Source organism: Microbacterium sp. NPDC090225 (assembly GCF_044772365.1).
In the GTDB taxonomy this organism is placed as follows: domain Bacteria; phylum Actinomycetota; class Actinomycetes; order Actinomycetales; family Microbacteriaceae; genus Microbacterium.
In genome coordinates this window covers 228296-677296 of the sequence record NZ_JBIVYS010000001.1, presented here as the reverse complement: position 1 = coordinate 677296, position 449001 = coordinate 228296, and the positions used below count along the sequence as shown (strand labels likewise).

Below are 449001 nucleotides of genomic sequence, written 5' to 3'. Positions count from 1 at the left end.
CCGCAACGAGGCGGCTTCGTGGGCCTCCGCCGCTCTGGCGACCGACGGCGAGATCTTCGTCGGCGGTGCGAAGCAGCAGGAGATGCTGACCTTCCTCAACGTCTTCCGCAAGGCGGGCGGATGGTTCGACATCCAGGAGGACGGTATCCTCTTCCGCCGTGAAGGCGAGCTGCGCCCCGTCGTCGTCGAGACCGACGTCCACCCCGGCTTCATGACCGACTGGCAGCAGCCGCTCGTGGTCGCCCTCACGCAGGCGAACGGCCGTTCGGTCGTGCACGAGACCGTGTACGAGAACCGGATGGGCTTCACCGATGCGCTCGTGAAGATGGGCGCCGACATCGTCGTCCACCCGCGCGGGCTGCAGGCCGGTCCGCGCCGCGTTCCGCGCCGCGACCTGGAGCAGGCTGCCGTCATCACGGGGCCGACCCCTCTGCACGGCGCCGACATCGTCGTGCCCGACCTCCGGGGCGGATACAGTCACGTGATCGCGGCGCTCACCGCTTCCGGCGAGTCCAAGGTCTCGGGCGTCGACATCCTCAGCCGCGGCTACGAGAAGTTCCTCGCGAAGCTCGACGCGCTCGGCGCCGACTTCGACGTCCTCCGGTGACGCCGATGCCCAACAGGTCGCCGGAGACGACGCGGCCGAGCATCTTCTGGCCGGTCGCAGCGATCGTCCTCCCGCTCGTCTCGCTGATCGCGAAGATCCGGGTGCGGAATCCGGAGAAGCTTCCGCGCGATGGGGCGTTCGTGCTCGCGCCGAACCACTACTCGGAGTTCGATCCGCTGATCGTGGCGGTCGCCGTGTGGCGGATCGGCCGCGCGCCGAGGTTCATGGCGAAGGAGAGCCTGTTCCGCGTGCCGGTGCTCGGCTGGATCCTGCGCAAGACGGGGATGATCCCGGTCGCGCGAGCGTCGTCGGCCACCGCGGCCAAGCAGACGATGCTGCAGTCGAAGGAGATCGTCGAGCACGGTCGCGGAGTCATCGTCTACCCCGAGGGCACGCTCACGCGTGACCCGGACCTCTGGCCCATGCGCGGCAAGTCCGGCGCGGTCCGTCTGGCGCTGACCGACGGCATCCCGCTGATCCCGATGGCCCAGTGGGGCACTCAGGAGATCATGGGGCGCTACCAGAAGGGCCTGAGCCTCTGGCCGCTCCGCAAGCCCGTGCACGTGATCGTCGGCGATCCCGTCGACGTCTCCGACCTCCGGGGTCGCGGCGGGGACCAGGCCGCGCTGAACGAGGCCACGACGCGGTTGATGAACGCGATCACCGTCCTGCTGGAGGAACTGCGCGACGAGAAGGCCCCTGCCGAGCGGTGGAACCCGTCGACGCACGGTCAGAAGGAGACGGGTCGCCTTGACTCCTAAGCGAACGACGCACCAGGGTCCGCGCGTCGCGGTGATCGGCGCCGGCAGCTGGGGGACGACCTTCGGCAAGATCCTCGCCGACGGTGGCGCACATGTCACCATGTGGGCACGCCGCGCGGAGCTGGCGCAGGAGATCAACGAGGCCAAACGCAACTCGCGATACCTTCCCGGCATCAACCTTCCGCGGTCGATGGCGGCGACGCATGAGCTCGCGACGGCCCTCGAGGGCGTCGACCAGGTCTACCTCTCGGTGCCGAGCCAGTCGCTGCGCGAGAACCTGAAGGCGCTGCGACCGTTGCTCGCCGGTTCCGACGCCAAGATCGTCAGCCTCATGAAGGGGGTCGAGCGGGGCACCGGGCTGCGGATGAGCCAGGTGATCCAGCAGGAGCTGCGCTGCGATCCCGACCGGGTCGCGGTGGCGTCGGGCCCGAATCTCGCGCTCGAGATCGCTCGGGAACAGCCGACCGCGGCCGTGATCTCGTCGCGCAGCCAGGAGACGGCCGAGACCGTCGCCCGCGCCGCCCGCAACGACTACTTCCGCACCTTCGTGAACACCGATGTGATCGGTACGGAGTTCGGCGGAGTGCTCAAGAACCTCATCGCCGTCGCGATCGGAATCGTCGACGGCGTCGGCTACGGCGAGAACACGAAGGCGTCGATCATCACCCGCGGGCTGGTCGAGATGACCGACTTCGCGGTCGCCAACGGTGCCCACCCGGAGACTCTCCAGGGATTGGCCGGGCTGGGCGATCTGATCGCGACCTGCCAGTCGCCGCTGAGCCGCAACAACACGGCCGGGCGCCTGCTCGGCCAAGGGTACAGCTTCCAGGACGTCGTCAAGCAGATGCAGCAGACCGCCGAGGGACTCGCGTCCGTCGCGCCGATCCTGCAGCTGGCACGCGAGTCCGAGGTGCACATGCCCATCGTCGAACAGGTGAAGATGGTGCTCGACGGCAAGATGAGCCCGCGCGACATCGCACCCCACCTGACGACGGACGACGACACCCCGCAGGGGGAGAGGACCAACCATGGACAAGCAGACGGTGGTGGTGCTGTTCGGAGGGCGCTCCAGCGAGCATTCGATCAGTTCCGCAACGGCGGGAGGGGTGCTGGGCGCGATTGATCGCGATCGCTACGACGTGATCCCGGTCGGGATCACCCGTGAGGGTGCCTTCGTGCTCGAAGAGGACGACCCGGCGAAGTTCCCGCTCGATGCCGCGCATCTGCCCGAGGTCGTCGACAACGGTAGCCGAGTGCTATGGCCCGAGCCCGGGGGAGATCGCACGCTGCGGGTCGTCCAGGTCGATGGGACCGTCGAGGGATTCGGCGAGATCGACGTGGTGCTCCCGATCCTGCACGGCCCCCACGGAGAGGACGGCACGATCCAGGGGTACTTCGACACCCTCGAGGTGCCGTACGCCGGTGGCGGCGTGCTCGACTCCGCGCTGTGCATGGACAAGCACTTCATGAAGATCGCCCTGCAGGCCGCCGGCATCGTCGTGGCGCCCTGGGTGACGGTCCGGCGCCGGGCGTGGGAGCAGGATGCCGCCCAGGTGCGCGCCCAGGCCGCCGAACTGGGCCTTCCGCTGTTCGTCAAGCCCGCACGCGCAGGCTCCAGCGTCGGTGTGTCGAAGGTCGAGGCGCCGGATGAACTCGACGAGGCCCTGGCGATCGCATTCGCCGAAGACGACAAGGTGCTGATCGAGACCGGCGTCAGCGGACGCGAGATCGAGGTGGCCGTGCTCGAGGGGGCCGAGGGCGTGCGCGCATCTCTCCCCGGTGAGATCGTGCTGACCTCGCGCGGGTTCTACGACTTCGAGGGCAAGTACCTCGGGGGAGACGGCGTCGATGTCGTGTGTCCGGCCGTGCTCACGGATGCCGAGGTCGCGGCGATCCAGAGCGCCGGTGTGCGCGCGTTCGAGGCTGTCGATGGCCGCGGACTCGCTCGCGTCGACATGTTCCTCACTCCGGAGGGCGAGCTCGTCGTCAACGAGCTCAACACGATGCCCGGGTTCACCCCGATCTCGATGTTCCCGAAGTGCTGGGTGGCGTCCGGGCTCAGCTACGGCGACCTGATCTCGGAGCTCATCGAAGCCGGTCTGCGCCGCTGATCGGCGACGGCCGGATGCCTCAGCCCGCCGTCGGAGGCTGCGGCTGACCGGGACCGGGGTTCTGCGGCTGGTTCGTGGACTGCGGCGGGTACGGCTGTTTCGGATACGTCTGCTGAGGATACGCCTCCTGGGGCGCGTACGCGGGCGCGGGATGTCCGGCCCCGTATGCGCCGATCGGCGCCACGGGGGTACCAGCGGAGCGGTGGACGATCGTGGCCGCGAGAGCGGCGATCCAGCCCCAGACGAGTGCCCAGGTGACGCCGGCCGTGCTGATCGTGAAGAACTGCACCTGGTAGATCTCCATCTGCGTGGGATCGATCTGCAGGAAGGCGAGGGTCAGTGGTGCGCGCACGACGCCGGCGACTGCGGAGGCGATGATCACGGCACCCCAGGTGCCGAAGAAGACGGCCGCCCCGCGCCCGGGGAGAGCGCCGCGGACGATCAGTCGCACGAACAACCAGGTCAGACCGCTCAGCACGACGAGCGCCAGGAGCATGCCCAGGACCGGCAGCGGAGAGCCTCCGCGGCCGAAGCCCCACCCGAGCGGATCGGGCAGGATCCAGGCCCGCGGGACGTTCGGCACGCCGCCGAGCACGAAGAGGTAGCCGGCGAGGGAGCTGAGGAGAGCGCCGACGCCGACCAGGACGGCGGCGATGACGGGAGTTCGATTCGCGGGCTGAGGGTTCATGCCGCGAGTCTAGGAGACCGCGCTCAGCCGGCGGGGGACTCCACGCGGTCGGTGCATTTCGCGGTCGCCCGCTCGAGCCCGGGCTGGATGCTGGCGGAGAGCTTCTCGACGACCGTGCGGAAGTCGATCTCGGCGCCGCGTCGGATGATGACCTCGACGGCGGGGTCGCGCCCGTAGGTGACCAGGCGTTGACGCTCCTCCTCCTGGTCGAGCACGAGCCAGTCCACGCTGCCGATAGTGGTGCAGACGAGATCCGACGGCGCGGGCGGGGCGACGCCGCAGCGGAGCACGATCGTCGGATCACCCCATGCTCCGGTGGCCTGGGCATCCGTCCACACCCGGTCGAAGCCGGCGACGTTCTCGGGCAGCAGCACCGATACGTTCGCACAGGCCGGGTTGTTCGCGTCATCCGCGGGCTCGAGGTGGATCGTCGTGGAGCATCCGGCGAGGGCGATCGCAACGGCTCCGGCGACCGCGACGGCAGCAGCGAGGCGACGGAAGAGGGGCATGCTTCCAGGCTACCTTTGAGTTCATGCCCTCCCGACCCGAGAACCACGACCCCCTGCTCGGCGAGCTCTCGGAGGGAAGCATCCTGCGCGCGATCCTGTCGCGCACGCCGCCCGGGTCGCATACGATCCTCGGTCCCGGAGATGACGCCGCGGTGATCTCCGCCCCATCGGGTTCGGTGGTCGCGACGACCGACACCCTCGTGCACGGTCCCGACTTCCGTCTCGCCTGGACCTCCGGCTACGACCTCGGGTGGAAGGCCGCCGCGGTCAACCTCGCCGATGTCGCCGCGATGGGGGCTCGTCCGACGGCACTGCTGGTCGCCCTCGCCGTCCCTCGCGATCTGCGGCTGTCGTTCGTCGAGCGGCTGGCCGACGGCTTCCGCGACGCGTGCGAGGCGCTCGCGCCGGGGTGCGCGGTGGTCGGCGGCGATCTGACGGTCTCGGATGTGCTGACCGTCGCGGTCACCGCCCTCGGCGACCTCGAGGGACGCTCGGCCATCACCCGCTCGGGCGCGCGGCCCGGGGAATCCGTCGCGATCGCCGGTGAGCTGGGCCTCGCGGCCCACGGGCTGGCGGTGCTGTTCGGTCGTTTCCGTTCGGGTGAGAAGCCCGTGCCCGTCGATTCGTCGAAGCTCGGTGACGGGGAGGCATCCGCGGTCGCCGCTCAACTGCGACCGTCCCCGCCGATCGGCCTCGGTCCGATGGCCGCCGTGGCGGGCGCGACCGCAATGATGGACGTGTCCGACGGGCTCGCACTCGACGCGGGGCGCCTGGCGGATGCCTCCGGGGTCACCCTCGCACTCGACGGGCGCGCACTCGGCTCGGATGCGCGTCGCGCCCTGGCGGGAGGCGAGGACCACGCACTGCTGGCGACGTTCCCCGAGGGGATGCTCGCTCCGGGCTTCCGTGTGATCGGACGCGTGGTCGAGCGAGCCGGTGACGGGGTGCTGTGCGACGGAGAGCCGGTCGACATCAGCGGCTGGGACCCCTATCGCGACTGGGATTCGGCCGCCGGCTGAGCGTCGACCACGCTCTCGCGCGGCTGCGCCCACCACACGGTGGTGTCGCCGTAGGTCTTCTCTCGCACGAGTTCCAGCCCCGCGGCGTCGAGATCCGGGGGCGTCGAGCGGCGCGCTCGCTCGACGACGACGAGAGCGTCGGGGGAGAGCAAGGGGGAGAGCGCGATGAGATCCGCGGTCATCGCCTCGTCGTCGAGGTCGTAGGGCGGGTCGGTGAAGACCAAGTCGAACGGCCCCTGCGAACGCACGAGGAACGGGTGCACGGCGCTCTCGTGCACGCGGGCCGCGGCGACTCCGCCGGCACGCGCGACGGCAGCGGAGTTCTTGCGAACGATCGCCGCGGCGGCGCGGCCCCGTTCGACCAGATCGGCGCTGCGAGCGCCGCGGCTCAGCGACTCCAGGCCCAGTGCGCCCGAGCCGGCGTAGAGGTCGAGCACCCGGGCGCCGTCGATCGCACCGAAGGATTCGAGCGCACCGAAGAGCGACTCGCGCACGCGGTCACTCGTGGGGCGGGTGCCCGCGTCCGGCACCTCCAGGCGCGTTCCTCCGGCAGTGCCGGCGATGATCCTCGTCACCCGTTCACGATACGACAGGCCGGGCGACGCGGGTGTCGGTGGCGTTCCCTAGACTCGATGCATGTCGCTCACCCTGGATTCGTCGCTCGACGACGCGTTGGGGACGACGACCGCGAAGACGCTCGATCGCGCGTTCTCGATGCGCACGGTGGGCGACCTGCTCTCGCACTATCCGCGCCGCTATGCGGATCCGGGTGAGCTGACTCCGATCCGCGAGTTGCCCCTCGGGGAGACGGTGACGATCGTGGCCGAGGTGCTCTCCTCGAGTTTCCGTCGCATGCGAAACCGGAACGGGGCGATGGTGGACGTCGTCATCGGCGACGGTATCGGGCGGATGTCGCTGATGTTCTTCGCGAAGAACATCGGGCAGGCCGAGTGGCGTTCGAAAGACCTCGCGGTGGGCCGGCGGGGCGTCTTCTCGGGCAAGGTCGGCGAGTTCAACGGAGTGACTCAGTTCGCGCACCCCGAGTACGAACTCTTCGATGACGAGGACTCCGCGCGACGGAGTGCAGACGCCCGGGCCGCGGTGCCGATCCCCATCTACCCGGCCACGTCCACCGTCCAGACCTGGCAGATCGCGCGGTTCGTCGGTCGGGTGATCGATGCGCTCGTCGACGTGCGCGATCCCCTCCCGGAGGCGGTTCGCGTGCGCGAGGAGCTCCTCACCGCTCGCGAAGCCATCGAACTCGTCCATCGACCCCGCACGAAGAACGACATCGATCCGGCGGTACGCACGCTGCGCATGCACGAGGCGTTGACGTTGCAGACGGCCCTGCTCCAGCAACGCGATGCGGTGCGCGCGCTCTCCGCGACCCCGCGGGCCGCGTCACCGGGAGGGCTGCTCGAGCGCTTCGACGCCGCACTGCCCTACACGCTCACCCCCGACCAGCAGACGGTGGGCGCTCAGGTCGCCGACGATCTGGTCGGCGAGTGGCCGATGAACCGGCTGGTGCAGGGCGAGGTCGGTTCGGGCAAGACCCTCGTCGCCTTGAGAGCGATGCTCCAGGTCGCCGAGAGCGGTGGACAGGCCGCGCTCATCGCCCCCACCGAGGTCCTCGCGGGGCAGCATCTGCGCTCGATCACCAAGATGCTGGGTCGCGATCTGGCTCCGCAGGTCATGCCCACCCTCCTGACCGGCCAGATGCCGGCCGCCGAGCGGCGCAAGGCCGCTCTGAGGGTCGCCTCGGGCCAGGCCTTGATCGTGGTCGGCACCCATGCACTCCTGGGAGAGAAGACCACGTTCGCCGACCTCGGTCTCGTGGTCGTCGACGAACAGCATCGTTTCGGTGTCGAGCAGCGCGAAGCGTTGCGGGCGAAGGGATCGAGCCCGCACGCGCTCGTACTCACCGCGACCCCGATCCCGCGCACGGTGGCCATGACGGTGTTCGGCGACCTCGATACCTCAGTGATTCGGACGATGCCGGCGGGCCGTGCGGGCATCGAGTCGTTCGTAGCTCCGCTCGCCGAGCATCCCGGGTGGTTCAACCGGGTGTGGGAGCGTGCGGCGGAGGAGATCGCCCAGGGGCGTCAGGTGTTCACGGTGTGCGCGGCCATCGACACGACCAAGAAGGCGGGCGAGGCCGGGGAGCAACCGGCGCTCGCGCCGGAAGGCACCAACGGCCCGCGCTGGGGTGTCGTGCAGCTCGATGAGGCGCTCGCGACTCATCCCACGCTCGGCGGGTTACGACGCGCTGTCCTGCACGGACGGATGCCGTCCGACGAGAAAGATGCCGTGATGCAGGCGTTCGCGCGCGGCGAGATCGATCTTCTGCTCGCGACGACCGTGATCGAGGTCGGTGTCGACGTCCCGAACGCGTCGACCATGATCGTGCTCGATGCCGATCGCTTCGGCGTTTCCCAACTGCATCAGTTGCGCGGGCGTGTCGGGCGTGGCGGCGTTCCGGGGCTCTGCCTTCTGGTGACCGAGGCCGAGTCGGGTTCCGTCGCCCGGGAGCGCGTCGATGCCGTCGCTGCGACGCTCGACGGCTTCGCGCTGGCCGAGGTCGACCTCGAGCTGCGTGGCGAAGGTGATGTGCTCGGCGCCGCCCAGGCCGGAGTGCGCTCCTCGCTCAAGCTCCTGCGCGTCGTGAAGGACGCAGGCCTCATCGTTCGGGCGCGCGAGTTGGGTGAGGAGATCCTCGCTTCGGATCCCGACCTCGCACGGCACGAGGGCCTGCGCGATGCGATCGCGCGTCGCGTGAGCGACGAAGACAGAGCGGCGCTCGCGAAGAACTGAGGTCGTGGCCGCCTCACGGAGAGCGCACCGAAGAGGTGCCCTAGGCTGGTGGGCATGAGCAGCAGGATCGCCGTCGTCCCCGGTTCCTTCGATCCGCCTACGCTCGGACACCTCGACGTGATCCGGCGGGCCGCGACCCTGTTCGACGAGCTCCACGTGCTCGTCGTTCACAACCCCGGCAAGGAGGCGATGCTCCCGATCGCTCAGCGGATGTCACTGCTGGAGCGGTCGATCGCCGACGACGGGATGCCCGGCAACATCATCATCGGCTCGTGGAGCATGGGTCTTCTCGTCGATTACGCGCGTGACGTGAACGCCGGGGTCCTCGTCAAGGGCATCCGCTCGCAGATCGACGTCGCCTACGAGTCGCCGATGGCGATCGTAAACCGTCACCTCGCCGACATCGAGACCGTGTTCCTCCTGCCCGATCCCGCGAACGCGCTCGTATCGAGTTCGCTCGTGCGTCAGGTGGCCTCCCTCGGGGGTGACATCTCGCCGTTCGTTCCGCCGGCCGTCGCAGAGTTTCTCGACACGGGAGCCCGCGGGATCTGAGACGGAGCGTTCGTCCAGCCCCGGCGCGGCGAGGGCCGGTAGCATTGTCGAGTGCGATCCCGACTGAACGGCCCCTTCGTCCTGCCCGTCCGCGACATCGTCCGGCGGCCGGGGGAGATGCGCGAGCATGCCTTCACGGTGACGCTTCCCGAGCAGTGGGGCGAGGGGATCGTCTCGTTCGAGAAGGGCTCGAACCTCGATCTCGACGTGCGCCTCGAGTCCGTGCACGAGGGGATTCTCGTCTCCGGTGCGGCCGATGCCGAGTACGTCGGCGTGTGCGGTCGATGCCTGATCGACATCGCTCGGCCCGTCGAAGTCGAGTTCCAGGAGCTTTTCGCGTATCCTGGTGAGGAAGAAACTGACTTTGAGGTTCAAGACGACCACGTGGATCTTGAAACTCTCGTCAGGGATGCGACCGTTTTGGCGCTTCCATTTCAGCCGGTGTGTCAGCCGGATTGCCTGGGTCTCGACCCGGAAACGGGCGAAAGGCTGACCGCGAGCACCGGGACGGAGCAGGCCGCTCCCATCGATCCTCGATGGAGTGCGCTCCAGCAGATCACAGACCAAGACGGAACGGCACAGAGCCGCGCCGCCGAGAAAGAAGAGAGCTAGTCATGGCTGGTAACCCCCCGAAGCGCAAGGTTTCCCGTTCGAATACCCGCTCGCGCCGCGCGCAGTGGAAGGCGGCGCCCGTCGCCCTCGTTAAGACGGTCGAGAACGGCAAGGTCGTCTACAGCCGTCCGCACCAGGCGAAGGTCGTCACCGACTCGCAGGGCACCGAGCTGTTCCTCGAGTACAAGGGCCGCAAGGTCGCTGACGTCTGAGTCGCGAGTCATCGTGACGGAGGTCCCTGAGGGGAAGCGACCTCTCCCAGTCAAGCTCCGCGTCGATATCGACGCGGAGCTTCTGGAGTTGGCGCTCACTCATCGGTCCTACGCCTACGAGCACGGCGGCATCCCGCACAACGAGCGTCTCGAGTTCCTCGGGGACTCGGTGCTGGGACAGGCGGTGACCGTGATGCTGTTCACCACGCACCCCGAACTCGATGAGGGTCAGCTGGCGAAGCGCCGGGCGAGCGTCGTATCGACGGTGGCTCTGGCCGAGGTGGCGCGAGGCATCGGCCTCGGCAGCCACCTGCTGCTCGGGCGTGGCGAAGAGCAGACCGGTGGGCGCGACAAGGACTCGATCCTCGCCGACACCATGGAAGCCGTCATCGGCGCGACCTACCTCTCGGCGGGTCCGGATGCGGCGACCGAGCTCGTTCTGCGTCTCACTCGACCGCTGCTCGACGACCCCGAGCGTTACGGCGCGGCGATGGACCCGAAGACGAGCCTGCAAGAGCTGGCTGCGCGTATCGGCGCGACTCCGCCCGTCTACGGCGTGGTCGCCAGCGGGCCGGATCACGACCGCCGCTTCACGGCGACGGTCGTCGTCGGTGACGTGCGCATGAACGGCTTGGGCAGCAGCAAGAAGACGGCCGAGATGGCCGCGGCCCTCAGCGCTTGGCGCTTCCTCAGCGAACGTGCCTGAGCTTCCCGAGGTCGAGGTCGTCCGAGCGGGGCTCGCTCCCGCCATGACCGGCGCGACGATCACGGGTGTCAGCGTGTTCGACGAGCGCGCACTCACCCGGCATCCCGCCGGCGCTGCGGACTTCGTTCGTCGCCTCGAGGGACGCCGTGTCGTCACGGCCTCGCGGCGTGGCAAGTTCCTCTGGCTGCCGCTCGAGTCCGACGATTCCGCCCTGATCGCGCATCTCGGGATGAGCGGCCAGATGCTGCTGCGGGCACCGGATGCCTCGGCCGAGCGCCATGAGCGCATCCGTCTGCACATCGAGCATCCCACGCACGGCGAGCTGGCCGTCGTGTTCGCCGACCAGCGCACCTTCGGATCGCTCGCCGTCGACGCTCTCGTCGCAGACGGCCCGAGCGCCGTACCGTCGCAGGTGCTGCACATCGCCCGCGACCCGATCGATCCGTTCTTCGACGATGTGATCTTCCGCGCGTCCCTGGCCAGACGCGGCAGCGCGATCAAGCGGGTGCTCCTCGACCAGACGGTCGTGAGCGGCATCGGCAACATCTATGCCGACGAGGCGCTGTGGGCCGCTCGCATCCACCCCGAGACCCCGGCCGCCCGGCTGTCGACGCAGGCCGTGCGCCGGCTTCTCGGCGAGGTCCGCTCCGTGCTCGCCAAGGCCCTCGCCGAGGGCGGGACGAGTTTCGATGCGCAGTACGTCAACGTCAACGGTCAGGCGGGCTACTTCGCCCATTCGTTGAACGCCTACGGGCGCGGCGGCAAGCCCTGCCCGCGCTGCGGGAAGCCCATCGTGCGGGAGAGCTTCATGAATCGCTCCTCCCATTATTGCCCGCGCTGCCAGCGCCGCCGCTGACGCGACCGCTCAGAGCTTCTTCTGCCACGCCCCGGCATACGACACGGGCACGAACCCGATCGCCTCATTGATGTCGAGCATCGGCCGGTTCTCCTCGGCGTTGAAGGTCGAGACCCGCGTCGAGTCGGGCGCGAGCTCGCGCCACCGCAGCAGGTTGGCGCATTTGACGATGGTGCCGAGCCGATGCCCGCGGTGCTCGCGAGCGACGAGCGTGCCGAACTGATGCGTGACGCCCGCGCGGTCCTCGCCGATGAGCAGCTCGTTGTAGGCGACGATCGCGCCGGTCGGCACATGTTGCACCGCGGCGACGGAGACCATCTGGCCGGCGCTCGTGAGGCGTGCATCCCGACGCACGACGCGTGCGGCATCCCACTCCTCCGGGTCGAACTCCATGTCGCCACTGGGCGCATCGGTCACCAGTCGAGCCAGCACATCGGCGTAGCCCTCGCGCAGCTCCGGCGGGGTCGGCAGATTCCACTCGATGCGGCGGTAGTCGGCACCGGCCCGGCTCTCCGCCTGCGCCAGCGCGTCGCGCAGCGGCCTCATGTCGGCGGTGAGATCGAGTTCGCTGTTTCGCTCGACCTGCTCGAGTCGGTAGCTACGCGCCTCGAGAAGGTCGGTCAACGCGATCGCGGGCACTCGTCCCCACCCGGTCTCCGGGACCAACATCCGATCGCTCTCGGCCGGTCGGTGCAGGCTCCAGATCTGGAGCACGTCGCGTCCGCGTGCGCGCGCCTCGTCCTCGGCACGATCGAGCAGTGCCGTCTCGACCCCCTCGGCCCAGTACTCCTCCGGGACGAGCAGGTCGAGCTCTGCCGCCCGCGCCCCGGGCTCCTGGGCGTAGTCGACGGTGACGGCGCCGACGATGCGTTCGCCCCGTCGGGCGAGGAACCCGGTGTGCAGCGTGTCGGTCGTGTCCTGCCACGCCGGCAGCATCTGCGCGGCGGTCGGCGCGAGATCGGGCAGGCCGACCATCTCGTCGCACACCCGGTGTCCGAGCTCGCCATAGGCGAGGAACCCCGCGGCGTCGGGATCGTCGAGCGCCGGGGGAACGGCGAGGGGAACGATCGTCGTCGTGGTCATGTCAGTTCTTTCTTCCAAGCGCCCTCGTAGGCGCACGCGGTGAAGCCGATCGCTTCGTTGATGGCGAGCATCGGACGATTCTCTTCGGCGTTGTAGGTGATCACCCGGCGGGATGTCGGCGCGATGGCGCTCCAGCTCTGCAGCGCCGCGCATTTCACGCGCAGCCCGAGCCGATGTCCGCGGTGCTCCCGCAGCACCAGCGTGTCGTGCTGGATCGTCGTGGTCGAGCCGTTCGTGCCGGTGCCGAGTTCGGTGAACGCGGCGAGTTCGCCGGTGAGGATGTGCTGGGCAGCGGTCACCTGGAGTGTGTGGCCCGCCTCGGCCTGGCGTTGCTCCATACGTCGCACACGTGCCGCGTCCCAGGTCTCCTCGTCGGCCTCGAGGTCGGCCGACGGGGCGTCCGTCGACATCCGCGACTTCAACGAGGCGTATCCATCGATGTGTTCGGCCGGTGTCGGCAGCGTCCAGCGCACGATCCGGTAGGCGCTCGAGGCGGCTTCCGCCTCGGCGAGGAGTTCGGCGTTTCGCGCTCGGGCGTCATCCTCGAGCCAGAGCAGGCTGATCCGGTACACCTGCTCGAGCGTGAAGCCGCTGCGCGTGAGAAAGCGGGCGACGTGGTCGTGCGGGACGCTGCCGTACCCGGTGGGTGATTCGAGCCGTGCGCCGTCGGCAGCGGGCTGCTCCGTCCAGTTCTGGATGACGCTGCGACCGTGTGCTCGAGCCACTTCCTCGACGTGCGGAAGGATCGCTCGCCCGATACCGCGTCCCCAGGCGAAGGGCCGGAGTTCGATCGTCGCGATGGCCACGCGGGAACCCGCTTCCTGCGGGAGATCGACGACCACACGGCCGATCATCTCGTCGGCGAGTCGGACCGCCCATACGAGCGTCGTCTGCTCCTCGCGCGATCGCAATCGGGGGAGGAGCTCGGCCGGCGACAGATCCTGTTCGTCGCGTCCGGTGAGCTCTCGGTAGACGAGGTTGCGGACGCGGGCGAGCTCACGGAACTCGCCCGCGTCCGCTGCATCCGCTCGGGCCGGGACCACGAGCGGATGCAGGGTCGCGCCTGCGCTGAGGGGGATACTCATTCGATTCTCCGTCTCAGTGCATCTGGCGCTGGAGGTGGTACGCGAGGATCGTCGCGCTCTCCTGGGGGCTGCGATGCTGTTCGTGGAGGAACAGCGGTGCGGCCGGAGCGAACTCGCGCTTCGGTCGGCGGGGGCGTTGCGTCCGACGGAGCAGCCAGAGGCCGATCCGCAGTGACAGGCGATCGCCGAGCGACAGGGCGCGCAGTTCTTCGGGTTCGGGGATGTGCAGGACCGTGCGGTCCTGAGTATCCGGTGGGTGGGTGATGTTGCGGGACAGCGTGATGTTCACGGTGGTTTCCTTCGAAAGGGGTGTGCAGAAACGCGGAGACGCGGCGTCGACGGCCGGACGGCCGGATGGACGGATGCGCAGAGGGCGCGGAGAGCGGATGCCGAGAGGCGTGAGCCGCGGATCGATGACGATCGGCGGCGGTGGCGCACAGGGCGATCGACGCGGACGGGTCCCCGAGGGGATCAGTCGAGGGCGGGTGCTGTTCTAGGAGACAGCGTTGCCGTCGACGCCGAGGTCGGTTACCGAGTACGCAAGGCGCGGCGCAGTGGAAGCGTGCGCGACCAGACCGTTGGTCTGTGCGGAGAGCTGAATGTTCATCATCGGTAACCTCCCTTCTTGAGGTGTCGGTGGCCCAAGCTAGCGAACGTTCGGGTGCCGAGTCAAGCATTTTCCCAGTTTCACGGCGTGTCGCGCGTGTCGGTCTCCGGTGCTTCCCGCGCGGTCTCCCGGCCGAATCCCGCGTTTCCGGTAACGTATGGGCGTGATTCTCCCCGAACGATCGGTGCCCCGATGCATCTGAAGAGCCTGACCCTCAAGGGCTTCAAGTCGTTCGCGCAACCGACGAGCTTCGTCTTCGAACCCGGTGTGACGTGCATCGTGGGACCGAACGGCTCCGGTAAGTCGAACGTCGTCGACGCTCTCGCCTGGGTGATGGGGGAGCAGGGGGCGAAGACCCTCCGCGGCGGCAAGATGGAGGACGTCATCTTCGCGGGCACGTCGACGCGCGGCCCGCTGGGTCGTGCCGAGGTTCAGCTGACGATCGACAACAGCGACGGTGCGCTTCCGATCGAGTACGCCGAGGTGACGATCAGCCGAACGCTCTTCCGCAACGGATCGAGCGAGTACGCCATCAACGGCGACAGCTGCCGGCTCCTCGATCTGCAGGAGCTGCTCAGCGATTCCGGCCTCGGTCGTGAGATGCACGTGATCGTCGGGCAAGGACGTCTCGATACCGTTCTGCAGGCGTCGCCCGAAGATCGGCGCGGCTTCATCGAAGAAGCCGCCGGCATCCTCAAGCACCGTCGACGCAAGGAGAAGACGGTCCGCAAGCTCGACGCGATGGAGACGAACCTGACGCGTCTGAGCGATCTCGCGGGGGAGATCCGTCGCCAGCTCAAGCCGCTCGGTCGTCAGGCCGAGATCGCCCGAGAGGCGCAGTCGATCGCTGCCGTCGTGCGCGATGCGAAAGCACGAATCTTCGCCGACGACGTCGTGGCCCTTCGCACGGCGCTGGCCGATCACACGCGCACGGAGAACGAACGGCACACCGAGCGCCTCGTGCTCTCGGACCAGGCCGAGACCGTGCGGGCGAGCATCCACCGGCTCGAACAGGATCAGAACTCCGTCGCCGTCGATCAGGCGCGCAGCGTCGCGTTCGGGCTGGAGCAGGTGCAGGAGCGCATGCGCGGTCTCTACACGCTCGCCAACCAGCGGCTCGCCCTCCTCGGCACCGAGGACGACGATGCTGCGGTCACCGCGGTCACCGTGACGCAGGCGACGATCGACGAGGCCAAGGACGACATCACCGAGATCTCGGCGGGTCTCGGTGACGCCCAGGACGCGGCCGTCGCGGCCAGCCGAGAGGTCCTGAACGCCCGCGCCGAGCTCGACACGCTCGACGTCGACATCGCGGAGCAGAGCGCTCTGGTGTCGGAGTACGACATGCGCCTCTCCGAGCTGCGCGGCACCGCGGATGCGGCCGCCTCCGCGCTTGCGGCCGTGCGCGGCGCGGTGCTGCGTCAAGAGAACGCGCTCGAGGCCGCGAACGAGCGGCGTCGGGAGGCATCGGAGGCGCTCGAGGCGGTCGAGGATGCCGAGGCCCCTGAGGGTTCTGCGGCCGAGTACTCCGCGGTGTACGAGAGTGCGCAGCGCGCGGCGACGGCCGCCGAGGCAGAGCGCGAGACCCTGCGTGAGCGGCTGCACGCTGCCGAGCGCGAAGTCGACTCGCTGACGGCCAAGGCGGCGGCCCTCGGGAGCGCGCTAGCGCTGTCGGGAGGTTCCGCCGAGATCGTCAAGGCGGGTGGCCCGGGTATCAGAGGCCTCGTCGGCGATGCGGTGCAGGTTCGATCTGGCTTCGAGGCCGCCGTCGCTGCCGTGCTCGGCCCCCTCGCCGAGGGCGTGCTCGTCGACACGGCCGACGACGCGTTCGCGCTGGCTGCCGAAACTGCCGATCAGCGGAGGGGAGTGGTCGATTTCGTCGCTGCCGAGACCTCGCGTCGGTCGGTCGAACTCCCGCAGTTGTCGGGAGTGACCCCGGCCGTCTCGGCCGTCGATGCGCCGGCGGGAGTGCTCGGCATCCTTGCCCACGTCCTCATCGCCGACGATCTCGATGCTGCTCGCGCGGCGCGCACCGCGCTGGATGCGCTCGACGACGACTCGACGACGATCGTCACCGTCGGCGGAGACGTCGTCACCGCGCACAGCCTGCGCACCGGGTCGGGAGGCGAACGCTCGCGCCTCGAGCTCGCGGCCGAGCGCGACGCCGCCACCGAGCGGCTCGCCGAAGTGCAGGTGATCGTGGACTCGCTCCGCGAGGCGAGGGAAGACGCGAATGAGGCCGTCGAGACGACGCGGCGCCAGTCGAAGGACGCCCTGCGCGCCCTGCGCGAGCTGGACGCGGCCCTCGCCACACACGCCGAACAGGTGAACCGCATCACGGTGCGGCACGAGGCCGCGGTCGCCGAGTGCGAGCGTCTCGAGACCGGTCTCGCCCAGGCGCAGTCGGCGGTGGCGGATGCCGAGGCGAAGGCGGAGGCAGCGAAGGCCGCGCTCGATGGTGCGGTTTCCGCTCCGCGCCCCGTGCTCGACGCCTCGGCGCGAGACGGACTGCTGGAGGCTCTGGAGGCCGCGCGCGAGGGCGAGGTGCGGGCGCGCCTCGAGATCGAGACGCTCCGCGAACGCGTGCGTGCGGCGCAGTCGCGGGTGACCGCCCTGGAGCGCCAGCGCGAGCAGGAGCGGGATGCCGCCGCCGAAGCTGCCCGCCGTGCCGTGATCCGCCGCGCGCAGCGCGAGGCGGCCGCCGGTGTTGCCGAGGAGCTCCCGCGCGTCCTCGACTCGCTCGACCGTTCGGTCACCGAGGCGCGCGTGGCGCTGGCCGAGGCCGAGACGGCACGAGCCGCTCAGAATCAGGAGCTCACCGGGCTACGGGCGCAGGAGTCCTCGCTTCGCGAACGGCTGGCCGGCCTCACCGAGAGCGTGCACGGCCTTGAACTGCAGATCCACGAGAAGAAGCTCCACCTGACCGGGGTGCTCGAACGTGTCGCGTCCGAGCTGGCACTCGACGAAGACATCCTCGTCGCCGAATATGGCCCCGATCAGCCCGTCCCGCGAGACGTCGCCGAGGTCTCGGACGACCACGAGATCGACGTCGATCTGACCATCCCGTTCGACCGCCGCATCCAGCAGCGACGCCTGGCCGACGCCGAGCGCAAGCTCGCACAGCTCGGCCGCGTGAACCCTCTCGCGCTCGAGGAGTTCGCCGCGCTGGAACAGCGTCATGCCTTCCTCACCGAACAGCTCGCGGATCTCACGCAGACGCGTCAGGATCTGATGACGATCATCGCCGACCTCGACGAGCGCATGCAGACCATCTTCGCGAGTGCGTTCGCAGACACCCAGGAGGCGTTCGGCGAGGTCTTCCCCCTGCTGTTCCCCGGCGGCACGGGGAGCATCTCGCTCACCGATCCCGAGAACATGCTGACGACCGGAATCGAGGTCGCCGTCCGCCCCGTCGGCAAGAAGATCGAGCGGCTCTCCCTGTTGTCCGGTGGAGAGCGTTCGCTCGCTGCCGTCGCTCTGCTGGTGGCGATCTTCAAGGCCCGCCCCAGCCCGTTCTACATCCTCGACGAGGTCGAGGCGGCGCTCGACGACGCGAACCTCGGTCGGCTCCTCACGGTGTTCGAGCAACTGCGCGAGACGTCGCAGTTGCTCGTGATCACACACCAGAAGCGCACGATGGAGATCGCGGACGCGCTCTACGGCGTGTCGATGCGTCAGGACGGCGTCTCCGCCGTCGTCGGGCAGCGCGTGGGCGACCGCGCGGCTGCCGCGAGCTGACGCCGTGGGCGAATCGCCGTGCGACGGGGGCGGACTCCGCGATGCCTCCCGCCCCGTAGGCTGGGGGGATGGCGGAGAAGTCCTGGTCCCTCGGTCGCGCACTGCGCGGCATGTTCGTCAAGCCCACGATCGATGAGACGACCTGGGAAGACCTCGAGACGGCGTTGATCACGGCGGACTTCGGTCCGGACATCAGCGAGCGCATCGTCGATGAGCTCCGGGCGAAGGTCGAGCGGTTCCGCACGACCGACCCGAAGGATCTCCAGCGGATGCTGCGCGAGACGCTCGAGGAGCACTTCGCGAAGTTCGACACGACCCTCAAGCTCACCGAGCGCCCCGCCGTGGTGCTCGTGGTGGGCGTGAACGGCGTCGGGAAGACGACCACGATCGGGAAGTTCACGAAGTTCTTGCGCGGATTCCAGCGCAGTGTCGTCGTGGGTGCCGCCGACACGTTCCGCGCGGCTGCCGTCGACCAGCTCGCGACGTGGGCCCAGCGCGGTGGCGCCGCGATCGTGCGGCCGCAGCAGGAGGGCCAGGACCCCGCATCGGTGGCGTTCCAGACCGTCGAGTACGCGCAGCGCGAGGGGATCGAGATCGCGATCATCGACACGGCCGGCCGACTGCACACCAAGGGCGGTCTGATGGACGAGCTCGGCAAGATCCGGCGTGTGGTCGAGAAGCAGGCACCGATCAGCGAGGTGCTGCTGGTGCTCGACGCGACGACCGGTCAGAACGGTGTGATGCAGGCGGAGTCCTTCCTGCAGCACGCGGGCGTCACCGGACTCGTCCTTACGAAGCTCGACGGCTCGGCCAAGGGCGGTTTCGTCCTCGCGGTGCAGGAGCGCACCGGCATCCCCGTCAAGCTCCTCGGCCAGGGCGAGGGCATCGACGATCTCACCGGATTCACCCCGCACGTGTTCGTGCAATCACTTGTCGGATGACGACGGGACTACCGTCACGAGCATGAGGCTGGTTTCATAGCGGTATGGCGATCGAACACGACTACTTCGGGCTCCTCTCCTCAGGGCCGGACGGATCGATCTTCTGGTCGGAGACGGTCGAACTCGGCGACCAGAGCGTCACCGTCGACCTGACCGCGCCCGATCAGGACGACGTGTCCTCCGAGGCGCTCGACATCGCCGCCTCATTGATCGCGGGGCTCGAGAACGTCGACGACACGGCACGTCGAGGAATGCTGTCGGAGGTCGACGACCGCACGAGCGAGGTGACCGAGTACATCCTGCAGCAGCAGGAGGCCTACGGCGATGACCTCCCGGATGTCCTCGTCGACGTCTCGGGCGACGCCGCCGTCGACATCATCCGTTCGCTCCGGCTCATGAGCATGACGATCCTCGCCGACGAGCACGGCGGGTCGGAGCCGTTCGCGGTACTGGAGTACGCGCTCGACGCGGGAACCACCGACGACGTTCTGCTGGTGAACCTGGGGTCCGACGGCAGCGTCCAGTCGGTGATGAGCGCCGACTGACGTCGTCTCTGCTCAGACGGCCTGGGCGAACCCGAGATCCGCGCTGTCGGCGATGTGGGCGAGGTGCGCGGGGATCTCGCGTCCCTTCGACACCATCGACTGCGCCCACAGGCGGCCGGCGCGGTACGACGATCGCACGAGAGGCCCGGCCAGGACGCCGAGGAATCCGATGCGCTCGGCTTCGTCCTTGAACTCGACGAACTCCGCAGGCTTCACCCAGCGCGCCACCGGCAGATGACGCGGCGAGGGGCGCAGGTACTGCGTGATGGTGATGATGTCGCACCCGGCGTCGTGCAGATCCTGCAGCGCCTGGACGACCTCCTCCGGCTCCTCGCCCATGCCCAGGATGAGGTTGGACTTGGTGATGAGACCGGCGTCGCGCGCCTGCGTGATCACGTCGAGCGACCTTTCATAGCGGAACGCCGGACGGATGCGCTTGAAGATGCGTGGGACGGTCTCGACGTTGTGTGCGAATACCTCGGGGCGGGCGTCGAAGATCTGGCCGAGGAATGCCGGGTCGGCGTTGTGCTCGTTGGCCAGCAGCTCGACGCCGGTGTTCGGGTTGAGCTCGTGGATCTTCCGGACGGTCTCGGCATTGAGCCAGGCTCCCGTGTCCGGGAGGTCGTCGCGCGCGACGCTGGTGACCGTCGCGTAGCGGAGGTTCATCCGCACGACGCTCTCGGCGACCCGACGCGGCTCGTCGGTGTCGTAATCGGCGGGCTTACCGGTGTCGATCTGGCAGAAATCACAGCGGCGCGTGCACTGCGAGCCCCCGATGAGGAACGTGGCCTCGCGGTCCTCCCAGCACTCGAAGATGTTGGGGCAGCCCGCCTCCTGGCAGACCGTGTGCAGGTCCTCGCTCTTCACCAGCGATTGCAGGGCGGTGTACTCCGGCCCCATCTTCGCCTTCGTGCGGATCCACTCGGGCTTGCGTTCGATCGGCGTCTCGGCGTTGCGGACTTCGAGGCGGAGGAGCTTGCGGCCCTCGGGGACGGCGGTCATGCGGCGACTCCTGAGTATTCGGTGGCGAAGGTGCGGATCACGGAGGCGACGATATCGGCGGGGGAGACGTCGGTCCCCACGATCTCGCTGATGGTGGTGACACCGGCGTCGGTGATGCCGCACGGGATGATGTCGCGGAAGCCGGCGAGGGAGTTGTCGCAGTTGAGTGCGAATCCGTGCATCGTCACTCCCTGCTGCACCCGGACGCCGATCGCGGCGACCTTGTCCTCCGACAGGGGGCGTCGTACCCAGACGCCGCTCCGGCCCTCGACCTGATAGCCGTCGATGCCGAGCGGCCGAAGGACATCGATGAGCAGGCGCTCCAGGCGCCGTACGTGGGCGACGACGTCGAGCGGTTCCTCGAGCCGGACGATGGGGTATCCGACGAGTTGTCCCGGTCCGTGCCAGGTGATCTTGCCGCCGCGGTCGACGTCGATCACGGGTGTCCCATCGACGGGGCGTTCGTGGGGCTCGGTGCGCTTGCCGGCGGTGTAAACCGCCTCGTGCTCGAGCAGGATGAGCGTGTCGGGGCGGGTTCCGTCGACGACATCGGTATGGATCCGCCGCTGAAGATCCCACCCCTGAGCGTAGGGAACCAGGTCCGGCGCGAGTCCGGCCGTCACGATGTCGAGCATCCGATCTCCCGTCGAGGACATTGTTGGAACCCGTCCAACAATACGCCCTCGTGTGCGTGCGGCGACGAATCCACGCGGCGCGGTACCGTGAAGGCATGAAGTCGACAGGTCGTGCCGGGCGCCCGAAGGCGTCATCCCGGGAGACTCTCGCGGAGGCCGCCTGCGAACTCTTCCTCGAGCAGGGGTACGACTCGACCTCCATCGCAGAGATCACCCAGCGTGCGGGGGTGAGCAGGTCGAGCTTCTTCAACTACTTCGCGTCGAAGAGCGATGTGCTCTGGTCGGGATTCGACGCTCGCATCGACGAGGCATCCGACGCGCTCGATGCGCTCGATCGGGACGCCAGCGATGCGGACGTGCGCGCGATCCTGCTTGCGGCGGTGCGCGAGTTCGCCCCCGACCCACTGGCTCTGGCGCTGCGGAACGTCGCGGCCATGGGCCTCGAAGACGAACTGCCGCGCGATGCGGGTGTGCGGCAGGCGCGGTTGGCCGCGGCGATCGCGCAGGCCGCCCGCACCGCGGGGATCGATGAGATCCGCGCCGACATCCTCGGTGCGGCCCACGCCGCCGCAGTCCTCTCGTCGCTGCGCGTCTGGGCGGAGCACGGAGCGGGCCGTGGCGCACCCGAGAACGTCCTCCGCGATGCGCTCGACCTCATCGGTGACCTCCGCTGGGCGCGCTGATCCGAAAGACCGGATCGATCAGGCGATCCGTCGCGGCCGACTCGCGTAGAATCGGAGCACCATGGCTACGTTTGGCACGCTCTCCGATCGGCTCACCGAGACCTTCCGCAATCTGCGCACGAAGGGAAAACTCACCGCGAGCGATGTCGACGGCACCGTGCGCGAGATCCGCCGCGCACTCCTCGACGCCGACGTCGCTCTCACGGTCGTCAAGGACTTCACGGCGAAGGTGCGCGAGCGCGCGCTCGGCGACGAGGTCAACAAGGCCCTGAACCCCGCCCAGCAGGTCGTTCAGATCGTCAACGAGGAGCTCGTGCAGATCCTCGGTGGAGAGCAGCGTCGTCTGCAGTTCGCCAAGACCGCTCCGACCGTGATCATGCTCGCCGGTCTGCAGGGATCGGGTAAGACCACGTTCGCCGGAAAGCTCGCCAAGCAGCTCGAGGGCGAGGGGCATACGCCTCTGCTCGTGGCCGCCGACCTCCAGCGTCCGAACGCCGTCAACCAGCTGCAGGTCGTGGCCGAGCAGGCCGGCGCCACCATCTACGCGCCCGAGCCGGGCAACGGCGTCGGTGACCCGGTCAAGGTCTCTCGAGACGGCGTCGAGCATGCGCGCCGCCAGCAGCACGATGTCGTGATCATCGACACCGCTGGACGCCTCGGCGTCGACGCCGAGCTCATGAAGCAGGCGGCCGACATCCGAGCAGCGGTCCAGCCCGACGAGGTCCTGTTCGTCATCGACGCGATGATCGGTCAGGATGCCGTCAACACGGCCAAGGCGTTCCAGGAGGGCGTCGATTTCACGGGTGTCGTGCTCTCGAAGCTCGACGGCGACGCGCGCGGTGGAGCCGCGCTCTCGGTCGCATCGATCACCGGTCGTCCGATCATCTTCGCGTCCACGGGGGAGCGTCTGGAGGACCTCGAGCCGTTCTACCCGGATCGCATGGCCAGTCGCATCCTCGACCTCGGTGACATCCTCACCCTGATCGAGCAGGCGCAGCAGGCTTTCGACGAGGACGAGGCGATGAAGGTCGCCGAGAAGCTCGCGACCGAGCAGTTCACCCTCGAAGACTTCCTCGAGCAGCTTCAGCAGATGAAGAAGATGGGCTCGATGAAGAAGATGCTGGGGATGCTCCCCGGCATGGGGCAGATGAAACAGCAGCTCGACGACTTCGACGAACGCGAGATCGACCGTACCGAGGCGATCATCCGATCGATGACGCCGGGGGAGCGCCGCAACCCGAAGGTGCTCAACGGCTCGCGCCGCCTGCGCATCGCCCGGGGTTCGGGCATGACGGTCACCGACGTGAACCAGCTCGTGGCCCGCTTCGAACAGGCCGCGAAGATGATGAAGACCGTCGCCCGCGGCGGCACCCCCAACATCCCCGGCATGGGTCCGGTCCCCGGAATGGGACGCCCCGGCGCATCGTCCAAGCGCGGCAAGAAGGGCAAGTCCTCGGGCGGATCGCGCTCGGGTAACCCGGCCAAGCGCGCGGCCGAGAACGCGGGGGCGGTCGCTACCTCGCAGCCGACCGGCTCGGGCTTCGGCCTGGGCGGCGGCGCGAAGGCGCCGACCGAGGCCGATCTCGCCGAGATCCAGAAGATGTTCGGCAAGAGCTGACAGCCTTCGCGGGCATCGCCGCGAGTTGACCGCCGACCAACGCGTTGAGGACGATGGCGATCCCGATGGCCTGCACAGCCGTGAACCACTCCCCGGCGACGAAGACGCCCAGTGCGGTGGCGACGATCGGGGAGAGCAGCGCGAGAAGCCCGGGTGCGAGCACGGGAAGCCGCTGGATCCCGCGGAACCACACGGTGTAAGCGAGAAGGCCGCCGACCGAAGCGAGCCACGCGTAGCCGAGTGCTGCTGATGCATCGATCGCCGGGGGCATGCCCTCGATGACGAGCGTCAGGGGGAGGAGCACGAGCCCTCCGGCGAACAGCTGCCATCCCGCGTAGGCGATCGGACCGACGCCGTCCGGCCGACCCCAGCGTTTGGTCAGAACCATTCCGGTTCCCGTCGCCGCTACCCCGCCGAGCGCCGCGAGCACGCCCCAGAAGTCGAGTTCGGCCGACGGCCCGAGCACGATGAGCGCGACGCCTGCGGTGCCCGCCGCAGCGGCGGCCGCAGCGATCGGTCGGATGCGCTCGTGCAGGACCAGCGCCCCCAGCGCGAGCACGATCAACGGCTGAGCGCCGGCGACCGCCGCCGCCACGCCACCGGGCAGGCGCTCGGCGGCGAAGAAGAGCAGGGCGAAGAATGCACCGATGTTGAGCGTGCCGAGCACCAGGGCCTTGCCCCACCAGGCGCCGCGGGGGAGTCTGCGCGAGAGCAGAATCGCGATTATTCCCGCGGGAAGCGAACGCAGCAATCCGGCGAAGAGCGGATGCCCCGGCGGGAGCATCTCGGTCGTGACGAGGTAGGTCGTGCCCCAGGCCATCGGTGCGAGGGCCGTGAGGAGCAGGATGTACAGGCGGGTCATGTTCCCAGCCTGAGCACATCGGCAAAATGAGTCCAACGCATTCTTAACATGTGTTTCATGAAGTGAGATCATGTGAAGATGGAGCTTCAGCAGCTGCGTTACGTCGTCGAGGTGGCCGCGACTCTGAGCTTCACACGAGCTGCCGAACGTTGCTTCGTCACACAGTCGGCGTTGAGTCATCAGATCGCCGCGCTGGAAAGAGAACTGGGCCAGCGACTGTTCATCAGGTCGAGCCGCGCTGTCCGGCTGACCGAGGCGGGCGAGGCTTTCCTCCCACCGGCACGCAGCGCGCTCGCCTCTGCGGAGCGGGCGGTCGATGCGGTGGTCGCCGAGCCCGATCATCTGGAGGGCACCGTGCGGATCGGGATCATCCCGACGGTATCCGCCGTGCGTGTTCCCCGGGTTCTGGCCGCGTTCCGGGCGGAGCACCCCGCGGTCCGGGTCGAACTCGAGATGGGGAACAGCGATGACCTCGCCGCGATGATCCGATGCGGCGATCTCGATGTGGCGCTGCTCGGGCTGCGGCCCGGATCCGAGCCTCGAGGAGTCGGGTTCAGGGAGATCGCCTCCGATCATCACGTCGCGGTGCTCCCGCGAGCGCACCGACTCGCCGGGCGCACGCAGCTCCGGCTCGGCAGTCTCGCCGAGGAGACCTTCGTGGACTTCCCGGCTGGGACCTCGGGACGGGCACAGAGCGACGTGGCCTTCAGCGCGGCGGGGGTGCATCGTGACGTGGCGTTCGAGGTCGAGGCGGCGGGCGTCATGCTCGACTTGGTCGCCGAGGGCCTTGCGGTCGCTCTCCTCACGCCGGGGGTGGTTCCCGAGACGCGGACCGAGGTGCGCACGGTCGCGGTGGTCGACGGGCCGCGGCGTGTGGAGTATGTCGCCTGGGACCGCACGTCGCCTCGGCGCGTCGCTCGTGCGTTGCTGACGGTGCTCGACCGGGAGGCATCCGTCTGACAATGCCGGAGGGGCGGGTCCGGAGTGCTCTCCGGACCCGCCCCTCGCGGTGATTCGTCGTTACTTGACGTCCTCGTCGACCCAGTCCATCGACTTGGTGACGGCCTTGCGCCACAGGCGCAGCTGACGGTCGCGTTCGTCGCTCTCCATGGAAGGCTCCCAGCGGCGGTCCTCCTGCCAGTTGGAGGAGAGGTCGTCCAGACCGCTCCAGAACCCGACGGCGAGTCCGGCGGCGTACGCGGCGCCGAGGGCGGTCGTCTCCGCGACGACCGGTCGGACGACCGGCACGCCCAGGACATCGGCCTGGAACTGCATCAGAGCGTCGTTGGCGACCATGCCGCCGTCGACCTTGAGCTCCGTGAGGTCGACGCCCGCGTCCGCGTTGACCGCGTCGAGCACGTCGCGGGTCTGGAAGGCCACGGCCTCCAGTGCGGCGCGCGCGATGTGGTTCTTGTTCGCGTAGCGGGTGAGGCCCACGATCGCTCCACGGGCATCCGGTCGCCAATACGGTGCGAACAGACCCGAGAACGCCGGGACGATGTACACGCCGCCGTTGTCCTCGACCTTGTCGGCCAGCTCTTCGACCTCAGGGGCGGAGGAGATGATGCCGAGCTGGTCGCGCAGCCACTGGATCAGCGATCCGGTGACGGCGATCGAGCCTTCGAGGGCGTAGTGCGTCGGAGCGTCTCCGAGCTTGTACCCGACGGTGGTGAGCAGCCCGTTCTTCGAGTGGACGATCTCCTCGCCCGTGTTGAAGATGAGGAAGCAACCGGTTCCGTAGGTGTTCTTGCTCTCACCGGTCTGGAACGCAGCCTGGCCGAAGGTGGCCGCCTGCTGGTCGCCCAGGATGCCGGCGATCGGCGTCTCGCGCAGCAGCGAGGAGTCCTCGGCGGCACCGTAGACCTCGGACGAGGAGCGGATCTCCGGCATCATCGAGCGCGGCACACCGAACGCCTCGAGGATGTCGTCACGCCACTCGAGCGTCTCGAGGTCCATGAACATCGTGCGGGAGGCGTTCGTGACATCGGTCACGTGCACGCCGCCGTCGACGCCGCCGGTGAGGTTCCAGAGCACCCAGCTGTCGGTGGTGCCGAAGATGAGATCCCCGGCCTCCGCCTTGGCGCGAGCACCCTCGACGTTCTCGAGGATCCAGGCGATCTTCGTGCCCGAGAAGTACGTCGCCAGCGGGAGACCGACGACCGGCTTGAAGCGCTCGACTCCACCGTCGGCCGCGAGGCGGTCGACGATGTCCTGCGTGCGGGTGTCCTGCCACACGATCGCGTTGTAGGCGGGCTTGCCGGTGTTCTTGTCCCAGACGACCGCCGTCTCGCGCTGGTTGGTGATGCCCACCGCCGCGATGTCGTGACGGGTGAGGTCGGCGCGGCTCAGTGCGAGGCCGATGACCTCCTGCACGTTGCGCCAGATCTCCGAGGCGTCGTGCTCCACCCAGCCGGCCTTCGGCAGGATCTGCTCGTGCTCCTTCTGGCCGGTCGCGATGATGCTGCCCTTCTTGTCGAAGATGATCGCGCGGCTCGAGGTGGTTCCCTGATCGATGGCGAGGATGTAGTCAGCCATGGTGTGTTCTCCTTTGAAGTGGGATTCGGGTTGCGTCAGGCGGCGAGGCCGAGCAGTGCGGGAGCGGCGAAGGCCGCGATCGCACCACCGATGAGCGGTCCGACGACCGGCACCCACGAGTAGCTCCAGTCGCTCGAGCCCTTGCCCTTGATCGGGAGGATCGCGTGGGCGATGCGGGGTCCGAGGTCACGGGCCGGGTTGATCGCGTAGCCGGTCGGTCCACCGAGCGAGGCGCCGATGGCGACCACGAGCAGCGCGACGGGCAGAGCGGTGAGCGGTCCGAGGCCTCCGGGCACGCCGACCTCGATGTCGCCGTAGTCGGCGAATCCGAAGATCACGAACACGAGGACGAACGTACCGATGATCTCCGTGACGAGGTTCCAGCCGTAGGAGCGGATCGCGGGACCGGTCGAGAAGACGCCCAGCTTGTTGGCGGCCTCCGGCTCCTCATCGAAGTGCTGCTTGTAGGCGAGCCAGACGACGATGGCGCCGACGATCGCACCGAGCAGTTCTGCGGCGGTGGCGACGAGGAACATCGTGAAGGTGATCTTGCCGGCGATCGCCAGGCCGATACCCACGGCCGGGTTCAGAATCGCACCCGAGTACGCCGAGACGATGACACCCGCGAAGACCGCGAGGCCCCATCCCCAGTTGACCATCAGGAAGCCGCCGCCGAAGCCCTTGTTCTTCGCGAGGGCGACGTTGGCGACGACACCGCATCCGAGAAGGACCAGCATCGCCGTGCCGACGAACTCCGACAGGAAATAGAGACCGAGATTGACATCAGGCATGTCTTCTTTGACCTTTCTTACGTGTCACGTCATCCCTGCCGTGACACTTCTTGGGTTACGTCGCGGGGAGGCGACGGTTCCGTCTCGTCAGCCGCGGGTGCGGGACGAGATGTCGAGGCCGTGCCGCTCGTTCAGCAGCTGGCGGGTCTGTTCGAGTTCAGCATCGTGCCTCGAACGGTCCCAGTCCAGTAGGGGAGCGAGCGCGTCGGCGATCTCATCGAGGACCTCGGCGTCGGCATGACCGGTGAATGCGATGCTCGTGCGTCGCAGGATCACGTCCTGCAGGCGGGCGACGAGCTCGTTCTGCACCATCCACTCGAGCTCTCGGGTCGAGAGGTCGCCGCCGGCGAGCGGAGCATCCGCTCCCTGCTCGACGTACTCCCAGACCTGCGCGGCGCGGGTGCCGTAGCGGGCGAGGAGCTTCTCGGCGCGGTCTCCGGCTCCGGCGAGATTCTCCTGGATCCAGATGCGCTTCGCCTTCTCGGTGCGCGGGAAGTCGCGGCCGCCGCCGATGGCGCGGCCCGCGGTCGAGACCGTGCGGGTGCGGTTCAGCAGGCCGAGCACGACGTCGGACAGCGACTCGCCGAGTGCGCGGAAGGTCGTCCACTTGCCGCCGACCAGGCTCACGAGCGGGACGGCACCCTTCTCGTCGACCTCGATGCGGTAGTCGCGCGAGACGAAGCCGGGTGCGGTGTCCTCGTGGCGGGGGAGCGGGCGGATGCCGGAGAACCGGTACACGATCTGCTCGCGGTCGACCGCGATCTGAGGGAAGACGTGGTGGATGAGGTCGAAGAAGTAGTCGACTTCCTCCTCGGTGCAGACGGCCACCTCACGGGGGTCCGCGTCGATGTCCGTCGTTCCGACGAGGACCTTGCCCTTGAGCGGGTAGATCAGCACGATGCGGCCGTCGGAGTGCTCGAAGAAGATCTCGCGTCCGCGCGTGGCGTCGAGCAGTTCCGGGTGGTCGAGCACGATGTGCGACCCCTTGGTTCCGCCCATGAAGCGCGTGTCGGTGCCGAGAGCGTCGTTCGTGAGATCGGTCCAGGGTCCGGACGTGTTGACGACGACGTCGGCCTTCACCGAGAACTCCGTGCCGCTCTCACGGTCGCGCAGCACGATGTTCTCGCCGTCGCGGGCGATCGCCTCGACATAGTTGAGGGCGTGTGCGGCGGGGTGCGCGGCGCGGCCGTCCTGCAGGACGTCGAGCGCGAGGCGTTCCGGGTCGTGCATGGACGCGTCGTAGTACGTGGCCGTGTACTTGATGTTCGGGTCGAGCGCGGGCAGTTCGGCCAGCGAACGCTTGCGGCCGAGGAAGCGGTGGCGCGGGACGCTGCCGCCGTCGCGGGAGAACGTGTCGTAGATCGTCAGACCGATCTTGATGAGGAACGCGCCGCGCTCCTGCGGCTTACCGCTCTTGTGCGTGAGGAAGCGCAGGGGAGCGGAGAGGATGCCCGAGAACGTCGAGTAGATCGGGATCGTCGTCTGCAGCGGCTTCACGTAGTGCGGCGCGATGCGCAGCAGGCCGTTGCGCTCTTCGACGGACTCGCGCACGAGACGGAATTCGCCGTTCTCGAGGTAGCGGATGCCGCCGTGGATCATGTGGCTCGACGCCGACGACGCCCCGGAGGCGAAGTCGCCGCGTTCGACGAGGACGACATCGACGCCCTGGAGGGCGAGGTCACGGAATGTCGATATTCCGTTGATGCCGCCGCCGATGAGCAGCACCGTCGTACGTCCGGATTCGCGGAGCGCGCGTACGTCGTCGCGCTCGGCCGATGAGTGTGTCGATTCGATCATTCTCGAGCTCGCTTCCTTGCTTGCCCCCAGCATCGACCTCTCGTCCGCTGTGCGCAAGCCCAGTGCACATATGTGCAAGGATCGAGGGCAAGGAGGCGGTCTTGGCTGATCACAGTGCACATCCGCGTGACGGGAAGCTGGTCGCCGCGCTCACCGCGGCGCAGCTCTATTACATGCAGGACAAGACGATGGAGGTCATCGCGCGCGAGCTCGGCACCTCCCGCTCATCGGTATCTCGTCTTCTGAGCTACGCCCGGGAGAGCGGTTTGGTCGACATCCGCATCAACTCGCCTCTCGAGCGGCTCGGGATGCTCGAGCAGCGGATCCGCGATCGTCATCGCATCGTGGCGCACGTCGTTCCCATGCCCGAGATCGTCAGCGAGGTCGAGCGCCTGGAGCGGGTGGCGTTGACCGCGGGGCGACTGCTGTCGCAGTTCGTCGACTCGAACATGATCATCGGCGTGGCGTGGGGGTCGACCATCAGTGCGGTCAGTCGCGGCCTCACTCAGAAAGAGACGCACAACACGACATTCGTGCAGCTGAACGGTGCGGGCAACACCCAGACCAGCGGTGTCGAGTACTCGAGCGACATCCTGCAGCGCTTCGGCAGCGCGTTCGGCGCGCAGGTGCAGCAGTTCCCGGTGCCGGCGTTCTTCGACGACCCGGCGACGCGTGAGGCGATGTGGCGCGAGCGGAGCACTCGGCGCGTGCTCGACCTGCAGTCGAAAATGGACATCGCGGTCTTCAGCCTCGGATCGCCCGCGGCCGAGGTGCCGAGCCGCGTGTACGTCGGCGGATACCTCGGGCGCGACGACTATCGGAGCCTGCGCGAGGACCATGCGATAGGAGACGTGGCGACCGTGTTCTTCCGGGCGGACGGCTCCTGGAAGGACATTCGCCTCAACGCCCGGGCGACCGGGCCGACGCTCGACCGGCTGCGGCGGGTTCCCCGGCGTGTGTGCGTCGTGTCCGGCATCCCCAAGCTCGCCAGCGTCCGGGCCGCGATCGCCGCGGATCTGATCACCGATGTCGTCCTCGACGAGGGGCTCGCCCGCCGCCTGGCGGAGGACTGAGGGTCAGGCCTCGTGCGTCGAGGCCTCCGGGCCGGAGCGGAACTCGCGGATGAGGTGCTGCACCACCTCGCCGAGGTTGCCGTCGGCGGCGTCCGCCACGGCCACCTGACGTGCGTAACTCGCTCCGTCGCGCAGGATCGTCCCGACGCTGGTGAACTCTCTCTCGCACCCGAGTCCTCGTGCCACGGGGGCGAGTTCCTCGAGGGTCTCGGCCAGGTGATCCCGCACGTCGCGCTGCGCTCCGGAGCCATCGACGATCACGCGAGCGTCGAGTCCGTAGCGCGCCGCACGCCATTTGTTCTCGCGGTGGAACCACGAGGGCAGGGTGGGAAGCGGGCGTCCCTCGTCGATCACCCGCGAGAAGTGCTCGACGAGGACCTGCACGAGAGAGGCGACCGCGGCGAGTTCGGGGAGCGTCGACATGCCGTCGCACGCGCGCACCTCGATCGTGCCCCAGCGAGGTGCGGGTCGGATGTCCCATCGGACCTCGGAGGCATCCTTCATCACGCCGGTCCGCACCATGTCGTCCATGTACGACTCGAACTGCGCCCAGTCCTGCAGGGGCCAGGGGAGCCCGGCCGTCGGCAGCTGTTGGAAAACCAGCGCACGATTGGAAGCGTATCCGGTGCGCTCTCCGGCCCAGAACGGACTCGACGCGGCCAGCGCCTGGAGGTGGGGGAGGTATGCGGTGAGCGCGTTGATGATCGGGAACACCTTGCGATGGTCGTCGACGCCGACGTGCACGTGGATGCCCCAGATCATCATGTTGCGGCCCCACCACTGGGTGCGTTCGATCAGTGTGTGGTACCGCGTCTTGTCGGTGACCTGCTGGTCGTACCACTGCGCGAAAGGGTGACTTCCGGCCGACAGCAGTTCGATCCCGATCGGGTCGGTGGCCTCCCGCACCGAAGAGATCGCTCGTGCGATGTCGTCGACGGCGTGAGCGACGGACTCTCCGACACCGCTCGTCACCTCGATCGTGTTGGTGAGGAGCTCGCCGGTGACGGTGTGGCGCTCGCTCGCGCTCTGTTCCTCGAGCACGGCGAGGAGTTCGGGCGCCCGTCCCGCCAGATCGCCGGACGCCGGATCGGCGAGCATGATCTCCCACTCCAGGCCGACGGTGGAGCGGGCTGAAGGGGCGAACTCGAGCGTCACGTGCACATTCTGGCACGCGGCGCATGCGACACGGCAAAGCCTGAGTCCTCACGTTTCGCGCCTGGGCCCGGCATCTGGCAGAATAGAAGGTCGGACGGCATGCTCGACCCTCTATCCAGCTTCCGTCCTCCTCTTTGAGCTTCCGCCGGATGTGCACCCCACTCTCCAGGCGACCAGTTCGTTTCCTTCCACACAATTCAGGAGAATCGTGGCTGTCAAGATTCGTCTCAAGCGCCTGGGCAAGATCCGTGCGCCGTACTACCGCATCGTCGTCGCCGACTCGCGCACCAAGCGCGATGGTCGCGTGATCGAGGAGATCGGCAAGTACCACCCCACCGAGGAGCCCTCGTTCATCGAGGTCGACTCCGAGCGTGCGCAGTACTGGCTCTCCGTCGGCGCGCAGCCGACCGAGCAGGTCGCCGCGATCCTCAAGATCACGGGCGACTGGGGCAAGTTCAAGGGCGACGCCGACGCGAAGTCGACCCTCAAGGTCGCCGAGCCGAAGGCCGCCTTCGAGGTCGACTCCTCGAAGAAGTCCGTCGTCAAGCCCAAGGCGGAGAAGAAGGTGGAGGCTCCCGCTGAGGAGGCTCCCGCCGCCGCCGACGCGGAGGCCGCTGAGGCTCCCGCCGCCGACGCAGAGTAATCCGTCGTGCTCGCCGCCGCGCTCGAACACATCGTCAAGGGGATCGTCGATCACCCGGACGATGTGCACATCACCGCTTCCACCTCGCCTCGAGGCGATCTCCTCGAGGTGCGTGTGCACCCCGATGACCGTGGACGCGTGATCGGGCGCGGCGGCCGCACCGCGAAGGCACTCCGTACGCTCGTCGCCGCTCTGGCCGACGGCCGTCGTGTACGCGTCGATGTCGCGGACGACTGACGTGGTGCCGCAGGACACGCAACAGGGCAAGAACCAGCTCCGGGTGGGGCGCCTCGTGAAGGCCCACGGCCTGAAGGGCGGCCTCAAGCTCGAGCTGTACACCGACAATCCGGAGCGTCGCTTCGTGACCGGAGCCGAGTTCACGTTGCAGGTGCCCGAGGCATCTCCGTGGCACGGCAAGACCATCACGGTGCGCGAGTACCGGGTGATGAACGGCAACCCCGTCGCCTTCTTCGACGACGTCGACGACCGTACCGGGGCCGAAGGCCTCGTGCGAGCCATCCTCTGGATCGATCAGGACGTCGACGAGACCGAGGACAACGCCTGGTTCGACCATCAGCTCGTCGGCCTCGACGTCGTCCGTGACGACACCGTGGTCGGACGCGTTCAGCGCATCGAGCATTTCCCGGCGCAGGACCTCCTCATCGTCAAGTCCGGCGACAAGGAGATCATGGTGCCGTTCGTCGAGGCGATCGTGCCGACCGTCGATGTCGCGGCGGGTCGAGTGATCGTCACGCCGCCGCCCGGACTCTTCGAGGAGCTTCCGGACGCCGACGACGAATCGGATGCCGACGACGACTCGGTCTCCGCCGAGGACTCGCCCGCGGCCGAGTAGTCGCTGAGAGGTCACTCCCGTGCGCATCGACGTCCTCTCCATCTTCCCGTCGTACTTCGACGGTCTCACGCTCTCCCTGCTCGGCAAAGCGCGCGATGCCGGCATCCTCGACCTGAACGTCCACGACCTCCGCGACTGGACCTCGGATCGCCATCGCACCGTTGACGACACCCCGTACGGCGGTGGCGCCGGCATGGTGATGAAGCCGGAGCCCTGGGGCCTCGCGCTCGATGAGGTCGCCGCGGGCACCGAGCGTCCGACGATCATCTTCCCTTCGCCGGCCGGTGAGGTCTTCACGCAGGCCACCGCGCGCGATCTCGCGACGCGTGAGCACATCATCTTCGGCTGCGGCCGGTACGAGGGAATCGACGAGCGGGTCTTCGAGTACGCCGCGGCGCTCGGTGAAGTGCGTCTGATCAGCCTCGGCGACTACGTGCTCAACGGCGGTGAGGTGGCGACGATGGCGATGATCGAGGCCATCGGGCGCCTGGTGCCGGGGGTCGTCGGCAACCCCGAGAGCCTGGTCGAGGAATCGCACGAGGACGGCCTGCTGGAGTACCCCTCGTACACGAAGCCGGCCGTCTGGCGCGAGCGCGCCGTTCCGGAGGTGCTCCTCAGCGGGAACCACGCGCGTATCGCGCAGTGGCGTCGCGAGCAGCAGTTCGAGCGTACGCGTTCGCGGCGACCGGACCTGCTCCCCGGCGACGCCGACTGAGCTGGCCCAAGCTTCCCCCGGCCGGGGGAACGGTTCAGTCGACCCCGAGGAACGAGCGGTCGGTCAACACGATCGGTCCGTCCGCGGTGATCGCGACGGTGTGCTCGGAGTGCGCACCGCGCGAACCATCGGCGCTGCGCAGCGTCCAGCCGTCGGGATCCGTGACCAGTTCGTCGGTCGTCGCGAGGAACCAGGGCTCGAGAGCGAGGACGAGGCCGTCGCGGAGGGGGAATCCCCGTCCCGCGCGGCCATCGTTCGCCACGTGGGGGTCGCCGTGCATCGTGCGACCCACGCCGTGCCCGCCGAAGTCCGTGTTGATCGAGTAACCCTCGCCGTGGGCGACGGCCGCCACGGACGCCGAGATGTCGCCGATCCGGTTGCCGACCACCGCTGCGGCGATCGCGGCATCCAGGGCGCGCTCGGTCGTCTCGATCAGTCGGAGATCCTCGTCACGCGGAGTGCCGACCACGAACGAGACGGCGGAGTCGGCCACCCAACCGTCGACGGATACGGCGAAGTCGAGCGAGACGAGGTCGCCGTCGCGCAGCGTGTAGTCGTGGGGGAGTCCGTGCAGCACGGCGTCGTTCACCGATGTGCAGATGACCTTCCCGAAGGGGCTCGCACCGAAGGACGGGTGGTAGTCGATGTAGCAGGACTCGGCACCGCGCTGACGGATCAGATCATGGGCGCGACGATCGATCGAGAGGAGGTTGGTCCCGACCTTCGTGTCGGCGCGCAGCGTGGCCAGCGTCTCTGCGACGAAGCGGCCGGCGGCGCGCATCTCGTCGATCTCGGCGGGGGTGCGCAGTTCGATCATTCGGGGGAGTCCTCTCGTCATCGTCCATTCTCCCCGATCCGGGCGGACGCGGCGTCGCCGCGCTCAGAGCGAACAGTCGTGCGGGCCAGCGCGCATCGGCATACCATCGAGGCATGTGGTTGCGACGGGCGTTCTTCCGCTGGCTCGTGCCGGCGGCTTTCCTCCTGCCCCTGTGGCTCCTCGTCGGATGGGGCGTTTTCCAGGGTGGATGGGCCATCCTCTGGGTGCTGTTCATCGCGATCCCCTCGGTGTTCCTGGGGCAGCTCCTGCTCACCCTCCTCACCCGCTCGCGCCCATCCGTGCGCGACGACCGAGCGGTGTCATGGGGGGACGTGGCGGGGTTCACGCTCTGGCACGGACTCACGATCTCGGTCGGATGCTTCATCCCCGGTGCCTTCCCGTGGTTGCTGACGGCCGCGGTGCTCGTCGGCCTCGCGCTGGTCTGGCTGCAGGGCTGGCGGCTCTGGACCGAGGCGAAGGCGAGCGGAACGCGGTTCCGCGAGACGATCGCCTGGTCGACGTCCCCGGCATCCGACGACTCGCCCGCCGCTCCTCGCCCGCGCGAAGTGTTCATCGTGCAGGAGAAGGACCCGCTCGCCTGAGCCACGTGTTTTGGAGGCTGCGGTCATTCATGGCAGAATGAGTGTTTGTGCCGTGACCGGTTCTGCCTCAGGGGAACCCGCGGATGCTTCGGCGCCGTACGGTGCACACCCATTCTTGTTCCTTCCACCATGCATGCGACCTGAGGCGAGTGCAGAGAGAGACGATCATGCAGATCCTCGACGCCGTAGACGCGGCTTCCCTCCGTTCGGACATCCCGGACTTCTTCCCCGGTGACACCGTCAAGGTGCACGTCAACATCACCGAGGGCAACCGCTCGCGTATCCAGGTCTTCCAGGGCGTCGTCATCGGCCGCTCGGGCGACGGTGTGCGCGAGACCTTCACGGTCCGCAAGATCAGCTTCCAGGTGGGCGTCGAGCGTACCTTCCCGGTGCACTCGCCGGTGATCGACCACATCGAGGTCGTCACCCGCGGTGACGTGCGTCGCGCGAAGCTCTACTACCTGCGTCAGCTGCGTGGCAAGAAGGCGAAGATCAAGGAGAAGCGCGACCGCTGAGTCGCCGCATCTCCACAGCACCCCAGGACACGATGTCCTGGGGTGCTGTGTTTCGTCCGCGGTATGCGAACCTTGTTACTGCCGCTCGATGGCACGCACGACAGACGAAGGATGCCGATGACCTCTGAACCCTCCGCCGCGCCCGCCACGGGCACGAGGCGGCGCCGCGGACTTCTGGTCTTCCTGCGTGACGTGCTGATCATCATCCTGATCGCCGCGCTCGTCTCGTTCGTGGTGAAGACCTTCATCGTCCGTTCGTTCTACATCCCGTCGGCATCCATGGAGCGCACGCTCATGGTCAACGACCGCATTCTCGTCGACGAGCTCACCCCGCGGTGGACGGGATACGAGCGCGGCGACGTGGTGGTGTTCCAGGACCCGGGCGGATGGCTCGGAGACCAGCCGCAGCCTCCGGCATCCCCTCCTCTCGTGCAGGCGATCGACGGCTTGCTGACCTTCATCGGCATCTCGGCCTCCGACTCGCAGGACCATCTCGTCAAACGCATCATCGGCCTCCCCGGCGACCACGTCGTGTGCTGCAACGCGCTCGGCCAGATCACGATCAACGGCGCGCCGATCGACGAGCTCGATTACCTCAACCTCCCCGAAGGCAACACCGCGGCGTCGAACGAGCCCTTCGACGTCGTCGTGCCCGAGGACTCGCTGTGGCTTCTCGGCGACAACCGCACTCGATCGCGGGATTCGAGAGCGCATCAGGAGCTCCCCAGTGGCGGCTTCGTCCCGGAGTCGAACGTGGTGGGCAAGGCCTTCCTGACGACGTGGCCGTTCGACCGGATCGGTGGGATCGACGGTCATCACCAGGCCTTCGACAGCGTTCCGGACTCCGAATGACGGTCGTTTCCCCGACTCTCACGCTCGAGCGGAGAATCCTCAGCGACAGCGCCCTGATCATCTCGCTCGACGAGGTCGGTCGCGGCGCACTCGCAGGACCGGTCGCGGTGGGAGCGGCGGTGATGGACGCTTCGGGTGCGCGGCGTCGAGTGCCCGAGGGGCTCCGCGACTCCAAACTCGTCACGGAGCGCCGCCGGCCCGATGTTGCGGAGCGGGCGACGGCGTGGGTGCGCGCCTCTTCCGTCGGATGGGCCAGCGCGGCGGAGGTCGACGAGGTCGGGATCATCCGGGCGCTGGGTCTGGCCGCCTCGCGCGCCGTCGATGCCGTCGTCGCGCAGGGAACGTCGACCTCGGGGGCGGTCGTGCTGCTCGACGGAAACCACGACTACCTCTCGGCGTCGCATCATTCGGTGCTCGACGTCCGTCCGGTGATCAAGGGCGACCGGGACTGCGCGTCCGTCTCGGCCGCATCCGTGATCGCGAAGGTCGCACGCGACGCCCACATGGCCGAACTGCACGCCGACTATCCGCAGTACCAGTGGGATCGCAACAAGGGATACGCCAGCACCGAGCATCGTGAGGCGATCCGAACGCTCGGGCTCTCGCCCCTGCATCGTGCGTCGTGGGCGATCGCCGATGCGCCTGCCCTGTTCTGAGAGCCGGGTGCGGTGCCGCATGCGGGCGGTTGCGACCCTAGGATGGAAACACCATGGATGAGGAAGCCTTCGACGACTACGACCGCGAGCTCGAGCTCGCGCTTTTCCGCGAGTACCGAGACGTGGTCTCGCAGTTCCAGTACGTCGTCGAGACCGAGCGCCGGTTCTATCTGGCGAATGACGTCAACGTGGTGCGACGCGATACCGAGCACGACTTCTACTTCGAGATCTCGATGAGCGATGTGTGGGTGTGGGACATCTACCGAGCCGATCGTTTCGTGAAGGCAGTGCGGGTGCTCACCTTCAAGGACGTCAACGTCGAGGAGTTGCAGCGCCGGGAGTTCGAGATTCCCCAGGAGCTCTCGCTCGACGGCGAGTGAACCGGGGCGACGAACTCCTTCTGCACAAGCGATGTCGGTGAGCCGGGTTTTCGTCACACCGAGGACGACCGGCGGGCTGCCCGCCGCACGGCTGCGCCGCTCGGCATGCTGTCGGAATGGCAGCGAAGGATGACCTCGGCAGGGCCGGGGAAGAACGGGCGGCGCGACATCTCGTCGGCGCCGGGTACACACTCCTGGAGCGCAACTGGCGTTGCGCGCAGGGGGAGATCGATATCGTCGCTCTTCACGACGAGGAGCTCGTCTTCGTCGAGGTGAAGACACGACGGACGACCGGATATGGTCATCCGTTCGAGGCGATCGACTCACGCAAGAAGCGTCGGATGTGGGGTCTCGCCCATGCCTGGGCCGTCGCGCACCCGCTACATGCACGTGGACGTCGGATCCGGCTCGATGTGGTGGGGATCGTCGGTCCCGATCCGTCATCGGGGTCGCTCGAGCACGTGGCGGATCTCGTATGAGTACGACGCGTACCTGGGCCGTGGCGATCACGGGGGTGGATGGACACATGGTCGAGGTCGAAGCGGACCTCTCGAACCAGACTCCGGAGTTCAAGATCATCGGTCTCCCCGACAAATCGCTCGGCGAAGCGGTGCAACGCGTGCACAACGCGTGCAAAAATTCCGGACTCGACCTCCCTCGGCGAAGGATGACGGTGAACCTGTCGCCCGCCAGTCTTCCGAAGCACGGGTCGGGCTTCGATCTCGCGATCGCCGTCGCGACGCTCGCCGCGGGCGATGCGATCTCACCGCGATCTATCCGAGGAACCGTGCACATCGGCGAGCTCGGCCTCGATGGGCGTGTTCGGCCGGTGGCGGGTGTTCTCCCCGCGGTGTTCGCAGCAGCGAGGGCGGGATTCGAACGGGTGATCGTGCCACACGCCAACGCCGCCGAAGCGCGCTTGGTGACCGGGATCGAGGTGCGCGGGGCCAGCTCGCTCGCGGAGGTGGCCGTGTGGCACGGGGCCGACGTCGAGATTCCGGAGGTGGCCGTCGAGGAGACTGCCGTGGTGGACGAGGAGCCGAGCGAGACGCTGGATCTTGCGGACATCGTGGGTCAGGAGATGGCAGTCGAGGCGCTCGTCGTCGCCGCGGCGGGCGGACATCACATGCTCCTCAGCGGTCCACCAGGCGCGGGCAAGACGATGCTCGCGCGACGTCTGCCCGGTATCCTCCCCTCGCTCACCGAAGCCGAAGCGCTCGAGGTCGCCTCGATCCGCTCGTTGATGGGCGATCGGGTGATGTCGCTCGACCGGACTCCTCCGATCGAGGCACCGCATCACAGCGCGTCCGTGGCGGCGTTGGTGGGAGGCGGATCGCGGGTGGCGCGTCCAGGCGCGATCGTTCGCGCCCACCGCGGCGTGCTGTTCCTCGATGAGGCAGCCGAGTTCACCCGGGTCGCCTTGGATGCGCTCCGCCAACCGCTCGAGTCCGGGGCGATCGAGGTCATCCGCGCGGGGTTCACCGCACGGTTCCCTGCGCGGTTCCAACTCTTGCTCGCGATGAATCCCTGTCCGTGCGGCAATTACGGCGTACGTGGAGCGGAGTGCACCTGTCCGGCGCAGGCGATCAGGCGGTACGCGACCCGACTCTCCGGTCCGCTCCGGGACCGTGTCGACATCGAGTTGCGGGTCGCGCGCGTCGCCGCCTCACGTGCGACCGCGGGCGGACGCGCGGAGACGGACACCGCGACGGCGCGACGTCGTGTCGCTGACGCCCGAGGGCGAGCCGCGGCGAGGTGGAGAGGAACGCCGTGGTCGAGGAACGCGGACATCCCGGGAACGTGGTTGAGACAGGGGGAGTTCCGGCTCGATGCCGCGGATCGGGAGCCGCTGGATCGAGCGCTCGAGCGGGGAGCCCTCACCCTGCGCGGTTACGACCAGGTCTTGCGTCTGGCATGGACGATGGCAGACCTCGCCGGGCACGAGCGTCCTCGACAGGACGAGATCGGTCGCGCGCTGCACCTCAAGAGAGGGATGACGCCGTGAACCGCGCGCTGACCGACGACCGGGAGATTCTGCGAGCGGCGGCCGCTCTGCGCGTGAGCGAGACAGTGCCATCGACGGAGGCGATCGCGCGCGCGGCCTGGTCGGTGCTCGCGGAACCGGGCGACGGGGTCGCAGGTGCGCTCATCCGCGAGCTCGGAGCCGTCGACGCGCTCGATCTGGCACTCGGCGAGTCGAGCCCGACGGCCATCCGGGCAGGCGGCTCTGCGCGAGCGCATCGCGCCGTGGCGGAGGGGAGAGCGCGCTGGCGTCCGCGAGCGCAGACCCGCGCGCTGATCGACGCTTTGCGCGGCGCCGCGCAGGTCGGCGCGCGCCTGGTGATACCCGGAGACGAGGTCTGGCCGGATTCGCTCGACGACCTGGGAGAGCACGCACCACCGGCTCTGTGGATCCGAGGTGACACCCGCCTCCTGACGGCGACTCCCCGCGTGGCCGTCGTCGGTGCTCGGGCGGCGACCGGGTACGGCGAGCACGTCGCCGCGGAGCTCGCCGGCGACCTGGCCGCGGGCGGCGCGACGGTCGTCTCCGGCGGGGCGTACGGCATCGACGGCGTCGCACATCGTGCGGCGCTCGGGGTCGGCGGACCGACGGTCGCCTTCCTCGCCGGCGGCGTGGATCGCGCCTATCCCTCCGGGCACCAGGAACTCTTCACGCGTATCGCCGCGCACGGCGCCGTCGTCAGCGAGTTGCCGTGCGGTGCCGCGCCGACGAAATGGCGCTTCCTCGCCCGTAACCGCCTGATCGCGGCGCTCGGTCACGCCACCGTAGTCGTCGAAGCGGGGTGGCGGAGTGGATCCCTCAATACGGCGGGGCATGCGGCGGCGCTGGGGAGACCGCTCGGAGCCGTGCCGGGCCCGGTCACCTCGGCGGCCTCCGCGGGGTGCCATCGTCTGCTTCGGGAGTACGACGCGCGCTGCGTCACTAGCGCGGCAGAGGTCCGTGAACTCTGGGGTGACGACGCGCCGGACACGCCCGCCTCCCGTCCTGCTGATTCGGATCGCATCCGGTTGCTCGATGCTCTCGGAGCACGGAAAGCGATCGATGTCGCCGAGATCTGTCGGCGCAGCGGCCTCGACCCCGATCGGGTCCGAGCACTACTCGGGCTGCTCGAACTCGAGGGGATGCTCACACGCTCCGATGCGGGGTGGGTGCGCGCGACGAATCGATGATCGTGGGGCGGCGGCGAGGTGCGATCTCTCGTATCGTTCTCCGGTGCATGCTGGAGCCATGCAGCTCGCCGCCGCCGCACAGGCCTTCACCGAGTACCTCGAACGGGTGCGCAGGTTGTCGGCGGCGACGGTGCGCGCCTATCGCTCCGATCTGCGGGATCTGACGGCGTCGGCAGGAGACATCACGATCGGTGATGTCGACCTCGACGTGCTCCGCGACTGGCTCTGGACAGCGACCCAGCGTGGCGATGCGCGCTCGACGCTCGCGCGCCGCGCCGCGGCCGCGCGGTCCTTCTTCGGTTGGGCGACCGAGCACGAGATCATCGCCCACGATCCGAGCCTCCGCCTGATCGCCCCCAAGCGTGGCCGCAGTCTGCCGGTCGTGGCTTCGAAAGATGCGATGAGCTCGCTTCTCGAGCGCCACCGCGCCCGCGCTATCGCCGGAGGAGACCCGCTCGAATTCCGCGACCACGCCATCCTCGAGACGCTCTATGGCGCGGGCATCCGCGTGTCCGAGCTCTGCGGGCTGGACATCGACGACCTCGACCTCGATCGCCGCACCGCGCGCGTGCTCGGCAAGGGAGCCAAGGAACGCGTCGTGCCCTTCGGCCTGCCGGCGGGTGAGGCGTTGAACGCGTACCTGCGGCGTGCCCGACCGGCGCTCGTCGCCCGGGGCGATCGCGCCGGTGCTGCCGTCTTCCTCGGGAGTCGTGGTGGGCGGATCGGACCTCGCGCGGTATACACGCTGGTGGCGGAGGTGCTCGGCCCGCTCGTGGGTTCGGAGACCGTCGGCCCCCATGCGCTCCGGCATACGGCGGCGACGCACCTCCTCGATGGCGGCGCCGACCTGCGCGCCGTGCAGGAGATCCTCGGCCACGCGAGCCTCGGCACCACGCAGATCTATACGCACGTCTCCGCCGAGAGACTGACGACCACATACCGCCTCGCCCACCCGCGCGCCTGACCGCGCTTCATGTCCCCGCGCAGCACGGCAGCAGGATCGCCCTGGGTGGTGTGCCGAACAGCAGGAGCGGGTTGATGTAGACGCCGTCGAGTCGCACGCCCACGTGCAGAGTGCCGTGGGCGCTGTGCCCACCGAGCGCAACGGTCCCGAGGACGTCGCCCGCCGCGACGGCATCGCCGGGGCTCAGCGAAGAATCCAGTGGCTCGTAGGTCGAGACGTATCCGGAGCCGTGGTCGATCGTGAGCAGCGGGCGGTCGACGACGGTTCCCCGGAACGCCACCACGCCGTCTGCGGGGGCGCGGACCTCCTGGCCGACGACAGTGGCGATATCGATTCCGCGGTGGCCGGCGCCGTAGGCGTGAGCGGGCGCTCGGTAGGGTGCGGTCACGGATCGTCGACCGTCGAGAGGCCAGCGCCAGTCGGCGGCGATCGCGGAGGACGCCGGGATGGTGGACGAGTCGGTCGGGACGGCGGCGGCAGGAACCGGCGCTCCGAGTGCCAGGACGAGGAGGGCGCCGATCATGCAGACGCGTCGGAGCGGAGTCATCCCGAGAGTCTGCTTCCCCGCGCCGTGGCAGTGGTGCGAGCCGAAGTGCGAAGCGCGGGCACGGGGGAGAACTGCTCGATTGCGCCGCCCGTGAAGAGCATGACGCGCGGTCGTTGTCCTGTATGCTGGACGGGCACCCCGAAATCGGGGTGACTACGCGTGCCCAGAGCGACTCCGGTCGTGGCATCCACTCCCACAGGTCCTTCCTCGGAAGGCGGGTGTGCGCCGGGCACCAGGAAGTCCGATCGAACGATCGGCAATAACCTCAACGGCGCACTGCGCCAGAACAAGGAGACGACCATGGCTGTGGTCACCATCCGTCAGCTGCTCGACAGCGGCGTGCACTTCGGACACCAGACCCGTCGGTGGAACCCGAAGGTGAAGCGCTTCATCCTCACCGAGCGCAGCGGCATCCACATCATCGACCTGCAGCAGTCGCTCGGCTACATCGACAAGGCCTACGACTTCGTCAAGGAGACCGTCGCCCACGGTGGCACGATCCTCTTCGTCGGCACCAAGAAGCAGGCTCAGGAGATCCTCGCCGAGCAGGCCACCCGCGTCGGCCAGCCTTTCGTCAACCAGCGCTGGCTCGGTGGACTCCTCACCAACTTCCAGACGATCTCCAAGCGTCTCGCGCGCATGAAGGAGCTCGAGGAGCTCGACTACGAGACCCCGGCGAACAGCGGCTTCACGAAGAAGGAGCTCCTGCTCAAGAAGCGCGAGCTCGACAAGCTGCACAAGTCGCTCGGTGGTATCCGGAACCTCACCAAGACGCCGTCGGCCATCTGGGTCGTCGACGCCAAGCGTGAGCACCTCGCCATCGACGAGGCCAAGAAGCTCGGCATCCCCGTGATCGGCATCCTCGACACGAACGCCGACCCGGACGACTTCCAGTACCCGATCCCCGGCAACGACGACGCGATCCGTTCGGTCTCGCTGCTGACGCGCATCATCGCCGACGCCGCTGCCGAGGGCCTGCAGCAGAAGCACAACCCGGAGACGGGCGACGCCGAGCCGCTCGCCGACTGGGAGAAGGAGCTCCTCGAGGCTCCCGCCCAGGAGGTTCAGGAGTCCGCTGACGCCGCTGCCGTCGAGACCGCGGCCGACGAGGCCTCCGTCGTCGAGACGCCCGCCGCCGACGAGACCGCTGCTGACGCGGCCGGTGCCGAGGCTCACGACGAGGCGATCGCCGCCGCTTCCGGTGAGGAGACCGCTGAGGTCGCCGCTGCCGAGGCCGCGGACGCCAAGTAATTCCGCGACCACCACACACATCACGAAGCAAGGAGCCACCACACATGGCCAACTTCACCATCGCTGACCTCAAGGCGCTGCGTGAGCAGCTCGGTACGGGAATGGTCGACACCAAGAAGGCGCTCGAGGAGGCCGACGGAGACGTCGAGAAGGCCACCGAGATCCTGCGTCTCAAGGGTGCGAAGGGCAACGCGAAGCGCGCTGACCGTTCGACCAGCGAGGGACTCGTCGTCGCTCGCGAGCAGGCCGGTGCCGTCACGCTGATCGAACTCGCCTGCGAGACCGACTTCGTCGCGAAGAACGACCGCTTCATCGCGCTGGCCGACAAGGTCGCCGATGCCGCTGCGGCCGTCAAGGCCGACTCGGTCGAGGCAGCCCTGGCCGCCGACGCGGCAGGTCAGTCCGTCGAGCAGCTGATCTCGGAAGAGGCAGCGATCATCGGCGAGAAGGTCGAGCTGCGTCGTGTGCGCACGATCGTCGGCGACAACGTCGAGGTCTACCTGCACCGCACCAGCAAGGACCTGCCGCCGCAGATCGGTGTCGTCGTCGCCTACTCGGGTGACGACGCGGAGACCGCTCGCAGCATCGCGCAGCACATCTCGTTCGCCAACCCGTCGTACCTCGCCCGCGAGGACGTTCCGGCTGACGCCGTCGAGAAGGAGCGAGAGATCGTCACCGAGATCTCGCGCAACGAGGGAAAGCCGGAAGCGGCTCTCCCCAAGATCGTCGAAGGCCGCGTCTCCGCGTTCATCAAGCAGGTCGCCCTGCTGGAGCAGGACTACGCCAAGGACAACAAGCTCTCTGTCGCCCAGGTGGCGAAGGACGCCGGTATCACCGTGACGGACTTCGCGCGCTTCAAGGTCGGCGCGTAGCAGAGTCGAAGGGGTTCGGATCGGTGAGATCCGAACCCCTTCTTCATGCCCACGAGGCACTATCTTGAATCGGGACGAGAGGACAACACCCATGACCGAACGCACCGGACGCCGCCGCGTCCTTCTCAAGCTCTCCGGAGAGGCATTCGGCGCCGGTCAGCTGGGTGTCAACCCGGATGTCGTCGGCCAGATCGCGCGCGACATCGCTGCGGCCGTCGACCGCGTCGAGGTCGCCATCGTCGTGGGTGGGGGCAACTTCTTCCGCGGGGCCGAACTGAGCCAGCGAGGCATGGACCGCGGACGTGCCGACTACATGGGCATGCTCGGAACCGTGATGAACGCGCTCGCTCTGCAGGACTTCCTCGAGCAGGCCGGAGCGGCGACGCGGGTGCAGTCGGCGATCTCGATGACCCAGGTCGCCGAGCCGTACATCCCGCGCCGGGCGGAGCGTCACCTCGAGAAGGGACGCGTCGTGATCTTCGGTGCCGGTGCCGGACTCCCGTACTTCTCCACCGACACGGTCGCCGCTCAGCGTGCACTCGAGATCGGCGCCGAGGAGGTCCTCGTCGCCAAGAACGGCGTCGACGCCATCTACACGGCCGACCCCAACAAGCATGCGGATGCCGAGCGCATCGAGCGAGTCACCTACAGCGACGCGCTGCAGCGCGGACTGAAGGTCGTCGATTCGACCGCGTTCAGCCTCTGCATGGACAACAACATGAACATGCGCGTCTTCGGCATGGAGCCCGCGGGCAACGTGACGCGCGCTCTTCTCGGCGAGCCGATCGGCACCCTGGTCACCACCTGAGTGTGCGACGCGGCGGAGAAGGCTTCGCCCGATAGAATTTGCAGAACACCCCGACGATAGGAGTCACCGTGATCGCGGACGTCCTCGCTGAAACCACCACCCGCATGGACCGGGCGGTCGAAGCTGCCAAGGAGGACTTCTCCACGGTGCGCACCGGTCGCGCGAACCCCCAGCTGTTCCAGAAGGTCCTCGTCGACTACTACGGAACGCCGACCCCGATCGGCCAGCTGGCCTCGATGGCCAATCAGGAGGCGCGCACCCTCGTCATCACGCCCTACGACAAGTCGGCGCTCAAGGCGATCGAGCAGGCCATCCGAGACATGCCGAACCTCGGGGCGAACCCGACGAACGACGGCAACCTGGTGCGTGTGACGATGCCCGAGCTCACGGCCGACCGTCGCAAGGAGTACGTCAAGCTCGTCAAGTCGAAGGGCGAGGACGCGAAGGTCCACGTCCGTGGCATCCGCCGCAAGGCGAAGGACGACCTCGACGCGCTCAAGAGCGAGGTCGGTGAGGACGAGATCGCGCGTGGCGAGAAGGAGCTGGATGCCCTGACTCGCCAGCACGTCGACCTCATCGATGACGCGCTCAAGCGCAAAGAGGCAGAACTCCTCGAGGTGTGAGGGCGGATGTCTGACACGCGAGATTCCGAGGACGGTGCGCCGCTGACCCGCCGTGAGGCGAGAGACGCGACGACACCGGACTCGGGCATCCCGTTGGCGGACGAGGCGTTCCCGGCCTTCGACGCCGCGCTCATCCCGCCCCGCCCTCCGCTCCCGGACGAGCCGGGCGTCGTGATCCCCGATTTGATCGACACCGCAGACCACAACGCGATCCGCGAGCAGTGGCGAGCGAAGCGCGACGAGTTCGGCAGCCACGTCTCGCATGCGCGGGATCAGATCGACCAGGCGAACGAACGGATCAAGCAGCGCACGGGGCGCGACCTCGTGCTCGCCATCCTCATCGGCCTGGCGTTCGGGGCGGCGCTCCTCGGATCCCTTCTGTTCATCAAGGTCCTCTTCGTCCCGTTCGCTCTGGCAGCTGCGTTGCTGGGGGTCTACGAGCTCGCGCGGGCGCTCCGCGCTTCGGGACGCCGTATCGATGTCGTCCCGCAGCTCGTCGCCGCGGCTTCGCTCGTTCTCTCCGGTTACTTCGCGGATATCTGGCTGTGCTGGATCGTGTTGTTCCTCGCAGTGGCGTTCGTGATCGTCTGGAGGCTCATCGCGCAGATGTTCGCCCAGGACGGGCGCACCTACGGCGACGTCCTCGCTGATGCCGTCATCGGCGGTTTCGTGCAGGTGTACGTCCCGTTCCTCGCAGCGATCGCGCTGATCCTGCTCGGGCAGGAGGGCGGCCAGTGGTGGGTGCTCGGTTTCATCGCCATCGCGGTGGCCGCCGACACCGGCGCCTATGCCGCCGGCCTCGCCTTCGGGCGGCATCCGATGGCCCCGCGGATCAGTCCCAAGAAGACCTGGGAAGGCTTCGCCGGAGCGGTCGTCGCCTCGCTGACCGCCGGTGTGCTGCTCGCGATCTACCTGCTGGAGCTGCCGTGGTGGGGCGGGCTCGTGTTCGGCGCCGCCATCCTGCTGTCGGCGACGCTGGGCGATCTCGGCGAATCGATGCTGAAGCGCGATCTCGGGATCAAGGACATGAGCTCCTGGCTCCCGGGCCACGGCGGTCTGCTCGATCGGCTCGACAGCATCCTGCCGTCGACGGTTCCCGCCCTCTGCCTCTACTTCCTCCTCTCTCCCTGGGTGGTGCTGTCATGAACGACCAGAAGACCGAAGAGCGACAGCCCTCACGCGCGGCCTTCGCCGTCGCCACTGGGCGCACCAAGGGCTACCACCCCGCGGCCGTCGACACGTTCCTCGCCTCGGCGCGCGCGGCATTCGAGCACGGGGGAGAGCTCGGTGCGGCCGATGTCCGCACGGCCTCGTTCCCGCTCGTGAAGGGCGGCTACGTGGTCGGCGACGTCGATGCCGCGCTGAGCCGTGTCGAAGACGCCTTCGCGGCGCGCGAGCGCGATCAGGCAGTGCGCTCCGAGGGCGCGGGCGTCTGGGTCGAGCAGGCCCGTGACGAGGCTCAGGTGATCCTCGACCACCTCGCGCGTCCGCGCCGTCACCGTTTCGCGCGCACGGGGGCGCTGACCTTCGGCTACCGCGTCGACGAGGTCGACCACGTGGCGACGCGCATCGTGCGCTACCTCCGCGACGGCGATGCGTTGAGCGCCGAACAGCTGCGTTCGGCAGCCTTCCGCATGCAGCGCGGCGGGTATCGCGAGGAGCAGGTCGATGCGCTGCTCGACGCAGCGATCGACGTGATCCTCGCCGTTCGCTGACCTTCTCATGGCCGTCCCAGGCAGTCTTGCGTAGACTGTCGACCATCGTGAACTCCCGAAACGACATGACACTTGCACGACGTGACGCCTCGCCGGTCCCTCTGGCGACGGCGAATTCCGCGCATCGTGGCACTCGTCGCTGGTCCCGACGTCGCGGTGTGGTCGCTGCCTTCGCGTCGCTCGCCGTCGTCGGTTTCGCGGCTGCGATGGTCGCACCGACGGCCGTCGCCCTCGCGGATCCGCCCGAGCAGGAGACGCCGGACAGCGCCTACTCGGTCGCGCTCGAGGACACCCAGAATCTGACGGTCACGGTGGAGGGCGCCGAGATCGCGCCGGTCGAGCGCGGGTCCTTCGAGGTCTACGTGACGCCGAAGCCGACCCCCACACCGACGCCGACGACGGCCTCCAACTCGAACTCGGGAGGGACGGCCCCTGCGGCCCCGCTCTTCTACACCGGTGGCGGAGCCCCTGCGGACTGGATGGCTGCCGCAGGAATCGCCGAGGGCGACTGGGGTTACGTCGACTACGTGGTGTCGCGTGAGAGCGGCTGGAACCCGAACGCCACGAACAGCAGCTCGGGTGCCTGCGGGCTCGTGCAGGCTCTGCCGTGCAGCAAGGTGCCGGGTAACGGGTACGACCCGGTCGACAACCTGCGCTGGGCGAGCGGCTACGCGACGGGGCGATACGGCAGCTGGGCCGGCGCCTACAACTTCTGGATCAACAACCACTGGTGGTGAGCAGGCACGATGCCCCGCTCCCGCAGGCGGCCTCCTTCGCGATCCGAGGCCGACGAGTCCTTCGAACGCCTCCTCGCGGGGTGGAAGCGCAGTGAGACTCGTCGCGGTGCGGAATGGACCGTGCAACCCCTCTCGGCGCTCCAGGCTCAGAAGTCCTACGTGTGCCCCGGGTGCTCCCGCATGATCGAACCGGGCACCGCACACCTCGTCGCCTGGCGTGCGGATGGAGTCCTCGGCGACGCCGCCGACCTCGCCGCACGCAGGCACTGGCACACACACTGTTGGAGGCAATCGTGACCATCGAGATCCGTGGACCGCTCGAGCTCCCCGCGCAGCGTGAGGACATCGAGTTGCGCACCGCCGATGACCTCACTCTCGTGGGAGAGCTCGCGCTCCCCGAAACCGCGGAACCCGTCGCGACGCTCGTGACCCTGCACCCGCTTCCCACCGCGGGAGGGTTCATGGACTCGCACATCCTGCGCAAGGCGGCTGCGCGTCTTCCTGCCCTGGCAGACCTCGCGGTCCTGCGGTTCAATACGCGTGGCACGACGTCGCCGCGCGGCACGAGCGAGGGGGCGTTCGACGGCGGAAGTGCGGAGCAGTTCGATGTCGCCGCCGCGATGGCGTTCGTCCAGGAGCGCGGACTGCCGCGTCCCTGGCTCCTCGGATGGTCGTTCGGGACGGAACTCGCTCTCAAGTACGGGCGGGATCACGATGTCGAAGGCGTGATCCTGCTCTCGCCGCCGCTGCACCGCGCGACGGAGGCCGAGGTGGCCGCGTGGGCGCAGTTCGATCGTCCGGTCGTGATCCTCGTGCCGGAGTTCGACGACTATCTGCGACCCGACGAGGCGCGGGAGCGTTTCGCCTCGATCCCGCACGCCACGCTGATCGCCGTCGATGGTGGCAAGCATCTCTGGGTGGGGGAGTCGCAGACGCGTCGGGTACTCACCGAGGTCGTCGCGGCTGTCAACCCGGCGACGCTTCCGTTGCCGACCGAGTGGCCCGCCCAACGGTGATCAGTCGCCTCGCGCTGATCGATGTCAGAGTTCGTTCATCCGCGGGATGAGCACCTGCCGGTAGATGATCAGGATGCTCGCGGCGACCGGGATCGCGATGAGCGCTCCGAGGAGTCCGAGCAGACTGCCGCCGGCGAGTGCGGCGACCACGACGACCGCGCCGGGTACCGACACCGCGCGGCTCATGATGCGCGGCGAGATGATGTACGCCTCGATCTGCATGTAGATCAGGTAGTAGATGCCCGCCGCGATCGCCGTCGCCGGCGAGCCGAGCCCCGGAATGAGGCAGATGAGCACGATGAGTGTCGATCCCGTCAGGGTGCCCACGAGCGGGATGAGCGAGAAGAAGAACGCGATGACCGCGAGGACGGCGGGGAACGGCGCCTGGATGATCGAGAGGAAGACCGCGCTCAGCACGCCGTTGATCACGCCGAGCGACACCTGACCCATGACGTAGTACCCCACGGAGTCGGTGATCTGGTCGGCCAGATCGATGAAGCGCTCCCGCTTCGACGCCGGAGCTAGCTGATAGACCGCCCGCTTGAGCGAGGGGGTGGATGCCGTGAGGTACACCGTCAGGATCAGCACGATGAACGCGCCGAAGAGACCGGTGACGATGGTGGTGCCGACGACGATCACGCTTTCGGTGATGGAGCCCCAGTTCTCGAGGAGCCAGTCGGTCGCTCGCGTGAACGTGTCATCGATGAACGACGGCTGCAGGCCGGGGAAGACGTCGCTGATCCAGTCCTTCACGTCGCCGATGTACGTGCTCTGCAGGAAGAGCGTGATGCGTCGTACGAGCTGACTGATCTGATCGATCAGGATCGGGAGCACCATCAGCACGATGCCGGCGAACACACCGAGCACGCCCAGGATCGTGACGAGCACGGCCAGCCAGCGGGGGAGCTTGCGTCGCTCGAGGAAGGCGACCACGGGATCGAGGCCGAGGCTGAGGAACAGCGCGGTGCCGACGTAGAGCAGCACGGTCGAGAGGTTCTGCAGACTGCCGATCAGGAGGATGCCGAGGCCCACACCGAGCGTCGCCACCAGGGCGGTGCGGAAGGGGTTGTGGATCTTCATCTCGACTCCTCGTGTCGGGCTGGTGCCAGGCTACCGATCGTGCCATGAGCAGCACGCGCGACGTGCCGTCCCACACCGCGGGGATTCACCTTGTGGGCAACACACAGGTGATTTCGCTAGTCTGAAATGTCGAGTGTTGCGTCCCGGGTGATCGTGCGGGATGCGTGAGGAGACTATTCGTGCGTTTCGTATGGGCCGTCGTGGCCTTCGTCCTGGCCGCGGCCCTGATCGGTGCCGGCATCGCTCAGCGCACCATCTTCATGGGGCCGGAATCGGTGCAGGAGAAGGTGCAGATCGAGGAGCCGGCGCCTTTCATCCTGATCGACGGCGACGTGCTGCGCGCCCACCCCGGCGAGCAGACGCTGCTGATCCGAGGCGACGGCAACATCTTCTCCGCCTACGGACGCACCGCCGACATGGAGGCGTGGCTCGCCGACTCCGACTACAACCAGGTGACCGTCGATGACGACGGATCGTTCCAGGTCGAGCACGTCGCCGCACCCGAGGCCGAGGACGACGCGGTCGATTCGGGAGACGCGGCGTCGGAGGAGCCGACCGCCGAGGACGAGCCCGATACCACGACGGGACGCAACCCCGCGGGTTCCGACCTGTGGCTGAACTCGTTCAGCGACACCGATTCGCTGTCCCTCGACAACCTCCGTCTGACCGAGGGAGTCAGCGTGCTCGTCGCCTACGACGGCACCGAGGACGCACCCGACGACATCGTCGCCTCCTGGCCGCTCGACACGTCCACGCCGGCCGCTGGACCGCTCATGGTCGGTGGTGGTCTGCTCCTGCTCGTAGGGCTGATCCTCTACGTGCTCGGCATCCGTCACCAGCGACGTGGCCGTGGCCCCCGTCGCAAGGGTCCGGGTCCGCTCCCCGTGACCGAACCCATCGACGTCGCCTCTCTGCCTCCGGGGGAGCGTGCAGCGATCGAGAGCGGAGCGCCCCAGGCGAAGCCGCAGGCCGCTGACGACGACGTCCAGGACGCGGAGATCGTCGATGAGCCCGCTGCGCCCGCAGGCGAGAAGACCGACGAGAAGACCGACGAGAAGACCGAGGGGACGTCGACGATGAAGGCCGCAGATCCCGCTCGCCGGCGTCGCCGCCTCCTCGTTGTACCGATCCTCGGGCTCACCGCGGTGCTCGCGGCCGGATGCTCGTCCGATTCGTGGCCCCAGCTGGGTGCTCCGGAAGCGACTCCGTCGCCCACTCCGACGGTGATCGCTCCCGAGAACCAGAAGCCGCCGGCCGTGACCGAGGGTCAGGCCGAACGGATCCTCGGCGAGATCTCGACCACCCTGGTCGAAGCCGACACGAACCGCGACCTCGATCTCGCCAAGACACGGCTCGACGGGCCGGCGCTCACCGCCCGGACGACGGACTACGCGTTGCGCACCGCGATCGCAGATTCGCCGGTGCCCGCTGCAATCCCCACCGACGACGTGGAGGTCGTGCTCCCCGAGGCGACCGATCGCTGGCCGCGCACGACGCTGCTGCTCTCCAAGAGCGCGGACGACGAGACCGTCCCGCCCGTGCTGCTCACGATGACGCAGCAGGATCCGTGGTCGAACTACAAGGTGACGAACATCGCGGAGATGTCGGCGGATGCCGTGTTCCCCGATGTCGCCGCCGCCTGGCTCGGCACTGCGCTGGTCCCCGATGACTCGGCGTTCCTCAGCATCGCGCCCGGCGAACTCGCCGCCGCGTTCGCGGACGTCGTCGACACGGGGGAGACGAGTGCCTCCAACGCCCTCTTCGACGACCTCTCGCAGAAGCTCGCGACCTCGATCCGCGACAGCCGCCAGACCGTGGTGCAGAACCTCATCGACAACGGCGCTGCGGAGACGTCAGAGGTCAGCTTCGACATGGCCCCGACCGACACCCCCGCCGTCTCGATGACGACCCTCGACAGCGGAGCGATCGTCGGCATCACGCTGACCGACGCCGAAACGGTCAAGCCGACGTCTGCCGACGCGGTCATCCGCTTCGGCGACAACGCGAAGGCCAACGCCCTCACCGGAGTCTCGGAGTCAGCGAAGGGCGTCGTGACGACCTATGAGTTCCAGCTCTTCTTCTCGGTTCCCGCGCAGGGATCGACCGAGCAGATCAAACTCCTGGCATCCCGTCAGGATCTCGTCTCCGTAGAGGTGATCAAGTGACCGAGTTGTCTCCTGCGGCGCTGCGTGGTGCCGTCGATCTGTCGAGCCTGCGCAATCGGCCGGCTGCTCCCGCCCCTGGCGCCCCGGCGACGCCCACCGCGGGCGCACCCTTCGCTGACCTCGTGATCGATGCGACCGATGAGACCTTCGGCCAGGTGCTCGAACTCTCGCGTACCGTGCCCGTCGTCGTCGACCTCTGGGCCGAGTGGTGCGGGCCGTGCAAGCAGCTCAGCCCGATCATCGAGAAGGTCACCCGTGAACTGGGCGGGCGCGTGCTGCTCGCGAAGATCGATGTCGATGCGAACCCGCAGCTGGCGCAGAGCTTCCGTGCGGAGTCGATCCCCATGGTCGTCGCACTCATCGCCGGGCAGCCCGTGCCGATGTTCAACGGCGCCGTTCCCGAGGAGCAGGTGCGGGCGGTGTTCGCACAGCTGCTCCAGCTCGCCGCGCAGAACGGCGTGACCGGTTCGCTGGCGATCGACGGCGCTCAAGCTCCTGAGGATGCGACTCCCGAGGAGCCCGCGCTGCCGCCGCTCCACGCCGAAGCCTTCGCTGCGATCGAGGAGGGCGACTACGCCGCCGCGATCGTCGCGTACGAGAAGGCGCTCGCGGAAAACCCCCGCGACGAGGATGCGATCGCGGGACTCGGGCAGGTCCGTTTGCTCGATCGCGTGCAGTCGCTCGATCTGCAGGCCGCTCGTGCCGCCGCCGCGGCTGCACCGCTCGACATCGCCGCCCAGTTCGACGTCGCCGACCTGGACCTCGCGGGCGGACATGTCGACGATGCCTTCGGACGCCTCCTCGATCTGTTCTCACAGCTCCCGTCGGACGAGCGCACACCGGTGCGCGAGCGTCTCGTCGAGCTGTTCGGACTCATCGGAGCCGGCGACCCTCGCGTCGTCTCGGCGCGGAACCGCCTGACGTCGCTCCTCTTCTGAGTCTCACGGTGTTCTCGGCGCCACGCGCGCCGAGAACACCACTCGTGTATCGACCTAGCCGCGGGTGACGCTCGGCACGTGCGGGTCGGTCTGGTAGCGGAGCCACAACGTCGAGAGCGCCGGGAGGGTGATCGTCGCTGTCGCCGGACCGCCGTCCTCCGCGAGGGCGACGACGACGCCGAGATTGCCGGATCCGCGACCGCCGAACGCCGAGGCATCCGTGTTGAGGATCTCCTCCCACACGCCTTCGCGGGGGAGCTCGAGGCGGTAGCCGACGTGCTCGATACCGGAGAAGTTGCTGATCACGACGACGCGTCCGCCGTGTCCGTCACGACGCTCGAACGCGATCACGGTCGGATCCCAACTCGGTGCGCCCAGACGCGAGAAAGACGAGGCATCGCTGTCGCGGGCCCACAGCGGTGCCTGCACGCGATACGCCGCGTTGAGAGAAGCGACGAAGTCCTGCAACTGGGCGTGGGAAGGCTGGTCGAGCAGCCACCAGTCCAACTCGCGTGATTCCGACCATTCGGCGAGCTGCCCGAACTCCTGGCCCATGAAGAGCAGTTTCTTGCCGGGGTGGCCCCACATGTAGCCGAGATAGGCACGCACGTTGGCGAGCTTGTGCCAGTGGTCACCGGGCATCTTCGCCACGAGGCTCCCCTTGCCGTGCACCACCTCGTCATGGCTGATGGGGAGCAGATAGTTCTCACCGAAGGCGTAGACGAATGAGAACGTCATCTCGCCTTCGTGGTGCGCGCGGTACATCGGGTCGCGGGCGATGTACTGGAGCGAGTCGTTCATCCAGCCCATGTTCCACTTGAAGCCGAATCCGAGGCCGGCGTGGTCGGTCGGTGCGGTCACTCCGGGGAAGCTCGTCGACTCCTCGGCGATCATCATGATCCCGGGGTGCAGCCGATACGACGTGGCGTTGACCTCCTGCAGGAACCGGATGGCCTCGAGGTTCTCGCGACCTCCGTGGATGTTCGGCTCCCATTCGCCCTCGTTGCGCGAGTAGTCGAGGTAGAGCATCGAGGCGACGGCGTCGACCCGGAGGCCGTCGACGTGGAACTCGTCGAGCCAATAGAGGGCGTTGGCCACGAGGAACCCGCGCACCTCCGGGCGGCCGTAGTCGAAGATCAGCGTGCCCCAGTCCTGGTGCTCACCACGACGGGGGTCCGGGTGTTCGTAGAGGGGTTGACCATCGAAACGGGCGAGTGCGAAGGCGTCCTTCGGGAAGTGCCCCGGAACCCAGTCCATGATCACGCCGATGCCCGCCTGGTGCAGACGATCGATGAGATACCTCAGATCGTCGGGCGTCCCGAACCGGCTCGTCGGCGCGTAGTAGCCGCTCACCTGATAGCCCCAGGAGCCGCCGAACGGATGCTCGGCCACCGGCATGAACTCGACGTGGGTGAACCCCGTCGTCGTCACGTGCTCGATCAACGGTTCGGCGAGGTCCCGGTACCCGAGACCGCCCCGCCAGGAGCCGATGTGAACCTCGTAGACGGAGAGAGGTTGCGCGACGGCATGCGTGGCGGCGCGTCGGGTCATCCACGCACCATCGCTCCAGCCATAGGAAGATGCCGTGACGACCGACGCCGTGTCCGGCGGAACCTCGGCCCACTGCGCCATCGGGTCGGCTTTGAGGATCCATTCCCCGGAGCGCGTGCGGATCTGGTACTTGTAGCGGGTGCCGATCGCGAGGTCCGGCACGAACAGCTCCCATACGCCGCTGGCGCCCATGGAGCGCATGGCGTGGGACTCGCCGCTCCATCCGTTGTGGTCGCCGACCACGCGCACGGCCGTGGCGTTGGGGGCCCACACGGCGAAGGCGACGCCCGTTTCTCCGTCGAGGTCGCGGGGATGCGCCCCGAGCGCCTGCCAGAGACGCTCGTGCCGGCCTTCGGCGATGAGATGGATGTCGACGTCGCCGAGGGTAGGCGTGTGACGATAGGGGTCGCCGGTGACGGTTTCCTCGTCGTCTCCGTAAGCCGTCGCGAGACGGTAGGGAACGGGCGGGCCATCGTGCTGCGCCTCCCAAATCCCGTGAGCGATGTGGGTGAGGTCGAGCCGCTGGCCGTTGCCGAAGACGGCGGCGACCGACGAGGCGAGCGGTCGGCGCGCACGGATCACCGTGACGGTGCGGTCGGCGCCATCCTTGTGCGGGTGGGCGCCGAGGACGGCGTGCGGGTCGTGGTGGGTGCCCGAGGACACCGCCTGCCACTCGGCGGATGCCGTCAGGTCGTCGATGGAAGTCATGGGCGGTGCCTCACCTTCAGGATGTGCACGGGCTCGGCGAAGGCGTCGAGGCGCACGTAGTTGTGATCCGACCAGGTCCACACCGCTCCCGTGAGCAGATCCTCGACCTCGAACTGCTCACCGAGGGGGACCCCCCAGCGCGAGGTGTCGAGGTGCACGGTGGTCTCGCGGACGGAATGCGGGTCGACGTTGGCGACGACGATCAGCGTGTCGGGGGAGCCGGTTCCGGTGAAAGCAGCATCCAGGTGCTTGCTGTAGACCAGCACGTGGTCGTCGTCGCTCCAGTGCACGTCGAAGTTGCGGAGCTGACGCAGCGCGGGATGCTGTCGGCGGATCTCGTTCAGTCGGCGCAACAGCGGAGCCAGGGACTCGCCGCGGGCCTCGGCGCCCTCCCAATCGCGGAACTTGAACTCGTACTTCTCGTTGTCGATGTTCTCCTCGGACCCGGGACGGGCAACGTTCTCGAGGAGCTCGTAACCGGCGTACACGCCCCACAGCGGTGCGGCGGTCGCGGCGATGCAGGCTCGTACCCGGTATGCCGCGCGCCCGCCGAACTGCAGGTACTCGGTGAGGATGTCGTGCGTGTTCACGAAGAGGTTGGGGCGCATGTAGTCGCTGGTCTCGTGCGACACCGAGGTCAGGAACTCCTCGAGCTCGGCCTTGGTGTTGCGCCACGTGAAGTAGCTGTAGCTCTGCTGGAAGCCCACGGCGGCGAGCGCGCGCATGACGGCGGGGCGGGTGAACGCCTCGGCCAGGAAGATCACGTCGGGGTCCTGGGCGTTCACGGTCGCAATGAGCCACTCCCAGAACTGCAGGGGCTTGGTGTGCGGATTGTCGACCCGGAAGATCTTCACGCCCTGCGCGACCCAGTGCTGCACGATCCGGAGCATCTCGGCGTAGATGCCCGCCGGGTCGTTGTCGAAGTTCAGCGGGTAGATGTCCTGGTACTTCTTCGGCGGGTTCTCGGCGTACGCGATCGTGCCGTCGGGCAGCGTGGTGAACCATTCGGGGTGCGCGGAGACCCACGGGTGATCGGGAGACGCCTGGAGGGCGAGATCGAGCGCGACCTCGAGCCCCTCCTTCTTCGCCGCGCGGACGAATGCACGGAAGTCGGCGGCGGTGCCGAGCTCGGGATGGATGGCGTCGTGCCCTCCCTCGGCCGCGCCGATCGCGTAGGGCGACCCCGGGTCGCCGGGCTCGGTGGTCAGCGTGTTGTTGCGTCCCTTGCGATTCGTCGTACCGATGGGATGGATCGGCACGAGGTAGAGCACATCGAAGCCCATGGCCGCGACACCGGGCAGCCGCTTCGTCGCGCTGCGGAACGTGCCGCTCTTCACCGTTCCGTCCTTGAGGCGCTTGGCGCCTTCGGAGCGGGGGAAGAACTCGTACCAGGACGCGACGCCGGCGGCGGTGCGGTCGACCACGAGCCGATGGTCCGGCGTCGCGGAACGGAGGGTGGTGACGGGTCGATCGGCGAACGCGCGCGCGAGGTCGGCATCCGTCGACAGCGCCGAGGTCGTTGCGGCATCCCCGGTGGCGAGGGAGGCCGCCGCTGCGGTCAGCCGCTTGCGCTCCGCCGCCGGACGATCGCGCTCCGCCGCCGCGCGCTGGAGGATCTCGGCACCGAGCGCTGCCATCACCGGGACGTCGACCCCGGCGGCGACCTTGAGCTCCGCGGCGTGCGCCCACGTCGCGAAATCATCGGAGAACGCCTCGAAACGGTACGTCCACGATCCCTGGGCATCGAGCGCGATCTCCGCCGCCCAGGTGTCGGTGCCGTCCTGACGGGGAGCGAGTCGGTGCAGGCTCTCGGCGCCGTCCGGTGCGGTGAGCCGGAGATGGACCCCGATGATGTCGTGACCCTCACGGAACGAGACCACGCTGAACGGGACGACCTCGCCGACGAACGCCTTGGGCGGGAATCCACCGGGAACGGAGGGCTGCACGTTCGTGAGCGGGAGTCTTCCGGTGGTCACCCCTTCGGTGATCGGTTCGTCCGCGCGGGGACGCAGGGGGATCTGGGCGGGGCTCCGAAGAGCCGAGGGAGAACTTCCGACGCGTGCAGCCACATCCCGAATGTACCGCTCCGGTCAGACCTCCGATACCGGGTGGACAAGCGCGTCGCGACCCGACATCATTCGACCAGGAAAAGTCGCATCGACGTGCCGGCGACGGGGAGGACGTCACCGGGCGCGAACACCTCGCGGTCGTCCGACGGACGCTCGTCGGCGCTGGACCAGAGCGACACGAAGCGGGTGGCGCCCTCGATCTCCTCGGGCAGCCGTACGTCGATCGGGGACTCGGTGCCGTGCACGATCAGGAGGATGCGATTCGCGTCCTCGGCATCCGGAGTGGATGCCGCGACGTACTGGAGCGTGCGGTTGCCCGGATCCGTCCATTGATCGCTCTCCATCGTCTCGCCGTTCTGGTCGAACCAGTCCATCACCGAGGCGTTCGGGATGTGCTCGCCGAGGCGCGCGTACCGGCTCGGGCGCAGTGCGGGGTTCTGCGAGCGCAGCTCGATCAGGCGTGCGACGTGCGCCTGCAGGTCGAGCTGCCACGGTTCGTAGTCCCAGGCCAGCCACGTGAGTGCGGAGTCCTGTGCGTAGGCATTGTTGTTGCCCCGCTGCGTGCGACCGACCTCATCGCCCGCGGTGAGCATGGGGATACCGGCCGAGAGCAGCAGCGTGCCGAGGAGATTGCGCATCGCCTTGCGGCGGGCGGAGAGGATCGCGGCATCGTCGGTCGGTCCCTCGACACCGTGGTTGAAGGCGCGGTTCGTGTCCGCGCCGTCGCGATTGTGCTCGCCGTTGGCCTCGTTGTGCTTGACGTCGTACGAGACGAGGTCGTGCAGGGTGAAGCCGTCGTGGGCGGTCACGAAGTTGACGCTCGCGAGCGGCCCGCGCTTCTCGTCGAACGTGTTCGACGATCCGGCGAGGCGCGTCGCGAATCCGCCGATGCCGACCGGCGCCGACGCCCGACGCGCGTAGTCGATGTCGCTCAGCCAGAAGTTGCGGACGCGGTCGCGGTAGCGGTCGTTCCACTCGTGCCACCCGGCCGGGAAGTTGCCGGTCTGCCATCCGCCGAGCCCCACGTCCCACGGCTCGGCGATCAGTTTGGTGTCGCGCAGCACCGGATCGTTCGCGATCGCCGTCAGGAGCGGATGCTCGGGGGAGTAGGTGTGGTCCGCGTCGCGGGCGATCGACGTCGCGAGGTCGAAGCGGAAGCCGTCGATCTGCATCTCCTGCGCCCAATAGCGCAGGGAATCGAGTACGAGGCGCGCACCGGCATCCGTCGACGTGTTGAGGGTGTTGCCGCAGCCGGTCGTGTCGATGTACACGCCACTCGCGTCCTGCCGGTAGTAGCTGGCGTTGTCGAGACCGCGGAGGCTGGAGCGCGGCCCGCCGATGCCCTCCTCGGACGTGTGGTTGTACACGACGTCGAGGATGACTTCGAGTCCGGCCTCGTGGAGGAGGCGGACCATGCCCTTGAACTCGGCGAGGACCGCTTCGGGCCCCTCCTTGCGCGCATCCTCCGAGGCGTAAGCGGTGTGCGGGGTGAAGAAGTTCAGCGTGTTGTAGCCCCAGTAGTTGGTGAGTCCGCGCTCCAGCAGGCGCGGCTCCGGAACGAACGCGTGGACGGGGAGGAGTTCGATCGAGGTGATCCCGAGCGTGTGGAAGTACTCGATCATCGCGGGGTGGGCGAGACCTGCGTACGTGCCGTGCAGGGCGGGCGGCACATCGGGCTGGCGCTTGGTGAGGCCCTTGAGGTGACCCTCGTAGATGATCGTGCGGTCGAGCGGGACACACGGCTTACGGGAATCTCCCCAGTCGAAACCGTCGACGATCACGACCGAGCGCCATTCCTCGTACCCGTCGCCCTGGGCCAGGCCGCGGGCGTAAGGGTCGAGGAGCAGGGTCTCGGGGTTGAAGGTGTTGCCCGGGCCGTGCGGGCCTCCGACGCGGATCGCATAGCGGGTTCCGGGCTGGAGGAGCGGTGTCGTGACCTCCCACACCCCGCCGGGGAGGCGCTCGAGGGAGACCTGATCGGTCGCCCAGTCGAGATCGGTCGCATCGAACACCACCAACTCGACGGAGGACGCATTCTGGGACCAGACGCGCAGCGTGCCGACCCCGTCGTGCAAGCGCACGCCGAGATCGTCGAGGGTGGTGCCGCCGGGCGCGGCGAAGTCTCGGGTCTCGGGCATGAATACACCCTAGAGCGCTGCGTCGGGGTGTCAGACCAACGAGTGGCGGGTTCCGTGTGCCGACGGGCATCGGAATGAGGGAGAGTGGAGGGATGCACTATCTCGACCACGCCGCCACTACTCCGCTGCGCCCGGAGGCGCGCGACGCCTGGCTCGCCGCGAGCGAGACGATCGGCAATGCATCGTCGACGCACGGCGCCGGACAGGATGCCCGTCGGCTCCTCGAGGAGTCGCGTGAGCGGGTCGCCGCAGTGCTCGACGCCGACCCGATCGAGATCGTCTTCACCTCGGGAGGGACCGAGTCGATCAATCTCGCGCTCCAGGGGAGTTGGCGCGCGCGTGCTCAGGGACGTGACGCGATCGTGCTCCCCGACGGCGAGCATCACGCGACCATGGACACCGTCGAGTCACTCCAGAACGAAGGCGCGGTCGTGCGCCCCGTCGCGCTGACCCCGACGGCGCTCATCGATCCGGAGCGCTTCGCCGCGGCGCTCCCCGGAGCCGCCCTCGCCACCGCGCTGGTCGCCAACAACGAGGCGGGCACAGTGAACGATGCTGCGGCGCTCGCCTCCGCGGCCGCGGATGCCGGGGTGCCCCTGCATCTGGATGCTGTCGCCGCGCTCGGACACCTGCCGTTGTCGTTCCGACGGCTTCGCGGTGGCGCCGGAACGGGGACCGGGCTCGTGGCGCTCAGCTTCGCCGGGCACAAGATCGGAGCCCCGGTGGGCGTCGGCGCGCTGATCGTCGCCCGGACGGCGCGCATGGCTCCACTGCTCCGGGGAGGGGCGCAGCAGCGCGGTCTCCGCGCCGGCACCCAGGACGTCCCGGGCGCCGCCGCCTTCGCCACGGCGCTTGAACTCGCCGAGCGCGAGCGACCGGTCGAGGCGACCCGACTCGCCGCGATGCGGGACCGGCTGATCGACGGAATCCGAGCGCGTGTGCCCGAGGCCGTTCTGCTCGGCGACCCGATCGACCGTCTCCCGGGCAACGCGCACGTCCTCTTCCCGGGGGCGGTGGGGGAGAGTCTGCTCTTCCTGCTCGATACCGCGGGCGTCGCCGCTTCGACGGGATCGGCCTGCCAGGCGGGCGTCGCGGAGCCCTCGCACGTGGTGAAGGCGATGGGGCGGAGCGAGCAGGACGCGCGCAGCGTCCTGCGATTCAGCCTGGGCCGCACGTCGACGGACGACGACGTCACCGCCGTCGTGGACGTGATCGGCGACGCCTATCTCCGTGCATCCGGCTCCGGCACAGCCGGGCGCTCGTAGACTGGTTCCATGCGAATCCTGGCGGCGATGAGTGGTGGAGTGGACTCCGCCGTTGCCGCGGCGCGCGCGGTCGAGGCCGGCCACGAGGTCGTGGGCGTGCATCTCGCGCTCTCGCGTGCCGGTGGCACTCTGCGCACCGGCAGTCGCGGCTGTTGCACGATCGAGGACGCCATGGACGCGCGTCGCGCTGCGGACCGGCTCGGGATCCCCTTCTACGTGTGGGACTTCTCGGAGCGCTTCCGCGACGACGTGATCGACGACTTCATCTCGGAGTACCAGGCGGGGCGCACGCCCAACCCGTGCATGCGCTGCAACGAGAAGATCAAGTTCGCGGCCCTGCTGGAGCGGGCGATCGAACTGGGCTTCGACGCGGTCTGCACGGGGCACTACGCCACGCTCGTCGACGGCGAGGGCGGGCTGGAGCTGCACCGCGCATCCGACAACGCGAAGGATCAGTCCTATGTACTGGGAGTGCTCACGGCCGAGCAACTCGCGCACACATACTTCCCGTTGGGCACGACGCCGTCGAAGGCACTCGTGCGCGCGGAGGCGGCGGAGCGCGGCCTGAGTGTCGCGCAGAAGCCCGACAGCCACGACATCTGCTTCATCCCCGACGGCGACACGCGCGGCTGGCTGGCCGAGAAGGTCGGCACCGCCACCGGTGAGATCGTCGACCGCAGCGGCGCCGTCGTCGGTTCGCACGAGGGGGCGCACGGCTATACGGTCGGGCAGCGCCGAGGTCTGAAGCTCGGCATCCCCGCGGCGGACGGCAAGCCTCGGTTCGTGCTCGAGGTCCGCCCCGTGTCGAACACGGTCGTCGTCGGTCCGAAGGAGGCACTCGCCATCCGCGAGATCTCGGGTGAGAGGTTCAGTTGGGCGGGAGCGGCGCCGACGGCTTCCGAGTTCGACTGCCACGTGCAGATCCGTGCCCACGCCGAGCCCGTCGAAGCCACGGCCACCGTGGATGCCGACGGTGTGCGGGTGGTGCCGATCGTACCGCTCGACGGTGTGGCCCCCGGACAGACGGCGGTGCTCTACGTCGGCACACGCGTGCTCGGCCAGTTCACCATCGACCGCACGGTCTCCGCGGTTCCGGTCGACGCCTGAGCGGCGCCTCTCCGAATGTCGGTGCCCGCTCGTAGACTTGCCGGGTGCCCGACATCATCTCGCTCGAAGACGCCCGCACCGAGGCCGAGGAGCTGACCACCCGCATCCTCGAGGCGAAGGATGCCTACTACGGTCGCGATACCTCGCTGGTGGACGACGCGACGTATGACGGTTGGATGCATCGACTCGAAGAACTCGAACGTCTTCACCCCGAGTTGCAGGGTCAGGATTCGCCCACGCAGATGGTGGGCGCAGCCGAGACGACCGGTCTCGCCACGATCGAGCACGCCGAGCGGATGCTCAGTCTCGACAACGTGTTCTCCCTCGACGAGCTCAGGGAGTGGGCGGCCAAGACCCGCGCCTCCGCGGGCCGTGACGTCGCGTGGCTCACCGAGCTGAAGATCGATGGCCTCGCGATCAATCTCCGCTACGAGAACGGCGTCCTCACCTCCGCGGCCACGCGCGGCGACGGCCGAGTCGGCGAGATCGTGACCGAGAATGCGCTGCGGCTGCCGGAGATCCCGGAGCGCCTCGACGGCGAGGGGCACCCCGCGATCGTCGAGGTGCGCGGCGAGGTCTTCATCCCGGTGGCCGCTTTCGAGCGGCTCAACGCCGCGCAGGCGTCTTTCCGGGAGCGCGCTTACGCCGATGCGCTCGCGCGCTGGGAGGCCCGCACCGGTGCGAAGCGGGCCTTCGACGAGGAGAAGGCACGCACCGCGGCCGCTCGTCGCTTCCCGTCGTTCGCCAACCCCCGCAACGCCGCCAGCGGAGGGCTGCGCCAGCAGATCGATAAGAAGGACGGCCTCGAGCTCGAGGCAGGAATGCTGCGCATCGAATCCCTCGCTCTCTACGTGCACGGCATCGGCGCCTGGCAGAACCCGCCGGTCTCGGCGCAGAGCGAGGTGTACGAGCTCCTCTCGACCTGGGGTCTCCCGACGAGCCCGCACACGAAGGTCTGCGTGAGCATCGACGAGGTCACCGACTTCGTGGAGTACTTCGGCGAGCATCGTCATGACATCGAACACGAGCTCGACGGGATCGTGGTCAAGGTCGACGAGCTCGAACTCCACGACGAGCTCGGCGCGACGAGCCGGGCACCCCGGTGGGCGATCGCCTACAAGTACCCGCCCGAAGAGGTGCAGACGAAGCTGCTCGACATCGTCGTCTCGGTCGGGCGCACCGGGCGCGCCACACCCTTCGCGGTGATGGCCCCGGCGCAGGTGGCGGGCTCCGTCGTACGCCAGGCCACGCTGCACAACAAGGACGTGGTCAAGGCGAAGGGCGTGCTGATCGGAGACACGGTCGTGCTCCGCAAAGCCGGCGATGTGATTCCCGAGGTACTGGGTCCGGTCGTCGAGCGCCGAGACGGCTCGGAGCGCGAGTTCGTGATGCCGGAGGTCTGCCCCGAGTGCGGCACGGAACTGCGGGCGATGAAGGAGGGCGACATCGATCTGCGCTGCCCGAACGCACGCTCGTGCCCCGCCCAGGTGCGCGGCCGGGTCGAGCACATCGGTTCGCGCGGTGCGCTCGACGTCGAGGCGCTCGGTGAGGTGACGGCGGCCGCGCTCACTCAGCCGACATCGCCGGCGGAGCCCCCGCTCGTGACCGAGGCCGGTCTGTTCGACCTGTCGTTGGAGCAGCTGGTCCCGATCGAGCTTTTCGTGCGCGACGCCGAGACCGGCCTGCCGAAGCAGGACGACGACGGCATCGTGAAGACCCGCGCACCGTTCCGTCGTAACCCGACGGCAGCGGAGAAGAAGTCGGGCGTCGACGGGCCTCAGCCGTCTTCGCAGGCGGTGACCCTCTTGGCGGAGCTCGAGAAGGCGAAGACGAAGGAGCTCTGGCGTCTACTCGTATCGCTCAACATCCGTCACGTCGGACCGGTCGCGGCACGCGCACTGGCCCAGTGGTTCGGGTCACTCGATGCGATCCGTGGCGCATCCCGCGAGGAGCTGGCGGCGGTCGAAGGGGTGGGCGGGATCATCGCCGATTCCCTCCTGGCATGGTTCGACGTCGATTGGCACGTCGCGATCGTCGAGCAGTGGGCGGCGGCGGGAGTGCAGTGGGCGACACCGGGGCACCCCGGCCCCGGAGCCGCTGTCTCTGCCGGTGGCGTGCTCGAGGGGCTCACGATCGTGGCCACGGGCTCGCTCGACGGTTACACGCGCGAAGGCGCCCAGGAGGCGATCATCCAGGCCGGCGGCAAAGCGGCGTCGAGCGTCTCGAAGAAGACCGACTTCGTCGCTGCGGGGCCGGGAGCCGGCTCGAAGCTCGGTAAGGCCGAGGAACTCGGCATCCGCATCCTCGACGCCGCGCAGTTCCATCTGCTCGTGACGGAAGGGCCGGACGCGCTCGGTGAGGCACCCTCCCCGGAATGAGGCGTTACGGTCCGCTCATCGTCGCCGACGGCGTGCTCGTCGTGGGCGATCCGGGGCGCGGTCACCTGCGCCTGACGGAAGACGTCGTCGTTCACAGGCACGGGGCCGGAGCAGGCCGGGTGTTCGCGTGGGAGCACCTCTCGTCGGTGCTGCTCGACGTTCCGACGACGAGTTTCCGCTACCCGGGACTGGCGAGCACGATCGGGCTGGGCATTCTCGCCGCGGCCGCTCAGGAAGACGTCGGTATCGGTCCGGATGACGGTTCGGTGGAGCTCATCGTGAGTGGTGAGGCGCAGCGCCTCGATCTCGGGCGTCATCACGTCGGAGGGTACTGGCGGCCAACGGTCGTCGGTGCCCAGAGACTGCTCGATCAGTTGATCGACCACCCCGAGCAGCGCCTTCTCCTGACGCGGCCCGAGGTGCTCGTCGACCTCGCGGCGAAGCTCGCTCGGCACAGGGTCGGCTGACTTCGCCGCGAGCGCTCAGTTCTTGTGCCGCGGCTTGCGGAACGGCTTCTCTTCACGGTCACCACGCGGCGGACGGCTGTCGTCGTTCCGCTGCGGACGGTCATCCCGGTCACGGCGATCGAAGCGAGCGCCGCCGTCGCGCGGGCCGCCGCGTCGGGCTCCCGGGCCGCGATCCGGCTTGATCTGGATGAGCTGACCCGAGATGCGCGTGCCGCTCAGCTTGTCGAGGACGGCCGGGTCGAGGTTCGCGGGGAGCTCGACGATCGAGAAGTCGGGGCGGATGTTGATCGCGCCGAAGTCGTCGCGTCCCAGCCCGCCCTCGTTCGCGAGCGCGCCGACGATCTGTCGCGGCTCGACGCGGTGGCGACGGCCGACTTCGATGCGGTAGGCGGCGTAGTCGCCGCGCCCGCGGCGCTCGGTGCGAGGCTCGCGCGTTTCGCGCGCGTTGCGCTCGCGTGGCGGACGGTTGTCGGCGGCGACGGCCTTCGCGAGAGGGTCATCCGCCGGGTCGAGCAGCAGGGGCGTATCTCCCTGCGCGACGATCGCGAGGGCCGCGGCGACGTCGCCCTCGGGAACGTCGTGGTTGCGGACGTAGTGGGCGACCACATCGCGGAACGACTCGATCCGAGCGGCGTCTCCGAGCGCCGCGGTGATCGCGTCGTCGAAACGGGTGAGGCGCGTGGTGTTGACGTCTTCCGTGGTCGGGAGCTGCATCTGCGTCGGCTCCTGACGCGTCGCCTTCTCGATGTGCTTGAGGAGGTAGCGCTCACGCGGAGTGATGAAGCTGATCGCGTCGCCGGTACGGCCGGCGCGGCCGGTGCGACCGATGCGGTGCACGTACGATTCCGTGTCGGTCGGGATGTCGAAGTTGATGACATGGCTGATGCGCTCGACGTCGAGGCCGCGTGCGGCGACATCGGTGGCGACGAGGATGTCGAGCTTGCCGTCCTTGAGCTGGTTGACGCTGCGCTCGCGCTGCACCTGCGGCACGTCGCCGTTGATCGCCGCGGCCGAGTACCCGCGCGCACGCAGCTTCTCGGCGAGGGTCTCGGTCTCGTTCTTGGTGCGGACGAACACGATCATGCCGTCGAAGTTCTCGACCTCGAGGATGCGCGTCAGAGCATCGACCTTCTGCGCATAGGAGACCACCAGATATCGCTGGGTGATGTTCGTGCCGGTCGCGGTCTTCGACTTGATGCTGATCTCTTCGGGCTCGCGCAGGTACTTCTGCGCGAGACGGCGGATCTGCGGCGGCATCGTCGCGGAGAAGAGGGCGACCTGCTTCTCTTCGGGGGTCTGCGCGAGGATCTGCTCGACGTCTTCCGCGAAGCCCATCTTGAGCATCTCGTCGGCCTCGTCGAGCACGAGGTACTGCAGCTCGGAGAGGTCGAGCGTGCCCTTGGCGAGGTGGTCCATGATGCGTCCCGGGGTACCGACCACGACGTGCACGCCGCGGCGGAGCGCCGACAACTGGACGCCGTAGCCCTGGCCGCCGTAGACGGGCAGCACGTGGACGCCCTTCATCTTCGAGGCGTAGGACTCGAACGCCTCGCAGACCTGGAGCGCGAGCTCTCGGGTCGGGGCGAGCACGAGGGCCTGCGGCGTCTTCTGCGAGACATCGAGACGCTCGAGGACGGGGAGCGCGAAGGCCGCGGTCTTTCCCGTTCCGGTCTGCGCCATGCCGACGACGTCGCGCCCCGCGAGGAGCGTCGGGATGGTGGCCGCCTGGATGGGCGACGGGGTCTCGTAGCCGAGGTCACGGATGGCTTTGAGGACGGGCCCGGTGATGCCGAGATCCTCGAATCCGGGGGTCGCGGGGGAGTCCTCGGGGGCGTCGGTCAGCACTGCATCTTCAGGGGTCACTTCCCAAGGGTAGCGCCCCGAAGGTGTTCCGCGCCTGTGAGGGCGTCCTCAGGAGCCGCTCGTGAGAGCCAGGAGGCGCTCCTTGACCTGCCGCCGGAGTACCTTGCCGATGAGGGACTTCGGCAGTTCGTCGACCACGAAGAGTCGGCGCGGAACCTTGTAGGGGGTCAGGATTCCGCGGACGAACTCGCGGATCGCCTCGATATCGATGTCGGCGCCGCCGTCGACGACGATCGCCGCGGCGACCTCTTCGCCGGAGTGCGCGCTCGGAAGGCCGACGACCGCGGCATCGACGATCTGCGGATGCTGCCGCAGCGCGTTCTCGACCTCGGTGGGGGCGACGTTGAACCCGCCCGTGATGATGAGCTCTTTGATGCGGTCCACGATCCGCACGAAGCCCGCCTCATCGATCGTGACGATGTCACCGGTGCGATACCAGCCGTCGGCGAACGCGGCATCCGTCTCCTCCGGCTTGCCGTAGTAGCCCGTGAAGACCTGTGGACCACGGACCACCAGCTCGCCGGCCGTCCCGGCTGGGACGTCGACGGTCGGGTTCTCCGGATCGACCACGCGGCACTCGGTGCCGGGCAGCGGGAGACCGACGGTACCGGGCACGCGGTTGTCGGCGACGGGGTTGGCCATGAGCACGGGGGAGCACTCGCTGAGTCCGTATCCCTCGACGAGGAAACCGTGCGTCGCTGCCTCGAAGGGCACGACGAGTTCGTGGGGCAGCGCCATGGCGCCGGAGATCGCGACCTCGATGCCATCGAGCGAGACGCCCTTCTGGTTCGCCGCCGCGAGCAGGCGATCGGCGATCGGCGGCACGAGGGGTAGGAACGTGGCGGGGTGCTTCTTCATCGCGTCGAGCACGAGATCGGGATCGAACTTGGGGAAGAGGACGAGGCGTGCCCCCATCGACATCGCGAAGGTGAGGCACAGTGTCAAACCGTACGCGTGGAACATCGGGAGGACCGCGTAGACGACGCATCCCTTGCCGCGCTGGATCGAAGGGACCCACGCCTTCGCCTGTGCGGCGTTGGCCAGAAGGTTGCGATGTGTCAGGGAGGCGCCCTTGGGGGTGCCGGTCGTGCCCGACGTGTACTGGATGATGGCGAGGTCATCGGTCGAGGGGCGCGGGTGCGACTCCGGGATCGGGTCGTGGGAGAGCAGCGACTCCCAGGCGACCGTGCCGCGGACGCGAGTGGTGAGAGCCGCACGCGACTCCCGAGCCTTCGCCACGGGAAGGCGCAGCGCGACACGGGTGAGGAACGGCATCGCGGTGGTCACATCGACCGAGACGAGGGTCGACACGGCGAGATCCGCCGGGAACTCCTGCACGGTCGAGACGACCTTGTTCCAGACGATCGCATGCTTCGCGCCGTGGTCCTCGAACTGCTTGCGCAGCTCGCGCGGCGTGTAGAGCGGGTTGTGCTCGACGACGACCGCTCCGAGACGGAGGACGGCGTAGAACGCGACGATGTGCTGCGGGCAGTTCGGCAGTACGATCGCGACCGGGTCGCCCGCCCGTACGCCGAGATCGCGGAGACCGCCGGCGACGCGGTCGATCGCGTCCTGCAGTTCGGCGTACGTCGTCTCGCGCCCGAAGAACTGCAGCGCAGGCGCATCGGGATAGTCGCGCACCGACGCGGCGACGATGTCGATCAGGGATCCCGTCACGGGAACGAGGTCTTCCGGGACGCCGTCTGCGTAGCTGGCGACCCACGGGCGAGGAGGCTGGAACGTACTCACGCGCCCCAGCATAGGGGGACGGATCGAACGCGCGGAGGCGGCTGTGGAGGAACCCGCTGACTAGACTTGCAGGCGTGTCTGAAATCACCCCCGAACTCGTGCGCCATCTCGGCGTGCTCGCACGCATCCAGCTGAACGACGACGAGGTGTCGCGGCTCACGGGCCAGCTCGACGCGATCGTCGACAACATCGCGAAGGTGTCGGAGGTCGCGACTTCCGACGTCGTCGCGACGAGCCACCCGATCCCGCTGAGCAACGTCTTCCGTCCCGACGTCGTCGGGGAGACGCTGACGCACGAGCAGGTGCTGCAGAATGCTCCGGATGCCGCCGACGGCCGCTTCCGCGTCACCGCGATCCTGGGAGAAGAGCAGTGAGCGACATCATCCGCCTGGACGCCTCCGACCTCGCGGCGAAGCTCGCCGCAGGGGAGGTGTCGAGCGTCGAGGCGACGCAGGCGCACCTCGACCGCATCGCCGCCGTGGACGGCGACGTCCACGCCTTCCTGCACGTGAACGCGGGGGCGCTCGAGGCTGCTGCGGCCATCGACGCACGCCGCGCCGCGGGCGAGGAGCTGGGTCCGCTCGCGGGTGTGCCGCTCGCGATCAAGGACGTGCTGGTCACGACCGATCAGCCGACCACCAGCGGCTCGCGCATCCTCGAGGGATACCGTTCGCCGTACGATGCGACGGTCGTCGCACGCTCGCGCGCCGCGGGGCTCGTGCCGCTCGGCAAGACCAACATGGACGAGTTCGCGATGGGTTCGTCGACCGAGCACTCGGCCTACGGACCCACGCACAACCCGTGGGACCTGGAGCGCATCCCGGGCGGTTCCGGCGGTGGATCGGCTGCGGCCGTCGCCGCTTTCGAGGCGCCGATCGCCCTCGGCTCGGACACCGGTGGATCGATCCGTCAGCCCGCGCACGTGACGGGCACCGTCGGCGTGAAGCCGACCTACGGCGGGGTGAGCCGCTACGGCGCGATCGCCCTGGCATCCAGCCTCGACCAGGTCGGTCCCGTCTCGCGCACCGTCCTCGACTCCGGACTCCTGCACGACGTCATCGCCGGTCACGACCCGAAGGACTCGACGTCGTTGAAGGACACCTGGCCGTCGTTCGCCGAGGCAGCCCGCGAGGGCGCGCGCGGTGACGTGCTCAAGGGCCTCAAGGTGGGTGTCATCCGCGAACTGCCCGACAGCGGCTTCCAGCCGGGTGTCGCGGCATCCTTCCGCGCCTCGCTCGCTCTCATGGAAGCGCAGGGAGCGGAGATCGTCGAGATCGGTGCCCCGCACTTCGAGTACGGCGTGGCGGCCTACTACCTGATCCTTCCCGCGGAGGCGTCGAGCAACCTCGCGAAGTTCGACTCTGTGCGCTTCGGCCTGCGCGTCACGCCGGACGGAAATCCGACCGTCGAGGACGTCATGTCCGCGACGCGCGACGCCGGTTTCGGCGACGAGGTCAAGCGCCGCATCATCCTCGGCACCTACGCACTGTCGGCGGGCTACTACGACGCGTACTACGGCAGCGCCCAGAAGGTGCGCACGCTCATCCAGCAGGACTTCGCCGCAGCCTTTGCAGAGGTCGACGTGATCGCGACGCCCTCGGCGCCCACGACCGCGTTCAAGCTCGGCGAGAAGATCGACGATCCGCTGCAGATGTACCTCAACGACATCACGACGATTCCCGTGAACCTCGCGGGTGTGCCCGGGATCTCGATCCCGAGCGGCCTGGCGGACGACGACGGCCTCCCCGTCGGCATCCAGTTCATCGCTCCGGCCCGTGAGGATGCCCGTCTCTACCGCGTGGGAGCCGCGCTCGAGACGCTCCTCGTCGATTCGTGGGGCGGCCCGCTGCTCACCCGCGCACCCCAGCTCGCAGGAGGGAACCGCTGATGGCCGCCGCCAAGCTCATGGACTTCGACAAGGCCCTCGAACTGTTCGAGCCCGTGCTCGGCTTCGAGGTGCACATCGAGCTCAACACGAACACGAAGATGTTCTCGGACGCGCCGAACCCGGCGAACGAGGCGTATCACGCCGCGGAGCCGAACACGCTGATCGCGCCGGTCGACCTCGGTCTCCCCGGCTCACTGCCGGTCGTGAACGAGACGGCGATCCGGTCGTCGATCAGCCTCGGGCTCGCCCTGGGCTGCTCGATCGCGGAGTCGAGCCGCTTCGCGCGCAAGAACTACTTCTACCCCGACCTCGGCAAGAACTATCAGATCTCGCAGTACGACGAGCCGATCGCGTACGAGGGATCGGTCGAGGTCGAGCTCGAGGACGGCACGCTCATCACGATCCCCATCGAGCGCGCGCACATGGAGGAGGACGCGGGCAAACTGACCCACATGGGCGGTGCGACCGGTCGCATCCAGGGTGCGGAGTACTCGCTGGTCGACTACAACCGCGCGGGCGTGCCGCTGGTCGAGATCGTGACGAAGGTCATCACCGGTACGGAGCACCGGGCACCCGAGGTGGCCAAGGCCTACGTCGCCGCGATCCGTGACATCGTTCGTGGCCTGGGTATCTCCGAGGCGCGCCTCGAGCGCGGCAACCTGCGCTGCGATGCGAACGTGTCGCTGCGACGCCGTGGCGAGGAGAAGCTCGGCACCCGCACGGAGACGAAGAACGTCAACTCCATGCGCTCCGTCGAGCGCGCGGTGCGATACGAGATCCAGCGCCAGGCGCAGATCCTCGCCGACGGCGGGTCGATCACGCAGGAGACGCGCCATTGGCACGAGGACACCGGGACCACGTCTCCGGGCCGTCCGAAGTCGGATGCCGATGACTACCGCTACTTCCCGGAGCCGGATCTCCTGCCGGTCGAGCCGGCGGCTGCGCTGATCGAGGAGCTGCGGGCGGCACTGCCCGAGCAGCCGGTCGCGCGGCGTCGTCGTCTCATGACCGAGTGGGGCTTCACCGATCTCGAGTTCCAGGACGTGCGCAACGGCGGCATCCTCGACGAGGTCGAGGCGACGATCGCGGCCGGTGCCGCGCCCGCGGCCGCTCGTAAGTGGTGGACCGGCGAGATCGCCCGTCTCGCCAACGCCCAGGAGAAGGATGCCGCTGCGCTGGTCAGCCCGCAGAACGTCGCCGCCCTGCAGAAGCTGGTCGACGCCGGAACGCTCACCGACAAGCTCGCCCGTCAGGTGCTCGAGGGCGTCATCGCAGGCGAGGGAACGCCGCAGGAGGTCGTCGACGCCCGTGGCCTCGCGGTCGTCTCGGACGACGGTGCGCTGATCGCGGCGATCGACGAGGCGTTCGCCGCACAGCCGGACGTCCTGGCGAAGATCAAGGACGGCAAGGTGCAGGCCGCCGGCGCCGTGATCGGCGCGGTCATGAAGGCGATGAAGGGTCAGGCGGATGCCGCGCGCGTGCGCGAGCTGATCCTCGAGCGCGCCGCGCAGTAGGACCTCGTTCTCCCTCGGGCCGGTGTCGGTGGTCCGAGGGAGAATGTTCTCATGGGGCACGGAGACGGCAGAGGGCGGATGGTGTCGTCGGCGGGAGCCGACGACACGGGAACACGCATCCTGCACGTCGATATGGACGCGTTCTACGCGGCGGTCGAGGTTCTCGACGATCCGAGCCTTCGCGGCCTGCCGATCATCATCGGCGCGCCCGATGGCCGATCGGTCGTCTCCAGTGCGTCGTACGAGGCGCGTCGGTACGGGGTGCGCTCGGCGATGCCGGTCTCTCAGGCGATCAGGCTCTGCCCCTCGGCGCGGGTCGTGATGCCGCACTTCCACCGATATCAGGAGGTATCGAGGCAGGTGATGGCGATCTTCGAGTCGTTCACGCCGCTGGTCGAGCCGCTGTCCGTCGATGAGGCGTTCCTCGATGTGCAGGGGGTGCGCCGGCTGTGGGGGAGTCCTGCGGTGATCGCCCGGCTCGTGCGCGAGCGCGTGGCGGACGAGGTCGGCATCACGTGCAGTGTCGGCGTCGCGGCGACCAAGCACGTCGCGAAGATGGCATCGACGATCGCGAAACCCGACGGGATGCTCGTCGTCCCGGCGGCTCGCACGCTCGAGTTCCTCTCGCCACGGCCCGTCCGCGCGATGTGGGGTGTCGGGCCGAAGGCGGCCGAAGCGCTCGAAGCGCGTGGCATCCGGACCATCGGCGACATCCGTGAGTCCTCTCCGGAGATGCTCGACCGCGCCGTCGGGTCGGCGTTGAGCGCGCGCCTCGCCCTACTCGCACGCGGGGAGGACGCGCGAGCGGTCGACACCGAGCGCGTGGAGAAGAGCATCGGGCACGAGGAGACGTTCGAACACGACATCCTCGATCGTCCGTTCCTGCGTGCGGAGCTGTTGCGGCTCGCGGACCGCGTCGCCGCTCGCCTCCGTCGCGCGCAGTGGGAGGCCGCGACGGTCTCGATCAAGATCCGCTTCGACGATTTCCGCACCGTGAACCGCTCGCAGACGCTGTCGGAACCCACCGCGGTCGGACAGCGCATCGGCGAGGCGGCGCAAGCGCTGTTCGAGCAGATCGATCGCCGCGACCCGGTCCGGCTCGTCGGAGTGCGTGCCGAGAAGCTCCAGCCCGCAGGTGGCGGTGGAATGGGGTTGTGGGACGACGACGAGGACTGGAGGCGGGTCGAGGGAGCGGTCGACGATGCCGTCGCTCGCTTCGGGAATGCGACCATCACGCGCGCACGACACATCGGTCGCGGTGAGGGCCGCGGTGCCGCGCAGCATCCCCGAGCGCACGGCGTGGATTGACGCTCCGCGATCCGTCGCGGTCGACTAGCGTGGTCGCATGCCGAACATTGCACTGGAACTCGGAAAACAGGCCGCGTCCTTCGGGGTCAAGAGCGCATACGGAGAGCCGCAGGACATCGACGGCGTCAGCATCACTCCCGTCGCCTTCACCTACTCGGGCTTCGGCGGGGGTAGCGGCGACGGTGCGGAGGGCGGTGGCGGTGGTGGAGTCTCCGTTCCCGTCGGTGTCTACGTGCGTCGCGAGGAGGGCCTGCGTTTCGAGCCGAACATCGTCACGCTGCTCGTCGTGGCTGTGCCGTTCGTCTGGGTCGCCGGTCGAGCTCTCTCTCGCATCATCCGTGCCCTCAAGAAGTGACGATCCGGTCGCTGCGGCTCTCGGGCGTGCGGCGGAACTGATCTGCGGCGACGTCCGTGCGTTGGCGGCGTCGAACCCCGTCGTCCTGATCGACGGCTGCAGCGGGGCGGGCAAGTCATCTCTCGCGGCGCGGGTCGCGGAACGCTGGCCACTCGCCGGTCGCGTGCAGCTCATCGCTCTCGATTCGCTCTACCCCGGCTGGGATGGCCTCGACGGGGGAGTCGAGCGGGCGCTGGAGGGAATCCTTCGCCCGCACGGACGCGGGAAGCTCGGCGCATGGCAGCGCTGGGACTGGGAACGCGACACCGAGGCGGAGACGCACGCCGTCGACCCTGCGCTCGGAATGATCATCGAGGGCAGCGGGCTGTTGACACCCGCCACGGCCGCACTCGGGGATGTGCGCGTGTGGCTCGAAGCGCCGGAAGCGGCGCGGAAGCACCGAGCGCTGATGCGAGACGGCGAGACCTACCGTCCGCACTGGGAGCGTTGGGCGGCGCAGGAGCGCGTGCACATCGCTCGCGACGCCCCCCGAGCGTTGGCATCCCGGATCGTCGAGATCCCGTGACCCGTGGTGCGAGTCAGTCGCCCAGTTCTGCGTCGATCAGGAGCTCGAGGCGGTACCCGATCCAGTCGTAGATCCCGAAACGCGGATCCTCGGGGTCGTGGTCGTCGTCATCCATGATGCCGAGGCGGGTGGCGAGGACAAGGCGGATGGCGTTCAACGTGCGTAGCCATGCATCGACCTCGCCGCGCGGGATCGTCACGGTGTGCGCGCGGAGCGTGTCGTCGTCGCTCATCCCCGTGCGAAAGGTCTGGAAAGGGGCGAGCGCACGACGGACCACGTCGGCGTCGGAGTGACGGCGCTCGAGCAGGTCGTCACCCGTGGCCTCGAGGAACTCCCGCGATGCCTGCTCGTCGTCGGGGTAGGGGCTCGGTGTGAGACGGTCGAGGGCGGCGTCGTTCGCATCACCCGATGAGAGCAGCGCGGTGTACTCGTCGATGACCTCACCGAGTCGCACACCTTCGAGCGTGACGAGGGTGATCTCGACGGTGTCGGCAGTCACTTCGGGGCCTTCCGCACGGTGGCCCAGAGCCCGTACTCGTGCATCGCCTGGGCATGGACCTCCATGGTCTCGCGGGGCCCGCTCGCGACGATCGCCTGCCCGTCGTGGTGGACGGCGAGCATCAGCGACGTCGCGCGATCGACCGAGTAACCGAAGTACGTGCGGAACACCCGCACGACGTAGCTCATGAGGTTGACGGGATCGTTCCAGACGACGACCTGCCAGGGTTCGAGGGGAGCCGCGCGGAGATCGATGTCCTCCACGAGGTCCGGGACCACGGCCGGGGTACTCATGCCCACCCCAGATCGTGGAGCTGGGCGTCGTCGAGGCCGTAAAAGTGCGCGATCTCGTGCACGAGCGTGGTGTGGACCTCGTCCCGGAGCTCGTCCTCGTTCTCGCACACGGCCAGGTGGGGTTCGCGGTAGACGACGATCCGGTCGGGCAGCTCGCCCATCCCGTACTGCGTGCGCTCGGTCAGGGCGAGGCCGTCGTACAAGCCGAGGAGGTCGAGGCTGCCGTCCTCCGGGCGGTCCTCGACGACGAACACGACGTTGTCGAGCCCGTCGACCATGTCGTCGGGCAGCCGATCGAGCTCGTCGACGACGAGGCTCTCGAAGGTCGTGGCATCCATTTCCATCGTCTTCAGCCTAGGGGCCGGGCGCGATCAATGCAGGAAGACGAGGAGCCCGGCGACCGCGATGAAGAGGATGCCGAAGACGGCGTTGAGGGTGCGCTGGCCCTTCGCCGTGCGCGTGAAGCGTCGGAACGGGCGGGCAGCGGCGGCGAAGAAGCCCCACATCACGAGGACGTCGACGACGATGACGGTGGCCAGGAGGATCAGGTACTGCGGCAGTTGAGGTTCGTCGAGGCGGATGAACTGCGGGATGAACGCGAGGAAGAACACGATCGCCTTGGGGTTGAGCAGATTGACCCAGAATCCTCGGCGGATCATGGACCAGTGACCCTCGTGCGCGTCGACCAGGTCGAGGGCGTCATCGGTGGCTGGTGCGGTGGGCTTCGCCACGATCAGGCGCAGGCCGAGGTAGACGAGATACGCGGCGCCTGCGTAACGGATGCCGTTGAACAGCAACTCGGATCGAGAGACCAGCAGTCCGACACCGGCGGCGACCACGACGACGTGGACTACGAGGGCGAGCTGCTGGCCGATGATGCCCCAGATCGATCGCCGCCAACCCTGGGAGAGGGCGTTGGACATCGTGTTGATGGCGCCGGCGCCCGGGGTGAAGCTGATCACCACGGATGCCGTCAACAGCGAGAACCAGACCGCGAGTGACACCTCGTCAGTCTAGGGGCGCGTTTCGGTGTGAAAGACCGCAAAGCGAAAGGCCCGAGTCCGGGGACTCGGGCCTTTCGTATGGGGTGAGTAACGGGACTCGAACCCGCGACATCCGGCACCACAAGCCAGCGCTCTACCAGCTGAGCTATACCCACCATGTGCCTACCGGAGCAGGCAACCAGACGAGTCTATTACATGTTTGGGGTGAACTCCGACACGGTGCGCTGTGCGATGGTCTTCGCGTCGTCGCTGGACGGTCCGGGCTCGTCGACGAACACTGCCTCGCGGTAGTAACGGAGCTCGCGGATCGATTCGAGGATGTCGGCGAGCGCGCGGTGCCCGCCGTCCTTGGACGGGGCCTGGAAGAACACTCGTGGGTACCATCGTCGCGAGAGCTCCTTGATGCTGGAGACGTCGACGTTGCGGTAGTGCAGCCACTGGTCGACCTGTGGCATGTACTTCGCGAGGAACATGCGATCGGTGCCGATCGTGTTGCCGGCGAGGGGAGCCTTGCGCTCGACGGGGACGAAGCGACGGATGTACGCGAGGGTCTGCGCCTCGGCCTCTTCGAGCGTCACTCCGAGGGGGATCTCCTCGATCAGGCCCGACTTCTCGTGCATCTTGGTGACGAAGTCGTTCATGTTCTCGAGCGAGGCGGCGCTCGGGCGGATCACGACCTGGAATCCGGGATCGACGGGTTGGAGTTCGAAGTCCGTGATGACGACGGCGATCTCGACGAGTTCGTCGATCGACAGATCGAGCCCCGTCATCTCACAGTCGATCCATACGAGACGATCGTTCTCCGACGCAGATACCATGCCGTCATACTATCGACGGCTCCGACATCGGGGCGCGGGCACGGTACGGTAGTGCTATTCGCCTCCGTAGCTCAGCGGAAGAGCAGCGGCCTTCTAATCCGCCGGTCGCAGGTTCGAATCCTGCCGGGGGCACGACTGCGTCATCGGTTCACGAGTAACGCAGCGCGGATACCGCATCATCGACCCGCCAGAACTCGCCGATCACTCGGAACGCGCCGGTCTCGAGGTGGAGACGCTCGGCGCGATAGCGCAGACCGAGCGGATCGGCGGCGACGCGAAGGTGGCCGAGGACTCGACCCGACGCGTTGTCCTGCACGCGCCACAACTGATCGGCGGCACGGATCAGGTGTTCACGCGTCGAGGCGATGCGGGGCATGGCCCAGGGCTGTGCAGCGGTGGGTGCGATCAGTGTGTCGTTCATGAGTTCTCCTCTCGCCTCGAACATACGGCCGACCACCGACATTCGGATCGACGCTCGTACGGCACTCTTCCTGCACGCTGACCGGGGGTTCCCGTCTGTCCACCAACCGTGTGATCCGCGTCACGCCGCGTCGTCCGCCTGGCGCAGTCTGGAGCGATCCGAGCAGAAGACTCGGCAGCGAAGGAGAACGAGATGATGGATACCGTGACGATCGTCGGCAATGTGGCGACCGACCCCAACCTGGCGCAGACGGGCGGAGGCGTCGCCGTGACGAACTTCCGCCTCGCGAGCACCCATCGCCGATTCGACCAGTCGGCGCAGGCCTGGGTCGATTCCGGTACGAACTGGTACTCCGTCGCCGCATACCGGCAACTCGGCGAGCACGCCAAGGCGTCGCTGCGTTCCGGCGACAGCGTGATCGTCACCGGTCGTCTGCGCATTCGCAACTGGGAGAGCAACGGCAAGAGCGGGACGAGCGTCGACATCGATGCCGACGCGATCGGGCACGACCTTCGCTGGGGGACGTCGGCCTACCTCCGTTCAAGCCGCACGACACCGGCCAGCGAGGCGCCGGCCGCGGCTCGCGACACCGACGCGGACGATCGCGACGACGAGGAGTCCGCGCCGCTCGCGCTCGATGCGGCATGGGCGGAGACGGACGCCTCCCTGCCGGAGGAGGATGCGACGGCGCCGGCGCTCTCCTGAGCTCGCGAGAGACGTCGACTCCTTCCGTGTCGTGTGACGGCGAGCGTCGGAGCGTCCCCGTAGACTCGGGGCGTGCTTCGACGATCGGTCCTCCCCGTCATACGCGCGGTCGTCGGTGCATCCGTCGCTGCGGCCGCTGTTCTCGTGCTCGCGGGCTGCGTGGGCGATCCCGCGCCCGACCGCACGTCGCCGTCGCCTTCGGCGACTGACACACCCGCGGAGGTGGCCTTCGTTCCCGACGGCTCCGCCGACGACAACCTCCCCATCTTCACTCAGACCGCGCAGGGCGTGTGGGACTCGGAGCAGCGCGGCGAGGGGCGAGCGTACATCGACGCGCTGGTCGGGGTCGGCTTCGACAAAGCGGCGATGCAGGTCACCAACGACCAGTCGACCGTCGGGAACGCGGCCGAGAGCCTGCAGTTCTCGGTCCGCTGGGGCGACAGCGACTGCCTCATCGGCCAGGTCGGTCCATCGACCGGCCAGCTGGTGACGCAGGTGATGCCGCAACTCGCCGAGGGGCGGTGCCTCATCGGCACCACGCGCGCGATCGACTGGTGACCCGCACTCCAGCCGCTAGGCTGGAGTGTCGATCAGACGCCGACAGAAGGAGCGATTTCCGGTGGCAGAGTACATCTACTCGATGGTCCGTGCGCGCAAGGCGGTGGGCGAGAAGCTCATCCTCGATGACGTCACGATGGCCTTCCTTCCCGGAGCGAAGATCGGCATGGTCGGCCCGAACGGTGCCGGTAAGTCGACGATCCTCAAGATCATGGCCGGCCTCGACACGCCGTCGAACGGCGAGGCCAAGCTTTCCCCGGGGTTCAGCGTCGGCATCCTGATGCAGGAGCCGGAGCTCGACGAATCGAAGACGGTGATCGAGAACATCCAGGACGGCATCGCGATCAAGGCGAAGGTCGACCGCTTCAACGAGATCTCCGCGCTGATGGCCGATCCCGACGCCGACTTCGACGCTCTTCTCGCCGAGATGGGCACGCTGCAGGAGGAGATCGACGCGGCCGACGGGTGGGATCTCGACTCCCAGCTCGACCAGGCGATGGACGCGCTCCGCACCCCGCCGGCCGATGCGGCGATCGCTCCGCTCTCCGGTGGTGAGAAGCGCCGCGTGGCACTCGCCAAGCTGCTGCTGCAGAAGCCGGATCTGCTGCTGCTCGACGAGCCCACCAACCACCTCGATGCCGAGAGCGTGCTCTGGCTCGAGCAGCACCTCCAGGCGTATAAGGGCGCCGTGATCGCGATCACCCACGACCGGTACTTCCTCGACCACGTCGCCGAGTGGATCGCAGAGGTCGACCGCGGCCGTCTGATCGGGTACGAGGGCAACTACTCGACCTATCTCGAGAAGAAGGGCGAGCGCCTCGAGATCCAGGGCAAGAAGGACGCCAAGCTCGCGAAGCGTCTCAAGGAGGAGCTCGAGTGGGTCCGCTCCAGCGCGAAGGGGCGTCAGACCAAGTCGAAGGCACGTCTCGCCCGCTACGAGGAGATGGCCTCCGAGGCGGAGCGCACCCGGAAGCTGGACTTCGAGGAGATCACGATCCCCGCCGGTCCTCGTCTCGGCAGCATCGTCATCGACGCCAAGAACCTGCAGAAGGGCTTCGACGGTCGCTCGCTGATCGACGGACTCAGCTTCAACCTGCCGCCCAACGGCATCGTCGGCGTCATCGGACCTAACGGCGTCGGAAAGACCACGCTCTTCAAAACGATCGTGGGGCTGGAGCCGCTCGACGGCGGCACCCTGAAGATCGGTGAGACGGTCAAGATCAGCTACGTCGACCAGTCCCGATCGAACATCGACCCCGACAAGACGCTGTGGGAGGTCGTCTCCGACGGACTCGACTTCATCACCGTCGGTAAGACCGAGATCCCGTCGCGCGCCTACGTGTCGAAGTTCGGATTCAAGGGGCCTGACCAGCAGAAGAAGGCCGGCGTCCTCTCCGGTGGTGAGCGCAACCGTCTCAACCTCGCCCTCACGCTCAAGGAGGGTGGCAACCTGCTGCTCCTCGACGAGCCCACCAACGACCTCGACGTCGAGACGCTGAGCTCGCTCGAGAACGCACTGCTCGAATTCCCCGGCTGCGCCGTGGTCATCACGCACGACCGGTGGTTCCTCGACCGCATCGCCACGCACATCCTGGCGTACGAGGGGACCGACGAGAAGCCCGACCAGTGGTACTGGTTCGAGGGCAACTTCGAGGCCTACGAGGAGAACAAGATCGAGCGCCTCGGGCCGGACGCGGCGAAGCCGCACCGGTCGACGCACCGCAAGCTCACGCGCGACTGAGCGCCGATGTCCGACTCGAGCACAGCGGCAGGCCCCCGTCTTCACATCCCCATCCACCTGCGGTGGGGAGATCTGGACGCGTTCAACCACGTCAACAACACCTCCATGCTCAAGCTTCTCGAAGAGGCACGCGTGCGGGCGTTCTGGCGTGCGGGACCGGGGGAGGAAGCGCCCTCGACCGCTGTGCTCGATTCGGGGATCGAGGAGGGCGTGCTCACCCTCATCGCCCGTCAGGAGATCGAATACCTCGCCCCGGTGCCGTACCAGCGCCGACCGCTCGAGGTGCAGATGTGGTTCGGCAAGCTCGGCGGATCGAGCGTCGAGGTCTGCTACGAGGTGCACAACGACCCCGCGTCCGAGCCGCGCACCATCTACGCCCGGTCGACCGCGATCATCGTGCTCGTCGACGCCCGCACCGGGCGGCCGACGCGCCTCACCGGCGAGATGCGCGAGGCGTGGGAGCCGTACGTCGGTCCGTCGATCGAGTACGCGCACCGCTGAGCGGCTCGGGTCCTCGAACCGGACTCAGGCGCCTTCCGGCACCCGGATCATGATCTCCTGCGCGACGCTCGCGACCAGGGCGCCGTCGCGCGTGTAGATGCGCCCCGTCGCCAGGCCGCGACCCCCGCGGGCGTTCGGTGACTCCTGCACGTAGAGCAACCACTCGTCGACCCGCGCCGGACGATGCCACCACATCGCATGGTCGAGACTCGCCACCTTCAGTCCGGGGAGCGCCCAGTAGACGCCGTGCGCCCGCAGGATAGACTCCTGGATCGTCATGTCGCTGAGGTACGCGAGAGCCGCGCGGTGCAGGCGCGGATCGTCGGGCAGCGGTGCACGCATCCGCATCCACACGGCTTGACGGGGGGTTCGCTCGCCGTCGCTCGGCAGATAGAGCGGATGCCCGACATGGCGGATGTCGGCGGCTCGATCGGTCAGCATGCGCATCGCTCCGCCGGGGAGACCATCGAGGGTGTCCTCGTCGGGCTTGATCATCTCCGGGGCCGGAACACCCTCGGGAAGCGGCTCGGAATGCTCCACGCCGGGGTCCTCGTCCTGGAACGAGGCGATCATCGAGAAGATCGGCACCCCGTTCTGGTACGCCTGCGAACGACGGGTGGAGAACGACCGCCCATCGTGGATGCGATCGACGGCGATCGTGATGCCCTGCGCCGAGTGGCCCGGGCGCAGGAAGTAGCCGTGCATCGAGTGCACCGGTCGGTCTTCGGGGAGCGTGCGCTCGGCGGCGATGAGGCTCTGCGCGAGCACCTGGCCGCCATAGACGCGGCCGGTGGGCATCGGATGCGACGCGCCGGTGAAGATGTCTTCGGTCGTGCGCGCCTGCGTCGAATCGAGATCGAGCACCTCGAGCAACTGCTCGACGGTGCGGATGGCGTGGCTCTCCGCGCTCATATCTCCCTCTCCGCGGCCGGACCACCGCTCCGTTGATAGTTTAGAACCCGTGCCCCACGACCTCCTGCTCGCCGACCGCGAGACCGCGAAAGACGTCCTCACCTTCCTCGGGCGGGCGGCGCGGATCACCGACGAAGGGGTGCGTCTGCAGGCGGCGAACGGAGTCCTCGCGTTGACCACCGCGGCACTCGCCCCCCAGGGACTGTTCGACCAGACCCCCACCGTGCTGGCGATGCGCATCGTCCACGCCGATCCCGAACTGCAGTGCGACATCGTGGTCGATCGGCTGACGGCGGGCGACGACGACGCGCGGCTCGCGCTCCCGGAGACGGGTCTCTCCCCGGCGTGGGCGGGTGTCGCGCCGCCGCGAAGCGGATGGGAGCAGGCCGCCGAGCTTCCGGCATCCGTCATCGCGAATCGCGCCCAGTGGGGGATCTCCGCCGTCGCGCGCGGTGCGACTCCCGGTGCCGGCGAGGAAGCCGTACGCGCGCTGCGTGCCGCCATCTGGGGCGAACCCGACGAGGATCTGGCCGGTCTGCCGCGGGGCATCGCTTTCGCTGCCGACGCGCTCGGCTTCATCTCCGGTGAGGAGCAGGTGCCGGTGACGCGCTCGGGGAGATGGTCGCGCCTCGCATTCCGCCGCGGGCATGTACTCGCGCGCGGTCCTGTCGCGAGCGGACTCACGGCCGTGCGGGGTACGGGACTCCAGGGTTCCCTCTAGCCTCGCTCATCGCGCGGCGGCGCGTCCCGCCTGCCGACCGGAGAAGAGGCATCCGCCCAGGAACGTCCCTTCGAGAGCGCGATAGCCGTGCACGCCGCCGCCGCCGAAGCCGCTCGCCTCGCCGGCAGCGAAGAGACCGGGGATCGGAGAGCCCTGGTTGTCGAGCGCACGGCCGTCGAGATCGGTCTGGATGCCTCCGAGCGACTTGCGGGTGAGCACATGGAGCTTCACGGCGACCATGGGTCCGGCGGACGGGTCCTGCAGACGATGTGGTGCGGCTGTGCGGATCAGCTTGTCGCCGCGATAGCTGCGCATCGAGCGGAGCATGCCGATCTGGGCATCCTTGGTGAAGTCGTTCTCGATCTCCCGATCACGCGCCTGCACCTCGCGCCGCACGTTGTCGATGTCGAGGTGCTCGCCGCCCGGATGCGTCCGCATCTGCTCGAGCAACGACTCGAGATCGTTCTCGACGATGAAGTCGGCGCCCTCGTCGAGGAAGGACTGGACGGGACCCGTCGGTCCCTTGGCGAGTCGCGATTTCAGCAGCAGCCCCACGTCCTTGCCGGTGAGATCCGGATTCTGCTCGCTCCCGGAGAGCGCGAACTCCTTCTCGACGATCTGACGGGAGGTCACGAACCAGGAATGATCGTGGCCCGTGGTGCGCAGGTGGGCCAGCGTTCCGAGTGTGTCGAACCCCGGGTACAGCGGCACGGGAAGTCGTGAACCGGTCGCGTCGAGCCAGAGCGAGGAGGGGCCGGGGAGGATGCGGATGCCGTGCGACGGCCACACCGGATCCCAGTTCGTGATGCCCTCGACGTAGTGCCACATGCGGTCGCCGTTGATCAGCCGGGCGCCGGCCTCGGCGGAGACGGCCTGCATCGAGCCGTCGACGTAGGCGGGAACGCCGGTGAGCATGTGTGCCGGGGGAGCGCCGAGGCGCGCGGGCCAGGCCGCCCGGACCAGATCGTGGTTGCCGCCGATGCCGCCCGAGGCGACGACCGTCGCGCCCGCGCGGATCTCGAAGTCGCCCACGATCTCCCGTGAGGACGCGACGCCGCGCTCTTCACCGCTCGAGGCGAGGATGTCGCCGCGTGCGCCGGAGACGACCGCATCTTCCGTGAGGAGTGCGGTGACGCGGTGGCGGGGGAGGACGGTGAGTCGACCCTCGCGCTCGCCCTGCTCGACGCGCGCGGCGAAGGGAGCGACCACTCCGGGGCCGGTACCCCACGTGATGTGGAATCGCGGCACGGAATTCCCGGGACCGATCGCCCCGTACCCGCCGCGCTCCGCCCATCCCACGACGGGGAAGAAGCCGACGCCGCGTTCGCGCAGCCAGGCGCGTTTCTCTCCGGCGGCGAACTGCAGGTAGGCCTCCGCCCACCGGCGCGGCCACTCGTCCTCCGGGCGATCGAAACCGGCGGAGCCGAACCAGTCCTGCGTCGCGAGTTCGATCGAATCGCGGATGCCGAGGCGACGCTGCTCGGGCGAATCGATGAAGAAAAGTCCACCGAACGACCACCAGGCCTGTCCACCCAGGTTCGTGCGCGGCTCCTGATCGATGAGCACGACGCGGCGACCGGCATCCAGCGCCTCGGAGGCGGCGACCAGCCCCGCCAACCCCCATCCGATCACCAGGACATCTGTGGACAGGGGCGTGTTCGTCATGGTGTCTCCGTTGATTCCTGACGTGAGCGTGTTTCGAGTGTGGGGCGTCCGTCGGCGCCGGCACCGATTCCCGACGGCTCGAACGTGTTCACCATGGCATATGCGGCGCGCTCGAGGTAGTCCCAGAGCGTGGATTCGTGCAGAGGCGACAACTCGGCCTCGTCGACGGCGGTGCGCATGCAGCGGAGCCAACGATCGCGGGCGTCGGGGTCGACGTGGAACGGCATATGGCGCATGCGCAGCCGTGGGTGCCCACGGGTCTCTCCGTAGGTGGTGGGCCCGCCCCAGTACTGCTCGAGGAACAGCAGCAGGCGTTCTTCCGCGGGTCCGAGGTCTTCCTCGGGGTACATCGGCTTCAGCACCGGGTCGATCGCGACCTCGCGGTAGAAGACCGACACGATCTTCGCGAACGTCTCGCGGCCTCCGACCTCGTCGTAGAACGTCACTTCTCCGTGCTCCCGTCACCCGTCGTGGGCTTCTTGCGCCGCCAGATCCCGCGGTCGGGCACCACGGGGACCCCGGTCACCGCGTTCGGGCGGGTCTTGGGGGGATTCGCCCCGCGGACGCGGCGCGCTCCGTCGAGGCCCGTGGGGATCACTGCCTGCATGCGGGGGACCGCGATTTCCTTCTCGGCCAGTGCCGAGCGGAGACGCTTGCGCAGCTCCTGCGCGACGTCGTCCTTCGCGTTCGCGCGGGCCTTGATCACGATACGGATGACGAGAGCGTCGCCCTCGATCGACTCCAGACCCCACAGCTCGGGCTTCTCGACGATCCGGGTGCGCCACTTCGGGTCCTTCGCGAGGGCGAGGGCCGTGTCGAGCATCGTCTGCTCGACCACCGCGAGATCCGAGTCGACCGGCACCCCGATGTCGATGATCGCCCGCGCCCATCCCTGCGACATGTTGCCGATGCGCAGCACCTCGCCGTTGCGCACGTACCAGAGGGTGCCGTTGACATCGCGGACCTGGGTGATGCGCACGCTCACGTACTCGACCACGCCGGTCGCGAGACCGAGGTCGACGACGTCGCCGATGCCGATCTGATCCTCGGCGACGAGGAAGATGCCGTTCAGGACGTCCTTGACGATGTTCTGCGCGCCGAAACCGAGTCCGGCGCCGACGGCGGCGGTCAGCAGTGTCAGGGAACCGAGCAGGCTGTTGTCGATCGCGTTCACGATGAGCACGAGCGCGATGATCACCAGCATCACGTTCACGATGTTCTGGAGGATCGAACCGAGCGTGCGCGTGCGTTGCACGAGGCGCATGTCGGCGAGCGGCGAACGCTCCAGGGCCTGGGTGTCGTCGACCGAGGCCTTGTTCTTCGCGCTGTCGACGATGCGGTGCACGACGCGGCGGATCACCACGCGCAGCACGAGCGCGATCAGTACGCAGCTCACGACGATGATCGCGACGGCGAGGGCTTTCATGCCCACGTCACCGAGAACGCGGACGACGTCGGCCCAAATGGCGGGGACGTCGGTCGGCTCGACGGGATCGGTGTTCTGGGACGGAATGATCATCGTGACCGATTCTAGCGATCAGGTCTCGGTGCGGGCTGGGTACGAGAAGGGTCCCGGGGCGACGTCCTCAGACACGCGCCGGGCCCCTTCGGGCAGATGTTCAGTCGTCGCTGTCGCGGGACTGCGCGGTGAGTGCGCGCTCCACATCGGCGAGGTTCTCGAGCACGAGGCGGCGCAGCGCCGGCGCGGCATCCTGATGCTCGGAGAGCCACGCACGCGTCGCGTCGCGAAGCGCGACGTCGGCCAGTGCCGTCGGGAACAGACCCGTCACGAGGTACTGCGCGATCTGGTAGGTGCGCGACTCCCACACGGGGAGGAGCATCTCGAAGTACGGCCCGACGAACTCGCGGAGAGCTTCGGCACCCGCGGGGTGCACGAAGCCGAGGGCGGCGGAGCGCACGATCGTGTTCGGGGCATCGTCGCGGTCGACGAGGGAGGCCCACGCCGCCTTCTTGGATGCGACGTCGGGGAGAGCCGCACGCGCCTGCGCCGCGAACTCGCCGCCCTTGGAGGTGTTGTCCGCGGCGAGGGCCGCATCGATCGTCGCGGCATCCGTGGCCCCGATGGTCGCGAGGCCCACCAGCAGCTGCCAGCTCAGGTCGGCGTCGATCTCGAGACCGGGCAGCGTCTCCTCGCCCGAGCGCAGGCGACCGACGATGCCGGCGTGCTCCGGGGTCACGAGAGAGGTGGCGAAGGCGGTGACGAACTGCAGCTGGCTGTCGCTGCCCGACTCGGCCGATTCGGCCAACGACCACAGGCCGTCGGCCACCTTGAGGCGCGCCGCGGCGCGCTCCTCGGGCGCGACGTACAGCGTCGCCGCCGTGCGCAGCTGCGCGAGCGTCGTGCGCACGGTGGTCGACTCGCTCTCGCGGCCGATGTTGCCGAGCACGAGGTCGATGTAGTCGGATGCCGCGCTCTCGGCGTCGCGGGTCTGGTCCCAGGCCGCACCCCAGACGAGCGAGCGCGCGAGCGGGTCGTGGATGTCGGCGAGATGCGCGATCGCCGTCGCGAGCGAGCGCTCGTCGAGGCGGATCTTCGCGTAGGCGAGATCCTGGTCGTTCAGCAGCACGAGGTCGGGCTGGGCGATGCCCTGCAGCTCGGGGACCTCGGTGCGGTCGCCGTCGACGTCGACCTCGACGTAGTGCGTGCGGGTGAGCGCGCCGTCGGCCAGATTGTAGAATCCGATGCCCAGGCGGTGCGGGCGGATCGTCGGGTAGTCGGCCGGAGCGGTCTGCGTCACGGCGAAGCGTGAGATCGTGCCGTTGCCGTCTTCCGCGATGACGGGCTCGAGGGTGTTGACGCCCGCGGTCTCGAGCCACTTCTTCGACCACGTGCTCAGGTCGCGCCCGCTGGTCGCCTCGAGCTCGACGAGCAGATCGCTCAGCTCGGTGTTGCCCCAGGAGTGCTTCTGGAAGTACTGCGAGACCCCGGCGAAGAAGGCCTCGATGCCCACCCACGCGGCGAGCTGCTTGAGAACCGATCCACCCTTGGCGTACGTGATGCCGTCGAAGTTGACCTGCACGTCTTCGAGGTCGTTGATCTCGGCGACGATCGGGTGCGTCGAGGGGAGCTGGTCCTGGCGGTAGGCCCAGGTCTTCTCCATCGCGTTGAAGGTCGTCCACGCTTCGGTCCACTCGGTGGCTTCGGCGGTGGCGATGGTCGACGCCCACTCGGCGAACGACTCGTTCAGCCAGAGGTCGTTCCACCACTTCATGGTCACCAGGTCGCCGAACCACATGTGCGCGAGCTCGTGGAGGATCGTGACGACACGACGCTCCTTCACGGCATCCGTGACCTTGCTGCGGAAGACGTAGGTCTCGGTGAAGGTCACGGCGCCGGCGTTCTCCATGGCTCCGGCGTTGAACTCCGGCACGAAGAGCTGGTCGTACTTGGCGAACGGATAGGGAACGCCGAACTTGGACTCGTAATAGGCGAAGCCCTCACGGGTCTTGTCGAAGATGTAGTCGGCGTCGAGGTGCTGCCACAGGCTCTTGCGGCCGTAGACACCGAGCGGGATGACGCGTCCCGATGCGCTCGTGAGCTCGGAGAAGGTCGACTCGTAGGGGCCGGCGATGAGGGCCGTGATGTACGAGGAGATTCGGGGGGTCGGCTCGAAGCCCCAGGTCGCGGTGACGTCGTCGTCGTGAACGATGGGCTCGGGCGTGGGGGAGTTCGAGATCACCTTCCAGGCGGAGGGCGCCGTGATCGTGAACTGGAACGTGGCCTTGAGATCGGGCTGCTCGAAGACCGCGAAGACGCGGCGCGAGTCGGGGACCTCGAACTGCGAGTAGAGGTAGACCTCGCCATCGACGGGGTCGACGAAGCGGTGCAGACCCTCGCCCGTGTTCGTGTAGAGGCAATCGGCGTCGACGACCAGCACGTTCTCGGCCTGGAGGCCCGTGAGGGTGATGCGCGAGTCGGCGAAGACCTCGTTCGGGTCGAGCTGCTCGCCGTTGAGCGAGATCTCGCGCACGTCGCGCGCGATCAGGTCGATGAACGTGAAGCTGTCGGGCGTCGCGGTGAAGCGGACGACGCTCCGGGATCCGAAGATCTCGGGGCCCTTCGTCAGGTCGAGTGCGATGTCGTACGACTCGGTGCCGACGACGTCGTGACGCTCCTGCGCTTCGATACGGGTGAGGTTCTCTCCAGGCACAGCTTTACTCCCAGGGGTGAGGGGTCGTCGCCGGGGAATGGCGCAGTTGGCGCCGACGGCAACCATGACAGACTACGCCAGCGCGCGACCCCCGCCACTCCGTCGAGGTGAAAGGATGGGAGGGTGAGTGCGAACGAACCCGTAGTCGTCCCCTTTGCTTCTGCTGCCGCCGCAGGAGGTGAAGCCATCGTCACGACCCCGGTCGCATACGACGGCATCCTTCTCGCCGGCTTCGGTGGACCGGAGGGGCAGGAAGACGTGATCCCGTTCCTGCGCAACGTCACGCGCGGACGCGGCATCCCCGACGAGCGGCTCGAAGAGGTCGCACATCACTACCGGCACTTCGGCGGTGTGAGCCCGATCAACGGTCAGAACCGCGCGCTCAAGGCGGCGCTCGAGGCCGAACTCGCGGCACGGGGCATCGACCTGCCCGTCTACTGGGGCAACCGCAACTGGACCCCCTACCTCGCGGACGCCGTGACGACGGCATCCGACAACGGGCACTCGACGCTGCTCGCCTTCGCGACCAGCGCGTACAGCTCGTTCTCGAGCTGCCGGCAGTACCGCGAGGACTTCGCAGGTGTGCTGCAGGAGACCGGCCTCGGCGACAGCGTGACGATCGACAAGATCCGTCCGTTCTACGATCACCCCGGATTCGTCGACGCTTTCGAGACCGGCGTCCGCGAGGCGATCGAGGGTTTCCTCGCCGACGGGATCGCGGCTTCCGACATCCAGGTCCTCTTCTCGACGCACAGCATCCCCACCGAGGACGCCCTGCGCTCCGGCGCCCGCGACATCGACTGGGGCGAGGGCGGCGCGTACGCGGCACAGCACGAGGCCGTCGCTGCCTGGGTGATGGACCGCGTGCTGCAGACGCTCCCGGCCGGGACCGGTGTGTCGTGGGAACTCGTCTACCAGTCCCGTTCGGGCCCCCCGTCGCAGCCGTGGCTCGACCCCGACGTGTGCGACGTCATCGCCGAGCTGCCCGAGCGCGGACGCCGGGCCGTCGCCGTCGTGCCGCTGGGCTTCATGAGCGACCACATGGAGGTGCTCTGGGACCTCGATACCGAGGCCAAGGAAGCGGCGGAGGAAGCGGGACTCGCCTTCACCCGCACTCCCACCCCGGGCGTGTCGCCCACGTTCGTCGCCGGGATCGTCGACCTGATCCAGGAGCGCCTCGAGGGTCGCCCGCGGAGTCGGCGTCAGCACGTGACGGATCTTCCGGGTGGCTTCGACGTCTGCCGTCCGGGCTGCTGCGAGAACGTGCGCGCCGGGTTCAAGCCGGCGGCCGCGGGTATCGCCCCGTAGGCCGACACGATGTCGGTGGCGTCAATAGAATGAAGGCCATGCGCATCCACATCGCCACCGATCACGCCGGTCTCGAGTTCTCGACCCAGTTGCAGGAGCATCTGCGCGCGGCGGGGCACGATGTCACCGATCACGGACCGATCGCGTACGACGCGCTCGACGACTACCCCGCGTTCTGCATCCGTGCGGCACAGGCCGTCGTCGCGGATCAGGCCGCGGGGATCGAAGCCGCCGGCATCGTCTTCGGCGGGTCGGGCAACGGAGAGCAGATCGCGGCCAACAAGGTGCAGGGCATCCGTGCTGCGCTCGTCTGGAACCTGTCGACCGCCGAGCTCGCCCGCGAGCACAACGACGCGAACGTGATCTCGATCGGCGCCCGTCAGCACACGTACGACGAGGTCACGTCGTTCATCGACCTGTTCCTGGCCACGCCCTTCTCGGGCGAGGAGCGCCACGTTCGCCGGATCGGGCAGATCGCCGAGTTCGAACGCGACGGCTCCCTGCTGCCGGGCCCGCGGGCCTGAGATGCCCGAGGGTCATTCCGTCCACCGGATCGCGCGCCAGTTCGACCGCAACTTCATCGGTAAGACGCTCTCCGCTTCGAGCCCGCAGGGCCGATTCGCCGAGGGAGCGGAGGTGCTCGACGGGCGATGCGCGGTGAGTGTGCAGGCCGTCGGAAAGCAGATGTTCCTCGAGACCGAGGGCGATGTGTGGTTGCGCGTGCACCTCGGCCTCTACGGTGCGTGGGACTTCGCGGGGGAGATCCTCGTCGACCCGACGATCGCGTCTGCGAACGGTCGGATGGGGCAGACCAATCAGCGCGGTACGGTCATCGACGAGGAGATCCTCGACGATGCCGGGGAGAACTCGCTCGCATCGATCGGCGCCCCGCGGCGCACGCGCGTGCACGTGCGCATGTCGGAGCAGACCAAGGGCCTCGCCGACGAGGGCGTCGAGTGGCCGCCGCCCGTGGTCGGCCAGGTGCGGCTGCGACTGATGACCGACCTCACCGCCGCGGACCTCCGTGGCCCCACCGCGTGCGTGCTGCAGAGCCCCGACGAGATGCTCGCGACCATCGCGAAGCTCGGGCCCGACCCGCTCGTCGGAGACCCGGTCGAGAACGAGGAGCGCTTCGTCCGCGCGGTGCGCAAGAAGCAGACCGTCATCGCTCTCCTGCTGATGGACCAGTCCGTCGTGAGCGGCATCGGCAACGTGTATCGCGCCGAGATGCTCTACCGGCAGCGGCTCAATCCGCACACTCCGGGACGCGACGTCCCCGAAGACGTCGTCCGCGCGCTCTGGCGGGATTGGGTGCAACTGCTGGCGGTCGGCGTCGAGACAGGTCAGATGATGACGATGGACGACCTGTCGCCCGAGCGCTATCGCGCCGCCATGGCGAGCCGTGACGACAGGCATTGGGTGTACCACCGCGCGGGTCTGCCGTGCCGCGTCTGCGGCACCGAGATCGCCCTCGAGGAGATCGGTGCGCGCAAGCTCTACTGGTGCCCGCGCTGCCAGGCGTGAGAGCCCGCGCTCGCGTCGAGTCCTAGGCTGGGAGGATGCGTCAGAACCCCAGTTTCACCCTCGCCGATCAGGCGGAGATCCGTCGCGTGATCGCGGCGAATCCCTGGGCCACGATCACGAGCAGCACCGCCGACGGACTCGTCGCCTCGCACTACGCGGTTCTGCTCGACGACGCGAACGACGATCTCACGGTGGTGGGCCACGTCGGCCGGCCCGACGACCTCATCCACGGACTGGGCGATGGAGAGATCCTCGTCGTCTTCCAGGGGCCGCACGGCTACATCTCGCCCGGCTGGTACGGCGATGTCGCCGCTGTGCCGACCTGGAACTACACGGCGGTGCACCTTTCGGGCGTCCCCGAGATACTGAGCGCCGATGAGAATCTCGCGGTGCTGGATCTCCTCGTCGACCGTTTCGAGAGTGAGCTTCCCGACCCGCGGCGGATGTGGGAACGCCCGAACGATGCCGCGTTCATCGAACGCCTGGCTGCCGGCACCGTCGGGTTCCGACTCACCCCGACCCGCGTCGTCGCCAAGCGCAAACTCAGCCAGAACAAGCCGGCCGAGACGATCGAGAGCGTCATCGGCGAACTGAACGGCGATGGGCCGTTCGCCAACCCTGCGTTGGCGTCGGAGATGCGCCGAGCGCAGGACGCACGGAAGGGGCAGTGGGCATGAGCGCCTTTGGCGACGACGTGGGGATGATCCGCGGGGTTCGCATCGCGGGACCCGGTCGCGAGTACCTGATCGATGAGGAGCCGGTGGACATCGTGATCGCCGGCGGTCGGATCGCCGACATCGCCCCGACCGGCGCTCTGCGCCCCACGGGTGCGGTGCTCGACGCCGAGGGGGCGTGGGCGGTCCCCGGCCTCTGGGACAACCATGTGCACACGGTGCAGTGGGCGCTGGCCGCGGAGCGCGCGTCGCTGGGCGGCACTCGCTCCGCCGCCGAGGCGGCCTCTCAGATGGGGGCGGTCGCGCCCCTGTCGGACGGCCGACGGGTGGGAACGGGCTACCGCGACGCGCTGTGGGACGACCGACCGATGCTCGCTCTGCTGGACGCAGCGACCGGCGAGGTGCCGACGTACCTGATCAACGCCGACGTGCACAGCGTGTGGCTCAACTCGGCGGCGCTACGACGCGAGGGCATGTCGACCACCGACGGAGTGCTGCGTGAAGAGAGCGCCTTCGAGATCTCGCGCCGCCTGAACGCCGTCGATCCCGAGCACGCCGACCGCGCGGTGCAGCGAGCGGGGGAGCAGGCCGCGAGGCGCGGGGTCACGGGCATCGTCGACTTCGACATGGCGTGGAATGCGGATGCCTGGCCGCGCCGTGTCGCGAGCGGCTTCGCCGCGCACCGGGTCGAGTTCGCGGTGTATCCGTTCGACCTGGCTCGGGCGGTGACGGAGGGTCTCCGGTCCGGCGAGTTCCTCGGCGACGCGGACCTTCCGCACGCGGGACGTGGGCTGATCCGGGTGGGCCCGCTGAAGATCATCAGCGACGGCTCGCTCGGCACGCGGACCGCGGCATGCACGCACGCGTACCCGGGCGATCCCTATAACTTCGGCGTGATGACGGTTCCGCACGAGGAGTTGATCGGCCTGCTCACCACGGCGACGGGCGCGGGGCTCGCGGTCGCCGTGCATGCGATCGGCGACCGGGCGGCCTCCACGGCCCTGGACGCCTTCGCCGTGACCGGAGCCGTGGGGTCGATCGAGCACGCACAGCTCGTACGGCACGCCGATCTCGCACGATTCGCCCGGCTCGGTGTCATCGCGAGCGTGCAGCCGCAGCACGCGGTCGATGACCGCGATCTTGCGGAGCGGCTGTGGGCGACGCAGGACTCGCTGGGATACCCGCTCGCATCGCTGTTCGCCGCGGGGGCCGATGTGAGGTTCGGTTCCGATGCTCCGGTCGCCGCACTCGACCCCTGGCGGGCGATGGCCGCCGCCGTCACCCGTACCGAGGACGCGCGCGAGGCGTGGCATCCGGAGGAAGCAGTGACTTTCGATCAGGCGCTCGGGGCGAGCGTGCGAACGGCGACCGTACCCGGCGCGCCCGCGGATCTGGCGTTGTGCGCGACGGATCCGCGCCGGGCGAAAGGGTTGCACCTGGGAGACATGTCGGTCGTCGCGACGCTTCTCGCCGGTCGCATCACCCACCGCGCCTGAGTACGACGAAGGGCCCCGGGATCGAATCCCGGGGCCCTTCTCTCGTTCTCGTGCGACGAGATTACGCGGCGATATGCGAGACGAGGAACCAGCGGTCCTTCTCGAGGCCCCGCATGATCTCGATCGCGACGTCCTGGCTCGTGAGGTCGACCTCGTCGAGGCCGTCGATGGCGGCCTTGGTGTCGACCAGGATCGCATCGATGTCGGCGATCACGGCGCGGACGAGTTCGTCCGACTGCGTGAACCCGGCGGGGACGCCGGTCTCGCCGGCCTTTGCGGCGACCGCGCTCACGCGGGCGTCGATCGGAAGACCGAGGGCGACGATGCGCTCCGCCGCGGTGTCGGCGAAGTCGCCGGCGTGGGCGACGATCGTGTCGAGGAGTTCATGGACGCCGACGAAGTTGGCGCCGCGCACGTGCCAGTGCGCCTGCTTGCCGTTGATCGTGAGCGCCTGCAGTCCCAGGACGACGGGCGAGAGGAACTGTGCGGCGGCAGCAGCCACGGTGGGGTCGCTGGCGGTGGTGGAAACGGTCTGTACCTTGCTCATCTTGTGCTCCTCCGAGGTGCCTTTTCGTACCTGATGAAGACAACGCTACTCAGGTTGAAACATTCCGCAAGCAAGCTGAGGCTCCGCTAACCGCCCTGAAAATCCGCGGAATCACGCGGAAGTGAGGATAGTCTCGCCTCATGAGCATCGCATCCGGAGCATCCGTCCTCGCCCTCCCCGATCGGGAGCCGTCGATCGATCCCGAATCGTTCGTCGCCGAGGGCGCCCGCATCGTGGGTGACGTCACTCTCGAAGGGTCCTCGAGCGTCTGGTACAACGCGGTGCTCCGCGCCGATTCGGCCTCGATCGTTATCGGAGCGGGCAGTAACGTGCAGGACAACGTCTCGGTGCACGTGGATGCCGGGCACCCTGTGCTCATCGGACGCAATGTGTCGATCGGGCACAACGCCGTCGTTCACGGATGCTCGATCGGCGACGGTTCGTTGATCGGCATGGGGGCGGTGATCCTCAGCGGCGCGGTGATCGGGAGGGGATGCCTGATCGCGGGCGGTGCCGTCGTGCTGGGAGGCACCGAGGTGCCGGACGGATCTCTCGTCGCGGGTGTTCCCGCGAAGGTGCGCCGCACCCTCAGCGAGGAGGAGCGCGCCGGGCTGCTCGCGAACGCCGACATCTACCTCGCCCACCAGCGGGTGCACGCGGGCGCGACGGTGGCGTGAGCCCCGGGCACCGCTAGGCTGGGTGCACACGGGGCGGTGGCCAAGCTGGTCAAGGCAGCGGGCTCATAACCCGACGATCGTGGGTTCAAGTCCCACCCGCCCTACCGTGCCGTGACAGTGGATTAGGCTTGCCTTAGTAAAGATGAGAATCACGGCTTCCGAAGACAGCAGAACACCGGGCGAATCCTCCGCCGCTCCCCGGAGGGGCGCGCACGACAGCGACCCGGTGATCGGCGTAGGCACCGCGTCGGGAAAGGCGATCCTCTTCGGGGAGCACGCCGTCGTCTACGGGCACCCGGCTATCGCTCTCCCGCTGCGCGATCTCCGCGTCCGGGCAGAGGCGGCGCCGCTGCCCGCGCGTCGTCTTCTGCACAGCGCGCTGTACACCGGCGCCCTCGACCGGGTTCCCGACCGCCTCGCCTCCACCGCTCGCGCGGTCGAGGCGACGATGAGCGCGGTCGGGGCCGACGGTTCCGGGGTGAAGGTGCGCGTCGAGAGCGATCTGCCCGCGGAACGCGGCGTGGGGTCGAGCGCCGCGGTATCAGCGGCGATCGTTCAGGCCGTCGCCGCCGCCTTCGGTCACGAACTCGACCCCACCGAACGCCATCATCTGATCCAGATCGCCGAGCGCGCCGCACACACGTCGCCCAGCGGCCTCGATGCGCGCACCGTCGTCGCCGACCGGCCGGTGTGGTTCCAGGACGGAAGCGCGCACGATCTCGAGGTCGCAGGACCCCTGTCGTTCGTGATCGCCGACTCCGGTGTGCGGGGACGCACGCGCGAGGCGGTGGCCGCCGTTCGCTCGTTGCGCGACGCCGATCCGATCGCCGTGGAGCGGCGGCTCGATCGGCTCGGAGCGCTCGCCCGCGAGGGCCGGGCGGCGCTGGCATCCCCGAGGCCGGAGGAGATCGGCGTCCGAATGGACGAGGCGCATGCGCTGCTCGGGGAGCTGGGAGTCGGAGATCCTGCGCTCGACCGGCTCGCCGGCATCGCCCGCACGGGCGGCGCGCTCGGAGCCAAGCTCACCGGAGGCGGTCGGGGAGGATGCGTGCTCGTGCTGGCGCGTGATCCCGATCATGCGACGGAGCTCGCGCACGACCTTCGCGGACGAGGCGCCGCCGCCACCTGGACCACCGAACTGAGAGGAACGCGATGACCGCCGCCACGGCCCGCGCCCACCCGAACATCGCCCTCGTCAAGTACTGGGGAAAAGCGGACACGGCGTTGAACCTGCCCGCGACGGGCAGCCTCTCGATGACGCTGGACGTCTTCCCGACGACCACGACCGTGACGCTCGCACCGGATGCCCCGCACGACGAGGTCGTGCTCAACGGAGCCGTCCGTCACGGAGTGGTCCGTGATCGTGTCGCGCGCTTCCTCGACATCGTGCGGGAGATGGCCGGGTCCCGGACTGCAGCCGTGGTCGATTCCGTCAACACGGTGCCCTCTGCCGCCGGGCTCGCATCTTCGGCATCGGGGTTCGCCGCTCTCGCTGCGGCGGCGTCGCGTGCGTACGGCCTCGATCTCGACCGTACGGCGCTCAGCCGACTCGCCCGTCGCGGGTCCGGATCCGCGGCGCGATCGGTGATCCCGGGGTTCGCGGTGTGGCACGCAGGCAGTGACGAGGAGTCTTTCGCCGAGCCGCTCGACGCACCCGAACTCGCGATGGTGATCGCGATCGTGAACTCCGAGGAGAAAGCCGTCTCGAGCCGGGATGCCATGAAGCGGACGGCGGTCACGTCGCCGTTCTACTCCGCCTGGGTCTCGTCGACCACGGAGACGTTGACGGCCGCGGTGCAGGCCAGCCGTGATGGCGACGTCGAGCGCCTCGGGCGGATCACCGAGACGAACGCGCTCCGCATGCACGCGGTCATCCAGTCGTGCGATCCGCCCGTGCGGTACCTGTCACCGGTGAGCGTGGCTCTCTTCGACCTCGCGGAATCGCTCCGTGCCGACGGTCTGCCGGTCTACGCGACCGCCGACGCGGGGCCCAACGTCGTATTCCTGTGCCTGCCGCAGGACGCGGATGCCGTAGCCGCCGCCGCCCGTCCGCTCGCGGAGACCATGATCGCGCGTCCGGGTCCCGGAGTGGAGGTGCTCGCATGAGCCCGGTCATCACGGTCCGCGCACCGGGCAAGCTGTTCATCGCGGGGGAGTACGCGGTCGTCTCGCCGGGCGAGCCCTCCGTGCTCGTCGCCGTCGACCGGTACGTGACGGTCTCGGTGTCGGAGAGCGTCGGTGCCGGGAGCATCCACTCGCCCGAGTACGGGCGTTCGCCGCTGCTGTGGACCCGTAGCGCCGACGGACTGCGCATCGACCCGGAGCACCACCCCTACGACTACGTGCTGGCGGCGATCACGATCGTCGAGCGGCTGCGGGCCGACCTGCGGATCGCTCCGCGCTTCTTCGACCTGCGAATCGAGAGCGGGCTCGACGACGTCAGCGGGCGGAAGTTCGGTCTGGGCTCCTCTGCGGCGGTGACGGTGGCGACCGTGCGCGCACTCGACGAGTTCTACGGGCTGGGCCTGGATCGCCTGGCGGCGTTCAAGCTGTCGATGCTCGCGACGATCCGGGTCAACCCCAGCGCATCGGGAGGCGACCTGGCAGCGAGCGCCTTCGGCGGATGGATCGGCTATCGCGCGCCCGACCGGGATCTCCTCGGAGAGCGGTCGGAGAACGGACCGATCGCCCCGCTGCTCGCGGACGAGAACCTCTGGGCGGGCCTCCAGATCGTGCGTCTGCATCCGCCGGAGCAGCTGCGGTTCGTCGTGGGCTGGACCGGTGAACCCGCGTCGACGGCGCGACTCGTCGACGAACTCGGCCGCCGAACGCTGGCGGGAGCGGTCGATCACCCCGCGTTCCTGCTCGACTCGCGCGCGTGCGTGTCTGGCCTGTGGGAGTCGCTCTCGCGCGGCGACGACGCGGCGACCCTCGACGGCATCCGTGAGGCCCGACGACTGTTGCAGCGCCTCGGCGCCCAGGCCGGTCTGCCGATCGAGACCGCGCAGCTCGCAGTGCTGTGCGATATCGCCGAGGCGGCGGGGGCGGCCGCGAAGCCCTCCGGCGCGGGCGGCGGCGACTGCGGCATCGTGCTCGCTCCCGTGCACACCGATCTCGCCGACATCTTCCGTGAGTGGGAGCACCACGACGTGCGTCACCTCACGATCGGCGTGCACCCGCCCGAGGGGGTGCTCGATGTCCTCTGAGCGGAAGGACGACCACGTGCGACTCGCCGCCGCGCAGCAGGAAAAACCGCGCATCGCGGCGAACGGCTTCGATGACGTCGCGTTCGTGCATCACGCCCTCGCGGGAATCGACGCCGAGCGCGTGAGTCTCGCGGGCGATCTGCTGGGAGCGCGCTGGAGCGTGCCCCTCTACGTCAACGCGATGACCGGCGGAAGCGAGAGCACCGGACGTATCAACCGCGACCTGGCGATCGCCGCGCGGGAGGCGGGGGTGTCGCTGGCCTCCGGATCGATGAGCGTCGCGCTCGAGAATCCCGAACTCGCCCCCACGTTCCGTGTCCTTCGCGAAGAGCATCCCCACGGGTTCCTCTTCGCCAATCTGGGTGTCGAACGCACGCCGGACGACGCGCGCCGAGCGATCGATCTGATCGAGGCGAACGCGTTGCAAGTGCACGTCAACAGCGTGCAGGAGACCGTGATGCCCGAGGGGCGCCGCGCGTTCTCGTCGTGGCAGCGGTCGCTCGAGTCCCTGGTGGCGGCCGTCGACGTGCCGGTGGTCGTGAAGGAGGTCGGTTTCGGTCTGAGCGCCCGCACGCTCGCCCTCCTCGCCGATCTCGGCGTCGATGCCGCTGATGTGTCCGGTCGTGGCGGAACGGACTTCGTGCGTGTCGAGAACGCCCGCCGCGGGGGAGAGGGTTACGCCTACCTGGCGGGATGGGGGCAGTCGGCCGTCGAGTGCCTGATCGATGCCCCGGCATCCGCTCCGGTTCTCCTCGCCTCCGGCGGCGTGCGCACCCCGCTCGATGCCGTGCGCGCCCTGGCGCTCGGTGCGCGGGCGGTCGGCGTCTCGGGCCCGTTCCTCAAGACGGTGCTCGACGGCGGTCCCGAGGCGCTCGCCTCTCGCCTCGTGGAGTGGACCACGCACCTCGCGGCGCTCGCTGCGCTCCTCGGGGCCGCGGCGCCCTCCGACCTGGTGCGCACCGATCTCGTCGTCACGGGCGAGACCGCAGACTTCTGCCGCGCGCGGGGCATCGACCTCGTAGCCCTCTCGCGGCGCTCCGACGCACGATGACCGAAAGGCTCCCCATGTCCGATGCTCTGTTCACCCCCATCCCCACGCGCTGGGTCGGCCCGCTGCTGCTCAGCGGTGAGGTCGAGGGCGAGCAGTCGGTGCCGCTCGCGACCTACGAATCTCCGTTGTGGCCGTCGGTGGGGCGGGGCGCCCGGGTATCGCGGCTCGTTGCCGACGGAATCCGCACCACCGTAGTGGACGAGCGGATGACGCGCTCCTCGCTGTTCGTCGCGCCGTCGGCAGCCGATGCGGTCGCCGCCGCCCGCAGCATCGATGCCCGCCGCGACGAGCTCGGCGCGGTCGTCTCGGAACGCAGCCGTCACGCGCGTCTGATCGACCTCGACACGGAGATCGTCGGGCACCTGCTGTTTGTGCGCTTCGCGCTGACGACCGGCGACGCATCCGGCCACAACATGGTGACCCTGGCGGCCGAAGGGCTCATGGAACGGGTGCTCGCCTGGCACCCCGAATTGGAGTACGGCTCGATCTCGGGCAACTACTGCTCCGACAAGAAAGCCACCGCGGTGAACGGCATCCTCGGTCGGGGGCGCAGCGTGATCGCCGAGATCCTCATCCCCGCCGACATCGTCGAGCAGCAACTTCGATCGACGGCTCGTCGCATCGTCGAGCTGAACGTGCGCAAGAACCTCGTCGGTTCCACGATCGCCGGGGCGCTGCGTTCCGCGAACGCGCACTATGCGAACATGCTCCTCGCCTTCTACCTCGCCACCGGGCAGGATGCGGCGAACATCGTCGAGGGCTCGCAGGGCATCACCTACGCGGAGGAGCGCGGAGACGGCGACCTGCTCTTCTCCTGCACGCTCCCGAATCTCATCGTCGGCACCGTCGGCAACGGCAAGGACCTCCCGGCCGTGGAGGACGCGCTCGAGCGTCTCGGCTGTCGTGAGGAGCGAGCGCCCGGCGGCAATGCCCGCCGCCTCGCCTCGCTCATCGCCGCCACGGTGCTGTGCGGCGAGCTGTCGCTGCTCGCGGCCCAGACCAACCAGGGAGAACTCATGGCCTCGCATCTTTTGCTCGAGCGCCGCCAGGGAGGCACGAAGTGACCGTCGTCGGCATCCACGACCTGTCCATCGCGACGGCGAGCCGTGTGCTCGATCTCGCCCTCCTCGCGGAGCGCGCCGGCATCGATCCCGACAAGTATCGGATCGGGCTCGGCCAGGATCAGATGAGCGTCCCCGCCCCCGATGAGGACATCGTCACGATGGCGGCCGCGGCGGCGCTGCCCATCGTCCAGAGGCACGGAGCCACCGGCATCCGCACCGTGCTCTTCGCGACCGAGTCGGGCGTCGATCAGTCGAAGTCGGCGGCGGTGTTCGTGCACGAACTGCTGGGGTTGGATCCGGCGACCCGCGTCGTCGAGCTCAAGCAGGCCTGCTACTCCGCCACGGCCGCTCTGCAGTTCGCCCTCGGGGTCGTCGCACGCCAGCCCGAGGAGTCGGTGCTCGTGATCGCGGCGGACGTCGCCCGATACGCGGTCGACACGGCCGCGGAGCCCACGCAGGGCGCCGGTGCCGTTGCGATGCTCGTCACTCAGGATCCCGCGATCGCCGAGGTCGAGCAGGCCACCGGCATCCACACCGCCGATGTCGACGACTTCTGGCGACCGAACGACAGTGACACGGCCGTCGTGAACGGCAAGCTCTCGATCGATGCCTATCTCGACGCCTTCGTCGGGGCCTGGGACGACTATCGGGCGCGCGGGGGCGCGGCGATCGAGTCGATCGACTACTTCTGCCACCACCAACCGTTCACGCGGATGGCGGTGAAGGCGCACCAGCGCCTGGCGGTGCACACCGGCGCCGCGCTGACCTCTGCGCAGATGGAGCCGACCACCCGGTACAACCGTCGCCTGGGTAATTCGTACACTGCGTCGCTCTACTTCGCTCTCGCCGCCCTCCTCGACGGCGAGGACGACCTGACCGATCGCCGCGTCGGGATGTACAGCTACGGCTCGGGCAGCATCGGCGAGTTCTTCTCGCTGCGAGTTCGCCCCGGCTATCGCGCGGCACTCCGTACCGAGGCGGCGAAGCGCATCCTCGACTCGCGGGAGCCGCTCGATGTCGAGGCGTATCGGGCACTGCATGCCGCGCACTCGGCGTCGAGCGAGATCGACCGTGAGATCTCGCCGATATCGCCAGCGCCGTTCCACTTCGTCGGGGTTCAGGGGCGTGCGCGCCGGTACGCCCGTGGAGACGCATGAGGTAGCGTTCGGAGCATGACGGCCGGCGACGAGCTGACGAGGATCGCGACCGAGCTGTACGTGCGTCCGCTCGGCGAGTTCGTGAGCGCGCGCCGGGAGCGTGCGAAACAGGCCGCCGACCGAGGGTTGGCATCGGCGATCACCGCGCTACGCAAACCGTCGATCGCCGCCTGGGTCGTGAACGTCTTCGCGCAGGAACGCACGGCGGAGCTGGGTGAGGCCCTGCAACTCGCCCGCGAGTTGCGGGAGGCGCAGGACGACCTCGACGCGCCTGCCCTCGCCCGCCTCGGGCGAGAGCGCCGGACGCTGACGCGACGACTGGCCGAGAAGGCACGCGACCTCGCGGTCGCTCGGGGCGAGAAGGTCACGTCGGGCACGCTGGATGCCGTGCAGCAGACGATCGGTGCGGCGTTCTTCGACGAGGCCGCCTCGATCGCCGTCGCATCCGGACGCCTCATCCGGGAGATCGAACCCTCCGAGAGCGTGATCCTCGACCAGATCCTCGGTGGCGGGGCGACCGAGGCGCGCGACGCCGTTCCCGCGCAACAGGTGGACGAGTTGGCGCAACGTCGGCGACGACGCCAAGCGGAGCAGGCCGTGCGCGAAGCCGAGAGTGCCGTCACCTCCGCGGAGCGCGCGCGGACCACGGCCGAGAGCGCCGGTCGAGAGGCCGGCCGCCGCATCGAGGATGCGACGACCCGGGCAGCTGACCTCGAGCGCCGGCTGGCGCGCACGCGCATGGAGGTGGATGCCGCTCGTGCGGATGCCGAGAGTGCCGAGGCGCGTGCGACGACGGCAGCCGCTGCGCTCGAGGTGGCGACGGAGGAGCTGGCGGCGGCGCGGAGGGCTCTGCAGCATCTGACCTGAGCGTAGATGACTTCATGCGAAAGAATTGAGTCTGACACCGGTATTCCGGTGGCGCTGAAGCGTTCCATTCCCCTAGATTGAGGTGGCTGCCTCTCGGCAGACGCCGCCCGAACGGCAACCTCCCCAACGAAGGAATTCTCTGTGATTCGCTCGCGCCTCGCCGTGGCCTCGCTCAGCGCCTCCGCGCTCGGCCTCGCCGCCGTCCTCGTCCCCACCGCCTCCATCGCGGAGCCCATCACCGAGACGCCCGCCGCTTCCGCGCGCGTGATCTGGGCCGATGCTCCGGACGATTTCACTCCGTTCGCTCCGACGGAGCTCGACGAGGAGTTTGCGATCGCCGACGAGTGGCAGTGGATTGCGTTCGCCGGAACGGAGGGATCGACGCTCTCGGACTTCGGCACCTTCGACGCGAACGGATTCACCAGCAACGCTACGTCGCCCATCGGTCTCGTTCACGGCGTTCCCGCCCCGGTCTCCGGCGATGAGTTCATCGCATTCATGGAGAATTCCTCGACGAACTCCGGCGCGGAGGTGGAAACCGGCGTCTTCATCGCCGGCGACGGTGTAGAGGCCCCGCAGGTGACGACCATCGCCACCGTCGACGGCTTCCACGGTATTTCCACGCAGTGGGGTGCGGGCGAGGTGGGGATGTCCACCGAGCAGTTCGCGAGCGAGCTCGCCGAGAGCGGGTACGCGGTGATTGCCTATTACGCGATCCTCCCGGGCGATGCTCCGGTCATCACCTCTCCGCCAGCCGACCCCGAAAACCCCCCGGTGCTTCGCCAGGCCGCCCCGAGCGTGCTCGACGACGCTCCGACTTTCGAGGAGCGGCTCGCCGCGCAGGGCGGGGGAGTCGCCCTGCGGGCCGCCGCCGTCCCGGAGGCTGCGGGCATCGCCAGCTTCCGCATCGGCGACCTGACCACGTACTTCACGCCGCAGCCCACCGCAGCCCTCGCGCTGGGCAGCGCCTCCATCACGGTCTCCCAGGCCACGACCACCGGCTTCACGGTGAGCGGTAGCGGCTTCGCCCCGGGCGAGATCGTGAGCTCGGGCATCGGCACGGGCGCCATGGGCGACAGCCTGCCCGACACCTTCGTCGCGGATGCCGACGGCAACGTGAGCGGCACGATCGTGCTCCCCGCGGCCTGGGCCACCGCCGGCGACTACTTCATCGTCCTCGTCGGTGAGTCCTCCGGCCAGGTGGCGTCGAGCGCTCTCGCGATCACCGGCGCAGCCCCGGTCGCCGTCCCGGTGCCGGGCGAGGCCACGTACACCGGCTGACACTCGGTGCCCGACACCATCAACGTCCCGCGGCGGCGCACGATTCTCATCGTGGCCGCCGCGGTCGTCGTGTGCGCCGTGATCATCGTCACCTGCGTGGTGCTCTTCGGTCGCGGCCCCGCGGTCGCCGAGCCCGCGCCGACGAGTTCGTCGAGCCCCGCTGCGACGCCCGAACCGACACCGACATCGACGCCGCCGGTCGAGGAGCCGCTCGCCGATGTGCACGCGCCGGCGGAGTCGACGGTCGCCGCCGTCCTCGGCACCGAGATCGGGGTCAGCGCCGAGCCCGGCGGGGCAGCGACGCAGTCGTTGCCGAATCCGCAGTCGTCCGGAGCGCCTCTCGTCTTCCTGGTCACCGCTCAGGAGGGGGACTGGCTGCAGGTCCAACTCGCCCAGCGTCCCAACGGAAGCCTCGGGTGGGTCCGCTCGGATGCCGTCCTGCTCTCGACGACCTCGTACGCGCTGGTCGTGACGACGTCGACCAACACCCTCGACCTCTACGAGGGCGGAGAGCTGCGGCAGAGCTATCCGGTCGCGACGGGCACGGGCGGTACGCCGACCCCGAAGGGCCAGTTCGCGATCACCGAGCTGCTCGCTCCGACGAACAGCGGTTACGGCCCGTACGCCTACGGCACGACGGCGTTCTCCGACGCCCTCAACTCGTACGGCGGCGGCCCGGGTCAGATCGGCCTGCACGGCACCGATGACGAGGCGAGCATAGGCTCCGACGCCTCGCACGGCTGCGTTCGCCTGGCGAATGCCGACATCACGGCTCTCGCACAGATCCTGCCCCTCGGCACGCCGTTGCAGGTGCGCTGAGCCCGTCCTTTCCCTCCCCGCCCGCCTGCAGTCTCCGGGCGGAGCTTCATAACGCTCACCCTAGAGAAGAAAAGATCATGACAGACCTCACCCCCGCGCCCGCGGCATCGACGCCGGTGCCGTCCGGCGAGTCCGCGCGCCTTCCCCACCTCGCCTTCGGCTTCGACGGTGGAGCCGCGACCTGGCTCGGCGTCGGCATCGGCGGATTCCTCATCACCGTCCTGACCCTCGGGATCTGCTACCCCTGGGCGGTCGTGATGACCTACCGCTGGAAGACGAAGCACACGTACATCAACGGCCAGAAGCTGCGCTTCACGGGGAGCGCCATCGGCCTCTTCGGTCAGTGGGTCAAGTGGCTGCTGCTGTGCATCATCACCATCGGCATCTACTCCTTCTGGGTGTACCCGCGTCTGCAGAAGTGGATCGTCGAGCACCAGGAACTCGACCCGGCTCGCTGAGTCCGGTCTCCCCGCAGTCGGAAGGCCCCGAGCGCGCATGCGCCCGGGGCCTTTCTCGGTTCATCGCGAGGAAGGCCTCGTCCCGGCATCCGATTCGGGCAGGGCGTCCGGGGTGCTGGCGTGCGTGCCTGCCGTCGGCCGCGCACGGAGCTCGGCCTCCAGCTTCTCGGCCTCCTCGCCCGTGATTGCCTCGCCACGCGCGACGAGTCCGGCTTGATCCGACAGGGGGATCTGCTTGAGGAACAGCGAGAGCACGAGGGCGAGCACGATGAACGGCACGAGGTACCAGAACACCGGCGCGAGGGCGTCGGCGTATGCGGAGACGATTCCGTCGCGCACCTCGTCGGGCAGGGAGTTCAGCGTGGCCGGATCGATCGTCGCCGCGGACTGCGCGGCGTCCGTGGCCGATGCCCCGGCATCCGTGAAGACGCCGAGGAGGTTCTCGGTGAGGCGGGTGGTGAAGATCGTGCCGAACACCGCGGTCCCGAGCGAAGCCCCCACCTCGCGGAAGTAGTTGTTCGTGCTCGTCGCGGTACCGATCTCGCCCGCTGGAACGGCGTTCTGCACGACCAGCACGACGACCTGCATGATGAGACCGAGTCCGGCGCCGAAGACGAACAGGAACACGCAGATGAGCCAGATCGGGGTCGAGGCCGACAGCGTGGTCATCGCCACCATGGCGATGCCGGTGAGGATCGTTCCCACGATGGGATAGGCCTTGTACCGCCCGGTCTTCGAGATCGCGATGCCCGAGAAGATCGACGTTCCGATCAGACCCACCATCATCGGGATCATGAGCAGCCCGGATGCCGCGGCAGAGGTGCCCGAGGACATCTGCAGGAAGGTCGGCACGAAGCCGATCGCGGCGAACATCCCGATGCCGAGCACCAGTCCGATCGCGGTGGCGTTCACGAAGATCGGATTGCGGAACAGGCTCAGGGGGATGATCGGGTCCTGCACGCGGGATTCAGTGATGACGAACGCGGTCGCCGCGACGATCAGTCCCGCACCCCAGGCCCACGTGGCCATCGAGGACCAGCCGAAGTCCTTGTCGCCGCCGAAGTCGGTGAAGAAGATGAGGCAGGTCGTGGCGATCGAGAGGAAGATGACCCCGAACACGTCGATCGGCTTCTCGGCCTTCTTGCTGGGGAGCTTGAGCGCGACGAGGGCGATGATGAACGCGGCGATGCCGACGGGGATGTTGATGTAGAACGCCCACTGCCAGGTCATGCGGTCGACGAAGAACCCACCGAGAAGGGGGCCGGCCACGGCCGAGAGTCCGAAGACCGCCCCGAGGGGCCCCATGTACTTGCCGCGCTCGTTCGCCGGCACGATGTCGGCGATGATCGCCTGCGACAGGATCATGAGTCCGCCGCCTCCCAGGCCCTGCAGGGCGCGGAAGACGACGAACATCCAGAAGTCCGTCGCGAACGCGCAGCCGACCGAAGCGAGCGTGAAGAGGGCGATCGCCACGAGAAACAGGCTCCGTCTGCCGAGTACATCGCCGAACTTGCCGTAGATCGGCATGACGATCGTGGTCGCGAGGAGGTAAGCGGTGGTGATCCACACCTGATGGTCGACGCCGCCGAGTTCTCCGACGATGGTCGGCATCGCGGTCGAGACGATGGTCTGGTCGAGGCTGGAGAGCAGCATCCCGGCGATCAGGGCGCTGAAGATGATCCAGATGCGGCGCTTGGTGAGCAGGAACGGCGCATCTGTCGTGGCGGTGGCGGACATTCAGTGGTCTTTCTGTGCGGAGGAGAAGAGGTCGCGGGCGATGTCGAGGCGCTCGGCGACCAGCTCGCCGAACGGGACGGGGGATTGGTGCTCGAGGATCTGGCCGACGGCCATGCGGATGCAGGCGCCGACGGTGTGGACGACGACCTCGGCGCGCAACTCCTGATGCGCCCCCTCGCGTCGAACGATGAGGGCGACGTCGCGGCGCTCGTTCTCGGCCAACCGCTCGAACGCGCCTTTCAGCAGTCGAGGCTCGTGCTCGATGACCTCGAGGAGGGCCGGCGCGTCGGAGAGCGGATCGAGCATCTCCCAGCGGCGGAGGATCACTTCTACGAAGTCGTCGAGGAGGTCGCCGCTCCGCGCCACGAACTCGTCGTCGAGTTCGACGAGCCGCGGATCGATCTCGGTGAAACCGAAGACCGCGTTCTCCTTGCTCTCGAAGTAATTGAAGAACGTGCGGCGCGAGACCCCCGCGTCGGCGCACACCTCTTCGACGGTGAACCCGGCGAAGCCGCGGTCGATCGTCAGGCGTCGGGCCGTGTCGGTGAGTGCGCGGATCGTCTCTCGCTTGCGAATGTCGCGCAGCGAAGGTGCATTGTGCTCCATAGAGTGCAAGTTTGCACTTCAAACCTTGGAGTGCACTGAATGGAGCGTCTTCCGGTCAGCTGCGCGCGGTCTCCAGAGACGCGGGCCCGCTGATCCTCTCGTCGACCAGGGCGATCCCGCCGGTCGAGTTCGCCGAACGGGCGAGGGCTTCGATCCACTCGCGGCTCAGCTCCGGAGGCTCCGCCTCGTCGAAGACGAAGCGCAGCGGAATCGACGGGTGCAACCAGATCGTCGACCGACCGACGACATCCGTCTCCGGGTGCGCCCACGACAGCGTGAAGCTTTCGTTACGACGGAGCTTGGTCGAGATCACGACCTTCAGGTGTGCGAGCGCGCGATCCTCGATGCCGATCGGTTCGGCGCTATCGCCGTAATAGAGACTTCCCACGATCGGACTCTACGGTGCCGGTCAGCGCTCGACGGCCCGCGAGGGACGACGCGCCGCCGACGCGAAACGTCCGTGCGCCTGGTGTCATCTCCGCGCCTGCGCGGCGGTGGTCGACGGAGCCACCCCGTACTCCGAGCGGTACGCCGCCGCAAAGCGCGACGGATGGCTGAAACCCCAGCGTCGCGCCACCACGGCGATCGAACCGTGGCCGCCGTCGGAGAGGTCACGATGGGCGCCCGCCAGGCGTGCGCGGCGCAGGTACTCGGCCGGTGTCGAATCCAGCGCGCGTCGGAACGCGTACTGCAGCCCGCGCGTCGAGATGAACGCGGCGGCGGCCACGTCATCGATCGTGATCGCACGATGCGCGTTCTCGTCGATGAAGACGAGGGCGCGACGCACGGCGATCGGCGCGGCACCCCGCTGAGCGGTGTGCGACATCGAATCGTGGATGCTGGTGGGGAAGACCGACAGCGTGACCGCCAGCGCATGGCGCTCGAGCTCGGCGCGCAGGATGCCGTCGGCGGCGGTCTCGGCGACCGCATCCTCGAGATACGCGACCGTGCGCTCCCAGTGGCGTCCGGATTCCTCGTCGCGCGGGGCCAGGCCGGACGACCGGAGTGTGAGTCTGTCGTCTCCGGTGATCTGGCGTACGCGTGCCTGCGCCGCCGCCCGGTCGATCACCAGGGCGCGCACGCGAGCGGTGTGCTCCCAGCGCGCATGCACCTGAGCGCCGTCGGTCAACCACGGCTGGCCGGCGTCGATGGACTCCCTCCCGGAGCCGACCTCGGCGTTGGGCGCGGCGACCCGGCAGACCAGGAGCTCGTTCTCCGGTTGCGCGACGGACTGCACCTCCGCCGCGAGGTCGTACCGCACGAGCGTCAGACTTCCGAGTTCGGCCGACGTCCAGTCGAACATGAAGCGATCCGGATCCACGCGCTGCAAGGAAGCAGAGGGAACGTATTGCCGCCAGGTCTCCTCGACCCGCTCGACCTCGTATGATCTGAACCTCACCGCGTCCCCCTCGTGGCGCCACCGATATATTCCAGTGTGTTCGGATGGTACCGGACGGTGATGCTGCTCATATTCACGGATAGCGGCGGGAGTCACACAGCGTCAACCCCCTTGTTCCCGGGCGCCGTCGTGTGCCAAGTTCGGCACCGACTCTCAGGAGGATGATGGCGACTCAACAGTCGGACGGCCCGCCGGCACCGCACGATCTCGGCGCCAGGTCCTGGCGTTTCGTGGCGCGCGGAACCGCGCGCAAGTTCGCCGACGACGGCGCTGCCGACATCGCGGCGGCGCTGACCTTCCACTCCGTGCTGGCCCTCGTGCCGGCCATGCTCGTCGGCGTCTCCGTCGTCAGCCTCCTCGGAAGCGATTCCACGGCGGTGGCGTTCGTTCTCGAGGTCGTGCGCGCCGTCGCGCCCGAGGAGACGGCGATGACGATCGCAGACGCCGTCGACGGCCTCGCGGACTCCGCTCTCGCGGGCCCCGCGCTGATCATCGGTATCGGACTCACGATCTGGGCCGTCGCCCGGTACATCGCCGTCCTCGGCCGCGGGATGAATCGCGTCTACGACGTCGACGAGGGGCGTTCGCCCTGGGCTCTCAAGTCCATGCAGGTGGCGGTGGCGCTCGTCGTGCTCCTCGCCACGGCGGCTGCGGTGGCCGTCGGGGCCGCGAGTTCGTCCGTCGCCGCGGCCATCGGCGAGCAGCTCGGCGGCGGAGAGGCCGCACTCCTGGTCTGGCGGATCGCGCGCTGGCCGATACTGGTCGTGATCGTGGTCGCCACCGTCGCGTTCCTGTACGACCGTGCGCCGAACATCCGTCATCCGCGATTCCGTTGGCTCAGTTGGGGTGCGGCGCTGGCGATCGTCGTTCTCGCCATCGCCTCTCTCGCGTTCGGGCTGTACGTCTCGAGCATCGTCGACTACGAGCGCGTGTACGGGCAGCTCGCCGGCATCATCGTGCTCCTGCTCTGGCTGTGGATCGCGAACCTCGCTCTCGTTCTCGGAGTGGAGTTCGATGCGTCCCTGGAGCGTGCGCGGGAGCTGAGCGCGGGGATCCCGGCAGAGGCGAGTCCGCGCCTCCCGCTGCGGGATCGATCACGGGTCGTCCGCAAGCAGGCGCGACGGAGTGCCGAGATCGCCGAGGCCCGACGGCTCCGCGATCGGCGGTGACCGCTGCTCGTCAGAAGAGCTGGCTGGGCTCGTCGACGGAGTGCGGGCGCACCGGCCACGTGCCGTCGACCGCGTCGTCCGGATCGAGGCGGCCGATGCTGATGAAGTACTCGGTCAGGCTCTCGGCCTGATCCCGCGCCCATCCGATCTGACGCGTGTGCAGGTCGTCGAGGGTGTCGGGCAGAGAGAACTGCCGCGCGATCGCCTGGGCGACCCGTCCCGCGGCGATCGCGTCGGCCGAGGCCTCGTGCGCGCCGTCGAGCGTCACCGCGTAGTGGGCGGCGACGAGGCTGAGCGTGCGCTTGCCCCGCCGGTAACGATCGACGGCCTTGTCGATCACGAAGGGATCGATGATCGGTGCGGGGTCGGACAGCGGGGCCAGCCCATGCCGAACGGCCTCGTGTGCGAGCAGGGAGAAGTCATAGGAAGCGTTGTACGCGACGACGGGGATGCCCTGGTCGAGGAGTGAGCGCAGAGCGATCAGAACCTGGGCGACGACCTCGCGCGCCGGGCGTCCTTCGGTCTGCGCGCGCCCGGTTGTGACGCCGTGTACCGCGGTCGCGCCCTCCGGGATCTCGACTCCGGGGTCGGCGAGCCAGGTGCGGGAGACGATCTGCTGGCCCTCGGCGTCGAGTACGCCGACATGCGCGGTCACGATGCGATCTGCGGTGACGTCGATCCCCGTCGTCTCCAGGTCGAACACGCCGACACGGCGCAGCCAGGGAGGGAGCGGGAGATCGTCGGCCATGGGCTCACGCTAGATCCGGCGTCCGACATTCGGAGGGAGGCGCTCGGGAATCCGTAGACTCGTGACATGACCGTGCCCTCTCCGTACGCCGACCGACTGGCTCGACTCCCCGTCGAGCGACGGGAGGCAGAGGTGCGCGGCGCCACGACGGCGTACTGGGTGTACGGGCCCGAGGACGCCGAGACCACGATCGTCGCGGTGCACGGGTTCCGCGGCGAGCATCACGGACTGGAACCCGTTCTCGCCTTTCTCCCCGAGGCACGCGTGATCGCTCCCGACCTTCCCGGCTTCGGCGAGACGGCGCCGCTTCCCGGACGCACCCACGACCTCGACGAGTACGCAGCGTGGCTCGGCGATTTCGTCGCCGAGGTCGCCCCCGGCGCTGTCATCCTCGGTCACTCCTTCGGGTCGATCGTCGCGTCCGCTGCCGTCGCGCGCGGGCTCGCGACGCCCCGCCTGATCCTCATCAATCCCATCGGTGCTCCGGCGCTCGAAGGGCCCAAGGGCGTGATGACCCGCCTCGCCGTGCTGTACTACGCCCTGGGCGCGCGTCTGCCCGAGCGACTCGGAACCGCGCTTCTGCGCAACCGCCTCATCGTGCGGGTGATGAGCATCACGATGGCCAAGACGACCGATCCTTCTCTGCGCCGGTTCATCCACGATCAGCACGACACGTACTTCTCGCGCTTCTCGGACCGCGACGTGCTGCGCGACGCCTTCGTCGCGAGCGTCTCGCACGACGTGCGCGGGTTCGCCCCCGACATCGACGTTCCGACGCTGCTTGTCGCGGCGCAGCGCGACGACATCACACCGATCGAGGCCGAGCGCACGCTCGCGACCCTCTTCGCCGATGCATCGCTCGTCGAGATCGCCGAGGTCGGTCACCTGATCCACTACGAGACGCCGGCCGAGGCCGCCGGTGCGATCAGACGCTTCCTCCGGATTCCCGTCGCGCGAGGCCGATGAGCCCGGCGACCCGGAACGGGATGACCTCGCCCATCGCGAGAGACGTCTCGGTGCGCTCCACACCCTCGATCGATAGGATCCGTGCGTCGGTGTCGAAGAGGTGACGCGCGTCACGGCACGCGACCCGCGCGAGCAGGTCGATCGAGCCGCTGAGCCCGTGCGCCTGCACGACCTCCGGGATGCGGGCGAGCTCGTTGATGATGCGCGGGAGCTCGGTCTGCCGCACCCCGATGCTGACGAACGCCTGCAGTGGGAAACCCAGCACGTCGGGGGAGAAGGCGCGCTCGTAGGAGAGGAAGATCCCGGTCTGCTCGAGCCGGGTCATGCGCGCTTGGATGGTGTTGCGCGACAGCCGCAGAGTCTCGGCCAGCGCGACGATCGTGACGCGCGGGTCGTCGGCGAGAGCGGCGAGGATCTCGAGATCGGTACGGTCCAGTCCAGGCATAGTGCCAAACGATAGCAGGGTCGATTGCCCGGATGTTTGGCAACATGCTCAAGCGCCTCTCGAATGCTTGAGCGACGTGTTCAGCGGACGTACGCTCGGGGCATGCCGGCATCGCCGCCGGCTCCAGCGCGAGAGCCTCACGAGGGCTGCTGAGAACGAGGAGGACGATGATGTCACCGCAGATCACTCCCATCGCCGACACCGAGCAGGATCTGGAGCTCACCGAGCGCCTCCTCGCTCCGGATGGCACCCGTGTGCGGCATCCGCAACTCGACCCCTTCGTCGCCGACGTCGACCACGAGACGCTGCGCGGGCTGCTGCGCGACATGGTGGTGCTGCGGCGTATCGATGCCGAGGGCGTCGCGCTTCAGCGGCAGGGACAGCTCGGCCTCTGGGCGCCGTGCCAGGGGCAGGAGGCGACTCAGATCGGAACCGCTCGCGCGCTGGAGGATCGCGACTTCGTCTTCCCGAGCTATCGCGAGACCGGCGTCATCTACGCGCGGGGTGCTCAGCCCGGCGACTACGTGCGCATGTGGCGCGGCGAAGAGGGATCGGCGTACGACCCGGCCGCGCTGAGGGTCGCGCCTCTCCAGATCATCATCGGCGCCCAGACGCTGCACGCCGTCGGCTACGCGCTCGGCATCCGGCACGACCGCGCCGACGAGGTCGCGGTGACCTACTTCGGCGACGGTGCGACCAGCCAGGGCGATGTGAACGAGGCGATGATCTTCGCGGCGTCGTACCGCGCCCCCGTGGTCTTCGTCTGCCAGAACAACCACTGGGCGATCTCCGAGCCGGTGGCGGTGCAGTCGCAGTACCCGATCGCGGGTCGCGCCCCGGGCTTCGGCATCCCGAGTATGCGGGTCGATGGCAACGACGTCCTCGCCTGCCTCGCCGCCATGCGGTGGGCGCTCGATCACGCACGCTCGGGCAAGGGTCCCGCCTACATCGAGGCGGTCACCTACCGGATGGGACCCCACACGACCGCCGACGACCCCACGCGCTATCGGCCGGAAGGCGAGCTCGAGGCCTGGCGCCGCCGCGACCCGATCAGCCGTCTCGAAGCCCATCTGCGTGCCGCGGGCGAGCTCCCGGATGAGTACGTCGCGCAGACGCAGGAGACCGCGGACGCGGTGGCGAAGGAGATGCGGGCGCAGTGCCTCGGAATGGTGACCCGTCCACCGCTCGCGGTCTTCGACGGTGTCTACGCCGAACCGCACACCGGTCTCGACCGCCAACGCGCGGAGTACGCGGATTATCTCGCGGGCTTCGAGGAGGCGACGTCATGACGGAAATGACTCTGGGTAAGGCCCTCGGCGCGGGATTGCGGAGGGCCATGCGCGATGACGACCGGGTAGTGCTCCTCGGCGAGGACATCGGCAAGCTCGGTGGCGTCTTCCGGATCACCGACGGTCTCCTCGACGAGTTCGGCGCCGGTCGCGTGATCGACACGCCGCTGGCGGAATCCGGCATCGTCGGCACGGCGGTCGGACTCGCCTTCCGCGGCTACCGCCCGGTGGTCGAGATCCAGTTCGACGGATTCGTGTACCCGGCTTTCGACCAGATCGTGGCGCAGGTCGCCAAGCTGCACTTTCGCACGCAGGGGCGGGTGAAAATGCCGATCACGATCCGCATCCCGTGGGCCGGGGGCATCGGCGCCGCCGAGCACCATTCGGAATCGCCCGAGGCGTACTTCGTCCATACCGCGGGGCTGCGCGTCGTGGCCGTCTCGAACCCCGAGGACGCCTATCGCAGCCTGCGACAGGCGATCGCCTCCGACGATCCGGTGATCTTCTTCGAACCGAAGCGCCTCTACCATCACAGGGGCGAGGTCGACCTGGATGCGCCACTCGCGGATGCCGTCCCGATGGGGCTCGCCCAGGTGGTCCGCACGGGGGTGGACGTGACCCTCGTCGCCTACGGGGCGATGGTCTCCACGGCGCTCCAGGCCGCGCAGGCCGCGGAAGACGAAGGCGTGTCGATCGAGGTCGTCGATCTGCGCTCCCTCTCGCCCGTCGACTACGACACGCTGGCCGCCTCCGTGCGCAAGACGGGTCGCGTCGTCGTCGCGCACGAGGCCTCGCGCGAGGCCGGTGTCGCCGCCGAGGTGATCGCGAGCATCACGGAGTTCTGCTTCGAGTACCTCGAGTCGGCGCCCCTGAGGGTGACGGGGCACGACGTGCCGTACCCGCCGGCGAAGCTCGAGAAGTACCACCTTCCCGATCTCGACCGGCTGCTGGATGCGGTGGATCGCGTGCTCGATCGCGGCGCGCGAACGGGGGTGGACGCATGATCGCCGAGTTCCGACTCCCCGATCTCGGGGAAGGCCTCACCGAGGCCGAGGTCGTGCAGTGGCTGGTCGCCCCCGGGGAGCAGGTGGCGCTCAATCAGACGCTGGCAGAGGTCGAGACGGCGAAGGCGGTCGTCGAGCTCCCCTCGCCCTACGAGGGAACCGTGTCCGAGTTGCACGCCGATGCCGGGGAGACCGTCGCTGTCGGCTCGCCCCTGATCGCCTTCGAGGTCATGGGCGAGGAAGCGGATGCCTCCGCGCCAACGGCCGGAGCGGAGCCGGCTCAGCCCAATCTCGTCGGATACGGGGCGGCTCCGACGACGTCCGGGCGGCCTGCGCGGCGCGCACGGCGCACGGGAACGAGCGCGCCGGTGGTCGATGCGGCCGTGATCGAGGCCGCACCGCACGATGCGTCGCCCTCGGTCATGGCCGAGCTGCCGGTCGTCGAGCGCCCGCGGTCGACCCCACCCGTGCGCGCATATGCGAAGCGCGCGGGCGTGGATCTCGCGCTGGTCGCGGCGGTCGTCGGCGACCGCGTGATCACCCGCGCAGACATCGATTCCTTCGCCTCGACCGGGGCGGATGCCGGAGGTCGGACAGCCGCGGCGCCACGGCGCGAGACCTCTCCCGCGTTCGGCGCATCGGAGGAGGGGGCGCGCGAGGTGCGCATCCCGATCCGGGGCGTGCGCAAGCACACGGCGGCCGCGATGGTCGAGAGCGCCTTCACCGCGCCGCACGTCACGGTCTTCCACACGGTCGACGTCACGGCCACGGTCGAACTGCTCGACTCGCTCCGCGCCGATCGTGTCTGGAGCGAGCACCGCATCGGCCAGCTCGCGGTCGTCGCCAAGGCCGTGTGTCTGGCGCTCGGTCGAACGCCGGGATTGAACGCGCACTGGGACCAGGCGGCCGGGGAGATCGTCCAGTACCGCTACGTGGACCTCGGTATCGCTGCGGCGACGGACCGCGGACTCATCGTGCCGAACATCCGGGATGCCGAGGGTCTCGGCCTCGGCGGCATGTCGGATGCGATCCGCGATCTCGCGGCCACGGCTCGCGCGGGGAAGACCACACCGGCGGAACTCCAGGGCGGCACGTTCTCGATCTCGAACATCGGGGTCTTCGGCATCGATGCCGGCACGCCGATCCTGCCGCCGGGGCAGTCGGGAATCCTCGCGGTGGGTGCGATCCGACGCCAGCCCTGGGAGCACCGCGGCGAGATCGCGCTGCGCGACATGATGACGCTGAGCCTCTCGTTCGACCACCGTCTGGTGGACGGGGCCGAGGGTGCGCGATTCCTGCGCGATGTCGCCGACGTGCTGCAGGAGCCGGGTCGGGCGATGCTCTTCGGTTAGCTGCGCAGCGCCGCGGAAGCCATGCGCGCCAGCACGTCGCCGGTGGCCGCGTGGCGGCGCGCCGCAGCACGGGTGCTGTGCGGCGTGGAGTTGATGAGGCCGAAACAGGCCTGCACGCGCAGGCGCAGCTCGTCGCGGTCGGCGGTAAGCAGGGGGGCGAGCGTGTCGATCCACAGTTCGATGTAGTCGCGCTGCACGTGCCGGACATCGGCGCGGTCGTCGTCGGCCAGGTGCACGACATCCCGATCCTGCACCTGGATCACCGCGGCGTTCCGCAGAGCGAAGTCGACGTGGAAGCGGATCAGCGCCTCCATCCTCTCCTCGGCGTCCGCGTCGGCGGTCGCCACCCGTGTGCCACCCGTCAGGAGATCGTGGCTGACCTTCACGAGCACGGAACCGAGCAGCGCCTGCTTTCCCGCGAAATGACGGTAGACGGCGGGGCCGGAGACGCCCACGGCGGCCCCGATGTCCTCGAGGCTGACGCCGTTGTACCCGCGGGCGGCGAAGAGCAGCGCGGCTTCGTGGCGGATCGCGTCCGAGCGCTCCGCCTTGGCGCGATCTCGAGCGGTGACGGGGGTTGTCATCTCAGTTAATCCTCGCTAACCTGAATCATCGGGTTAGTGAACACTAACCGAAGGTTCGTGTGCAGCGCCAGCACCGTGGCTGCGCAGAGGCGTGTCGAGGAGGACACCGCGATGCCCGTGACCCAGGAGGCACTCGCCGAGCGGCTGCGCGAGCGACTCGCCGCCGCTGCGCTCGGTGGTCCCGAGACCTCACGTCAGCGCCACGTCGCCCGAGGGAAGCTGCTGCCGCGCGAGCGCGTCGACCGACTTCTCGACGAGGGGAGTCCCTTCCTCGAGGTGGCACCGCTCGCGGCAGACGGGCTCTACGGTGGCGAAGCCCCGGGCGCCGGAGTGATCGCCGGGATCGGACTGGTGCACGGCCGACACGTGATGGTCGTCTGCAACGACGCTACCGTCAAAGGCGGCACGTACCTCCCGATGACGGTCAAGAAGCATCTGCGTGCGCAGGAGATCGCCCGCGAGAACCGTCTGCCCTGTCTCTACCTGGTGGATTCGGGCGGCGCATTCCTGCCCAAGCAGGACGAGGTCTTCCCCGACCGCGATCACTTCGGACGGATCTTCTTCCACCAGGCGCGGATGTCGGCCGAGGGCATCCCGCAGCTCGCTGCCGTGCTCGGATCGTGCACCGCGGGTGGCGCCTACGTTCCGGCGATGAGCGACGAGACGGTGATCGTGCGCGGACAGGGCACGATCTTCCTCGGCGGTCCGCCCCTGGTGAAGGCCGCGATCGGCGAAGTCGTCACGGCGGAGGAGCTCGGCGGGGGAGAGATGCATGCACGCCGCAGCGGCGTCGTCGATCACCTCGCCGAGGACGACGAGCATGCCCTCGAGATCCTCCGGGACATCGTGCGCACGCTCCAGACACCGCGTGAGCCGGCCTGGGAGGTCCTCCCGACGCGCGAACCCGACGAAACGGGCTCGCTGTACGACGTGGTGCCCGTCGACGTCAACGCCGCCTACGACGTGCACGCGGTGATCGATCGCCTGGCCGACGGCGGCAGCGTCCGCGAGTTCAAATCCGAGTACGGCATCACGCTGGTGACCGCCTTCGCCCGGATTCACGGGCACCCCGTGGGCATCGTCGCGAACAACGGCGTGCTCTTCAGCGAGTCCGCGCTCAAGGGAGCGCACTTCATCGAGCTGTGCGACCAGCGCGGCATCCCGCTCCTCTTCCTGCAGAACATCACCGGGTTCATGGTCGGCTCCGACGCCGAAGCCGGCGGGATCGCGAAGGACGGCGCGAAGATGGTCACCGCCGTCGCGAGCTGCCGGGTGCCGAAACTGACGGTGATCATCGGCGGCTCCTTCGGGGCGGGCAACTACTCGATGTGCGGTCGCGCGTACTCGCCGCGCTTCCTGTGGACCTGGCCGGCGAGCCGGATCTCGGTGATGGGCGGCAACCAGGCGGCATCCGTTCTGGCGACCGTCAAGGAGGATCAGCTCACCGGCCGAGGGGAGTCCTGGACACTGGAGGAGCGCGCCTCCTTCGAAGAACCGATCCGTGCCCAGTACGAGGAGCAGGGAGAGCCGTACTACGCGACCGCCCGCCTCTGGGACGACGGGATCATCGACCCGCAGCAGACGCGGCAGGTGCTCGGGCTCGCGCTCGACGTCGTGTCACGCGCGCCGCTGCCCGAACCGCGCTTCGGCGTCTTCCGGATGTGAACGGGATGAGCGAGCACCTCTTCGACACGGTCCTCGTCGCGAACCGCGGCGAGATCGCACGGCGCGTGATCCGCACCCTCGCCGCGCTCGACATCCGCAGCGTCGCGGTCCACAGCGACGCTGACGCGGATGCCCCCCATGTGCACGAGGCGGACGTGGCGGTGCGGATCGGCCCCGCCCCGGCGAGCGCGTCGTACCTCGACATCGACGCGATCATCGCGGCGGCCCTCGGCACGGGGGCACAGGCGATCCACCCCGGCTACGGGTTCCTCTCCGAGAGCGTGAGCCTCGCCGAAGCCTGCCGCGCGAACGGCATCGTCTTCATCGGCCCCGGCATCGAGGCGCTGCAGATCATGGGTGACAAGGCGCGCGCCCGCGAGCATGTGGTGCGTCACGGCGTGCCCGTGGTCCCGGGCTTCGACGCCGCGGGGCTCGATGACGAGCGGATCGCGCACGAGGCGGATGCCGTCGGTTATCCGCTGCTCGTGAAGCCGAGTTCCGGCGGCGGCGGTAAGGGGATGGAGGTCGTTGCGGCGGCATCCGATCTGTCCGGTGCGCTGGCGTCGGCACGCCGCGTCGCGGCAGCGGCCTTCGGCGACGATTCCCTGGTTCTCGAACGCCTGCTCCGGCGCCCCCGCCACATCGAGGTGCAGGTGTTCGGTGACGTCCACGGCACGGTCATCGCCCTCGGCGAGCGCGAGTGCACGCTCCAGCGGCGGCACCAGAAGGTCTTCGAGGAGGCACCGTCCGTCGGCATCTCCGCCGCCACCCGGGAGGACCTCTTCCGGGCGGCGGTGCGCGCTGCCGAGAGCGTGTCGTACATCGGGGCGGGCACGGTCGAGTTCCTGATCGACGCCGACGACCCGACAAGGGTGTTCTTCATCGAGATGAACACCCGCCTGCAGGTCGAGCATCCGGTCACCGAGGAGGTGACGGGTATCGATCTCGTCGCTCTGCAGCTCCGGGTCGCGGCAGGTCTCTCCCTCGATGTCGCGCCCATCGTGCACGGGCATGCGGTCGAGGCGCGCGTCTACGCCGAGGCACCCGAGCGGGGTTTCGTGCCCTCGACGGGGACCATCCTGCTCTTCACGCCCCCGCCCGGTGTGCGCGTCGACTCCGCCGTCGAGACCGGATCCGCGGTGACCGGTTTCTACGACCCGATGATCGCCAAGATCATCGCCGTCGCAGATGATCGCGAGACCGCGCTCCAGCGTCTCGACACCGCTCTCTCCCGCACCGTCGTGCTGGGTGTCGAGACGAACATCGCGTTCCTGCGCACCCTCTGCCGGGACGAGCGCGTGCGAGCGGGCGACCTCGACACCGGGCTCATCGAGACCCTGCTCCCGATCGCACCGGAGCCGCCGTCACCCGGCATGATCGACGCGGCTTCGCGGGTCGTGCTCTCCGACCGGGCGGATGCCGATGCACTGTCGCCGTGGAACGACGGCTCGGGGTGGCGTCTCGGCGGCGTTCCGTCGGCCACAGCGGCGCGAGTGTTCCTCACCGACGATGACACCGTCGTGGAGGCGTCACCTCTCGACGGCGTGCGGTGCCACGCGGTCGCACGTGCCGATGCGGACGGCGCCCTCTGGGTCGCCGAGGACGGGCGCGGTGTGCGCCTGCGCCCGCTCGACCGTCGCGGGGCGCTCGATCGTCGCCTCGCCGCCCGATCCGACGCGGCATCCGCCACCGAACCGGAAGGGCGTGCGCCGATGCCGGGGAGCGTGGTCGCGGTGCATGTGCAGGACGGCGACCGCGTCAGCGCAGGAGCAGCGCTCGTGTCGATCGAGGCGATGAAGATGGAGCACCCGGTGCTCGCTCCGCACGACGGTGTCGTGCGGGTGCTCGTGGCCGTGGGCGATCAGGTGCGGCGCGGCGAACCCGTCGTGCGCGTGATGACGGATACGACGACGGAGGAGACAGACACATGGACGACCTGAGTCCCGAGGAGCGTGAACTCGCCGGCATGGTGCGCGAGTTCGCCGAGACCGTCGTCGCTCCGCGCTCGTACGAGGCGGACCGCACGCACACCCTGCCGATGGACGTGGTCGCGCAGATGGGAGATCTCGGACTGTTCGGCCTGCCCTTCCCGGAGGAGTACGGCGGACAGGGCGGTGACTATCTCGCGCTGGGCATCGCGATCGAGGCACTCGCCCGGGTCGATCAGTCGATCGCGATCACGCTCGAGGCCGGTGTGAGCCTCGGCGCCATGCCGATCTTCCGCTTCGGCACGGAGACGCAGAAGAACGAGTTGCTCCCCGACCTGCTCGCCGGCCGCGCCCTGGCCGGCTTCGGGCTCACCGAACCGGAGGCGGGGAGCGACGCCGGTGCCACGCGCACGACCGCACGACTCGACGGCGAGGACTGGGTCGTCGACGGCACCAAGCAGTTCATCACGAACTCCGGCACTCCGATCACGCGTTTCGTGACCGTCACGGCGGTGACGGGGAGTGTGGACGGTCGCAAGGAGATCTCGACGATCATCGTGCCGAACGGCACTCCCGGTTTCACGGTCGAAGCGCCGTACGACAAGGTGGGGTGGAACGCCTCCGACACGCATCCGCTCACCCTCGACGGGGTGCGGGTTCCCGCCGCGAACCTGCTCGGTGAGCGGGGAGAGGGCTTCCGCAATTTCCTCAGCATCCTCGACGAGGGGCGCATCGCCATCGCCGCACTCGCCACCGGCGCGGCCGAGGGCTGCCTGGAGGAGGCCGTCGCCTATGCGAAGAGCCGCACGGTCTTCGGAAGCGCGCTGAGCACGCGGCAGAACGCCCAGTTCACGCTGGCACGCATGCGGGTGCGTGTGCACACGGCCCGTCTCGCCTGGCACCATGCGGCACGGTTGCGCGACGAGGGCCGCCCGTTCGCGGAGCAGGCGGCGATCGCGAAGCTCGTCGCGGGCGAGGCGGCGATGGACAACGCCCGTGATGCCACGCAGATCTTCGGCGGCAACGGGTTCATGAATGAGTTCCCCGTGGCGCGCCACTATCGCGACTCGAAGATCCTCGAGATCGGCGAGGGAACCACCGAGGTGCAGCTGCTCGTGATCGCGCGGGGCCTCGGACTCGCCGGGTAGCGTGGGGGCATGAGCGCGCAGGAGATCGTCCAGAGGGGCCTCTACTTCGAGGAGTTCGAACTCGAGACCCGCTATCTGCACCGCCCGGGTCGCACGGCCACCGAGGCCGACAACGTGCTGTTCACGACCCTCACGATGAACACGCAGGCCCTGCATCTCGATGCGGCGTTCGCCGATGCCCAGGAGCCCTTCCACGCTCGCCTCATGAACTCGATGTGGACGCTGTCGACGATGGTCGGGGCATCCGTGGCCCAGCTGACGCAGGGCACGCTCGTCGCACAGCTCGGACTCGGCGACATCCGCTTCCCGCATCCGCTCTTCGCCGGCGACACGCTGTACACCGAGAGCGTCGTGACCGGGATGCGACCGTCGTCGTCTCGCCCGACGCAGGGGATCGTGGAGATCGCGCATACCGGACGCAACCAGGACGGCACGATCGTCGCGACCGCCACCCGCTCGGTGCTCGTGCACCGCCGTCCCGAGGAGACCTCATGACCTTCGACCTGGGCCCCGCACTCCTGTTCTGCCCGGCGGACCGTCCGGAGAGATTCGCGAAAGCGGCGGAACGAGCGGATGCCGTCATCCTCGATCTCGAAGACGCCGTGCTTCCCGCGGCGAAGGCATCGGCGCGCGAGAACGTGCGGACGGCCGACCTCGATCCGGCGCGCGTCATCGTGCGCGTCAACGCGCCGAGCACTGCGGAGTTCGCCGCCGATCTGGCCGCCGTGGCGGCCTCGCCGTTCCGAACGATCATGGTCGCCAAGACCGAGGATCCGTCGGCGCTCGACGCCTTCGATGCAGAGTATGCCGTCATCGTGCTGTGCGAGACCGCCCGAGGAGTACAGGCAGCCGAGCGCATCGCGGAGCACGGACGGGTCATCGCCCTCATGTGGGGTGCGGAAGACCTGGTCGCCTCGATCGGTGGCACGTCGAGCCGCCGACCGGACGGCGCGTACCGCGACATCGCCCGGTACGCGCGCACGAGGGTCCTGCTCGCCGCCGCAGCACACGGCAAGGGTGCCATCGATGCCGTGCACGTCGACATCGACGACGTCGACGGGCTGGAGGAGGAGGCGTCGGATGCCGTCGCTTCCGGCTTTCGCGCGACGGCGTGCATCCACCCCTCGCAGGTGCCGGTCATCCGCGCGGCCTATCGTCCCGATCCGGCGAGCGTCGAGTGGGCGCGCGGAGTGCTCGTGGCGGCCGAGGAGGAGCGGGGGGTCTTCCGATTCGAGGGGCGGATGGTCGACGAACCGGTGCTGCGGCACGCGCGTTCGATCGTCGCGCGGGCGCACTGAGCGGGCATTCGCCCGCCCGCGCCTCTCAGAGCAGCACGGTCTCCTCGAGCAGGCGCAGCGAACCGGGGGACGCCTCGAACCGCGTCACGGAACCGTTGCGGATGATGTCGCCGACGCGGGGGAGCGTGCCTCCCGACACGTGGTCGATCAGCGAGCGGATCACTCCGCCGTGGGCGACGACGATGACGGATTCGGCGAGAGGAGCCGAACGGCGACGCGCATCGAGGGCGATCCGATCGAGCGCCCTGAGTGCTCGGTCAGCCACGCCCTCGAGCGTCTCGGCACCGGGGACCTCGGCGAGCCAGTCCCCATAGGTCTCGAGGTAGTCGGCGACGAGCATGCCCTCTCCCTCGCCGAACTCCCGCTCCCGCAGATCGGCGTCGAGCGTGGGGGCGGCGAGCCCGAGCTCGCTCGCGATGATCTCGGCGGTCTCGCGCGCCCGCACCAGTGGGCTCGCGTAGATGGTGTGGTGCACGCCGTCCGCGAGCTGTTCTGCCGCCCATCGGGCATCGGCGCGGCCGGTCTCGTTCAGCGGGATGTCGGTCGATCCCTGGATACGGCGGGCCAGGTTCCAGTCGGTCTGGCCGTGGCGGACGAGGGTGAGCAGAGTCACGAGAGAAGCTCCTGCAGGGCGGGGAGCACGTCGCTGGTGCCGGCGGCGATGGTGACATCGGCCCAGGCATCCGCGCGGGTCGGCTCGCGGTTGACGATGATCAGGGGGATGCTGCGGCGGCGGGCGCGCTCGACGAGCCGGACTCCGGAGTTCACGACGAGTGAGGAGCCGGCGACGATCATCGCCGTGCTCGACCGCAGCAGGGACTCCGCGGCGCGGAAGCGGTCCTGCGGAACGTACTCGCCGAAGAAGACGACGTCGGGCTTGAGCATGCCGTCGCAGACGGTGCAGCGGGGGATCACGAAACCCTCGATGCTCTCGGGCAGCACATCTCCGTCCGGAGCGAGCGGCACGTTCTCCGGCACCGTGATCCAGGGGTTGAGCTCTTCGATCTGCCCGGCGACATCGCGGCGATCGAAGACCTGCCCGCAGTGCAGGCACAGCACGCGGCGCATCGTGCCGTGCACCTCGATCACGTGGGAGCTGCCGGCCCGCAGGTGCAGACCGTCGACGTTCTGCGTGATCACACCGCTGACGACCCCGGAGGATTCCATCTCCGCGAGCGCGCGGTGCCCGGGGTTCGGATCGGCGCGGGCGAACGCGCGCCAGCCGAGATGCCCGCCGACCCAGTAGCGACGGCGTGCTGCCTCGTCGCCGAGGTACGTCTGGATCGTCATCGGGTTGCTCCGCGGCGTCGCGCCCTCGCCGCGATAGGCCGGGATGCCCGAGTCCGTCGAGACGCCCGCCCCGGTGAGGAGCGCGATGTGCCGTCCTCTCAGGAGGTCGGCCGCCTTCTCGATGCGGAGCCGGAGCTCGTCGTCTGCGATCGTGGTCACTGATCCTCCCCGAGCGATTCTACGGGGCCGGTCGGCACCCGGCTTCCTCGGAGGAGGGTCACCGCGTGGGAAGGTGGACGTCTATGGATATCGTGCACATCGACTCGCCGACCGACTCGCGTCTCGACGAGTACCGGTCGCTCACCGACACGGCCCTGCGGAGCATCCGTGAACCGGCCGGCGGACTGTACATCGCAGAGTCGTCGAAGGTGATCGAGCGCGCGATCGGTGCGGGGCATTCGCCCAGGTCGGTGCTCGTGCAGGAGCGGCGGCTCGAGGGCATCCGCACCATCATCGCCGGGTTCGACGTTCCGGTGTACGTGGTACCGGATGACGTCGCCGAGGCGGTCACCGGGTTCGCGGTCCACCGCGGAGCGATCGCATCGATGCACCGCCCGCCCCTGCCGTCCGTCGCGGAGACCCTGGGCGCACGGAAGAACGCCCGATCGCGCATCGCGATCCTCGAGGGGCTCGCCGACCACACGAACATCGGGGCGCTGTTCCGGTCGGCCGCGGCGCTCGGCGTCGACGCGATCCTCATCTCGCCGGACTGCTCGGACCCGCTGTACCGCCGGGCGGTGCGTGTCTCGATGGGCACGGTGTTCCAGGTGCCCTGGACGCGGATCCCGGAGTGGCCCGCGGGCATCCACGAACTGCAGGACGCCGGTTACGTCGTCGCGGGCATGACGCTGGGGGAGGGAGCGATCGCTCTCGACGACCTCGTCGTCGAGGACCACGAGAAGCTCGCCCTGGTGTTCGGCACAGAAGGCCACGGCATCACACCAGCCACCGATGCGATCCTCGACCGCCGGGTGACGATCCCGATGATGGGCGGTGTCGACTCCCTGAACGTGGCTGCCGCGTCGGCGGTCGCTTTCTACGCGACCCGCTAGCCGAGGCCCGAGGCGGCGACGATGCGCACGGGCGTCAGTGGGTGTCGGGGAAGATGATCGGCGACGGTTCGGGACGCTTCGCCGCGATGTGGTCGCCCGAGGACTGGTGCCGCAGGCGGCGCAGCACCCAGGGCACCAGATGCTCGCGCGCCCAGCCGAGGTCTTCGCCCCGGGCCTCGCGCCACGTGCGGATCGGCAGCGGTTCCGGCTGCAGCGACTCGAGATCGTTCGGCACGTTCAGCGCGCGCAGCACCATGCGCGCGACCTCGTGGTGACCGAGGGAGTTGTAGTGCAGGCGGTCGTCGTCGAAGAACCGCATGTCTTGCACGACCTTCAGAGCCCACTGATCGGCCACGATGCAGTCGTGCCGCTCGGCGATCGCGCGGACGTTCTCGTTGTAGATCGCGACCTTGCCCCGGAACGCGCGGAACACGGGCGTGAAAGCGGTGTCGATGCCGGTGAACAGCACGATGGCCGCGCCGGTGGAAGCGAGCCGGGTGACGGCATCCTCCAACTGGGCCGCGATCGCATCGGGGTCGGTGCCGGGCCGGATGACGTCGTTGCCGCCGGCGCAGATCGACACCAGGTCGGGGTGCAGCGCGACGGCCGGCTCGATCTGGTCGTGCACGATCTGGGAGATGAGCTTGCCCCGCACCGCGAGATTCGCGTACGCGAAGTCGTCGACCTGTGCGGCGAGTACCTCGGCGACGCGGTCGGCCCACCCGCGATGGCCGCCGGGGTTCGTGGGATCGGGGTCGCCGATGCCCTCGGTGAACGAATCCCCGATGGCCACGAAACGACGCCACGGGTGCGCCGACTCGTTGGGGACGTAGGGGGTCCGGGTCGAATCCTGGTCTGTCATCCAGCTCTCCTTCGCGAACGCGCGCGGCTCGACGATCACGGCTGCGCAGTGACAGAGCCTACTCCGCCGGGCGCGTCGGGGAGGGGCGCGCGCCGATGTCCGACGGAGCGATTATCGTTGAGCCGATGCTCTCTCCGTCCTTCCCACAGCGCGCCCCCTGGGGAACCGCCAACAAGCTGCGCGCCTGGCAGCAGGAGGCGCTCGAACAGTACTTCGCCGCCGACCAGAGGGACTTCCTCGTGGCCGCGACGCCGGGTGCCGGAAAGACCACCTTCGCCCTCACGCTCGCGGTCGAACTCATGCGCATGGGCGAGGTGAACCGCATCATCGTGGTCGCACCCACCGAGCATCTCAAGACCCAGTGGGCGGATGCCGCGGCGCGGGTGCACATCCGCCTCGACCCGCGCTTCCGCAACAGCGACTGGGCGCCGGCACGGCACTATCACGGAGCGGTCGTGACCTACGCGCAGGTCGCGGCGAAGTCCTCCGTGCACCGCCACCTGACCGAAGACGCCAAGACGCTCGTGATCCTCGACGAGGTGCACCACGGCGGTGACGCGCTCAGCTGGGGCGATGCGATCCGCGACGCCTACGGCCCGGCGAAGCGACGGCTCCTGCTCTCCGGCACGCCGTTCCGCAGCGACACCGCACCGATCCCGTTCGTCGAGTACCACCCCGACGAATCCGGCGCGCGGATCTCGCGCACCGACTACAACTACGGATACGGCCGCGCCCTCGCCGACGGCGTCGTGCGTCCCGTGCTGTTCCACATGTACGCGGGCAAGATGCGGTGGCGCACCACATCGGGCGACGAACTCGAGACGCACCTCGGGCAGGACAACACCAAGGACGTCACCTCGCAGGCCTGGCGCACGGCGCTCGACCCGGAGGGGGAGTGGATGCCGGCCGTCCTCTCCGCCGCCGATCGCCGCCTCACCGAGATCCGCCACCACGTGCCGGATGCCGGTGGTCTGGTGCTCGCGACCGATCAGACGGTCGCTCGCGCCTACGCCAAGATCCTGCACAGCATCACGGGCCAGCAGGCGACGATCGTGCTCTCCGACGACGCGACGGCCTCGGAGCGCATCGAGAAGTTCAGCGCGGGCGAGCAGCGCTGGATGGTGGCCGTGCGCATGGTGTCGGAAGGCGTCGACGTGCCCCGCCTCGCCGTGGGCGTCTATGCGACCTCGTCGTCGACGCCGCTGTTCTTCGCGCAGGCGATCGGTCGATTCGTGCGCGCGCGGCGTCGCGGTGAGGCGGCCAGTGTCTTCCTGCCGCAGGTGCCCGTGCTCATGGGCCTCGCGAACGAGATGGACAAGCAGCGCGACCACGCGCTCGATCGGCAGTCGAAAGACGACGACGGCCTCGAGGATTCGCTCCTCGAGAGCGCGAATCGTGAGGAGGAGACCTCCGACGCGCTGACCCAGGAGTTCAGCTACCAGGCGCTGTCCTCGGTCGCGCACTTCGACCGGGTCGTCTTCGAGGGCCAGGAGTTCGGGCAGCTGGCCGAACCCGGCACACCCGAAGAGGAGGAATTCATCGGTTTCCCCGGCCTCCTCGAGCCCGAGCACGTGCACGAACTGCTCATGCAGCGGCAGTCCCGGCAATCGCGCCTGCGGGAGGCGCGTGAAGCCTCGGCCGGGCCGACCGAGACGACGACGCTCCCGCCGCCGCTGCACCGCACGCTCAAGGAACAGCGCCAGCTCCTCAACAGTCTGGTCGGCCTCTACGCGCGGCAGAAGGGCGAACCGCACGGTGCGGTGCACGCCGAGCTGCGTCGTATCTGCGGCGGGCCGGCGGTCGCGCAGGCCACCGTCACCCAGCTCCAGTCCCGGATCGAGATCCTCCGCAAGCGCGTGCGCACCTGAGCGCTTCGGATTCCCGAAATGCTGGCAATCCCGGCTTCCGCTGGGTCCCGTCTACCCGTCGCGGATAGCGTGGAACGGTTGTCCACGCACCCGAGGAGTCAGATATGACCGCTCCGCTCGCCGCCGAACCCACGGCCGCCGACCGTCGCCGCTGGGCCCGCTACCTCGTCGAGGAGCGCGCCGAGGGGACGGTGTACCAGCGTCTCGCCGCGCGTCGGACGGGGGAGGAGCGCGACATCCTGCTCCGCCTCGCCGACGCCGAGCGCCGGCACGAGCAGCACTGGCTCGACCTCCTCGGCGGTGAGCCGGCCCGCCTGCCTCGCGCCGGAGTCCGTTCGCGGATGCTGGGCTGGATGGCCGGGCGCTTCGGGTCGATCTTCGTGCTCGCGCTCGCGCAGAGCGCCGAGGCGCGATCGCCGTACGATGCCGAGCAGTATGCGACTCCGGCCATGCGCGCCGACGAGAAGGTGCACTCCGAGGTGGTGCGTGGTCTCGCCGCCCGCGGGCGCCGCCGTCTGTCGGGATCCTTCCGCGCGGCGGTCTTCGGCGCCAACGACGGGCTCGTCAGCAACCTCGCGCTGGTTCTCGGCATCGGAGCCACGGGGGTCAGCTCCGGGTTCGTGCTCTTCAGCGGAATCGCCGGGCTCCTCGCGGGCGCGCTGTCGATGGGGGCGGGGGAGTTCGTCTCCGTGCGGTCCCAACGCGAGCTCCTCGCGGCGACCGAGGCGAACGAGGATGCCGCGGCATCCGCTCACGACCTCGACATCGACGAGAACGAGCTCGCCCTCGTCTATCGCGCCCGGGGCGCGGATCCCGAGGAGGCTCTCGCGAAGGCGCGCCGCATCGTGACGGCGGCGCAGGCGGGAGTGCGGCGCACGGCGACCGGTCCGATCCGCACGCATGGCGATGAGAACGAGATCGTCGGCAGCGACTGGACCGCTGCGATCTCCAGTTTCCTGCTGTTCTCGTCGGGCGCCATCATCCCCGTCCTCCCCTGGATCTTCGGCCTGCAGGGTGCGACCGCCGTCATCGTCGCGCTCGTACTCGTCGGCATCGCGCTGCTGAGCACCGGTGCCATGGTCGGCATCCTCTCCGGAGGACCGCCACTGCGCCGAGCCCTGCGCCAACTGGCGATCGGGTTCGGCGCCGCGGCGATCACGTACCTGCTCGGCCTGTTGTTCGGCGTGGGCGCGGTCTAGGACTCGTCGCCGTCACCCTGGGCGCCACGACTCGGAGCGCTGCCACCGGGCATCCCGCCTCCCTGACCGCCTCCGGGCTGGCCGCCCATCCCGCTCGTTCCGCCCTCACCGGCCGTCACGGTGGTCGTGGTGCCGTCGACGACCACGTCATAGCTGCCGCCGCTCACGATCCCGGCGCCCGAGTACACCACCGTGGCGAACGCCTTCACGGCGGTGTACTCCGCCACGACGGTGCCGTCAGACACGATCTGCACAGTGGATCCCGCCGAGCCCGAGGCAGACGCGAACACCCATCCCTGAGCGGAGTCGGTCGTCGGTGCCATCGCCATGCCCGCACTCCCGGCCGCGAGAAGCGTTCCGCCGGACACGTCGAAGGTGCCGTTCACGTCGATCGCGCCGTTCCCGTCACCGGTCGGACCCCACACCGTGAGACTGCCGCCGGTCATGGTCGCCGAGCCGTTCGAGTCGAAGCCGTCGCCCTCGGCATCGACCGTGACGTCGCCGCCGTTGATCGTGATCATCTCGCCGCTGTCCTGCATGCTCTCGCCGCTTCCCGAGGAGGCGTTGAGACCGTCGTCGGATGCCGTGACGAACACGGTGCCCGCGTCGATCGTGATCTGGGCGCTCTCCAGTCCCTCGTACGAGCGGGTGATGTCGGTCTCGCCGCCGTCGATGAACAGGGCGGTGTCGGCATGGATGCCATCGTCGCCCGTGGCGAGCGTGAGGGCTCCCGCGTTGATGTGCACCGCGCCGTTCGAGTGCACGGCGTCGTCCGCGGCATCCGCGTCGATCGTCCCTCCTTCGACGACGACGTAGACGCCGCCCTTGAGCGCCTTCGAGGAGACGTCCTCGCTCGGGGACTGGGCCGACCCGCCGCCGCTCGAGACGGAGATCCCCCCGCCGGTGACCACGAGATCCGTGGCCACCGAGAGCCCGTCGCCCGTGCTCGTGACCGCGATCTCGCCGCCAGACACCCAGAGGTAGCCGCGTGTCGCGTCGGCGTCCTGATCGCTCGTGAGTCCGTCACCGCCGGCGGTCACGGCGATTCTCCCGCCCTCGATCGTCAGCGAGTCCTTCCCGCGCAGCCCGTCGTCGGCGGCGGTGACCGTGAGGGTGCCGCTGAGGATCTTGAGGTCGTCCTTGCTGGTGATGCCGTCGTTGCCGTTCCCGTGGACCGTGAGCGATCCGTCGCCGCTGATCGTCAGATCGGCATCGCTGTAGAGAGCGGCGTTCGCTTCGGCATCGTCGGCGTACGACGAGGCGTCCGACAGGCTGTTGGCGCTGCCGTCCGCCAGCACGATCGCGACGTCGTCGGCGCTGAGGATCGAGAGAGCGGATCCGGCGGCGTTCGTGATCGACGCGTCGTCGAGCGTGATCGCCACGACCGCGTCCTCGGGTGCATCGACGACGACCGCCCCGTCGAGTGATCCGATGATCGCGTACGTGCCACCGGCGGTGATCGTGACGGTCGACCCCTCGACGGTCACGCCGTCGCCGTCGACCGTCGCGGTGTCGCCGTCCAGCGTGATCGTCGACCCGGATGCCCCGGCCTCCTCGGCGTCGACCGTCGTCGCGTCCTCGTTGTCTGCGAGCACCTGCTCGGCGGTCAGCGTCGCATCGACGTCCTGGACGGTCGCCGCCGTCTCGGTGGTCGCCGATGCGGCGGAGGTCGCGGTCGTCGCGGTGCAGCCCGCGAGTACGATGCCGGCGAGGGCGAAGGGAGCGGCGGCGAGCAGGATTCGGTTCTTCGTGTTCATGATGGTCACTCTCTTTCGCGGGTCAGGCGGCGGTCGCCGTGGGCAGGACGCTGCGCCGGAGTACGCGCGTCCACTTGTTCGAGGGCAGGTCAGGGCGCATCGCGGCGAGGCCGGTGCCGTATTTGCTGATGCTCGACGGGCGGATGCCGTGGCGCCACAGCAGCCGATCGAGGTCGCCGGTGCGCAGCCCGGACTTCGTCTCGATGATGACGAGGCCCGGGGTGCGCATACGGGTTCCGTCGGCGAGCTCCCACGCGAGTGCGGCATCGACCGTGGCGCGGCCGCCGCCGTCGGGCGCCAGGAGCGTCGTCCGCCGATAGCGCGTCGCGAGGGTCGCCTGCAGTTCGAGCTCGGAGGCGTCGGTGAGCCCGAGAGGGCGGAGACCCTCGGAGGCGTACTCGAGCCCGTCAGGGCTGAGCGCATCGCGCGCGTCGAAGTCGTACTCGATGCGTTCCTTGACCGTCGTGCTGCGGGCCCCGCGGGTCTTCAGCTCGAGGAAGGCGTCGGCGGTGTCGACGTAACTGCGCGTGCGCAGTTTGAAGCGACGGCGGCGGCCCAGCGCGGCCAGGCGGTAGCTGAGCAGGTCGGGCGTGTCGAAGTAGTGCGACTCGTAGGCGAATGCCGTTCGGCCGTCGATCGTCAGCACCCTGGTGTCGCGCGGCAGCGCGGCCAGCACCGTCTCGGCCTCCACCGACGAGAGCACGTATTTGCGATCCACACGGGTGAGGAGGGCGGCCTCGGCCACGAGTTCGTCCAGTCCGATGGGGGCGAGCGTCGGGGGAGTCATCGGCGGGCTCCGCTCAGCGCGGCGCCGACCTCGACGGACGCGGATGCGCGGTAGCGCACATCGACGAGCGTCGTGTCGTTGACCAGATCGATCTGCAGCACCGTGAGCTGCGTCACGGGACCGTCGAGCACGCTCTCCAGGTGCGACGCGAGCGCGCGCTCGTCGGTGTACGCGCGGTCGACGGAGATCGTGAGGTGCCGCGAGCGCGCGAGGGCCCGCGGGTGGTCGGCGACGTACAGCGCGACGATGATGAGCGCCATCAGGCCGAGAGCCGTCGGAGACACATCCGTGGAGAGTCCCGCGATCAGTCCGAGGGCGAGCGAGGCGAAGTAGTAGGCGACCTCGCGCTGCGAGATCTCCGAGGAGCGCAGGCGGATGATCGACAGCACGCCGAACAGCCCCAGTCCGAGGCCCAGCGCTACCGTCGCTCCCGAGAGCACGACGGCGACGGCGAGCACACCGACGTTGACGCCGACGAACGCGACGAGGAGGTCGCGGCGACGGTGTCGGGTGAAGTAGATGCCGAGGGCGAGGATCGCGATGGCGACGAGGTCGGCGGCGATCATGACGATGCTGGCCATGGGGACTCCTGAGTCTGTGGGGAAAGTGTCCGACCATTCAGGCGTTCACGTCTATGCGCTCTCTATGTCTCGTCTATGCGCGGATGACGAATGTGCGTGCTCATCGAGGACCCATAGCGGAACGACCGGCTTCGCCGAGATTCGGGAAAGGATGCCGATAGGCGTGAGCCGTACTCCTGGAGCATGGACACCGCACACGACACCCCTTCCCGCCCACGTCGACGCCGGGGCCGACGCCCGGTCATCGCCTCCGCCGTCGCCGCCGCACTCGCCCTCGGCGGCGGGGGAATCTGGGCCGCGGATCGCTACCTCATCGAACACGTCGCGATCAGTGACGTCTCGTCCTACGAGGCGGCGCAGAGCACGACGGATGACGCGGTCACGACGACGACCAACGGTGAGACGACCGACACCTCGTACACCTCCGATCAGGCCGACATCACGCTGTCGACCGTCACCACCGGATCCGGCACCGACACGGTCACGTACTACGTGGCCGATGTCACGCTGACGGATGCGACGGCGCTGCGCTCCGCTTTCGCCGGCGATGCGTACGGGACGAACATCACCGAGACGACGAGCTCCATCGCAGCGGACCACGACGCGATCTTCGCGATCAACGGCGACTACTACGGGTTCCGTGACACCGGCATCGTCATCCGCAACGGGGTCGTCTACCGCGACGACGGAGCGCGCGACGGGCTGGCCTTCTACCAGGACGGGCACGTCGAGGTGTACGACGAGACCGCGACCACCGCAGATGAGCTCATCGCCGACGGCGTCTGGAACACCCTGTCCTTCGGGCCGGCGATCGTCGAGGACGGATCGGTACTCGCCGGCATCGAGGACGTCGAGGTCGACACGAACTTCGGCAATCACTCGATCCAGGGCGAGCAGCCGCGCACCGCCGTCGGCGTGATCGACGACAACCACCTCGTCTTCGTCGTCGTCGATGGGCGCGATGAGGGCTACAGTCGCGGGGTCACCATGACGGAGCTCGCCGACATCATGGTGTCGCTCGGCGCAACGACGGCTTACAACCTCGATGGCGGAGGATCGTCCACCCTGTACTTCGACGGCGAAGTCGTCAACCAGCCGTCCAACGGCGGCGAGCGCGGCACGAGCGACATCCTCTACATCGCCGGGAGCGGCTCGTGATCGTCCTAATCCCGGCGTACGAGCCGGATGAGCGGATGGTCGAGCTGGTCGAGGCGCTGGATGGCGCAGGGCATCGGATGCTCGTCGTCGACGACGGCAGCGGGGAGGCATACGCCGAGCTGTTCCGTCGCGTCGAGGATCACGGCGTCGAGGTGCTGCACGAACCCGAGAACGTCGGGAAAGCGAGCGCTCTGCGGCACGGACTCACGCATATCGCGCATCGCTGGCCGGGGGAGGACGTCGTCACCGCCGACAGCGACGGGCAGCATCGTCCGGACGACATCGCTGCGGTCGGCGAAGCGACCGCGCAGGGGGACGTCGTCGTCCTGGGCGGTCGCCGATTCACCGGCGTCGTGCCCCTGCGCAGCCGCGTCGGCAACGCCGTCTCCCGCACGCTCTTCCGCACGGTCGGGGGAGTGGGTGTGCACGACACGCAGACGGGTCTGCGCGGCATCCCCGCCGTTCGCATCCCCGAGGTGCTGGCGGTGACGGGAGAGCGCTTCGCCTGGGAGATGAACGTGCTCCTCGACTTCGCGCGGCGTCGCGTGCCGATCCGCGAGATCGAGATCGCGACCGTCTACCTCGACGGCAATGCCTCATCGCACTTCCGTCCGGTCCGGGATTCGCTGGCGGTCCTGCGTCCGCTCCTGCGGTACGTCCTCGTCTCGTTCGGGTCGTTCGTCCTCGACGTGGCCGCGCTGCACCTGCTGTACGCCGCCTCCGGGATGCTGCTGCCGTCGATGGTCGGCGCGCGGGTGCTGAGCGCCACGGTGAACTTCGCACTCAACCGCGCCGTGGTGTTCCGCGCGGCCGAGGGAGGGTCTCTCCGACGACAGCTCGTGCGCTACGCGGGACTCGCCGCGGTGCTGCTCGCGGTCGGGTACGTCGGTGTCGCGCTCCTCGTCGACGCCGGAGTGCCCGTGATCGCCGCGAAGGTCGCGGTCGACGCCGTCGTGTACATCGCCGGATATGCGGCGCAGCGCGTTTTCGTGTTCGCCCACGGGCGGCGCGAGGGGGCGGGCAAGAAAAAAGCCCCGGTGGATCCAGGGGATCCACCGGGGCCATCTGTGCGCGGAGGGGGACTTGAACCCCCACGCCCTTACGGGCACTACGACCTCAACGTAGCGCGTCTACCATTCCGCCACCCGCGCAGGTTTTGGATGATCGTTGCCGACCGAAGAATGACATTACCACCTTCTGGGGTCGGCCTCGAATCGGGCGTGACGCCCGGGCGTGGCACGCGCTTTCGATAGCCTGGTTCGCATGACCGAACCCTCCCTTCCCGAGGTCGCGCGCATCGCGAGCGAGCTGATCCGCTTCGACACCTCGAACTTCGGCGGCGGCAACGCGAAGGGGGAGCGTGAGGCTGCGGAGTACGTGGGTGCATACCTGACAGAACTCGGGCTCGAGGTCGAGTACTACGAGCCCGTCCCGCGCCGCACGAACGTGATGGCACGGGTGCCGGGTCGCGACCGCTCGCTGCCGGCGCTCGTCGTGCACGGGCACCTCGACGTGGTTCCGGCCATGGCGGACGACTGGACGGTCGATCCCTTCGCCGGGATCGTGCAGGACGGGATGCTGTGGGGCCGCGGCGCCGTCGACATGAAGAACATGAACGCGATGATCCTCACGGCCGTCGCCGACATCCTGCGGGCGGGCGAGATGCCGGCGCGCGACCTCGTCCTCGCGTTCTTCGCCGACGAGGAAAACGGTGGCGTGGAAGGATCGGCGCTCGTCGTGCGCGATCGCCCCGAGTGGTTCGCCGGCGCGGCGACGGCGATCAGCGAGGTCGGCGGGTACTCGATCACGGTCGACGACCGGCGCGCCTACCTGTTGCAGGTGGGGGAGAAGGCGCTGATCTGGATCCGGTTGGTCGCGAAAGGACGGGCGGGTCACGGCAGCCGTCTGCACGACGACAACGCGATCACGACGCTGGCCGAAGCGGTCGCCGCGATCGGTCGCACGCGCTGGCCGATCCGCCTCACACCGACCACCACCGCGCTCCTCGAGGGACTGAGCTCGCTCACCGGGCGCAGCGCTGACGATCCGGATGCCCTGGCATCCGCGGCGGGTCCCGCCGAGGCGTTCCTGCGCTCGTCGTTCCGGACGACGACGAACCCCACCGGCCTCACCGCGGGATACAAGCACAACGTGATCCCCGAGCGTGCCGAAGCGCTGATCGATGTGCGCGTGATCCCCGGCACCGAGGACGAGGTGCTGGCCGAGCTGCAGCAGATCGTCGGCGACGAGATCGTGATCGAGACCGTGGTCCGCGACATCGGCATGGAGACCCCGTTCGAGGGTGAACTCGTCGAGGCCATGGTCGCGAGCATCGGTCGGCACGACCCCGGCGTTCCCGTCATCCCGTATCTGCTGGGGGCCGGCACCGACAACAAGGCACTGTCGACGCTCGGGATCACCGGCTACGGTTTCGCGCCGCTCCGGCTGCCCGCTGATCTCGACTTCACAGGCATGTTCCACGGAGTCGACGAGCGTGTGCCCGTAGACTCGCTTGTCTTCGGTCAGCGGGTGCTGGCCGATCTGCTGCGCACGTACTGAGCGCTCCCGCCGGCTCCGTGCCGCCGTCGACCCTGAAGGCCCCCATGCATCTCTTCGAAGCGCTCATCCTCGGCATCGTCCAGGGGCTGACCGAGTTCCTGCCGATCTCCTCCAGCGCCCACCTGCGCATCGTCGGCTCGTTCCTGCCCTCGGGCGAGGACCCGGGCGCGGCGTTCACCGCGATCACGCAGATCGGCACCGAGGCGGCCGTGGTGGTGTTCTTCTGGCGCGACATCGTCCGCATCGTCACGCAGTGGTTCCGATCGCTCGTCGGCAAAGCTCCGCGCACCGATCCCGACGCTCGTATGGGCTGGATGATCATCATCGGCAGCATCCCGATCGTCGTCCTGGGGCTGTTCTTCCAGGATCAGATCGAGAGCGTGTTCCGCTCGCTCTGGGTCGTCGCGATCATGCTCATCGTCTTCGGCATCCTGCTCGGCATCGCCGACCACGTCGGGGCGAAGAAGCGCACGCTGAACCAGCTCACCTACCCGCACGGCGTCGCCTACGGTTTCGCGCAGGCGCTCGCCCTCGTCCCGGGAGTCTCGCGCTCGGGCGGCACGATCACCATGGGACTCTTCCTCGGCTACGAGCGCGCCGCGGCGGCCCGTTACGCGTTCCTCCTGGCGATCCCGGCCGTCTTCGGCAGCGGTTTCTACCAGCTGGCGAAGAGCTGGAACGAGCCGGCGTTCTTCTCGCTCGGTGACACGCTGGCGGCCACCGGCATCGCGTTCGTCGTCGCTCTCGGGGTCATCGCGTTCTTCATGAGCTGGATCTCGAAGCGCAGCTTCCTGCCGTTCGTGATCTACCGCATCCTGCTGGGTACGGTGATCCTGGTCCTGCTCGCGACCGGAGCGATCGCCGCCTGAGGGCCGAGGCGCTCAGCGCTTGTGGTCGCCCGGGCCGTCGCCCCGCCGGCGCAGGTACTTCTCGAACTCCTGGGCGATCGCGTCGCCCGAGGCCTCCGGTGAGTCCCACGTGTCGCGGGTGCGCTCGAGCTGACGGATGTACTCGGTCATCTCTTCGTCGTCCGCCGCGGCGGCATCGATGGATGCCTCCCACGCGGCGGCCTCGGTGCGCAGCGCGTCGCGCGGCACCGACACCCCGGTGAGCTCCTCCAGACGGTCGAGCAGGGCGAGGGTCACCTTCGGCGACGGCGTCGCGTTGGCGACGTAGTGCGGCACGCTGGCCCACAGGGTCGCCGTAGGGATGCCCGCCGACTCGGCGTAGTGCTCGATGACGCTGAGGATGCCGACAGGGCCCTCGTAGAGGGACTTCTCGAGGCCGAGTTCCTCGCGTGCCTGCTCGTTCTGGCTGGCGGCGAAGATCGAGATCGGTCGGGAGTGCGGCACGTCGGCGAGCATCGCGCCGAGCATGATGAATCCGCTCACGTCGTCACGCAGCGCGACGTCGATGAACTCGGCCGCGAACGATTGCCACGTGCGCGCCGGCTCGACTCCGGTCAGCAGCCAGAACTCGGGCCCCTCGCCCACGTCGCGCGGACGCCACAGCGTCGCTTCCGGCCATTTCAGAGCTCGACGGCCGTCGGTGTCGAGCTGGGTCGACGGACGCGTGTACTGGTAGTCGAAGTAGAGCTCGGGGTCGACGGTGTGCACGAGGTCGTACTCGCTCGTGGCGCGCAGGGCGGCGAGGGCGCCGCTCGCCGCTTCACCCGCGTCGTTCCAACCGTCGAAGGCGACGATCACGATGCGTGAACCGAGAACATCCATCGTGATCCCCTTTCGATCGAGTGACGGTGTCGTCTCCCCAGGCTAGTCGCGCTCGGCGGAAGACGGGCTCACCGCCGGATAACATGGCTCGGTGAGCACACAGCCCCGCGCAGTCCTCTGGGACATGGATGGAACAGTCGTCGACACCGAGCCGTACTGGATGGCGGCCGAGACCCGGCTCGTCGAGTCGTTCGGCGGGACGTGGACCCACGAGGAGGCCCTGCAGCTGGTGGGCAGCGGACTGATCGACAGTGCGATCATCCTGCAGAACGCGGGTGTGCGCATGGAGGCGGAGGCGATCGTCGCCCATCTGACCGATGAGGTGCAGAACCTGCTGCGCACCGAGGGAGTGCCCTTCCGTCCCGGTGCGCGCGAGCTCCTCCTCGACCTGAAGCAGGCGGGCGTCACGACCGCACTCGTGACGATGTCGCTGCGCCGGATGGCGCTGAGCGTCGTCGATCTCATCGACTTCCCGGCCTTCGATCTCGTCGTCGCCGGCGACGACGTCGACAACCCGAAGCCGCACCCCGAGCCGTATCTGCAGGCCGCCGCACTGCTCGGCATCGACATCACCGAAGCAATCGTGATCGAGGACTCGCCGACCGGCGTCCGTGCCGGGATCGCCTCCGGCGCCGTTACACTCGGCGTCCCGCACATCGTGCCGCTCGACGACCTCGGCGCGCACGAACTCTGGCCGACGCTCGACGGCCGCACCGCTGCCGACCTGGTCGATCTTCTCGACCGCCACTCCGCCACGACGGGAGCCACCCGATGACCGCCTCCGGCACGCACCGTCCGAGCGGCCCGTTCCGCGAGGGCGATCGCGTCCAGCTGACGGGCCCCAAGGGCCGGCTGCACACCGTCACCCTCCGCGAGGACGGCGAGCTGCACACCCACCACGGTGTGCTGCGTCACCGCGACCTCATCGGTCTGCCCGACGGATCGGTCGCAGCGAACAGTTCGGGGCACGAGTACCTCGCCCTGCGCCCGCTGCTGAAGGACTTCGCGATGTCGATGCCCCGTGGCGCGGCGATCGTGTATCCGAAGGATGCCGCGCAGATCGTCATGCAGGCCGATGTCTTCCCCGGCGCGACGGTGGTCGAGGCGGGCGTGGGCTCGGGTGCGCTGTCGCTCTCGCTGCTGCGTGCGGTCGGGGCTACGGGCAAGCTCGTGTCGTTCGAACGGCGCGAGGACTTCGCCGAGGTCGCCCGTGGCAACGTCGCGACGTTCTTCGGCGAACAGCCCGACACCTGGAGCGTCGTCGTCGGTGATCTCGTCGAGCAGCTGCCCTCCGAGCTGCCCGCCGGATCCGTCGACCGCGTCGTGCTCGACATGCTGGCCCCGTGGGAGTGCATCGACGTCGTCGCCGACGCGCTCACACCCGGGGGAGTCGTGCTCTGCTACATCGCGACCGCCACGCAGCTCTCGCGTGTGGCCGAATACATCCGCAACACCGGCCTGTTCACCGATCCGGACGCCTCCGAGACCATGGTGCGCGGCTGGCACGTCGAGGGCCTCGCGGTACGTCCCGACCACCGGATGGTCGCGCACACCGGATTCCTGTTGACCGCGCGTCGTCTGGCTCCGGGCACGGTGGCCCCCTCCGTCAAGCGTCGCGCCTCGAAGTCCAGCTACGGCGACGACGACGTGGAGCAGTGGACCCCCGGCGCCGTCGGCGATCGCGAGATCACCGACAAGAACCTCCGCAAGCGGGCTCGCGAGGCCGCACGTGCCGCCGAGGGCGCGCGCATCGCGACGGCATCGCGCGAATCGGAGCAGCCGACCGAATAGACTGGCGGGCGTGCGTAAAACGTCCGCCGTTCTGGCCACCCTCAGCCTCGCCGTCCTCGCTCTGACGGGGTGCACGGCTGCTCCGACCTTCGATGGCGCCGCGTGCGACCGCTCCGGCGGTTCGACCGGTCTCGCCGATGCGGTGACCGTCGAGGGCGATCTCGGTGCGAAGCCGGATGTGAGCATCTACACGCCGCTGCACGTCGAGAAGTCAGCGACGACGGATGTCGTCGTCGGTGACGGTCGTGCTGTTCAGAACGGCCAGCAGCCCTTCGTCTACGAGCTCACCCTCTTCAGCGGCGAGACGGGCGAAGAGGTCGCCGGCACACCGTACGACCCCGCTCAGGGGCCGCTGACGAGCCTCGACATCCAGGGTGCGCGTTTCCCGGCTCTCGCAGACGCACTGAAGTGCGTCACCCAGGGGTCTCGCACGGTGGTCGCTCTGACCGCAGATGATGCCGGAGCGGAGGCACTGCAGAGCTTCGGTCTCGATGTCGACGACACGATGGTGTTCGTCGTCGACACCATCGACGTGCTCCTGCCGAAGGCCGAAGGCTCCCTGCAGTTCAATGATGCTCGCGGCATGCCGACCGTCGTTCGTGCTCCGGATGGCACCCCGGGCGTGATCATCCCCAACTCCGACGCACCGTCCTCCCTGGTCACGCAGACGCTCATCCTCGGTGAGGGCGACGACGTCGAAGCCGATCAGGTGCCGATCGTCCAGTACACAGCGCTCGGCTGGGACGACAAGACCGTGATGACGCAGACGTGGGGCAAGGCGGTCTCCACCGACCTGCAGCAGGTCGCACCCGCCGTGGCCCAGGAGCTGGTCGGCAAGCCCGTCGGCTCTCAGGTGCTCGTCGTCACTCCGGCTTCCGACTCGGCCCCCGCCGTCGTCTACGTCGTCGACATCCTGGGCGCGATCACGGTACCCACTCAGTGATGGCCGCCCGTATTCCCGCCGAGGAGCGCCTGACGAATCTCGTCGTGGCTCTCATGGCGACGGAGATCGGGCTCACGAAGCAGCAGATCCTCGACAACGTCTCCGGCTACCGCCAGCGTGCGGATGCCGGGACACGGTCGGATGCCCTCGAGAAGATGTTCGAGCGCGATAAGGACGAACTTCGCTCGCTCGGCGTGCCCGTAGAGACGATCGGTGACGCCGCCGACCCGAACGATCTGCGCGAGGCGCGCTACCGGATTCCGCAGGCGGAGTACGACCTGCCGAGCGACATCGACTTCACGCCCGCCGAACTCGCCGTGCTTCGTCTTGCGGGAAGCGTGTGGAGCGCGGAATCCGCGTCGGGAGACGCTCAGTCCGGCGTTCGCAAGATCCGTGCTCTCGGTATCGACGGCGACGAGCCGATCATCGGCTTCGCGCCGCGCATCACGGCGCGCGATTCCGCGTTCGGTCCGATCCAGGAGGCGATCGAGAAGAGTCGGGTCGTGGCCTTCGACTACCTCAAGCCGGGGGAGGATGCCCCCCGCCGTCGCCGGGTGCAGCCGCTCGCGCTCGTGGACTACGAGGCGCGTTGGCACGTGTTCGGCATCGATATCGACGCCGCGGGCGATCGCACGTTCCTGCTCAGCCGAATCGTCGGTGAGGTGACCGTGACCGCGACGACCTTCGATCCCACGCTGCGGGACGGCGCGGGCGACCGCGCGCTCGCGGGGCTCGAGGCGGTGGCGGCGCAGAACTCCGCCCTGCTCGAGATCACTCCCGGCACGGAGGCGTCGCTTCGACTGGGACGGCGCGCGGTGCCCGCGGTTCAAGGGATCCGCGTCCCCTTCGTCGATGTCCACATCCTCGCCGACGAGCTCGCGTCGTACGGTCCCGAAGTGCGTGTGGTCGAGCCCGACGCACTCCGTGACGCGGTGGTGTCGCGTCTCCGCGCGGTCGCCGAGACGCACACCGACCGGGATGTGCGACGATGAGCACGAAGAAGCCGTTGCTCGCCGGCGATCGGGTGCGTCTATACCTGACGCTCGTTCCGTATCTCCTCGAGCACGGGCAGGTCTCTTTGGCCGAGGCATCCGCGGAGTTCGGCGTGACCCCGCGCGAGATGCGGGCGATGGTCGAGAAGCTGACCGTGATCGGCCTGCCCGGCGAAGCCGGGTTCTGGCAGCAGCCGCAGGAGATGTTCGACATCAACTGGGACCTGCTCGACCAGGAAGACGTCATCGAGATCACGAACGACGTCGCGTTGCGCCGTGTGCCGCGGTTCACGGCGCGCGAAGCCGCAGCACTGCTCGCCGGGCTGCAGATGGTCGCTGCGGTGCCCGCGGTCTCGGACTCGGGGCTCGTCGCCGGTCTCATCTCGAAGCTCTCCCGAGGAGCGGCCGACGCTCCCGCCGAGGTGGTCATCGCGCCCACGGCGGTCGACGAGGTGCGCGAGGCGGTGTCCCGTGGGGTGCAGGAGCGGCGCGCGATCTCGTTCACCTATCAGGCGCCCGACGCGCAGCCGACCACGCGCACGGTCGATCCGGTGCAGATCCTGATCACCAACGGTCAGTGGTATCTGCAGGGATGGTGTCATCTGCGTCAGGCGATGCGCACCTTCCACCTCGACCGGGTGAGCCGCCCGCAGCTGACCGACATCCCGATCACGCACGCGGGGGAGCACGTTCCCGAGGCCTTCGCCGAGGTGGCCGACGACCGCGAGGTCACCGTGCGCGTTCCCGAACGACTGGCTCCGCTCCTGGGCGGTCTCCTCTCCGCCGACGAGGTCGAGACCCTCGACGGCGTGGTCACGGCTCACCTGCACCTCGCCGATCCGCGCGGCATCAAGCGCATCGCCGCGCGATTCGGGGGAGCGCTCGAGGTACTCGAACCGGGTATCGCGCGCGCAGCGACCCGGGAATGGGCGTCTGCGGGACTCGCGCTCTACCACCGCCCATCCACAGCACAGGCGGGTAGACTGGCCGAATCGCCCACCGACGACGGGAACTAGAGATGTTTGCTGGACTGCAGGGGTGGCACCTCCTGATCGTGCTCGCCGTGATCCTCCTCCTTTTCGGCGCGGCAAAGCTGCCCGCCCTCGCGAAGAGCGTCGGCCAGTCGGCCCGCGTCTTCAAGGGAGAGATGAAGGCGATGAAGGAAGAAGACGGTCCCGCAGCCGCCGAGAACGCGGCAGTGGACCCGACCACGGTGAAGAACTCGGGCTCAGAACCTGAGACTCCGCCGCGCGCCTGACCGCTCGTGGCAGTGATGGACCTGGCCGCGAAGGCGAAGCCGGACCGCGACCGGCGGATGTCTCTCGGAGCGCACCTCGTCGAGTTGCGCCGCCGTCTGATGATCGCCGCGATCGCGCTGGTCGTCGGCATGGTGCTGGCGTTCATCGTCGCGGATCCGATCATCCACTTCATCACAGAGCCGATCCGTCTCATCACCGAGAAACGCGGTGATGATTTCAGCGCCCTCAACTTCTCGACCGTGACCTCCGCGTTCGACATGCGCATGCGAATCGCCCTGTCGATCGGTCTCTTCGCCTCTGCACCGGTCTGGCTGTGGCAGATCTGGGCGTTCATCATGCCCGGCCTCACCCGCAAAGAGGTGCGCTACACGATCGGCTTCGTCGCTGCCGCCGTTCCGCTGTTCCTCGGCGGGTGCTACCTCGGCGTCATGATCATGCCGCACATCATCGAGCTGATGTGGAGCTTCACGCCGGAGGGCGGCACGAACTTCTACGCGGCCCAGGACTACTACGACTTCATCTTCAAACTGATGCTCGTGATCGGTGTCTCCTTCGTGCTGCCGGTCTTCCTCGTCGCATTGAATTTCGCCGGGATCATGTCGGGGCGGGCGATCCTCAAGGGATGGCGCGTCGCGATCATCATCGCCACGGTCTTCGCCGCTCTCGCGACGCCGGCCGCCGACGTTGTGAGCATGCTGATGCTCGCGGGCATCCTGATCGTCCTGTACTTCGCGGCCGCCGGTCTGTCGCTGCTGTTCGACCGGCGCAAGCGCAAGCAGGATGCGGCCGCCGGCCTCCTGCCGGACGCCGCATGAGTTCGCCGGCGGAGCGATACGCCGCCGCGCGACAGGCATCGGAGCACCCCGAGACCTCCGCGTTCGCCGCGCGTCAGCGATTCGATCTCGACCCGTTCCAGATCGAGGGCTGTCACGCGCTCGAGCGTGGGAACAGCGTCCTGGTCGCCGCACCGACCGGGGCCGGCAAGACGATCGTGGGCGAGTTCGCGATCCATCTCGCGATGCAGACGCCCCGCGACAAGGCGTTCTACACGACGCCGATGAAGGCTCTCTCGAACCAGAAGTTCCGCGAGCTCGTCGACGTCTACGGAGCCGACGAGGTCGGGCTCCTCACCGGCGACACCAACATCAACGGCAACGCGCGCATCGTGGTGATGACCACCGAAGTGCTGCGCAACATGATCTACGCCGACTCGGCGGCCCTGCGGGATCTTCGCTACGTCGTGATGGACGAGGTCCACTACCTCGCCGACCGATTCCGCGGCGCGGTGTGGGAAGAGGTCATCATCCACCTGCCGTCGCAGGTGCGCCTCGTCTCGTTGAGCGCCACGGTGTCGAATGCCGAGGAGTTCGGCGACTGGCTCGACACGGTGCGCGGCGACACCGAGGTGATCGTCTCGGAGATCCGCCCTGTCCCGCTGGAGCAGCACGTGCTCGTGCGCGACGACCTCCTGCCCCTGTTCGACGATAGGGCGGGTGTCGCCACGGCGCAGGTGAACCAGGAGCTGATGCGCATCCGCTCGTTCACCGGCTCCAACTACGACAACAACCGTCGCGCACAGTCCTACGTCAGCAACCGTCACGCCGGTCGACAGGCGAAGCGCCCACCGCGCGGGGGCCAGCGGCCGGTGCGTCCGTCGAACGCGCGCCGCATCGAGCGGATCGACCGCCCGGAGGTCATCCACCTCCTCGAGCGCGCGAATCTGCTGCCGGCGATCTTCTTCATCTTCAGCCGCGTCGGCTGCGATGCGGCCGTCGCGCAGGTGCGTCGTTCGGGCATGCGCCTCACCTCGCACGAGGAGCGCGCCGAGATCCGCGAAATCGTCGAGGAACGCACCCGCACGCTGCTGGAGGAGGACCTCGGAGTCCTCGGCTACTGGGAGTGGCTCGACAACCTCGAGCGCGGCGTGGCCTCGCATCACGCGGGCCTACTGCCGGCGTTCAAGGAGGTCGTCGAGGAGCTCTACCAGCGCAAGCTCGTGAAGGTCGTCTTCGCCACCGAGACGCTCGCGCTCGGCATCAACATGCCGGCGCGAACGGTCGTGCTCGAGAAGATGGAGAAGTTCAACGGCGAGGCGCGCGTCGCGATCACCTCGGGGGAGTACACGCAGCTCACCGGTCGCGCCGGACGTCGGGGCATCGACGTCGAGGGCCACGCGGTGGTGCAGTGGACCGAGGGCATGGACCCTCAGGCCGTTGCCGCTCTCGCCTCGCGGCGCACCTACCCGCTGAACTCGAGCTTCCGGCCGACGTACAACATGGCCGTGAACCTCATCGACCTGTTCGGAAAGCCCCGCGCGCGGCAGATCCTCGAGTCGTCGTTCGCCCAGTTCCAGGCCGATCGCGCCGTGGTCGGCCTCGCCCGCCAGGTGCGCGAGGCCGAGGTCTCTCTCGCCGGCTACGAGAAGTCGATGTCGTGCGAGCACGGCGACTTCGTGGAGTACTCCACGATCCGTCGCGAGCTGAGCGACCTCGAGAATAAGAACCGGCAGGACTCCGGGGCACCGCGCTCGGCGCGCGACAAGCGACTGAAGCGCATCCAGCAGCTGCGCACGAAGATGCAGCGGCACCCGTGCCATGGCTGCCCCGATCGCGAGGCGCACGCCCGGTGGGCGGAGCGGTACTGGAAGCTGAAGCGTCAGACCGACCGCACCCGCCGTCAGATCGAGACCCGTACCGGCACGGTGGCCAGAGTGTTCGACCGCGTGGTCGAAGTTCTCGAGACGCTCGACTATCTGCGCTCCGACGGTGACGAGATGACGCTCACGGAGGCGGGCCGTACGATGCGGCGCATTTACGGCGAGCGGGATCTGCTGGTGGCCGAGTCGCTGCGCCAGGGGCTGTGGTCGGGCCTCGATGCGCCTTCGCTCGCGGCGATGGCGTGCTGCCTCGTCTACGAGCCGCGGCGCGATGAGGCGAACTCGGGTGAGCGCGGCCTCCCGCGCGGTGCGTTCCGCGCCGCGTACGAGAAGACGACCGCGCTGTGGGCCGTTCTCGACGATCTCGAACAGGATCACCACCTCCCCGGCTCCGAGCCGCTCGCCGCCGGTCTCGCCGGGGCGATGCACTCGTGGGCACGGGGCGGGATGCTCGATCGGGTTCTCGTCGATGCCGATATGGCGGCCGGCGACTTCGTCCGCTGGGCGAAGCAGACGATCGACCTCCTCGATCAGCTGTCGATCGTCGCCGAAGACGGAGCACTCGCTCGCACGGCCCGCACGGCGCTCGACGGCGTCCGCCGTGGCATCGTCGCCTACTCCTCGATGTGACCGGGGGCACCCATGTCTGAACGCACGACTCGACCGCGCCCGATTCTGCCGCTGTGGGCGGCGGCGATCGCGTCCGCTGCCGCGGCGCTGCTCATGAACGTCGCCTACCCGGCAGCGTCGGTCTGGGCACTCGCGTTCCCGGCGACCGCGCTCCTGCTGCTGTCGATGATCGGCCGCCGCGCGGGCGGGGCGCTGCTGGTCGGTCTGGTCTACGGCATCCTGTTCTTCGCCCTCCTCGTGTCGTGGACCTCGAGGTATCTGGGCCCGGTTCCCTGGGCTGCTCTGAGCGTCCTCGAGGGCGGCCTCACGGCTGTCGCGCTCATCCCGATCGCCCTCGCCTACCGCTGGCTCCCTCGGGCGCTTCCCGGCACGTGGGGGCGCGTGCTGGTGCTCCCGATCGTCGTCGCGGCCCTGTGGATCGGTCGGGAGGTGTTCGTCGGTTCCTGGCCCTACGGCGGCTTCCCGTGGGCACGGATCGGGATGAGTCAGGCCGAGAGCCCGCTCGCTCCGGTGTCGTCGTGGCTCGGCGTCGGGGGTCTCGGGTTCCTGATGGTTCTCGTCGTGGCGATGCTGATCGAGGCGGTGCGGCTGAGGCTGTGGCGGCGCCCGATGCCGCTGGTCGTCCCCGCGGCCATCGCGATCGTCCTGCTGGCGACACCGCAGTTCCCGACCGCTCCCGCGGGTGAGATGCGGATCGCCGCCGTGCAGGGCAACGGTCCGACCGGATACTTCGACGAGCGCACGCCGTTCGCCGTGGTCCGCGCACAGACGGAGGCCACCGAGGCTCTCTACGGCGAAGACGTCGACCTCCTCGTCTGGCCGGAGGGCAGTCTCGACACCGACCCCTTCCAGAATGAGACGCTCGCGCGTCAGCTGACGCTCGTCTCGACCCGGATCGACGCGCCGCTGCTCGCGAATGCTGCGACCGCCCGCAACGAGCTCTACTGGAACACGTCGATGCTCTGGACGGATGCCGGGGGAGCGGAACAGATCCACGACAAACGGCATCCGGTGCCGTTCGGTGAGTACGTACCCGACCGCGCCTTCTACAACGCCCTGGCCCCCGATCTGATCGGCCTCATCGGGCGTGAGTACACGCCGGGGATCAATCCGCCGATCATGGACATCGACGGCACACTCGTCGGCCTCGCGATCTGTTTCGACGTCATCTACGACGATGTGATCCATGAGAGCGTGGCCGGCGGTGCAGAGGTCCTCGTGTTCCAGACCAACAATGCGGACTTCCGCGGCACCGATGAGAATCTGCAGCAGCTCGCCTTCGCGCGGATGCGGGCGATCGAGACCGGCCGCAGCGTCGTGAACGTGTCGACGGTGGGCACGAGCCAGATCATCCGCCCGAACGGGTCGACGGTCACGAGCCTGGACGCAGATGAGGCCGGCGCGATGCTCGAGGATGTCGAACTCCGCTCCGGCCTCACGGCTGGTGTCGCGCTGGGCCCCTGGCTGCAGCAGATCCTGCTCTGGGGCGGGTTGGTCGCGCTCGTTCTCGGGTGGTGGCGCGCTCGTCGGGCTTAGGCCCCGATCTTCTCCCGCGTCGGGTCTTCGCCGGCACCGCGACGTGCGCGGATGAAGGCGAGGCGCTCTTCGAGGAGCTCCTCGAGCTCGGCGCGTGTGCGGCGCTCCAGAAGCATGTCCCAGTGGGTACGAGCGGCCTTCTCATCGGTCGCCTCGAGCGTCACGGCCTGGCCGTCGACGTTGAGTCGGGCGTCGGCTCCGCACGAGCGGCACTCCCAGGTCTGGGGCGGCTCGGCATCGGCCGCGAACATCAGGTTCGTGACATGGCCGCATGCGTCACAGGTGTAGGTGGTCTCACGGCGCTCCATGAAAACGACGCCCTCTTCGCTCTGTAGGCTCTGGGCGCCGAGTCGGATGCCGCGCAGGCTGCGATCTGCCATTGTGTGGTCCTCTCGTCGCTGTCAGGTATAACGTCCCAGCCTGTGCGCTTCATCCACGCGCCCGGAATCTCGGCGTTATTCACAGGGGAATCCCAGCGCAGAGGGTTATGAGGGCGACAAGGTGTCGAGGGCGAGATCAGCGCGGTCGGAGACGATCCCGTCGACGCCGAGGGCGACCAGCCGGCGCATCTCCTCGGGGTCGTTCACGGTCCAGACGTGCACCTCAACGCCCTGCGCGCGGGCGGCGCGAAGAAGTCCGGGACTGAGCACGGCCAGCGGGCCCTGCCGCTCGGGGATCTGCAGGGCGTCGATGTCGCGGAGCGCCCGTGCGGGGGAGAGATGCAGGGCCGACAGCGCTCGCACCGCCGCGATCGTTCGGCTTCCGCACGAGGTCGCAGGGCGCAGCGCGGCCCCCGCACGGAGGACGGCGGCGACCGTCGCACGCCGATGCGCATCGGAGAAGCTCGTCACGAGCGTCCGATGCGTGTGCTCGGCGAGGATCGGACCGAGCGGCTCCGCCGCGGCGGCGGTCTTCACGTCGATGTTGAAGCGCACGGTCGGGAAGAGGTCGAGGGCCTCGGCGACCGTGAGGAGCCCGCCGTGATCGGCGAAGAGACGTACGAGCTCGCGGGTGCGTACCTCTCTGACCGCTCGGCGGTCGCCGGTCAACCGCTGAAGGGTCGCGTCGTGGAAGAGCACCACGTCGCCGTCGGCGGTTACCTGGCAGTCGGTCTCGACGTACTCCACCCCGGCGGCGTGCGCAGCGGCGAAGGCTGCGGCGGTGTTCTCCCAGACGCCCGAGTCCTCGCCCGCCGCGGTCACGAGACCACGGTGGGCGAGGACTCGGGGATGCCGTGCCTTCGCGAAGTACGGGTGCGTCACACGCCCGGCGGGGGAGTTGGCGCCTGACCCGGCTTCGGCGTGAACGCGCTGCCGATGCCCTTGAGAGCTTCGGTGAGTTCGCTCGGGATGATCCACAGCTTGTTGGACTGGCCCTCGCTGATCTTCGGCAGCATCTGCAGGTACTGGTAGGCGAGCAGCTTGTCGTCCGGGGCGCCCTGGTGGATCGCCGTGAAGACGTTCTGAATGGCCTCGGCCTCACCCTGCGCGCGCAGGACGGCGGCCTGCTTGTCACCCTCGGCGCGGAGGATCTCGGCCTGACGCGCGCCCTCGGCCTCGAGGATCGCGGACTGCTTCGTTCCCTCGGCCGTCAGGATCGCGGCGCGACGGTCACGCTCGGCGCGCATCTGCTTCTCCATCGAGTCCTGGATCGAGATGGGCGGATCGATCGCCTTGAGCTCCACGCGGCCGACGCGGATGCCCCACTTGCCGGTGGCCTCGTCGAGCACGACGCGGAGCTGACCGTTGATGTTGTCTCGGCTCGTGAGCGCCTCTTCGAGGTTGAGGCCACCGACGACGTTACGGAGCGTCGTGGTCGTGAGCTGCTCGACGGCGCCGAGGTAGTTCGCGATCTCGTAGGTCGCGGCCCGGGCATCCGTCACCTGGAAGTAGACGACCGTGTCGATGGAGACGACGAGGTTGTCTTCGGTGATCACGGGCTGGGGAGGGAAGGAGACGACCTGCTCGCGCATGTCGATCAACGGACGCAGTCGGTCGATGAACGGCACCAGGATGTTCAGACCGGGGGTGAGGGTCTTGTGGTAGCGGCCGAGCCGCTCCACGACACCGGCCGTGGCCTGCGGGATGATGCGGATGGATCGCGCAACGGTCACCACCACGAAGATGATGACCGCGATCGCGAGGATCCAGAGGATCGCGGTGGGGATGAACGAGGCGTCGTTCACGGAGTCTCCTAGTCGTTGACGGGGCGGACGATGGCGGTGGCACCGTTGATCGCCGTCACGGCGATCGGCGACCCCTGGGGGATCGGTACGGGCGTGGCGGAGCGAGCGGTCCAGGTGTCGCCGTTGCTGAGCTTGACCTGTCCGGAGATCTGCGTGATGTCGTGGAGTGCGGTTCCACGGAGGTCGAGGAGCGCATCGACGTTCGACTTCGTGGGATCCTCGCCGCGTCGCAACCGCCGGAGAAGCGGCGGTCGCAGGAAGAGGATGAACAGCGCGGCGGCCGCCGCGGCGACGATCACCTGCGCCCAGACCGGGATGCCGACGAGATCGGTGAGCAGTCCGATGGCGCTGCCGAAGCTGAGCATCAGGAACGTGAAATCGAGCGTGAGCATCTCGATCACGAGGAATACGGCGATCAGGACCAGCCAGCCGATCCAGGCCCATTGGTCGATGAACTGTACGAAAGTCGAGACGGTGTCCATGCGGCCTCCTTCGCGGTCAACCTATCACGGGGCCCAGCGCCGCATCGGGCGGCGCGGGGCGGTCTTGATAGTCTGAGTTGCCGCGTCACCGCGGCGTTTCACGCACCATGAGGAGTCACCGTGACCGCTGTTCTTCCCGCAGGATCTCTCGACGGCAAGGTCGCCCTTGTCACCGGCTCGTCACGGGGGATCGGCGCCGACACCGTGCGCTACCTGGCAGAGGCCGGGGCGGATGTCGTCATCAACTTCCGCAACAAGGCCCCGCGCGCCGAGAAGCTCGCCGCTGAGCTGCGCGAGCTCGGACGCCGCGCACTCGTCGTCGGTGCCGACCTGACCGACCCGGAGTCGATCTCGGCGATGTTCGACGCCGTCACCAACGAGTACGGCCGCCTCGACGTGCTCGTGCTGAACGCGTCCGGCGGCATGGAGTCCGGCATGGCCGAGGACTACGCCCTCACCCTCAACCGCGACGCGCAGCTCAACGTGCTCCGCGCGGCCGAACCGCTTCTGGGCGAGGGTGCCCGCGTGGTGTTCGTGACCAGCCACCAGGCGCACTTCATCCGCACCACCCCGACCATGCCCGAGTACGAACCGGTCGCTCTGTCGAAGCGTGCCGGCGAGGATGCGCTGCGCGAGCTCATCCCGGGCCTCGCCGAGAAAGGCGTCGGCTTCACCGTCGTCTCCGGCGACATGATCGAGGGAACGATCACCGCGACTCTGCTCGAGCGCGCGAACCCGGGAGCGATCGCCGAGCGCCGCGAGTCCGCGGGCAAGCTCTACAACGTCTCGGAGTTCGCCGCCGAGGTCGCCCAGGCTGCGGTCGACCCCGTGCCCGCCGACAACACCCGTCTCGTCGGAGACGTCAGCGCGTTCGTCGCCGAGTAGCACCCGTACGCAGATCGGCCCCGTGCTCCACTTCGGAGCACGGGGCCGATCGCGTCGTTGCGGACGTCAGTGCGCGGCGCCCTCCTGGACGTCGGCCGTGAACTCCTTGGCGTCCTTTCCGAGCGTGATCGCCCGGACGATCTGCACGATGCCGAGCACGACGAGCGTGATGCCGAGGATCAGCCAGAACGCGAACCCGGCCACGAGCGGCGAGAACAGCACGATGATTCCGGCCACGATGCTGAGGAGCGCGTAGAGGAGGGTCCACACGCGCGATCCGTCCTGACCGAGCAGGCTCAGAGCCACCACACCGTCGACGATCCAGCTGATGCCGATGAAGATGACGACGACGAAGGCGAGAGCGGCCGCGGCCGCACCGAGGTTCGCGAAGGCGATGACGCCGGCGACGATGTAGAGGAGGCCGAGGAGGATGTGCCCGACGCGCGACCATCCGCCGCGTGCACCCGAGAAGATGCCGAGGCCGATGTACACGAGGCCCGCGACGACGAGATAAGCGGCGAAGATCGCGGTGACGACGACGGCGGACTTCACGGGCCAGACCAGCAGCACGATGCCGGCGATGAGGGCGATGACGCCGGAGACGGCGAGCGTGATGCGGATCGACTTGAACAGCGATTTCGCTTCGGAGAGTGGTGCGGACATGGGGGACCCTTTCTGAGAGAATCCTGTGTGGATGACCTCAGAGTAGCCCCGTGCGTCGTCGCCGTGGGGATCATCTCGCTCGGGGCGTCGCGCAGGGTCATGCGCCGATGCGGGGCGTCATGGCAGGATCATGAGGTGACTCCCGACGAGGATGCGCGCCTGCGCGAGCTGGTGTCGATGCGCAAGGTGCGCGACCGCATCGACCGCGACTACGCCAAGCCTCTCGACGTCGAGGCTCTCGCGGCCGGGGTGCACCTGTCCGCCGGGCATCTCAGCCGCCGTTTCCGGGAGACCTACGGGGAGTCTCCGTACTCGTATCTGATGACGCGTCGTATCGAGCGGGCGATGGCTCTGCTCCGGCGCGGGGACCGCTCGGTCACCGAGGTGTGCTTCGAAGTCGGCTGCTCGTCGCTGGGCACGTTCAGCAGTCGCTTCACAGAGCTGGTGGGTGTCCCACCCAGCGTGTACCGTGAACGCGCCGCCCACGTGGACGGGATCCCCGTGTTCCAGGCCAAGCAGGTCACCCGACCGATCAGGAATCGAGAAGCGCCGCGCACCGACGCCCACCTAGCGTGAACCCATGAAGATCAGCATCCACTACGCCTTCCTCCCGCACACCGACGCCGACGCGGCGCTCGGTTTCTATCGCGACGCCCTCGGTTTCGAGGTGCGCAACGACGTCGGATACGACGGCATGCGCTGGCTCACCGTCGGTCCCGAGAACCAGCCGGACACCTCGATCGTGCTCCACCCGCCGGCAACCGACCCCGGCCTCACCGATGAGGAGCGCCGCACGGTGCTCGAACTCATCGCGAAGGGGAGCTACGGCGCGCTCACGCTCGCCAGCGACGACCTCGACGCGCTCTTCGAACGGCTGGTCGAGAGTGGAGCCGACGTCGTGCAGGAACCCATGGACCAGCCGTACGGCGTGCGCGACTGCGCATTCCGCGATCCCGCGGGCAACCTCCTCCGTATCAACCAAGCCGGCTGAGAGATCAGCCTCGTCTCCGAAGGATGCCGATGACCACCGTCGACCACCCCGCCGACAACCACGACCTCATCCGCGTCCAGGGCGCACGGGAGAACAACCTCAAGGACGTCAGCGTCGACATCCCGAAAAGACGACTGAGCGTCTTCACCGGCGTGTCGGGTTCCGGCAAGAGCTCGCTCGTCTTCGACACCATCGCGGCCGAGTCGCGCCGAATGATCGACGAGACGTACAGCGCCTTCGTGCAGGGGTTCATGCCCTCGGTGCCGAGGCCGGATGTCGATGTGCTCGAGGGTCTGACGACGGCGATCATCGTCGACCAGGAACGCCTCGGGGCGAACCCGCGGTCGACTGTCGGCACCGTGACCGATGCGAACGCGATGCTCCGCATCCTCTTCAGCAAGCTCGGGACCCCGTACATCGGTGGGCCGACCGCCTTCTCCTTCAACATCCCCACACAGCGGGCGAGCGGAGTGATGACCGGCCCCGGCGGCGAGAAGAAGATCGTGAAGGACGCGATCTACCTCGGCGGAATGTGCCCGCGCTGCGAGGGCCGGGGAGCGGTGTCCGACCTCGACCTCGCGCAGATCGTCGACGAGTCCAAGTCCCTCAACGAGGGTGCCATCATGGTGCCGGGGTACACGGCGGACGGTTGGATGGTGAAGGGCTTCTCGGAGTCGGGGTTCTATCCGGGCGACAAGCCCATCGCCGAGTTCTCCGAGAAGCAGCGCCAGCTGTTCCTCTACGGTGAGGTGACGAAGGTCAAGATCGCCGGGATCAACATGACGTACGAGGGACTGATCCCGAAGATCACCAAGTCCATGCTGTCGAAGGATATAGACGCACTGCAGCCTCACATCCGCGCGTTCGTCGAGCGCGTGGCCACCTTCGCGGTGTGTCCGGAGTGCGATGGCACCCGACTGACGGAGGGGGCGCGGTCGTCGAAGATCGACGGCATCAGCATCGCGGATGCCTGCCGCATGCAGGTCACGGACCTCGCTGCGTGGGTGCGCGGCCTCGACCTCCCGGGTGCGGGTCCGCTGCTCGAAGCGCTGAGCGCGAATCTCGACGCCTTCGTCACCCTGGGACTCGGGTATCTGAGCCTCGAGCGACCGTCGGGCACGCTGTCCGGGGGAGAGGCGCAGCGCATCAAGATGCTCCGCCACCTCGGTTCGTCGCTGACCGACGTGACCTACGTGTTCGACGAGCCGACCATCGGCCTCCACCCGCACGATATCCAGCGGATGAACGGCCTGCTCCTCAAGCTGCGCGACAAGGGCAACACGGTTCTCGTAGTCGAACACAAGCCCGAGACGATCCTGATCGCCGACCATGTCGTCGATCTCGGCCCGGGCGCGGGCAGCGCAGGTGGTGAGATCTGCTTCGAGGGCACCGTCGACGGGCTCAAGGGCAGCGGCACGCGCACGGGCGAGCACCTCGAAGACCGTGCGGTGCTCAAAGAAGCGGTGCGCGCGGCGGACGGGGCGATCGAGGTCCGCGGTGCGACCGCGAACAACCTTCGGAACGTCGACGTCGACATCCCCACCGGCATCCTGACGGTCGTCACGGGTGTCGCAGGCTCCGGAAAGAGTTCGCTGATCCACGGCTCGGTCTCGAAGCTCGACGGGGTCGTCGCGATCGACCAGGGAGCGATCAAGGGCTCGCGTCGGAGCAACCCCGCCACCTACACCGGGCTGCTCGAACCGATCCGAAAAGCGTTCGCGAAGGCGAACGGCGTGAAGCCCGCGCTTTTCAGCGCGAACTCCGAGGGCGCGTGCCCGACCTGTAAGGGAGCCGGCGTCATCATCACCGAGCTCGGTTTCATGGACACGATCGAGACGCCGTGTGAGGACTGCGGAGGAAAGCGCTTCCAGGCCGCTGTGCTCGAGTACAAGCTGGCGGGCAAGGACATCACCGAGGTGCTCGACCTGCCCGTGTCCGAGGCGCGGGTGTTCTTCTCGGAGGGCGACGCCAAGATCCCTGCCGTGACGGCGATCCTCGGTCGGCTGGACGACGTCGGCCTCGGGTATCTCTCGCTCGGACAGCCACTGTCGACCCTTTCCGGCGGGGAGCGTCAGCGCATCAAGCTGGCGATCCAGATGGGGGAGAAGGGTGACGTCTACGTGCTCGACGAGCCGACGACCGGTCTTCACCTCGCGGACGTGCAGAAGATCCTCGGACTCCTCGATCGCCTGGTCGAGTCGGGGAAGACCGTGATCGTGATCGAGCATCATCAGGCGGTCATGGCTCATGCGGACTGGATCCTCGACATCGGCCCCGGGGCCGGGCACGACGGCGGCCGCGTGGTGTTCGAGGGTACCCCCGCGGAGCTCGTCGCCGATCGCTCGACGCTCACCGGTGAGCATCTCGCGGCCTATGTCGGCGGCTGATCGATCGGCGGCTGATCGCAGATCGTCGAAACCGATATATCAGTCTCGTCGAGCGATGATCGTGTAGGTGCAGGGGAGGAGATCGCGTTGGTCCTCGGGCCACGCGTATCCTCCCGGCACCTCCACCATTCGCGGGCTGAAGCGCCAGGGGAGTGTGCGACCTTCGTCTACGTGCACGATGCGCAGGCCGGCACCGAGAAGGACGCCGAGGATCTCGGCGAGTGAGTGCGGCCACTCGTAGGTGCGTGTGTGCGAGACACTGCCGCCGCCCGAATAGGTGCTCGCGTCGTCCCAGACCTGCGCCGTCCCGTCGCCGAAGTATCGATAGCGCGCGGTGAGCGTCGGCGCATCCTCGTCCATTGCGTACAGCGCGGGATGCCCGTCACGGATGAAGAACGTGCCCCCTGGCCGCAACAGTTCGTGGATCTGCCGGGCCCACCGGTCCAGATCCGAGAGCCAGCAGATCGTCCCGATACTGGTGTAGACGACGTCGAAATCCCCGGACACGGCGGCTCTGGCATCCAGCACATCGGTTTCGACCCATTCCGCCTGGATGCCGTGCTGCTCGGCGAACGCACGTGCCGTCTCCAGAGCCGGTGCCGAGAAGTCGACCCCGGTGACCCGCCCGCCGGCACGCGCCAGCGAGACCGTGTCGGTGCCGATGTGGCACTGCAGGTGGCACACGTCGAGCCCGACAAGGGATCGTGAGGGCAGGAAGCGTTCGAGCACCGGCACGTCATGACGGACGACATCGCTGAGGTGCTCGGGGTCGTCGAACGACTCGCGTCCGTACGACACCGCGTGCAGTGGCACGCGGTCATCCCAGTTCTCGCGATTCGCGTCGCGCGCCGCCGTCCAGTCAATCTCCACGTGCTCGCCGTTCATGAGATCAGCCTAGTGAGCCGGATTCCGTCTTAACCGATAATGCACATTATGTCAGATAGCGTGAGAATCGTGCCGGCCGACAGATTCTGCCCCCGCCCCCGTCAGAGATATGGGGGTTGAATCTCGGCCTCCAGGATTTCCCCGAGCACCCGGAGGCATTGATGACGACCCGACGATATCCCGCACCTCTCGCAATCGTGTTGATCGGTGTAGCGACTCTCTCGGGATGTTCGGCCTATACCGCCCCTCTCGACGCGAAGCCTCTCGAGGTCGTGCTCCCGGACACGCTCACTGCTCCCGGAGCGAATGTCACTGTCGGTGAGACGCTGCGGGTGCCCGGCCTCGCGTTCACAGATGACGGTAGCGTGTCAGGCCGGCAGCCCGCGGAGCTCGGCTTGACAGTCACCGACGTCTCCTGGCCCGGCGAAGCATTGTTCGAGAAGTTCGACAATGCCGACGAGTTCGCGGACTACGAGCCCGTGGTCGTCGCCTACCAGGTCGACTCCCCCGAGGGTGAAGACCGTCACGGCTTCACCCTCGGCGAGGTCTACGGGGTCCTCTCCGACGGCGAGTACGCCGAGCAGATACAGGGCGACTTCGGCATCGAAACGGGCGGCATGCAGATCGGGCGTGACCTCGACGAGGCCTGCTACCGGGGGGAACTGCCGGACCCCTGGACGACGGAACTCGGTTGCATCGTCATGCTCGTCCCCGACGGGCAGACACTCGACTCTCTCGGATGGGATGCTCTCGGCTTCAACGAGAGCAACCACTTCGCCGCAGATGATCCGAGGTCGCCTTACGTGTCGGCACCGCTGATCATCGAGATCCCGCAGCCGTGACCGAAGAGAACGAGCCGGGGAGGGATGCGACGATGGGGACTTCTCCCCTGGGCGCATCAGGACGCGAGTCATCCGTGTGTGGTTGACTGACTCGCGATTCACATTCGTACGCCGATGCGTCGGCTCACTCCACGGGGGAAGAAAATGAAACGTCAGATCGCAGCCTGGACCATCGCCGTCGTCGCGGTCCTCGGTATCGCCGGATGCTCCAGCACGCCGGGCGCGGATGCCGATAAGGACACGACGTCGTCGAGTGAGAGCTCCGCTCCCGCCGAACAGAGCACCGATCAGTCCGTCGCAGACGCATGCGCGTCTGTCGGCACCCAGATCTCGGGTGTCGCCACCGAGCTCTCCTCGCTCGACATGAGCGCCGCGATGTCGGATCCCGAGGGCACCGTCGCCACGTTCACCGAGACGGTGGACGCGATCGGGGCGGCCGCCGAATCCGTGTCCAATCAGGAGGTCAAGGACGCCGTGACCGCGGTGCACGAGGACTTCACCTCGCTGCGCGATCTGCTCAAGCGCGTGCTCGTCGACCAGGACACCTCGGCCGCCGCCGAGGCATCCACTCTCACCACCGACATCCAGGAATCGACCCAGGCGTTCTCGACGCTCTGCGCCGGCTGAGTCCCTCCGCTGATCAGGGCCCGGGAAGCGATCGCTCCCCGGGCCCCTCTGTGTCTACCGAGGTGCTCCGACGTCAGATTCCGTCAGCGAACCCGTCATATATACGGGTGCCGACTGCGTGCACTCACCTCCTGAGGAAAGGCACTCGCACATGGACCCCAGCGCACTCGGACAGCTCGTCGCCATCGTCGCCGTCGTCGGATTCTTCGCGTGGGTGATCCTGCGCGCGATCGTCAGAACCGTGCGATTCAACGTGATCAAGAAGCGGGACGGCGCCGAGGCCGCTCAGCAGTACTGGAACGCGAAGAACAGGAAGAAGAAGAGGCCTCCCTCCCTCGGATGACGCGGGCCGAGTTCGTCAGCGGCGGGGGCTAGTACCGTGGAGGGGTGACGCACGCTCCCCTCTCCCCCGTCTCGAACCCCGGGTGGCGAGCCTGGCTGATCTGGTCGGTGGGCGTTGCGGCTTACGTCCTGGCCATCACGAACCGCACGTCGTTGGGCGCCGTCGGCGTCGACGCGGCCGATCGTTTCCAGGCGGATGCCTCGACCCTCGCGCTCTTCGCGGTCGTGCAGCTGGCCGTGTACGGCGGAATGCAGATCCCGATCGGTGTGCTCCTCGACCGCTACGGCTCGCGTCCCATCATCACGATCGGCATGTTCCTGATGGCGGCGGGGCAGTTGGTGATGGCCTTCTCCCCCAGCATCGGCATCGCGATCTTCGCCCGTGTGCTCCTGGGCGCCGGTGATGCGGCGGTCTTCCCCGCTGTACTGCGTTTGGTCGCCGTATGGTTCCCCGCGCAACGCGGTCCCGTCATGGTGCAGTTCACGGGCATCATCGGGCAGGCCGGTCAGTTGGTTGCCCTCGTTCCGCTGGCCGCTCTCCTCCACGCCACGAGTTGGACGATCACGTTCGGCAGCATCGCCGGGTTGGGCGTGCTCTTCACGGTCCTCGTTGCAGTAGTTATCCGTAACCGCCCCGCAGAGCGAGACGCCGACGTCACGGTGAACACCGACACCGGTGTGGTGCGCGTGGTGACCTCGGCGATCGACACCGGTGTCGGCATCCGCGCCGCGTGGGCGCACCCGGGCACGAGACTCGCGTTCTGGTCGCACTTCACGACGCCGTTCGCGGGCACGGCGTTCATCCTGCTCTGGGGGATGCCGTTCCTCACGGCTGCTCAAGGACTCACGGCGGCACATGCCGCTGGGCTCATATCCGTATATGTCGTTGCAGGCATGATCTTCGGTCCGATCATCGGCGACCTCTCGCGCCGGCTCCCGAACCATCGGTCCCTCGCCCTCGTGCTCCCCGCGGTGGGACTGCAGCTGCTCGCATGGTGCGCGGTGATCGCACTGCCCGAGGCAGCGCCGATCTGGCTGCTCTACGTCCTCGCGATCGCTCTCGCCACCGGTGGCCCGGCGTCGATGATCGCGTTCGACCACGCCCGCACTCACAACCCCTCGCACCGGCTGAGCACCGCCACAGGAGTCACGAACGCGGGAGGATTCATCGCCGCACTCATCGCGATCTTCCTGATCGGTCTGCTGCTCGACCTGCAGGGCGCGGGTACGCCGGAGACCTATTCGCTGGATGCCTTCCGCATCGCGTTCCTCGCACCGATCCCACTCTGGATCATCGGGTGCGTGTTCATCGTGATCGAGCGCAAGCGCACACGGGTCAGGATGGGACTCGACCCGGAGCGACGACGGCGATGAACGCGCCGCCGTGCGGCGTGCGGAGCCTCTAGACGGCGCGAAGCAGCGGGAGGAAGGTCTCGAGGATGAGCTCGACGCTCACATGCTCGGGCACCTCGGCGTCCCCGGCTTCGAACTCCGCGAGTTCGATCCCGCGGACGGAGCCCCCGGGGAGAGCCGCGAAGATCGCTGCGATCTGGTGCGGGAGCATGCCCTCCCCCACGCGGTAGGCAGCGGGGATGTACCCCGGCTCGAGAACGTCCCAATCGACGTGAATCCAGACGGGACGCCCGTCGATCAGCTCGAGGACGCGCTCCGGCGTGCTGTGGGCGGGGGCGAGCACGCGCACTCCGGCGCCGGAGAGAAGGTCGGCTTCGGCCGGATCGATGTCACGTCCGCCGACGACGATCACCTGAGTCGGGTCGATCCCCGCTCCGTGTCCGCTGTCCCACAGTCCGCAGGCCGCGGCGAGCACCATGCCGCCGAGATAACCGGAGTCGGTGGTGTCGGGCGTGTTGAAGTCTCCGTGCGCATCGATCCACAGGACGACGGCATCCGGGTGTCGGTCCGCGACGGTCGGGAGCGTGCCGAGACTCGCGGCGCACGTGTTGGTCGCAAGCAGTGGAACGGTCCCGACGTCGATGGCATCGGCGACCGCGTCGCGCAGACCGTGCAGCGTCTCGTTGGCCTCCGGAAGCGCCGTGCTCCAGTCGTCGGTGCGAGACGGGCTCGGTGCCCCGATCGTCGTGGCCGGAATCCGAAGCAGCGCAGACAATGCATCTCCGACGCGTCGAGCACCCACGAGGGCGCCGTCCGTGCGATCGGCCACGCGGCCCTGGGAGACGATGAGAGAGAAGGCTGCAGGCATCCTCCCACTCTCCCACGCGGCGCGGATGCGGGCCAAAACCGGTCCCGTCATCGTTTTCGTGGCGTCCACCCCGATGGCGAGGTGCCGTCCTGCAGGGCGCGCTCGCGGTCGACGGCGTCGGACCAGCCCTGTGCGGCACCGTCGGCGTCGAAGCCGCCACGCGCAACGCGCATCCCTACATCTGGGTGATGCATCCGAGGCGCTCCCCCGCGGCGGACCGAAGCGCGCACGCTCCACGCATCATCGGCGAAGCCACCGCCGCGGAACGTGCGGTACTCGTCGTATCGTGCGGGGTCGAGCAGATCCCAGCACCACTCCCACACGTTGCCGAGCGTGTCGAACAGACCGTGCAGGTTCGGGATCTTGCCACCGACCGGTTGCGGGGTCGTCACGCCGTCGGCGCTCGTCCACGCGGCGTCCGCGAGCGGCGCGTAATGCGGGCCGGCGGAGCCCGCGCGGCACGCGAACTCCCACTCCGCCTCGGTGGGCAGTCGGAACCCTTCGGACGAGACATCCCAGCTGACGTCCTCGCCGTCGAACAGATAAGCGTGCTCGCGCCCCTCCCACTCCGAGAGCGCGTTGCAGAAGTGCACGGCCCGTAGCCAGCTGATGTCGGCCGCCGGCCGGCGGGGGTGCGGAGCGGCGGCATCGAGAACCTCTGCCATCTGCTCCTGGGTCACCGGGTAGACGCCGATCTCGAACGGCTCCAGCTCGACGGAGCGTTGCGTCTTCGTGCGGGCATCCTGCAGAACGATCGAACCACCGGTGATGCGTCGCAGTTCGATATCGCTCGTCACGCCGGAGTCCGCTCGCTCCACACCGGATACTTCGCGGTGCGACCATCGCCCGAGGAGGTACGCGTGACCCGTCGCCGCACCCAGGGGCCGACGTGCTGACGGTAGTAGGCGAAGCCGCTCGGTCCCGCTCCCCCGCGCTCGCTCGGTGCCCACCACGTCTCGGGCGGCTCGTACCCCAGCGCATGCAGCACGCGCGCCGCGACCCGATGATGGCCGGCGGCGTTCATGTGCAGGCGATCCTCGGACCAGTACGCGCTCTGCGCGAGTTCTCGATCGGGCCAGTTCAGGGCGCGGACCACGTCGGGGCGATCGGCGACACGTCGCAGCACCGCTTCGGAGAGCTGATCTCCGCGGCGTTGGATCAGTGATCCCATCGGAAGCTGTCCGCTGGGGTTGGCGCCGGAGAGCAAGATCATCGTGACACCCTCCTCATCGCATCGGCGGAGAACGCGGCTGAACGCGTCGGCGATGTGCTCGAGGTCGGCGCGCGGTCGCAGCATGTCGTTGCCGCCGCCGTTGAACGAGAGGTGCGTGGGACGCAGTGCCAGAGCGGGTTCCAGCTGCTGCTCGACGATCGGCCACGCGAGTTTGCCGCGGATCGCGAGATTGGCGTACTGGATCGGATGCCCGGCCGCATCGGCCCACCCCTGCGCGGCGATGTCGGCCCACCCGCGCTCCCTGCCGTCGGGAAGAACGTCGCCGACCCCCTCGGTGAAGGAGTCCCCGATCGCCACGAAACGCACGTCTGCCATCGGACAAGCCTATTCCCGCGGGACCGGACCCTGTACCGATCCCGCAGGCCCGATCACGCGCGCTTGTCGAGCAGAGCGCGCACGCGCGGGATGACCTCGCTGCCGTAGAGCTCGATGCTCCGCATCATCGCCTCGTGCGAGAGTGTTCCGGTCGCGTACTTCAGATCGAATCGGCCCAGGCCGAGCGTCGTGATCGTGTCCGCGATCTTCGCGGCCACCCGGTCGGGGGAACCGGCGTAGATCGCGCCCTCCGGTCCGATGTCGTTCTGGAAGCGGGCACGGCTGTACGCGGGCCAGCCGCGTTCCTTGCCGATCGTGTTGTTCATCGCCTCGAAGCCGGAGTACGCGGCGTCCCACGCCTCTGCATCGGTGTCGGCGATGTGGCCGGGCGAGTGAACGGCGATCGGATGCTTCGTCGTTCCGAAGGAGTCGACCGAACGGTGATACAGATCGACGAACGGCCGGAATCGCGCGGCCGGGCCGCCGATGATGGCGAGCATGAGACCGAGCCCGTGGCGAGCGACGCGCACCACGGATTCCGGGCTGCCGCCCACACCCACCCAGGTCTGCAGTCCCTTCTCCGTCTTCGGGAACACATCCGCGTTCTCGAGCGACGCGCGCATGGACCCGGACCACGTCACCGGCTGCTCCTTCAGGAGTTCGACGAAGAGCTCGAGCTTCTGTTCGAACAGTGCGTCGTAGTCACGGAGGTCGAAGCCGAACAGCGGGAAGGACTCGATGAACGAGCCGCGACCGAGCACGACCTCCGCGCGACCGTTCGACACGGCATCGAGGGTCGAGAATCGCTCGAACACGCGCACGGGGTCATCGGATGACAGAACCGTGACCGCCGTGCCGAGCCGGATGTTCTCGGTGCGCGCGGCGATAGCCGAGAGCACCATCTCGGGCGCCGACACCGCGAACTCCTTGCGGTGGTGCTCCCCTACTCCGAAGAAGTCGACGCCGACGGCATCCGCCATCTCCGCCTGCGCGATGACGTTGCGGATTGTCTGCGCTCCGCTGAGGAGGGTGCCCTCGGCGTCGCGGGTGATGTCGCCGAACGTGTCCAGCCCGAATTCGATGCTCATGTCATGCCTTCCTATTCAGGTGAATGAACATCGAACGGGCGCCTGACATTCCCATCACCGTGGAAGCAGCACGCCTCGCAGGGTGTCGAGACCGACGCCGCCGATGTCGAGGGCGCGCTTGTGGAAGGCCTTGAACGAGAAGTCCTCTCCCTCCTGCTGCTGGACGGCGTCACGCACCTGCTCCCAGATGCGCTGTCCGACCTTGTACGACGGTGCCTGTCCCGGCCATCCCAGATACCTGTTGACCTCGAACTGAACGAACTGGTCGGACATGTTGACGTTCTCGCGCATGAATGCAAGAGCGTAATCGGCATCCCACACGCCCGTTCCGTCGAGACGCGGCTTGCCGAGGTGCACGCCGATGTCGAGCACGACGCGAGCAGCGCGCATGCGCTGACCATCGAGCATTCCGAGCCGGTCGGCCGGGTCGTCGAGGTAGCCGAGCTGCTCCATCAGGCGCTCGGCGTAGAGCGCCCAGCCCTCGGCATGACCCGAGGTCCCGGCGAGCAGACGACGCCAGGAGTTGAGCTCGGAGCGGTTGTAGACGGCCTGTGCGATCTGCAGGTGATGGCCCGGAACGCCCTCGTGGTACACGGTGGTGAGTTCGCGCCAGGTGTCGAACTCCGTCACGCCCTCGGGAACGGACCACCACATGCGTCCGGGGCGCGAGAAGTCGTCGGTGGGGCCCGTGTAGTAGATCCCGCCCTCCTGCGTCGGAGCGATCATGCACTCGATCGTGCGGATCGCCTCAGGGATGTCGAAGTGCGAGGCGGCCAGCTCGGCGACGGCTCGGTCGCTCGTCTCCTGCATCCAGCGCTGCAGCGCATCGGTGCCGACCAGCTTGCGCGCGGGATCGGCCTCGAGATGCGCCACGGCTTCTTCGACCGTGGAGCCCGGGAGGATCTCGTTCGCGATCGCCGTCTGTTCGGCGACCATCCGCGCGAGTTCCTCGCGCCCCCACTCATAGGTCTCGTCGAGGTCGATCGTGGCTCCGAGGAATCGGCGCGAGTTGAGCGCGTAGAGCTCGCGACCGACCGCGTCGGCCTCGGTGGTTTCGGGCACGAGCTCCTCAGCGAGGAACCGTCGCAGTTCGCCGTATGCGACGCGCGCGGCGGCCGAGTTGTCGGCCAGCGTGCGCGCGAGAGACGCCGGAAGCTGGCCGCTCTCGGGCGTCGCATCCGCCACGAAGGCCGCGAAGAAGCCGTCGTCGGCCGTGTATCGGTCGATCTGCGTCGCCACCTCGACGACCTGTCGTCGAGCCGGCGTCACTCCACGCGCGATGCCCTCGCGCAGCGTCTCGGTGTAGCCGCGCAGCGCGTCGGGCACCGCGGCGAGGCGCGTGGCGATGACCGACCAGTCGTCGGCGGATGCCGTGGGCATGAGGTCGAAGGCCGACCGCACGTCCTGTGCGGCGGAGGCGATGACGTTGAGGTCGCGCAGGTGCCAGTTCGCCTCGTGGAGTTCGAGTTCGAGACGCAGCTCAGCGCTGAGATCGGCCTTCGTGACCTCGTCGATCGTGTCGACCGGCTCCAGAGCCGAGAGCGCGTCGAGCGTTTGCCGAGTGGCCGCAGCGATCGCCTCGTGGCCGGCCGGGCTCAGATCACCGAAGCGATCGTTGACCTCATCGCGCCCGATGTAGGTGCCGAGCGTCGGGGCCAGGTCGACCAGCGTGTCGACCCAGTCCTCGGCGACCTTGTCGATGGCGGTGGGAGTGCGCGGGGTGGAAGTCATGCGATCCACACTAATCCTCGGATGCCGTCGACCGTGGTCAGTGTGCGGCCTCGTTCCAGTCGTGCCCGCGCCCCACCTGCACGTCGAGCGGCACCGACAGATCCGCGGCGTCGCCCATTCTCGTGCGCACGATGCGCTCGGCCGCATCCCACTCCCCCGGGGCGACTTCGAGCACGAGCTCGTCGTGGATCTGCAGCAGAACCCGTGACCGGAGTCCCTCGCGGCGGATGTCGTCGTGGATGTGGAAGAGCGCGATCTTCATGATGTCGGCGGCACTGCCCTGGATCGGAGCGTTCAGCGCTGCGCGCTCGGCGTTCTCCCGCAGCACGCGGTTCGGGCTGGCGAGATCGGGGAACGGGCGCCGGCGCCCGAAGATCGTCTCGGTGTACCCGACCTCCTTCGCCGCGAGGACGGAGGCGCGCAGGTAATCGCGCACCGCGCCGAAGCGCGCGAAGTACTCGATCATGAGCTGCTTCGCTTCGGACTGCTCGATACGCAGCTGCTTCGAGAGACCGAAGGCAGAGAGACCGTAGACCAGGCCGTACGACATGGCCTTGACCTTGGTGCGCATCGCAGCGGTGACATCGCTCGGCTCGACCCCGAAGACACGGGCGCCGACGAACCGGTGAAGATCCTCGCCGCTGTTGAAGGCTTCGATCAGGCCCTCATCTCCCGACAGATGCGCCATGATGCGCATCTCGATCTGCGAGTAGTCCGCCGTGAGCAGGGCCTCGTAGCCCTCGCCGACCTGGAACGCGCTGCGGATGCGCCGCGACTCCTCGGTGCGCACCGGGATGTTCTGCAGGTTCGGGTCGGTGCTCGAGAGTCGCCCCGTCTGGCTTCCGGTCTGCACGTACGTGGTGTGAATCCGCGCATCGTCACCGATCGCCGTGTCGAGAGACTCGATGATCTGCCGCAGCTTGGTGGCCTCGCGGTGCTGCAGCAGCAGGTTGAGGAACGGGTGCGGGTTGGACTCCTGCAGGTCGGCGAGCACGGCGGCATCCGTCGAGTAGCCGGTCTTGGTCTTGCGTGTCTTCGGCAGCTGGAGGTCTTCGAAGAGAACTTCCTGCAGCTGCTTGGGAGAGCCGAGGTTGAACTCGCGGCCGACGATGCCGAAGGCGTCCTGGGCGATGCCCTCGGCACGGGTCGCGAGCTCGCCGGAGAACGTCGACAGCACCTCGTGCGAGACCGCGACGCCGGCGAGTTCCATGTCGGCCAGCGCGAGCAGCGTGGGCAGCTCGATGTCTGTCAGGACGGTTGCCACCGACTCGGGGATGTCGTCGCGCAGCGCAGTGGCGACGCGCAGGGCGAACCATGCCTCCTGCGCGGGAGTCGCGCCCTCGGTCTCGGGTACGAGCTGAGACGGGTCGGCCTCGGGGAGTTTCTCGCCGAGGTAACGCTCGACCAGATCGCCGAGCGTCTTGTCGGGGAAGCTCGGGCGCAGGAGCCACCCGGCGAGGCTCGTGTCGTAGGCGAGACCGCCGAGACGGATGCCTGCTCTACTCAGCGCCTTCAATTGACCCTTGGCGTCGTGGAGGACCTTGGGGCGATCGGACTCGAGCCAGGATCGCAGCTCGTCGGCCGCGGCATCCGTCCAATCGGTCTCGCGCAGCTCGGAATCGGTCGCGACCCCCAGTCGCACCGGGTGGCCGCTCTGCGTGATCACGCGGAGAGCGAGCTCGCCCGGAGACGCGTGCGCCCATGTGGAGAGTTCGGCGGCGGTCACCTGTTGAGGAACAGGCAGCTCGACCACCGTGCTCGGGTCGTCGGCGACCTCACCGGCGCCGACGGCCTCGAACACTCGCGGCAGCAGGGTGCGGAACTCGAGGCGCGCGAAGATGTCGCGCACGGCCTGCGCGTCGATCGGGGCGACCGCAAGGTCGTCGGGTGCGACCGGGAGCTCGACGTCGGTCAGCAAGCGGTTGAGCTTTCGGTTGCGACGCACGTCTTCGATGTGATCTCGCAGATTTCCGCCCACGACGCCCTTGATCTCTTCGGCGCGCGCGAGCAGATCGTCGAGCGACCCGAACTGGGTCAACCACTTTACGGCGGTCTTCTCGCCCACCTTGGGCACGCCGGGCAGGTTGTCGCTGGTCTCCCCCACGAGTGCGGCGATGTCGGGGTACTGCTCGGGGCGCACGCCGTAGCGTTCCTGCACGGTCACCGGGTCGTAACGCTTGAGCTGCGACACACCCTGCACGGACGGGTACAGCAGCGTGACGTCGTCGTTGACGAGCTGGATGGTGTCGCGATCGCCGGAGACGACGAGCACCTGATAGCCCTGCTCCGCTCCCTGCGACGACAGCGTGGCGAGGATGTCGTCAGCCTCGATGCCCTCTTTCGTGAGCACCGGGATCGACATCGCTGCGAGGCAGTCCTGCAGCAGCGGGATCTGACCGCGGAACTCCTGCGGTGTCTCGGAGCGCGTCGCCTTGTACTCGGGGTACTCATCGGTGCGGAACGAGTGCCGCGAGGTGTCGAACGCGATCGCCATGTGCGTCGGCTGCTCGGCTTTGATGAGGTTCACCAGCATCGACAGGAACCCGTAGATCGCGTTCGTGTGCTGGTTGTCCTTGGTCGTGAAGTTCTCGACCGGCAGCGCGAAGAAAGCGCGGTAGGCGAGCGAGTGGCCGTCGACGACCATGAGGGTAGGCTTTGCGGAGTCCGTCACCCTGCCAGCCTAACGAGGCCCACGGACACCCGCTGAGGAGGATGCATGAGCGACGTCGCAATGAGCGAAGGACTCGAGTGGGCGACGGCCCGCGGGATGGGCGCCCTGGCCGAGAAGATGGGCATCGAGTTCACCGAGTTCAGCGTCGAGCGCTCGGTCGGCACGATGCCGGTCGAAGGAAACACCCAGCCGGTCGGCCTGCTGCACGGCGGCGCCTACGTGGTGCTCGGTGAATCGCTCGGATCGATGGCGGCCAACCTGCACGCGGGCCCCGGGCGCCTGGCGGTCGGCGTCGACATCAACGCCACCCACACGCGCTCGGCGACCACCGGGATCGTGACCGGTGTGTGCACGCCGATCCATCTCGGACGCAGCATCGCGGTGCACGAGATCGTGGTGACCGACGATCAGGGACGGCGCTGCTCGACCATCCGCATCACGAACATGATCAAGGACGCTCCGAAGGCGCAGTGATCCGCTCTTCCAGCAACCGCTGGAAGAGGACGTGGTCCTGCCACTCCCCTGCGATCTCCAGATAGCGGGGTGCGATGCCGATACGGGTGAACCCGTTCGCGGCGAGTACCCGCTGGGAGGCGGCGTTGTGCAACAGTGTGGCCGCCTGCACACGGTGCAGTCCCATCGAGTCGCGCGCGTGCTCAAGAACGGCTGTGACCGCGCGAGTCGCGAGACCGCGTCGCATCGCATCGGCGGCGATCCAATAGCCGAGATCCCCGCTCAGGAACGGCCCCCGCACGATGCCGTTGAGGTTCGTCCTGCCGACGATCCGTCCGTCGCGTTCAGTCACGACGAAGCGGATGCTGCGACCCGTCTGCGCCTCGTCGACGGTGCGGCGCACATCGCGCTCCTGCCACGCCTCCGTGAAGAACTCCTCGGAGCGCGCAGGCTCCCACGGGGCGAGATGGGCGCGATTGACCGCGTAAGCGCGTACGAGAGCGGCGCCGTCGCCCGCGCGGACGGGACGGAGAGTGTGCTCGGGATCGAGCCGGAACACTACTTCTTGGGAGCGAGCTGCTCGATGATCGCCTTCGCGACATCCTGCATCGTGAGACGGCGGTCCATCGACGCCTTCTGGATCCAGCGGAACGCCTCGGGCTCGCTGAGCCCCATCTTCTCGTTCAGCAGGCCCTTCGCACGGTCGACGAGCTTGCGGGTCTCGAAGCGCTCGACCATGTCGGCGACCTCGGCCTCGAGGGTGATGATCTGCTCGTGACGCGCCAGCGCGATCTCGATCGCCGGGAGCAGGTCGTTGGGCGTGAACGGCTTGACCACGTAGGCCAGGGCGCCGGCCTCGCTCGCCCGCTCGACGAGCTCCTTCTGACTGAAGGCGGTGAGCAGCACGACCGGGGCGATGTTGCCCTTGTGCAGCTTCTCGGCGGCGCTGATGCCGTCGAGCTGAGGCATCTTGACGTCCATGATGACGAGGTCGGGACGCAGTTCGGTCGCGAGCGCGACAGCGGTCTCGCCGTCGCCGGCCTCGCCCACCACGTCGAAGCCGTTGTCGCGGAGGATCTCGACGATGTCTAGACGGATCAGCGATTCGTCCTCGGCGACGACGACGCGTCGGGGTGCGGATGACGTGGGCTGTTCGGCCAGTTCTTGCTCGGTCACGTACCCATCCTACTGGAGTGCGTCTTCGGGTCGGCCGTGCACGTCGGCACGGCGTCGGCGAACCTGCTTCTGCGCTACAGTCGTAGTCGCGATACACGGGCCGGCGTGGCGGAATGGCAGACGCGGAGCACTCAAAATGCTTTGTCCGAAAGGGCGTGTGGGTTCGAGTCCCACCGCCGGCACCAGCGAAAAAGGGTCCTGCACATATGTGCAGGATCCTTTTTCGTGGACGCTCGTCCTGCTCCCGGGAGGCACGACGAAGGGGCGGAGCCGAAGCCCCGCCCCTCCCCGACCCTCGGGTCAGACGCCTTCCTTGTAGATCGGAGCCGCGCCGTTGACGGCGTCTCCGACCTTGTGGACGCGGATGTCGTTGGTCGAACCGGCGATTCCGGGAGGGGACCCGGAGATGACGACGACCTTGTCCCCCTCGACGGCGAGGCCGTTGGAGAGCAGGTAGTCGTCGACCTGCAGGTACATGAGGTCGGTGTGCTGGACCATCTCGACGAGCGTCGAGCGGATGCCCCAGGTCAGCGCCATACGCCGACGGATGTCGGGCTCCGGCGTGAAGGCGATCATCGGGATGCGCGAGCGCAGGCGCGACAGACGGCGGGCGCTGTCACCCGACTGCGTGAACACGCAGAGGAACTTCGCCTCGACGAACTCGGCGACCTCGAGGGCTGCGAGCGTGATCGCCCCGCCCTGCGTGCGCGGCTTGGTGGTGAGCGGTGCGATGCGCTCCAGGCCGTGCTCTTCCGTCGACTCGATGATCCGGGCCATGGTCTCGACCGTGACCACCGGATAGTCGCCCACGCTGGTCTCGCCCGAGAGCATGACGGCATCCGCTCCGTCGAGCACGGCGTTCGCGACGTCCGAGGTCTCCGCGCGCGTGGGCACCGGGCTGTTGATCATCGACTCGAGCATCTGCGTCGCGACGATGACGGGCTTCGCGTTGCGGCGAGCGAGTTCGACGGCGCGCTTCTGCACGATCGGCACGGCTTCGAGCGGCAGCTCGACACCCAGGTCGCCACGGGCGACCATGATGGCGTCGAACGCGTCGACGATACCCTCGAGAGCGTCGACCGCCTGCGGCTTCTCGACCTTGGCGATCACGGGGACGCGCACGCCCTCCTCCGCCATGATCTCGTGCACGCGCGTGACGTCCTCCGCGTTGCGGACGAACGAGAGGGCGATCAGGTCGGCGCCGATGCGCAGACCCCAGCGGAGGTCCTCTTCGTCCTTGTCGCTCAGAGCCGGGACGTTGACCGCGACGCCGGGCAGGTTGATGCCCTTGTTGTTCGAGACGGCTCCGGCGACGATGACCTTGGTGGTCACCGTCACACCGTCGGTCTCGACGACCTCGACGCGTACCTTGCCGTCGTCGATCAGGAGGAAGTCTCCCGGCTTGACGTCCTGCGGAAGGCCCTTGAAGGTCGTCCCGGAGATCTCCTTGTTGCCGATGATGTCTTCGGTCGTGATCTTGAAGATGTCGCCCTGGGCGAGCTCGTACGGGCCGCCCTCGAACTTGCCGAGACGGATCTTCGGCCCCTGCAGGTCGACGAGGATCGCGACGGGGCGTCCCGAGTCCTCTGCGGCGCGCCGCACGTTCGCGTAGTTGTTCTCGTGCACGGAGTAGTCACCGTGGCTGAGGTTCAGGCGCGCGACATCCACACCGGCGTCGATCAGCGCACGCACGGTCTCATAGGTGGAAGTTGCGGGGCCCAGGGTGGCGACGATTTTCGCGCGTCTCAACAGATTCTCCAGGGGATAAAGGGATAGAACTCGGGCGACACTGCCGGCCTCAGCCTACGCGGGCTGAAGGCCGATAGCGACATCGTGCGGCTGAACGGGAGACGGCAGAACGGTGCTGCCCATCAGGTACAGGTCGACGCTCGCGGCCGCGGCGCGACCCTCGGCGATGGCCCAGACGATCAGGGACTGTCCGCGACCGGCGTCACCCGCGACGAACACGCCCGGGATCGTCGACTCGTAGGTCGCGTCGCGCCGGAAGGCACCGCGATCGGTGAGCTGCGGACGGGTGTCCTCGGTGAAGCCGTCGACCTCGGGGCCGGTGAAGCCCATCGCGATCAGTACGAGGTCCGCGGGGATCTCGCGCTCCGTGCCGCTCTTGGGCACACGGCGTCCATCGATGTACTCGGTCTCGGCGACGCGCAGCGCGCGCACCTCTCCGACCTCGTTCGAGAGGAACTCGACGGTCGAGGCGAGGAACACGCGCTCCCCGCCCTCCTCGTGGGCGGACGAGACCTCGAACACGGTCGGCATCATCGGCCAGGGCTGGTGATCAGGGCGGGTGTCGCTCGGCTGCGTGCCGATCGCGAGGTTGGTCACGCTCAGCGCACCCTGGCGGTGTGCGGTGCCGATGCAGTCGGCTCCGGTGTCACCACCACCGATGACGATGACGTGCTTGCCCTCGGCGGAGATCTGGTCGGTGACCGTGTCGCCGGCGACGGCGTGGTTCGACTCGACGAGGTACTCCATGGCGAAGTGCACGCCGTCGAGGTCGCGTCCCGGGATCGACAGGTCACGGGGAACCGTCGAACCGGTAGCGATGACGACTGCGTCGTAGCGGGCCCGCAGATCGGCCCACGTGATGTCCTTGCCGATCTCGACGCCGGCGCGGAAGCGGGTACCCTCCTCCTGCATCTGGCGCAGACGCGACTCGAGCTGGCCCTTCTCCATCTTGAAGTCCGGGATGCCGTAGCGGAGCAGTCCGCCGATGCGGTCGTCGCGTTCGAAGACGGCGACGGTGTGCCCGGCGCGCGTGAGCTGCTGCGCGGCGGCGAGGCCCGCGGGGCCGGAGCCGACGACCGCGACGGTCTTACCGGTCAGGCGCTCCGGAGGCTGCGCCTCGACCCAGCCCTTGGAGAAGGCCTCGTCGATGATCGAGACCTCGATCTGCTTGATCGTCACGGCGGGCTGATTGATCCCCAGCACGCACGAGCTCTCGCAGGGCGCGGGGCAGAGACGGCCCGTGAACTCCGGGAAGTTGTTCGTCGCGTGCAGGCGGTCGATCGCCGCACGGCCTTCGCCACGCCACGTCAGGTCGTTCCACTCCGGGATCAGGTTGCCGAGCGGGCAGCCGGAGTGACAGAACGGCACGCCGCAGTCCATGCACCGGCTCGCCTGGCGGCGCAGCACCGCCTTGTCGCCCGGCTCGTAGACCTCTTTCCAGTCCATGATGCGGACGGGCACCGGACGGCGAGCGGGGAGCTCGCGCTCGGTTACCTTCAGAAAGCCTTTGGGATCAGCCACCGGTCACCTCCAGGATGCGGTTCCAGACGATGTCGCCGTCGGGGTCGATCCCCTCGGCCAGTGCTTCCTCGCGCATGCTCCGTACGGCGGCGAAGTCACGCGGGAGGACCTTGACGAACTCCGCCGAGACCTCGGCGAAGCGGTCGAGGAGTTCGGTGCCGAGCGGCGACGCGGTGCGTTCGACGTGCTCGACGAGCAGACTGCGCAGCACCTCGAGATCGGCGCGGTCGAGCGGCTCGAGGAGCAGCTCGCCGCTCCCGAGGGACTGCGCGTTGATCTTGGCGGTGTCTAGCGCGTGGACGTACGCTACTCCCCCGGACATGCCGGCGCCGAAGTTGCGGCCCGTCGATCCGAGGATGACGGCCAGCCCACCGGTCATGTACTCGAGCGCGTGGTCGCCCACGCCCTCGACGACGGCGGTCGCGCCGGAGTTGCGCACGAGGAAACGCTCACCGACGACACCCGAGAGGAACATCGTTCCCGCCGTCGCTCCGTAACCGATGACATTGCCGGCGATCACGTTCTCGTGGGGCGCGATCTGCGAGCCACGGGGCGGACGGATCGTGATGTCGCCGCCGGAGAGGCCCTTGCCGACGTAGTCGTTGGCATCGCCTTCGAGCCGGAGCACGATGCCCTGGGGCATGAAGGCGCCGAGCGACTGCCCGGCGGTGCCGTGCAGCGTGACGTCGATCGTCTCGCGGGGCAGCCCGGCCGCGCCGTGACGGGCGGTGACCTGGTGGCCCAGCATCGTGCCGACCGCACGCTCGGTGTTGGCGATGGGCAGCTCGACGACGACCGGCTCTCCGTTGAGGAGGGCGTTCTTCGCGATGTCGATGAGCTGCACGTCGAAGTGCTTCTCGAGCTCGTGGTCCTGCGTCCGTCCGCTGCGGCGCGGCTCGCCGGCCGGGAAGACCGGTCCTTCGAGCACCGGGGTCAGATCGAGGCCGTCGGTCTTCCAGTGTTCGATGGCCGCGTTCGTCTCGAGCAGCTCGGCGCGTCCGACGATCTCGTCGATCGAGCGGAATCCGAGCTCGGCGAGCAGCTCGCGCACCTCTTCGGCGATGAACTCCATGAAGTTCACGACGAACTCGGGCTTGCCGGTGAACCGCTCGCGCAGCGCCGGGTTCTGCGTGGCGACGCCGACCGGGCAGGTGTCGAGGTGGCAGACGCGCATCATGATGCATCCGCTGACGACGAGAGGCGCGGTCGCGAAACCGAACTCCTCGGCGCCGAGCAGCGCACCGATGATCACGTCACGACCGGTCTTGAGCTGTCCGTCGACCTGCACGACCACGCGGTCGCGCATGCCGTTGAGCATGAGGGTCTGCTGCGTCTCGGCGAGGCCGAGCTCCCACGGCGTTCCGGCGTGCTTGAGGGAGTTGAGCGGGCTTGCGCCCGTTCCCCCGTCGTGGCCGGAGACGAGGATCACATCGCTGAGCGCCTTCGCGACGCCGGCCGAGACCGCGCCGATGCCCGACTGGCTGACCAGCTTCGTGTGGATGCGCGCCTCGGGGTTGGCCCGCTTCAGGTCGAAGATGAGTTGCTTGAGGTCCTCGATCGAGTAGATGTCGTGGTGCGGCGGCGGCGAGATGAGACCGACACCCGGAGTACCACCACGCGTGCGAGCGACCCAGGGGTACACCTTCTGCGGAGGGAGCTGACCGCCCTCGCCGGGCTTGGCACCCTGAGCGAGCTTGATCTGGATGTCGTCGGACTCGGTGAGGTACTGGCTCGTCACGCCGAAGCGTCCCGAGGCCACCTGCTTGATCGCGCTGCGGCGCTCCGGGTCGAGGAGACGCTCGGAGTCCTCTCCGCCCTCGCCGGTGTTCGACTTGCCGCCGATGCGGTTCATCGCGATCGCCAGCGTCTCGTGCGCCTCTCGGGAGATGGAGCCGTAGCTCATCGCTCCGGTCGAGAAGCGCTTGACGATGGCCGAGACGGGCTCGACCTCGTCGATCGGCACGGGCTTGCGGGTCCCGGTGCGCAGCGAGAAGAGACCGCGCAGGGTCTTGAGCTCGGCCGCCTGATCGTCGACGAGCTTCGTGTACTCGCGGAAGATGTCGTACCGGCGGGTGCGCGTGGAGTGCTGCAGCTTGAACACCGTCTCCGGGCTGAAGAGGTGCGGCGAGCCGTCGCGACGCCACTGGTATTCGCCGCCGGTCCACAGGCGCTCGTGCGCACGGGCCGCGGCGTCCTCGGGATAGGCGTAGTCGTGACGCGCCTGGTTCTCGGCGAACACCTCGTCGATGCCGATGCCACCGAGCTTCGACTCGGTGCGCGTGAAGTACGCGTCGATGAAGTCCTGGCTGAGGCCGACGGCCTCGAACACCTGCGCGCCGGCATACGAGGACACGGTGGAGATGCCCATCTTCGACATGATCTTCAGCACACCCTTGCCGAGCGCGTAGATCAGGTTGCGGACGGCCTTCTCCGGAGAGATGCCGGTGATGTACCCGGTGCGCACGAGGTGCTCGACCGTCTCCATCGCGAGGTACGGGTTGATGGCGGACGCACCGTATCCGATGAGCGTGGCCACGTGGTGGACCTCGCGCACGTCACCGGCTTCGACGATGAGACCGACCTTCATGCGGTTCTCGCGGCGAATCAGGTGGTGGTGCACCGCGGCGACCATGAGGAGCGACGGGATCGGGACGAGATCCTTGTTCGAGTCACGGTCGGACAGGATGAGGAACTCGGCGCCCGCTTCGATGGCCGCGTCGGCCTCGGCGCACATCTCGTCGAGCCGCTCCGCGAGCGAATCGGAGCCCGCATCGAAGTGGTACAGGCCACGGATCGTCGCGCTCGAACGGTCGGGAAGGGCCTTGTCGATGTGCCGGATCTTCGCGAGTTCATCGTTGTCGATCACGGGGAAGTCCAGCGAAACCGTGCGGGTGTGCTCGGGGCCCCACGACAGCAGATTGCTCTCGGGGCCGAGACCCAGCTTGAGGCTCGTGACGACCTCTTCGCGGATCGAGTCCAGCGGCGGGTTCGTGACCTGGGCGAACTGCTGCGTGAAGTAGTCGAACAGCAGACGCGGACGCTTGCTGAGCACCGCGATGGGCGTGTCGGATCCCATGGCGCCGAGCGGCTCGGCGCCGTTCTGACCCATGGGGGTCAGCAGGATGCGGACCTCCTCCTCGGTGTACCCGAAGGTGCGCTGCCGGCGCGTGATGGATGCCGGCGGGTGCACGATGTGCTCGCGCTCGGGCAGTTCGGCCAGGCGCACGGAACCCGCGTCGAGCCATTCCTGCCAGGGCTGCTGAGTGGAGAGCTCGCGCTTGATCTCCTCGTCCTCCACGATCCGCTGCTGCGCGGTGTCGACGAGGAACATCTTGCCCGGGCGCAGGCGGCCGCGGCGCTTGATGCGCTCCGGCTCGAACGTGAGCACACCGGTCTCGGAGCCGATGACGATGAGGCCGTCGGTGGTCTCGGTCCAGCGCCCGGGGCGCAGACCGTTGCGGTCGAGCGTGGCGCCGACGAGCGTGCCGTCCGTGAAGATGAGCGCCGCCGGGCCGTCCCAGGGCTCCATCTGGTTCGAGTGGTACTCGTAGAACGCGCGCAGTTCCGGCGTGATGTCGGTCTGCTTCTCGTAGGCCTCGGGAACCATCATCATGATGGCGTGCGGCAGGCTGCGGCCGGTGAGCGTCAGAAGCTCGAGAACCTCGTCGAACGAGGCGGAGTCGCTTGCGCCGTCGGTGCAGATCGGCAGCAACGGGCGCACGTCGCCGAGCAGCTCGGACTCGAGCTGCGACTGACGGGCGCGCATCCAGTTGCGATTGCCGCCGACGGTGTTGATCTCACCGTTGTGCGCGAGCATCCGGAGCGGCTGCGCGAGCGGCCACGACGGGAAGGTGTTGGTCGAGTAGCGGGAGTGCACGACCGCGAGCTCGGAGGCGAAGCGCTCGTCCTGCAGATCCGGGTAGAACGGCTCGAGCTGGAGCGTCGTGACCATGCCCTTGTAGCCGAGCGTTCGGCTCGAGAGCGAGACGAAGTAGGCGCCGAGCTCGTGCCCCGCACGCTTGCGCAGACGATAGGCCACGCGGTCGAGAGCGATGTCGGTCAGGGGTGCGTGCGAGTGGGTCGTTCCGCCGGCGCTCACGAAGAGCTGCTCGAAGGCGGGGCGGGCCTCGTCGGCCAGCTTGCCGAGGTGCTCGTTGACCGTGGGGACCTCGCGCCATCCGAGGACGCGCAGGCCTTCGGCACGGGCGATCTTCTCGATGCCCGCCTTCTGCTGGCGGCGATCGCTGGAATCACGGGGCAGGAACGCGAGCCCCGCGGCGTACTCCCCCACCGGCGGCAGGTCGAAGTCGGTGACCGCGCGGAGGAAGGCGTCCGGCATCTGCGTGAGGATGCCCGCTCCGTCTCCGGTGCCGGCATCCGAGCCGATGGCACCGCGGTGCTCGAGGTTGCGCAGAGCCTCGAGGGCGAGCGCGATGATGTCGTGCCCGGCGTAGCCGCGCAGCGTCGCGACCATGGCCAGGCCGCAGGCATCCTTCTCGAATGCCGGGTTGTACATGCCCTGCTTCGGGGGGTAAGCGCCGGAAGCGCCGTAAGGGGGCTGGAAATACACCAGTTACCGTCCTCAGATATTCAAGTGACACCGGGGACGACGTTGGCCCGCTCGTTCAGTGCAATGGTTCTCTCGCGCCACGAGGTGGCGGCTATCGGGAGCCGTTCTCGCTCGTGGGAGCGGTGCTTGTGGCGGTAGCTCCTGCGGTGACGTCGTCTGCCGGAGGCTCGCTCACGTCGACGAAGTCAGAGGGATTGTCCTGCGATTGTACATCAGCGTCGTCCAGGTCCTTCCGCGACCGGCCGGGCACGTACGGCGACGGCTCGAGTCCGGGGTGACGGCGGGTCTGCACGATGAGGATGACGATGCCCACGAGGATGCCGAGAAGAGCGGCCGCGACGTTGCTACGCAGGCCGAGGATGATCTCGCTCGGGTCGATGCGGATCGACTCCCAGACGACGCGTCCCGCGCTGTACCAGATGAGGTAGATCGCGAAGAGGCGACCCCACTGGAAGAACAGCTTGCGACCGAGCCACAGCAGCACGATGACGCCCAGGCCGTTCCACAGGACCTCGTAGAGGAAGGTCGGGTGGAAGAGCGTACCCTCCGGGAGTCCGGGCGGGAAGGCGCTGTTCGTCGACTCGATCTCGAGTCCCCAGGGCAGATCGGTCGGGAGGCCGAAGAGTTCATGGTTGAACCAGTTGCCGAAGCGGCCCATCGCCTGCGCGAGGAGGAGACCCGGCGCGAGGGCGTCGGCGAAGGTCCAGAAGCGGATGCCGGTCCACTTGCAGCCGAGGTACGCACCGACCGCTCCGCCGATGAGGGCACCGAAGATCGCGATGCCGCCCTCCCAGATCGCCCACACGGAGCCGGGCTCGAACGGGTTCCAGGTGTTGATGCCCTCGCCGAAGTAGTCGTTCGGGTGCGTGGCCACGTGGAAGATGCGCGCGCCGATGATGGCCAGCGGCACCGCGAGGATCGAGATGTCGATCACGACCCACGGCTCCGCCCCGCGCTTGGTGAGGCGGTGGTTCGTCAGCAGCGTGGCGACGATGATCCCCGCGATGATGCACAGCGCGTAGTAGTGGATCGACAGACCGAGGAACACGAAGTTCCGCTCGGGCGGGCTCGGGATGCTGGTGAGCACGCCGCTGAGGGTGCTGTGGAGCGCGAGGGACATGAGTGCGATCCTACTTCTCGGTGAGGTGGCTCGACGACGACGTGCCGCCGGCCAGGTTTCGGGTGACCTCGGCGAGGGCATCGAGGCCCCCGTCGCGGAGGGCGCGGACGAGCGCCGTGCCGACGATCGCGCCGTCGGCGTACTCCGACACCGCGGCGATCTGATCGGCCGTGGAGATGCCGATGCCGACGCAGGCGCGCTCGGCGCCCTGTGCGCGCAGACGGCCGACCAAGGTGCGGGCGGCGCGGTCGAGTTCTGCCCGCTCCCCCGTGATTCCCATTGTCGAGACGGTGTACACGAAGCCGGTCGAGGAACGCGCGACCAGGGCGAGGCGTTCGTCGGACGACGTCGGTGCGGCCAGGAAGACCCGGTCGAGACCGGTGCGCTCGCTCGCGGCGATCCACTCGTCGGCGACCTCGGGCGTGATGTCGGGGGTGATGAGCCCCGCACCGCCGGCGGCGAGCAGATCGTCGGCGTACCGGTCGACGCCGTACTGCACGACCGGGTTCCAGTAGGTCATGACGAGGACGGGGACATCGGTGGCCGCGGTGATGGCACGGATCGCCGTGAAGAGGTCGGCCGTTCGGAAGCCGGCGGCCAGCGCGGCCGTCGTCGCCTCCTGGATCACGGCTCCATCCATGACCGGGTCGCTGTAGGGCGGTCCGAGCTCGATGATGTCGACGCCGTTGCGGGCGAGGGTGATCGCCGCCTGGATGCTCGTCTCGAGATCGGGGTAACCGACCGGGAGGTAGCCGACGAAGACCTTGCGCCCCTCGGACTCCGCCTTCTCGAAGGCGCGTTCGATGCGGCTCACTGATCTCCTCCGTCGGTCGTCGACGCGTCGTACAGGTCGAAGTAGGTCGCGGCCGTGGCCATGTCCTTGTCGCCGCGTCCCGACAGGCACACCGCGATGACGGCATCCGGCCCGAGTTCGCGTCCGATGCGCAGCGCACCGGCGAGGGCGTGGGCCGACTCGATGGCCGGGATGATGCCCTCGGTGCGGCTGAGGAGGCGCAGCGCCTGCATCGCCTCGTCATCCGTGGCGGGGATGTACGCAGCGCGTCCGATGTCGGCCAGCCACGAGTGCTCGGGGCCGACACCCGGGTAGTCGAGGCCGGCGGAGATCGAATGGGACTCGACGGTCTGGCCGTCCTCGTTCTGCAGCACGTAGGTGCGCGAGCCGTGGAGCACGCCGGGGCGGCCGCGTTCGATCGACGCGGCGTGCCTCGGCGTGTCGACGCCGTCGCCCGCGGCCTCGACGCCGTACAGGCGCACGCCCTCGTCGTCGAGGAACGCGTCGAACATGCCGATCGCGTTGGATCCGCCACCGACGCACGCGACGACGGCGTCCGGAAGGCGTCCGACCTCGTCCAGCAGCTGCTCGCGCGCCTCCTCACCGATGATCTTCTGGAAGTCTCGGACCATCGCCGGGAACGGGTGCGGACCCGCGGCGGTGCCGAAGATGTAGTTGGTGGTCTCGACCGAGGCGACCCAGTCGCGGTACGCATCGTTGATCGCGTCCTTGAGGGTGCGCGAACCCGAGGTCACGGCGACGACCTCAGCGCCGAGCAGCCGCATGCGCGCGACGTTGAGTGCCTGACGCTCGGTGTCGACCTCGCCCATGTAGATCGTGCACTCGAGTCCGAAGAGTGCGGCAGCGGTGGCGGTGGCGACACCGTGCTGCCCGGCGCCGGTCTCGGCGATGACGCGGGTCTTGCCCAGGCGCTTCGTCAGCAGTGCCTGCCCCAGCACGTTGTTGATCTTGTGGGAACCCGTGTGGTTGAGGTCCTCGCGCTTGAGGAAGACGCGCGCTCCCCCGGCGTGCTCCGCGAACCGCGGGACCTCGGTGAGGATCGACGGGCGCCCGGCGTAGGAGGTGAGGAGCCCGGCGAGCTCCGCGCGGAACTCCGGGTCGGCGACCGCGGCCTCGTATGCCGCGGTCAGTTCGTCGATCGCCGCGATGAGTGACTCCGGCATGTACCGGCCGCCGAAGCTTCCGAAATACGGACCGTGCTGTTCGCGCAGGCTCATTCGCCGGCCTCCAGGAAAGTGGTGAGTGTCGCGACCGGGTCTCCGGTCACGAGCGCTTCGCCGATGAGGACGACGTCGGCGCCCGCACCGCGGTAGTGGGCGACGTCTGCGGGAGTGAGCACCGCGGACTCGGCGATCTTGATCGCGGAGTCCGGGATGCGGTCGGCCAGGCGGCCGAAGAGGTCGCGGTCGAGCTCGAGGGTCTTCAGGTCGCGCGCGTTCACTCCGATGAGCGGTGCGCCGAGATCGATCGCCGCCTCCAGCTCGTCGGCGGAGTGGGTCTCGACGAGCGGGGTCATACCGAGCTCGCCGATGAATCCGAAGAGCTCCCGCAGCACGGCGGGCTCCAGGCCGGCGACGATCAGCAGCACCAGGTCGGCACCGGCCGCACGTGCCTCGAGCACCTGATAGCGGGTGGCGATGAAGTCCTTGCGCAGCACCGGGAGCGACACGCGGGCGGTCACGGCCTCGAGATCGGCCAGGCTGCCGCCGAACCGGCGCTCCTCCGTCAGCACGCTGATCGCCGAAGCACCGCCGGTCTCGTACAGCGAAGCCTGGAGGGCGGGATCCGGGATCTCGGCGAGTGCCCCCCGCGAGGGGCTTGCACGCTTGACCTCGGCGATGATCTTCACGCGCTCCGCCGGGGCGAGGAACGACAGCGCATCCTTCGCGGCGGGCCGCGCGAGTGCTTCTCGCTCGACCTGCGCCAATGGACGCGACAGTTCCCGACGCTCGGCGTCTGCGACAGCGCCGGCCGTCAGGTCGGCGAGGACCACTAGTGCGCCTTCGGCGAGTACTTGGGGCCCTTCACGCCGTAACCGGCCTTGGCGAGGATCCAGCCGACCAGAGCGCCGATCGGGATCAGCGCGGCGGTGATCCAGACGAGGGTCGGCTGCTCGAAGCAGAACGCGACCGTGGCGGCGGTGAAGCCGACGAGCATGATCACGACAGCGGTCCAAGCCGCAGGCGAGTGTCCGTGGCCGGGGTCGGCGATCGGGTTGGTCATGGTCTCCTCCGGGGAACGACAGCGGGATCGGATTCAGTCTATCGGGGTCATCGGGTCGGATCGGTTCCGCGGGACAGGTCGTCCCAGGAATCGATCGCGTCGACGGGGCCGTCGGTGTGGACCGGGACATCGTCTCCCGTGCGGTACCGACGCCCGCCGCTCTTCCAGCGTCGCCAGGTGGACAGCGCGAACACCGCCGCGGCGAGGAGCAGCACCCACCCGACCAGCGCGATGACCGGCCAGGCCGAGGGGGTGATCGACGCGACGACCGTCTCGACGGCGGTGTCGCCCGCGAGGCCGGTGGCCTCCGTCACCGTCGGAGCGACGGACGACAGCGGCACCGCGAGGAGCAGCTGGAGCGTCGACCACCCGAGGAAAAGGGCGGCGACGGCGGCGAGGACCGCGAAGATCAGGCGCAGCACCGGGCCGGCGATCGAGAGCGCGGCACCGAGCGCGAGCACGGCGAGACTCAGCGGGGCGAGCAGCACGAGGGCGGATGCTCCGGGGACGAGGATCTCGGCCCCGGCATCCGCGCGTTGCACGGTCAACCAGGTCTGCGTCGAGGAGATGATCCCGATCGCCCCGGCGAGGAGGAATCCGAGCAGGGTGATCGAACGCCCGCGTCGCGCCACGTTCATTCGGATGCGCTCCCGACGGCGGCTTCGAGATCGGTCGTGTCGAAGCACGTGCGTGTTCCCGTGTGGCACGCGGGGCCGGTCTGGTCGACCGAGAGCAGGATCGCATCGCCGTCGCAGTCGAGTCGGGCGCCATGCACGACCTGGATGTTGCCCGAGGTGTCGCCCTTGCGCCAGTACTCCCGTCGGGAGCGCGACCAGTACGTCGCACGACCGGAGGTGAGGGTGCGCCGCAACGCCTCCTCGTCGACCCAGGCCATCATGAGCACCTCGTGCGAGTCGTACTGCTGCACGATCACCGGGGCGAGTCCGTCGGAGTTCCAGGCCACCTGGGCGATCCTGGCATCGAGATCGGTCATCGGACCAGCACTCCTTCTGCGCGCAGCGCATCCTTCACATCGCCGACGGTCAGCGCGCCCGTGTGGAACACGCTGGCGGCGAGCACGGCATCAGCACCCGCGTGGATCGCCGGGGCGAAGTGCTCCACGGCGCCGGCACCACCCGAAGCGATCACGGGTACGGTCGCGACCTCACGCATGAGGCCGACGAGCTCGAGGTCGAAACCGTCACGCGTGCCGTCGGCGTCGATCGAGTTCACGAGGAGTTCGCCCGCACCGCGCTCCGCGGCCTCCCGGGCCCACTCCAGAGCATCGAGCGTCGTCTGCGTGCGACCGCCGTGCGTCGTCACGACGAACCCGGACGCGGTGTCACCCCCGCGCTTGACGTCGAGCGAGAGCACGAGCACCTGCGCGCCGAAGCGGTCGGCGATCTCGCCGATGAGGTCGGGCCGCGCGATTGCCGCGGAGTTGACGCCGACCTTGTCCGCGCCCACGGCCAGAAGCCGAGCCACATCGTCGACGGTGCGCACTCCCCCGCCCACGGTCAGCGGCACGAAGACCTGCTCCGCCGTGCGCTGCACGACGTCGTAGGTCGTCGCACGAGCGTCGACCGTGGCCGTGACATCGAGGAAGGTGATCTCGTCCGCGCCCTGAGCGGCATAGTGTCGAGCGAGTTCGACGGGGTCCCCCATGTCGCGGAGGTTCTCGAAGTTCACGCCCTTCACGACGCGGCCGTCCGCCACGTCGAGGCACGGGATCACACGCCGCGCGAGCGCCATCAGAGCCTCGCGGCGTGGATGGCGGTGACGAGGATCGCCCGCGCTCCGAGCGCGTAGAGGTCGTCCATCACCTGGTTCACGCGCTTGCGCGGGATCATCACGCGGACGGCGACCCAGGCGGGATCGCGCAGCGGAGAGATCGTCGGAGACTCGCGTCCCGGAGCGATCGCGACGGCCTGATCGACGAGTTCGGCGGGCAGATCGTAGTCGACGAGCACGTAGCGACGGGCGACCATCACTCCTCGCAGGCGGCGCAGCAGCGTGTCGGTGCCATCGGCATCCCCGTCACGGCTGATCAGCACGGCCTCGGACTCGAGGATCACGGGGCCGAAGATCTCCAGACCCGCCTGGCGGAGGGTCGTGCCGGTCGAGACGACATCGGCCACGGCATCCGCCACGCCCAGACGCACGGCCGACTCGACGGCGCCATCGAGCTGCACGAGTTCGGCGGTAACGCCGTGCTCGCGCAGGAAGGCTCCGACAAGGCCCGGGTAGGCGGATGCGACGCGGACACCGTCGAGGTCGTTGAGCGAGGAGAACCGTCCGGGAGGGCCCGCGAAACGGAACGTCGACCCGCCGAATCCGAGCTGCTCGATCTCGCGCGCGGGCTGCTGCACGTCGAGGAGGAGGTCACGACCGGTGATCCCCACGTCGAGCGCACCGGAGGCCACGTAGGTGGCGATGTCACGCGGGCGGAGGAAGAAGAACTCGACGTCGTTCTCGGCGTCGATCACGTGCAGGGTCTTGGGATCGCGCCGACCGGCGTAACCGGCCTCCGCGAGCATCTCAGCGGCAGTCTCGGAGAGAGAGCCCTTGTTGGGAACGGCAATGCGCAGCATGTCTGACTTTCAGATCGAATCGGGATGGGCGGAGCGCATCACAGATGTCGATAGACGTCTTGCAGCGAGAGTCCCTTCGCCAGCATCATCACCTGCACGTGGTAGAGCAGCTGGGAGATCTCTTCAGCGGCGGCCTCATCGGTTTCGTACTCGGAGGCCATCCACACCTCGGCGGCCTCCTCGACGATCTTCTTGCCGATGGTGTGCACGCCGCCGTCGAGCTCGGCGACCGTGCCCGATCCTTCGGGTCGGGTCTCGGCCTTGACGCTGAGCTCGGCGAACAGCTCGTCGAAAGTCTTCACGCTTCCAGGCTACCGGCTCCCGCGAGGCCCCTGAGCCGCGTGACGGCGGCTTCGACGTCGTCGGCGCCGTACACGGCCGAGCCCGCGACGAACGTGTCGGCGCCTGCGGTTGCGGCGATCTCGATCGTACGATCGGAGATCCCCCCGTCCACCTGCAACCAGACATCCGACCCTCGACGTCGCGCCTCGTCGGCGAGCCCGCGCAGCTTGGGCATCGTCTCGGGCATGAAGCCCTGACCGCCGAAGCCGGGCTCGACGGTCATCACGAGGATCTGATCGAACTCGTCGAGGATGTCGTAGAGGCTCTCCCCCGCCGTCCCCGGCTTGATCGCGACCCCGGCCCTCGCGCCGATGTCGCGCAGACGACGGGCCAGCCCGACCGGATCGGCGGCGGCCTCGAGATGGAAGGTCACACTCGCAGCCCCCAGTTCGGCGTACTCGGGCGCCCAGCGATCGGGATCCGTGATCATCAGATGCACGTCCAACGGGATCGGACTCGTCGCCTGGATGCGTTCCACCATCTGGGGTCCGAACGTCAAGTTCGGCACGAAGTGGTTGTCCATGACGTCGACGTGCGCGAAGTCGGCCGAGGCGATCTTCGCGAGATCCCGCTGCATGTTGACGAAATCGGCGGCGAGGATGCTCGGGTTGATGCGCGGCGCGCGGGGAAGCTCCACGGTCACTCTCCCTTCGGTACGCGCTGCAGGAGCGCGAGGAACATGGCATCGGTACCGTGCCGGTGCGGCCACAGCTGGACGGAACCGGACTCGGATCGTCCGTCGGATGCGAGATCGATCGGCGAGCGGGCGATATCGGAGACCACGGCGCGGGCGTCGAGTTCGACGATGTCGTCCCGACCGCGGAGAACCTCCTGCACCACTCCGGTCGTCTCGGCGAGGTGAGGCGAGCACGTGACATAGGCCACGATGCCACCGGGCGCGAGGGCGTCGATCGCCGCCGACAGCAGCTCCTCCTGGAGCGGGACCAGCTCGGCGACATCGGCGGGCGACTTGCGCCAGCGCGCCTCGGGGCGTCGCCTCAGCGCACCGAGACCGGTGCAGGGAGCGTCGACGAGCACGCGGTCGAACTCCCCGCGCCGGGCGGAGGCGAGCGCACGGCCATCCTCCTCGTGCACCGGGAGGTCTCCGGGAACGGGACGAAGAGCACTGCGCACCAGACCCGCACGCGTCGGGACCACCTCGTTCGCCTCGAGCGCGGCGCCGGTCTCATGGGCGATCGCGCCGAGCAGGGCGGTCTTACCGCCGGGACCCGCACAGAGGTCGAGCCACTTCTCACCCGCGGCGATTGGCTTCGCCGCCGCGAGGGCCAGGGCCACGAGCTGTGAGCCCTCGTCCTGGACGCGGACGGTTCCGCGCGCTTCGGTGATGATGCGGTGCGGATCGCCGCCGGGCGACCCGAAGGCGGTCGCGGCGTAGGGGCGACGGGGCTCCCCCGGCTCGGCGAGCCCGGGGAGGGCCACCAGCGTCACCTCGGGCGACACGTTGTCGGCCTCGAGAAGCGCCTCGAGCTCTGAGGCCCTACCCTCGGCGTCGAGCGCGCGACGCAGCGCACGGATGACCCACACCGGATGCGCGCTGCGCAGCGCCAGGCGCTCGTCGTCGGAGCGCGCGGAGGACTCGATCTTCTCCTGCCACTCGCCCGGCGTCTCACGCGAGACCCGGCGGAGCACGGCGTTGGCGAAGCTCGACGCTCCGCGGCTCACCTCGGTGGCGACGATGTTCACCGACTCGTTCACCGCTGCGTGCGAGGCCACCCGCGTGGCGAGCAGCTGATGCACGGCCAAGCGCAGCGCATCGAGGACCGCGGGATCGATCGAGTCGACGGGACGATCGGCGGCAGCAGAGATGATCGCGTCGTAGGTGCCGCGTCGGCGGAGAGTGCCGTAGGTCAGCTCGGTCGCCAGCGCCGCGTCCTGCGGGGTGAGACCGGCCTCGCCGATCGCGTGCGGCAGAGCGAGATTCGCATACGCGTCGTCCTCCGACACGGCACGCAGGACTCCGTACGCCACCCATCGTGCAGGCTGCACGGTGCGCGCCTGCACTCGCTGACCGCTGCCCCGTGCCGATCGCTGAGTGGCATCGGTGCGCGGGCGCGAGGGTCCCGGCTTGCCCTGCCGTCGTCGCTTCTCGTCGCTCATGCTCCTGCACGCATCCCTTCGGCATCCCGCTGTCCGCGCCACCAGTCGGCGGCGTTCATTGCTCCCTTGCCCGCGGGCTGCACGCGTGTGACGGCGAGCGGGGCCGACGCGGTGCCGATCAGCACCGCCGTCTTCGTCGTGCTGATCTCGCCCGGTGCGAGCGGAGCGGCGTCGGCTGCCGGCTCGGCTTCGAGGATCTTCACACGCTGCCCGGCCACGGTCGTGTGTGCGCCCGGTTCGGTGGTGACACCGCGGAACCGCGCGAAGATGGACTCGACCGGGGCCGTCCAGTCGAGCGCTCCGTCGTCGAGCGTCAGTTTGGGAGCAAAGGTCGCCTCACCGGTCTGGGGAACGGCGCGGGCACTGCCATCAGCGATCGCTGCGACCACGTCGGCCGTGAGATCCGCACCGTCCTCGGCGAGTGCCGCGAGTGCGACATCCGCCGTCGCCGAGTCGGGAAGCGCGATCTCTCGCGTCGCGAAGACATCGCCGGCGTCGAGCTCCGCGACGAGCTGGAACACGCTCGCGCCGAGGACGGGATCGCCGGCGATCAGCGCGCGCTGCACGGGCGCGGCGCCACGCCACGCGGGCAGGATCGAGAAGTGCAGGTTGATCCAACCCTCCCGGGGACCCGAGAGGAGCGGCTCGCGGACGAGCCCTCCGTAGGCGACGATGACGCCGAGCTCCGGCTCGAGGGCGAGGATGCGTTCGGTCGCCTCGGCGTCGAGACGCGCAGCGGCGATGACGGGGATGCCGAGCTCGACGGCGGCCCGGGCCACCGGGGAGGGCGTGAGCACCCGCTTGCGCCCGAGCGGTGCATCGGGGCGGGTGACGACACCGACGACATCGTGCTCGGTCGCCAGGCGACGAAGTGTGGGGACAGCGGCAGACGGTGTGCCGGCGAAGACGAGGCGCATGAAAGGTTCTCCGGAAGGATCAGAGTTCAGGATCGAGGATATCGAGACGGACGGTGAGAGTGCTCCGAGGATTCTTTCCCCGACCGCGCCGACTGGCGACGGCTTCGGCGACGACGGCGGCGCGCAGCGCGGTCACGACACGTGTTCCGGCACCGTAATCGAACCGCACGAGCGCGCGCACACGGGCGGGGACGTCGTCGGACTCGACAGGCACGGGGCCGAGCACGGCATCCGATGGCAGCGCGAGCTCGCCGAGCGCGATGAGCGCGCGCGAGACGGCAGCCGCCGACCCTTCGACGAGAGCGACCCGGGTCGTGGGAGGCATGTGCAACGGTGCTCGGCTCTCGAGCTCGGATCGGGCGTAGCCGCTCTGGTTCCAGGTCGCCAGCGCGCGCGCCGTCTCGCCGTTCACGCCGACGAGGTGGATGGGCGCGCCGGGAGCCGCGAGGGCCGCGGCGTTCGACCACCAGCGCAGACACGACTCGCCGATGCGGAGGTCCGGCGACTGCAGCATGCGCGGGCCGTCGAGCAGGACGACGGCGCGATATCCCCCGTCGGCCGGAGGCTCGGCGCCGCGCGTCGCGACCACCAACGCCGGTTTCGCATCGACCTTCTCGACGGGATGCGCGCCGTCGGCGACGATCACCCGGACCCCTGGGAACGCGCGGCCGAGCTCATCGGCCGTGCGTTCACTCCCCGACGACGCGAGTCGCAGCTTCGGCGAGGAGCACGTCGGGCAGGTCCAGGCCCGCGCGCTCCGGCCGCACCAGCCGCACACCGGGACCGCGCCGCGGTGGCGTGCGCCCAGAGGCCCTCCGCAGTGCGCGCAGCGCGCCGGCGCTCGGCATTCGGCGCACACCAGCGACGGTGCGAAACCCGGCCGTGACACCTGAACGAGAACGGGTCCGTCCCCCGTCGCATCGCGCGCGGCGAGGAAGGCCGACGAGGGCATCCGCTGCGCGGTGGGCTGCTCCATCTCCTGCGGTGTGCTCAGGATGACCCGGGGCAGGACACGGCGCGTCGCGCGGATGTCACGGAGCCACCCGATCGCGACGAGGCGTTCGACGTCGGTCGTGCGAGTGTGCCCCGCGAGAAGAAGTGCGGATCCCTCCTCGCCCTGGCGGAGGAGGGCCGCATCGCGCGCGTTGACGTACGGGGCCAACGGCTCGCCGAGCAGCGGGTCGCCATCGTCCCAGATCACGACCAGCCCAGCCCGCACCGGCGCATAAACCGCCGAGCGATTGCCGACCACGATGCAGGGTGCGTCCTCGAGCGACCGCAGGAAGGAGCGGTAGCGATCCGGATTCGCCTGGCGCGAGTCGTACCGCACCACCTGCTCCGCCGGCACCAGATCGGCGAGGGCGGTGAGCACACGATCGAGATCACGGTGATCGGGAACGACCAGGATCGACGACTGCCCGGCGGCGAGCGTCCGCACCGCGGCGCCGGCGAGGAGCACGGCCCATGCGGGCCGGCCGTCGTCGAGACCGGGAATCGCCTCGACCGCTGCCCGACCTCCGTCGTTCAGGACATCTCCCAGCCCGTCGTACAGCGAGACGACGGACTCCGCCGCGTCGACGATCTCGTCGGACGGGACGAAGGGGGTGGAATTCGCCGTCCAGGCCTTCTCGACGCGCACCTGACGCTTCGGGATGACCAGACGGAGGATGTCGGATGCCGAACCCGCCGCGCGATCGGCGACCGCTCGTGCGAGCCGATGCAACCGCTCCGGCAGTACCTGCACCGGAGAGACGATGCTGTCGACCTCGGAGAGCGGACGATCCGCGTCGTCCTCCGTGCCGACCTCGACGACGTAGCCGTCGATCACCCGGCCCGCCGTGCGCAGCGGTACCTTCACGCGTACGCCGGCGGCGACCTCGCCGAGTTCGGCGGGAACCGCGTAGTCGAAGAGTCGGTCGAGCTGCGGCAACGGCGAGTCGAGCAGCACGCGCGCGATGCGCCGGCTCTCGGCGCTCATGGGAGGGGGCGTTCCGTCACAGGCCGGCGGCGCGGCGGAGTTCGTCGACCCGATCCGTGCGCTCCCACGTGAATTCGGGCAGCTCACGGCCGAAGTGACCGTAGGCGGCGGTCTGCGCGTAGATCGGGCGCAGCAGGTCGAGCTGCTCGATGATCGCCTGCGGACGGAGGTCGAAGACCTCGTTGATGGCCCGGGTGATCACTTCGTCGGAGACCTTGCCGGTGCCGAAGGTCTCGACGTAGAGGCCGACCGGGCGCGCGACACCGATCGCGTAGGCGACCTGCACCTCGAGCCGATCCGCCAGACCCGCCGCGACCGCGTTCTTCGCGACCCAACGCGTCGCGTACGCCCCGGAGCGATCGACCTTGGACGGATCCTTGCCGCTGAACGCTCCGCCACCGTGACGGGCGGCGCCGCCGTAGGTGTCGATGATGATCTTGCGTCCGGTGAGGCCGGCATCGCCCTTGGGGCCTCCCGTGACGAACGGGCCGGCCGGGTTGATGTAGTAGGTGACGTCGTCGAGGTCGAGTCCCGTGGTCTCGAGCACCGGGGCGATCACATGCTCGCGCACCAGCGACTTGAGCTCGTCCTGCGAGATGTCGGGGTGGTGCTGGGTCGACACGACGACCGCATCGACGGTCTTCGGCGTGAAGCCGTCGTAGCCGAGGGTGACCTGGGTCTTGCCGTCGGGACGCAGGAACGGCAGCTCGCCGCTCCGGCGCACCTCGGTGAGACGCTCCGCGATGCGGTGAGCGGTCCACGCCGCCATGGGCATGAGCTGCGGGGTCTCGTTCGTCGCGAAGCCGAACATGATGCCCTGGTCGCCGGCGCCGAGGCCGTCGAGCGGGTCGACGGAGGAACCGTCTCGGTGCTCCTGCGCGTTGTCGACGCCGTGTGCGATATCGGTGGACTGCTCGCCCACCGAGACGCTCACACCGCAGGAGTCGCCGTCGAAACCGGTCTCGCTGGAGGTGTAGCCGATGCCGTTGACCACTTGCCGGACGATGGTGGGGATGTCGACGTACGCCTCGGTCCGGATCTCGCCGGCCACATGCACGAGGCCCGTCGTGACGAGGGTCTCGACCGCGACGCGGGAGTCCTGATCCTTCGAGAGGAGTCCGTCGAGGATGCTGTCCGAGATCTGGTCGCAGATCTTGTCCGGATGCCCTTCGGTGACGGACTCGGACGTGAACAGACGCAGGGCGCTCATCGGGGACTCCAGAACGGGATCGGAAGGGGAAGGGCTGATGAACCCATTCTGGCCCGCGCCACCGACAGAGCGGGTGCGCGGGCCGCGAATATCACTCTGCGTGACGCAGGCGGAGCTTGTCCTCGTTGATCTCGTGCAGCGCGATCGTGAGCGGCTTGTCCTCGACCGAGGAATCGACGAGCGGGCCGACGTTGTCGAAGAGGTTGCCCTCGTGCAGGTCGGAGTAGTAGTCGTTGATCTGACGTGCGCGCTTCGACGCGTAGATCACGAGCTCGTACTTCGAGTCGACGCGGTCGAGCAGGTTGTCGATGGGGGGATCGATGATGCCCTTGGTGTGGTGTCCGGCCATGATGAGACCTCCTGATCAGGCGACGGGATCGTCGCGAAAACGCTGCGATGGGCGCGCGAGAGCACTCAGCGCGCAGAGCTTGAAGACAATTCTACGACCTCGTCGGCCGCGGCGGCGACCGTCTCGTTCACGATGAGGTGGTCGAACTCGTTCTGCGCGGCCAGTTCGACCTTCGCGGTGCGCAGCCGACGTGCGCGTTCCTCGGGGCCTTCCGTGCCCCGACCGACGAGTCGCTGCACCAGTTCGTCCCAGCTCGGCGGCAGCAGGAAGATGAGCGTCGCCGACGGTTCGGCCGCCCGTACCTGGCGCGCACCCTGCAGATCGATCTCGAGCAGCACCGTCCTGCCCTCGGCCAGCGCGGCGTCGATCGGCGCCCGGGGAGTTCCGTAGCGGGAGCGGTTGTGCACGACGGCGTACTCCAGGAGCTGCCCCTCGGCGATGAGCCGATCGAACTCGGCGTCGTCGACGAAGTAGTAGTGCACCCCGTCGACCTCGCCGGGGCGCGGAGCCCGCGTCGTCGCCGAGACCGACAGGTGGATCTCCGGGTGGTTCTCCCGGATGTGCGCGGCCACCGTACCCTTGCCGACGGCCGTGGGCCCCGCGAGGACGAGCAGGCGACTACGAGCCCCGCGCGGTTCCGGAACCGGGAAGCGGCCGTCGAGCCACTCCGAGAGAGCGGCGCGCTGACGCACGCCCAGCCCGCCGAGGCGCTTCACCGGGGAGATCCGCAACTCGTCGAGCACGCGATCGCGCTTGCCCGCCCCGATCGCCGGGAGCGCCAAGAGGAAATCGGTGATGCGCAAGGAGCCCTCGACCGAGTCCGCATCGTCCGTTGCACGGCGCAGCACCGCCTGGGGCGTCACCACACGCGTCGTCAGATCGCGCTTGAGGGAGGCGCGCGCACGTCGGCGCTCGACCGCCTTGCGTGCTGCAGCGGCGCGATCGACCTCGGGAACCACCCGGACCTCAGACATTCAGGGACTCCTCGTACTCTGCGACGCGCGCGGTGACGGCATCGGCCAATCCGTTCGGGCCGGCGGCGAGCACGCTCCGGCTCTCGCTCGCTATCACGCACGGCGCCATCGTCCCGAAACGTGGGCGCAGATCCCGGGGCGTCGCCCCCTGCGCTCCGAACCCGGGGGCGAGGATCGGAGCGGGAGGGGCGAAGGCCGCGATCGCGGCATCCGTCCAGTCCACGGTCGCGCCGACAACGAAGCCCGCGCTCCCCCACTCGCCGTCGGTAACGGCGGCGGCGTTGCGCGCGGAGACCTCGTCGATCACCTGGGCGGAGACGGTCGACCCATCCGAACCCGTGGATGCCTGCAACGACCGCGCCTCGGGGTTGCTGGTCGCCGCGAGGACGAACAGCCCCTTGCCGTGCGCGTTCGCCAAAGCGAGAGCACCATCCAGCGCCCCCACACCGAGGTACGGATTCACCGTCAGGGCGTCGGCCTCGAGCGGCGATCCCGGGGTGAGCCAGGCGGCCGCGTATGCATCCATCGTGCTGCCGATGTCGCCGCGCTTCGCATCGGCGATCACGAGGAGCCCGGCTCGGCGGGCAGCGCCCAGCACGTCTTCGAGGGCGGCGAAGCCCGCCGATCCGAACCGCTCGAAGAACGAGACCTGCGGCTTGACGAAGGCGACACGGTCGGCGACGGCATCCACCGTGCGCAGACCGAAGTCCCGTACGCCTCGGGCGTCATCGGTCAGCCCCCACGACGCCAGCAGCGCCGCGTGCGGGTCGATTCCGACGCAGAGCGGGCCGCGCGCGAGGATCCCCGCGCGCGCCCGCTCACCGAAACCTGCGCTCACACCCCGGCCTGACGGTCCAGCGCGTATTCCTGCAGGCTCTTCACTTCGAAGCCCTCATCGGCCGCGTCCATACCGCTCACGGCTGCGCCGAGCACGGCCATCGTCGTGAACAGCGCCTTGTCGGCGGCGACGGCCGCCGCGCGGATCTCGTAGCCGTCGGCACGTGCCGTGCCACCCGAGGGGGTGTTCACGACGATGTCGATCGCTCCGTCGTTGATCAGGTCGACGATGTTCTGCGCGCCGGACTCCTGCGTCTCGCTGAACTTCTCGACGACCTGAACCGCGATGCCGTTGCGCGAGAGGATCTCCGCCGTGCCCTCGGTCGCGACGATCGTGAACCCGAGCTGCTGCAGCCGGTGCGCGGGCAGGATGACCGCCCGCTTGTCGGAGTCGGCGACCGAGATGAACACGGTGCCCGAGGTGGGCATGCCGCCGTATGCCGCCGCCTGGCTCTTCGCGAACGCGGTCGGGAAGTCCTTGTCGATGCCCATGACCTCACCGGTCGAGCGCATCTCCGGCCCGAGCACGGAGTCGACGATCTTGCCGTCCTTGGTACGGAAGCGCTTGAACGGGAGTACCGCCTCCTTCACCGCGACGGGCGAGCCGAGGGGCACCCGCGAACCGTCGTTCTCGGGCAGCATGCCCTCGGACTTCAACTCGGCGATCGTGGAGCCGGCCATGACACGGCTGGCCGCCTTCGCGAGCGGGATGCCCAGGGCCTTCGAGACGAACGGCACCGTGCGGCTGGCGCGCGGGTTGGCCTCGATCACGTAGAGCACGCCGGCGCTGATCGCGAACTGCACGTTCAACAGGCCGCGGACCCCGACGCCCTGGGCGATCGCGAGCGTCGCGGTGCGTACCCGATCGATGTCGCTGCGTCCGAGCGAGATGGGCGGGAGGGTGCAGCTCGAGTCGCCGGAGTGGATGCCGGCCTCTTCGAGGTGCTCCATCACGCCGCCGATGTAGAGCTCGGTGCCGTCGAACAGCGCATCCACGTCGATCTCGATCGCGTCGTCGAGGAAGCGGTCGACCAGAAGGGGCTTGCCCTCCTCGATGACGACCTCACCGGCGGTGCGCACGAAGTAGTCGCGCAGGCTCTCCGTGTCGTAGACGATCTCCATACCGCGGCCGCCGAGCACGAAGCTCGGGCGCACGAGCACGGGGTAACCGATGTCCTCAGCGACCGCCACGGCGCCGTCCACGTCGATCGCCGTGCCGTGCCGCGGAGCGACGAGGCCGGCGTCGTCGAGGATGCCGCTGAACAGCGCCCGCTCCTCGGCAAGATCGATCGCCGCAGGACTCGTGCCGAGGATCGTGTAGCCCGCGGCCTCGATCCCCTTCGCGAGACCCAGCGGCGTCTGGCCGCCGAGCTGGCAGACCACACCGAGGATGGTGCCACTGGCTGCCTCGGCGTCGAGGACCTCGAGCACGTCCTCGAGGGTGAGTGGCTCGAAGTACAGGCGGTCCGAGGTGTCGTAGTCGGTCGACACGGTCTCCGGGTTGCAGTTGACCATGACGGTCTCGTAGCCGGCATCCGACAGCGCGAACGACGCGTGCACGCACGAGTAGTCGAACTCGACGCCCTGGCCGATGCGGTTCGGGCCCGAGCCGATGATGACGACCTTGGTGCGCTCGGAGGGCGCGACCTCGGTCTCGAAGTCGTAGCTCGAGTAGTGGTACGGCGTGAGGGCGGGGAACTCGCCGGCGCAGGTGTCGACCGTCTTGTAGACCGGCCGGATGCCGAGGCCGCGGCGCACGCCACGGATCTCGTCTTCGCTCTCACCGCGGATCTCGGCGAGCTGCGCGTCGGAGAAGCCGTGCTCCTTGGCGTAGCGGAGCGTTGCGGCGTCGAGCTCGGGAGCGGTGCGCACGATCTCGGCGACCTCGTTGATGAGCACGATCTGGTCGAGGAACCAGGGGTCGATCGCGGTGGCGTCGAAGGCCTGCTCGATCGTCGCGCCCTTGCGCAGCGCCTGCTGCAGCACCACGATGCGGCCGTCGGTCGGCGTCTTCGAGATCTCGAGGAGCTCATCGACGGTGCGCTCCTCCGGTCCCCAGTGGAAGCTCGAGCCGCGCTTCTCGAGGGAGCGCAGCGCCTTCTGCAGGGCCGTGGCGTAGTTGCGGCCGATGGCCATCGCCTCGCCGACCGACTTCATGGTGGTCGTGAGGGTGACATCGGCGGCCGGGAACTTCTCGAACGCGAACCGGGGAACCTTCACCACGACGTAGTCGAGCGTGGGCTCGAAGCTCGCGGGCGTCACGCCGGTGATGTCGTTCGGGATCTCGTCGAGGCGGTAGCCGAGGGCGAGCTTCGCGGCGAGCTTCGCGATCGGGAAACCGGTCGCCTTCGAGGCCAGCGCGCTGGAGCGCGAGACGCGGGGGTTCATCTCGATGACGATGATGCGCCCGTTCTCGGGGTTGACCGCGAACTGGATGTTGCAGCCACCGGTGTCGACGCCGACGGCGCGGATGATGTCGATGCCGATGTCGCGCAGCTTCTGGTACTCGCGGTCCGTGAGGGTGAGCGCCGGGGCGACGGTGATCGAGTCACCGGTGTGCACGCCGACCGGGTCGACGTTCTCGATCGAGCACACGACGACGGTGTTGTCGGAGGTGTCGCGCATGAGCTCGAGCTCGTACTCCTTCCAGCCGAGGATCGACTCCTCGAGGAGCACCTCGTTGGTGGGCGAGTCGTGCAGGCCCGCGCCGGCGATGCGCCGCAGGTCCTCCTCGTCGTAGGCGAAGCCGGAGCCGAGTCCGCCCATGGTGAAGCTCGGGCGCACGACCAGCGGGTAGCCGAGCTCGTCGGCGGCCGCCAGCACCTCGTCCATCGTGTGGGCGATGCGCGAGTCGGCGACGTCGGCGCCGGCGTCGAGCACCAGCTGCTTGAAGATCTGGCGGTCCTCGCCCTTGTTGATCGCCTCGAAGTTCGCACCGATCAGTTCGACGTCGTACTTCTCGAGGACGCCGTGGTTGTGCAGCTGGATCGCCGCGTTGAGAGCGGTCTGGCCGCCGAGCGTCGGAAGGATCGCGTCGGGGCGCTCCTTCGCGATGATCGTCTCGATGACCTCCCAGGTGATCGGCTCGACGTACGTGGCGTCGGCGAAGTCCGGGTCGGTCATGATCGTCGCGGGGTTCGAGTTGACGAGGATGACGCGCACGCCCTCCTCGCGGAGCACGCGGCACGCCTGGGTGCCGGAGTAGTCGAACTCGCAGGCCTGGCCGATGACGATCGGGCCGGAGCCGATGACGAGGACGGAGTTGATGTCGTCGCGCTTGGGCATTACTTGGCGTCCTTCTGGCTGGCGATGACCAGGTCGCGGAACCGGTCGAAGAGGTAATTGGCGTCGTGCGGTCCTGCCGCGGCCTCCGGGTGGTACTGCACCGAGAAGGCAGGGATGTCGAGGGCGCGGAGTCCCTCGACCACGTTGTCGTTCAGGCCGATGTGGCTGACCTCGACCTTTCCGTAGCCGTTCGGACTGTCGAAGGCACCGTCGAGCGGAGCGTCGACCGCGAACCCGTGGTTGTGCGCGGTGATCTCGACGCGGCCGGTGGACTTGTCGAGCACGGGCTGGTTGATGCCGCGGTGTCCGAACGGCAGCTTGTAGGTGCCGAGGCCGAGCGCGCGTCCCAGCAGCTGGTTGCCGAAGCAGATGCCGAAGAACGGCAGGCCGTCGTCGAGCACGGCGCGCAACAGCTCGACGTGGTCGCCGGAGGCCGCGGGGTCACCGGGTCCGTTCGAGTAGAAGACGGCGACGGGGTCGATCGAGCGAATGTCGTCGATGGTCGACGTCTGCGGCATCACGTGCACCTCGAAGCCGCGGGAGGCGAGGTTGTCGATCGTGGCCTGCTTGACCCCGAGGTCGAGGACGGCGAGGTTGCCGACCCGCTCCCCTAGCGCCGTGGTGATCGTGACGGTGTCCACGGAGACCTCGGCCGACAGGTTCTGGCCCGCCATCTGCGGCGCCTCGCGCACGATGCGTACCTGCTCCTCGGCGTCGAGTGCGGCATCCGCTCCCGAGAAGATGCCGCCGCGCATGGAGCCGGCGGAGCGGATGTGGCGGGTGATGGCGCGGGTGTCGATGCCGCTGATCCCCACGATCCCGTCCTGCACGAGGACGTCGTCGAGGGAGGCGTTCGCGCGCCAGTTCGAGACCACGCGCGAGGGATCGCGCACGATGTAGCCGGCGACCCAGATGCGGCGGGACTCGGGGTCCTCGTCATTCATCCCGGTGTTGCCGATGTGGGGTGCGGTCTGCAGCACGATCTGGCCCGCGTACGACGGGTCGGTGATCGTCTCCTGGTAGCCGGACATGCCGGTCGAGAAGACGACCTCACCGAGGGTGGTGCCGCGCGCGCCGTAGGCGCGGCCGGTGTGGCGGGTGCCGTCCTCGAGGACGAGTACGGCGGATTCGGGAAGAGCGGTCATTCTGTGGCTCCTGTGTCGTGAGCGACGGGGATGAGCCGTCGCAGGTCGGAGATGAGATTCTGGGGATCGCCGGTGGCGAGTCGCAGGTAGGAGTCGACGACGGTCCCGTCGTCGGCCCGCCAGTCGATCCGCACGAGTCCGCCGGGCTCGACCACGCGGTCGATGGTGACGGTCGCGCGGTCGATCTCGACCAGGCGGGAGGAGGCGAGGAACACGGTCGGTGCTCCGTCGAGGCAGAGCGCCACGCCGCGGTCGGTGATCGCGAGCTCACCGCGTGCGCGGTAGGCCAGCGGCGAGATCGCGAGGCGCTCGAGGGGCTGGGCGTGCTTCGTCGTCGAGACGTAGAGCACTTCGTGACGCGACACGACCTCGGCGTGCTCGGGCACTCCCAAGGGAGCGACGATGCCGGAATCGCGTCGCTGCCGTCGTCGCCACGAGAGCAGCATCGTCAGCAGGATGAGGAGGGCGACGGCGATGGTGATGGCGATCGCGATATCCCGCGGGCTCATGCGTTCAGGCCTTCGACGAGGGAACCGGCGTCGACCGTCAGACGCCCGCCGTGCAGCGTGTACTCCACCCGACCGGGCAGTGCGCGACCGAGGTAGGGAGAGTTGGTGCTGCGCCCGTGCAGATCGGTCTCGGTGAAGACGCCTTCGACCGCGGCGTCATAGAGCGCGAGCTGCGCGGGCTGCCCGGCGACGAGCGGGGTGCCGTGGCCCGTGAGACGACCGATCCTGGCGGGGGCCGCGCTCATCACGCGCGCGACGTCCTCCCAGGCGAGCAGGCCGGTCTGCACCATGGACTGGTGCACGACGCGCAGGGCGCTCTCGAGTCCCACCATGCCGTTCGCGGCGGCCTGCCATTCGCAGGCCTTCGCCTCGCTCGGGTGCGGCGCGTGGTCGGTGGCGACGATGTCGATCGTGCCGTCGGCGAGGCCCTCGCGCACGGCGAGCACGTCTTCCTCGCGGCGCAGCGGCGGGTTGACCTTGTAACGGGCGTCGTATCCGCGCACGAGCTCGTCGGTGAGGAGCAGGTGGTGCGGAGTGACCTCGGCGGTGACGGCGATCCCGCGCTTCTTGGCCCAGCGGATGATGTCGACCGATCCGGCCGTCGACAGGTGGCAGACGTGCAGGCGGGAGCCGACGTGCTCGGCGAGCAGCACGTCGCGCGCGATGATCGATTCCTCGGCGACCGCCGGCCAGCCCGTGAGTCCCAGCTCCGCGGAGACGGTGCCCTCGTTCATCTGGGCGCCCTCGGTGAGACGCGGATCCTGCGCGTGCTGGGCGATCACGCCGTCGAACGACTTCACGTACTCGAGGGCGCGACGCATGATGAGCGGGTCGAAGACGCAGAAACCGTCGTCACTGAAGACGCGAACCCGGGCGCGTGAGGTCGCCATCGCGCCGAGCTCGGCCAGACGCTCGCCCTTCTGGCCGACGGTGACCGCGCCGATGGGCTGCACCGTGGCGTAGCCCGCGGCCTCCCCCAGTGCGAGTTCCTGCTCGACGACGCCGGCCGTGTCGGCGACCGGTGAGGTGTTCGGCATCGCGAATACGGCCGTGAAGCCTCCCGATGCTGCGGCCCGCGTGCCGGTGAGGATGGTCTCGGATGCCTCGTAGCCGGGCTCCCGCAGGTGGGTGTGGAGGTCGACCAGGCCGGGCAGCGCGACCAGGCCGTCCGCGTCGATGACTCGAGCGCCGGCGCGGCTGAGACCGCTGCCGACCTCGGCGATCAGGCCGTCCTCGATGATGATGTCGGCACTGTCCGTACCGAGTAGCTTCGCGCCGGTGATGACGAGGGTCTCGCTCACAGGTCTCCCCCTCGTTCGTCGTCTCGTTCTCCTGCCAGCAGCAGGTACAGCACCGCCATGCGCACGGACACCCCGTTGGTGACCTGCTCCAGCACCGTGGAGCGGGGCGAATCGGCCGCTTCGGAAGAGATCTCCAGTCCGCGGTTCATCGGTCCGGGGTGCATCACAATGCTACCGTCCGGAAGACCGGCCACACGCCGTGCGTCGAGTCCCCATCGGCGGGAATACTCCCGCTCAGTCGGGAAATACGCGGCATTCATCCGTTCGAGCTGGATCCGCAGCATCATGACCGCGTCCGGTTCGCCGGCCAGGGCCTCGTCGAGGTCGTAGACCACGCGGATCGGCCATAGCGAAACGTTCTGCGGCACGAGGGTCGGCGGCGCGACGACGGTGACGTCGGCACCGAGTGTCGTGAGGAGCCAGACGTTCGAGCGTGCGACCCGGGAGTGCAGCACGTCGCCGACGATCACGACGCGCACACCGGAGAGGTCGCGGCCGCGGCTGTCGGCACCGAACCGCCGCTTGCGGATCGTGAAGGCGTCGAGCAGCGCCTGCGTGGGGTGTTCGTGCGTGCCATCGCCGGCGTTGACGACACCGGCGGAGATCCATCCGCTCGTCGCGAGCGTCTGCGGCGCACCCGAGCCGGGGTGGCGGATGACGACCGCGTCGGCGCCGATCGCCTCGAGGGTCTGCGCCGTGTCCTTGAGGCTCTCCCCCTTCGAGACGCTGGAGCCCTTGGCGGCGAAGTTGATGACATCGGCCGAGAGACGCTTGGCGGCGGCTTCGAAGGAGATGCGTGTGCGCGTCGAATCCTCGAAGAAGAGGTTCACGACGGTCTTGCCGCGCAGCGTCGGGAGTTTCTTCACCTCGCGGGACTGCGTGTCGGACATGTCCTCGGCAACGTCGAGGATGCGCAGCGCGGTGGTGCGATCGAGGGTGCGGGTGTCCAGGAGATGCCTCATTCGCCGATCGTCACCTCCTCGGCCCCGTCGTTCTCGACGAGACGCACGTTGACGCGTTCGGTGCGCGCGGAGGGGATGTTCTTGCCGACGAAATCGGGGCGGATCGGAAGCTCGCGGTGCCCGCGGTCGACGAGGATCGCCAGTCGCACGACGGCCGGACGCCCGATCGACTGGATCGCGTCGAGCGCGGCGCGGATGCTTCGACCGGAGAAGAGCACGTCGTCGACCAGCACGACCGTTCGCCCCTCGATGCCGCCGGCGGGGATCTCGGTGGGACGCGGGGAGCGCGTCGGATGCTTCGCCAGATCGTCCCGGAAGAGCGTGACGTCGAGGGCGCCCACCGGAACGGGACGCTGAGCGATGTCACTGATCAGAGCGCCGAGTCGATGGGCGAGCGTGACGCCGCGGGTCGGAATACCCAGCAGGACGAGGTCGTCGGCCCCTCGATTGGACTCGAGGATCTCGTGCGCGATGCGGGTCAGAGCCCGCGAGATATCGGCTTCGTGCAGGACGGTGCGTGCACTCATCAGCCGCTCCCTTCTCCGCCTCACAGGACGGTGTTAAAGGTTGCTTTCCTCAACAGTCTAGCGGGGTGTCAGCGCCAGCCGAGCACCTCGCTGGCCCTCGCGTCCGAGGCCGGGCATCCGTCCTCGGGCACAGAGCGGAGGCGTTCGTGCGAGAGCATCGCCGACTCGGCACCGGCGGCAGAGGTGATCGCCGTGAGGGCGAGGGCGATGGAGGCCGCTGCCGTCTCGACGAGCGCGGGAGCACTCGCCGGGGAGGCATGCGGATAGACGACGAGCTCGGCGACACCGTTCGACACGCGCCGTGCTGCCGCGACGATGACGACCTGCGGCGTGGCGGACTGACGTGATTCCTCCCGGCGTCCGGACAGGAGGCTCGCCAGGCGACTCCGCCGGTGCGCCCCGTCTCCTCGTCCACTCGTTTCGAGGGCGACCGCGATCCATCCCGCCTCGTCGGCGGTCTCGGGGAACGCGGACCCCCGCAGCGTGAAACCCTGCTCGGCGAAGAAGTCCGTCGCGATGCGCAGAAGTCGATCGGTCGTCGAACGCACCACCCACCGCGCGCCCTCGAGCGTCGGGAGCGTCACGCCGTCAGCTCGCCTCGGCGAGCACGTCGTCGGCCGGCTCCTCGAGCTTCGAGGAACGGATCGGGTGACCGCTCGTCGAGAGGCAGCGACCGGTCTTCAGGTCCCACTTCCAGTCGTGCATGCTGCACGTGAGGATGCCATCGCCGTCGACCGTTCCGGTACGGGTGAGGTCGGCGCGCAGGTGCGGGCACCGACGCTGCACGAGCCAGTCGCCGATCTCGGCGTCCTCGGTCTGGTCGGTCTGCTCCTGGTACCAGTTCTCGACGTACTCGATGCGGTCGACCGACAGGCACTTGAGGAACGTCGTCAGGAACTCGTTGAACTTGCCGCTGCGGCCCACCTGGAACTGCATCGACAGGAAGATCGAGTTCGACCAGTCGATCTCGTGATCACGGATGTTCGTCGAGACGAGGTCGGCGGGGATCGTGTACCAGTAGACGCATTCCTCCCCCGCGTACTCGCGCACCTTGGCGCGCGGGAAATCGACCACCATGTCGAGGTCGCCGATCCGGAACCGCACGTTGCCGCCGACGCCGAGCCGGATCGTGCGGGACTTCTTCAGCAGCGGCTCCCACCACTCCTTGATCGCCGCGAGGATCTCCTCCGCGGGCAGCGCCTCGGCGCGCGAGGCCTCCTCGTCGCGGATCTCCTGCTGACGACTGGCGCGCTGCTCCTCGAGGTAGTCCCACTTCTCGTCGAAGATGTGCGAGATCTCAGCATCCGTGTACAGCGTCTGCTCGGTCGTGACGTCACCCGAGGCGACCGTGACGACCGTGCCGGGGATGAAGAGCTGACCGTCGTACTGCGGCGCGAGCTCCTTCATGTGCGCGAGGAACTGCTTCTGGTCCGTGAAGATCGATTCGCCGTTGCGTCCCGTGCCGTTGAAGTCGAAGAGATCGTCGCGCAGGAACATGGGCGGGCCCGCCATCGGGAAGACGTGCGGGGCATCGACCTTCTCGATGTAGTACATCGCGCGCTTGTTCTGCGCCTCGCGCTTGAGCTGTGCGAAGTTCTGCTTGGCGTCCATCGGGAGGTCGTAGACCATCGGCCACCAGATCGCTCCGGAGACCTGGGTGAAGTACGCGTCAGGCTTGCCGAAGTGCAGCAGGCTGTCGAGGTCGAGCGGGTGCGAGTCGTTCTGGTTCAGCACCGATCCGGTACCGTCGTCGACGCTCAGCGACGAGTCGCCGATCGGACCGTCGCTGGGTGCACGCAGCGGGGTGATCATGATCTTGAGGTCGCCACGCTCGATGATCTCGCCCGCGGGCGCGTAAGTGATGTTCGTGTAACCGAGCGCCCGGATGTCCTGCTCGAGGTCATCGATCGGGTACTCGGGCAGCAGCACCTCGATGTCCTTGCGGATGTACCGCTCGAGCAGCGTCGGATCGAAGTGGTCGCGGTGCCGATGCGAGATGTAGAGGAAGTCCGTCTCCCGTCCGAATCGCTCCCAGTCGAGCGCGCGGTTGTCGGGGAAGGGGAACCAGGAGCCGAAGAAGGACGGTCCGAGCACGGGGTCGCAGATGATGTTTCCGCCGACCGTCTCGATGAACATCCCGGCGTGGCCGAGTCCCGTGATCCGCATTGCGCTCCTCCTGGTGCATCCCGGACGCCCCTGTGCGAGCGCCCTCCTGGACGGCACCGATTCTACCCGCGCCCCGCTGTGCGTCCGCGGCGACCGGGCCGTGGATAACTGCGCATCGGGGGGCTAGTCGTCGAAGAGTCCGCGGATGTCGTCGGCGGTGAGCGCCTGCGCGAAGAGGGCCTCGTCATCCATCACGGCCGAGAAGAGCCTCGCCTTGCGCCGTTGGAGGTCGAGCACCTTCTCCTCGATCGTGCCCACCGAGATCATGCGGTAGACGAAGACCTGCGAGGACTGTCCGATGCGGTGCGTGCGGTCGACGGCCTGCGCTTCGGCCGCCGGGTTCCACCAGGGGTCGAGCAGGAAGACGTAGTCGGCCTCGGTCAGCGTGAGCCCGAACCCACCCGCTTTGAGGCTGATGAGGAACACCGGCTGCACGCCGTCGCGGAAGCCGTCGACGATCTCCTGTCGGCGCAGCGACGCCCCGTCGAGATGCGCGAACGGGATGCCCGCGGCGGTGAGTCGCTCAGCGGCGAGGTCGAGGAACGAGGTGAACTGGCTGAACACGAGGGCGCGGTGGCCCTCCTCCTGCAGCTCGGCCACCCGCTCGAGGAGGACGTCGAGCTTGCGGGAGCCGATCCGGCGATCGTTCGCATCGATGAGAGCGGGCGACAGGCTCAGCATCCGCAGCAGTGTCAACGAGCGGAACACGATGAATCGGTGGCGATCGAGATCGGGCAGCAGACCGAGCACCTTCTGACGCTCGCGCTGCAGTACGGCTTCGTACAGCGCACGGTGCGAGGCGCTGAGCTCGACCTCGAGGATCTGCTCCTGCTTCGGCGGGAGTTCGGAGGCCACCAGCTCCTTGGTCCGCCGGAGCACCAGCGGACGGATCCGTCGCCGCAGCTGCGCGAGACGGCGCTGGCGATAGGGTCCGCCCTCCTCGTTCTCGGGAACCTTGCCCTGCTCGATCGGCTGGATGTAACGCTCGCGGAACCTGCGGGCGGAGGGGAAGAGACCGGGAGCGGTGAGCTGGAGCAGTGCCCAGAGCTCGCTGAGACTGTTCTCGAGTGGGGTTCCCGTCACGGCGATCGTGACGTCCGAGGGGAAGCCGGCGATCGCGCGGTGCAGTTTGGTCGCCGGGTTCTTGACGAACTGCGCCTCGTCGAGCACGATCCCCGCCCAGTCGACCGCGGCGAAGGCCTCCGCGTCGAGGCGGGCGATCGCGTAGGTCGTGACGACCACATCGGCCCCGAACGGCTCCGCCAGGCCCGACGAGCGAGTCGCGCCGCGCACCTGCACGGACACTCCGGGGGCGAACCGTGCGGCCTCGGACTGCCAGGTTCCGGCGACCGAGGTCGGCGCGATGACGAGGAACGGCCGATGCTCCCCCGTCTCGCGCGCGTGCGCGATCAGAGTCAGGATCTGGAGCGTCTTGCCCAGGCCCATGTCGTCGGCGAGGATCCCACCCAACCGATGCTCCCAGAGGAAGGCGAGCCAGTCGAAGCCCTCCTTCTGATAGGGACGCAGCTCGGCGGTGATTCCCTGCGGCATCCGTGCGGACGGCACACCCGTGGCAGCGCGCAGCCCTTCGGCCGTGGCCCGCCAGCTGACGGCGGGGAGAGCCTGATCGGCGAGATCCTCGAACTCCTCCCAGAGATCGGTCTGATGGCGACCGATGCGGGGCCCGGTCTCCCACTCGTCGAGTTCGGCGGCCTCCTCGAGCAGTTCGCGCAAGCGATCCAGCGCAGGATGTTGCAGTGAGAAGTAGCTCCCGTCGACGAGCAGGAGCTTCTTGCGCCCCTTCGTCAGAGCGGTGAAGAGCGGTTCGAACGGGATCAGTCGGCCGTCGATGCGCACGAGCACACCGAGGTCGAACCAGTCGGGGTCGGCGGATTCGACCGTCGACACCGTCACCTCCGGTTCGCCGGTGAGCTCGCGATAGGTCTTACGTCGCCCCGACACCTCGACGACCACGCCCTCGATCTCGAGACGGGGCACGACGTGGGTGACGAACTCGGCGGCCTCGACATCGTGGAACGCCCCCGTCGATGCGAACCCCTCCCCCGTCGCCTGCTGCCAGACGGCGCCGATCGGCTCGAGGAGTGCCGCCTCGGCGGCCCGATCACGCACGCCGTGCGCGGAGTCATCGAAGGGCACGCGACCGAAACCCCGGTACTCCCATTCGAACGCAAAGGTGATCGTGTCTCCGCGACGGAACGTGAGTTGGAGCACCGGCGTCGGCAGGGGCAACGGCGGAAGATCGACACGCGCGCTGCCGCGCACCTCGATGCGCCGCGCCAGCAGCGGGTACGCCTCGCGCAGGAACGCCCCTTCGTCCGCGCGGGGGACCACGACAGAGCGAGGAGCGGCGATCAGCGCGTGCACGGAGTCGGCGAGCGGCATCTCGGCCAGGACCACCCGCACCCGGCGCCCGTGCGAGGTCACGGCGTAGACGCCGCTGCGACCGATCGGGCGGATGTCGGCGTCGCTGATCGTCTCGCCGTCGAGCTCGACCACGGCCGACACCTCGAGGTCGCCGTCGTCGTTCCTAGCGATGTCCGCGCGTACACCGGCACGGCCGGCCAGCACGACCTCGACATCCTTCTGCGTCGGGACGAGCGGGATGCCGAGTGCCGCGCCCGCGCGGAGGTGGGACCACAGCAGACGGGATTCGAGGTGGTCCACCAGCAACCAGTCGCCCGCGGTCCCCGACAGCAGGGAATCCCGCGCGATGCTCAGGAGATCCGCAAACCAGCGTGATCGCTCGCGCCCGTACCGTGCCGACGACCGCCGAACGGCATCCCACGTGGCCCCACCTTGCACCCAGGCGCCACTCGCCGCGCTGCGCTCCAGAGGACGGATGCCGAGGAGGATCTCCCCCGTACGCCGGGCGACATCGCGAGGGGTTGCCGCTCGGAGCGGCCGGGCCGCCCACGGGTTGCTCCCGCGCGCCTCCCGGTAACGGAGTTCCACACCGAGGGCGAGCGGCGCGAGGTCGTCGTCAGCGTCGTCACGCGAACCGAGCAGCGCGCGCCATCCGTCGTCCGGACGCGACGGGTCGCGTCGCGCCGGATCGATCGGGAGCGCCATGGACCTCATCCTCCCCCGCACCTCCGACACTCGGCGGAGGTGCGGTCAGAGCGTTCAGGCCGCGCGGGACACCCGACCGAGCACGCCGTGCACGAACGCGCCCGAGTCATCGGTCGAGAACTCCTTGGCGAGTTCCACGGCCTCGTCGATCGCGACGGCCGTCGGGACCTCGTCGTTGTGCAGGATCTCCCAGACGGCGATGCGCAGGAGTGCGCGGTCTACCGCCGGCATCCGCTCGATCTTCCACTCACGGCTGTGCGTGGTGATCTGCTCGTCGATCTCGTCGCGGTGGTCGATGATGCCGTCGACGATCTCGCGGGCGTACAGCCAGGAGGCTTCGCGAGCAGGTTCGCTCGCCGCCCGCTTGGCCTCGGCCGCGAGGGCGATGGCGACGTCGTCTCCGCGCACGTCGGCGGAGAAGAGGATGTCGAGTGCGCGCTTGCGCGCCTTCGTCCGAGCGCTCACGCCTTACTTCTCGCGACCCAGGTACTCACCCGTGCGGGTGTCGACCTTGATCTTCGTGCCGGTCTCGAGGAACAGCGGAACCTGCATCTCGTAACCGGTCTCGAGCGTGGCGGGCTTGGTGCCGGCCGACGAGCGGTCACCCTGCAGCCCGGGCTCGGTGTACGTCACCTCGAGGATGACCGACGCCGGAAGGTCGATGTACAGCGGGTTGCCGTTGTTCAGGGCGATCGTGACCTGCTGGTTCTCGAGCAGGAAGTTCTTCGCATCGCCGACCGTGGCCGCACCGACGGTGAGCTGGTCGAAGTCGGTGGCGTCCATGAACACGAAGCCGTCACCGTCGTTGTACAGGTAGGTGAAGTCGCGGCGGTCGACGTTCTCGATGTCGATCTTCGCGCCCGCGTTGTAGGTGCGGTCGACGACCTTGCCGGAGACGACGTTCTTGAGCTTGGTGCGCACGAACGCACCGCCCTTGCCGGGCTTCACGTGCTGGAACTCGATGACGCTCCAGAGCTGCCCGTCGATGCTGAGGACGACGCCGTTCTTGATGTCTGCGGTAGATGCCATGCGCTGAGAGTTCCGTTCCTGTGTGGTTTTCGCGGCCGCCCTCGCAAGGCGCGGACCCGGCCGACAGTAGATTCTACGGGATGAGGGCGGTCAGCCGTCGCACGGCCTCTGCGTACCCCTCCACGCCGCGCCCGATGACCCGCACGGCGGCGACGTCTTCGAGGTAGGAGTGGTGGCGGAACTCCTCGCGCGCGTGCACGTCGGAGATGTGCACCTCGGCGAACGGGAGGGCGATACCGGTCAGCGCGTCGCGCAGGGCGACGGACGTGTGCGTCAGTCCGCCCGGATTGATCACGATCGCGGCGCAGTCCTCGCGGGCGGCCTGGATCGCGTCGATCAGGACGCCCTCGTGATTGCTCTGGATCGCCCGAACCTCGTAGCCGGCGGCCGCTGCCGCCTCGGACGTGAGCCGCTCGACGTCGTCGAGGGTCGCCGTGCCATAGACATCCGGCTCACGGGTACCGAGCAGATTGAGATTGGGGCCGTTGACGAGCAGGATCCGAGTGCTCACGCCCCGACCTCCTGGTAGGCCGCGAAGAGCAGCGACTCGTCGGGCGCCTGGAGCACGGTCGGCTTGGCGATGTCATCGAGCAGGATGAATCGGAGCATCCCGCCTCGGCTCTTCTTATCACGCTGCATCGTGGCCAGGAGCTGCGGCCACGCACCCGCGCGGTACGACGTGGGGAGCCCGAGCGACTCGAGAACCGTGCGGTGGCGCAACGCGGCCTCGTCGGAGAGACGCCCGGCGAGACGCGAGAGTTCGGCGGCGAAGAGCATCCCGACCGAGATCGCCGCGCCGTGGCGCCAGCGGTAGCGCTCGGCATGTTCGATAGCGTGTCCGAGCGTGTGGCCGTAGTTGAGGATCTCGCGCTGTCCGGCCTCGCGGAAGTCCTCCGAGACGACGGCGGCCTTCATGCCGATCGCGAGCTCGACCGCGCGGCGGAACTCGGCTGAGGCCGGATCCACGGCCCGAGCGGGGTCCGCCTCGACGATGTCGAGGATCTCCGGCGCCCAGATGAAGCCGGCTTTGACCACCTCGGCGAACCCGGCCGTCGCCTCGTTGGCGCTGAGGCTGCGCAGTTCATCGAGATCGCCGATCACCGCACGCGGAGCCCAGAACGCCCCGACGAGGTTCTTGCCCTCGGCGGTGTTGATCCCGGTCTTGCCCCCGACGGAGGCATCGACGAGCCCGAGGACGGTGGTGGGCACCTGCACGAGCTGGATGCCGCGCAACCACGTCGCAGCCACGAATCCCGCCAGATCCGTCACCGCGCCGCCGCCGTAGCCGATGACGGCATCCGTGCGCGTGAAGTCCGCCTGGCCCATGACCTGCCAGCAGAAAGCCGCAACCTCCACGCGCTTGCCCTGTTCGGCATCCGGGATCTCGGCGAGCAGGACCTCGCGCGGACCGTTCTCGGTGTCGGCGAGGAGCCGGTCCCGCAACTCTGCGGCGCGCGCCGCGAGCGTCGGCGGGTGCACCACCAGGATCTTGCGGGCCGTGGGCGTGAGAGCCGCCGACACCCGATCGAGGATGTCCCGACCGATCACGATGTCGTAGGCCTCGTCTCCGGTGACGCTGATGGTCGTGGTGGTCATCGGTTCTCTCTCCTCCAGGTGACGATCTCGTCGGCGATCTTCTGCATCGGCCGGCGCGACGTGTCGAACGTCGCTGTGGCCACTTCTTCGTACCAACCCCGGCGCGCCTCGAAGATCGAGGTCCAGCGATCCACAGGGTCTTCGGATTCGAGCAACGGACGCCCCGCGCCGCGGATCCGATCGGCGACGGCGCCGGCGTCGACGGTCAGGAAGACGACGGCGTGCGCACGCAGCAGCGCACGGGTCCCGGCATCCGTCACGGCTCCGCCCCCGAGGGAGACGACACCGCCCTCCTCGAGCGCCTCGGCGACCGCGATCCGTTCCAGCTCGCGGAAACGTTCCTCGCCGTGCTCCGCGAAGATCGCAGGGATCTGGCCGTGGGCGGCGACGATGCGCTTATCGGTGTCGATGAACGGCACACCCAGGCGGCGTGCGACACGCCGCCCCACACTGGTCTTGCCCGCAGCCATGGGACCGACGAGCACCAGTGTGAGCGGATCAGTGCTGTTCGTCATGCGCGAGCAGCGCGGCCTCGGAGGCCGGCGCCGTGCGCAGCTCTTCCGGGATCGCCGCGAGGTATCCCTCGAGGTTGCGACGGGTCTCGCCGACGCTGTCACCGCCGAACTTCTCGAGAACGGCACGGGCGAGTTCGATCGCGACCATCGCCTCCGCCACGACACCCGCCGCGGGGACGGCGCACACGTCGGAGCGCTGGTGGTGGGCCGTCGCGTCGTCACCGGTCGCGATGTCGATCGTGCGCAGCGCATGCGGCACCGTGGCGATCGGCTTCATTCCGGCACGCACGCGCAGCACGGTACCCGTCGACATCCCGCCCTCGGTCCCGCCCGCGCGGTCGGAGCCGCGGGTGATGCCGCCGTCGGTCGCGAAGAGCTCGTCGTGCGCGGCCGAGCCGCGACGACGCGTCGTCTCGAATCCGTCGCCGACCTCGACACCCTTGATGGCCTGAATGCTCATCAGCGCCTGGGCGAGGCGGGCATCGAGCCGGCGGTCCCAGTGCACGTGCGAGCCGAGCCCCGGCGGGAGGCCGTAAGCGAGCACCTCGACGATGCCGCCGAGCGTGTCACCGTCCTTCTTCGCGTCATCGACCTCGGCCACCATCAGCGCGGACGTCGCCGCGTCGAAGCAGCGGAGCGGATCGGCGTCGAGCGCGTCGACGTCGTCCGGGGTCGGCAGCGGCGAACCGGCGGGAACCGCGACCGGGCCGATCGAGAGGGTGTGGCTCACCAGGCGGATGCCGAGCTCGCTGAGGAAGGAGCGAGCGACGGCGCCCAGCGCGACGCGCGCGGCGGTCTCTCGTGCGCTCGCGCGCTCGAGGATCGGGCGCGCCTCGTCGAAGTCGTACTTCTGCATGCCCACGAGGTCGGCGTGCCCCGGGCGGGGGCGCGTGAGCGGGGCGCCGCGCCCGCGCGACTTGTCGGTCAGCTCGGCGGGCTCGGGGTTCATGACCTCGGTCCACTTCGGCCACTCGGTGTTGCCGATGCGAAGCGCGATCGGGCTGCCGAGGGTCTTGCCGTGCCGGACGCCGCCGGAGATGCTCAACTCGTCCTGTTCGAACTTCATGCGCGAGCCGCGCCCGTAGCCGAGCTTCCGACGCTGGAGGTCGGCCTGGATCGCCTCGGAGGAGATCGGGACACCGGAGGGAAGACCCTCCATGATGGCGATGAGTTCGGGGCCGTGCGATTCGCCGGCCGTCAGCACGCGGAGCATTCCTCTAGTCTCCCATGCGCGACCGCGCCCGCCGTCCGCGTTTCAGCGTCGTGTCATGAAGCTGCCCGCATCGCAGCCAGGACGGAAGCTTCGTCGTCGAGCACGTGCGCGGGGTCGCCGTGCACGAACACGCGGATCTGGCGGATCGCCTGATGGAGCAGCATCCCGAGACCCGAGACGACGGGTGCGTCGTTCCAGACCGCTGCCAGTGCCGACGGCCACGGTGCGTAGGCGGCATCGAACAGCACTCCCCCGTCACCCGCCAGGGGCAGGGCGACGTCGGCGGGAAGCGACGTCCCCGACGGGAGCGTCGCGACTGTCAGATCCACCGGAGCGACGGGCGAGTCGAACGATCCGACGGAGACGGTCACGCCGAGGCGTTCGCCGAGCTCGGCCAGCGCCGCAGCACGATCCGGACGTCGCGCGCGGATCTCCGCCCGCTCGACACCGATCTCTGCCGCAGCCACCAGAGCCGACGCCGCCGTCGCGCCGGCGCCGAGGATGCGCACGGTGGTCGCCGCTCGCATCCCGTCATCCGCCAGCGCGTCGACGATGCCGCCGACGTCGGTGTTGAACCCGGCGGGCCTGCCGTCGAGCAGAAGCGTGTTCACCGCTCCCGTCAGCGTGGCATGGCGATCTCGCACCGACGCCGCCCGGAACGCCTGCTCTTTGAGAGGCATCGTGAGCGAGAGTCCACGCCACGACGCGTCGAGGCCGGCCAGTTCCGCCGGCAGCTTCTCAGCAGTCACCCGGCGGCGGTCGTACTCCCAGCCGAGGCCGAGCACACGATACGCCGCGGCATGGAGCGCCGGTGACTTCGAATGCGCGATCGGATCCCCCCACACCGCGAGGCGGTGGGGAGAGGGAAGGTCAGCAGCCGGCATCCGGGTTCGCCCGGCACCACTCGCGCCACTTCTCGATCCCGGCCTGGTGCTCCTCGTAGGTCTCCGAGAACTGGGTCTCGCCCGTCGAGAGGTCGATCGTGACGAAGTACAGCCACGGCCCGTCCTCCGGGTGCATCGCGGCGTCGATCGCGGCGTCGTTCGGACTGGCGATCGGCGTCACGGGAAGCCCCGTGCGCACGTAGGTGTTCCAGTCGTTGTCGTCTTCCAGCGCCTCGGCCGAGCTCGACACGACGCCCTCGTGGAGCGAGCCGTACCCGTACTGGGCGGTCGAGTCCATCTGCAGCTTCATGTCGATGTCGAGACGGTTCTGGATCACTCGGCTGACCTTCGCGAAGTCCGCCGTGCGGCCCTCGCGCTGGATGATCGAGGCGATCGTGAGGATGCGTTCGGCGTCGGCGTCGGGAACACCGGCGTTGGCCAGCGATTCCCGCGTGCGGTCGACCATCCGCTGGATCACCTGCGTCGCGGTGACCTCGGGATCGAAGGTGTACACGGCCGGGAACAGCCACCCCTCGAGGCTCGGCGCGTCGACGCCGTAGGCGGAGGGATCGGCGACGGCGGCCTCGAAGTCCTCCAGCGGCAGACCGAGCGACTCGGCCATCGACGGCAGGGAGGACTCGATCGTGCCGCCCTCCGACACCGACGCCGTGTTCTCGAGCTTGTTGTCCTCATTGCGCAGCGCCTCGAGCGCGGCAGCGGCGGTCATCTTCGTCTGCAGACGGTACACACCCGGGTAGAACGTGACGGCGATGTTCTCGTCGATCAGGTAGTCGTAGAAGACGTCCTCGGTCTTCGTGACGCCGGCTTCGTAGAGTGACGTCGACACCGGGCGTCCGGTGTCGCCGTCCTTGATGGTGACGAAGGCCTCGCCGGTCGCCATGCCGTCTTCGTAGTCCTTCGGCTCACCCCAGCCCATGATGTCGTTGATCTGCTCGCCGTAGGTGTTCATCGCCCAGGCGCCGGCACCGGCGATACCGCCGATGATCACCAGGATGATGAGCAGCGCGATCAGACATCCGCGACGTCGCTTCTTCTTCGGCGCCTTCGCCCGAGGGCGGTCGTCATCGGGGGCCACGAACAGAGCGTCGAGGCCTCCACCGATCGGGGCTTCGCCCGGAACGGACGCCGCGGTGGGCGCCGCCACGGCGACGTCTGCCGGCTCGAGACGCGCGGGAGCGATCCGAACCTCCTCGGCAGACGGACGCACCGGCTCCGCCGGCGAGGTCACCGGCTCCGCCGGCGAGGTCACGGGCTCCACCGCCGGAACGGGCGCACTTACCGGGTCCACGGCGTCGGGCAGAGCGACGGGGGTCGCCTCGGGGGCGGTGTCGCCTCGGCGCGCGGCCTCGCGCGCGGCACGGCGGGAGCCGGGCACCGGGGCGCTGTAGTCGGCCGTCGGATGCTGCTGCGTCGGCTCCGGCAGATTCGCGAAGAGGTCGCCGAGCGGCTCGTTCGCATCGGGCGCGGAGGATGCGCCATCGCGTTCGGACATGTTCAGGGATGCTCCTCGTCGGACGGGACAGCGGCACCGGCCGGGTTTCCGGTGCTCTTCTCCGTGTCGATCGCCTGCTGCAGCAGCACCACCGCGGCGACCTGATCCACAATGCTACGAGAGTTCTTCTGATTTCGACCTGAAGAACGCAGGGCCGCGTGCGCGGACACGGTGCTGAGACGCTCGTCGACGAGCCGCACCGGAACACCGGTGCGGGTGCGGAGGGCTGCGGCGAACTCCCGCGCATCCACCGTCGACGCCGTGTCGGAACCCTGCATGTTCACCGGAAGACCGACGACGAACTCCATCGGCTCGTACTCGGTCGCGAGCTCCACGAGCCGGTCGATCGACGCGTCCGACCGCGGCACGGTCTCGACGGGCACGGCGAGCATCCCGTCGGGATCGCACCGCGCGACGCCGACACGGGCGCGCCCGACATCGATGCCGAGGCGCACCCCGCGTCGGAAACCGCTCACGCTGTGTGCAGCTCCTGCACGATGGCGTCGAGTGCGGAGGGCAGTGCCGCAGCATCCGTTCCGCCGCCCTGCGCGACGTCGTCACGCCCGCCGCCGCCTCCGCCGAGCACTCCGGCGGCGCGCTTCGCGAGCGCACCCGCCTTCGCCCCCGCGGTCCGGGCCGCGTCGTTGGTGGCGATGACGACGACCGGGCGTCCGTTCACGACGGCGCCCAGTGCGACGACCGCAGCGTCTGAGCCGAGGCGGTCGCGGACGCCGAGCACCAGCTCGCGCAGGTCATCGGCCGAGGCCAGATCGCCGAGGGATTCCGTGGCGACGTGGAAGGAACCGATCCGACGCGCCGCGTCGGCGATCGCAGGGACCTGTCCGGCGCGCTCCTTGGCCTCGAACTGGGCGATGCGCTTCTCGGCCGCCTTGAGGTTCGCGGCGAGGTCGGCGATGCGCTCGGGGAGCAGATCGCGCGGCGTCTTCAACGAGCTCGTCAACTGCGAGACGATCGCGCGCTCGGCAGCGAGTTCGCGGAAAGCATCGACGCCGACGAGGGCCTCGATACGACGGTTGGATGCTCCGACCGACGACTCTCCGACGAGGCTCACGAGACCGATCTCTGCGCTCGACGCAACGTGCGTTCCCGCGCAGAGCTCGCGCGACCACGGGCCACCGATGTCGACCATGCGCACGACGTCGCCGTACTTCTCACCGAACAGCGCCATGGCGCCTGCTTCCTTCGCCTCGTCGAGCGAGACGATGCGCGTGGTCACCTCGAGAGCGTCGTGGACCGCGCGGTTCGTGATCTCCTCGATCTCGGTGCGCGTGTCGGCCGACAATGCCTGCGACCACGAGAAGTCGAAGCGCATGTAGCCGGCGCGGTTCAGCGAGCCCGCCTGCGTGGCGGTCGGACCGAGCGTGTCGCGGAGGGCAGCGTGCACGAGGTGGGTCGCGGAATGCGCCTGGCGTGCGGCACGTCGGTTGGCCGCGTCGACCACAGTGGTGGCGGCGTCATCGACGGCGACGGTTCCGGTGTTCACCTGCACGGTGTGGCTGATGAGTCCGGGCACGGGGCGCTGCACGTCGAGCACCTCGAGCTCGAAGCCGGGGCCCACGATCGTTCCCTTGTCGGCGACCTGGCCTCCGGATTCGGCGTACAGGGTCGTCTCGGCGAGGACGACCTCGGCGATCTGGCCCTCCGAGGCGCTGCGCACGGGCTGTCCGTCGACGAGGATGCCGAGGATGCGGGACTGCACCTCGAGCTCGGTGTAGCCGTCGAAACCGGTCTCGCCGAGCGCGCGCAGATCGCGGTACACCGATACATCCGCGAGCTGACGCTTGCGGTTGCGTGCGTCGGCCTTCGCGCGGTCGCGCTGCTCGCGCATGAGGGTGTCGAACGCACTGCGGTCGACCTCGAGCCCGGCCTCCTCGGCGACCTCGAGCGTGAGGTCGATGGGGAACCCGTAGGTGTCGTGCAGCAGGAAGGCCTCGGGACCGCTCAGCGCGGTCTTGCCCTCCTTCTTGGTCTCGTCGAGCGCCAGGTCGAGGATCGTCGACCCCTGGGCGAGCGTGCGACGGAAGGTCTCCTCTTCGGCGAACGCCGATGCGGAGAGCGTCGACCAATCCTTCTCGAGCACCGGGTAGGCGGCCTTCATCGCGTCACGCGACGAAGCGAAGAGCTCGGGGAAGACGGGCTCGTCGACACCCAGAAGGCGCATCGCACGGACCGTGCGGCGCATGAGGCGGCGGAGGATGTAGCCGCGGCCCTCGTTCGACGGACGCACGCCGTCGGAGAGGAGCATGAGCGACGAGCGCACGTGGTCGGCGATGACGCGGAAGCGCACGTCGTCCTCGTGGATCTTGCCATAGGTGCGGCCCGAGAGTTCGACGGCACGATCGAGGACGGGGCGCACCTGGTCGATCTCGTACATGTTCTCGACGCCCTGCTTGAGGAAGGCGACGCGCTCGAGACCCATCCCGGTGTCGATGTTCTTCTGCGGGAGCTCGCCCACGATGTCGAACTCGGTCTTTCCGCGGATGTTCTCGATGAAGTCCTGCATGAACACGAGGTTCCAGATCTCGAGGAACCGCGAGTCGTCGGCCGCGGGACCGCCGTCCTTGCCGTAGGCCGGTCCCCGGTCGAAGAAGATCTCGGAGTCGGGGCCGCCCGGCCCGGGCTGACCCGTGTTCCAGTAGTTGTCGGCACGGCCGAGGCGCTGGATCCGCTCCGGCTTCAGTCCGATGATGTCGCGCCAGATCGACTCGGCCTCGTCATCGGTCTCGTAGACCGTGACCCAGAGGTCCTTCTCGTCGAACGCGAAGCCGCCATCGGCCTCGCTGCTGGTGAGGAGTTCCCAGGCGTAGCGGATCGCGCCCTCTTTGAAGTAGTCGCCGAACGACCAGTTGCCGAGCATCTGGAAGAACGTGCCGTGACGGGCGGTCTTGCCGACCTCTTCGATGTCGTTCGTGCGGATGCACTTCTGCAGGTCGGCGATCCGCGGATGCGGGGAGGGCACGACTCCCGTGAGATACGGGACGAAGGGCACCATGCCCGCGACCGTGAACATCAGCGAGGGGTCGTCGCTGACGAGCGAGGCGGAGGGGACGATGACGTGGTCGTTCTTCTCGAAGAAGTCGAGATAGCGCTGCGCGATTTCCGCAGAATTCATAAGGGTGCCCGGGTGTCCTTGTTCGGAGGTGAGAAGTTACGCGCGGTCGCGCGAGAGGTCAGTGGTCTTCCGGCTCGGTGAGCCGGGCCTCCTGCGCGCGATACGCATCGCCGATGAGCGCGGTGAAGCCGTTGATCCTGGCATCGACCTCGGCGAGGATGTCGTGCCCGCGGGGGTCCTTGTTCATGAAATGCGCAGCGACGAAGCCGCCGATCACGCCGATCAGGAACCACACCATGTTCTTCATGTCGTCATCCTTGCTTTGACCCGCGAAGGCGCGGTGTCTCCATCGTATGCAAAAACGACGAGAGGCGTCGGGTCACCCCGACGCCTCTCGTTTCGAGCGCTGAGATCAGCGCCCTATGGGCTCAGCGAGCCGCGTAGTACTCGACGACGAGCTGCACTTCGCAGGTCACGGGGACCTCGGCGCGCTTCGGACGACGGACCAGGCGGGCCTGGAGCTTGTCGAGCTCGACCTCGAGGTAGCCCGGAACGGGGGGCAGGACCTCAGCGTGACCGCCGGCTGCTGCCACCTGGAAGGGCTCGGTGCCCTCGCTCTTGGCCTTGACGTGGATGAGCTGTCCGGCCTTCACGCGGAAGGACGGGCGGTCGACGAGCTGGCCGTCGACGAGGATGTGGCGGTGCACGACGAGCTGGCGAGCCTGCGCCGTCGTACGGGCGAAGCCGGCGCGCAGCACGAGAGCGTCGAGACGCATCTCGAGGAGCTCGACCAGGTTCTCACCGGTCAGACCCTCCTGACGGCGAGCCTCGTTGAAGGTGTTGCGCATCTGCTTCTCGCGGATGCCGTACTGCTCGCGCAGACGCTGCTTCTCACGCAGACGGACCGCGTAGTCGCTGTCTGCCTTGCGCTTGGTGCGGCCGTGCTCACCCGGAGCGTAGGGACGCTTCTCGAGGTAGCGGGCGGCCTTCGGGGTGAGAGCGATGCCGAGGGCACGGCTCAGACGCACCTTGCGGCGGTCCTGGGACTTCGTGGTCACGAAGCTGTCCTTCCGATGACGTGGTCGCGTCTCTCGCGACTCACGGACGTATCACCCGCGTTCTTCCTCGGGGCGCACGCCGGGGCGCCGTCGAGGTGTGGTGTGAACGAGGAGATGCCCGAAAACTCGGTTTCGAGCCGCTCAAGTCTATCAGAGGCGCCGCGCGTCGCTGGAATTACGGGATTCCGTGACTTCTTCCAGAGGCTCCGACGCTCGATTCGGGCCGGGTCCGCCGACGGTGAGCCACGCGATCGCGAGCGCGATCGTCCCCAGAGCAGCGGCGGTACCGGGCGTGAGGTAGCCCTGGGTGAGGACCCACCCGACGCCTGCGACGAGCAGCACCGTCGCCGTGATCGCCGCCGGCAGCGGCATGGTGCGCGGCCGCTCGCGCGGCCAGATCCGTTCGATCCGAGGGACGATCGCGCAGAGCAGGGCGAGCACCGCGATGATCGCGAGGACCCACGGGATGCGCGTGATCCACCAGGTGGGCGTGAGCACCGGAGGGAACGGCAACCCGAGGGCCTGCTGTGCACCGACGACGATCGCCATCGCGACCGTGTGCCACAGGTAGATGACCATGCCGTACATCCCGAGTGCGCCGATGACGAGGAGCGCAGGGCGCAGCCGCATGAGCGCCCGGATCGCAGGCTGGAGCAGGGTGAACAGGTAGACCTGGGCCAGGCCGAGGAGCAGCAGGAGCACGGTCGGCGGATTGAGATTGGCGATCATGTCGGGGTCGTAGCCCAACCCGAAGACGGCGACGCACATCAGACCGTAAGCGCTGACGGCCAGCAGCAGGAGCAGCCACCGCGGGCGGCGGGAGTACCACTGGTCGCGCACTCCGAAGCCGAGTTGCTGCACGAAGAGCCAGACGAAAAGCCAGTTGAGCGCGCCGATGGGTGGGCCGCCGAAACGAGGGACCAGATCGACGATCACGACCAGCGCGGCCAGCGTGAAGTACGTGGCCCCGGCCGCACGGCGATGCAGCGCGGCCATCAGCGGCACGAACGAGGTGCAGATCGCGTAGACCGCGATGAACCACAGCGGCTCGGCGAGCCGGAACGCGAAGGTGCGGAGGAACTCGGCATCGGCTCCGCAGAGCGCCATGACCGCGAGGGTGAGGAGCACGCCGAGCATCGCCAGGAACACCGGACGCGCGAGCCGGAGGGCACGGACTCGGATGTACTCCCCCGCGGTCTCACCTCTCTTCTCGAGGCGGCGCCAGGTCGTGATGCCCGCGAAGCCGCCCGCGATGAAGAACGTGGGCATGATCATCCCGATCCAGGTGATCCACGCCAACGGCGTCCACTCCGCGAGCGCGTTGAATGCACGGGGCGGGTCGCCCTCGATCCCCATCTGGATCGCGTGCAGCACGACGACGACCGGAAGGCAGATCGCACGGACGAAGTCGATCGAGAGATCACGATCGGGCGGAATACGAAGAGGGGAACGCGTCACCCGCACACTGTAGAGGCTCGGCGCCGGAACCTTCGCAGATGACCGCTGGTCAGCGGCCGTCGAGGATGCGCCGGATCTTCTCGAGCCGTGCCGAGACATCGCGCTCGGCGCCCAGAGTCTTCGGCACGTAGTAGCGGCGTCCCTGGAGCTCGTCGGGGAGATACTGCTGGGCGACGATGCCGAACTCGTTGTCGTGCGGGTACGCGTAGCCGCGGCCGTGACCGAGCCGCTTCGCCCCGGGATAGTGCGCATCGCGCAGGTGGAGCGGGACCCGCCCGAAGCCGCCCTTCCTGATGTCGGCGATCGCGGCATCGATGCCGGCGTACGCGGCATTCGACTTCGCGGTCGTCGCCAGGTACACCGTCGCCTCGGCGAGCGGGATGCGCCCTTCCGGCATCCCGATGAATGCCACCGCGTCCGCCGCCGCGACGGCGATCACCAACGCCTGCGGATCGGCGAGGCCGACGTCTTCCGAGGCGGAGATCACGAGCCGCCGCGCGATGAACCGGGGGTCCTCGCCCGCCTCGATCATCCGGGCCAGGTAATGCAGGGCCGCATCGGCATCCGACCCTCGAATCGACTTGATGAACGCGCTGATGACGTCGTAGTGCTCGTCGCCCTGACGGTCGTAACGCAGCAGAGCCCGGTCCACGGCCTGGGCGATGTCGTCGGCGGACACCTCGGGAGCCACGGATGCCTCGGCGACGGGCTCGTCACCGACGCCGTCGTCCTCGTCCTCGTCCTCGGCATCCTCGTCTTCGTCCCCATGCTCGTCCGCGTCGACTGCGCTTCCGTGCGAGAGTGCGACGGCCGCACCGGCCTCGAGCCCGGTGAGGGCGCGGCGTGCGTCGCCGGAGGCGAGGCGGACGAGGGCGGCACGCGCCTCGTCGCTGAGCGTCACCGCTCCGTTCAGCCCTCGCGCGTCGGCGACGGCGCGATCGACGAGCAGGCCGATGTCGTCGTCGGTGAGCGGCTGCAGCGTGAGGAGCAGCGAACGCGAGAGCAACGGCGAGATCACCGAGAACGACGGGTTCTCAGTCGTCGCCGCGATCAGGATCACCCACCCGTTCTCGACGCCGGGCAGGAGAGCGTCCTGCTGCGCCTTCGTGAAACGGTGGATCTCGTCGAGGAACAGGATCGTCGTCTGGCCGTAGAGGTCGCGCTGCGTGATCGCCTCCTGCATGACCTCGCGCACGTCCTTCACCCCGGCTGTGATCGCGGAGAGCTCGACGAATCGGCGACCGGACGAGCGGGCGATGGCCTGCGCGAGCGTCGTCTTACCGGTGCCCGGCGGACCCCACAGGATGATCGACACCGCGCCGGGGGACGAGGCTTCCGGATCGGCGAGGGCGACGATCGGCGAGCCGGCACGGAGGAGATGCCGCTGGCCGGCCACCTCGTCGAGCGATACGGGTCGCATGCGCACGGCGAGCGGCGTCTGCCCGGAGAGCAGGGCGGCGGCGGGGGTCATCCCTCCAGGCTAATGCGGACGACCGACACCGGCGACGATATGCTCTGAGGCGACGTCGCTCGGCGGCGTCCACGAGAGGAGCACGCAATGGCGGCACGCGGTTCGAAGAGCGCGCAGGAGCGCACCCAGGCGGAACGCGCGCGGGTCTACGCGGCGCGCAGCGCTCAGCACCAGGAGAAGATCCGTCGCCGGGTGCGCGACAACGTGATCGCCGGTGTGGGTGGCGCGGTCCTGGTGCTCGCCGCGGTCGCGAGCCAGGTGGCCCACGCGCAGGTCACGGCCCCGGAACCCACTCCCACGCCCGCCTCGTCCGTCGAGCCGACCGCTCCGGTCGAGTCTCCGGTGCCCACCGAGGAGCCCGCTCCCGAGGAGACCCCCGCGGAGTGATCCGCACCCGCTCCGACGCGGAGCGGAACGTCACCGCATCGCATCGTCGCGGCGTACTAGGCTGAACATCGTCCTTTCCGCCTCCCGCGGCCAACCGCGCAAGGAGAACACTGTGTCTGCCAACGAGTCCTCGAAGCCGACTCCCCCCGTCCCCGCTCCCCCGGCGAAGCCCCTGCCCCGCAAGGTTCCCGCTCCGGCCGCTGCCGCACCGGCCGCTCCGACTGCCCCCGTCTCCAGCGATGCCGCCAAGTGGGGTCGCGTCAGTGAGGACGGCACGGTCGAGGTCCGCGAGGGCGAGGACTGGCGCGTCGTCGGCCAGTACCCCGACGGCACGCCCGACGAGGCACTCGCCTACTTCGTTCGCAAGTACGAGGACATCGCCTTCAAGGTGCAGACCCTCGAACAGCGTCACCAGGCGGGCGGTGCGACAGCGAGCGATCTGGTCAAGCAGGCCGGGCACCTGGTCGACGAGGCCACGGATGCCGCGGCCGTCGGCGACCTCGCCGGTCTCCTCGAGCGCCTCCACACGCTGACCGCCTCGCTCTCCGAGGCCACGGCAGAGGAGCAGCAGCGCGCCAAGGAGCTGCTCGACCAGGCCGTCGCCGAGCGCACCGCGCTGGTGGAGCGCGCCGAAGCGATCGCCGCCCGCGACCTCTCGAAGGTGCAGTGGAAGCAGGTCACCGCGGAGCTCGGAGAGCTCTTCGACGCCTGGCAGGCTCAGCAGCAGAACGGCCCGCGCCTGTCGAAGGGCGTCTCGCAGCAGCTGTGGAAGCGATTCCGTGACGCCCGTTCGGTGGTCGACAAGCACCGCCGTGCGTTCTACTCGGAGCTCGACGACACCCACAAGGTCGCGCGCGACGCGAAGACCCGCCTGATCGAGCGCGCCGAGGCCCTCGCGCCGCGCGGCACCGACGGGATCCCCGCATACCGCACGCTGCTCGACGACTGGAAGGCCGCCGGCCGCGCCGGACGCAAGGCCGACGATGCACTCTGGGCACGATTCAAGGCAGCCGGAGACGCGCTCTACGCCGCTCGTGCCGAGCAGTCTGCAGCCGAGGAAGCCGAATCCGCTCCCAAGATCGAGGCGCGTCAGGCTCTGCTCGAAGAGGCGAAGGCCGTTGCCGACGAGTCCAACATCAAGCGCGCCCGCGCGCTGCTCACGCGCATCCAGCGGCAGTGGGACGAGATCGGTCGCATTTTCCCCCGCGACAAGGAGCGCGCGCTCGACGACAAGCTCCGCGTCATCGAGCAGGCTCTCAAGGCCCGCGAAGAGGTCGACTGGAAGAAGAACAACCCCGAGACCAAGGCGCGTGCCAACGACATGAGCTCGCAGCTCCTCGAGGCGATCGAGAAGCTCGAATCCGAGCTCGCGACAGCCGAGAAGTCCGGCGACAAGAAGGCGATCAAGGAAGCTTCCGACGCCCTCGAAGCACGCCGCACCTGGCTGAGCGCCCTCGGCGGCTGACGAGTTCTCCACAGCTCTCCTCCGAGCACGCGAAAGCGGGATGCCCTGGGCCACACTGGCCTGGTGCATCCCGCTTTCCTTTATGTGCCCGGCGAACGCCTCACGCTGCCCGAACTCACCGCCGCCCGCCTCGATGGTGACGTCATCGACATCGGCGAGGCCTACATTCCCGCCGATCTCGTGGAGGGTGCCGACGTGCGGGCAGCATCGATCGCCACGATCGTGCACCCGGGTACCGCGGTCTGCGGGCCGAGCGCCGTCTGGGTGCACGGTGCGTGCGACGCGCCGCCGAACCCGCATCATCTTCGTCGAGCCGTGACGAGGCGGATCCGTGCCGTGCAGAGCCCACGCGTGCGTTATCACGACACGCCACTCCCGGCGGAGGACCTCGTGATCATCGGCGGCGTCCCGGTCACGAACCCGGAACGCACACTGCTCGACCTGGCGCTCGGGAGCCACCGCGAGCCTCAACTGGATCGGTGGGCGCACATGCTCACCGAGCACGACCCGGGGCTGATCGGGATCGCGCGGGAACGCCTGCGCATGCTTCAGCGCGTTCCGGGCTCTCGACGCGCCCGGGAGATTCTCGACGTGCTTGAGATCAGGAGGATGTGACGCGGTACACGTCGTACACCGCGTCGATCCTGCGCACGGCGTTGAGTACACGGTCGAGATGCACGGCATCGCCCATCTCGAACACGAACCGGCTGATCGCCAGTCGCTCGTCGTTGGTGTTGACCGTGGCCGAGAGGATGTTGACGTGGTGTTCGCTGAGCACGCGCGTGACATCCGACAGCAGGCCGGAGCGGTCGAGCGCCTCGACCTGGATCTGCACGCGGAACACGCTCTTGGTCGTGGGGGCCCATGACACCTCGACGAAACGGTCCTGCTCGTTGCTCAGCGCCTTCACGTTCACGCAATCGGTGCGGTGCACGGAGACGCCGCTGCCGCGCGTGACGAAGCCGACGATCGGGTCGCCGGGCACCGGCGTGCAGCACTTCGCGAGCTTCACGAGGATGTCGGCGGCACCGCGGACGAGAACGCCGGAGTCCCCTGCACGCGGTTCCCGGGTAGGAACGCTGCCCGGGAGGTCGATGGCACCCGTCGTGGTGTCGTTGGCGGCGACGTTGGCGGTGACCTTCTCGAGCACCGACTGGGTGGAGATGTGGCCCTCACCGACCGCCGCGTACAGCGCCGAGACGTCTTCATAGCGCAGCTGCTGGGCGACTTCGGCGAACGAGTCCTGGCTCATCAGGCGCTGTAGAGGCAGGTTCTGCCTGCGCATCGCGCGGGCGATCGCCTCCTTGCCCTGCTCGATCGCCTCTTCGCGACGCTCCTTCGTGAACCAGCCACGGATCTTGTTGCGCGCGCGAGTGCTCTTGACGAAGCCGAGCCAGTCCTGACTCGGGCCGGCGTCCGGGTTCTTCGAGGTGAAGACCTCGACGACATCCCCGCTCTTGAGCTCGGACTCGAGCGGCACCAGGCGACCGTTCACCTTGGCGCCCATCGTGCGATGGCCGATCTCGGTGTGCACCGCGTAGGCGAAGTCGACGGGGGTCGCGCCAGCGGGGAGGCCGACCACGCGCCCCTTGGGCGTGAAGACGTAGACCTCCTTCGCACCGATCTCGAACCGCAACGAATCGAGGAACTCCCCCGGGTCGGCCGTCTCGGCCTGCCAGTCGGAGATGTGCGCAAGCCACGCCATGTCGTTGTCGGAGGCGCGGACCTCGGCCTTGCCGCCGTTCATCCGCTCCTTGTACATCCAGTGCGCCGCGACACCGTACTCGGCCTGCTGGTGCATCTCGTGCGTGCGGATCTGGATCTCGACGGTACGACCCGCTGGACCGATCACGGTCGTGTGGAGCGACTGGTACAGGTTGAACTTCGGGGTCGCGATGTAGTCCTTGAAACGACCGGGCAGTGGCGTCCACCGTGCGTGGATCGCGCCCAGCACGGCGTAGCAATCGCGTACAGAGGCGACGAGCACGCGGATGCCGATCAGGTCGTAGATGTCGTCGAACTCGCGACCTCGTACCACCATCTTCTGATAGACGGAGTAGAGCTGCTTCGGCCGGCCGGATACCTTGCCGCGGATGCGCAGATCGCGCAGATCCTCGTCGATCTCCTCGACGACCTGACTCAGATATTTCTCGCGCTGCGGAGTACGCTGCGCGATGAGGCTGTGGATCTCGTTGTAGATCTTGGGGTGCAGTACCGCGAACGAGAGATCCTCGAGCTCGGACTTGATCGCCTGGATACCGAGCCGATTGGCCAGGGGCGCGTAGATCTCGAGCGTCTCCTTGGCTTTCTTCGCCGCCTTCTCCGGCGGGACGAAGCCCCAGGTGCGCGCATTGTGCAGACGGTCGGCGAGCTTGATCAGGAGCACGCGGATGTCCTTCGACATCGCGACGATCATCTTTCGGACGGTCTCGGCCTGGGCGCTCTCGCCGTACTTGACCTTGTCGAGCTTGGTGACACCATCGACGAGCATCGCCACCTCGTCGCCGAACTCGGCGGTGAGGTCGGTCAGCGCGTATCCGGTGTCTTCCACCGTGTCATGCAGGAGCGCCGCCGCGATGGCACGGGGCCCGAGGCCGAGTTCCGCGAGAATCTGCGCGACCGCGAGCGGATGCGTGATGTACGGCTCACCGCTCTGACGCTGCTGCCCGGTGTGCTTGTCCTTCGCGACCGCGTACGCACGCTCGATGACCGAGAAATCACCGCGGGGGTGATTGGCCCGAACCGTGCGGATCAGGTTGTCGAGGTCGTTGACCCTGGACGCGCGCGAGAAGATGCGGGGAACCAGACGCCGCAGGCTCGATCCCTGCGCCGGCGACTGTGCTTCCGCCATCCGCTCACCTCCGAATCAGAACATCAGACAATCCTACGTCCGTCCGGCGGGAGCGGATCCCGCCGGACGGATACGTCAGGCTTCGACCGCCGCGCGCTGGCGCGCTTCGCGGATCCGGGCGTCGCGCTCGCGGATCTGCGGCTCGTTCTCGCGGAAGAGCGAGTAGAGCGGGGCGGCGACGAACAGGGTCGAGTACGTCGCGACGAGGATGCCGACGAAGATCGAGAGCGAGATGTCGGTCAGCGTCTCGGCGCCGAGCCACAGCGAGCCGATGAAGAGGATCGCTCCGACCGGGAGTGCCGCGACCACCGACGTGTTGATCGATCGCACGAGGGTCTGGTTCACCGCGAGGTTGACGGACTCCCCGAACAGACGCGACGATTTCTCGCCGTCTTCATGCGTGTTCTCTCGGATCTTGTCGAAGACGACGGTCGTGTCGTACAAGGAGTACGCCAGGATCGTGAGGAATCCGATCACCGCCGCCGGCGAGATCTCGAAGCCGGCCAGCGCGTAGACGCCGACGGTGATCACGAGCACGTCGAGCAGACCGATGATCGCAGCGGCCGACATCTTCCAGGTACGGAAGTAGATCGCCAGGATCAGGAAGGTGAGCGCGAGGAAGATCGCCAGACCCCACAGCGATTGGCGGGTGACGCTCTCACCCCAGGCGGGACCGATGAACGAGGACGTCACCTCCGCAGTGTCGACGCCGTACGCGTCGGCGAGTGCCGCGGTGACCTGCTGCGTCTCTTCGGCCGTCATCTGATCGGTCTGCACGCGGATGTCGTCGCCGTTCACCACGACGACCTTGGTGGCCGATTCGGGAACGACCGACTTGACCGCGTCGGTGGCGATCTGCTGATCGGTGCTGTCGGGCGCTGCGACGGTGAACTGCGACCCGCCGGTGAACTCGATCGAGAACTGGATCGGACGGATCAGCGGCACCAGGGCCGAGCCCACGACCAGGATGATCGCGATGATGAACCACAGGCGGCGACGACCGACGAACGGGAAAGAGGTCTTCCCCGTGTACAGGTTGTTGCCGAACTCATTCATGGAAGGCATCAGGCGTCTCCCTCACTTCCGGCGTTGGTGGGTCTGTCGCCCGCGAGAGCCTCCGCGCGCTTGCGCTCGGCGATGGTCTGTCGTCTCTCCGCCTCGCCGCGCGAACGCGAGTTGCGCGCGCCACGGCCGGCGGACGCCGTCGAGACCTCGCGGAACTGCGAACGGCTGCGGTAAACGGCGCCCAGCGCCTCGGGGTCGAGGCCCGAGAGCTTGTGCCCACCGCCGAAGAAGCGGGTACGGGCGAGGAGTTGCATGACCGGATGCGTGAAGATCACGAAGATGAACACGTCGATGATCGTCGTGAGGCCGAGCGTGAACGCGAAGCCCTTCACCGTCGAGTCGGCCAGGATGTAGAGCACGAGGGCTGCGAGGATGTTGATCGACTTCGAGATGTAGATCGTGCGCTTGGCTCGACCCCACCCGTCCTCGACGGCCGAGGTGATCGACTTGCCGTCTCGCAGTTCGTCTCGGATTCTCTCGAAGTAGACGATGAACGAGTCCGCCGTGAATCCGATCGACACGATCAGACCGGCGACACCGGCGAGCGAGAGACGGAATCCGAGGCGCCACGCCAGGATGCAGATCACGATGTACGTCAGCACACCCATCACCGCGATCGACGCGATGATCACCGTCCCGAGGGCCCGGTACACGATGAGCGAATAGATCGCCACGAGGATGAGACCGATGAGACCGGCGATCAGACCGATCTGCAACTGCTGCGTACCGAGCGTCGCCGACACGGTGTCCGAGCTCTGCACGGTGAAACTCAGCGGCAGGGCGCCGTACTTGAGCTGGTCGGCGAGCGTCGTCGCCGATTCCTGCGTGAAGCTGCCCGAGATGCTCGGGCGGCCGTCCAGGATCACACCGTTCATGCGCGGAGCCGAGATGACGGCTCCGTCGAGCACGAAGGCGAACTGATCGCGCGGCGAGAGGCCATCGATGCGGTTCTGGTTGAGGCGCGTGCTGACCTTGCCGAACTTGTCGGCCCCGTCCGGGTTCATGGTCAGCTGCACGAGCCAGGCGCCCGACTGCGGGTCGCGACCGCTGGCGGCGTCGTCGATCGCCGTACCGTCGAGCTCGGCCGGACCGAGCAGGAACTTGGCCTGACCGGCCTCGTCGCAGGCGATCATCGGCTCGTCGCTCGGCACGTTGGTCGGGTTGTCCGGGTTCGCGCAGTCGTAGGCGAGGAACTCGGCCTGCAGCTTGGGCGTGGCCCAGTTCAGATCGCTTCCGTCCGTCGGGTCGGCCGTGGGCGTCGCCTCGAGCGAGGGGTCGGGGCTGGGGTACGGCGTCTCGTTGCCGTCATCTCCGACGAAGGACGTCGTGGCGGCGGTCGTCGCGAGCACGGCCCGGAACTCGAGCTGCGCGCTGCTGGTGATCCGCTCGCGGGTCTGATCGTCGGCGACACCGGGAATCTGGACGACGATGTTCCGTCCGCCCTCGGTCGTGATGTCCGCCTCTGCGACACCCGAGGCGTCGACGCGCTGGCGGATGATCGACGCGGCCTGATTCAGCTGTTCCGCCGACGGTGCTGCACCATCCTCGGTCTCGGCCTGCAGGACGATCTGCGTGCCGCCCTGGAGGTCGAGCGCGAGCTCCGGAGCCCACGAGCTCTTCCCGAAGACGTACACCCCTGCCGCGTTGATGCCGAAGAGGACACCCGTCACGAGGAGCAGGCCGAGAAGGACCCGCCAGGCGTGACGGACAGGAGAGGATGAAGCCACGTGAGTTCAGCTTTCTGAGAGGCCGGATTCCGGGGTGCGGTCGAACGCCGCGGACTTACTTGTCGTCTGCGTCGCGGTCGAGGCGCGCGCGCGTCTCTTCCGGGGTCTCGGCGACCGGAGCATCCGCGTCGACGACGATGTCGTCGTCCGCGAGCTCGGCGTCATCGGCGACGATGTCCTTCGGCTCGACGATGCGGAGGATCGCCTGGCTGTGCACCTCGATCACGACGCCGGGAGCGACCTCGACGGAAGCCGGGTGGTCGAGGTCATCGGGGTCGTAGGAGACGATCGTGCCGTAGATGCCACCCTGCAGGAGCACGCGCACGCCGGGAACCGTCTTCGTCGCCTTCTCCTCCTGCTCGGCCTTCATCTGCTTCTGACGCTTGCGCGTGTTGAAGATCATGAAGACGAGGAGGACGGCCAGAAGACCGAAGAGGATGATTTCCATGGGGCGGAGCGCCTTTCTGAGGTGCACGCACCATCAACGGGCGCACAGAAGTTTCGGGGGAAGTCTTCTGTGATTATAGGTCATCGAAGCGCAGCGCTCCGTCGGGATGCGCGACACCCAGATGTGCGTATGCCTCGGGCATGGCGACGCGCCCCCGCGGGGTGCGGCCGAGGAAACCGATCCGTACGAGGTAGGGCTCGACGACGCTCTCGACGGTCTCAGCCTCTTCACCGACGGCGACCGCGAGTGTACTGAGGCCGACCGGTCCCCCGCGGAACCGTCGCACGAGCGCTTCGAGAACGGCGCGGTCGAGACGGTCGAGACCGATGGGGTCGACGTCGTACAGCTCGAGGGCTGCGCGGACATCCGCGATGGTCGCTTCTCCCGCGCCGTGCACGAGCGCGTAGTCGCGCACGCGCCGGAGCAGACGGTTGGCGATTCGGGGTGTTCCGCGCGACCGGCGTGCGATCTCGGAGAGCGAATCGGACGGAAGATCGACGCCCAGGACCGCCGCGGATCGTGCGATCACCCGCTCGAGTTCGCCCTCGTCGTAGAACTCCAGATGACCCGTGAACCCAAATCGGTCCCGCAGAGGGTTGGGAAGCAGACCCGATCGAGTGGTCGCGCCCACCAGGGTGAACGGCGCGAGTTCGAGCGGGATGCTGGTGGCTCCCGCTCCCTTGCCGACCATGATGTCGATGCGGAAGTCCTCCATCGCGAGATAGAGCATCTCCTCGGCGGAGCGCGCCATCCGGTGGATCTCGTCGATGAAGAGCACCTCGCCCGGCACCAGACTCGAGAGCAAAGCCGCGAGGTCGCCCGCGTGCTGGATTGCCGGCCCGCTCGACAGCCGCAGCGGGCGCTGGCTCTCATGCGCGACGATCATGGCCAGTGTCGTCTTGCCGAGTCCCGGGGGGCCTGCGAGCAGGATGTGGTCGGCGGGCCGGCTCTGGATGCGCGCCGCCTCGAGGAGGAGTTGCAGCTGTCCGCGCACCTTCTGCTGCCCGACGAACTCGCCGAGGCTCGTCGGGCGCAGAGCGCCCTCGATCGCGAGCTCGGTGTCGTCGACCGGCTCGGAGGCGTCGAGCGCGTCAGCCACGCGCCGGCCCCAGCAGGGCGAGCGTGCGCCGGAGGAGCGGCGCCACGGCTGCACGCTCGGCATCGGATGCCTCGGCGGCGGTCTGCGCGGCGGCCTCGGCGGCGACCTTCTCCGACCATCCGAGTCCGACGAGAGCCGCAGTGACCTGTCCTACGACGTCCAGCGCTCCCGCGGGACTCGGCGCGACGGCGACCGTCGGCTGCACCTTTCCGGCGAGTTGGACGACGATGAGCTTCGCCGTCTTGGGACCGATACCCGACACCCGACGGAAGGGCGCGTCGTCTTCGGCGTTCACCGCCTCAGCGATCTGATCGACGGTCAGGTGCGACAGCACGCCCAGGGCGGACTTCGGTCCAACGCCCGTCACGCTGATGAGGAGCCCGAAGACCTCGAGCTCGTCGCGCTCGGCGAAACCGAAGAGCGAGAGCGCGTCCTCGCGCACGATCAGGCTCGTGTGCAACCGGAGCTGCTCCCCGACCGTCGCGGTGTGCGCGACGTCGGCCGGCACGGCGACGGTGAAACCGACGCCGCCCACCTCGACGACGACCTGGTCGGAGGTCGAGTGCAGCACGGTGCCGTGCAGGGAGGAGATCATCTCCCCAGCCTAGGCCCCGCGTCGTACGTATGTTCGAGCGACACGCTCCGCATCCGCCCAGGCGCGCTGCGCCGGGGTGAGTCCTCCTGCAGCGGTCGCCGCCCCCGCGCCGCCGCGGCGCCAGGCGTGGCAGAGCGCGATGGCGAGGGCATCCGCTGCGTCCGCCGGCTGCGGGGGCGCGTCGAGACGCAGGATGCGGGCGATCATCGCCTGCACCTGCCGCTTGTCGGCCGATCCGTAGCCGGTGACCGCGGCCTTGACCTCGCTCGGCGTGTGGGTGGCGGCGGGAAGACCCGCTTCGGCCGCGAGCAGCAGGGCGACGCCGCTGGCCTGGGCCGTGCCCATCACCGTGTGCGTGTTCTGCTGTGCGAACACGCGCTCCACCGCCACGGCTTGCGGCGCATGCGCGGCGATGACCTCGCGGATGCCGGCGGCGACCGTCGCGAGACGCTCACCGATCGGCGCATCCGGAGACGACCGGATCACTCCGACGTGCACGAGCGTGCCGCGACGCGATCCGTCGACGTCGACGATGCCCACACCGCATCGGGTGAGGCCGGGGTCGATCCCGAGCACGCGCAACGAGGAGGAGGTCACTCCCCCAGGCTAGGCGGCACCGTCGACGTCGGGCGGGTGGCGCGCCTAGCTGTCGTCGTTCTCGAGCTCGGCCTGCACCTCGGACGAGAGGTCGAAGTTGCTGAAGACGTTCTGCACGTCCTCGCTGTCCTCGAGCGCATCGATGAGGCGGAAGATCTTGCGCGCGGTGTCGGCGTCGATCTCGACCTTGAGGTTCGGGACGAACTCGACGTCGGCCGACTCGTAGTCGATGCCCGCCTCCTGCAGCGCGCTGCGGACGGTCACGAGGTCGGTCGCCTCGGTGATGACCTCGAAGCCCTCGGCGTGCGGCTCGATCTCTTCGGCACCGGCCTCGAGAGCCGCCATCATGACGTCGTCCTCGGTGGTGCCCTCGGAACCGACGACGATGACGCCCTTGCGCGAGAAGTTGTAGGCGACGCTGCCCGGGTCGGCGAGGGTTCCGCCGTTGCGGCTGAGGGCCGTGCGCACCTCTGCGGCGGCACGGTTCTTGTTGTCGGTCAGACACTCGATCATGAGCGCCACGCCGTTCGGGCCGTACCCCTCGTACATGATGGAGGTGTACTCGACCGCTTCGCCGCCGATGCCGGCTCCGCGCTTGACCGCGCGATCGATGTTGTCCTTCGGGACGGAGGTCTTCTTCGCCTTCTGCACCGCGTCGAACAGCGTCGGATTGCCCGCGAGGTCGGCGCCGCCGAGCTTGGCCGCAACCTCGATGTTCTTGATGAGCTTGGCCCAGGACTTGGCGCGCCTGGAGTCGATGATGGCCTTCTTGTGCTTCGTGGTGGCCCACTTGGAATGCCCGGACATAAGTCTCCACTCGTCGTATCCGCCCGTGGGCACGGCCCAGGGCATCGACCAGTCTAACGAATCGTGACGTCGCCTACCGGGCTGCGCTCGGGTAGCGTCGTGCCTCGTCGAGGAAGAGCTCGTGGAATCTGCGCTCGCCGTCCATCTCGGGATGGAAGCTCGTGCCCAGTAACGGTCCCTGGCGGACCGCCACCACCGTGCCGTCGGGCAGGGCGGCCAACACCTCGACCGCAGCCCCCGAGCGCTCGACGATCGGCGCCCGGATGAACGTCGCCGACACGGGAGCATCGCCGAGCACCGGCACGTCCAGGTCGATCTCGAACGATTCGGTCTGACGTCCGAACGCGTTACGTCGCACGTCCACGTCGAGGCCGCCGAAGGACTCCTGCCCCTCGATCGCGTCGAGCACCGTGTCCGCCAGGAGAATGAGCCCGGCGCAGGTGCCGTACATCGGCATCCCTGCCCGGATCGCCGCGCGAATCGGCTGCTGGAGTCCGAACAGCCGCGCCAGCTTGTCGATGACGCTGGACTCTCCGCCCGGCAGGACGAGCCCGTCGATCCCGGCCAGTTCCTCGGGGCGGCGCACGAGCACCACTCCCGCTCCGAGTTCCGCGAGCAGGGCGGCGTGCTCGCGCACGTCGCCCTGCAGCGCGAGGACTCCGACGGTCGGGCTACCAGCCACGCTCGGAGAGCCGGTGCGGTGCGGGCAGGTCCGACACGTTGATCCCGACCATCGCCTCGCCGAGGCCGCGCGAGACCTGGGCGATCACGCTCGGATCGTCGTGGAATGTCGTGGCCTTCACGATCGCCGCGGCGCGCTGGGCGGGGTTACCCGACTTGAAGATGCCCGAACCGACGAAGACTCCGTCAGCGCCCATCTGCATCATCATCGCGGCATCCGCGGGCGTCGCCACTCCTCCGGCGACGAACAGCACGACCGGCAGTTTGCCGGTCGCCGCCACCTCGACGACGAGGTCGTAGGGCGCCTGCAGCTCCTTCGCCGCCACGTAGAGCTCGTCCTTGGTCATCGAGCGCAGGACATTGATCTCGCTCGTGATCTTGCGGATGTGCTTGGTCGCCTCCGAGACGTCGCCGGTGCCGGCCTCGCCCTTCGAGCGGATCATCGCGGCGCCCTCGTTGATGCGGCGCAGAGCCTCGCCGAGGTTCGTCGCCCCGCACACGAACGGCACGGTGAAGCCGAACTTGTCGATGTGGTTGACGTAGTCCGCAGGCGACAGCACCTCGGACTCGTCGATGTAGTCGACGCCGAGCTCCTGGAGGATCTGCGCCTCCACGAAGTGGCCGATGCGCGCTTTCGCCATCACGGGGATCGAGACGGCATCGATGATGCTGTCGATCATGTCGGGGTCGCTCATGCGCGAGACCCCGCCCTGAGCGCGGATGTCGGCGGGAACGCGCTCCAGCGCCATCACGGCGACGGCGCCGGCGTCCTCGGCGATCTTGGCCTGCTCGGCGGTGACGACGTCCATGATGACGCCGCCCTTGAGCATCTCGGCGAGACCGCGCTTGACCCGCGCGGATCCGGTGGTTGCCTGGTCGTTCATCGCATTCCTTTCGGCTGAGCCAATGACTCTTTTGATCTATGTCAAACCGTAGCATCGTCCCGGACGTTCTAGAATCGGTGTCGAGGACCCATGAGCGCCGAGATCACCGGAACGACCGCAGCAGACATCGCCGACAGCGTGCGCGCTCTGCGCGACCGCGGAACGCTCCGCCCCGGCGATGCGCTCCCCCCGGTGCGAGAGCTCGCCGCCACGCTCGGCGTGAACCGCAACACCGCGGTCGCCGCGTACCGACAGCTCGCCCAGGCCGGGCTCGTCGTCTCCCGCGGGCGCGCCGGCACCACGATCACCGGCGTCGAAGCGGTGGCCCAGGAGGGCTACGCCGCCGACACGGTGCTCCGCGACGTCGGCACGGGCAACCCCGAGCCCCGGCTCATCCCCGATCCCTCCCCCGCACTCGCCCGCGTCACCGGGCGACCGGTGCTCTACGGCGAGCCGGTGATCGACCGCGGCCTCGATGCCTGGGCGCGCGAGTGGATCGCCGCCGACCTCGACCACACCGACTTCCGCGTCACCGTCACCAGCGGCGCGGTCGACGCCGTCGAGCGGCTCCTCGCTCAGGCGCTCACGCGCGATGACGCGGTCGCGCTCGAGGACCCCTGCTTCCTCGCCAGCATCCACACGGTGCGACTCGGTGGCTACCGCGCCGTGCCGGTGCCCGTCGATGAGGAGGGGATGACGGTCAGCGGACTCCGCGCGGCTCTCGATGCCGGCATCCGAGCCATCATCTGCACTCCCCGCGCGCAGAACCCCACCGGCACCAGCCTGACGGCTTCGCGCGCGGCCGAGCTCCGCGCCGTTCTCGCCGACCACCCCTACGTGCTGATCATCGAGGACGACCATTTCTCGATGCTCTCGCAGCGTCGCTACGAGACGTTGATCGGACCGGAGCATCGACGGTTCGCCCTCGTGCGCTCGGTGTCGAAGTTCCTCGGACCCGACATGTGCCTGGCACTCGCGGCCACCGACCCGGAGACGGCCGAGCGCCTGTCGATGCGGCTCAGCCCGGGGACGACCTGGGTGAGTCACCTGCTCCAGCGACTCACGCACGCCCAGCTGACCGACCCTTCGGCGCTCGAGACGATCGGCACTGCCGCGGCGCACTACGCCGAGCGCAACGCGGCCTTCGCAGAGCTGCTGCGCACCCACGGATTCGACACCCCCGACTCCGACGGCCTCAGCCTCTGGGTGGAGCTCCCGCGCCCCGCACGCGCGGTCGCCGAGCAACTCATGCGCCGCGGGTGGCTGGCCCGGACCGGCGACGAGTTCGCCCTCGACGACAAGGCCGAGCCGTCACGGCACCTCCGCCTCACCGTCCATGATCTGTCCGATACGGATGCCGCCGTCTTCGTCACCGACCTCGTCGCGGCTTCCCGATGACCACCCGAAGCGGGAACGCCCCCGCCCTGAATGAAAGGATCGGGAGATGAAGATCCTCTCCATCCAGTCCGCCGTCGCCTACGGTCACGTGGGAAACTCCGCCGCGGTGTTCCCCCTGCAGCGCATCGGCGTCGAGGTCCTCCCGGTCTACACCGTGAACTTCTCGAACCACACCGGCTACGGCGCATGGCGCGGTCCGATGATCGATCCCGCCGAGGTGCGCGAGGTCATCACCGGCATCCAGGACCGTGGCGTCTTCGGCGGCATCGACGCGGTGCTCAGCGGATACCAGGGCGGTGAGGGCATCGGCGACGTGATCATCGACGCCGTCGCGCGGGTCAAGGCGGAGAACCCGAACGCGATCTACGCGTGCGACCCCGTGATGGGCAACGCCAAGTCCGGATGCTTCGTGGCGCCTGCGATCCCCGTGCTCCTGCGGGAGAGGGTCGTGCCGGTCGCGGACATCATCACGCCGAACCAGTTCGAGCTCGGCTTCCTCACCGAGACCGAACCCGACTCGCTCGAGTCCACGCTGGCGTCCGTCGACCTGGCGCGGGCGATGGGACCGCGCACGGTGCTCGTCACGAGCGTCGAGCGGCCGGATCGCGAAGAGGGAACGATCGAGATGCTCGCGGTCGACGACGAGGGCGCCTGGATCGTGCAGACCCCGCACCTTCCGATGAAGGCCAACGGATCGGGCGATGTGACCGCTGCACTCTTCACCGCGCACTACGTCGAGACCGGCAGCGCGCAGACCGCCCTCGAGCGCACCGCTTCGAGCGTTTACGACCTGCTGAAGGCCACGCTCGATTCCGGGGAGCGCGAACTGCAGCTCGTCGAGGCGCAGGAGTTCTACGCGCACCCGCGCATGCAGTTCACCGCCCGTCAGGTGCGCTGAGCTCAGGCCACAGGCCACGCGTTCGCGACGGCCTCCCGCACCTCGCCGAGGAGCTGCGGGAGCGCCTTCGTCTTGGCGATGATCGGGAAGAAGTTCGCGTCCGAGCGCCACCGCGGTACGACGTGCTGGTGCAGGTGCCCGTCGACACCCGCGCCGGCGACGGCGCCCTGGTTCATCCCGATGTTGAAACCGTCGCAGCGCGACACCTCCGCCAGCACCCGCATCGCGGTCTGCGTGAGCGCGCCGATCTCGGCGACCTCCTCGGGCGTGGCCTGGTCGTAGGTCGCGATGTGGCGGTACGGGCACACGAGCAGGTGCCCCGAGTTGTACGGGAACAGGTTCAGCAGCACGTAGGCCGTCTCACCGCGCGCGACGATCAGCCGCTCGGCATCCGGATGCTTCGGGGCCTCGCAGAAGGGGCATTCCTCGCGCAGCGGCTCGGGCCCCGCCTGGATATAGGCCATCCGGTGCGGGGTCCAGAGCCGCTGGAACTCGTCGGGGACTCCGGCGAAGTCCGACGCCGGCTCCAGCGGCTCCTCCGGGGTCACGCCAGGTCCCCCGCCGTCTGCACGAGCGTGTGCTCGGCGATCGCGGTGCGGATGCGGGCGACGGCATCCGCGATCGGGACGCCGTTCTCCTGGGTTCCGTCGCGGTAGCGGAACGAGACCGTGCCGGCGGCGCGGTCCTGCTCGCCGGCGATGAGGAGCAGCGGAACCTTGCCGGTCGTGTGCGTGCGGATCTTCTTCTGCATCCGGTCATCCGACGTGTCGAGCTCGGCGCGCACACCGGAGTCGCGCAGCGTGGTGATGACCTCGCCGAGATAGTCGGCGTAGTCCTCGGCCACGGGGATGCCGACGACCTGCACGGGGGAGAGCCACACCGGGAAGTCGCCCGCGTAGTGCTCGAGCAGGATCGCGAAGAAACGCTCGATCGAACCGAAGAGCGCACGGTGGATCATGATCGGGCGCTTCTTCTGCCCGTCCTTGTCCATGAACTCGAGATCGAAGCGCTCCGGCAGGTTCGGGTCGACCTGGACGGTCGACAACTGCCAGGTGCGACCGATCGCGTCGCGGGTCTTGAGATCGATCTTCGGGCCGTAGAACGCGGCCTCACCCGGGACCTCGGTGAGCTTGAGCCCCGAGGCGACGGCGACGCGGCGCAGCGCGTCGGTCGACGACTCCCAGAACTCGTCGGAACCGATCCACTTGGACTTCTCGTCGTCCTTCATCGACAGTTCGAGCTCGAAATCGGTGAGACCGAAGTCGCGGAGCATCGAGAGGATGAAGTCGAGGACCTTCGCGACCTCGTCCTCGAGCTGGTCGGGCGTGACGAAGAGGTGCGAGTCGTCCTGGGTGAACCCGCGCACACGGGTGAGACCGTGCAGCGCACCCGAGAGCTCGTTGCGGTAGACCGTGCCGTTCTCGGCGAACCGCAGCGGCAGATCGCGGTAGCTGCGCGCGCGCTCCTTGTAGATCAGGATGTGCATCGGGCAGTTCATGGGCTTCAGGTAGTAATCCTGGCCCTGCTTGGTGATGTTGCCCTCGTCGTCGCGCTCCTCGTCCATGACGATCGGCGGGAACATGCCGTCCTTGTAGGTGACGAGATGGTTCGAGGTGAGGAAGAGGTCTTCCTTCGAGATGTGCGGGGTGTACACGTAGGTGTAGCCGCCCTCGATGTGGCGCTTGCGCGCGTGCTGCTCCATCTCGCCGCGGATCATGCCGCCGCGCGGGTGCCAGACCGAGAGTCCGGAACCGATCTCCTCCGGGAAGGAGAACAGGTCGAGCTCCTTGCCGAGGCGACGGTGGTCGCGCTTGGCGGCCTCCTCGAGGCGGTGCTGGTAGGCGCGCAGCTCGTCCTTCGACGGCCAGGCGGTGCCGTAGATGCGCTGGAGCTGCGGGTTCTTCTCGCTGCCGCGCCAGTAGGCCGCGGCGATGCGGGTGAGATCCCACCCGTTGCCGATCATGCGCGTGTTCGGCAGATGCGGACCGCGGCAGAGGTCCTTCCAGACCACCTCGCCGTCGCGGGTGGTGTTGTCGTAGATCGTGAGTTCGCCCTCGCCGACCTCGACCGAGGCGCCCTCTGCCGCCTCCTTGCCGCCCTTGAGCCCGATGAGCTCGAGCTTGAACGGTTCGTCGGCGAGCTCGGCGCGGGCCTCGTCATCGGTGACCACGCGGCGCACGAAGCGCTGACCCTCGCGGACGATGCGCTGCATCTCCTTGGTGATCGCCTTGAGGTCCTCGGGCGTGAACGGCGAATCGACGCCGAAGTCGTAGTAGAAGCCGTCGGTGATGGGCGGGCCGATGCCGAGGTTCGCCTGCGGGTTGATGCGCTGCACGGCCTGCGCGAGCACGTGCGCGGTCGAGTGGCGCAGGATGCTGAGGCCGTCGGGACTGTCGATCGTGACCGCCTCGACCTCGTCGGCGTCGGTCACTGTGGTCGCGAGGTCCTTGAGGATGCCGTTGACGCGCATGGCGACGACGGATCGGTCAGAGAACAGGGCGAAGCCGTCTTTCGGCTGGGCGTTTTCAGGCACTGATCACTCCATCTGGGTCTGGATCTAGGCTACTCGCATGGCCGGGTCGCGCTGACCGTCACGCCCCCGACTCGGAGGTCGTCTGGGTCACGGCCGGCGCGAGGATGATGATCGCCGCTCCGACGAGGGCGATCGACGACCCCACCCAATCCCAGACGGTCGGCCGGAAGCCGTCGACGATGATGCCCCAGGCGAGCGACCCCGCGATGAAGATGCCGCCGTAGGCTGCGAGCACGCGACCGAAGTTCGCGTCCGGCTGGAGCGCTGCGACGAAGCCGTAGGCGCCGAGTGCCATCACGCCGAGTACGGCGAAGATCCACCCGCGCTCCTCTTTGACCGCCTGCCAGATCAACCACGCTCCCCCGATCTCCGCGACGGCGGCCAGGACGAAGAGCACGATGATGCGGAACACGGTCATGCGGTCAGTCTGGCACTCGCGTACCGCCGTGCACGAGCATCCGCTACCGCCGATGCGGTACGTCGCCGACCGCGGCGGGTCGATGTGCGCGCACGTGCGTCGCGCGACGCTGGAGTGGCGGCGCAGAGCGCGCCCGGAGAGGCAGGCAATGAAGAAGTTCGCGAAGAGGGCACTCGTCACGGCCGTCGCGGTCACCGCGACGATCGCGGTCGGACTGGCGACCACGACCGTCGTGAACGTCGTCGCGTCGGAAGCGGAGAAGGACGCGATCGAGCCCTACGGCAGGTTCGTCGCGGTCGACGGCCATCGGATGAACGTCGTGATCACCGGCTCCGGTTCCACGGATGTCGTCCTGCTCCCCGGATTCGGCACGGCGTCACCGGCGATCGACTTCTCACCGCTCGTCGACGATCTGTCCACCGACCATCGCGTCATCGTGATCGAGCCCCTCGGGTACGGATTGAGCGACGGCACCGAAAGCGCACGGACGACGGAGAACATCGTGAGCGAGGTGCACGCCGCCCTCGCGCAGCTCGGCGTCGACGACTACGTGCTGATGGGGCACTCCATCGCGGGCATCTACGCACTCGAGCTGGCGGCGAGACACCCCGAGGAACTCCGCGGCTTCGTCGGCATCGACACCAGCGTGCCCGGCCAGCCGCATATGGACACCGAGTTCCCGATCGGCCTCATGGGCGCCGCGCGCACTCTGGGGCTCGCGCGCCTGCTGCTCGCGGTCGGCGGGGTCGGGCATGAGGGTGCCGCCTACTCGGATCATGACCGGGAGCAGCTCGCGATGATCGCGAATCGCACGTCGATGGGACCCACCTACCTCGACGAGATGGCGCACATCGCCCCGAACTTCGCGCAGGCCGAGGGGCGCGCCTTCCCCCACGAGCTTCCGGTGCTGCTGTTCGCCGAAGCCGACAACGAGAAGAACCCGGAGTGGCTCGCCCTGCACGAGGCCCAGGCCGCGAGCGTCGCTGACGGCACCGTGATCCCCCTCGCGGGCGAACACTATCTCCATCACACGCACGCCGCGGAGATCGCGGACGAATTCCGGAGCTGGGCCGTAGGACGGGTGCCCTCGCCGAGATGAGCCGGGTAGCGTAAGCGGATGACCCGAACGATCGCCCGCTGGATCCTTGCCGCAGGGCTCGGCGCCATCGGCGTACTGCATTTCGTCCAGACGCGCGGATTCCGGGTGGTCGTGCCGGACTGGGCGACGCGCGTCTCCGGTCTCGACAAGGAGACCATCGTGGTCGCCTCCGGCGTCGTCGAGATCGGGCTCGCAGCGGGGATGGTCGCACTCCCTCGGGAACGCCGCCGGATCGGATGGGCGACCGCGCTCTTCTTCGCCGCCGTGCTGCCCGGCAACGTGCACCAGTGGCGGACGGGCCGTTCCACGCCCGGGCTCGACACCGACCGCCGGCGATTCGGGAGGCTCTTCCTGCAGCCGCTCCTCATGGCGTGGGCGGTGTGGGCGACCAGCGCCGAGGGCCGAAGTCAAGGCCGCCGCTGACATTTCTCCGATCGACGCACGAGAGCCAGAATGGGGCGATGTCCTCCCCCTCGCTCGTGTGGTTCCGTGATGATCTGCGTCTCGCCGACAATCCGGCTCTGCGCGCTGCGATCGATCGAGGCGAACCGATTCTCGCCGTCTACGTGCGCGACGAGGAGTCGCCCGGCATCCGTCCTCTCGGCGGTGCGGCCCGCTGGTGGCTGCACCATTCCCTCGCCTCGCTGCAGGAACGGCTGCGGGAACGCGGTGGAGACCTGGTCCTGCGTCGAGGGCCTGCTGCTCGCGTGATCCCCGAGATCGTGGCGGATGCCGAGGCCGGGGCCGTGTTCTGGAATCGCCGCTACGGTGGCCCGGAGCGCGACATCGACACCGACCTGAAGACCGCGCTCCGGGCGGATGGCGTCGAGGTCGCCTCCTTCGCCGGTTCCCTGCTCCACGAGCCGTGGACGGTCACGACGGGGGCCGGCACGCACTTCTCCGTGTTCACTCCGTTCTGGCGGGCGTGCCTCGCGCTGCCCGCCCCGCGACTCCCTGTTCCCGAGCCGCACGAGATCGACGGCATCCGTTCCGTCCCCGCGTCGGACGCCCTCGACGACTGGGCACTGCTCCCCACGCGCCCCGACTGGGCGGAGGGATTGCGCGAGACCTGGGAGCCCGGCGAACCCGCCGCTCGCCGTCGACTGCGCTCCTTCCTCGACGAGGACCTCGGCTCCTACGACCGCGCGCGCGACGAGCCTTCGGCAGGAGCCACCTCGCTCCTGTCCCCGCGCCTGCGCTGGGGAGAGATCAGCCCATTCACGGTGTGGCACGAGGCGGTCTCGACCGACGGCGCGGGCGGGTTCCTGTCGGAACTCGGTTGGCGCGAGTTCGCGTGGCACACTCTCTTCCATTTCCCCGACCTCGCGTCGAAGAACCTCCGCCCCGAGTTCGATGCTTTCCCGTGGCCGCGCCTGAAGCCGTCGCACCTGCAGGCCTGGCAACGGGGCGAGACGGGAGTTCCGCTCGTCGACGCCGGAATGCGAGAGCTCTGGCGCACCGGCTACATGCACAACCGGGTGCGGATGGTGACGGCATCCTTCCTCGTGAAGAACCTCCTCATCGACTGGCACCGTGGCGAGGAGTGGTTCTGGGACACCCTCGTCGATGCCGATGGGGCGAACAATCCGTTCAACTGGCAATGGGTCGCCGGTTCCGGTGCGGATGCCGCGCCCTACTTCCGCATCTTCAACCCCGAGCTCCAGGCCAAGAAGTTCGATCCGAAGCGCCTCTACATCTCGCAGTGGGCATCGGATGCCCCCGCCGAGCCGATCGTCGACCTCGGGGAGACGCGGAAGGCGGCGCTCGCCGCGTACGACGTCGTCAAGCGCGCGCCCCGCGATCGGTGAGCAGCTGAGCGCCGGGCCACCTCGGCCCCGGTAGCGCGCGCTCACCGTACGATCGAGGGAGCCCCGCTCCCCGGCCCTGAAGGATCCCGTATGTCCGTCGACCGCTTCGACACCCTCACCGAGAACGATCTGCGAGCGGCGGGGAGCGTCAAATGGACGACCTTCCCCGACACGATCGGCGCGTTCGTCGCCGAGATGGATTTCGGGGTCGCACCCGCGGTGAAGGACGCGGTGACCGGTGCCCTCGAGCAGGGGCTCACGGGATACCTCCCGCAGCATCTCGCCGACGACCTCGCCGCCGCGACGGCCGCCTGGTACGCCGCTCGCTACGGCTGGGAGATCTCGTCGGCGCAGGTCAAGCAGGTACCCGATGTGATCACCGCGTTCGAGTACGCGATCGAGCAGTACACGGCTCCCGGAGCCGCCGTGATCGTCCCGACCCCGGCGTACATGCCATTCCTCATGGTTCCCCCGATGCACGGGCGACGGGTGATCGAGGTGCCGAGCATCGTCGAGAACGGGCGCTGGGTGCTCGACCACGACGCGGTGGCCGCGGCCTTCGCCGAGGGCGGCGAGCTGCTCGTGCTGTGCAATCCGCACAACCCACTCGGAACGGTCGCGACGCGCGAGGAGCTCGAACGGGTGGCGGAGACCGTGCACGACGCCGGCGGACGCGTGTTCTCGGACGAGATCCACGCGCCGATCGTCTACGCCCCCGCCGAGCACATCCCCTACGCCTCGATCTCCGATGTCGCCGCAGGTCACACCCTCACCGCCACCTCCGCGTCCAAGGCGTGGAACCTCGCCGGTCTCAAGTGCGCGCAGATCATCGTCTCGAACGAGCGGGATGCGGACCTCTGGGAGCGTGAGGGATCGTGGGCCGGTCACGGGACATCGACCATCGGCGCCGTGTCGAACGTCGCCGCCTATGCCGACGGAGGCGAATGGCTCGACGGGACCGTCGCCTATCTCGACGGCAACCGTCGGACGCTGGCGGCGCTAGTCGCGGAACTCCTCCCCCAGGTGCGGATGACGGTTCCCGAGGGCACCTACATCGCACTCCTCGATTTCCGCGAGACCGGCCTGACGGGCGACCTCGGCGAGTGGTTCCGCGAACACGCGGGCGTCGCGATGACCGACGGCGCCGCCTGCGGCGTGGCCGCGGTCGGGTTCACCCGGTTCGTCTTCGCCCTGCCTCGCCCGCTCCTCGAAGAAGCGGTGCGTCGGATCGCAGACGCGCTGCACACGCTGAACGGCTGAGCGCGGGCTCGCCCCGCTCGGACGATTACTCTTCCGCCGGCTGGAGCAACGTGCTTTGCTGTCCTCGGAGGGGTACCACTGGGGAAAGGGTACCGACGATGGGCGAAGCGGAGACGCGCGCCGGCGCGCCGTTCGGAGGGGTCTGGACGGCGGTCATGGGCGCGATCGGGGGTTTCGCCATCGCGATGTTCCTCGCACCGGCGATCCAGGACTACTGCCGGAGTGGATGGCTCGTCGGCACCTGGCAACCGGATGCACCTGTGGGGTGCGCGCTGATCCCTGGCTGGATGTACGGGGGCGGAGGCTTCGCCGCCGCGCTCGGAGTCGCCCTCGCGGTAATCGTCGGCGGGGGTATCTGGATGGTCGCGCACTTCGGCGACAGCGACTAACGCGCGTGAAAATACGCCTCACGCACTGCCCGGTCAACCCCTGACCGGTATTTCGCGGATCATCGAATAAATCCAATCCGCGCCTCCGGGGGCCTCCGAACCCGCTGTATGACGCTCTCCCCCTCCGCGCCATTCGCCTCGCTGTCCCGCATCGCCTCGGCGGTGCGGAGAGCCGTGCCCCAACTCGCTTCCTTCGGCGGTGTGGGCCTGATCGCCTTCGTCGTCGACGTGGGCGGCTACAACCTGCTCCGCGCCACCGCGATGCCCGACCAGGTGATCTGGGCGAAGGTGATCTCCGTCACCATCGCCACCGGTGTCGCCTGGCTCGGACATCGGTACGTCACCTTCCGACGCACACGCCGCCCCGCGGTAGTCAAGGAATTGCTCCTCTTCCTCCTCGCGAACGGCGGTGGCCTGCTGATCGCCTCCGGATGCCTGTTCCTCTCGCACTACGTGTTCGGTTTCACCTCCGCGCTTGCCGACAATATCGCCGGCAACGTCGTCGGGCTCCTGCTCGGCACACTCTTCCGCTACTTCACGTACCGATTCCTCGTCTTCCGGACCCCGCAGGAGGCAACATCGTGATCATCTTCCCGACACTTCGCTCCCCATCCATCGAGAGCGACCCCGGTCCCGGACCGCTCCTCACCCCCGCGCCGGAGCAAGCCCCGGCGCCCGACGGCATCCCGAACCGCGAGGTGCTCGATCCGAACCTCGTCGATGCGTCCTCGACCGCTTCCGGCGTCGACTGGGCAGCGATCGCCGGGTACTCAGGGCTCGTCGTCGTCGCCCTCGCGCTCACGGTCATCGCCGTCACAACGCTCTGGTGGATGCTGTACGCCTGGCGGTCGAAGACCACGTACGACAGCACCGCCTTCTCGAAGGAACCGCAGGCCCCACAGCACACCTTCACGCTGCTCGTACCGGGCCGACACGAGGAAGAGGTCATGGGCCAGACCCTCGATGCGCTCGCCGCCCAGACGCATCCCGACGTGCAGATCATCGCGATCGTGGGCGACGACGACCCCGGCACGACCGCGGTCGTCCGTGCAGCGGCCGCCCGGCATCCGGAACGCATCGAGGTCGTCGTCGACGACAGCGTTCCCAAGAACAAGCCCAAAGCCCTCAACCGGGCGCTTCCCCACGCCAAGGGCTCGATCATCGGCGTCTTCGATGCCGAAGATGAGGTCCATCCCGAATTGCTGCGTCACATCGATTCGCGCTTCTCGGAGACCGGTGCCACCGTCGTTCAGGGTGGCGTGCAGCTGATGAACTTCCGGACGACGTGGTGGTCGCTCCGGAACGTACTCGAGTACTACTTCTGGTTCCGGTCGCGCCTGCATTTCCACGCCGGCGCGAAGTTCATCCCGCTCGGAGGCAACACCGTCTTCGTGAAGCGCGACGCACTGCGACGCAATGACGGATGGGACGCCGAGTGCCTCGCCGAGGACTGCGAACTGGGCGTGCGACTCTCGAGCCAGGGCGAGAAGGTCGTCGTCGCCTACAGTCCCGAGTACGTGACTCGCGAGGAGACGCCGGGAACGTTGAAGTCGTTCTACAAGCAGCGCACGCGCTGGAATCAGGGTTTCCTGCAGGTGCTCCGGAAGGGTGAGTGGCGGTCGCTCCCCACGCGCGGGCAGCGTCTGTTCGCCCGGTACATGCTGGCGATGCCGTTCCTGCAGGCGGCTACGGGCCTGCTGATCCCGCTGTCGATCTTCCTGATCCTCATGGTCAAAGTCCCCACGGCCGTGGCTCTCTTGACGTTCATCCCGCTGGCACCGACGCTCGTGACGGTCGCCGTGGAGATCGTCGGCCTGGGAGAGTTCGGTCGACTGTACGGACAGAAGGTGCGCGTACTCGACTACGTGCGTCTGGTGCTCGGCACGATCCCCTTCCAGGTGCTGCTGGCCCTCGCGGCGATCCGCGCCGTCTTCCGAGAACTGCGCGGCGAGCGGGGCTGGGAGAAGACGGAGCACACCGGCGCCCACCGCGATGCGGAGGAAACCGCCGCTCCCGTGGCCCCCACCGGGGCGCGCATCTCTGAGGGAGTTCCCGCATGAGCACCACACTCGAGAAGACCGAGCACACAGAACCGGCAACTTCAGCCGAGGAGATCCCGACGTCGGTACCGGTCCCTCGTCACGGTGCTCCGATCTCGAACTGGCTGCGGGCGCATGCACGCGACCTCCTCTGGCTTCTTCCTGTCCTGCTGATCAGCGCTATCGTCAACTTCCTCAACCTCGGCGGCTCGCCGCAGCGCATCGACGACGAGGGCACGTACACCGCGCAGGCCTGGGCCGTGACGCATCTCGGCGAACTCGCCCACTACACGTACTGGTACGACCATCCCCCGCTGGGATGGCTCCAGATCGCGGGTTACACCCAACTCACCGGTGCCTTCGAGCGCTGGGACATCGCGGTGCTCGCCGGTCGCGAAGCCGTGTTGGTCGCGGCGCTCATCTCCGTCGTCCTGCTGTGGGCTCTGGCGCGGCGCCTGGGCACGTCGCGCGGCGCCGCCGCAGCCACCGGCCTGCTCTTCGCGCTCTCGCCGCTCGCCGTGCAGTTCCACCGCACCGTCTACCTCGACAACATCGCGGTGCCGTGGCTGCTGCTCGCGTTCTTCCTCGCCATGAATCGCCGCGGCCAGCTCGCTGCCTTCGCCGGATCAGCCGTCGCCTTCGGGATCGCGGTCCTGACGAAGGAGACGTTCCTGCTCGCGTTGCCGGTTCTGATCTGGGTCATGGTGCACGCGGCTCGCCGGGAGACCCGGCGCTACACCCTGTCCGTCGCCGCGAGCATCCTCATGCTGATCGGCGGGAGCTATCTGCTTCTGGCCGCGGTGAAAGGCGAGCTGTTCAGCGGGGCGGGACGGGTGAGCCTGATCGAGGGTGTCACCTTCCAGCTCGGCTCACGAGAGGGCAGCGGCTCCATCTCGGATCCGGACTCGCTGCTCAACCGCACCCTGGGGATGTGGTGGCAGCTCGACCCGGTCTTCATCGTCTTGAGTCTCTTCGCGGCGACCGCCGCGCTCTTCCTCCCGCGCTTCCGCCCCTACGCCGTGCTTCTGTGGGGAATGACCGTCTTCATGCTGCGCCCCGGCGGCTATCTCCCCGTGCCGTACGTCATCATGCTGATTCCCTTCGGAGCTCTGTTGATCGCGGGGGTCACCGACGGCGCGATCGCTCGTCTCCGACGCAAGAACGTTGCGCGGCGGGGCCCCGCCATCGCGGCCGTGTCCGTGGCGGCGATCGGTGCCGTGGTGGCGGTGCCGCTGTGGACCACCCAGCTGCGCGGGTTCGTGCTCGCCGATCTCGACGAGCCCCTTCGCAGCGCGCAGGAGTGGCTGGCCGAGAACGCGTCCGCCGATCAGCGCCTGATCGTGGATGATGCAATGTGGGTCGACCTGGTGAAAGCCGGCTGGGACCGTGACAACGTCATCTGGTATTACAAGCTCGACACCGATCCCGCGGTGCAGACGCAATCGCCGAACGGATGGCGCGACGCCGACTACGTCGTGACGACCGATTCGATGCGCACCTTCCCCGGCGCTTTCCCTCAGGTGCAGGAGGCGATCGACAACTCCGTCGTCGTCGCGAGCTTCGGCTCGGGGACCCAAGCGGTCGAGGTGCGCCGGGTGACCATCGACGGCGCCGAGCAAGCGGCGATCACGGCTGCGGATGCCGCGGCCACCCGCTCGGCTCTCGGCACTGAGCTTGCGACGAATCCTGAGGTGGCGCTGAGCGATCAGGACCGCGACCGACTGACGGCGGGGCAGGTGGACGCCCGCATCGTCGCCGTGCTCGCGACCCTCGCCGGTTCCGGATCGGTGTCGGTCTCCGGTTTCCCGATCGTCCCCGGCGAGGAGGGGCTGACCTTCCGCCAGGTGGCGCTTTCGGCGATCGATGGATCTCCCGCCGTCGTCGATGGCGCCATCGGCCCCGACGCGAAGGCTCTGGTCGAGTCCCTGAACGGAACCTACGAGCCGGCCGACGTCGCGATAGACGGCGACACCGTCGTCCTCCGCTACTCGGTCTCACTCCAACCAGCCCTGCCGTAACCCCCCTCGAAAGATCCACGACCCATTCAGAAGGAGAACATCATGAACACCTCACGATTCCCACACCTGAAGGCGACCCTGGCCACGAGCGCGACCGCGCTTCTCGTGCTCACCGCGGCACCCCTGCCAGCGACCGCGGCCGACGGCATCTCCCCGACCTCGACGGTCCCGGCCGCGACCACGGAGCAGGCGGGGTGGTTGCGTCTGGGCCACCTGTCCCCCGACACGAAATCCGTCGATGTGCGCGTCTCCGCGGTAAGTGGAGGATCGATACTGTTCGAGCTGGACGGCGTCGGCTACGGTGACGTCTCGGCATACGAGGAGTTGCCGTCCGGAACGTACACGGTCAGCATGGTTCCCTCCGGCGCCGCGGGCTCGGACGTGCCCGTGATCTCCGAGACCGTGACGATTGACGCAGGCACCGCCACCACCGTCGCAGCCTACGGCCCGACGGATGATCTGCAGGTGCGTTCCTTCGACGACGATTTGAGCGAGCCGGCCGCTGGTTCCGCGCGCATCCGCCTCATCCAGGCATCGACGATCACCACCGAGGTCGATGTCACGACCGCCCAGGGTGATGCGATCGCGCGGGATGCGAAGGCGGGATCGGCCACGGGGTACGCCGAGATCCCTGCGGGCGACTGGTCGCTCGAACTCTCCGGCGAAGGAGTGGACGACACCGCAGACGTCTCGGTGGAGCCGGGTAGTGTCACGACCCTCTTCGTCCTCGACACGGCGAACGGCGGCCTGACGATCCTGCCGATCCTCGACAGCGCTTCTGTGGGCGACGTGCCCGACGGCGGCGTCGATACCGGCGGCGGATTCCTCTCCTCGATGGCGGGGCTCGCGCACGCAGCATCGCAGGTGCTGGGGGCGGTGCGCTGATGCGTCGTTCCACACTCGTCGGCATCGCGGCGGGAGCCGTCGTGATCACCGCCGGCACGGCAGCGCTCGCCGTCGGCCTGAGCTCCTCCGACCATGGGCCTCCGGGGTCCGACGTCGGGGTGGCATCCACACCGCTCCCGGCGGACGGAGCCGATGCCCCCCAGCTCGACGCCGCGGAGCTCGCGACCTCGTTCCTCGACGAGTGGGTCGACGACGGCCGCGTCGTCCGACACGACGAGGGCGGTGACACGGTGAGCGAAGGACAGGCATACGGCTTGTTCGCCGCCGTGATCGCCGACGACGAAAAGCAGTTCGACGAGATCTGGTCGTGGACCCAGGACGAGCTCGTCCGCGGCGACGGACTGATGGCCTGGAGATGGGACGACGGGGCGGTCGTCGACGACGAGCCGGCCTCGGACGCCGACCTCGACGCCGCGCGGGCGCTCATCCTCGCCGGTGACCGGTTCGGACGCGATGACCTGCGCCAGGACGGCATCGACCTGGCGACCGTGATCGCGGATCGGATGACAGTAGTCACCGAACGCGGCCGCATCCTGTTGCCCGGCCTCTGGGCCGCGGAGCGCGAGCCGTACGCATACAACCCGAGTTATGCCTCGCCCGTGGCCTACGAGGTGCTCGCCACGGCAACGGGAGACCCGCGCTGGGACGAGTTGGACGCAGGCAGCGCCGCGGTCACGGCGGAGATCCTCGAGGCGACCGATCTTCCACCGGACTGGGCGCAGGTGCACGCCGATGGTCTCATCGAACCGATGCCCGGCCCGCTGGGCGAGGGCGACCCCGTGCAGTATGCCTTCGATGCACCACGACTCATGCTGCGTTACGCCGAGTCGTGCACCGCGAGTGATGTGGCCCTGGCCGCGCTGCCGCTGGCGACGCTCGACCGCGAGCAGCGTCTCTCTTCTCGCCTGGACCTCGGGGGCGGAGCGCTCACCGACGAGGAATCGGCGTTCGGATACACCGCGCGCGCGGCGACCGCGTACGCGTCGGGTGACAGCGTCGCGGCGACCATCGATCTCGAACGCGCCGCGCAGCTGGCGGCGGAGTATCCGACCTATTACGGCGACGCGTGGGTCATGCTGTCGACCGCGATGCTCACGGACGACACCCTCGGCGGTTGCGGAACGCGAGCCGCCTGATGCGCCGGATCGGAACACCGCGCGCGCTCGGAGCGACGAGCGCGATACTGCTCGCGCTCCTGCTGAGCGCGTGCGGTGTCGTCGACGGAGCGCCGGAACCCGTGTCCTCGGCAACCGCAGAAGACACGGGATTCTCCGCGGGTGAATTGCAGGACCCGTCGGTCCCGGATGCCGCCGTGAAGGATATCGTGCCCACCCGCGTGCAGATCCCGGCCATCGGCGTCGACTCGACGCTGGAGGATCTCGCGCTCGATCCGACCGGGCGCCTGGCTGCCCCGATCGACTTCGATCTCGCGGGCTGGTACGCCGACGGTGTCATCCCCGGCACCATCGGGCCGGCCATCATCGCCGGGCACGTGGACTCGCCCACGGCCCCCGCCGTATTCGCCGGCATCGGGAGCCTGGTGACCGGCGACGAGATCGTGGTGACCCTGTCCGATTCATCCACGCTGACCTTCACAGTCAGTGGGTCGATTCAATCCGCGAAGGCGGAGTTCCCGACGGCATCCGTGTACAGCAACGTCCCGACCCCTGAACTGCGTTTGATCACCTGCGGCGGGGTGTTCGACTCGTCAACGGGCCACTACCTCGACAACCTCATCGTCTTCGCCGAACTCCGCCGCTGACGCTTCGAAAGGACACACTGTGAACGAGACCCTGGTCATCATCCCGACCTTCAACGAGATCGAGAACATCGAGTCCATCGTCGGTCGCGTGCTGGCGGCGGCCGACGCCGACATCCTGATCGTCGACGACGCCTCCCCCGATGGCACCGGCGAACTGGCGGATGCCCTCGCCGCTCGCCACCCGGAGGTCAACGTCCTGCATCGCACCGAGAAGAACGGCCTGGGCGGCGCGTATCTCGCGGGCTTCGCTTGGGGACTCGAACGGGACTACTGGGCCCTGGTCGAGATGGACGCCGACGGTTCGCACCGTCCCGAAGAACTGCCCAAGCTCGTCGATCAGCTCATTGACCACGATCTCGTCCTCGGCTCGCGCTGGGTTCCGGGAGGTGAAGTCGTCAACTGGTCTCGTCACCGCGAGATCCTCAGTCGCGGCGGCAATCTCTACGCGCGACTGGCTCTCGGCATCGACGTGCGGGACTCGACGGGCGGCTACCGTGTCTTCAGCGCCGCCGCGCTGCGACGGATCGATCTGCTTCACGTCGCTTCGCAGGGGTACTGCTTCCAGGTCGACCTGCTGTGGCGCGCGTTGGAGCGCGGCCTGCGCGTCGTCGAGGTTCCGATCACCTTCGTCGAGCGCGTGCACGGCGAGTCGAAGATGAGCGGAGCGATCGTGACGGAATCGCTGTCTCTCGTGACCTGGTGGGGCATGCGGCGCCGCCTCACCGCTCTCGCGCTCTTCCTGAGGCACGGCCGCAAGCTGCGCTCGGTGCGCGCTCTGTCGCATCGGATGCTGCCGCCCGTGCGCCCCTGAGGCCTCGCGCGGCTTGCGCGCGCCGAAAGCGACGAAAGCCCCTCGTCGGCACCTGGCAACCGGATGCACCTGTGGGGTGCGCGCTGATCCCTGGCTGGATGTACGGGGGCGGAGGCTTCGCCGCCGCGCTCGGAGTCGCCCTCGCGGTAATCGTCGGCGGGGGTATCTGGATGGTCGCCTACGTCAGCCAGGGGATCGACTGATCAGGCCCGCATCGGGTGCGACGACGATCTTTCCTGCGGCATGCCCGCCGATCGAGCGCGCATAGGCGTCCCGTACCCGGTCGAGGGCGAACACCGAATCGATCGGGAGCTCGAGATCACCACGGGCGAGAAGCCGGGCGATCTCTCCCAGTTCGGCGGCACCCGCGTCCGCTCCGCCCACGCTCGCGACGCCGTGTGCTGCGATCGCCGCGTAGTCGGCGATCGTGTTGATCTGCCCGCGGGGAACACCCAGTGCGAGCGCGGCTTCGACGGTGCCGTACCCGACCGTGTCGAACGCGCGTGCGACGCCTTCGGGAGCGACACTTCGCACGCGGTCGGCCAGGCGGGAGCCGTAGGCGACGGGGACCACTCCTAGTGCATGGAGAAGCGCGTGGTTCCGCGGGCCGGCAGTTCCGAGGACCCGAGCGCCGGCGCGTACTGCGAGCTGGGCGGTGAGGACGCCCACGCCACCCGCTGCGCCGCTGACCAGTACCGTCTCGCCCGGCTCGATCGGTTGGGATCGCACGCTCGCCATCGACGTGCGTCCGACGACGTTGAGCGCACCGGCGACTGTCGACGAGAGGCCCTCGGGCACGCGGACCAACGCCTCGGGTGAGATCACGAGATGGTCGGCCATCGCCTGGAACCGCAGTCCGCCGAGCACCCGGATGCCGAGCCAGGCCGGGTCCACATCAGCGCCGTGCCCGATGACCGTACCGGAGAAGTCGTACCCGGTGCCGGACGGGAGGGTGCGCTCGTAGCTGTCGTTCAGTGGCTCACCGCTGAAGATCTTCCAGTCGACCGGATTCACGCCGGCGGCGGCCACGCGCACGAGCACCTGGTTCGATGACGGACGCGGAATCGACCGTGAGACGATCTCGAGCACCTCCGGTCCGCCGAACCGCCGGTGGATGACTCGACGGGAGGCGCTCGGAAGTTCCTCCCCTGTCGGGATCACCTCGGTGCTCGCCATGCTCCGACTATAGGAGCGCTGCGTTCGGGTGGCACCGGCAACGCAAAAACCCCCGGGATGAACCGGGGGTTTCGTCTGTGCGCGATACTGGGATCGAACCAGTGACCTCTTCCGTGTCAGGGAAGCGCGCTACCGCTGCGCCAATCGCGCCTATGAAGGCTATTCAGTTCTCAGTGAGGTGGCGACGGGATTCGAACCCGTGTAAACGGCTTTGCAGGCCGGTGCCTAGCCGCTCGGCCACGCCACCGTGTGGATTGACCCCACGTGCGGAAGGCCTTCCGAAGAAGACCCTCTGCACTCGAGCGGATGACGAGACTCGAACTCGCGACCCCAACCTTGGCAAGGTTGTGCGCTACCAACTGCGCTACATCCGCATTTCGTTCCCGGTTGTCCCGGGCACTTATGAAACATTAGCCGATGATCGGCGACTGTCCAAACCGGAAGCGAATCTCGCGCGTGTCTCCCCGGATGGTCGTCACGGCCCGCACGCGTCCGGTAGTATCGTTTCTCGACCCCCTGGGTCATGGGCGATTGGCGCAGTTGGTAGCGCGCTTCCTTCACACGGAAGAGGTCATCGGTTCGAGTCCGGTATCGCCCACAGATCAAGCCCCGCCCGTCGTCTCGACGGAGCGGGGCTTCTTCGTTTCCCTCGCTCTCCGCGGGAGGGCACGTCACCGTGGTAACTTAGGGTGTCCTAATCTACCCGCGGGAAGGCAAGCGGAGGCTCCATGTCGCTCACCGATACCGGCTCCGAAGAGAGCGTCGTCTGGCGTATCGGAACGAACGATTTCGATGTCGTCGACGGCGCCGCCTGGGACACCCACTGTCACCCCGATCGGCACGAGCTGCTCTGGGGGGCGCGCGGCGTACTCACCGTCGAGACCGAGCACGGACATTTCGCCATCCCCGCCACTCAGGGACTGTGGATCCCCGCCGGCATCTCCCATCGAGTGATCGCCACGGCCGGCACCTCGTTCCGCTGCACCTTCATCGACGGCGACATCACCTCCCCATCTCCTCGCACGACCGTGGTCGCCATGCCCGAGGTGATGCGCGCCGTGCTCGACCGCCTCGAAGCCACGCCGTACCTTCGCGCGGGCCCGCGTCTGCACGCGGAGGAACTCGCGGTCAGTCTTCTGGAGCCGGTCGAAGCATCCGCCGTCGACCTGCCCCTCCCCCTCGACATGCGCACCCGACTCATCGCCGAGGCGCTGCTCTCCGACCCCTCCGACGACCGTTCGATCGAGGAGTGGGGGCATCACGTGGGCGCCAGCGCCCGGAACCTCTCGCGCCTGTTCGTCGCCGAGACCGGCCTGAGCTTCTCGACCTGGCGCACCCGCGCGCGCATGCGACGCGCGATCGAATGGCTCTCCGCCGACTACACGGTCGCGCATGTCAGCCGGCGTTCCGGCTACGCGACCCCGAGCGCTTTCGTCCAGGCGTTCCGGCGCGAGGTCGGGCGCACGCCCGGCGAATACGCCTCTCGACGCGGTGAGGAGCCGGCGAAGTCGGCGTGATCTCGACACGGTGTGGCATCTGCGCGACATCGGGCAGATCCATACTGGGTAAGCCGAGCCTTACCTAAGCCTCGTCTCCCCGATCCCCTCCCGGAAGACCACTCCATGCGCTCCACGCCCGTGTCCTTCGTCGCGCTCGCAGCGACCTGCCTCCTCCTCACCTCGTGCGCCGCCTCCTCGGCCGGCGGATCGTCCACCGCGGACGACACCGTGGAACTCACGACTCCGGCCGGCGTCGACATCACGATCCCCGCCGCGCCGACGTCAGCGCTCGGTTTCTACACGACCGACCTCGACATCCTGATCACCCTGGGTTTCGATCTCGCAGACACCCAGCCGATCCGCGACGACTTCACGGCCTTCCCGGACTTCTTCCCGCAGGAGGAACTGGCGGGCCTGAAGACGTTCGGCAACTTCCCCGAGTTCAACCTGGAGGCCGTGCTCGAGGCGGAGCCGGACTTCATCCTCAACGGACTCGGCTACGAGGAGGATCTCGACGGTCAGCTCCAGAAGATCGCCCCGACCTACACGTACAACGCGTTCGACGGAGGCGACTGGCGCGACGTCGTCGCGAAGGCCGCGACCGACCTCGGCCGCGAAGAGCAGTGGCAGGCCTGGGTCGACCAGTACGAGGCCCGCATCACCGACATCCGCTCCCGCCTCGACGCCGCCGACATCCACCCCGTCGTCGCCGACGTGGGCTACTGGGAGGGTCAGGTCACCGCATCGTGCTACGGCGTTCCCTGCCTCGTCTTCGCCGACCTCGGCCTGGAGATGGCGCCGCTGATGAACGCGACGGAGGACGGCCTGCCCGCGAGCGATGAGTACGCGGAGCTGAGCCCCGAACAGGTCGGACAACTCGACGGCATCGACGTCGTCTTCACCGGAGCCGAAGAGGATGGCACCGTCTGGGTCGAGGAGGACGAGGCCCTGAAGCAGAACGCGATCTGGCAGAACCTCTCGTTCGTTCAGAGCGGCGAGTACTACCCCTACAACTACGAGATGATCTACGGCTCTCCCAGCGGCATGGACGCGTTCCTCACCGTCGTCGAGAAGGCGCTCCTCGGATGACCGTCAACCTCGTGCACCGCATCGTGGTGCAGCGCGTCGAACGACTGAGCCCGGGCATGATGCGGATCGTCTTCGGCGGCGACGGCCTCGACGGCTTCGTCACCACCGGGGTGGGCGACGAGTACTTCCGCGTCTTCTTCCCGGCCGAAGGGCAGATCGAGCCCAACCTGCCGTTCCCGACCGACGACGGCTACTGGGACTTCCCGGAGGGCGTGGACCCGGCCCCGATGCGCACGTACACGGTGCGGGACTGGGATGCCTCGGCGCGCGAGCTCACCGTCGACTTCGTCGTGCACGACGGGGGAATCGCCGCGGCGTGGGCGCTGCGCGCCCAGCCGGGTGACGTCCTCGGCGTCAACACGCCGAAGGCGCTCTACGCGGCTCCCGCCGACATCGAGTGGCAGCTCCTGATCGCCGACGCCACCGGGCTTCCCGCAGCGGCCCGTCTCGCGGAGAACGCGCCCGCCGGCGTCCGCACCCGCGTGGTCGTCGAGGTCGCCTCGGCAGACGACGAATTGTCCATCGCCACCCCGGACGGGGTCGAGCTGCACTGGGTGCACGGCGGCAACGGGCACGGTCCCACGCGCATCGAAGAGATCCTGCGCGCGTCCGAGCTCCCGACGGGGCGTGGATACGTGTGGGTCGCCGGAGAGACGAAGGCCACGCGCGGTGTGCGCAAACACCTCCGTCACGAGCTGAAGCTCGCGGCGACCGACTACAAGATCCTCGGCTACTGGACCGAAAACGCCGAAGCCTGGCGCGAACGATACGAATCCCTCGACGAAGACACGCACGCACGCCTGATGGCCATGTGGAGTGACGACGGTCGCTCCGAGGAAGAGATCGAGGACGCCTACGACGCCGAGCTGGAGAAGCTCGGGCTGTGAGGTGCGCGGCATGACCTCGACGCTCGTCGCGGAGAAAGCACCGCAGGTCTCGGTGGCACGCCGCGGCCTGGTGGTACTCATCCTCGCCGGCGCCCTCGCGCTCGTCTGCGTGGCGAGCGTGCTGTTCGGCTCGCAGCGGATCTCGCCCGCCGACGTCTGGCACGGCCTCACGGTCGGTACGGGCGATGCCGGCGCGATCGTGCAGGGGATGCGCATCCCCCGCACGATCGTCGGGCTCGCGGTCGGCGCGGCGCTGGGCATCGCCGGGGCCCTGATCCAGGGTTTCACCCGCAACCCGCTGGCCGATCCCGGCATCCTGGGCGTGAACGCGGGCGCGAGCCTGGGCGTCGTGATCGGCGTCGCCTTCTTCGGCGTCAGTGCGGCGAGCGGGTACATCTGGTTCTCGTTCGCGGGCGCGATCGCGGCGACTGTCCTCGTGTATCTCATCGGTTCGGCCGGGCGCACGGCTCCGGATCCCCTGCGGATGACGTTGTCCGGTGTTGCGCTCGGCGCCGTGATGGGAGGCGTGGTCGCCGCGATCGGACTCCTCAACCCGAGCGTCTTCGATCGGATGCGCAGCTGGAATGCGGGCTCGCTGACCTCCCTCACCCCGGACGTCTACACCGTGCTGCCCTTCGTGCTCATCGGCCTCGTGCTCGCATTCTGCCTCGCGCCGTCTCTCAACGCCCTCGCGCTCGGCGACGACCTCGCGACGGCCCTCGGATCGCGCGTCGCCCTCACGCGCGTGCTCTCGATCGTCGCCGTGACGCTGCTCTGCGGTGCGGCCACCGCTGCGGCCGGTCCGATCGCGTTCGTCGGCCTGATGGTGCCGCACGCCGTGCGCTGGTTCGTCGGTCCCCATCAGGGCTGGATCCTCCTCGGCACCGTCTTCGCCGCGCCTCTCCTGCTCCTCACCGCGGACGTGACGGGTCGACTCGTGCTCCGCACGGGCGAACTGCCCGTCTCGGTGGTGACGGCGATCATCGGGGCCCCCGTCCTCATCGCCCTCGTGCGCCGTCGAAAGGTGAGCGGACTGTGAGCGCCGATCTCCTGACTCCTCCGGTGGATGCCGGCCGCCGGGTCTTCACACCGCAGACGCCGTTCTTCTCCCGACGCATCGGTGTGCGCGCGACGATCGTCACCCTCGCCGCCACCGCGCTCGCGATCGCGATCGGCGTGTTCGCGCTCACCCTCGGCGACGCCGTCTTCAGCCCGGGCGAGGTCGTCGCGACGCTCCTCGGCTTCGGGGAGCCCCGGGCCGAGCTCGTGATCATCGAATGGCGTCTGCCCCGCGTGCTGGGCGCACTCGTGTTCGGCGTCGCGCTCGGCATCGGCGGCGCGATCTTCCAATCGCTCACGCGCAACCCTCTCGGCAGCCCCGATGTGATCGGCTTCGACGCGGGGGCCTACACCGGCGCATTGATCGTGATCACGACGTTCGGGGTCAGCGTCGCGTCGACGGCTGCGGCCGCCCTCATCGGCGGCACAGCGACGGCGCTCGTCGTCTATCTGTTGGCGTTCCGTCGCGGCTTCACGGGGTTCCGGCTCATCATCGTCGGTATCGGCATCGCGTCGATGCTCGCCTCGGTGAACACCTGGATCATCCTGAACGCGAGCCTCAACGTCGCGCTGCTGGCCAGCGCCTGGGGTGCCGGTTCCCTCAACCTCATCACGGCCGAGCAGGTCGGCATCGCCGCGTGCGTCATCATTCCCATCGCGATCGCCGTCGCGTTGCTCGCCGACCGCCTCCACATGCTCGAGCTCGGCGACGACGCGGCTTCCGCCCTGGGCGTGCGCACGGGAGGAGTGCGTCTGACGCTCGTGATCCTCGGGGTCGGGCTCACCGCCGTCGTCACCGCGATGGCAGGACCGATCGCCTTCATCTCCCTTGCGGCACCGCAGATCGCCCGCCGCCTCACCGGCTCGGCGAGCGTCACCCTCACGGCATCCGCCGCTCTCGGCGCACTGCTGCTCGTCGCGAGCGATGTTCTCGCGCAGCGGCTCTTCGCCCCGACCCAGATCCCCGTCGGCCTCGTCACCGTCTGCCTCGGCGGGGTCTACCTGGTCTGGCTGCTCATCCAGGAAGCGAGAAGACGATGACCGAGAAGACGATGACACAGAAGACGATTGCGACGGCCGGAACTCTCACTCGTGCACGTCTGCAGGGCGACGACCTCACGATCGGGTACGACGGCCGCCTGGTGTCGGAGCACCTCGACGTCGAGATCCCCTCGGGCTCGTTCACAGTCATCGTGGGGCCGAACGCCTGCGGCAAGTCCACATTGCTGCGTGCGCTCGCGCGTCTGCTGCGGCCGACGACCGGACAGGTGCTGCTCGACGGTCGGGCGATCTCCGAACTGCCGACGAAGGAGATCGCGCGGCGCCTCGGATTGCTCCCCCAGACATCGCTCGCCCCCGACGGCATCCGCGTCTCCGATCTCGTCGCCCGTGGCCGTCACCCCCACCAGACGATCCTCCGGCAGTGGTCGCACACCGACCAGGCCGCCGTGGCCGCCGCCCTCGCCGCGACGGGCACGACGGAGCTCGCGGGGCGCCTGGTCGACGAGCTCTCCGGTGGACAGCGCCAGCGCGTCTGGGTGGCGATGCTGCTCGCACAGCAGTCGCCGACGATGCTGCTGGACGAGCCGACGACGTTCCTCGACATCGCGCACCAGTACGACCTGCTCCGCCTGTTCCACAGGCTCCACGGCGAGGGGCGCACGGTCGTGGCCGTGCTGCACGACCTCAATCAGGCCGCGCGTTTCGCCGATCACATGATCATGATGCGCGACGGCGAGATCGTGGCATCCGGGGATCCGTCCACGATCGTCACGGCCGCACGAGTCGAGGAGGTCTTCGGACTGGCTTGCTCCGTGATCCCCGACCCGCACGCCGGGACGCCCCTGGTCGTTCCGCTGTGAGCCCTCGACTCAGCCCATGAAGGGGCGCAGATCCGGATAGCCGGTCGTCGCCCAAGCACCGTCGACGACGATGTTCTCGCCGTTGACGTACGACGCGTCGGCCGAGGCGAGGAACAGGGCGACGCCGGCGATCTCGTCGGGCTCGGCGGCACGCTTCGCCGGGATGCGGTCGAGGTACGTCTCGATGACTCCCGGCACGGCCAGCAGTCCCCCGGTGAGCGGCGTCGCCACCAGACCGGGCGATACCGCGTTCACGCGAATGCCGTGCTCGGCGAGCTCGAGCGCGGCGTTCTTCGTGAGCATCACGACACCGGCCTTCGCCGTCGAGTATCCGGCACCGAAGTGCATCGGCACCTGGGAGTTCAGCGACGCGATGTTGACGATCGAACCCGCACTGCCCTGGGCGAGGAACTGCTTCGCGCCGAGCTTCGTGCCCAAGAACGCGCCGTAAAGGTTCAACTTGATGTTGAAGTCCCAGGTCGCAAGATCCATATCGATGACGCGAGCGGGCTTGGAGCCGCCGGCGACGTTGTACACCGCATCGATACGACCGAAGCGCTCGACAGCGGCGGCGAACAGCGCCTCCATCGACTGCTCGTCGGTGACATCGATGCGCAGGCCCGCCACGTTCTCGCCGAACGTCTCGGTGGCGGCGGCCACGGCATCCGCGTTGATGTCGGCGACGAACACCTTCGCACCCCTGTCGACGAGGCGGCGCGTGATCGCCGCTCCGATCCCCGACACTCCGCCGGTGACGACCGCGACGCTGTTCTCGAACCCTGACATGACTTCCTCTCTCCGGCACCGTCATGGTGCCGTCTTCGTCCGCCACGATACGCCCTATCTGACACTTGTCGGATAAACTCGGAGACATGGATGCACGGGCGCGACGCTCACGGGAACACCTCCGGGATGCCGTCCTCGACCTGGCCGGACGGATGCCGATCGCCGACGTGACCGCCTCCGCCATCTGCGCCGCCGCAGGCGTGACGCGCGACACGTTCTACCGGCACGCCGAGAGCCCCGTCGATCTCCTCGCCGACGCCCTCTCGTCCGAGATCGCCGAAGCGATGGAGATCCTCCCCCGCACCGATGCGATCGGCGACGGCGAGCGGGCACTGCTCGAGCACGTCGTCCGCCGCGCCGACGTCTACCGTGGCGCGATGCACCCCCTGCTCGCCGCTCCCGTGCGCAGCAATCTCGAGCGGTCCATCCGGTCGGGACTCGAGCTCTGGGTGAGTCTGCACCCCGAGATCGTGCCCGCGGTCTTCCACGACGACCCCGCAGCGATGCGGATCGCATTCGCGTACGCCGCCGCCGGCACCGTCGGCTCCATCGAGGAGTGGCTGCGCAACGGCGACGACGACATCGACCGCGCCGTGAGGCTCATCCTCGCGGCGTCCCCGGAGTGGTGGCTGCGCTGACGGCCACCGGAAATGGAGAGAAGGATGAAGGCCGCAGTTTTCCACGCACGGGAGGACCTCCGCATCGAGGAGGTCGCCGATCCTTCCCCCGGCGCCGGGCAGGTGAAGCTGCGCAACGCCTTCGCGGGCATCTGCGGCTCCGACCTGCACGTCTACTACACGCCGGAGGCGGCCGGGCTCGACTTCGAGCACCCCCATCCGCTGACGGGGTCGACGCTCCCCCAGATCCTCGGACACGAGTTCTCGGGCACCGTCGTCGAGCTCGGCGCGGGCGTCGACGGCGTCTCGGTCGGTGACCGGGTGGCCGTCTGGCCCATCTACTACTGCGGTGAGTGTGCCGCCTGCCGGCGCGGAATGTACAACGCGTGCCAGAAGATCGGCTTCCACGGCCTGAGCTCGGACGGCGGCGGAATGGCCGAATTCACGACCGTCGACGCGTCGAAGCTGCACGTGCTCCCCGAGAACGTCGACCTGCGTCTCGGCGCCCTGGTAGAGCCGATGGCGGTCGCGTGGCACGCCGTCTCGCGCAGCGGTGCGGAGGCGGGCGGAACCGCCCTCATCGCCGGAGCCGGCCCCATCGGCATCGGCGTGTGGTTCGCCCTCAAGGCCCGCGGAATCGAGAAGGTGCTGGTCTCCGAGCCGAGCGCCGATCGACGCGCGATCATCGCGGCTCTCGGCGCCACGGTCGTCGACCCGGTGACCGAAGACCTCGCCGCCGCCGTCGCCACTCTGACCGACGGCGACGGCGTCGATGTGGCATTCGACGCCGCCGGTGCCGGCCCGGCCGTCGCCTCCTCACTCGCGAGCCTCGTGCCGGGTGGCCGGGTCGTCGTCGTCGCGATCCATGAGCGCACGATGGACTTCCTGCCGACCCAGCTGGTGATGGCCGAGACCGAAATCGCCGGCGCGCTGGCATACCTGCCCGAAGACTTCGATGCCGTCATCGCCGCGATGGCGGAGGGCGTGTACGACACGACCGGGTGGGTGAAGCAGGTACCGCTGGACGGCGTCGTGGACGCGATCCACGCCCTCCGCGGCGGCGCCGGGACGAAGATCCTCGTCCAGTCGAACTGACGCGCATCGCGGGGCGATGGCCGGGACCCGACGCGATCTGTCCCGGCCGTCGCCCGAGCCCCTTCCCTCCGCGGGGCCCGACTGACTAACGTCGGGATCAGACCCTGCGATGCCCTCCGGCGAAGGAGCCCTCATGCACACCTCTGACGCGATCGTGATCGGCGCCGGAATCGCCGGCCTCTCGGCCGCCCGGCTTCTCCGCGCGGAGGGGCTGGGCGTCGTCGTGCTCGAAGCGCGGGACCGCGTCGGGGGCCGCGTGACGACGGATCGCACGGACGGCAGGATCACCGATCTCGGCGCCTCGTGGATCCACGGTGTCGACGGCAGCCCGGTCGCGGCCGCCGCCACCGCGTTCGGTATGCGCACGCGGGAGTTCACGGTCGGGGGCTACCAGCCCGACAGCCGCCCGATCGCTCACTACGGCCCTGACGGCATCCGCCTGTCCGATGCGGATGCCCGCGCCTACGTCTCCGACATCCATGCCGTGGATGCCGCACTGCGCGAGATCATCGCCGCGTCGGCAGCCGATGCGTCGTATCGAGATGTGACCGAGTCGGCCCTCGCGGTCCAGGGATGGACGGCCGACCGCGCGCAGCGGGTGCGCGAGTACCTCGAGCACCGCGCCGAGGAGCAGTACGGCGCCTGGATCGAGGACCTCGCGGCTCACGGCCTCGACGACGACACCATCGACGGCGACGAGGTCGTCTTCCCCGACGGGTACGACCGCCTGGCGACGCACCTCGCGGAGGGCCTCGACGTCCGGCTCGACCATGTCGTCACCCGCGTGGACTGGTCGGAGGAGGGCGTCGTCGCCACCACTGCGCACGGCATCTTCCGCGCGGCGGCAGCGGTGCTCACGGTTCCGGTCGGGGTCCTGCAGTCCCCCGCACTGGTGATCGACCCCGCGCTGCCCGAGCCGAACGCGGGAGCACTGTCGCGTCTTCGCATGAACGCGTTCGAGAAGGTCTTCCTCCGCTTCCCCACGCGGTTCTGGGACGATGACGTCTATGCGATCCGCCAACAGGGGCCCGAGGGGCGCTGGTGGCACTCCTGGTACGACCTCACCGCGCTGCACGACGAGCCGACACTGCTCACCTTCGCCGCGGGCCCGGCAGCCGAGGAGACGCGGGACTGGGACGACGATCAGGTCGTGGAGTCGGTGCTCGCCCAGTTGCGACGGCTGTTCGGTGCCGACGTGCCGACCCCCGTCGCGGTGAATCGCACGCGATGGCAGGACGACCCGTTCGCCCACGGCGCCTACGCCTACATGACGCTCGGCTCGTCGACCGCCGACCACGACGACCTGGCGACCCCGATCGGCGGCAGGCTGCACATCGCCGGAGAAGCGACCTGGACCGATGACCCGGCGACCGTACCCGCCGCCCTCCTCTCGGGGCACCGCGCGGCGACCCGGGTCCTCGGGCGCGAGGTCGCGGTCGAGCGGCTGTGGTCCCGGCCGTGAGCCCCGGACCACAGCCGCCGACCGCGCCTCACTCGTAGCGCAGGGACTCGACGGGATCGGCCCGCGCCGCCCGAGCGGCGGGCAGGGTGCCGGCGAGGAAGGCGATCACCATCACGAGCGCGATGATCGACACGATCGAGACCGGATCGAAGGCGATCAACGTCAATCCGGGCAGGTCGGCGAGGAGCCCCTCGGCGAGGACCGCGCTGATCCCCGCGCCGGCGAGCATCGCGATCCCGACCCCGATCGCGCTCCCGAGGAATCCGAGGAAGGCGGCTTCGAGGCTGAACAGCCCGAATACTCGCCCGGAGCTCATGCCCATCGCCTTCATCAGACCGATCTCACGCGTGCGTTCCTGCACCGACATGTACAGCGTGTTGACGATCCCGAACGCGGCAGCCAGCAGGGCGATGATCGCGAAGGCGTTGAGAACGAGCACGATTCCATCGATGACGCTGGTGATCGTGCCGAGCTGGTCGGCCACGGTCGTCCCGATGAATCCGGCATCGGCCAGGCGATCCTTCAGGGCCTGGACCTCGTCGTCCGTCGCGTCCGGCGCGAACCACACGGTCGCCGACGCGAAGCGGTCCGCCTGCTCCGCGGGCAGCCCGGTCGTCTGGGCCGCGAAGAGCGCGTCGCTCATCGCCTGGTTCACGAGGATGCTCGAGCCGGTCGGGCTCGCGAGAGCCTCCTCCGTGATCCCGACCACGACCGCCTCGATCGTGTGCGACGTGCGCGTGGCGTCCGTGATCCCCAGCGTGATGGTGGAGCCGAGCGCATCGTCGTCATCGGCGAACCCGAGGGCATCGACGTACGCAGCGGGGAGCGCGACCTCCGTCTCCGATGCGTCGTCGTCCGGATCGGTTCCGGCGGCGAGCACGGTCGTCTGTCCCGGAATGAGACTCCCGACCGAGGCGACGAACGGCGTACCGTCGCCCACCCGGATGAAGTCGGGGGTGATCGTGCGAGTGGGGTCCACGCGCACGACGCCATGGATCCCCTCGATCTCGGCGATGTCGTCGGGAGCCAGCGCGATCACCGTCTGCCCGGGGATGCCGCTCGACACGGCATCCGGGTCGTACTCCCGGGGCGCCCCGCCGGATGCGCCCGGCAGGGTTCCCGAGTCGTCCGCGGCCCGCGTGACGCTCATCGCATCGGATGCTCCGACTCCCGAGACCGTGTCGTCGATGTACCGGTTGATGCCGGTGCCCAGGCCGCCGGTCAGTGCGAGCGTGAACGCTCCGACGAAGATGGCGAGGATGGTGAGGATCGTGCGGGTCTTCGCCCGGAACGTGTTCGAGACCGCCGAGCCGACGAGGTCCGCGGCCCTCATGCGGCGACCTCCCCTTCGGTCTCGTCGACGATGCGTCCGTCGCGGATGACGATCCGCCGATCGCAGCGCGCCGCGAGATCCTCGTCGTGGGTGACGACGATCAACGTGATGCCGTGCTCGCGATTGAGTCCGAACAGGATGTCCTCGACCACCGCGCCCGTCGCGCTGTCGAGGTTGCCCGTCGGCTCGTCGGCGAAGATGATGCGCGGATCGTTCACCAGTGCGCGCGCGATCACGACGCGCTGCTTCTGCCCTCCGGAGAGGTCCACGGCCTTGTTCCGCGCCTTGTCGGCGAGGTCGAGCTGCTCGAGCGCGGCCATGCCGCGTCGGCGACGCTCGCCCGCTCGGACACCCGCGATCTTCAGCGGCAGGATGACGTTCTCGAGCACGCTGTTCCCGCCGGTGAGGAAGAACTGCTGGAACACGAAACCGAACGTCTTGTTGCGTGTGCGGTTGAGCTGCGCGCCCCGCAGTCGTGCCGTGTCCGTGCCCTCCAGGGCGATCGATCCCGTGTCGGGAGCGTCGAGAAGCGCGAGCAGGTGCATGAGCGTCGACTTGCCGGAGCCGCTCTTGCCGACGATCGCGATCGATTCGCCTTCCGCGACGTCGAAGCTCACCCCCTTCAACGCATCGAAGCGGGTCGGGCCACGCCCGTAGGACTTGTGGACATCCCTGATCTGCAGGAGGGGTGCGGGCATCGGAAGACTCCAATCGGATCGACGGGTATCAGCGTCCCTCGCACCTCGGGGTCCGCGCATCCCTCCGCCGCGTCCCGCGTCTACCGCGTCCGTAGTACGCCCGATGACCCGGGGAACGGACGCAGCGGCCTGCGTTCCACGGCAGACTGTGGGGATGGCAGAGCTCACGGACGTCCCCGAGGCGCCTGCCGACCCGCGCCCGCGCATGCCGGTGTGGCTCCCCGATGTCCTCGTGTCGATCGTCGTGCTCGTGTTCGCCCTGGCGCCGACACCGATCCCCGATTTCCGGCCGACGAGCGTGCCCTCCCTCGTGCTCGTGCTCCTACCCCTCCTGCTCGTCCCCTGGCGACGGCGATGGCCTCTGCTCACCCTCGCCGCGCTCCTGGTGAACTTCGGTGCGGCAGCGGCCACCGGCATCCTCTCCCCCGGCATCGGGATCGCGATCGGACTCGCGATGTACCAGGTGACACTGCGCACGACCCGTCGGCGGGCCCTGCTGATCGCCGCGTGCGCCGTCGTCGCGGTGATGCTGCTGTCGCTGCTGTCGGCGATCGGCTCGGTGTACGACCCGCGTGCGTTCCAGTTCGGGCTGATCGTGGCGCTCTCGACCGCGCTCGGCGACGCGGCGCGCTCACGGCGCGACTACATCTCCGCCATCACCGAGCGCGCGGAACGCGCGGTGCGCAGCCGAGAGTCCGAAGCACAGCGGCGCGTGAGCGAGGAGCGGCTGCGCATCGCGCGGGATCTGCACGACGCGGTCGCGCACCAGATCGCGGTCATCAGTCTGCAAGCGGGCGTTGCGACATCGGTGATCGACGATCGACCCGAGAAGGCCAAGCAGGCGTTGGCCACGATCCGCGGCGCTGCACGAATCGTGCTCGGCGAGATCGGAGACCTCATGTCGATGCTGCGAACGACCGACGACGGCGAGCAGGCGTCGGTCCCGCAGGCGGGCATGGACCGGATCGATGATCTGGTCGCGCAGTTCGCCGCGTCGGGCCTCGAGGTCACGGTGCGCCGAGAGGGCGACCTGGAGGGCGTCACCGGTGCGACCGGTCTCGTCGCCTACAGAGTCGTGCAGGAGGCGCTCACGAACGCGCACAAGCACGGCGCCGAGCATCGGGCGCACCTCCTGCTCCACACCGACGACGAGGAGCTGAGGATCTCGGTCACCAATCCGATGGTGATGCCGCCGGCGCGCGCAGTCGAGGATTCCTCCGGACTCGGTCTGGTCGGTCTCCGGGAGCGCGTGGCATCGGTGCGGGGCACGGTCGACGCCGGACCCGACGGCAGCGGCTGGAAGATCCAGGCCCGAATGCCCCGATCGAAGGAGCAGTCATGATCCGCGTTCTCGTGGTCGACGACCAGGCCCTGATCCGTCAGGCGGTCGCCGACATCCTCGGCGCTCAGGACGACTTCGACATCGTCGGCCTGGCCGCCAACGGGCGGGAAGCGGTCGACCTCGTCGCGGCACGCCGCCCCGACGTGGTGATCATGGACATCCGGATGCCCGTCCTCGACGGCATCGAGGCGACCACCCGGATCTGCGGCACGCCGGGTCTCGAGGGCGTGCGCGTGCTCATCCTCACCACGTTCGAGGAGGACGAGTATCTCGTCCAGGCGCTTCGCGCCGGCGCCAGCGGCTTCATCGGCAAGGGCGCCGAGCCCGATGAGATCCCCCGGGCCGTGCGCTCCGTGCACGCCGGCGACGCACTGCTCTCACCCCTGGCGACGCGCGCACTCATCGATCGCTTCGTCGCGATGCCCGTGCGCGGAGCGCCGGTGCCGGGAGTCGCCGAGCTCGAATCGCTCACCGACCGCGAGCGCGAAGTGTTGCTGATGGTCGCGCGGGGACGGTCCAACCAGGAGATCGCCGCGGACCTCTTCATCTCGCCGCACACCGCCAAGACGCATGTGAACCGCATCATGACGAAGGTCGGTGCTCACGACCGTGCCCAGCTCGTGATCCTCGCCTATGAGAGCGGCCTGCTCGTCCGCGGCGGCTGAGCGACGTCATACGCACGTGAAAGCGCCCCTCCTGCTCAGAACAGGAGGGGCGCCGTCTTGTACGCGTATCAGGCTCGAGCGGCCCGGGGCGTGGTCTGGGGCTGCGGCTGCGAGAACAGCACGACGATGATGACGGTCACACCCACGACGACGTGGGGCAGCCAGACGTTGAGGGCCTCTCCGGAGAAGCCGAAGATCCACGGCGACAGGGCCAGGAACAGGCTCGCGACGATGTCGAAGACGAGGTGCACGGGCATCGGGATGAACCCGAAGGGACCCCATTCGTACTTCGTGAAGAGGCTGTAGACGATGAGGCCGACACCGAGCACGATCGGGATGATGACCGCCGCGCCGCCGACGGCGGAGAAACCGAACAGCCACGGTGCCGCGATCAGCGCGATGCCGACGAGGTAGTCGAGGACTCCGTGGACCTTCGTGGGGATGAAACGCATGATGCCTCCTTGTGCGGGGAACCGCGAGAGCGGCTCATGCAAGGAGTTCGGCACCCCGGAGGAATCGGATTGGAGGAATCTCCTACCGGCTCGCTCGCCATCCATAGCGCCGCTGCAGTGCGGCGGCGACCCGATCGAAGCGCGACCGCGCGAGCACCGCGGCCTCGCGGCGCATTCCGGCGTCGTGCACGCTGTAGAGCTGCTCGACGTCGACCCAGGACTCGCGCCCCTGGGAGTCCCAGTCCCCCGACCCGATCGAGAGGTAGTCGCGATCGCCGTCGTGCGATCGGCTGGTCATCCTCACCGCGTACACCCGGTCCGCGGACTCCCGGCCGATCACGAGCACCGGGCGGTCCTTGCCCCGGCCGTCGCCCTCCTCGTACGGCACCCAGGTCCAGATGATCTCCCCGGCGTCGGGAGCACCGTCGCGATCGGGCGCGTAGGAGATGAGGACGCCGTCGAGGTGCGCGGGATCGAGGCGCACGGTCTCGGTCCCGCGGGAGCGCTCGGCATCCGTTCTCGACGCCTTCAGAACGGCCGAACGTCCCGGCTCCTTTCGGGGCCGGGACGTTCGGGGTGTCAGTGCGTCGAGCAGCGCCTGCGCGATCGTGACGAGGATGCTCCTGGATGAACTCACACGTTCACACTACGTCGCTCGCGCTGTCCGATCATGCGTTGGTGAGCGCGTAGCCCTCCTCGCCGTGGACGACGGAGTCGACACCGGCGATCTCGTCTTCGCTCGTGATGCGGAAGCCGATCGTCTTCTCGATCGCGAAGCCGATGATGAAGGCGACGACGAAGGAGTAGATCAGCACGCCGCCGGCGGCGATCGCCTGCACGGCCAACAGGCGCCAGTCACCACCGGTGAACATGCCCTGACCGGTGGCGAAGAAGCCGAGGTAGAGGGTACCGATGAGACCACCGACGAGGTGGATGCCGACGACGTCGAGCGAGTCGTCGAAGCCGAGACGGAACTTCAGCTCGACGGCCAGGGCGCAGACGACACCGGCGACGAGGCCGAGGACCAGTGCCCAGCCGGGCGTCAGGTTGGCGCAGGCGGGGGTGATGGCGACGAGACCGGCGACGGCACCCGAGGCGGCGCCGACCGAGGTGGGCTTGCCGTCCTTGATCTTCTCGATGACGATCCAACCGAGGATGGCCGCAGCCGTGGCGCCGAGGGTGTTGATGCCGATGAGTCCGACACCGCCCATGTCCTCCGACAGCCACTCCGCACCGGCGTTGAAGCCGAACCAGCCGAACCACAGCAGAGCGGCACCGAGGAGCGTCAGCGGCACGTTGTGCGGCTTGAGGATGCCCTTCTGGAAGCCGATGCGCTTGCCGAGGACGAGGGCGAGGGCGAGGGCCGCAGCACCCGCGTTGATGTGCACCGCGGTACCACCGGCGTAGTCGATGACGGCGATGCCGCTGTCCTCACCGAAGAGCGTGGTGCCGAGGTTCATGATCCAACCGCCGCCCCAGACCCACGCGGCGATCGGGAAGTACCCGACCGTGGCGAAGATGCCGGCGAAGATCAGCCACGAGCCGAACTTGGCGCGGTCGGCGATGGCGCCGGAGATCAGGGCGACCGTGATGATCGCGAAGGTGGCGCCGTAGGCGACGCCGAGGAGGGCGACGTTCGCGTCGGGACCCTCGGAGAGCGCCCCGAGACCGAAGTCGGCGAACGGGTTGCCCGCGAACTGGGTCGGGCTGTCGACCGCGCTCATCGAGTAGCCGAACAGGATCCAGAGCACGGCCACCAGTCCGATGGAGCCGAAGCTCATCATCATCATGCTGACCACGCTCTTCGCCTTGACCAGGCCGCCGTAGAAGAAGGCGACACCGGGGGTCATGAGAAGAACGAGGGCGGTCGCGGTGATCGCCCAGGAGATGTTGCCGGGAGCATCCATGGAATACCTCACATCCGAGTAACTGAGAGCACCAGTGTGGCGATGCCCGGTTTCGGGAAGACGCGAGGAGTGTTTCGCTCCGGTTACACCCGGCGTCGGTGTGTAACCATCGCGTTACGCGCGGCTGGAATGCGTCAGTGCATTGAGCCGGGAGATGGCGCGCAGGTACTTCTTGCGGTAGCCGCCGCCGAGCATCTCCTCGGCGAAGACCTGGTCCAGCGATACTCCGGTCGCGACGATCGGGATCTGCGCGTCGTACACACGGTCGACGAAGGCGACGAAGCGGAGCGCCTCGGACTGATCGGTGAGAACGCGCACATCGCGCAGGCCCACCAGACGGACGCCGTCGATCAGTCGGATGTACCGGGAGGGGTGAACCCGGGCCAGATGCGAGACGACATCGTCGAAGGCGTCATCGGAGACGAGTCCGGAGTCGGATGCCTCGGCGATCGCCGAGGCGTAATCCTCATCGGAGAGCACGACGGAGTGCCCGTCGATCGCCCGCTGACGGAAGTCGACACCGTCGATCCGCATCGTCTGGAAGCTGTCCGACATCTGATGGATCTCGCGCAGGAAGTCCTGCGCGGCGAACCGCCCCTCTCCCAGAGCATTCGGCGGGGTGTTCGACGTGGCGGCGAGCTTCGTGCCGGACGTGACGAGTTCACCCAGCAGGCGCGTCATGACCATGGTGTCGCCCGGATCGTCGAGCTCGAACTCGTCGATGCAGAGGAGATCGGCGCCCCGCAGCAGGTCCACCGTGTTCTTGTATCCGAGCGCCCCGACCAGGGCGGTGTACTCGATGAACGATCCGAAGTACTTCCGCCGGGCGGGCATCGCGTGATAGATCGACGCGAGCAGGTGCGTCTTCCCGACGCCGAAACCGCCGTCGAGATAGACGCCGGGCTTGACCGCCGGCTCCTTCTTGGGTCGGCTGAAGAACGACGCCTTCTTGACCGGCGCTCCGCGTCCGGCGAACCGCAGGAGCGTCTCCTTCGCCTCCTCCTGGGAGGGGTACGCCTCGTCCGCGCGGTAGCTGTCGAACGTCGCACCGTCGAACTGCGGCGGCGGTACGAGGCTCGCGAGCATCTCGGGACCGGTGACGGTCGGCTGTCGGTCGCTGAGGCGCACGACGCCCGTGGTGCTCTGCGTGTCGGTCATTCGTTTCCTGTGTCGAAGTCTTACGAATCCGGCGCCTGCGGCACCGCGGGGAACTATCGTCGAAGCGACGGATCAACACTACGCCGTCGCCGCCCGCCCCTTTCACTCGCACACCCCCGAGGAGCATCCCGTGACCATCGAGTTCGACACGTCGTCCGCAAAGTTCGCAGAGTACTCCGAGCCGGGTCGGCTCGTCAGCACGGAGTGGCTCGCCGCTCACCTGGGAGATCCGGGGCTCGTCGTCGTCGAGTCCGACGAGGACGTGCTCCTGTACGAGACCGGGCACATCCCGGGAGCGGTGAAGGTGGACTGGCACACCGAGCTCAACGACCCGGTCGTGCGCGACTACGTCGACGGCGAGGGTTTCGCCGAGTTGCTGAGCCGCAAGGGCATCGCCCGCGACGACACGGTGGTCATCTACGGCGACAAGAACAACTGGTGGGCCGCCTACGCCCTGTGGGTGTTCTCGCTGTTCGGTCACGAGGACGTTCGTCTGCTCGACGGCGGCCGCGACCGCTGGATCTCCGAGGGCCGTGAGATCACGCGCGAGGCGACGAACCGCCCCGCGGTCGAGTACCCGATCGTCGAGCGCGACGACACGCTGCTGCGCGCCTACAAGGAGGACGTGCTCTCCCACATCGGCAAGCCGCTGATCGACGTGCGCTCGCCCGAGGAATACAGCGGGGAGCGCACGACGGCCCCCGCATACCCGGAAGAGGGCACCCTGCGCGCCGGCCACATCCCCACCGCGCAGAGCGTGCCGTGGGCGAAGGCGGTCGCGGAGGACGGCGGGTTCAAGTCCCGCGCCGAACTCGATGCCATCTACCGCGACGGCGCCGGTCTCGCCGACGGCGACGAGGTCGTCGCCTACTGCCGCATCGGCGAGCGGTCGAGCCACACGTGGTTCGTCCTCAAGCACCTCCTCGGGTTCGAGAACGTGCGCAACTACGACGGCTCCTGGACCGAGTGGGGCAGCGCGGTGCGCGTTCCGATCGTCACCGGCTCGGAGCCCGGATCGCTCTGAGCGTGTGACAATGACAGGGATGAGCGATACGCACGTTCCTGAGACCCTCGCCGAGATCCGAGACGCCTTCCTCGAGACGCCCGAGAGCGACCGGCTGCTGCTCCTTCTGGAGTTCGCCGACGAGCTCCCGGAGGTGTCCGAGGAGGTCGCGAACCATCCCGAGATGTGCGAGCGCGTGGCGGAGTGCCAGTCCCCCGTCTACATCTACGTCGAGATCGTCGACGGTCGCGTCGTCATGCACGCCACCGCTCCGCCGGAGGCTCCGACGACCCGGGGGTTCGCGAGCATCCTGGTGCAGGGCATCACGGGTCTCACGCCCGACCAGGTGCTGGCCATCCCGGAGGACTACCCGCAGGCGATCGGTCTGACCAAGGCCGTCTCCCCCCTGCGCATCGGCGGCATGACGGGCATGCTCATGCGGGCGAAGAAGCAGGTCAGGCAGAAGCGCTGAAGCCCTGTTCCGCGAGCCAATCGCGGATCGCCGTCGTCCACCCGGCCTCGTCGTAGTTCCAGATCTTGGTGTGACGTGCGCCCGAGAAGGCCGGCATCGTGACGAGGTCGGGGCGCGCATCGCGCAGGGCATGGGACACGTCCGCCGGCACGAAGCCGTCGTCGTCGCTGTGCAGGATGAGGATGGGAGCGGCGAGTTCCTCCGCGCGCGCGACCATGTCGAGGCGGTCGAACGGGATCGCGTCCTCCGCGCCGCTCAGTCGCGCGGTCACCGGAAGGGACAGCGCCCCCATCGCCAGCAACGGGAGCGGTGCACGGAGCCCGGCCTCCTTCGCCTGGTAGCGCAGCACCGTGCGCCAGTCGACCACCGGCGACTCGAGGATGAGGCCGGCGATGCGATCGCGGTTGCCGGAGTTCACGGCGGTCTGCAGCGAGACTGCCCCGCCCATCGACCAGCCCATCAGGATCACCCGCTCGGCTCCGTGCCGCAGGGCGTAGGCGATCGCGGCATCCACATCACGCCACTCCGCGGCTCCGAGGGCATACGCCCCGCCGCGGCTGCGCGGAGCCTCGCCGTCGTTGCGATACGAGACGACGAGGTTCGGCAGTCCCGCAGCGTGCAGGACGGGCACCGCGCGCAGGCACTCCGCCCTGGTCGTTCCGCGCCCGTGCACCTGGATGACCCAGGTTGTCGACTCGGCGGGGAAGAACCACGCCGGGCAGGGACCGGCGGGCGAACCGATGAGGACGTTGCTCCACGGCAGGTGCAGCTCGGACGGAGCAGCGTAGTACCAGCCGCTGAAGCCCGCGTCACGATCCACCCGCGCACCCGGCTCGATCTGGGTCAGGAGCTTGCGCCGCACGGTCGTGCTGTCGGCGCTGAGAACGGCGCCCAGCTTGACGTATCCGTACGTTCCCGTCGTGTAGAGCCCGTAGCGCCCCGGAAGCTCGGTATCGAGCGTGCGACCGAGCTCGATGGTCTGCGCTCCGGTGTCGACCGCCACGATCTTCGTGTTCGGTCCGCTCCGGGTCGGCATGACGACCCGACGGGCGATGCTCAGCACGAGCAGCGCGGACGCCGCTCCGAGCGCGAGCAGAACGGGGAGAAGGAGTGCAACGGCGTGCCTGAGACTCTTCATCGCTTCCTGACTCTAGCCTGTTGCCGTGACCGCACCCCCCGATGCCGGGACCCTCTTCGAGAACGCCGCCGCAGAATTGCGTGAGACGGCGTTCCGTGCCGACATCACCGTGCGCGAGATTCCGACCCCCACCGGCCTCGCCCCCTTCGCTCTGGCGCTCGCTGCAGACGTCCGGCCCGACGACGACGGCGACTCCGTCTACGGAACGGGTCGCTTCGTACTGCTCCACGATCCGGAGGAGCCCACAGGATGGGGAGGAGCCTGGCGGATCGTGATCTTCGCGCAGGCACCCCTCGAGACCGAGATCGGCACCGATCCGCTTCTCGCCGACGTGACCTGGTCGTGGCTCGTCGATGCCCTCGACTCCCGAGAGGCCCGGTACAGCTCGCCGTCGGGCACCTCGACCAAGACGCTGTCGAAGGGCTTCGGGGGCCTCGCCCTCGAAGGCGACGGCGCACAGATAGAATTGCGGGCGTCCTGGACTCCGCAGGGCCCGTTCCGACCGCACGTCGAGGCATGGGCCGAACTGGTCGGAATGCTGGCGGGTCTTCCGCCCGGTTCCGAGGGCATCGCCGTTCTCGGCGCGCGAAAGGCTGTACGTGACTGAATACTCCGTGATCTCGGATGCCGAGGAGTTCCGCGCCGCCTGCGCCGTGCTCGCGAACGGCACCGGACCGGTCGCCGTCGATGTCGAGCGCGCCTCCGGCTTCCGTTATTCCCAGCGCGCCTACCTCGTGCAGGTCTTCCGCCGCGACGCCGGCGTCTTCCTCTTCGACCCGCCCGCCATCGGCGATCTCACCCCGCTGAACGCGGCGATCGGCGACGTCGAATGGGTCTTCCACGCCGCGAGTCAGGATCTGCCTTCGTTGCGCGAACTCGATCTCGATCCGCACACGATCTTCGACACCGAACTCGCGTCGCGCCTGCTCGGGCACGAGCGCGTGGGTCTCGCCGCCGTCGTCGAGCACACGCTCGGCATCACGTTGAAGAAGGAGCACTCGGCCGCGGACTGGTCGACGCGCCCTCTGCCGGATTCCTGGCTCGAGTACGCGGCTCTCGACGTTCTGCACCTGATCGACGTGCGCGACGCTCTCGCCCTCGAGCTCGACGAGCAGGAGAAGACGGCATTCGCGGCCGAGGAGTTCGCGGCGACACTGAGCCGTGCACCCAAGCCGCCCCGCGAGGACCCCTGGCGACGTCTGAGCGGACTGCACCAGGTGCGCGGCGCCCGCAACCTCGCCGTGGCGCGCTCCCTCTGGCAGGCCCGCGAAGCATATGCGCAGGCGCAGGACGTCTCTCCCGGGCGGCTCATCCCCGACCGCTCGCTGGTGGCGGCGGTCATGGCGAATCCGCAGAGCAAGCAGGCACTCGCCGGCATCAAGGAGTTCCAGGGACGGGCGAGTCGCACGCAGCTCGACCGCTGGTGGCAGGCCATCGTCGACGGGCGGGCGACCGAGGAACTGCCGCGCGAACGGGTTCCGAGCGATGCTCTGCCTCCCCCGCGCGCATGGGCGGATCGCAATCCCGAGGCGGATGCACGGCTCAAGGCCGCGCGGCCCGTGGTCGAGGCGATCGCCGAGGAACTGCACATGCCGACCGAGAATCTGTTGACCCCCGATTACCTGCGCCGCGTCGCGTGGGCGCCCGCGGGCGACACCCCCGAAGCGATCGGTGATGCGCTGACCGCGCTGGGGGCGCGCGCCTGGCAGGTTGAACAAACCGCACAGAAGATCGCCGCCGCTTTTGTAGAAGCAGCGCAACAGCCCGACGAGGCTCCCGCCGCCGGTTCGTAGGTTCGATCCAACCGATTCCTCCCCGTTTCGGGGCCTCCCTAGACTGAGGCCACCGCACAAACTTGGAGGCAGAGTGGCCGAGATCTCGGACGTCTTCTTCGTCGATGGAGTGCGCACCCCCTTCGGGCGCGCCGGCGAAAAGGGCATGTACTGGAACACCCGCGCAGACGACCTCGCCGTGAAGGCGACCATCGGTCTCATGGAGCGGAATCAGGCCGTCCCGGCCGACCGCATCGACGACGTCGCGATCGCCGCGACCTCGCAGACCGGGGATCAGGGGCTCACGCTCGGCCGCTCCGTGGCGATCCTCGCCGGACTCCCCCAGACCGTTCCCGGCCTCGCGGTCGAGCGGATGTGCGCGGGAGCGATGACCAGCGTGACGACCATGGGCGCCTCGATCGGGGTGGGCATGTACGACCTGGCTCTCGCCGGCGGCGTCGAGCACATGGGACACCACCCGATCGGTGGCAACGCCGACCCGAACCCGCGCTTCGTCGCCGAGAAGATGGTCGATCCGGGTGCGCTCAACATGGGCGTCACGGCCGAGCGCATCTTCGATCGCTTCCCGCACCTCACCAAGGAGCGCTCCGACCGGTTCGGCATGCTCAGCCAGCACAAGGTGCAGGCCGCCTACGACGCCGGCAAGATCCAGCCCGACCTCGTCTCGGTCGCGATCAAGGATGCCGAGGGCGCCTGGGGTCTCGCCACCGAGGACGAGGGGCGTCGCCCCCAGACCACGATGGAGGACCTGGCCGCTCTGAAGACGCCGTTCCGTCCGCACGGCCGCGTCACCGCCGGCACGTCCTCGCCCCTCACCGACGGCGCGACGATGTCGCTGCTCGCCGGTGGCGGCGCGGTCAAGGAGCTGGGTCTCGCACCGAAGATGCGCATGGTGTCGTTCGCGTTCGCCGGAGTCCAGCCCGAGATCATGGGCATCGGCCCGATCCCGTCGACCGAGAAGGCGCTGAAGAAGGCCGGCCTGTCGATCTCAGACATCGGACTCTTCGAACTCAACGAGGCATTCGCCATCCAGGTCATCTCGTTGCTCGACCACTTCGGCATCGCGGATGACGACCCCCGGGTCAACCAGTGGGGCGGGGCGATCGCCCTCGGCCACCCGCTCGCGGCATCCGGTGTGCGTCTGATGATCCAGCTCGCGGCCCAGTTCGCCGAGCGCCCCGACGTCCGTTACGGCCTGACCGCGATGTGCGTCGGCCTCGGGCAGGGCGGTTCGGTCATCTGGGAGAACCCGCACTACGACGGCAAGAAGCGGAAGTGATGGCAGGCATGGCGAACACGGTTTCCGAACAGTACGCGAACGTCGACTTCGCACCGATCCAGGCGCTCACCGACGGCGAGGTGATCACGAAGTCCCCCGCCCGCGACATCCGTCTGGCGTCGGGCAAGGTGCTCGCGCTCATCACGCTCGACAACGGCCGCGACCACACCCGTCCGAACACCCTCGGCCCCGCGACGCTCACGCAGCTCGGCGAGACTCTCGACGCTCTCGCCGCGCGAGCGGCCGCCGGAGAGATCCAGGCGGTCGGCATCACCGGTAAGCAGTACATCCTCGCCGCGGGCGCGGATCTCTCCGACATCAGCAAGGTCGGATCGCGCGACAACGCCCGGCTCATCGCGCAGCTCGGCCACAAGGTGCTGGGCAAGTTCGGCGAGCTCGGCGTGCCCTCGTTCGCCTTCGTGAACGGTCTCGCGCTGGGGGGCGGACTCGAGATCGCGCTGAACTCGACCTACCGCACGGTCGACTCCTCCGCCGCGGCGATCGCCCTGCCCGAGGTCTTCCTCGGCATCATCCCCGGCTGGGGCGGAGCGTACCTGCTGCCGAACCTGATCGGTATCGAGAACGCGCTCGAGGTCGTCATCTCGAACCCGCTCAAACAGAACCGGATGCTCAAGCCGCAGCAGGCGTTCGATCTCGGCATCTTCGACGCGATCTTCCCCGCCGCGAACTATCTCGAGAACTCCCTGGCCTGGGCGGACGCGGTGCTCGGCGGCAAGAAGGTCGAGCGCAAGAACGAGCCCGGCAAGCTCGAGCGGCTCACCAAGTGGCCGATCGCGATCAAGATGGCGCGCGGCATGCTCGAGTCGAAGATCGGCACTGTGCCGACGTCGCCCTATGCGGCGCTCGAGCTGCTCGACAAGGCCAAGAGCGGAACCAAGGCGGAGGGGTTCGCCCGTGAGGACGAAGCCCTCGCGGATCTCGTCACGGGCGACCAGTTCGCGGCGTCCATGTACGCGTTCGATCTCGTGCAGAAGCGCGCGAAGCGGCCCGTCGGCGCCCCCGACAAGCAGCTCGCGAAGAAGGTCACCAAGGTCGGCATCATCGGCGCCGGTCTCATGGCCAGCCAGTTCGCGCTGTTGTTCGTGCGCAAGCTGCAGGTGCCGGTGCTCATCACTGACCTGGATCAGGCACGCGTCGACAAGGGCGTGGCGTACATCCACGAGGAGATCGGGAAGCTGGAGACGAAGGGTCGCCTCGACGCGGACTCCGCCAACAAGCTGCGCGCGCTCGTCACCGGCACCACCGACAAGAGCCTGTACGCGGACTGCGACTTCGTGATCGAGGCCGTGTTCGAAGAGGTCGGCGTCAAGCAGCAGGTGTTCGGAGAGATCGAGAAGATCATCGCGGAGGACGCGATCCTGGCGACGAACACCTCGTCGCTGTCGGTCGCGGAGATCGGCGAGAAGCTGGCACACCCCGAGCGTCTCGTCGGCTTCCACTTCTTCAACCCGGTCGCGGTCATGCCGCTGATCGAGATCGTGAAGACGCCGAACACCTCGGATGCCGCACTGTCGACGGCCTTCGTCGTCGCGCGCAATCTCGGCAAGAACGCGGTGCTCACCGCCGACGCTCCCGGGTTCGTCGTGAACCGCCTGCTGGCGAAGGTCATGGGCGAAGCCGCACGCGCCGTGTACGAGGGCACCCCCATCGTCGACGTCGAGAAGGCCTTCGGCCCGCTCGGCCTGCCGATGGGGCCGTTCCAGTTGATCGACCTCGTCGGCTGGAAGGTCGCCGCGCACGTCCAGGACACGATGGCGACGGCGTTCCCCGAGCGGTTCTACGCGAACGAGAACTTCCACGCCCTGGCCGAACTGGACGCGATCGTCGAGAAGGACAAGGGCGGCCGGGTCACCGGGTGGACGAAGCAGGCCGAGAAGCTGCTGAAGCCCGCCGTCGGTTCCGCTCCCGCATCTGCGGCGACCATCCTCCAGCGCGTGCAGGACGGGCTGGCCGACGAGATCAAGCGGATGCTGGACGAGGGCGTCGTCCCGGAGGTGGAGGACATCGATCTCTGCCTGATCCTGGGCGCGGGGTGGCCGTTCATCGACGGCGGCGCCTCGCCGTACCTCGACCGGCAGGGCGCGTCGGATCGTGCTTTCGGAGGATCGTTCCACACCCCGCAGATCCGGGGCGTCGAGAACCGCTGACCACGCGCAGCGGAGGGGGTCGTGCGACATGCACGGCCCCCTCCGTCGTTCCCGGGCCCCTTCCCTCAGGGCGCGAGCAACCGGTCCTGATCGGGACGATCGTCCTCGGCACCCGCCTCGGGCCAGTACGAGAACGCGCGCTCGGCGAGAGCGGTGATCGTGAGCGAGGGATTCACGCCGGGATTCGCGGGCACCGCCGCGCCGTCGACGACGTGCAGGCCGGGATGCCCCCACACGCGATGGTACGGATCGATCACGCCCGTGCGCGGCGAGGCGGAGATCACCGCTCCCCCGAGGAAGTGAGCGGTCAGCGGCACTCCGAACACCTCGGGCCACGATCCCCGCGCGGCCGAGGGCACTCCTCCGTCCTGCTGCATCCGCGCCGCGATCGCCTCCGCCGCGCGATGCGCCTGCGGGAGGTGGGAGGGATTCGGTGCGCCGTGTCCCTGCGCACTCGTCATCACCAGGCGTCCCCACCGGCGCCGGAGCGACAGCGTGAGCGAGTTGTCGGCGGTCTGCATGACGAGCGCGATGATCCCGCGTTCGCTCCAACGCCGCAGAGAGGACAGGCGCGCCATCCTCAGCGGGGCGCGCAGCGACTGTCCGATGAGGTAACCGAGGCGACGGATCGCACCGCGATCGCCCGGGACGAGAGCCGTCGCGAGGGCGCCCATGAGGTTCGAGCCCGGGCCGTACCGCACGTTCTCGACGTGCGTGCGGTCGTCGATGTGGAACGAGGTCGTGATCGCGATCCCGCGGGCGAGCTCGAGCGATGCCGGCACGGAGACGGCGACCGAGCCGTCCAGCGCCTCGGAGTTCGTGCGGGTCAGCCTTCCGATCGTTTCGGGCACCTGCGGCAGGGCTCCCGAGCGCCGCATGCGGTGCAGCAGCTGCTGCGTCCCCCATGTGCCGGCCGCGAGCACGACCTCGCGCGCGGTGATCGTCCGCGTCCGTCGCGACCATCCGCTCCGCCGGGTGGTGACGGCGAACCCTCCGGCATCGAGCGCGCGCACCTCGACCACCGTGCGCATCGCTTCGATGACGGCACCGCGTCGCTCGGCCAGCGGCAGGTAGTTCTTCATGAGGGTGTTCTTCGCGCCGACCCGGCATCCGACCATGCAGTTGCCGCAGAGGGTGCATCCCGTGCGGTCGGGTCCTTCGCCGCCGAAGAAGGGATCGGGCACGCGCTCCCCCGGCTTCCCGAACCAGACGCCGACCGGCGCGTGCCGGAAGGTCGCGCCGACACCGAGGTCGTCCGCCGCCCCGGCCATGATCCGTTCGACGGGTCCGGTGTGCGGATAGCGCTCGACGGCTCCGAGCATCCGTTTCGCGGTCGCGTAGTGCGGCTCGAGCTCCTGCTCCCATGCCGCGATCCCTCGCCACTGCTCGTCGTCGAAGAACGCCGGCCCGGGCTGGTAGAGGGTGTTGGCGTAGTTCAACGAGCCGCCGCCGACGCCGGCACCCGCGAGGATCATCACGTGCGGAAGCCGATGGATCCGCTGGATGCCGAAGCATCCCACCTGCGGCGCCCAGAGATAGCGCCGCACGTTCCAGTTGGTCTTGGCGAAGTCGTCGTCCTCGAAGCGCCTCCCGGCCTCGTAGACACGCACGCGGTATCCCTTCTCCGCTGCGCGAAGCGCTGCCACCGCACCGCCGAACCCCGAACCGACGACCACGACATCCTCGTCGAACTCAGTCACCGGGGTGCGCCTTCGTCGCCGGCACCAGGATCGAGAGCGCTCGCGACCGCACACCGATCGTGCACTCGTCCGTTGCGACCCGTTCCCCATCGGCGTACACGACCATGCCCGGAGCTGACACCGTCACCGTGTGTGCCCGCCGATGAGCGACCTCCGGACGGGTGAGATGGCGGCCGCGGAGCAGCAGGGGGAAGAGACGCAGCAGGCGGAGCCGACCGATGGGCACGACCTGCACGATGTCGAGCTGCCCGTCGTCGGGCAGCGCCGTCGGGCAGATCGGCATTCCCCCGCCGTAGCTCGACGTGTTGCCGACCGCGACCAGCGTCCCCGGGGCGACGGTGGGCGTCCCGTCATCGATGCCGACGGTGAAGCGCATCGGGCGCAGACGCGCGACCTCGATCAGCACCGCCAGGTAGTAACGGAGTGCGCCGCGCGGCCACCGCAGCCGATTCGTGCGATCGCTCACCTTGGCGTCGAAGCCGAGCGCCGCGACCGTGAGGAAGGGGGTCGTGCGCCCGGCGCTCCGCACCTCGCCCACGTCGACGTGCCGCACGACGCCGTCGAGGGCGAGATCGGCCGCGTCCGCGGCATCCCTCCGGGCCAACCCGAGTGCGCGGGCGAGATCGTTCCCGGTCCCGGCCGGGACCAGTACGATCGGCACGGCCGATCCCTGCACGGCGGGGAGGATCCCGGCGAGCGTTCCGTCGCCGCCGACGACGACCAGTGCCCGCGGCGCCGCGCTCACCGCCTGCGCCGCGAGGGTCGCGGTCTCCGCCGCGGATCCGCCCGAGTACTCGCGCACCTCGCACCCTCGGTCGCGCAGACGGGCGACCGCGACGGCCGCGTCCGAACGCCCCCGTCCCTTGCCGGAGAGCGGATTGGACAGTACAGCGATGTGAGCACCCACCTCAGACCTCCGAGGAATGCACGAGCAGCGCGCCGGGGTTGAGGATGCCGCGCGGGTCGAGCTCGTGCTTGACCGCCCGCAGGATGCGTAGCCCGGTGTCACCGATCTCGTCGGCGAGCCAGGGGGCGTGGTCGCGTCCGACGCCGTGATGGTGACTGATCGTGCCGCCCGTCGCGATGATCGCGTCGTTCACCATCGCTTTCACGCGTCCCCACACCGCGAGCTGATCGCCGCGAATGCCGGCGAGCACCGTGAAGTACAACGAGGCTCCCGTGGGGTACACGTGCGACACGTGGCACATCACGTACGATCGCGCATCGGCGTCACCGAAGCCCTTCTTCAACGCCCCCTCGATCGCCCGCTTCAGCACCGGGAGGTTCGACCACGTCGTCGCCGTCTCGAGCGTCTCGCAGAAGACCCCGGCGTCGAGGAGCGCATCGCGCAGGTACGGGCCGTCGAATCGGCCCCGCAGCCACTCCGCGGCGTCTCCCTCTCCCGACGACTCTCCGCCGACTGCCCGCAGCAGCTCTGCCGTGCGCTCACGACGGTGAGCGGCGTCGTCGCCCTCGAAGACCGTCACCGCACTCGCGCCGCGCGAAAGAAGGCGTCCGATCCGGCCGACCTGTGCCAGGCTCACGGCGGTCTCCGACTCGTCTGACAGACGGATCACGGTCGGCCCCGTACCGTGCTGAGCCACCCGCCGCAGCGCGTCGGCACCGGTGGCGAAATCCGGGAAGGTCCACGCCTCGAAGATCCGCTCACGCGGGATGGGATGCACCCGCACCCGCACCTCGGTGATCACCCCGAGGGTCCCCTCGGAGCCGAGGAAGAGGCGCGTCAGATCCGGTCCCGCGGCCGATCCCGGAGCGCGCCCGAGGTCGAGATCGCCCGTCGGCGTCGCCACGCGGATGCCGGTGACCATCCCGTCGAATCGCCCGTTCCCCGCCGAGTTCTGCCCCGACGACCGCGCCGCGGCGAATCCGCCGATCGTGGCATAACGGAAGCTCTGCGGGTAATGCCCGAGTTCGTGACCGTGCGCCGCCAGCAGGGATTCGGCATCCGGACCGGTGGTGCCGGCACCGAATACCGCCTCGCCGGAGAGCTCGTCGAACCGGAGCAGTCCGGAGAGACGTCGCGTGTCGAGGCTGATCACCGCGCGGCGCCCACCCCGCTCGGGGCGGAGCGCGCCGACGACACTCGTTCCGCCGCCGAACGGGATGACCGCGATGCGCCGCTCCGAGGCCACATCGAGCAGGGCGCGCACATCGTCATGCGTGGACGGGTGCGCCACGGCGTCCGGCGCCTCCTGGATCCGCTGGCGGGCACGCAACAGGTCCGGGGTGGATCGTCCCCCGGAGTGGCGGATCCTTCCCTCGTCCGTGTCGTCGATGCCGTCTGCTCCGATCGCCGCGACCAACGCGGCGAGATCGTCCTCCGTCAGCGAGGAGGAGGGCAGGCGCACATCCTCGAGGTCCACCGCCGGTTCCGGTCGGCGGAGGCGTCCGAGGAGCAACGGGAGAAGAGCGCGGACGGCGCGGGGCAACGGCGTGGCTCGGCGCGGGTCGCCCCAGCCGTTCCATCTCGTCGGCAGATCGTCATCGACCTCGCCGGGATTCCAGTCCATGCGTTACAGTGTGACAGATCATGGAAGAACGTCAACCTACGACACCGACCTGGGACGCGACCCAGGTGCGCATCCTCGATGCCGCGGACGAACTCCTCATCCGCCGAGGCGTCCACGGCGTCACCATCGCCGAACTCTCCCGGCGGTCGGGCCTCAGCCGCCCGACGCTCTACCGTCACTGGAACGACGCCGACGATGTCGTCCGCTCAGCGCTCCTGCGCCGCGTGACCGTGATCCTCGAATCCTTCCCCGAGCCGGCAGGTCGGCGCGGCGACCTCGTCGACGATGTCCTCCGCTTCTCCGCGCTCTTCCACGCCGATCCCGTATACGCGCATCTACTGGCCGATGAGCCCGAGGCGTTCACCCGGTACACCCTGCAGCGTGTCGGCTCCAGCCAGACGATGATCCTGGCCTGGCTCGCCGCGTCCATCACGGCCGCCCAGCGCGGCGGATCCGTACGACGCGGCGACGCACGGGCGATCGCCGTCATGACCCTGCTGATCGCGCAGTCCGCGGTTCTCTCCCAGGGCACCGTCGCCGCGCTCATCGACGACGCGACCTGGGAGAGCGAACTCCGCGCCGCCCTCGACGGGCACCTCCGGCCATGAACAGCGCATCCGCCGCCCTCAACGTCGCGAGGCGGCGCGCCGAACTGGTCCGGGCAGCGGACGACGTGGTCGACCTGCTCGTCGTCGGAGGCGGGATCACCGGTGCCGGAGTCGCACTCGATGCTGCGGCGCGCGGCCTGACCGTCACCCTCATCGAGGCGGAGGACCTCGCATTCGGCACCAGCCGCTTCAGCTCGAAACTGATCCACGGCGGCCTGCGCTATCTTGCCACGGGGGATGTCGCGACCGCCCGGGAGAGCGCCGAGGAACGCCATCTCCTGATGACGGCCATCGCCCCGCACCTGATCCGCCCTCTCCCCCAGCTGCTGCCGTTCGTTCCCGGGGTGACACTGCGCCAGCGTGCCGCGGGAGCCGTCGGAATGACGATGGGAGACCTCCTGCGACTGCGCACACGAACGCCGCGTGCAGTCCTGCCGCATCCACGTCTCATCGGACGCCACCGAGCCCTCACACTCGCGCCCGGCCTCGATCCGAGCGGCCTGCGCGGCGGCATGCTCTCTTTCGATGGGCAGCTCGAGGACGACGCCCGCCTCGTCGTCGCGGTCGCCCGCAGCGCCGCTGCGCGGGGAGCGCGCATCCTCACGCGGGTGCGCGCGGTCTCGCTGCACGCGACGGGAGCGAGAGCGGTCGACACCCTCACCGGCGACACGCTCGACATCCGGGCGCGGTCGGTCGTGAACGCGACCGGGGTGTGGGCGGGAACGCTCGACACGGACCTCACTCTGCGGCCGAGTCGGGGCACCCACATCGTCCTCGACGCGGCTGATCTCGGGCACCCCTCGGCCGCGATCACGATCCCCCACGCCGGATCGATCAGCCGCTACGTCTTCGCACTCCCTCAGCAGCACGGGAGGGTGATCGTCGGGCTCACCGATGAGGATGCCCCCGGTGCGGTGCCGCGCGTCGCGACACCGACCGAGCAGGAGATCGGCTTCCTCCTCACGAGCCTCAACAGCGTGCTCCGCACTCCCGTCGCCCGGCGGAGCGTGCGCGGCGCGTTCGCGGGTCTGCGACCGCTCGTCGACACCGGCGCGGATTCCACCGCCGACATCTCCCGCCGTCACCTCGTGACGGTTTCGGAAGCCGGATTCGTCACCGTGCTCGGCGGCAAGCTGACCACCTATCGGCGGATGGCGGAGGATGCCGTCGACCTCGCCGTGCGCACACGGCGCATCGACGCTCCGCCGAGCCCCACTGCGACGCTCCGTCTCGTCGCACGCGACGTGCCCCGCAGCGAGCCGCTGGTCGGCGGGGTGAGGATAACTCGCGCCGACGTCGAGTACTCGGTGCGCGAGGAAGGCGCACTGTCGACCGATGACGTGCTCGACCGCCGCACGCGGATCGGCCTCGTCGACGACGATCGATCCCGCGCCTACGCGCTCGTCGACGAGATCGTCCGAGAGACCCTCCACATCCTCGGGTGATGATCGGCGATTCCAGCCCGTCCCGTATCCGTCCGGCGGCGGTGGAGGGAACGCCGACCGAACAGCGCATGAACAGCGCGTCCGCACGACCGTTCCCGGCGCGTCGACCTCGAACGAGGGGGCACAGTGGTGGGCATGGACATGCTCCTCTCGATGCTGGGCGGCAAGGGACTCTCGGGTCTGCTCAAGACGGGGACCGCGATCCTCACGATCCTGCTGGTCGTACCCGCCCTCCTGAAGATCTTCATCGTGACCGTGGATGAGGGCTGGGCCGCGATCCGCACCCGCAACGGCAAACCGATCATCCGCAACCGTCCGCAGCGGCGACCCAGCAGTCGCGGCGGCGCCGTCGGCGAAGTGGTCGTGCTGCATCCCGGATCGCACGGTGCGTTCCCGCTCTTCTACTGGTACAAGCTCGTCGACGTGCGTTGCCGGGCGACCGACCTCCCTGCGCGCGAGATGACGGGTGCGAAGGGGCATCAGCATCGCGTGCATGCATCTTTCGAGTGGAGACCGATCCCCACCGGTCAGGATCTCCGGGTGTTCGAGCTCGACGTCGTGAACGTGAAGGAGCGCGCGTCGAACATCGTCGGCGCCGCCCTCCGCGACGTCATCCGCGGCTTCGACGGTGTGGAACTGCCGCACAACGACGAGATCAACACCCGTGTCATCGCCGCGAGTGCCGACGAGGTGCGGCGGGCCTGCGGCGTCGAACTCGTGCGCGTCATGGTCACGGGCGATGCGCTCACCGACGGCTACTTGCTCTCGACCGCGCTCCGCGACACCGATCGCGACGCCCAGGCGGTCGCCGCACTGCACGCGCTCAACTGAGCGGGCGGGCGGTCACCGCTGCTCGTGCAGCGGCAGGTCGATCGTGCCGGTCTCCCCCGCGCTGCGGGCGACGGGAATCCGCGTCCCCAGCACCTGCGCGACGACGTCCTGCGCGATCTTCGACGCCGTCAGCCCGGCATCAGCCAGGATCTGCTCGCGCGACGCGTGGTCGAGGAACTCGTCGGGCAGACCGAGCTCGTCGACTGCCGTGTCGATGCCCGCCTCGCGGAGCACCTGACGGACACGGGTGCCGATCCCACCGACTCGGATGCCGTCCTCCAGCGTGATCACGAGACGGTGACGTGCGGCGAGGGCGACGATCGACGGCTGCACCGGGATCGCCCAGCGCGGGTCGATCACAGTCGCTCCGATGCCCTGCGCGCGTAACCGCTCCGCGACGTCCATGGCCATCGCGGCGAACGGACCGATCGCCACGATCAGCACGTCTTCGCTCTCCCCTCGGGCGAGCACGTCCACGCCGTCGTGGAGGCGATCCAGGGCGGGCAGCTCGGCTGCGACCTCGCCCTTCGGGAAGCGGATGACCGTGGGCGCGTCGTCGACCTGGACGGCCTCCTCCAGCGCTTCCGTGAGACGGATGCCGTCGCGCGGAGCCGCGATACGGATGTGGGGCACGATCTGCAGCATCGCCAGATCCCACATGCCGTGATGGCTGGGTCCGTCGGGACCGGTCACCCCGGCACGGTCGAGCACGAACGTCACGCCTGCGCGGTGCAGCGCGACATCCATGAGCACCTGGTCGAACGCACGCCCCATGAAGGTCGCGTACACCGCGACCACGGGGCGGAGTCCCCCGTATGCGAGACCCGCCGCCGACGCGACCGCGTGCTGCTCGGCGATGCCGACGTCGTAGACGCGATCGGGGAACCGCTCGGCGAAGGGCGCGAGACCGGTGGGACGGAGCATCGCGGCGGTGATCCCGATGACGTCGTCACGGCGCGAGCCGATGTCGACGAGCGCGTCGGAGAAGACGTCCGTCCATCCACGACCGCCCGAGGAGAGCGTCTCCCCCGTCGCGGGATCGATCTTGCCGACGGCGTGGAACTGATCGGCGTCGTCGTCGCGCGCCGGTTGGTAGCCGCGGCCCTTCTCGGTGATCGCATGCACGATGACCGGGGCGCCGTAGGACTTCGCGAGCTCGAAGGTCTCGAGGAGCGCGGGGAGGTCGTGTCCGTCGACCGGGCCCAGGTACTTGATGTCGAGGTTCGAGTACAGGGCCTCGTTGTTCGTGAAGCGCGAGAGGAAACCGTGCGTGCCACCGCGGACGCCACGGAACACCGCGCGCCCCACGGGGCCGAAAGCCCGGAAGAGTCGATCGGACTTGTGGTGGAGGTCCTTGTACGCGGCGGCGGTCCGCACGCGGTTGAGGAAGCGCGACATCCCGCCGATGGTCGGGGCGTACGAGCGACCGTTGTCGTTGACGACGATCACGAGGTTGCGGTCGTTGTCGTCGGAGATGTTGTTGAGCGCCTCCCACGTCATGCCGCCCGTGAGCGATCCGTCGCCGACGACCGCGACCACATGGCGGTCCGCGCGTCCAGTCGCCGTGAGGGCCCGGGAGACGCCGTCGGCCCAGCTCAGAGAACTCGATGCATGTGACGACTCCACCACGTCGTGCGGGCTCTCACCGCGCTGCGGATACCCCGCAAGACCTCCGCGCACGCGCAGGCCGGAGAAGTCCTGGCGCCCGGTGAGCAGCTTGTGCACGTACGACTGGTGACCGGTGTCGAAGATGAACGGATCGTCCGGTGACGAGAACGTGCGGTGCAGCGCGATCGTCAGCTCGACGACGCCGAGGTTCGGGCCGAGGTGCCCACCCGTGCGGGAGACGTTCTCGACGAGGAAGTCGCGGATCTCCTGCGCCAGATCGGTCAGCTGCTCGGCGCTCAGACCGTCGAGGTCCCTGGGTCCTGAGATGCTCGGAAGAATGGGCATCGGCACCTCCTCACCTGCTGTGTCGTCGGTCCCGGACTCGGTACCCGGGGCCTCATCGATGGTACCGCCTACCCCGGAGAATCCCCCGGGAGGCGCACCCCCTGGTATGACGAAGGGGACCCGGCTACGATGCGCCGGGTCCCCTCCTCGGAATGCTCAGACGAGCGAACGCAGAACGTACTGCAGGATGCCGCCGTTGCGGTAGTAGTCCGCCTCACCGGGGGTGTCGATGCGCACGACCGCGTCGAACTCGACGGCCTGCTTGCCCTCGGCCGAGTGCTCGCTCGGGGTGGCCGTGACGCGCACCGTCTTCGGGGTGACGCCGTTGTTGAGCTCTTCCAGGCCGGCGATCGAGACGATCTCGGTGCCGTCGAGGCCCAGCGACTCCCAGCTCTCCCCCGCGGGGAACTGGAGCGGGACGACGCCCATACCGATCAGGTTCGAGCGGTGGATGCGCTCGAAGCTCTCGGTGATGACCGCCTTGACGCCCAGCAGGCTGGTGCCCTTGGCCGCCCAGTCGCGCGACGAGCCGGAACCGTACTCCTTGCCTCCGAAGATGACGAGGGGCGTGCCCTGCTCCTGGTAGTTCATGCTCGCGTCGTAGATGTACGACTGCGGGCCACCCGCCTGGGTGAAGTCGCGAGTGAAGCCACCCTCGACCACGGCACCGTCGTTGACCGCCGACACCATGAGGTTCTTCAGACGGATGTTCGCGAACGTGCCGCGGATCATCACCTCGTGGTTGCCGCGGCGCGAGCCGAAGGAGTTGAAGTCCTTGCGGTCGACGCCGTGCTCGGTCAGGTACTGCGCGGCCGGGGTGCCCGGCTTGATGTTTCCGGCGGGCGAGATGTGGTCGGTGGTGACCGAGTCGCCGAGGGTCGCCATGACACGCGCACCCTGGATGTCCTTCACGGGGGTGAGCTCCATCGTCATACCGTCGAAGTACGGCGCCTTGCGCACGTAGGTCGAGTGCTCGTCCCACTGGAAGATCGCGTCTTCCGGGGTGGGCAGGCTGCGCCAGCGCTCGTCACCGTCGAACACGGTGGCGTACTGCTTGATGAACTGTTCGCGCGAGATCGACGAGTCGACGATCTCCTGCACCTCGTCGGGCGAAGGCCAGATGTCCTTGAGGAACACATCATTGCCGTCGCTGCCCTTGCCGAGCGAGTCGTTCTCGAAGTCGAAGTGCATGGAACCTGCGAGCGCGTAGGCGATGACGAGCGGCGGGCTCGCGAGGTAGTTCATCTTCACGTCGGGGCTGATGCGACCCTCGAAGTTGCGGTTGCCCGAGAGCACGGCGGTGACGGCCAGGTCGTGCGAGTTGATAGCCTCGGAGACCTCTTCGATCAGCGGACCGGAGTTTCCGATGCAGATCGTGCAGCCGTAGCCGACGGTGTAGAAGCCGAGACCCTCGAGATCCTTGTCGAGACCGGACTTCTCGTAGTAGTCGGTGACGACCTTCGAGCCCGGGCCGAGCGTGGTCTTGACCCACGGCTTCTGCTTGAGGCCCTTCTCGAGCGCCTTGCGTGCGACGAGACCGGCGGCGATCATGACCGACGGGTTCGACGTGTTGGTGCACGAGGTGATGGCCGCGAGCGTGACGGCGCCGTTGTCGAGGATGTACTTCTCGCCGCCGGGGGTCGTCACCGGGACGGGCTTGGAGGCGTTCGCCGGAGCACCGCTGTTGATGTGCACGGGGCGCGTGGTGCGGGGCTCCTCTTCGCCGGGGACGTTGCCCGGGTCGGATGCCGGGAACGAGTGCTTGGACTCGAGGTCGACGACGTCGTCGGAGGTGGACGCCGTCGCGTACGCGAGGATGTCCTGCTCGAACTGCGACTTGGCCTCGGACAGGAGGATGCGGTCCTGCGGGCGCTTCGGACCGGCGATCGACGGGACGACGGTCGCGAGGTCGAGCTCGAGGTACTCGCTGAAGACGGGCTCCTGCGAGGGGTCGTGCCACAGCTTCTGCGTCTTGGCGTACGCCTCGACGAGCGCGACGGCCTCTTCGCTGCGACCCGTGAGGCGCAGGTAGTCGAGGGTGACGTCGTCGATCGGGAAGATCGCGGCGGTGGAGCCGAACTCGGGGCTCATGTTGCCGATCGTGGCGCGGTTGGCGAGCGGCACGGATGCCACACCTTCGCCGTAGAACTCGACGAACTTGCCGACGACGCCGTGCTTGCGCAGCTGGTCGGTGATCGTGAGCACGACGTCGGTCGCCGTGACGCCCGCGGGGATCTCACCGCTGAGCTTGAAGCCGACGACGCGCGGGATGAGCATCGACACGGGCTGACCGAGCATCGCGGCCTCTGCCTCGATGCCGCCGACGCCCCAGCCGAGCACGCCGAGGCCGTTGACCATCGTGGTGTGCGAGTCGGTGCCGACGCAGGTGTCGGGGTAGGCGCGCAGGACGCCGCCCACCTCGCGGTCGTAGATGACCTTCGCGAGGTGCTCGATGTTCACCTGGTGCACGATGCCCGTTCCGGGCGGCACGACCTTGAAGTCACTGAAGGCCGTCTGGCCCCAGCGGAGGAACTGGTAGCGCTCACCGTTGCGCTCGTACTCGATCTCGACGTTGCGCTCGAGGGCGTTCTCGGAGCCGAACAGGTCGGCGATGACCGAGTGGTCGATGACCATCTCGGCCGGCGAGAGCGGGTTGATCTTGTTCGCGTCGCCGCCCAGGGCCGTGACGGCCTCGCGCATCGTGGCGAGGTCGACGATGCAGGGCACACCGGTGAAGTCCTGCATCACCACGCGCGCCGGCGTGAACTGGATCTCGGTGTTCGGTTCGGCCGCGGCATCCCACGATCCGAGCGCCTCGATCTGCGCCTTCGTGACGTTCGCGCCGTCCTCGGTGCGAAGGAGGTTCTCCAGCAGCACCTTGAGGCTGAAGGGGAGCTTGTCGAAACCGGGCACCGTGTCGATGCGGAAGATCTCGTAGTCGGTGCTGCCGACCGTCAGGGTGCTCTGGGCACCGAAGCTGTTCACCGTGGACACGATTCCGTCTCCTTCTGATCTGATGGAAGCGACAGGCGATTCCATCTTGCTCGCCTGGGAGGGGCCGGGGCTAGCAAGGCGGACCTAACCAGTCTGCGCCTTCGACCCTCCAGGCAGAAGCCCTGCAATTTATCTTGATGTCAAGATAAATCTATCACGGCTCAGAGGACGTCTCCGCCGCTTGCGCGCCCCGCTTGTCCTGCGGATCTTGCGCGCCCCGCTTGTCCTGCGGATACAGTGCACGGACGACGAGCCAGGTCACGGCGACCATCGGAGCGAACAGCGGGAGCCCCATGATCAGCTTGAGCGTACCGAGGGCGGTCACCTCGCCTGCGAGGTACAGCGGGAGCTGCACGGCGAGCCGCGCGAAGAAGAGGGCCGACCAGGCCACACCGAGCCAGAGGAACGCGCGCCGCTTGCGCCGATCCTGACGCCATGCCATTCCCTCGCCCATGAGGAAGCCCGCAGCGATGCCGATGAGAGACCAGCCGATGAGTGCCGTGACGAGGAGCACCGTGCCGTAGGCGGCGTTCGTGATGAGCCCGGGCACGAAGTTGTCCTGCCCGCGCCCGGTGATCAGCGCCAGCGCGGCGGCCGCCCCTGCGGCCACGAGGCCGCCGATCGCCGCGGACGGCGGCGACTTCTGCAACAGACGGACGATCGTGAACACGGCTGCGAGGCCGACCGACACCCCGAGGGCGAGGATCAGCGGTTCGGGCCGGATCGTGAACAGGACGACGAAAGCGAGGCTCGGTAGGACCGATTCGAGAATCCCCCGCCATCCGCCGATCGCCGACCAGACCACGGTGTGCGTGTTCGCACCCTCGGCGGGGTCGACACCGGCGCGTCGCGCCGCACCGCTGAGGGCCGCCCCGAGGATCTCCGAGGCCGACTGCTCGCGGTCGCCCTGCGGAGTCTCCCCGCTCACGCCGATCCCGGCGTGGCCGGCATCTTCAGCGGGATGAGGTCGCGAGGCGGCATGGGCGAGCCGCCGCGCACGACGACGATCGAACGGAAGAGATCCTCGACCTTCGCGGCGGCATCGGGATCGGATGCCGCGGCACCGCCGATCACGCCGCGCAGGAACCACCGCGGACCGTCGATGCCGATGAAGCGCGCGAGGCGGAGACCGCTGCCCTCGTTCGCGGCGGCGGGCACCTCGGCCAGCAGCTCCTTGCCGAGGGAACCCTCACGCTCTTCGACGCGGCCGCCCTGTGCCTTTACCTGGTCGCGGAGCTGGACCCGGGTCTCGTCCCAGAGCCCGCCGGAGCGAGGCGCCGCGAAGGGCTGCACCTGCAGCGAGGAATCCGCGTAGTCGAGACCCACGGCGACGATGCGCTTGGACTGCTCCTCGACCTCGAGGCGGAGATTGAGACCCTCGCGCGGCAGGATCTTGATGCCGCCGAGGTCGATGTAGGGGCGGACGGGATTCGCCTCGGAATCGTCGAACGGGCCGTCCACGGCACGGTTCAGCGGTGCGGACTCCTGGGGAGTGGGGGTGTTGTCAGTCATTGCTCTTCCCTGCCTGATATCCGGTGGATCCGAACCCGCCTTCACCGCGAACGCTCTCGGGCAGCTCGTCGACGGGGTGGAACACGGCACGCGTCACCGGCATGATGATCAGCTGCGCGATACGATCGCCGACCGCCACATCGTACGCGCTCCGGGTGTCGGTGTTGATCAGACTCACCTTGATCTCACCCCGGTAGCCCGCGTCGACCGTTCCCGGCGAGTTCACGATCGAGATGCCGTGCTTCGCCGCGAGTCCGCTGCGCGGCACGACGAAGGCGGCGTAGCCGTCCGGCAGCGCGATGCGCACACCCGTGGCCACCAGCGCGCGCTCGCCCGGCTCGAGGTGCACGGCCTCCGCGGCCGTCAGGTCCGCGCCGGCATCGCCGGGATGCGCATAGACCGGCGGCTGAGCGGCGATAATGGGGACATCAACGGAATCGGTCACCCCATGAGGCTAATGCAGAACCCCACCACCGACGCACGATCGCGCTACCGCGAGCGGCTCTCGCCGAGCCTGTGGCTCCTGGTCACGGTCGCGCTCGCCGGCCCCATGGTGGCGCTCATCTTCGTCCCGGTCGGCGCGACGATCGCGCTCGTCGCCGGAGCGGTCGTCTCGGCGCTCCTCGTGGCGCTCTTCATCCTCATCACCCCGGTCGTCTCGGTCGAGGACGGGGTGCTCCGCGCCGGCCGTGCACACATCGACGTCGCCCATCTGGGTGCTCCACTCGCACTCACGGGCAACGATGCGAAGGACGCCCGAGGAACGGGACTGCCCGCTCGCGGATGGCACCTGATCCGCGGCGGCATCGACGGCATCGTGGTCGTCCCGAACGACGATCCCGCCGACCCGGTGACCGCCTGGACGATCTCCACCCGCACCCCCGACCGCCTCGCCGCGGCTATCCGCACCGCGCAGCGCTGACCGCGTCGTCTGCCCTCGAGCACACGCACAGACGACAACGCGCCCCTGACCGCGAGGGTCGGGGCGCGTGATTCGTCGCGCTGGGCCGTCAGGCCGCGCATTCCTTGCAGATCGGGCCTGCGGCCTCTTCGTGGTCGAGCTGCGAGCGGTGCTTCACGAGGAAACAGCTCATGCACGTGAACTCGTCCTGCTGCGCGGGCAGCACGACGACGTCCAGCTCGAGGTCGGAGAGGTCGGCTCCGGGGAGGTCGAAGCTGGACGGGTTGTCGGCGTCCTCGTCTCCGGTCGATCCGGAGAGCTTGTCGGGAACGCGCTCCTTCAGGGCTTCGATCGACTCGGAGTCGTCTTCGCTCTTACGGGGGGCGTCGTAGTCGGTTGCCATGCGGTTAGATCTCCACATTCATGGTGCGAGTGGTGGTGCGCCGTCGGGTATTCGGCGGCCATAGTTTGCATGACCGCGAGGCATTTCGCAAATGCCGGTGCGATCGACAGAGCAAACTCGCGGCGCGCCCAGGGTATTCCCGCCCGGACGGGGCCATGCGTGACACCATGAATGCACACCCATCAGAGGGGCATTCGCATGGAAAACGTCACCATCGTCGGCACCGAGGCAGGAGTCCTCGTGCTCGCGACCGAGTCTGGCGAGCGGTTCGCGCTGGCCATCGACGACGTGCTGCAGCGCGAGCTGCGCAGGGCGACCCGGCAGGCCGAACCGGCCGCCCAGAAGCTCGCCGCCAGCCCGCGCGACATCCAGGCGCAAATCCGCGCCGGCCTCACGGCCTCCGAGGTGTCCGCCCTGCTCGGCATCAGCGTCGATGACGTCGTGCGCTTCGAGGCGCCGGTGCTCGCCGAGCGCGAGCACGTCATCGGACAGGCGCTCGCCGTGCCCGTCCTGATCGGCAGCGAGGTCGAACCCGACGCGCAGCCCACCTTCGGAACGGCCATCCGCGCCAAGCTCTCCGACGTCGCCGCGACCGCAGAGCGCTGGGCGAGCTGGAAGGACGAGTCCGGCTGGATCATCAAGCTGGAGTTCACGGCGAACGAGGTCGATCACGACGCACGGTGGAGCTTCGACCCCCGCCGTAGCGCGCTGTCACCTCTCAACGCCGACGCCACCCAGCTCTCCCGCCAGGGATCCCTCCCCGACGGACTCATCCCCCGCCTCCGCGCCGTGGAGTCCGATCGCACCTCTTCGCCCTACAAGGACGACAGCCGTTTCGACTCCGGAGCCTTCGGACCGCGCCTCGTACCGACCCCCGAGGTCTCGGTCGAGGAACCCTCCGCTCCCGAACGATCGAACGCGGCGGCGCAGGCCGCGGCGATCAACCGCGCCCCCGAGACGCAGAGCACCAATCCCGAGACGGCCGATCTGCTGGAGGCGCTCCGTCGCCGCCGCGGTCAGCGCGAGTCTTCGCCGGTCATCGACGATGCTCCGGCTTCGGAGCCGAGCCCCTCCTCCGCGACCAGCGACGACGAGCCGGACCGCAATCTGATCACGCTCTTCGAGGACGCCTTCGAGCCGGAACAGTCCGACGACCCCCGGACGGATGCCCCCGCCGCTCCGCGTGACTCCTCGGAGCCCGGCGAGTCCTCGTCGCGCAAGCGACGCCGGAACGCCATGCCCTCGTGGGACGAGATCGTGTTCGGAGCACGCACCGACGAGTGAACCTGCTCGGGAAGTGAGCTTGCTCGGAGTCAGTTCGCGAACGCGCCGAGCCCGACCAGCGGCACCTGACGCTCCTCGGGCGTGAGCCCGCCGTGCTGCCCCACCATGCCGCGACCGCGTTGATCGGCAGCTGTGCCGTCGTAGATCGCCCCGTTGCCCCGCGGCACCGCGAGGAGGTCCCCGACGCGTGCCGCCGCGGCATCCGCGACCGTCGGCCCGAAGAGACCAGCGGCGATCGCCTCGTCCCGTGAGACGACGTCGGCGAGGCCCGCGAGATCGGAACGCCACCGGGTGATGACCGCACCTGCGTCGGCCGTGGGTTCGAGATAGGCATGGATCATGCGCGGTTCTCCCCCGACGTGGCGGATCCCCGCCAGGTGCGCCTCGTCGAGAACGATCTGCCGCCGTTCGGGAACATCGATCATGCCGTGATCCGAGGTGACCAGCACGCCCACGCCGGACGGCACGCGCGCGGACAGCGCCGCGTCGACGTCTTCGAGCGCCGCCAACCACTCCGCCGAGGCCATCCCGTGCTTGTGCCCGGCCTTATCGACCTCGGGCAGATAGCAGTAGACCACGGAACCGGGGTTCTGCTCGGCGAGGGCATACGCCAGGCGTACACGCTCGGCCGCGCGATCCTCCGCGGCGAAGACGGCGCCGCGCAGCGTCGCGCGGGTGAATCCGCTCTGCGCGTAGGCGGCGAGTCCGACCGCGAACGCCCCGTGGCCGGACGCGTCCGCACGCTCGAAGATCGTCGGGACCATCTGCCACGTGGCCGGGTCCAACCCCTCGCTCTCCCACCCCGTGAGCTGATTGACGAGCAGATCACGGTCCGGGTCGACGACGCGGTAGCCCATCAGGCCGTGTTCGCCCGGCCACACGCCGGTCAGGATGCTGGTCAGCGCGGAAGCCGTTGTCGACGGGAAGACCGACGTCGCGACGTCGCGCTTCGTCATGTGCGCGGTCAGGCTGCGCGCATGACCCGCGTGCGCTCGCAGACCGATGGCGCCGAGCCCGTCGATCACGACGAGGACGACGGACGTCGCCCGAGGGAGGCGCCCGGGATCACCGCGCAATGCGGCGAACACGTCGTCCGCCACCCCGACGATGCTCCGGGCTGACGCGGACTCGGACGGTAGCATGAGGGACACCCGAGCCAGTCTGACACAGGCTCCCGCACGCCCTCAGGAACCCCATGCCGAAAACGCCGCCGCCCGAGCCCGTCGAGGAGCGCATCCAGGACATCGATCTCTCCGCCGAGATGCAGGGGTCCTTCCTCGAGTACGCGTACTCCGTGATCTACTCGCGCGCCCTCCCCGACGCCCGCGACGGTCTCAAGCCGGTGCAGCGCCGCATCCTGTACCAGATGGCGGAAATGGGGCTGCGCCCCGATCGCGGACACGTCAAGAGCGCCCGCGTCGTCGGCGAGGTGATGGGAAAGCTGCACCCGCACGGCGACTCGGCGATCTACGACGCTCTGGTCCGCCTCGCCCAGGACTTCGCCCTCCGCGTGCCCCTCGTGGACGGGCACGGCAACTTCGGCTCCCTGGACGACGGCCCCGCTGCCGCCCGCTACACGGAGGCGCGACTCGCTGCTTCCGCCCTCGCCCTCACCGAGAACCTCGACGAGGACGTCGTCGACTTCGTCCCCAACTACGACGGTCAGTTCCAACAGCCGGCCGTGCTGCCCGCCGCCTTCCCCAACCTCCTGGTGAATGGAGCGAGCGGCATCGCCGTGGGTATGGCGACCAACATGGCGCCGCACAACCTGATCGAGGTCGTGGCCGCCGCGACGCACCTGCTCGAGAACCCGGACGCCACGACCGAGGAGCTCATGGAGTACGTGCCGGGACCGGACTTCCCGTCCGGTGGAGTCCTCATGGGCCTCGACGGCGTCAAGGACGCGTACACGACCGGGCGCGGTGCGCTCAAGGTGCGCGGGAAGGTCTCGATCGAGCCCCTCGGTCCGCGGCGCACCGGCATCATCGTGTCGGAGCTGCCGTACATGGTCGGACCCGAGCGGCTGATCGAGAAGATCCGCGATGCCGTCCAGGCCAAGAAGCTCCAGGGGATCAGCGACGTCACCGACCTCACCGACCGCAACCACGGCCTGCGTGTCGCGATCGGCATCAAGACCGGGTTCGATCCGAATGCCGTGCTCGAGCAGCTCTATCGCCTGACCCCGCTCGAGGACTCGTTCAACATCAACAACGTCGCCCTCGTCGACGGCCAGCCCCGCACGCTCGGCCTCAAGGAGATGCTCAGCGTCTACGTGGCCCACCGGCTCGAGGTCATCACCCGCCGCAGCCGCTACCGTCTGGCGCGGCGCGAAGAGCGCCTGCACCTCGTTGAGGGCCTCCTGATCGCGATCCTCGACATCGACGAGGTCATCCAGGTCATCCGATCGTCCGACGACTCCGAGCAGGCCCGCACGAAGCTGCGCGACGTGTTCGATCTGAGCGAGCTCCAGGCCGAGTACATCCTCGAACTTCGACTGCGTCGACTCACCAAGTTCTCGCGCATCGAGCTCGAAGCCGAGCGCGACGCGCTCCTCGCCGAGATCGCGGCGCTCCGCGAGCTCCTCGGCAGCGACGCGCTGCTGCGTCAGGCGGTCGCCACCGAACTCGACGCCGCCGCGGACGCCTACGGCACCCCCCGCCGCACGCTGCTCATGAACGCCGCGCCGCCGAAGCCCCGCGCGACGAAGGGCGCCGTCGACCTGCAGATCGCGGATGCGCCGACCGTCCTCGTGCTGTCGACGACCGGGCGCGCGGTGCGGGTCGACCTCGTCGACGGACAGGAGCTCACGGTTCCCGCGCGCCGCAGCAAGCACGATGCGATCCTCGCGACGGTCGAGACGACGGTGCGGGCGGAGATCGGCGCGCTGACGAGTGCCGGGCGCGTGGTGCGCTTCTCCCCCGTCGACCTGCCCTCCGTGCCCTCCAGCTCGGTGCAGCTCGCCGCAGGAACGCCGCTGCGCGACTACCTCGGGATCACCACCCGCGGGGAACGCATCCTCGGATTCGTTCGCTTCGAGAGTGAGACCCCGATCGCGCTGGGGACGGCGCAGGGAACGGTGAAGCGCATCGTCCCGACCTCGATTCCGGTGCGTCCGGACGTCGAGGTCATCGGGATGAAGGCCGGGGACTCCGTCGTGGGTGCCGCGGACGCACCCGACGACTCCGAGGTGGTGTTCATCACCACCGACGCCCAACTGCTGCGGTTCTCGGCCTCGGCCGTGCGCCCGCAGGGCGCCCCCGCAGGCGGCATGGCTGGCGTGAAGCTCGGGGCGGGAGCATCCGTGCTCTTCTTCGGCGTCGTCGGCGCGGGATCGGATGCCGTCGTGGCGACGGTCTCGGGCTCCGACAGCATCCTTCCCGGCACCGATGCGGGGCGCGCGAAGGTGTCGTCGTTCGAGGAGTACCCGTCGAAGGGTCGCGCCACGGGCGGCGTGCGCGCGCACGCCTTCCTGAAGGGTGAGGACCGGCTGACGGTGGCCTGGGTCGGGGCCAGCCCCGCGCAGGCCGTCGACCCCACCGGCGCCGTGCGGAAGCTGCCCGAGTCCGGAGCTCGACGCGACGCCTCGGGTCAGCCGACGGATGGTGTCATCGGCAGCATCGGACGCACGCTCGTCTGATCGTCGCCGCGCTCATCGCATCGCGGCGACGAAGCGGTCCTCGGCGAGGATACCCAGGAGTGCGGCGGAGGTCTCGTCCGGCGCATCCCAGGTGACGACGTGTCCGGCGTCGGGAATGACGTACTCGGCGATCCCCTCGGCGTCCGCCCATCGCGGCATGGCTGCGGCGATGTTGCCCGTCCGGTCCTCAGCCCCGCGAATCAATCCGAGGGGCACCGGCGAGCGATAGGCCGGCTCGGGCGCGACCAGGGATACCGTCGCGCGCCAGACGTCGAGGAAGACCGGCTTCGGCATTCGGGCGAACGTCTCCTCGGTGCGCGCGATCGCGGATGCCGACACGGCCGAGGCACGCGCCATCATCCCCGGCAATCGACGAGACGGCACCAGAGCGAGCATCGGAGCGGCGAGACGAAGAGCGAGGCGTTCGACACTCGACAGCGGTCCCGCGTTCCAACTCGCATCCATCACGACCACTCCGCTGACCCGGTCGGGCTGGGCGGCCGCGTACGTCTGGGCGAGGTTGCCGCCGAGCGAATGGCCGACGATGACGGCTCGGTCGATCCGGCGCTCCGCCAACAGGGCCGCGATGTCGCCGAGAGCCGCGTCCGCCGAGAACCGCGCCCCCTCGTCGAGAGAGGACTCCCCATGCCCGCGGAGGTCCGCACGCAGCACACGCAGGCCGGCAGCCGTGAGAGCCTCCGCCTGCGCGTCGAACATGGTGTGGTCCATCCCGGCACCGTGCACGAGCAGCACCGGGTGCCCGTCTCCCCCGCCATCGGCGAAAGCGATCACGGCTCCGGGCCGGTCGAGACGTCGGTCGAGAGCGCTCATGCTCCGACCCTATGACGATCTAGGCGTCGATCGCCTCGCGCGACAGACGGTCGGAGGAGTCAATGATGAATTCGCGACGCGGAGCGACCTCGTTGCCCATCAACAGTTCGAAGACACGACCGGCGGCTTCGGCATCCTCCATGCGCACGCGTCGGAGCAGACGCCCCGAGCGGTCCATCGTGGTGTTCGCCAACTGCTCGGCATCCATCTCACCCAGACCCTTGTACCGCTGGATCGGCTCCTGCCAGCGCTTGCCGGCCTTGCGGAGCTTGGCCAGCAACGCGTGCATCTCCTGCTCGCTGTACGTGTAGATCGTCTCGTTCGGCTTGGAGCCCGGGTTCATGACCACGACACGGTGCAGCGGCGGCACTGCGGCGAACACGCGCCCGTGCTCGATGAGCGGCCGCATGTAGCGGAAGAAGAGGGTGAGCAGCAGGGTGCGGATGTGGGCGCCGTCGACGTCGGCATCGCTCATCAGAATCACCTTGCCGTACCTCGCGGCGTCGATGTCGAAGCTGCGCCCCGAGCCGGCACCGATCACCTGGATGATCGATGCGCACTCCGCGTTCGACAGCATGTCGCCGATCGACGCCTTCTGCACGTTGAGGATCTTGCCGCGGATGGGGAGCAGCGCCTGGAACTCGCTGTTGCGCGCGTTCTTCGCGGTCCCCAGGGCCGAGTCGCCCTCGACGATGAAGAGTTCGCTGCGCTCGACCTCGTTCGTACGGCAATCGACGAGCTTGGTCGGCAGCGTCGACGACTCGAGAGCGTTCTTCCGACGCTGCGTCTCCTTGTGGGCGCGCGCCGAGACGCGGGCCTTCATCTCGGCGACGATCTTGTCGAGCAGCTGCGTCGCCTGACTCTTGTCGTCGCGCTTCGTCGAGCTGAAACGAGCCGCGAGATCCTTGCGGATCACCTGGGCCACGATCTGGCGCACGGCGGGCGTGCCGAGCACCTCCTTGGTCTGCCCCTCGAACTGCGGTTCGGGCACGTTGACCGTGAGCACGGCCGTGAGACCGGCGAGCACGTCATCCTTCTCGAGCTTGTCGTTGCCGACCTTGAGGCGACGGGCGTTCTGCTCCACCTGTGCGCGCAGCACCTTGAGCAGCTCCTGATCGAAGCCCTGCTGGTGCGTACCGCCCTTGGGCGTCGCGATGATGTTGACGAACGACCGGGTCGTGGTCTCGTAACCCGTCCCCCACCGCATCGCGATGTCGACCTTGCACACGCGCTCGACCTCGGTCGCCACCATGTGGCCGTCGGCCTGCAGCACGGGAACCGTCTCCTTGAAGGTCCCCTCGCCCTGCACGCGCCAGGTGTCGGTGACGGGCGGGTCGCTGGCGAGGTAGTCGACGAACTCCGAGATGCCGCCCTCGTAGTGGTAGCTCGTCTCGACGTTCTCCTCCGCGCGCTCGTCGCGCACGACGATCTCGAGCCCCGGCACGAGGAACGCGGTCTGCCGAGCGCGCGTCTCGAGGTCGCCGAGCTGGAAGGCGGCGTCCTTGGTGAAGATCTGACGGTCGGCCCAATAGCGGATACGCGTGCCCGTGACGCCTCGCGGAGCCTTGCCGACGACCCGCAGCTCGCTCTTCTGCTCGAACGGGGTGAAGGCCGCATCCGGCCGCTTGCCGTCGCGGTCGTCGAAGAGGCCCGGCTCGCCGCGGTGGAACGACATCGCGTAGGTCTTGCCGCCGCGATCGACTTCGACGTCGAGACGCTCGGAGAGCGCGTTCACGACGGAGGCTCCCACACCGTGCAGACCGCCGGAGGCCGCGTACGACCCTCCGCCGAACTTGCCACCGGCGTGCAGCTTGGTGAAGACGACCTCGACACCGGTCAGACCGGTGCGCGGCTCGACATCGACCGGGATACCGCGGCCGTTGTCGTGCACCTCGACGCTGCCGTCCGGGTGCAGGATGACATCGATCTTCGCGCCGTTGCCGGCGACGGCTTCGTCGACGGCGTTGTCGATGATCTCCCAGAGGCAGTGCATGAGCCCCGGCGATCCGTTCGAGCCGATGTACATACCGGGACGCTTGCGGACAGCCTCGAGGCCTTCGAGCACCTGGAGATGATGGGCGGAATACTCGGCGGTCACAATCTCCGATTCTATGTTCGAATACCCCGCACGGCCCGCCGACACTCCCCGGACCGGCCCACCGCGTGCCCCGGGCGTACGCGGTGAGCGAAACACGCCGTGATCCGGGCATGCTCCCACCCACTCCGTGGTTGTATTGAGCACGCTCCCCAGCGAACCCGAATCGAGGAGGCACCGAGATGAACGCAACGACCGAACGTGAGACCTCCGTGGTCGAGTTCCGCCTGACCGCAGCAGACCGCTGCGACTCGTGCGGCGCGCAGGCCTACATCGCAGCCGAGGTCAACGGCTCCGAGCTCCTGTTCTGCGCCCACCACGGACGCAAGTACGAAGAGAAGCTCCGCGCCATCGCAACGAGCTGGCACGATGAGACCGCGCGTCTCGTCGAGGCCGTCTGACCCCGACTCCACGAAGGCCCTCCCGCGGTGACGCGTCGAGGGCCTTCTGCATACCCTCCCGCGGTTCTTCGGCGCAGGTGTCGGTGTCCGTGCCTCAGTCGACGACGACGCGGCGCACGCGAGACGTGAGCCGGGTGAGGATCTCCTCGCCCACGGTGTCGAGCCGTTCGGCGAGCGTCGTCGCGGACGACTCCCCCCACTCGCCCGCGCCGAAGACGCGCACGACATCGCCCACGGCAGCGCCGCTCCAGCCGGCGACGACGCTCTGCGTGTGACCGATGCTCCGCAACTCCCGCGCACCCTGGGCGGTACCGACGGTGACACCCGCGAGGGTCGAGGGGATGCCGTCGAAGCTCCCGATCGCGACGACCGCGTCGCCGTCGACGACCTCGACCACCGAGGCGGTCAGCGTCGCGACGGGCCGGATGCCGTCGAGTTCTGGCCCGTCGGCCGAGCGGACGCCGTAGCAGAACGCACCGATGCGCGAGAGCGAGCCGCGCAGCTCCGGCCGCCACCAGGAGGCCGCGGACGCGGTCAGGTGCAGGAAGGCCGGAGCGGCACCGGTGTCGCCGACCTGCTGCACGGCATCGAGGAAGACCGCCTGAGCCTCGTCGTCCTCGGCATCGCTCGCCTCGGCGATGTGGCTCCAGACGCCGACGAGCTCCAGCGCGCCCGCAGCCTCGGCCGCCCGCGCAGTGGCGACGGCATCCGCCCAGTCCTCCGGCAGAATGCCGTTGCGGTGCAGCCCTGTGTCGATCTTGAGGTGCACGCGTGCGCGCACCTCGATCGCCGTCGCGCGGGCGATCACCCGATCGAGGTAGTCGGTCGTGCCGACGCCCAGGTCGACATCGTGCAGCAGCGCCTCGTCGATCTCCGCGTCGGTGGAGGTGACCCAGGCGAAGATGCGCACGCCGCCGCCGGCGACCCGCCGTACGTCGACCGCGCTGCGCACGTCGAAACTGCCGATCCAGGTCACACCGGACTCGATCGCCGTCTCGACCGCCCAGGGCAGTCCGTGACCGTAGGCGTCGTCCTTGACGACGAGCATGAGCGCGGACGGCGCGATGCGCTGCTGCACCGCGCCGATGTTGGCACGCAGGACACTTCCGTCGAGTCGGAGTTCGGGACGAGTCACGCCTCCCACCCCCGATCGGCGTGGATGCCGGCGACCGTGATCAGCTCGGGCATCGTGAGCCCGGTGACCTCGGCCCAACGAGCCAATCCGGGGGCGGCAGGACCTGCGCCGCCGAAGTAGGTGGCCTCGGTTCCGACCGCGGCATCCGCTCCGCCCAGATCGACCACGCAGACGTCCATCGCGACACGCCCGACGATCGGTCGTTCGCGTCCGTCCATCTCGACGGACGCGCGATTGCCGAGCGCCCGCATGATCCCCTGGGCGTACCCGCCCGTGACCAGCGCCACCGTGGTGTCGGTCGCAGCCCGGAACGTGTACCCGTAGGAGACTGCATCGCCCGCCCGCAGGCGCTTGGTCGAGAGCACGAGCCCGTGCAGGCGCATGACGGCGCGCCCCGGCATCACTCCATCGCGATCGGGAAGCCCGTAGAGCAGTGCGGAGTCGATATCGGCCTCGCCGTCGAGCGTCCCCGCGATTCCTTCGAGGGCGAGTGCTTCGAGCACGCCCGGCGAATCGACGAGCACGCGCTCGGCGCCGACCGCCGTCACCGCGTGCGCGACCGCGAGCACGCCGTGCCCCCAGGCATCGCGTCGAAGGTCGGCGACGCGCCCGCCCGCATGGAGCGCGGCGGCAGCGCCGGAGGCCAGAGCGGAGCGGGAGATCATCGCCCGCGGCCGGGCACTCGAAGTCGTCTCACGCACGATTTCCAGCCTATCGGTGTCTCCCAGGCGACGATCGGTGCCCACCGTAGACTGGGGAGAACCCCTCTCACCTTCGGAGTCACATGTCACGTCTTTCCCTCGCGCCCCGCATCCGCTACCTGATCGGACGCGCACGACGCATCGATGTCGGATCGGTCGTCGAACGCGCGAAAGAGGCGTCGGAGCAGCACCACAAGGCCGTGCCGGCGATCGTCGTCGACATGCTCTGGTCGGCGGCACGGCACAACGTCGGGTTCCAGGACTACATCGACTACGACTTCGCGATGCTGACCCGCGCGGAGCGCGAGACGTTCATGACCCACCCGGTCTCGAACCAGCTCTCGCAGCGGTACGACCACCCCGACTTCCGGTGGATCTTCCAGGACAAGGTCGAGTTCGACAAGCACTTCTCCGCCCACCTGCACCGCGAGTGGCTGGTGGTCGAGGAGGGCAACGCCGACGCCGTGCGCGAGCTCACGCAGCGTCTGGGCACGATCGTCACCAAGGAGCCGGTCGGCCAGGCCGGCACCGGGGTCCACCGCTACCACGCGGCCGAGATCGAGGACTGGGACGAGTTCCACCGCGGACTCCTCAACCGCGGCGAGCTCCTCATCGAAGAGGTCATCCGCCAGCACGACGCACTCGCCGCCGTCTGCCCCGGCACCGTCAACACGACCCGGATCACCGCGTTCTTCGACGGAGAGAAGGCGCACATCCTCGCGATGGCGCAGAAGTTCGGCCGCGGCGCGGTCAGCGACCAGATGACCTTCGGCGGCTTCTACACGATGCTCGACGAGAACGGCCACGCCGTGGGTGCCGGATACGACTCGCACGGCCACGTGCACGAGACGCACCCCGACTCGGGCTTCCGGATCGCCGACTTCCAGCTCCCGTACATGTACGAGGTGCGCGCCTTCATCGATGAGGTCGCCCGCGTCGTCCCGCAGGTGCAGTACGTGGGCTGGGACGTCGTCGTCTCCCCCGACGGCCCCGTGCTCGTCGAGGGCAACTGGGGTGCGGGCGTGTACGAGAACAAGCCGAGCGTCACCGGCATCCGCACCGGGCACAAGCCGCGCTACCGCGAGGTCATCGGCTTCTGAGACGGAGACGAAGGACCCCGGCTGCCGAAGCATCCGGGGTCCTTTCTCGTGTCGTTCTCGACGGGGTCAGATCTCGCGGACGATGCCCAACGGCGTGGACTCCAGGCCCTGGCCGAGCGGGTTGTCGCCGAGGATCTTGACGAGCCGACGCTCGCCGTCCTTGTCGAGGGTCGATCCGAGGATGTTCCCGCCGATGTCGTTGATGTCGACGACGGCGACCTCCGCCGTGCCGCCCAGCAGCGCCTTGAGGCGCGCGGCGACCTCTCGCGGGTTCTTCGGGCCGAGCACGACCGCCTGGTTGTACGGCGGGATGGTGTGCTTGGTGGGTCCGTCGATCGCCCGCGCCTTGTCGCCGGCGATGCGGTAGAAGTCACCGCGTCGACCGAAGGCCTTCGTCACCGCGGACACCGCGGCGGCGAAGAGGATGCGCGGCGTACCGCACTCGCGGAGCGCCATCTCCATCGTCTCCGGCATGCCGAGTCCGATGCCGTAGGGGGTACGGGTCACGTACTTCGACAGGAAGAGCGCGAGCTTGCGCGGCTGGATCTCGTCGAGACGGTAGGAGCGCCCCTGCGTGATCGCCACGATCTTCTCGGTGACGAACAGCAGATCGCCCGGCTGCACGGCGGATGCCGCGTACTCCGAGATGACCTGGTCGATGTCATCGTCCGGCATCACGACGCGCGTGCGCAGCGGGATGCGCGCGAAAGTCTTCCCGTCGACGCTGGTCTCGAGCGCCTTGCCCTCGTTCGCCTGCATCACTCGAGGTAGTCCCGCAGCGACTGCGAGCGGCTCGGGTGGCGCAGCTTCGCCATCGTCTTGGACTCGATCTGCCGAATGCGCTCACGCGTCACCCCGAAGGTGTCGCCGATCTGGTCGAGCGTCTTGGGCTGACCGTCGCCGAGGCCGAAGCGCATGCGGATCACACCTGCCTCACGCTCGGACAGCGAGTCGAGCAGCTGCTCGAGCTGACGCTGCAGCATCGTGAAGCCCACGGCGTCGGCGGGGACGACGGCCTCGGTGTCCTCGATGAGGTCACCGAACTCGCTGTCGCCGTCTTCACCCAGCGGCGTGTGCAGCGAGATGGGCTCGCGCCCGTACTTCTGCACCTCGACGACCTTCTCGGGCGTCATGTCGAGTTCGCGGCTGAGCTCTTCGGGGGTGGGTTCGCGACCGAGGTCCTGCAGCATCTGCCGCTGGACGCGGGCGAGCTTGTTGATGACCTCGACCATGTGCACCGGGATACGGATGGTGCGCGCCTGGTCGGCCATGGCGCGGGTGATCGCCTGACGGATCCACCACGTGGCGTACGTCGAGAACTTGAAGCCCTTGGTGTAGTCGAACTTCTCGACCGCGCGGATGAGACCCAGGTTGCCCTCCTGGATGAGATCCAGGAACTGCATACCGCGGCCGGTGTAGCGCTTGGCGAGCGAGACGACGAGTCGGAGGTTGGCGCCGAGCAGGTGGCTCTTCGCGCGCTGACCGTCGCGGGCGACCCACTGCAGGTCGAGTCCGAGCTGGCTCGTCTTCTCGGCAGCGGTCATCGCCGAGAGCTTCTCCTCGGCGAAGAGACCGGCCTCGATGCGCATCGCGAGCTCGACCTCTTCGGCCGCGTTCAGCAGCGCGACCTTACCGATCTGCTTCAGGTAGTCCTTGACCGGGTCGGCGGTCGCGCCGGTGATCTGGGTCGAGTAGACCGGGACGTCCTCGTCGTCGTTCGACGAGATGACGATGGCTCCGGTCGGCAGCGGCTCGGTGAACTTCGGCTTGCTGTCGTCGTCGTCCTCGTCGTCGCCGGAGGCGTCGTCGTTCGCGGCGGCGGGGGCCTCGTCTTCTTCGACGACGTCATCCGCCTTCTTCTTCTTGACCGGAGCACGCTTCGCGGCCGCACGCTTGGCGGCGGTCTTCGGAGCAGCCTTCTCTTCGACCTCGGCCTTCACGTCGAGGTCGGCGTCGGCAGTCTTCTTCGTCCGGGATTTGTTGGTCGTGGCAGGAGTCACGTTTCGCCTTTCACGGAGCGGCAGAGCCCCTCCGGGACATTTCGGACACTAGTAAGACCCTTGTCAAGTCCGCTCCCCGGAAGGAACGATTGACAACGGGTCAGACACCCAGTATCGCACACGCAGAAGGATGCGGGTGCATTCGCGCCGAGATCGTGGCGTCGGATGTCACCCGCGCCCCGACTTGTCGTCGTCTCCCGACGGCCGCGAGGCGAGGTAGCGCTCGAGTTCTGCGGCGAGTTCGTCGGCGCTGGGGAGGTCGCGCTCGTTGAAACCGCCCTCGTCGTAGCTTCCGTCCTCGGGGTTGCGGCCGGCCATGTAGGCGTCGTAGCGGCGCTCGAGGTTGTGCACCATCTGCTGCAGTTCCTCGTTGCCGACCACCTGCTCGTCGATCTTGGCGAGGTAGTCCTCTCGGCGCTCCTGGATCTCGTCGAGCATGAGCACGAGCCCGGTCGATGCCATGAGCTTCTCGGCCGCCGCGATCACGGCGTTCGGGTTCTCGGTCTCAGCGAGGTAGTGCGGCACGAGCAGCACGAATCCGACGGCGCGGTCGCCGCGCTCCGCGAATCGGAACTCCAAGAGGTGCCCGGCGGTCGCCGGCACCTGGGTGCGCGGGCGCCACACGGAGTGCACGATGCTGAGGTCGCGACGGTTGCCGCTGACCGTGGTGCCGATCGGGCGCGTGTGCGGCACCGGCATCGCGATCGAGTGCACCCAGTTGAGTCCCGTCACCTCGAACTCGGTGGCGAGGTCGAGCACCGTGCGGGCGAAGGCGTTCCAGGCGAAGTCGGGCTCGTATCCGGCGAGCAGCAGGAAGGGCTGCCCCAGGGCATCGGTCGCGAGGGAGAGCTCGAGCTTGGCGGGGCGGAACTGCGTCAGATGGTCCTGATCGAACGAGATCACCGGGCGACGGGCGCGGTAGTCGAGCAGCACGTCGTTGTCGAACACCACGATGGGCTGCGGGTCGGCGGTCTCGCGCAGGTGCTCGATGAGACCGGAGACGGCATTGCCCGCATCGGTGAAACCGGTCAGCAGCATCACCAGCGGCAGTCCGGGCGGCACCGCCGGAGCGTTCGCGACTCGTTCGTGGATCTCACCGGAGAAGGGCATTCCTCCATGCTACGAGCACGGCGGGGCGCCGGGGTGGGCGAGGTCTTGCTGAGAGCGAACACACCCCCGGCGCCCCGCGCCCACGCCGTGCGCAGCTTGCCTAGGATGGGAAGCATGACGCTTCCCGTGCTCTCGCACACCCCCGATCAGTTCCCCGGAAGCGCTGCCGATGCCGCAGTGCTCGTCGTGCCCGATCTCGCCGATGCGGCGACATCGCTCGAGTCGTATCCCGGACTCGCCGAGGCCCTTGCGGCAGTGGGCTTCACCGGCTCGACCTCCGCTTTCGTGAGGGTCCATGCCCCCGAAGTGACGAGCCTGCCGTTCGCCGTCGTCGGCATCGGATCCACTCCTTCGGCCGAGAGCGTGCGGAACGCCGCGGGCGCCGCACTGCGTTCGCTGACCGGGTTCGAGACGGTATCGCTGGCCCTGGCACCCGGCCTGGAGGAATACGTCGAAGCCGCCGCGGAAGGCGCCGTCCTGGGCGGTCACCGCTTCGACGGATACCGCTCCAAGAAGCCCACCTCCCGCGCCACCGCCGTCATCCTGCACGGTGCTCTCGACGACGAGACGGTCGCGCGGATCCAGGCCACCGGCGATGCCGTCGCCCTGGTCAAGGATCTCGTGAACGTGCCCGCCGAATGGCAGAGCCCGGCCGACCTCGCCCAGAGCGCTCTCGACAGCGTCGCCGACCTCGACGTCACCGTCGAGATCCTCGACGAGTCGGCCCTCGCCGAGCAGGGCTTCGGCGGGATCCTGGGGGTCGGGCAGGGATCCGACCGTCCGCCGCGCCTCGTGCGCCTCGACTACGCCCCCGCCGGCGCGACGCAGCACATCGCACTGGTCGGCAAGGGGATCACTTTCGACACGGGCGGCCTCTCGCTGAAGCCGGCGGCATCCATGGTCGGGATGAAGTTCGACATGGCGGGCGCCGCCACCAGCCTCGCGGCGCTCCGTGCGATCGCGACGCTGGCGCTCCCCGTGCGGGTCACGGCGTGGCTCTGCATCGCCGACAACATGCCCTCCGGGCGGGCGACGCGCCCCGGTGACGTGCTGCGGATGCTCGACGGCACCACGGTCGAGGTGCTCAACACGGATGCCGAGGGACGCCTGGTCATGGCCGACGGGCTCGTGGCCGCGAGTCGCGAGAACCCCGATGTGATCATCGACGTCGCCACCCTCACCGGCGCGATCGTCATGGCGCTCGGTCACCGCCACACCGGCGTCATGGGCGACGACGACACCGTCACCCGGTTCCTCGCGGCGGCCGAGTCCGTCGACGAGCCGGCCTGGCGGATGCCGCTGCCGGACTACATGGAGGACTCGCTCGACTCCCCCATCGCCGATCTCATCAACGCGAACATGAGCGACCGTGCGGCCGGGGCATCCTTCGCCGGGCTGTTCCTCCGTCGATTCGTCGGACGCGTGTCCGACGAATCGGACGCTCCGCGCATCCCCTGGGTGCACCTCGACATCGCCGGCTCCGGCGAGAACGGCAGCGCACCGTTCGGATTCACCGAGAAGGGACCGACCGGGGCAATGGTCCGGTCGATCGTCGCCTTCGCGGCCGCATCGGCTCAGGAGGTCTGACATGACGACGCACACCTTCGACATCGTGGTTCTGGGCGGCGGCAGCGGCGGATACGCAGCGGCGCTGCGTGCCAGCGAACTCGGCAAGTCGGTCGCGCTGATCGAGAAGGACAAGGTCGGAGGCACCTGCCTGCACCGCGGGTGCATCCCGACGAAGGCTCTGCTGCACGCCGCCGAGGTGGCGGAGCACGTGCGCGACGCGGCTGCGGTCGGCGTGACGGCATCGTTCGACGGAATCGATCCGGCGGGCGTACGCGCATACCGCGAGGGCATCGTGGCGAAGAAGTTCAAGGGTCTCGAGGGCCTCGTCAAGGCTCGGGGCATCACGACCGTGGCCGGCACGGGACGACTGAACGCCGATCGCAGCGTGAGCGTCGGGGACGACGTCTACGTCGGCGCCGACGTCGTGCTCGCGACGGGCTCGTACAGCCGCACGCTTCCGGGGCTCGAGATCGGCGGGCGCATCCTCACGAGCGAGCAGGCGCTCGCCCTCGACGAGGTGCCGAAGAGCGTTCTCATCCTCGGCGGCGGTGTCATCGGCGTCGAGTTCGCGAGTGTGTGGCGCTCGTTCGGGGCCGACGTGACCATCATCGAGGCTCTGCCCCATCTCGTCCCGAACGAGGACATCGCGATGAGCAAGGGTCTCGAGCGCGCCTTCCGCCGCCGCGGCATCCAGTACTCGCTCGGCATCCGTTTCCAGACCGCCGCGCAGGACGACACGTCCGTGACCGTGACCCTCGAGGACGGCAAGGAGTTCACAGCGGACTACCTGCTCGTCGCGGTCGGACGCGGCCCGGTCACCGCCGATCTCGGCTTCGAGGAGGCCGGCGTGGTGCTCGACCGCGGCTTCGTGACCGTCGACCAGGACCTGCGCACGGGCGTCCCCGGCGTTTGGGCGGTCGGCGACATCGTGCCCGGCCTGCAGCTCGCGCACCGCGGCTTCCAGCAGGGCATCGCGGTCGCGGAGCGGATCGCGGGCCTGTCCCCCGTGAACGTTCCCGACATCCAGATCCCCAAGGTCACTTACTCCAGCCCCGAGGTCGCCTCGGTGGGCGTGACGGAGGAGGCGGCGATCGCCGAGCACGGTGCGGAGGGGGTCGTCTCTTACGAGTACAACCTCGCCGGCAACGGCAAGAGCGAGATCATCGGAACCGGCGGCCTGGTCAAGGTCGTGCGCCGAAAGGACGGACCCGTCCTCGGAGTGCACCTGCTGGGAGATCGCGTCGGCGAACTCATCACCGAAGGCCAGCTCGCGGTTGCGTGGGAGGCACACCCGGAGGACATCGCGCCCCTCATCCACGCGCATCCGACGCAGAGCGAAGCCCTCGGAGAAGCCTTCCTCGCCCTCGCGGGCAAACCCCTGCACGCCCTCTGAACACCAACCGGTGCCCAGGGTCACTAAGCTAGACAAGCGTTTGAACAACTTTTTGAAGGAGACTCCGTCATGAGCACATCCGTTATCCTCCCCCCGCTCGGAGAGAGCGTTACAGAGGGTACGGTCACCCGCTGGCTCAAGCAGGTGGGTGACACTGTTCAGGCGGACGAGGGCCTGCTCGAGATCTCGACCGACAAGGTCGACACCGAGATCCCCTCGCCGGTCACCGGCGTGATCGAGGAGATCCTGGTCGCCGAGGACGAGACCGTCGAGGTCGGCGCCCTGCTCGCCCGCATCGGCGACGGCAGCGCGCCCGCACCGGCGGCCGACGCCCCCGAAGCCGCCGCTCCGGCCGCCGAGGCCGCTCCGGCCGCCGCTGCACCGGCCGAGGCCGCTCCGGCCGCCGCTGCACCGGCCGAGGCCGCTGCCGCACCGGCCGCGGAGGCCGCCCCGACCGCCGCTCCGTCCGGCGACGCCAAGGACATCGTCCTTCCCGAACTCGGCGAGAGCGTGACCGAAGGCACCGTCACCCGCTGGCTCAAGCAGGTCGGTGACGAGGTCGCTGTCGACGAGGCGCTCCTCGAGATCTCGACCGACAAGGTCGACACGGAGATCCCCTCTCCCGTCGCCGGCGTTCTGCAGGAGATCCTCGCCGCCGAGGACGAGACGATCTCGGTCGGCGCCGTGCTCGCACGTATCGGATCCGGCGCCGCTCCCACCGCTGCACCGGCCGCACCCGCCGCCGCCGCCGCTCCGGCACCCGCCGCGGCACCGGCACCCGCCGCACCGGCACCGGCACCCGCCGCGGCACCGGCACCCGCCGCCGCTCCGGCACCGGCTCCTGCTGCCCCCGCGCCTGCTGCTGCTCCGGCCGCGGCTCCCGCCGCTGAGAACGACAACCTGTACGTCACCCCGCTCGTGCGCCGTCTGGCGTCGCAGCAGGGTGTCGACCTCGCCTCGGTCACCGGCACCGGCGTCGGTGGACGCATCCGCAAGGAAGACGTGCTGAAGGCAGCCGAGTCGGTCGGCGCCGCTCCGGCCGCCGCCGCTCCCGCTGCACCGGCTCCGCTGGAAGTGTCGCCGCTGCGCGGTACGACCCAGCCGATGTCGCGCCTGCGCAAGGTGCTGGCCGAACGTGCCGTCGCCTCGATGCAGCAGACGGCGCAGCTCACCACCGTCGTGGAGGTCGATGTCACCGCTCTCGCGGATTACCGCGACAGCGTGAAGGCGTCGTTCCTGCAGAAGACCGGCGACAAGCTGTCGTTCCTGCCGTTCTTCGCCCTCGCCGCCGCTGAGGCGCTGCGCGCCTTCCCGATCGTGAACTCCACGGTCGACGGCGACCAGATCGTGTACCCGGCAACCGAGAACCTCTCGATCGCCGTCGACACCGAGCGTGGCCTGCTGACCCCGGTCCTGCGCGACGCCGCATCGAAGAACATCGCGGAGATCGCGCACGAGATCGCAGATCTCGCCGCCCGTACGCGCGACAACAAGCTGAAGCCCGACGAGCTCGCCGGCGGCACGTTCACGCTGACGAACACCGGTTCGCGCGGCGCACTGTTCGACACCCCCGTCGTCTTCCTGCCGCAGTCGGCGATCCTCGGCACGGGCACGGTCGTCAAGCGCCCCGGCCTCGTCAAGGTCGGCGGTTCCGACGCGATCGCGATCCGTTCTTACGTGTACCTCGCGCTCTCGTACGACCACCGCATCATCGATGGTGCGGACGCCGCTCGCTTCCTCGGCGCGGTGAAGGCCCGCCTCGAGTCGGCGCAGTTCGCCGCTCAGCTCGGAGCCTGACGACCGACGCCTCATGATGGCTGGTCCGCGACGTCGTACACGTCGCGGACCAGCCATTTCTCGTTCATCCGCACGAGAACGAGAATGTGCGGTGCCGCCGGCGACTCCACACGGATCACCGCGACGTCGCCGTACTCGTCGACCGGAGTGATCGCGGGTTCGGCGCCGGCGATCTCGCCCAGCTCCACGACATCGACCGTCGACCCCTCGGCGATCACCTCCGGACACGATCGGGCCCCGGCTTCGACGCAGGCGGCTGCTCCGATGAGCAGCGGTGCCGCCGCCGTGACCGCCGTCTCGTCGGACGCGGGGGTACTCGTTCCGAGATCTTCGGCAGTATGCGTCTGGCTCGGAGCCCCCGCCGTCTCGTCGGCGGTCGCCGGTTCCGTGGCCGTCGCGCTCTCGGGCGCCGTCCGAGACGGAGCGCCGTGCCCTTCGGCGGCCTCCCCCGACTCGCCCGCGGGCCACAGCAGGCCGCCCGCCAGCACCGCAACCGCCGCCGCAGCGGCGATCAGAAGGCTCCGACGTCGTGAACGGGGCGCGACGCGCTCATCGGTTCGATTCCGTGCACCAATCGCTGACGGAGAGGCCGAGCGTCCGACTGAAGACCGTGGGTCTCGAGTCGTTAACGCACGAGCGACGCGCCGCACCGCCTCCGCGACACTCCCCCGGAGCGCTCCGAGCGCCTCACCGACGAGGCTGGGCCGCTCCGCCCCTCTCGCCCGACGCGACTCCACCGACCCGGTTCCCGCGATTCCTCGGCGCCCCAGTGCCTGCCGCTCACTCGGGCGGGCGTTCGCCGCTCGGGCGACGTCTCGCGCGAGCTCGGGCGTGAGCACGTCGCACCGCAACGGGCGTGGTGCCGCGATCTGCAGGAGAGCCTCCTCCCACTCCTCGATCCGACGTTGCGGCACGCGCGGCTGGTCCTCGCTCAGATGCAGCCCCATCTGCACCTGGGCGAGGACGCGGCCCATCCCGCGGTCGCGGCACCCCTCCGCGACGAGCTCGACCACGCGCGCCGCTGCCGCGCATGCCGTCTCCCCCTCCCCGATGACGAACACGGGGCGTCCCTCCCCGGTGACCCACCAGGTGCCGCTCTCGCGTGCACCCGGCTCCCCGAGTTCGTCGATCCCGCGCAGCACGCTCGCCACGAGCGTGCTGCATTCCCCGAGCGACAGATGCTCGTCGACGACGTGTCGACGAGCGAGCAGGCTCGCCACCCGCTCGGTGCACCACGGCAGCAGCACGTCGTGACCGTCACGACGCCGAACCACGTCGAGCGGTGCGGCGATGTGCTCCGCGCCGGCGAAACCCCACCCCGTCCAGCCCGCCAGAGTCCCGGCATCGATCTGCACCGCCACACCCTCCCCACGGGTGACGAGCAGACCGCCGTACGGCGTCTCCGCCGCATCGAGCGCGCGGACGACGCGGTGCGCCTCCGGCACGAGCGGTGGCGTCGAGGTGCCGAGTGCGTCATCTGTCATGCCCCCTATGACAGCGCAACGGTGGGGCCGAGGAGCGTGAAAGGGGCCGATGGGGATGGATCCGCTCGATCGGCGGTCCGTGCAGGAGTGGTCGATGCCGCCCCCGGGCGCTCCGCTCGGCGCGAACGAGGGCATCAGCGGCACCGCGGACTCGGTAGGCTTGTCCCTATGGCAAAGACTCCCGAACCCGAGAAGCGTCCTGGGTTCTTCTCCCAGATCAAGTCCCTCTTCAGGTTCACCAAGGAGGCCTACCCCTGGCTGCCCTGGGCGCAGCTCGCGATCCTCATCGGCGGCATCCTCATCGGACTCGTCGTCGGCTACCTGATCCCGCCGCTGCAGTGGTGGACGCTCCTGCTCTGGGGCATCACCGGACTCATGCTCGGCGTCCTCGCCGCGATGTTCCTCATGACGCGCCTGTCGACCTCGGCGATGTACACGAAGATCGACGGCATGCCCGGCGCCACCGGCCACGTCATCAGCACCAGCCTGGGACGCCGCTGGCAGGCATCCGACACCCCGGTCGGCATCAACCCCAAGACCCAGGAGGCCGTCTACCGCGCGGTCGGCCGCGGCGGCATCGTCGTCGTCGGCGAGGGCGCGCGCGGACGCCTCACCCGCCTGATCAACGAAGAGCGCAGCAAGGCGCAGCGCGTGGCCAACGGCGTTCCCGTGACGGTGCTCTACGTCGGACACGGTGACGACGAGGTCACGATCTCGGACCTCGCCAAGACGATCAAGAAGCTCCCGAAGGCGATCGACAAGGCCACGATGGCCGCCGTCATCCGCCGCATCGAATCGGTCTCGCAGTCGCTGTCGTCGCTGCCGATCCCGAAGGGGATCGACCCGACCAAGGTCCGCGCCCAGCGTCCGCGCTGAGCACCGACAACCGGAGAAGGACGAAGCGCGGCCGTTCCCCTCGGGGACGGCCGCGCTTCTCTCATTCCGACAGGGGCTGACGGGGCAGGCGCCGCACCTTGGCGCGCCGGCGACGACGCTCGGGAACCATCGATCGCATCTCGTCGAGCTTCCCGAAGCAGAACAGACGATCGTCGGCCTCCAGCACCACGTGCTTGCGCGGATTGGGGATCACCGTGACCCCGCGGTGCAGCGTGAGCACCGTGATGTCGCGCTCCCACAGGCCGGCCTCGCCCAGCGTTTTGCCCACGAGGTCGACGGCACCGTGCACCATGAGCTCGGCGACACCGTACCCGGTCGACACCGTGAGGCGCTGGCGCACATCGATCTCGGGGAAGGCCACCTGCCCCGCGATGTAGTCGATGATCGCGCCGGCGACGTCGAGCTTGGTGGCCGTCTCGATCCCCTGGAGGCCCGGGGACGAGTTCACCTCCATCACCAGGGGCCCGTCGTCGCCCTCGAGCATGTCGACACCGGCCACGCGCAGGCCCATGATCTGCGCGGAGCGGACGGCCGCGCGCTCGTACACGGGGTCGAGCTCGACCGCCTCGACCGATCCGCCACGGTGGACGTTCGATCGGAACTCGTCACCCGCGGCCGAACGACGCATCGCCGCGACGACGCGGTCGCCGACGACGAGGGCGCGGATGTCGCGTCCCCGGCTCTCGGCGATGAACTTCTGGATCAGCACGTTCTGCTTCGTCGAGTGCAGGGTCTCGATGATGGCCTCCGCCACCTTCACCTGCGGGGCGAGGATCACGCCGATCCCCTGCGTGCCCTCGAGGAGCTTGATGACGACGGGCGCCCCGCCGACGCGTTCGATGGCCGGACGCACGTCGGCGCGGTTTCGCACGAAGGCCGTCGGCGGCATCGCGATGTTGTGACGGGAGAGGATCTGGTTCGCGCGCAGCTTGTCGCGCGCGCTGGAGATGCCATTGGCCGTGTTGGGCGTGTAGACGTCCATCTGCTCGAACTGCCGCACGACGGCGGTGCCGAAGTACGTGATCGAGTTGCCGATGCGCGGCAGGATCGCGTCGTAATCGCTGAGCTGGCGCCCCCGGTAGTGGAGATCGGGTTCATCGGCGGTGAGATCGATCGCGAAGCGCAACGTGTTCAGTACCTTGACGTTGTGCCCGCGCTGAAGCGCGGCGGCACGGAGGCGCTGGGTGGAGTACGCCTGTGGCGCACGGGAGAGCACTGCGAGCTTCACGAAGATTTCCTGCCAGGATGGTCGGGTGACGAAGACATCCCATTCAAACACTTTTACGGGGTGGCGAGAATGGGTGAGCCTGCCCGATCTCGGCGTGGACTGGCTCAAGGCCAAGATCGACACGGGTGCACGCACCTCGTCGCTTCACGCGTTCGACATCCACGAGTTCGAGCAGGACGGCGCGCCGTGGGTCAGATTCAAGGTGAAGCCGTGGCAGGACAGCCAAGCGGATGCCGTCGTCGTCGAGTCCCCCGTGCACGATCGCCGCGCGGTGCGCAGCTCGTCCGGCCACGCACAGGAGCGCCTGGTGGTGGAGCTCCTCATCCGTCTGGTCGACCGCGAGGTGCTGGCCGAGGTCACGCTGAGCAACCGCGACGAGATGGGCTTCCGCATGCTCATCGGCCGGGAGGCGCTCCGGCAGGGGTTCTCGGTCGACCCCGCCCGATCATTCCTCGGGGGCCGGGCGCCGCGTGAAGCGCGTCGCCGGAACCGCGGCCGCATCTGACCGCTCAGGTCCGGATCAGCACCGTGCCCACGACCTTGTCGTGGAGTCCGCGCTGGTCGGAATCGAAGATCACCGCGGGGATCACGACGACGAGCAGCGCCGTGCGCACGATCGGACGCCACAGGCCCACCCAACCGCCGTCGAGGCGCACCACACGCATCCCGAGGATGCGGTGCCCGGGGCTTCCCCCGGCCGTCGGGATGAAGAGTATCTGCAGCAGGGCGAACACGGCCATCGGACCGAACTGGCTGAGGCCTGCCTCCGCCGGGAGCGCGAACTGGTCGAACCCCAGGAACGCGGTGGCGATGATCGTCGCCGCGACATAGTCGATCAGGAGCGCCCCGATGCGTCGTCCGAGGCGGCCGATGCTCCCCGCGCCCGACGCGGGCAGTCCGAGGCGTTCACCGGGGTAAGCGTTCACAGCATCCGTCACCATCCCAGCCTACCGAGGGCCGATATGCGCTCCGACCGGCGAGGCGCTGTAACACGCTCGAAACAAAGTCGATACCGTGGAGAAATCCCCCGACCGTACTCTGCGAGTGGCCCCGAAGCCATCGATCCGTCTTACAGGAGTCGTACATGTTCAAAGATTCGTCCGAGGTTCTGAGCTACATCAAGGAGAACGACGTCAAGTTCCTTGACATCCGTTTCACCGATCTCCCGGGTGTGCAGCAGCACTTCAACATTCCTGCATCGACGGTAGACGAGGCGTTCTTCACCGAGGGCCAGCTGTTCGACGGCTCCTCGATCCGCGGCTTCGCCAGCATCCACGAGTCCGACATGCAGCTCATCCCCGATGTCACCACCGCGTACATCGACCCCTTCCGCGAGGCGAGCACCCTCGTGATGATCTTCGACATCTACAACCCGCGCACGGGTGAGATCTATTCGAAGGACCCGCGCCAGGTCGCGAAGAAGGCCGAGAAGTACCTCGCCTCCACCGGCATCGCCGACACCGCGTTCTTCGCCCCCGAGGCCGAGTTCTACATCTTCGACGACGTGCGTTACTCCGTCACCGCCGGCGAGAGCTTCTACAAGGTCGACTCCGAAGAGGCCGCGTGGAACACCGGTCGCGAGGAAGAAGGCGGAAACCTCGCCAACAAGACCCCGTACAAGGGCGGCTACTTCCCCGTCAGCCCGGTCGACAAGACGGCCGACCTGCGCGACGACATCACGCTCAAGCTGATCGATGCCGGCTTCATCCTCGAGCGCTCGCACCACGAGGTGGGCACCGCGGGCCAGCAGGAGATCAACTACCGCTTCGACACGATGGTGCACGCGGCCGACGACATCCTGAAGTTCAAGTACATCGTGAAGAACACCGCCAACGAGTGGGGCAAGGTCGCGACCTTCATGCCCAAGCCGCTCTACGGCGACAACGGCTCCGGCATGCACACGCACCAGTCGCTCTGGAACGACGGCAAGCCGCTGTTCTACGACGAGGCGGGCTACGGCCAGCTCAGCGACATCGCGCGTTGGTACATCGGTGGCATCCTGGCGCACGCGCCGGCCCTGCTCGCCTTCACCAACCCGACCCTGAACAGCTACCACCGTCTGGTCAAGGGCTTCGAGGCTCCGGTCAACCTGGTCTACTCGGCCGGCAACCGCTCCGCCGCGATCCGCATCCCGATCACCGGTTCCAACCCCAAGGCCAAGCGCATCGAGTTCCGTGCACCGGATGCCTCGGGCAACCCGTACCTGGCCTTCGCCGCGCAGCTCATGGCCGGCCTCGACGGCATCAAGAACCGCACCGAGCCGCACGAGCCCGTCGACAAGGACCTCTACGAGCTTCCGCCCGAGGAGGCCAAGGGCATCCCGCAGGTGCCGAACTCGCTGCTCGACTCGCTCGACGCTCTCGCGGCCGACCACCAGTTCCTCCTCGAGGGCGGCGTGTTCACCAAGGAGCTCATCGAGACCTGGATCTCGTACAAGTACGAGAACGAGATCCTCCCGATGGCGCAGCGCCCGCACCCGTTCGAATACGAGCTGTACTTCGGAGTGTAGCCAGATCCCGCGGGATTCCAGGGGTTAGTCCGCAGGGAGTCCGCAGAATCTCAGAGAGAGCCCGTCTCAGCATCCGGCTGGGGCGGGCTTTCCGCATGTCTCCACGGGTACTGTCGGGAGCATGTCGAATCTCTCAGAAGTCCGCGGCATCGCTGCCCACTTGACACTCACCGAGGTCGCCGTCGGAACCGACGCTCCTATCGCTGATCTTCGAGCGCTGAAGTCCGCGATCGAACGCGAGGTGACCGACCCCAGCGCCCGCAAGTGGCTCGACGCCGAGCACTACGCGGGTAGTGTGTTGCTGACCGCTGCGAGCCTGAACAAGCGCGCCGCGGCCGACCGGAGTCGCAACGCCTTCGACCGTCAGCCGCTGAGCACTCTCGTCTCGCGTTTCAACGGATGGGCAGACCAGCTGAGGTCGCGCATCGACGAAGTGGTCGCTGGCACGGGACGCGTTCAGGACTACAGCGCGCAGCTGGCGGCTTTCCGCGCTGACCCGGTCAACGTACAGCCTTAGGCGCGGCTGGCGTGCTCCTGAGGGCGGCGACAACCGCTGCCCTTGAGGACTCGTCGCGGTCGGGCCACATGTGCCCGTACGTGTCGAGCGTCGTCTTCGCGGACGCGTGGCGTAGGCGCGCCTGGACGGTCTTGATGTCGAGCCCCGCGGCGATCAGGAGGCTCGCGAAGTAGTGGCGGAGGTCGTGGATACGGAAGCCCTCGGGCAAGCCCGCCACGACCCCTCTCGCGTCCTTGAACGCCGTTTCGATGGTGTACGGCGCGACGGGCCTCCCGAACGCTCCTACGACGATCGTGCTGCTCCCCCAGTGCACAGGATTCGCGTTGAGCATGACGGCGAGATCCGGAGGGATCGGGATCGGCGTCTTCGAGATCTCGGTCTTCAGCGGCTCGGCCGGGTACTGGATCACGGGCGTGATGACCCCGCGCATGAAATCGACGTCCTCGACGCGCAGCGCGGCGATCTCCGCGACCCGGAGGCCGGCGAACGCACCGAGGAGCACGACGGGCCGGAAGTGCTCGGGCAGGGCGTCGTGGAGCGCCCACACCTGATCCGTCGTCGCGACATACGGGCGCTGCTTCGGCGCCGCCGGTGACGTGCGCCTCGAGCATGGGTTCTTCGCCACGAGGCCGTCGTGCTGCGCATCCGCGAACAGCTGCGAGAGGCGCCGGTGGAGGGCGTAGACGTAAGACGGCGCGTAGTCGCGGGCGGCGAGCTGAACGACCCACTGCCGCACTTCCGAGGGGCGCACGTCGCGCAGCGGTCGCGAGCCGAGGTCTTCGACGATCACGCGGACGTGCACGCGCGCCTGGCGCACCGTGGATGCACGGTGGCGCTCGTACCCGCGGAGCCACGTCTCAGCCCACTCCCCGACCGTGACGCGCGCTTTCGCCGGCGCGAGGTGCGTCCCACCGACGAGCTCGGCTGTGCGCTCATCTAGCCACGCCTGAGCCTCCCGCTTCGTCTTCCGGTGCGCGGAGTACTCCCGGCCGGTTTCGTCGCGGTAGCGGGCGCGCCAGACGCCGTCCGGGCGCTGCTTGACCGAGGCCATCAGGGGCGCGTCCGCTCCCAGTCGACGTCCGCGTTCGTCTTCGCTGCGAAATCATGGGTCTCGATAGGCTCGGGATCCGCCCCACCGACACCCATCGACAGGGTGATGCGACCGAACCATGTAAGGCCGGGGCCGGGAGCATCCATCCAGTGAGGCAGAGAGCGCGCCAGGAAGGAACGCTGGTCGCGACCGAAAGGGGTTCGCTCGGCCGAAGCCCACTCCCAGAAGAGCCCGAGGCTCCCCTTTGCCCCCGACACCTCGACTGTGGTGTCGGGGTCGGCGAGAGGTAGCAAGAGCGCGTTGGGAGTGACGTCGAGAGCAATCGCGATGCTCATCAGATCGTCGACGTCCACGCGCTTCTGCCCGCGTTCGATCTTGCTCAGCCCAGAGAAGCTGATCCGACGGCCGAGCGCGGTGAGCTTGTCTTCAACGTCCTGCAGGCTCAGCTGCTGGCTCTTGCGGATTCGCGCGATGTTCTCCGCGACCGTCATACCGGTCGCTCCGATGTCGTTCCCTCGAACTCGATCATTAGCCATACAAGCGAATCTAGAGGCTCTACTTGACAAACACAACTGGACTACACACCATTGTCCTATACCGCTCGCAATGGGCGATATAGGAGAAATGGAGACATCATGGCAGACAAGATCCTGTTCATCCGGGAGGTGGCTGACCGCCTCGGGCGCAGCGAAGGGCAACTTCGCTGGATGATCCAGCAGGGCACTGCCCCGAAGCACGCGAAAATCGCCGGCCGCATCTGCTTCCGAGAGTCCGAGGTCGAGGCATTCATCGAGCAGGCCTTCGAAGCGACGGAGGCCACAGCATGACCGCTCATGAGAATGCCCCCGGGGCCGCTGGAACGGCCACCGAGGGCGAGATCCCGTCCGTCCCATCCAAAGGAGAACCGATCGTGACCGAGACTACCCCTACCTATCCCTCCGCTGCAGTAGCCGCGGCGCTGCACCTCATCGACTCCGGCAGTGTTCCGTGCATCGACCTCGAGGAAGGCGACGTGCTTTGGCAGGCTATCCCGGCCGCTGTCATCAAACCCGCGGCCTGGCTGGGCGAGCGCTACGAGCTCAACGGGCTCATCCACACGGCGCTCCCGCTCGATGCCGAGGGGCGGAAGGTGCCTCTCCCCGATGGCCCCGCTTGGTGCACGGAGGTCGCCGCCTTGCCGACGAACGTCATGCAGTACTGGAAGAGCACTCCGAACAGCGCGATCCGGATCGGCGACCTGCTCGTCATCAGCCTCGGCTACATGATCCCCAGCGCGCCAGTCGAGGTCGACGGTGAGAGGTTCGTCGAGATGGTGACCCCGGAGGAGGCGCGGCGCCGGGATCGCGTCGCGAAGGAAGAGTGGCTCGCTGCGCACCCCGAGGTGCGCGCGTCGAAGCCCGAGTGGGCTGAGTCGATGGCGATCGAGTGGGAGGGCTACCCGTCCGAGATCAGCGTCCTCTACGAGCGGGTGATCGGCGCTGTGACGATCTCCCTCGCGGGCGTCGTCGAGGACGGTCGCCTGAGCTTCGACCGCGACACGCCTGACGTGCTCGTGAAGGCCGGGAACATGTGCGAGGAGATCGGCGGGCTCGTGGAAATGCGCTCGCTTGCCGCATCGTTGATGGCCGCGATCCCCGTGCTCGAAGAAGCGGTCGTGCAGTCATGAGTGTTCCCAAGACCGGCCGACCGAATGTCTACCTCTCGCCCGAGCAGGTGTGCGAGCTGGTGCCCGGGCTCACCCCCGCGAATCTGCAGGAGCTGCGGAAGCGTGGGAAGGGGCCGGCGTACTTCAAGCCGACCGGAGCGAAAGGCAGGGTCGTCATCTACGCCGAGGCTGATGTCCGGGCGTGGGTAGAGGCATCCCGGACGAACACGACGGAGCAGTCGTGACTAGCCCGTCAGTGATCGTCGAGGCGGGCGGCATCACCGTCCAACAGGACGAGCCGATGACCGCGGCGGAGGCTCGGCGCATCGCCATGCGGCTACTCGAGGCATCCACAGGCTCCGAGCGACTGATCCGGCGCCCGTCGACCGTGGACGAAGAGTTCCGCGAACGCGAAGGGGGTGTGTGACGTGTGGCTCGCACATCGATTCGGCAGATCATCCGGAGCGGCGCCCTCACAGAGCACCGACTCCGTTCAGGGTCCAGCATCGTGCTGCTCGTGCTCGCCGATCACGCGAACGTCGACAACGAAGCCTGGCCGTCGCAAGAGACCCTTGCTCGTGAGGCTGGCATGTCGGAGCCGGGGGTCCGTAAGGCGATCCGACCTCTCATCGAGAAAGGCCTCGTCGAGATCCTCGATGCGGGAGGGCCGCGTCGAAGTGCACGGTATCGCCTTACGATCCAGCCCTACTTACGGGCAACTGGGTGACCCGTATCTCCGGGGAGTTATGGGCAACTCACGGGTGCGTAACTGCGCGAGCGTCACGGGTAACCCAGTTACGTCGAAGGTAGTAACTACTCACGTCAGCCGCTCTACCGTGCTCCAGATCCTGGTTCACAGATGCTCATCGCGGATCGGGCCGCTTGCGGCTCGATGCCCCTGCGGCGAGCAGGCTCAGGGTGAGGTCGCCTCAGGTAGCTGCGCACGGTCTTGCCGCCTCCCGGCGGCGCTGGCTGATGAGGGCGAGCCGTCGAGGTGGGCACTCGATCGTGCCGGCGCCCGGATCCGGGATGGTCTGACGGGGTCGCGTCCTGAGGTGACTCACGAGGACGCCGCCCGGTCGAGTGGGCGGATCCGCCCAATGAGGAGCAACCGGCATCCGTTGCCGGTAGGACAGAAAGCCGCCATCGCGGCAGAAAGAAGGAATCATGGCTCGTAACGTGAAAGGCGATGGCGGCTACGACTGGATGAGAAGGATTGTCCGGCGCATCGAGCGCCTCGAATCGGGTGCCAACCTCGAGAGCAGCTCCATCACCAAGGGCCGCATGACCTTCATCGGCGGACTTCTGCTGATCGACTCCGGCGGCACGCTGCAGGTCATCGGTCAACTCGTCGGCGAGGGCGAGTTTCGGTGGGTGGGGCCGTGGAAACTGGAAGGCCCCGGCACCATCACTGGGAATGTCACGCAGACCGGCAACACGACGCAGCAGGGCAACGTCAGTCTGACAGGCGGCGGGAAGGTCACCGCCGGAAACGTGACGGTCGCGCCGAACAGGGTGACCGTGGGCTCCGCCTGGCTCGAGAACGGTGAGCTGGTGTTGTCGAACGGCGCGAAGCTGGCGGTCGGGCTCACCGGCGGGACGTCGGCAATCGGGCTTCTCCCGGGCGGCTCCGCCGACATCTCGGTGAACACGCTGACGGCGTGGCTGCGCGCGACCGGTGCAGCGATCTCGGTGACGACGGCTCAGGCGAGGATCTCAGCACCGACGATCGTTCTCGACACGCTGCCGACCGGCGCACCCACGGGCGCGAAGGCGGTCCTGGTCGATCCGTCCAGCGGAAAGCTCTACCGTGCTGCCTGAGGCCAGCGATGACCGGCAGATCGCGCGGCTGCGGTCGGAGTTGAAGAACGCGCTTGCGGCGGCCGAGCGGCAACGCATCAAGGCGAAGAGCGCCAGGCAGTTGCTTACGCGGATCCAGGCTCGGCATCGCGCAGGCGATCACTTCGGGGCCGAATGGCTCATCGAGAACTGGCAGGACCAGCTGCAGAAGTGGGCCGACGAGGCGAAGGCGAGGTCGAGGACATGAGTGCGGAAGAACCGATCCGGCATCTGATCGCCGCGGCCGCGAAACAGCGGAAGGGGCGGCAGCTACAGCGGCTCGCCGAGGATACCCTGCGGGCGATCGACGAGGGCGAGGCGGTCGCGTCGCAGCGTGTCACTGACGCTGAACTCGTCGATATCGCCGTGCTGCTGCTTGGCGCGATCGAGGACGGTGACCGCACGCAGATCGACGCTGTCGGCGTCGGCGTCACCGCGGCGCCCGGTGTTCCTGGTCGACTGCTCGAAGCGATCGGGGCATGCGCCCTGGTGTTCGCGGATGCAGCGGGCGTCGACTGGCGGGAGGCTCTCGCGTTGCAGCGGGCCCGCGTCATCGTGGACGAAGCGCTCGGCTGACCGCCAAGCCGCTGCGGCCGGTCTGAGGGTGTGTCTATCCCACGGGCCGGCCGTTTCGTCGTATCCTCGTCTCAGGCCGACCGGTGTCTGTCCCGATCTGAAGGGGCAGCGGTACTGAAAGCCAGCCACTCGCTATCTGCGTGGTGGCTCGCATTCAGTCGCGGCCGACGTGCCGCGACTCCACCAGATGGAGAACGCACGTGAATCTCAAGGCACAGCTCGCGGCCCTGCTCGCAGAGGCCAACGCGCTCAGCAAGAAGTCAGCGAACGACCTCACCGAGGCCGACGTCGCACGCATCCCCGACCTGAAGTCGGAGATCGACGCCGTCCAGTCGAAGATCAAGGCGCAGGAAGAGGCCACCGCCGCGCTCAAGGACGCGTTCAGCGCGGCCGACCGCGTCTCGAAGGGCATGACCGACGTTTCCCCGCAGGGCGGCAGCCGGGCTGAGCGTGCCGCCGGGTTTGCGGCCGCGTTCAGGTCGCAGGTCGCCGAGCAGCTGTCGACCAAGGCGCTTGTGCCGGGTCAGACGGTCACGATCGACTACAGCGCGCCCCTCGTCGCGGAGCCCAAGCCGGCGCTCTCGCTCCTGTCGCTGATCAGCTACGACACCTCGGATGCCGACCCATCGGGCGCGTACTTGCGGCAGACGACGCGCGACAACAACGCGACTACGGTCGCGGGCGGTGAGAAGAAGCCGACGAGCTCCTACGAGCTCGAGTCCGTGCCGTGGGAGCTGTCGACCGTCGCGCACCTGACGGAGCCGATCCGCAAGCAGTGGCTGCAGGACTTCGCCCAGCTCGAGCCGTGGCTGTCAGTGGAACTCGCCTACGGGCTCACCGTCGCGCTGCAGGAACTCATGATTAACGGCGGTGTGACCGAGAGCGGCGCGACCGCCCGCGGCCTGGACACCCTCGTCGGCACGAACACGCAGGCGTTCAGCGGGAACATGTTCCGGTCCATCCGCCTCGCGCTCGGCAGCCTCGAGACGGCTGGCGTCATCGCCAACGGCATCGCACTGCACCCTGACGACTGGACCGAGGTCGAGCTCGCGGAGGACGCGAACGACCGCCCTCTCACGACCCCGCTGCTCGGCGATCGCCGGGGCCGGTTCCTCTGGGACGTCCCCGTGGTCGTGTCGCCCGAGGTCGATAAGGGTAGCGCCTGGGTCGGCGACTGGAAGTCCATCGTCTTCCGCCGCCGCGGCCCGGTCGAGATGACCATGACTGACAAGGGTGTCTACGAGACCCAGGTCGAGGTCGTCGTGCCCCCGGAAGAGCCCGACGGTGAGCCGACGACCGAGATGGCCACGACGCTGCTGGACTTGTACGAGCGCAACCTGCTGCGAGCACGTGGAGAGACGCGCGGCGTGTTCCAGTTCCTGCAGCCGGCCGCTCTCACCAAGGTCGACCTCGCAGCCTGATGGACATCGAGACTCCGAGCGTCACGTCCATCACGGTGACATACGCCGACGGCACGAGCACCACACTCACGCCGTCCGAGGTCACCTTCCACATGACCGACATGCAGGTCCGAGGACTCTCGGTCACCCTCACCTGATACCTCCGCCAGTGGTTCCTTCAGGCCACCAGCGGAACCGCGGACGTCTGTGGTGAGCGTCCGCACCCGAGGCCCCGTGCACACCAAGTCGCACGGGGCCTCACCCATGCCACCCGGTAGGGGCGTTCACATCTCCAGGACCCTCAACTCGGCCCACCTCCCGCGCGGCGGGCTTCCTCTCTCCCCGCGTTTGGCGTCCTTTTTCTACCAGGGGTGTAGCACCTGCAGGTTGGGGCCGCCGCAGCCGATGTGGGCCGGAATCACGGGGGACTATCGGCCGCCGGGGTGCCGCGGTGGCCGAGCAGTGTTACCCCTTGTCAGTGCCGCTGGCAGGGCGCAGCGCGCGCAGATCCTTGAGGATGTCGTACACCGCTCTCTCCGCTTCAACGGCGTCGCGGAGAAACTGCGGCTCGCTCTCGTCGTTGATGTACGCGCGCAGCTCCTCGTCGGACTTCGGCACCCGGCGCTTCCACATCGCGGGCACACGCTCCGGGCCGAGGAGAGCGGTCAAGGCGAGCGTCTCCGCGCCCATGTCCTTTCGAACGACCGGGTCCGTGTGCCCACCGCGCGCCTCCAGGATTGCGAGTCGCTTCGCGGCCTCGAGTTCCGACAGCAGCAATGCCTGATCGATCGCCGTTCGCCGATCATCCTCTGCGATTCGGACCGCGTTCTTGCGGTCCTTCGCGGCAATGACGAGCGCGACTATCGATGCGCCGATCGCGGTGATGACGACGAGAACCTGGATCCAGTCAGCGATGGTGAGGGCCTGGCTGGCATCTGAGAGGGTGAGCTTCATGCCGTCAGTGTGGCAGCCAGAGAGCTGCGCAAGGTAACGGCACCTCCTGCCGCAACCTCACCCGTCAGAATGACGACTAGGCGACGGCGGGGGTAGTGCGGCGCTCAGCGTCCGTTTCCCCCGCCCAGAACCCGCCCGTCGGACGCTCCGCCGCCGCGAACACGCTGCAGCGCTCGAGCACGTCGCACGAGGCGCACACGGCGCGCATGCGCTCGATCACCTCGGGCGTCGGCCTGTCGGCGGTGAAGTCGTCGTCGTCCCGGCATGCGGGCTCAACGTGGCGCAGAGAGGCCGTCAGCGCGTCGTACTCGTCGCTGGCGCGCACACGGGGCATCTCGATCTTCGGGCGCTCCACGGGCGCCTCCTCTGGTGCCAACCGGTCATATTGACCGGTGAGAATTCGAGGCTTCGGAGCCGGCCGCTGCGGGGGCGTCATGCCCGCTTCTATCGCCCGCTTCCGCAGCCGGTAGAAGTGCGCGGGGTTAGACGCCATCTTCGACCGCCACCATTCGAGGAGCACCTGCAGCTCGACGACGCGCGAGCGCTGCCCGCCGTCATCGGTGCGCCACTCCATCGGCATGCCTTCGCGACGCCACCTGTTGATCGTCGCGGTGCTGCTCTTCGTCCGTCTCGCTGCCTCGGCGTAGCTCAGCCACTCTTGCGTCATCGTGAGTCCGCAGAAAGTCCGCAGAACGTCCGATTTGCCCCTGTCATCCCCATCACTCCCCATCACCCAGAAGCCCGGAATTACGCGGTTCTCTGTCGCGTGCTGGCCTGGACAACTACCCGTCAGGAGTCCGAGCTGTACTTCGGCGTCTGATCCCGGATCGAGAAGAGCGCCCCACCGGCTTCGGCCGGTGGGGCGCTCTTTCGTTCTCCGGCACCCTCAGCGACGCGGCATCGCGAACGCGTGGAGGCCGAGCTCCCGGCTCAGGACCTCGCTCACGTGATGTCCGCGCACGCTGGTCCCCTGCTCGTCGAGCGGCGGACTCACCACGGCCGCTCCCAGCGCCGCCGGCGCCGCGAGGACGATCGCGCCGGACACACTCGACTTCGCCGGCACACCGACCTGCCGCATCCACCTCCCCGACCCGTCGTACACGCCGCAGGTCGCCATGACCGAGACGACGTCGCGTGCGACGTCCGCCCCCACGACCTCGACGTCGGTGCGGGGGTTCCGCCCTCCGGCGGCGAGCGTGGCGCCCATGGCTGCCAGGTCGCGCGCGTCGACGAGAACGGCGCACGCGCGGGCGTAGACGGCGACCGCCTCGTCGGCGCCGACCTGCAGCGTGCCCTCCGAGCGCATGAGATGTGCGAGCGCGTGGTTGCGATCGCCGAGCAGGTGCTCGCTCTCGGCGACGCTTTCGGAGACGCTCAGGTCACGACCCGCGAAAGCCGACAGTCCCGCGAGGATCCGCCGACTTCTGGCGCCGGCGTCCGCGCCGTCCACCAGCGCCGAGGTGAGCAGCGCACCGGCGTTGACCATCGGGTTAGGCGGGCGACCGGTGCCGCTCTCCAGCTTTATCGCGTCGAAGGCCTCCCCCGTCGGCTCGATGCCCAGACGATCGAGAGCCTCGGGTCCGTGGTCCTGGAGCGCCAGGGCGAAGAGGAACGGCTTGACGGCGGATTGGATGCTGATCCGCACGTCGGCCTGAGCGGTCGCCCTCGTCTCGCCGTCGAGCGTGACGAGCGCGATGCCCAGCAGGTCGGGGTCGGCATCGGCGAGTTCCGGGATGCTGTCGTCGACGGCGCCCCCTCGCTCGCGCAGCGCCCGGTCGCGCACGCCGTCGAGATCGTAGGAGAGGGGATCGACCGCAGAGTTCATGGTTCCAGCCTGTCACGCCTGGGCCGAGGCTCGTCAGCTCGCCGGGTCGTACCCGAACTCCCGGAGCTCCTGAGGGCACCGGCACGCGCGCGCGACCCGCGCAGCCCAGTCGACGGCATCCGCCCTCGTGGGGAGCTCGAGAACGAGGAACCCACCGGTGATCCGCACCCCGGGGTAGGTGTCGTCGCTCACGGCACCGCGACCGGTCACCAGCACGGGAGCGACGTCCTCGTCGATCCCGCCGCCGAAGACGTAGACACCCGCCGTCTTCGCCTCCTCGATCACGGCGTGCGAGGTCTCGACGACATCCGGGAACTCCTCCTCCGTCAGATCCATCGCTTCGGCGGGGAACGAGATCAGGTACTTGGTCATGCTCCGATGGTGCGTCGCGGGAGGGGCGTGCGCAAGAGCGACTCAGAGCGTGGCCGCAGCCGGGTGATCGATACGTCCGTCGACGAGCTGGACCACGGAGTGCATCCGTGGAAGATGGACGAGATCGTGGGTGACGAGCAACGTCGACGTGCGCCGCTCGTCGGTCAGACGGAGCAGGAGGTCGATGATGCTCGCCCCGCGCTCCTGGTCGAGTGCACTGGTGGGTTCGTCGACGAGGAACACGCTCGGTTCGTTCATCAGCGCACGGGCGATGTTCACGCGCTGACGCTGTCCTCCCGAGAGCTGGTGCGGACGCTTGTCGAGGTGCTCTGCGAGGCCGACATCCCTGAGAAGCGATTCGGCACGTCGGGTCGCGGCCGCACGGTGTCGCCGCGGACGACCGCCACCGAGCTCGTTCATGACCACGAGTTGTTCGCGGGCGGTCAGCGACGGCAGGAGATTCGACTGCTGGAAGACGATGCCGATCGAAGAGCGTCGCAGTTCGGTCGCCCGGTCCGCGCTCAGCCTCGTGGCATCGACGCCGTCGATCACGACGCGACCCGAGTCCGGCCGGATGAGTGTGGCCGCGACCGCCAGCAGGCTCGACTTGCCCGAGCCGCTCGGCCCGGTGATCGCCGTCACCTCGCCCGGGGACGACGAGAGCGTGACGTGGTCGACGGCGGTGACGCGATCGTCTCCGTCGGGGAAGGTGAGGGTGATGTCTTCGAGGCGGATCATCGGTTGCTCCCGAGTGCGGTGAGGGGGTCGGCGGAGGTGACGGAACGGAGGGCGAACGCAGCGCCGGCGAGACCGAGAACGATCATCAGCGCGGCCGGAAGCACGGTGGTGAGCGGACTCAGCAGGAACGGCAGCGCGGAGCCCGCAAGCGTCCCGAGGATCGATACGACGCCGATCCCGAGTCCGATGCCCGCCACGAGCACCAGCGCCGCCTGCCCGAGCGCATCGCGTACGAGCACCGAAGTGCGGGCACCGAGGGCCTTCAGAATCGCGATGTCGGGGGTGCGCTGCATCGTCCACACGGTGAAGAATGCGCCGATGACCAGCGCCGAGATGCCGAAGAGCATCGCGACCATGAGGAGCAGGGACCCGATCTCCGAACGGAACGCGCTCAGCGCCGTGAGCGAGCCCACGACCGTCGTCGATCGGGTCTCGATCCGGCTGTCCGCCGCCACCCACTCGGGTGAGCCCGTGACCGCGAGCACCGTCGCATAGGCATCCGGACTGCCGGTCACCGCCGCATACACCTGCCAGTCCTCGAGGGTCATCTGCACGACGGGGGTGTGACTGTACCAGTCGTCTCCCCCGATCCCTGTGACCGAGTACTCGGTGCCGGCGATCGTGACCGAGTCACCGACCGTCGCACCGAGCTCCTCCGCCGCCGGGCGCGAGAGCACGAGCTCACCGGAGGCTGCCGGCGCCTGCGGCGCGAAGTCGGGCTGGACGCCGAAGACGGCGACCGAGGCGACGGTGTCATCCGTCTCCGCTCGCGTCTGGCTGATGCCGATCGGTTGCACGGATCCGACGCCTGCGGTGGATTCCCAGGCGGATGCCTGCTCCGCGGTGACCCGTGACTCCGCGTAGCTCGGTCCACCGTCCGCACGGGGCTCGGCGAAGACGATGCGGTCTCCGGGTATGCCGAGCACGGCGGAGATGTTCTGCACAGCGAGGCCGCCGGTCAGTCCGCTGAGGAATCCGACCAGGACGGTGATGAGAGCGACGACGGCGCCGATCAGGACGAAGCGTCCGCGGGCGAAGCGCAGGTCGCGCAGGGCGATGTACATGCGGGGTTCCTCTCCTGCCGCCGGATGACGACGCTCCCACTCTCCCGGCTCGAACCGTCGGGATCATCGGCCGTGCGCACGGTGCTCCCCGACCGCTCGGACGGCGCCGGAATCGTCCTTTCGGACGATGCGGCGAACACCCCGAAGCGTAGGATTCGAGGCATGGCCCATACCCCGCTCACGCCCGTCTTCACGGGGCTGCGCACGGGGCTGCATCTCCTCTTCGCCGCCCTCTGCGGCCTCGTGATCGCGCGGGCTTTCCTCGCCCCGACTCCGACGAGCCTGCCGGCGATCGTCCTCACCCTCATCCTTCTGGCGACGTACGGGTTCGGGGCGGCACTGGCCCGTTCGACCTCTCGCTCGAGTTGGCTCACCGGTACGTGGCTCGCCGCGGTCAGCGTCGAATGGGTGGTCCTGGTCTTCCTCACCGCCGAGGCCGCGTACCTGGTGTTCCCCCTGTTCTTCCTCTACCTGCACGTGCTCGGGCGCCGATGGGGCACGCTCGCCCTGCTCCTGGCGACCGGGGTGGCGATCTGCACGCTCGGTCTGCACAGCGAGTGGACCGTCGGCGGGGTCGTCGGTCCACTCGTCGGTGCCGGCGTCGCCCTCCTGATCGGCCTCGGCTACGAAGCCCTCGCTCAGGAGGCACGACAGCGGGAGGATCTCATGCGCGAGCTGCTCGCGACCCGCGACCGATTGGCGACCACCGAGCACGAGTCGGGCGTGCTGGCGGAGCGAGCACGTCTCGCGCGGGAGATCCACGACACGCTCGCGCAGGGGCTGTCGAGCATCCAGATGCTGCTCCATGCGGCGGAGCGGGCGGATCCGGAGCGACCGGGGATCGAGCACATCCGCCTCGCCCGCGAGACCGCCGCAGACAATCTCGGCGAGGCGCGCCGCTTCATCCGCGAACTCGCTCCCCCGGACCTCGATGACCACGGTCTCGCGGGCGCCCTGCGCCGACTGGCCGACGACCACTGGTCGACGCAGGGACTCGACGTCGACGTGCGCGTCTCGGAGACGGTCGATCTTCCCATGCACGTGCAGACCGCGCTGCTGCGGATCGCCCAGGGAGCGATGTCGAACGTCCTGCAGCACGCCGATGCGCGCACCGCGACGATCGCCCTCACCCTGAGTCCCGGGGACCTGGAGTTCGTCATCTCCGACGACGGCCGAGGGTTCGACGCCGCCCTCGCCACCGACCGCCCCGCCCGTTCGGATTCGTTCGGACTGCGGGCGACGCGCGAGCGTGTGGATCAACTCGGCGGCACGCTCGATGTCCGTTCTCTTCCGGGCACGGGGACCACTCTGCGCGTCTCCTTGGCTCTCGAGGGCCGCGCGTGATCCGTCTCCTGGTCGTCGATGACCATCCCATCGTCCGCGCCGGGCTGGTCGCTCTGTTCGCTCTCGACGACGACATCGATGTGGTGGCGGAGGCCTCGACCCCCGATGAGGCCATCACCGCCGCGGAGCGCGCGAACCCCGATGTCGTGCTCATGGATCTGCAGTTCGGCGCCCGAGCGGCCGGATCCGGTGCCGAGGCCACGCGGAGGATCCGTTCACTCGACGCGCCGCCGTACGTGCTCGTGCTCACGAACTACGATTCCGACGCCGACATCCTCGGGGCGGTGGAAGCGGGCGCGAGCGGCTACCTGCTGAAGGACGCGCCGCCGCACGAGCTCTCCGCGGCGGTCCGTGCGGCCGCGGCCGGGGAGAGCGCACTCGCGCCCGTCATCGCCACCCGGCTGCTGCAGAGAATGCGCGCCCCGAAGGCCAGCCTGAGCGCGCGGGAGATCCAGGTGCTCGAACTCGTCGAAGCCGGCCACACGAACACCGAGATCGCGAGCGAACTCTTCGTGAGCGAGACGACCGTCAAGTCGCACCTCGCGCACATCTACACGAAGCTCGACGCGACGTCGCGCACTGCTGCAGTATCGGAAGCCCGGCACCGTGGCATCCTGCGCTGACCGCGCCCTCCACAGGCACAGAACGATGGCCTGCGCAAGCCCGCGTGTCCCTGCTTGACCCGGGTCGTGCGCGGTGGTCAACTGAGAGGTCTGCACTACCGAGGGGAACGCCATGCGCCGTAAGAAGACCGTCCCGACCTCCGAGACCATCGAATCGGGACCCGAATTCGGGCGCACCACCCGGAAGGTGAGCTCGGTGACCGCCGCTGCCCGCACCAACCCCTTCATGTTCGGCCTGCTCGGGGCGCTCGGCGTGCTGGTGGCCCTCGCGATCGGCGGGATGGTCGGCCAGTTGGCCACGGTCTTCGTCTACATCGGAGTCGCGATCTTCCTCGCCCTCGGGCTCGACCCCATCGTCGCGTTCATCGAGCGAAAGCTCCCGCGCCCCGCCGCCGTCGCGATCGTCGTCGCCGTCGTCGTGCTCGCCTTCGCCGGAATCATCCTCGCGATCGTCCCGATCCTCGTCGAGCAGATCACCAACCTCGTCAACGACGGCCCGCAGATGGTCGAGGACTTCATGGCCAGCGCCTGGTTCCAGGATGTGACGGCCCAGTTCGGGTCGACATTCGAGGATGCTGCGCAAGGAGTTCTGAGTTTCGTGCAGGACCCCGGCAACATCCTCAACATCAGCGGGGGCGTATTCGCCGTCGGAGCGGGCATCGCGGGCGGTTTCACCGGTGTGACGATCGTGCTCATCCTCACGCTCTACTTCATGGCATCGCTGCGCAGCATGAAGAAGGTCGCGACGCGCTTCGTGCCCGCCTACCAGCGCGAGACGTTCAGCGGTCTGCTGGAAGACGTCTCCGGTGCCGTCGGCCGCTATGTGATGGGTCAGGCCAGCCTCGCCCTCGTCAACGGCATCCTGAGCCTGATCTTCCTCAGCATCATCGGCGCACCGGTGCCGGCACTCCTCGCCCTGATCGCCTTCATCGGATCGATGATCCCGCTGGTCGGCACCCTGGCCGCTTCGATCATCAACTCACTGATCTGCCTGTTCATCAGCCCTGTGACCGCGCTCATCGCCATCATCTACTACCTGGTCTACATGCAGATCGAGGCCTACGTGCTCTCCCCGCGCATCATGAACAAGGCCGTGGCCGTGCCGGGGGCCCTCGTCGTGATCGCCGCCGTCGCCGGCGGCGCGCTCGGAGGCATCCTCGGGGCACTCGTCGCCATCCCGGTGGCCGCGAGCATCATCATCATCGTGCAGAAGGTCGTGTTCCCCGCTCAGGACCGCAAGCAGGTGCCGCCGGCGCTCACCGCACCGTGAGCGCTCCCGGCTGCACCCGCACCGCGAACTGAGTGATCTCGCCCATCTCCTCACCGTCGATCTCGAAGACGAGCGGCTGAGCGAGCGACACCGCGATCCTCTCCACGGCGAGGTGCTGCGCAGAATCGGTGCTGACTGCCTCGTCGCCCCGCGTGAGCAGGCGGCGGATGCCGTTGTCCCACACGAACGAACGCACTGTGTCGAGCCACTGCAGCGGACCCTCGGAGCTCACGAGCAGGATGTCGAGCAGCCCGTCGTCGAGCTGCGCATCGGGCAGGAGACGGATGCCGCCCTGAAGCATCCCGCAGTTGCCGATGAGCATCGTGTGTCCGCGGACCTCCTGCGGGTCGCGGTCGTCGATCGTGACGGTGATGTCGGTCATCTCGGTGCCGGACAGGGCACGCCCCATGGCTTCGACGTATGCGAGCCAGCCGGCCTTCGACTTGAGGTCGTCGTCGGTCTCGACCAGCATCTGCGCGTCGATGCCGAAGCCGACCATGACCGCGAACGCCCGCGTCTGGCCGTCGAAGTCGACCCAGCCGAGGTCGATGTGCTGGGGTGTCGCATCGCGAACCCGCTCCAGGGCGGGGATCATGCCGTTCAGCGGCACGCCCAGATTGCGAGCGAGCAGGTTGCCCGTGCCCTGCGGGACGATGCCGAGGGCGACCTCCGTGCCGGCCAGGGCCTCGGCGACGGCCCGCACCGTGCCGTCGCCCCCGACCGCGATCACGGTGTCGCACTCCGCGGCGATCGCTTCCTCGGCCATGCCCCGGCCGGGGTCGTCGACGCTCGTCTCCCACCAGCGGACCGTGTCGCCGCCGGCGAAGACCTCGTCGACGGCGGCGCGGAGTCCGTCCTCATCGATCTTCGAAGGGTTCCAGACGATGCCGATGCGAGATGCGCTCATTCGCCCAGCCTGGAGTGCGCGACCCCCGATAGCAAGTCGACACGGGTCTAGCCGTAGAACTCCTGCTCGAACGCCTTGCGGGCGCGGCGGGTGACGCCCAGGTACTCCTCTTCGAGGTCGGTGGCCGAGCGATCGGGATAGCCGAGGATCCGCGCGATGCCGTCGAGCTCGCGGCGATCCGCCGGAAGCACGTCGCTGGTCGTACCGGTGAGGATCGTGATCGCCGAACGCAGACGGCTCGACAGCAGCCAGGCATCGCGGAGGCGATCAGCGGCCTCGGCGGGGAGGAGGCCGGCATCGACCGCCGCGCCGAGCGCACCGAGCGTCGATGTCGTGCGAAGCCCGGGCACGGCATGCGCGTGCTGCAGCTGGAGCAGTTGCACGAGCCACTCCACATCGCTGAGTGTGCCGGGACCGAGCTTGAGATGGCGACGCGGATCGGCACCTTGGGGGAGCCTCTCCCCCTCGACGCGCGCTTTGATTCGCTTGATCTCGCGGGTGCCCTGCAGATCGATCGCCGCGGGGTAGCGGATCGTGTCGGCGAGCTCGGTGAAGCGCGCGATCAGCTTGGCGCTGCCCGCGACGCCACGCGCCCGAAGGAGGGCCTGCGCTTCCCAGGAAAGCGACCAGCGGCGGTAGTACTCGGCGTACGCCTCGATCGAGCGCACGACAGGGCCGTTGCGCCCCTCCGGGCGGAGCCCCGCGTCGAGATCGAGCGGGAGGCGGTGATCGGTGACGTGCTCGCGAAGCCCGGCGACGATCTTCGTCGCGAGGGTCTGCGCACGATCGGGATCGACGCCGTTCGCCGCGTACACGTAGAGGATGTCGGCATCCGACCCGAAGCCCAGCTCCGCGCCCCCGAACCGGCCCATCGCGATCACCGCGAAGTCGAGGGCGTCGTCCTCGGGCGGCACGACCTCGCGCAGCACCGCGCGCAGTGCGGCCTGGATGGTCGCCTCGGTGATGTCGGTGAGCGCCGTCGCGACGTCCTCGATCGTGAGCACGTCGAGCACTCCGCCCATCGCGGTGCGCAGCAGCTCGCGACGCCGCAGCGCGCGCACGGCGCGGAGTGCGTCGCCGATCGTCTCGTGCCGCGTCTGGATCGCCCGGGCCTCCTCCGACAGCGCAGCACCGCCGCGCGGGCGCAGGGACTCGGTGCTGTCGAGCCAGGCCACCGACTCGGGGATCCATTCCATCAGCTCGCCGATGTACCGCGACGTCGAGAGGATCCGCGTGAGACTCTCGGCCGCGCCCGAGGAATCTCGCAGCATGCGCAGGAACCAGTGCGTATTGCCGAGGCGCTCACTGATGCGGCGGAACGCGATCAGGCCGTAGTCGGGGTCGGTGCCGTCGGCGAACCACCGCACCATCACCGGCATGAGGTGGCGCTGGATCGTGGCCTTGCGGCTGAGGCCACTCGTCAGCGCGCCGATATGGCGCAGTGCGCCCGCAGGGTCGCGGAAGCCGATCGCCGCCAGACGGTCGTGAGCCTGCGCGGTCGACAGGGACCGCTCGCCCTCGGGCAGAGCGGCGACCGCGCTGAGGAGGGGCCGGTAGAACAACCGGGTATGGATCTCGCGCACCTCGCGCCGGACGCTCTCCCAGCGCGCCCAGATGCCGTCACCGCTGTCGGCCAGGGCCGTGCTGCGCGCCAGGATGCGGAGCCCCGCCGGGGTCCGCGGCAGGAGATGGGTGCGGCTGAGCTCCTTGAGCTGCAGCCGGTGCTCCATCAGACGGAGCACGCGATAGTCGTCGGCGAAGGTCGTCGCCTCGGCTCGACCGATGTACCCGCCTTCGACGAGGGCCTCCAGGCTCTCGAGGGTGCCGCGCGTGCGCAGAGTCGCATCGGTGAGCCCGTGCACCAGTTGCAGCAGCTGCACGGTGAACTCGATGTCACGCAGTCCGCCCTCGCCGAGCTTGAGCTGGTACGGGGCATCCTCCGGGTCGATGTGCTCCTTGACCCGCTCGCGCATGCGCTGCACGCTGTCGACGAAGTTCTCGCGCGCCGCGCTCGACCAGATCTTCGGCTGCACGGCGCCGATGTACTCCGCCCCCAGCTCGGCATCGCCGGCGAGAGGACGAGCCTTCAGCAGGGCCTGGAACTCCCAGCTCTTCGCCCAGCGGTCGTAGTAGGCCAGGTGCGAGCCGAGCGAGCGGACCAGAGCACCCTGCTTGCCCTCCGGCCGCAGGTTCGCGTCGACCTCCCAGAGGGGCGGCTCCTTCTCGATGCCGCTCAAGCCGCGCATGGTCTCGCGGGCGAGCTTCGTCGCCAGGTCGATCGCACGCGACTCGGAGACGATCTCCTCATCGGCCGTGCCGCCGACGAAGATCACATCGACGTCGCTGACGTAGTTGAGCTCCCGCGCACCGGCCTTGCCCATCCCGATGATCGAGAGACGCACGGCGGCCACCTCGCGGGCGTCGACGGTCTCGCGCAACCGGCTGCGCGCGACGGCCAGCGAGGCTTCGAGCGCCGCGCCCGACGCATCCGCCAGCGCCGCCGCCACGTCGGCCAGAGCCTCGACCGGCGCCGTCCGGGTGAGATCGTAGGCCGCGATGGCTGCGAGGCGGCGGCGGTAAGCGACCCGGAGCGCAACGATCTCGTCGTCGCCGCCGGACCGTGCGAATCCGTCGACCGCTCCGACACCGGCGAGCAGTGCCCGGGTGAGGTCGTCCGCGGTCGGCAATGCATCGATGTCGTCGGCGAGCACCGCCAGCTCCGCAGGATTGCGGAGGAAGAAGTCCGCCAGCCCCTCGGATGCCCCGAACACGCGCCAGGCGCGACGCTGGGTCTCTCCACCGTCGAGCAGGGCGGCGAGCGGCGCGGGGTCGCGTCGGGCGACCCGTAGCATCCCCCGCACGGCCGCATCGGGGTCGGCGGCATCCGCCCCCGTCAGCAGTTCGGCGCGCGAGCGACCGAGCAACTCGGCGAGCTCGGCGAGGGCCTCCGCGGCCTCGCCGAGCTCATCGAATCCGAGTCGAGCCAGCGCGGACAGCGAGAAGGAATCGTCCGGACGGGCCATGCGCACGGCTCAGAGCAGCTCGAGGTTGTTCTTCAGCTCGAGCGGCGTGACCTGGCCGCGGTACGCCTCCCACTCCTTGCGCTTGTTGAGCAGCACGTAGTTGAAGACCTGCTCCCCCAGCGTCTCGGCGACCAGCTCTGAGTCCTCCATGTACTCGAGGGCGTGGTCGAGGCTCGCCGGCAGCGACGAGTAGCCCAGCGCACGGCGCTCGGCGTCACTGAGCGACCACACGTTGTCCTCGGCCTCGGGCGGGAGCTCGTACTCCTCCTCGATGCCCTTGAGGCCCGCGGCCAGCATGAGCGCGTAGGCGAGGTACGGGTTCGCGGCGGAGTCCAGCGCGCGATACTCGACGCGCGAGGACTGCCCCTTGTTGGGCTTGTACATCGGCACGCGCACGAGCGCGGAACGATTGGCATGCCCCCACGTGACGAAGCTCGGCGCCTCGTCACCGCCCCACAGGCGCTTGTACGAGTTGACGAACTGGTTCGTCACGGCCGAGATCTCGTTCGCGTGGCGCAGGAGGCCGGCGATGAAGTGACGCCCGGTCTTGGAGAGCTGGTACTTCGCGCCCTCCTCGTAGAACGCGTTCTGGTCGCCTTCGAACAGCGACATGTGCGTGTGCATCCCGCTGCCGGGGTGACCGCTGAGGGGCTTCGGCATGAACGTCGCGTAGACGCCCTGCTCGATCGCCACCTCCTTGATCACCGTGCGGAACGTCATCACGTTGTCGGCGGTGGTGAGGGCGTCGGCGTAGCGCAGGTCGATCTCGTTCTGACCGGGACCGCCCTCGTGGTGGCTGAACTCGACCGAGATGCCGAGGTCTTCGAGCATCCGCACCGAGCGACGGCGGAAGTCGTGCGCCGTGCCGCCGGGCACGTTGTCGAAGTATCCGGCGGAGTCGACCGGAACCGGCCCCTCCGGGCCGTACTGCGACGACTTGAGCAGGTAGAACTCGATCTCGGGGTGCGTGTAGAACGTGAACCCGGCGTCGGCGGCCTTGGCGAGCGTGCGCTTGAGCACGTGACGCGGGTCGGCGACCGCTGGCTGGCCGTCGGGCGTCGTGAGGTCGCAGAACATGCGGGCGGTCGGATCGATCTCGCCGCGCCACGGCAGAGTCTGGAACGTCGTCGGATCGGGCTGCGCGAGCAGATCGGACTCATGGCTGCGCGTCAGTCCCTCGATGGCCGAGCCGTCGAAGCCGATGCCCTCGGCGAACGCGCCCTCGACCTCGGCCGGCGCGATGGCGACCGACTTGAGGGTTCCGATGACATCCGTGAACCACAGGCGGACGAACTTGACGCCGCGCTCCTCGATCGTCCGGAGGACGAAGTCTCTCTGCTTGTCCATATCGTGCGGAGCCTCAGCCCTTTCCTTCGTCCCAGCCGGATTCGGCCGCTTCTTCATCGGCCCAGGCGCGGGAGCGCGCCTTCAGCGTCTCGGGTGCGTTCGCGGCCTCGGCCTCGGTGTCGAACGGGCCCACGCGGTCGATCGACTGCGAGATCATCCCGTATTCGACCTGCTTGGTCTCGAGGTTGTACCAGTACTTGTGTTCGCCGTCCGACATGGCCCGTCCCTTCGTCGTCTGATGTCATCGATCCTACTGGCGCGGACGCCTGTCGCTATGCTGTGGGTCATGGCAAAAGCGATCGGCGTCGACATCGGCGGTACCGGAATCAAGGCAGGAATCGTCGACCTCGAGCACGGAACGATGGCGTCCGATCGGGTGCGGGTCCCTACGCCCGAGGGCGCGTCTCCGGCCGACGTGCTGCAGGCCGTGCAGACGGTGCTCAAGACCCTCGACGTGCACGAGTCGACCCTGCCCCTCGGCGTGGCCTTCCCGGCCATCGTGAAGCGCGGCAAGACGCTCTCGGCGGCCAACGTCTCGAAGGAGTGGGTCGACTTCGACGCGGAGCGCTTCTTCCGCGACGGCCTCGGCCGCAACATCGTGTTCGTGAACGACGCGGATGCCGCGGGTGTCGCCGAGGCGCGCCACGGTGCGGCGCGCGACGTGCGCGGATTCACGCTGCTCACGACCCTCGGCACCGGCATCGGCTCGGCCTTCATCAACGACGGCGTGCTGCTGCCCAACACCGAGCTCGGGCACCTCAACTTCCGCGAGTACGAGTCCGTCGAGCAGTGGGCCGCGACCTCCGCGCGCGAGCGCGAGGGTCTCACCTGGACCGAATGGGCCGAGCGCCTGCAGGCGTTCTACTCGCACATCGAGTTCCTCTTCAGTCCCGACCTGTTCGTGGTCGGCGGCGGCGTGTCGAAGAACGCGGGCGACTTCCTCCCGCTCCTCGACCTGAAGACCCCGATCGTCCCGGCGATCCACCGCAACAACTCCGGCATCATCGGCGCAGCCTCGCTCGCCGGCGACTGACGCCCTCGAGATCACGAAAAGGCCCGGTGACCTGATGGTCACCGGGCCTTTCACGTCGAGGCGAATGGGCCGACCTGTACGCCGGGTTCTGTTCCGGGGTTCTTCGCCCCTTCGACGGCCATCTCTCTCGGCGACACGTTGCCGTGCCGCTCCAGCGGTCTACCCGAGGACTCGGCGAGCCGCGTCAACATCCTCTGTCTGACCTTGCTCCGGGCGAGGTTTACCTGGCGGGACATGTCACCATGTCCCCCGGTGGTCTCTTACACCACCCTTTCACCCTTACCCCCGGCGGACCGGGGGCGGTCTACTCTCTGTGGCACTGTCTCGCGGATCACTCCGGGTGGGTGTTACCCACCGCCCTGCCCTGCGGAGCCCGGACGTTCCTCGGTGCGGTTGCCCGCCACGCGACCGTCCAGTCGACCCATTCGCATCTGCCAGTCTACGACGCCCGGCCGCGCGTCATTTCTCGGCGGACTCGGTGATGCGCAGATCGAGTGGCACGTCGATCGGGAACGTCCCGAACAGGCGTGTGGTCGCGACGGCCGCCGCCTCGCGCACGGCGTCGGCCGCGGCATCCGCGAGTTCGGCCGGGACGTGCAGGATCACCTCGTCGTGCAGGAAGAACGCGAGGTGCGCGGCCGCCGAGAAGGGACCGGATGCCGTGGCCGGCGTCGCCGCAGCCGGCAGGCCGCGCAACCGATGCCGGATCTCGGCGAGCCAGATCAGCGACCACTCCGCCGCGGTGCCCTGCACCACGAAGTTGCGGGTGAAACGGCCCCAGTCGCGCGCGCGGCGGCGCGCCTGCGCCACCAGCACCGGATCGACATCCGCGCCGGTGGCTGCGGATTGGAGGGCCGCCCACTCGGCGGACGGCTTCGGCGACGAGCGCCCGAGCCAGGTCGAGACGATCCCGCCGTCCTCCCCCGTGCGCGCCGCGGCGTCGACGAGCGCCATCGCGCGCGGATAGACCTTGCGCAACCGCGGAACGAGGCGGCCGCTGTCACCGGTGGTCGCGCCGTACATGGCGCCGAGCACGGCGTACTTGGCCTCTTCACGCGTCGCCACCGCTCCGGAGTCGACCACCCCGGCGTACAGATCGGTGCCCTGCGCCGCGCGCGCCATCGCTGCATCGGACGCCATCGCCGCGAGCATGCGGGGTTCGAGCTGGGCGACATCGGCGACCACCAGCGTCCACCCGGGGTCCGCCCGCACGGCGGGGCGCAGACTGCGCGGCAGCTGCAGGGCTCCCCCGCCGGCCGACGCCCACCGCCCCGTCACGACGCCGCCGGGGATGTAGACCGGGCGGAAGCGCCCGTGATGCACCCAGTCGGAGAGCCAGACCCACCCGTTGGCGCTGAGCAGACGCGACATCTTCTTGTACGCCAGCAGCGGTTCGACGACCGGATGCTCGTACTGCGCGAGCTCCCACTTGCTCGTCGACTCGACGGGCACCCCGGAGCGATGCAGCGCGCGCAGCAGTTTGGGCTGACTGTCGAGGTGCAGCGTGGCGTCGCCGAGAATGGTGCGCACCTCTTCGCCGAGCGCGACCATCTTCGCCGGGAGTCCGCCCGCGAGTGATCGAGCGCCGAGCGTGTCGGTGAGGATCTCGTCGTGCACGCCCTCGTTCCAGGGCACCCCGGCCGCGCGCATCTCCTCGGCCACGAGGCCACCGGCGGACTCGGCAGCGCAGAGCAGGGCCAACCGGCCGTCCGAGGCGGCGGCGATCACGCGACGCTGCGCACGGTACTGCTCCAGGGCCTCGGCGACAGGATCCACGCGCGCGGAGTCCGCCTCGAAGAGGTCGAACAACCCGGGCGCCGCATCGGGAGCCTCCCGGCGGATCCAGTCCTCCGACGGCTCCAGCGGGTGTGGGACGGATGCCGTGTCACGGAGGATCGCATGACACAGGAGCAGATCGTGGGTGCGCCCGACGCGGACGCCCTCGGCGAGGAGCGGCGCATAGGTCTCGCGCGCACTGCGGATCACCCAGCGCGGCGCGTCGCGCTGCTCGGATTCGGCGACCCAGCCGGGCAGATCGCGCGCGCTCACACTGACTCGACGGATCTCGACGTCGGCGGTATCGAGGTCGACCGCGACGTGGGCGCCGCTGCCGTCGGCGACCAGCAGGATGCGTCGCTCGGACGATGTGGGCGACGCGCTCACGACGAGGGCGCCGCGTGCATCACAGTCCCGATTCCTCCGTGCGCACCAGGATGCAGCCGCACTCGGGGCACGAGACGACCGCGTCCTCGGCGGAGCGACGGATCTCGGCGAGGTCGGTGCCCGGCAGCATCATGCGGCACCCCTCGCACGTGCCACGGGTCAGCAGAGCGGCACCCGCACTGTTCGCCGCGCGCCGCGTGTACTCGGCAAGCAGGGGCGCCGGGATGCTCTCGGCCACGGCCGCGCGATCGCGGGCGAGCTGCACACCGAGCTCGGCAGCGGCGGCGACGTCGGCCTTGCCCTGCGCACTGAGGGTCGAGCCCTCGGCGGTCGTGATGTCGATGAGCGCCTGCTGAGCGGCGACAGCGGCCTCGGACTCCTCGACCCGCCCCATCACGTCGAGCTCGGCGTCTTCGAGGTCGCTCTGGCGGCGGGTGAGACTCGCGATCTCGTGCTCGAGGGCCTGCGCCTGCTTGGGATCGGTCGCGACCGCGAGGCGCTCGGCATCGCGCGCCCGCCGCTGCTCGACGAGCTTCACGTCGGACTCGAGACGGGTCAGTTCGGTGCGGGCGTCGTCGCGGGTGCCGGTGAGGGCGGTGAGCTCACGCAGCTGCTCCTGACGGATCGCCACCAGCTCGTTGATCCGCGCGGCCTGCGAGGGATGGGTGCGGGCACGATCGGCCTGCGCGATGCGCCGGTCGAGGTCGGCGATGTCGAGCAGGATGCGCTGATGTTCGGAGCTGGCGTTCACACTGTCCAATCTATCGTCTGACGGGCGCCGCCATCACAGCAGGTCGCCGTCGACGTACAGCCACCGGCGCTCCTCGCGCACGAACCTGCTGCGTTCGTGCAGCGCGCCGCGAGCGCCGTCCTGCACCCAGTGCGCCGCGAACTCCACGACCCCGTCACGGTCGAACGGACCGCCCGCCTCCCGGTCGAGCACCACCAGTCGCCGCCAGCGCAGATCCGGTTCGATCTCGATGGATGCCGGTCGCGTGGAGTCGTGCCAGGTCGCACGCAGGTGGGCGACGTCGCCGACCACGAACGCCGTGTAGCGCGATCGCATCAGCCGCTCCGCCGTCGGGGCGGTCGTCTCGGCCCGGAGGATCGGACCGCAGCATCCGCCGAAGAGCTCGCCCGATCCGCAGGGGCACCGGGTCGAATCCGCGATCGGGGCGTCATGCGGCGCCATCTCCGCCTCGGGTGTCATCCCTCCAGCGTACGCTCGAGACACCGACCGAGAAGGAGCACCGTGAGCACCCAGCCCGCCATCCCCACGTTCACCGCCCACAACGGATTCGCCCTGCCGGCGATCGGTATGGGCACGTACGCTCTCAACGGCGATGCCGGGGCGGATGCCGTGACCGGCGCCATCGGTGCCGGGTACCGCCTCATCGACTCCGCCTTCAACTACGAGAACGAGGGGTCGGTCGGACGCGGGGTCGCGGCATCCGACGTCGATCGCGACGAGATCATCGTGACCACGAAGCTCCCCGGTCGCCATCACCCCTCGGCGAAGGCACGCACGAGCATCGAGGAGAGCCGGTCGCGCCTCGGTCTCGACATCACCGACCTGCACCTCATCCACTGGCCCAACCCGAGCCAGGACGAGTACGTGCAGGCGTGGGCGGCGCTCGTCGACGCGCAGCAGCGCGGGGTCGTGCGTCAGATCGGCGTCTCGAACTTCCTGCCCGAGCACCTCGAGCGCATCGAGCGCGAGACCGGCGTGCGCCCGGTCGTGAACCAGATCGAGGTGCACCCCTACTTCCCGCAGAGCGAGCAGCTGGCGTACCACCGCGAGCACGGCATCCTCACCGAGGCGTGGAGCCCGCTCGGCCGCGCGAAGGAACTGCTCGACGAAGAGGTGATCCGCGAGGTCGCCGCCTCGCACGGCATCTCTCCCGCGCAGACGGTGCTCGCCTGGCACGTCGCCCGCGGCACCGTCTCGATCCCGAAGGCGTCGTCGCTCGAGCACCAGGTCGCGAACCTCGCCGCCGCCGAGGTCGCGCTCGACGAGGCGGAGGTCCTGGCGATCACGGGCCTCGGGCGTGCGGACGGGCGTCTCTTCGACGCCGACCCCGCGCACCACGAGGAATCGTGACCGACGATCAGACCTTCTGCGTCCCGAGCACGCGCAGGAACTCGAGCTTGCTCGCCGCTTCGCTGCCCGGTGCCGCGGTGAGCACGATGAGCGCCTGGGACTCGTCCTCGGTGAACAGCGCCTGACAGTCGACCTCGATCTCGCCGAGCTCGGGGTGGATCATCGTCTTGTGCTGCTCGAAGCGCCGGCTCACCTCGTGGTTCTCCCAGAGGCCGGTGAACTCGTCGCTGCGGGCCGAGAGCTCCTGGGCGATCTCGCCGGCGCGCGACCGCGCCCCCATCACGCCGTGAGCCGCGCGCAACGACGCCACCAGAGCACGACTCTGACGGGCGTGGTCGGCCTCGGGATAGCGCCGCCGCTCGGTCTCCGGCATCGCGAACCACCGGTAGATGCCGCTGCGCTCGAGCCCCGACAACGCACTGGCATCTCCGAGGAGCGCCCGGGCGGCGTCGTTCTGCACGAGCACCTCGTCGAGAACCGAGACGACGAACGCCGGGGTGTCGTGCAGACGGTCGAGCACGCGCAGGATGCCGGGACGCACGTAGTCCGTGACGTGCGCCCGGTCGGGGGCGCTGTAGCCGCACAACCGGTAGAGGTAGTCGCGTTCGTCCTCGCTGAGTCGGAGCGCCCGCGCCAGCGACGCGAGGATCTGCGCGCTGGGTTGCGGGCCACGGCGCTGCTCGAGGCGCGTGTAGTAGTCCGTCGACATCGTCGCGAGCTGAGCGACCTCCTCGCGGCGCAATCCCGCGGTCCGTCGGCGCGGTCCCGCCGGTAGCCCGACATCGTCGGGGGTCAGCGCCTCCCGTCGTCGCAGGAGGAAGTCGGCCAGCGCATCACGATCCACCCCACGAGTATCCCCCGGTCCGTCCGCGCGATCCAGGGACGGCCGGTCCCTGGATCATCCGTCTCTGGAGCGGTCCGTACGATCGCCCGAGGCTGGACACATGAACATCAGCGGAAACACCATCTTCATCCCCGGCGCCACGAGCGGCATCGGTCTCGCGCTCGCCCTGAGCCTGCGCGATCGCGGCAACACCGTGATCGTCGGCGGCCGGCGCACCGACCGTCTGGAGGCGATCGCCACCGAGCATCCGGATCTCGGCACCGTGCAGATCGACACCGCGGATGCACGGAGCATCGAGGACGCTGCACGCACCGTGCTCGCCGAGCATCCCTCGCTCAATGTGCTCGTCACGATGGCGGGCATCATGCGCGCGGAGGACTGGCGCACGCCCGAGGGCTTCCTCGCCACGGCCGAGGAGATCGTCACCACGAACGTCCTGGGACCGATCCGCCTCATCGCCGCGTTCGTCGAGCACCTGCATCGCATGCCCGACGCCACGATCATGACCGTCTCCTCCGGTCTCGCCTTCGCCCCGCTGCGGGTCACGCCGACGTACAACGCGAGCAAGGCCGCGATCCATATGCTCAGCGAATCGCTGCGCCTCCAGTTCGACGGATCGAGCATCTCGGTCATCGAGCTCGAGCCGCCGGCCGTGCGCACCGACCTCATGCCCGGTCACGCCGAGAACGACGCGGCGATGCCGCTCGACGAGTTCGTCTCCGAGGTCATGACGCTGATCGAGACCCGACCCGACGCCACCGAGGTGCAGGTCGAGCGCGTGAAGTTCCTCCGCTACGGCGAAGCGCGCGGGGACTACGCGCAGGTGGTCGCCGCGCTGAACCGTACGGACCCGCACGGGAAGTGAGAGCGGGCGGGGCGTCGCCTCTGTACTCGGCGCCCCGCCACCCGATCCCGGAGCCCGCTCTCGACGTCGGACGCCGTCAGGAGCGGAGCGTCGCCGCGGCCGACCGAAGCGCGTCGGCGGATCCCCGCAGCAGCGCCAGCTCGCCGTCGGAGAACGACGTGTTGCGGATCGGCACGGCACCCGAGGCGCTCACGATCGACGGCACCGAGAGCGCGACGCCATCGATCCCGTGGAAGTCGTCGAGCACCGTGCTCACCGGCATCACGGCGTGCTCGTCGTGCAGGATCGCCTCGACGATCCGGGCGCTCGAGAGGCCGATCGCATAGTTCGTCGCTCCCTTGCCCCGGATGACCTTGTACGCCGCATCGCGGACGTCGACGGCGATCTCGTCGAGCTCGGCGAGCGTGAAACGCGGATGCTCGGGCGTCTCCCACTCGAGGATCGGCACCGTCCCGATCGTGGCGCGCGACCACAGCGGGAACTCGGTGTCGCCGTGCTCGCCCACGATGTGCGCGTGCACGCTCGCCGTCGAGACACCGGCCCGCTGCGCCAGCTTCCAGCGCAGCCGCGAGGTGTCGAGCACGGTGCCGGAGGCGAAGATCCGCTCGGGCGGCAGCCCCGTCTCCTGCTGGGCGATGACGGTGAGTACGTCGCAGGGGTTGGTGACGATCACGTACACGGCGTTCGGCGCCACCTCGAGCAGCTGCGGCATCATGCGTCGGATGATCCCCGCGTTCACGTCGGCGAGTTCGATGCGCGTCTGGCCGGGCTTCTGCTTCGCCCCGGCGGTGATCACGACCACGTGCGAGCCCGCGGCGACGGAGACGTCGCTGCCGCCGATGATGTCGCTCGTACCCGTGAACTGCGTGCCGTGCGCGAGGTCGAGCACCTCGGCCTCGACCTTCTCGGTCGCGATGTCGTAGAGAGCGATGTGCCGCGCCGACCCGCGGATCAGCGCGGCATAGGCCACGCTCGAGCCGACGCTTCCCGCGCCGACGACCGTGAGCTTCGAGTTCTCGATGATCTCCATGCGCCCAGTGTGCCAGGTGGTCGGGTCGATAGCATGGGGCGGTGTTCGCCGGCATCCGCATCGCTCCCCCGGCGGCGCGCGCGTACTTCGCGCTGCAGGCGGTGGCAGGCGGATGCTGGTGGCTCGGTGTGTTCTTCCTCCCTGCGATCCGCGCGGCGACGCTCGACGGACTCCCCGTCCTGCCGATCGCGATCGCCGACATCCCTCTCTTCGTCGGCGGGTCGGCGCTCGCCGCCTTCGGCGTACGAGCCGCGGTCCGGGTCGTCGTCTCCTGGACCGTGCTCGTGGCGGTCGGGATGGCGGTGTACGCGACCGTCACGGGGATGGCCGGGTGGGGTGCGCTGCTGATGGTCGCCGCGGCGGCCGGGAGCCTCGCGGCCGGCATCGTGATCATCGTCGGCCGGGCACCCTTCGAATGGATCGCCCGCGGGCCGTTCGCCTTCCGCGCCGCCCGCGTGAGCGGACGCGGCCGGGTGATGGCGCGCACCGGACTCCAGACGTTGTTCTTCTGGGGCATGTTCCTCGGCCTGCTGCCGGCGCTCATCGCCGTGATCGAGCTCCGATGGGGTCTGCACCTCGAGCTGCCGCTGGCGGTCCGCCTGACCGGTGTCGCACTGTTCCTCGCGGCGACGGTCCTGGGTATCTGGTCGGCGGTCACCATGTCGATGCTCGGCGAGGGAACGCCCCTCCCCTCCGAGATGGCTCGCCATCTCGTGATCGCCGGCCCCTACCGCTTCGTACGCAACCCGATGGCCGTCGCCGGCATCGCACAGGGCGTCGCGGTCGGACTGGTACTCGGTTCCTGGCTGGTCGTGGTCTACGCGCTCTTCGGGTCCCTGGTGTGGAACACGGTCGTGCGACCGATCGAAGAGGCCGACCTCGCGGAGCGATTCGGCGACGAGTACTCCGACTACCGCGACCGGGTGTCCTGCTGGGTGCCGCGCCGAACGCACCGAACGATCGCGGGCTGACCGGACCCTGGCCCGCCCGAGGGGCCGTGTGCACGTAAACGAAGAGATATCGGCCCCGACACGCCGTTTGTCGCTTGTCGTCCGGGCCTCCGACGTGAAATGGTATCCCGGGCGGATCCCCCACCGCCCGTCCTCCGGTTCCTGCGTGACTCCCCTACTCGTGGGAACCTCGTGCTCCACCCGTGTCGCTCCGCCCACCGAGGGCGGTGCGGGCCGTCGAGCGAGCCACGAACCCCACCGATCGACCATCGGGGAGCGAAAGGAGGAGGGTGTTGTCCAGCACCTACATCGAGACCGGCGGTCACGTGCGCGTCTACGACGACGCCGTGCGCACCCACGAGGCCTTCCCTCTGGGCACCTATCGGGTCAGCTTCACCTCGAAAGAGGGCTTCAGTCTCGTGCGCATCGATGACCTGACCGTCGGGACGGAGCGCGTGTACGGGGGCCGCGATCGCAAGGTCGCCAAGATCTTCCGCTCCTACGCGCTCTCCGACCGCAGCCTCGGCGTGATGCTCTCCGGCGACAAGGGGATCGGCAAGTCCCTGTTCCTGAGGATGGTCGCGGAGGCCGCCAGAGAGCAGGGGCTCCCCGTCGTCGTCGTCTCCGAGGACCACGACGGCATCGTGGAGTTCCTCGACAGCCTCGACGAGTGCCTCATCGTCTTCGACGAGTTCGAGAAGATCTTCCCGGCGGGGCGGCGCGGCATCACCGACGGGTTGAACCGGCAGAACCAGTTCCTCTCGCTGTTCGATGGGCTCTCCTCGGTGAAGCGGGTCTACTGCCTCTCGGTGAATGCGCTCGCCGACGTGAGCACGTACCTCGTCAATCGCCCCGGCCGCTTCCACTACCACCTGCGCTTCGACTACCCGGGCCCCGACGAGGTGCGGCAGTACCTTCTCGATCAGGCGCCGAACGCGCACCCCGACGAGATCGAGAACGTCGCGCTGTTCTCACGACGGGCGCGCCTGAACTACGACCATCTGCGTGCGATCGCCTTCGAGCTGCAGCAGCCCGACACACTCTTCGCCGAGATCGTCGACGATCTCAACATCAAGGCCGTGGAGCCGGGCACGTATCGGATCGAGGCGCGCTTCCCCGACGGCAAGATCTGGTTCGACGAGGTCGAGATGAACCTGTTCGAACGTGGAGACGTCGGGCGCACGTTCGAGCTGCGCAACGGTACACGTTCGCTCTTCGCGTCGTTCGTTCCCCGCGACCTGATCTTCGAACCCGACGGCAGCATCTTCGTGCCGATCGATCGACTCGACCTGCTCGGCGACGACGACGAGGAGCCGGAGATCTATCCGACCACCGTCAGCCTCGCGCTCGTCGCTCAAGCGACCTACGGCTTCGGGCTCTGACGTCCGAGCCCGGAGTCGCTCACTCGGTGACGTCGCTCAGTCGGTGACCTTGACGCGCCGGTTGACCTCGCGCGTCGCGGAGAACTTGAGCACCGTGTAGTCGGTGACCTCACCGGTGCCTTCGTCCTTGCCGAACTGCACGCGGTGCCCCTTGTGGGTCTGCGGGTAGAACTTGCCGAAGTTGGTGAGGGTGACGGTGTTGCCCTGACTGACGAGATCGAGGAGTTCGTCGATCATCGCGTTGTACGCCGTCTGCGCCGCGAAGACGGAGATTCCCCCGCGTCGCGCGAATCGCTGTACGAACTCGCGCTTGCTCACGCGATTGGCCTCGAGCGTCTTGGATGTGCTCATGCTCTGTACCGTCCCCTGGTGTGTTCGCCCGTCACCGAGCGTCTTGCGCTGCGCCCTTGACAGCTGCACCGGTGATTCGTCGAAGGCCCCCCTGCGACGAACCGGGATCAGCGAGGCCCCAGCCCTTACCCCTCAGAGGATAGTGCCTCTTCCTTGGTATATGCGGTGAACTCCGGTTTCACCTGATTCTTCCGTGTTTTCGCGATCTCTCGGGCCGTGCGTGCGGCGGCGGTCGAGGCGTCGATCTGCGCACGGATGGCGAGACCGCGCTCATCGGCATCCACCGAGAGCTCGGTCGCCTCGAGGGTCTTCGTGTTCACGACCACATCGCCGCCATTGATCAGCAGGTCAGCCTTCACGCCGTAGGCGTGGCCGACGACGGTCCCCTGCGCGTCGAGCAGCGGGGCCGTGTTCTCGCCCGCCGCGTCGACGACCGCGGAGAACTGGGCCGCGGTGTACCGCGCGGAATTCTCGAACTCGCCCTCGGACGGCTCGTCCTTCGACGGGACGAGCGCGAGCTCGGTCTGCCCCGGCGCCCGACGGTCACCGGGGTGCACCCGTGCGTCCAGATGGTGCACCGGTTCCTCGGTACCGGCATCGGATTCGACGCGGTCGTCATAGGCGAGGACCACGAGGTTGACGCCCTTCGTCGCGCCCGGACCGTGCGTGCGGGATCGCAGATCGACCATCCGTCACCGTCCGCCGAGGAGCGAACGGATCGGGTGGGTCTGATCCTCGAGGATCACCTGCACCGCGCGTCCGCTCGCGGGGTGGACGACGATCGGCGCGCGCAGATTCACGTGCACCCCCTCATCCCCGGGGTTCGCCACGACCAGCACCTGGAGCGCATCGCCCGCGGATGCCCCGATCTCGGCGCGGACGGATGCCGGGACCTTCGGAGCGTAGGCACGATCGACGAACGGAGCCTCCACCACGAACAGACGCACCTCGGCATCCGTCGCCCGGAGCGCGTACAGGCCGTCGGCACCCTCGATGCTCTCGAGGGTGAACGTCGTGTACGGGGCCAGGCCGTGCATCGGCGAGGTGAACTCGATCACGCGGTCTGCCGACTCGATATTCGCTCGGGCGGTCGTCGCGGTCATCGCAGGAACTCCAGGAGGTTGGTCTGCAGCGACTTGGCCGTCACCTGCAGGGCGGATTGGAAGACGAGCTCGGCGGACTGCAACCGCACGAGGACCTCGAGGCTGTCGACGTTCTCGACCTCGGCACGACGCGCCTCGAGGTCGGTGGAGGTGGCGAGGTTCTGCGACGCCGCACGCTCGATCTGCACCTGCCGGGCACCCGTCGTGCCGCGCGCGGCGACGACGTCCTTCAGGCGCGCGTCGATGTCGTCGAGGCGCGGGCCGATGTTCGCGCCGGTGCGCAGCTCGGCCGCGATGTCGTTGAGGAGGGCGAAAGCGCTGTTCGCCCCCTGCCCGAAGGCCTGCGAGCCGTCGAAGTCGACGCGGACCGTCTCGTTGTCGCTGATGCGTCGTTGCACGCCGTCTCCCGGGCTGCCGTGGAACGCGAAGGTGTCGGGGTCGAACGCGGCACCGGTATCGCCGGTCCCGGCGAAGACGCTGCGCCCCAGCACGCTCGTGTTCGCCTGAGCGAGCAGCTCGGCGCTGATCGTCTCGAGCTCCTGTGCGATGGATTCCCTCGCGGTCGGGCTGAGCGCCCCGGAGTTCGCTCCCTGCGCCGTCAGATCGCGAGCGCGATTGAGCAGGTCGGTGCTCGCACCGAGCGCGGTGTCGACCGTGGTGACCCAGGCCATGCCGTCGCTCAGGTTCCGTGCGAACTGCGCGACCCGCGCCTGCTCGCCGTGCACGCCGAGGGTCGTCGCCGCGGCGGCGGGGTCTTCGCTCGGCGAGCGGAATGCGCGCTGCGAGGCGGCCTGGTTCTGCAGGCGCTCGCGGTCGGCGAGGTTGGTCTGCAGCGTACGCAGCGACTGCTGCGTCATGGTGCTGCTCGTGATGCGTCCGATCATGGTCGACTCCCGGGTCAGCGGCCGACCAGGCCGGTGCGGTTGATGAGCAGGTCGAGCGCCTCGTCCATCGCCGTCAGCACACGGGCGGCGGCCTGGTACGCGGTCTGGTAGGTCAGCAGGTTGATGGTCTCTTCGTCGCCGTCGACCGAGGCGTTCGACTGTTGCGCGGTGACGGCGGCCACGGCGCCCATGTCGGCGATGTCGGCCCGCTGCAGATCACCGGCGACCGCGACCGCGAACCCGGTGACGAACGTCGCCCAGGTCTTGCTGGGCCCAGTGGCCGAGGCACCGAGCGCACTGATGCGGTCGGCGATCGTGGTGTCCTTCGCGCCCGCTCCCGGCGCCGCCAGCGCGAGCTGATCGAGCCCGGTGGGCACGACGCTCAGTCCGAGCGCCGCCGGCGCCGTGGTGTCGAGGGCGAAGAAGTCGCCACCGGCCGCGCCGCCGGCGGTCACCCCGGTGCGATGCACGTCGTTGACCGCTGCGGCGAGGGCAGAGGCGGTCTCGTTGTAGGCGGCCGCGACGCCGGCGAGCGTGCCACCGTCGGATGCCGGCGCGAGTGCGCTGATGGTGCCGCCGATCACGCCACCGCCGACGGCGACCGGAACGTCCGGCCGATCGGCCCACGTCACGGTGGTGCGACCGGCATCCGAGATCTCGCGCGGACCGCTCACCTGGAGCGACCGGCTACTGTCACCTGAGACGAGCGCGTTACCGTCGACGCGGAGGGTGAGAGTGCCGTCCGACTCGACGACGCCCGTCGCCCCGATCGCCGAGGACAACTGCTGGGCGAGCACGTTCCGCTGATCGATCAGTTCGTTGGCATTGCGTCCGGCATGCAGCGCGTCGCGGATCTGACCGTTCAGCGTCGCGACCTGACCCGCCACCGCGTTGACGTCGGCGATATCGCGATCGACCTGTCCGCGCAGGTCGCTCCACTGGCCGGCGACGGCCTGGTAGCCCGCGGCGATCTGACCGACGAGAACTTGTGCGTTGGTGAGCACGACCTGCGCCGCAGCCGGCTCAGGGGTGTTCGCGAGGTCCGACCATCCGGCCCAGAAGCGGTCGAGGTTCGCGGCGAGTCCGTCGGCGGTCGGCTCAGCCATCGTGCTCTCGACCCGGGCCGCCGCGGTCGCCCGCGCACTCCAGAAACCGGAGGTCGAGAGAGCGTCACGCACGCGGGCGTCGAGGACGGCATCGCCGAGGCGCGCGACGCCCGTGACGGAGACGCCCCCGCCGATGCCGAGTCCGCTCTTCCACAGCCCGGTCTGACCGACGCCGGAGAGCGGAGCCTGTTCGACCCGCTGCCGGGTGTACCCGGTGGTGGTCTGGTTGGCGATGTTCTGACCCGTCACGGTCATCCCCGCGCGGGCGGCGGAGAGGGCGGATTCCGCCAGACGAAGACCTGCGAACGAAGACATGGTCACCTCACATCCGGGTGTCGAGAAGTCGGGCGTCGCCGCCGCGGACGACGTCGCCGCTGGGCGTGTACTCGCCGGTCGGCTCGCCGAGGCCGGCGATGGTCTCCTGGGTCACGCGGATCGCGGTGCGCAGACGCTGCTCGTTGACCTGCTTCATCTGCTCGATCTCGTCGGCCAGCGCCGTCATCGCGGCGAGGTGCCCCTCGAGCACCTCACGCCATCCGTCGGAGGGCGCCGCGGCGATCAGCTGACGCAGGGTCGTCGCCTCGGGCGCGCTCCACTCGTCGGCCACGGCCACGACGAGCGCATCGCGGGAGAGGGCGACGGTCGGCATGGCGGCGAGCACTCGCTCGATCTCGGTCGACGCATGCCGGATCCACCGGTTGCGGCCGGTCGCGAGCAGCATCTGCTGCTCATCCAGCTTGAACAGCAGCGTCTCGAGCAGCTCGCGCTCGCGCAGCAGGTGCATGCTCAGGTCGTGAGCGGCCACAGGGCGTCACCTCGTCGGGTCGGGGTCGTCGGAGACGGAAACTTCCGTCACACCTACGACTATCGCGACAACGGGGAGGCGAGTAACTCGACACGGATGGGGAGAACTCCCCATTGACATCGGTCAGGAGGCTCCGCTCAGACGTCGCAGGGCACCGAGGAGTGCGCTCTCCGCCGACTCGTCCCCCGCGGTCTGCACCGCTTCCTTGTTGGCATCGCCGACCGCGAGGACGATCTCCGCACGGTTGATGCGGGTGTCGCGAGGGGCGTCGATCCCGACTCGCACACCGCTCGGGGTGACCGCCAGGATCGTCACCGTGATGTCATCGCCGATCACGATGCTCTCGTTCGCGCGCCTCGTCAGAACCAGCATGTCCGTCCGCCTTCCCTGGCTGCGGCGCACTCGCGCCATCCTGTTCACCAAGGTAGTGCATGCCCTCGTAAACGAGCGGAATCTGCGGGTCAACCCGCCGCGCTGGGGAGGGCGGACGGGGCGATGCGCACGACCCCGACGACGTCGGTCGCATGGCCCGCCGCCCCGGCTTCGTCGTACGACAGCACGGGGAGCGACTCGACCTGCGGCGCGAGCATCCGCCGGACCGCCTGGCGCAGCGACGGCGCGCAGACGAGCACCGGTTCGGGACCCGCCTGCGTCAGGTCCGCCACGGTGCGACGCACGCTCTCGAGCACCTGCAGGGTCGCCTCGGGCGTGAGCACGATCTGGGGATTGCCGTCGACGATGCGCATGCCCTCGAGCATCTGCTGCTCCAGCATCGGATCGAACATGATGACCCGGATGCGCCCGTCCTCGGCGAAGCGTGCCGCGATCGCGGGTCCGAGCGCCGCGCGTGCGGCATCGATGAGTGCGGGGATCTCGGTCGAGGTCTTGCCGCGCAGCACGAGCGCCTCGTAGATGCGCGCGAGGTCGTTGATCGGCACGCGCTCCGCCAGCAGTCCGGCGAGCACCCGCTGGATCGCCGCCAGCGAGAGCACGGCGGGAGTCAGCTCCTCGACCGTCGTGGGGCTCGACTGCTTCAGATGCTCGGTCAGCTGGCGCACGTCCTCGAGCGAGAGGAGGCGGTGCGCCTGACTCTGCACGATGTCGGACAGGTGGGTGATGATGACGCTCGCACGATCGATCACCGTCGCGCCCGCCATGTCGGCCGCGTGCGACATCTCGGCCGGCACCCACTTGCCCTCGAGCCCGAAGACCGGGTCGACGACGGCTTCGCCGGGAAGCTGCTCGAGACCGGTGCCGATCGCCAGCACATGACCGCGCGGCACGACGCCACGACCGACCTCCACACCGGCGATGAGGATCGCGTAGGTCTGCGCCGGCAGGTCGATGTTGTCGCGGGTGCGCACGGGCGGCATGAGGATGCCGATGTCGAGCGCGAGCTTGCGACGGAGCGACTTGACGCGGGTGAGCAGATCCCCCGACCCCCCGGCTGCGAGGTCGACGATGTCGGTCGAGAGCGAGATCTCGAGCGCGTGCACCCTCATGCGATCCATGAGATCCTCCGGCCCCTCGGCGCCCGCCTCGACCGCCTCCTGCTGCAGGGCATCGGCCTCGCGCGCGGCATCCCGATCCTCGCTCGCCTTCACCCGCGACGCGGCGAACAGCAGCACGGCACCGATGCTCGCGAACACGAGCAGCGGCATCCCGGGGATGAATCCCATCGCGACCGCCGCCAGCCCGGTGATGACGAGGGCGTTGCGCGACTGCAGCAGCTGTCGCGCCGCAGCCTGCCCCATCTCGGCCTCGACGTTCTCGCGCGTCACGATCATGCCTGTCGACACCGCCATCAGCAGCGCGGGGATCTGCGTCACGAGCCCGTCACCGATGGTCAGGATGCTGTAGGTCTCGAGCGCCTCCCCCATCTCCATGCCGTGCTGCGCCATGCCGATGATGATGCCGCCGACGAAGTTGATGACGACGATCACGATGCCCGCGATCGCATCGCCCTTGACGAACTTCGACGCGCCGTCCATGGCCCCGTAGAAGTCGGCTTCCGCGGCGACCTCGGCGCGACGCCGGCGCGCCTCGTCATCGGTGATGAGGCCCGCGTTGAGGTCGGCGTCGATCGCCATCTGCTTGCCGGGCATCGCATCGAGGGTGAAGCGCGCGCCGACCTCCGCGACGCGCTCCGCGCCCTTGGTGACCACCACGAACTGGATGACGGTGAGGATCAGGAAGATCACGGCACCGATCACGAGCGACCCGCTGATCGTGATCTGCCCGAACGCCTGGATCACCTGGCCCGCGTGCGCCTCGCTGAGCACCAGCCGCGTGGAGGCGACGTTGAGACCGAGACGGAACAGCGTCGCGACGAGCAGCAGGCTCGGGAACACCGAGAAGTCCAGCGGCTTCTTCACGAACATGGCCGTGAGCAGGATCAGCAACGCGAACGAGATGTTCACGACGATGAGCACGTCGAGCAGCGGCGTCGGGATCGGCACGATGAGCAGGAGGATGATCCCGACCACCCCGACGGGGACGGCTCCCTTCGACAGCAGCTGACCGATCATGCGTCCTACCTTCTCGTTTTCCGTGTCCGGGAGTGCGGGTCAGAGCCCGCGGTCGCGGGTGCTCGCGAACGGCATCGTGTGGGTACCGCGCGCCGAGCCGCGCCGCTTGAGGTGCTCGATGAACGCCAGCACCTGGGCCACCGCGGTGTAGAGCTCCTCGGGGATCTCCCGGCCGATCTCGCAGGCCGCATGCAGGGCGCGGGCGAGCGGGATGTCGCGCACCAGTGGAACGCCCGACTCCTCGGCGCGCTCACGGATCTTCTGTGCGACGATGCCGGCCCCCTTCGCGACGACGCGCGGGGCGGACTTCCCGGGTTCGTATCGCAGCGCGACGGCGACGTGGGTGGGATTGACGAGCACGACGTCGCTGTCGGCGACCGCCGCGATCATTCGGTTGCGGCTGAGGGCGATCTGGCGGGAGCGCCGCTGCGAACGCACGAGCGGGTCGCCCTCGCTCTTCTTGTGCTCGTCCTTCGCCTCTTTCTTCGTCATGTGCGTGTGCTTGCGGTTGCGGCGCAGCACCACGGCGACGTCGATGGCGGCGAGCAGGATGCCGACGACGACGGCGACCTGCAGGAGGGCCATCACTCCCCCGGCCGCCTGTTCGAGGAGCCAGGTGATGTTGTGGCTGCCGCTGGCCATGAGCACCGGCACGAGACCCGAGATGACGATCCAGAGCGCGACGCCGATCGCCGTCGTCTTCAGCAAAGCCTTGGCGCCCTCCCAGAGCGCCTGCCGCCCGACGACGCGCTTGAGTCCCGTCACCAGGTTGAACTGCTCGGTGCGCATCGTCACGCCGCGCAGATGGATGCCGCCCTGGGCCACGGCCGTGGCGGTGGTCGCCAGCAGCACGACGAACAGCATCGGCAGCAGGATGCCGCCCATCGAGGTGAAAGCCGCGCCCAGCACCTCGACCGCTGTGTCGGCGGTCGGATGCGCCGCCACCGGAGCGACCCTCAGGAAGAGCTCGGTGAGCACCTGGGTCGCCGAGGCGATCGCCGGCAGCGACATGATCGCCGCGGCGGCGATGCACACCCAGGCCGTGAAGTCCTGGCTGCGGCCGATCTGCCCCTTCTTGCGGGCTTCCTTCAGGCGGCGATCGGTCGCTTTCTCGGTCCGTTCTCCGGTGTCGGTCTCGCTCAACGCGTCACCTCCATGAGCAGGCGCGCGGCGTTGTCGGCGATCGCCGCGACCACGCCGGGGAGCGCCGCGTACACGAAGCCCACGAGCAGGAGGGTGAGCCCGATCTTGATCGGGAAGCCCATCGCGAAGGCGTTGAGGGCCGGGGCGACGCGGGTCACGAGGCCGAGTCCGACGTCGGCGAGGAAGAGCACGATGAGGAGGGGGCCGGCGATCTGCACCGCGCTGAGCATCATCTGCCCCGCCGCACCCACGAGCGCTTCGGCCGGACGGGCGAGATCGATCATCCCCGTGATCGGCACCGCGTCGAAGGAGCGGAAGAGACCGCCGAGCACGAGCTGGTAGCCGTCGGAGGCGAACAGCAGCACGATCGCGGTCATCTGGAACAGGCGGGTGAACTGGGCGCCGTTCACCGCCATGCCCGGGTCGAAGGCCTGCGCGAGCTGAAATCCTCCGAAGGTGTCGACGAGATACCCCGAGCTCTGGATCGCGCTGAAGAGCACCATCACGAGGAACCCCAGCAGGGCGCCGGTGAGGGCCTGCCCGACCAGGGCGAGCAGGAATCCCCCTGTGTCGAGGCGCTCGTAGCCCGCGGTCACGACCGGCGACACCGCCAGGGCGAGCCCGACGCCGAGCATCGCGCGGATCCGCATCGGCACCGTGCCGTGGCTGAAGGGCGGCGCGATCACGAGGAACGCCGTGATCCGCACGCAGGCCAGAGCCGTCGCCTCGAGCCAGGTGAAGTCGATCGGGATGTGCATCAGCCGCCGTTCAACAGCGACGGTATGCGTGCGAAGAGCTCGTTCGAGAACGCGATCATCTCGGAGATCATCCAGTGCCCGCTCACCAGCAGCGCGATGCCGACCGCGACGAGCTTGGGCACGAACGAGATCGTCATCTCCTGCACCTGGGTGATGGACTGCAGCAGCGAGATCGCGAAGCCGACCACGAGCGCCGTGATCAGGAGCGGGGCGCACAGCTTCGCCGCGAGGATGAGCGCCGCCTGGCCGATGTCGATGACCGCTTCGGGGTTCATCCGCCGCCTCCCGCGTAGGACTGCACGAGGGCGGTGATGACCATCCCCCACCCGTCGATGAGCAGGAACAGCAGGATCTTGAACGGCAGCGAGATCATGACGGGCGGGAGCATCATCATGCCCATCGACATCAGGGCGCTCGCGACGACGAGGTCGATGACGAGGAACGGCACGAAGATGATGAAGCCGATGAGGAACGCGGCGCGCAGCTCGCTGAGCATGAACGCGGGCACGAGCGTCTGCAGCGGGATGCTGGAGGGATCGGTGGGGTTGTCCATCTGCGCGGCGCGGTGCATCAGCGCGATGTCCTCTTCACGCGTGTAGGCGAGCATCCACTGCCGCAGCGGCTCCTGGGCGAGCTCGAACGCCCGACCGAAGTCGATCTGACCGTCGGTGAACGGGGCGACCGCGACCGTGTTGATGTCGGTGAGCACGGGCCACATGATGAACAGGGTCAGGAACAGGCTGAGACCGGCGAGCACCTGGTTCGGCGGAATCGACGGCAGCGACAGGGCGTTGCGGGTGAGGGCGAGCACCACGAAGATCTTCGTGAAGCTCGACATCATGAGCAGCAGAGCCGGGGCCACACTGAGCACCGTGATGCCGAGCAGCGTCACGATGCTGTCGGACGGCGTGCCGTTGATGCCGTTGATCGTCACGCCCTCGCCGTCACCCGACTGGGCGGGCACGACGGATGCCGCGGCGTGAGCACCCCCGGCTCCCCACAGTACGCACACCGCCACGAGCACGAGCACGGCGGCGGAGAGGACCCCGATCCGACCGCGGCCCCGCCACGCGCGCGCCGTCGGCGTAGCGGCGAGGACTGATGCGGGCACGGCGGCACTCCGAAGATGGGTGTCGTGGCCGATCCGTAGCCGAGGGGGCGAGCGATCCGTGCTCACCGGTGACTATCGCGACAGCGGCTCTCGCGCGTAACCGCGGCGCGGGGCCGATCAGGCGACGGAGGTGAGCGGCGGGCGCTCCGCGTCGTCGATCGCCTCGTCGTCGATCGTCTCGTCGACGGTTGCGTCGTCGATCTCGGCCGGAGCCTCCTGCGTGTCGACGACGCTGACGCCGCCCTCGGTGACGCCGAGCACGTAGCGGATGCCACCGAACTCCGCCACCACGAGTTGCGCCTTGGCGCCGATCCCGGTGCGGGCGACGACCGTGATCTTCTCGGGGCGCTGACGAGCGGACCTCGTCGCCGAAGAGCGCGGCGGACGGAGGACGGACAGCCGCCCGAGTTTCTTCGGCAGGAGCGCGTCCAGCGGGCTCCCGCCCTTCGCCCCGGCCTTCTGCAGACGGCGGCTGAGGAACAGCAGCAATCCCAGCACCGCGGCAAGGGCCACGATCATCCGCAGCGCGACGAGGATGTCGTCCACGATCAGACGCTCTCGGCGCCGTCGAGGATGCGCTCGACGCGGATCGCGAAGTCCCCGTCGGCGACGACCACGGTGCCGTGCCCGATCAGACGCCCGTTGAGTTTGATATCGGCGGGAGACCCCGCCGCGCGGTCGAGTTCGACCACGTTCCCCGGCTCGAGCGCGAGCACGTCGCGCACCGGCATCCGCGTGCGCCCGATCTCGACGACGAGCTCCATCTCGACGCCGGCGATGCGGTTGATCCGCTGGGGGCCCGTGGAACCCGAGCTCGCACGATCGCCCTCGATGCGCACCGAGGCGCGGGCGGCGATGGCGCCGGTGGAATCGACCAGATCGAACACCTGCGTGCCGGGAGCCGCGAAGACCTCGGCCGCGGCGACGGCCTCGCCGGTGCCGAGCGCCCCGGGACCGAGGACGATGGCCGCCGCTTCGAAGATCGGGTGCAGCCGGTCGGCGAGAGCCGCTTTCTTGGATCCGTCCTCGAGCTGCGCGGGATCGATCACCTGGATCGCGAGACGGGCTCCGGGGGTGCCGGTGAAGGTCACCGCGATCGCGTCGCCCACCGCTCCGGGATCGGTCGACGGCGTCGGGATGACGGGGAAGCCGAACGGCAGCTTGCCGGCGATCGCCGCGGCGATGGCGGTCTCGTGGAAGGTGCTCATCAGTGGTTCTCCTCGTGGGTGGTCGTGATCGTGCAGGCTAGGCGCGATCCGCGGCTGCCGGGCGTCGCGCGCGCGATGGTCGTGTCGCCGGCCATCAGTTCGTAGGGCATCGTCTCGGGGTGGGGCAGGCGCAGCAGATCACCGGGCGCGAGATCGAGCACCTCTCCCGCACCGATCGTGATCGGCGCGAGACGCAGGGTGATCTCCAACGGAGTGCTGTGCACCTGGTCGCGGGTGTGCCCCGCACCGCGCGTCGCCGCGGCATCCGCCCCCGCCTCGGCGAGGTGGTCGACGACCGCGGAGGCCGGGAGCATGATCGAGGCGACAGTGCGCGTGTCGCCCAGCCGCATCGTGTACCGGGCGACGATCACGGCGGCCGAGGCCGAGATGACCTGCAGGTACTGCGGGTTGTAGTGCACACCGCCGAAGACGGGCTCACCGGGGAGCAGCGGACCGAGGCTCGCCGACAGGTGCTCGAAGGTACCCTCCATGAGGTTGCGCACCAGGGCGAGTTCGATCGGCGTGAACGTGCGGGCGTCGGGCAGGGAGGTGCTCCGCCCTCCCATCATCTGCACGACCCAGAGCAGCGCGCTGTCGAGCCCGAACTGCACCACGCACGGTTCGTCGCGATCGGCGAAGGAGCCGGCGACCATCGCCGTGGTGCTCGGGAGCGTCTGCGCGTACTCCTCGTACGACACGAGCTCGACGTCGTCGAGAGTGAGGTGCGTGCGCACCCGGATCTTCGCGGTCAGCTGCGACGACCACAGGCGCGCGAAGGACTCGAACGACGCTTCCAGCCGGCGGATGCTGTCGCGCCCGAGCTGCGCGGGACGACCGAAGTCGTACGCCGGATAGCGCCCGGCGGGATCGTCCGGCACGGCATGCGGGATCATGGCGGTCTCCTCGGAGATGGTGGACACGTGTCAGCCCTTCCCGGCCGCGTCGGCGAGTGCGGGGAGCAGCGCCCGCACCTGGTCTTCCTCGGTGGACTCGACGACGATGTCGACCCGCCTGTTGCTGGCGAGCGCCTGCGGGCTGTCGCCCTCGACGAGCGGGCGCGTATCCGAGAACGCCGTCGCCTTCACCCGCGCGCCGCCGACGAGTTCGTGCTCGACCAGGAAGCGCGCCACCTGCGTCGCGCGACCTCCCGACAGCTCCCAGTTCGTCGGATAGGGCGCGGCCGAGAGGCGCCGATCGGCATGGCCCTCGACGCTCACCTGATTGTCGACCGTCGTCAGCACGTCACCGATCGCATCGAGCACGGCATCGGCCTTGGCCGAGAGATCCGTGCTGTTGTCTCCGAAGAACGTCTCCGCGCCGACCAGACCGACCTTGAGGCCGCGGTCGTCGATCACGAACTCGACCGTGTCCTGCAGGCCCTGAGCCGCGAGAGCGGTGCGCATGCGCTCCCGCAGTTCCTCGAGCGACTCGTACTCCGCCGCAGCGCGCTGGGTGAGGTCGGGCTCGCCCTCCTCATCGAGCATCTCCGGCGGGATCACCAGCCCCTCGGAGATGTCGGCGCCGCCGGTGGTCGTCTCCTCCTGCCCGAAGCCGGTCGCGAGGCTGTTCGCCAGTAGCTCGAACTTGGTCTTGTCGACGTTCGAGACGGCGAACAGCACGATGAACAGGCACATCAGCACGGTGACCATGTCGGCGTACGACACCGCCCAGCGCTCGTCCGGCTCGTCGTGCGACTCGTCCTCGTGACCGCGCCCGCCCGCGCGGCGGGCCGTGCTCACAGGACCTCCTCCGAGCCCTGCGCCTCCGCGCCCTTCGTCTCCTTGGGTGCCCGGCGCTTCGGCTTGACGGTCGACAGCGCCTCGAGACGCTCCTGCAGCAGATGCGGAGCACTGCCGGCCTGGATGGCGAGCATCCCCTCGCTGACGATCATCATGCGCTCGAGCTCGACGGCCCCGATGCGGTTCAGGCGGCCGGCGATCGGATTCCAGATGAAGTTCGCGGAGAGGAGCCCCCACAGCGTGGCGACGAACGCCGCCGCGATCATGGGTCCGAGGTGATCGGGCTCGTCGAGCTTCTCGAGCACGTGGGTCAGCGAGACCACCGTGCCGACGATACCGATCGTGGGTGCGTAGCCGCCGAGGGAGGAGAAGAACTTCGCGGCGATCCGCGTCCGCGACGAGGTGGCCGTGATCTCGTCGTCCATCATGAGGCGCAGGTCGTCGGCATCCGTCCCGTCGGCGAGGGCCTGGAGCGCCTGCCGCGTGAACGAATCGGGTGCCGAGTCGAGTTCCTGCTCGAGGGCGAGGAGTCCGTCACCGCGGGCCGTCTCGGCATAGCCGACGAGGAACGGGATCACGGCCTCGGGCGTGGAGCGGGGTCCGCGCACCATCCGACCCAGGCTCTTCACGGCCAGGCGCGTGTCGCGCAGCGTGTGACTGGCGATGCCGACGCCGATCGTCGAGCCCAGCACGAGGATCATCGGCGCAGGGATGAGCAACGCCTCGAAGCTCGCGCCCTCCATCGTGATCATGGCGACGAGAGCGCCGAACGCGAGGACGACGCCGATGAGGAATGCGGGATCCACCGTCAGTCCCCCGACTTCCGGCCGAGCGCCTGGGCGGCGTCGAGCACACGCGCCCGATAGGCGACGATCAGCTCGACGACGGTGTCGAGGCTCTCCTCGACGACGTAGACCCCGCCGTCGATCATGTGCAGCGTCGTGTCGGGCGAGGAGTACACGCGCTCGATGAGATCGGGGTTCACCGCGAACCGTGTGCGGTCGAGGCGGGTGACGATGATCATCGAGGAGTCTCCGGGCGAGGGGCGTCGGGCGAGAGGCGGTTCAGCCCCGACTATCGCGACGCGGCCCGCCCCAGGTAACCAGGGCGGGCCGCGTGCGATGCGGGATCAGCGCTTGAGCTGGGTGAGCTCCTGCAGCACCTCGTCGCTCGTGGTGATGATGCGGGCGTTCGCCTGGAAGCCGCGCTGCGCGACGATCAGGTTCGTGAACTCCTGCGACAGGTCGACGTTGCTCATCTCGAGCGCACCCGAGACGAGGCTGCCGAAGCCGGCCTGGCCCGCCTCGCCGATCTGCGCGGGGCCGGAGTTGACCGAGAGGCGGTACGACGAACCGCCGGCTTTCTCGAGTCCTTCCGGGTTGGCGAAGGTCGCCATCGCGATCTTGCCGAGGGTCTGGGTCGCGCCGTTGCTGAACGTGCCGACGATCGAGCCGTCGCCCGTGATGCTGTACGACTTGAGCGTGCCGGCTGCGGCGCCGTTCTGATCGGTGACGGCGACGGTCGACAGGCTCGCGTATCCGGTGACCGCGGTGAGGTCGACGGTCACGGCACCCGCGGTGAGGGTGAGTCCCGTACCGGTCTGCTTGCCGTCCGTGAAGGCGAGGGCACCCGTCGCGCCGCTCACGGGCTCGGAGACGTCCCAGCCCGTGGCCGTGCGCGTGAACGTGAGGCTCAGCGTGGTCGGCGTGCCCTGCGCGTCGAACACCGTGACGTCGCGCACGACCTCGTCACCGGCAGCGGCGGTCGAGGGCAGGTTACCGGTGACCGTCGCTCCGGTCGTCGCCCGCGCGGGCGAGACCGCATCCAGGGGCAGCACGATGTTGCCGACGGCCTGACCGGTGTTGACGACGCCGTTCTGCGCCGACCAGCCCTGCACGATCGCCCCGTCGGCGGTGACCATCTTGCCCGTCGGGTCGAACGAGAATCCACCCGCGCGGGTGTAGAGCGTCTCGCCGCCCGCGCGCACGGCGAAGAACCCGTCACCCGAGATCATGAGATCGCCGCCCCGTCCGGTCGCCTGCGCGGAGCCCTGCGCGAAGTTGGTGCGTACGCCGGCGACCTGCACGCCGAGACCGACCTGGGCGGGGTTGCGTCCGCCGACCTGGTCGTCAGGGATGCCGGCGTTGCCGATGAGCTGCGAGAGGGAGTCCTGGAAGACCACGGACGATCCCTTGAAGCCCGCGGTGTTGACGTTGGCGATGTTGTTTCCGGTCACGTCGAGCATGGTCTGGTGCGAGCGGAGTCCGGAGATGCCGGAGTAGAGCGAGCGGAGCATGGTGTTCTCTCTTCCTGTGTGTCAGGTGGTCGGTGCGGTCGGGGTGACGACGCCCGTGATGGCGTCGAGCGCGATGGTCTTGTCGCCGATGGTCACCTGCGGCACGGGGCCGTCGAACGAGACCTTCGTGACGATGCCGGTGACGGCCTTGCCATCGGCGTCCTCGTAGCTCGCCTCCTGCCCGATGAGGGCGGCGGCGGCCTGGCGCATGTCGAGCGCGAAGGCCTCGGCGCCGTTGTCGGCGAGGGCCGTGAGCTGCTCCATCATGGCGAGCTGCGTGGTCTGCGAGATCATCTCGTTGGTGTCCATCGGGCTCGAGGGGTCCTGATGGGTGAGTTGCGTGACGAGCAGTTTGAGGAAGACCTCGCCGTCGAGCACCTGCTTTCGGGCGGCGGGATCGGTAGTGCTTCCGGTGTGGATCGCGGTGGGTGCGCTCACGGCGTCGACGGTCATGGGTGTCCTCTCAGGCGAAGGTGTCGAGACCCGCGCCGGCGACGGCGAGGGCGGGAGTCGGGAGGGAGCGCCGGTCGGACGCATCGACGCGGAGACCGGGGGCGACCGCGGGGCCGGAGCCGCGCCGCTCGCCCGGCTGTCCCCCGGCGCCCGGATCGGCTCCGGGCTGTGCGAATCGATCGGAGCCTCCGGCATCCGCCGACGATGCGGACGACGAGGTGAGCGAGAGGTTCGCGTGGGGCATGACGGCGGCGAGATCGCGACGCAGGTCGGAGACGATCGCGCGCAGCGCCTCGCGCCCCGCGTCGGTCGCTCCGACGAGCTCGACGCGCACATCCCCGTTCCGACCGATGTGCGCCCGCACGGTCACGGGTCCGAGGGCGTCGGGGCTCACGGTCATGGTCACCTGGTGGCTGCCGGCCGGGCGCTGCGCGATGCTCACGACCACCGGCGCGACCTGGGTGGCGACGGATCGAGCGGATGCCGGAGGCTCCGGCTGCGCGACGACGGGGGCGCCCGGGGTCGGTGCGCTCGCCGCGGGTGCGACGACCGGGGTCGACGGAGCACCCGCCGTGGGTCCCGCAGGCTGATCCGGTCGGTCTGCCACGGCGCCGGACGGCGACACCGATGGGGTGGTGGCCGTGGACGGCACCGCGGACGACGGGGCAGCCGGCGCGGCGACGGGAAGAGCGGAGGCCTCCACTCGCGTCGTTGCGGGCGCGGGCGCAGGGCCGGTCGGTGCCGCCGTGGCCGACGGGGCGCCGTTCACCGGCACAGCGTCCGACGACGGCCCGGTCGTGGACACGGAACCTGTGGGGCCAGGGGCTGCGGATCCAAGAGCGGGAGCTGCGGCGCGGTCGAGAGGGGCACCGGCATCCGTTCCCCCGGTCGCCGACGAGGGCGGCGCGACGAGCGCGGCACCGGTCCCCTCATCGGCCGTCGCGTCGGCGCGGGACGCTAAAACGGTCTCCGTCCCTCCGGGCGTCGATTCATCGACGGCCGCGGATGTCGCGACGATCGACGCATCGGCGGGAATCGGCGTCGGTGCCGGCACCGGAGAGGGAGCGGGCACGACGGCCAGCGCACTGATCATCGTGGCGGCGTCGGCGGGAACCGCACTCGCCGGCGTCTCGCCCTGCGCTGGCTCCGTCGAATCCGTGGTGCTCTCTCCGGAGCTCGGAGCGGCCGCGACTTCCGTCGTCACGGCCGGCGCGAGACGCGCCGACCCGTCCGCGCCGCTCGGGGCGTCGAGCATCCGCTCCGCGAGTGCCAGCGCGGCTCCGAACGACGTCACCTCTGCGGCCGTTCCGCGTCCGGTCGTCGTTGCACCACCGGCGACGAATGCGGCGAACGGATCGGATGACGCCGTCCCCGCGGCGATCCCCGCCCTCATGCGCTGCGCTCCTCGCGCAGGCTGCGAACGACGGCGATCTCGTCGAGAGCGGTCTGCTCCGTGTGCTGCTCGATCCGCGCGCTCTCGACGCGGTGAGCATCCTCGAGGCGTTCGAGGCCGCGCAGTTCGCGGCGAGCCTCGACGTGGGCGGCCTTCGCCTCCGCCTCCTCGGCGCGGCGCATCTCGGTGAGCGCCTGCACGTCGCTCAGGGCGCTGCGTCCGGCGGCGCGAGCCGCGGCCATCGCGAGCAGGGTCGGCGCGTCGTCGACCTGCGCGCTGATCTCGGCGAGGCTCACGACCGCTCCCTGTTCGGCGGTCTCGGCCTGGAGTCGGGCGGATGAAGCGCGGGACAACTGCTCCGCGGCCACGCGCTCCTGGGCGTCGCGCACGCGCAGCAGGCCGGCGAGGGGGAAAGTCATGGCGTCAGTCCTCCGAACTCGGTGGTGAGGGCGGCGAGTCGCCGCCAGGAATCCTCGGCGGTGGTGAGGTCGTCCATGCGCTGGGTCAGGAACCCGGCGATCGCCTCCTCGTGCGCCAGGGCGGCGTCGACGAGCGGATTCGCACCCGGCCGGTACGCACCGATGTCGATGAGGTCGTTCGCACTGCGACGGGCGGCGAGCACGCTGCGCAGCGCCACCGCGTGCGCCCGCTGCTCGGAAGTGGTGATCTTCGACACCACGCGCGAGATCGATCCGAGCGCATCGACGGCTGGGAAGTGCCCACGCACCGCGAGGGCGCGGTCGAGCACGACGTGCCCGTCGAGGATGCCGCGGGCGGCGTCGGCGATCGGTTCGTTGTGATCGTCTCCGTCGACGAGCACGGTGTAGAGACCGGTCACCGATCCGACCGGTCCGGTGCCGGCCCGCTCGAGGAGTCGGGCGAGAACGGAGAAGGTCGACGGCGGATAGCCGCGGGTCGCCGGCGGCTCGCCCGCGCTCAGCCCGATCTCGCGCTGAGCCATCGCGACACGGGTGAGGGAGTCCATCATGAGCACGACGTCGCTCCCCTCCGCCCGGAAGCCCTCGGCGATGCGGGTGGCGACGAACGCCGAACGCATGCGCACCATCGCCGGCTGGTCGGAGGTCGCGACGACGACCACCGAGCGCGCCAGGCCCTCGGGTCCGAGGTCGTCCTCGAGGAACTCCCGTACCTCGCGGCCGCGCTCACCCACCAGCGCGATGACGGTGACGTCGGCCGTCGAGCCGCGGGCGATCATCGACATCAGCGACGACTTGCCCACGCCCGAACCGGCGAACAGACCGAGGCGCTGTCCCGTGCCGACCGGGGTCAGCGTGTCGAGCACGCGGACGCCCAGTCCGAGTTGGCGGTCGATCCGCTGACGGCTCAGGATGCTCGGGGCCTCGTGATCGAGCGGGACGAATGCGGTGTCTCGGCCGAGCGGCCCCTTCCCGTCGATCGGGCGGCCGAGACCGTCGAGCACGCGCCCGAGCAGGGAGCGCCCGGTCGGCACGCGCAGTCGTTCGCCGGTGTGCAGCACGCGGGCGCGTGCGGTGATCCCGTCCAGCGGTCCGAGCGGCATGCATCGCGCCGACCCACCATCGACGGCGACGACCTCGGCATCCACGCGGCGCCCATCCGCCACGTCGATCCGCACGCGGTCGCCGACCGCGGCATCGATGCCCACCACCTCCGCGCCGAGGCCGAGGACCGACTTCACCGTGCCGGACCGTTCGGGCCGCGCAGCGTGGAGCACGCGCTCCCACGACGCCGTGCGGACGCTCATGCGAGACCCTCACCATCGGCGTCATCGTCGCGGTCTCCGCCGCTCAGGGCAGCGCTCGCCCGGCGCAGCGCGTCCGCGACGCGCACGTCGACGGCCCCGTCGGCGATCTGCACGATCGCGCCGCCGGGCGAGACGGAGGCGTCGTCGACCATCTCGACGCCGTGCAATGCGGCCACGGTGTCGGCATCCGCGCGCAGGATCTCGCCGTCGCGCGGATGAACGGCGACGCGCGTCCACCGGTCGACGGGCATCTCGGCGAGGGCTCGGCGCAGCGCGTGCGCCGCCGAGCGGGCGGGGTCCGACAGCTCGGTGCCGAGGATCGCGATCGCGAGCTCCACCGCGAGTTCCTCGATGCGGTCTGCCGAGAGATTAGTCGTCGCTCCGACGCGATCCGCCAACGCCGATCGGGCGTCGTCGAGCGCGGCCAGGGCGCTCGCGTACCGCACCGCCCGCGCATCGCGATCCTGCTGGAACTGCTCGGCCTCGACGGACTGCTGCGACCGCGCCTCGTCGAGCGCGATCCGGCGCCCCTCCGCGTAGCCCTCGGCGTAGCCGCGCGTGCGCGCCCGAGCGGCCTCGTCGCGCACATCGGTCGGGGTCTCCCCCACACGCGGCACGACGAGCGGCGTGAAAGCGGTGTCGGAGAGCGTCATTCGATCAGCTCGTCCTCGTCCTCGCGGGAGATCGTGATCTCCTCCGCCGCCTCGAGCTCGCGGATGATGCGCACGACCTCGGCCCGGGCCTCATCGACCTGACGCACGCGCACGGATCCGAGGACCCGCGCCTCCTCCGCGAGGTTCTCCTTGTTCCGCTCGGTCATGTTGCTCGTGACCTTGAGAGCGATCTGCTCGTCCGCTCCCTTGAGAGCGAGCGCCAGGACCCGCAGATCGATGCCGCGCAGCACGCGCTGCGCATCGCGGTCCTCGAGACGCGTGAAGTCGGCGAACGTCACCATGCGGCTGCGGATGTCCTCCGCCAGGGCGAGGTCGCGTCCTTCGAGGCTCGCCAGCAGCGACTTCTCGAGCGCGGTGTCGGAGCGACTGATGATCTCGACGAGGGGCTGCACGCCGCCGATGGACTCGTGGTTGTCCCTCATCGCGAAGACGCCGGTGCGCGAGCGCAGGGAGTCGGCGACGATCGAGATGGCCTCCTGCGTGGCGGTCCCCATCGTCGCAATCGCCTGGGCGACGTCGGTGCGCAGCGGGTCCTGCAGCGCGGCGAGCACGGCCGCGGCACGATCCGCCCGCAGGTTCGCGAGCACGACCGCGACCGTGGTCGGCAACTCGCCCTCGAGGATCGTGGCGAGTTGCGCGGGATCGGCGGCGTTCAGGAAGTCGAACGACACCGCGCCCTGCGACATCACCCTGCCGACCATGCCGACGGCCTTCTCCCGGCCGAAGGCGGTCTCCAGCAGCCCGGTCGCGAGCTCCTGTCCTCCGCGCGAGGGCACCGACCCACCCGTCGCGATGCGTGTGAACGCGGCGAGAGCACGGGCAGTGGCGGCGACGTCGACCCCGCCCAGCTGGGTGAGCTCGGCCGCGAGCATCTCGGAGCGATCCTCACCGAGCAGACGGAGCACCTCGGCGCTCGCCTCCCGGTCCATGTTCAGGAGCACGATCGCTGCCTGGCGCAGACCGCTCATCGGGGCGATCGCCTGTCCGGACGCCGTGGCGACGGCCTCCGAGATTTGCTCGGTCGGGGCATCCGCGGATTCGATCTGCATGCTCATACGGTCGACTCGTCCATCAGGCTCGCCAGCGCGGTGGCGGTGGCTTGGGGTTCGCGGCGGGCGATGTCGTCGATCTCACGGCGACGGCGCTCGACGAGGATCTGCTCCCGCTCGGGCTCCTCCTCGACGTCGAGCAGCGTCGGTGACACCTGCGGCAGCAGCGGTGCGGTGAGCGCCTCTCGGTCCTGCAGACCCTTGAGAGACTTGAGCTTCTGCTCCTCGCTCTCGGTCAGGGTCGCGAGGTACTCGATCGGTCCCTCATCGGTGTACGCGATGCGCCGCTTCATCCGCAGACGGATCGACAGGAAGACGACGAGGATGATCACGGCGAGCAGGATCGACCCGCCGATGATCGCGGACCGCACGAGCTCCTGCTGGAACTGCGCCGCCTGCTCCGCCTCGGCCGCTGCCAGCGCGGTCTGGGCGGCGTTCGCACCGGCACCGGCGAACTCGACGAACTCGACGGCGATCGTGTCGCCGCGCTCGACGTCGATACCGGCCGCCGAGGCGACGAGGGTCTCGATCTGCGCCGCGGTCACGCCGGTCACGGTGCCGCGGTTGAGCGCGATGCTCACGGTCTGCCGGGTCACCTCGCCGGCGGGGGTGATCGTCTTCTCGGTCGACTTGTTGACGGCGTTGTTGCGCGAGGTCTCCTCGAACTCGTACGCGCCGTCGCCGTCCGCGCCGTTCGGCACCGCGATGTTGTCGGGGCCGAGCACGCCCGTTCCCCCGCCCTGACCGCCGGTGTAGGTCTCGGTCTTCGTCTGCTCCGAGGCGCTCAGATCGCCCTCGGGGGCCGAGTAGGTCTCGTCCATGCGCTCGGAGGTCGAGTTCGCGACATCCGCCGAGACCGTCACGGTGGCGTTGCCCGGGCCGACGATCGTCTCCAGCATCCGGTTCACCGACGCGGCCACCCGGGCCTCGTGCTCGGTGGCCTGCTTCGACGAGTTGCCGGCCACGCCCGAGCCGACGGCCGAGAGCACCGTGCCGTTCTGGTCGGTGACCGCGACGTCCTCCGGCGTCATGCCCGGAACCGACGCGCTCGTGAGATGGATGATCGCCTCGATCTTCTCGTCGCTGAGCGTCGACCCGTTGCGGGTCTTGACGAACACCGAGGCGGTCGGGGTCTGCTGCTCCGACACGAAGACGCTCTCCTCGGGGATCGCCAGCTGCACCGACGCCGTGCTGATGCCGTCCATCGCGCCGATCGTGCTCGCGAGTTCACCCTCGATCGCACGCTTGTAGGTCACCGACTGTTGGAACTCGCTCGCGGTCACGCCCATCTTGTCGAGCAGGGTGTACCCCTCGCTCGTGTCGCCCGGGAGTCCGGCGGATGCCGCCGCCAGCCGCTGTGCATAGACCTGATCGTCGGGCACGAGGATGGTGGCTCCGCCCTCGGCGAGCTCGTAGCCGACCCCCGCCGACTTGAGCTGGTCGACGACCGCGGAGGCGTCGCCGGCGCTGAGTCCGGTGAAGAGCGGGCTCATCTGAGGCTTGGTGAGCCAGGCCCCGAGCGCGACGGCCCCCATCACCAGCAGTGCGACGCCGATGATCGCGATCGTGCGCTGTGCGACGCTGAAGCCCGAGACGATCAGCTTCACGCGTTCGAAGGAGTTCGTGAGCACCTTCGGCATGATCAGGCCTGCATCCGCATGATCTCGTTGAACGCCGAGACGCTGCGGTCACGGACAGCGACCACGAGGTCGAGCGTCACACCTGCACGGGCCGAGGCGATCATGGCCTGGTGGATGTCCTGCAGGTCGCCGGTGACGGCCTGCACGGCGAGCTCGTTGGAGGTCGACTGCAACTGCTGCAGATTCTCGATCGCGCCGGACATCGACGTCGCGAATGCTCCTGCCGAGGCGGAGGAACCCGTGCCGTCGGCACCGGATTCGAAGCTGAGGGCCGACATCGGACTGACGCCGGCGGCGGAGATCGCGTCGATGGGAGTGGACATCAGTTGCGTCCGATCTGCAGGGCGGCCTCGTAGGTGGTCTTGGCACGGTCGACGACGGCGGCGTTCGCCTCGTACCCGCGCTGGGCGAGGATGAGCATGCTCATCTGGTCGCCGAGTTCGACGTTCGGGTACTGGACGTACCCGTCCTCGTTCGCGTAGGGATGCTCCGGGTCGTACACGAGCTTCGCCTCGGCCTCCGATTCCACGACGCCCGCGACGAACACACCCGGACTCTCGGTGCCGGCCTGCACCGTCACGAACTTCTCCCGGAACGCCTCTTCGCCGGCAGGGGTGGCGGTGTTGACGTTCGCGATGTTGTCGCTGAGCGCGTCGAGCCACTTGCGGTGCACGTTCAGTCCAGTGCCGGCGATGCCGATCGCGTCGAAGGTCATGCGGATGCCTGACCGATCGCCTTGGTGATCGATGCGGCCTGGCCGCCGATCGCCTGGCTGGCGAACTGGAACCGGAGCACGGTGTCGATGTTCGACAGCGTCTCAGTGTCGAGGTTGACATTGTTGCCGTTCAGGCGGGTGGGCTCGAGCGAGCGCTCGACGGTCGCGGCGACCGACCCCGATCCGCCGTCGACGGCGCGACGCAGCTCGTCCTCGAACTGCACGCGCTTCGCCTGGTACCCGGGCGTGTTGACGTTCGCGATGTTCTCGGCGATGGATCGCTGGCGCAGCGCCAGACCGTCGAGCGCGCTGATCAGCGCGGAGGAGGTTACGGATTCGAGCACGGCGGCACCCCGGATGTGTGGTGGAGAAGCCGATCCGTGGCCTGCGTCGAGCGATCCGTGCTCGTGGCCGACTATCGCGACAGTGCCGTGTCGGCGTAACCGCCGCCGCTCATCCTTCGACGTCGAGGTAGGCGGGGGCGTCGGCAGAGCCCGTCGGCACCCGACGGAGCGCGGCGAGTTCGCGCGCCACGTTCGCTCGCGAGGCGGTGAGTCCGCGGATCATCATCTGCTGACGCGCGAGCACCGCCTCCGCGCGTTCGCGCAGCTCTTCGGGCACGGGGCCGGGAGGTGCCTCGAACGTCGGGTCGAGCTGGTCGTCGGCGGCATCGAGCGCACGCTCGAAGGTATCGAGCACGGCCAGCCACGACGCGAGGTTGTCGGTCATGCGAATCAGCCCAGCGCGGATGCCGGCGCGGGAGCCGATGCCGAGGTCACCGCGGCGGCCTGGTGCCACGCCTCGCGGAGCGGTGCGACGAGCTCGCGGCACTCGGCGGTGGCCGCTCGATCATGGCCGATGTTCGCGGCGATCAGGCGACCGGTGACGTAGGTGTACACCGCGCGCAGGTCGGCCGAGCCGTCCCAGGCATCCGTGAGCGAGCCGCTCAGCTCGGCGACGATCTGCTGCGCGTGGGTGAGGTGGGTGCCCGCGGCCACCCAGTCCTCGGCAGCCTGCGCGGCCCCGGCTCGGTCGACGTCGACGAGCAGGCGGTCGTACAGGAGCGTGAGCAGACGCTCGGGCGAGGCCGAGGCGACCTGCTGCTCGAGGTACTGCTGCTTGGCGCGTTCCAGGGAGGTCAGAGGCATCGTTCGTCTCTTTTCGGCGATCAGGACTTGGTGGCGGTGAGGGCGGCGAGCTGCCCGGTGAGCCACGATGACTGGGATTCGAGCTTCGACAACTGCACCTCGAGCTGCGAGTACGTGCGCTCCAGGGTCGCCCGGCGTTGTTCGAGACGGATGTCCCACCGCTCGACCTGCGTCTTGAGGGTCTTGACCTCGGACTCCTGCCCGGTGATGCGCTGCGTGAGCAGACCGTCGTACTTGTCGGAGTAGGTGTCGGCCACGCCCTGGAGACGACCGGCGACGCCGGAGAACAGCTCCTGGGTCTTCTCGGGATCGTCGGCCAGTGCCTGCGCGAACTTCTCGGCGTCGAACGAGAGCACGCCCTTGTCGTTGATCGAGATGCCGATGCTCGAGGGCGAGACCCCGTCGACGGGGTGCTGCACGGCGTTGGCCAGCGCGGTGCGGAGGTTGCGCACGGTGCTGTCGCCGGTGAACACGCCGAGGGTCGTCTTCTCCCCCACCGCGCCGACCGTGGCCTTCGAGCCGTTGTCGATACGGGTGAGGAGCCCGGCGATCTCCTTGATGAACGCCTCGGCCGTGGCCGTCTGAGCCTTCGCATCGAGGGCGACGGTGACGGTGATCGGGTCGATGCTGGGCTTCGAGACCGTGACGGTGACGTCGTCGCCGACGGTGATGGTGTTGCTCGCACTCGTGAGCACCTGCTCGGCCGAGGTTCCGGCGAACAGGCGGATGCGGGCGTCGGCACCGGTCGCCAGAACGGCGGCTCCCGGCTCCGCGCCGAGGTCGACCGCGGTGCCCGCGTCGAGGTCGTCGCCGTTGCCGCGGTGCAGGGTGAAGGTGTTCTCGGCGCCGGTTTCCGCGGCGTTGAGCTGGATGCGCGAGAGCGGGGCGCCGTCGGCATCCGTCCCGGCGGGTACGACGGTCGCCGTCACGCCCGCCTTCGCGGCGTTGATGGCCTTGGCGAGATCGTGGGGCGATGCACCGGCGGGTGCGATCTCGGTGCGGGTGCCGTCGGCGGCCACCAGCGTGAAGGCGCCACCCCAGGAACCTGCGCCTCCGGCCGCGGTGACGACCGAGTGGGCGGTGGCGACGGCGTCGACGACGACGCTCGTCGAGAATGCGCTCGCCTTCGCACCGGCGGTCACGGTCACGCTCTCGGACGACGACGTCGCGGTGAAGGCGGCCAGCGACGTGGCGGAGGCCGCGGTCTTCGCCTTCTCGACCAGCGCCTGCAGCGAGGTGTTCAACGACTGCAGGTTCGTGATGATCGAGGTGCGGTCGGTGATCTTGGTGGTGATCAGCTTCTTCGGGATCGCCGACACGTCCATGAGCGCGTCGATGAGCTCGCCGGTCTTCAGTCCGGAGATCAGTCCGTCCAGTTTCATCCTCGGATGCCTTCCCTCGGGGCGTGTCGCAGGTCTTATGGGAAGGCGCTCGGGCGGAGTGTCCCCCGCCCGAGCGCCCGGTGCGCCTCAGGCGCGGCGGCTCAACGGAGCAGCTGGAGAACGCCCTGGCCGGACTGGTTCGCCTGCGCGAGCATCGCGGTGCCCGCCTGCTGCAGGATGTTCGCAGCCGTGTACTTGACCATCTCGGCCGCCATGTCGGTGTCGGCGATGCGGCTCTTGGCCGCCGAGAGGTTCTCGGCCGAGACCTGCAGCGAGTTGATCGTCGACTCGAAGCGGTTCTGCACCGCACCGAGGTCGGCGCGGGCCGACGAGACGCTCTTGATGGCCGTGTCGACAGTGGTGATGGTCGCGGCGGCCACCGTCGGGTCGGCGAAGCCGTCCGTGTCGATGATGGCCGTCTTGAGGCCCTCGGCGAGCGTCTTGATGTCGGCGGACGCGAGGTTCACCGTGATCTGGCTCGACGCGGCGCCGTCGGCACCGACCTGGAAGCTGAGCACACCGTCGCCTGCGGCACCGGCCGACGCGTCCAGCAGCTTGATGCCGTTGAAGTTCGTCGTGTCGGAGATGCGGGTGAGCTCGTCGACCAGCTGCGTCACCTCGGTGGTGATCGCCGCGCGCGAGTCCTCGTTGTTCGAGTCGTTTCCGGCCTGCACCGCGAGGTCGCGCACGCGCTGCAGGATGGAGTGGACCTCGGTGAGGGCGCCTTCTGCGGTCTGGATGACCGAGATGCCGTCCTGAGCGTTGCGGGCTGCGACGTTCAGGCCGTTGACCTGCGAACGCAGGCCCTCGGAGATGGCGAGGCCGGCGGCGTCGTCTGCCGCGCGGTTGATGCGCAGGCCGCTCGAGAGCTTCTCGAGCGACTTCGAGACGTCGTTCTGGTTGCTCGACAGGTTGCGGTACGAGTTGAGCGCGCTGACGTTGGTTGCGATCTGAAGACCCATGAGTATCCTCCGTGGTTATGGGACTGGAAGCGGGTCCATCCGTGGACCTGCACACCCCACATTCGCGACAGCCCGCGCGTGCCGTAACCGGTGATCGACGGGAAAGTCAGATCGCGGGGAGGAGGTCCTCGCTGCGGTGCGCGCTCGCGGGCTTCTCCGGTCCGAAGAGCGCGCCGAAGAACTCGGCCTTCGCCGGGCTGGTGCGATCTCCGGCAGTCCCCTGCTCCCAGGCCTCCATCGCTTCGCGCATGAGAGCGAGGCCGCGCGAGCGCAGCTTCGACACGTACGCGTGGCTCACCTCCATCTCATCGGCGAGGTCCTTGACCATGCGGTCGTCGAGATAGATCCCGCGGATCACGCGGCGCATCGCGACCGGGAGCGCGTCGAGCACGCGCACGACCATGTCCCGCGTCTCGTTCTGCTCTGCGGCGAACTCGGGCAGCACGATGCTGTCGGTGAGATCGACCGCCTGTCGACCCGATTCGGGATCGAAATGCTCCTCGAAGCTCGTGGCCGTGCGCACCATCGCATCGAGGTGGAGCATCTCGGCGACCGCCGCGATGTCGAGACCCGCTTCCTTCGCGACCTCGGCCGGCGTGCCGGCACGGCCGGTTCGGGCGAGCACGGCGTCGCCGGCGACGCGGATGAGCTCGATCTTGTCGCGCCCGCGCTCCCCGGCGGGGTCGGCGCGACGCATCTCCGAGAGCATCGCCCAGGTGATCTGGGTGCGGGCGAAGGCACCGAAGGGGATGCCGCGCTCAGGTTCGTAGGTCATCGCCGCGCGAGCGAGTCCGAGGCGAGCGGCCGACATGAGGTCGTCGAGGTCGACGTGCTCCGCCGTGCGGGCCTTTTCCAGCGCGAGGAACGTGGCCAACGCCATGTTGTCGCGCGCGAGCTGCTCGGCGGTGGCCGGGGCGGTCGCGCGCGATCCGGAGACAGCAGAGGAAGCAGAATCCTGCAGCAACGTGGCTCCTTGAGTTATCAACTGATTTACGTGTGAAGCTAGCAGGTTTTACACGTAGACAAGTAAATAATTGATTTCGTCGGGATGTCGGATCGACCGCCGCGCTCACGGTGGTGCGCGCACGTTCGACAGATGTCGTAGCGCCGCCCTCGCCGATCCGCTTGAATGACCCTCACGAGCGAAGGCAGGCGAACATGAGTGTGATCTCCCGCGGATTCGGAGCGCGCCGACGAGAGTCCGACGAGCGGCTCCCTCCCGGCCAGTACCTCGCCGAGGACTTCCCCGTGCTGTCGGCCGGCCCGACACCCCGCGTCGCGACCGAGTCCTGGGAGTTCGTCATCGTCGGCCGCGACGGCATCCGGCACACCTGGACATGGGACGAGCTGCACGCGCTCCCGATAGAGACGATCACGACCGACATCCACTGCGTGACCCGCTGGTCGAAGCTCGGCACGCAGTGGCGTGGGGTCTCGGTCGAACGTCTGCTCGATCAGGTCGGTGACGATGCCGCGTTCGTCGAGGTCTTCTCCTACGGCGGATACACGACCAACGTCTCCCGTGCCGACCTCGTCGGGGGACGCGCATGGATCGCGCTGGAGTTCGACGGCGAACCCCTCGCCCCCGAACACGGCGGACCCGCCCGCCTGCTGGTGCCGCACCTCTACTTCTGGAAGTCGGCGAAGTGGGTGCACGGGCTGAACCTGCGCGAGCACGACGCCCCGGGATTCTGGGAGCAGAACGGCTACAACATGCACGGCGACCCCTGGAAAGAGGAAAGGTACTGGTGACGACCGCACCGCTGTGGCGGCCGGCCAGCGTCCTCACGACACGCGGCGCCGGAAGTCACGGGCGCGTGCTCGGGCTGCAGGTAGACGGCTGGCCCGGCAACCTCGCCGGGCAGCACGTGGACGTGCGTCTCACGGCTGAGGACGGCTACCAGGCCGTGCGGTCCTACTCGCTCGCCTCCTCCGGTCCCGGCGAGGTGCTCGAGCTCGCGGTCGACGAGGTGCCCGACGGTGAGGTCTCCCCCTACCTGGTCGAGGACGTGCGCCCCGGCGACGAGTTGGAGATCCGCGGCCCGATCGGGGGCTACTTCGTCTGGACCCCTGATCGCCCCGAGCCCGTGCAACTCATCGCCGGAGGATCGGGCATCGTCCCGCTCATCGCGATGGCCAGAGAGCACTCGCACTCGGGGAGCACCGCCCCCATGCGGCTGCTGTATGCGGTGCGATCCGCATCGGACGCCTTCTACATCGACGACATCGACCGCCTCGCAGGCACCGGCCTCAGCGTCGACTGGGCGTACTCACGCGTCGCTCCGCCCGGCTTCGCACGTGCGGCCGGGCGGGTGGATGCCGCAACCATCCTGTCGTCGACCTATCCGCCCGCGCTGCAGCCTTCGGTCTACGTGTGCGGGCCGACCGGTTTCGTCGAGGCCGTCGCCGATCTCCTCGTCGCGGCGGGGCATCCACCCGACCGCATCCGCACCGAGCGCTTCGGAGGCACGTGATGGACGGCAAGGGCATCGCACACGTCAGGCGAGTCGACGGCAACGCCGCCGGCGGGTATCTGCTCGAGATCTTCGGCAGGGACATGACCGGCGCACGAGCACGATGCGCGCACTGCCTGCGCGCCGCGGTGGTGGCGGATGCTGTCGCCGAACTCGACGGCACCGGCATGATCCTGCTCTGCCGCGGGTGCGGTCGCACTCTGCTGACGTATCTGCGCACGGGTGGGAGCGCGACGCTCACGATCGGTGCCCTCACCCACCTCGAGTGGGACGAGGATCGCGCGATGGATTCTGAGGTGGGCCCTGCCGGGATCGAACCGACGACATCCACGGTGTAAACGTGGCGCTCTACCAGCTGAGCTAAAGGCCCTGGTGCGTCCAGTGTATCCGCATGCGGATGCGCACCCGCGTCGTGGAAGAGGGCTAGGCTGAGGACGGCGCGCGTTGTGCACAGCCGACAAGGCTGCCCGCGTCGCTTCCCGTTTCCTTGGCATGACCTGCCAGCTTGACGAAAGGCTCCCCGTGACCGTCCACGACCAGGATCCGTACTCTCAGGACTCTCTCGACAGCGACCCGGAAGAGACGGGTGAGTGGCAGCAGTCGCTCGATGAGCTCGTCGATGCCAAGGGCCACGGCCGTGGGCGCGAGATCATGCTCAGCCTGCTGAAGCGCTCGAAGGAGCTGCACCTCGGCGTGCCGATGGTTCCGACCACCGACTACATCAACACGATCGCCCCCGAGAACGAGCCCGAGTTCCCGGGCGACGAAGAGGTCGAGCGCCGCTACCGCGCGTGGATCCGCTGGAACGCCGCCATCACGGTGCACCGCGCCCAGCGCCCCGGCATCAGCGTCGGCGGACACATCTCGACCTACGCATCGTCGGCCGCGCTCTACGAGGTGGGCTTCAACCACTTCTTCAAGGGTGCCGACAACGCCGGCGGCGCCGACCAGATCTTCATCCAGGGCCACGCCTCCCCCGGCACCTACGCCCGCTCCTTCCTCGAAGGCCGCCTGAGCGAGGACCAGCTCGACGGCTTCCGCCAGGAGAAGTCGCACGCCCCGCACGGCCTGCCCTCCTACCCGCACCCGCGTCTGATGCCGGAGTACTGGCAGTTCCCGACCGTGTCGATGGGCCTCGGTCCGATCAACGCGATCTATCAGGCGATGTCGAACAAGTACCTCGAGAACCGCGGCATCAAGGACACCTCGCAGTCGCACGTCTGGGCCTTCCTCGGCGACGGCGAGATGGACGAGGTCGAGAGCCGCGGACAGCTCCAGGTCGCGGCGAACGAGGGTCTCGACAACCTGACCTTCATCGTCAACTGCAACCTGCAGCGTCTCGACGGCCCGGTGCGCGGCAACGGCAAGATCGTCCAGGAGCTCGAGTCGTTCTTCCGCGGCGCCGGCTGGAACGTCATCAAGGTCGTCTGGGGCCGTGAGTGGGACGATCTGCTCGCCCGCGACACCGAGGGTGCGCTGCTCAACCTCATGAACGTCACGCCCGACGGCGACTTCCAGACGTTCAAGGCCGAGTCCGGCGGATACATCCGCGAGCACTTCTTCGGACGCGACGAGCGCGCCGCCGCTCTCGTCGAGGGTTACTCCGACGACGACATCTGGAACCTCAAGCGCGGTGGCCACGACTACCGCAAGGTCTACGCCGCATTCAAGGCAGCGACCGAGCACAAGGGCAAGCCCACCGTCATCCTCGCGAAAACCGTCAAGGGCTACGGCCTCGGTCCGCACTTCGAGGGCCGCAACGCGACCCACCAGATGAAGAAGATGACGCTGGACAACCTCAAGACGTTCCGCGACGCCATGCACATCCCGATCACGGATGCGCAGCTCGAGGAGAACCCGTACCTGCCCCCGTACTACAACCCGGGACCCCAGGACGAGACCATCCAGTACATGCTGGAGCGCCGCAACAACCTCGGCGGATTCCTGCCCGAGCGTCGTTCGACGCACGTGGGTCTCTCGCTGCCCGACGACTCCGCCTACGCGCTTCCCAAGAAGGGCTCCGGCACGCAGGAGATCGCCACGACCATGGCGTTCGTCCGACTGCTGAAGGACCTGCTGCGCTCGAAGGACTTCGGCCACCGCATCGTGCCGATCATCCCCGACGAGGCGCGCACCTTCGGTATGGACGCGTACTTCCCGACGGCGAAGATCTACAACCCGAACGGCCAGCACTACACCTCGGTCGACCGTGAGCTCCTCCTCGCCTACAAGGAGAGCCCGCAGGGCCAGATCGTGCATGTCGGCATCAACGAGGCGGGCGCCCTCGCGGCGTTCACCGCTGCCGGCACGTCGTACGCCACGCACGGCGAACCGCTGATCCCGATCTACCTCTTCTACTCGATGTTCGGCTTCCAGCGCACGGGCGACGCCCAGTGGGCGGCGGGCGACCAGATGGCGCGCGGTTTCATCATGGGCGCCACCGCCGGTCGCACCACCCTGACGGGTGAGGGCCTGCAGCACGCCGACGGCCACTCGCACCTGCTCGCCGCGACGAACCCCGCGACGATCTCGTACGACCCCGCGTACGGCTACGAGATCGCGCACATCGTGCGGTCGGGCATCGAGCGCATGTACGGCGGCGAGCACGAGGACCCGAACGTGATGTACTACATCACGCTCTACAACGAGCCCATCGTGATGCCCGCGGAGCCCGAGAACGTGGACGTCGACGGCATCGTGCGCGGCATCCATCGCATCTCGATCGGCGAGGGCGAGGGCCACCGCGCCCAGCTCTTCGCCTCGGGCGTCGGACTCCCCTGGGCACTCGAGGCGCAGGAGCTGCTGAAGAACGACTGGGGCGTGATCGCCGATGTCTGGTCGGTCACCTCCTGGACCGAGCTGCGCCGCGACGGCCTCGCCGCCGATGAGCACAACTTCCTGCACCCGGAGGAGGAGCCCCGCACGGCCTACCTCACCCAGAAGCTGCAGGGCGCCGAGGGTCCGGTCGTCGCGGTGAGCGACTTCATGCACGCCGTCCAGGATCAGATCCGCCCGTGGGTCCCGCAGCGTTTCGCGACGCTCGGTGCCGATGGCTTCGGCTTCTCCGACACCCGCGCCGCGGCCCGTCGCTTCTTCAAGATCGACGGACCGTCGATCGTGGTGCGCACGCTGCAGTCGCTCGCCGAGGACGGCGTCGTCGACCGCTCGCTGGCCGCGCAGGCCATCGCGAAGTACAACCTTCACGATGTCAACGCCGGCACCAGCGGCAACGCGGGTGGCGAAAGCTGAGTCATCGGTGACAGGTTCGTCTCCCGCCGGCATGGACAAGGCCGCGACCCTCGCCTGGCTGCGCCGGATCTCCGGTGACATCGCCTCTGTGACGATCAAGCGCCTGGAAGACACGCTGCCCTGGTACGCCGACATGCCACCAGCCCGCCGCTCTGCGGTCGGGCTGGTGGCCCAGGCAGGCATCACGTCGTTCATCCAGTGGTACGACGACCCCACCTCGACGCCGTGGATCGCGGCCGACATCTTCGCCGCTGCCCCGCGCGAACTGCTCCGCAGTGTGAGCCTGCAGCAGACTCTGCAGCTCATCCGGGTGACCGTCGAGGTAACCGAGGAGCGCGTCGCCGGCAAGGGCGAGAACATCCGCGAGGCGATCCTGCTCTACTCGCGCGACGTCGCCTTCGCGGCCGCCGATGTCTACGCCCGCGCGGCCGAGGCCCGGGGACTCTGGGATGCCCGTCTCGAGGCGCTCGTGGTCGACTCGATCCTCACGGGCGAGGCCGACGAGGAGCTCCCCAGCCGCATCGCCGCCCTCGGGTGGCACGGTCACGGCGAGGTCGCGGTACTCGTGGGTACGACTCCCCCGCAGTTCGACGTCGATCAGGTGCGGCGCACCGCCCGCAAACTGGCGGTCGACGTGCTGATCGGCGTGCAGGGTTCGCGGCTCGTGCTCGTGCTCGGCCGCGCCCGTGACGACGAGCAGGAGACCGAGGAAGACGAACTCACGTTCCTCGAGATCGCGTCTCGACTCGAACCCTCGTTCGGCCCGGGCTACGTCGTGCTCGGCCCCGCCGTGGTCGCCCTCGTCGATGCCAGCCAGAGCGCCCGCGCGGCGCTCGCGGGGTTCGCGGTCGCCCGCGCCTGGCGCAGCGCCCCGCGTCCGGTCGAGGCCGACGATCTGCTGCCCGAACGGGCTCTCGCCGGTGATCCGCTGGCCAAGCAGACGCTCATCGAGCGGATCTACCGCCCCCTGCAGGCGCATTCGACCGACCTGGTCACGACGCTGTGGAGCTACCTCGACAACGGCCGCTCGCTCGAGGCGACGGCCCGCGAACTCTTCGTGCACCCGAACACCGTGCGCTACCGCCTCAAGCGCGTCAGCGAGGTCATCGGCTGGGATGCCACGGGGCCGCGTGAGGCGTTGATCCTGCAGACGGCGCTTATCCTCGGTTCGATCGGTGCTGCCGACCAGTCCCGACGCCGCCCGTCACAGCGTCGCGTGCCGCGCTGACCCGCGATTCCCGCGGCGCTGTGCGCCACACACAAGCGTTCTTCGGAATCTTGTGATGAATCATCCACCGCTTGCCTCCGATCATTGGCAGACTGGGGATGTGATTGTCGTCGTATGCCCTGGTCAGGGCTCGCAGACCCCCGGTTTCCTCGCCCCTTGGCTCGAGCTCGACGGGGTGGCCGAGCGCCTCGCGTCGTACTCCGACGCCGCTGCGGTCGATCTCCGCCTCCACGGCACCGAATCGGATGCCGACACCATCCGCGACACGCGCATCGCGCAGCCGCTGATCGTCGCCGCATCGCTCATCGCGGCCGACGCGCTGAACGCCCGTGCCGGACGCCGGGCCGACGGCATCGCCGGCCACTCGGTCGGCGAGATCGCCGCCCTCGTCGGCAGCGACGTGATCGATGCCGAGACGGGCATGCGTCTGGTCGGCATCCGCGGCCGGGCGATGGCGGATGCCGCGGCGCAGACCCCCACGGGCATGAGTGCGGTTCTCGGCGGCGACGAGGCAGCGGTGCTCGCCCGTCTCGACGACCTCGGACTGTCCCCCGCGAACTACAACGGCGGCGGCCAGATCGTCGTCGCCGGCGAGCTCCCCGCGCTCGAGGCCCTCGCCGCGGAGCCGGTCAAGGGCACCCGGGTGATCCCGCTGCAGGTCGCCGGCGCCTTCCACACCGACTTCATGGCCCCGGCCGTCGCGGTGCTGCGCGACGCCGTCGCCGCGGTCGCCCCGGCCGACCCTGCACTGACGCTGTGGACCAACCGCGACGGCTCGATCGTCACCCGCGGCGCGCAGGCGCTCGACTACCTCGTCGACCAGGTCTCGTCGCCCGTGCGCTGGGACCTCTGCATGGCGTCGTTCGCCGAGCAGGGCATCACCGGCCTGATCGAGCTCGCTCCCGCCGGCGCCCTCACCGGACTCGCCAAGCGCGGCCTGCGCGGCGTGCCGAGCGTCGCCGTCAAGACCCCCGAAGACCTCGACGCGGCCGTCGCGCTGCTGAACGGAGAAGCCGCATGAGCGCCACCCTGACGCAGGCCACGGGCCCCGCCTTCACCCGCATCTACTCGTACGGTGCCGCGCGCGGCGAGAACGCCGTACCCAACGACGACCTGATCGGTCCGATCGACTCGAGCGACGAGTGGATCCGCCAGCGCACCGGCATCATCACCCGCGCCCGTGCCGACAAGGGCACCGACGCGATCGATCTGGCGTCCGAGGCGGCTGCCGAGGCGATCGAGAAGGCCGGGATCCCCGCCGACCAGATCGACCTCGTCATCGTCGCGACCATCAGCAACCCGAAGCAGTCCCCGTCGGTCTCCGCGATCGTCGCCGACCGCGTCGGCGCGAACCCCGCAGCGGCGTACGACATCAACGCCGCCTGCGCGGGATACGCCTACGCCGTGGCCCAGGCCGATGCCCTCATCAAGGCGGGTGCCGCCCGCTACGCGCTGGTGATCGGCGCCGAGAAGCTGTCCGACATCGTCGATCCCGCCGATCGGAGCATCTCGTTCCTGCTCGGCGACGGCGCCGGGGCCGCAGTGATCGGCCCGAGCGACACCCCCGGCATCGCTCCCGCAGTGTGGGGTTCCGACGGCTCGAAGGCGGATGCCGTGGGCATGAACGGCACCCTGACGCAGTTCCGCGACGGCGAGGTGCCGTGGCCGACCCTCCGCCAGGAGGGCCAGACGGTGTTCCGCTGGGCGGTGTGGGAGATGGCGAAGGTCGCCCGCGAGGCGCTGGACCGCGCCGGCGTCGAGGCATCCGACATCGCCGCGTTCATCCCGCACCAGGCGAACATGCGCATCATCGACGAGTTCGCCAAGCAGCTGAAGCTCCCGGAGACCACGGTGATCGCGCGCGACATCGAGACGACGGGCAACACCTCGGCCGCATCGATCCCGCTGGCCAGCCACCGTCTGATGGCCGAGCACCCCGAGCTCTCGGGCGGACTCGCCCTGCAGATCGGCTTCGGCGCGGGCCTCGTGTTCGCGGCGCAGGTCGTCGTGCTCCCCTGACCGGGGCCCGACTTTCCCTAGACTGTTCCACGGTTCCGAAAACAACCCGTAAGAAAGAGGAAGACCACATGGCTTTCACCAACGATGAGGTCCTCGCCGGCCTCGCAGAGCTCATCACCGACGAGACCGGCATCAACGCCTCCGAGGTCGCTCTCGAGAAGTCGTTCACCGACGACCTCGACATCGACTCGATCTCGATGATGACGATCGTCGTCAACGCCGAGGAGAAGTTCGGCGTCACCATCCCCGACGACGAGGTCAAGAACCTGAAGACCGTCGGCGACGCCGTCAGCTTCATCGTCGCGGGCCAGGAGTAATCCACGAGGGATGCCACCCCCGCACCGTCGGGGCGTGGCATCCTCCGTCCTGCCCATCTCTGCTCTGAATCCCGTCCGACAAGGAACCACACCATGACCAAGCGCATCGTCGTCACCGGCATCGGCGCCACGTCCGCCATCGGCGGGACCGCCCCGGAGAACTGGACCAACCTCCTCGCAGGAGCCTCCGGCACCCGCGCCCTCGAGCACGACTGGGTCGCCCAGTACGAGCTCCCCGTCACCTTCGCCGCCGAGGCGATCGTGCGGCCCGAGGAAGTCCTCCCCCGCCACGAGGCCAAGCGTCTCGATCCTTCTTCCCAGTTCGCCCTGATCGCCGCACGCGAGGCCTGGGCCGACGCCGGCTCCCCCGAGGTCGCCCCCGAGCGCCTCGGCATCGACTTCGCCACCGGCATCGGCGGGCTCTGGACCCTGCTCGACGCATGGGACACCCTGCGCGAGAAGGGCCCCCGCCGCGTCATGCCGCTCACGGTCCCGATGCTCATGCCCAACGCCGCGGCCGGAAACCTCTCGCTCCAGTTCGGCGCCCGCGCGTACGCGCAGACCGTCGTAAGCGCCTGCGCCTCGAGCACCGAGTCGATCATCCACGCCTTCCACCACCTGCAGGAGGGGCTCGCCGACGTCGTCATCGCCGGTGGCACCGAATCGGCGATCCACCCGATCACGATGGCCTCCTTCGCCTCGGCGCAGGCCCTGTCGCGTCGCAACGACGACCCCGCGACCGCTTCCCGCCCCGGCGCGATCGACCGTGACGGCTTCGTCATGGGCGAGGGCGCTGCCGTGCTCATCCTCGAGACCGAGGAGCACGCGAAGGCCCGTGGCGCGAAGATCTACGGCTACGTGCTCGGCGGCGGTGTGACGGCCGACGCCTACCACATCACCGGCAACGACCCCGAGGGCACGGGAGCCGCGCGCGCCGTCACCCAGGCTCTCGAGGAGGCGGGCATCACCGCCGACCAGGTCACGCACATCAACGCGCACGCGACATCGACGCCGGTCGGAGACCCGAACGAGTACGTCGCGCTCAAGAAGGTCTTCGGCGACCGCATCGACGAGATCCCCGTCTCGGCGACCAAGGCCTCGACCGGGCACCTGCTCGGCGGCACCGGTGCACTCGAGGCGATCTTCTCGCTGCTCGCCCTGCGCGACCGCGTCGCCCCGCCCACGATCAACATGACCGAGCCCGACCCCGCCGTGCCGTTCCGCCTCTCCGGCGAGCCGACGCCGCTGGGTGACGGCCCGCAGTACGCGATCAGCAACTCCTTCGGTTTCGGCGGCCACAACGCCGTCGCGGTGTTCGCGCCGGCGGACAACGACTGAGTCCTGCGCACGAGAACGGCCCCCGGAGATCCTCCGGGGGCCGTTCTCGTGCGTCGGGGCGCGTTCAGCTCGTGACGGATGCCGCGGGCGAGGCGAGCCGCTGAGAGCGCGCCACGCGCAGCCGGGTGATCCGCGGCAGGAACCAGCCGACCAGCGGACCGACGCCGAAGGCGAACAGCACCGTTCCGACGCCGACGGGGCCGCCCAGCAGGAACCCGACCAGCAGGACGCTCCCCTCGATCAGCGTCCGCACGATCCAGACCTTCCAGCCGGTGCGGCGCACGAGTCCGGTCATGAGTCCGTCGCGCGGTCCGGGGCCGAAGTCGGCGGCGATGTAGAGTCCGGTCGCGAAGGCGAGCAGCAGCAGCCCGAAGACGAACATCGGGGCTCCGATCCAGGCGGTCGACGGAGTGGGGAGAACGAGCAGCGTGAGGTCGGCGGCGGGGCCGACCATCAGGGCGTTCAGCAGCGTGCCGAGACCGACCCGCTGCCGCAGGGGGATCCACAGCAGCAGCACGACGATCGAGACGAGCACCGTGACTGTGCCGTAGCCGATGCCCGAGCTTCCCGAGACGCCGAGTGCGAGCACGTCCCACGGGGCGACGCCGATCCCGCCGCGCACCATGAATCCGAGCGCCACACCGTAGAGGAAAAGACCCAGCACGAGCTGTCCGAGGCGCTCCACGAGGTCGCGCCGACTCGTGGCGGTGACGGGCAGGAAGATGGTGCGCAGGTGCATCTCTCCATGGTGGATGCCGGTGACGCTCGGAACCCGAGTCCACTCCCCCAGAAGTGGCCTGCAGAAATCAGGCCACTTCTGCGCCATGCTGGAGGCATGGGATCACGACTCGTCGAACAGCTCGGAGCGCAGAACGCCGCCGGAGCCACGGCGTCCGCCCTCGCCGACCAGATCCGTGCGCTCGTACTCGACGGTCGCCTGACCGTCGGCGAACGGCTTCCGAGCGAACGCGCGCTCGCCCTGGAACTGCGCCGTTCACGGTCGACGATCACCCGCGCGTACGGGCTCCTCGAGGGCGAGGGTTATGTCGCCCGGCTGCACGGAGGAAGCACCCGCATCACCCTTCCGCACGCCGATATCGTGACCATTCCGACCGACGACGACTCGGCCATAGACCTGTCGATCGCCTCGATGGACTCCACCCCCGGCCTGTACGACGCCACCGTGCGCTCGCTCCCGCGCCTCGCCGCGATGCGGGGCACGAGCGGTTATTCGTTGCGCGGCCTCCCCGAACTCCGCGAGGCCGTCGCAGCCCGGTTCACGGAGCGCGGAGTGGAGACCTCAGCCGACGAGATCATGATCACGTCCGGCGCCCTGAACGCCCTCAACCTCATCCTCGCGACGATCGGACGACGCGGAGAGCGTGCTCTCGTGGAGCAGCCGACGTTCCCGCACGCGCTCGAAGCCCTCCATCGTCATGGCTACCGTCTGGCGCCGACGCCCGTCGACGTCCAGGGCTGGGACGCCCGCCACCTCGCCGAGACCCTCCTCAGTGTGCGCCCGCATCTCGCCTACCTGATCCCCGACTTCCACAACCCGACGGGTGCCACGCTGCCCGACGCCGAGCGATCGCGCCTCGTCGCCACCGCGCGCAGCGCCGGCACCACGCTGATCGTCGATGAGACCACCACGGAGCTCGACATCGACCGCGGGTGGGCCCCCACCCCGATGGCGGCGTACGACCCCCGCGTCGTGACCGTCGGCTCGATGTCGAAGATCGCCTGGGGCGGCATGCGCATCGGCTGGATCCGCGCCGACCGCTCACTCATCTCGCGACTCCTCGCGGTGCGCCCGTCGTTCGAACTCGGCACGGCTCTGCTCGAGCAGTGCATCGCGGTCGAGCTGCTCGCCGACGTGCCGGCTCTCACCGCCCATGTGCGCACGCGCCTGCGCGCGGGACGCGCGGCGGTCGAGGAGGGTCTCGCTGCGCTTCCCGGCATCCGGATGCCGTCGACGCCCGGCGGCCTGTCGGCCTGGGTCGACCTCGAAGCTCCGGTCTCGACGGCGCTCTCGCTCGCGGCGCGCGAGCGGCAGCTCATCCTGCCGCCCGGCCCCCGATTCACCACCGGAGGCGTGCTGGAGCGACGACTGCGCATCCCCATCACGCTGCCCCCGGAGCGGATGGCCGAGGCGATGTCGCGTGTCGCCGAGTCCTGGGCGCATGTGCAAGGCGGAGCGGCTTCCCGGAACGACGACCTCCGCCACGCCGCGGTGATCTGACCGGGCCGCTGGCTCTCCGACGACGGCACCTTCGACGACGAAGACCCCGCCGCTGCGAACAGGGGCGGGGTCTTCGTCTATGGAGCGGGGGACGTCTTCTCAGCGTCCGGGACGGATCACCGGCATCCGATACTCACGCCTCCCGCGCTCCAGGTCTCTCGATCGGCGGGCACGTCAGCCGACCTTGTGCAGCCACACGACGCGTGCGTCGTCGCTCGCATGCCGGAACGGCTCGAGCTCGTCGTCCCACGCGGAGCCGAGGGCGACGTCGAGCTCACGCCGCAGCTCGAAGGCGCTCCCCGCAGCGATCTCCATGGCGTACCGGATGCGGTCCTCGCCGATGACGATGTTGCCGGCGGCATCCGTCTGCGCGTAGTGGATGCCGAGGTCCGGGGTGTGCAGCCAGCGTCCACCGTCGCTACGGGGAGTCGGATCCTCGGTCACCTCGAAACGCAGGTGCTCCCACCCGCGGATCGCGGTCGCGAGAGCAGCGCCGGTGCCCACCGGGCCGTCCCAGTAGAACTCTGCGCGGCGCGCGCCGTCGAGCACGGGCTGATCGGCCCAGTCGAAGTTCACCGCACGCCCGATAGCGCGACCCACCGCCCACTCGAGGTGCGGGCAGAGCGCGCGAGGCGCCGAGTGGATGTACACCACTCCGCGTGCGTAAGCCGTCGCCATGATCTCTCCGTTTCATCAGGTGCGTCTTCCCCAACGACCTGAACTGAAATCAGCGACGATATGCGGTTGTGCGCCCATTCTCGCTCACGTTCCTGGAAATCACAAGCATGTGATTCCACGCGAAAGGCCCCGGTCGCGCCGACCGGGGCCTTTCGTGGAGACGGGTCTCCTGGGTGCAGAGGATCAGGCCTCGCTCATCGCCTGCTTGACCTGCTGGCCCTTGGCGGCGTAGTACGCGGCGCGCGCGGCATCCTTACGGGCCTGCTCGGCGTAGCCGTGCTCGAGGACCTCCTGCGGAACCTCGACGTTGGGAACGTCGTCGGTGCCGTGGTACTTCTCGATGTACGCGTCGAGCTCGGGACCCGACGTCCACGAGGTGATGAGGCAGTAACGCGGCTCGGTGCCGTTGTGCGTCGCGGCGTGCCACAGGCGCTGCGTGTCGACGATGAGCTGCGCGCCGGCCGGAAGCGCGATGCGGTACTCGATGCTCGGGTCGGTGCGGTTCTCACGCAGGACGAAGTAGCTGTCCTTGTCGTCGGTGAGGTTGAAGAAGCCGCGGACCACCCAGCCCGTGCCGTCCGGGTTCAGACGGTTGTTGTCATCCTGGTGCAGGTTGTAGAGGCAATCGCCGTACGGGGTCGGCTGCAGCTCGATGACGCGGCAGCGACCGACGTTCGCGCCAGGCTCCTGCGCGCGGCGCGTGAGGATCGGCGCCTTGGACGTCTGCTCGTCGATCCAGACGCCGTCCTTGTCGGTGCGCGGCGGCTTGTGGTTCCAGAAGCCGTTGCACTCGATGTCACCGAAGGCGCTGGCGAGCGGCGCGAAACGCGTGTCGCCCGAGGACTTCCAGTCGTTGTACTCGATGTCCAGCCACTCTTGGGGGTCGAGTTCCTGGTTGTAGCTGTCGAGGACGACGAAGCCCTTCTCCTCCAGCGCTTTGGACTTGATGTATCCCATGATCGAGTCATGTTCCTTTCATCGGGGGCCAGCACGTTTTAACAGGCCCTGATAAGGCAAGCCTAACAGCGAGGCGCGCGCGTGCTTCGGAGGCGGCCGTGAATAACCGAATAGACTGAAAAAGGTGCCGGGTTCGCCCTCGACATCGCGCGCTACGGGAGGACGAGACACCAGTATGAGCACCGCCACCAACGTCGAGGCGACAGCAGTCAACACGATCGAGTGGCTCGCGGCGGGTTCGACCACCATCGTCGTCCCCGTGTACCAGCGGCAGTACCGGTGGGACATCGGCGGCTGCGAGCGGCTGCTCTCCGACATCCGCTCCGTCGCCGACGCCGACGAGTCGCATCGCCACTTCATCGGCTCGATCCTCTCGGCGCAGGACGGCGAGACCGACGACGACCTGATCCTCATCGACGGCCAGCAGCGCATCACGACGCTCACCCTCCTCATCGCCGCGCTGCACCACAGTGTGCGGGGCACCGACCCTCAGCTCGCCGCCGAGCTCGAGAGGGTTCTCGTGCGCGCCGACGATCCGTCCCGCACGAAGCTGCGCCCGCACGACGCCTGGGCCGGGCTCTACGAATCCGTCGTGCTGGATCGGCGCGACGACGCCGAGCGGGAATCGCGCTTCGACGACAACTACGCGTTCTTCCGCAGTCAAGTGCACGCCGACGAGGTCGCGCGCATCTGGCGCGGGCTGCAGCGACTCGAGCACGTGTCGATCACGCTCGGCGCACAGGCGAACGCGCAGCAGATCTTCGAGAGCCTGAACTCGACGGGCGAACCCCTGCGTGACCACGAGCTCATCCACAACTACATCCTCATGGGACTCACCCACGCCGAGCAGCTCGACGTCGAGGCCCGGTTCTGGTTGCCGATCGAACGCCACACGGGTGAGACGATCGGCGCCTTCTGGCGGCACTACCTCGTGATGACGACCGGGCGCGAACTGGCGGCGAACGGCGAGCACGGCGTCTACAGCGCCTTCCGCCACTCGTTCCCCCGGGTCGATGCGGAGCGGCTGCAAGCGGATGCCGAGGTCTGGCGCCACTACGCCGAGATCTACGGCATCCTCCTCGACCCTTCGCTCGAGAGCGACCCGGAGATCGCGCGCCAGCTGCGATTCGTGAACACATTCGGTCGCGCGGCCTACCCGCTCGTACTCAGCGTCTACAGCGACCATGCCCGCGGTCTCATCGCACGCGACGAGTTGATCGAGACGCTCGAGTGGATCCAGGCGATGTACCTGCGCCGCACCCTCGTCAACCTCCCGAACGAGCGCCTCGTCGCCCGCCTCTGTCGCGCACGCGCGCATGGACGCGACGCCCTCGCCCGCGCGTTCGCGCGCATCACCCCGTCGGACGAGCGTGTCCGCGCCGTGCTCAAGTACAGCGAAGTCCCCCACGCCGCGTACGTGCTCGGCCGCCTCGAGGGCGTCGCGGATCCGCACGCGTTCGACGTCGAGCACATCGTCCCCACCGTTCCGGGTGACGCGTGGTCGGGGGACGGTGCACGGATCTGGAGCGACTACAGCGAGGACGAGCAGAACAGCCATCGCGCGCTCGCCCCCACCCTCGGCAACCTGACGCTGCTCGAACCACACCTCACCGAGAGCGTCTTCGGGGCGTCCTTCCCGGCCAAGCGCGCGGAGGCGTACGCACGGAGCCGCGTCGCGGCCACCCGCGAACTCGAGACGATCGAGACCTGGAACACCGCGGCGATCACGACACGGACGGTGCGCCTCACCGCCGAACTGCTGCGGGTCTGGGCGCGTCCGGATCTGCCCGAGATCGACGACGACGGACTCACGCCCGTGCTCGATGCCGTCCGCCGCCGTGGCTGGCCCGCCGGGTGGGAGCGCGAGTTCGACTACGTCGAGTACCGGGGCGAGCGCTGGGAGGTGTACGACGTCAAGCACCTGTTCAACCGGGTGATGCGGCGCGCGTGGACCGACACCCGTGCGGCCGCCCTCTCGTACTCGGCCACGCACGGCGGCCCCATCTACGACGCGATGGCATGGAAGGGCCAGTGGGACGAGCTCACCGACGGCCACCACCTCTACATGGGCTGGGACTCCAACTACATGATGAGTGCCGTGCAGGGTGTGCTGGAGGAGGCCGGCATCGCCGCCGAGGTCTTCGTCAAGTACTCCTACATCGGCAACGTGATGTAGCACCCCGTCCCGATCGACGGGGGCGCCGGTCGATAGGATCGAAGATGTGACTACCGTCGTGCGCCGCCTGCTGGATCTGACCGTCGAAGAGCACACGCTCACCGTCCCCCTCGTCTGGGGTGATCCCGCCGACAGCCGCACCATCGACGTCTTCGCCGCCGTCGTCTCTCGCCCGGGCGGTGAGACGCTCCCCTATCTCGTGTTCCTCCAGGGTGGCCCCGGCAGCGAGGCACCGCGCCCGTTCCATGGGCCCACCGCGCCGGCCTGGCTCGACGAGGCACTCGCGCACTACCAGGTGGTACTCCTCGACCAGCGCGGCACGGGGCGATCGACGCCCGTCTCCGATGCCGACCTCGCGCTCGGGTCGTCGGTCGTCGCCGAGCACCTCACGCATCTGCGGGCGGATGCGATCGTGCGCGACTGCGAGGCGATGCGGCAGCACCTCGGCGCCGACGAATGGAGCGTGCTCGGCCAGTCGTTCGGCGGGTTCACGACCCTCGCTTATCTCTCCACCGATGCCGACTCCCTCACCGACGTGTTCATCACCGGAGGGCTCAGTGCGATCGGACGGCACCCCGACGACGTGTACGCGCTGTGCTACGACAAGATGCGCGACGCGTCCGAGCGCTACTACCGGCGGTTCCCCGAGCACCGCGACGCGATGCGGCGCCTGGTCGATCGCGCGGCCGCCGGCGACATCGTGCTCCCCGACGGCGAGGTCGTCTCGGTCTCGCGCCTGCGGTCCTTCGGCTCCGCCCTCGGTACGGATGCCGGGTGGCAGACCGTGTGGTCGCTGCTCGAGCTCGACCCGACGAAGAACGCGTTCCGCTACGACCTCATGAACGCGATGCCCTACGGCGGGCGCAACCCGCTCTACTTCGCGTTCCACGAGTCCAGCTACGCCGACGGCCATGCCACCCGATGGTCGGCCGAGCGCACCGAGCCCGCGGACTTCCGAGACGACCCGACGCTGTTCACCGGCGAGCACATCCGCCGCGAATGGACCGAGACGGTGCCGGCCTTCCAGCCGTGGCGCGAGGTCGCTCTCGAGCTCGCCGAGTTCGAGTGGCCGTCGGTGTACGACCCCGCGGCGATCGCCGCGTCCGAGGCGACCGGCGCCGCCGCCGTCTACGTGAACGACGTCTACGTGCCCTACGAGTTCTCGCTCGAGACCGCGAAGCTGCTGCCCGGCGTGCACCTGTGGCAGACGAGCGAGCACGAGCACAACGGGCTGCGTTCCGGTGGCGTGCTGAGCCGTCTCATCGACCTCGCGCACGGTCGACGCATCCGCTGAGCATATCCATCGCTCGGCGGATGCCGACGAGCGGCGCCACGCCTACGCTGGATGCATGGATGAGGCTCTCGGGGTGATCGTGCTGGTCGGCGCGCTCGTGCTCGCCGGCACTGCCGCGATCGTCCTCATCGCTTTCGGGTTCTCGCGGATGCCGATCGACACGAAGTACGAGAGCTCCGGCGCGGGACTCGGCGGGGCGTTCGACGCCGTCTGGTCGCCGACGGCTCACGAGGCCGGAATGGAGCGCGACCGTCAGACGCAGCGCACCGCCCCGGCCCCCTCGCCCGGTGATCCTCCCGACGCGCTCGGCGACGGACGCATCCGCATCGACATCTGAGCGCACGTCGCGAGAACGACGAAGGCCCCGCTCTCCGAGGAGAGCGGGGCCTTCGAGACGGGGGTCCTTACTTGGACGATCCGCCGAAGCCCTTGAAGCGCTGGTTGAACTTCTCGACGCGGCCGGCCGAGTCCATGATGCGCTGCTTGCCCGTGTAGAACGGGTGCGAGGCCGAGGAGATCTCGACGTCGATGACGGGGTACTCCACGCCGTCCAGCTCGATGGTCTTGTCGCTCGAGACGGTGGAGCGGGTGAGGAAGGTCTCGCCCGAACCGAGGTCGCGGAACACGACTGCCTTGTACTCGGGGTGGATGTCAGTCTTCATGGGATTCCTTAGTTGCTGCCCTGGATTGTGCCAGGGACGAGGGAAGTCTGCGGTGCAGAGTGCACCAAGGGTCGATCTTATCAGATGACGGATCAGGATGCCGCGCGAGCCGCGTAGCGTCCGTCCTCGCTGCTCAGCGTGATCGGCATGCCGAATGCCTCGGTGAGCGCTTCGGCGGTGAGCGTCTCGCTGATCGGACCGGCCGCGACCACCCGTCCTTCGCGTAGCAGCATGACGTGCGTGAAGCCCACCGGGATCTCCTCGACGTGATGCGTGACCATGAGCATGGCCGGCGTCGTCGGCGACGAGGCGTAGCCGCTGAGGAGGGCGAGGAGTTCCTCTCGCGAGCCGAGATCGAGCGAGGCGGTCGGCTCGTCGAGCAGGAGCAGCTCGGGGTCGGTCATCACGGCGCGGGCGATCTGCACGCGTTTCTGCTCGCCGTCGCTGAGAGTGCCGAAGGTGCGATCGGCGAGATGGTCGAGCTTCCACTCCCCCAGCACGCGCAGCGCGCGGCGCTCGTCGATGTCCTCGTAGTCCTCGTTCCAGCGTCCGAGCACGGAGTACGCGGCGGTGAGCACGGTGTTGAGCACCGTCTCGTCGCGCGGAACGCGCTTGGCCATCGCCGACGAGGCGAAGCCGATGCGCGGGCGCACCTCGAACACGTCGGTGCGACCGAGAGTCTCGCCCAGCACCGTCACGATTCCCGACGTCGGGTGCATCAACGTATCGGCGAGCTGCAGCAGCGTGGTCTTACCCGCGCCGTTGGGTCCGAGGACCACCCAGCGCTGGTCGTCCGCGACCTGCCAGGTCACGTGGTCGATGATGTTTCGCCCGTCGCGGCGCACGACGACATCGGTGAAATCCAGAGCGATCGGCATGCGTCCAGCCTATCGGCTCAGGCAGTGAGCTCCGCGTAGAGCGCGCGGGTCGCGTCGGCGATCGACGACCAACTGAACTCGCGCGTCGCCCGCTCTCGCCCGGCGTCTCCGTAGACCCGCGCCTGCGCCGGATCCATGGCGACCTCCGTGAGCACGGCGGCGAGGTCGGCGACGTACCGATCGGGGTCGACCGGGGTGCCGGTTCCGTCCTGCACCTGCTCGATCGGCACGAGGCGACCCGTCACGCGATCGGCGACTACTTCGGGGATACCGCCGGTCGCCGTGCCGACCACGGCGGCGCCGCAGGCCATCGCCTCGAGGTTCACGATGCCCAGCGGTTCGTACACCGAGGGGCAGACGAAAGTCGTGGCGGCGGTGAGGATCGCCGAGAGCTCGTCGCGCGGCAGCATCCGCTCGATCCAGATCACGCCGTCGCGGGTCTGCTGGAGCAACCGCACACCCTCCTGCACCTCCGCCATGATCTCGGGGGTGTCCGGCGCTCCGGCGCAGAGGATCAATTGCACCTCGGGCGGCAGCAGTCGCGCGGCTTGGAGCAGGTACGGAAGCCCCTTCTGCCGCGTGATGCGTCCGACGAAGACCACGGACGGGCGGTCGGGGTCCATGCCCACGGACGCGAGGAACTCCGGGTTCTGCACCGGGCGCCAGCGTTCGACGTCGATCCCGTTGTGGATGACCCGCACCTTCGCGGGGTCGACCTGCGGGTAGCTGCGCAGGATGTCCGCGCGCATGCCCGCACTCACGGCGATCACGGCCGCGGCATTCTCGTAGGCCAGCTTCTCGATACCGCTCGACACGGCGTAGCCGCCGCCGAGCTGCTCGGCCTTCCACGGACGCAGCGGCTCGAGGCTGTGCGCGGTGAGCACGTGCGGGATGCCGTGCAGCTGCGCGGCGAGGTGCCCGGCGAAGTTCGCGTACCACGTGTGACTGTGCACGACATCGGCGCGCTCGATTGCGGCGACGATCTCGAGATCCGTTCCGAGCGTCTGCAGTGCGGGGTTCGCGGAGGCGAGTTCGAGCGGCGTGGAGTACGCGGAGGTGCTCTGCTCGTCGCGCGGCGCACCGAAGGCGCGGACGCTCACGTCGATGCTCTCGCGAAGAGCCGCCACGAGCTCGGCCACGTGCACCCCGGCACCGCCGTAGATCTCCGGCGGATACTCCTTCGTGATCATTTCGACTCGCATGTCTGAACGCTAGTACAGCGGGCCGGATCGCACCTAAGGTGGAGCCATGTCCGCTCCAAAGAAGATCTTCGGCATCATCCTCGCCGGCGGCGAGGGCAAGCGACTCATGCCGCTCACGGCGGATCGTGCGAAACCCGCGGTGCCCTTCGGCGGACAGTACCGATTGATCGACTTCGCGATCTCGAACCTCATCAACTCGGGGCTGCGGCAGGTCGTCGTGCTCACGCAGTACAAGTCGCACAGCCTCGACCGCCACATCTCGCAGACGTGGCGCATGTCGGCGCTCCTCGACTCGTACGTCACGTCGGTCCCGGCGCAGCAGCGACTCGGAAAGCGGTGGTTCTCGGGCTCGGCCGACGCGATCCTGCAGAGCATGAACCTGCTCAACGACGAGAAGCCCGACATCGTCGTCGTGATCGGTGCGGACCACGTCTACCGCATGGACTTCCGGCAGATGATCGACGCCCACATCGCATCGGGCGCGAAGGCCACGGTCGCCGGCATCCGCCAGCCCCTCGCTCTCGCCTCGCAGTTCGGCGTCATCGACACCGACCCCGAGGATCAGGGCCGCATCCGCGCGTTCCTCGAGAAGCCCACCGATGCCACCGGTCTCCCGGACGCGCCGCACGAGGTGCTCGCTTCGATGGGGAACTACGTCTTCGACGCCGACGCACTGATCGCCGCCGTCGAGACCGACGGGGAATCGCCCACCTCCGGGCACGACATGGGCGGCGACATCATCCCCTACTTCGTCGGACGCGGCGAGGCCGGCGTCTACGACATGAAGCGCAACGAGGTGCCGGGCTCCTCGCCGCGCGACCGCTCGTACTGGCGCGACGTGGGGACGATCGAGTCGTTCTTCGACGCCCATATGGACCTGATCTCGACCCTGCCCGTGTTCAACCTGTACAACACGGACTGGCCGATCCACTCGCAGACCGTGAACTCGCCGCCCGCGAAGTTCGTGCGCGACTCGGTCGGCCGGATCGGCAATGCGATCGACTCGATCGTGTCGCTGGGATCCGTGCTTTCGGGCACGCACCTCGAACGCAGCGTCGTGGGTCCGTGGACGCTCGCCGGGGGCGGATCGACGATCACCGACTCCGTCGTCTTCGACCACGTGCACGTCGGGGCAGGATCGCGCGTGCATCGAGCGATCCTCGACAAGAACGTGGTGCTCGCAGACGGCGCGACCGTCGGCGTCGATCGGGAGCGCGACCTCGCCCGAGGTTTCACGGTCACCGAGACCGGCATCACCGTGGTCGGCAAGGGCCTGTACATCGAGCGCTGAGCGTCATCCGTACGGTGGTCTCCGCCACGCTCGGTAGGCTCGACGTCGTGACCTCTGCGCGCTTCCTCGTCGTCCTCGATGCCGATTCCACCCTCATCCGCAACGAGGTTATCGAGCTGCTCGCCGACGAGGCGGGGCGCCGCGACGAGGTGCAGGCCGCGACCGAGGCCGCGATGCGCGGCGAGGTCGATTTCTCCGAGAGCCTGCGCACGCGTGTCGCCGCGCTCCGCGGCGTCTCCGTCGACGCCTTTCCGCGCGTGCGCGCACGTATCGAACCGACACCGGGCGTGCGCGAGCTGACCGCCGCCGTGCACGCACGCGGCGGAGTCGTGGGCGTCGTGTCCGGAGGATTCCACGAGATCCTCGACGATGTGGCCCCGACGCTCGGCGTGGATCGCTGGCGGGCCAACCGGCTCCGCGTGGCCGACGGCGCGTTGACCGGCGAGGTCGACGGCGCGATCGTGGATGCCGTTGCCAAGGCCGAGTCGCTCCTCGAGTGGGCCGCCGAGCTGGGTGTCGCCCCGCACGCGACCATCGCGATCGGCGACGGCGCGAACGACCTGAAGATGATGGCGGCGGCCGGCCTCGGCCTCGCGTTCAACGCCAAGCCCGCGGTCCGGAACGCGGCGAGCCTGGTTGTCGGACCGCAGGATCTCGCCGAGGTCATCGCTCTCCTCCCCTGATCGATCCCGAGAGGTTCGGCGACCCCCTCGCGGATGTCGGAGGCCGGCGCTAACGTCGCCCCATGGACATCATCCTCATCCCGGGCCTGTGGCTCGACGCCGAGAGTTGGAACGACGTGACGCCCGCGCTGACGCGCGCGGGTCACCGCGTGCACCCGCTGACCCTTCCGGGCGTCGGCGCATCCGCGACGGAATCCGCCGACATCGGCATCGCCGACTGGGTCGACGCCGTCACGCAGAAGATCGACGAGCTCCCCGGAGAGCGGGTGGTCGTCGTCGGACACAGCGGCGGGGGAAACGTGGCCTGGGGCGCAGCGAACGCCCGCGCCGACCGCCTCTCCCGCGTGATCCTCGTCGACACCGTGCCGCCCCCGCCCGGCCGCGGGATCAGCGAGTTCGAGGTCGTCGACGGTGTCATCCCATTCCCAGGGTGGGATTTCTTCCCCGATGAAGACGTCTCCGACCTCGACGCCGACACGCGTGCACGCACCGCGCCGACGGCGAAGAGCGTGCCCGCGCGCGTCCCGACCGACGCGATCGCCCTTGAAGGGGATGCGCGCTTCGGCGTACCGGTGACGATGTTGATGGGCGGCCTCGACCAGGAGACGCTGGAATCGGAGATCTCCGATTGGGGCTCCTACGGCGACGAGTACCGAGCGATCGACGACGTCGAGGTCGTGCGGATCGGCTCGGGCCACTGGCCGCAGTTCTCGGTGCCGGAACGCCTCGGCGAACTGATCCTCGCGGCCGTCGACCACTGACCGAGCGTCGACGCGCGGTTAGCGGCGAAACCGCTCAGAATCGAGCGAAGATCCGTGCGAGGGGCGTCAGTGCCCCATCCCGAGACCGCCGTCGACCGGGATGACGGCGCCCGAGATGTACGCGGCGTCGTCGCCCGCGAGCCACGTCACGACGCCCGCGACCTCATCGGGGCTCGCGAATCGTCCCGCGGGGATGTTGGCCTTGTACTGCTTCTGGGTGTCTTCGGGCAGTTCGGCGGTCATGTCGGTCTCGATGAAGCCGGGCGCGACGACGTTGGCCGTGATGCCGCGGCCGCCGAGTTCGCGCGTGAGCGAGCGAGCGAAGCCGACGAGAGCGCTCTTCGACGCCGAGTAGTTGATCTGGCCGGCCGACCCGTACAGCCCGACGACGCTCGAGATCAGGATGACCCGGCCGAAGCGGGCGCGCAGCATGCCCTTCGATGCGCGCTTGACAACCCGGAAGGTGCCGCCGAGGTTGGTGGCGATGACGCTGTCGAAGTCGTCCTCGCTCATGCGCAGCAGCAGGGTGTCCTTGGTGATCCCGGCGTTCGCCACGACGATCTCGATCGGGCCGAGCTTCTCCTCGACCTCCGTGAACGCGGCGTCGATCGCGGCGGCATCCGTCACATCGGCGCGGACGGTGAGCGTTCCCTCGGGGCCCTCGCCGCTGCGCGCGGTGACGGCGACTCGGTAGCCCTCACGCACGAATCGCTCCGCGATCGATCGGCCGATCCCCCGGTTGCCTCCCGTGACGAGGACGACGCGCTGCTCACTCATGTTCATTCACTCCCGCTGTTCACGACGATCCGGGCATCCGAACCGACACCGATCCTACCGAGGATGCTCGCCCGCGTCGGGCGCGGGACGTTTGACACCCGCGCACCGGACTGCGAGCCTGATCTCGACGAAAGGGTCTCCGCGTGAGCGACAACACCACTCCCCCTCCGTACGGCGGAACGCCGTACACCCCGCCGCCCGCCTCACCCGTGCAGCCCACCCAGGCGTACCCGGGCGCGGCTCCCGTCTACGGTGCACCCGCCGCCCCGGGCTACGGACAGCCGCACCCGCCGGTGCAACCGGTCCAACCCGGCTACGGTGCGCCGCACCAGCCGTACGGATACGCGCAGACCCCCTATCCCGTCTACCCGGCACCACGACCGACCAGCGGACTCGCGATCACCTCGCTCGTCTGCGGCATCGTGAGCCTCCTCTTCAGCTGGCTCTTCGTGCCCGCGCTCGCGTCCATCGCCGCCGTCATCACCGGCCACATGGCGCTGAAGAAGACGAAGATCGACCCGAACGTCGGAGGGCGCGGGATGGCCTTCGCCGGGCTCATCCTGGGGTACGTCGTGCTCGGCATCGGCGTGCTCACGATCGCGATCTCGGTCATCAGCCTCCTCGCGTTCGGAGCATTCACGCTCCCCTTCCTCTACAACAACTGATCGTCTCGCGAACGCACTCCGGCCAGCGCCCACCGGCGTAGGCTGGAGGCATCGTGAACCGCAAGCGCACCGTCCCCGCCGTGACCTCGCTGCCGCAGTCGCCGGCAGCCGAGTCCGATCACCGCGTGCGCCGCTATGCGATCACGATGACGATCCGCATCGTGTGCTTCGGCCTCATGGTGTTCGTGCAGCCCTACGGCTGGTACACCTGGGTCTTCGCAGCCGCTGCCGCGGTGCTCCCCTACATCGCGGTGGTGTTCGCGAACGCCGGCAGCGACAGCACCGAATCGGCAGCGGAGTCCCCTCGGCAGGAGATCGAGGCGACACCGCCGGTGGTCCCGGAGCCGATCGAGGAAGCCCCCGGCATCATCACGATCCACGAGAAGCCGCAGGATCGCTCGTGACCGACCTCATCTGCTCGCGCGCCGGCTGCCGGAGCGCGGCGACGAAGCAGGTCGTCTGGCGCAATCCCCGCATCCACGCTGCGGACCGCGAGAAGATCTGGCTGGCGTGCGACGAGCACGCGGACTACCTGCACGACTACCTGGCGGCCCGCGACTTCCCGGTGGCCGTCCGAAACGGAGTACCCGCGTGAGCAAGCGCCTGACCCGTTGGATGGTCTACGTCCTCATCGCGATCGGTTTCGCGATCGCCTGCGCGTTCCTCTCGAACTGGCAGTTCGAGAGGAACGAGTCCCGCGCCGAACAGATCGAACTGGTCGAGCAGAACTACGATGCCGACCCGGTTCCGCTCGCAGAACTGATCGGCGATGACGACGTCCTCCAGCCCGGCGATGAATGGCACCCGGTGCTGCTCCGCGGCGAGTACCTCTCCGACCAGCAACTTCTCGTGCGCAACCGTCCGCACGGCGGCACCAGCGCCTTCGAGGTCCTGGTGCCGTTCCGCGACGTCGATGGCCGCGTGTTCATCGTCGACCGCGGCTGGGTTCCCCCGGGTGACGGTGACACCCCGGATGCAGTCCCGGAGGCTCCGAGCGGCACCGTCGAGGTCGTCGCGCGGCTGCGCCCGACCGAGCAGGTTCCCGCCTCCGGACGCGGTGCCCCCGAGGGCCAGGTCCCGACCATCAACCTGCCGACGATCGCGGGTCTCGTCGAGGGCGACGTCATCACTGCGGCCTACGGACAGCTCATCAGCGAAGACCCCGCGGGCACGCCGCTCGGCGGCTTCACCTCGCCCACCGACGATCCAGGACCCCACCTGTCCTACGCGATCCAGTGGATCCTCTTCGCGATCATGGGTTTCATCTTCATCGGCTACATCATCCGCACCGAGATCGTGAAGCACCGCGAAGACATCGAGGGCCGACCGGCCCCGGCCAAGGAGAAGCGTCGGCGCGACAAGGACGCCGATGTCGAGGACGAGCTGCTCGACGCCCGCTGAGGCTCAGCTGCCCGCCGCCGCGGCATCCGCTCGCACCCACGCGCCGCCGTCGCGTTCGTAGACGACGCGGATGTGCCGACGATCCTGCGAGCCCTGCCAGAACTCGATGCGCTCGGGTACGAGGCGCCACAGCACCCAGTCACCGGGCTCGATCCCCGCGCGCGCCGCGGCCGAGCGCGCGGCGAGATCGGCCGCGCTCTCGTCGGCCGCGGCTTCGACGACCCGACCGCGTACGCGCACCGCACGCACGAGCGGCTGCCACCAGAAGCTCAGGGCGGCAGCGGGGTGCGCCGACAGCTGGTCGCCCTTGCGCGATGCACGGGGGCCGGCGAACGCCCATCCGCGCTCGTCGACGTCCTTGAGGATCAGTGCCCGCGCATCCGGGATGCCATCGGCATCGACCGTCGCCAGCGTGGCCACGTGCGGCTCGGGCACCCCGGCATCCACGGCCGTGCCGATCCAATCGCGGAACAGCTCGAGCGGAGAATCCGGCAGCACGGACGCATCCCACGCCGGCGCCGCGCCGATCAAGGAGGGCTGCGCTCTTAACCAGGAGGACAACGTGCTCGGCAGGGTCGACATGCTCTCGACTATGCCACCGATGCCCCGTCCGCGCGTCAGGCGAGCTCGATCAGATCCTGGTACTCCTGGTTCCAGATGTCCTCCACGCCGTCCGGGAGGATGAGCACCCGCTCGGGGTTGAGCGACTGCACGGCGCCCGGATCGTGCGAGACCAGCACGACGGCGCCCTCGTAGTGCGCGAGGGCGTCGAGGATCTCCTCGCGCGACGCGGGATCGAGGTTGTTCGTGGGCTCATCGAGCAGCAGCAGGTTCGCCGACGACACGACGAGGGTCGCGAGCGAGAGACGGGTCTTCTCCCCGCCGGAGAGCACGCCCGCCGGCTTCAGCACGTCGTCACCGGTGAACAGGAACGACCCGAGCACACGGCGCGCCTCCGTCTCGGTGATGTGCGGCGCCGCCGAAACCATGTTCTCGAGCACCGAGCGGTTCACATCAAGGTTCTCGTGCTCCTGTGCGTAGTAGCCGACCTTGAGTCCGTGGCCGGGCTCGAGCTGGCCTGTGTCGGGCTGATCGACGCCCGCGAGCATGCGCAGGAGCGTCGTCTTACCTGCACCGTTCAGACCCAGCACGACGACCTTCGAACCGCGGTCGATCGCGAGGTCGACGTCGGTGAAGATCTCGAGTGAACCGTAGGACTTCGACAGTCCCGACGCCATGAGGGGCGTCTTGCCGCAGGGTGCGGGCTTCGGGAAGCGCAGCTTTGCGACCCTGTCCTGCTGCCGAACGTCGTCGAGTCCGGCGAGCAGCTTCTCGGCACGCGCGACCATCTGGTGCGCGGCCGCGGCCTTCGACGCCTTGGCTCCGAAGCGAGCCGCTTGCAGCTGCAGCGTCGTCGCCTTCTTCTCGGCGTTGGCGCGCTCCTTCTTGCGACGCTCCTCGTCGGCCACGCGCTGACGAAGGTAGTTCTTCCAGTTCATGTTGTACGTGTCGATGACCTGGCGGTTGGCATCGAGGTAGAACACGCGGTTGACGGTCTCACCGACCAGCTCGACGTCGTGGCTGATCACGATCAGCCCGCCCTTGTACGTCTTGAGGAATTCACGCAGCCACACGACACTGTCGGCGTCGAGGTGGTTGGTCGGCTCGTCGAGGATCATCGTCTCGGCATCCGAGAAGAGGATCCGGGCGAGCTCGATGCGACGACGCTGACCACCCGACAGGGTTGACAGCGGCTGGTCGAGGATGCGGTCGGGAAGCGAGAGGTTGTGGGCGATGGATGCCGCCTGCGCCTCGGCGGCATAGCCGCCCTGCGCCTCGAACTGCTCGGTCAGCGCCGCGTAGCGCTTCATGGCCTTCGCTGCGACGGCGGGGTCGTCCGATCCCATCGCGAGCGACGCCTCGGTCATGCCGAGGTTGAGCTGACCGAGGCCGCGAGCGTCGAGGATGCGCGTGCGCGCGAGGTCCTCGGGGTTGCCGGAGCGCGGGTCCTGCGGCAGATAGCCGAGCTCGCCCGAACGGGTCACGTTGCCACTCGACGGCAGTACGTCGCCGGCGAGGACCTTGGTGAGGGTGGTCTTGCCCGCACCGTTGCGACCGACGAGGCCGATCTTGTCACCGTCGCCCACGCGGAACGACACGTTCTCCATCAGGAGGCGAGCGCCCACGCGAATTTCGAGTTCGTGCACGGCAAGCACAGCGGGATGTCCGTTCGTTCGGGAGGAAGGTGGCCGAGCGGCCAGCCTCCCAGTATAAGCGCCCCGGCGGTACGGCCAGCCCAGGAAGATCACTCCCTGGTCTGACACGGTCGATACCGCGGAGGGATGCCCGCGGACCCGCCCCGTTCGTAACGTTCGAGAGTGGACGTGATCAATGACCTCATTCTCCAGGCCGTGGCCTCGCCGTGGCTCATGCTCGTTCTCTTCGCCGTCACGGTGATCGACGGGTTCTTCCCGCCCGTGCCGAGCGAGACCGTCCTGGTCGCCGCCGCGGCGGCCTCGGTCTCGGGTGGAGGCACGAATCTGCTCCTCCTCGGCGTCGTGGCCGCGATCGGTGCCGCTCTGGGTGACAACATCGCGTTCCTCATCGGTCGACGCCTCGGCACCAGCCGCGCGGGCTGGATGCAACGCCCGCGCGTGCGCACCGCCTTCGCCCATGCCGAGCGCGCGCTCGAGACGCGCAGCGCCGCGCTGATCCTCGGCGCCCGCTACATCCCCGTCGGCCGCGTGGCCGTCAACATGACGGCGGGCGCCCTGCGCTTCCCCTGGCGACGGTTCCTCCCCCTCAGCCTCGTCGCGGGCGCGAGCTGGAGTGCCCTCAGCCTCGCGATCGGCCTGTTGACCGGGAGCTGGATCAAGGACCAGCCGCTCCTGAGCGCCGGTGCCGGCATCGTCATCGCCCTGCTGATCGGCATCGTGATCGACCGTGTGTCCGCCGTCCGACGCCGCCGGAGCGCGCCCGCCAACCTGGCAGGATGAAGGTCATGACCCGTCCTCGGCGTGCTGCCCGTCCTTCGCGGCGGACGATCGCGCTCATCGGACTCTGGACGGTCACCGTCAGCCTGTACTCGGTGTTCGTTCCGGTCCATGCCGCCCTGTACGGCACCCCGCCCGCGCTGGCCTTCCTTCTCGGCGCCGCCGTCTGCGGCGCTCTCCCCCTCTCCCTCTCCCGCCCGCGCACGGCGATCGCGCTGTTCTGCGCGGCGATATTCGTGGTGCCGCTGGTGACCGATGCCGCGCTCGCCTCCACGGCGCCGTGGCCGTGGTCCGTTCCCTCCACGCTCGCCCTGGTGGGAATCACCGGGCTCGTGACGAGCGTCCACGGCGCACGCTGGGGCGCGCTCCCACTGGGGGTCGGCCTCGCCGCCTCCCTCACCGCTGCCGTGCTGCGCCCCGACATCATCGACATTCCCGGCGTCGGCGCCACCGCGACCGCCGACCTCATCGTCACGGCATCCGTGGGTGTCGTCACTCTCCTCCTCGCGCTGCTGATCGCCAGCCGCCTCCGCATCGGCGCCGAGCTCACGCGCGAGCGCGAGCACTCCGCCCTCGAGGAGTCGCGCCGCGCCCTGGTCGAAGAACGCACTCGGATCGCCCGCGAACTGCACGACGTGATCGCGCACAGCATGTCGGTCATCCAGGTGCAGGCGTCGACGGCGCGGTACCGCCTGCCGTCGATCGACGCCGCCGCCGCGGCCGAGTTCGACGACATCGCCGCGACCGCCCGTACGTCGTTGAGCGAGATGCGACGGATGCTCGGGGTTCTGCGCACCGAGGATCAGGCCGTCGAACTCGCGCCGCAGAACGGCATCGACGACATCCCCGCGCTGGTCGACACCATCCGCCGCGCCGGGGTCGACGTGGGTCTCTCACTCGTGGGTATGGATGCGGCGGCATCCGCTCCCACGGCCGTCCAGATCGCGACCTACCGGATCGTGCAGGAGAGCCTCAGCAATGCGGTGCGGCACGCCTCCGGAAACGCGGTGACGGTGGAGCTGCAGGCGAATGCCACGGCCCTCCGCCTCCGTGTACGAAACTCCGCCCCTGCGGAGGCGCAGGATCGAGGCACCGGGCACGGCCTGCGCGGAATGCGCGAGCGCGCCGAGGTGCTCGGCGGCAGTCTCTCGGCGGGACCCGCTCCCGACGGCGCCTGGCTCGTCGAGGCCGCACTCCCCCTGGCCGGAGGACGCGATGATCCTCCGTCCCCCGCATCCGCCCCTCCGAAGGAGAACCCGTGACCATCAGCGTCCTCATCGCCGACGATCAGGCCATGGTGCGCGCCGGCTTCGCGGCGCTGCTCGACGCGCACGACGGCATCCGCGTCACCGGTCAGGCCTCCACCGGAGCGGAAGCCGTGTCGCTCGCCGCGCGTCTCGACCCCGACGTCATCCTCATGGACGTGCGGATGCCCGACCTCGACGGGATCGAGGCGACCCGCCGGATCCTCGGCTCGTCCTACCCGGCGGCGCACGTCCCCCGTATCCTCATGCTCACGACCTTCGACATCGACGACTACGTCTACGACGCGCTCGAGGCGGGAGCGAGCGGCTTCCTGCTCAAGGATGCGCTCCCGGAGGAGCTGGTGCACGCCGTGCGCGTCGTCGCCGGCGGCGACGCGCTGCTCGCCCCGAGCGTGACCCGCCGGGTGATCGCACAGTTCGCCGGGCGCCGTCCGCGCACGCCCCGCGCGGCATCCGCCCTCGCCGAGCTCACCGACCGTGAGCGCGAGGTGCTCGTGCTGATCGGCCGCGGGCGGTCCAACGGCGAGATCGCGGCGGAACTCTTCATCGCCGAGCAGACGGTGAAGACCCACGTCGGCAAGGTGCTCGCGAAGCTCGGACTCCGCGACCGCGTGCACGCGGTGATCCTGGCGTACGACACCGGTCTCGTCGAACCGTCCTGACCGCGCCCTCCCGAGCGGCAGCCTCTCACCCCTCGGTACGAGGGCGAACAGCACCGCGGGGTGATGCCCTCCGCCGCACCGCGTCCATAACCTCCGGGAAGACCGTTCCCCAGGAGGATTCATGGCCATCGTGCAGGCACCCGCCGTCCGCGACATCACGAGCGTCGAGGCTCGTGGCACCCGTGACACCGGCATCGACCTCGTCCGCTCGCTCTGCGTGATCGGCGTGGTGCTGCTGCACGCGATCATGGTCGGCGTCTCCGTCGTCGACGGACGCCCCGTCTTCGACAACGCCAGCACCGGCACGTGGTGGATCGTGCCCGTCAGCTGGGCGCTGCAGGTCATGCCCCTGTTCTTCGTCATCGGCGGGTTCTCCGGACTGCTCGCCTACCGTTCGGTGCTCGCCCGCGGACGCGATGCGCGGAGCTTCATCGCGGGGCGGGTGAACCGACTGCTGCGGCCCGCCGTGGTCACGATCGCCGTGATCGGCATCGCACTGTGGGCGTTGACGGCCTTCGGTGTGCCGGTGGACCTCGTCACCGTCGCGGGCTACCGCTACGGTCAGCCGCTGTGGTTCCTCGCGGTCTTCCTCCTCTGCCAGGCGCTGCTCCCCGCACTCGTGCACCTGCACCGGACTCGGCCGCTCCTGAGCCTCGCCGCGCTGGTCTGCGCTGCGGCCGGCGTCGATATGGCGCGGGCCGTCAGCGGCATCGACGCCCTCGGATTCCTCAACCTGGCGTTCGTCTGGCTCGCGCTCCAGCAGATCGGATTCTTCCTCGCCGACGGCAGCATCGACTCCCTGCCCCGTCGCACCCGGGTGCGCGTCGGCGCGGGCGCGGCGCTCGCGCTCCTCCTCGCCTTCGCCACGGGCCTCTGCTCCCCCGACCTGATCGCGCACATCAACCCGCCGACCACCGGGCTGATCCTCGTCGGTATCGCGCACACCTGCGCCGTCTCGCTGAATCGCACTCGCCTGTCCGTGCTCAGCGCCGTCCCCGTCGCCGCGGCCGTGAGCGGGGTCATCGGCCGACGGACGATGACGATCTACCTCTGGCACATGCCGGTACTGCTCGCCATGGCGGGCGTGACGGCGCTCGTCGCGATCGGCGACGGCAGCGCGCTCCCGGTAGCGGGGAGCGCCGCGTGGTGGGCGGATCGCCCGCTCTGGTTGGCGACGGCTCTGACGCTCACCGCCCTCGTGGCGATTCCGTTCACGCGCATCGAGACGCGTCGCCCTCCGGCGCCGTCCGATTCGACCCGGCGCATCGTGCTCTCGGTGCTGAGCGGTCTGATCGGAGTGGTGCTGTTGCTCGTGGTCGGCACGACACCCGTCACGGCGATGATCACGGTCGGCCTGCTCGTCGTCGCCCTTCACCTCGCGGCTGCCCGGACGCGAAGCGTGTGGCTTCCCCGCCCGGTGCTCAGGAACGCTCGGCGGCGTGCCCGAGTCTGAGTCCCGGGATCGCGGCCGCGGTCACCAGGACCAGGCAGAACACGAACACGACCCAGAACGTGCTCGCTCCGCCGCCGAGCGTGGCGACGGCGAGTCCGGCGAAAGCGATCGTGACGGCCGAACCCGTGGAGTCCGAGATCGACAGCGCCGAGGAGTTGAACCCCTGGTTGCGCTCGTCGGAGTACGCGAGCGTCAGCACCGTCAGTCGCGGGTACAACAGGCCCATTCCACCACCGGCGAGGCCCCACCCGATCACGACCACGAGAGGCGAGATACCGAAGAGCGCGGCCAGCAGCACGCACAGCAGCGCGACCAGCAGCAGCGAGAGGCTGATCGTGGTGATGCGGAGGTTTCCGAGCCGCTCGCCGTACTTGCCCTGCAGAGCGGATGCCCCGGCCCACGCGAGCGCGGCGAACATGAGGGCGATACCTGCCCAGGTCGCCGTGAATTCGAAGCGCTCCATGAGCAGATACGGGATGTACGCCTCGGCGGCGAAGAAGGCCCCGGCGACGATGCCGCGCATGAGCACGACGCTCGGTAGCCCCCGGCCCGCGCGCAGAGCCCGTCGCGGCAGCAGCGGCAGGATGGCGATGCCGATGACCACCAGCGCACCGATCGCGACCGGCCAGCGCACCTGCGGCACCATGTCGGCGGCGAAGCCGATCACGACGGCGAGAACGGCCACGACGACCGCGAGCAGCAGACGGGTCGCGATCACCCGGCGGTCCTGGGGCTCGCCGTGCCCGAGCTCGACCCCGCGCAGACGCACCGCGATCACGGTGAAAGCGAGAGCGGTGAGTACGGCGACCCCGAGGAACGTCCAGCGCCAGTCGATGTGCTCGGCCACGGCCCCGGCCAGGAACGGACCGATCATCGACGGCACGACCCAGGCCGCGGCGAACGCCGCGAAGATCCGCCCGTGCAGGTGCGGCGGATACAGCCGCGCCACGACGACGTACAGGGCGACGGTCTGGCCGCCGGCGCCGAGACCCTGCACGAGGCGTCCCACGAGGAACTGGTGCATGGTGACGGCGAAGCCCGAGATGAGGAGCCCCACCAGGAACAGCGTGACCGCGACGTACAGCGCGCCCCGCGGTCCCCGAGCGTCCGACCAGGCACCCGCGGCGACCATGCCGATGACGCTCGTGGCCAGGGTGCCCGAGAAGGCGACCGCGTACAGCGCTCCGCCGTCGAGCGCCTCGCTGACGATCGGCATCACCGTCGTGACCGCGAGCGCCTCGATCGCTGCGAGGAAGATCAGCGCGATCGCGCCGGTCGTGACCCAGATGCGGCTCCGGTCCCAGATCGACGCGACGGGCAGCGGGGCCGTCATCGCCCGACGAGCGCCGCGATGCGCTCGATGGACTCGGTGAGGATCTCGGGACTCGTGCCGAAGTTCAGACGCGCGAACCCCGTCCCCTCGTCGCCGAAGGCCGCGCCGTTGTGGAGGGCGACCTTCGCCTCCAGCAGGATGCGCCGCGAGGGGTTGTCGCCCCAGCCGAGGGGCCGGAGGTCGATCCAGGCGAGATACCCGGCGTCGGGCAGGCGATAGCGCGCCCCCGGAAGGTGCCGCACGAGGAGATCCTCGAGGAGGACGCGGTTCTCGTCGAGGGTGCGGAGCAGGCCGTCGAGCCACGGGTCGCTCTCCTCCGAGAACGCCGCCACGGCCGCGATCAGACCGAACTGCCCCGTGCGCCAGACGACCTCGATGGGCAGGTCGCGCAGCACGGCGTGCGTCGCGTCGTCGGCCGCCACCATGAGCGCGCACTTGAGCCCTGCGAGATTGAACGCCTTGCTCGCGCTGACCACCGCATAGCCGACCCGTCGGGCGGAGTCGTTCACGGCGAGGAACGGCGTGAATCCCGTGTCGGGCTGGGCGAGCGGCGCATGGATCTCATCGGAGACCACCGAGACGCCGAACTCGGCGGCGAGGTCGGCGAGCGCTGCGAGAGCGTCACGATCGTGCACGGTTCCGGTCGGGTTGTGCGGGTTGCACAGCAGGATCGCAGTCGCGCCGTCCTCGAAAGCCCCGCGGATGCCGTCGAGATCGAGCTCCCAGCGCGAACCTGTGTCGCGCAGGGGGACGCGCTCGACCTCGGCGCCGGCCTCCGCGACGAGGTCGTAGAAGGGCGGGTACACCGGAGGAGTGACGACGACGCGCTCTCCCGGTTGGGTCACCCGACGGAGGATCTCGACGATCCCCATGCTCACGTCCGCCGTGCTGCGCATCCTCGCCGGGTCAGGACTCCACCCGAACCGGCGCGCGGCGAAGGCCGCGTAGGCCTCGTTCAGGAGCGTACGCGATGCGATGTATCCCGTGTCGCCGAGTTCGAGCGCACGCTGAAGCGACGCGGTGATCTCCGGCGCGAGGGGGAAGTCCGTCTCCGCCACGAACAGCGGCAGGACGTCCTCGGGGTACTCGCGCCACTTCTCGCTCGTGCGCTGACGCAGCTCGGCGAGAGGCAGCGCCTTCACCTCGAGCATCAGATGGCGAAGCCGAGTGCTCGCATCATGTCGCGGCCGTCGTCGGTGATCCGCTCGGGACCCCACGGCGGCATCCACACCCAGTTGATGCGGAAGCGGTCGACGACCTTGTCCAGGGCCTGCGCGGTCTGCTCCTCGAGCACGTCCGTCAGCGGGCATCCGGCGCTCGTCAGCGTCATGTGGATGACGAGAGCATCGTTTTCGTCGTCCCACGCCAGGTCGTAGATGAGTCCGAGGTCGACGACGTTGATCCCGAGCTCGGGATCCATGACGTCCTTCAGAGCCTCGGTGACCTCGTCGTACTTCTCGTCGGTCAGCGTCGCGGTCGCGGTCATGCGGTCAGCCTACGCCTCGATGGGAGCGGCGGGGTCGAGGAAACGGTCGTATCCCTCGTCTTCCAGCCGGTCGGCGAGCTCGGGGCCGCCCTCTTCCACGATCTTGCCGGCGACGACCACGTGCACGAAGTCGGGGCGGATGTAGCGGAGGATGCGCGTGTAGTGCGTGATGAGGAGCACGCCGAGTCCGGTGGACTCCTTGGCGCGGTTGACGCCCTCGGAGACGATCTTCAGCGCGTCGACGTCGAGACCCGAGTCGGTCTCGTCGAGGATCGCGAACTTCGGCCGGAGTACCTCGAGCTGGAGGATCTCGTGGCGCTTCTTCTCGCCGCCCGAGAATCCCTCGTTGACGTTGCGCTGCGCGAACTTCGGGTCCATGCGCAGGTTCGACATGGCCGCCTTGACGTCCTTGGTCCATCCGCGGATCGCGGGGGCCTCGCCGTCGAGCGCCGTCTTCGCGGTGCGCAGGAAGTTCGTGACCGTCACTCCGGGGATCTCGACGGGATACTGCATCGCGAGGAAGAGACCGGCGCGCGCGCGCTCGTCCACGCTCATCGCGAGCACGTCCTCGCCGTCGAAGGTGATGGAACCGCCGGTGACGGTGTACTTCGGGTGGCCGGCGATCGTGTACGCGAGCGTCGACTTGCCGGACCCGTTCGGGCCCATGATGGCGTGGGTCTCACCCGTGTTCATGGTGAGGGTGATTCCGTTGAGGATCGGGGTGGCCCCCGCCTCGGTCTCGACCGTCACGTGGAGGTCGCGGATCTCGAGAACAGACATTCAGATTTCCTTCGTCACTGTCGGGTCGATGAGCACGTCGTCGCCGTCGATCTCGACGATGTAGACGGGGACGGGCTCGTAAGCAGGGAGGTTCTGGGGCTTGCCGGTGAGCAGGGAGAACGCCGAGCCATGGGCCCAGCATTCGACCGTGTCACCTTCGACGAAGCCCTCGGAGAGCGAGATGTCGCCGTGGGTGCAGGTGTCGCCGATCGCGTGGATCACACCCTCGCCGTCCTTGATCACGGTGATCGGGACGCCGTCGGGTTCGACGCGGATCGGCATGTCCTGCTCGAGCTCCGCGACGCCGCACACGCGCTGAGCGCTCATGCCGAGACCGCCGCGAGCTCCGCCTCGATCGCGGCGAGCAGCTCCGACTCGAGCGACGGGATGCCGAGGCGCTGGACGATGTCGGTGAGGAAGCCGAGCACGACGAGACGACGTGCCTCTTCTTCGGTGATGCCGCGAGCCTGCAGGTAGAAGAGCTGCTCGTCGTCGAAACGACCCGTCGCGCTCGCGTGCCCGGCGCCGAGGATGTCGCCCGTCTCGATCTCGAGGTTCGGGATCGAGTCTGCGCGCGCGCCCTCGGTGAGCACGAGATTGCGGTTCGCCTCGTAGGAGTCGGTGCCGGTGGCATCGGGTCCGATGAGCACGTCGCCGATCCAGACGCTGTGGGCGCTCTCGCCCTGCAGTGCGCCCTTGTAGAGCACGTCGCCCTTGGTGTGCGGGCCCTTGTGGTGCAGGTAGACCTGGCTCTCGAGGTGCTGCCCGGCGTCGGCGTACGACAGACCGTAGAGGTAGCCCTCCGAGCCCGCGCCCGCGAGCTCGACGTTGGGGTTCACTCGCACGACGCCGCCGCCGAAGCTGATCACGAAGTGCTTGAGCACGGCATCCGCGTCGACGCGCGCCTGGTGCGCGGACGTGTGCACCGCGGCATCCTGCCACTGCTGCAGGCTGATGACCGTCAGACGCGACCCGGCGCGGGCGATGATCTCGACGTTCTGCGCATACTGTGCGGCACCGACGTGGTTCAGCACGACGGTCGCCGAGCTGTGCTCGAGAGCCTCGATCACGATGTGCGCGTCGGCGCGCTGCTCGGCGCCCCGACCCTCGATGGTGAGGAGGATCGGCTCCGCGACCTCTTCTTCGCGCGGAATACGGATGTGCATCGCCTCGGTCGCGCCCTGCCAGGCCACGGCACCGGTGATGTCCTCACCGCGGAAGAACTCGCCGCGAGGAGCCGTGCCGACCGCGAGCGGAGCAGCGAGGTACTGCTCACCGGCGGAGAAGGCGTATCCGACGCCGTCGTTCTGCGCGGCGGTCTCGAAGAGCGCCGTCAGCTTCGCGACGGGCGTGTGCTTCCAGTTCACCTCGCGTCCCGTCGGCACGCCGAAGTCGGCGGGCTCGAAGGAGTGCGGGCGCTCGGAGCGGGTCTGCACCGGCACGAAGCCGGCGTCGGCCACCTGCGCCGCCGGGTCGACGTGCGCGCTCGAATAGTGCGACGCCGTGGGCGTCGTCGTCTGGGACGTCATCTCAGCCGACCGATCCTTCCATGCCCATCTCGATGAGCTTGTTCAACTCCATCGCGTACTCCATCGGCAGCTCACGTGCGATCGGCTCGATGAAGCCGCGCACGATCATCGCCATCGCTTCGTCCTCGGGCATGCCGCGAGACTGCAGGTAGAAGAGCTGCTCCTCGCTGACCTTCGAGACGGTGGCCTCGTGACCGAGCTGCACGTCGTCGACGCGGATGTCGATCGCCGGGTAGGTGTCGGAGCGTGACTTGGTGTCGACGAGCAGTGCGTCGCAGCGCACCGTGTTCGCCGAGTGGTGGGCGTTCGCATCGACGCGGACCTCGCCGCGATATCCCGCACGACCGCCGCCACGGGCGATCGACTTCGAGACGATCGACGACTGCGTGTACGGAGCCATGTGGATCATCTTCGCGCCGGCATCCTGATGCTGACCGGGGCCCGCGAACGCGACCGAGAGCGTCTCGCCCTTGGCGTGCTCACCCATGAGGTAGATCGACGGGTACTTCATCGTCACCTTCGAGCCGATGTTGCCGTCGACCCATTCCATCGTCGCGCCCTCGTGCGCGACAGCACGCTTGGTGACGAGGTTGTAGACGTTGTTCGACCAGTTCTGGATCGTCGTGTAACGCACACGGGCGTTCTTCTTCACGATGATCTCGACGACGGCCGAGTGCAGGGAGTCGGACTTGTAGATCGGGGCCGTGCAGCCCTCGATGTAGTGCACGTAGCTGTCTTCGTCCGCGATGATCAGGGTGCGCTCGAACTGCCCCATGTTCTCGGTGTTGATGCGGAAGTAGGCCTGGAGCGGGATCTCGACGTGCACGCCCTTGGGAACGTAGACGAAGGAGCCTCCCGACCAGACGGCCGTGTTGAGAGCGGCGAACTTGTTGTCGCCGGCGGGGATGACCGAACCGAAGTACTCCTCGAAGAACTCGGGGTGCTCACGGAGAGCGGTGTCCGTGTCCATGAAGATGACGCCCTGCTCTTCCAGATCCTCACGGATCTGGTGGTAGACGACCTCGGACTCGTACTGCGCGGCGACACCGGCGACGAGACGCTGACGCTCGGCCTCGGGGATGCCGAGACGCTCGTAGGTCTCGCGGATCTCCGCGGGAAGGTCCTCCCACGACTGGGCCTGCTTCTCGGTGGAGCGCACGAAGTACTTGATGTTGTCGAAGTCGATGTCGCTGAGGTCGGCGCCCCAGGTCGGCATCGGCTTGCGGCCGAAGAGCTGATACCCCTTGAGACGGGTCTTCAGCATCCATTCGGGTTCGCTCTTGAGCGCGGAGATGCCGCGGACGACCTCTTCGGAGATCCCGCGTTTCGCCACGGCGCCGGCGGCGTCCGCGTCGTGCCAGCCGAACTCGTACACCCCCAGCCCATCGAGCTCCGGGCGGTCGATCAGCACATCCGACATCACACTCTCCTCATTGGGCCTCAACGGTGTCATCCGCCCCGACACACCTGATCCCCGTCGAGTCTGCGGGGAGCGGGTGCCGCTGGTGGGCCCTCATCACCGGCGCATCCTTCGCGCCTAAACTGTTATCGATGCTTCTGCGCCCTCGAGCGCGCATCGCAACAATCCGATTCTACAGGCTCCGCTTCGCGGACGGGCCGCCCGTCCCGCGCGAAGCGTGCCGGAGGCCCCATGCCCGACACCGCCACGCCCGCCCGCACCACCCCCGCGGAGCTCGATCTGCGACCCGCAGCATTCCCCTCGCCGTGGGGACGCGTCCTCCGCGTCTTCGCGTGGCTGTCGTTCCTCACCGAGACGATCATCATCGGAACCGGAGGCGCGGTGCGCCTGACCGGCTCCGGACTCGGATGCTCGGAGTGGCCGCTCTGCACGCCCGAGTCCCTCGTGCCGATCCTGGCGGATCAGGGCATCCACGGGGCGATCGAGTTCGGCAACCGCCTGATGACCGGCGTCGTGGGCGTCATCGCCCTGGTGGTCGTGCTGCTCGTGCTGCACCTGACCGACGGATCGCGCTCGGTGTTCCGCGCGCTCCGTTACGCGGTGGGGGGCATCGTCGCGGCCGCGGCCGCGTTCGCTCTCGTCACCCTCACCGGTCTCCCGGTGCCGGCCTTCCCCGTGGCATCCGCCGTTCTGCTCCTCGCGGTCATCGCCGCGGCGATCCACACCACGCGTCGCACCTCGACGCGCCGCGATCTCGTGGTGCTCGGCTGGGTCGTCTTCGCCGGAGTCATGGCTCAGGCGCTCGTCGGCGGTATCACGGTGCTCACCGGCCTGAACCCGTTCATCGTCGGGTTCCACTACACGTCGTCCCTGCTCCTGGTCTGCGTCACTGCGGCATTCCTCGTGCGCCTGTACGCCGTTCCGGGACCGCGCGAGCGCGCGGTCCCGACCTGGTTCCTGATCGTCAGCCACGTCACCGGACTGGCCCTCGCGGTCACCATCGTGTTCGGCGTGCTGACCACGGGTTCCGGTCCGCACTCCGGCGATCAGGACGTGTTGCGGCACGGGTTCGATGCAACGGTGCTCGCACATGTGCACTCGTGGCCCGGGTACATCCTCGCCGCTCTCGTGCTCGCCCTGACCGTCGCCGCCTGGGCGCTGCGTCTTCCTCCGCGCAAGTGGCTCGTCGTGCTGGTGCTGGCCATCGCGGTGCAGGTCGGGGTCGGTGTCTGGCAGGCGCGCGCGGGGCTCCCGCCACTGCTGGTCGGCATCCACATGGTGCTCGCCTCGCTCTCGGCCGCGACCTACACCGTTGTCGCGCTGAAGCTGAAGCGCCCGGTCACCGACGAGGACACGTCCACCGCCTCCTGAGCCACACCTCGGCGCGCGCCTCAGGGCTCGCGGACAGCCGATCCATAGGCTCTGCATACCGCAGTCATCAGCGCGTCCGTGATCGTGGTCGGCATGAACAAGTCACTGACACGCAGCATCGGATTCTGGCTGCTCCTCGTGCTCGCACTCGCCTCGACCGCGGTGGGCGGATGGCTCATCTCCGGCCAGATCGGGACGATGACGACGACCCTGCTCGACGGGACGGCTACGGGGATCGAGGTATACGTCGGCCAGTCGCTGGTCGTCGTCGGGTCTGCCCTGCTCGGAGCCGGAGTGCTCGGCATCCTCCTGGCCGTCGCCCTCGTCGCCGTACAGTCGCTGATCCCGGCCGCGACGCCCGTCGTCGTCGAGCCCATCGACTGGACCTCCGAGACCGATGACACCACCGCTCCGGCGGACGACACGACGATCGCCTCCGTCACCGATGACCCCTCAGCGGACGCGGACGTCGACGCTTCCGCGACGGACGAGGCGGATGCCGAGGCCGAGGATCAGAAGGGCAGCAGCGGGTCGACCGCGACCGCGACGAAGATCAACGTCAAGTAGGTGATCGAGGCGTGGAAGACTCGCATCGGCCGCGCCTCGGTCCCCCGCACCGCACGGTTGTACAGGCGGTGCGACTCGTAGATGAACCATCCGCCGAAGACCAGGGCGGACACCGTGTAGACGAGGCCCATGTTCGCGATCGGCACCAGCAGCAGCGAGCAGGCCAGGGTCGCCCACGCGTAGAGGATGACCTGGAGGCCGACCTGAGAAGCGTTGCGCGTCACTCCGAGCATGGGCACGTCGACATCGTCGTAGTCGTCGCGGTACTTCATCGACAGCGGCCAGTAGTGCGGCGGCGTCCACAGGAAGATCAGCAGGAACAGGATGAACGCGGGCCAGTCGAGCGATCCGGTCACGGCCGCCCAGCCGATCAACACCGGGAAGCATCCGGCGATCCCGCCCCAGACGATGTTCTGCTCGGTGCGGCGCTTGAGCAGCATCGTGTAGATCACGACGTAGAAGAAGATCGCGAAGGCCGAGAGCCCGGCGGCGAGCCAGTTCGTCGTGACCAGCAGCCAGACGGTGGAGAGCACCGCGAGGGTCCAGGAGAACACCAGGGCGCCGCGCGGCGTGACCTCGCCCGTCACGAGCGGACGATTCTCGGTGCGGTGCATGTGCGCGTCGATGTCGCGATCGAGATACATGTTGAAGGCCGCGGCGGATCCGGCGCTCATCGCGCCGCCGATCACGGTCGCCAGCACCAGCCACAGATCGGGCATGCCACCGTAGGCCAGGAACATGACCGGCACGGTCGACACGAGGAGCAGCTCGAGGACGCGCGGCTTGGTGAGGGCGACGTACGCCTTCACCGTGCGGCCGATGGACCGCTTCCCCACGGTCTGATCAGACATCGTCGAGATCTCGATCGCCTCCTCCACACGCGTCATGACAACCCTTCCAGTCTAGGGCACGCGACGGGGCGGACTCGGAGCGTAAGACGGGGTCTGGGGTCGGACCCACCCCGCTATGCTGAAAACACTCGCGCCCGGCGCTGTGCACACTCTCCGTGACGATGCGGAGGCGCAGGGAATACGGGCGCCCTCGAAACTGTCGGAAAGGGCATGAACGTGTCGGAATTGCAGTGGGATGAGATCGATCGGCGCGCGGTGGACACCGCTCGCCTCCTGGCGGCGGACGCCGTGGAGAAGGTCGGAAACGGTCATCCCGGCACGGCCATGAGCCTCGCTCCTGCCGCGTACCTCCTCTACCAGCGCGTGCTGCGCCACGACCCGACCGACACCGATTGGCTCGGTCGCGACCGCTTCATCCTCTCGGTCGGACACTCCTCGCTCACGCAGTACGTGCAGCTCTACCTCGGCGGCTTCGGCCTCGAGCTCGACGACCTCAAGGCGCTGCGCACCTGGGGCTCGCTCACGCCGGGCCACCCCGAGTACGGCCACACCAAGGGCGTCGAGATCACCACGGGCCCGCTGGGCCAGGGCCTCGCGTCGGCCGTCGGCTTCGCCTACGCCGCCCGCTACGAGCGCGGCCTGTTCGATCCCGAGGCGGCGGCGGGCACGAGCCCGTTCGACCACTTCGTCTACGTCATCGCCGGCGACGGCGACCTGCAGGAGGGCGTGACCAGCGAGGCCTCCTCGCTCGCGGGCCACCAGCAGCTCGGCAACCTCATCGCCATCTACGACTCGAACCAGATCTCCATCGAGGACGACACCAACGTCGCCTTCACGGAAGACGTCGCGAAGCGCTACGAGGCGTACGGCTGGCAGGTGCAGACGGTCGACTGGAAGAAGACCGGCGAGTACGTCGAAGACGTCGCCGAGCTGAACGCGGCCATCGACGCCGCGAAGGGCGAGACCTCCAAGCCCTCGCTCATCATCCTCAAGACGATCATCGGCTGGCCGTCGCCCGGCAAGCAGAACTCCGGCAAGATCCACGGTTCGGCGCTCGGCGCCGACGAGCTCGCCGCCACCAAGAAGGTCCTCGGCTTCGACGCCGAGGAGACGTTCGTCGTCGCCGACGACGTCATCGCCCACACCCGCGGTCTCGCCGACCGCGCCGCCGGCATCCGTGCCGAGTGGCAGGAGTCCTTCGACGCCTGGGCCGCGGCGAACCCCGAGCGCAAGCAGCTCCTCGACCGCCTCGAGGCGGGCGAGCTGCCCACCGACATCCAGAACGCCCTGCCGGTCTTCGAGCCCGGCAAGGACGTCTCGACCCGTGCGGCCTCCGGCCAGGTCATCAACGCCCTCGCCGCCGAGCTCCCCGAGCTCTGGGGCGGATCGGCCGACCTCGCCGAGTCGAACCTCACGACGATCAAGGGCGCCCCGTCGTTCATCCCGGCCGAGTGGTCCACCCACGAGTGGTCGGGCAGCCCGTACGGCCGCGTGCTGCACTTCGGCATCCGCGAGCACGCCATGGGCGCGATCGTCAACGGCATCGTGCTGCACGGGAAGACGCGCGCCTTCGGCGGTACGTTCCTCATCTTCAGCGACTACATGCGCCCCGCCGTGCGTCTGGCCGCGCTCATGAACGTGCCCAGCGTCTTCGTCTGGACCCACGACTCCGTCGCGCTCGGCGAGGACGGCCCGACGCACCAGCCGATCGAGCAGCTCGCGACCCTGCGCGCCATCCCGAACCTCGCGGTGGTGCGCCCCGCCGACGCGAACGAGACCTCGGCCGCCTGGCTCGAGATCCTGCGTCGCCAGGCGGGTCCGGCCGGCATCGCCCTCACCCGTCAGAACATCCCGGTGTTCGAGCGCGGCGAGGGTGACGCGGAAGGCGAGGTCTTCGCCTCGGCCGACCGCACCGCCCGCGGTGCCTACGTGCTGGCGGAAGCCGCGAACGGCACCCCGGACGTCATCATCGTCGCCACCGGATCCGAGGTGCAGCTCGCCGTCGAGGCCCGCGCCGCACTCGCCTCCGAGGGAATCGGCGTGCGCGTCGTGTCGGCCCCCTCGCTCGAGTGGTTCGACGAGCAGGACGAGGCGTACCGCGAGAGCGTGCTCCCCGCCGCCGTCACCGCGCGCGTGTCGGTCGAGGCCGGCTCCGTGCTCACGTGGCGCGGCATCGTCGGCGACCGCGGACGCTCGGTCGGCATCGACCACTTCGGCGCATCCGCCGACTACAAGACCCTGTTCCAGAAGTTCGGTATCACCACGGAGGCCGTGATCGCGGCCGCTCGCGAGACCATCGCCGCACACAGCACCAAGGAGAACGCATGAGCACCCCCACCTCACAGCTCGCCGCCGCCGGCGTCAGCATCTGGCTCGACGACCTCTCGCGCACCCGCATCTCCTCCGGCAACCTCGCCGAGCTGATCGAGACGCGCAACGTCGTCGGTGTCACCACGAACCCGACGATCTTCGCCAACGCGCTCACCGACAAGAGCAACACGTCGTACGACGCCCAGGTCACCGAGCTCGCCGCCTCCGGCGCCTCCGCCGAGGAGGCCGTGTTCGCGGCCACCACTCAGGACGTCGCGGCCGCTCTCGACGTGTTCCGCCCCGTATGGGAGGCGTCGAACCACGTCGACGGTCGCGTGTCGATCGAGGTCTCCCCCGACCTCGCTCACGACACCGACGGCACCGTCGCGTCGGCCAAGGAGCTGTGGAGCAAGATCGACCGCCCCAACCTCCTCGTCAAGATCCCCGCGACGAAGGCGGGCCTGCCGGCGATCACCGAGGCGATCGCCGCGGGCATCAGCGTCAACGTCACCCTGATCTTCAGCCTCGAGCGCTACGAAGAGGTCATCGACGCCTACCTTGCGGGCCTCGAGCGCGCGCAGGCGGCGGACATCGACCTCGCCGGCATCCACTCGGTCGCCTCGTTCTTCGTGTCGCGCGTCGACACCGAGACCGACAAGCGCCTCGACGCGATCGGCACCGATCAGGCGAAGGCCCTCAAGAGCAAGGCCGGCCTCGCCAACGCGCGTCTGGCCTACGAGCTGTTCGAGAAGAAGTTCGCCGAGAAGCGCGCGCAGGATCTCCTCGCCGCCGGCGCGAACCTGCAGCGCCCCCTCTGGGCCTCCACCGGCGTCAAGGACCCCTCGCTGCCCGACACGCTCTACGTGACCGAGCTCGTCGCGGCCGGCGTCGTGAACACGATGCCGGAGAAGACGCTCGAGGCGACCTTCGACCACGCCGTCGTCACCGGTGACACCATCACGGGCGGTTACGCCGAGGCGCACGCCGTCTTCGACGCGCTGGCGGAGGTCGGAATCGACCTCGTCGACGTCACCCAGGTGCTGGAGGACGAGGGCGTCGCGAAGTTCATCGACTCCTGGCACGACCTGCTCGCACAGGTCGCCGAGACGCTGGAGGCACAGCGATGACCTTCGGCATCCACGCCTCCGGCGACGCTCGCGTCGCGATCGACGAGGTCGTCCCCGCACTCGTGCGCGACCTGGTCGCCTCGCGGATCACCGGCGGAGACCCGACCCTCTGGGGCCCGGCGGCCGAGGCCGAGGCCTCCATCCGTCTGGGCTGGGTCGAGGCCGTCTCGGTCTCGCGTCCACTCGTCGACGAGATCGTCGCACTCCGCGAACAGCTCGCCTCGAAGGGCGTCGACCGCGTCGTCCTCGCGGGCATGGGCGGATCGTCGCTCGCCCCCGAGGTGATCGCTCAGACCGCGGGCAAGCCGCTCACGATCCTCGACTCGACGGCACCGGGCCAGGTGCTCGCGGCCCTCGACGAAGGACTCGCCGACACCGTGCTCGTCGTCTCCTCGAAGTCGGGCTCGACCGTCGAGACCGACTCCCAGCGCCGCACGTTCGAGGCCGCCTTCCGCGACCTCGGCATCGACCCGCTGGAGCGCATCGTCGTCGTCACCGACCCGGGCTCCCCGCTCGACGTCTCGGCGCGCGAGACCGGCTACCGCGTGTTCAACGCCGACCCGAACGTCGGCGGACGCTACTCCGCGCTGACCGCGTTCGGCCTCGTGCCGTCCGGCCTCGCGGGCGTCGACATCGACGAGCTCCTGAACGAGGCAGAGGCCTCGCTGCTCGAGGTCGCGGTCGACTCGGCCGAGAACCCCGCACTGCGCCTCGGCGCGGCCATCGCCGCGACCAATCCCCGCCGCGACAAGCTCGGCCTCATCACCGACGGCACCCACATCAAGGGCCTGCCGGACTGGATCGAGCAGCTGATCGCCGAGTCGACGGGCAAGGACAGCACGGGAATCCTCCCCGTGGTCCTGCTGCCGGTCTCCCCTGAGCTCGATTCGAAGCCCGCCGACCTCCAGATCGTCCGTCTCGTCGACGACGCCAACGAGTTCCACCTGCACGAGCGTCACGAGGGCGAGATCCTCGTCAGCGGCTCGCTCGGCGCGCAGCTCATCGTCTGGGAGTACGCCACCGCGATCGCCGGCCACCTGCTGCGGATCAACCCGTTCGACCAGCCCGACGTAGAGTCGGCGAAGGTCGCGGCCCGCGGTCTTCTCGACGCTCGCCCGGAGCCGACCGCTCCGGCGTTCACCGAGAACGGCGTCGAGGTGCGCGTGTCCGACCCGGCTCTCGCCGTCTCGGGCACCGTCGAAGGTGTGCTGGACGCCCTGTGGGCGCAGCTCGCCGATGACGGCTACGTCTCGATCCAGGCCTACGTCAACCGCCTCGAGGTCCCGCAGCTGCAGGGTCTCCGCGAGCTCGTCGCCGCCGATTCCGGGCGCCCGACGACGTTCGGCTGGGGACCGCGTTTCCTGCACTCCACGGGTCAGTACCACAAGGGAGGCCCCGCCCAGGGCGTCTTCCTGCAGATCCTCGAGCGCACCGACGTCGATCTCGAGATTCCGGAGCGACCGTTCACGTTCGGCCAGCTCATCGAGGCTCAGGCTGCCGGCGACGCCGCAGTCCTGGCCGAGCACGGTCGCCCCGTCGTCTCCCTGACGATCACCGACTCGTCGGCCGACGTGCTCACCCTCTTCGAAGCCGCACAGAAGTAGTCAGCAGGAGAATCCCCCACCGATGTCTGTTCCCCTCTCGCGCGGGCACAACCCGCTGCGCGATCCCGATGACCGCCGTCTCAACAGGATCGCCGGGCCCAGCGCCCTGGTGATCTTCGGCGTCACCGGAGATCTGTCTCGCAAGAAGCTCATGCCGGCGGTCTACGACCTCGCCAACCGCGGTCTGCTCCCGCCCGGCTTCGCACTCGTCGGGTTCGCCCGACGCGATTGGGAGGACCAGGACTTCGCCCAGGTCGTCTACGAGGCCGTCAAGCAGCACGCGCGCACGCCGTTCCGTGAAGAGACGTGGGCGCAGCTGCTGCAGGGCATCCGGTTCGTCTCGGGCGAGTTCGACAACCCCGAGTCGTTCCAGAAGCTGAAGGACACCGTCGACCAGCTCGACGTCGAACGCGGCACCATGGGCAACCACGCCTACTACCTGTCGATCCCGCCGAAGGACTTCCCGCTCGTCGCGAAGCAACTGAAGGACTCGGGACTGGTCGGGGAGGATGCCGACGAGGATTCGCGCTGGCGGCGCGTGGTGATCGAGAAGCCGTTCGGGCACGACCTGGACTCCGCGCGTGCGCTCAACGCCGCGCTCGAGGTCGCGTTCCCGGCCGACTCGATCTTCCGCATCGACCACTACCTGGGCAAGGAGACGGTGCAGAACATCCTCGCTCTGCGCTTCGCCAACGAGCTCTACGAGCCGATCTGGAACCGCAACTACGTCGACCACGTGCAGATCACGATGGCCGAGGACATCGGCGTCGGCGGGCGCGCGGGGTACTACGACGGGATCGGCGCCGCGCGCGACGTCATCCAGAACCACCTGCTCCAGCTGCTCGCGCTCACCGCGATGGAGGAGCCCATCAGCCTCTCCGCCGAGCACCTGCGCGCCGAGAAGGAGAAGGTCCTCGCGGCGGTGCACGTACCGGACGACCTCTCGCAGGCGACCGCGCGCGGCCAGTACGCGGGTGGATGGCAAGGCGGCGAGAAGGTCACCGGCTTCCTCGACGAGGAGGGCATGAACCCCGAGTCGACCACCGAGACCTACGCCGCGATCAAGCTCGAGATCGACACGCGCCGCTGGTCGGGCGTGCCGTTCTACCTGCGCACCGGCAAGCGTCTGGGGCGTCGTGTCACCGAGATCGCCGTGGTCTTCAACCGCGCTCCGCAGCACCTGTTCGGACGCGGCAACGCCTCGGAGCTCGGTCAGAACGCTCTGGTCATCCGCGTGCAGCCCGACGAGGGCGTCACGATCCGCTTCGGCTCGAAGGTGCCGGGCAGCGGGTCGAACGTGCGTGACGTGACGATGGACTTCGGATACGGCCACGCCTTCACCGAGGCCAGCCCCGAGGCCTACGAGCGCCTCATCCTCGACGTCCTCCTGGGCGACCCGCCGCTCTTCCCGCGGCACGAGGAGGTCGAGCTCTCGTGGAAGATCCTCGACCCCGTGGAGAAGTTCTGGGCGTCCGAGGGCAGCCCGGTTGAGCAGTACGCACCCGGTTCGTGGGGTCCGGCATCCGCCGACGCCCTACTGGCCCGCGACGGACGAGTCTGGAGACGACCGTGATCATCGACCTTCCCGACACGACCGTCAGCCAGGTCGCCAAGCAGCTCGTCAAGGTGCGCGAAGAGGGCGGCGCCGTCGCCCTCGGCCGCGTGCTGACCCTCGTGATCTCGGCCCGCAACGGTGTCGCCGAGGCGGCCATCGACGCCGCCAACGACGCATCGCGCGAGCACCCGATGCGCGTCATCGTGCTCACCACGGGTGAGGGCGAGTCCCGTCTCGACGCCCAGATCCGCGTCGGTGGGGACGCCGGAGCGAGCGAGGTCGTGGTGCTGCATGCCTACGGCGACGCCGCGAGCAACGAGGAGAGCCTCATCACGGGGCTGCTGCTGCCCGATGCTCCGGTCGTGGCCTGGTGGCCGGAAGAGGCACCGACCTCTCCCTCGTCGTCACCGCTGGGTCGGATCGCCCAGCGCCGGATCACGGATGCCGCGACTGCGCACGACGTGCGCGACCGCCTCGCCCTGCTCGGCAAGACCCACGCCCCCGGTGACACCGACCTCGCGTGGACCCGTCTGACGCACTGGCGCGAGCAGCTCGCCGCCGTGCTCGATCAGCCGCCGTTCGAGCCGATCACCGCGATCGAGGTGCGCGGCGCCGCCGCCTCCCCGTCGACCGCACTGCTGGCCGCTTGGTTGCAGCTCGCTCTCGAGGTTCCGGTCCGCTGGTTCTCCGAGCAGCCGGAGATCTGGCACGACGGCATCCGTTCCGTGCGGCTCACCCGCGAGTCGGGCGACATCCTGCTCGAGCGCCCGTCGCCCGGCGTCGCCCTGCTCACGCAGCCCGATCAGCCGAACCACGACCTGCACCTCCCCCGGCGCACCCTTCGCGAATGCCTCGCCGAGGAGCTGCGTCGCCTGGATCCCGACCTCCTGTACGGTCGAGTGATCACCGAGGGCTGGGAGAAGCTGGGCCCGCCCGAGACAGGAGAGTGACGACGTGAGCGACGCAACGTCCGCAGAGAAGCGGGTCGTGATCGAGGCCACCCCCACCGACGTCGCGGCGCGAGTCGCCGATCGTTTCCTGACGCGCCTGCGCGCCCGTACCATCAACGGTCGCGTCGCCCACGTCGCCCTCACGGGCGGTTCGATGGGCGGCGCGGTCCTGGCCGCGACGCGCGAGGACCCGCGGGCCGCGTCGATCGACTGGTCGCTCGTGCACTTCTGGTGGGGCGACGAGCGCTTCGTTCCGCGCGACGACGCCGACCGCAACGCGCTCCAATCCCGGAACGCGCTGCTCGATCACATCCCGGTCCCGCCCGAGAACATCCACGAAGTGGCCGGCTCCGATGACGGCCTGACCCTCGATGAGGCGGCGGCCGCCTATGCCGCCGAGCTCGCGCGCTTCGGCACCGACGAGACCCCGTGGCCCGCGTTCGCCGTGTGCTTCCTGGGCGTCGGACCCGACGGGCACATCGCCTCGCTCTTCCCCGACCGCGAAGAGGTCACGGTGACGGATGCCGCGGCGCTCCCCGTGCGCAACTCGCCGAAGCCTCCGCCCGAGCGCGTCACGCTGACGCGCCCGGTCATCAACTCGTCCAAGCGCGTCTGGATGGTGCTCACGGGCGCCGACAAGGCGTCGGCGCTGGGTCTGGCCCTCGCCGGCGCGAGCTACACGAGCGTTCCGGTCGCCGGCGCACGCGGGCGCAAGCGCACGGTCTTCTTCGTCGATGAGGCCGCGGCCTCCGAGGTCTCGCCGGATCTCATCGATCAGGCGTACTGAAGTCGGTCGTACCGACCACAGACCTACGGACGATCCGTCTCTTCGGACCCCGGTGCCTGCGCGGCGCCGGGGTTCGTCGTTGCGGTACCACCGTCGCTCCCGCGCGTGATGCCGATCTCCTGGCTCTCGCTGAGCACCTGCGGGTGGTAGCGGGCGAGGTTGACCACGCCGTAGACCGCGATGGCCCCGGCGACGCCGTAGATCACGAGCGCCCATGGTGGAGCAGCGGCCGCCTCGCCGAGGATCACCATTCCGATGAGCACGGCGATGAGCGGGTCGACGACCGTGAGGCCGGCGATGACGAGGTCGGGCGGGCCGGAGCTGTAGGCGGTCTGCACGAAGTACGCCCCGACCGCCGCGGCCGCGACGAGGGCGATGACGCAGATGGCGGTGATCCACTCGAACTGCCCCGCCTCGATGCGCTTGATGACGACCTTCGCCAGGGTGGCGACGAACCCGTAGAGGATGCCGGCGCCGATCACGTAGAACAGGGCGCGCATGCGGTGCCGCAGCACGAGCCAGCAGGCCCCGAGCACGATGATCACGACGAGGAGGATGGCGAGGATCACGAAGAGTTCGCGATCCTGCACCTCGCGCTCGGTGGCGAAGAGCGCGGCGAAGAAGACGAAGAGGAAGATGCCCCCGACACAGCAGATGATCGCGGTGATGGATTTCTTCGTCGGCGAGTGCCCTGAGATGCGGGCGTTCAACAGTGTCGTGATCACCAGCGCGATGGCGCCGAGCGGCTGAACGACCATGAGCGGAGCGCGCACGAGCGCGGCGAGCTGACACACGATCGCCAGGCCCAGCATCAGGGTGCCGATGATCCACGAGGGGCGTGTGAGCAGCCGGCGGAGCTGGTCGAAGCTGAGGCCCGACGTCCCCTGCGAACCGCTCAGGCGCTCGACCTTCTCGACGCCGCGGTGCTGGTACTGCGCGCCGAGCGACATGAACACCGCACCGGCCAACGCGAGCGGGATGCCGAGCAGCAGCCCGGGGTTCTGGAAGACACCGACGAGCTGCTCGCCGACGTCTTCTACCGAGTTCATTTCCACACCCCTGCGCTCACCCTACGACCCTACCCGTCGCAGTGCGCCCAGTAGGGTTGTGACGTGGCTGTACTTCCGATTCGCATCATGGGCGACCCCGTCCTGCACTCCCCCGCTTCTCCCGTCGACGAGATCACCGACGAGATCCGTACGCTCGTCGCCGACATGTTCGAGACGATGGACATCGCTCCGGGTGTCGGCCTGGCCGCACCGCAGGTCGGCGTCGCCCTGCGCATCTACACCTACTCGTACGTCGACGACGACGATCAGCCCTGGCGCGGCGTGATCATCAATCCCGAGCTCTGGATCACTCCGCTCGAACCCGGCTCCCCCGATCCCGACCTGGAGTCCGAGGGCTGCCTGTCGTTCCCGGGCGAGCGCTTCCCCCTGCGTCGCTCCGAGCATGTCCGGGTCACCGGGATCGATCTCGAGGGCGCCCCGGTGTCGATCGCGGTCGACGGATGGCGCGCACGCATCATGCAGCACGAGTTCGACCACCTCGACGGCATCCTTTACGTGGATCGCCTGTCGGACGGCGATTGGAAGACCGCGCAGAAGATCGCGCGCAAGCGCGGGTGGGGTCGGCCCGGCGCCAGCTGGATGCCCGGCGTCGACGATCTGGAAGGCTGAGTCGATTCTTCTCAGCTCGGTCATAGCGGGCGTGGAGTTGCACCACAGGTTTCCGTCCCTATAGCGTTTTGGACGTCGGCATCCTTATATGCCGACCTACACCACGTTCGGAGGGGCACACATGATGAAGCCGCGCACGCGACGCGCGCTCGCACTGACCGGAGCGGCCGTTGCTGTTTCGGTCGCGCTGACCGGTTGCAGCACGATCAACAACATTCTCGGCGGCGGTTCGGCAGACGCCGACCGCGACGAGGAGACCGGACAGGTCACCGAGGGGTCGAACATCGACATCTTCAACCTGAAGCTCGGCGACTGCAAGATGGAGAGCCCGAGCGGCCTGATCCAGGATGCGGACGTCGTCCCGTGCGACGAGCCTCACGACGAAGAGGTCTACTACGAGATCACGATGGCGGATGGGGAGTTCTCCGAGGCCGACGTCGACGCTGCGAGCCAGGAGTGCATCGGCGATGCGTACACGAGCTTCGTCGGCATCGCCTACGAGGAGTCGGCCCTCGAGGTCTATCCGATCACCCCGACGCAGGAGACCTGGGACCAGCTGGACGACCGCATCGTGCAGTGCGTCATCATCGATCCTGCCGGCCAGACGACCGGCTCGCTCAAGGGCGCCGCACGCTGATCCGAGCGAAACGCACGAGGGGGCCGCGTCGAGGCGACGCGGCCCCCTCGTCGTTCGCTCAGATCGCCGCTTCGCCGCTCTCGGCGAGGCGCAGGTCGATCCGCCGCAGCAGCTGTGCGTTGAGCGCCACCACCACGGTCGACAGCGACATCAGCACGGCACCGACCGACATCGGCAGCACGAAGCCGATCGGGGCGAGCACTCCCGCGGCCAGGGGCACCGAGAGCAGGTTGTACCCGGCTGCCCACCAGAGGTTCTGCGACATCTTTCGGTAGGTCGCCCGAGACAGCTCGATGACCGACACGACGGCGCGGGGATCGGAGCTCGCCAGGATCACCCCGGCCGAGGCGATCGCCACGTCGGTGCCCGCGCCGATCGCGATACCGACGTCCGCCTGCGCCAGCGCGGGGGCGTCATTCACGCCGTCCCCCACCATCGCCACGGTCCTGCCCTCCCGCTGCAGCTCTGCGACCTTCGCCGACTTGTCCTCCGGGCGCACGCCCGCGAACACGCGTCGGATACCGAGGTCAGCGGCCACGGCATCCGCGACCGCCTGCGCATCACCGGTGATCATGACGACCTCCACGCCGCGTCGATTCAGGTCGTCGACCGCGGTGCGGGACTCGTCGCGCACCTCATCGGCCAGCGCGAACGCGCCGACCACAGTGCCGTCGACAACCGCGTGCAGGATGATCGCACCCGTCGCCCGCCACGTCTCGGCGACGGGCAGCTCGTCCGCCCCGATCTCGTCGAGCATCTTCGGACCACCCACTCGAACGTCGGTGCCGTCGACGATCGCCCGCACCCCGACCGCCGGTGACGACGAGAAGCCGCTGACCGACGACGTCCTGAGTCCACGCTCCTCGGCCGCGCGGACGATCGCACGGGCGAGAGGGTGCTCGCTGTCGCCCTCCGCCGACGCCGCCAACGCGAGCACACGACTCGGATCCGTGCCGTCGGCTGCCGCGATGTCGGTGACGACCGGCTCGCCGCGCGTCAATGTTCCGGTCTTGTCGAACAGCACCGTGTCGACCGTGCGCATGCGCTCGAGCGCCAACCGGTCCTTCACCAGGATGCCCGCTCGGGCTGCCCGTTCGGTCGCGATCGACACCACGAGCGGGATCGCCAGACCCAGCGCGTGCGGGCAGGCGATCACGAGAACCGTGATCGAGCGCACGACCGCGGCATCGACGTCGCCGACGGCCGACCACACCGCGGCGGTCACCACCGCCGAGATCAGGGCGAACCAGAAGAGCAGCGCTGCCGCACGGTCGGCGAGCCGCTGTGCGCGCGAGGTCGAGTTCTGCGCGTCCTCGACGAGCCGACGGATGCCGGCCAGCGCGGTGTCGTCGCCGACCGCCGTGATCTCGACGCGGAGGCCCGAGTCCGTCGCCACCGTGCCCGCCGTGACGGCGTCACCGGGCGCGCGGGTCACCGGTCGCGACTCTCCGGTGATCATCGACTCGTCCATCGCCGCGCTGCCGTCGACGATCCGGCCGTCGGCGGGGATCCGCGCGCCGGGGCGCACGACCACGAGGTCACCGACGCGGAGTTCGTCCGGTGACACGCGCACCGTGCGCCCGCCCTCGATGCGTTCAGCCTCATCGGGCAGGAGCGCGGCCAGAGAGTCGAGTGCCGAGGTCGTCTGCGCGAGCGAACGCATCTCGATCCAGTGCCCGAGCAGCATGATGACGATGAGGAGGGCGAGCTCCCACCAGAATTCCAGTTCGTGGTGCAGGACACCGAGTGTCGCTCCCCACGAGGCGAAGAAGGCGACCGTGATCGCGAGGGCGACCAGCAGCATCATGCCGGGCCGTCGCGCGCGCAGTTCGCCGACGGCACCCTGGAGGAACGGCCTGCCGCCCCAGACGTACATCACCGAACCGATGACCGGGGCGACGAAACGCACCGGGCCGTCGGGGATCTCGTAGCCGATGATCATCGCGAACATCGGCGAGAGCAGCACGACGGGGACCGCCAGCACCAGGTTGATCCAGAAGAGTCGCCGGAACTGGCCCACGTGATCGCCGTGCCCGGAGTGACCGGAGTGTCCGCCGTGCCCGGAGTGTCCGGAATGCTCTCCGGCGCTCGCGTGGCCTCGGCTCGGAGGTGCCTCGTGCTCGTGGTGCGCGTGCATGTGCGTCTCGCTCATCGCTCTCTCCGCTCGTTGCGTGCGCTACTGCGGAATCCGCGCAGACGCAGGCTGTTGCCGACCACGAACACGCTCGACAACGCCATCGCGGCGCCGGCCAGCATCGGGTTCAGCAGTCCGAGGGCGGCGATCGGGATCGCCGCCACGTTGTAGGCGAAGGCCCAGAACAGGTTCGCCTTGATCGTGCGTAATGTGCGGCGCGAGAGGCGGATCGCGTCGACGGCGCTGCGCAGGTCGCCACGGACCAGCGTGATGTCGGATGCCTCGATCGCGGCATCCGTTCCCGTGCCCATCGCGATCCCGAGATCGGCACGCGCGAGCGCGGGGGCATCGTTGACGCCGTCGCCGACCATCGCGACCGTTCGCCCCTCGGCCTGCAGCCTCGCGATGACCTCGGCCTTCTGCGCGGGGAGCACCTCGGCGATGACCTCGTCGATACCGACCTCGCGCGCGATGTGGCGCGCGACGGCCGCGTTGTCTCCCGTCAGCAGCACCGGAGCGAGGCCGAGAGCCTTCACCTGCGCGATCGCTTCGGCGCTCGTCGGCCGCACGGCATCCGCCACCACGAGCGCTCCGTGGACCGCTCCGTCCCAGCCGACCGTCACGACCGTGCGCCCCGCCTCCTCGTGGGAACCGTGGAGCGAAGGGTCGCGCGTGCTCGTCGCGTCGGCGAGCATCGCCGTGCGGCCGACGAGCACACGATGCCCGTCCACGACGCCCTCCACTCCGATACCCGGGTGGTTGACGAAGCCGTCGACCGCCGGAAGCGACCCGGCCTCGACCTGCGCCGCCTGCGCGATCGCCCGTCCGATCGGATGCTCAGACGCGGCCTCGAGCGCACCGGCGAGGCGGAGCAGTTGCGCACGGTCCGTTCCCGGTTCGAGGATCACATCGACGAGGCTCATCGCGCCCCGGGTGACCGTGCCCGTCTTGTCGAGCACGACCGTGTCGACGGCCCGCGTGGATTCGAGCACTTCGGGGCCCTTGATGAGGATCCCCAGCTGTGCTCCGCGACCGGTACCCACCAGCACGGCGGTCGGGGTCGCCAGGCCGAGGGCGCACGGGCAGGCGATGACCAGCACCGCGACGGCCGCCGTGAACGCCATCGCAGTCGACGCGCCGATGGCGAACCAGGTGACGAGCGTGCCGAGTGCGATCACCAGAACGATCGGCACGAAGACACCCGAGATCCGATCGGCCAGGCGCTGCACCTCGGCCTTCCCGGTCTGCGCCTCCTCCACCAGTCGCGCCATCTGCGCGAGCTGGGTGTCGGCCCCGATCCTTGTCGCCCGGATGACCAGGCGTCCGCCGGCGTTCACGGTCGCGCCGGCGACGGAGTCTCCTGCGGCGACCTCGACGGGCACGGACTCGCCCGTCATCATCGAGGCGTCGACGGCCGATGTGCCCGAGACGACGATGCCGTCGGTCGCGATCTTCTCGCCGGGACGCACCACGAATTCGTCGCCGATCCGGAGGTCCGCCGCCGGGATGCGTTGCTCGACGCCTCCCCGGCGCACCGCGACGTCCTTCGCTCCGAGCTCCAGCAGAGCGCGCAGCGCGGCACCCGCGCGACGCTTCGACCGCTTCTCGAAATAGCGACCGGCGAGGATGAACATCGTCACGCCCGCCGCGACCTCGAGGTAGATCGCATCGGCGCCGTCGGACGGCGCGAGCACGAACTCGAACGAATGGGTCATGCCCGGCATGCCCGCCATGCCGAAGAACAGCGCGTAGAGCGACCAGAGGAACGCCGCGATCGTTCCCATCGACACGAGCGTGTCCATGGTCGCCGCGCCGTGTCGGAGGTTCACCCAGGCCGCCCGGTGGAACGGCCACCCGCCCCACACCACGACGGGAGCCGCGAGCGTCAACGAGGCCCACTGCCAGTACGTGAACTGCAGCGCCGGGATCATCGCCATCGCGATCACGGGGACGGTCAGCGCGACGGAGACCCACAGCCGGGTGCGCAGGCCGTCGAGCTCGGGATCGCCCGTGGCATCGGGGTCGGCATCCTGCACGCGGACGGGCAGCGCAGCCGTGTATCCGGCCTTCTCGATCTCTGCGATCAGGACGGCCGGGTCGTAGCCCTCCGGCGCCGCGACCGACGCCTTCTCGGTCGCGTAGTTGACCGTGGCCGTCACGCCCTCGAGCCGGTTCAGCTTCTTCTCGATCCGCGTCGCGCACGACGCGCACGTCATCCCGCCGATCTCGAGGTCGACGCCGACCGTCCCGACGTTCATCAGACGCGAACGGCCGAGTATCCGGCCTCGGACACGGCCGAGAGGATCTGCGCGTCGTCGACGTCCGCAGCGGTGATGCGCAGCATCCCGGTCTGCGCACTGACGTCGACGATCTCGACGCCGGCGATCTGCTCGACCTCCTCGCGGACCGACATCTCGCAGTGACCGCAGGTCATCCCGGTCACCCGGTAGTCGGTGGTGGTGTCGCTCATGGGAACTCCTTCAGAGTGAATCTGGATACCCCCAGGGGGTATTAAGTGCAACGCCACTCTACCTCGGATATTCCTCGGCCGCACCCGGACGCCTCATGCGGCATACTCCCAAGAGACCGAAAGGATGCGCGATGACGCAACCACCCCAGGACCACACCTCTCCGCGACGAGCCGGAGTCTTCCGGCGTCGAGGCACCGTCGGCGATCCCGCCGCGACGGACTCGCGTCGCCGCACCCGTTACGTCGACGACGGCAGGCTGAGCGTCCCGCCGCGCAGCACCTCGGTCGACGATGCCACGCGCTTCACCGAGGAGAGCGCGAACCGCACGGCGCTGCTGCTGTACCCGTCACCGACGCCGGACGACGTCGCCGAGCTCGCGACGGCGTGGGAGCTCCATCCCGTCCTTGTGGAGGATCTGCTGCACGCCGGTCAGCGCCCGAAACTCGAGCGCTACGACGACACCCTCTTCCTCGTGGTGCGCTCCGCCTGGTACATCGACGCGACGGAGGACGTGGATTTCGCCGAGTTCCACATCCTCGTCCGCCCGCGCGCGGTCGCCGTGTTCTGCCAGGACGCGCGCTGGATCGACGGCGTCGACGCCGATGACGCTTCCGGAGCCGCCGATCGCGGGGAACAGACCCTGCTCGCCGACGAGAAGCTGCTCCGGCACGGGCCGGAAGCGATCGTGTACCGGCTGCTCGACGCGATCGTCGACGGCTACTCCCCTGTGCTGCGCGGCATCGCGGTCGACAAGGAGCAGATCGAACGACAGGTCTTCCGCGGCGACTCCGCCGTCACCGAGCGCATCTATCGCCTGAGCCAGGAGGTCATCGATCTGCAGCAGGCCACGTCCGGGCTGAGCGAGGTGCTGGCCGCGCTGCGCGACGGATTCACGCGCTACGACATCCCCGATGAACTGCAGACCTATCTGCAGGACGTCGACGACCATCTCCGCCGCATCGGCACCCAGGTGGCGGAGCTGCGCGAATCGCTCTCGCAGATCCTCACGGTCAACGGCACCCTCGTCGCTCAGCGCCAGAACGAGGACATGAAGAAGATCTCCGGGTGGGCGGCGATCCTGTTCGCGCCGACGTTGATCGGCGCCGTCTACGGCATGAACTTCGACAACATGCCCGAATTGCACTGGACGTTCGGGTACCCGCTCGCGGTCGGAGGGATGATCGCCTTCGCGCTCGTGCTCTTCCTCGTGTTCAAGAAACAGAAGTGGATGTAGCCACCACTCTCGGAGGACAAGGGAAAAGCCCCTCCGAAGAGGGGCTTTTCATTGGCTCCCCGGCTTGGACTCGAACCAAGAACCTGCCGGTTAACAGCCGGCTGCTCTGCCAATTGAGCTACCGAGGAATGTGCTCCGCTGCGCGGGCAACTCGACAAGCTTAGCAAACTCCGAGCCGTGCACGTGACACCGGAGGCGGTTATCGCGCTCTCGGGCGTGTCGCGCTCAGCGTCGCGAATCCGCCTCCGCGTTCGGCACCCACAGCAGGTCCTTCCCTACCCCACGCGCGACCACGTGTCCGGCGCGCAGCATGAGCGTCTCGGCGTTGAGTTCGCGGATGAAGTCGGCGTCGTTCGTGACGAGCAGAGCCGCCATCGACTGCTCCTTCCGTCGCCGGGTGATCGCGTCGAAGACCACCGGGCGCACCTCGAGGTCGAGGTTCGCGAGGATCTCGTCGGCGATGAGCACCTGCGGCTCGAGCACGAACGAACGGGCGATCGCGACGCGTTGGCGCATTCCCGCGCTCAGCTCGTAGGGGAACTTCGCGGCCGTGCCGAGCGGCAGGTGCAGCTCGTCGAGCAGCGTGGCGACGCGGATCGAGAGCGCCTTGCTGTTCACTCGCTTCTCGCGCATCAGGATGGGCTCGGCGATCACCTCGTTGACGGTGAGCCGGGGCGGGAGGTCGGCTCCGGCTCCCTGGGGCACGAAACCCGTGCGATACGTGAGTACGCGGTGCTTGCGACCGGGACGCCGCGCGTCGACGCCGCAGACCTCCGCGCGGCCACCGACGACCTTCACCGAGGGATCGGTGGATCCGGCCAGCGCCGCCACGAGGCTCGACTTTCCCGAACCCGTGGGGCCTGCGATACAGAGGAGCGCGCCCGGGGCGAGCGAGAACGAGACGCCGTCGACCGCACGCGTCGGAGAGCCGTGCCCGATACGGTCGATGACCAGATCGGAGCAGTCGATGGCGTGGGTGGAGGCGTGCCTGCGGGACATGCATCCCATCCTGCCCTCCCCCGGCGGTCCCGGGGGGTTACGACTCGACGAACCGCTGACGCTCGATGTCGATGTCGCGCAAGCGCATGCGGAGCGCGCGACCGCCGTCGGAGTCGGCGGGCACCCGCTGGACCGCACCCAGAAGCTCCTGCTTCTCGCTCTCGAGCTGTCGCATGATGAGTCGCCGAGCGAGATCGGTGGTGCTGGCCACGGCGCCTTCCTCGTTGCGCGCGGGGAACGGCATCATGAGCAGCTCCCCCGCGAGCGACCGGTACGGCTCGCGCACGCTGTTGACGGCATCCGTCGCCCACCCCGCCCGCGTGCGGTCGGCCGCGGCGACCACGGCCTCACGCACGGCATCGAGTGCCGGGGTGCGCAGAGGGGCTCCGAGCGCCCGCGAGAGCAGCGGCTGGTCGATCTGGTGACCGTACTGCAGCGCTCCCATCAGCGCATCGCGCTCCACGGCGACATCCGCCGAGCGCGGGAGGCTCGCGAGCGTGACCGGTGCGATTCCGGATGCCGCTCCCTCACCCCCGCCGGACGGTACCGTCTCGCGCCGCGACGGGGCACTCTGCGAGCCGCCCCGCGCCGAGCGCTCCACTTCGGTGTGCACCTCGGTCGGGTCCATTCCGAGCCGTCGCGCGAGCACACGCTCGTACCCGGGACGCAGCAGGCGATCGCGGATCTCCGCCACGATCGGCGCGGCCGCGCGCAGAGCACCGACGCGCCCCTCCACCGTCGCCAGGTCGAAGCCGGCGAGCTTGCGGTCGATCGCGAACTCGAACATCGGCACCTTGGCGTCCATGAGGCCGCGCACGGCGGCATCACCGCGCTGCAGCCGCAGGTCGCAGGGGTCGAGGCTGTCGGGCGCCACTGCCACGAACGTCTGCGCGTTGAAGCGGTCGTCCTCGGTGAACGCGCGCAGCGCCGCCTTCTGCCCCGCCTCGTCGCCGTCGAACGTGAACACGACCTCGCCCGAGGCGTTGTCATCGCCCATCACCCGGCGCAGCACCTTGATGTGCTCGGCGCCGAAGGCCGTGCCACAGGTCGCCACCGCCGTCGTCAGGCCGGCGAGATGGCAGGCCATGACGTCGGTGTAGCCCTCGACCACCACGACGCGTCGCGGGTCTCCGCGGGAGATGTCGCGCTTGGCGAGATCGAGACCGTAGAGCACCTGCGCCTTCTTGTAGATCGGCGTCTCGGGGGTGTTGAGGTACTTCGGACCCTGATCGTCGTCGAAGAGCTTGCGTGCGCCGAACCCGATCGTCTGGCCGGAGACGTCACGGATCGGCCAGACCAACCGCCCGCGGAATCGGTCGTACACGCCGCGTTGGCCGGTGGAGACCAGACCTGCGGTGCTGAGCTCCTCGCGCGTGAAACCCTGCGCCGTGAGCGCCTTGAGCATCCCGTCCCATCCGCGGGGCGCGAAGCCCACACCGAAATGCGCTGCGGCCCCGGCGTCGAACCCGCGCTCGCCCAGGAACCGTCGCCCCGCCTCGGCATCCGCCGAGAGCAACTGCGCGCGGAAGAACTCGGCGGCGGCCGTGTTGGCGGCATAGAGCCGGCTACGACCACTCGTCTCGGGAGCGGCTCCGCCGTCCTCGTAGTGGAGGGTGTAGCCGATGCGACCCGCGAGGCGCTCCACCGCCTCGGTGAAGCTCACGTGATCCATCTCGCGCAGGAACGAATAGACGTCACCCGACTCGCCGCAGCCGAAGCAGTGGTAGTAACCCACCTGAGGACGCACGTGGAAGCTCGGGCTCTTCTCGTCGTGGAAGGGGCACAGACCCTTGAGCGACCCGACGCCGGCGGACTTCAGCGCGACGCGCTCCCCCACGATGTCGGCGATGTTCGTGCGCGATTTGACCTCGTCGACGTCGGCCTGCCGGATGCGGGGCATCAGCGGGCCCCTTCGACGACGGTCGACCTCTCGGCGTGCGCGCGCGCCCCGGGGCGTGCGTGACGGGGAGTCCAGATACCGACCTCGGCCGGGTCGATCTCGCCGACGAGACGGTTGTGCCAATCGATCGCACTCTGGTCGGTGAGGCTCGCGATCTGGTCGACGATCACGCGGGCCCGCTGGTCGTCGGTATCGGCATCATGGAAGTCGGCGGCGAACGCCGGCTCGAGCACATCGGCACCGGCGGACCACAGCGTGTCGGTCTGCCAGAGAGCATCGGCGAGGCGGGTGAGAACCCGGCGCTGCTCCTTGTAGACGCCCTTGCGCGCCTCGATCGTCACGATCGCCTGCCCCATGATCCCCTTGAGGACGGCGATCTCGGCCTCGACCACGCGCGGCACCACGACGTGCGCGTTGTAACGCACCAGCGCCTTGCTGCCGTATGCCTCACGGGTCGCTGAGACGGCCGCGCGGGCGAAGCGGCCGATCAGGTCGCTCGTGAGGTTCTTGAGCCGCGCGAGCGACTGACGGCTGCGGTCGAACGAGGGCAGCCACATCGACTGCGACGAGAGCCGGTAGAGCGCGTCGGCCAATTCCTCGCGGGTGAAGTCGTAGCCCACCCACTGCTGGATCCGGCCGACCAGCGCGTCGTGCTGCGCCGGATCCGAGAGCTGCGCGACGTCGAGGTAGCCGTTGACGATCGCGTCCTCGAAATCGTGCACCGAGTAGCCGATGTCGTCGGAGAGGTCCATGATCTCGGCCTCGATGCAGCGCAGACGCCCCGGCGCTCCCTCGCGCATCCAGCGGAAGACCGCTTCGTCCTCGGGGTACACACCGAACTTCAGGCGGCCACCGGGATCGGGCACCGGGCTGTCGATCGTCCACGGGTACTTGCAGGTGGCGTCGAGACTCGCGCGCGTGAGGTTGAGTCCGACGGAGCGCTCGTCGTCGTCGAGCACCTTCGCCTCGAGACGGGTGAGGATGCGCAGTGACTGCGCGTTGCCCTCGAAACCGCCGATGTCGGCCGCCCACTCGTTGAGCGCACGCTCACCGTTGTGCCCGAACGGCGGATGCCCGAGATCGTGACTGAGGCAGGCCGTGTCGACGACATCGGCCGAGACGCCCAGGGCGGTCGCGAGCTCGCGACCCACCTGCGCCACTTCGAGCGAGTGCGTCAGGCGATTTCGGGCGAAGTCGGCCGTGCTCGCGGGGCTCAGCACCTGCGTCTTGGCGGCGAGACGCCGTAACGCCGCCGAGTGCAGCACGCGCGCCCGGTCGCGGGCGAAGTCGTTGCGTTCCGAACGATGCGTCTCGGCGAAGAAGCGCTCGGCGTCGCGCGGGTCGTATCCGTCGCCGCGGGGTGCACGCGCCGGCGTGACCGCGTCACCCACCGCTGTTCTCGATCTCTGCTCCACGCATCATCTCCGAGGCCGATGCCGCGATCTCGCGGGAGTCGAGCCACTTGTCCGGCAGAGCCGGGCGCTTGGGACGGCCGGCGCGGCCGCGCTGCCCCTCGGCATCCGCTCCGGGATAGGGTGCGGTGTGATCGAGGCGTCCGAGCAGGTCATCGATCTCGGCGAGGCTCGACGCCGTCGCGAGTCCGGTACGGATGTCGCCTCCCACCGGGTACCCCTTGAAGTACCAGGCCACGTGCTTGCGCACGTCGCGGCACCCGCGGTCCTCGTCCTCGAAGAACTCGACCAGCAGCTCGGCATGCCGACGGAAGGCGTCGGCCACGAATCCGAGGGTCGCGTCGACCGGGTGGCTCTCGGCGCCGAAGGCGGCGGCCAGTTCGCCGAAGAGCCAGGGGCGCCCGAGGCACCCGCGTCCGACGACCACGCCGTCGCAGTCGGTCTCGGCCATCATGCGCACGGCGTCGTCGGCCGACCAGATGTCGCCGTTGCCGAGCACCGGGATGCTGGTGACGGCCTGTTTGAGTTCGCCGATCGCGTTCCAGTCGGCGTTGCCCGAGTAGAACTCGCTGGCGGTGCGGGCGTGCAGGGCGACCGCGGCGACACCCGCGTCTTCGGCTGCGCGCCCGGCGTCGAGGAACGTGAGGTGGTCGGGATCGATTCCCTTGCGCATCTTCACCGTGAGCGGCACGTCGCCCGCGGCCTTGACGGCCTGCGTCACGATGTCGGCGAAAAGAGAGCTCTTCCAGGGAAGGGCCGCTCCCCCGCCCTTGCGCGTCACCTTGGGCACGGGGCAACCGAAGTTCAGGTCGATGTGATCGGCGTGATCCTCGGCGACGATGATCCGCACGGCCTCGGCGATCGTCTTCGGGTCGACGCCGTAGAGCTGGATCGACCGCGGCGTCTCGCTCTCGTGATGGCGGATCAGACGCATCGTCGTCTCGTTGCGCTCGACGAGCGCGCGCGAGGTGATCATCTCGCTGACGTAGAGGCCGGCGCCGTACTCACGGCACAGACGACGGAAGGCGGTGTTCGTGATCCCGGCCATGGGCGCGAGGACCACCGGCACGTCGAGGTCGATGGGACCGATGCGAAGCGTGCGCGCGGATGCGGTGGCGAGAGTCATGTCCTTGACATTCTCCCAGACGCGGAGCCTGTGGTGCCCCATCGACCTAAGCTGTGGAGTATGACCGATTCCGCGCTCCGTTCGATCCCCTTCACCGATGCGCAGGGCAACGAGAAGACTCTCGATGACCTCGGCGCCGATGTGCTGCTGGTGGTGAACGTCGCGTCGAAGTGCGGACTCACCCCGCAGTACGAGCAGCTCGAGGAGCTGCAGCGCCTGTACGGCGACCGCGGCTTCAGCGTGGTGGGCTTCCCCAGCAACCAGTTCCTGCAGGAGCCCGGCTCCGTGGAGCAGATCACGGAGTTCTGCTCGACCACCTACGGCGTCACCTTCCCGGTGAACGACAAGGTGAAGGTCAACGGCCGGAACGCCGCCGAACTCTTCAAGGCCCTCAAGGAGACGCCCGATGCGAACGGCAAGGCCGGACGCGTGGAGTGGAACTTCGAGAAGTTCCTGGTGCTGCCCGACGGCGAGGTCCTCCGGTTCCGGCCGAAGCAGAAGCCGGACGACCCCGCGATCGTCGGTGCGATCGAGTCGGCGCTGACGCGCTAGACCGCGGCGGCCTCGGCATCGCCTTCGAGTTCGGAGTCGCCGCGCTTGGACCACAGGTCGCGCAGCACGTTCTCGAAAGCGGCCGGCGGCTGGGCACCGCTGATGCCGTACTGCCCGTCGATCACGAAGAACGGCACCCCCTGGATGCCGTAGGCGCGTGCCTGCGCCTGGTCCTGGCGGACGGCGGGAAGGTAACGCTCGGTCTCGAGCGCCTCGCGCGCGGCGTCGGCATCTAGTCCGACCTCGACCGCGAGCGCGACGAGGTCGTCGATGCGACCGACGTGCTTGCCCTCGGTGAAGTAGGCCGACATCAGGCGCTCCTCCAGCTCGTGCTGGAGGCCCTGCGCCTTGGCGAAGTGCAGCAGCTCGTGCGCCTTGACCGTGTTCGTATGCTGCAGCAGGTCGAACCGGTACTGGAGGCCCGCCTGCTCGGCGACACCGGTGACGTTGGCGAGCATCTGCTCGACCTGGTCGCGCGGCATGCCCTTGTGACCGGCGAGGAAGTCGATCTCGTCGCCGTCGAAGTCGACGGGGGTGTCGGGCGAGAGTTCGAACGAGTGGAAGGTGACGTTCACCTGCGGGGCGTCGTCATCACCGGCGACGGATTCGAGCCCCTTCTCGAGATTGCGCTTGCCGATGTAGCACCACGGGCAGGCGATGTCGGACCAGATGTCGATGGAGATGGGTTCGCTCACACCCTCATCCAACCCCATGGAAGTCCTTCGTATTCCTCCACCCGGTTCCTGAGCGAGCGTGAGCGAGACGAAGGGTCCGGCGTCGCTAGGATCGACGGATGCTGTCCGCCGACGATCCGCTCCCCTCGACGCCGCAGCGCGTGCTGGTGGCGGGGGTCACGGGTTCGGGCAAGACGACCCTTGCCGGCCGTATCGCCCGACTCTGGGGGCTGCGCCACGTCGAGATCGACGGACTGTTCCACGGCCCGGACTGGACCCCGCGGCCGGAGTTCCTCGACGACGTCCGGGCCTTCGCCGGCGAGGACCGGTGGGTCACCGAGTGGCAGTACACGAGCAAGGGCACCGATCGGATCCTCGCCCCCCGCGCGCAACTCGTGCTCTGGCTCGACTACCCCTACCGCGTCGTGCGATCGCGGCTGCTGCGCCGCACGATCGGTCGCAGCATCCTGCGCACGAAGATGTGGAACGGCAACGTAGAGAGACCTATCTGGCGCATGTTCCGCGGTTCGCCCGAGGAGAGCATCCTCGCCTGGCAGACCGCGACGCTCGGCAAATGGACGGAACGGATGCCCGTGGCCGCGGCTGAGTTCCCGCACCTCGTGATCGTGCGTCTGCAGAATCCGCGCGAGACCGAGCGGTGGTTGCGCGCTCAGGCCGAGGCGTCGGGCGCGTCGATCGCGCCGCCGAAGCGTCGGTCGCGGGACAGGTAGATCCCGATCGCCCGCCAGAGCTCCTCGCGGGAGAAGTCCGGCCACAGCGTGTCGAGGAAGACCATCTCTGCATAGGCCGACTCCCAGAGCAGGAAGTTCGACGTGCGCTGCTCACCGGAGCTGCGCAGGAACAGATCGACATCCGGCATGTCCGGCACGTAGAGGTTTCGGCGGATCATCTTCTCGGTGATCGCGTTCGGCTTCACCCGACCGGCAGCGACCTCCGCCGCTATCGAGCGCATCGCGTCGACGAGTTCGACGCGTCCGCCGTAGTTGACGCACATCGTGAGCGTCAGGACGTCGTTGCCGCGCGTCAGTTGCTCGGCGTACTGCAGCTCCTTGATGACGCTGCCCCACAGTCGCGGCTTGCGCCCCGCCCAGCGCACTCGCACACCCCACTCGTTGAGCTGATCCCGACGCCGGTGCAGCACGTCGCGATTGTATCCCATGAGGAAGCGCACCTCCTCGGGCGAGCGCGCCCAGTTCTCGGTCGAGAACGCGTAGACCGAGAGGTGCTTGACGCCCGCCTGGATCGCCCCGGCGACGACGTCGAGCAGCACCTCCTCGCCGGCCTTGTGGCCCTCGACGCGGCTCAGCCCCCGACGGTTCGCCCAGCGCCCGTTGCCGTCCATGACGATCGCCACGTGCTCGGGCACCGCGCGGAACTCCGGCGGGTGAACACCCGTCCAGTCGAGGGGGCGGTACGCGACGGCGTCCTTGTGCGTATAGGGCTTCGGGGTCACCGTGCTCCTCCGGGGATGTCGGATACGTGCGCGAGCGAGCGGATGCCGCGCTCGAGGTGCCATTGGGCGTAGGCGCTGATGAGGCCGGACGCGGTGGCGGTGTCGGCGGCGGACGCCGCGTCGACGGCATCCCACTCCCCCGCCATCAACGAGCGCAGCAGACCCAGCGCCTTCTCGCCGATGCGAGGGCTGCCCGCCGGCGCGCACGACGTGCACACCAGACCGCCCAGCTGCACGACGAACGTCGAGTGCGGGCCGGGGGTCCCGCATCGGGCGCACTCGCTGAACGAGGGCGCCCACCCCGACAGCGCCATGACGCGCAGCAGGTAGGAATCGAGGATGCTGCGGGGGGCGTGCTCGCCGCGGGACAGTGCCCGCAGACCTCCGACGAGCAGCAGATACTGATCGGGCGTCGCCTCGGCATCGCTCAACCGATCGGCCGTCTCGACCATCGCGCTGGCTGCGGTGAAACGCTCGTAGTGTGCGACGATATCGGCGCCGTAGGATCCGAGCGACTCCGCCTGCTGCACGATGTCGAGCGAGCGACCCTGGTAGAGCTGCACGTCGGCGACCATGAACGGCTCGAGTCGCGAGCCGAACTTCGACGACGTGCGCCGCACGCCCTTCGCGACCGCCCGGATCTTGCCGTGCTGCCGCGAGAGCATCGTGACGATGCGATCCGCCTCCCCCAGCTTGTGGGTGCGCAGGATCACCGCTTCGTCTCGATAGGTGGGCATCCCTCGATTATCCTCCGTGCGAGACAATGGACGGGTGACCGAACCGCTCTTCATCATCCCGTTCTGGGCGGATCTGCTGGGCGTGGGGCTCGGCGGCGTCCAGGGAGCCCTCTTCGCCTCCGGTTTCCAGGGGCAACGACGCCTGGACTGGCTCGGCGTCGCGATCATCGGGATCATGATCGGCATGGGCGGCGGTCTCATCCGCGACATCCTGCTCGGGCAGACCCCCGCGACGCTGCAGAACCAGTGGTATCTCGTGACGGCGACGGGCGCCGCGCTCTTCGGAATGCTGCTCGCCGGGCTCTTCACACGCCTGAACAAGGTGATCGTCGGGCTCGACGCGATAGTCATCGGCATGTTCGGCGCCTTCGGTACGAGCAAGGCACTCGCCCTCGGCATCCCCGAGGTTCCCGCCGTCTTCATCGGCGTCTGCGCAGCGGTCGGCGGCAGTGTGCTGCGCGACATGCTGATGGGCCTGCCGACCGCGATCATGCACGTCGGCTCGCTGTACGCCGTGGCCGCCGGTGGCGGATGCGCGTTCATCGTCATCGCGCACGCCCTCGGAATGTCGATCCCCCTCGCGGCGGTCATCGGCATCGCCGTCACCGCGGTGATCCGCGTGCTCGCGGTGAGCTTCGATGTCTCGTTGCCCGAGCAACGGCGCCTCTACCGCCGCAAGGTCGCCGCCGAGACCGGGGCGATCCCGATCGTCAAGCCCTGAGACCCTTCGTCTCGCTCCTCGCTCAGGAACCGACCTGAAACCGGTCCCTGAGCGAGGAGCGGAGCGACGAGAGGAAGGGGTCGCAGCGACCCAGCTGCCGCTCAGACGGCGGCGAGCTCCGTCTGTCGTGCGCGGATCGAGCGGTTGACACCCGACACGATCGCCTTGAGCGAGGCGGTCGAGATGTCGCCGTCGATACCGACGCCCCACAGGCGCTGATCACCGATCTGCAGCTCGACGTAGGCCGCGGCCTGCGCGTCGCCGCCGGCGCTGAGAGCGTGCTCGACGTAGTCGTACAGCGTGATGTCGAAGCCCTGCGCGCGCAGCACCTCGATGAAGGCGGCGATCGGTCCGTTGCCGTTCCCTGCGACAGCCACCTGCTGGTCGTCATCCCGGAGGGTGACGTCGAGCACCACGTCGCCCGACATGTCGCTGCGGGTCTGCGTCGACAGCAGCTCGAATCTGCCCCACTTCGCTTCGGTATCCGTCGCCGGCAGGTACTCGTCGTTGAAGATCGACCAGATCTGGTCGCTCGTGACCTCGCCGCCCTCGGCATCCGTCTTCGTCTGCACGACGCCCGAGAACTCGATCTGCAGCTTGCGCGGCAGGTCGATCGCGTGGTCGGCCTTCAGCAGATAGGCCACGCCGCCCTTGCCGGACTGCGAGTTGACTCGGATCACGGCCTCGTACGAGCGACCGAGGTCCTTCGGGTCGACCGGCAGATACGGCACCGCCCACTCGATGTCGTCGACCGTGACGCCCTCGGCGTCGGCCCGCACGGCCATCGCCTCGAAGCCCTTCTTGATCGCATCCTGGTGCGAGCCGCTGAACGCGGTGAAGACCAGGTCTCCCGCCCAGGGGCTGCGCTCCGGCACCGGCAGCTGGTTGCAGTACTCGACCGTGCGCTTGACCTGGTCGATGTCGCTGAAGTCGATCTGCGGATCGATGCCCTGCGTGAACAGGTTGATCCCCAGCGCGACGATGTCGACGTTTCCGGTGCGCTCCCCGTTTCCGAACAGGCATCCTTCGATGCGATCCGCGCCGGCCATGTAGCCGAGCTCGGCGGCCGCGATCGCCGTGCCGCGGTCGTTGTGCGGGTGCAGCGACAGGATGACGTTCTCGCGGTGCGCGAGGTGACGGCTCATCCACTCGATGGAGTCGGCGTAGACGTTCGGCGATGCCATCTCGACCGTGGCCGGCAGGTTGATGATGACCTTGCGGTCGGGCGTCGGCTCGAAGACCTCGATCACCTGGTTGCAGATGTCGACGGCGAACTCCAGCTCGGTGCCCGTGTAGCTCTCGGGCGAGTACTCGTAGAAGACCTGCGTCTCGGGGATGGTCTTCTCGAACTGGCGGCACAGTCGCGCACCTTCGAGGGCGATGTCGATGATCCCCTGCTTGTCGGTGCGGAACACGACCTCGCGCTGCAGCACGCTCGTCGAGTTGTAGAGGTGCACGATGGCCTGCTTGGCACCCGCGATCGACTCGTAGGTGCGCTGGATCAGGTGCTCGCGCGCCTGGGTCAGCACCTGGATCGTGACGTCATCGGGGATCAGGTTCTCTTCGATCAGCTGGCGGACGAAGTCGAAGTCCGTCTGGCTGGCCGACGGGAAGCCGACCTCGATCTCCTTGTACCCCATGCTCACGAGGAGCTCGAACATCACCCGCTTGCGCTCGGGCGACATCGGGTCGATGAGGGCCTGGTTGCCGTCACGGAGGTCGACGGCGCACCATCGCGGTGCGGTCGTGATGCGGGCATCGGGCCAGGTGCGGTCCGGGAGGTCGACGCTGATCTGCTCGTGGAACGGCCGGTACTTGTGGATCGGCATCCCGGAGGGGCGCTGCGTGTTCTGCATGGTGGGCTTCTTCTCTTCGTCAGAATGTACGGGCCAACACAAGCGCCGCGACGAGGAAGGCCCTAGCTCTTAGGACTCGTCGCGGCAGCTAAGAAGAAGCAGACCGCCGAAAGGCATGTGGTCATGCTAGCAGGATGCCTCATCCACCGTGCACGTGAGACGATCACCGTCTCCACGACACTGGTGGGTATGAGCACTCCACTGCGTCGCCGTCTCCTCTGGTCCGCCGCCGTCGCGACGGCGCTCGCGTCGACCCTGTCCGCGTGCGCCACGGGTACCGGCGCGAGCGGGGCGCCGACGAGCAGCGCCGACCCTCAGGTGCAGGACATCTCGGGGATCATCGCCGATCCTCCGACGGGACGCGTGCACGGATCCGGCACGGTGCTCGATGTCGACGGTGACGTGCAGCTGTGCCTCGGCGGCGTGGCCGAGTCTTATCCGCCCCAGTGCTCCGGCGTACCGCTCATCGGGTGGAGCTGGGACGGCATCGACGGGAGCGAGACGAGCGGAACCACCACCTGGGGCGCGTACGCCGTGACCGGACGGTACGACGGTGAGAGCATCACGGTCACCGACCCGCCCGTGCTGCTGGCGCTGTACGACCCGGTGCGGCCCGTCGATCCGACCGGAGGTGTCGAGGGGGAAACGAGCGCCGCCGAGCTGACGGAGATCCAGGATGATCTGAGCTCACGCCTCGGTACCGACGGGCTGGCTCTCTGGACCGAGCGCGGCTACGTCTGGGTGCAGGTCGTCTGGGACGACGGGCAACTCCAGCGGGCCGTCGACGCCGAGTACGGCGAGGACACGGTCATCGTCCTCCCCGCATTGAGCGAGTTCGACGCCTCCTAGGCCGTACGACCAGGTCAGAGAACGCAGCGAACCGTCTTCGCCGTGCCGCCCACGTTGGCCCATGCACCGGCGTTCGCCGTGGCGAGGACACCGCCCGCGCTGTTGCGCGCCTGGGCGTAGCCGGAGCTCCGGGCGTTGGCGAACGAGCGCGGTACGAATCCGGTCGGCACCGTGAGTGTTCCGCACGTTCCCCACGTCACGGTCGTCCCCGAGAGCGACCCATTGCTGTAGGCGCAGATCCGTCCGTTCGCGCAGCTTCCGACGGCGGCACGCGCGGCGAATCCTCCGAGCACGCTCGGAACCGTGACCTCCATGTCGAGTGCCGGCCAGACGGCGCGATGCGCGTCGATCAGCACGCCACCGGGAATCTCGTCGAGCATCTGCGCGATCGTCGGATCGACCTCGTCCTCGCCGGTCGCGGCGGAGGCCGCAGCGGGGGCCGATACGACGAGCAGACCGGCGACGATCAGAGCCGTGAGCACGGCACGCGGAGACCTCATCACAGAATCCCTTCGATGTCCCAGAGTTGGTAGGAGATGATGGCGCCCGCGGCGAACGCCTCGTTCTCGAGGAGATTCGTGCGCTCGACACCGACGATGCGACCAGTGTCTGCGGAGAGCAGGACGACGTCGCTCGAGGTCCCGTCCGGTGAGGGAACCCGGAGGGCCGTCACGGGTCGCTCCAGCCGATCGGTGGCGGTACCCAGCGCTTCGACCCCGGGGACCTGCTCCAGGATGCCGAGCATCTCGGACTCCTGAGCGTTCGTGAACGTCCACTGCCCCTTCGCCGACGTGATCGCTGCGACGACATCGAAGCCCGTCGGGTCGCTCGGCAGCCAGTAGGCGTCGAGCACCGCCCGCATGTTCTCCGGGGTCGCGGCGGGCATGTCGACGACAGGAGCGGCGAACTCGCCCGGCGCCATGTCGAGCTCCCACGCGACCTCACCGCTGCTCGAGATCTCGGAGCCGACGTTCGCCGCGGCATCCGCCGGGTCGTAGGGCACGCCCTCGATCGAGACCGTGCGTCCGGAGAGATCGGGATTCCAGGTCGTCGTCATGAGCTGCGGCACGACCTCGGTCTCCCGGGTGCCCATGTCGACCGCGAACGACCACGATGCGGAGTGCACGGCTCGTTCGGCGTCGGCGGGCCCCGCGCTGGTCGCGAGCGCGGCCTGCGCGTCGTCGAGGATCTGAGCGGCGGTTCCGCCGGCATCGAACTCGAGAGGGAGGGGCGTGCCGGCGACGGCCGCATTCTGCGGAACCAGGACGGCGACCGCGACGACGGCGGATGCCGCAGCGACGGTGAGACCCGAGGCCCATCCGGCCACGGCCGCACGGCGCTGGCGCGGTGCCCGCGCATCGCGCAGAATCCGATCACGCACCGCGATCGCCCGCAGGTCCGGTGCGGATTCCCTCGGTGTACGCGCCGGGTCGGCGTCGGTGAGCACGCGCTCGAGCAGGGCACTTTCAGTCATCGACGATCACCCCCTCCGATCTCAACGCTTCGCGCACGTGTGCCTGTGCGCGGAGCAACGTCTTGCGCACCCGGGCCACGGAGATCCGTGCGAGTTCGGCGATCTCCCCCACCGACAACCCATCCCAGTACGTGAGGACGATGATACGCCTCTCCCTGGCCGGGAGTACAGACAGAGCACGCAGAACGGCTGCCTGCTCGGCCGCATCCACATCGTCGCGCGGGCCACGCACGCCCTGGTGCACCGCCGCCGCCGCGCTCGACCGGGTGCTCGCCCCGTGCGAGCGCGCCCGCAACGCGCGATCGGCAGCGCGCAGCAGCCAGACGCGCCCCATCGGCTTGCGCGGGTTCAGGCGCGCCCACGCCGTCACGAACACTTCGGAGACGATCTGGGTGACCTCACCGTCGTCGACGACGACGCCCTCGATGTGATGACGGATCGCCGACCAGTGGGCGTTGAAGACGGTGGAGAAGACCTCGTCCCGCAGCGATTTCGGGTCGTCGCTGCGGGGGATCATGCGCTCGGAGGTGGCGGTGCCGCGTATGCCGACTGAGTCCCTCGGGAAGTCATGTCAGAACCCGAGCCGGCCCAGCTGCTTCGGGTCGCGCTGCCATTCCTTCGCGACCTTCACGTGGAGGGCGAGGAAGACGCGGGTGCCGAGGAGCTCCTCGACCTGCGCGCGTGCACGTGCACCGACGTCACGCAGACGCTTACCCTTGTGCCCGATGATGATCGCCTTCTGGCTGTCGCGTTCGACGATGATCGAGGCGTGCACATCGGTGAGGTCGCTGCCCTCGCGCGCGGCCACCTCGTCGACGACCACGGCGATCGAGTGCGGCAGTTCGTCGCGGACGCCCTCGAGAGCCGCCTCGCGGATGTACTCGGCGATCCGGTCGTCCTGCGACTCGTCGGTCGTGATGCCCTCAGGGTACAGAGCCGGCCCCGTAGGCATGAGCGCGAGGATCTGATCCGAGAGCACATCGAGCTGGTCGCGTGTCAGGGCGGACAACGGAACCACGGCGGCCCAATCCTCGCGCAGCGCATCGACCTCGAGAAGTCGCTCGGTGATCTCGTCGCGACCCGCGGCATCCGTCTTGGTCACGATCGCGACCTTCTTCGCCCGCGGGTATCCGTCGAGCGAAGCGGCGATCCGTCGATCGCCCGGGCCGATCTTCTCGGTGGCCGGAACGCAGAAGCCGATCACATCGACGTCGCCGAGCACCTGCTCGACGAGATCGTTCAGACGCTCTCCGAGGAGCGTCCGGGGCTTGTGGATGCCCGGGGTGTCGACGATCACGAGCTGGCCGTCGGGGCGGTTGAGGATGCCGCGGATCGCGCGCCGGGTGGTCTGCGGCTTCTCGCTGGTGATCGCGATCTTCTCGCCGACCAGGGCGTTGGTGAGAGTCGACTTCCCGACGTTCGGTCGGCCGACGAAGGTCACGAACCCGCTTCGGTTCTGCTCAGTCATCGTGTCGTTCTCCTTCGTCGTCCGCAGCTTCCTCGCCACGCGCTGCTCTCTCCACGAACACCGTGGCGATCCCTCTGCCGCGTCCCCGCGACGCGCCGCCCGTGAGCACCAGCCCGTCGACGACGGCCGTCGCACCGGGCTGCGGCACCTGACCGAGCGCCTTGCCGAGGAGACCGCCGATCGAGTCGACGTCCTCGTCCTCCAGCTCGAGCCCGAACAGATCGCCCACGTCCTCGAGCGAGAGCCGGGAGCTCACGCGGTAGCGCCCGTCACCCAGATCGAAGAAGTCGGCGGATACCCGATCGTACTCGTCCGCGATCTCGCCGACGAGCTCCTCGATGAGGTCCTCGAGCGTCACGAGCCCCGAGATCCCTCCGTGCTCGTCGATCACCAGGCACACGTGCACCGCATCGCGCTTCATCTGCTGCAGGAGCGTCTCGGCGCGCATCGACTCGGGGACGAATGTCGCCGGGCGCGAGATGGGGCGGATGGATGCTCCGCGCCAGGCTCCCTCGTCGCGATAGGCGAACTGCACGAGATCCTTGAGGTAGAGCACGCCCACGACGTCGTCCGCCTCGTCGTCCACCACGGGCATGCGCGACACCCCGCGATTGAGGAAGAGTTCCATCGCCTCGCTGGTCGACGCCGTGGCGTCGACCGTGACCATCTCGGTACGCGGCACCATGACCGCCCGCACGAACTGGTCGGTGAAATCGAAGACCGAGTGGATGAGGTCGCGGTCGTCGGCCTCGATGAGGTCGTTCGACGCGGCCTCGTCGACCATGCTCAGCAGCTGCTCCTCGGACGAGAAGGAACTGCGTCCGGTTCCCGGGGTCACGCGGTTGCCGAGGAGGACGAGCCCCTGGGCGATCGGGCCCAGGATCATGCGCAGGCCACGCACGATCGGGGCGTTCGCCCGCAGCAGGCCATCGGCGCGGTGGCGTCCGACCGTGCGCGGGCTCGCACCGACCAGCACGAAGGTGATGCCGGTCATGAGCACGGCGGCGGCGAGCATCGCCCACCAGATGTTGTCGAACAGCGAGGTGAACGCGACCGTGACGAGCACGGCCGCCGTGACCTCGGCGAGCACGCGGATGAAGGCGACGGAGTTGACGTGCGCGTCGGGGTCGGCGGCGATCCGCGCGAGCTGAGCGGCATTGCGCCCCTCGGTTCCCATCTCCTCGAGGTCGGCGCGCGATCGCACGCTGAATGCGGCGTCGATCGCCGACATCAGACCGCCGAAGGCGACGAGGAGGACGGCGGCGGCGAGGAGGGAGACGGCGACGAGCGTCATCGCCGACGCTCGGCCGCGGCGAAGCTCTGGATGAGCTCCTTCTGCAGGCCGAACATCTCACGCTCCTCGTCGGGCTCGGCGTGGTCGAAGCCGAGCAGGTGGAGCAGACCGTGAGTGGTGAGCAGGATGAGCTCGTCCATCAGGGTGTGGCCGGCGGCCTGCGCCTGCGTCTCGGCGACCTGCGGGCAGAGCACGATGTCTCCGAGCAGACCGGGAGCGGTCGGGCGATCCTCGGTGCCGGGACGCAGTTCGTCCATCGGGAAGCTGAGCACGTCGGTGGGGCCGGGCTCGTCCATCCACTGCACGTGCAGTGCCTCCATGGCGCCCTCGTCGACGAGGACGATGGCGACCTCGGCGTCTGCGCTCACGTGCAGCTGGGCGAGATTGTGGTCGGTCAACCGCTGGAGCACGGTCTCGTCGACGTCGATCGCCGACTCGTTGTTGATCTCGATCATGAGAGTCCTCGTTTCGGCATGCGGTCACGGGGACCGGGTCGTTGCGCTCCCCGACGATCGGCGCGGTTCGCGAACTCGGCGGCCTGCTCGCGCTCGAACCGCTGCGCCGTGCGCTTCTCGTCGTACTCGCTGTAGGCGTCGACGATGCGACCGACGAGCGAGTGGCGCACCACGTCGTCGCTGGTCAGTCGGGAGAAATGGATGTCGTCGATGTCGCCGAGCACGCGCGTCACCATGCGCAGACCGGACGAACCCTGCGGGAGGTCGACCTGGGTGATATCGCCGGTGACGACCATCTTCGTGCCGAAGCCGAGACGGGTCAGGAACATCTTCATCTGCTCGGGGGTGGTGTTCTGCGCCTCGTCGAGCACAACGAACGAGTCGTTGAGCGTGCGACCGCGCATGTAGGCGAGAGGGGCGACCTCGATCGTTCCCGTCGCCATGAGGCGCGGCACGATCTCGGGGTCCATCATCTCGTTGAGCGCGTCGTAGAGCGGTCGCAGGTACGGGTCGATCTTGTCGGTCAGGGTTCCGGGCAGGAAGCCCAGGCGCTCGCCCGCCTCGACGGCGGGGCGGGTCAGGATGATCCGCGTGACCTCCTTGCGCTGCAGGGCCTGCACCGCTTTGGCCATCGCCAGGTAGGTCTTGCCCGTTCCCGCGGGACCGATGCCGAAGACGATCGTGTTCTCCTCGATCGCGTCGACGTACTCCTTCTGGCCGAGGGTCTTCGGGCGGATGACCTTGCCGCGGGTCGACAGGATCGCCTCGCCGAGCACCTCGCTCGGACGCGGACCCCCGTCACGCAGCATCCGGGCGGAACTGCTGACGTCACTCGGCGCGAGATCGGCGCCGCCCCGGGTCATCTGGAGAAGCTCCTCGACGAGCGTCTTCGCCGCGGCGACCGCCGACGTCGAACCGCTCAGCGTGATCTCGTTGCCGCGCACGAGCACCTGCACATCGTGGTGCTCCTTCTCGAGCATCCGCAGGAGCCGGTCCTGCGGACCGAGCAATTGCACCATCGCGACGCCGTCGGCGTAGATCTTCTCGACGGAGTCCGGAACGGATGCTCCGCTGCGGCGTTCCGGGATCTCTGGGCTCTGATCGTGGTTGTCAGGCACCGACACTCTTCTCGGTCAGTCCCCCGCCCAGCACGTGGGCGTGGACGTGGAACACGGTCTGTCCGGCGTTCGCGCCGGAGTTGAAGACGAGGCGGTAATCGCCGTCGTCGGTGTGCTGCGCGGCGAGCTCCTTCGCGAAGGAGACCATCTCGGCGAGCAGCGTCGGGTCGCCCGCCGCGACCTCGGCGACGTCGCGGTACTCCGCGGTCTTCGGGATCACCAGGAGGTGGACCGGCGCCTGAGGCGCGATGTCACGGATGGCGAACACGCGCTCGGTCTCACCGACGACCTCTGCGGGGATCTCACCATTCAGGATGCGCGTGAAGATCGAGGGGTCGCTCATGTTCCCAGTCTAGCGGCGGGGTCCGACGGCGCGGCGGCGCGCTCACCAGCGACGGAGGGCGACGGAGAGCACCGCGATCGCCGCGGGACCCGCCGTGGAGGTGCGCAGCACCGTGTCGCCCAGGAGCACCCGCTCGGCTCCGGCGGCGGTCAGCCGCGCGAGCTCGTCGTCCGACACGCCGCCCTCGGGCCCGACGACCA

Annotated in this window: 449 protein-coding genes, 11 tRNA genes, 1 other RNA gene and 1 pseudogene (2 of these 462 only partly in view); 218 read left to right on the top strand and 244 right to left on the bottom strand. The window is 68.7% G+C overall.

The annotated features are described in order from the left end of the window. The 4 genes in view from murA to ACIQTT_RS03360 are tightly spaced (at most 5 nt apart) and all read left to right on the top strand, a layout consistent with a single transcriptional unit that may run on beyond the window. Positions 1–607, top strand: the 3' end of a protein-coding gene (murA, locus tag ACIQTT_RS03375) for a UDP-N-acetylglucosamine 1-carboxyvinyltransferase (protein ID WP_402785981.1). It extends 761 nt beyond the left edge of the window; 607 of the gene's 1368 nt are visible here — the last part of the coding sequence; the start codon falls outside the window, past its left edge; its stop codon occupies positions 605–607. Positions 608–612: 5 nt separating this feature from the next. Continuing rightward, a complete protein-coding gene (locus ACIQTT_RS03370; RefSeq protein ID WP_402785978.1) occupies positions 613–1368 on the top strand; it encodes a lysophospholipid acyltransferase family protein in 756 nt (251 codons plus the stop codon). Then, positions 1358–2491, top strand: a complete 1134-nt coding sequence (locus tag ACIQTT_RS03365) for an NAD(P)H-dependent glycerol-3-phosphate dehydrogenase (RefSeq protein ID WP_402785976.1) — start codon at positions 1358–1360, stop codon at positions 2489–2491. The genes ACIQTT_RS03370 and ACIQTT_RS03365 overlap by 11 nt, the downstream gene beginning before the upstream one ends. Next, positions 2397–3479, top strand: coding sequence for a D-alanine--D-alanine ligase family protein (locus tag ACIQTT_RS03360; protein ID WP_402785973.1), 1083 nt, complete (start codon positions 2397–2399; stop codon positions 3477–3479). The genes ACIQTT_RS03365 and ACIQTT_RS03360 overlap by 95 nt, the downstream gene beginning before the upstream one ends. 19 nt (positions 3480–3498) lie before the next feature. Here the strand turns inward: ACIQTT_RS03360 and ACIQTT_RS03355 are convergent, their stop codons facing one another. Together ACIQTT_RS03355 and ACIQTT_RS03350 are read right to left on the bottom strand one after the other, a co-directional pair. Continuing rightward, positions 3499–4167 carry a hypothetical protein gene (locus tag ACIQTT_RS03355; protein WP_402785970.1) on the bottom strand — a complete coding sequence of 223 codons (669 nt, stop codon included), beginning with the start codon at positions 4165–4167 and terminating at the stop codon, positions 3499–3501. A gap of 23 nt (positions 4168–4190) precedes the next feature. Next, complete coding sequence (locus tag ACIQTT_RS03350) at positions 4191–4676, bottom strand: DUF3515 family protein (protein WP_247956066.1); 486 nt, start codon at positions 4674–4676, stop codon at positions 4191–4193. A 23-nt stretch (positions 4677–4699) separates the two neighbouring features. Between ACIQTT_RS03350 and thiL the strand changes: the two genes are divergently transcribed. Further along, on the top strand, positions 4700–5695 hold the full coding sequence (gene thiL / locus ACIQTT_RS03345) for a thiamine-phosphate kinase (protein WP_402785966.1): 996 nt from the start codon (positions 4700–4702) through the stop codon (positions 5693–5695). Here thiL and rsmD read toward each other — a convergent pair. Further along, complete coding sequence (rsmD, locus tag ACIQTT_RS03340; protein ID WP_402785963.1) at positions 5665–6270, bottom strand: 16S rRNA (guanine(966)-N(2))-methyltransferase RsmD; 606 nt, start codon at positions 6268–6270, stop codon at positions 5665–5667. The genes thiL and rsmD overlap by 31 nt on opposite strands. A 61-nt stretch (positions 6271–6331) precedes the next feature. Here rsmD and ACIQTT_RS03335 point away from each other — a divergent pair, with 61 nt between their 5' ends. The 6 genes from ACIQTT_RS03335 to mutM all read left to right on the top strand — a co-directional run bounded on the left by ACIQTT_RS03335 (position 6332) and on the right by mutM (position 11444). Next, positions 6332–8506, top strand: coding sequence for an ATP-dependent DNA helicase RecG (locus ACIQTT_RS03335; protein ID WP_402785960.1), 2175 nt, complete (start codon positions 6332–6334; stop codon positions 8504–8506). Between the two features lie 54 nt (positions 8507–8560). Then, positions 8561–9058, top strand: a complete 498-nt coding sequence (gene coaD, locus ACIQTT_RS03330; protein WP_402785957.1) for a pantetheine-phosphate adenylyltransferase — start codon at positions 8561–8563, stop codon at positions 9056–9058. Between the two features lie 63 nt (positions 9059–9121). Further along, a complete protein-coding gene (locus ACIQTT_RS03325) occupies positions 9122–9670 on the top strand; it encodes a YceD family protein (protein ID WP_402791091.1) in 549 nt (182 codons plus the stop codon). A gap of 2 nt (positions 9671–9672) precedes the next feature. Next, positions 9673–9882, top strand: coding sequence for a 50S ribosomal protein L32 (gene rpmF / locus ACIQTT_RS03320; protein WP_243225340.1), 210 nt, complete (start codon positions 9673–9675; stop codon positions 9880–9882). A 13-nt stretch (positions 9883–9895) separates the two neighbouring features. Further along, positions 9896–10588 (top strand): ribonuclease III, encoded by a 693-nt coding sequence (gene rnc / locus ACIQTT_RS03315; protein ID WP_402785952.1) that lies wholly within the window; start codon positions 9896–9898, stop codon positions 10586–10588. Then, the gene (gene mutM, locus ACIQTT_RS03310) at positions 10581–11444 is read left to right on the top strand and encodes a bifunctional DNA-formamidopyrimidine glycosylase/DNA-(apurinic or apyrimidinic site) lyase (protein ID WP_402785950.1); all 864 of its coding nucleotides are present in this window, start codon (positions 10581–10583) and stop codon (positions 11442–11444) included. The genes rnc and mutM overlap by 8 nt, the downstream gene beginning before the upstream one ends. Positions 11445–11453: 9 nt before the next feature. On the opposite strand, the gene ACIQTT_RS03305 is transcribed toward mutM, so the two are convergent. Genes ACIQTT_RS03305 through ACIQTT_RS03295 form a run of 3 tightly spaced genes read right to left on the bottom strand, consistent with a single transcriptional unit; the run spans position 11454 to position 13901 of the window. Beyond that, positions 11454–12527, bottom strand: coding sequence for a GNAT family N-acetyltransferase (locus tag ACIQTT_RS03305; protein WP_402785947.1), 1074 nt, complete (start codon positions 12525–12527; stop codon positions 11454–11456). Beyond that, positions 12524–13612 (bottom strand): GNAT family N-acetyltransferase, encoded by a 1089-nt coding sequence (locus ACIQTT_RS03300; protein ID WP_402785944.1) that lies wholly within the window; start codon positions 13610–13612, stop codon positions 12524–12526. Before ACIQTT_RS03300 ends, ACIQTT_RS03305 begins: the two co-directional genes overlap by 4 nt. A 13-nt stretch (positions 13613–13625) precedes the next feature. After that, entirely contained in the window at positions 13626–13901 is a 276-nt protein-coding gene (locus tag ACIQTT_RS03295; protein WP_402785941.1) for a hypothetical protein, read from the bottom strand. Positions 13902–14411: 510 nt separating this feature from the next. Between ACIQTT_RS03295 and smc the strand changes: the two genes are divergently transcribed. From smc to ACIQTT_RS03280, 3 genes are all read left to right on the top strand, one after another. Next, a complete protein-coding gene (gene smc / locus ACIQTT_RS03290) occupies positions 14412–17957 on the top strand; it encodes a chromosome segregation protein SMC (RefSeq protein ID WP_402785938.1) in 3546 nt (1181 codons plus the stop codon). Between the two features lie 68 nt (positions 17958–18025). After that, positions 18026–18898, top strand: a complete 873-nt coding sequence (gene ftsY / locus ACIQTT_RS03285) for a signal recognition particle-docking protein FtsY (RefSeq protein ID WP_402785935.1) — start codon at positions 18026–18028, stop codon at positions 18896–18898. A gap of 44 nt (positions 18899–18942) precedes the next feature. Further along, the gene (locus ACIQTT_RS03280) at positions 18943–19443 is read left to right on the top strand and encodes a DUF2004 domain-containing protein (RefSeq protein WP_402785932.1); all 501 of its coding nucleotides are present in this window, start codon (positions 18943–18945) and stop codon (positions 19441–19443) included. 12 nt (positions 19444–19455) lie between these two features. On the opposite strand, the gene lipA is transcribed toward ACIQTT_RS03280, so the two are convergent. Both lipA and lipB read right to left on the bottom strand, forming a co-directional pair. After that, positions 19456–20445 (bottom strand): lipoyl synthase, encoded by a 990-nt coding sequence (lipA, locus tag ACIQTT_RS03275; protein WP_247622612.1) that lies wholly within the window; start codon positions 20443–20445, stop codon positions 19456–19458. Next, positions 20442–21080, bottom strand: a complete 639-nt coding sequence (lipB, locus tag ACIQTT_RS03270; RefSeq protein WP_402791088.1) for a lipoyl(octanoyl) transferase LipB — start codon at positions 21078–21080, stop codon at positions 20442–20444. Before lipB ends, lipA begins: the two co-directional genes overlap by 4 nt. Before the next feature lie 95 nt (positions 21081–21175). On the opposite strand from lipB, the gene ACIQTT_RS03265 reads away from it, so the two are divergent. Both ACIQTT_RS03265 and ffh read left to right on the top strand, forming a co-directional pair. After that, positions 21176–21763 carry a TetR/AcrR family transcriptional regulator gene (locus ACIQTT_RS03265; protein WP_402785928.1) on the top strand — a complete coding sequence of 196 codons (588 nt, stop codon included), beginning with the start codon at positions 21176–21178 and terminating at the stop codon, positions 21761–21763. 61 nt (positions 21764–21824) lie between these two features. Further along, the gene (ffh, locus tag ACIQTT_RS03260; protein ID WP_402785925.1) at positions 21825–23381 is read left to right on the top strand and encodes a signal recognition particle protein; all 1557 of its coding nucleotides are present in this window, start codon (positions 21825–21827) and stop codon (positions 23379–23381) included. Here ffh and ACIQTT_RS03255 read toward each other — a convergent pair. Next, a complete protein-coding gene (locus ACIQTT_RS03255; protein WP_402785923.1) occupies positions 23278–24243 on the bottom strand; it encodes an EamA family transporter in 966 nt (321 codons plus the stop codon). The genes ffh and ACIQTT_RS03255 overlap by 104 nt on opposite strands. A gap of 78 nt (positions 24244–24321) precedes the next feature. Here ACIQTT_RS03255 and ACIQTT_RS03250 point away from each other — a divergent pair, with 78 nt between their 5' ends. Next, positions 24322–25203 (top strand): LysR substrate-binding domain-containing protein, encoded by an 882-nt coding sequence (locus tag ACIQTT_RS03250; RefSeq protein WP_402785921.1) that lies wholly within the window; start codon positions 24322–24324, stop codon positions 25201–25203. Between the two features lie 60 nt (positions 25204–25263). Here the strand turns inward: ACIQTT_RS03250 and glpK are convergent, their stop codons facing one another. From glpK to ACIQTT_RS03235, 3 genes are all read right to left on the bottom strand, one after another. Continuing rightward, on the bottom strand, positions 25264–26778 hold the full coding sequence (gene glpK, locus ACIQTT_RS03245) for a glycerol kinase GlpK (protein ID WP_402785919.1): 1515 nt from the start codon (positions 26776–26778) through the stop codon (positions 25264–25266). Positions 26779–26813: 35 nt separating this feature from the next. Continuing rightward, complete coding sequence (locus tag ACIQTT_RS03240; RefSeq protein ID WP_402785917.1) at positions 26814–27569, bottom strand: MIP/aquaporin family protein; 756 nt, start codon at positions 27567–27569, stop codon at positions 26814–26816. A gap of 87 nt (positions 27570–27656) precedes the next feature. Next, positions 27657–29366 (bottom strand): glycerol-3-phosphate dehydrogenase/oxidase, encoded by a 1710-nt coding sequence (locus tag ACIQTT_RS03235; RefSeq protein WP_402785915.1) that lies wholly within the window; start codon positions 29364–29366, stop codon positions 27657–27659. A 173-nt stretch (positions 29367–29539) separates the two neighbouring features. Here ACIQTT_RS03235 and ACIQTT_RS03230 point away from each other — a divergent pair, with 173 nt between their 5' ends. Continuing rightward, positions 29540–30439, top strand: a complete 900-nt coding sequence (locus tag ACIQTT_RS03230; protein ID WP_336641850.1) for a sugar-binding domain-containing protein — start codon at positions 29540–29542, stop codon at positions 30437–30439. Between the two features lie 3 nt (positions 30440–30442). On the opposite strand, the gene ACIQTT_RS03225 is transcribed toward ACIQTT_RS03230, so the two are convergent. Continuing rightward, on the bottom strand, positions 30443–31594 hold the full coding sequence (locus tag ACIQTT_RS03225; protein WP_402785913.1) for a glutamate--cysteine ligase: 1152 nt from the start codon (positions 31592–31594) through the stop codon (positions 30443–30445). A 208-nt stretch (positions 31595–31802) separates the two neighbouring features. Between ACIQTT_RS03225 and rpsP the strand changes: the two genes are divergently transcribed. The 4 genes from rpsP to trmD are packed head-to-tail and all read left to right on the top strand — an operon-like array spanning position 31803 to position 33805. After that, complete coding sequence (rpsP, locus tag ACIQTT_RS03220) at positions 31803–32237, top strand: 30S ribosomal protein S16 (RefSeq protein ID WP_402785910.1); 435 nt, start codon at positions 31803–31805, stop codon at positions 32235–32237. A gap of 6 nt (positions 32238–32243) precedes the next feature. Continuing rightward, positions 32244–32474 carry an RNA-binding protein gene (locus tag ACIQTT_RS03215; RefSeq protein WP_402785907.1) on the top strand — a complete coding sequence of 77 codons (231 nt, stop codon included), beginning with the start codon at positions 32244–32246 and terminating at the stop codon, positions 32472–32474. Next, positions 32458–33090, top strand: coding sequence for a ribosome maturation factor RimM (gene rimM / locus ACIQTT_RS03210; RefSeq protein ID WP_402785904.1), 633 nt, complete (start codon positions 32458–32460; stop codon positions 33088–33090). The genes ACIQTT_RS03215 and rimM overlap by 17 nt, the downstream gene beginning before the upstream one ends. A 19-nt stretch (positions 33091–33109) precedes the next feature. Continuing rightward, positions 33110–33805, top strand: a complete 696-nt coding sequence (gene trmD, locus ACIQTT_RS03205; RefSeq protein WP_402785900.1) for a tRNA (guanosine(37)-N1)-methyltransferase TrmD — start codon at positions 33110–33112, stop codon at positions 33803–33805. A gap of 34 nt (positions 33806–33839) precedes the next feature. Here trmD and map read toward each other — a convergent pair whose 3' ends face one another. Continuing rightward, the gene (gene map / locus ACIQTT_RS03200; protein WP_402791084.1) at positions 33840–34622 is read right to left on the bottom strand and encodes a type I methionyl aminopeptidase; all 783 of its coding nucleotides are present in this window, start codon (positions 34620–34622) and stop codon (positions 33840–33842) included. Between the two features lie 113 nt (positions 34623–34735). Here map and ACIQTT_RS03195 point away from each other — a divergent pair, with 113 nt between their 5' ends. From ACIQTT_RS03195 to ACIQTT_RS03155, 9 genes are all read left to right on the top strand, one after another. Then, positions 34736–35224, top strand: a complete 489-nt coding sequence (locus tag ACIQTT_RS03195; RefSeq protein WP_402785898.1) for an MFS transporter permease — start codon at positions 34736–34738, stop codon at positions 35222–35224. A gap of 167 nt (positions 35225–35391) precedes the next feature. Then, a complete protein-coding gene (rplS, locus tag ACIQTT_RS03190; protein ID WP_314647245.1) occupies positions 35392–35739 on the top strand; it encodes a 50S ribosomal protein L19 in 348 nt (115 codons plus the stop codon). A 117-nt stretch (positions 35740–35856) separates the two neighbouring features. Beyond that, positions 35857–36591: a signal peptidase I gene (lepB, locus tag ACIQTT_RS03185; RefSeq protein WP_402785895.1), complete on the top strand. Its 735-nt coding sequence runs from the start codon at positions 35857–35859 to the stop codon at positions 36589–36591. Next, entirely contained in the window at positions 36588–37247 is a 660-nt protein-coding gene (locus ACIQTT_RS03180) for a ribonuclease HII (protein ID WP_402785892.1), read from the top strand. The genes lepB and ACIQTT_RS03180 overlap by 4 nt, the downstream gene beginning before the upstream one ends. A 53-nt stretch (positions 37248–37300) precedes the next feature. Beyond that, the gene (locus tag ACIQTT_RS03175) at positions 37301–37627 is read left to right on the top strand and encodes a DUF2469 family protein (RefSeq protein ID WP_400439210.1); all 327 of its coding nucleotides are present in this window, start codon (positions 37301–37303) and stop codon (positions 37625–37627) included. A 116-nt stretch (positions 37628–37743) separates the two neighbouring features. After that, a complete protein-coding gene (locus ACIQTT_RS03170) occupies positions 37744–38106 on the top strand; it encodes a YraN family protein (RefSeq protein WP_402785888.1) in 363 nt (120 codons plus the stop codon). Further along, a complete protein-coding gene (locus tag ACIQTT_RS03165) occupies positions 38103–39632 on the top strand; it encodes a YifB family Mg chelatase-like AAA ATPase (protein WP_402785885.1) in 1530 nt (509 codons plus the stop codon). Before ACIQTT_RS03170 ends, ACIQTT_RS03165 begins: the two co-directional genes overlap by 4 nt. Beyond that, positions 39629–40819 carry a DNA-processing protein DprA gene (gene dprA, locus ACIQTT_RS03160; protein WP_402785882.1) on the top strand — a complete coding sequence of 397 codons (1191 nt, stop codon included), beginning with the start codon at positions 39629–39631 and terminating at the stop codon, positions 40817–40819. The genes ACIQTT_RS03165 and dprA overlap by 4 nt, the downstream gene beginning before the upstream one ends. A 58-nt stretch (positions 40820–40877) precedes the next feature. Beyond that, entirely contained in the window at positions 40878–41783 is a 906-nt protein-coding gene (locus tag ACIQTT_RS03155; protein ID WP_402791081.1) for a tyrosine recombinase XerC, read from the top strand. A 7-nt stretch (positions 41784–41790) separates the two neighbouring features. On the opposite strand, the gene ACIQTT_RS03150 is transcribed toward ACIQTT_RS03155, so the two are convergent. After that, the gene (locus ACIQTT_RS03150; RefSeq protein WP_402785879.1) at positions 41791–42330 is read right to left on the bottom strand and encodes a murein hydrolase activator EnvC family protein; all 540 of its coding nucleotides are present in this window, start codon (positions 42328–42330) and stop codon (positions 41791–41793) included. A 300-nt stretch (positions 42331–42630) separates the two neighbouring features. Here ACIQTT_RS03150 and rpsB point away from each other — a divergent pair, with 300 nt between their 5' ends. The 9 genes from rpsB (at position 42631) to ACIQTT_RS03105 (ending at position 49352) form a co-directional block, all read left to right on the top strand. After that, positions 42631–43581 carry a 30S ribosomal protein S2 gene (gene rpsB, locus ACIQTT_RS03145; protein WP_402785876.1) on the top strand — a complete coding sequence of 317 codons (951 nt, stop codon included), beginning with the start codon at positions 42631–42633 and terminating at the stop codon, positions 43579–43581. A gap of 44 nt (positions 43582–43625) precedes the next feature. Next, on the top strand, positions 43626–44453 hold the full coding sequence (gene tsf, locus ACIQTT_RS03140) for a translation elongation factor Ts (protein WP_402785873.1): 828 nt from the start codon (positions 43626–43628) through the stop codon (positions 44451–44453). Between the two features lie 91 nt (positions 44454–44544). Further along, on the top strand, positions 44545–45261 hold the full coding sequence (pyrH, locus tag ACIQTT_RS03135; RefSeq protein WP_247622584.1) for a UMP kinase: 717 nt from the start codon (positions 44545–44547) through the stop codon (positions 45259–45261). Positions 45262–45329: 68 nt separating this feature from the next. Beyond that, a complete protein-coding gene (gene frr / locus ACIQTT_RS03130; protein WP_402785870.1) occupies positions 45330–45884 on the top strand; it encodes a ribosome recycling factor in 555 nt (184 codons plus the stop codon). Between the two features lie 6 nt (positions 45885–45890). Continuing rightward, positions 45891–47030, top strand: coding sequence for a phosphatidate cytidylyltransferase (locus tag ACIQTT_RS03125; protein ID WP_402785867.1), 1140 nt, complete (start codon positions 45891–45893; stop codon positions 47028–47030). Then, a complete protein-coding gene (locus ACIQTT_RS03120; protein ID WP_402785864.1) occupies positions 47027–47599 on the top strand; it encodes a DivIVA domain-containing protein in 573 nt (190 codons plus the stop codon). Before ACIQTT_RS03125 ends, ACIQTT_RS03120 begins: the two co-directional genes overlap by 4 nt. A 47-nt stretch (positions 47600–47646) precedes the next feature. After that, positions 47647–48336 carry a transglycosylase SLT domain-containing protein gene (locus ACIQTT_RS03115; protein WP_402785861.1) on the top strand — a complete coding sequence of 230 codons (690 nt, stop codon included), beginning with the start codon at positions 47647–47649 and terminating at the stop codon, positions 48334–48336. A gap of 9 nt (positions 48337–48345) precedes the next feature. Then, on the top strand, positions 48346–48633 hold the full coding sequence (locus tag ACIQTT_RS03110; RefSeq protein WP_402785858.1) for a hypothetical protein: 288 nt from the start codon (positions 48346–48348) through the stop codon (positions 48631–48633). A 2-nt stretch (positions 48634–48635) separates the two neighbouring features. Then, entirely contained in the window at positions 48636–49352 is a 717-nt protein-coding gene (locus ACIQTT_RS03105) for an alpha/beta hydrolase (RefSeq protein ID WP_402791078.1), read from the top strand. Between the two features lie 24 nt (positions 49353–49376). Here the strand turns inward: ACIQTT_RS03105 and ACIQTT_RS03100 are convergent, their stop codons facing one another. Continuing rightward, entirely contained in the window at positions 49377–50432 is a 1056-nt protein-coding gene (locus tag ACIQTT_RS03100) for an AI-2E family transporter (RefSeq protein WP_402785855.1), read from the bottom strand. A gap of 179 nt (positions 50433–50611) precedes the next feature. On the opposite strand from ACIQTT_RS03100, the gene ACIQTT_RS03095 reads away from it, so the two are divergent. Beyond that, positions 50612–52597 (top strand): glycosyl transferase, encoded by a 1986-nt coding sequence (locus tag ACIQTT_RS03095; protein ID WP_402785852.1) that lies wholly within the window; start codon positions 50612–50614, stop codon positions 52595–52597. Then, positions 52594–53535 carry a tetratricopeptide repeat protein gene (locus tag ACIQTT_RS03090; protein WP_402785849.1) on the top strand — a complete coding sequence of 314 codons (942 nt, stop codon included), beginning with the start codon at positions 52594–52596 and terminating at the stop codon, positions 53533–53535. The genes ACIQTT_RS03095 and ACIQTT_RS03090 overlap by 4 nt, the downstream gene beginning before the upstream one ends. Before the next feature lie 54 nt (positions 53536–53589). Here the strand turns inward: ACIQTT_RS03090 and glgB are convergent, their stop codons facing one another. From glgB to glgX, 3 genes are all read right to left on the bottom strand, one after another. After that, entirely contained in the window at positions 53590–55794 is a 2205-nt protein-coding gene (glgB, locus tag ACIQTT_RS03085; RefSeq protein ID WP_402785846.1) for a 1,4-alpha-glucan branching protein GlgB, read from the bottom strand. Continuing rightward, complete coding sequence (locus ACIQTT_RS03080; protein ID WP_402785843.1) at positions 55791–57770, bottom strand: alpha-1,4-glucan--maltose-1-phosphate maltosyltransferase; 1980 nt, start codon at positions 57768–57770, stop codon at positions 55791–55793. Before ACIQTT_RS03080 ends, glgB begins: the two co-directional genes overlap by 4 nt. A gap of 158 nt (positions 57771–57928) precedes the next feature. Continuing rightward, positions 57929–60001 (bottom strand): glycogen debranching protein GlgX, encoded by a 2073-nt coding sequence (glgX, locus tag ACIQTT_RS03075; protein WP_402785840.1) that lies wholly within the window; start codon positions 59999–60001, stop codon positions 57929–57931. 92 nt (positions 60002–60093) lie between these two features. On the opposite strand from glgX, the gene ACIQTT_RS03070 reads away from it, so the two are divergent. The 4 genes from ACIQTT_RS03070 to ACIQTT_RS03055 are packed head-to-tail and all read left to right on the top strand — an operon-like array spanning position 60094 to position 65218. Then, complete coding sequence (locus ACIQTT_RS03070) at positions 60094–61266, top strand: cysteine desulfurase family protein (protein WP_402785837.1); 1173 nt, start codon at positions 60094–60096, stop codon at positions 61264–61266. Positions 61267–61275: 9 nt separating this feature from the next. Continuing rightward, entirely contained in the window at positions 61276–62373 is a 1098-nt protein-coding gene (mnmA, locus tag ACIQTT_RS03065; RefSeq protein WP_402785834.1) for a tRNA 2-thiouridine(34) synthase MnmA, read from the top strand. 44 nt (positions 62374–62417) lie between these two features. After that, positions 62418–64751, top strand: a complete 2334-nt coding sequence (gene ligA, locus ACIQTT_RS03060; protein ID WP_402785831.1) for an NAD-dependent DNA ligase LigA — start codon at positions 62418–62420, stop codon at positions 64749–64751. Next, on the top strand, positions 64748–65218 hold the full coding sequence (locus ACIQTT_RS03055) for a hypothetical protein (protein ID WP_402785828.1): 471 nt from the start codon (positions 64748–64750) through the stop codon (positions 65216–65218). The genes ligA and ACIQTT_RS03055 overlap by 4 nt, the downstream gene beginning before the upstream one ends. Positions 65219–65233: 15 nt before the next feature. On the opposite strand, the gene ACIQTT_RS03050 is transcribed toward ACIQTT_RS03055, so the two are convergent. Together ACIQTT_RS03050 and ACIQTT_RS03045 are read right to left on the bottom strand one after the other, a co-directional pair. Continuing rightward, a complete protein-coding gene (locus ACIQTT_RS03050) occupies positions 65234–67081 on the bottom strand; it encodes a DEAD/DEAH box helicase (protein WP_402785825.1) in 1848 nt (615 codons plus the stop codon). Between the two features lie 48 nt (positions 67082–67129). Continuing rightward, positions 67130–68842 carry a long-chain-fatty-acid--CoA ligase gene (locus ACIQTT_RS03045; RefSeq protein WP_402785822.1) on the bottom strand — a complete coding sequence of 571 codons (1713 nt, stop codon included), beginning with the start codon at positions 68840–68842 and terminating at the stop codon, positions 67130–67132. Between the two features lie 62 nt (positions 68843–68904). Here ACIQTT_RS03045 and gatC point away from each other — a divergent pair, with 62 nt between their 5' ends. The 6 genes from gatC to ACIQTT_RS03015 are packed head-to-tail and all read left to right on the top strand — an operon-like array spanning position 68905 to position 74460. Next, a complete protein-coding gene (gatC, locus tag ACIQTT_RS03040) occupies positions 68905–69204 on the top strand; it encodes an Asp-tRNA(Asn)/Glu-tRNA(Gln) amidotransferase subunit GatC (RefSeq protein WP_387184483.1) in 300 nt (99 codons plus the stop codon). Continuing rightward, a complete protein-coding gene (gatA, locus tag ACIQTT_RS03035) occupies positions 69201–70718 on the top strand; it encodes an Asp-tRNA(Asn)/Glu-tRNA(Gln) amidotransferase subunit GatA (RefSeq protein WP_402785817.1) in 1518 nt (505 codons plus the stop codon). Before gatC ends, gatA begins: the two co-directional genes overlap by 4 nt. Next, positions 70718–72232 carry an Asp-tRNA(Asn)/Glu-tRNA(Gln) amidotransferase subunit GatB gene (gene gatB / locus ACIQTT_RS03030; protein ID WP_402785814.1) on the top strand — a complete coding sequence of 505 codons (1515 nt, stop codon included), beginning with the start codon at positions 70718–70720 and terminating at the stop codon, positions 72230–72232. Before gatA ends, gatB begins: the two co-directional genes overlap by 1 nt. Before the next feature lie 51 nt (positions 72233–72283). Further along, positions 72284–73540, top strand: coding sequence for a DNA polymerase IV (dinB, locus tag ACIQTT_RS03025; RefSeq protein ID WP_402785811.1), 1257 nt, complete (start codon positions 72284–72286; stop codon positions 73538–73540). 37 nt (positions 73541–73577) lie between these two features. Further along, positions 73578–73895 carry a hypothetical protein gene (locus ACIQTT_RS03020; protein WP_402785808.1) on the top strand — a complete coding sequence of 106 codons (318 nt, stop codon included), beginning with the start codon at positions 73578–73580 and terminating at the stop codon, positions 73893–73895. Then, complete coding sequence (locus ACIQTT_RS03015; RefSeq protein WP_402785805.1) at positions 73879–74460, top strand: hypothetical protein; 582 nt, start codon at positions 73879–73881, stop codon at positions 74458–74460. The genes ACIQTT_RS03020 and ACIQTT_RS03015 overlap by 17 nt, the downstream gene beginning before the upstream one ends. A 13-nt stretch (positions 74461–74473) precedes the next feature. Here the strand turns inward: ACIQTT_RS03015 and ACIQTT_RS03010 are convergent, their stop codons facing one another. The 6 genes from ACIQTT_RS03010 to orn all read right to left on the bottom strand — a co-directional run bounded on the left by ACIQTT_RS03010 (position 74474) and on the right by orn (position 77074). Beyond that, on the bottom strand, positions 74474–74959 hold the full coding sequence (locus ACIQTT_RS03010; protein WP_402785802.1) for a DUF2017 family protein: 486 nt from the start codon (positions 74957–74959) through the stop codon (positions 74474–74476). Beyond that, positions 74956–75252 carry an ATP-dependent Clp protease adapter ClpS gene (gene clpS, locus ACIQTT_RS03005; protein ID WP_402785799.1) on the bottom strand — a complete coding sequence of 99 codons (297 nt, stop codon included), beginning with the start codon at positions 75250–75252 and terminating at the stop codon, positions 74956–74958. The genes ACIQTT_RS03010 and clpS overlap by 4 nt, the downstream gene beginning before the upstream one ends. After that, the gene (locus ACIQTT_RS03000; protein WP_402785796.1) at positions 75249–75596 is read right to left on the bottom strand and encodes a metallopeptidase family protein; all 348 of its coding nucleotides are present in this window, start codon (positions 75594–75596) and stop codon (positions 75249–75251) included. Before ACIQTT_RS03000 ends, clpS begins: the two co-directional genes overlap by 4 nt. A gap of 27 nt (positions 75597–75623) precedes the next feature. Next, on the bottom strand, positions 75624–76256 hold the full coding sequence (locus tag ACIQTT_RS02995; RefSeq protein WP_402785793.1) for a LysE family transporter: 633 nt from the start codon (positions 76254–76256) through the stop codon (positions 75624–75626). 79 nt (positions 76257–76335) lie between these two features. Then, a tRNA-His gene (locus tag ACIQTT_RS02990) sits at positions 76336–76411 on the bottom strand. A gap of 36 nt (positions 76412–76447) precedes the next feature. After that, positions 76448–77074, bottom strand: a complete 627-nt coding sequence (gene orn / locus ACIQTT_RS02985; RefSeq protein WP_402785791.1) for an oligoribonuclease — start codon at positions 77072–77074, stop codon at positions 76448–76450. 60 nt (positions 77075–77134) lie between these two features. On the opposite strand from orn, the gene ACIQTT_RS02980 reads away from it, so the two are divergent. Beyond that, positions 77135–77206: transfer RNA gene (locus tag ACIQTT_RS02980), tRNA-Arg, on the top strand. Between the two features lie 16 nt (positions 77207–77222). Here the strand turns inward: ACIQTT_RS02980 and ACIQTT_RS02975 are convergent. After that, positions 77223–77495, bottom strand: a complete 273-nt coding sequence (locus ACIQTT_RS02975; protein ID WP_402785789.1) for a hypothetical protein — start codon at positions 77493–77495, stop codon at positions 77223–77225. A gap of 192 nt (positions 77496–77687) precedes the next feature. Between ACIQTT_RS02975 and ACIQTT_RS02970 the strand changes: the two genes are divergently transcribed. The 4 genes from ACIQTT_RS02970 to ACIQTT_RS02955 all read left to right on the top strand — a co-directional run bounded on the left by ACIQTT_RS02970 (position 77688) and on the right by ACIQTT_RS02955 (position 81000). Beyond that, positions 77688–78200 carry a single-stranded DNA-binding protein gene (locus ACIQTT_RS02970; protein WP_402785786.1) on the top strand — a complete coding sequence of 171 codons (513 nt, stop codon included), beginning with the start codon at positions 77688–77690 and terminating at the stop codon, positions 78198–78200. A gap of 72 nt (positions 78201–78272) precedes the next feature. Continuing rightward, the gene (locus tag ACIQTT_RS02965; RefSeq protein ID WP_402785783.1) at positions 78273–78758 is read left to right on the top strand and encodes a DUF6993 domain-containing protein; all 486 of its coding nucleotides are present in this window, start codon (positions 78273–78275) and stop codon (positions 78756–78758) included. Between the two features lie 61 nt (positions 78759–78819). Continuing rightward, positions 78820–80499, top strand: a complete 1680-nt coding sequence (gene ettA, locus ACIQTT_RS02960; protein ID WP_402785780.1) for an energy-dependent translational throttle protein EttA — start codon at positions 78820–78822, stop codon at positions 80497–80499. Positions 80500–80505: 6 nt separating this feature from the next. Further along, complete coding sequence (locus ACIQTT_RS02955) at positions 80506–81000, top strand: acyl-CoA thioesterase (protein ID WP_402785777.1); 495 nt, start codon at positions 80506–80508, stop codon at positions 80998–81000. Positions 81001–81024: 24 nt separating this feature from the next. Here the strand turns inward: ACIQTT_RS02955 and ACIQTT_RS02950 are convergent, their stop codons facing one another. After that, positions 81025–81912: an acyl-CoA thioesterase gene (locus ACIQTT_RS02950; protein WP_402785774.1), complete on the bottom strand. Its 888-nt coding sequence runs from the start codon at positions 81910–81912 to the stop codon at positions 81025–81027. Positions 81913–81961: 49 nt separating this feature from the next. Between ACIQTT_RS02950 and ACIQTT_RS02945 the strand changes: the two genes are divergently transcribed. Beyond that, positions 81962–82633: a hypothetical protein gene (locus ACIQTT_RS02945; protein WP_402785771.1), complete on the top strand. Its 672-nt coding sequence runs from the start codon at positions 81962–81964 to the stop codon at positions 82631–82633. Between the two features lie 6 nt (positions 82634–82639). Here ACIQTT_RS02945 and ACIQTT_RS02940 read toward each other — a convergent pair whose 3' ends face one another. From ACIQTT_RS02940 to pepN, 4 genes are all read right to left on the bottom strand, one after another. Continuing rightward, positions 82640–84298 (bottom strand): FAD-binding dehydrogenase, encoded by a 1659-nt coding sequence (locus ACIQTT_RS02940; protein ID WP_402785768.1) that lies wholly within the window; start codon positions 84296–84298, stop codon positions 82640–82642. Further along, positions 84295–84744: a globin gene (locus ACIQTT_RS02935; RefSeq protein ID WP_247622550.1), complete on the bottom strand. Its 450-nt coding sequence runs from the start codon at positions 84742–84744 to the stop codon at positions 84295–84297. Before ACIQTT_RS02935 ends, ACIQTT_RS02940 begins: the two co-directional genes overlap by 4 nt. Next, the gene (locus tag ACIQTT_RS02930) at positions 84741–85817 is read right to left on the bottom strand and encodes a mechanosensitive ion channel family protein (RefSeq protein WP_402785765.1); all 1077 of its coding nucleotides are present in this window, start codon (positions 85815–85817) and stop codon (positions 84741–84743) included. Before ACIQTT_RS02930 ends, ACIQTT_RS02935 begins: the two co-directional genes overlap by 4 nt. A gap of 100 nt (positions 85818–85917) precedes the next feature. Next, on the bottom strand, positions 85918–88470 hold the full coding sequence (gene pepN, locus ACIQTT_RS02925) for an aminopeptidase N (protein WP_402785762.1): 2553 nt from the start codon (positions 88468–88470) through the stop codon (positions 85918–85920). A gap of 123 nt (positions 88471–88593) precedes the next feature. Between pepN and ACIQTT_RS02920 the strand changes: the two genes are divergently transcribed. Genes ACIQTT_RS02920 through ACIQTT_RS02900 form a run of 5 tightly spaced genes read left to right on the top strand, consistent with a single transcriptional unit; the run spans position 88594 to position 93472 of the window. Continuing rightward, a complete protein-coding gene (locus ACIQTT_RS02920) occupies positions 88594–89778 on the top strand; it encodes a ferrochelatase (RefSeq protein ID WP_402785759.1) in 1185 nt (394 codons plus the stop codon). A gap of 38 nt (positions 89779–89816) precedes the next feature. Then, entirely contained in the window at positions 89817–90302 is a 486-nt protein-coding gene (locus ACIQTT_RS02915; protein ID WP_402785756.1) for a ribose-5-phosphate isomerase, read from the top strand. A 1-nt stretch (position 90303) separates the two neighbouring features. After that, complete coding sequence (locus ACIQTT_RS02910; protein ID WP_402785753.1) at positions 90304–91302, top strand: Fpg/Nei family DNA glycosylase; 999 nt, start codon at positions 90304–90306, stop codon at positions 91300–91302. A gap of 35 nt (positions 91303–91337) precedes the next feature. Next, the gene (locus ACIQTT_RS02905; protein WP_402785750.1) at positions 91338–91979 is read left to right on the top strand and encodes an FMN-binding negative transcriptional regulator; all 642 of its coding nucleotides are present in this window, start codon (positions 91338–91340) and stop codon (positions 91977–91979) included. After that, positions 91976–93472, top strand: coding sequence for an amidohydrolase (locus tag ACIQTT_RS02900; RefSeq protein ID WP_402785747.1), 1497 nt, complete (start codon positions 91976–91978; stop codon positions 93470–93472). Before ACIQTT_RS02905 ends, ACIQTT_RS02900 begins: the two co-directional genes overlap by 4 nt. A gap of 61 nt (positions 93473–93533) precedes the next feature. Here the strand turns inward: ACIQTT_RS02900 and ACIQTT_RS02895 are convergent, their stop codons facing one another. Beyond that, positions 93534–94019, bottom strand: coding sequence for a Dps family protein (locus tag ACIQTT_RS02895; RefSeq protein WP_247622542.1), 486 nt, complete (start codon positions 94017–94019; stop codon positions 93534–93536). 140 nt (positions 94020–94159) lie between these two features. Between ACIQTT_RS02895 and ACIQTT_RS02890 the strand changes: the two genes are divergently transcribed. The 12 genes from ACIQTT_RS02890 to ACIQTT_RS02835 all read left to right on the top strand — a co-directional run bounded on the left by ACIQTT_RS02890 (position 94160) and on the right by ACIQTT_RS02835 (position 104599). Then, on the top strand, positions 94160–94696 hold the full coding sequence (locus tag ACIQTT_RS02890; protein WP_402785744.1) for a gamma carbonic anhydrase family protein: 537 nt from the start codon (positions 94160–94162) through the stop codon (positions 94694–94696). Positions 94697–94726: 30 nt separating this feature from the next. Then, positions 94727–94800, top strand: a tRNA-Ile gene (locus tag ACIQTT_RS02885). A 38-nt stretch (positions 94801–94838) separates the two neighbouring features. After that, entirely contained in the window at positions 94839–95852 is a 1014-nt protein-coding gene (gene mvk / locus ACIQTT_RS02880) for a mevalonate kinase (protein ID WP_402785741.1), read from the top strand. Further along, the gene (gene mvaD / locus ACIQTT_RS02875) at positions 95849–96802 is read left to right on the top strand and encodes a diphosphomevalonate decarboxylase (RefSeq protein ID WP_402785738.1); all 954 of its coding nucleotides are present in this window, start codon (positions 95849–95851) and stop codon (positions 96800–96802) included. Before mvk ends, mvaD begins: the two co-directional genes overlap by 4 nt. Then, positions 96799–97902 carry a phosphomevalonate kinase gene (locus tag ACIQTT_RS02870; protein WP_402785735.1) on the top strand — a complete coding sequence of 368 codons (1104 nt, stop codon included), beginning with the start codon at positions 96799–96801 and terminating at the stop codon, positions 97900–97902. Before mvaD ends, ACIQTT_RS02870 begins: the two co-directional genes overlap by 4 nt. Beyond that, positions 97892–98953, top strand: coding sequence for a type 2 isopentenyl-diphosphate Delta-isomerase (gene fni, locus ACIQTT_RS02865; protein ID WP_402785732.1), 1062 nt, complete (start codon positions 97892–97894; stop codon positions 98951–98953). Before ACIQTT_RS02870 ends, fni begins: the two co-directional genes overlap by 11 nt. A 14-nt stretch (positions 98954–98967) precedes the next feature. Further along, positions 98968–100017, top strand: coding sequence for a hydroxymethylglutaryl-CoA reductase (locus tag ACIQTT_RS02860; RefSeq protein ID WP_402785729.1), 1050 nt, complete (start codon positions 98968–98970; stop codon positions 100015–100017). Then, positions 100014–101174, top strand: a complete 1161-nt coding sequence (locus ACIQTT_RS02855) for a hydroxymethylglutaryl-CoA synthase (protein ID WP_402785726.1) — start codon at positions 100014–100016, stop codon at positions 101172–101174. The genes ACIQTT_RS02860 and ACIQTT_RS02855 overlap by 4 nt, the downstream gene beginning before the upstream one ends. A 15-nt stretch (positions 101175–101189) precedes the next feature. Beyond that, positions 101190–102041, top strand: a complete 852-nt coding sequence (locus tag ACIQTT_RS02850) for a transposase (protein ID WP_402785723.1) — start codon at positions 101190–101192, stop codon at positions 102039–102041. A gap of 141 nt (positions 102042–102182) precedes the next feature. Then, positions 102183–103322, top strand: coding sequence for a hypothetical protein (locus ACIQTT_RS02845; RefSeq protein WP_402785720.1), 1140 nt, complete (start codon positions 102183–102185; stop codon positions 103320–103322). Between the two features lie 6 nt (positions 103323–103328). After that, on the top strand, positions 103329–104141 hold the full coding sequence (locus ACIQTT_RS02840) for a L,D-transpeptidase (protein ID WP_402785717.1): 813 nt from the start codon (positions 103329–103331) through the stop codon (positions 104139–104141). A gap of 77 nt (positions 104142–104218) precedes the next feature. Beyond that, positions 104219–104599 carry a DUF898 family protein gene (locus tag ACIQTT_RS02835; protein ID WP_402785714.1) on the top strand — a complete coding sequence of 127 codons (381 nt, stop codon included), beginning with the start codon at positions 104219–104221 and terminating at the stop codon, positions 104597–104599. A 60-nt stretch (positions 104600–104659) separates the two neighbouring features. Here the strand turns inward: ACIQTT_RS02835 and ACIQTT_RS02830 are convergent, their stop codons facing one another. The 4 genes from ACIQTT_RS02830 to ACIQTT_RS02815 form a co-directional block, all read right to left on the bottom strand. Then, positions 104660–106336 carry an MDR family MFS transporter gene (locus tag ACIQTT_RS02830; RefSeq protein WP_402785711.1) on the bottom strand — a complete coding sequence of 559 codons (1677 nt, stop codon included), beginning with the start codon at positions 106334–106336 and terminating at the stop codon, positions 104660–104662. Next, positions 106337–106942 carry a TetR/AcrR family transcriptional regulator gene (locus ACIQTT_RS02825; protein ID WP_402785708.1) on the bottom strand — a complete coding sequence of 202 codons (606 nt, stop codon included), beginning with the start codon at positions 106940–106942 and terminating at the stop codon, positions 106337–106339. Positions 106943–106997: 55 nt separating this feature from the next. Continuing rightward, positions 106998–107330 carry a hypothetical protein gene (locus ACIQTT_RS02820; RefSeq protein ID WP_402785705.1) on the bottom strand — a complete coding sequence of 111 codons (333 nt, stop codon included), beginning with the start codon at positions 107328–107330 and terminating at the stop codon, positions 106998–107000. 84 nt (positions 107331–107414) lie between these two features. Next, the gene (locus ACIQTT_RS02815) at positions 107415–108341 is read right to left on the bottom strand and encodes a helix-turn-helix transcriptional regulator (protein WP_402785702.1); all 927 of its coding nucleotides are present in this window, start codon (positions 108339–108341) and stop codon (positions 107415–107417) included. Between the two features lie 161 nt (positions 108342–108502). Between ACIQTT_RS02815 and ACIQTT_RS02810 the strand changes: the two genes are divergently transcribed. Continuing rightward, on the top strand, positions 108503–109510 hold the full coding sequence (locus ACIQTT_RS02810; protein ID WP_402785699.1) for a YihY/virulence factor BrkB family protein: 1008 nt from the start codon (positions 108503–108505) through the stop codon (positions 109508–109510). A gap of 10 nt (positions 109511–109520) precedes the next feature. Here ACIQTT_RS02810 and ACIQTT_RS02805 read toward each other — a convergent pair whose 3' ends face one another. Further along, entirely contained in the window at positions 109521–110258 is a 738-nt protein-coding gene (locus ACIQTT_RS02805) for a 3'-5' exonuclease (RefSeq protein WP_402785696.1), read from the bottom strand. Between the two features lie 66 nt (positions 110259–110324). Here ACIQTT_RS02805 and ACIQTT_RS02800 point away from each other — a divergent pair, with 66 nt between their 5' ends. After that, entirely contained in the window at positions 110325–111224 is a 900-nt protein-coding gene (locus ACIQTT_RS02800; RefSeq protein WP_402785693.1) for an alpha/beta fold hydrolase, read from the top strand. Here the strand turns inward: ACIQTT_RS02800 and ACIQTT_RS02795 are convergent. Then, positions 111184–111669 (bottom strand): Lrp/AsnC family transcriptional regulator, encoded by a 486-nt coding sequence (locus ACIQTT_RS02795; protein ID WP_247622526.1) that lies wholly within the window; start codon positions 111667–111669, stop codon positions 111184–111186. The two genes, ACIQTT_RS02800 and ACIQTT_RS02795, sit on opposite strands and share 41 nt — an antisense overlap. A 170-nt stretch (positions 111670–111839) precedes the next feature. On the opposite strand from ACIQTT_RS02795, the gene pdhA reads away from it, so the two are divergent. The 3 genes from pdhA to ACIQTT_RS02780 are packed head-to-tail and all read left to right on the top strand — an operon-like array spanning position 111840 to position 115314. Next, positions 111840–112958, top strand: a complete 1119-nt coding sequence (gene pdhA, locus ACIQTT_RS02790; protein ID WP_402785689.1) for a pyruvate dehydrogenase (acetyl-transferring) E1 component subunit alpha — start codon at positions 111840–111842, stop codon at positions 112956–112958. Then, on the top strand, positions 112955–113962 hold the full coding sequence (locus ACIQTT_RS02785; protein WP_402785686.1) for an alpha-ketoacid dehydrogenase subunit beta: 1008 nt from the start codon (positions 112955–112957) through the stop codon (positions 113960–113962). The genes pdhA and ACIQTT_RS02785 overlap by 4 nt, the downstream gene beginning before the upstream one ends. Next, the gene (locus ACIQTT_RS02780) at positions 113959–115314 is read left to right on the top strand and encodes a dihydrolipoamide acetyltransferase family protein (RefSeq protein ID WP_402785683.1); all 1356 of its coding nucleotides are present in this window, start codon (positions 113959–113961) and stop codon (positions 115312–115314) included. Before ACIQTT_RS02785 ends, ACIQTT_RS02780 begins: the two co-directional genes overlap by 4 nt. On the opposite strand, the gene ACIQTT_RS02775 is transcribed toward ACIQTT_RS02780, so the two are convergent. Continuing rightward, positions 115311–115898, bottom strand: a complete 588-nt coding sequence (locus ACIQTT_RS02775) for a TetR/AcrR family transcriptional regulator (RefSeq protein ID WP_402785680.1) — start codon at positions 115896–115898, stop codon at positions 115311–115313. The genes ACIQTT_RS02780 and ACIQTT_RS02775 overlap by 4 nt on opposite strands. Positions 115899–116009: 111 nt before the next feature. Between ACIQTT_RS02775 and ACIQTT_RS02770 the strand changes: the two genes are divergently transcribed. Genes ACIQTT_RS02770 through ACIQTT_RS02750 form a run of 5 tightly spaced genes read left to right on the top strand, consistent with a single transcriptional unit; the run spans position 116010 to position 121937 of the window. Next, positions 116010–117563: a carboxyl transferase domain-containing protein gene (locus ACIQTT_RS02770; protein WP_402785677.1), complete on the top strand. Its 1554-nt coding sequence runs from the start codon at positions 116010–116012 to the stop codon at positions 117561–117563. A gap of 5 nt (positions 117564–117568) precedes the next feature. Then, complete coding sequence (locus ACIQTT_RS02765; RefSeq protein ID WP_402785674.1) at positions 117569–119503, top strand: acetyl/propionyl/methylcrotonyl-CoA carboxylase subunit alpha; 1935 nt, start codon at positions 117569–117571, stop codon at positions 119501–119503. Then, the gene (locus ACIQTT_RS02760) at positions 119491–120639 is read left to right on the top strand and encodes an acyl-CoA dehydrogenase family protein (RefSeq protein WP_402785671.1); all 1149 of its coding nucleotides are present in this window, start codon (positions 119491–119493) and stop codon (positions 120637–120639) included. The genes ACIQTT_RS02765 and ACIQTT_RS02760 overlap by 13 nt, the downstream gene beginning before the upstream one ends. Before the next feature lie 9 nt (positions 120640–120648). After that, positions 120649–121134, top strand: coding sequence for a MaoC family dehydratase (locus tag ACIQTT_RS02755; protein WP_402785669.1), 486 nt, complete (start codon positions 120649–120651; stop codon positions 121132–121134). Continuing rightward, on the top strand, positions 121131–121937 hold the full coding sequence (locus tag ACIQTT_RS02750) for an HpcH/HpaI aldolase/citrate lyase family protein (protein WP_402785666.1): 807 nt from the start codon (positions 121131–121133) through the stop codon (positions 121935–121937). The genes ACIQTT_RS02755 and ACIQTT_RS02750 overlap by 4 nt, the downstream gene beginning before the upstream one ends. 25 nt (positions 121938–121962) lie before the next feature. On the opposite strand, the gene ACIQTT_RS02745 is transcribed toward ACIQTT_RS02750, so the two are convergent. Together ACIQTT_RS02745 and ACIQTT_RS02740 are read right to left on the bottom strand one after the other, a co-directional pair. Further along, complete coding sequence (locus tag ACIQTT_RS02745; RefSeq protein ID WP_402785663.1) at positions 121963–122550, bottom strand: histidine phosphatase family protein; 588 nt, start codon at positions 122548–122550, stop codon at positions 121963–121965. Beyond that, positions 122547–123386 (bottom strand): Sir2 family NAD-dependent protein deacetylase, encoded by an 840-nt coding sequence (locus ACIQTT_RS02740; protein WP_402785660.1) that lies wholly within the window; start codon positions 123384–123386, stop codon positions 122547–122549. Before ACIQTT_RS02740 ends, ACIQTT_RS02745 begins: the two co-directional genes overlap by 4 nt. Positions 123387–123469: 83 nt before the next feature. On the opposite strand from ACIQTT_RS02740, the gene ACIQTT_RS02735 reads away from it, so the two are divergent. Next, positions 123470–124279, top strand: coding sequence for a TrmH family RNA methyltransferase (locus ACIQTT_RS02735; RefSeq protein ID WP_402785657.1), 810 nt, complete (start codon positions 123470–123472; stop codon positions 124277–124279). Between the two features lie 34 nt (positions 124280–124313). On the opposite strand, the gene ACIQTT_RS02730 is transcribed toward ACIQTT_RS02735, so the two are convergent. After that, positions 124314–125141 carry an SGNH/GDSL hydrolase family protein gene (locus tag ACIQTT_RS02730; RefSeq protein ID WP_402785654.1) on the bottom strand — a complete coding sequence of 276 codons (828 nt, stop codon included), beginning with the start codon at positions 125139–125141 and terminating at the stop codon, positions 124314–124316. Between the two features lie 125 nt (positions 125142–125266). Between ACIQTT_RS02730 and ACIQTT_RS02725 the strand changes: the two genes are divergently transcribed. Beyond that, complete coding sequence (locus tag ACIQTT_RS02725) at positions 125267–127009, top strand: DEAD/DEAH box helicase (protein ID WP_402785651.1); 1743 nt, start codon at positions 125267–125269, stop codon at positions 127007–127009. Between the two features lie 104 nt (positions 127010–127113). After that, positions 127114–128208, top strand: a complete 1095-nt coding sequence (locus tag ACIQTT_RS02720; protein WP_402785648.1) for a VIT1/CCC1 family protein — start codon at positions 127114–127116, stop codon at positions 128206–128208. Here ACIQTT_RS02720 and ACIQTT_RS02715 read toward each other — a convergent pair. Genes ACIQTT_RS02715 through ACIQTT_RS02705 form a run of 3 tightly spaced genes read right to left on the bottom strand, consistent with a single transcriptional unit; the run spans position 128205 to position 131333 of the window. After that, complete coding sequence (locus tag ACIQTT_RS02715; RefSeq protein WP_402785645.1) at positions 128205–129965, bottom strand: carbohydrate-binding domain-containing protein; 1761 nt, start codon at positions 129963–129965, stop codon at positions 128205–128207. The two genes, ACIQTT_RS02720 and ACIQTT_RS02715, sit on opposite strands and share 4 nt — an antisense overlap. A 22-nt stretch (positions 129966–129987) precedes the next feature. After that, entirely contained in the window at positions 129988–130752 is a 765-nt protein-coding gene (locus ACIQTT_RS02710) for a polyphosphate polymerase domain-containing protein (protein WP_402785642.1), read from the bottom strand. Beyond that, on the bottom strand, positions 130749–131333 hold the full coding sequence (locus tag ACIQTT_RS02705) for a DUF4956 domain-containing protein (RefSeq protein WP_402785639.1): 585 nt from the start codon (positions 131331–131333) through the stop codon (positions 130749–130751). Before ACIQTT_RS02705 ends, ACIQTT_RS02710 begins: the two co-directional genes overlap by 4 nt. A gap of 183 nt (positions 131334–131516) precedes the next feature. Here ACIQTT_RS02705 and ACIQTT_RS02700 point away from each other — a divergent pair, with 183 nt between their 5' ends. Together ACIQTT_RS02700 and ACIQTT_RS02695 are read left to right on the top strand one after the other, a co-directional pair. Then, positions 131517–132491, top strand: coding sequence for a phosphodiester glycosidase family protein (locus tag ACIQTT_RS02700; protein WP_402785636.1), 975 nt, complete (start codon positions 131517–131519; stop codon positions 132489–132491). A 35-nt stretch (positions 132492–132526) separates the two neighbouring features. Continuing rightward, a pseudogene (locus tag ACIQTT_RS02695) lies at positions 132527–133426 on the top strand (glycosyltransferase); the annotation flags it as partial. Positions 133427–133559: 133 nt separating this feature from the next. On the opposite strand, the gene ACIQTT_RS02690 reads toward ACIQTT_RS02695, so the two are convergent. Continuing rightward, positions 133560–133642, bottom strand: a tRNA-Leu gene (locus ACIQTT_RS02690). 112 nt (positions 133643–133754) lie between these two features. On the opposite strand from ACIQTT_RS02690, the gene ACIQTT_RS02685 reads away from it, so the two are divergent. After that, positions 133755–135050 carry a M20/M25/M40 family metallo-hydrolase gene (locus ACIQTT_RS02685; protein ID WP_402785633.1) on the top strand — a complete coding sequence of 432 codons (1296 nt, stop codon included), beginning with the start codon at positions 133755–133757 and terminating at the stop codon, positions 135048–135050. Positions 135051–135094: 44 nt separating this feature from the next. Beyond that, the gene (locus ACIQTT_RS02680; RefSeq protein ID WP_402785630.1) at positions 135095–135919 is read left to right on the top strand and encodes an undecaprenyl-diphosphate phosphatase; all 825 of its coding nucleotides are present in this window, start codon (positions 135095–135097) and stop codon (positions 135917–135919) included. Positions 135920–135931: 12 nt separating this feature from the next. On the opposite strand, the gene ACIQTT_RS02675 is transcribed toward ACIQTT_RS02680, so the two are convergent. After that, entirely contained in the window at positions 135932–136780 is an 849-nt protein-coding gene (locus ACIQTT_RS02675) for a PAC2 family protein (RefSeq protein ID WP_402785627.1), read from the bottom strand. A 124-nt stretch (positions 136781–136904) separates the two neighbouring features. Here ACIQTT_RS02675 and ACIQTT_RS02670 point away from each other — a divergent pair, with 124 nt between their 5' ends. The 9 genes from ACIQTT_RS02670 to lnt are packed head-to-tail and all read left to right on the top strand — an operon-like array spanning position 136905 to position 146587. Next, positions 136905–137555, top strand: coding sequence for an HAD family hydrolase (locus ACIQTT_RS02670; protein WP_402791075.1), 651 nt, complete (start codon positions 136905–136907; stop codon positions 137553–137555). Further along, a complete protein-coding gene (locus tag ACIQTT_RS02665; RefSeq protein WP_402785624.1) occupies positions 137552–138571 on the top strand; it encodes a tRNA (adenine-N1)-methyltransferase in 1020 nt (339 codons plus the stop codon). The genes ACIQTT_RS02670 and ACIQTT_RS02665 overlap by 4 nt, the downstream gene beginning before the upstream one ends. A 10-nt stretch (positions 138572–138581) precedes the next feature. Then, complete coding sequence (locus ACIQTT_RS02660; RefSeq protein ID WP_402785621.1) at positions 138582–139514, top strand: hypothetical protein; 933 nt, start codon at positions 138582–138584, stop codon at positions 139512–139514. Beyond that, complete coding sequence (locus tag ACIQTT_RS02655) at positions 139514–140506, top strand: helix-turn-helix transcriptional regulator (RefSeq protein WP_402785618.1); 993 nt, start codon at positions 139514–139516, stop codon at positions 140504–140506. The genes ACIQTT_RS02660 and ACIQTT_RS02655 overlap by 1 nt, the downstream gene beginning before the upstream one ends. After that, positions 140503–141522 carry a helix-turn-helix transcriptional regulator gene (locus ACIQTT_RS02650; protein ID WP_402785615.1) on the top strand — a complete coding sequence of 340 codons (1020 nt, stop codon included), beginning with the start codon at positions 140503–140505 and terminating at the stop codon, positions 141520–141522. The genes ACIQTT_RS02655 and ACIQTT_RS02650 overlap by 4 nt, the downstream gene beginning before the upstream one ends. A 2-nt stretch (positions 141523–141524) precedes the next feature. Then, the gene (tatA, locus tag ACIQTT_RS02645; protein ID WP_247622496.1) at positions 141525–141764 is read left to right on the top strand and encodes a twin-arginine translocase TatA/TatE family subunit; all 240 of its coding nucleotides are present in this window, start codon (positions 141525–141527) and stop codon (positions 141762–141764) included. A 57-nt stretch (positions 141765–141821) separates the two neighbouring features. Continuing rightward, entirely contained in the window at positions 141822–142580 is a 759-nt protein-coding gene (tatC, locus tag ACIQTT_RS02640) for a twin-arginine translocase subunit TatC (RefSeq protein WP_402791072.1), read from the top strand. Continuing rightward, a complete protein-coding gene (locus ACIQTT_RS02635) occupies positions 142577–145051 on the top strand; it encodes a DEAD/DEAH box helicase (RefSeq protein ID WP_402785610.1) in 2475 nt (824 codons plus the stop codon). Before tatC ends, ACIQTT_RS02635 begins: the two co-directional genes overlap by 4 nt. Before the next feature lie 12 nt (positions 145052–145063). Continuing rightward, positions 145064–146587 carry an apolipoprotein N-acyltransferase gene (gene lnt, locus ACIQTT_RS02630; protein ID WP_402785607.1) on the top strand — a complete coding sequence of 508 codons (1524 nt, stop codon included), beginning with the start codon at positions 145064–145066 and terminating at the stop codon, positions 146585–146587. Here the strand turns inward: lnt and ACIQTT_RS02625 are convergent. The 4 genes from ACIQTT_RS02625 to ACIQTT_RS02610 all read right to left on the bottom strand — a co-directional run bounded on the left by ACIQTT_RS02625 (position 146584) and on the right by ACIQTT_RS02610 (position 149254). Beyond that, complete coding sequence (locus tag ACIQTT_RS02625) at positions 146584–146967, bottom strand: RNA polymerase-binding protein RbpA (RefSeq protein ID WP_391477944.1); 384 nt, start codon at positions 146965–146967, stop codon at positions 146584–146586. The genes lnt and ACIQTT_RS02625 overlap by 4 nt on opposite strands. Positions 146968–147072: 105 nt before the next feature. Then, positions 147073–147849: a glycerophosphodiester phosphodiesterase family protein gene (locus ACIQTT_RS02620; RefSeq protein ID WP_402785602.1), complete on the bottom strand. Its 777-nt coding sequence runs from the start codon at positions 147847–147849 to the stop codon at positions 147073–147075. Continuing rightward, a complete protein-coding gene (locus ACIQTT_RS02615) occupies positions 147846–148772 on the bottom strand; it encodes an SPFH domain-containing protein (protein ID WP_247622491.1) in 927 nt (308 codons plus the stop codon). Before ACIQTT_RS02615 ends, ACIQTT_RS02620 begins: the two co-directional genes overlap by 4 nt. 8 nt (positions 148773–148780) lie before the next feature. Continuing rightward, positions 148781–149254 carry an NfeD family protein gene (locus ACIQTT_RS02610; protein ID WP_402785599.1) on the bottom strand — a complete coding sequence of 158 codons (474 nt, stop codon included), beginning with the start codon at positions 149252–149254 and terminating at the stop codon, positions 148781–148783. Positions 149255–149374: 120 nt separating this feature from the next. Here ACIQTT_RS02610 and ACIQTT_RS02605 point away from each other — a divergent pair, with 120 nt between their 5' ends. Beyond that, on the top strand, positions 149375–150139 hold the full coding sequence (locus ACIQTT_RS02605; protein ID WP_402785596.1) for an SDR family oxidoreductase: 765 nt from the start codon (positions 149375–149377) through the stop codon (positions 150137–150139). 66 nt (positions 150140–150205) lie between these two features. Here the strand turns inward: ACIQTT_RS02605 and ACIQTT_RS02600 are convergent, their stop codons facing one another. After that, positions 150206–150802 (bottom strand): HdeD family acid-resistance protein, encoded by a 597-nt coding sequence (locus ACIQTT_RS02600; protein ID WP_402785593.1) that lies wholly within the window; start codon positions 150800–150802, stop codon positions 150206–150208. A gap of 177 nt (positions 150803–150979) precedes the next feature. Here ACIQTT_RS02600 and ACIQTT_RS02595 point away from each other — a divergent pair, with 177 nt between their 5' ends. Genes ACIQTT_RS02595 through ACIQTT_RS02585 form a run of 3 tightly spaced genes read left to right on the top strand, consistent with a single transcriptional unit; the run spans position 150980 to position 154180 of the window. Next, on the top strand, positions 150980–151378 hold the full coding sequence (locus ACIQTT_RS02595; protein ID WP_402791069.1) for a helix-turn-helix transcriptional regulator: 399 nt from the start codon (positions 150980–150982) through the stop codon (positions 151376–151378). A 4-nt stretch (positions 151379–151382) separates the two neighbouring features. Beyond that, positions 151383–151793, top strand: a complete 411-nt coding sequence (locus ACIQTT_RS02590; protein ID WP_402785590.1) for a VOC family protein — start codon at positions 151383–151385, stop codon at positions 151791–151793. 29 nt (positions 151794–151822) lie between these two features. Beyond that, positions 151823–154180 (top strand): ATP-binding cassette domain-containing protein, encoded by a 2358-nt coding sequence (locus ACIQTT_RS02585; protein ID WP_402785587.1) that lies wholly within the window; start codon positions 151823–151825, stop codon positions 154178–154180. 39 nt (positions 154181–154219) lie between these two features. On the opposite strand, the gene ACIQTT_RS02580 is transcribed toward ACIQTT_RS02585, so the two are convergent. After that, positions 154220–155065 (bottom strand): class I SAM-dependent methyltransferase, encoded by an 846-nt coding sequence (locus ACIQTT_RS02580; RefSeq protein ID WP_402785585.1) that lies wholly within the window; start codon positions 155063–155065, stop codon positions 154220–154222. A 395-nt stretch (positions 155066–155460) separates the two neighbouring features. Between ACIQTT_RS02580 and ACIQTT_RS02575 the strand changes: the two genes are divergently transcribed. The 4 genes from ACIQTT_RS02575 to ACIQTT_RS02560 all read left to right on the top strand — a co-directional run bounded on the left by ACIQTT_RS02575 (position 155461) and on the right by ACIQTT_RS02560 (position 158250). Next, a complete protein-coding gene (locus ACIQTT_RS02575; RefSeq protein ID WP_402785582.1) occupies positions 155461–155907 on the top strand; it encodes a hypothetical protein in 447 nt (148 codons plus the stop codon). 144 nt (positions 155908–156051) lie between these two features. Continuing rightward, complete coding sequence (locus ACIQTT_RS02570) at positions 156052–156534, top strand: hypothetical protein (RefSeq protein WP_402785579.1); 483 nt, start codon at positions 156052–156054, stop codon at positions 156532–156534. 151 nt (positions 156535–156685) lie between these two features. Further along, a complete protein-coding gene (locus tag ACIQTT_RS02565; protein ID WP_402785576.1) occupies positions 156686–156877 on the top strand; it encodes a hypothetical protein in 192 nt (63 codons plus the stop codon). Between the two features lie 44 nt (positions 156878–156921). Further along, positions 156922–158250 carry a nitrate/nitrite transporter gene (locus tag ACIQTT_RS02560; protein ID WP_402785573.1) on the top strand — a complete coding sequence of 443 codons (1329 nt, stop codon included), beginning with the start codon at positions 156922–156924 and terminating at the stop codon, positions 158248–158250. A 28-nt stretch (positions 158251–158278) separates the two neighbouring features. On the opposite strand, the gene ACIQTT_RS02555 is transcribed toward ACIQTT_RS02560, so the two are convergent. The 6 genes from ACIQTT_RS02555 to polA are packed head-to-tail and all read right to left on the bottom strand — an operon-like array spanning position 158279 to position 166136. Then, positions 158279–159097: an arginase family protein gene (locus tag ACIQTT_RS02555; RefSeq protein ID WP_402785570.1), complete on the bottom strand. Its 819-nt coding sequence runs from the start codon at positions 159095–159097 to the stop codon at positions 158279–158281. A gap of 47 nt (positions 159098–159144) precedes the next feature. Further along, on the bottom strand, positions 159145–159894 hold the full coding sequence (locus tag ACIQTT_RS02550; protein ID WP_402785567.1) for a formylglycine-generating enzyme family protein: 750 nt from the start codon (positions 159892–159894) through the stop codon (positions 159145–159147). Beyond that, a complete protein-coding gene (locus ACIQTT_RS02545; protein ID WP_402785564.1) occupies positions 159891–160646 on the bottom strand; it encodes an SGNH/GDSL hydrolase family protein in 756 nt (251 codons plus the stop codon). The genes ACIQTT_RS02550 and ACIQTT_RS02545 overlap by 4 nt, the downstream gene beginning before the upstream one ends. Before the next feature lie 53 nt (positions 160647–160699). Next, positions 160700–161734, bottom strand: a complete 1035-nt coding sequence (locus tag ACIQTT_RS02540; protein ID WP_402785561.1) for an LLM class flavin-dependent oxidoreductase — start codon at positions 161732–161734, stop codon at positions 160700–160702. Between the two features lie 54 nt (positions 161735–161788). Continuing rightward, the gene (locus ACIQTT_RS02535) at positions 161789–163465 is read right to left on the bottom strand and encodes a DUF885 domain-containing protein (protein ID WP_402785558.1); all 1677 of its coding nucleotides are present in this window, start codon (positions 163463–163465) and stop codon (positions 161789–161791) included. Positions 163466–163502: 37 nt separating this feature from the next. Next, positions 163503–166136: a DNA polymerase I gene (gene polA / locus ACIQTT_RS02530; protein ID WP_402785556.1), complete on the bottom strand. Its 2634-nt coding sequence runs from the start codon at positions 166134–166136 to the stop codon at positions 163503–163505. Positions 166137–166181: 45 nt separating this feature from the next. Here polA and ACIQTT_RS02525 point away from each other — a divergent pair, with 45 nt between their 5' ends. Continuing rightward, a complete protein-coding gene (locus ACIQTT_RS02525; RefSeq protein WP_402785553.1) occupies positions 166182–166610 on the top strand; it encodes a hotdog fold thioesterase in 429 nt (142 codons plus the stop codon). On the opposite strand, the gene ACIQTT_RS02520 is transcribed toward ACIQTT_RS02525, so the two are convergent. Together ACIQTT_RS02520 and ACIQTT_RS02515 are read right to left on the bottom strand one after the other, a co-directional pair. Continuing rightward, complete coding sequence (locus ACIQTT_RS02520; RefSeq protein ID WP_402785550.1) at positions 166585–167148, bottom strand: GNAT family N-acetyltransferase; 564 nt, start codon at positions 167146–167148, stop codon at positions 166585–166587. The genes ACIQTT_RS02525 and ACIQTT_RS02520 overlap by 26 nt on opposite strands. Further along, positions 167148–167765 (bottom strand): ANTAR domain-containing response regulator, encoded by a 618-nt coding sequence (locus ACIQTT_RS02515; protein ID WP_247622473.1) that lies wholly within the window; start codon positions 167763–167765, stop codon positions 167148–167150. The genes ACIQTT_RS02520 and ACIQTT_RS02515 overlap by 1 nt, the downstream gene beginning before the upstream one ends. 99 nt (positions 167766–167864) lie before the next feature. On the opposite strand from ACIQTT_RS02515, the gene ACIQTT_RS02510 reads away from it, so the two are divergent. Beyond that, positions 167865–167950 (top strand) — tRNA-Leu (locus ACIQTT_RS02510). Between the two features lie 115 nt (positions 167951–168065). On the opposite strand, the gene pyk is transcribed toward ACIQTT_RS02510, so the two are convergent. From pyk to ACIQTT_RS02290, 44 genes are all read right to left on the bottom strand, one after another. Next, a complete protein-coding gene (gene pyk, locus ACIQTT_RS02505; RefSeq protein WP_402785546.1) occupies positions 168066–169514 on the bottom strand; it encodes a pyruvate kinase in 1449 nt (482 codons plus the stop codon). A gap of 54 nt (positions 169515–169568) precedes the next feature. Next, entirely contained in the window at positions 169569–171035 is a 1467-nt protein-coding gene (locus ACIQTT_RS02500) for a glutamate synthase subunit beta (protein ID WP_402785543.1), read from the bottom strand. After that, positions 171028–175551: a glutamate synthase large subunit gene (gltB, locus tag ACIQTT_RS02495; RefSeq protein WP_402785540.1), complete on the bottom strand. Its 4524-nt coding sequence runs from the start codon at positions 175549–175551 to the stop codon at positions 171028–171030. The genes ACIQTT_RS02500 and gltB overlap by 8 nt, the downstream gene beginning before the upstream one ends. Positions 175552–175696: 145 nt before the next feature. After that, positions 175697–176725, bottom strand: a complete 1029-nt coding sequence (lgt, locus tag ACIQTT_RS02490) for a prolipoprotein diacylglyceryl transferase (RefSeq protein ID WP_402785537.1) — start codon at positions 176723–176725, stop codon at positions 175697–175699. Between the two features lie 10 nt (positions 176726–176735). Beyond that, complete coding sequence (trpA, locus tag ACIQTT_RS02485; RefSeq protein ID WP_402785534.1) at positions 176736–177539, bottom strand: tryptophan synthase subunit alpha; 804 nt, start codon at positions 177537–177539, stop codon at positions 176736–176738. Further along, positions 177536–178756 carry a tryptophan synthase subunit beta gene (gene trpB, locus ACIQTT_RS02480; protein WP_402785531.1) on the bottom strand — a complete coding sequence of 407 codons (1221 nt, stop codon included), beginning with the start codon at positions 178754–178756 and terminating at the stop codon, positions 177536–177538. Before trpB ends, trpA begins: the two co-directional genes overlap by 4 nt. Beyond that, entirely contained in the window at positions 178753–179532 is a 780-nt protein-coding gene (gene trpC / locus ACIQTT_RS02475) for an indole-3-glycerol phosphate synthase TrpC (protein WP_402785528.1), read from the bottom strand. Before trpC ends, trpB begins: the two co-directional genes overlap by 4 nt. Next, on the bottom strand, positions 179532–179762 hold the full coding sequence (locus ACIQTT_RS02470) for an HGxxPAAW family protein (protein ID WP_402785525.1): 231 nt from the start codon (positions 179760–179762) through the stop codon (positions 179532–179534). The genes trpC and ACIQTT_RS02470 overlap by 1 nt, the downstream gene beginning before the upstream one ends. A gap of 47 nt (positions 179763–179809) precedes the next feature. Then, on the bottom strand, positions 179810–180400 hold the full coding sequence (locus ACIQTT_RS02465; RefSeq protein ID WP_402785522.1) for a Trp biosynthesis-associated membrane protein: 591 nt from the start codon (positions 180398–180400) through the stop codon (positions 179810–179812). Further along, positions 180397–180756: a phosphoribosyl-AMP cyclohydrolase gene (gene hisI / locus ACIQTT_RS02460; protein ID WP_402785519.1), complete on the bottom strand. Its 360-nt coding sequence runs from the start codon at positions 180754–180756 to the stop codon at positions 180397–180399. Before hisI ends, ACIQTT_RS02465 begins: the two co-directional genes overlap by 4 nt. After that, entirely contained in the window at positions 180753–181514 is a 762-nt protein-coding gene (gene hisF, locus ACIQTT_RS02455; RefSeq protein ID WP_402785516.1) for an imidazole glycerol phosphate synthase subunit HisF, read from the bottom strand. Before hisF ends, hisI begins: the two co-directional genes overlap by 4 nt. Beyond that, positions 181514–182353, bottom strand: coding sequence for an ATP phosphoribosyltransferase (gene hisG / locus ACIQTT_RS02450; protein ID WP_402785513.1), 840 nt, complete (start codon positions 182351–182353; stop codon positions 181514–181516). Before hisG ends, hisF begins: the two co-directional genes overlap by 1 nt. Positions 182354–182391: 38 nt before the next feature. Next, complete coding sequence (locus ACIQTT_RS02445; protein WP_402785510.1) at positions 182392–182655, bottom strand: phosphoribosyl-ATP diphosphatase; 264 nt, start codon at positions 182653–182655, stop codon at positions 182392–182394. After that, the gene (gene rpe, locus ACIQTT_RS02440) at positions 182652–183332 is read right to left on the bottom strand and encodes a ribulose-phosphate 3-epimerase (RefSeq protein ID WP_402785507.1); all 681 of its coding nucleotides are present in this window, start codon (positions 183330–183332) and stop codon (positions 182652–182654) included. The genes ACIQTT_RS02445 and rpe overlap by 4 nt, the downstream gene beginning before the upstream one ends. A 2-nt stretch (positions 183333–183334) precedes the next feature. Then, positions 183335–184813, bottom strand: coding sequence for an RsmB/NOP family class I SAM-dependent RNA methyltransferase (locus ACIQTT_RS02435; protein ID WP_402785504.1), 1479 nt, complete (start codon positions 184811–184813; stop codon positions 183335–183337). After that, the gene (fmt, locus tag ACIQTT_RS02430) at positions 184810–185730 is read right to left on the bottom strand and encodes a methionyl-tRNA formyltransferase (RefSeq protein WP_402785501.1); all 921 of its coding nucleotides are present in this window, start codon (positions 185728–185730) and stop codon (positions 184810–184812) included. The genes ACIQTT_RS02435 and fmt overlap by 4 nt, the downstream gene beginning before the upstream one ends. A 19-nt stretch (positions 185731–185749) precedes the next feature. Further along, a complete protein-coding gene (locus tag ACIQTT_RS02425) occupies positions 185750–187708 on the bottom strand; it encodes a primosomal protein N' (protein WP_402785498.1) in 1959 nt (652 codons plus the stop codon). Between the two features lie 16 nt (positions 187709–187724). Continuing rightward, entirely contained in the window at positions 187725–188918 is a 1194-nt protein-coding gene (metK, locus tag ACIQTT_RS02420; RefSeq protein ID WP_402785495.1) for a methionine adenosyltransferase, read from the bottom strand. Between the two features lie 91 nt (positions 188919–189009). Then, the gene (gene rpoZ / locus ACIQTT_RS02415) at positions 189010–189267 is read right to left on the bottom strand and encodes a DNA-directed RNA polymerase subunit omega (RefSeq protein ID WP_247622455.1); all 258 of its coding nucleotides are present in this window, start codon (positions 189265–189267) and stop codon (positions 189010–189012) included. Between the two features lie 65 nt (positions 189268–189332). Beyond that, complete coding sequence (gene gmk / locus ACIQTT_RS02410; RefSeq protein ID WP_402785492.1) at positions 189333–190241, bottom strand: guanylate kinase; 909 nt, start codon at positions 190239–190241, stop codon at positions 189333–189335. Continuing rightward, positions 190234–191079 (bottom strand): orotidine-5'-phosphate decarboxylase, encoded by an 846-nt coding sequence (pyrF, locus tag ACIQTT_RS02405; protein WP_402785489.1) that lies wholly within the window; start codon positions 191077–191079, stop codon positions 190234–190236. Before pyrF ends, gmk begins: the two co-directional genes overlap by 8 nt. Next, complete coding sequence (carB, locus tag ACIQTT_RS02400; protein WP_402785486.1) at positions 191076–194363, bottom strand: carbamoyl-phosphate synthase large subunit; 3288 nt, start codon at positions 194361–194363, stop codon at positions 191076–191078. Before carB ends, pyrF begins: the two co-directional genes overlap by 4 nt. After that, positions 194363–195508, bottom strand: coding sequence for a glutamine-hydrolyzing carbamoyl-phosphate synthase small subunit (carA, locus tag ACIQTT_RS02395; RefSeq protein ID WP_402785483.1), 1146 nt, complete (start codon positions 195506–195508; stop codon positions 194363–194365). Before carA ends, carB begins: the two co-directional genes overlap by 1 nt. Further along, on the bottom strand, positions 195505–196017 hold the full coding sequence (locus ACIQTT_RS02390) for a hypothetical protein (protein ID WP_402785480.1): 513 nt from the start codon (positions 196015–196017) through the stop codon (positions 195505–195507). Before ACIQTT_RS02390 ends, carA begins: the two co-directional genes overlap by 4 nt. Beyond that, positions 196014–197318, bottom strand: a complete 1305-nt coding sequence (locus ACIQTT_RS02385; protein WP_402785477.1) for a dihydroorotase — start codon at positions 197316–197318, stop codon at positions 196014–196016. The genes ACIQTT_RS02390 and ACIQTT_RS02385 overlap by 4 nt, the downstream gene beginning before the upstream one ends. Beyond that, entirely contained in the window at positions 197315–198280 is a 966-nt protein-coding gene (locus ACIQTT_RS02380) for an aspartate carbamoyltransferase catalytic subunit (RefSeq protein ID WP_402785474.1), read from the bottom strand. The genes ACIQTT_RS02385 and ACIQTT_RS02380 overlap by 4 nt, the downstream gene beginning before the upstream one ends. After that, the gene (gene pyrR, locus ACIQTT_RS02375; protein WP_402785471.1) at positions 198277–198807 is read right to left on the bottom strand and encodes a bifunctional pyr operon transcriptional regulator/uracil phosphoribosyltransferase PyrR; all 531 of its coding nucleotides are present in this window, start codon (positions 198805–198807) and stop codon (positions 198277–198279) included. The genes ACIQTT_RS02380 and pyrR overlap by 4 nt, the downstream gene beginning before the upstream one ends. 68 nt (positions 198808–198875) lie before the next feature. Further along, positions 198876–199391 carry a hypothetical protein gene (locus ACIQTT_RS02370; protein ID WP_402785468.1) on the bottom strand — a complete coding sequence of 172 codons (516 nt, stop codon included), beginning with the start codon at positions 199389–199391 and terminating at the stop codon, positions 198876–198878. A gap of 4 nt (positions 199392–199395) precedes the next feature. Further along, the gene (locus tag ACIQTT_RS02365; protein WP_402785465.1) at positions 199396–200973 is read right to left on the bottom strand and encodes a Rieske 2Fe-2S domain-containing protein; all 1578 of its coding nucleotides are present in this window, start codon (positions 200971–200973) and stop codon (positions 199396–199398) included. Positions 200974–201096: 123 nt separating this feature from the next. Continuing rightward, on the bottom strand, positions 201097–204063 hold the full coding sequence (locus tag ACIQTT_RS02360; protein ID WP_402785462.1) for a DEAD/DEAH box helicase: 2967 nt from the start codon (positions 204061–204063) through the stop codon (positions 201097–201099). A 54-nt stretch (positions 204064–204117) separates the two neighbouring features. Next, positions 204118–204528 carry a transcription antitermination factor NusB gene (gene nusB / locus ACIQTT_RS02355; RefSeq protein ID WP_247622443.1) on the bottom strand — a complete coding sequence of 137 codons (411 nt, stop codon included), beginning with the start codon at positions 204526–204528 and terminating at the stop codon, positions 204118–204120. A 3-nt stretch (positions 204529–204531) separates the two neighbouring features. Continuing rightward, a complete protein-coding gene (gene efp, locus ACIQTT_RS02350) occupies positions 204532–205092 on the bottom strand; it encodes an elongation factor P (protein WP_247622442.1) in 561 nt (186 codons plus the stop codon). Between the two features lie 73 nt (positions 205093–205165). Next, the gene (aroQ, locus tag ACIQTT_RS02345) at positions 205166–205603 is read right to left on the bottom strand and encodes a type II 3-dehydroquinate dehydratase (protein ID WP_402785458.1); all 438 of its coding nucleotides are present in this window, start codon (positions 205601–205603) and stop codon (positions 205166–205168) included. Further along, entirely contained in the window at positions 205600–206688 is a 1089-nt protein-coding gene (gene aroB / locus ACIQTT_RS02340; protein WP_402785455.1) for a 3-dehydroquinate synthase, read from the bottom strand. The genes aroQ and aroB overlap by 4 nt, the downstream gene beginning before the upstream one ends. Then, positions 206685–207203, bottom strand: a complete 519-nt coding sequence (locus ACIQTT_RS02335) for a shikimate kinase (RefSeq protein WP_402785452.1) — start codon at positions 207201–207203, stop codon at positions 206685–206687. The genes aroB and ACIQTT_RS02335 overlap by 4 nt, the downstream gene beginning before the upstream one ends. Then, the gene (gene aroC, locus ACIQTT_RS02330; RefSeq protein ID WP_402785449.1) at positions 207187–208416 is read right to left on the bottom strand and encodes a chorismate synthase; all 1230 of its coding nucleotides are present in this window, start codon (positions 208414–208416) and stop codon (positions 207187–207189) included. Before aroC ends, ACIQTT_RS02335 begins: the two co-directional genes overlap by 17 nt. Before the next feature lie 53 nt (positions 208417–208469). Then, entirely contained in the window at positions 208470–209300 is an 831-nt protein-coding gene (locus tag ACIQTT_RS02325) for a shikimate dehydrogenase family protein (RefSeq protein WP_402785446.1), read from the bottom strand. After that, positions 209287–210813, bottom strand: coding sequence for an endolytic transglycosylase MltG (gene mltG, locus ACIQTT_RS02320; protein ID WP_402785443.1), 1527 nt, complete (start codon positions 210811–210813; stop codon positions 209287–209289). The genes ACIQTT_RS02325 and mltG overlap by 14 nt, the downstream gene beginning before the upstream one ends. Before the next feature lie 2 nt (positions 210814–210815). Then, complete coding sequence (gene ruvX, locus ACIQTT_RS02315; protein ID WP_402785440.1) at positions 210816–211289, bottom strand: Holliday junction resolvase RuvX; 474 nt, start codon at positions 211287–211289, stop codon at positions 210816–210818. After that, a complete protein-coding gene (gene alaS / locus ACIQTT_RS02310; protein WP_402785437.1) occupies positions 211286–213946 on the bottom strand; it encodes an alanine--tRNA ligase in 2661 nt (886 codons plus the stop codon). The genes ruvX and alaS overlap by 4 nt, the downstream gene beginning before the upstream one ends. A 58-nt stretch (positions 213947–214004) precedes the next feature. Beyond that, on the bottom strand, positions 214005–214193 hold the full coding sequence (locus ACIQTT_RS02305; RefSeq protein WP_247622433.1) for a hypothetical protein: 189 nt from the start codon (positions 214191–214193) through the stop codon (positions 214005–214007). A 121-nt stretch (positions 214194–214314) separates the two neighbouring features. Beyond that, positions 214315–214944: a 30S ribosomal protein S4 gene (gene rpsD, locus ACIQTT_RS02300; RefSeq protein ID WP_247622432.1), complete on the bottom strand. Its 630-nt coding sequence runs from the start codon at positions 214942–214944 to the stop codon at positions 214315–214317. Positions 214945–215094: 150 nt separating this feature from the next. Further along, positions 215095–216402, bottom strand: coding sequence for an acyltransferase (locus tag ACIQTT_RS02295; RefSeq protein ID WP_402785433.1), 1308 nt, complete (start codon positions 216400–216402; stop codon positions 215095–215097). A 49-nt stretch (positions 216403–216451) separates the two neighbouring features. After that, a complete protein-coding gene (locus ACIQTT_RS02290) occupies positions 216452–217873 on the bottom strand; it encodes a replication-associated recombination protein A (protein WP_402785430.1) in 1422 nt (473 codons plus the stop codon). 87 nt (positions 217874–217960) lie between these two features. Between ACIQTT_RS02290 and ACIQTT_RS02285 the strand changes: the two genes are divergently transcribed. The 3 genes from ACIQTT_RS02285 to ACIQTT_RS02275 all read left to right on the top strand — a co-directional run bounded on the left by ACIQTT_RS02285 (position 217961) and on the right by ACIQTT_RS02275 (position 220340). Beyond that, complete coding sequence (locus ACIQTT_RS02285; RefSeq protein ID WP_402785427.1) at positions 217961–218260, top strand: hypothetical protein; 300 nt, start codon at positions 217961–217963, stop codon at positions 218258–218260. Positions 218261–218372: 112 nt separating this feature from the next. Then, on the top strand, positions 218373–219725 hold the full coding sequence (locus tag ACIQTT_RS02280; RefSeq protein ID WP_402785424.1) for a DUF349 domain-containing protein: 1353 nt from the start codon (positions 218373–218375) through the stop codon (positions 219723–219725). Between the two features lie 63 nt (positions 219726–219788). Further along, a complete protein-coding gene (locus tag ACIQTT_RS02275; protein WP_402785421.1) occupies positions 219789–220340 on the top strand; it encodes a type IV toxin-antitoxin system AbiEi family antitoxin in 552 nt (183 codons plus the stop codon). On the opposite strand, the gene ACIQTT_RS02270 is transcribed toward ACIQTT_RS02275, so the two are convergent. The 10 genes from ACIQTT_RS02270 to pdxS all read right to left on the bottom strand — a co-directional run bounded on the left by ACIQTT_RS02270 (position 220327) and on the right by pdxS (position 230479). Further along, positions 220327–222576 (bottom strand): RelA/SpoT family protein, encoded by a 2250-nt coding sequence (locus ACIQTT_RS02270; protein ID WP_402785418.1) that lies wholly within the window; start codon positions 222574–222576, stop codon positions 220327–220329. The genes ACIQTT_RS02275 and ACIQTT_RS02270 overlap by 14 nt on opposite strands. A gap of 75 nt (positions 222577–222651) precedes the next feature. Beyond that, complete coding sequence (gene secF, locus ACIQTT_RS02265) at positions 222652–223641, bottom strand: protein translocase subunit SecF (RefSeq protein ID WP_402785415.1); 990 nt, start codon at positions 223639–223641, stop codon at positions 222652–222654. Continuing rightward, complete coding sequence (gene secD / locus ACIQTT_RS02260; RefSeq protein ID WP_402785412.1) at positions 223641–225368, bottom strand: protein translocase subunit SecD; 1728 nt, start codon at positions 225366–225368, stop codon at positions 223641–223643. Before secD ends, secF begins: the two co-directional genes overlap by 1 nt. A gap of 55 nt (positions 225369–225423) precedes the next feature. Then, positions 225424–225816, bottom strand: coding sequence for a preprotein translocase subunit YajC (gene yajC, locus ACIQTT_RS02255; protein ID WP_402785409.1), 393 nt, complete (start codon positions 225814–225816; stop codon positions 225424–225426). Between the two features lie 73 nt (positions 225817–225889). After that, positions 225890–226915, bottom strand: coding sequence for a Holliday junction branch migration DNA helicase RuvB (gene ruvB / locus ACIQTT_RS02250; protein WP_402785406.1), 1026 nt, complete (start codon positions 226913–226915; stop codon positions 225890–225892). Continuing rightward, positions 226908–227510, bottom strand: coding sequence for a Holliday junction branch migration protein RuvA (gene ruvA, locus ACIQTT_RS02245; protein ID WP_402785403.1), 603 nt, complete (start codon positions 227508–227510; stop codon positions 226908–226910). The genes ruvB and ruvA overlap by 8 nt, the downstream gene beginning before the upstream one ends. Before the next feature lie 9 nt (positions 227511–227519). Then, positions 227520–228107: a crossover junction endodeoxyribonuclease RuvC gene (gene ruvC, locus ACIQTT_RS02240; protein ID WP_402785400.1), complete on the bottom strand. Its 588-nt coding sequence runs from the start codon at positions 228105–228107 to the stop codon at positions 227520–227522. Positions 228108–228152: 45 nt separating this feature from the next. Continuing rightward, entirely contained in the window at positions 228153–228914 is a 762-nt protein-coding gene (locus ACIQTT_RS02235; RefSeq protein WP_402791066.1) for a YebC/PmpR family DNA-binding transcriptional regulator, read from the bottom strand. A 73-nt stretch (positions 228915–228987) separates the two neighbouring features. Continuing rightward, a complete protein-coding gene (pdxT, locus tag ACIQTT_RS02230) occupies positions 228988–229596 on the bottom strand; it encodes a pyridoxal 5'-phosphate synthase glutaminase subunit PdxT (protein ID WP_402785397.1) in 609 nt (202 codons plus the stop codon). Beyond that, the gene (gene pdxS, locus ACIQTT_RS02225; protein ID WP_402785395.1) at positions 229586–230479 is read right to left on the bottom strand and encodes a pyridoxal 5'-phosphate synthase lyase subunit PdxS; all 894 of its coding nucleotides are present in this window, start codon (positions 230477–230479) and stop codon (positions 229586–229588) included. The genes pdxT and pdxS overlap by 11 nt, the downstream gene beginning before the upstream one ends. Positions 230480–230569: 90 nt before the next feature. Between pdxS and ACIQTT_RS02220 the strand changes: the two genes are divergently transcribed. Continuing rightward, a complete protein-coding gene (locus tag ACIQTT_RS02220) occupies positions 230570–231877 on the top strand; it encodes an aminotransferase class I/II-fold pyridoxal phosphate-dependent enzyme (RefSeq protein ID WP_402785392.1) in 1308 nt (435 codons plus the stop codon). A gap of 46 nt (positions 231878–231923) precedes the next feature. Next, complete coding sequence (gene pdxY, locus ACIQTT_RS02215) at positions 231924–232775, top strand: pyridoxal kinase PdxY (protein WP_402785390.1); 852 nt, start codon at positions 231924–231926, stop codon at positions 232773–232775. Between the two features lie 2 nt (positions 232776–232777). Here the strand turns inward: pdxY and ACIQTT_RS02210 are convergent, their stop codons facing one another. From ACIQTT_RS02210 to ACIQTT_RS02200, 3 genes are all read right to left on the bottom strand, one after another. Further along, positions 232778–233323, bottom strand: coding sequence for an HIT family protein (locus tag ACIQTT_RS02210; RefSeq protein WP_402785387.1), 546 nt, complete (start codon positions 233321–233323; stop codon positions 232778–232780). After that, the gene (gene thrS / locus ACIQTT_RS02205; RefSeq protein ID WP_402791063.1) at positions 233320–235245 is read right to left on the bottom strand and encodes a threonine--tRNA ligase; all 1926 of its coding nucleotides are present in this window, start codon (positions 235243–235245) and stop codon (positions 233320–233322) included. The genes ACIQTT_RS02210 and thrS overlap by 4 nt, the downstream gene beginning before the upstream one ends. Positions 235246–235366: 121 nt before the next feature. Then, complete coding sequence (locus ACIQTT_RS02200) at positions 235367–235726, bottom strand: YnfA family protein (RefSeq protein WP_402785384.1); 360 nt, start codon at positions 235724–235726, stop codon at positions 235367–235369. A gap of 148 nt (positions 235727–235874) precedes the next feature. Here ACIQTT_RS02200 and ACIQTT_RS02195 point away from each other — a divergent pair, with 148 nt between their 5' ends. The 12 genes from ACIQTT_RS02195 to ACIQTT_RS02140 all read left to right on the top strand — a co-directional run bounded on the left by ACIQTT_RS02195 (position 235875) and on the right by ACIQTT_RS02140 (position 247818). After that, on the top strand, positions 235875–236825 hold the full coding sequence (locus tag ACIQTT_RS02195; RefSeq protein ID WP_402785381.1) for an alpha/beta fold hydrolase: 951 nt from the start codon (positions 235875–235877) through the stop codon (positions 236823–236825). Between the two features lie 18 nt (positions 236826–236843). Then, positions 236844–237248 carry a hypothetical protein gene (locus ACIQTT_RS02190; protein WP_402785378.1) on the top strand — a complete coding sequence of 135 codons (405 nt, stop codon included), beginning with the start codon at positions 236844–236846 and terminating at the stop codon, positions 237246–237248. Between the two features lie 38 nt (positions 237249–237286). Next, complete coding sequence (locus tag ACIQTT_RS02185; protein WP_402785375.1) at positions 237287–238633, top strand: cryptochrome/photolyase family protein; 1347 nt, start codon at positions 237287–237289, stop codon at positions 238631–238633. A 90-nt stretch (positions 238634–238723) separates the two neighbouring features. Beyond that, positions 238724–239893 carry a MalY/PatB family protein gene (locus ACIQTT_RS02180; RefSeq protein WP_402785372.1) on the top strand — a complete coding sequence of 390 codons (1170 nt, stop codon included), beginning with the start codon at positions 238724–238726 and terminating at the stop codon, positions 239891–239893. Positions 239894–239991: 98 nt separating this feature from the next. Next, positions 239992–240282, top strand: a complete 291-nt coding sequence (locus ACIQTT_RS02175) for a hypothetical protein (RefSeq protein ID WP_402785369.1) — start codon at positions 239992–239994, stop codon at positions 240280–240282. Between the two features lie 174 nt (positions 240283–240456). Further along, complete coding sequence (locus tag ACIQTT_RS02170) at positions 240457–240867, top strand: GtrA family protein (protein ID WP_402785366.1); 411 nt, start codon at positions 240457–240459, stop codon at positions 240865–240867. Continuing rightward, a complete protein-coding gene (locus tag ACIQTT_RS02165; RefSeq protein WP_402785363.1) occupies positions 240864–242342 on the top strand; it encodes a glycosyltransferase in 1479 nt (492 codons plus the stop codon). The genes ACIQTT_RS02170 and ACIQTT_RS02165 overlap by 4 nt, the downstream gene beginning before the upstream one ends. Beyond that, entirely contained in the window at positions 242339–244339 is a 2001-nt protein-coding gene (locus ACIQTT_RS02160; protein ID WP_402785361.1) for an ArnT family glycosyltransferase, read from the top strand. The genes ACIQTT_RS02165 and ACIQTT_RS02160 overlap by 4 nt, the downstream gene beginning before the upstream one ends. A 42-nt stretch (positions 244340–244381) precedes the next feature. Then, complete coding sequence (locus tag ACIQTT_RS02155; RefSeq protein WP_402785358.1) at positions 244382–245224, top strand: DUF4397 domain-containing protein; 843 nt, start codon at positions 244382–244384, stop codon at positions 245222–245224. Then, entirely contained in the window at positions 245224–246381 is a 1158-nt protein-coding gene (locus ACIQTT_RS02150) for a glycosyl hydrolase family 8 (protein ID WP_402785355.1), read from the top strand. The genes ACIQTT_RS02155 and ACIQTT_RS02150 overlap by 1 nt, the downstream gene beginning before the upstream one ends. Further along, positions 246381–247007, top strand: a complete 627-nt coding sequence (locus ACIQTT_RS02145) for a class F sortase (protein ID WP_402785352.1) — start codon at positions 246381–246383, stop codon at positions 247005–247007. Before ACIQTT_RS02150 ends, ACIQTT_RS02145 begins: the two co-directional genes overlap by 1 nt. Before the next feature lie 19 nt (positions 247008–247026). Beyond that, positions 247027–247818, top strand: a complete 792-nt coding sequence (locus tag ACIQTT_RS02140; RefSeq protein ID WP_402785349.1) for a polyprenol monophosphomannose synthase — start codon at positions 247027–247029, stop codon at positions 247816–247818. 183 nt (positions 247819–248001) lie between these two features. On the opposite strand, the gene ACIQTT_RS02135 is transcribed toward ACIQTT_RS02140, so the two are convergent. The 4 genes from ACIQTT_RS02135 to ACIQTT_RS02120 form a co-directional block, all read right to left on the bottom strand. Further along, entirely contained in the window at positions 248002–248994 is a 993-nt protein-coding gene (locus ACIQTT_RS02135) for an NADP-dependent oxidoreductase (protein WP_402785346.1), read from the bottom strand. Positions 248995–249072: 78 nt separating this feature from the next. Continuing rightward, positions 249073–249144, bottom strand: a tRNA-Val gene (locus ACIQTT_RS02130). A 26-nt stretch (positions 249145–249170) separates the two neighbouring features. Beyond that, positions 249171–249241, bottom strand: a tRNA-Cys gene (locus ACIQTT_RS02125). 54 nt (positions 249242–249295) lie between these two features. Continuing rightward, a tRNA-Gly gene (locus ACIQTT_RS02120) sits at positions 249296–249368 on the bottom strand. A 151-nt stretch (positions 249369–249519) separates the two neighbouring features. On the opposite strand from ACIQTT_RS02120, the gene ACIQTT_RS02115 reads away from it, so the two are divergent. The 7 genes from ACIQTT_RS02115 to ACIQTT_RS02085 all read left to right on the top strand — a co-directional run bounded on the left by ACIQTT_RS02115 (position 249520) and on the right by ACIQTT_RS02085 (position 255390). After that, a tRNA-Val gene (locus ACIQTT_RS02115) sits at positions 249520–249592 on the top strand. Between the two features lie 130 nt (positions 249593–249722). After that, complete coding sequence (locus ACIQTT_RS02110; RefSeq protein ID WP_402785343.1) at positions 249723–250511, top strand: helix-turn-helix domain-containing protein; 789 nt, start codon at positions 249723–249725, stop codon at positions 250509–250511. 105 nt (positions 250512–250616) lie between these two features. Further along, entirely contained in the window at positions 250617–251582 is a 966-nt protein-coding gene (locus tag ACIQTT_RS02105; RefSeq protein ID WP_402785340.1) for an ABC transporter substrate-binding protein, read from the top strand. Then, on the top strand, positions 251579–252469 hold the full coding sequence (locus ACIQTT_RS02100) for a siderophore-interacting protein (RefSeq protein WP_402785337.1): 891 nt from the start codon (positions 251579–251581) through the stop codon (positions 252467–252469). The genes ACIQTT_RS02105 and ACIQTT_RS02100 overlap by 4 nt, the downstream gene beginning before the upstream one ends. Positions 252470–252479: 10 nt before the next feature. Continuing rightward, positions 252480–253508, top strand: a complete 1029-nt coding sequence (locus tag ACIQTT_RS02095) for an iron chelate uptake ABC transporter family permease subunit (RefSeq protein ID WP_402785334.1) — start codon at positions 252480–252482, stop codon at positions 253506–253508. Continuing rightward, positions 253505–254569 (top strand): FecCD family ABC transporter permease, encoded by a 1065-nt coding sequence (locus ACIQTT_RS02090; protein WP_402785331.1) that lies wholly within the window; start codon positions 253505–253507, stop codon positions 254567–254569. The genes ACIQTT_RS02095 and ACIQTT_RS02090 overlap by 4 nt, the downstream gene beginning before the upstream one ends. Continuing rightward, complete coding sequence (locus ACIQTT_RS02085) at positions 254566–255390, top strand: ABC transporter ATP-binding protein (protein WP_402785328.1); 825 nt, start codon at positions 254566–254568, stop codon at positions 255388–255390. Before ACIQTT_RS02090 ends, ACIQTT_RS02085 begins: the two co-directional genes overlap by 4 nt. Before the next feature lie 9 nt (positions 255391–255399). Here the strand turns inward: ACIQTT_RS02085 and ACIQTT_RS02080 are convergent, their stop codons facing one another. Beyond that, entirely contained in the window at positions 255400–256176 is a 777-nt protein-coding gene (locus ACIQTT_RS02080; protein ID WP_402785325.1) for an SDR family NAD(P)-dependent oxidoreductase, read from the bottom strand. Between the two features lie 86 nt (positions 256177–256262). Here ACIQTT_RS02080 and ACIQTT_RS02075 point away from each other — a divergent pair, with 86 nt between their 5' ends. The 3 genes from ACIQTT_RS02075 (at position 256263) to ACIQTT_RS02065 (ending at position 259350) form a co-directional block, all read left to right on the top strand. Then, positions 256263–256814 carry a TetR/AcrR family transcriptional regulator gene (locus ACIQTT_RS02075; RefSeq protein WP_402785322.1) on the top strand — a complete coding sequence of 184 codons (552 nt, stop codon included), beginning with the start codon at positions 256263–256265 and terminating at the stop codon, positions 256812–256814. A 24-nt stretch (positions 256815–256838) separates the two neighbouring features. Continuing rightward, the gene (locus ACIQTT_RS02070; RefSeq protein ID WP_402785319.1) at positions 256839–257888 is read left to right on the top strand and encodes a 2,3-butanediol dehydrogenase; all 1050 of its coding nucleotides are present in this window, start codon (positions 256839–256841) and stop codon (positions 257886–257888) included. Positions 257889–258021: 133 nt separating this feature from the next. Then, positions 258022–259350 (top strand): flavin monoamine oxidase family protein, encoded by a 1329-nt coding sequence (locus ACIQTT_RS02065; protein ID WP_402785316.1) that lies wholly within the window; start codon positions 258022–258024, stop codon positions 259348–259350. A 28-nt stretch (positions 259351–259378) separates the two neighbouring features. Here the strand turns inward: ACIQTT_RS02065 and ACIQTT_RS02060 are convergent, their stop codons facing one another. Together ACIQTT_RS02060 and ACIQTT_RS02055 are read right to left on the bottom strand one after the other, a co-directional pair. Next, positions 259379–260683, bottom strand: coding sequence for an ABC transporter permease (locus ACIQTT_RS02060; RefSeq protein ID WP_402785313.1), 1305 nt, complete (start codon positions 260681–260683; stop codon positions 259379–259381). Next, positions 260680–261381: an ABC transporter ATP-binding protein gene (locus ACIQTT_RS02055; RefSeq protein ID WP_402785310.1), complete on the bottom strand. Its 702-nt coding sequence runs from the start codon at positions 261379–261381 to the stop codon at positions 260680–260682. The genes ACIQTT_RS02060 and ACIQTT_RS02055 overlap by 4 nt, the downstream gene beginning before the upstream one ends. A 154-nt stretch (positions 261382–261535) precedes the next feature. Here ACIQTT_RS02055 and ACIQTT_RS02050 point away from each other — a divergent pair, with 154 nt between their 5' ends. Then, positions 261536–262723 carry a histidine kinase gene (locus ACIQTT_RS02050; protein ID WP_402785307.1) on the top strand — a complete coding sequence of 396 codons (1188 nt, stop codon included), beginning with the start codon at positions 261536–261538 and terminating at the stop codon, positions 262721–262723. Then, positions 262720–263388, top strand: coding sequence for a response regulator (locus tag ACIQTT_RS02045; RefSeq protein ID WP_402785304.1), 669 nt, complete (start codon positions 262720–262722; stop codon positions 263386–263388). The genes ACIQTT_RS02050 and ACIQTT_RS02045 overlap by 4 nt, the downstream gene beginning before the upstream one ends. A 68-nt stretch (positions 263389–263456) precedes the next feature. Here ACIQTT_RS02045 and ACIQTT_RS02040 read toward each other — a convergent pair whose 3' ends face one another. From ACIQTT_RS02040 to zapE, 4 genes are all read right to left on the bottom strand, one after another. After that, positions 263457–263840, bottom strand: a complete 384-nt coding sequence (locus tag ACIQTT_RS02040) for an SPW repeat protein (protein WP_402785301.1) — start codon at positions 263838–263840, stop codon at positions 263457–263459. A gap of 82 nt (positions 263841–263922) precedes the next feature. After that, positions 263923–264477, bottom strand: a complete 555-nt coding sequence (locus tag ACIQTT_RS02035) for a type II toxin-antitoxin system PemK/MazF family toxin (protein ID WP_402785299.1) — start codon at positions 264475–264477, stop codon at positions 263923–263925. Positions 264478–264508: 31 nt separating this feature from the next. Next, entirely contained in the window at positions 264509–265747 is a 1239-nt protein-coding gene (locus tag ACIQTT_RS02030; RefSeq protein ID WP_402785297.1) for an ammonium transporter, read from the bottom strand. Positions 265748–265861: 114 nt separating this feature from the next. Further along, positions 265862–266905, bottom strand: coding sequence for a cell division protein ZapE (gene zapE / locus ACIQTT_RS02025; protein ID WP_402785295.1), 1044 nt, complete (start codon positions 266903–266905; stop codon positions 265862–265864). A 130-nt stretch (positions 266906–267035) separates the two neighbouring features. On the opposite strand from zapE, the gene ACIQTT_RS02020 reads away from it, so the two are divergent. Then, complete coding sequence (locus ACIQTT_RS02020) at positions 267036–267929, top strand: sulfurtransferase (RefSeq protein ID WP_402785293.1); 894 nt, start codon at positions 267036–267038, stop codon at positions 267927–267929. A 19-nt stretch (positions 267930–267948) separates the two neighbouring features. Then, entirely contained in the window at positions 267949–268380 is a 432-nt protein-coding gene (locus ACIQTT_RS02015; RefSeq protein WP_402785291.1) for a SufE family protein, read from the top strand. Here the strand turns inward: ACIQTT_RS02015 and ACIQTT_RS02010 are convergent. Next, entirely contained in the window at positions 268364–269518 is a 1155-nt protein-coding gene (locus ACIQTT_RS02010) for an alpha/beta hydrolase (protein ID WP_402785289.1), read from the bottom strand. The two genes, ACIQTT_RS02015 and ACIQTT_RS02010, sit on opposite strands and share 17 nt — an antisense overlap. A 25-nt stretch (positions 269519–269543) precedes the next feature. Here ACIQTT_RS02010 and ACIQTT_RS02005 point away from each other — a divergent pair, with 25 nt between their 5' ends. From ACIQTT_RS02005 to ACIQTT_RS01990, 4 genes are all read left to right on the top strand, one after another. Continuing rightward, positions 269544–270125, top strand: coding sequence for a DUF3000 family protein (locus tag ACIQTT_RS02005; protein ID WP_402785288.1), 582 nt, complete (start codon positions 269544–269546; stop codon positions 270123–270125). Continuing rightward, a complete protein-coding gene (locus ACIQTT_RS02000) occupies positions 270118–271311 on the top strand; it encodes a ribonuclease D (RefSeq protein ID WP_402785285.1) in 1194 nt (397 codons plus the stop codon). Before ACIQTT_RS02005 ends, ACIQTT_RS02000 begins: the two co-directional genes overlap by 8 nt. Before the next feature lie 73 nt (positions 271312–271384). Further along, positions 271385–272590 (top strand): thiolase family protein, encoded by a 1206-nt coding sequence (locus ACIQTT_RS01995; protein WP_247622379.1) that lies wholly within the window; start codon positions 271385–271387, stop codon positions 272588–272590. Further along, complete coding sequence (locus tag ACIQTT_RS01990; RefSeq protein WP_402785282.1) at positions 272590–274758, top strand: 3-hydroxyacyl-CoA dehydrogenase NAD-binding domain-containing protein; 2169 nt, start codon at positions 272590–272592, stop codon at positions 274756–274758. Before ACIQTT_RS01995 ends, ACIQTT_RS01990 begins: the two co-directional genes overlap by 1 nt. A gap of 65 nt (positions 274759–274823) precedes the next feature. On the opposite strand, the gene ACIQTT_RS01985 is transcribed toward ACIQTT_RS01990, so the two are convergent. Genes ACIQTT_RS01985 through ACIQTT_RS01975 form a run of 3 tightly spaced genes read right to left on the bottom strand, consistent with a single transcriptional unit; the run spans position 274824 to position 278989 of the window. Then, positions 274824–276458, bottom strand: a complete 1635-nt coding sequence (locus tag ACIQTT_RS01985) for a GMC oxidoreductase (protein WP_402785279.1) — start codon at positions 276456–276458, stop codon at positions 274824–274826. Then, complete coding sequence (locus ACIQTT_RS01980; RefSeq protein WP_402785276.1) at positions 276451–277365, bottom strand: YegS/Rv2252/BmrU family lipid kinase; 915 nt, start codon at positions 277363–277365, stop codon at positions 276451–276453. The genes ACIQTT_RS01985 and ACIQTT_RS01980 overlap by 8 nt, the downstream gene beginning before the upstream one ends. Position 277366: 1 nt before the next feature. Then, the gene (locus ACIQTT_RS01975) at positions 277367–278989 is read right to left on the bottom strand and encodes an FAD-binding oxidoreductase (RefSeq protein ID WP_402785273.1); all 1623 of its coding nucleotides are present in this window, start codon (positions 278987–278989) and stop codon (positions 277367–277369) included. A gap of 20 nt (positions 278990–279009) precedes the next feature. On the opposite strand from ACIQTT_RS01975, the gene ACIQTT_RS01970 reads away from it, so the two are divergent. The 3 genes from ACIQTT_RS01970 (at position 279010) to ACIQTT_RS01960 (ending at position 281873) form a co-directional block, all read left to right on the top strand. After that, positions 279010–279597 (top strand): TetR/AcrR family transcriptional regulator, encoded by a 588-nt coding sequence (locus tag ACIQTT_RS01970; protein ID WP_402785270.1) that lies wholly within the window; start codon positions 279010–279012, stop codon positions 279595–279597. Further along, positions 279594–281042: an FAD-dependent oxidoreductase gene (locus ACIQTT_RS01965; RefSeq protein ID WP_402785267.1), complete on the top strand. Its 1449-nt coding sequence runs from the start codon at positions 279594–279596 to the stop codon at positions 281040–281042. The genes ACIQTT_RS01970 and ACIQTT_RS01965 overlap by 4 nt, the downstream gene beginning before the upstream one ends. Positions 281043–281177: 135 nt before the next feature. After that, positions 281178–281873: an SPFH domain-containing protein gene (locus tag ACIQTT_RS01960; RefSeq protein ID WP_402785264.1), complete on the top strand. Its 696-nt coding sequence runs from the start codon at positions 281178–281180 to the stop codon at positions 281871–281873. A gap of 12 nt (positions 281874–281885) precedes the next feature. Here ACIQTT_RS01960 and dxs read toward each other — a convergent pair whose 3' ends face one another. From dxs to dut, 5 genes are all read right to left on the bottom strand, one after another. Next, entirely contained in the window at positions 281886–283826 is a 1941-nt protein-coding gene (gene dxs / locus ACIQTT_RS01955) for a 1-deoxy-D-xylulose-5-phosphate synthase (protein WP_402785261.1), read from the bottom strand. Positions 283827–283982: 156 nt separating this feature from the next. Continuing rightward, the gene (locus tag ACIQTT_RS01950; protein WP_402785258.1) at positions 283983–286820 is read right to left on the bottom strand and encodes an aconitate hydratase; all 2838 of its coding nucleotides are present in this window, start codon (positions 286818–286820) and stop codon (positions 283983–283985) included. Between the two features lie 154 nt (positions 286821–286974). Then, complete coding sequence (locus ACIQTT_RS01945; protein WP_402785255.1) at positions 286975–287748, bottom strand: DUF3159 domain-containing protein; 774 nt, start codon at positions 287746–287748, stop codon at positions 286975–286977. Beyond that, the gene (locus ACIQTT_RS01940; RefSeq protein WP_247622374.1) at positions 287745–288332 is read right to left on the bottom strand and encodes a DUF3710 domain-containing protein; all 588 of its coding nucleotides are present in this window, start codon (positions 288330–288332) and stop codon (positions 287745–287747) included. The genes ACIQTT_RS01945 and ACIQTT_RS01940 overlap by 4 nt, the downstream gene beginning before the upstream one ends. Continuing rightward, entirely contained in the window at positions 288325–288777 is a 453-nt protein-coding gene (dut, locus tag ACIQTT_RS01935; RefSeq protein ID WP_247956242.1) for a dUTP diphosphatase, read from the bottom strand. Before dut ends, ACIQTT_RS01940 begins: the two co-directional genes overlap by 8 nt. Before the next feature lie 12 nt (positions 288778–288789). On the opposite strand from dut, the gene ACIQTT_RS01930 reads away from it, so the two are divergent. After that, positions 288790–289254, top strand: a complete 465-nt coding sequence (locus ACIQTT_RS01930; RefSeq protein WP_402785251.1) for a DUF3093 domain-containing protein — start codon at positions 288790–288792, stop codon at positions 289252–289254. Between the two features lie 88 nt (positions 289255–289342). Here ACIQTT_RS01930 and ACIQTT_RS01925 read toward each other — a convergent pair whose 3' ends face one another. Beyond that, positions 289343–289636, bottom strand: a complete 294-nt coding sequence (locus tag ACIQTT_RS01925) for a DUF4193 domain-containing protein (protein WP_247622371.1) — start codon at positions 289634–289636, stop codon at positions 289343–289345. A 198-nt stretch (positions 289637–289834) separates the two neighbouring features. Here ACIQTT_RS01925 and sepH point away from each other — a divergent pair, with 198 nt between their 5' ends. After that, a complete protein-coding gene (gene sepH, locus ACIQTT_RS01920) occupies positions 289835–290920 on the top strand; it encodes a septation protein SepH (protein WP_402785248.1) in 1086 nt (361 codons plus the stop codon). A 29-nt stretch (positions 290921–290949) separates the two neighbouring features. Here sepH and ACIQTT_RS01915 read toward each other — a convergent pair whose 3' ends face one another. Further along, positions 290950–292020, bottom strand: a complete 1071-nt coding sequence (locus ACIQTT_RS01915; RefSeq protein ID WP_402785245.1) for an alkaline phosphatase family protein — start codon at positions 292018–292020, stop codon at positions 290950–290952. 95 nt (positions 292021–292115) lie between these two features. On the opposite strand from ACIQTT_RS01915, the gene ACIQTT_RS01910 reads away from it, so the two are divergent. Further along, complete coding sequence (locus ACIQTT_RS01910; protein WP_402785242.1) at positions 292116–294557, top strand: DNA topoisomerase (ATP-hydrolyzing) subunit A; 2442 nt, start codon at positions 292116–292118, stop codon at positions 294555–294557. 12 nt (positions 294558–294569) lie between these two features. On the opposite strand, the gene ACIQTT_RS01905 is transcribed toward ACIQTT_RS01910, so the two are convergent. Next, a complete protein-coding gene (locus tag ACIQTT_RS01905; protein WP_247622367.1) occupies positions 294570–295388 on the bottom strand; it encodes an alpha/beta fold hydrolase in 819 nt (272 codons plus the stop codon). A gap of 19 nt (positions 295389–295407) precedes the next feature. Next, complete coding sequence (locus tag ACIQTT_RS01900) at positions 295408–297486, bottom strand: type IIA DNA topoisomerase subunit B (RefSeq protein ID WP_372491549.1); 2079 nt, start codon at positions 297484–297486, stop codon at positions 295408–295410. Between the two features lie 179 nt (positions 297487–297665). On the opposite strand from ACIQTT_RS01900, the gene ACIQTT_RS01895 reads away from it, so the two are divergent. Next, positions 297666–297884, top strand: a complete 219-nt coding sequence (locus ACIQTT_RS01895) for a hypothetical protein (RefSeq protein ID WP_247622365.1) — start codon at positions 297666–297668, stop codon at positions 297882–297884. Between the two features lie 94 nt (positions 297885–297978). Here ACIQTT_RS01895 and ACIQTT_RS01890 read toward each other — a convergent pair whose 3' ends face one another. After that, a complete protein-coding gene (locus tag ACIQTT_RS01890) occupies positions 297979–299019 on the bottom strand; it encodes an alanine racemase (protein ID WP_402785237.1) in 1041 nt (346 codons plus the stop codon). Further along, positions 299016–299720, bottom strand: a complete 705-nt coding sequence (locus ACIQTT_RS01885) for an alanine racemase C-terminal domain-containing protein (protein ID WP_402785234.1) — start codon at positions 299718–299720, stop codon at positions 299016–299018. Before ACIQTT_RS01885 ends, ACIQTT_RS01890 begins: the two co-directional genes overlap by 4 nt. Positions 299721–299803: 83 nt before the next feature. Between ACIQTT_RS01885 and ACIQTT_RS01880 the strand changes: the two genes are divergently transcribed. Further along, entirely contained in the window at positions 299804–300820 is a 1017-nt protein-coding gene (locus tag ACIQTT_RS01880) for a sugar-transfer associated ATP-grasp domain-containing protein (RefSeq protein ID WP_402785231.1), read from the top strand. 66 nt (positions 300821–300886) lie between these two features. Here the strand turns inward: ACIQTT_RS01880 and ACIQTT_RS01875 are convergent, their stop codons facing one another. From ACIQTT_RS01875 to ACIQTT_RS01865, 3 genes are all read right to left on the bottom strand, one after another. Beyond that, complete coding sequence (locus ACIQTT_RS01875) at positions 300887–301579, bottom strand: coenzyme F420-0:L-glutamate ligase (RefSeq protein ID WP_402785228.1); 693 nt, start codon at positions 301577–301579, stop codon at positions 300887–300889. Next, complete coding sequence (locus tag ACIQTT_RS01870; protein WP_402785225.1) at positions 301579–302820, bottom strand: RNA polymerase sigma factor; 1242 nt, start codon at positions 302818–302820, stop codon at positions 301579–301581. Before ACIQTT_RS01870 ends, ACIQTT_RS01875 begins: the two co-directional genes overlap by 1 nt. A gap of 168 nt (positions 302821–302988) precedes the next feature. Beyond that, positions 302989–303930, bottom strand: coding sequence for a proteasome assembly chaperone family protein (locus ACIQTT_RS01865; protein ID WP_402785222.1), 942 nt, complete (start codon positions 303928–303930; stop codon positions 302989–302991). A 114-nt stretch (positions 303931–304044) separates the two neighbouring features. Here ACIQTT_RS01865 and ACIQTT_RS01860 point away from each other — a divergent pair, with 114 nt between their 5' ends. The 3 genes from ACIQTT_RS01860 to sucB all read left to right on the top strand — a co-directional run bounded on the left by ACIQTT_RS01860 (position 304045) and on the right by sucB (position 308689). Continuing rightward, positions 304045–305517 carry a leucyl aminopeptidase gene (locus ACIQTT_RS01860; RefSeq protein ID WP_402785219.1) on the top strand — a complete coding sequence of 491 codons (1473 nt, stop codon included), beginning with the start codon at positions 304045–304047 and terminating at the stop codon, positions 305515–305517. 1 nt (position 305518) lies between these two features. Continuing rightward, positions 305519–306892 (top strand): dihydrolipoyl dehydrogenase, encoded by a 1374-nt coding sequence (lpdA, locus tag ACIQTT_RS01855; protein ID WP_402785216.1) that lies wholly within the window; start codon positions 305519–305521, stop codon positions 306890–306892. 69 nt (positions 306893–306961) lie between these two features. Continuing rightward, complete coding sequence (sucB, locus tag ACIQTT_RS01850; RefSeq protein WP_402785213.1) at positions 306962–308689, top strand: 2-oxoglutarate dehydrogenase, E2 component, dihydrolipoamide succinyltransferase; 1728 nt, start codon at positions 306962–306964, stop codon at positions 308687–308689. Positions 308690–308700: 11 nt separating this feature from the next. On the opposite strand, the gene ACIQTT_RS01845 is transcribed toward sucB, so the two are convergent. Further along, the gene (locus ACIQTT_RS01845; protein WP_402785210.1) at positions 308701–310173 is read right to left on the bottom strand and encodes a hypothetical protein; all 1473 of its coding nucleotides are present in this window, start codon (positions 310171–310173) and stop codon (positions 308701–308703) included. Between the two features lie 168 nt (positions 310174–310341). Here ACIQTT_RS01845 and ACIQTT_RS01840 point away from each other — a divergent pair, with 168 nt between their 5' ends. Then, positions 310342–311049 carry a DUF4191 family protein gene (locus ACIQTT_RS01840; protein WP_402785208.1) on the top strand — a complete coding sequence of 236 codons (708 nt, stop codon included), beginning with the start codon at positions 310342–310344 and terminating at the stop codon, positions 311047–311049. A gap of 61 nt (positions 311050–311110) precedes the next feature. Here the strand turns inward: ACIQTT_RS01840 and ACIQTT_RS01835 are convergent, their stop codons facing one another. Continuing rightward, complete coding sequence (locus ACIQTT_RS01835; RefSeq protein ID WP_247622353.1) at positions 311111–312298, bottom strand: RimK family alpha-L-glutamate ligase; 1188 nt, start codon at positions 312296–312298, stop codon at positions 311111–311113. A gap of 25 nt (positions 312299–312323) precedes the next feature. On the opposite strand from ACIQTT_RS01835, the gene ACIQTT_RS01830 reads away from it, so the two are divergent. Continuing rightward, positions 312324–312803 carry an ATP-dependent zinc protease gene (locus ACIQTT_RS01830; RefSeq protein ID WP_402785204.1) on the top strand — a complete coding sequence of 160 codons (480 nt, stop codon included), beginning with the start codon at positions 312324–312326 and terminating at the stop codon, positions 312801–312803. Positions 312804–312807: 4 nt separating this feature from the next. Here the strand turns inward: ACIQTT_RS01830 and ACIQTT_RS01825 are convergent, their stop codons facing one another. After that, positions 312808–313239: an RDD family protein gene (locus tag ACIQTT_RS01825; RefSeq protein WP_402785201.1), complete on the bottom strand. Its 432-nt coding sequence runs from the start codon at positions 313237–313239 to the stop codon at positions 312808–312810. A gap of 143 nt (positions 313240–313382) precedes the next feature. Between ACIQTT_RS01825 and glnA (ACIQTT_RS01820) the strand changes: the two genes are divergently transcribed. Together glnA (ACIQTT_RS01820) and ACIQTT_RS01815 are read left to right on the top strand one after the other, a co-directional pair. Continuing rightward, positions 313383–314807 carry a type I glutamate--ammonia ligase gene (gene glnA / locus ACIQTT_RS01820; protein ID WP_247622350.1) on the top strand — a complete coding sequence of 475 codons (1425 nt, stop codon included), beginning with the start codon at positions 313383–313385 and terminating at the stop codon, positions 314805–314807. Between the two features lie 121 nt (positions 314808–314928). Beyond that, on the top strand, positions 314929–315324 hold the full coding sequence (locus ACIQTT_RS01815) for a hypothetical protein (RefSeq protein WP_402785198.1): 396 nt from the start codon (positions 314929–314931) through the stop codon (positions 315322–315324). Here ACIQTT_RS01815 and ACIQTT_RS01810 read toward each other — a convergent pair. Both ACIQTT_RS01810 and ACIQTT_RS01805 read right to left on the bottom strand, forming a co-directional pair. After that, on the bottom strand, positions 315308–316375 hold the full coding sequence (locus tag ACIQTT_RS01810; RefSeq protein WP_402785195.1) for a tyrosine-type recombinase/integrase: 1068 nt from the start codon (positions 316373–316375) through the stop codon (positions 315308–315310). The two genes, ACIQTT_RS01815 and ACIQTT_RS01810, sit on opposite strands and share 17 nt — an antisense overlap. Then, positions 316375–316866 carry a helix-turn-helix domain-containing protein gene (locus ACIQTT_RS01805; protein WP_402785193.1) on the bottom strand — a complete coding sequence of 164 codons (492 nt, stop codon included), beginning with the start codon at positions 316864–316866 and terminating at the stop codon, positions 316375–316377. Before ACIQTT_RS01805 ends, ACIQTT_RS01810 begins: the two co-directional genes overlap by 1 nt. Before the next feature lie 144 nt (positions 316867–317010). Between ACIQTT_RS01805 and ACIQTT_RS01800 the strand changes: the two genes are divergently transcribed. From ACIQTT_RS01800 to ACIQTT_RS01755, 10 genes are all read left to right on the top strand, one after another. Continuing rightward, positions 317011–317202 (top strand): helix-turn-helix transcriptional regulator, encoded by a 192-nt coding sequence (locus ACIQTT_RS01800; RefSeq protein ID WP_402785190.1) that lies wholly within the window; start codon positions 317011–317013, stop codon positions 317200–317202. An 83-nt stretch (positions 317203–317285) separates the two neighbouring features. Continuing rightward, a complete protein-coding gene (locus tag ACIQTT_RS01795) occupies positions 317286–318041 on the top strand; it encodes a hypothetical protein (protein ID WP_402785187.1) in 756 nt (251 codons plus the stop codon). Next, positions 318038–318265 carry a helix-turn-helix transcriptional regulator gene (locus ACIQTT_RS01790; RefSeq protein ID WP_402785184.1) on the top strand — a complete coding sequence of 76 codons (228 nt, stop codon included), beginning with the start codon at positions 318038–318040 and terminating at the stop codon, positions 318263–318265. The genes ACIQTT_RS01795 and ACIQTT_RS01790 overlap by 4 nt, the downstream gene beginning before the upstream one ends. Further along, a complete protein-coding gene (locus tag ACIQTT_RS01785) occupies positions 318262–318447 on the top strand; it encodes a hypothetical protein (RefSeq protein ID WP_402785181.1) in 186 nt (61 codons plus the stop codon). The genes ACIQTT_RS01790 and ACIQTT_RS01785 overlap by 4 nt, the downstream gene beginning before the upstream one ends. Positions 318448–318450: 3 nt before the next feature. Next, on the top strand, positions 318451–318747 hold the full coding sequence (locus tag ACIQTT_RS01780) for a helix-turn-helix domain-containing protein (protein ID WP_402785178.1): 297 nt from the start codon (positions 318451–318453) through the stop codon (positions 318745–318747). Between the two features lie 440 nt (positions 318748–319187). Further along, a complete protein-coding gene (locus ACIQTT_RS01775; protein WP_402785175.1) occupies positions 319188–319841 on the top strand; it encodes a hypothetical protein in 654 nt (217 codons plus the stop codon). Next, positions 319831–320067: a hypothetical protein gene (locus ACIQTT_RS01770; protein ID WP_402785172.1), complete on the top strand. Its 237-nt coding sequence runs from the start codon at positions 319831–319833 to the stop codon at positions 320065–320067. Before ACIQTT_RS01775 ends, ACIQTT_RS01770 begins: the two co-directional genes overlap by 11 nt. Beyond that, positions 320064–320435, top strand: a complete 372-nt coding sequence (locus tag ACIQTT_RS01765) for a hypothetical protein (RefSeq protein ID WP_402785169.1) — start codon at positions 320064–320066, stop codon at positions 320433–320435. The genes ACIQTT_RS01770 and ACIQTT_RS01765 overlap by 4 nt, the downstream gene beginning before the upstream one ends. A gap of 200 nt (positions 320436–320635) precedes the next feature. Next, entirely contained in the window at positions 320636–321856 is a 1221-nt protein-coding gene (locus tag ACIQTT_RS01760) for a phage major capsid protein (RefSeq protein ID WP_402785166.1), read from the top strand. Beyond that, entirely contained in the window at positions 321856–321993 is a 138-nt protein-coding gene (locus tag ACIQTT_RS01755; protein WP_402785163.1) for a hypothetical protein, read from the top strand. The genes ACIQTT_RS01760 and ACIQTT_RS01755 overlap by 1 nt, the downstream gene beginning before the upstream one ends. Positions 321994–322300: 307 nt before the next feature. Here the strand turns inward: ACIQTT_RS01755 and ACIQTT_RS01750 are convergent, their stop codons facing one another. The 6 genes from ACIQTT_RS01750 to ACIQTT_RS01725 all read right to left on the bottom strand — a co-directional run bounded on the left by ACIQTT_RS01750 (position 322301) and on the right by ACIQTT_RS01725 (position 326788). Next, positions 322301–322789 carry a hypothetical protein gene (locus ACIQTT_RS01750; protein WP_402785160.1) on the bottom strand — a complete coding sequence of 163 codons (489 nt, stop codon included), beginning with the start codon at positions 322787–322789 and terminating at the stop codon, positions 322301–322303. 76 nt (positions 322790–322865) lie between these two features. Then, positions 322866–323456 carry a WhiB family transcriptional regulator gene (locus ACIQTT_RS01745; protein WP_402785157.1) on the bottom strand — a complete coding sequence of 197 codons (591 nt, stop codon included), beginning with the start codon at positions 323454–323456 and terminating at the stop codon, positions 322866–322868. Positions 323457–323675: 219 nt separating this feature from the next. Beyond that, positions 323676–324614 carry a glutaminase A gene (gene glsA, locus ACIQTT_RS01740; protein WP_402785154.1) on the bottom strand — a complete coding sequence of 313 codons (939 nt, stop codon included), beginning with the start codon at positions 324612–324614 and terminating at the stop codon, positions 323676–323678. Positions 324615–324647: 33 nt separating this feature from the next. After that, positions 324648–324986, bottom strand: a complete 339-nt coding sequence (locus tag ACIQTT_RS01735) for a YciI family protein (protein WP_402785151.1) — start codon at positions 324984–324986, stop codon at positions 324648–324650. 42 nt (positions 324987–325028) lie between these two features. After that, a complete protein-coding gene (locus tag ACIQTT_RS01730; RefSeq protein ID WP_402785148.1) occupies positions 325029–325724 on the bottom strand; it encodes an ABC transporter ATP-binding protein in 696 nt (231 codons plus the stop codon). After that, entirely contained in the window at positions 325721–326788 is a 1068-nt protein-coding gene (locus ACIQTT_RS01725) for an ABC transporter permease (RefSeq protein WP_402785145.1), read from the bottom strand. Before ACIQTT_RS01725 ends, ACIQTT_RS01730 begins: the two co-directional genes overlap by 4 nt. A 162-nt stretch (positions 326789–326950) precedes the next feature. Here ACIQTT_RS01725 and ACIQTT_RS01720 point away from each other — a divergent pair, with 162 nt between their 5' ends. The 3 genes from ACIQTT_RS01720 (at position 326951) to ACIQTT_RS01710 (ending at position 330025) form a co-directional block, all read left to right on the top strand. Continuing rightward, positions 326951–328132, top strand: coding sequence for a sensor histidine kinase (locus ACIQTT_RS01720; RefSeq protein ID WP_402785142.1), 1182 nt, complete (start codon positions 326951–326953; stop codon positions 328130–328132). Next, positions 328129–328755, top strand: a complete 627-nt coding sequence (locus ACIQTT_RS01715; RefSeq protein WP_402785139.1) for a response regulator — start codon at positions 328129–328131, stop codon at positions 328753–328755. Before ACIQTT_RS01720 ends, ACIQTT_RS01715 begins: the two co-directional genes overlap by 4 nt. A 112-nt stretch (positions 328756–328867) precedes the next feature. Next, on the top strand, positions 328868–330025 hold the full coding sequence (locus ACIQTT_RS01710) for an AI-2E family transporter (RefSeq protein ID WP_402785136.1): 1158 nt from the start codon (positions 328868–328870) through the stop codon (positions 330023–330025). On the opposite strand, the gene ACIQTT_RS01705 is transcribed toward ACIQTT_RS01710, so the two are convergent. From ACIQTT_RS01705 to ACIQTT_RS01690, 4 genes are read right to left on the bottom strand one after another with little or no spacing between them, the layout of a single operon-like run. Continuing rightward, positions 330012–330932 (bottom strand): diacylglycerol/lipid kinase family protein, encoded by a 921-nt coding sequence (locus tag ACIQTT_RS01705; RefSeq protein ID WP_402785133.1) that lies wholly within the window; start codon positions 330930–330932, stop codon positions 330012–330014. The genes ACIQTT_RS01710 and ACIQTT_RS01705 overlap by 14 nt on opposite strands. A gap of 47 nt (positions 330933–330979) precedes the next feature. Beyond that, positions 330980–333955: a bifunctional [glutamine synthetase] adenylyltransferase/[glutamine synthetase]-adenylyl-L-tyrosine phosphorylase gene (locus ACIQTT_RS01700; RefSeq protein ID WP_402785130.1), complete on the bottom strand. Its 2976-nt coding sequence runs from the start codon at positions 333953–333955 to the stop codon at positions 330980–330982. Between the two features lie 9 nt (positions 333956–333964). Beyond that, on the bottom strand, positions 333965–335302 hold the full coding sequence (glnA, locus tag ACIQTT_RS01695; RefSeq protein WP_391478136.1) for a type I glutamate--ammonia ligase: 1338 nt from the start codon (positions 335300–335302) through the stop codon (positions 333965–333967). A 13-nt stretch (positions 335303–335315) separates the two neighbouring features. Beyond that, positions 335316–335519 carry an SPOR domain-containing protein gene (locus ACIQTT_RS01690; protein ID WP_402785127.1) on the bottom strand — a complete coding sequence of 68 codons (204 nt, stop codon included), beginning with the start codon at positions 335517–335519 and terminating at the stop codon, positions 335316–335318. A 69-nt stretch (positions 335520–335588) separates the two neighbouring features. On the opposite strand from ACIQTT_RS01690, the gene ppgK reads away from it, so the two are divergent. Then, on the top strand, positions 335589–336335 hold the full coding sequence (ppgK, locus tag ACIQTT_RS01685; RefSeq protein ID WP_402785124.1) for a polyphosphate--glucose phosphotransferase: 747 nt from the start codon (positions 335589–335591) through the stop codon (positions 336333–336335). A 61-nt stretch (positions 336336–336396) separates the two neighbouring features. Here ppgK and rnpB read toward each other — a convergent pair. The 4 genes from rnpB to ACIQTT_RS01665 all read right to left on the bottom strand — a co-directional run bounded on the left by rnpB (position 336397) and on the right by ACIQTT_RS01665 (position 339708). Further along, positions 336397–336759: RNase P RNA component class A (gene rnpB / locus ACIQTT_RS01680), an RNA gene on the bottom strand. Between the two features lie 35 nt (positions 336760–336794). Next, positions 336795–338498, bottom strand: a complete 1704-nt coding sequence (locus tag ACIQTT_RS01675; protein ID WP_402785121.1) for a bifunctional 3'-5' exonuclease/DNA polymerase — start codon at positions 338496–338498, stop codon at positions 336795–336797. 19 nt (positions 338499–338517) lie between these two features. Then, a complete protein-coding gene (locus ACIQTT_RS01670) occupies positions 338518–339249 on the bottom strand; it encodes a zinc ribbon domain-containing protein (RefSeq protein ID WP_402785118.1) in 732 nt (243 codons plus the stop codon). Between the two features lie 33 nt (positions 339250–339282). Beyond that, a complete protein-coding gene (locus ACIQTT_RS01665) occupies positions 339283–339708 on the bottom strand; it encodes a YchJ family protein (protein ID WP_402785115.1) in 426 nt (141 codons plus the stop codon). Positions 339709–339750: 42 nt separating this feature from the next. Between ACIQTT_RS01665 and ACIQTT_RS01660 the strand changes: the two genes are divergently transcribed. Continuing rightward, the gene (locus ACIQTT_RS01660; RefSeq protein WP_402785113.1) at positions 339751–340599 is read left to right on the top strand and encodes an aldo/keto reductase; all 849 of its coding nucleotides are present in this window, start codon (positions 339751–339753) and stop codon (positions 340597–340599) included. Between the two features lie 7 nt (positions 340600–340606). Here the strand turns inward: ACIQTT_RS01660 and ACIQTT_RS01655 are convergent, their stop codons facing one another. After that, the gene (locus ACIQTT_RS01655; protein ID WP_402785110.1) at positions 340607–341443 is read right to left on the bottom strand and encodes a helix-turn-helix transcriptional regulator; all 837 of its coding nucleotides are present in this window, start codon (positions 341441–341443) and stop codon (positions 340607–340609) included. Between the two features lie 100 nt (positions 341444–341543). On the opposite strand from ACIQTT_RS01655, the gene ACIQTT_RS01650 reads away from it, so the two are divergent. Further along, positions 341544–342308 carry an SDR family oxidoreductase gene (locus ACIQTT_RS01650; protein WP_402785107.1) on the top strand — a complete coding sequence of 255 codons (765 nt, stop codon included), beginning with the start codon at positions 341544–341546 and terminating at the stop codon, positions 342306–342308. 76 nt (positions 342309–342384) lie between these two features. On the opposite strand, the gene ACIQTT_RS01645 is transcribed toward ACIQTT_RS01650, so the two are convergent. Continuing rightward, complete coding sequence (locus tag ACIQTT_RS01645) at positions 342385–343338, bottom strand: L-lactate dehydrogenase (RefSeq protein ID WP_402785104.1); 954 nt, start codon at positions 343336–343338, stop codon at positions 342385–342387. A gap of 41 nt (positions 343339–343379) precedes the next feature. On the opposite strand from ACIQTT_RS01645, the gene ACIQTT_RS01640 reads away from it, so the two are divergent. Next, positions 343380–344309: a methyltransferase family protein gene (locus ACIQTT_RS01640; protein WP_402785101.1), complete on the top strand. Its 930-nt coding sequence runs from the start codon at positions 343380–343382 to the stop codon at positions 344307–344309. A gap of 272 nt (positions 344310–344581) precedes the next feature. Beyond that, on the top strand, positions 344582–345670 hold the full coding sequence (locus ACIQTT_RS01635; protein WP_402785098.1) for an AAA family ATPase: 1089 nt from the start codon (positions 344582–344584) through the stop codon (positions 345668–345670). 36 nt (positions 345671–345706) lie between these two features. On the opposite strand, the gene ACIQTT_RS01630 is transcribed toward ACIQTT_RS01635, so the two are convergent. The 34 genes from ACIQTT_RS01630 to ACIQTT_RS01465 form a co-directional block, all read right to left on the bottom strand. Beyond that, positions 345707–346021: an HU family DNA-binding protein gene (locus ACIQTT_RS01630; RefSeq protein ID WP_247622327.1), complete on the bottom strand. Its 315-nt coding sequence runs from the start codon at positions 346019–346021 to the stop codon at positions 345707–345709. 125 nt (positions 346022–346146) lie between these two features. Beyond that, positions 346147–346710, bottom strand: coding sequence for a hypothetical protein (locus ACIQTT_RS01625; RefSeq protein ID WP_402785095.1), 564 nt, complete (start codon positions 346708–346710; stop codon positions 346147–346149). 3 nt (positions 346711–346713) lie between these two features. Then, positions 346714–347124 (bottom strand): flagellar assembly protein FliW, encoded by a 411-nt coding sequence (locus ACIQTT_RS01620; RefSeq protein ID WP_402785093.1) that lies wholly within the window; start codon positions 347122–347124, stop codon positions 346714–346716. Next, positions 347121–348008, bottom strand: coding sequence for a flagellar hook-associated protein FlgL (flgL, locus tag ACIQTT_RS01615; protein ID WP_402785090.1), 888 nt, complete (start codon positions 348006–348008; stop codon positions 347121–347123). Before flgL ends, ACIQTT_RS01620 begins: the two co-directional genes overlap by 4 nt. 14 nt (positions 348009–348022) lie before the next feature. Further along, the gene (gene flgK / locus ACIQTT_RS01610) at positions 348023–349429 is read right to left on the bottom strand and encodes a flagellar hook-associated protein FlgK (RefSeq protein ID WP_402785087.1); all 1407 of its coding nucleotides are present in this window, start codon (positions 349427–349429) and stop codon (positions 348023–348025) included. A 7-nt stretch (positions 349430–349436) separates the two neighbouring features. Then, the gene (gene flgN, locus ACIQTT_RS01605) at positions 349437–349919 is read right to left on the bottom strand and encodes a flagellar export chaperone FlgN (RefSeq protein WP_402785084.1); all 483 of its coding nucleotides are present in this window, start codon (positions 349917–349919) and stop codon (positions 349437–349439) included. Between the two features lie 123 nt (positions 349920–350042). Further along, entirely contained in the window at positions 350043–350291 is a 249-nt protein-coding gene (gene csrA / locus ACIQTT_RS01600; protein WP_402785081.1) for a carbon storage regulator CsrA, read from the bottom strand. Between the two features lie 89 nt (positions 350292–350380). Further along, positions 350381–352447 carry a flagellar biosynthesis protein FlhA gene (locus tag ACIQTT_RS01595; protein WP_402785078.1) on the bottom strand — a complete coding sequence of 689 codons (2067 nt, stop codon included), beginning with the start codon at positions 352445–352447 and terminating at the stop codon, positions 350381–350383. A gap of 39 nt (positions 352448–352486) precedes the next feature. Then, entirely contained in the window at positions 352487–353590 is a 1104-nt protein-coding gene (locus ACIQTT_RS01590; RefSeq protein WP_402785075.1) for a flagellar biosynthesis protein FlhB, read from the bottom strand. After that, positions 353587–354348: a flagellar biosynthetic protein FliR gene (locus tag ACIQTT_RS01585; protein WP_402785071.1), complete on the bottom strand. Its 762-nt coding sequence runs from the start codon at positions 354346–354348 to the stop codon at positions 353587–353589. The genes ACIQTT_RS01590 and ACIQTT_RS01585 overlap by 4 nt, the downstream gene beginning before the upstream one ends. Continuing rightward, a complete protein-coding gene (fliQ, locus tag ACIQTT_RS01580) occupies positions 354348–354623 on the bottom strand; it encodes a flagellar biosynthesis protein FliQ (protein ID WP_247622317.1) in 276 nt (91 codons plus the stop codon). The genes ACIQTT_RS01585 and fliQ overlap by 1 nt, the downstream gene beginning before the upstream one ends. Beyond that, positions 354620–355459 (bottom strand): flagellar type III secretion system pore protein FliP, encoded by an 840-nt coding sequence (fliP, locus tag ACIQTT_RS01575; protein WP_402785068.1) that lies wholly within the window; start codon positions 355457–355459, stop codon positions 354620–354622. The genes fliQ and fliP overlap by 4 nt, the downstream gene beginning before the upstream one ends. 117 nt (positions 355460–355576) lie before the next feature. Then, the gene (locus tag ACIQTT_RS01570) at positions 355577–356005 is read right to left on the bottom strand and encodes a flagellar biosynthetic protein FliO (RefSeq protein ID WP_402785065.1); all 429 of its coding nucleotides are present in this window, start codon (positions 356003–356005) and stop codon (positions 355577–355579) included. A 2-nt stretch (positions 356006–356007) separates the two neighbouring features. Continuing rightward, complete coding sequence (locus tag ACIQTT_RS01565) at positions 356008–356667, bottom strand: FliM/FliN family flagellar motor switch protein (RefSeq protein ID WP_402785062.1); 660 nt, start codon at positions 356665–356667, stop codon at positions 356008–356010. After that, positions 356667–357587 (bottom strand): flagellar motor switch protein FliM, encoded by a 921-nt coding sequence (locus ACIQTT_RS01560; protein ID WP_402785059.1) that lies wholly within the window; start codon positions 357585–357587, stop codon positions 356667–356669. The genes ACIQTT_RS01565 and ACIQTT_RS01560 overlap by 1 nt, the downstream gene beginning before the upstream one ends. 3 nt (positions 357588–357590) lie before the next feature. After that, complete coding sequence (locus tag ACIQTT_RS01555) at positions 357591–358406, bottom strand: flagellar motor protein MotB (RefSeq protein ID WP_402785056.1); 816 nt, start codon at positions 358404–358406, stop codon at positions 357591–357593. Further along, positions 358403–359212, bottom strand: coding sequence for a motility protein A (locus tag ACIQTT_RS01550; RefSeq protein ID WP_402785053.1), 810 nt, complete (start codon positions 359210–359212; stop codon positions 358403–358405). Before ACIQTT_RS01550 ends, ACIQTT_RS01555 begins: the two co-directional genes overlap by 4 nt. Before the next feature lie 2 nt (positions 359213–359214). Beyond that, complete coding sequence (locus tag ACIQTT_RS01545) at positions 359215–359430, bottom strand: flagellar FlbD family protein (RefSeq protein ID WP_247622311.1); 216 nt, start codon at positions 359428–359430, stop codon at positions 359215–359217. Positions 359431–359535: 105 nt separating this feature from the next. Further along, entirely contained in the window at positions 359536–360702 is a 1167-nt protein-coding gene (locus ACIQTT_RS01540; protein WP_402785050.1) for a flagellar hook protein FlgE, read from the bottom strand. Between the two features lie 21 nt (positions 360703–360723). Beyond that, on the bottom strand, positions 360724–361155 hold the full coding sequence (locus ACIQTT_RS01535) for a flagellar hook capping FlgD N-terminal domain-containing protein (RefSeq protein WP_402785047.1): 432 nt from the start codon (positions 361153–361155) through the stop codon (positions 360724–360726). A gap of 10 nt (positions 361156–361165) precedes the next feature. Continuing rightward, entirely contained in the window at positions 361166–362548 is a 1383-nt protein-coding gene (locus ACIQTT_RS01530; protein ID WP_402785044.1) for a hypothetical protein, read from the bottom strand. Then, entirely contained in the window at positions 362545–362967 is a 423-nt protein-coding gene (locus ACIQTT_RS01525; protein WP_402785041.1) for a hypothetical protein, read from the bottom strand. Before ACIQTT_RS01525 ends, ACIQTT_RS01530 begins: the two co-directional genes overlap by 4 nt. Then, entirely contained in the window at positions 362964–364292 is a 1329-nt protein-coding gene (locus ACIQTT_RS01520) for a FliI/YscN family ATPase (protein ID WP_402785039.1), read from the bottom strand. The genes ACIQTT_RS01525 and ACIQTT_RS01520 overlap by 4 nt, the downstream gene beginning before the upstream one ends. Further along, complete coding sequence (locus tag ACIQTT_RS01515; protein ID WP_402785037.1) at positions 364289–364945, bottom strand: FliH/SctL family protein; 657 nt, start codon at positions 364943–364945, stop codon at positions 364289–364291. The genes ACIQTT_RS01520 and ACIQTT_RS01515 overlap by 4 nt, the downstream gene beginning before the upstream one ends. After that, on the bottom strand, positions 364942–366015 hold the full coding sequence (locus ACIQTT_RS01510; protein ID WP_402785035.1) for a flagellar motor switch protein FliG: 1074 nt from the start codon (positions 366013–366015) through the stop codon (positions 364942–364944). The genes ACIQTT_RS01515 and ACIQTT_RS01510 overlap by 4 nt, the downstream gene beginning before the upstream one ends. Positions 366016–366017: 2 nt before the next feature. Continuing rightward, positions 366018–367655, bottom strand: coding sequence for a flagellar basal-body MS-ring/collar protein FliF (gene fliF / locus ACIQTT_RS01505; protein ID WP_402785033.1), 1638 nt, complete (start codon positions 367653–367655; stop codon positions 366018–366020). Between the two features lie 2 nt (positions 367656–367657). Beyond that, a complete protein-coding gene (gene fliE / locus ACIQTT_RS01500) occupies positions 367658–367978 on the bottom strand; it encodes a flagellar hook-basal body complex protein FliE (protein WP_402785031.1) in 321 nt (106 codons plus the stop codon). Continuing rightward, on the bottom strand, positions 367978–368370 hold the full coding sequence (locus ACIQTT_RS01495) for a flagellar basal body rod protein FlgC (RefSeq protein ID WP_247622302.1): 393 nt from the start codon (positions 368368–368370) through the stop codon (positions 367978–367980). The genes fliE and ACIQTT_RS01495 overlap by 1 nt, the downstream gene beginning before the upstream one ends. Continuing rightward, positions 368367–368714, bottom strand: a complete 348-nt coding sequence (locus tag ACIQTT_RS01490; RefSeq protein ID WP_247622301.1) for a flagellar basal body protein — start codon at positions 368712–368714, stop codon at positions 368367–368369. Before ACIQTT_RS01490 ends, ACIQTT_RS01495 begins: the two co-directional genes overlap by 4 nt. 109 nt (positions 368715–368823) lie before the next feature. After that, positions 368824–369099, bottom strand: a complete 276-nt coding sequence (locus ACIQTT_RS01485; protein WP_402785028.1) for a hypothetical protein — start codon at positions 369097–369099, stop codon at positions 368824–368826. Positions 369100–369104: 5 nt separating this feature from the next. Further along, entirely contained in the window at positions 369105–369518 is a 414-nt protein-coding gene (gene fliS / locus ACIQTT_RS01480) for a flagellar export chaperone FliS (RefSeq protein ID WP_402785026.1), read from the bottom strand. 20 nt (positions 369519–369538) lie between these two features. After that, a complete protein-coding gene (fliD, locus tag ACIQTT_RS01475) occupies positions 369539–370900 on the bottom strand; it encodes a flagellar filament capping protein FliD (protein ID WP_402785024.1) in 1362 nt (453 codons plus the stop codon). Positions 370901–371001: 101 nt separating this feature from the next. Continuing rightward, entirely contained in the window at positions 371002–371862 is an 861-nt protein-coding gene (locus ACIQTT_RS01470; RefSeq protein ID WP_402785022.1) for a flagellin, read from the bottom strand. A gap of 106 nt (positions 371863–371968) precedes the next feature. Next, entirely contained in the window at positions 371969–372826 is an 858-nt protein-coding gene (locus ACIQTT_RS01465) for a sigma-70 family RNA polymerase sigma factor (RefSeq protein WP_402785020.1), read from the bottom strand. Between the two features lie 194 nt (positions 372827–373020). On the opposite strand from ACIQTT_RS01465, the gene ACIQTT_RS01460 reads away from it, so the two are divergent. The 3 genes from ACIQTT_RS01460 to ACIQTT_RS01450 are packed head-to-tail and all read left to right on the top strand — an operon-like array spanning position 373021 to position 374674. Further along, positions 373021–373614, top strand: a complete 594-nt coding sequence (locus tag ACIQTT_RS01460; protein WP_402785018.1) for a sulfite oxidase-like oxidoreductase — start codon at positions 373021–373023, stop codon at positions 373612–373614. Further along, positions 373611–374336, top strand: coding sequence for an FAD-binding oxidoreductase (locus ACIQTT_RS01455; RefSeq protein ID WP_402785016.1), 726 nt, complete (start codon positions 373611–373613; stop codon positions 374334–374336). Before ACIQTT_RS01460 ends, ACIQTT_RS01455 begins: the two co-directional genes overlap by 4 nt. Then, the gene (locus ACIQTT_RS01450) at positions 374336–374674 is read left to right on the top strand and encodes a DUF6510 family protein (protein WP_402791060.1); all 339 of its coding nucleotides are present in this window, start codon (positions 374336–374338) and stop codon (positions 374672–374674) included. The genes ACIQTT_RS01455 and ACIQTT_RS01450 overlap by 1 nt, the downstream gene beginning before the upstream one ends. Here the strand turns inward: ACIQTT_RS01450 and ACIQTT_RS01445 are convergent. Further along, a tRNA-Val gene (locus tag ACIQTT_RS01445) sits at positions 374634–374706 on the bottom strand. The two genes, ACIQTT_RS01450 and ACIQTT_RS01445, sit on opposite strands and share 41 nt — an antisense overlap. Before the next feature lie 152 nt (positions 374707–374858). On the opposite strand from ACIQTT_RS01445, the gene aceE reads away from it, so the two are divergent. The 6 genes from aceE to ACIQTT_RS01415 all read left to right on the top strand — a co-directional run bounded on the left by aceE (position 374859) and on the right by ACIQTT_RS01415 (position 382487). Further along, complete coding sequence (aceE, locus tag ACIQTT_RS01440; RefSeq protein ID WP_402785014.1) at positions 374859–377585, top strand: pyruvate dehydrogenase (acetyl-transferring), homodimeric type; 2727 nt, start codon at positions 374859–374861, stop codon at positions 377583–377585. Between the two features lie 31 nt (positions 377586–377616). Then, positions 377617–378813, top strand: a complete 1197-nt coding sequence (locus ACIQTT_RS01435) for a PucR family transcriptional regulator (RefSeq protein ID WP_402791057.1) — start codon at positions 377617–377619, stop codon at positions 378811–378813. A gap of 100 nt (positions 378814–378913) precedes the next feature. Beyond that, positions 378914–379834, top strand: coding sequence for an ACP S-malonyltransferase (locus ACIQTT_RS01430; protein ID WP_402785012.1), 921 nt, complete (start codon positions 378914–378916; stop codon positions 379832–379834). Further along, a complete protein-coding gene (locus tag ACIQTT_RS01425; RefSeq protein WP_247622287.1) occupies positions 379831–380832 on the top strand; it encodes a beta-ketoacyl-ACP synthase III in 1002 nt (333 codons plus the stop codon). The genes ACIQTT_RS01430 and ACIQTT_RS01425 overlap by 4 nt, the downstream gene beginning before the upstream one ends. 68 nt (positions 380833–380900) lie before the next feature. Next, entirely contained in the window at positions 380901–381149 is a 249-nt protein-coding gene (locus ACIQTT_RS01420) for an acyl carrier protein (protein ID WP_017830435.1), read from the top strand. A gap of 93 nt (positions 381150–381242) precedes the next feature. Further along, positions 381243–382487, top strand: a complete 1245-nt coding sequence (locus ACIQTT_RS01415; protein WP_402785009.1) for a beta-ketoacyl-[acyl-carrier-protein] synthase family protein — start codon at positions 381243–381245, stop codon at positions 382485–382487. 64 nt (positions 382488–382551) lie between these two features. On the opposite strand, the gene ACIQTT_RS01410 is transcribed toward ACIQTT_RS01415, so the two are convergent. Next, complete coding sequence (locus tag ACIQTT_RS01410; protein WP_402785007.1) at positions 382552–383226, bottom strand: YitT family protein; 675 nt, start codon at positions 383224–383226, stop codon at positions 382552–382554. A gap of 96 nt (positions 383227–383322) precedes the next feature. Between ACIQTT_RS01410 and ACIQTT_RS01405 the strand changes: the two genes are divergently transcribed. Beyond that, on the top strand, positions 383323–384726 hold the full coding sequence (locus tag ACIQTT_RS01405; RefSeq protein WP_402785005.1) for a PLP-dependent aminotransferase family protein: 1404 nt from the start codon (positions 383323–383325) through the stop codon (positions 384724–384726). A gap of 174 nt (positions 384727–384900) precedes the next feature. Here the strand turns inward: ACIQTT_RS01405 and ACIQTT_RS01400 are convergent, their stop codons facing one another. Then, on the bottom strand, positions 384901–385404 hold the full coding sequence (locus tag ACIQTT_RS01400) for a DUF3145 domain-containing protein (RefSeq protein WP_402785003.1): 504 nt from the start codon (positions 385402–385404) through the stop codon (positions 384901–384903). A 183-nt stretch (positions 385405–385587) separates the two neighbouring features. Then, the gene (locus ACIQTT_RS01395) at positions 385588–386361 is read right to left on the bottom strand and encodes a hypothetical protein (RefSeq protein WP_402785001.1); all 774 of its coding nucleotides are present in this window, start codon (positions 386359–386361) and stop codon (positions 385588–385590) included. 175 nt (positions 386362–386536) lie between these two features. On the opposite strand from ACIQTT_RS01395, the gene ACIQTT_RS01390 reads away from it, so the two are divergent. The 3 genes from ACIQTT_RS01390 to ACIQTT_RS01380 are packed head-to-tail and all read left to right on the top strand — an operon-like array spanning position 386537 to position 390168. Further along, the gene (locus ACIQTT_RS01390) at positions 386537–388537 is read left to right on the top strand and encodes a DUF262 domain-containing protein (protein WP_402784999.1); all 2001 of its coding nucleotides are present in this window, start codon (positions 386537–386539) and stop codon (positions 388535–388537) included. Positions 388538–388583: 46 nt separating this feature from the next. Next, a complete protein-coding gene (locus ACIQTT_RS01385) occupies positions 388584–389831 on the top strand; it encodes an alpha/beta fold hydrolase (RefSeq protein WP_402784997.1) in 1248 nt (415 codons plus the stop codon). 55 nt (positions 389832–389886) lie between these two features. Then, a complete protein-coding gene (locus ACIQTT_RS01380) occupies positions 389887–390168 on the top strand; it encodes a hypothetical protein (protein ID WP_402784995.1) in 282 nt (93 codons plus the stop codon). Positions 390169–390235: 67 nt separating this feature from the next. Here the strand turns inward: ACIQTT_RS01380 and ACIQTT_RS01375 are convergent, their stop codons facing one another. The 3 genes from ACIQTT_RS01375 to glgA all read right to left on the bottom strand — a co-directional run bounded on the left by ACIQTT_RS01375 (position 390236) and on the right by glgA (position 392573). Next, entirely contained in the window at positions 390236–390493 is a 258-nt protein-coding gene (locus ACIQTT_RS01375; protein WP_021200734.1) for a type B 50S ribosomal protein L31, read from the bottom strand. 92 nt (positions 390494–390585) lie between these two features. After that, on the bottom strand, positions 390586–391371 hold the full coding sequence (locus ACIQTT_RS01370) for an ABC transporter ATP-binding protein (protein ID WP_402784993.1): 786 nt from the start codon (positions 391369–391371) through the stop codon (positions 390586–390588). A gap of 17 nt (positions 391372–391388) precedes the next feature. Beyond that, positions 391389–392573 carry a glycogen synthase gene (gene glgA / locus ACIQTT_RS01365; protein ID WP_402784991.1) on the bottom strand — a complete coding sequence of 395 codons (1185 nt, stop codon included), beginning with the start codon at positions 392571–392573 and terminating at the stop codon, positions 391389–391391. A 46-nt stretch (positions 392574–392619) separates the two neighbouring features. Between glgA and glgC the strand changes: the two genes are divergently transcribed. The 3 genes from glgC (at position 392620) to ACIQTT_RS01350 (ending at position 395308) form a co-directional block, all read left to right on the top strand. Further along, positions 392620–393864 carry a glucose-1-phosphate adenylyltransferase gene (gene glgC / locus ACIQTT_RS01360; RefSeq protein ID WP_247622277.1) on the top strand — a complete coding sequence of 415 codons (1245 nt, stop codon included), beginning with the start codon at positions 392620–392622 and terminating at the stop codon, positions 393862–393864. Between the two features lie 47 nt (positions 393865–393911). Next, positions 393912–394547 (top strand): phosphoserine phosphatase SerB, encoded by a 636-nt coding sequence (serB, locus tag ACIQTT_RS01355; protein ID WP_402784988.1) that lies wholly within the window; start codon positions 393912–393914, stop codon positions 394545–394547. Positions 394548–394609: 62 nt separating this feature from the next. Beyond that, positions 394610–395308, top strand: coding sequence for an alpha/beta fold hydrolase (locus ACIQTT_RS01350; RefSeq protein ID WP_402784986.1), 699 nt, complete (start codon positions 394610–394612; stop codon positions 395306–395308). Between the two features lie 66 nt (positions 395309–395374). Here the strand turns inward: ACIQTT_RS01350 and ACIQTT_RS01345 are convergent, their stop codons facing one another. Then, complete coding sequence (locus ACIQTT_RS01345; protein WP_391478220.1) at positions 395375–396085, bottom strand: beta-ketoacyl-ACP reductase; 711 nt, start codon at positions 396083–396085, stop codon at positions 395375–395377. 143 nt (positions 396086–396228) lie between these two features. Here ACIQTT_RS01345 and ACIQTT_RS01340 point away from each other — a divergent pair, with 143 nt between their 5' ends. Genes ACIQTT_RS01340 through ACIQTT_RS01325 form a run of 4 tightly spaced genes read left to right on the top strand, consistent with a single transcriptional unit; the run spans position 396229 to position 398151 of the window. Continuing rightward, on the top strand, positions 396229–396750 hold the full coding sequence (locus tag ACIQTT_RS01340; protein ID WP_402784984.1) for a DUF4190 domain-containing protein: 522 nt from the start codon (positions 396229–396231) through the stop codon (positions 396748–396750). Between the two features lie 53 nt (positions 396751–396803). After that, positions 396804–397154, top strand: a complete 351-nt coding sequence (locus ACIQTT_RS01335; protein ID WP_402784983.1) for a DUF3099 domain-containing protein — start codon at positions 396804–396806, stop codon at positions 397152–397154. Then, positions 397151–397345, top strand: coding sequence for a hypothetical protein (locus tag ACIQTT_RS01330; protein ID WP_402784981.1), 195 nt, complete (start codon positions 397151–397153; stop codon positions 397343–397345). Before ACIQTT_RS01335 ends, ACIQTT_RS01330 begins: the two co-directional genes overlap by 4 nt. After that, a complete protein-coding gene (locus ACIQTT_RS01325) occupies positions 397342–398151 on the top strand; it encodes an SURF1 family protein (protein WP_402784979.1) in 810 nt (269 codons plus the stop codon). The genes ACIQTT_RS01330 and ACIQTT_RS01325 overlap by 4 nt, the downstream gene beginning before the upstream one ends. Before the next feature lie 3 nt (positions 398152–398154). Here the strand turns inward: ACIQTT_RS01325 and ACIQTT_RS01320 are convergent, their stop codons facing one another. Next, positions 398155–398733 carry a pyridoxamine 5'-phosphate oxidase family protein gene (locus tag ACIQTT_RS01320; RefSeq protein WP_402784977.1) on the bottom strand — a complete coding sequence of 193 codons (579 nt, stop codon included), beginning with the start codon at positions 398731–398733 and terminating at the stop codon, positions 398155–398157. A gap of 35 nt (positions 398734–398768) precedes the next feature. Next, positions 398769–400367 (bottom strand): ABC-F family ATP-binding cassette domain-containing protein, encoded by a 1599-nt coding sequence (locus ACIQTT_RS01315; protein WP_402784975.1) that lies wholly within the window; start codon positions 400365–400367, stop codon positions 398769–398771. A 162-nt stretch (positions 400368–400529) separates the two neighbouring features. Between ACIQTT_RS01315 and ACIQTT_RS01310 the strand changes: the two genes are divergently transcribed. The 4 genes from ACIQTT_RS01310 to ACIQTT_RS01295 all read left to right on the top strand — a co-directional run bounded on the left by ACIQTT_RS01310 (position 400530) and on the right by ACIQTT_RS01295 (position 404524). Beyond that, entirely contained in the window at positions 400530–401147 is a 618-nt protein-coding gene (locus ACIQTT_RS01310) for a DedA family protein (protein ID WP_402784973.1), read from the top strand. Positions 401148–401152: 5 nt separating this feature from the next. Beyond that, positions 401153–402406, top strand: coding sequence for a sensor histidine kinase (locus ACIQTT_RS01305; protein WP_402784971.1), 1254 nt, complete (start codon positions 401153–401155; stop codon positions 402404–402406). Then, the gene (locus ACIQTT_RS01300; RefSeq protein WP_402784969.1) at positions 402403–403071 is read left to right on the top strand and encodes a response regulator; all 669 of its coding nucleotides are present in this window, start codon (positions 402403–402405) and stop codon (positions 403069–403071) included. The genes ACIQTT_RS01305 and ACIQTT_RS01300 overlap by 4 nt, the downstream gene beginning before the upstream one ends. 121 nt (positions 403072–403192) lie before the next feature. Beyond that, positions 403193–404524 carry an acyltransferase gene (locus tag ACIQTT_RS01295; RefSeq protein ID WP_402784967.1) on the top strand — a complete coding sequence of 444 codons (1332 nt, stop codon included), beginning with the start codon at positions 403193–403195 and terminating at the stop codon, positions 404522–404524. Here the strand turns inward: ACIQTT_RS01295 and ACIQTT_RS01290 are convergent. Genes ACIQTT_RS01290 through sufB form a run of 7 tightly spaced genes read right to left on the bottom strand, consistent with a single transcriptional unit; the run spans position 404493 to position 411072 of the window. After that, a complete protein-coding gene (locus ACIQTT_RS01290) occupies positions 404493–405857 on the bottom strand; it encodes an MFS transporter (RefSeq protein ID WP_402784965.1) in 1365 nt (454 codons plus the stop codon). The two genes, ACIQTT_RS01295 and ACIQTT_RS01290, sit on opposite strands and share 32 nt — an antisense overlap. After that, a complete protein-coding gene (locus ACIQTT_RS01285) occupies positions 405854–407008 on the bottom strand; it encodes a MalY/PatB family protein (protein ID WP_402784963.1) in 1155 nt (384 codons plus the stop codon). Before ACIQTT_RS01285 ends, ACIQTT_RS01290 begins: the two co-directional genes overlap by 4 nt. Continuing rightward, positions 407008–407343 carry a metal-sulfur cluster assembly factor gene (locus ACIQTT_RS01280; protein WP_247622261.1) on the bottom strand — a complete coding sequence of 112 codons (336 nt, stop codon included), beginning with the start codon at positions 407341–407343 and terminating at the stop codon, positions 407008–407010. The genes ACIQTT_RS01285 and ACIQTT_RS01280 overlap by 1 nt, the downstream gene beginning before the upstream one ends. A 9-nt stretch (positions 407344–407352) precedes the next feature. Continuing rightward, positions 407353–408123, bottom strand: coding sequence for a Fe-S cluster assembly ATPase SufC (gene sufC, locus ACIQTT_RS01275; RefSeq protein WP_402784961.1), 771 nt, complete (start codon positions 408121–408123; stop codon positions 407353–407355). Continuing rightward, on the bottom strand, positions 408124–408450 hold the full coding sequence (locus ACIQTT_RS01270) for a non-heme iron oxygenase ferredoxin subunit (protein WP_402784959.1): 327 nt from the start codon (positions 408448–408450) through the stop codon (positions 408124–408126). Next, complete coding sequence (gene sufD / locus ACIQTT_RS01265) at positions 408447–409652, bottom strand: Fe-S cluster assembly protein SufD (RefSeq protein ID WP_402784957.1); 1206 nt, start codon at positions 409650–409652, stop codon at positions 408447–408449. Before sufD ends, ACIQTT_RS01270 begins: the two co-directional genes overlap by 4 nt. Position 409653: 1 nt before the next feature. Further along, positions 409654–411072 carry a Fe-S cluster assembly protein SufB gene (gene sufB / locus ACIQTT_RS01260; RefSeq protein ID WP_402784955.1) on the bottom strand — a complete coding sequence of 473 codons (1419 nt, stop codon included), beginning with the start codon at positions 411070–411072 and terminating at the stop codon, positions 409654–409656. A gap of 231 nt (positions 411073–411303) precedes the next feature. Between sufB and ACIQTT_RS01255 the strand changes: the two genes are divergently transcribed. Together ACIQTT_RS01255 and ACIQTT_RS01250 are read left to right on the top strand one after the other, a co-directional pair. Continuing rightward, complete coding sequence (locus ACIQTT_RS01255) at positions 411304–412443, top strand: heme A synthase (RefSeq protein WP_402784953.1); 1140 nt, start codon at positions 411304–411306, stop codon at positions 412441–412443. Positions 412444–412536: 93 nt separating this feature from the next. Next, positions 412537–413010: a hypothetical protein gene (locus ACIQTT_RS01250; RefSeq protein WP_402784951.1), complete on the top strand. Its 474-nt coding sequence runs from the start codon at positions 412537–412539 to the stop codon at positions 413008–413010. Here the strand turns inward: ACIQTT_RS01250 and ACIQTT_RS01245 are convergent. Then, the gene (locus ACIQTT_RS01245) at positions 412956–413861 is read right to left on the bottom strand and encodes a heme o synthase (protein ID WP_402791054.1); all 906 of its coding nucleotides are present in this window, start codon (positions 413859–413861) and stop codon (positions 412956–412958) included. The genes ACIQTT_RS01250 and ACIQTT_RS01245 overlap by 55 nt on opposite strands. A 216-nt stretch (positions 413862–414077) precedes the next feature. Here ACIQTT_RS01245 and tkt point away from each other — a divergent pair, with 216 nt between their 5' ends. The 6 genes from tkt to pgl are packed head-to-tail and all read left to right on the top strand — an operon-like array spanning position 414078 to position 422194. After that, positions 414078–416189, top strand: a complete 2112-nt coding sequence (gene tkt, locus ACIQTT_RS01240; protein ID WP_402791051.1) for a transketolase — start codon at positions 414078–414080, stop codon at positions 416187–416189. Next, on the top strand, positions 416186–417298 hold the full coding sequence (tal, locus tag ACIQTT_RS01235) for a transaldolase (RefSeq protein WP_402784949.1): 1113 nt from the start codon (positions 416186–416188) through the stop codon (positions 417296–417298). Before tkt ends, tal begins: the two co-directional genes overlap by 4 nt. Continuing rightward, positions 417295–418902, top strand: coding sequence for a glucose-6-phosphate isomerase (locus tag ACIQTT_RS01230; RefSeq protein WP_402784947.1), 1608 nt, complete (start codon positions 417295–417297; stop codon positions 418900–418902). The genes tal and ACIQTT_RS01230 overlap by 4 nt, the downstream gene beginning before the upstream one ends. Before the next feature lie 22 nt (positions 418903–418924). Then, positions 418925–420475, top strand: coding sequence for a glucose-6-phosphate dehydrogenase (gene zwf, locus ACIQTT_RS01225; RefSeq protein ID WP_402784945.1), 1551 nt, complete (start codon positions 418925–418927; stop codon positions 420473–420475). Beyond that, entirely contained in the window at positions 420472–421407 is a 936-nt protein-coding gene (locus ACIQTT_RS01220; protein ID WP_402784943.1) for a glucose-6-phosphate dehydrogenase assembly protein OpcA, read from the top strand. The genes zwf and ACIQTT_RS01220 overlap by 4 nt, the downstream gene beginning before the upstream one ends. 4 nt (positions 421408–421411) lie before the next feature. Next, positions 421412–422194: a 6-phosphogluconolactonase gene (gene pgl, locus ACIQTT_RS01215; RefSeq protein ID WP_402784941.1), complete on the top strand. Its 783-nt coding sequence runs from the start codon at positions 421412–421414 to the stop codon at positions 422192–422194. Between the two features lie 23 nt (positions 422195–422217). On the opposite strand, the gene ACIQTT_RS01210 is transcribed toward pgl, so the two are convergent. Next, entirely contained in the window at positions 422218–423243 is a 1026-nt protein-coding gene (locus ACIQTT_RS01210) for a DMT family transporter (RefSeq protein ID WP_402784939.1), read from the bottom strand. Positions 423244–423306: 63 nt separating this feature from the next. On the opposite strand from ACIQTT_RS01210, the gene def reads away from it, so the two are divergent. After that, positions 423307–423873, top strand: a complete 567-nt coding sequence (def, locus tag ACIQTT_RS01205; protein WP_402784937.1) for a peptide deformylase — start codon at positions 423307–423309, stop codon at positions 423871–423873. A gap of 121 nt (positions 423874–423994) precedes the next feature. Continuing rightward, on the top strand, positions 423995–424510 hold the full coding sequence (locus ACIQTT_RS01200) for a hypothetical protein (RefSeq protein ID WP_402784935.1): 516 nt from the start codon (positions 423995–423997) through the stop codon (positions 424508–424510). 58 nt (positions 424511–424568) lie between these two features. Here the strand turns inward: ACIQTT_RS01200 and ACIQTT_RS01195 are convergent, their stop codons facing one another. Genes ACIQTT_RS01195 through ACIQTT_RS01185 form a run of 3 tightly spaced genes read right to left on the bottom strand, consistent with a single transcriptional unit; the run spans position 424569 to position 429114 of the window. Continuing rightward, positions 424569–426662 carry a heavy metal translocating P-type ATPase gene (locus tag ACIQTT_RS01195; RefSeq protein ID WP_402784933.1) on the bottom strand — a complete coding sequence of 698 codons (2094 nt, stop codon included), beginning with the start codon at positions 426660–426662 and terminating at the stop codon, positions 424569–424571. After that, positions 426659–428902, bottom strand: coding sequence for a heavy metal translocating P-type ATPase (locus tag ACIQTT_RS01190; RefSeq protein WP_402784931.1), 2244 nt, complete (start codon positions 428900–428902; stop codon positions 426659–426661). The genes ACIQTT_RS01195 and ACIQTT_RS01190 overlap by 4 nt, the downstream gene beginning before the upstream one ends. Beyond that, on the bottom strand, positions 428902–429114 hold the full coding sequence (locus ACIQTT_RS01185; RefSeq protein ID WP_402784929.1) for a heavy-metal-associated domain-containing protein: 213 nt from the start codon (positions 429112–429114) through the stop codon (positions 428902–428904). The genes ACIQTT_RS01190 and ACIQTT_RS01185 overlap by 1 nt, the downstream gene beginning before the upstream one ends. A 131-nt stretch (positions 429115–429245) precedes the next feature. Between ACIQTT_RS01185 and ACIQTT_RS01180 the strand changes: the two genes are divergently transcribed. Continuing rightward, positions 429246–430349 (top strand): magnesium and cobalt transport protein CorA, encoded by a 1104-nt coding sequence (locus ACIQTT_RS01180; RefSeq protein WP_402784927.1) that lies wholly within the window; start codon positions 429246–429248, stop codon positions 430347–430349. Between the two features lie 52 nt (positions 430350–430401). Here ACIQTT_RS01180 and ACIQTT_RS01175 read toward each other — a convergent pair. From ACIQTT_RS01175 to dusB, 5 genes are all read right to left on the bottom strand, one after another. Continuing rightward, positions 430402–430477 (bottom strand) — tRNA-Asn (locus tag ACIQTT_RS01175). Positions 430478–430574: 97 nt separating this feature from the next. After that, positions 430575–431348, bottom strand: a complete 774-nt coding sequence (locus tag ACIQTT_RS01170; protein ID WP_247622243.1) for an ATP-binding cassette domain-containing protein — start codon at positions 431346–431348, stop codon at positions 430575–430577. A gap of 37 nt (positions 431349–431385) precedes the next feature. Then, positions 431386–433248, bottom strand: coding sequence for a DNA primase (gene dnaG / locus ACIQTT_RS01165; RefSeq protein WP_402784925.1), 1863 nt, complete (start codon positions 433246–433248; stop codon positions 431386–431388). Next, entirely contained in the window at positions 433248–434639 is a 1392-nt protein-coding gene (locus ACIQTT_RS01160) for a deoxyguanosinetriphosphate triphosphohydrolase (protein WP_402784923.1), read from the bottom strand. The genes dnaG and ACIQTT_RS01160 overlap by 1 nt, the downstream gene beginning before the upstream one ends. Next, on the bottom strand, positions 434632–435786 hold the full coding sequence (dusB, locus tag ACIQTT_RS01155; RefSeq protein ID WP_402784921.1) for a tRNA dihydrouridine synthase DusB: 1155 nt from the start codon (positions 435784–435786) through the stop codon (positions 434632–434634). The genes ACIQTT_RS01160 and dusB overlap by 8 nt, the downstream gene beginning before the upstream one ends. Positions 435787–435846: 60 nt before the next feature. Here dusB and ACIQTT_RS01150 point away from each other — a divergent pair, with 60 nt between their 5' ends. Beyond that, a complete protein-coding gene (locus ACIQTT_RS01150; RefSeq protein WP_402784919.1) occupies positions 435847–436338 on the top strand; it encodes a glutathione peroxidase in 492 nt (163 codons plus the stop codon). On the opposite strand, the gene ACIQTT_RS01145 is transcribed toward ACIQTT_RS01150, so the two are convergent. Further along, complete coding sequence (locus ACIQTT_RS01145; protein ID WP_402784917.1) at positions 436335–437033, bottom strand: DsbA family protein; 699 nt, start codon at positions 437031–437033, stop codon at positions 436335–436337. The two genes, ACIQTT_RS01150 and ACIQTT_RS01145, sit on opposite strands and share 4 nt — an antisense overlap. Before the next feature lie 98 nt (positions 437034–437131). On the opposite strand from ACIQTT_RS01145, the gene ACIQTT_RS01140 reads away from it, so the two are divergent. After that, on the top strand, positions 437132–437743 hold the full coding sequence (locus tag ACIQTT_RS01140) for an AAA family ATPase (RefSeq protein WP_402784914.1): 612 nt from the start codon (positions 437132–437134) through the stop codon (positions 437741–437743). Here the strand turns inward: ACIQTT_RS01140 and ACIQTT_RS01135 are convergent. Together ACIQTT_RS01135 and recO are read right to left on the bottom strand one after the other, a co-directional pair. Further along, positions 437683–438486 (bottom strand): isoprenyl transferase, encoded by an 804-nt coding sequence (locus ACIQTT_RS01135; protein ID WP_402784911.1) that lies wholly within the window; start codon positions 438484–438486, stop codon positions 437683–437685. The genes ACIQTT_RS01140 and ACIQTT_RS01135 overlap by 61 nt on opposite strands. Then, entirely contained in the window at positions 438483–439223 is a 741-nt protein-coding gene (gene recO, locus ACIQTT_RS01130) for a DNA repair protein RecO (protein WP_402784908.1), read from the bottom strand. Before recO ends, ACIQTT_RS01135 begins: the two co-directional genes overlap by 4 nt. A gap of 34 nt (positions 439224–439257) precedes the next feature. Between recO and ACIQTT_RS01125 the strand changes: the two genes are divergently transcribed. Further along, on the top strand, positions 439258–439944 hold the full coding sequence (locus tag ACIQTT_RS01125; protein WP_247622234.1) for a trimeric intracellular cation channel family protein: 687 nt from the start codon (positions 439258–439260) through the stop codon (positions 439942–439944). 101 nt (positions 439945–440045) lie between these two features. Here the strand turns inward: ACIQTT_RS01125 and leuA are convergent, their stop codons facing one another. Further along, complete coding sequence (gene leuA, locus ACIQTT_RS01120) at positions 440046–441800, bottom strand: 2-isopropylmalate synthase (protein ID WP_402784905.1); 1755 nt, start codon at positions 441798–441800, stop codon at positions 440046–440048. 189 nt (positions 441801–441989) lie between these two features. On the opposite strand from leuA, the gene ACIQTT_RS01115 reads away from it, so the two are divergent. Continuing rightward, positions 441990–442649: a hypothetical protein gene (locus tag ACIQTT_RS01115; RefSeq protein ID WP_402784902.1), complete on the top strand. Its 660-nt coding sequence runs from the start codon at positions 441990–441992 to the stop codon at positions 442647–442649. A gap of 14 nt (positions 442650–442663) precedes the next feature. On the opposite strand, the gene ACIQTT_RS01110 is transcribed toward ACIQTT_RS01115, so the two are convergent. The 9 genes from ACIQTT_RS01110 to ACIQTT_RS01070 all read right to left on the bottom strand — a co-directional run. Next, a complete protein-coding gene (locus ACIQTT_RS01110; RefSeq protein ID WP_402784899.1) occupies positions 442664–443149 on the bottom strand; it encodes a hypothetical protein in 486 nt (161 codons plus the stop codon). After that, entirely contained in the window at positions 443149–444123 is a 975-nt protein-coding gene (locus tag ACIQTT_RS01105; protein WP_402784896.1) for a hypothetical protein, read from the bottom strand. Before ACIQTT_RS01105 ends, ACIQTT_RS01110 begins: the two co-directional genes overlap by 1 nt. Further along, positions 444116–444640 (bottom strand): sigma-70 family RNA polymerase sigma factor, encoded by a 525-nt coding sequence (locus ACIQTT_RS01100; RefSeq protein ID WP_402784893.1) that lies wholly within the window; start codon positions 444638–444640, stop codon positions 444116–444118. Before ACIQTT_RS01100 ends, ACIQTT_RS01105 begins: the two co-directional genes overlap by 8 nt. Positions 444641–444694: 54 nt before the next feature. Continuing rightward, positions 444695–445591 carry a GTPase Era gene (gene era / locus ACIQTT_RS01095; RefSeq protein WP_402784890.1) on the bottom strand — a complete coding sequence of 299 codons (897 nt, stop codon included), beginning with the start codon at positions 445589–445591 and terminating at the stop codon, positions 444695–444697. Next, positions 445584–446885, bottom strand: a complete 1302-nt coding sequence (locus ACIQTT_RS01090; RefSeq protein ID WP_402784887.1) for a hemolysin family protein — start codon at positions 446883–446885, stop codon at positions 445584–445586. Before ACIQTT_RS01090 ends, era begins: the two co-directional genes overlap by 8 nt. Continuing rightward, positions 446882–447340 (bottom strand): rRNA maturation RNase YbeY, encoded by a 459-nt coding sequence (gene ybeY, locus ACIQTT_RS01085; RefSeq protein ID WP_402784884.1) that lies wholly within the window; start codon positions 447338–447340, stop codon positions 446882–446884. Before ybeY ends, ACIQTT_RS01090 begins: the two co-directional genes overlap by 4 nt. After that, positions 447337–448359: a PhoH family protein gene (locus ACIQTT_RS01080; protein WP_402791049.1), complete on the bottom strand. Its 1023-nt coding sequence runs from the start codon at positions 448357–448359 to the stop codon at positions 447337–447339. Before ACIQTT_RS01080 ends, ybeY begins: the two co-directional genes overlap by 4 nt. Positions 448360–448450: 91 nt before the next feature. Continuing rightward, positions 448451–448801 carry a histidine triad nucleotide-binding protein gene (locus ACIQTT_RS01075; RefSeq protein ID WP_402784881.1) on the bottom strand — a complete coding sequence of 117 codons (351 nt, stop codon included), beginning with the start codon at positions 448799–448801 and terminating at the stop codon, positions 448451–448453. 42 nt (positions 448802–448843) lie between these two features. After that, positions 448844–449001, bottom strand: the 3' portion of a protein-coding gene (locus ACIQTT_RS01070) for a 16S rRNA (uracil(1498)-N(3))-methyltransferase (RefSeq protein ID WP_402784878.1). Its footprint extends 571 nt past the window's final position; 158 of the gene's 729 nt are visible here — the last part of the coding sequence; its start codon lies beyond the right edge, outside the window — the gene reads right to left on this strand; the stop codon is at positions 448844–448846.

Coding starts and splice junctions, on each gene's coding strand:
- ACIQTT_RS03370 (WP_402785978.1), top strand. CDS start 613: ATGCCCAACAGGTCGCCGGAGACGACGCGGCCGAGCATCTTCTGGCCG.
- ACIQTT_RS03360 (WP_402785973.1), top strand. CDS start 2,397: ATGGACAAGCAGACGGTGGTGGTGCTGTTCGGAGGGCGCTCCAGCGAG.
- ACIQTT_RS03355 (WP_402785970.1), bottom strand. CDS start 4,167: ATGAACCCTCAGCCCGCGAATCGAACTCCCGTCATCGCCGCCGTCCTG.
- ACIQTT_RS03350 (WP_247956066.1), bottom strand. CDS start 4,676: ATGCCCCTCTTCCGTCGCCTCGCTGCTGCCGTCGCGGTCGCCGGAGCC.
- thiL (WP_402785966.1), top strand. CDS start 4,700: ATGCCCTCCCGACCCGAGAACCACGACCCCCTGCTCGGCGAGCTCTCG.
- ACIQTT_RS03335 (WP_402785960.1), top strand. CDS start 6,332: ATGTCGCTCACCCTGGATTCGTCGCTCGACGACGCGTTGGGGACGACG.
- coaD (WP_402785957.1), top strand. CDS start 8,561: ATGAGCAGCAGGATCGCCGTCGTCCCCGGTTCCTTCGATCCGCCTACG.
- rpmF (WP_243225340.1), top strand. CDS start 9,673: ATGGCTGGTAACCCCCCGAAGCGCAAGGTTTCCCGTTCGAATACCCGC.
- ACIQTT_RS03305 (WP_402785947.1), bottom strand. CDS start 12,527: ATGACCACGACGACGATCGTTCCCCTCGCCGTTCCCCCGGCGCTCGAC.
- ACIQTT_RS03300 (WP_402785944.1), bottom strand. CDS start 13,612: ATGAGTATCCCCCTCAGCGCAGGCGCGACCCTGCATCCGCTCGTGGTC.
- smc (WP_402785938.1), top strand. CDS start 14,412: ATGCATCTGAAGAGCCTGACCCTCAAGGGCTTCAAGTCGTTCGCGCAA.
- ftsY (WP_402785935.1), top strand. CDS start 18,026: ATGGCGGAGAAGTCCTGGTCCCTCGGTCGCGCACTGCGCGGCATGTTC.
- ACIQTT_RS03280 (WP_402785932.1), top strand. CDS start 18,943: ATGGCGATCGAACACGACTACTTCGGGCTCCTCTCCTCAGGGCCGGAC.
- lipA (WP_247622612.1), bottom strand. CDS start 20,445: ATGACCGCCGTCCCCGAGGGCCGCAAGCTCCTCCGCCTCGAAGTCCGC.
- lipB (WP_402791088.1), bottom strand. CDS start 21,080: ATGCTCGACATCGTGACGGCCGGACTCGCGCCGGACCTGGTTCCCTAC.
- ACIQTT_RS03265 (WP_402785928.1), top strand. CDS start 21,176: ATGAAGTCGACAGGTCGTGCCGGGCGCCCGAAGGCGTCATCCCGGGAG.
- ffh (WP_402785925.1), top strand. CDS start 21,825: ATGGCTACGTTTGGCACGCTCTCCGATCGGCTCACCGAGACCTTCCGC.
- ACIQTT_RS03255 (WP_402785923.1), bottom strand. CDS start 24,243: ATGACCCGCCTGTACATCCTGCTCCTCACGGCCCTCGCACCGATGGCC.
- ACIQTT_RS03250 (WP_402785921.1), top strand. CDS start 24,322: ATGGAGCTTCAGCAGCTGCGTTACGTCGTCGAGGTGGCCGCGACTCTG.
- glpK (WP_402785919.1), bottom strand. CDS start 26,778: ATGGCTGACTACATCCTCGCCATCGATCAGGGAACCACCTCGAGCCGC.
- ACIQTT_RS03240 (WP_402785917.1), bottom strand. CDS start 27,569: ATGCCTGATGTCAATCTCGGTCTCTATTTCCTGTCGGAGTTCGTCGGC.
- ACIQTT_RS03235 (WP_402785915.1), bottom strand. CDS start 29,366: ATGATCGAATCGACACACTCATCGGCCGAGCGCGACGACGTACGCGCG.
- ACIQTT_RS03230 (WP_336641850.1), top strand. CDS start 29,540: ATGCAGGACAAGACGATGGAGGTCATCGCGCGCGAGCTCGGCACCTCC.
- rimM (WP_402785904.1), top strand. CDS start 32,458: ATGTCGCGGACGACTGACGTGGTGCCGCAGGACACGCAACAGGGCAAG.
- map (WP_402791084.1), bottom strand. CDS start 34,622: ATGATCGAACTGCGCACCCCCGCCGAGATCGACGAGATGCGCGCCGCC.
- ACIQTT_RS03195 (WP_402785898.1), top strand. CDS start 34,736: ATGTGGTTGCGACGGGCGTTCTTCCGCTGGCTCGTGCCGGCGGCTTTC.
- rplS (WP_314647245.1), top strand. CDS start 35,392: ATGCAGATCCTCGACGCCGTAGACGCGGCTTCCCTCCGTTCGGACATC.
- lepB (WP_402785895.1), top strand. CDS start 35,857: ATGACCTCTGAACCCTCCGCCGCGCCCGCCACGGGCACGAGGCGGCGC.
- ACIQTT_RS03180 (WP_402785892.1), top strand. CDS start 36,588: ATGACGGTCGTTTCCCCGACTCTCACGCTCGAGCGGAGAATCCTCAGC.
- ACIQTT_RS03175 (WP_400439210.1), top strand. CDS start 37,301: ATGGATGAGGAAGCCTTCGACGACTACGACCGCGAGCTCGAGCTCGCG.
- ACIQTT_RS03170 (WP_402785888.1), top strand. CDS start 37,744: ATGGCAGCGAAGGATGACCTCGGCAGGGCCGGGGAAGAACGGGCGGCG.
- ACIQTT_RS03165 (WP_402785885.1), top strand. CDS start 38,103: ATGAGTACGACGCGTACCTGGGCCGTGGCGATCACGGGGGTGGATGGA.
- ACIQTT_RS03155 (WP_402791081.1), top strand. CDS start 40,878: ATGCAGCTCGCCGCCGCCGCACAGGCCTTCACCGAGTACCTCGAACGG.
- ACIQTT_RS03150 (WP_402785879.1), bottom strand. CDS start 42,330: ATGACTCCGCTCCGACGCGTCTGCATGATCGGCGCCCTCCTCGTCCTG.
- rpsB (WP_402785876.1), top strand. CDS start 42,631: ATGGCTGTGGTCACCATCCGTCAGCTGCTCGACAGCGGCGTGCACTTC.
- tsf (WP_402785873.1), top strand. CDS start 43,626: ATGGCCAACTTCACCATCGCTGACCTCAAGGCGCTGCGTGAGCAGCTC.
- pyrH (WP_247622584.1), top strand. CDS start 44,545: ATGACCGAACGCACCGGACGCCGCCGCGTCCTTCTCAAGCTCTCCGGA.
- ACIQTT_RS03125 (WP_402785867.1), top strand. CDS start 45,891: ATGTCTGACACGCGAGATTCCGAGGACGGTGCGCCGCTGACCCGCCGT.
- ACIQTT_RS03120 (WP_402785864.1), top strand. CDS start 47,027: ATGAACGACCAGAAGACCGAAGAGCGACAGCCCTCACGCGCGGCCTTC.
- ACIQTT_RS03110 (WP_402785858.1), top strand. CDS start 48,346: ATGCCCCGCTCCCGCAGGCGGCCTCCTTCGCGATCCGAGGCCGACGAG.
- ACIQTT_RS03100 (WP_402785855.1), bottom strand. CDS start 50,432: ATGAAGATCCACAACCCCTTCCGCACCGCCCTGGTGGCGACGCTCGGT.
- glgB (WP_402785846.1), bottom strand. CDS start 55,794: ATGACTTCCATCGACGACCTGACGGCATCCGCCGAGTGGCAGGCGGTG.
- glgX (WP_402785840.1), bottom strand. CDS start 60,001: ATGCCCGAGACCCGAGACTTCGCCGCGCCCGGCGGCACCACCCTCGAC.
- ACIQTT_RS03070 (WP_402785837.1), top strand. CDS start 60,094: ATGCACTATCTCGACCACGCCGCCACTACTCCGCTGCGCCCGGAGGCG.
- mnmA (WP_402785834.1), top strand. CDS start 61,276: ATGCGAATCCTGGCGGCGATGAGTGGTGGAGTGGACTCCGCCGTTGCC.
- ACIQTT_RS03055 (WP_402785828.1), top strand. CDS start 64,748: ATGAGGCGTTACGGTCCGCTCATCGTCGCCGACGGCGTGCTCGTCGTG.
- ACIQTT_RS03045 (WP_402785822.1), bottom strand. CDS start 68,842: ATGCTGGGGCGCGTGAGTACGTTCCAGCCTCCTCGCCCGTGGGTCGCC.
- gatB (WP_402785814.1), top strand. CDS start 70,718: ATGGCCGCCGCCAAGCTCATGGACTTCGACAAGGCCCTCGAACTGTTC.
- dinB (WP_402785811.1), top strand. CDS start 72,284: ATGGGGCACGGAGACGGCAGAGGGCGGATGGTGTCGTCGGCGGGAGCC.
- ACIQTT_RS03020 (WP_402785808.1), top strand. CDS start 73,578: ATGCCGAACATTGCACTGGAACTCGGAAAACAGGCCGCGTCCTTCGGG.
- clpS (WP_402785799.1), bottom strand. CDS start 75,252: ATGAGTACCCCGGCCGTGGTCCCGGACCTCGTGGAGGACATCGATCTC.
- ACIQTT_RS03000 (WP_402785796.1), bottom strand. CDS start 75,596: ATGGAAATGGATGCCACGACCTTCGAGAGCCTCGTCGTCGACGAGCTC.
- orn (WP_402785791.1), bottom strand. CDS start 77,074: ATGGTATCTGCGTCGGAGAACGATCGTCTCGTATGGATCGACTGTGAG.
- ACIQTT_RS02975 (WP_402785789.1), bottom strand. CDS start 77,495: ATGAACGACACACTGATCGCACCCACCGCTGCACAGCCCTGGGCCATG.
- ACIQTT_RS02970 (WP_402785786.1), top strand. CDS start 77,688: ATGATGGATACCGTGACGATCGTCGGCAATGTGGCGACCGACCCCAAC.
- ACIQTT_RS02955 (WP_402785777.1), top strand. CDS start 80,506: ATGTCCGACTCGAGCACAGCGGCAGGCCCCCGTCTTCACATCCCCATC.
- ACIQTT_RS02950 (WP_402785774.1), bottom strand. CDS start 81,912: ATGAGCGCGGAGAGCCACGCCATCCGCACCGTCGAGCAGTTGCTCGAG.
- ACIQTT_RS02940 (WP_402785768.1), bottom strand. CDS start 84,298: ATGACGAACACGCCCCTGTCCACAGATGTCCTGGTGATCGGATGGGGG.
- ACIQTT_RS02930 (WP_402785765.1), bottom strand. CDS start 85,817: ATGATCATTCCGTCCCAGAACACCGATCCCGTCGAGCCGACCGACGTC.
- ACIQTT_RS02915 (WP_402785756.1), top strand. CDS start 89,817: ATGCGCATCCACATCGCCACCGATCACGCCGGTCTCGAGTTCTCGACC.
- ACIQTT_RS02910 (WP_402785753.1), top strand. CDS start 90,304: ATGCCCGAGGGTCATTCCGTCCACCGGATCGCGCGCCAGTTCGACCGC.
- ACIQTT_RS02905 (WP_402785750.1), top strand. CDS start 91,338: ATGCGTCAGAACCCCAGTTTCACCCTCGCCGATCAGGCGGAGATCCGT.
- ACIQTT_RS02900 (WP_402785747.1), top strand. CDS start 91,976: ATGAGCGCCTTTGGCGACGACGTGGGGATGATCCGCGGGGTTCGCATC.
- ACIQTT_RS02895 (WP_247622542.1), bottom strand. CDS start 94,019: ATGAGCAAGGTACAGACCGTTTCCACCACCGCCAGCGACCCCACCGTG.
- ACIQTT_RS02890 (WP_402785744.1), top strand. CDS start 94,160: ATGAGCATCGCATCCGGAGCATCCGTCCTCGCCCTCCCCGATCGGGAG.
- mvk (WP_402785741.1), top strand. CDS start 94,839: ATGAGAATCACGGCTTCCGAAGACAGCAGAACACCGGGCGAATCCTCC.
- mvaD (WP_402785738.1), top strand. CDS start 95,849: ATGACCGCCGCCACGGCCCGCGCCCACCCGAACATCGCCCTCGTCAAG.
- ACIQTT_RS02870 (WP_402785735.1), top strand. CDS start 96,799: ATGAGCCCGGTCATCACGGTCCGCGCACCGGGCAAGCTGTTCATCGCG.
- fni (WP_402785732.1), top strand. CDS start 97,892: ATGTCCTCTGAGCGGAAGGACGACCACGTGCGACTCGCCGCCGCGCAG.
- ACIQTT_RS02860 (WP_402785729.1), top strand. CDS start 98,968: ATGTCCGATGCTCTGTTCACCCCCATCCCCACGCGCTGGGTCGGCCCG.
- ACIQTT_RS02850 (WP_402785723.1), top strand. CDS start 101,190: ATGACGGCCGGCGACGAGCTGACGAGGATCGCGACCGAGCTGTACGTG.
- ACIQTT_RS02835 (WP_402785714.1), top strand. CDS start 104,219: ATGACAGACCTCACCCCCGCGCCCGCGGCATCGACGCCGGTGCCGTCC.
- ACIQTT_RS02830 (WP_402785711.1), bottom strand. CDS start 106,336: ATGTCCGCCACCGCCACGACAGATGCGCCGTTCCTGCTCACCAAGCGC.
- ACIQTT_RS02825 (WP_402785708.1), bottom strand. CDS start 106,942: ATGGAGCACAATGCACCTTCGCTGCGCGACATTCGCAAGCGAGAGACG.
- ACIQTT_RS02810 (WP_402785699.1), top strand. CDS start 108,503: ATGATGGCGACTCAACAGTCGGACGGCCCGCCGGCACCGCACGATCTC.
- ACIQTT_RS02805 (WP_402785696.1), bottom strand. CDS start 110,258: ATGGCCGACGATCTCCCGCTCCCTCCCTGGCTGCGCCGTGTCGGCGTG.
- ACIQTT_RS02800 (WP_402785693.1), top strand. CDS start 110,325: ATGACCGTGCCCTCTCCGTACGCCGACCGACTGGCTCGACTCCCCGTC.
- ACIQTT_RS02795 (WP_247622526.1), bottom strand. CDS start 111,669: ATGCCTGGACTGGACCGTACCGATCTCGAGATCCTCGCCGCTCTCGCC.
- pdhA (WP_402785689.1), top strand. CDS start 111,840: ATGTCACCGCAGATCACTCCCATCGCCGACACCGAGCAGGATCTGGAG.
- ACIQTT_RS02785 (WP_402785686.1), top strand. CDS start 112,955: ATGACGGAAATGACTCTGGGTAAGGCCCTCGGCGCGGGATTGCGGAGG.
- ACIQTT_RS02780 (WP_402785683.1), top strand. CDS start 113,959: ATGATCGCCGAGTTCCGACTCCCCGATCTCGGGGAAGGCCTCACCGAG.
- ACIQTT_RS02775 (WP_402785680.1), bottom strand. CDS start 115,898: ATGACAACCCCCGTCACCGCTCGAGATCGCGCCAAGGCGGAGCGCTCG.
- ACIQTT_RS02770 (WP_402785677.1), top strand. CDS start 116,010: ATGCCCGTGACCCAGGAGGCACTCGCCGAGCGGCTGCGCGAGCGACTC.
- ACIQTT_RS02765 (WP_402785674.1), top strand. CDS start 117,569: ATGAGCGAGCACCTCTTCGACACGGTCCTCGTCGCGAACCGCGGCGAG.
- ACIQTT_RS02760 (WP_402785671.1), top strand. CDS start 119,491: ATGGACGACCTGAGTCCCGAGGAGCGTGAACTCGCCGGCATGGTGCGC.
- ACIQTT_RS02755 (WP_402785669.1), top strand. CDS start 120,649: ATGAGCGCGCAGGAGATCGTCCAGAGGGGCCTCTACTTCGAGGAGTTC.
- ACIQTT_RS02750 (WP_402785666.1), top strand. CDS start 121,131: ATGACCTTCGACCTGGGCCCCGCACTCCTGTTCTGCCCGGCGGACCGT.
- ACIQTT_RS02735 (WP_402785657.1), top strand. CDS start 123,470: ATGGATATCGTGCACATCGACTCGCCGACCGACTCGCGTCTCGACGAG.
- ACIQTT_RS02730 (WP_402785654.1), bottom strand. CDS start 125,141: ATGACAGACCAGGATTCGACCCGGACCCCCTACGTCCCCAACGAGTCG.
- ACIQTT_RS02725 (WP_402785651.1), top strand. CDS start 125,267: ATGCTCTCTCCGTCCTTCCCACAGCGCGCCCCCTGGGGAACCGCCAAC.
- ACIQTT_RS02720 (WP_402785648.1), top strand. CDS start 127,114: ATGACCGCTCCGCTCGCCGCCGAACCCACGGCCGCCGACCGTCGCCGC.
- ACIQTT_RS02715 (WP_402785645.1), bottom strand. CDS start 129,965: ATGAACACGAAGAACCGAATCCTGCTCGCCGCCGCTCCCTTCGCCCTC.
- ACIQTT_RS02710 (WP_402785642.1), bottom strand. CDS start 130,752: ATGACTCCCCCGACGCTCGCCCCCATCGGACTGGACGAACTCGTGGCC.
- ACIQTT_RS02705 (WP_402785639.1), bottom strand. CDS start 131,333: ATGGCCAGCATCGTCATGATCGCCGCCGACCTCGTCGCCATCGCGATC.
- ACIQTT_RS02700 (WP_402785636.1), top strand. CDS start 131,517: ATGGACACCGCACACGACACCCCTTCCCGCCCACGTCGACGCCGGGGC.
- ACIQTT_RS02685 (WP_402785633.1), top strand. CDS start 133,755: ATGACCGAACCCTCCCTTCCCGAGGTCGCGCGCATCGCGAGCGAGCTG.
- ACIQTT_RS02680 (WP_402785630.1), top strand. CDS start 135,095: ATGCATCTCTTCGAAGCGCTCATCCTCGGCATCGTCCAGGGGCTGACC.
- ACIQTT_RS02675 (WP_402785627.1), bottom strand. CDS start 136,780: ATGGATGTTCTCGGTTCACGCATCGTGATCGTCGCCTTCGACGGTTGG.
- ACIQTT_RS02670 (WP_402791075.1), top strand. CDS start 136,905: ATGGATGGAACAGTCGTCGACACCGAGCCGTACTGGATGGCGGCCGAG.
- ACIQTT_RS02665 (WP_402785624.1), top strand. CDS start 137,552: ATGACCGCCTCCGGCACGCACCGTCCGAGCGGCCCGTTCCGCGAGGGC.
- ACIQTT_RS02655 (WP_402785618.1), top strand. CDS start 139,514: ATGGCCGCCCGTATTCCCGCCGAGGAGCGCCTGACGAATCTCGTCGTG.
- ACIQTT_RS02650 (WP_402785615.1), top strand. CDS start 140,503: ATGAGCACGAAGAAGCCGTTGCTCGCCGGCGATCGGGTGCGTCTATAC.
- tatA (WP_247622496.1), top strand. CDS start 141,525: ATGTTTGCTGGACTGCAGGGGTGGCACCTCCTGATCGTGCTCGCCGTG.
- tatC (WP_402791072.1), top strand. CDS start 141,822: ATGTCTCTCGGAGCGCACCTCGTCGAGTTGCGCCGCCGTCTGATGATC.
- ACIQTT_RS02635 (WP_402785610.1), top strand. CDS start 142,577: ATGAGTTCGCCGGCGGAGCGATACGCCGCCGCGCGACAGGCATCGGAG.
- lnt (WP_402785607.1), top strand. CDS start 145,064: ATGTCTGAACGCACGACTCGACCGCGCCCGATTCTGCCGCTGTGGGCG.
- ACIQTT_RS02625 (WP_391477944.1), bottom strand. CDS start 146,967: ATGGCAGATCGCAGCCTGCGCGGCATCCGACTCGGCGCCCAGAGCCTA.
- ACIQTT_RS02610 (WP_402785599.1), bottom strand. CDS start 149,254: ATGGACACCGTCTCGACTTTCGTACAGTTCATCGACCAATGGGCCTGG.
- ACIQTT_RS02600 (WP_402785593.1), bottom strand. CDS start 150,802: ATGTCCGCACCACTCTCCGAAGCGAAATCGCTGTTCAAGTCGATCCGC.
- ACIQTT_RS02595 (WP_402791069.1), top strand. CDS start 150,980: ATGCGCAAGGTGCGCGACCGCATCGACCGCGACTACGCCAAGCCTCTC.
- ACIQTT_RS02590 (WP_402785590.1), top strand. CDS start 151,383: ATGAAGATCAGCATCCACTACGCCTTCCTCCCGCACACCGACGCCGAC.
- ACIQTT_RS02585 (WP_402785587.1), top strand. CDS start 151,823: ATGACCACCGTCGACCACCCCGCCGACAACCACGACCTCATCCGCGTC.
- ACIQTT_RS02580 (WP_402785585.1), bottom strand. CDS start 155,065: ATGAACGGCGAGCACGTGGAGATTGACTGGACGGCGGCGCGCGACGCG.
- ACIQTT_RS02570 (WP_402785579.1), top strand. CDS start 156,052: ATGAAACGTCAGATCGCAGCCTGGACCATCGCCGTCGTCGCGGTCCTC.
- ACIQTT_RS02565 (WP_402785576.1), top strand. CDS start 156,686: ATGGACCCCAGCGCACTCGGACAGCTCGTCGCCATCGTCGCCGTCGTC.
- ACIQTT_RS02555 (WP_402785570.1), bottom strand. CDS start 159,097: ATGCCTGCAGCCTTCTCTCTCATCGTCTCCCAGGGCCGCGTGGCCGAT.
- ACIQTT_RS02545 (WP_402785564.1), bottom strand. CDS start 160,646: ATGGCAGACGTGCGTTTCGTGGCGATCGGGGACTCCTTCACCGAGGGG.
- ACIQTT_RS02540 (WP_402785561.1), bottom strand. CDS start 161,734: ATGAGCATCGAATTCGGGCTGGACACGTTCGGCGACATCACCCGCGAC.
- ACIQTT_RS02535 (WP_402785558.1), bottom strand. CDS start 163,465: ATGACTTCCACCCCGCGCACTCCCACCGCCATCGACAAGGTCGCCGAG.
- ACIQTT_RS02525 (WP_402785553.1), top strand. CDS start 166,182: ATGAGCGACGTCGCAATGAGCGAAGGACTCGAGTGGGCGACGGCCCGC.
- gltB (WP_402785540.1), bottom strand. CDS start 175,551: ATGTACAACCCGGCATTCGAGAAGGATGCCTGCGGCCTGGCCATGGTC.
- lgt (WP_402785537.1), bottom strand. CDS start 176,725: ATGTCCCTCGCGCTCCACAGCACCCTCAGCGGCGTGCTCACCAGCATC.
- trpB (WP_402785531.1), bottom strand. CDS start 178,756: ATGAGCCTGCGCGAACAGCACGGTCCGTATTTCGGAAGCTTCGGCGGC.
- ACIQTT_RS02470 (WP_402785525.1), bottom strand. CDS start 179,762: ATGACCAACCCGATCGCCGACCCCGGCCACGGACACTCGCCTGCGGCT.
- ACIQTT_RS02465 (WP_402785522.1), bottom strand. CDS start 180,400: ATGAACGTGGCGCGACGCGGGCGTTCGATCACCCTGCTCGGATTCCTC.
- hisI (WP_402785519.1), bottom strand. CDS start 180,756: ATGACCGATCTCGATGCCAGGATCGCCCAGGTGGCCTGGAACTCCGAC.
- hisF (WP_402785516.1), bottom strand. CDS start 181,514: ATGGCGCTCGCGCGGCGTGTGATCCCGTGCCTCGACGTGGCGGACGGC.
- hisG (WP_402785513.1), bottom strand. CDS start 182,353: ATGCTGCGCATTGCCGTTCCCAACAAGGGCTCTCTCTCCGAGACTGCC.
- ACIQTT_RS02435 (WP_402785504.1), bottom strand. CDS start 184,813: ATGAGCGACGAGAAGCGACGACGGCAGGGCAAGCCGGGACCCTCGCGC.
- fmt (WP_402785501.1), bottom strand. CDS start 185,730: ATGCGCCTCGTCTTCGCCGGCACACCGTCTGCCGCTGTCCCCACACTT.
- ACIQTT_RS02425 (WP_402785498.1), bottom strand. CDS start 187,708: ATGAGCGCCGAGAGCCGGCGCATCGCGCGCGTGCTGCTCGACTCGCCG.
- metK (WP_402785495.1), bottom strand. CDS start 188,918: ATGAGCGCCCTGCGTCTGTTCACGTCCGAGTCCGTCACCGAAGGGCAT.
- rpoZ (WP_247622455.1), bottom strand. CDS start 189,267: ATGGCCGGACACCACACCAAGGGCATCATCGATCCCCCCATCGACAAC.
- gmk (WP_402785492.1), bottom strand. CDS start 190,241: ATGTCTGAGGTCCGGGTGGTTCCCGAGGTCGATCGCGCCGCTGCAGCA.
- carB (WP_402785486.1), bottom strand. CDS start 194,363: ATGCCCAAGCGCGACGACATCAACTCCGTCCTCGTCATCGGCTCCGGC.
- carA (WP_402785483.1), bottom strand. CDS start 195,508: ATGACCGCTCTTCCCGAATCCGCCGTACTCGTCCTCGAGGACGGCACC.
- ACIQTT_RS02390 (WP_402785480.1), bottom strand. CDS start 196,017: ATGAGCCCGCGGGATATCGCGATCGCCATCACCATCGCCGTCGCCCTC.
- ACIQTT_RS02380 (WP_402785474.1), bottom strand. CDS start 198,280: ATGAGGCATCTCCTGGACACCCGCACCCTCGATCGCACCACCGCGCTG.
- pyrR (WP_402785471.1), bottom strand. CDS start 198,807: ATGAGTGCACGCACCGTCCTGCACGAAGCCGATATCTCGCGGGCTCTG.
- ACIQTT_RS02365 (WP_402785465.1), bottom strand. CDS start 200,973: ATGCGGATCACGGGACTCGGCCACGCCGGGATGTTCATCGAGACGGTC.
- ACIQTT_RS02360 (WP_402785462.1), bottom strand. CDS start 204,063: ATGGCGCTCCCGATCGATCCGGCGCGACGCGACCCGTCGCGTCCGGAC.
- efp (WP_247622442.1), bottom strand. CDS start 205,092: ATGGCATCTACCGCAGACATCAAGAACGGCGTCGTCCTCAGCATCGAC.
- aroB (WP_402785455.1), bottom strand. CDS start 206,688: ATGACCACCACGACCATCAGCGTCACCGGAGACGAGGCCTACGACATC.
- ACIQTT_RS02335 (WP_402785452.1), bottom strand. CDS start 207,203: ATGACGAACAGCACTGATCCGCTCACACTGGTGCTCGTCGGTCCCATG.
- aroC (WP_402785449.1), bottom strand. CDS start 208,416: ATGCTCCGCGTGCTGACGGCCGGCGAATCGCACGGCCCCGAACTCATC.
- ACIQTT_RS02325 (WP_402785446.1), bottom strand. CDS start 209,300: ATGCCGGCTGCTGACCTTCCCTCTCCCCACCGCCTCGCGGTGTGGGGG.
- mltG (WP_402785443.1), bottom strand. CDS start 210,813: ATGTCCGAACGCGATGGCGCATCCTCCGCGCCCGATGCGAACGAGCCG.
- alaS (WP_402785437.1), bottom strand. CDS start 213,946: ATGAATTCTGCGGAAATCGCGCAGCGCTATCTCGACTTCTTCGAGAAG.
- ACIQTT_RS02305 (WP_247622433.1), bottom strand. CDS start 214,193: ATGAAGAACATGGTGTGGTTCCTGATCGGCGTGATCGGCGGCTTCGTC.
- ACIQTT_RS02290 (WP_402785430.1), bottom strand. CDS start 217,873: ATGACCCCCGCCGCCGCCCTGCTCTCCGGGCAGACGCCGCTCGCCGTG.
- ACIQTT_RS02285 (WP_402785427.1), top strand. CDS start 217,961: ATGGCGGCACGCGGTTCGAAGAGCGCGCAGGAGCGCACCCAGGCGGAA.
- ACIQTT_RS02270 (WP_402785418.1), bottom strand. CDS start 222,576: ATGGCGGAAGCACAGTCGCCGGCGCAGGGATCGAGCCTGCGGCGTCTG.
- secF (WP_402785415.1), bottom strand. CDS start 223,641: ATGCCTTCCATGAATGAGTTCGGCAACAACCTGTACACGGGGAAGACC.
- yajC (WP_402785409.1), bottom strand. CDS start 225,816: ATGGAAATCATCCTCTTCGGTCTTCTGGCCGTCCTCCTCGTCTTCATG.
- ruvA (WP_402785403.1), bottom strand. CDS start 227,510: ATGATCTCCTCCCTGCACGGCACCGTGCTGCACTCGACCTCCGACCAG.
- ACIQTT_RS02235 (WP_402791066.1), bottom strand. CDS start 228,914: ATGTCCGGGCATTCCAAGTGGGCCACCACGAAGCACAAGAAGGCCATC.
- pdxS (WP_402785395.1), bottom strand. CDS start 230,479: ATGAACGACCAGGCAACCACCGGATCCGCGCGGGTCAAGCGCGGTCTC.
- ACIQTT_RS02220 (WP_402785392.1), top strand. CDS start 230,570: ATGAGCGCCGAGATCACCGGAACGACCGCAGCAGACATCGCCGACAGC.
- pdxY (WP_402785390.1), top strand. CDS start 231,924: ATGAAGATCCTCTCCATCCAGTCCGCCGTCGCCTACGGTCACGTGGGA.
- thrS (WP_402791063.1), bottom strand. CDS start 235,245: ATGCGCGTCAACGGCATCCTCAAGGACCTCGCGACCACAGTGACCGAC.
- ACIQTT_RS02200 (WP_402785384.1), bottom strand. CDS start 235,726: ATGACCGTGTTCCGCATCATCGTGCTCTTCGTCCTGGCCGCCGTCGCG.
- ACIQTT_RS02195 (WP_402785381.1), top strand. CDS start 235,875: ATGAAGAAGTTCGCGAAGAGGGCACTCGTCACGGCCGTCGCGGTCACC.
- ACIQTT_RS02190 (WP_402785378.1), top strand. CDS start 236,844: ATGACCCGAACGATCGCCCGCTGGATCCTTGCCGCAGGGCTCGGCGCC.
- ACIQTT_RS02185 (WP_402785375.1), top strand. CDS start 237,287: ATGTCCTCCCCCTCGCTCGTGTGGTTCCGTGATGATCTGCGTCTCGCC.
- ACIQTT_RS02180 (WP_402785372.1), top strand. CDS start 238,724: ATGTCCGTCGACCGCTTCGACACCCTCACCGAGAACGATCTGCGAGCG.
- ACIQTT_RS02175 (WP_402785369.1), top strand. CDS start 239,992: ATGGGCGAAGCGGAGACGCGCGCCGGCGCGCCGTTCGGAGGGGTCTGG.
- ACIQTT_RS02160 (WP_402785361.1), top strand. CDS start 242,339: ATGAGCACCACACTCGAGAAGACCGAGCACACAGAACCGGCAACTTCA.
- ACIQTT_RS02155 (WP_402785358.1), top strand. CDS start 244,382: ATGAACACCTCACGATTCCCACACCTGAAGGCGACCCTGGCCACGAGC.
- ACIQTT_RS02150 (WP_402785355.1), top strand. CDS start 245,224: ATGCGTCGTTCCACACTCGTCGGCATCGCGGCGGGAGCCGTCGTGATC.
- ACIQTT_RS02145 (WP_402785352.1), top strand. CDS start 246,381: ATGCGCCGGATCGGAACACCGCGCGCGCTCGGAGCGACGAGCGCGATA.
- ACIQTT_RS02135 (WP_402785346.1), bottom strand. CDS start 248,994: ATGGCGAGCACCGAGGTGATCCCGACAGGGGAGGAACTTCCGAGCGCC.
- ACIQTT_RS02110 (WP_402785343.1), top strand. CDS start 249,723: ATGTCGCTCACCGATACCGGCTCCGAAGAGAGCGTCGTCTGGCGTATC.
- ACIQTT_RS02105 (WP_402785340.1), top strand. CDS start 250,617: ATGCGCTCCACGCCCGTGTCCTTCGTCGCGCTCGCAGCGACCTGCCTC.
- ACIQTT_RS02100 (WP_402785337.1), top strand. CDS start 251,579: ATGACCGTCAACCTCGTGCACCGCATCGTGGTGCAGCGCGTCGAACGA.
- ACIQTT_RS02095 (WP_402785334.1), top strand. CDS start 252,480: ATGACCTCGACGCTCGTCGCGGAGAAAGCACCGCAGGTCTCGGTGGCA.
- ACIQTT_RS02085 (WP_402785328.1), top strand. CDS start 254,566: ATGACCGAGAAGACGATGACACAGAAGACGATTGCGACGGCCGGAACT.
- ACIQTT_RS02080 (WP_402785325.1), bottom strand. CDS start 256,176: ATGTCAGGGTTCGAGAACAGCGTCGCGGTCGTCACCGGCGGAGTGTCG.
- ACIQTT_RS02075 (WP_402785322.1), top strand. CDS start 256,263: ATGGATGCACGGGCGCGACGCTCACGGGAACACCTCCGGGATGCCGTC.
- ACIQTT_RS02070 (WP_402785319.1), top strand. CDS start 256,839: ATGAAGGCCGCAGTTTTCCACGCACGGGAGGACCTCCGCATCGAGGAG.
- ACIQTT_RS02065 (WP_402785316.1), top strand. CDS start 258,022: ATGCACACCTCTGACGCGATCGTGATCGGCGCCGGAATCGCCGGCCTC.
- ACIQTT_RS02060 (WP_402785313.1), bottom strand. CDS start 260,683: ATGAGGGCCGCGGACCTCGTCGGCTCGGCGGTCTCGAACACGTTCCGG.
- ACIQTT_RS02055 (WP_402785310.1), bottom strand. CDS start 261,381: ATGCCCGCACCCCTCCTGCAGATCAGGGATGTCCACAAGTCCTACGGG.
- ACIQTT_RS02050 (WP_402785307.1), top strand. CDS start 261,536: ATGGCAGAGCTCACGGACGTCCCCGAGGCGCCTGCCGACCCGCGCCCG.
- ACIQTT_RS02045 (WP_402785304.1), top strand. CDS start 262,720: ATGATCCGCGTTCTCGTGGTCGACGACCAGGCCCTGATCCGTCAGGCG.
- ACIQTT_RS02040 (WP_402785301.1), bottom strand. CDS start 263,840: ATGCGTTTCATCCCCACGAAGGTCCACGGAGTCCTCGACTACCTCGTC.
- ACIQTT_RS02030 (WP_402785297.1), bottom strand. CDS start 265,747: ATGGATGCTCCCGGCAACATCTCCTGGGCGATCACCGCGACCGCCCTC.
- zapE (WP_402785295.1), bottom strand. CDS start 266,905: ATGACCGACACGCAGAGCACCACGGGCGTCGTGCGCCTCAGCGACCGA.
- ACIQTT_RS02015 (WP_402785291.1), top strand. CDS start 267,949: ATGAGCGATACGCACGTTCCTGAGACCCTCGCCGAGATCCGAGACGCC.
- ACIQTT_RS02010 (WP_402785289.1), bottom strand. CDS start 269,518: ATGAAGAGTCTCAGGCACGCCGTTGCACTCCTTCTCCCCGTTCTGCTC.
- ACIQTT_RS01990 (WP_402785282.1), top strand. CDS start 272,590: ATGGCAGGCATGGCGAACACGGTTTCCGAACAGTACGCGAACGTCGAC.
- ACIQTT_RS01975 (WP_402785273.1), bottom strand. CDS start 278,989: ATGGACTGGAATCCCGGCGAGGTCGATGACGATCTGCCGACGAGATGG.
- ACIQTT_RS01970 (WP_402785270.1), top strand. CDS start 279,010: ATGGAAGAACGTCAACCTACGACACCGACCTGGGACGCGACCCAGGTG.
- ACIQTT_RS01965 (WP_402785267.1), top strand. CDS start 279,594: ATGAACAGCGCATCCGCCGCCCTCAACGTCGCGAGGCGGCGCGCCGAA.
- ACIQTT_RS01960 (WP_402785264.1), top strand. CDS start 281,178: ATGGACATGCTCCTCTCGATGCTGGGCGGCAAGGGACTCTCGGGTCTG.
- dxs (WP_402785261.1), bottom strand. CDS start 283,826: ATGCCCATTCTTCCGAGCATCTCAGGACCCAGGGACCTCGACGGTCTG.
- ACIQTT_RS01940 (WP_247622374.1), bottom strand. CDS start 288,332: ATGACTGACAACACCCCCACTCCCCAGGAGTCCGCACCGCTGAACCGT.
- ACIQTT_RS01930 (WP_402785251.1), top strand. CDS start 288,790: ATGCAGAACCCCACCACCGACGCACGATCGCGCTACCGCGAGCGGCTC.
- ACIQTT_RS01925 (WP_247622371.1), bottom strand. CDS start 289,636: ATGGCAACCGACTACGACGCCCCCCGTAAGAGCGAAGACGACTCCGAG.
- sepH (WP_402785248.1), top strand. CDS start 289,835: ATGGAAAACGTCACCATCGTCGGCACCGAGGCAGGAGTCCTCGTGCTC.
- ACIQTT_RS01910 (WP_402785242.1), top strand. CDS start 292,116: ATGCCGAAAACGCCGCCGCCCGAGCCCGTCGAGGAGCGCATCCAGGAC.
- ACIQTT_RS01905 (WP_247622367.1), bottom strand. CDS start 295,388: ATGAGCGCTCTCGACCGACGTCTCGACCGGCCCGGAGCCGTGATCGCT.
- ACIQTT_RS01895 (WP_247622365.1), top strand. CDS start 297,666: ATGAACGCAACGACCGAACGTGAGACCTCCGTGGTCGAGTTCCGCCTG.
- ACIQTT_RS01880 (WP_402785231.1), top strand. CDS start 299,804: ATGTCACGTCTTTCCCTCGCGCCCCGCATCCGCTACCTGATCGGACGC.
- ACIQTT_RS01875 (WP_402785228.1), bottom strand. CDS start 301,579: ATGCAGGCGAACGAGGGCAAGGCGCTCGAGACCAGCGTCGACGGGAAG.
- ACIQTT_RS01865 (WP_402785222.1), bottom strand. CDS start 303,930: ATGCCCTTCTCCGGTGAGATCCACGAACGAGTCGCGAACGCTCCGGCG.
- ACIQTT_RS01860 (WP_402785219.1), top strand. CDS start 304,045: ATGACGCTTCCCGTGCTCTCGCACACCCCCGATCAGTTCCCCGGAAGC.
- lpdA (WP_402785216.1), top strand. CDS start 305,519: ATGACGACGCACACCTTCGACATCGTGGTTCTGGGCGGCGGCAGCGGC.
- sucB (WP_402785213.1), top strand. CDS start 306,962: ATGAGCACATCCGTTATCCTCCCCCCGCTCGGAGAGAGCGTTACAGAG.
- ACIQTT_RS01845 (WP_402785210.1), bottom strand. CDS start 310,173: ATGACAGATGACGCACTCGGCACCTCGACGCCACCGCTCGTGCCGGAG.
- ACIQTT_RS01840 (WP_402785208.1), top strand. CDS start 310,342: ATGGCAAAGACTCCCGAACCCGAGAAGCGTCCTGGGTTCTTCTCCCAG.
- ACIQTT_RS01825 (WP_402785201.1), bottom strand. CDS start 313,239: ATGGTGACGGATGCTGTGAACGCTTACCCCGGTGAACGCCTCGGACTG.
- glnA (WP_247622350.1), top strand. CDS start 313,383: ATGTTCAAAGATTCGTCCGAGGTTCTGAGCTACATCAAGGAGAACGAC.
- ACIQTT_RS01815 (WP_402785198.1), top strand. CDS start 314,929: ATGTCGAATCTCTCAGAAGTCCGCGGCATCGCTGCCCACTTGACACTC.
- ACIQTT_RS01810 (WP_402785195.1), bottom strand. CDS start 316,375: ATGGCCTCGGTCAAGCAGCGCCCGGACGGCGTCTGGCGCGCCCGCTAC.
- ACIQTT_RS01805 (WP_402785193.1), bottom strand. CDS start 316,866: ATGACGGTCGCGGAGAACATCGCGCGAATCCGCAAGAGCCAGCAGCTG.
- ACIQTT_RS01800 (WP_402785190.1), top strand. CDS start 317,011: ATGGCAGACAAGATCCTGTTCATCCGGGAGGTGGCTGACCGCCTCGGG.
- ACIQTT_RS01790 (WP_402785184.1), top strand. CDS start 318,038: ATGAGTGTTCCCAAGACCGGCCGACCGAATGTCTACCTCTCGCCCGAG.
- ACIQTT_RS01775 (WP_402785175.1), top strand. CDS start 319,188: ATGGCTCGTAACGTGAAAGGCGATGGCGGCTACGACTGGATGAGAAGG.
- ACIQTT_RS01765 (WP_402785169.1), top strand. CDS start 320,064: ATGAGTGCGGAAGAACCGATCCGGCATCTGATCGCCGCGGCCGCGAAA.
- ACIQTT_RS01755 (WP_402785163.1), top strand. CDS start 321,856: ATGGACATCGAGACTCCGAGCGTCACGTCCATCACGGTGACATACGCC.
- ACIQTT_RS01750 (WP_402785160.1), bottom strand. CDS start 322,789: ATGAAGCTCACCCTCTCAGATGCCAGCCAGGCCCTCACCATCGCTGAC.
- ACIQTT_RS01745 (WP_402785157.1), bottom strand. CDS start 323,456: ATGACGCAAGAGTGGCTGAGCTACGCCGAGGCAGCGAGACGGACGAAG.
- glsA (WP_402785154.1), bottom strand. CDS start 324,614: ATGAACTCTGCGGTCGATCCCCTCTCCTACGATCTCGACGGCGTGCGC.
- ACIQTT_RS01735 (WP_402785151.1), bottom strand. CDS start 324,986: ATGACCAAGTACCTGATCTCGTTCCCCGCCGAAGCGATGGATCTGACG.
- ACIQTT_RS01730 (WP_402785148.1), bottom strand. CDS start 325,724: ATGATCCGCCTCGAAGACATCACCCTCACCTTCCCCGACGGAGACGAT.
- ACIQTT_RS01725 (WP_402785145.1), bottom strand. CDS start 326,788: ATGTACATCGCCCTGCGCGACCTGCGCTTCGCCCGCGGACGCTTCGTC.
- ACIQTT_RS01720 (WP_402785142.1), top strand. CDS start 326,951: ATGGCCCATACCCCGCTCACGCCCGTCTTCACGGGGCTGCGCACGGGG.
- ACIQTT_RS01710 (WP_402785136.1), top strand. CDS start 328,868: ATGCGCCGTAAGAAGACCGTCCCGACCTCCGAGACCATCGAATCGGGA.
- ACIQTT_RS01705 (WP_402785133.1), bottom strand. CDS start 330,932: ATGAGCGCATCTCGCATCGGCATCGTCTGGAACCCTTCGAAGATCGAT.
- ACIQTT_RS01700 (WP_402785130.1), bottom strand. CDS start 333,955: ATGGCCCGTCCGGACGATTCCTTCTCGCTGTCCGCGCTGGCTCGACTC.
- glnA (WP_391478136.1), bottom strand. CDS start 335,302: ATGGACAAGCAGAGAGACTTCGTCCTCCGGACGATCGAGGAGCGCGGC.
- ACIQTT_RS01690 (WP_402785127.1), bottom strand. CDS start 335,519: ATGTCGGACGGCGAACACAAGTACTGGTACAACCTCGAGACCAAGCAG.
- ppgK (WP_402785124.1), top strand. CDS start 335,589: ATGGCAAAAGCGATCGGCGTCGACATCGGCGGTACCGGAATCAAGGCA.
- ACIQTT_RS01665 (WP_402785115.1), bottom strand. CDS start 339,708: ATGACACCCGAGGCGGAGATGGCGCCGCATGACGCCCCGATCGCGGAT.
- ACIQTT_RS01650 (WP_402785107.1), top strand. CDS start 341,544: ATGAACATCAGCGGAAACACCATCTTCATCCCCGGCGCCACGAGCGGC.
- ACIQTT_RS01645 (WP_402785104.1), bottom strand. CDS start 343,338: ATGGAGATCATCGAGAACTCGAAGCTCACGGTCGTCGGCGCGGGAAGC.
- ACIQTT_RS01630 (WP_247622327.1), bottom strand. CDS start 346,021: ATGAGCACATCCAAGACGCTCGAGGCCAATCGCGTGAGCAAGCGCGAG.
- ACIQTT_RS01625 (WP_402785095.1), bottom strand. CDS start 346,710: ATGGTCGATCTGCGATCCCGCACGCACGGTCCGGGCGCGACGAAGGGC.
- ACIQTT_RS01620 (WP_402785093.1), bottom strand. CDS start 347,124: ATGACCGCGACGACCGCCCGAGCGAATATCGAGTCGGCAGACCGCGTG.
- flgL (WP_402785090.1), bottom strand. CDS start 348,008: ATGATCGGACGCATCACGAGCAGCACCATGACGCAGCAGTCGCTGCGT.
- flgK (WP_402785087.1), bottom strand. CDS start 349,429: ATGTCTTCGTTCGCAGGTCTTCGTCTGGCGGAATCCGCCCTCTCCGCC.
- csrA (WP_402785081.1), bottom strand. CDS start 350,291: ATGCTGGTTCTGACGAGGCGCGCGAACGAGAGCATCGTGATCGGCGAT.
- ACIQTT_RS01595 (WP_402785078.1), bottom strand. CDS start 352,447: ATGATCGGTCAGCTGCTGTCGAAGGGAGCCGTCCCCGTCGGGGTGGTC.
- ACIQTT_RS01585 (WP_402785071.1), bottom strand. CDS start 354,348: ATGCACATCCCGATCGACTTCACCTGGCTCGAGGCGACGGCTCTGGCC.
- fliQ (WP_247622317.1), bottom strand. CDS start 354,623: ATGAACCCCGAAGCGGTCATCGACATCGGCCAGGCGGCGCTCATCCTC.
- ACIQTT_RS01565 (WP_402785062.1), bottom strand. CDS start 356,667: ATGAGCACCTTCCACGAGACCGCCATCGCCGCGGCGATCGCCGGCAAG.
- ACIQTT_RS01545 (WP_247622311.1), bottom strand. CDS start 359,430: ATGATCATCGTCACCCGCCTCGACCGCACACGGTTCGCGGTGAACCCC.
- ACIQTT_RS01540 (WP_402785050.1), bottom strand. CDS start 360,702: ATGCTCCGCTCGCTCTACTCCGGCATCTCCGGACTCCGCTCGCACCAG.
- ACIQTT_RS01535 (WP_402785047.1), bottom strand. CDS start 361,155: ATGACCGTCGACGCCGTGAGCGCACCCACCGCGATCCACACCGGAAGC.
- ACIQTT_RS01530 (WP_402785044.1), bottom strand. CDS start 362,548: ATGAGGGCGGGGATCGCCGCGGGGACGGCGTCATCCGATCCGTTCGCC.
- ACIQTT_RS01525 (WP_402785041.1), bottom strand. CDS start 362,967: ATGACTTTCCCCCTCGCCGGCCTGCTGCGCGTGCGCGACGCCCAGGAG.
- ACIQTT_RS01520 (WP_402785039.1), bottom strand. CDS start 364,292: ATGAGCGTCCGCACGGCGTCGTGGGAGCGCGTGCTCCACGCTGCGCGG.
- ACIQTT_RS01515 (WP_402785037.1), bottom strand. CDS start 364,945: ATGACGCTCTCCGACACCGCTTTCACGCCGCTCGTCGTGCCGCGTGTG.
- ACIQTT_RS01510 (WP_402785035.1), bottom strand. CDS start 366,015: ATGCAGATCGAATCCGCGGATGCCCCGACCGAGCAAATCTCGGAGGCC.
- fliF (WP_402785033.1), bottom strand. CDS start 367,655: ATGCCGAAGGTGCTCACGAACTCCTTCGAACGCGTGAAGCTGATCGTC.
- fliE (WP_402785031.1), bottom strand. CDS start 367,978: ATGTCCACTCCCATCGACGCGATCTCCGCCGCCGGCGTCAGTCCGATG.
- ACIQTT_RS01495 (WP_247622302.1), bottom strand. CDS start 368,370: ATGACCTTCGACGCGATCGGCATCGCCGGCACTGGACTGAACGTGCAC.
- ACIQTT_RS01485 (WP_402785028.1), bottom strand. CDS start 369,099: ATGACCGACAACCTCGCGTCGTGGCTGGCCGTGCTCGATACCTTCGAG.
- fliS (WP_402785026.1), bottom strand. CDS start 369,518: ATGCCTCTGACCTCCCTGGAACGCGCCAAGCAGCAGTACCTCGAGCAG.
- fliD (WP_402785024.1), bottom strand. CDS start 370,900: ATGAAACTGGACGGACTGATCTCCGGACTGAAGACCGGCGAGCTCATC.
- ACIQTT_RS01470 (WP_402785022.1), bottom strand. CDS start 371,862: ATGGGTCTTCAGATCGCAACCAACGTCAGCGCGCTCAACTCGTACCGC.
- ACIQTT_RS01460 (WP_402785018.1), top strand. CDS start 373,021: ATGAGTGTGATCTCCCGCGGATTCGGAGCGCGCCGACGAGAGTCCGAC.
- ACIQTT_RS01450 (WP_402791060.1), top strand. CDS start 374,336: ATGGACGGCAAGGGCATCGCACACGTCAGGCGAGTCGACGGCAACGCC.
- ACIQTT_RS01435 (WP_402791057.1), top strand. CDS start 377,617: ATGGACAAGGCCGCGACCCTCGCCTGGCTGCGCCGGATCTCCGGTGAC.
- ACIQTT_RS01425 (WP_247622287.1), top strand. CDS start 379,831: ATGAGCGCCACCCTGACGCAGGCCACGGGCCCCGCCTTCACCCGCATC.
- ACIQTT_RS01420 (WP_017830435.1), top strand. CDS start 380,901: ATGGCTTTCACCAACGATGAGGTCCTCGCCGGCCTCGCAGAGCTCATC.
- ACIQTT_RS01415 (WP_402785009.1), top strand. CDS start 381,243: ATGACCAAGCGCATCGTCGTCACCGGCATCGGCGCCACGTCCGCCATC.
- ACIQTT_RS01410 (WP_402785007.1), bottom strand. CDS start 383,226: ATGCACCTGCGCACCATCTTCCTGCCCGTCACCGCCACGAGTCGGCGC.
- ACIQTT_RS01405 (WP_402785005.1), top strand. CDS start 383,323: ATGGGATCACGACTCGTCGAACAGCTCGGAGCGCAGAACGCCGCCGGA.
- ACIQTT_RS01400 (WP_402785003.1), bottom strand. CDS start 385,404: ATGGCGACGGCTTACGCACGCGGAGTGGTGTACATCCACTCGGCGCCT.
- ACIQTT_RS01395 (WP_402785001.1), bottom strand. CDS start 386,361: ATGGGATACATCAAGTCCAAAGCGCTGGAGGAGAAGGGCTTCGTCGTC.
- ACIQTT_RS01390 (WP_402784999.1), top strand. CDS start 386,537: ATGAGCACCGCCACCAACGTCGAGGCGACAGCAGTCAACACGATCGAG.
- ACIQTT_RS01380 (WP_402784995.1), top strand. CDS start 389,887: ATGGATGAGGCTCTCGGGGTGATCGTGCTGGTCGGCGCGCTCGTGCTC.
- ACIQTT_RS01375 (WP_021200734.1), bottom strand. CDS start 390,493: ATGAAGACTGACATCCACCCCGAGTACAAGGCAGTCGTGTTCCGCGAC.
- ACIQTT_RS01370 (WP_402784993.1), bottom strand. CDS start 391,371: ATGCCGATCGCTCTGGATTTCACCGATGTCGTCGTGCGCCGCGACGGG.
- glgA (WP_402784991.1), bottom strand. CDS start 392,573: ATGCGAGTCGAAATGATCACGAAGGAGTATCCGCCGGAGATCTACGGC.
- glgC (WP_247622277.1), top strand. CDS start 392,620: ATGTCCGCTCCAAAGAAGATCTTCGGCATCATCCTCGCCGGCGGCGAG.
- ACIQTT_RS01350 (WP_402784986.1), top strand. CDS start 394,610: ATGGACATCATCCTCATCCCGGGCCTGTGGCTCGACGCCGAGAGTTGG.
- ACIQTT_RS01345 (WP_391478220.1), bottom strand. CDS start 396,085: ATGAGTGAGCAGCGCGTCGTCCTCGTCACGGGAGGCAACCGGGGGATC.
- ACIQTT_RS01320 (WP_402784977.1), bottom strand. CDS start 398,733: ATGTCGACCCTGCCGAGCACGTTGTCCTCCTGGTTAAGAGCGCAGCCC.
- ACIQTT_RS01305 (WP_402784971.1), top strand. CDS start 401,153: ATGACCCGTCCTCGGCGTGCTGCCCGTCCTTCGCGGCGGACGATCGCG.
- ACIQTT_RS01295 (WP_402784967.1), top strand. CDS start 403,193: ATGGCCATCGTGCAGGCACCCGCCGTCCGCGACATCACGAGCGTCGAG.
- ACIQTT_RS01290 (WP_402784965.1), bottom strand. CDS start 405,857: ATGACGGCCCCGCTGCCCGTCGCGTCGATCTGGGACCGGAGCCGCATC.
- ACIQTT_RS01285 (WP_402784963.1), bottom strand. CDS start 407,008: ATGCTCGAGGTGAAGGCGCTGCCTCTCGCCGAGCTGCGTCAGCGCACG.
- ACIQTT_RS01280 (WP_247622261.1), bottom strand. CDS start 407,343: ATGACCGCGACCGCGACGCTGACCGACGAGAAGTACGACGAGGTCACC.
- sufC (WP_402784961.1), bottom strand. CDS start 408,123: ATGTCTGTTCTCGAGATCCGCGACCTCCACGTGACGGTCGAGACCGAG.
- ACIQTT_RS01270 (WP_402784959.1), bottom strand. CDS start 408,450: ATGAGCGCTCAGCGCGTGTGCGGCGTCGCGGAGCTCGAGCAGGACATG.
- sufD (WP_402784957.1), bottom strand. CDS start 409,652: ATGACGTCCCAGACGACGACGCCCACGGCGTCGCACTATTCGAGCGCG.
- sufB (WP_402784955.1), bottom strand. CDS start 411,072: ATGTCGGATGTGCTGATCGACCGCCCGGAGCTCGATGGGCTGGGGGTG.
- ACIQTT_RS01255 (WP_402784953.1), top strand. CDS start 411,304: ATGCCCGACACCGCCACGCCCGCCCGCACCACCCCCGCGGAGCTCGAT.
- ACIQTT_RS01250 (WP_402784951.1), top strand. CDS start 412,537: ATGAACAAGTCACTGACACGCAGCATCGGATTCTGGCTGCTCCTCGTG.
- ACIQTT_RS01245 (WP_402791054.1), bottom strand. CDS start 413,861: ATGTCTGATCAGACCGTGGGGAAGCGGTCCATCGGCCGCACGGTGAAG.
- tal (WP_402784949.1), top strand. CDS start 416,186: ATGAGCACCCCCACCTCACAGCTCGCCGCCGCCGGCGTCAGCATCTGG.
- ACIQTT_RS01230 (WP_402784947.1), top strand. CDS start 417,295: ATGACCTTCGGCATCCACGCCTCCGGCGACGCTCGCGTCGCGATCGAC.
- zwf (WP_402784945.1), top strand. CDS start 418,925: ATGTCTGTTCCCCTCTCGCGCGGGCACAACCCGCTGCGCGATCCCGAT.
- ACIQTT_RS01210 (WP_402784939.1), bottom strand. CDS start 423,243: ATGAACTCGGTAGAAGACGTCGGCGAGCAGCTCGTCGGTGTCTTCCAG.
- ACIQTT_RS01200 (WP_402784935.1), top strand. CDS start 423,995: ATGATGAAGCCGCGCACGCGACGCGCGCTCGCACTGACCGGAGCGGCC.
- ACIQTT_RS01195 (WP_402784933.1), bottom strand. CDS start 426,662: ATGAGCGAGACGCACATGCACGCGCACCACGAGCACGAGGCACCTCCG.
- ACIQTT_RS01190 (WP_402784931.1), bottom strand. CDS start 428,902: ATGAACGTCGGGACGGTCGGCGTCGACCTCGAGATCGGCGGGATGACG.
- ACIQTT_RS01185 (WP_402784929.1), bottom strand. CDS start 429,114: ATGAGCGACACCACCACCGACTACCGGGTGACCGGGATGACCTGCGGT.
- ACIQTT_RS01180 (WP_402784927.1), top strand. CDS start 429,246: ATGACGCAACCACCCCAGGACCACACCTCTCCGCGACGAGCCGGAGTC.
- ACIQTT_RS01170 (WP_247622243.1), bottom strand. CDS start 431,348: ATGTCCCGCAGGCACGCCTCCACCCACGCCATCGACTGCTCCGATCTG.
- dnaG (WP_402784925.1), bottom strand. CDS start 433,248: ATGCCCCGCATCCGGCAGGCCGACGTCGACGAGGTCAAATCGCGCACG.
- dusB (WP_402784921.1), bottom strand. CDS start 435,786: ATGACTCTCGCCACCGCATCCGCGCGCACGCTTCGCATCGGTCCCATC.
- ACIQTT_RS01150 (WP_402784919.1), top strand. CDS start 435,847: ATGACCGATTCCGCGCTCCGTTCGATCCCCTTCACCGATGCGCAGGGC.
- ACIQTT_RS01140 (WP_402784914.1), top strand. CDS start 437,132: ATGCTGTCCGCCGACGATCCGCTCCCCTCGACGCCGCAGCGCGTGCTG.
- recO (WP_402784908.1), bottom strand. CDS start 439,223: ATGCCCACCTATCGAGACGAAGCGGTGATCCTGCGCACCCACAAGCTG.
- leuA (WP_402784905.1), bottom strand. CDS start 441,800: ATGCAGAACACGCAGCGCCCCTCCGGGATGCCGATCCACAAGTACCGG.
- ACIQTT_RS01115 (WP_402784902.1), top strand. CDS start 441,990: ATGAGCACTCCACTGCGTCGCCGTCTCCTCTGGTCCGCCGCCGTCGCG.
- ACIQTT_RS01110 (WP_402784899.1), bottom strand. CDS start 443,149: ATGAGGTCTCCGCGTGCCGTGCTCACGGCTCTGATCGTCGCCGGTCTG.
- ACIQTT_RS01105 (WP_402784896.1), bottom strand. CDS start 444,123: ATGACTGAAAGTGCCCTGCTCGAGCGCGTGCTCACCGACGCCGACCCG.
- ACIQTT_RS01100 (WP_402784893.1), bottom strand. CDS start 444,640: ATGATCCCCCGCAGCGACGACCCGAAATCGCTGCGGGACGAGGTCTTC.
- era (WP_402784890.1), bottom strand. CDS start 445,591: ATGACTGAGCAGAACCGAAGCGGGTTCGTGACCTTCGTCGGCCGACCG.
- ACIQTT_RS01090 (WP_402784887.1), bottom strand. CDS start 446,885: ATGACGCTCGTCGCCGTCTCCCTCCTCGCCGCCGCCGTCCTCCTCGTC.
- ybeY (WP_402784884.1), bottom strand. CDS start 447,340: ATGATCGAGATCAACAACGAGTCGGCGATCGACGTCGACGAGACCGTG.
- ACIQTT_RS01080 (WP_402791049.1), bottom strand. CDS start 448,359: ATGGTGCAATTGCTCGGTCCGCAGGACCGGCTCCTGCGGATGCTCGAG.
- ACIQTT_RS01075 (WP_402784881.1), bottom strand. CDS start 448,801: ATGAGCGACCCCTCGATCTTCACGCGCATCCTGAATGGTGAGATCCCC.